This window comes from Clostridium acetobutylicum ATCC 824 (genome assembly GCF_000008765.1).
Classification (GTDB): Bacteria; Bacillota; Clostridia; order Clostridiales; family Clostridiaceae; genus Clostridium_S; species Clostridium_S acetobutylicum.
The window spans coordinates 3,399,090-3,860,462 of the sequence record NC_003030.1 but is presented as its reverse complement, the minus strand read 5'-3'; the positions used below and the strand labels follow the sequence as shown (position 1 = coordinate 3,860,462).

The 461,373-nt window shown below is 31.6% G+C and carries 407 protein-coding genes, 9 tRNA genes, 4 pseudogenes, 4 riboswitches and 2 other annotated features (1 of these 426 cut by a window edge); of the genes and pseudogenes, 272 read left to right on the top strand and 148 right to left on the bottom strand.

The window, feature by feature from the left end; translation table 11 throughout:
* Positions 1-34: 34 nt before the first annotated feature.
* A complete protein-coding gene (locus CA_RS18810; protein WP_010966919.1) occupies positions 35-1,483 on the bottom strand; it encodes an NADP-dependent glyceraldehyde-3-phosphate dehydrogenase in 1,449 nt (482 codons plus the stop codon).
* Between the two features lie 280 nt (positions 1,484-1,763).
* Here CA_RS18810 and CA_RS18805 point away from each other — a divergent pair, with 280 nt between their 5' ends.
* The 5 genes from CA_RS18805 to CA_RS18785 all read left to right on the top strand — a co-directional run bounded on the left by CA_RS18805 (position 1,764) and on the right by CA_RS18785 (position 7,355).
* Positions 1,764-2,030, top strand: a complete 267-nt coding sequence (locus tag CA_RS18805; RefSeq protein ID WP_010966918.1) for a metal-sensing transcriptional repressor — start codon at positions 1,764-1,766, stop codon at positions 2,028-2,030.
* An 18-nt stretch (positions 2,031-2,048) separates the two neighbouring features.
* A complete protein-coding gene (locus CA_RS18800; RefSeq protein WP_010966917.1) occupies positions 2,049-4,505 on the top strand; it encodes a heavy metal translocating P-type ATPase in 2,457 nt (818 codons plus the stop codon).
* 55 nt (positions 4,506-4,560) lie between these two features.
* On the top strand, positions 4,561-4,818 hold the full coding sequence (locus CA_RS18795) for a heavy-metal-associated domain-containing protein (protein WP_010966916.1): 258 nt from the start codon (positions 4,561-4,563) through the stop codon (positions 4,816-4,818).
* A gap of 177 nt (positions 4,819-4,995) precedes the next feature.
* The gene (locus tag CA_RS18790; RefSeq protein WP_010966915.1) at positions 4,996-5,415 is read left to right on the top strand and encodes a hypothetical protein; all 420 of its coding nucleotides are present in this window, start codon (positions 4,996-4,998) and stop codon (positions 5,413-5,415) included.
* A 248-nt stretch (positions 5,416-5,663) separates the two neighbouring features.
* Positions 5,664-7,355, top strand: coding sequence for an acetolactate synthase large subunit (locus CA_RS18785; RefSeq protein ID WP_010966914.1), 1,692 nt, complete (start codon positions 5,664-5,666; stop codon positions 7,353-7,355).
* A 44-nt stretch (positions 7,356-7,399) separates the two neighbouring features.
* Here the strand turns inward: CA_RS18785 and CA_RS18780 are convergent, their stop codons facing one another.
* Entirely contained in the window at positions 7,400-8,845 is a 1,446-nt protein-coding gene (locus CA_RS18780; RefSeq protein ID WP_010966913.1) for a PLP-dependent aminotransferase family protein, read from the bottom strand.
* A gap of 523 nt (positions 8,846-9,368) precedes the next feature.
* On the opposite strand from CA_RS18780, the gene CA_RS18775 reads away from it, so the two are divergent.
* Positions 9,369-10,436: an HD-GYP domain-containing protein gene (locus tag CA_RS18775; RefSeq protein WP_010966912.1), complete on the top strand. Its 1,068-nt coding sequence runs from the start codon at positions 9,369-9,371 to the stop codon at positions 10,434-10,436.
* A gap of 79 nt (positions 10,437-10,515) precedes the next feature.
* Here the strand turns inward: CA_RS18775 and CA_RS18770 are convergent, their stop codons facing one another.
* Positions 10,516-10,770 (bottom strand): AbrB/MazE/SpoVT family DNA-binding domain-containing protein, encoded by a 255-nt coding sequence (locus CA_RS18770; RefSeq protein ID WP_010966911.1) that lies wholly within the window; start codon positions 10,768-10,770, stop codon positions 10,516-10,518.
* A gap of 576 nt (positions 10,771-11,346) precedes the next feature.
* Between CA_RS18770 and CA_RS18765 the strand changes: the two genes are divergently transcribed.
* Together CA_RS18765 and CA_RS18760 are read left to right on the top strand one after the other, a co-directional pair.
* Positions 11,347-12,231 carry a GNAT family N-acetyltransferase gene (locus CA_RS18765; protein WP_014519086.1) on the top strand — a complete coding sequence of 295 codons (885 nt, stop codon included), beginning with the start codon at positions 11,347-11,349 and terminating at the stop codon, positions 12,229-12,231.
* A 201-nt stretch (positions 12,232-12,432) separates the two neighbouring features.
* Positions 12,433-12,678, top strand: a complete 246-nt coding sequence (locus CA_RS18760; protein ID WP_010966909.1) for an AbrB/MazE/SpoVT family DNA-binding domain-containing protein — start codon at positions 12,433-12,435, stop codon at positions 12,676-12,678.
* Between the two features lie 46 nt (positions 12,679-12,724).
* Here the strand turns inward: CA_RS18760 and CA_RS18755 are convergent, their stop codons facing one another.
* Positions 12,725-13,423 (bottom strand): helix-turn-helix domain-containing protein, encoded by a 699-nt coding sequence (locus CA_RS18755; RefSeq protein ID WP_010966908.1) that lies wholly within the window; start codon positions 13,421-13,423, stop codon positions 12,725-12,727.
* 347 nt (positions 13,424-13,770) lie between these two features.
* Between CA_RS18755 and CA_RS18750 the strand changes: the two genes are divergently transcribed.
* The 17 genes from CA_RS18750 to CA_RS18665 all read left to right on the top strand — a co-directional run bounded on the left by CA_RS18750 (position 13,771) and on the right by CA_RS18665 (position 32,035).
* Complete coding sequence (locus tag CA_RS18750) at positions 13,771-13,992, top strand: helix-turn-helix domain-containing protein (RefSeq protein ID WP_010966907.1); 222 nt, start codon at positions 13,771-13,773, stop codon at positions 13,990-13,992.
* A gap of 113 nt (positions 13,993-14,105) precedes the next feature.
* Entirely contained in the window at positions 14,106-15,026 is a 921-nt protein-coding gene (locus CA_RS18745; RefSeq protein ID WP_010966906.1) for an ABC transporter permease, read from the top strand.
* Positions 15,027-15,044: 18 nt separating this feature from the next.
* Positions 15,045-15,971 (top strand): ABC transporter permease, encoded by a 927-nt coding sequence (locus CA_RS18740; protein ID WP_010966905.1) that lies wholly within the window; start codon positions 15,045-15,047, stop codon positions 15,969-15,971.
* Positions 15,972-15,981: 10 nt separating this feature from the next.
* The gene (locus tag CA_RS18735) at positions 15,982-17,004 is read left to right on the top strand and encodes an ABC transporter ATP-binding protein (RefSeq protein ID WP_010966904.1); all 1,023 of its coding nucleotides are present in this window, start codon (positions 15,982-15,984) and stop codon (positions 17,002-17,004) included.
* On the top strand, positions 16,991-17,971 hold the full coding sequence (locus tag CA_RS18730; protein WP_010966903.1) for an ABC transporter ATP-binding protein: 981 nt from the start codon (positions 16,991-16,993) through the stop codon (positions 17,969-17,971). The genes CA_RS18735 and CA_RS18730 overlap by 14 nt, the downstream gene beginning before the upstream one ends.
* A 74-nt stretch (positions 17,972-18,045) precedes the next feature.
* Positions 18,046-19,695 carry a peptide ABC transporter substrate-binding protein gene (locus tag CA_RS18725; protein WP_013913630.1) on the top strand — a complete coding sequence of 550 codons (1,650 nt, stop codon included), beginning with the start codon at positions 18,046-18,048 and terminating at the stop codon, positions 19,693-19,695.
* A 338-nt stretch (positions 19,696-20,033) separates the two neighbouring features.
* Complete coding sequence (locus CA_RS18720) at positions 20,034-20,252, top strand: helix-turn-helix domain-containing protein (RefSeq protein WP_010966902.1); 219 nt, start codon at positions 20,034-20,036, stop codon at positions 20,250-20,252.
* A gap of 35 nt (positions 20,253-20,287) precedes the next feature.
* On the top strand, positions 20,288-21,208 hold the full coding sequence (locus tag CA_RS18715; protein WP_010966901.1) for an ABC transporter permease: 921 nt from the start codon (positions 20,288-20,290) through the stop codon (positions 21,206-21,208).
* A gap of 17 nt (positions 21,209-21,225) precedes the next feature.
* Complete coding sequence (locus CA_RS18710) at positions 21,226-22,143, top strand: ABC transporter permease (RefSeq protein ID WP_010966900.1); 918 nt, start codon at positions 21,226-21,228, stop codon at positions 22,141-22,143.
* A gap of 12 nt (positions 22,144-22,155) precedes the next feature.
* Entirely contained in the window at positions 22,156-23,178 is a 1,023-nt protein-coding gene (locus CA_RS18705) for an ABC transporter ATP-binding protein (protein ID WP_010966899.1), read from the top strand.
* Positions 23,165-24,145, top strand: a complete 981-nt coding sequence (locus CA_RS18700; protein ID WP_014519085.1) for an ABC transporter ATP-binding protein — start codon at positions 23,165-23,167, stop codon at positions 24,143-24,145. Before CA_RS18705 ends, CA_RS18700 begins: the two co-directional genes overlap by 14 nt.
* Before the next feature lie 73 nt (positions 24,146-24,218).
* The gene (locus CA_RS18695; protein ID WP_010966897.1) at positions 24,219-25,871 is read left to right on the top strand and encodes a peptide ABC transporter substrate-binding protein; all 1,653 of its coding nucleotides are present in this window, start codon (positions 24,219-24,221) and stop codon (positions 25,869-25,871) included.
* A 485-nt stretch (positions 25,872-26,356) separates the two neighbouring features.
* Positions 26,357-28,054 (top strand): peptide ABC transporter substrate-binding protein, encoded by a 1,698-nt coding sequence (locus CA_RS18685; RefSeq protein ID WP_010966895.1) that lies wholly within the window; start codon positions 26,357-26,359, stop codon positions 28,052-28,054.
* A gap of 116 nt (positions 28,055-28,170) precedes the next feature.
* The gene (locus CA_RS18680; RefSeq protein ID WP_010966894.1) at positions 28,171-29,103 is read left to right on the top strand and encodes an ABC transporter permease; all 933 of its coding nucleotides are present in this window, start codon (positions 28,171-28,173) and stop codon (positions 29,101-29,103) included.
* 11 nt (positions 29,104-29,114) lie between these two features.
* The gene (locus CA_RS18675; RefSeq protein WP_010966893.1) at positions 29,115-30,035 is read left to right on the top strand and encodes an ABC transporter permease; all 921 of its coding nucleotides are present in this window, start codon (positions 29,115-29,117) and stop codon (positions 30,033-30,035) included.
* A gap of 12 nt (positions 30,036-30,047) precedes the next feature.
* Positions 30,048-31,067: an ABC transporter ATP-binding protein gene (locus CA_RS18670; RefSeq protein ID WP_010966892.1), complete on the top strand. Its 1,020-nt coding sequence runs from the start codon at positions 30,048-30,050 to the stop codon at positions 31,065-31,067.
* A complete protein-coding gene (locus CA_RS18665; protein ID WP_010966891.1) occupies positions 31,067-32,035 on the top strand; it encodes an ABC transporter ATP-binding protein in 969 nt (322 codons plus the stop codon). Before CA_RS18670 ends, CA_RS18665 begins: the two co-directional genes overlap by 1 nt.
* Positions 32,036-32,065: 30 nt before the next feature.
* Here CA_RS18665 and queC read toward each other — a convergent pair whose 3' ends face one another.
* From queC to CA_RS18630, 7 genes are all read right to left on the bottom strand, one after another.
* Complete coding sequence (queC, locus tag CA_RS18660; RefSeq protein WP_010966890.1) at positions 32,066-32,734, bottom strand: 7-cyano-7-deazaguanine synthase QueC; 669 nt, start codon at positions 32,732-32,734, stop codon at positions 32,066-32,068.
* 24 nt (positions 32,735-32,758) lie between these two features.
* Positions 32,759-33,346 carry a GTP cyclohydrolase I FolE gene (gene folE, locus CA_RS18655; protein ID WP_010966889.1) on the bottom strand — a complete coding sequence of 196 codons (588 nt, stop codon included), beginning with the start codon at positions 33,344-33,346 and terminating at the stop codon, positions 32,759-32,761.
* Positions 33,347-33,349: 3 nt separating this feature from the next.
* A complete protein-coding gene (gene queE / locus CA_RS18650) occupies positions 33,350-34,015 on the bottom strand; it encodes a putative 7-carboxy-7-deazaguanine synthase QueE (protein WP_010966888.1) in 666 nt (221 codons plus the stop codon).
* Positions 34,016-34,017: 2 nt separating this feature from the next.
* Positions 34,018-34,428, bottom strand: a complete 411-nt coding sequence (gene queD, locus CA_RS18645; protein ID WP_010966887.1) for a 6-carboxytetrahydropterin synthase QueD — start codon at positions 34,426-34,428, stop codon at positions 34,018-34,020.
* 6 nt (positions 34,429-34,434) lie between these two features.
* The gene (locus CA_RS18640; RefSeq protein ID WP_010966886.1) at positions 34,435-35,205 is read right to left on the bottom strand and encodes an acyl-CoA dehydratase activase; all 771 of its coding nucleotides are present in this window, start codon (positions 35,203-35,205) and stop codon (positions 34,435-34,437) included.
* The gene (locus CA_RS18635) at positions 35,202-36,203 is read right to left on the bottom strand and encodes a 2-hydroxyacyl-CoA dehydratase family protein (protein ID WP_010966885.1); all 1,002 of its coding nucleotides are present in this window, start codon (positions 36,201-36,203) and stop codon (positions 35,202-35,204) included. Before CA_RS18635 ends, CA_RS18640 begins: the two co-directional genes overlap by 4 nt.
* 285 nt (positions 36,204-36,488) lie before the next feature.
* A complete protein-coding gene (locus CA_RS18630; RefSeq protein WP_010966884.1) occupies positions 36,489-36,677 on the bottom strand; it encodes a ferredoxin in 189 nt (62 codons plus the stop codon).
* A gap of 262 nt (positions 36,678-36,939) precedes the next feature.
* On the opposite strand from CA_RS18630, the gene CA_RS18625 reads away from it, so the two are divergent.
* The 3 genes from CA_RS18625 to CA_RS18615 all read left to right on the top strand — a co-directional run bounded on the left by CA_RS18625 (position 36,940) and on the right by CA_RS18615 (position 39,197).
* Positions 36,940-37,734, top strand: a complete 795-nt coding sequence (locus CA_RS18625) for an ABC transporter substrate-binding protein (protein WP_010966883.1) — start codon at positions 36,940-36,942, stop codon at positions 37,732-37,734.
* A gap of 64 nt (positions 37,735-37,798) precedes the next feature.
* Positions 37,799-38,452: an amino acid ABC transporter permease gene (locus tag CA_RS18620; RefSeq protein WP_010966882.1), complete on the top strand. Its 654-nt coding sequence runs from the start codon at positions 37,799-37,801 to the stop codon at positions 38,450-38,452.
* A 13-nt stretch (positions 38,453-38,465) separates the two neighbouring features.
* Positions 38,466-39,197: an amino acid ABC transporter ATP-binding protein gene (locus CA_RS18615; RefSeq protein WP_010966881.1), complete on the top strand. Its 732-nt coding sequence runs from the start codon at positions 38,466-38,468 to the stop codon at positions 39,195-39,197.
* A gap of 64 nt (positions 39,198-39,261) precedes the next feature.
* Here the strand turns inward: CA_RS18615 and CA_RS18610 are convergent, their stop codons facing one another.
* The 10 genes from CA_RS18610 to CA_RS18565 form a co-directional block, all read right to left on the bottom strand.
* Positions 39,262-39,777: a tryptophan transporter gene (locus tag CA_RS18610; protein WP_010966880.1), complete on the bottom strand. Its 516-nt coding sequence runs from the start codon at positions 39,775-39,777 to the stop codon at positions 39,262-39,264.
* 141 nt (positions 39,778-39,918) lie between these two features.
* Positions 39,919-40,160 (bottom strand) — a binding site (T-box leader).
* A gap of 91 nt (positions 40,161-40,251) precedes the next feature.
* Positions 40,252-40,944, bottom strand: a complete 693-nt coding sequence (locus CA_RS18605; protein WP_010966879.1) for an ABC transporter ATP-binding protein — start codon at positions 40,942-40,944, stop codon at positions 40,252-40,254.
* Between the two features lies 1 nt (position 40,945).
* Positions 40,946-42,100, bottom strand: a complete 1,155-nt coding sequence (locus CA_RS18600; RefSeq protein WP_010966878.1) for an ABC transporter permease — start codon at positions 42,098-42,100, stop codon at positions 40,946-40,948.
* A 12-nt stretch (positions 42,101-42,112) separates the two neighbouring features.
* Positions 42,113-43,213, bottom strand: a complete 1,101-nt coding sequence (locus CA_RS18595) for an ABC transporter permease (protein WP_010966877.1) — start codon at positions 43,211-43,213, stop codon at positions 42,113-42,115.
* A 5-nt stretch (positions 43,214-43,218) separates the two neighbouring features.
* The gene (locus tag CA_RS18590) at positions 43,219-44,133 is read right to left on the bottom strand and encodes a hypothetical protein (RefSeq protein ID WP_010966876.1); all 915 of its coding nucleotides are present in this window, start codon (positions 44,131-44,133) and stop codon (positions 43,219-43,221) included.
* Positions 44,134-44,308: 175 nt separating this feature from the next.
* Positions 44,309-44,701 (bottom strand): hypothetical protein, encoded by a 393-nt coding sequence (locus CA_RS18585; RefSeq protein ID WP_010966875.1) that lies wholly within the window; start codon positions 44,699-44,701, stop codon positions 44,309-44,311.
* A gap of 320 nt (positions 44,702-45,021) precedes the next feature.
* Positions 45,022-47,610 carry a LuxR C-terminal-related transcriptional regulator gene (locus CA_RS18580; protein ID WP_010966874.1) on the bottom strand — a complete coding sequence of 863 codons (2,589 nt, stop codon included), beginning with the start codon at positions 47,608-47,610 and terminating at the stop codon, positions 45,022-45,024.
* A 63-nt stretch (positions 47,611-47,673) separates the two neighbouring features.
* Positions 47,674-48,666, bottom strand: a complete 993-nt coding sequence (locus CA_RS18575; RefSeq protein WP_010966873.1) for an ABC transporter permease — start codon at positions 48,664-48,666, stop codon at positions 47,674-47,676.
* Entirely contained in the window at positions 48,666-49,406 is a 741-nt protein-coding gene (locus tag CA_RS18570) for an ABC transporter permease (protein WP_010966872.1), read from the bottom strand. Before CA_RS18570 ends, CA_RS18575 begins: the two co-directional genes overlap by 1 nt.
* 11 nt (positions 49,407-49,417) lie before the next feature.
* Positions 49,418-50,356 carry an ABC transporter ATP-binding protein gene (locus CA_RS18565; RefSeq protein ID WP_010966871.1) on the bottom strand — a complete coding sequence of 313 codons (939 nt, stop codon included), beginning with the start codon at positions 50,354-50,356 and terminating at the stop codon, positions 49,418-49,420.
* Positions 50,357-50,703: 347 nt separating this feature from the next.
* Between CA_RS18565 and CA_RS18560 the strand changes: the two genes are divergently transcribed.
* Complete coding sequence (locus tag CA_RS18560) at positions 50,704-51,630, top strand: ketopantoate reductase family protein (RefSeq protein ID WP_010966870.1); 927 nt, start codon at positions 50,704-50,706, stop codon at positions 51,628-51,630.
* Between the two features lie 69 nt (positions 51,631-51,699).
* A complete protein-coding gene (locus CA_RS18555) occupies positions 51,700-52,308 on the top strand; it encodes a TetR/AcrR family transcriptional regulator (protein ID WP_010966869.1) in 609 nt (202 codons plus the stop codon).
* Positions 52,309-52,392: 84 nt separating this feature from the next.
* Here CA_RS18555 and CA_RS18550 read toward each other — a convergent pair whose 3' ends face one another.
* The 6 genes from CA_RS18550 to dapA form a co-directional block, all read right to left on the bottom strand.
* The gene (locus tag CA_RS18550; RefSeq protein ID WP_010966868.1) at positions 52,393-53,709 is read right to left on the bottom strand and encodes a gluconate:H+ symporter; all 1,317 of its coding nucleotides are present in this window, start codon (positions 53,707-53,709) and stop codon (positions 52,393-52,395) included.
* A gap of 107 nt (positions 53,710-53,816) precedes the next feature.
* A complete protein-coding gene (gene ilvD / locus CA_RS18545; RefSeq protein WP_010966867.1) occupies positions 53,817-55,535 on the bottom strand; it encodes a dihydroxy-acid dehydratase in 1,719 nt (572 codons plus the stop codon).
* A 239-nt stretch (positions 55,536-55,774) separates the two neighbouring features.
* The gene (locus CA_RS18540; protein WP_010966866.1) at positions 55,775-56,452 is read right to left on the bottom strand and encodes a FadR/GntR family transcriptional regulator; all 678 of its coding nucleotides are present in this window, start codon (positions 56,450-56,452) and stop codon (positions 55,775-55,777) included.
* Positions 56,453-56,484: 32 nt separating this feature from the next.
* Positions 56,485-56,976, bottom strand: coding sequence for an HD domain-containing protein (locus CA_RS18535; RefSeq protein WP_010966865.1), 492 nt, complete (start codon positions 56,974-56,976; stop codon positions 56,485-56,487).
* Positions 56,977-56,990: 14 nt separating this feature from the next.
* A complete protein-coding gene (locus CA_RS18530) occupies positions 56,991-57,599 on the bottom strand; it encodes an NUDIX hydrolase (RefSeq protein WP_010966864.1) in 609 nt (202 codons plus the stop codon).
* Between the two features lie 102 nt (positions 57,600-57,701).
* Complete coding sequence (gene dapA, locus CA_RS18525; protein WP_010966863.1) at positions 57,702-58,562, bottom strand: 4-hydroxy-tetrahydrodipicolinate synthase; 861 nt, start codon at positions 58,560-58,562, stop codon at positions 57,702-57,704.
* Between the two features lie 91 nt (positions 58,563-58,653).
* Positions 58,654-58,826: riboswitch (Lysine riboswitch) on the bottom strand.
* A 356-nt stretch (positions 58,827-59,182) separates the two neighbouring features.
* Here dapA and rbr3B (CA_RS18515) point away from each other — a divergent pair.
* Complete coding sequence (rbr3B, locus tag CA_RS18515; RefSeq protein ID WP_010966861.1) at positions 59,183-59,728, top strand: NADH peroxidase; 546 nt, start codon at positions 59,183-59,185, stop codon at positions 59,726-59,728.
* A 74-nt stretch (positions 59,729-59,802) separates the two neighbouring features.
* Positions 59,803-60,348: an NADH peroxidase gene (gene rbr3B / locus CA_RS18510; protein ID WP_010966860.1), complete on the top strand. Its 546-nt coding sequence runs from the start codon at positions 59,803-59,805 to the stop codon at positions 60,346-60,348.
* 77 nt (positions 60,349-60,425) lie between these two features.
* Here rbr3B (CA_RS18510) and pgsA read toward each other — a convergent pair whose 3' ends face one another.
* Positions 60,426-60,950 carry a CDP-diacylglycerol--glycerol-3-phosphate 3-phosphatidyltransferase gene (gene pgsA / locus CA_RS18505; RefSeq protein WP_010966859.1) on the bottom strand — a complete coding sequence of 175 codons (525 nt, stop codon included), beginning with the start codon at positions 60,948-60,950 and terminating at the stop codon, positions 60,426-60,428.
* 212 nt (positions 60,951-61,162) lie between these two features.
* Here pgsA and CA_RS18500 point away from each other — a divergent pair, with 212 nt between their 5' ends.
* The 5 genes from CA_RS18500 (at position 61,163) to CA_RS18480 (ending at position 66,401) form a co-directional block, all read left to right on the top strand.
* Positions 61,163-62,536, top strand: a complete 1,374-nt coding sequence (locus tag CA_RS18500; RefSeq protein WP_010966858.1) for an NAD(P)/FAD-dependent oxidoreductase — start codon at positions 61,163-61,165, stop codon at positions 62,534-62,536.
* A 92-nt stretch (positions 62,537-62,628) separates the two neighbouring features.
* Entirely contained in the window at positions 62,629-63,825 is a 1,197-nt protein-coding gene (locus tag CA_RS18495; RefSeq protein ID WP_010966857.1) for a glycosyltransferase family 4 protein, read from the top strand.
* 120 nt (positions 63,826-63,945) lie between these two features.
* Complete coding sequence (locus CA_RS18490) at positions 63,946-65,232, top strand: adenylosuccinate synthase (RefSeq protein ID WP_010966856.1); 1,287 nt, start codon at positions 63,946-63,948, stop codon at positions 65,230-65,232.
* Between the two features lie 148 nt (positions 65,233-65,380).
* Positions 65,381-65,581, top strand: a complete 201-nt coding sequence (locus CA_RS18485) for a DUF1858 domain-containing protein (RefSeq protein WP_010966855.1) — start codon at positions 65,381-65,383, stop codon at positions 65,579-65,581.
* A 73-nt stretch (positions 65,582-65,654) separates the two neighbouring features.
* A complete protein-coding gene (locus tag CA_RS18480) occupies positions 65,655-66,401 on the top strand; it encodes an acyl-[acyl-carrier-protein] thioesterase (protein ID WP_010966854.1) in 747 nt (248 codons plus the stop codon).
* Here CA_RS18480 and CA_RS18475 read toward each other — a convergent pair.
* Entirely contained in the window at positions 66,396-67,613 is a 1,218-nt protein-coding gene (locus tag CA_RS18475; protein ID WP_010966853.1) for an NAD(P)/FAD-dependent oxidoreductase, read from the bottom strand. The two genes, CA_RS18480 and CA_RS18475, sit on opposite strands and share 6 nt — an antisense overlap.
* A 165-nt stretch (positions 67,614-67,778) precedes the next feature.
* Positions 67,779-70,130 carry a YhgE/Pip domain-containing protein gene (locus CA_RS18470; RefSeq protein WP_010966852.1) on the bottom strand — a complete coding sequence of 784 codons (2,352 nt, stop codon included), beginning with the start codon at positions 70,128-70,130 and terminating at the stop codon, positions 67,779-67,781.
* 506 nt (positions 70,131-70,636) lie between these two features.
* Between CA_RS18470 and CA_RS18465 the strand changes: the two genes are divergently transcribed.
* The 8 genes from CA_RS18465 (at position 70,637) to CA_RS18430 (ending at position 71,324) form a co-directional block, all read left to right on the top strand.
* Positions 70,637-70,708 (top strand) — tRNA-Glu (locus tag CA_RS18465).
* 19 nt (positions 70,709-70,727) lie between these two features.
* Positions 70,728-70,803 (top strand) — tRNA-Val (locus CA_RS18460).
* Between the two features lie 8 nt (positions 70,804-70,811).
* Positions 70,812-70,888, top strand: a tRNA-Asp gene (locus tag CA_RS18455).
* Between the two features lie 11 nt (positions 70,889-70,899).
* A tRNA-Thr gene (locus CA_RS18450) sits at positions 70,900-70,975 on the top strand.
* 12 nt (positions 70,976-70,987) lie between these two features.
* Positions 70,988-71,059, top strand: a tRNA-Glu gene (locus tag CA_RS18445).
* A gap of 19 nt (positions 71,060-71,078) precedes the next feature.
* A tRNA-Val gene (locus CA_RS18440) sits at positions 71,079-71,154 on the top strand.
* Between the two features lie 8 nt (positions 71,155-71,162).
* A tRNA-Asp gene (locus CA_RS18435) sits at positions 71,163-71,239 on the top strand.
* A gap of 9 nt (positions 71,240-71,248) precedes the next feature.
* Positions 71,249-71,324 (top strand) — tRNA-Thr (locus tag CA_RS18430).
* Positions 71,325-71,362: 38 nt separating this feature from the next.
* Here the strand turns inward: CA_RS18430 and CA_RS18425 are convergent.
* Together CA_RS18425 and CA_RS18420 are read right to left on the bottom strand one after the other, a co-directional pair.
* Complete coding sequence (locus CA_RS18425; protein WP_014519082.1) at positions 71,363-72,346, bottom strand: ATP-binding protein; 984 nt, start codon at positions 72,344-72,346, stop codon at positions 71,363-71,365.
* Positions 72,339-73,325 carry a DnaD domain-containing protein gene (locus tag CA_RS18420; RefSeq protein ID WP_010966850.1) on the bottom strand — a complete coding sequence of 329 codons (987 nt, stop codon included), beginning with the start codon at positions 73,323-73,325 and terminating at the stop codon, positions 72,339-72,341. Before CA_RS18420 ends, CA_RS18425 begins: the two co-directional genes overlap by 8 nt.
* A gap of 269 nt (positions 73,326-73,594) precedes the next feature.
* Between CA_RS18420 and CA_RS18415 the strand changes: the two genes are divergently transcribed.
* From CA_RS18415 to CA_RS18320, 20 genes are all read left to right on the top strand, one after another.
* The gene (locus tag CA_RS18415) at positions 73,595-74,830 is read left to right on the top strand and encodes a competence/damage-inducible protein A (protein ID WP_010966849.1); all 1,236 of its coding nucleotides are present in this window, start codon (positions 73,595-73,597) and stop codon (positions 74,828-74,830) included.
* A 689-nt stretch (positions 74,831-75,519) separates the two neighbouring features.
* Positions 75,520-76,200 carry an ABC transporter ATP-binding protein gene (locus CA_RS18410; protein WP_010966848.1) on the top strand — a complete coding sequence of 227 codons (681 nt, stop codon included), beginning with the start codon at positions 75,520-75,522 and terminating at the stop codon, positions 76,198-76,200.
* Positions 76,190-77,512: an ABC transporter permease gene (locus tag CA_RS18405; RefSeq protein ID WP_010966847.1), complete on the top strand. Its 1,323-nt coding sequence runs from the start codon at positions 76,190-76,192 to the stop codon at positions 77,510-77,512. Before CA_RS18410 ends, CA_RS18405 begins: the two co-directional genes overlap by 11 nt.
* 15 nt (positions 77,513-77,527) lie before the next feature.
* Positions 77,528-78,859: an ABC transporter permease gene (locus CA_RS18400; RefSeq protein ID WP_010966846.1), complete on the top strand. Its 1,332-nt coding sequence runs from the start codon at positions 77,528-77,530 to the stop codon at positions 78,857-78,859.
* A gap of 11 nt (positions 78,860-78,870) precedes the next feature.
* On the top strand, positions 78,871-79,425 hold the full coding sequence (locus CA_RS18395; RefSeq protein WP_010966845.1) for a peptidoglycan amidohydrolase family protein: 555 nt from the start codon (positions 78,871-78,873) through the stop codon (positions 79,423-79,425).
* 230 nt (positions 79,426-79,655) lie between these two features.
* Positions 79,656-80,261, top strand: a complete 606-nt coding sequence (locus CA_RS18390; protein ID WP_010966844.1) for an HAD family hydrolase — start codon at positions 79,656-79,658, stop codon at positions 80,259-80,261.
* A gap of 233 nt (positions 80,262-80,494) precedes the next feature.
* Positions 80,495-81,562 carry an NAD(P)H-dependent flavin oxidoreductase gene (locus CA_RS18385; RefSeq protein WP_010966843.1) on the top strand — a complete coding sequence of 356 codons (1,068 nt, stop codon included), beginning with the start codon at positions 80,495-80,497 and terminating at the stop codon, positions 81,560-81,562.
* 39 nt (positions 81,563-81,601) lie between these two features.
* The gene (locus CA_RS18380; RefSeq protein ID WP_010966842.1) at positions 81,602-82,066 is read left to right on the top strand and encodes a MarR family winged helix-turn-helix transcriptional regulator; all 465 of its coding nucleotides are present in this window, start codon (positions 81,602-81,604) and stop codon (positions 82,064-82,066) included.
* A 4-nt stretch (positions 82,067-82,070) separates the two neighbouring features.
* Positions 82,071-83,048, top strand: a complete 978-nt coding sequence (locus CA_RS18375; RefSeq protein ID WP_010966841.1) for a beta-ketoacyl-ACP synthase III — start codon at positions 82,071-82,073, stop codon at positions 83,046-83,048.
* Positions 83,049-83,090: 42 nt separating this feature from the next.
* The gene (acpP, locus tag CA_RS18370) at positions 83,091-83,321 is read left to right on the top strand and encodes an acyl carrier protein (RefSeq protein WP_010966840.1); all 231 of its coding nucleotides are present in this window, start codon (positions 83,091-83,093) and stop codon (positions 83,319-83,321) included.
* A gap of 58 nt (positions 83,322-83,379) precedes the next feature.
* Entirely contained in the window at positions 83,380-84,312 is a 933-nt protein-coding gene (fabK, locus tag CA_RS18365; RefSeq protein ID WP_010966839.1) for an enoyl-[acyl-carrier-protein] reductase FabK, read from the top strand.
* A 12-nt stretch (positions 84,313-84,324) separates the two neighbouring features.
* Complete coding sequence (gene fabD, locus CA_RS18360) at positions 84,325-85,251, top strand: ACP S-malonyltransferase (protein ID WP_010966838.1); 927 nt, start codon at positions 84,325-84,327, stop codon at positions 85,249-85,251.
* A 9-nt stretch (positions 85,252-85,260) separates the two neighbouring features.
* Positions 85,261-86,010, top strand: coding sequence for a 3-oxoacyl-[acyl-carrier-protein] reductase (gene fabG, locus CA_RS18355; RefSeq protein ID WP_010966837.1), 750 nt, complete (start codon positions 85,261-85,263; stop codon positions 86,008-86,010).
* Between the two features lie 27 nt (positions 86,011-86,037).
* Positions 86,038-87,273 carry a beta-ketoacyl-ACP synthase II gene (gene fabF, locus CA_RS18350; RefSeq protein ID WP_010966836.1) on the top strand — a complete coding sequence of 412 codons (1,236 nt, stop codon included), beginning with the start codon at positions 86,038-86,040 and terminating at the stop codon, positions 87,271-87,273.
* A gap of 38 nt (positions 87,274-87,311) precedes the next feature.
* The gene (gene accB / locus CA_RS18345) at positions 87,312-87,791 is read left to right on the top strand and encodes an acetyl-CoA carboxylase biotin carboxyl carrier protein (RefSeq protein WP_010966835.1); all 480 of its coding nucleotides are present in this window, start codon (positions 87,312-87,314) and stop codon (positions 87,789-87,791) included.
* 20 nt (positions 87,792-87,811) lie between these two features.
* Positions 87,812-88,237, top strand: a complete 426-nt coding sequence (gene fabZ / locus CA_RS18340; protein WP_010966834.1) for a 3-hydroxyacyl-ACP dehydratase FabZ — start codon at positions 87,812-87,814, stop codon at positions 88,235-88,237.
* Positions 88,238-88,323: 86 nt separating this feature from the next.
* Entirely contained in the window at positions 88,324-89,667 is a 1,344-nt protein-coding gene (locus CA_RS18335; protein ID WP_010966833.1) for an acetyl-CoA carboxylase biotin carboxylase subunit, read from the top strand.
* 26 nt (positions 89,668-89,693) lie between these two features.
* Entirely contained in the window at positions 89,694-90,551 is an 858-nt protein-coding gene (gene accD / locus CA_RS18330) for an acetyl-CoA carboxylase, carboxyltransferase subunit beta (RefSeq protein ID WP_010966832.1), read from the top strand.
* Between the two features lie 16 nt (positions 90,552-90,567).
* Positions 90,568-91,392, top strand: a complete 825-nt coding sequence (locus CA_RS18325; protein ID WP_010966831.1) for an acetyl-CoA carboxylase carboxyltransferase subunit alpha — start codon at positions 90,568-90,570, stop codon at positions 91,390-91,392.
* A gap of 267 nt (positions 91,393-91,659) precedes the next feature.
* Positions 91,660-93,789 (top strand): DNA topoisomerase 3, encoded by a 2,130-nt coding sequence (locus tag CA_RS18320; RefSeq protein WP_010966830.1) that lies wholly within the window; start codon positions 91,660-91,662, stop codon positions 93,787-93,789.
* A gap of 38 nt (positions 93,790-93,827) precedes the next feature.
* Here CA_RS18320 and CA_RS18315 read toward each other — a convergent pair whose 3' ends face one another.
* Positions 93,828-93,992 carry a hypothetical protein gene (locus tag CA_RS18315; RefSeq protein ID WP_013913628.1) on the bottom strand — a complete coding sequence of 55 codons (165 nt, stop codon included), beginning with the start codon at positions 93,990-93,992 and terminating at the stop codon, positions 93,828-93,830.
* Between the two features lie 334 nt (positions 93,993-94,326).
* On the bottom strand, positions 94,327-95,682 hold the full coding sequence (locus CA_RS18310) for an Ig-like domain-containing protein (protein WP_010966829.1): 1,356 nt from the start codon (positions 95,680-95,682) through the stop codon (positions 94,327-94,329).
* Positions 95,683-95,801: 119 nt separating this feature from the next.
* Positions 95,802-96,089 (top strand) — a binding site (T-box leader).
* 42 nt (positions 96,090-96,131) lie between these two features.
* Between CA_RS18310 and aspS the strand changes: the two genes are divergently transcribed.
* From aspS to CA_RS18265, 9 genes are all read left to right on the top strand, one after another.
* Complete coding sequence (aspS, locus tag CA_RS18305; protein WP_010966828.1) at positions 96,132-97,409, top strand: aspartate--tRNA(Asn) ligase; 1,278 nt, start codon at positions 96,132-96,134, stop codon at positions 97,407-97,409.
* Positions 97,410-97,473: 64 nt separating this feature from the next.
* Complete coding sequence (locus CA_RS18300; RefSeq protein ID WP_010966827.1) at positions 97,474-99,207, top strand: MutS-related protein; 1,734 nt, start codon at positions 97,474-97,476, stop codon at positions 99,205-99,207.
* 15 nt (positions 99,208-99,222) lie between these two features.
* Positions 99,223-99,852, top strand: a complete 630-nt coding sequence (locus CA_RS18295) for an HD domain-containing protein (protein WP_010966826.1) — start codon at positions 99,223-99,225, stop codon at positions 99,850-99,852.
* Between the two features lie 495 nt (positions 99,853-100,347).
* A complete protein-coding gene (locus CA_RS18290) occupies positions 100,348-102,876 on the top strand; it encodes an ABC transporter permease (RefSeq protein ID WP_010966825.1) in 2,529 nt (842 codons plus the stop codon).
* Between the two features lie 16 nt (positions 102,877-102,892).
* Positions 102,893-103,594: an ABC transporter ATP-binding protein gene (locus tag CA_RS18285; RefSeq protein ID WP_010966824.1), complete on the top strand. Its 702-nt coding sequence runs from the start codon at positions 102,893-102,895 to the stop codon at positions 103,592-103,594.
* Complete coding sequence (locus CA_RS18280; RefSeq protein WP_010966823.1) at positions 103,595-104,281, top strand: HlyD family efflux transporter periplasmic adaptor subunit; 687 nt, start codon at positions 103,595-103,597, stop codon at positions 104,279-104,281. It begins immediately after the preceding gene.
* A 352-nt stretch (positions 104,282-104,633) separates the two neighbouring features.
* Entirely contained in the window at positions 104,634-105,953 is a 1,320-nt protein-coding gene (locus CA_RS18275; RefSeq protein ID WP_010966822.1) for a right-handed parallel beta-helix repeat-containing protein, read from the top strand.
* Positions 105,954-106,010: 57 nt separating this feature from the next.
* On the top strand, positions 106,011-107,306 hold the full coding sequence (locus CA_RS18270) for a right-handed parallel beta-helix repeat-containing protein (RefSeq protein ID WP_013913627.1): 1,296 nt from the start codon (positions 106,011-106,013) through the stop codon (positions 107,304-107,306).
* Positions 107,307-107,500: 194 nt separating this feature from the next.
* A riboswitch (cyclic di-GMP riboswitch) is annotated at positions 107,501-107,584 on the top strand.
* 30 nt (positions 107,585-107,614) lie between these two features.
* Complete coding sequence (locus CA_RS18265; protein ID WP_010966821.1) at positions 107,615-108,019, top strand: S-layer protein; 405 nt, start codon at positions 107,615-107,617, stop codon at positions 108,017-108,019.
* A 169-nt stretch (positions 108,020-108,188) separates the two neighbouring features.
* On the opposite strand, the gene CA_RS18260 is transcribed toward CA_RS18265, so the two are convergent.
* The 3 genes from CA_RS18260 to CA_RS18250 form a co-directional block, all read right to left on the bottom strand.
* On the bottom strand, positions 108,189-108,713 hold the full coding sequence (locus CA_RS18260; RefSeq protein ID WP_010966820.1) for a nitroreductase family protein: 525 nt from the start codon (positions 108,711-108,713) through the stop codon (positions 108,189-108,191).
* A gap of 86 nt (positions 108,714-108,799) precedes the next feature.
* Positions 108,800-110,053 carry a condensation domain-containing protein gene (locus tag CA_RS18255; RefSeq protein ID WP_010966819.1) on the bottom strand — a complete coding sequence of 418 codons (1,254 nt, stop codon included), beginning with the start codon at positions 110,051-110,053 and terminating at the stop codon, positions 108,800-108,802.
* Positions 110,054-110,335: 282 nt separating this feature from the next.
* A complete protein-coding gene (locus CA_RS18250) occupies positions 110,336-111,343 on the bottom strand; it encodes a substrate-binding domain-containing protein (RefSeq protein ID WP_010966818.1) in 1,008 nt (335 codons plus the stop codon).
* Positions 111,344-111,471: 128 nt separating this feature from the next.
* Between CA_RS18250 and CA_RS18245 the strand changes: the two genes are divergently transcribed.
* The 3 genes from CA_RS18245 (at position 111,472) to CA_RS18235 (ending at position 114,547) form a co-directional block, all read left to right on the top strand.
* Positions 111,472-112,434 (top strand): L-lactate dehydrogenase, encoded by a 963-nt coding sequence (locus CA_RS18245; protein ID WP_010966817.1) that lies wholly within the window; start codon positions 111,472-111,474, stop codon positions 112,432-112,434.
* Positions 112,435-112,637: 203 nt separating this feature from the next.
* The gene (locus CA_RS18240; protein ID WP_010966816.1) at positions 112,638-113,354 is read left to right on the top strand and encodes an ABC transporter ATP-binding protein; all 717 of its coding nucleotides are present in this window, start codon (positions 112,638-112,640) and stop codon (positions 113,352-113,354) included.
* A 14-nt stretch (positions 113,355-113,368) separates the two neighbouring features.
* Positions 113,369-114,547, top strand: coding sequence for an ABC transporter permease (locus tag CA_RS18235; RefSeq protein ID WP_010966815.1), 1,179 nt, complete (start codon positions 113,369-113,371; stop codon positions 114,545-114,547).
* A 297-nt stretch (positions 114,548-114,844) separates the two neighbouring features.
* Here CA_RS18235 and CA_RS18230 read toward each other — a convergent pair whose 3' ends face one another.
* Entirely contained in the window at positions 114,845-116,038 is a 1,194-nt protein-coding gene (locus CA_RS18230) for a S8 family serine peptidase (RefSeq protein ID WP_010966814.1), read from the bottom strand.
* Positions 116,039-116,198: 160 nt separating this feature from the next.
* Here CA_RS18230 and CA_RS18225 point away from each other — a divergent pair, with 160 nt between their 5' ends.
* Positions 116,199-116,390, top strand: coding sequence for an FmdB family zinc ribbon protein (locus CA_RS18225; protein WP_010966813.1), 192 nt, complete (start codon positions 116,199-116,201; stop codon positions 116,388-116,390).
* Positions 116,391-116,441: 51 nt separating this feature from the next.
* Here CA_RS18225 and CA_RS18220 read toward each other — a convergent pair whose 3' ends face one another.
* Positions 116,442-116,873 carry a DMT family transporter gene (locus CA_RS18220; protein WP_010966812.1) on the bottom strand — a complete coding sequence of 144 codons (432 nt, stop codon included), beginning with the start codon at positions 116,871-116,873 and terminating at the stop codon, positions 116,442-116,444.
* Between the two features lie 52 nt (positions 116,874-116,925).
* Positions 116,926-118,959 (bottom strand): thioredoxin domain-containing protein, encoded by a 2,034-nt coding sequence (locus tag CA_RS18215; RefSeq protein WP_010966811.1) that lies wholly within the window; start codon positions 118,957-118,959, stop codon positions 116,926-116,928.
* A 166-nt stretch (positions 118,960-119,125) separates the two neighbouring features.
* Here CA_RS18215 and CA_RS18210 point away from each other — a divergent pair, with 166 nt between their 5' ends.
* Complete coding sequence (locus CA_RS18210) at positions 119,126-119,959, top strand: methyl-accepting chemotaxis protein (protein ID WP_010966810.1); 834 nt, start codon at positions 119,126-119,128, stop codon at positions 119,957-119,959.
* 248 nt (positions 119,960-120,207) lie between these two features.
* On the top strand, positions 120,208-121,311 hold the full coding sequence (locus CA_RS18205; RefSeq protein WP_010966809.1) for a diguanylate cyclase: 1,104 nt from the start codon (positions 120,208-120,210) through the stop codon (positions 121,309-121,311).
* Positions 121,312-121,362: 51 nt separating this feature from the next.
* Here the strand turns inward: CA_RS18205 and CA_RS18200 are convergent, their stop codons facing one another.
* The 3 genes from CA_RS18200 to CA_RS18190 all read right to left on the bottom strand — a co-directional run bounded on the left by CA_RS18200 (position 121,363) and on the right by CA_RS18190 (position 124,035).
* Positions 121,363-122,457, bottom strand: coding sequence for a hypothetical protein (locus CA_RS18200; RefSeq protein ID WP_010966808.1), 1,095 nt, complete (start codon positions 122,455-122,457; stop codon positions 121,363-121,365).
* A gap of 342 nt (positions 122,458-122,799) precedes the next feature.
* The gene (locus CA_RS18195; protein WP_010966807.1) at positions 122,800-123,270 is read right to left on the bottom strand and encodes a dUTP diphosphatase; all 471 of its coding nucleotides are present in this window, start codon (positions 123,268-123,270) and stop codon (positions 122,800-122,802) included.
* Between the two features lie 216 nt (positions 123,271-123,486).
* Positions 123,487-124,035, bottom strand: coding sequence for a 2'-5' RNA ligase (locus tag CA_RS18190; protein WP_010966806.1), 549 nt, complete (start codon positions 124,033-124,035; stop codon positions 123,487-123,489).
* 142 nt (positions 124,036-124,177) lie between these two features.
* On the opposite strand from CA_RS18190, the gene CA_RS18185 reads away from it, so the two are divergent.
* The 13 genes from CA_RS18185 to CA_RS20385 all read left to right on the top strand — a co-directional run bounded on the left by CA_RS18185 (position 124,178) and on the right by CA_RS20385 (position 135,883).
* The gene (locus CA_RS18185) at positions 124,178-124,339 is read left to right on the top strand and encodes a DUF1540 domain-containing protein (protein WP_010966805.1); all 162 of its coding nucleotides are present in this window, start codon (positions 124,178-124,180) and stop codon (positions 124,337-124,339) included.
* Between the two features lie 231 nt (positions 124,340-124,570).
* Positions 124,571-125,827 (top strand): UDP-N-acetylglucosamine 1-carboxyvinyltransferase, encoded by a 1,257-nt coding sequence (locus tag CA_RS18180; protein ID WP_010966804.1) that lies wholly within the window; start codon positions 124,571-124,573, stop codon positions 125,825-125,827.
* 32 nt (positions 125,828-125,859) lie between these two features.
* Positions 125,860-126,645, top strand: coding sequence for an MBL fold metallo-hydrolase (locus tag CA_RS18175; protein ID WP_010966803.1), 786 nt, complete (start codon positions 125,860-125,862; stop codon positions 126,643-126,645).
* Positions 126,646-127,002: 357 nt separating this feature from the next.
* Positions 127,003-127,503, top strand: a complete 501-nt coding sequence (locus CA_RS18170; RefSeq protein WP_010966802.1) for an SEC-C metal-binding domain-containing protein — start codon at positions 127,003-127,005, stop codon at positions 127,501-127,503.
* A gap of 90 nt (positions 127,504-127,593) precedes the next feature.
* On the top strand, positions 127,594-128,073 hold the full coding sequence (gene rlmH / locus CA_RS18165) for a 23S rRNA (pseudouridine(1915)-N(3))-methyltransferase RlmH (RefSeq protein ID WP_010966801.1): 480 nt from the start codon (positions 127,594-127,596) through the stop codon (positions 128,071-128,073).
* Between the two features lie 107 nt (positions 128,074-128,180).
* On the top strand, positions 128,181-131,162 hold the full coding sequence (locus CA_RS18160) for an Eco57I restriction-modification methylase domain-containing protein (RefSeq protein WP_010966800.1): 2,982 nt from the start codon (positions 128,181-128,183) through the stop codon (positions 131,160-131,162).
* 132 nt (positions 131,163-131,294) lie between these two features.
* Complete coding sequence (locus tag CA_RS18155) at positions 131,295-133,010, top strand: N-6 DNA methylase (protein WP_010966799.1); 1,716 nt, start codon at positions 131,295-131,297, stop codon at positions 133,008-133,010.
* A gap of 143 nt (positions 133,011-133,153) precedes the next feature.
* Positions 133,154-133,291, top strand: coding sequence for a hypothetical protein (locus CA_RS18150; RefSeq protein ID WP_158306570.1), 138 nt, complete (start codon positions 133,154-133,156; stop codon positions 133,289-133,291).
* A gap of 63 nt (positions 133,292-133,354) precedes the next feature.
* Complete coding sequence (locus tag CA_RS18145) at positions 133,355-133,675, top strand: hypothetical protein (protein ID WP_010966798.1); 321 nt, start codon at positions 133,355-133,357, stop codon at positions 133,673-133,675.
* Positions 133,676-133,801: 126 nt separating this feature from the next.
* Positions 133,802-134,275, top strand: coding sequence for an IS200/IS605 family transposase (gene tnpA / locus CA_RS18140; protein ID WP_010966797.1), 474 nt, complete (start codon positions 133,802-133,804; stop codon positions 134,273-134,275).
* Positions 134,276-134,514: 239 nt separating this feature from the next.
* Positions 134,515-134,769: a hypothetical protein gene (locus CA_RS18135; RefSeq protein ID WP_010966796.1), complete on the top strand. Its 255-nt coding sequence runs from the start codon at positions 134,515-134,517 to the stop codon at positions 134,767-134,769.
* Positions 134,770-134,870: 101 nt separating this feature from the next.
* Complete coding sequence (locus CA_RS20390; RefSeq protein ID WP_010966795.1) at positions 134,871-135,320, top strand: DUF4238 domain-containing protein; 450 nt, start codon at positions 134,871-134,873, stop codon at positions 135,318-135,320.
* Positions 135,317-135,883, top strand: a complete 567-nt coding sequence (locus CA_RS20385) for a DUF4238 domain-containing protein (protein ID WP_014519078.1) — start codon at positions 135,317-135,319, stop codon at positions 135,881-135,883. Before CA_RS20390 ends, CA_RS20385 begins: the two co-directional genes overlap by 4 nt.
* Positions 135,884-136,391: 508 nt before the next feature.
* Here the strand turns inward: CA_RS20385 and CA_RS18120 are convergent.
* Complete coding sequence (locus CA_RS18120) at positions 136,392-136,568, bottom strand: 4Fe-4S binding protein (protein ID WP_010966793.1); 177 nt, start codon at positions 136,566-136,568, stop codon at positions 136,392-136,394.
* A gap of 15 nt (positions 136,569-136,583) precedes the next feature.
* On the bottom strand, positions 136,584-136,955 hold the full coding sequence (locus CA_RS18115) for a pyridoxamine 5'-phosphate oxidase family protein (RefSeq protein ID WP_010966792.1): 372 nt from the start codon (positions 136,953-136,955) through the stop codon (positions 136,584-136,586).
* Between the two features lie 202 nt (positions 136,956-137,157).
* Here CA_RS18115 and CA_RS18110 point away from each other — a divergent pair, with 202 nt between their 5' ends.
* Positions 137,158-137,664, top strand: coding sequence for an Rrf2 family transcriptional regulator (locus CA_RS18110; RefSeq protein ID WP_010966791.1), 507 nt, complete (start codon positions 137,158-137,160; stop codon positions 137,662-137,664).
* Positions 137,665-137,778: 114 nt separating this feature from the next.
* On the opposite strand, the gene CA_RS18105 is transcribed toward CA_RS18110, so the two are convergent.
* Positions 137,779-137,892, bottom strand: coding sequence for a putative holin-like toxin (locus tag CA_RS18105; protein WP_013913626.1), 114 nt, complete (start codon positions 137,890-137,892; stop codon positions 137,779-137,781).
* A 1,048-nt stretch (positions 137,893-138,940) separates the two neighbouring features.
* Between CA_RS18105 and CA_RS20285 the strand changes: the two genes are divergently transcribed.
* The 12 genes from CA_RS20285 to ltrA all read left to right on the top strand — a co-directional run bounded on the left by CA_RS20285 (position 138,941) and on the right by ltrA (position 149,461).
* Positions 138,941-139,126, top strand: coding sequence for a hypothetical protein (locus CA_RS20285; protein ID WP_014519077.1), 186 nt, complete (start codon positions 138,941-138,943; stop codon positions 139,124-139,126).
* Entirely contained in the window at positions 139,123-139,614 is a 492-nt protein-coding gene (locus tag CA_RS20280; protein ID WP_010966789.1) for a T7SS effector LXG polymorphic toxin, read from the top strand. The genes CA_RS20285 and CA_RS20280 overlap by 4 nt, the downstream gene beginning before the upstream one ends.
* A complete protein-coding gene (locus CA_RS18090; protein ID WP_242663038.1) occupies positions 139,568-140,773 on the top strand; it encodes a hypothetical protein in 1,206 nt (401 codons plus the stop codon). Before CA_RS20280 ends, CA_RS18090 begins: the two co-directional genes overlap by 47 nt.
* The gene (locus CA_RS18085; RefSeq protein WP_014519075.1) at positions 140,748-141,221 is read left to right on the top strand and encodes an Imm30 family immunity protein; all 474 of its coding nucleotides are present in this window, start codon (positions 140,748-140,750) and stop codon (positions 141,219-141,221) included. Before CA_RS18090 ends, CA_RS18085 begins: the two co-directional genes overlap by 26 nt.
* Before the next feature lie 437 nt (positions 141,222-141,658).
* On the top strand, positions 141,659-142,603 hold the full coding sequence (locus CA_RS18080; protein WP_010966786.1) for an ABC transporter ATP-binding protein: 945 nt from the start codon (positions 141,659-141,661) through the stop codon (positions 142,601-142,603).
* Positions 142,578-143,276, top strand: a complete 699-nt coding sequence (locus CA_RS18075; protein ID WP_014519074.1) for an ABC transporter permease — start codon at positions 142,578-142,580, stop codon at positions 143,274-143,276. Before CA_RS18080 ends, CA_RS18075 begins: the two co-directional genes overlap by 26 nt.
* 12 nt (positions 143,277-143,288) lie before the next feature.
* Positions 143,289-143,876 (top strand): TetR/AcrR family transcriptional regulator, encoded by a 588-nt coding sequence (locus CA_RS18070; RefSeq protein WP_010966784.1) that lies wholly within the window; start codon positions 143,289-143,291, stop codon positions 143,874-143,876.
* Between the two features lie 286 nt (positions 143,877-144,162).
* Positions 144,163-144,855 (top strand): response regulator transcription factor, encoded by a 693-nt coding sequence (locus CA_RS18065; protein ID WP_010966783.1) that lies wholly within the window; start codon positions 144,163-144,165, stop codon positions 144,853-144,855.
* 4 nt (positions 144,856-144,859) lie between these two features.
* Positions 144,860-145,912 carry a HAMP domain-containing sensor histidine kinase gene (locus CA_RS18060; protein ID WP_010966782.1) on the top strand — a complete coding sequence of 351 codons (1,053 nt, stop codon included), beginning with the start codon at positions 144,860-144,862 and terminating at the stop codon, positions 145,910-145,912.
* 204 nt (positions 145,913-146,116) lie between these two features.
* Positions 146,117-146,251: a hypothetical protein gene (locus tag CA_RS18055; protein WP_013913624.1), complete on the top strand. Its 135-nt coding sequence runs from the start codon at positions 146,117-146,119 to the stop codon at positions 146,249-146,251.
* Positions 146,241-147,407, top strand: a complete 1,167-nt coding sequence (locus CA_RS18050; RefSeq protein WP_010966781.1) for an alpha/beta hydrolase family protein — start codon at positions 146,241-146,243, stop codon at positions 147,405-147,407. Before CA_RS18055 ends, CA_RS18050 begins: the two co-directional genes overlap by 11 nt.
* 641 nt (positions 147,408-148,048) lie before the next feature.
* Positions 148,049-149,461: a group II intron reverse transcriptase/maturase gene (ltrA, locus tag CA_RS18045; RefSeq protein ID WP_010966780.1), complete on the top strand. Its 1,413-nt coding sequence runs from the start codon at positions 148,049-148,051 to the stop codon at positions 149,459-149,461.
* 139 nt (positions 149,462-149,600) lie between these two features.
* Here ltrA and CA_RS18040 read toward each other — a convergent pair whose 3' ends face one another.
* Entirely contained in the window at positions 149,601-149,909 is a 309-nt protein-coding gene (locus CA_RS18040) for a DUF6506 family protein (protein ID WP_010966779.1), read from the bottom strand.
* Positions 149,910-150,003: 94 nt separating this feature from the next.
* Positions 150,004-150,765, bottom strand: coding sequence for an AraC family transcriptional regulator (locus CA_RS18035; protein ID WP_010966778.1), 762 nt, complete (start codon positions 150,763-150,765; stop codon positions 150,004-150,006).
* 400 nt (positions 150,766-151,165) lie between these two features.
* Between CA_RS18035 and CA_RS18030 the strand changes: the two genes are divergently transcribed.
* The 4 genes from CA_RS18030 to CA_RS18015 all read left to right on the top strand — a co-directional run bounded on the left by CA_RS18030 (position 151,166) and on the right by CA_RS18015 (position 157,691).
* Positions 151,166-152,887, top strand: a complete 1,722-nt coding sequence (locus tag CA_RS18030; protein ID WP_010966777.1) for a methyl-accepting chemotaxis protein — start codon at positions 151,166-151,168, stop codon at positions 152,885-152,887.
* Between the two features lie 496 nt (positions 152,888-153,383).
* The gene (locus CA_RS18025) at positions 153,384-155,426 is read left to right on the top strand and encodes a methyl-accepting chemotaxis protein (RefSeq protein WP_010966776.1); all 2,043 of its coding nucleotides are present in this window, start codon (positions 153,384-153,386) and stop codon (positions 155,424-155,426) included.
* A 240-nt stretch (positions 155,427-155,666) separates the two neighbouring features.
* Positions 155,667-156,419, top strand: coding sequence for a MerR family transcriptional regulator (locus CA_RS18020; protein WP_010966775.1), 753 nt, complete (start codon positions 155,667-155,669; stop codon positions 156,417-156,419).
* 93 nt (positions 156,420-156,512) lie between these two features.
* Positions 156,513-157,691, top strand: a complete 1,179-nt coding sequence (locus CA_RS18015; protein ID WP_010966774.1) for a M28 family metallopeptidase — start codon at positions 156,513-156,515, stop codon at positions 157,689-157,691.
* A 26-nt stretch (positions 157,692-157,717) separates the two neighbouring features.
* Here CA_RS18015 and CA_RS18010 read toward each other — a convergent pair whose 3' ends face one another.
* The gene (locus CA_RS18010) at positions 157,718-158,098 is read right to left on the bottom strand and encodes a MerR family transcriptional regulator (protein ID WP_010966773.1); all 381 of its coding nucleotides are present in this window, start codon (positions 158,096-158,098) and stop codon (positions 157,718-157,720) included.
* Positions 158,099-158,237: 139 nt separating this feature from the next.
* On the opposite strand from CA_RS18010, the gene CA_RS18005 reads away from it, so the two are divergent.
* Positions 158,238-159,416 (top strand): MFS transporter, encoded by a 1,179-nt coding sequence (locus CA_RS18005; RefSeq protein ID WP_010966772.1) that lies wholly within the window; start codon positions 158,238-158,240, stop codon positions 159,414-159,416.
* 25 nt (positions 159,417-159,441) lie between these two features.
* On the top strand, positions 159,442-160,014 hold the full coding sequence (locus CA_RS18000) for a flavodoxin family protein (RefSeq protein WP_010966771.1): 573 nt from the start codon (positions 159,442-159,444) through the stop codon (positions 160,012-160,014).
* A 236-nt stretch (positions 160,015-160,250) separates the two neighbouring features.
* Here CA_RS18000 and CA_RS17995 read toward each other — a convergent pair whose 3' ends face one another.
* Complete coding sequence (locus CA_RS17995; RefSeq protein ID WP_010966770.1) at positions 160,251-160,772, bottom strand: TetR/AcrR family transcriptional regulator; 522 nt, start codon at positions 160,770-160,772, stop codon at positions 160,251-160,253.
* A gap of 115 nt (positions 160,773-160,887) precedes the next feature.
* Between CA_RS17995 and CA_RS17990 the strand changes: the two genes are divergently transcribed.
* The gene (locus CA_RS17990; protein ID WP_010966769.1) at positions 160,888-161,916 is read left to right on the top strand and encodes an SDR family oxidoreductase; all 1,029 of its coding nucleotides are present in this window, start codon (positions 160,888-160,890) and stop codon (positions 161,914-161,916) included.
* Between the two features lie 270 nt (positions 161,917-162,186).
* Here the strand turns inward: CA_RS17990 and CA_RS17985 are convergent, their stop codons facing one another.
* Positions 162,187-162,900, bottom strand: a complete 714-nt coding sequence (locus tag CA_RS17985; RefSeq protein WP_010966768.1) for a GntR family transcriptional regulator — start codon at positions 162,898-162,900, stop codon at positions 162,187-162,189.
* Between the two features lie 180 nt (positions 162,901-163,080).
* On the opposite strand from CA_RS17985, the gene CA_RS17980 reads away from it, so the two are divergent.
* From CA_RS17980 to CA_RS17960, 5 genes are all read left to right on the top strand, one after another.
* Positions 163,081-164,091 (top strand): SIS domain-containing protein, encoded by a 1,011-nt coding sequence (locus tag CA_RS17980; protein ID WP_010966767.1) that lies wholly within the window; start codon positions 163,081-163,083, stop codon positions 164,089-164,091.
* Between the two features lie 398 nt (positions 164,092-164,489).
* Entirely contained in the window at positions 164,490-165,809 is a 1,320-nt protein-coding gene (locus CA_RS17975; RefSeq protein WP_010966766.1) for an anaerobic C4-dicarboxylate transporter family protein, read from the top strand.
* A 58-nt stretch (positions 165,810-165,867) separates the two neighbouring features.
* Positions 165,868-166,683 carry a sugar phosphate isomerase/epimerase family protein gene (locus CA_RS17970; protein ID WP_010966765.1) on the top strand — a complete coding sequence of 272 codons (816 nt, stop codon included), beginning with the start codon at positions 165,868-165,870 and terminating at the stop codon, positions 166,681-166,683.
* 55 nt (positions 166,684-166,738) lie between these two features.
* A complete protein-coding gene (locus CA_RS17965) occupies positions 166,739-167,626 on the top strand; it encodes a fructoselysine 6-kinase (RefSeq protein WP_010966764.1) in 888 nt (295 codons plus the stop codon).
* A gap of 23 nt (positions 167,627-167,649) precedes the next feature.
* Positions 167,650-168,063 carry a hypothetical protein gene (locus CA_RS17960; RefSeq protein WP_010966763.1) on the top strand — a complete coding sequence of 138 codons (414 nt, stop codon included), beginning with the start codon at positions 167,650-167,652 and terminating at the stop codon, positions 168,061-168,063.
* Positions 168,064-168,230: 167 nt separating this feature from the next.
* Here CA_RS17960 and CA_RS17955 read toward each other — a convergent pair whose 3' ends face one another.
* A complete protein-coding gene (locus CA_RS17955) occupies positions 168,231-168,551 on the bottom strand; it encodes a winged helix-turn-helix transcriptional regulator (protein WP_010966762.1) in 321 nt (106 codons plus the stop codon).
* 149 nt (positions 168,552-168,700) lie between these two features.
* Between CA_RS17955 and CA_RS17950 the strand changes: the two genes are divergently transcribed.
* From CA_RS17950 to CA_RS17935, 4 genes are all read left to right on the top strand, one after another.
* Entirely contained in the window at positions 168,701-169,255 is a 555-nt protein-coding gene (locus CA_RS17950; RefSeq protein WP_010966761.1) for a flavodoxin family protein, read from the top strand.
* Between the two features lie 143 nt (positions 169,256-169,398).
* Positions 169,399-170,301: a helix-turn-helix transcriptional regulator gene (locus CA_RS17945; protein ID WP_010966760.1), complete on the top strand. Its 903-nt coding sequence runs from the start codon at positions 169,399-169,401 to the stop codon at positions 170,299-170,301.
* A 66-nt stretch (positions 170,302-170,367) separates the two neighbouring features.
* Complete coding sequence (locus tag CA_RS17940) at positions 170,368-170,808, top strand: GyrI-like domain-containing protein (protein WP_010966759.1); 441 nt, start codon at positions 170,368-170,370, stop codon at positions 170,806-170,808.
* A 41-nt stretch (positions 170,809-170,849) separates the two neighbouring features.
* Positions 170,850-171,722: an SPL family radical SAM protein gene (locus tag CA_RS17935; protein ID WP_010966758.1), complete on the top strand. Its 873-nt coding sequence runs from the start codon at positions 170,850-170,852 to the stop codon at positions 171,720-171,722.
* Positions 171,723-171,971: 249 nt separating this feature from the next.
* Here the strand turns inward: CA_RS17935 and CA_RS17930 are convergent, their stop codons facing one another.
* Positions 171,972-172,409, bottom strand: a complete 438-nt coding sequence (locus tag CA_RS17930) for a pyridoxamine 5'-phosphate oxidase family protein (RefSeq protein WP_010966757.1) — start codon at positions 172,407-172,409, stop codon at positions 171,972-171,974.
* A 254-nt stretch (positions 172,410-172,663) separates the two neighbouring features.
* On the opposite strand from CA_RS17930, the gene CA_RS17925 reads away from it, so the two are divergent.
* Complete coding sequence (locus CA_RS17925) at positions 172,664-173,119, top strand: AraC family transcriptional regulator (protein WP_010966756.1); 456 nt, start codon at positions 172,664-172,666, stop codon at positions 173,117-173,119.
* Positions 173,120-173,228: 109 nt separating this feature from the next.
* Here CA_RS17925 and CA_RS17920 read toward each other — a convergent pair whose 3' ends face one another.
* A complete protein-coding gene (locus CA_RS17920) occupies positions 173,229-173,663 on the bottom strand; it encodes an NAD(P)H-dependent oxidoreductase (protein WP_077836357.1) in 435 nt (144 codons plus the stop codon).
* Positions 173,664-173,680: 17 nt separating this feature from the next.
* Between CA_RS17920 and CA_RS17915 the strand changes: the two genes are divergently transcribed.
* Positions 173,681-174,007 carry a winged helix-turn-helix transcriptional regulator gene (locus tag CA_RS17915; RefSeq protein ID WP_010966754.1) on the top strand — a complete coding sequence of 109 codons (327 nt, stop codon included), beginning with the start codon at positions 173,681-173,683 and terminating at the stop codon, positions 174,005-174,007.
* A gap of 87 nt (positions 174,008-174,094) precedes the next feature.
* Here the strand turns inward: CA_RS17915 and CA_RS17910 are convergent, their stop codons facing one another.
* Positions 174,095-174,436: a winged helix-turn-helix transcriptional regulator gene (locus CA_RS17910; protein ID WP_010966753.1), complete on the bottom strand. Its 342-nt coding sequence runs from the start codon at positions 174,434-174,436 to the stop codon at positions 174,095-174,097.
* Between the two features lie 264 nt (positions 174,437-174,700).
* On the opposite strand from CA_RS17910, the gene CA_RS17905 reads away from it, so the two are divergent.
* Positions 174,701-175,336 carry a flavodoxin family protein gene (locus tag CA_RS17905; protein WP_010966752.1) on the top strand — a complete coding sequence of 212 codons (636 nt, stop codon included), beginning with the start codon at positions 174,701-174,703 and terminating at the stop codon, positions 175,334-175,336.
* A 155-nt stretch (positions 175,337-175,491) separates the two neighbouring features.
* On the opposite strand, the gene CA_RS17900 is transcribed toward CA_RS17905, so the two are convergent.
* The gene (locus tag CA_RS17900; protein WP_010966751.1) at positions 175,492-175,956 is read right to left on the bottom strand and encodes a MarR family winged helix-turn-helix transcriptional regulator; all 465 of its coding nucleotides are present in this window, start codon (positions 175,954-175,956) and stop codon (positions 175,492-175,494) included.
* A 177-nt stretch (positions 175,957-176,133) separates the two neighbouring features.
* On the opposite strand from CA_RS17900, the gene CA_RS17895 reads away from it, so the two are divergent.
* Entirely contained in the window at positions 176,134-177,009 is an 876-nt protein-coding gene (locus tag CA_RS17895) for an SDR family NAD(P)-dependent oxidoreductase (protein ID WP_010966750.1), read from the top strand.
* Positions 177,010-177,205: 196 nt separating this feature from the next.
* On the opposite strand, the gene CA_RS17890 is transcribed toward CA_RS17895, so the two are convergent.
* Positions 177,206-178,015, bottom strand: coding sequence for a nitroreductase family protein (locus CA_RS17890; RefSeq protein WP_010966749.1), 810 nt, complete (start codon positions 178,013-178,015; stop codon positions 177,206-177,208).
* Positions 178,016-178,049: 34 nt separating this feature from the next.
* The gene (locus CA_RS17885) at positions 178,050-179,234 is read right to left on the bottom strand and encodes an MFS transporter (protein WP_010966748.1); all 1,185 of its coding nucleotides are present in this window, start codon (positions 179,232-179,234) and stop codon (positions 178,050-178,052) included.
* Positions 179,235-179,426: 192 nt separating this feature from the next.
* On the opposite strand from CA_RS17885, the gene CA_RS17880 reads away from it, so the two are divergent.
* Entirely contained in the window at positions 179,427-180,005 is a 579-nt protein-coding gene (locus CA_RS17880) for a TetR/AcrR family transcriptional regulator (protein WP_010966747.1), read from the top strand.
* 502 nt (positions 180,006-180,507) lie between these two features.
* On the opposite strand, the gene CA_RS17875 is transcribed toward CA_RS17880, so the two are convergent.
* Both CA_RS17875 and CA_RS17870 read right to left on the bottom strand, forming a co-directional pair.
* Complete coding sequence (locus CA_RS17875) at positions 180,508-180,903, bottom strand: hypothetical protein (protein ID WP_241428625.1); 396 nt, start codon at positions 180,901-180,903, stop codon at positions 180,508-180,510.
* Positions 180,904-181,353: 450 nt separating this feature from the next.
* A pseudogene (locus tag CA_RS17870) lies at positions 181,354-181,800 on the bottom strand (response regulator transcription factor); the annotation flags it as partial.
* A 169-nt stretch (positions 181,801-181,969) separates the two neighbouring features.
* Here CA_RS17870 and CA_RS17865 point away from each other — a divergent pair.
* Positions 181,970-183,718: a methyl-accepting chemotaxis protein gene (locus tag CA_RS17865; RefSeq protein ID WP_010966743.1), complete on the top strand. Its 1,749-nt coding sequence runs from the start codon at positions 181,970-181,972 to the stop codon at positions 183,716-183,718.
* 123 nt (positions 183,719-183,841) lie between these two features.
* Positions 183,842-184,573, top strand: a complete 732-nt coding sequence (locus CA_RS17860) for a MerR family transcriptional regulator (protein WP_010966742.1) — start codon at positions 183,842-183,844, stop codon at positions 184,571-184,573.
* A gap of 114 nt (positions 184,574-184,687) precedes the next feature.
* Here the strand turns inward: CA_RS17860 and CA_RS17855 are convergent, their stop codons facing one another.
* Positions 184,688-186,097, bottom strand: coding sequence for an MDR family MFS transporter (locus CA_RS17855; RefSeq protein ID WP_010966741.1), 1,410 nt, complete (start codon positions 186,095-186,097; stop codon positions 184,688-184,690).
* 81 nt (positions 186,098-186,178) lie between these two features.
* Positions 186,179-186,796: a TetR/AcrR family transcriptional regulator gene (locus tag CA_RS17850; RefSeq protein WP_013913621.1), complete on the bottom strand. Its 618-nt coding sequence runs from the start codon at positions 186,794-186,796 to the stop codon at positions 186,179-186,181.
* Positions 186,797-187,092: 296 nt separating this feature from the next.
* Between CA_RS17850 and CA_RS17845 the strand changes: the two genes are divergently transcribed.
* Positions 187,093-188,130: a helix-turn-helix domain-containing protein gene (locus CA_RS17845; RefSeq protein ID WP_010966740.1), complete on the top strand. Its 1,038-nt coding sequence runs from the start codon at positions 187,093-187,095 to the stop codon at positions 188,128-188,130.
* A 76-nt stretch (positions 188,131-188,206) separates the two neighbouring features.
* Here the strand turns inward: CA_RS17845 and guaC are convergent, their stop codons facing one another.
* Positions 188,207-189,190 carry a GMP reductase gene (gene guaC, locus CA_RS17840; RefSeq protein ID WP_010966739.1) on the bottom strand — a complete coding sequence of 328 codons (984 nt, stop codon included), beginning with the start codon at positions 189,188-189,190 and terminating at the stop codon, positions 188,207-188,209.
* 432 nt (positions 189,191-189,622) lie between these two features.
* On the opposite strand from guaC, the gene CA_RS17835 reads away from it, so the two are divergent.
* Positions 189,623-192,661: a cellulase family glycosylhydrolase gene (locus tag CA_RS17835; RefSeq protein ID WP_010966737.1), complete on the top strand. Its 3,039-nt coding sequence runs from the start codon at positions 189,623-189,625 to the stop codon at positions 192,659-192,661.
* Between the two features lie 173 nt (positions 192,662-192,834).
* Positions 192,835-193,956 carry a GIY-YIG nuclease family protein gene (locus CA_RS17830; RefSeq protein WP_010966736.1) on the top strand — a complete coding sequence of 374 codons (1,122 nt, stop codon included), beginning with the start codon at positions 192,835-192,837 and terminating at the stop codon, positions 193,954-193,956.
* Positions 193,957-194,257: 301 nt separating this feature from the next.
* Here CA_RS17830 and CA_RS17825 read toward each other — a convergent pair whose 3' ends face one another.
* Positions 194,258-195,142 (bottom strand): VOC family protein, encoded by an 885-nt coding sequence (locus CA_RS17825; RefSeq protein ID WP_010966735.1) that lies wholly within the window; start codon positions 195,140-195,142, stop codon positions 194,258-194,260.
* Between the two features lie 69 nt (positions 195,143-195,211).
* Positions 195,212-196,090, bottom strand: coding sequence for a LysR family transcriptional regulator (locus tag CA_RS17820; RefSeq protein ID WP_010966734.1), 879 nt, complete (start codon positions 196,088-196,090; stop codon positions 195,212-195,214).
* 126 nt (positions 196,091-196,216) lie between these two features.
* Here CA_RS17820 and CA_RS17815 point away from each other — a divergent pair, with 126 nt between their 5' ends.
* The 3 genes from CA_RS17815 (at position 196,217) to CA_RS17805 (ending at position 197,908) form a co-directional block, all read left to right on the top strand.
* Positions 196,217-196,753, top strand: a complete 537-nt coding sequence (locus CA_RS17815) for a cysteine hydrolase family protein (RefSeq protein ID WP_010966733.1) — start codon at positions 196,217-196,219, stop codon at positions 196,751-196,753.
* A gap of 121 nt (positions 196,754-196,874) precedes the next feature.
* Positions 196,875-197,204 carry a DUF362 domain-containing protein gene (locus CA_RS20275; protein WP_010966732.1) on the top strand — a complete coding sequence of 110 codons (330 nt, stop codon included), beginning with the start codon at positions 196,875-196,877 and terminating at the stop codon, positions 197,202-197,204.
* Positions 197,201-197,908: a DUF362 domain-containing protein gene (locus tag CA_RS17805; protein ID WP_077836359.1), complete on the top strand. Its 708-nt coding sequence runs from the start codon at positions 197,201-197,203 to the stop codon at positions 197,906-197,908. Before CA_RS20275 ends, CA_RS17805 begins: the two co-directional genes overlap by 4 nt.
* 69 nt (positions 197,909-197,977) lie before the next feature.
* Here CA_RS17805 and CA_RS17800 read toward each other — a convergent pair whose 3' ends face one another.
* A complete protein-coding gene (locus CA_RS17800) occupies positions 197,978-198,766 on the bottom strand; it encodes an SDR family NAD(P)-dependent oxidoreductase (RefSeq protein ID WP_010966731.1) in 789 nt (262 codons plus the stop codon).
* 472 nt (positions 198,767-199,238) lie between these two features.
* On the opposite strand from CA_RS17800, the gene CA_RS17795 reads away from it, so the two are divergent.
* Positions 199,239-201,968, top strand: a complete 2,730-nt coding sequence (locus CA_RS17795) for a hypothetical protein (RefSeq protein WP_010966730.1) — start codon at positions 199,239-199,241, stop codon at positions 201,966-201,968.
* Between the two features lie 259 nt (positions 201,969-202,227).
* The gene (locus CA_RS17790; protein ID WP_010966729.1) at positions 202,228-202,725 is read left to right on the top strand and encodes a hypothetical protein; all 498 of its coding nucleotides are present in this window, start codon (positions 202,228-202,230) and stop codon (positions 202,723-202,725) included.
* 207 nt (positions 202,726-202,932) lie between these two features.
* On the opposite strand, the gene CA_RS17785 is transcribed toward CA_RS17790, so the two are convergent.
* Positions 202,933-203,961 carry a cell division protein FtsZ gene (locus CA_RS17785; RefSeq protein ID WP_010966728.1) on the bottom strand — a complete coding sequence of 343 codons (1,029 nt, stop codon included), beginning with the start codon at positions 203,959-203,961 and terminating at the stop codon, positions 202,933-202,935.
* A gap of 444 nt (positions 203,962-204,405) precedes the next feature.
* Here CA_RS17785 and CA_RS17780 point away from each other — a divergent pair, with 444 nt between their 5' ends.
* The 6 genes from CA_RS17780 (at position 204,406) to CA_RS17755 (ending at position 211,155) form a co-directional block, all read left to right on the top strand.
* Entirely contained in the window at positions 204,406-205,203 is a 798-nt protein-coding gene (locus tag CA_RS17780) for a helix-turn-helix domain-containing protein (RefSeq protein WP_010966727.1), read from the top strand.
* Positions 205,204-205,520: 317 nt separating this feature from the next.
* A complete protein-coding gene (locus tag CA_RS17775) occupies positions 205,521-206,978 on the top strand; it encodes a WD40/YVTN/BNR-like repeat-containing protein (protein ID WP_010966726.1) in 1,458 nt (485 codons plus the stop codon).
* A 158-nt stretch (positions 206,979-207,136) separates the two neighbouring features.
* Positions 207,137-207,676, top strand: a complete 540-nt coding sequence (locus CA_RS17770; protein WP_010966725.1) for a biotin transporter BioY — start codon at positions 207,137-207,139, stop codon at positions 207,674-207,676.
* Positions 207,673-208,062: a DUF1284 domain-containing protein gene (locus CA_RS17765; protein ID WP_010966724.1), complete on the top strand. Its 390-nt coding sequence runs from the start codon at positions 207,673-207,675 to the stop codon at positions 208,060-208,062. Before CA_RS17770 ends, CA_RS17765 begins: the two co-directional genes overlap by 4 nt.
* A gap of 274 nt (positions 208,063-208,336) precedes the next feature.
* On the top strand, positions 208,337-209,272 hold the full coding sequence (locus tag CA_RS17760) for a tRNA dihydrouridine synthase (RefSeq protein ID WP_010966723.1): 936 nt from the start codon (positions 208,337-208,339) through the stop codon (positions 209,270-209,272).
* A 31-nt stretch (positions 209,273-209,303) separates the two neighbouring features.
* Positions 209,304-209,479, top strand: a riboswitch (Lysine riboswitch).
* Positions 209,480-209,787: 308 nt separating this feature from the next.
* A complete protein-coding gene (locus tag CA_RS17755) occupies positions 209,788-211,155 on the top strand; it encodes an amino acid permease (protein ID WP_013913619.1) in 1,368 nt (455 codons plus the stop codon).
* Positions 211,156-211,231: 76 nt separating this feature from the next.
* On the opposite strand, the gene CA_RS17750 is transcribed toward CA_RS17755, so the two are convergent.
* The 5 genes from CA_RS17750 to CA_RS17730 form a co-directional block, all read right to left on the bottom strand.
* Positions 211,232-212,833: a glycoside hydrolase family 43 protein gene (locus CA_RS17750; protein WP_010966722.1), complete on the bottom strand. Its 1,602-nt coding sequence runs from the start codon at positions 212,831-212,833 to the stop codon at positions 211,232-211,234.
* On the bottom strand, positions 212,830-214,206 hold the full coding sequence (locus tag CA_RS17745) for an MFS transporter (protein ID WP_010966721.1): 1,377 nt from the start codon (positions 214,204-214,206) through the stop codon (positions 212,830-212,832). Before CA_RS17745 ends, CA_RS17750 begins: the two co-directional genes overlap by 4 nt.
* Before the next feature lie 215 nt (positions 214,207-214,421).
* Entirely contained in the window at positions 214,422-215,345 is a 924-nt protein-coding gene (locus CA_RS17740; RefSeq protein ID WP_010966720.1) for a DUF2935 domain-containing protein, read from the bottom strand.
* A gap of 128 nt (positions 215,346-215,473) precedes the next feature.
* The gene (locus CA_RS17735) at positions 215,474-216,391 is read right to left on the bottom strand and encodes a tetratricopeptide repeat protein (protein WP_010966719.1); all 918 of its coding nucleotides are present in this window, start codon (positions 216,389-216,391) and stop codon (positions 215,474-215,476) included.
* A 16-nt stretch (positions 216,392-216,407) separates the two neighbouring features.
* A complete protein-coding gene (locus tag CA_RS17730) occupies positions 216,408-216,980 on the bottom strand; it encodes an SGNH/GDSL hydrolase family protein (RefSeq protein ID WP_010966718.1) in 573 nt (190 codons plus the stop codon).
* A gap of 132 nt (positions 216,981-217,112) precedes the next feature.
* On the opposite strand from CA_RS17730, the gene CA_RS17725 reads away from it, so the two are divergent.
* From CA_RS17725 to CA_RS17715, 3 genes are all read left to right on the top strand, one after another.
* Positions 217,113-217,799 (top strand): DsbA family oxidoreductase, encoded by a 687-nt coding sequence (locus CA_RS17725; RefSeq protein ID WP_010966717.1) that lies wholly within the window; start codon positions 217,113-217,115, stop codon positions 217,797-217,799.
* A gap of 104 nt (positions 217,800-217,903) precedes the next feature.
* Positions 217,904-218,812, top strand: a complete 909-nt coding sequence (locus CA_RS17720) for a PhzF family isomerase (RefSeq protein ID WP_010966716.1) — start codon at positions 217,904-217,906, stop codon at positions 218,810-218,812.
* A gap of 9 nt (positions 218,813-218,821) precedes the next feature.
* Positions 218,822-219,265, top strand: a complete 444-nt coding sequence (locus CA_RS17715; protein WP_010966715.1) for a GNAT family N-acetyltransferase — start codon at positions 218,822-218,824, stop codon at positions 219,263-219,265.
* A 138-nt stretch (positions 219,266-219,403) separates the two neighbouring features.
* Here the strand turns inward: CA_RS17715 and CA_RS17710 are convergent, their stop codons facing one another.
* A complete protein-coding gene (locus CA_RS17710; RefSeq protein WP_010966714.1) occupies positions 219,404-220,792 on the bottom strand; it encodes an MATE family efflux transporter in 1,389 nt (462 codons plus the stop codon).
* A gap of 91 nt (positions 220,793-220,883) precedes the next feature.
* On the opposite strand from CA_RS17710, the gene CA_RS17705 reads away from it, so the two are divergent.
* The 4 genes from CA_RS17705 to CA_RS17690 all read left to right on the top strand — a co-directional run bounded on the left by CA_RS17705 (position 220,884) and on the right by CA_RS17690 (position 229,671).
* Positions 220,884-221,711: a MerR family transcriptional regulator gene (locus CA_RS17705; protein WP_010966713.1), complete on the top strand. Its 828-nt coding sequence runs from the start codon at positions 220,884-220,886 to the stop codon at positions 221,709-221,711.
* A gap of 185 nt (positions 221,712-221,896) precedes the next feature.
* Positions 221,897-226,255 carry a DNA polymerase III subunit alpha gene (gene polC, locus CA_RS17700; protein WP_010966712.1) on the top strand — a complete coding sequence of 1,453 codons (4,359 nt, stop codon included), beginning with the start codon at positions 221,897-221,899 and terminating at the stop codon, positions 226,253-226,255.
* 136 nt (positions 226,256-226,391) lie between these two features.
* Complete coding sequence (locus CA_RS17695) at positions 226,392-229,292, top strand: DEAD/DEAH box helicase (RefSeq protein ID WP_014519070.1); 2,901 nt, start codon at positions 226,392-226,394, stop codon at positions 229,290-229,292.
* Between the two features lie 88 nt (positions 229,293-229,380).
* A complete protein-coding gene (locus CA_RS17690; protein WP_010966710.1) occupies positions 229,381-229,671 on the top strand; it encodes a hypothetical protein in 291 nt (96 codons plus the stop codon).
* A gap of 99 nt (positions 229,672-229,770) precedes the next feature.
* On the opposite strand, the gene CA_RS17685 is transcribed toward CA_RS17690, so the two are convergent.
* A complete protein-coding gene (locus tag CA_RS17685) occupies positions 229,771-230,640 on the bottom strand; it encodes an FUSC family protein (protein WP_010966709.1) in 870 nt (289 codons plus the stop codon).
* 274 nt (positions 230,641-230,914) lie between these two features.
* Here CA_RS17685 and CA_RS17680 point away from each other — a divergent pair, with 274 nt between their 5' ends.
* Together CA_RS17680 and CA_RS17675 are read left to right on the top strand one after the other, a co-directional pair.
* On the top strand, positions 230,915-231,289 hold the full coding sequence (locus CA_RS17680; protein ID WP_010966708.1) for a BlaI/MecI/CopY family transcriptional regulator: 375 nt from the start codon (positions 230,915-230,917) through the stop codon (positions 231,287-231,289).
* A gap of 14 nt (positions 231,290-231,303) precedes the next feature.
* On the top strand, positions 231,304-232,929 hold the full coding sequence (locus tag CA_RS17675; protein ID WP_010966707.1) for a M56 family metallopeptidase: 1,626 nt from the start codon (positions 231,304-231,306) through the stop codon (positions 232,927-232,929).
* Positions 232,930-232,997: 68 nt separating this feature from the next.
* Here the strand turns inward: CA_RS17675 and CA_RS17670 are convergent, their stop codons facing one another.
* Entirely contained in the window at positions 232,998-235,505 is a 2,508-nt protein-coding gene (locus CA_RS17670) for an alpha-L-arabinofuranosidase C-terminal domain-containing protein (RefSeq protein WP_010966706.1), read from the bottom strand.
* A gap of 523 nt (positions 235,506-236,028) precedes the next feature.
* Between CA_RS17670 and CA_RS17665 the strand changes: the two genes are divergently transcribed.
* Positions 236,029-236,496 carry a DUF6323 family protein gene (locus tag CA_RS17665; RefSeq protein ID WP_010966705.1) on the top strand — a complete coding sequence of 156 codons (468 nt, stop codon included), beginning with the start codon at positions 236,029-236,031 and terminating at the stop codon, positions 236,494-236,496.
* A complete protein-coding gene (locus CA_RS17660; protein ID WP_010966704.1) occupies positions 236,493-237,851 on the top strand; it encodes a DUF6179 domain-containing protein in 1,359 nt (452 codons plus the stop codon). Before CA_RS17665 ends, CA_RS17660 begins: the two co-directional genes overlap by 4 nt.
* Here CA_RS17660 and CA_RS17655 read toward each other — a convergent pair.
* Positions 237,844-238,401 (bottom strand): TetR/AcrR family transcriptional regulator, encoded by a 558-nt coding sequence (locus CA_RS17655; RefSeq protein WP_010966703.1) that lies wholly within the window; start codon positions 238,399-238,401, stop codon positions 237,844-237,846. The genes CA_RS17660 and CA_RS17655 overlap by 8 nt on opposite strands.
* A 217-nt stretch (positions 238,402-238,618) precedes the next feature.
* Here CA_RS17655 and CA_RS17650 point away from each other — a divergent pair, with 217 nt between their 5' ends.
* From CA_RS17650 to hcp, 5 genes are all read left to right on the top strand, one after another.
* Positions 238,619-239,734, top strand: coding sequence for an alpha/beta hydrolase family protein (locus CA_RS17650; protein ID WP_010966702.1), 1,116 nt, complete (start codon positions 238,619-238,621; stop codon positions 239,732-239,734).
* Positions 239,735-239,863: 129 nt separating this feature from the next.
* Complete coding sequence (locus CA_RS17645; protein WP_010966701.1) at positions 239,864-242,053, top strand: MMPL family transporter; 2,190 nt, start codon at positions 239,864-239,866, stop codon at positions 242,051-242,053.
* 102 nt (positions 242,054-242,155) lie between these two features.
* Positions 242,156-243,349, top strand: a complete 1,194-nt coding sequence (locus tag CA_RS17640) for a sensor histidine kinase (RefSeq protein WP_010966700.1) — start codon at positions 242,156-242,158, stop codon at positions 243,347-243,349.
* Entirely contained in the window at positions 243,342-243,995 is a 654-nt protein-coding gene (locus tag CA_RS17635; protein WP_010966699.1) for a response regulator, read from the top strand. Before CA_RS17640 ends, CA_RS17635 begins: the two co-directional genes overlap by 8 nt.
* Positions 243,996-244,158: 163 nt before the next feature.
* Complete coding sequence (gene hcp, locus CA_RS17630) at positions 244,159-245,862, top strand: hydroxylamine reductase (protein WP_010966698.1); 1,704 nt, start codon at positions 244,159-244,161, stop codon at positions 245,860-245,862.
* A 71-nt stretch (positions 245,863-245,933) separates the two neighbouring features.
* On the opposite strand, the gene CA_RS17625 is transcribed toward hcp, so the two are convergent.
* From CA_RS17625 to CA_RS17600, 6 genes are all read right to left on the bottom strand, one after another.
* Positions 245,934-246,431 (bottom strand): PTS sugar transporter subunit IIA, encoded by a 498-nt coding sequence (locus CA_RS17625; protein ID WP_010966697.1) that lies wholly within the window; start codon positions 246,429-246,431, stop codon positions 245,934-245,936.
* 97 nt (positions 246,432-246,528) lie between these two features.
* Positions 246,529-247,866 carry a 6-phospho-alpha-glucosidase gene (locus tag CA_RS17620; protein ID WP_010966696.1) on the bottom strand — a complete coding sequence of 446 codons (1,338 nt, stop codon included), beginning with the start codon at positions 247,864-247,866 and terminating at the stop codon, positions 246,529-246,531.
* Between the two features lies 1 nt (position 247,867).
* Positions 247,868-249,424 (bottom strand): PTS transporter subunit EIIC, encoded by a 1,557-nt coding sequence (locus tag CA_RS17615; protein WP_010966695.1) that lies wholly within the window; start codon positions 249,422-249,424, stop codon positions 247,868-247,870.
* Positions 249,425-249,593: 169 nt separating this feature from the next.
* The gene (locus CA_RS17610) at positions 249,594-250,301 is read right to left on the bottom strand and encodes a MurR/RpiR family transcriptional regulator (protein WP_010966694.1); all 708 of its coding nucleotides are present in this window, start codon (positions 250,299-250,301) and stop codon (positions 249,594-249,596) included.
* A gap of 162 nt (positions 250,302-250,463) precedes the next feature.
* Positions 250,464-250,982 (bottom strand): GNAT family N-acetyltransferase, encoded by a 519-nt coding sequence (locus CA_RS17605; protein WP_010966693.1) that lies wholly within the window; start codon positions 250,980-250,982, stop codon positions 250,464-250,466.
* 213 nt (positions 250,983-251,195) lie between these two features.
* On the bottom strand, positions 251,196-252,533 hold the full coding sequence (locus tag CA_RS17600; protein ID WP_010966692.1) for an MFS transporter: 1,338 nt from the start codon (positions 252,531-252,533) through the stop codon (positions 251,196-251,198).
* Between the two features lie 207 nt (positions 252,534-252,740).
* Between CA_RS17600 and CA_RS17595 the strand changes: the two genes are divergently transcribed.
* Entirely contained in the window at positions 252,741-253,343 is a 603-nt protein-coding gene (locus tag CA_RS17595) for an FMN-dependent NADH-azoreductase (protein WP_010966691.1), read from the top strand.
* A 62-nt stretch (positions 253,344-253,405) separates the two neighbouring features.
* Here CA_RS17595 and CA_RS17590 read toward each other — a convergent pair whose 3' ends face one another.
* Positions 253,406-254,440 (bottom strand): threonine aldolase family protein, encoded by a 1,035-nt coding sequence (locus tag CA_RS17590; protein WP_010966690.1) that lies wholly within the window; start codon positions 254,438-254,440, stop codon positions 253,406-253,408.
* Positions 254,441-254,765: 325 nt separating this feature from the next.
* Here CA_RS17590 and CA_RS17585 point away from each other — a divergent pair, with 325 nt between their 5' ends.
* The 4 genes from CA_RS17585 (at position 254,766) to CA_RS17570 (ending at position 256,692) form a co-directional block, all read left to right on the top strand.
* Positions 254,766-255,389: a class I SAM-dependent methyltransferase gene (locus CA_RS17585; protein WP_010966689.1), complete on the top strand. Its 624-nt coding sequence runs from the start codon at positions 254,766-254,768 to the stop codon at positions 255,387-255,389.
* A 23-nt stretch (positions 255,390-255,412) separates the two neighbouring features.
* Entirely contained in the window at positions 255,413-255,880 is a 468-nt protein-coding gene (locus tag CA_RS17580; RefSeq protein ID WP_010966688.1) for a MarR family winged helix-turn-helix transcriptional regulator, read from the top strand.
* Positions 255,881-255,915: 35 nt separating this feature from the next.
* Positions 255,916-256,401 (top strand): flavodoxin family protein, encoded by a 486-nt coding sequence (locus CA_RS17575; protein ID WP_010966687.1) that lies wholly within the window; start codon positions 255,916-255,918, stop codon positions 256,399-256,401.
* Positions 256,402-256,542: 141 nt separating this feature from the next.
* On the top strand, positions 256,543-256,692 hold the full coding sequence (locus CA_RS17570) for a hypothetical protein (RefSeq protein WP_013913617.1): 150 nt from the start codon (positions 256,543-256,545) through the stop codon (positions 256,690-256,692).
* A gap of 791 nt (positions 256,693-257,483) precedes the next feature.
* On the opposite strand, the pseudogene CA_RS20270 reads toward CA_RS17570, so the two are convergent.
* The 4 genes and pseudogenes from CA_RS20270 to CA_RS17550 all read right to left on the bottom strand — a co-directional run.
* A pseudogene (locus CA_RS20270) lies at positions 257,484-257,930 on the bottom strand (staygreen family protein); the annotation flags it as partial.
* A 115-nt stretch (positions 257,931-258,045) separates the two neighbouring features.
* Positions 258,046-259,935: an ABC transporter ATP-binding protein gene (locus tag CA_RS17560; RefSeq protein ID WP_420896869.1), complete on the bottom strand. Its 1,890-nt coding sequence runs from the start codon at positions 259,933-259,935 to the stop codon at positions 258,046-258,048.
* Positions 259,913-261,646, bottom strand: coding sequence for an ABC transporter ATP-binding protein (locus CA_RS17555; protein ID WP_010966684.1), 1,734 nt, complete (start codon positions 261,644-261,646; stop codon positions 259,913-259,915). Before CA_RS17555 ends, CA_RS17560 begins: the two co-directional genes overlap by 23 nt.
* 53 nt (positions 261,647-261,699) lie before the next feature.
* Positions 261,700-262,131 (bottom strand): MarR family winged helix-turn-helix transcriptional regulator, encoded by a 432-nt coding sequence (locus CA_RS17550; RefSeq protein ID WP_010966683.1) that lies wholly within the window; start codon positions 262,129-262,131, stop codon positions 261,700-261,702.
* A gap of 309 nt (positions 262,132-262,440) precedes the next feature.
* On the opposite strand from CA_RS17550, the gene CA_RS17545 reads away from it, so the two are divergent.
* The 5 genes from CA_RS17545 (at position 262,441) to CA_RS17525 (ending at position 268,917) form a co-directional block, all read left to right on the top strand.
* A complete protein-coding gene (locus CA_RS17545; protein WP_241395372.1) occupies positions 262,441-262,932 on the top strand; it encodes a methyltransferase family protein in 492 nt (163 codons plus the stop codon).
* Between the two features lie 75 nt (positions 262,933-263,007).
* On the top strand, positions 263,008-264,699 hold the full coding sequence (locus CA_RS17540) for a GH3 auxin-responsive promoter family protein (protein ID WP_010966681.1): 1,692 nt from the start codon (positions 263,008-263,010) through the stop codon (positions 264,697-264,699).
* A 299-nt stretch (positions 264,700-264,998) separates the two neighbouring features.
* Positions 264,999-265,796, top strand: coding sequence for an HD-GYP domain-containing protein (locus tag CA_RS17535; RefSeq protein WP_010966680.1), 798 nt, complete (start codon positions 264,999-265,001; stop codon positions 265,794-265,796).
* A 157-nt stretch (positions 265,797-265,953) separates the two neighbouring features.
* A complete protein-coding gene (locus CA_RS17530) occupies positions 265,954-266,913 on the top strand; it encodes a LysR family transcriptional regulator (protein ID WP_010966679.1) in 960 nt (319 codons plus the stop codon).
* 111 nt (positions 266,914-267,024) lie between these two features.
* Entirely contained in the window at positions 267,025-268,917 is a 1,893-nt protein-coding gene (locus CA_RS17525; protein ID WP_010966678.1) for an FAD-dependent oxidoreductase, read from the top strand.
* A gap of 78 nt (positions 268,918-268,995) precedes the next feature.
* Here the strand turns inward: CA_RS17525 and CA_RS17520 are convergent, their stop codons facing one another.
* The gene (locus tag CA_RS17520) at positions 268,996-270,291 is read right to left on the bottom strand and encodes an acyl-CoA thioesterase/bile acid-CoA:amino acid N-acyltransferase family protein (protein ID WP_010966677.1); all 1,296 of its coding nucleotides are present in this window, start codon (positions 270,289-270,291) and stop codon (positions 268,996-268,998) included.
* 355 nt (positions 270,292-270,646) lie between these two features.
* On the opposite strand from CA_RS17520, the gene CA_RS17515 reads away from it, so the two are divergent.
* The 5 genes from CA_RS17515 to CA_RS17495 are packed head-to-tail and all read left to right on the top strand — an operon-like array spanning position 270,647 to position 275,094.
* On the top strand, positions 270,647-271,213 hold the full coding sequence (locus CA_RS17515; protein ID WP_010966676.1) for a MarR family winged helix-turn-helix transcriptional regulator: 567 nt from the start codon (positions 270,647-270,649) through the stop codon (positions 271,211-271,213).
* Complete coding sequence (locus tag CA_RS17510) at positions 271,200-272,144, top strand: ABC transporter ATP-binding protein (protein WP_010966675.1); 945 nt, start codon at positions 271,200-271,202, stop codon at positions 272,142-272,144. Before CA_RS17515 ends, CA_RS17510 begins: the two co-directional genes overlap by 14 nt.
* A 9-nt stretch (positions 272,145-272,153) precedes the next feature.
* On the top strand, positions 272,154-272,897 hold the full coding sequence (locus CA_RS17505; RefSeq protein ID WP_010966674.1) for an ABC transporter permease: 744 nt from the start codon (positions 272,154-272,156) through the stop codon (positions 272,895-272,897).
* Entirely contained in the window at positions 272,897-273,880 is a 984-nt protein-coding gene (locus CA_RS17500; protein WP_010966673.1) for an ABC transporter permease, read from the top strand. Before CA_RS17505 ends, CA_RS17500 begins: the two co-directional genes overlap by 1 nt.
* 11 nt (positions 273,881-273,891) lie before the next feature.
* Positions 273,892-275,094 carry an alpha/beta hydrolase family protein gene (locus CA_RS17495; protein WP_010966672.1) on the top strand — a complete coding sequence of 401 codons (1,203 nt, stop codon included), beginning with the start codon at positions 273,892-273,894 and terminating at the stop codon, positions 275,092-275,094.
* A 61-nt stretch (positions 275,095-275,155) separates the two neighbouring features.
* Here the strand turns inward: CA_RS17495 and CA_RS17490 are convergent, their stop codons facing one another.
* Positions 275,156-275,551, bottom strand: a complete 396-nt coding sequence (locus CA_RS17490; RefSeq protein ID WP_010966671.1) for a hypothetical protein — start codon at positions 275,549-275,551, stop codon at positions 275,156-275,158.
* A gap of 162 nt (positions 275,552-275,713) precedes the next feature.
* Between CA_RS17490 and CA_RS17485 the strand changes: the two genes are divergently transcribed.
* The 3 genes from CA_RS17485 (at position 275,714) to CA_RS17475 (ending at position 277,698) form a co-directional block, all read left to right on the top strand.
* Positions 275,714-276,682 carry a Gfo/Idh/MocA family protein gene (locus tag CA_RS17485; RefSeq protein WP_010966670.1) on the top strand — a complete coding sequence of 323 codons (969 nt, stop codon included), beginning with the start codon at positions 275,714-275,716 and terminating at the stop codon, positions 276,680-276,682.
* A gap of 70 nt (positions 276,683-276,752) precedes the next feature.
* On the top strand, positions 276,753-277,103 hold the full coding sequence (locus CA_RS17480) for a winged helix-turn-helix transcriptional regulator (protein WP_010966669.1): 351 nt from the start codon (positions 276,753-276,755) through the stop codon (positions 277,101-277,103).
* Between the two features lie 97 nt (positions 277,104-277,200).
* Positions 277,201-277,698, top strand: coding sequence for a YbhB/YbcL family Raf kinase inhibitor-like protein (locus CA_RS17475; RefSeq protein WP_010966668.1), 498 nt, complete (start codon positions 277,201-277,203; stop codon positions 277,696-277,698).
* A gap of 57 nt (positions 277,699-277,755) precedes the next feature.
* Here CA_RS17475 and CA_RS17470 read toward each other — a convergent pair whose 3' ends face one another.
* Entirely contained in the window at positions 277,756-279,468 is a 1,713-nt protein-coding gene (locus CA_RS17470) for a methyl-accepting chemotaxis protein (protein WP_010966667.1), read from the bottom strand.
* A gap of 344 nt (positions 279,469-279,812) precedes the next feature.
* Here CA_RS17470 and nudC point away from each other — a divergent pair, with 344 nt between their 5' ends.
* From nudC to CA_RS17455, 3 genes are all read left to right on the top strand, one after another.
* Positions 279,813-280,628 (top strand): NAD(+) diphosphatase, encoded by an 816-nt coding sequence (gene nudC / locus CA_RS17465; RefSeq protein ID WP_010966666.1) that lies wholly within the window; start codon positions 279,813-279,815, stop codon positions 280,626-280,628.
* 77 nt (positions 280,629-280,705) lie between these two features.
* Positions 280,706-281,809, top strand: a complete 1,104-nt coding sequence (locus CA_RS17460; RefSeq protein WP_010966665.1) for a hypothetical protein — start codon at positions 280,706-280,708, stop codon at positions 281,807-281,809.
* A 102-nt stretch (positions 281,810-281,911) separates the two neighbouring features.
* Positions 281,912-282,202: a putative quinol monooxygenase gene (locus CA_RS17455; protein ID WP_010966664.1), complete on the top strand. Its 291-nt coding sequence runs from the start codon at positions 281,912-281,914 to the stop codon at positions 282,200-282,202.
* 21 nt (positions 282,203-282,223) lie between these two features.
* Here CA_RS17455 and CA_RS17450 read toward each other — a convergent pair whose 3' ends face one another.
* Positions 282,224-282,559 carry a hypothetical protein gene (locus CA_RS17450; protein ID WP_010966663.1) on the bottom strand — a complete coding sequence of 112 codons (336 nt, stop codon included), beginning with the start codon at positions 282,557-282,559 and terminating at the stop codon, positions 282,224-282,226.
* 200 nt (positions 282,560-282,759) lie between these two features.
* Between CA_RS17450 and CA_RS17445 the strand changes: the two genes are divergently transcribed.
* From CA_RS17445 to CA_RS17425, 5 genes are all read left to right on the top strand, one after another.
* Positions 282,760-283,920 (top strand): iron-containing alcohol dehydrogenase, encoded by a 1,161-nt coding sequence (locus CA_RS17445; protein ID WP_010966662.1) that lies wholly within the window; start codon positions 282,760-282,762, stop codon positions 283,918-283,920.
* 136 nt (positions 283,921-284,056) lie between these two features.
* Positions 284,057-285,796 (top strand): sensor histidine kinase, encoded by a 1,740-nt coding sequence (locus tag CA_RS17440; RefSeq protein WP_010966661.1) that lies wholly within the window; start codon positions 284,057-284,059, stop codon positions 285,794-285,796.
* Between the two features lie 18 nt (positions 285,797-285,814).
* The gene (locus CA_RS17435; RefSeq protein ID WP_010966660.1) at positions 285,815-286,927 is read left to right on the top strand and encodes a response regulator; all 1,113 of its coding nucleotides are present in this window, start codon (positions 285,815-285,817) and stop codon (positions 286,925-286,927) included.
* Between the two features lie 206 nt (positions 286,928-287,133).
* Positions 287,134-292,953: an S-layer protein gene (locus CA_RS17430; RefSeq protein WP_010966659.1), complete on the top strand. Its 5,820-nt coding sequence runs from the start codon at positions 287,134-287,136 to the stop codon at positions 292,951-292,953.
* Between the two features lie 180 nt (positions 292,954-293,133).
* Positions 293,134-294,282: a methyl-accepting chemotaxis protein gene (locus CA_RS17425; RefSeq protein WP_010966658.1), complete on the top strand. Its 1,149-nt coding sequence runs from the start codon at positions 293,134-293,136 to the stop codon at positions 294,280-294,282.
* Positions 294,283-294,357: 75 nt separating this feature from the next.
* Here CA_RS17425 and CA_RS17420 read toward each other — a convergent pair whose 3' ends face one another.
* The 5 genes from CA_RS17420 to CA_RS17400 form a co-directional block, all read right to left on the bottom strand.
* Positions 294,358-295,596: a right-handed parallel beta-helix repeat-containing protein gene (locus CA_RS17420; protein ID WP_010966657.1), complete on the bottom strand. Its 1,239-nt coding sequence runs from the start codon at positions 295,594-295,596 to the stop codon at positions 294,358-294,360.
* 154 nt (positions 295,597-295,750) lie between these two features.
* On the bottom strand, positions 295,751-296,731 hold the full coding sequence (locus CA_RS17415) for a WYL domain-containing protein (RefSeq protein WP_010966656.1): 981 nt from the start codon (positions 296,729-296,731) through the stop codon (positions 295,751-295,753).
* Positions 296,731-297,972 (bottom strand): WYL domain-containing protein, encoded by a 1,242-nt coding sequence (locus CA_RS17410; RefSeq protein ID WP_010966655.1) that lies wholly within the window; start codon positions 297,970-297,972, stop codon positions 296,731-296,733. The genes CA_RS17415 and CA_RS17410 overlap by 1 nt, the downstream gene beginning before the upstream one ends.
* Positions 297,973-298,031: 59 nt before the next feature.
* Positions 298,032-298,646, bottom strand: a complete 615-nt coding sequence (gene prfH, locus CA_RS17405) for a peptide chain release factor H (RefSeq protein ID WP_010966654.1) — start codon at positions 298,644-298,646, stop codon at positions 298,032-298,034.
* A gap of 2 nt (positions 298,647-298,648) precedes the next feature.
* Positions 298,649-299,686: an RNA ligase RtcB family protein gene (locus CA_RS17400; RefSeq protein WP_010966653.1), complete on the bottom strand. Its 1,038-nt coding sequence runs from the start codon at positions 299,684-299,686 to the stop codon at positions 298,649-298,651.
* Between the two features lie 282 nt (positions 299,687-299,968).
* On the opposite strand from CA_RS17400, the gene CA_RS17395 reads away from it, so the two are divergent.
* From CA_RS17395 to CA_RS17385, 3 genes are all read left to right on the top strand, one after another.
* A complete protein-coding gene (locus CA_RS17395; RefSeq protein ID WP_013913616.1) occupies positions 299,969-301,201 on the top strand; it encodes an RtcB family protein in 1,233 nt (410 codons plus the stop codon).
* A gap of 456 nt (positions 301,202-301,657) precedes the next feature.
* Positions 301,658-302,755, top strand: coding sequence for a slipin family protein (locus tag CA_RS17390; RefSeq protein ID WP_010966652.1), 1,098 nt, complete (start codon positions 301,658-301,660; stop codon positions 302,753-302,755).
* Positions 302,756-303,043: 288 nt separating this feature from the next.
* The gene (locus CA_RS17385) at positions 303,044-303,694 is read left to right on the top strand and encodes an MBL fold metallo-hydrolase (protein ID WP_010966651.1); all 651 of its coding nucleotides are present in this window, start codon (positions 303,044-303,046) and stop codon (positions 303,692-303,694) included.
* A 1-nt stretch (position 303,695) separates the two neighbouring features.
* Here CA_RS17385 and CA_RS17380 read toward each other — a convergent pair whose 3' ends face one another.
* A complete protein-coding gene (locus CA_RS17380; protein WP_010966650.1) occupies positions 303,696-304,274 on the bottom strand; it encodes a hypothetical protein in 579 nt (192 codons plus the stop codon).
* 157 nt (positions 304,275-304,431) lie between these two features.
* Here CA_RS17380 and CA_RS17375 point away from each other — a divergent pair, with 157 nt between their 5' ends.
* Positions 304,432-305,352: an aldo/keto reductase gene (locus CA_RS17375; RefSeq protein ID WP_010966649.1), complete on the top strand. Its 921-nt coding sequence runs from the start codon at positions 304,432-304,434 to the stop codon at positions 305,350-305,352.
* Positions 305,353-305,409: 57 nt separating this feature from the next.
* Here the strand turns inward: CA_RS17375 and CA_RS17370 are convergent, their stop codons facing one another.
* Entirely contained in the window at positions 305,410-306,267 is an 858-nt protein-coding gene (locus tag CA_RS17370; RefSeq protein WP_242663037.1) for a polysaccharide deacetylase family protein, read from the bottom strand.
* A gap of 229 nt (positions 306,268-306,496) precedes the next feature.
* On the opposite strand from CA_RS17370, the gene CA_RS17365 reads away from it, so the two are divergent.
* On the top strand, positions 306,497-306,841 hold the full coding sequence (locus CA_RS17365) for a cupin domain-containing protein (RefSeq protein WP_010966647.1): 345 nt from the start codon (positions 306,497-306,499) through the stop codon (positions 306,839-306,841).
* Between the two features lie 58 nt (positions 306,842-306,899).
* On the opposite strand, the gene CA_RS17360 is transcribed toward CA_RS17365, so the two are convergent.
* The gene (locus CA_RS17360; protein ID WP_010966646.1) at positions 306,900-308,033 is read right to left on the bottom strand and encodes a zinc-dependent alcohol dehydrogenase; all 1,134 of its coding nucleotides are present in this window, start codon (positions 308,031-308,033) and stop codon (positions 306,900-306,902) included.
* 165 nt (positions 308,034-308,198) lie between these two features.
* On the opposite strand from CA_RS17360, the gene CA_RS17355 reads away from it, so the two are divergent.
* On the top strand, positions 308,199-308,657 hold the full coding sequence (locus tag CA_RS17355; RefSeq protein WP_014519061.1) for a GNAT family N-acetyltransferase: 459 nt from the start codon (positions 308,199-308,201) through the stop codon (positions 308,655-308,657).
* A 14-nt stretch (positions 308,658-308,671) separates the two neighbouring features.
* Positions 308,672-309,637 carry a pectinesterase family protein gene (locus CA_RS17350; protein WP_010966644.1) on the top strand — a complete coding sequence of 322 codons (966 nt, stop codon included), beginning with the start codon at positions 308,672-308,674 and terminating at the stop codon, positions 309,635-309,637.
* A 39-nt stretch (positions 309,638-309,676) separates the two neighbouring features.
* On the opposite strand, the gene CA_RS17345 is transcribed toward CA_RS17350, so the two are convergent.
* Both CA_RS17345 and CA_RS17340 read right to left on the bottom strand, forming a co-directional pair.
* The gene (locus CA_RS17345; protein ID WP_010966643.1) at positions 309,677-310,282 is read right to left on the bottom strand and encodes a DUF421 domain-containing protein; all 606 of its coding nucleotides are present in this window, start codon (positions 310,280-310,282) and stop codon (positions 309,677-309,679) included.
* Between the two features lie 110 nt (positions 310,283-310,392).
* A complete protein-coding gene (locus CA_RS17340) occupies positions 310,393-312,387 on the bottom strand; it encodes an FAD-dependent oxidoreductase (RefSeq protein ID WP_010966642.1) in 1,995 nt (664 codons plus the stop codon).
* 248 nt (positions 312,388-312,635) lie between these two features.
* On the opposite strand from CA_RS17340, the pseudogene CA_RS17335 reads away from it, so the two are divergent.
* The 7 genes and pseudogenes from CA_RS17335 to CA_RS17305 all read left to right on the top strand — a co-directional run bounded on the left by CA_RS17335 (position 312,636) and on the right by CA_RS17305 (position 319,070).
* Positions 312,636-313,177 (top strand): annotated as a pseudogene (locus CA_RS17335) (PadR family transcriptional regulator).
* Between the two features lie 120 nt (positions 313,178-313,297).
* The gene (locus CA_RS17330) at positions 313,298-313,828 is read left to right on the top strand and encodes a TetR/AcrR family transcriptional regulator (protein ID WP_013913614.1); all 531 of its coding nucleotides are present in this window, start codon (positions 313,298-313,300) and stop codon (positions 313,826-313,828) included.
* A 44-nt stretch (positions 313,829-313,872) separates the two neighbouring features.
* Positions 313,873-315,639 carry an MFS transporter gene (locus CA_RS17325; RefSeq protein ID WP_010966640.1) on the top strand — a complete coding sequence of 589 codons (1,767 nt, stop codon included), beginning with the start codon at positions 313,873-313,875 and terminating at the stop codon, positions 315,637-315,639.
* Between the two features lie 285 nt (positions 315,640-315,924).
* A complete protein-coding gene (locus CA_RS17320) occupies positions 315,925-316,992 on the top strand; it encodes an HSP60 chaperonin family (RefSeq protein WP_014519059.1) in 1,068 nt (355 codons plus the stop codon).
* 12 nt (positions 316,993-317,004) lie between these two features.
* Positions 317,005-317,331: a hypothetical protein gene (locus CA_RS17315; RefSeq protein ID WP_010966638.1), complete on the top strand. Its 327-nt coding sequence runs from the start codon at positions 317,005-317,007 to the stop codon at positions 317,329-317,331.
* 275 nt (positions 317,332-317,606) lie between these two features.
* The gene (locus tag CA_RS17310) at positions 317,607-318,545 is read left to right on the top strand and encodes a barstar family protein (RefSeq protein WP_010966636.1); all 939 of its coding nucleotides are present in this window, start codon (positions 317,607-317,609) and stop codon (positions 318,543-318,545) included.
* 90 nt (positions 318,546-318,635) lie between these two features.
* The gene (locus CA_RS17305) at positions 318,636-319,070 is read left to right on the top strand and encodes a hypothetical protein (RefSeq protein ID WP_241393810.1); all 435 of its coding nucleotides are present in this window, start codon (positions 318,636-318,638) and stop codon (positions 319,068-319,070) included.
* Between the two features lie 112 nt (positions 319,071-319,182).
* On the opposite strand, the gene CA_RS17300 is transcribed toward CA_RS17305, so the two are convergent.
* A complete protein-coding gene (locus CA_RS17300) occupies positions 319,183-319,878 on the bottom strand; it encodes a YoaK family protein (RefSeq protein ID WP_010966634.1) in 696 nt (231 codons plus the stop codon).
* A 158-nt stretch (positions 319,879-320,036) separates the two neighbouring features.
* Between CA_RS17300 and CA_RS17295 the strand changes: the two genes are divergently transcribed.
* The gene (locus tag CA_RS17295) at positions 320,037-320,975 is read left to right on the top strand and encodes a LysR family transcriptional regulator (RefSeq protein WP_010966633.1); all 939 of its coding nucleotides are present in this window, start codon (positions 320,037-320,039) and stop codon (positions 320,973-320,975) included.
* Here the strand turns inward: CA_RS17295 and CA_RS17290 are convergent.
* A complete protein-coding gene (locus CA_RS17290) occupies positions 320,963-321,844 on the bottom strand; it encodes a LysR family transcriptional regulator (protein WP_010966632.1) in 882 nt (293 codons plus the stop codon). The genes CA_RS17295 and CA_RS17290 overlap by 13 nt on opposite strands.
* Positions 321,845-322,100: 256 nt before the next feature.
* Here CA_RS17290 and CA_RS17285 point away from each other — a divergent pair, with 256 nt between their 5' ends.
* Positions 322,101-322,922 carry a nitroreductase family protein gene (locus CA_RS17285; RefSeq protein ID WP_010966631.1) on the top strand — a complete coding sequence of 274 codons (822 nt, stop codon included), beginning with the start codon at positions 322,101-322,103 and terminating at the stop codon, positions 322,920-322,922.
* A 386-nt stretch (positions 322,923-323,308) separates the two neighbouring features.
* Positions 323,309-324,154 (top strand): DNA adenine methylase, encoded by an 846-nt coding sequence (locus CA_RS17280; protein ID WP_010966630.1) that lies wholly within the window; start codon positions 323,309-323,311, stop codon positions 324,152-324,154.
* A 114-nt stretch (positions 324,155-324,268) separates the two neighbouring features.
* Here CA_RS17280 and CA_RS17275 read toward each other — a convergent pair whose 3' ends face one another.
* Both CA_RS17275 and CA_RS17270 read right to left on the bottom strand, forming a co-directional pair.
* Positions 324,269-324,718, bottom strand: coding sequence for a hypothetical protein (locus tag CA_RS17275; RefSeq protein WP_010966629.1), 450 nt, complete (start codon positions 324,716-324,718; stop codon positions 324,269-324,271).
* 202 nt (positions 324,719-324,920) lie between these two features.
* Positions 324,921-325,283, bottom strand: a complete 363-nt coding sequence (locus CA_RS17270; protein ID WP_010966628.1) for a VOC family protein — start codon at positions 325,281-325,283, stop codon at positions 324,921-324,923.
* Positions 325,284-325,643: 360 nt separating this feature from the next.
* Here CA_RS17270 and CA_RS17265 point away from each other — a divergent pair, with 360 nt between their 5' ends.
* The 5 genes from CA_RS17265 to CA_RS17245 all read left to right on the top strand — a co-directional run bounded on the left by CA_RS17265 (position 325,644) and on the right by CA_RS17245 (position 336,190).
* A complete protein-coding gene (locus tag CA_RS17265; RefSeq protein ID WP_010966627.1) occupies positions 325,644-331,031 on the top strand; it encodes a type I polyketide synthase in 5,388 nt (1,795 codons plus the stop codon).
* 180 nt (positions 331,032-331,211) lie between these two features.
* A complete protein-coding gene (locus CA_RS17260) occupies positions 331,212-332,561 on the top strand; it encodes an MATE family efflux transporter (protein WP_014519056.1) in 1,350 nt (449 codons plus the stop codon).
* A 164-nt stretch (positions 332,562-332,725) separates the two neighbouring features.
* Entirely contained in the window at positions 332,726-333,376 is a 651-nt protein-coding gene (locus CA_RS17255) for a hypothetical protein (RefSeq protein WP_010966625.1), read from the top strand.
* 176 nt (positions 333,377-333,552) lie between these two features.
* The gene (locus CA_RS17250) at positions 333,553-335,664 is read left to right on the top strand and encodes a methyl-accepting chemotaxis protein (protein ID WP_010966624.1); all 2,112 of its coding nucleotides are present in this window, start codon (positions 333,553-333,555) and stop codon (positions 335,662-335,664) included.
* Positions 335,665-335,827: 163 nt separating this feature from the next.
* Complete coding sequence (locus tag CA_RS17245) at positions 335,828-336,190, top strand: DUF2512 family protein (RefSeq protein ID WP_010966623.1); 363 nt, start codon at positions 335,828-335,830, stop codon at positions 336,188-336,190.
* 24 nt (positions 336,191-336,214) lie between these two features.
* On the opposite strand, the gene CA_RS17240 is transcribed toward CA_RS17245, so the two are convergent.
* Positions 336,215-336,802 carry a DJ-1/PfpI family protein gene (locus tag CA_RS17240; protein ID WP_010966622.1) on the bottom strand — a complete coding sequence of 196 codons (588 nt, stop codon included), beginning with the start codon at positions 336,800-336,802 and terminating at the stop codon, positions 336,215-336,217.
* A 115-nt stretch (positions 336,803-336,917) separates the two neighbouring features.
* On the opposite strand from CA_RS17240, the gene CA_RS17235 reads away from it, so the two are divergent.
* The gene (locus CA_RS17235; RefSeq protein ID WP_010966621.1) at positions 336,918-337,775 is read left to right on the top strand and encodes a LysR family transcriptional regulator; all 858 of its coding nucleotides are present in this window, start codon (positions 336,918-336,920) and stop codon (positions 337,773-337,775) included.
* Positions 337,776-337,813: 38 nt separating this feature from the next.
* Here CA_RS17235 and mmuM read toward each other — a convergent pair whose 3' ends face one another.
* Positions 337,814-338,758, bottom strand: a complete 945-nt coding sequence (gene mmuM / locus CA_RS17230) for a homocysteine S-methyltransferase (RefSeq protein ID WP_010966620.1) — start codon at positions 338,756-338,758, stop codon at positions 337,814-337,816.
* Positions 338,759-338,873: 115 nt separating this feature from the next.
* On the opposite strand from mmuM, the gene CA_RS17225 reads away from it, so the two are divergent.
* The gene (locus tag CA_RS17225) at positions 338,874-340,355 is read left to right on the top strand and encodes an amino acid permease (protein ID WP_197736828.1); all 1,482 of its coding nucleotides are present in this window, start codon (positions 338,874-338,876) and stop codon (positions 340,353-340,355) included.
* Positions 340,356-340,388: 33 nt separating this feature from the next.
* Here CA_RS17225 and CA_RS17220 read toward each other — a convergent pair whose 3' ends face one another.
* From CA_RS17220 to CA_RS17195, 6 genes are all read right to left on the bottom strand, one after another.
* On the bottom strand, positions 340,389-341,807 hold the full coding sequence (locus tag CA_RS17220) for an MDR family MFS transporter (protein ID WP_010966618.1): 1,419 nt from the start codon (positions 341,805-341,807) through the stop codon (positions 340,389-340,391).
* Positions 341,808-341,871: 64 nt separating this feature from the next.
* Positions 341,872-342,453 (bottom strand): TetR/AcrR family transcriptional regulator, encoded by a 582-nt coding sequence (locus tag CA_RS17215; protein WP_010966617.1) that lies wholly within the window; start codon positions 342,451-342,453, stop codon positions 341,872-341,874.
* 87 nt (positions 342,454-342,540) lie between these two features.
* On the bottom strand, positions 342,541-343,305 hold the full coding sequence (locus CA_RS17210) for a TIGR03915 family putative DNA repair protein (RefSeq protein ID WP_010966616.1): 765 nt from the start codon (positions 343,303-343,305) through the stop codon (positions 342,541-342,543).
* Positions 343,284-344,606, bottom strand: a complete 1,323-nt coding sequence (locus tag CA_RS17205; protein WP_010966615.1) for a putative DNA modification/repair radical SAM protein — start codon at positions 344,604-344,606, stop codon at positions 343,284-343,286. The genes CA_RS17210 and CA_RS17205 overlap by 22 nt, the downstream gene beginning before the upstream one ends.
* Positions 344,607-344,769: 163 nt before the next feature.
* Positions 344,770-345,648 (bottom strand): NAD(P)-dependent oxidoreductase, encoded by an 879-nt coding sequence (locus tag CA_RS17200; RefSeq protein ID WP_010966614.1) that lies wholly within the window; start codon positions 345,646-345,648, stop codon positions 344,770-344,772.
* A gap of 122 nt (positions 345,649-345,770) precedes the next feature.
* Positions 345,771-346,397: a flavodoxin family protein gene (locus tag CA_RS17195; protein WP_010966613.1), complete on the bottom strand. Its 627-nt coding sequence runs from the start codon at positions 346,395-346,397 to the stop codon at positions 345,771-345,773.
* 283 nt (positions 346,398-346,680) lie between these two features.
* On the opposite strand from CA_RS17195, the gene CA_RS17190 reads away from it, so the two are divergent.
* Positions 346,681-347,334: a GTP pyrophosphokinase gene (locus CA_RS17190; protein WP_010966612.1), complete on the top strand. Its 654-nt coding sequence runs from the start codon at positions 346,681-346,683 to the stop codon at positions 347,332-347,334.
* 71 nt (positions 347,335-347,405) lie between these two features.
* On the top strand, positions 347,406-348,962 hold the full coding sequence (locus CA_RS17185; RefSeq protein ID WP_010966611.1) for an ABC-F family ATP-binding cassette domain-containing protein: 1,557 nt from the start codon (positions 347,406-347,408) through the stop codon (positions 348,960-348,962).
* Between the two features lie 73 nt (positions 348,963-349,035).
* Here the strand turns inward: CA_RS17185 and CA_RS17180 are convergent, their stop codons facing one another.
* Complete coding sequence (locus tag CA_RS17180; protein WP_010966610.1) at positions 349,036-349,356, bottom strand: winged helix-turn-helix transcriptional regulator; 321 nt, start codon at positions 349,354-349,356, stop codon at positions 349,036-349,038.
* A gap of 105 nt (positions 349,357-349,461) precedes the next feature.
* Here CA_RS17180 and CA_RS17175 point away from each other — a divergent pair, with 105 nt between their 5' ends.
* The 5 genes from CA_RS17175 (at position 349,462) to CA_RS17155 (ending at position 353,893) form a co-directional block, all read left to right on the top strand.
* Positions 349,462-350,250 (top strand): amidohydrolase family protein, encoded by a 789-nt coding sequence (locus tag CA_RS17175; protein WP_010966609.1) that lies wholly within the window; start codon positions 349,462-349,464, stop codon positions 350,248-350,250.
* Positions 350,251-350,374: 124 nt separating this feature from the next.
* Positions 350,375-350,974 (top strand): Crp/Fnr family transcriptional regulator, encoded by a 600-nt coding sequence (locus CA_RS17170; RefSeq protein ID WP_010966608.1) that lies wholly within the window; start codon positions 350,375-350,377, stop codon positions 350,972-350,974.
* 60 nt (positions 350,975-351,034) lie between these two features.
* Positions 351,035-351,835, top strand: a complete 801-nt coding sequence (locus CA_RS17165; RefSeq protein ID WP_010966607.1) for an SDR family oxidoreductase — start codon at positions 351,035-351,037, stop codon at positions 351,833-351,835.
* A 127-nt stretch (positions 351,836-351,962) separates the two neighbouring features.
* Positions 351,963-352,499, top strand: coding sequence for a flavodoxin family protein (locus CA_RS17160; protein WP_010966606.1), 537 nt, complete (start codon positions 351,963-351,965; stop codon positions 352,497-352,499).
* Between the two features lie 269 nt (positions 352,500-352,768).
* Positions 352,769-353,893 carry a radical SAM protein gene (locus tag CA_RS17155; RefSeq protein ID WP_010966605.1) on the top strand — a complete coding sequence of 375 codons (1,125 nt, stop codon included), beginning with the start codon at positions 352,769-352,771 and terminating at the stop codon, positions 353,891-353,893.
* A gap of 275 nt (positions 353,894-354,168) precedes the next feature.
* Here the strand turns inward: CA_RS17155 and CA_RS17150 are convergent.
* Positions 354,169-354,243 (bottom strand) — tRNA-Asn (locus CA_RS17150).
* A 233-nt stretch (positions 354,244-354,476) separates the two neighbouring features.
* Here CA_RS17150 and CA_RS17145 point away from each other — a divergent pair.
* Both CA_RS17145 and alr read left to right on the top strand, forming a co-directional pair.
* On the top strand, positions 354,477-355,646 hold the full coding sequence (locus CA_RS17145; RefSeq protein WP_043943599.1) for an amidohydrolase: 1,170 nt from the start codon (positions 354,477-354,479) through the stop codon (positions 355,644-355,646).
* A gap of 20 nt (positions 355,647-355,666) precedes the next feature.
* A complete protein-coding gene (alr, locus tag CA_RS17140; RefSeq protein WP_010966603.1) occupies positions 355,667-356,854 on the top strand; it encodes an alanine racemase in 1,188 nt (395 codons plus the stop codon).
* Between the two features lie 97 nt (positions 356,855-356,951).
* Here the strand turns inward: alr and CA_RS20380 are convergent, their stop codons facing one another.
* Together CA_RS20380 and CA_RS17135 are read right to left on the bottom strand one after the other, a co-directional pair.
* Positions 356,952-357,086, bottom strand: coding sequence for a hypothetical protein (locus CA_RS20380; RefSeq protein ID WP_278046195.1), 135 nt, complete (start codon positions 357,084-357,086; stop codon positions 356,952-356,954).
* A 147-nt stretch (positions 357,087-357,233) separates the two neighbouring features.
* Positions 357,234-358,490 (bottom strand): cytochrome P450, encoded by a 1,257-nt coding sequence (locus CA_RS17135; protein WP_010966602.1) that lies wholly within the window; start codon positions 358,488-358,490, stop codon positions 357,234-357,236.
* Positions 358,491-358,616: 126 nt separating this feature from the next.
* Positions 358,617-358,780, top strand: a riboswitch (M-box (ykoK) riboswitch).
* Between the two features lie 191 nt (positions 358,781-358,971).
* On the opposite strand from CA_RS17135, the gene CA_RS17130 reads away from it, so the two are divergent.
* Positions 358,972-360,207 (top strand): Nramp family divalent metal transporter, encoded by a 1,236-nt coding sequence (locus tag CA_RS17130; RefSeq protein ID WP_010966601.1) that lies wholly within the window; start codon positions 358,972-358,974, stop codon positions 360,205-360,207.
* 415 nt (positions 360,208-360,622) lie between these two features.
* The gene (locus tag CA_RS17125) at positions 360,623-361,234 is read left to right on the top strand and encodes a DUF6518 family protein (protein WP_010966600.1); all 612 of its coding nucleotides are present in this window, start codon (positions 360,623-360,625) and stop codon (positions 361,232-361,234) included.
* A 270-nt stretch (positions 361,235-361,504) separates the two neighbouring features.
* On the opposite strand, the gene CA_RS17120 is transcribed toward CA_RS17125, so the two are convergent.
* The 3 genes from CA_RS17120 to CA_RS17110 are packed head-to-tail and all read right to left on the bottom strand — an operon-like array spanning position 361,505 to position 363,767.
* On the bottom strand, positions 361,505-362,248 hold the full coding sequence (locus CA_RS17120; RefSeq protein ID WP_010966599.1) for an amino acid ABC transporter ATP-binding protein: 744 nt from the start codon (positions 362,246-362,248) through the stop codon (positions 361,505-361,507).
* Between the two features lie 13 nt (positions 362,249-362,261).
* The gene (locus CA_RS17115; RefSeq protein WP_010966598.1) at positions 362,262-362,945 is read right to left on the bottom strand and encodes an amino acid ABC transporter permease; all 684 of its coding nucleotides are present in this window, start codon (positions 362,943-362,945) and stop codon (positions 362,262-362,264) included.
* Between the two features lie 12 nt (positions 362,946-362,957).
* Positions 362,958-363,767 carry an amino acid ABC transporter substrate-binding protein gene (locus tag CA_RS17110; RefSeq protein ID WP_010966597.1) on the bottom strand — a complete coding sequence of 270 codons (810 nt, stop codon included), beginning with the start codon at positions 363,765-363,767 and terminating at the stop codon, positions 362,958-362,960.
* 527 nt (positions 363,768-364,294) lie between these two features.
* Between CA_RS17110 and CA_RS17105 the strand changes: the two genes are divergently transcribed.
* Positions 364,295-364,504 (top strand): helix-turn-helix transcriptional regulator, encoded by a 210-nt coding sequence (locus CA_RS17105; protein ID WP_010966596.1) that lies wholly within the window; start codon positions 364,295-364,297, stop codon positions 364,502-364,504.
* A gap of 1 nt (position 364,505) precedes the next feature.
* Entirely contained in the window at positions 364,506-364,952 is a 447-nt protein-coding gene (locus CA_RS17100) for a hypothetical protein (RefSeq protein WP_010966595.1), read from the top strand.
* A 133-nt stretch (positions 364,953-365,085) separates the two neighbouring features.
* Here CA_RS17100 and CA_RS17095 read toward each other — a convergent pair whose 3' ends face one another.
* The 4 genes from CA_RS17095 to CA_RS17080 form a co-directional block, all read right to left on the bottom strand.
* Positions 365,086-365,577: a GNAT family N-acetyltransferase gene (locus tag CA_RS17095; protein WP_010966594.1), complete on the bottom strand. Its 492-nt coding sequence runs from the start codon at positions 365,575-365,577 to the stop codon at positions 365,086-365,088.
* Between the two features lie 78 nt (positions 365,578-365,655).
* Positions 365,656-366,132 carry a DUF3237 domain-containing protein gene (locus CA_RS17090; RefSeq protein WP_010966593.1) on the bottom strand — a complete coding sequence of 159 codons (477 nt, stop codon included), beginning with the start codon at positions 366,130-366,132 and terminating at the stop codon, positions 365,656-365,658.
* Between the two features lie 150 nt (positions 366,133-366,282).
* Positions 366,283-367,461, bottom strand: a complete 1,179-nt coding sequence (locus CA_RS17085; protein WP_010966592.1) for an amidase domain-containing protein — start codon at positions 367,459-367,461, stop codon at positions 366,283-366,285.
* A gap of 140 nt (positions 367,462-367,601) precedes the next feature.
* The gene (locus CA_RS17080) at positions 367,602-368,939 is read right to left on the bottom strand and encodes an ATP-binding protein (RefSeq protein WP_010966591.1); all 1,338 of its coding nucleotides are present in this window, start codon (positions 368,937-368,939) and stop codon (positions 367,602-367,604) included.
* 255 nt (positions 368,940-369,194) lie between these two features.
* On the opposite strand from CA_RS17080, the gene CA_RS17075 reads away from it, so the two are divergent.
* The 16 genes from CA_RS17075 to CA_RS16995 all read left to right on the top strand — a co-directional run bounded on the left by CA_RS17075 (position 369,195) and on the right by CA_RS16995 (position 391,260).
* Positions 369,195-369,398, top strand: coding sequence for a hypothetical protein (locus CA_RS17075; RefSeq protein ID WP_010966590.1), 204 nt, complete (start codon positions 369,195-369,197; stop codon positions 369,396-369,398).
* 14 nt (positions 369,399-369,412) lie between these two features.
* On the top strand, positions 369,413-369,706 hold the full coding sequence (locus tag CA_RS17070; RefSeq protein WP_010966589.1) for a spore coat protein: 294 nt from the start codon (positions 369,413-369,415) through the stop codon (positions 369,704-369,706).
* Between the two features lie 151 nt (positions 369,707-369,857).
* Positions 369,858-371,390, top strand: a complete 1,533-nt coding sequence (gene cls / locus CA_RS17065) for a cardiolipin synthase (RefSeq protein WP_010966588.1) — start codon at positions 369,858-369,860, stop codon at positions 371,388-371,390.
* Positions 371,391-371,570: 180 nt separating this feature from the next.
* Positions 371,571-373,445, top strand: coding sequence for a molecular chaperone HtpG (gene htpG, locus CA_RS17060; protein ID WP_010966587.1), 1,875 nt, complete (start codon positions 371,571-371,573; stop codon positions 373,443-373,445).
* 224 nt (positions 373,446-373,669) lie between these two features.
* Entirely contained in the window at positions 373,670-374,266 is a 597-nt protein-coding gene (locus CA_RS17055; RefSeq protein ID WP_010966586.1) for a nitroreductase family protein, read from the top strand.
* Between the two features lie 1,011 nt (positions 374,267-375,277).
* On the top strand, positions 375,278-375,505 hold the full coding sequence (locus tag CA_RS17045) for an acyl carrier protein (RefSeq protein WP_010966585.1): 228 nt from the start codon (positions 375,278-375,280) through the stop codon (positions 375,503-375,505).
* Positions 375,502-377,169: an HAD-IIIC family phosphatase gene (locus CA_RS17040; RefSeq protein ID WP_010966584.1), complete on the top strand. Its 1,668-nt coding sequence runs from the start codon at positions 375,502-375,504 to the stop codon at positions 377,167-377,169. The genes CA_RS17045 and CA_RS17040 overlap by 4 nt, the downstream gene beginning before the upstream one ends.
* Before the next feature lie 92 nt (positions 377,170-377,261).
* Positions 377,262-379,010 (top strand): glycosyltransferase, encoded by a 1,749-nt coding sequence (locus CA_RS17035; protein WP_010966583.1) that lies wholly within the window; start codon positions 377,262-377,264, stop codon positions 379,008-379,010.
* 192 nt (positions 379,011-379,202) lie between these two features.
* A complete protein-coding gene (locus CA_RS17030) occupies positions 379,203-380,519 on the top strand; it encodes a nucleotide sugar dehydrogenase (RefSeq protein ID WP_171779423.1) in 1,317 nt (438 codons plus the stop codon).
* A 157-nt stretch (positions 380,520-380,676) separates the two neighbouring features.
* Positions 380,677-382,443 carry a beta strand repeat-containing protein gene (locus CA_RS17025; RefSeq protein WP_010966581.1) on the top strand — a complete coding sequence of 589 codons (1,767 nt, stop codon included), beginning with the start codon at positions 380,677-380,679 and terminating at the stop codon, positions 382,441-382,443.
* Positions 382,444-382,588: 145 nt separating this feature from the next.
* A complete protein-coding gene (locus CA_RS17020) occupies positions 382,589-384,370 on the top strand; it encodes a tetratricopeptide repeat-containing glycosyltransferase family 2 protein (RefSeq protein WP_010966580.1) in 1,782 nt (593 codons plus the stop codon).
* 35 nt (positions 384,371-384,405) lie between these two features.
* A complete protein-coding gene (locus CA_RS17015; protein ID WP_241393101.1) occupies positions 384,406-385,290 on the top strand; it encodes a tetratricopeptide repeat protein in 885 nt (294 codons plus the stop codon).
* 228 nt (positions 385,291-385,518) lie between these two features.
* Positions 385,519-386,013 carry a thiol peroxidase gene (tpx, locus tag CA_RS17010; protein ID WP_010966578.1) on the top strand — a complete coding sequence of 165 codons (495 nt, stop codon included), beginning with the start codon at positions 385,519-385,521 and terminating at the stop codon, positions 386,011-386,013.
* A 201-nt stretch (positions 386,014-386,214) separates the two neighbouring features.
* Positions 386,215-387,114: a CsxC family protein gene (locus CA_RS17005; protein WP_013913613.1), complete on the top strand. Its 900-nt coding sequence runs from the start codon at positions 386,215-386,217 to the stop codon at positions 387,112-387,114.
* A 73-nt stretch (positions 387,115-387,187) separates the two neighbouring features.
* Complete coding sequence (locus tag CA_RS17000) at positions 387,188-387,916, top strand: hypothetical protein (protein WP_010966577.1); 729 nt, start codon at positions 387,188-387,190, stop codon at positions 387,914-387,916.
* A 110-nt stretch (positions 387,917-388,026) separates the two neighbouring features.
* Positions 388,027-391,260, top strand: coding sequence for a DEAD/DEAH box helicase (locus tag CA_RS16995; protein WP_010966576.1), 3,234 nt, complete (start codon positions 388,027-388,029; stop codon positions 391,258-391,260).
* A gap of 6 nt (positions 391,261-391,266) precedes the next feature.
* Here CA_RS16995 and CA_RS16990 read toward each other — a convergent pair whose 3' ends face one another.
* From CA_RS16990 to CA_RS16980, 3 genes are read right to left on the bottom strand one after another with little or no spacing between them, the layout of a single operon-like run.
* Positions 391,267-392,418 (bottom strand): Ger(x)C family spore germination protein, encoded by a 1,152-nt coding sequence (locus CA_RS16990; RefSeq protein WP_010966575.1) that lies wholly within the window; start codon positions 392,416-392,418, stop codon positions 391,267-391,269.
* Positions 392,415-393,515: a spore germination protein gene (locus CA_RS16985; protein WP_010966574.1), complete on the bottom strand. Its 1,101-nt coding sequence runs from the start codon at positions 393,513-393,515 to the stop codon at positions 392,415-392,417. The genes CA_RS16990 and CA_RS16985 overlap by 4 nt, the downstream gene beginning before the upstream one ends.
* Positions 393,516-393,533: 18 nt before the next feature.
* Entirely contained in the window at positions 393,534-395,111 is a 1,578-nt protein-coding gene (locus CA_RS16980) for a spore germination protein (RefSeq protein WP_010966573.1), read from the bottom strand.
* A gap of 147 nt (positions 395,112-395,258) precedes the next feature.
* On the opposite strand from CA_RS16980, the gene CA_RS16975 reads away from it, so the two are divergent.
* Entirely contained in the window at positions 395,259-396,428 is a 1,170-nt protein-coding gene (locus CA_RS16975) for an iron-containing alcohol dehydrogenase (RefSeq protein WP_010966572.1), read from the top strand.
* 276 nt (positions 396,429-396,704) lie between these two features.
* The gene (gene bdhB, locus CA_RS16970; protein WP_010966571.1) at positions 396,705-397,877 is read left to right on the top strand and encodes an NADH-dependent butanol dehydrogenase BdhB; all 1,173 of its coding nucleotides are present in this window, start codon (positions 396,705-396,707) and stop codon (positions 397,875-397,877) included.
* Between the two features lie 154 nt (positions 397,878-398,031).
* Here bdhB and CA_RS16965 read toward each other — a convergent pair whose 3' ends face one another.
* Entirely contained in the window at positions 398,032-398,757 is a 726-nt protein-coding gene (locus CA_RS16965) for a D-Ala-D-Ala carboxypeptidase VanY (protein WP_010966570.1), read from the bottom strand.
* Positions 398,758-399,158: 401 nt separating this feature from the next.
* Here CA_RS16965 and CA_RS16960 point away from each other — a divergent pair, with 401 nt between their 5' ends.
* The 4 genes from CA_RS16960 to CA_RS16945 all read left to right on the top strand — a co-directional run bounded on the left by CA_RS16960 (position 399,159) and on the right by CA_RS16945 (position 405,602).
* Positions 399,159-401,225, top strand: a complete 2,067-nt coding sequence (locus tag CA_RS16960) for a helix-turn-helix domain-containing protein (RefSeq protein ID WP_013913612.1) — start codon at positions 399,159-399,161, stop codon at positions 401,223-401,225.
* Between the two features lie 150 nt (positions 401,226-401,375).
* Complete coding sequence (locus CA_RS16955; protein WP_010966569.1) at positions 401,376-402,761, top strand: MATE family efflux transporter; 1,386 nt, start codon at positions 401,376-401,378, stop codon at positions 402,759-402,761.
* Between the two features lie 209 nt (positions 402,762-402,970).
* Positions 402,971-403,981: a hypothetical protein gene (locus CA_RS20135; protein ID WP_010966568.1), complete on the top strand. Its 1,011-nt coding sequence runs from the start codon at positions 402,971-402,973 to the stop codon at positions 403,979-403,981.
* 157 nt (positions 403,982-404,138) lie between these two features.
* On the top strand, positions 404,139-405,602 hold the full coding sequence (locus tag CA_RS16945) for an O-antigen ligase family protein (protein WP_010966567.1): 1,464 nt from the start codon (positions 404,139-404,141) through the stop codon (positions 405,600-405,602).
* Positions 405,603-405,634: 32 nt separating this feature from the next.
* Here CA_RS16945 and sufU read toward each other — a convergent pair whose 3' ends face one another.
* The 5 genes from sufU to sufC are packed head-to-tail and all read right to left on the bottom strand — an operon-like array spanning position 405,635 to position 410,553.
* Entirely contained in the window at positions 405,635-406,066 is a 432-nt protein-coding gene (gene sufU, locus CA_RS16940; RefSeq protein ID WP_010966566.1) for a Fe-S cluster assembly sulfur transfer protein SufU, read from the bottom strand.
* The gene (locus CA_RS16935) at positions 406,056-407,282 is read right to left on the bottom strand and encodes a cysteine desulfurase (RefSeq protein ID WP_010966565.1); all 1,227 of its coding nucleotides are present in this window, start codon (positions 407,280-407,282) and stop codon (positions 406,056-406,058) included. The genes sufU and CA_RS16935 overlap by 11 nt, the downstream gene beginning before the upstream one ends.
* Complete coding sequence (gene sufD / locus CA_RS16930) at positions 407,275-408,375, bottom strand: Fe-S cluster assembly protein SufD (protein WP_010966564.1); 1,101 nt, start codon at positions 408,373-408,375, stop codon at positions 407,275-407,277. Before sufD ends, CA_RS16935 begins: the two co-directional genes overlap by 8 nt.
* A gap of 18 nt (positions 408,376-408,393) precedes the next feature.
* The gene (sufB, locus tag CA_RS16925) at positions 408,394-409,794 is read right to left on the bottom strand and encodes a Fe-S cluster assembly protein SufB (RefSeq protein WP_010966563.1); all 1,401 of its coding nucleotides are present in this window, start codon (positions 409,792-409,794) and stop codon (positions 408,394-408,396) included.
* Between the two features lie 12 nt (positions 409,795-409,806).
* Complete coding sequence (gene sufC, locus CA_RS16920; RefSeq protein ID WP_010966562.1) at positions 409,807-410,553, bottom strand: Fe-S cluster assembly ATPase SufC; 747 nt, start codon at positions 410,551-410,553, stop codon at positions 409,807-409,809.
* Between the two features lie 352 nt (positions 410,554-410,905).
* Here sufC and CA_RS16915 point away from each other — a divergent pair, with 352 nt between their 5' ends.
* Positions 410,906-412,168 (top strand): membrane protein, encoded by a 1,263-nt coding sequence (locus CA_RS16915; RefSeq protein WP_010966561.1) that lies wholly within the window; start codon positions 410,906-410,908, stop codon positions 412,166-412,168.
* Positions 412,169-412,225: 57 nt separating this feature from the next.
* Here the strand turns inward: CA_RS16915 and CA_RS16910 are convergent, their stop codons facing one another.
* Positions 412,226-413,143 (bottom strand): response regulator, encoded by a 918-nt coding sequence (locus tag CA_RS16910; RefSeq protein WP_010966560.1) that lies wholly within the window; start codon positions 413,141-413,143, stop codon positions 412,226-412,228.
* Between the two features lie 453 nt (positions 413,144-413,596).
* On the opposite strand from CA_RS16910, the gene CA_RS16905 reads away from it, so the two are divergent.
* The 5 genes from CA_RS16905 to CA_RS16885 all read left to right on the top strand — a co-directional run bounded on the left by CA_RS16905 (position 413,597) and on the right by CA_RS16885 (position 420,639).
* Positions 413,597-414,997 carry an APC family permease gene (locus CA_RS16905; RefSeq protein WP_010966559.1) on the top strand — a complete coding sequence of 467 codons (1,401 nt, stop codon included), beginning with the start codon at positions 413,597-413,599 and terminating at the stop codon, positions 414,995-414,997.
* Between the two features lie 162 nt (positions 414,998-415,159).
* Positions 415,160-416,017 carry a DegV family protein gene (locus CA_RS16900; RefSeq protein WP_010966558.1) on the top strand — a complete coding sequence of 286 codons (858 nt, stop codon included), beginning with the start codon at positions 415,160-415,162 and terminating at the stop codon, positions 416,015-416,017.
* Positions 416,018-416,227: 210 nt separating this feature from the next.
* Positions 416,228-416,680, top strand: coding sequence for a MarR family winged helix-turn-helix transcriptional regulator (locus CA_RS16895; RefSeq protein WP_010966557.1), 453 nt, complete (start codon positions 416,228-416,230; stop codon positions 416,678-416,680).
* 87 nt (positions 416,681-416,767) lie between these two features.
* Positions 416,768-418,522 carry an ABC transporter ATP-binding protein gene (locus CA_RS16890; RefSeq protein WP_010966556.1) on the top strand — a complete coding sequence of 585 codons (1,755 nt, stop codon included), beginning with the start codon at positions 416,768-416,770 and terminating at the stop codon, positions 418,520-418,522.
* The gene (locus CA_RS16885; protein ID WP_010966555.1) at positions 418,519-420,639 is read left to right on the top strand and encodes an ABC transporter ATP-binding protein; all 2,121 of its coding nucleotides are present in this window, start codon (positions 418,519-418,521) and stop codon (positions 420,637-420,639) included. Before CA_RS16890 ends, CA_RS16885 begins: the two co-directional genes overlap by 4 nt.
* Positions 420,640-420,677: 38 nt before the next feature.
* Here the strand turns inward: CA_RS16885 and CA_RS16880 are convergent, their stop codons facing one another.
* The 3 genes and pseudogenes from CA_RS16880 to CA_RS16870 form a co-directional block, all read right to left on the bottom strand.
* Positions 420,678-423,227: a leucine-rich repeat domain-containing protein gene (locus CA_RS16880; protein WP_010966554.1), complete on the bottom strand. Its 2,550-nt coding sequence runs from the start codon at positions 423,225-423,227 to the stop codon at positions 420,678-420,680.
* Between the two features lie 28 nt (positions 423,228-423,255).
* Positions 423,256-425,682, bottom strand: a complete 2,427-nt coding sequence (locus CA_RS16875) for a leucine-rich repeat domain-containing protein (RefSeq protein WP_010966553.1) — start codon at positions 425,680-425,682, stop codon at positions 423,256-423,258.
* Positions 425,683-426,016: 334 nt separating this feature from the next.
* Positions 426,017-426,739: pseudogene (locus CA_RS16870) on the bottom strand (Ig-like domain-containing protein); the annotation flags it as partial.
* Between the two features lie 354 nt (positions 426,740-427,093).
* Between CA_RS16870 and CA_RS16865 the strand changes: the two are divergent.
* Both CA_RS16865 and CA_RS16860 read left to right on the top strand, forming a co-directional pair.
* Positions 427,094-429,325, top strand: coding sequence for a ribonucleoside-diphosphate reductase subunit alpha (locus CA_RS16865; protein ID WP_010966551.1), 2,232 nt, complete (start codon positions 427,094-427,096; stop codon positions 429,323-429,325).
* Positions 429,326-429,351: 26 nt separating this feature from the next.
* Entirely contained in the window at positions 429,352-430,386 is a 1,035-nt protein-coding gene (locus tag CA_RS16860; RefSeq protein WP_010966550.1) for a ribonucleotide-diphosphate reductase subunit beta, read from the top strand.
* Positions 430,387-430,428: 42 nt separating this feature from the next.
* On the opposite strand, the gene CA_RS16855 is transcribed toward CA_RS16860, so the two are convergent.
* From CA_RS16855 to CA_RS16840, 4 genes are all read right to left on the bottom strand, one after another.
* On the bottom strand, positions 430,429-433,560 hold the full coding sequence (locus CA_RS16855) for an Ig-like domain-containing protein (protein ID WP_010966549.1): 3,132 nt from the start codon (positions 433,558-433,560) through the stop codon (positions 430,429-430,431).
* Between the two features lie 204 nt (positions 433,561-433,764).
* Positions 433,765-436,389, bottom strand: coding sequence for a leucine-rich repeat domain-containing protein (locus CA_RS16850; protein WP_010966548.1), 2,625 nt, complete (start codon positions 436,387-436,389; stop codon positions 433,765-433,767).
* Between the two features lie 262 nt (positions 436,390-436,651).
* Complete coding sequence (locus tag CA_RS16845) at positions 436,652-438,154, bottom strand: leucine-rich repeat domain-containing protein (RefSeq protein ID WP_010966547.1); 1,503 nt, start codon at positions 438,152-438,154, stop codon at positions 436,652-436,654.
* A gap of 167 nt (positions 438,155-438,321) precedes the next feature.
* The gene (locus CA_RS16840; RefSeq protein ID WP_010966546.1) at positions 438,322-440,427 is read right to left on the bottom strand and encodes an Ig-like domain-containing protein; all 2,106 of its coding nucleotides are present in this window, start codon (positions 440,425-440,427) and stop codon (positions 438,322-438,324) included.
* Positions 440,428-440,617: 190 nt separating this feature from the next.
* Between CA_RS16840 and CA_RS16835 the strand changes: the two genes are divergently transcribed.
* From CA_RS16835 to CA_RS16800, 8 genes are all read left to right on the top strand, one after another.
* Positions 440,618-441,235: a TetR/AcrR family transcriptional regulator gene (locus CA_RS16835; RefSeq protein WP_010966545.1), complete on the top strand. Its 618-nt coding sequence runs from the start codon at positions 440,618-440,620 to the stop codon at positions 441,233-441,235.
* Between the two features lie 190 nt (positions 441,236-441,425).
* Positions 441,426-442,166, top strand: a complete 741-nt coding sequence (locus CA_RS16830; RefSeq protein WP_010966544.1) for an HlyD family secretion protein — start codon at positions 441,426-441,428, stop codon at positions 442,164-442,166.
* A gap of 16 nt (positions 442,167-442,182) precedes the next feature.
* Positions 442,183-442,962: an ABC transporter ATP-binding protein gene (locus CA_RS16825; RefSeq protein WP_010966543.1), complete on the top strand. Its 780-nt coding sequence runs from the start codon at positions 442,183-442,185 to the stop codon at positions 442,960-442,962.
* Between the two features lies 1 nt (position 442,963).
* Complete coding sequence (locus CA_RS16820; protein ID WP_010966542.1) at positions 442,964-444,100, top strand: ABC transporter permease; 1,137 nt, start codon at positions 442,964-442,966, stop codon at positions 444,098-444,100.
* Positions 444,101-444,180: 80 nt separating this feature from the next.
* Positions 444,181-444,753, top strand: coding sequence for an RNA polymerase sigma factor (locus CA_RS16815; RefSeq protein WP_010966541.1), 573 nt, complete (start codon positions 444,181-444,183; stop codon positions 444,751-444,753).
* On the top strand, positions 444,750-445,211 hold the full coding sequence (locus CA_RS16810; protein WP_010966540.1) for an anti-sigma factor family protein: 462 nt from the start codon (positions 444,750-444,752) through the stop codon (positions 445,209-445,211). The genes CA_RS16815 and CA_RS16810 overlap by 4 nt, the downstream gene beginning before the upstream one ends.
* A 2-nt stretch (positions 445,212-445,213) precedes the next feature.
* A complete protein-coding gene (locus CA_RS16805; protein WP_010966539.1) occupies positions 445,214-445,810 on the top strand; it encodes a DUF2953 domain-containing protein in 597 nt (198 codons plus the stop codon).
* A gap of 81 nt (positions 445,811-445,891) precedes the next feature.
* Complete coding sequence (locus CA_RS16800; RefSeq protein WP_010966538.1) at positions 445,892-446,293, top strand: GerW family sporulation protein; 402 nt, start codon at positions 445,892-445,894, stop codon at positions 446,291-446,293.
* A 47-nt stretch (positions 446,294-446,340) separates the two neighbouring features.
* On the opposite strand, the gene CA_RS16795 is transcribed toward CA_RS16800, so the two are convergent.
* Both CA_RS16795 and CA_RS16790 read right to left on the bottom strand, forming a co-directional pair.
* Positions 446,341-446,748 carry a hypothetical protein gene (locus CA_RS16795; RefSeq protein WP_010966537.1) on the bottom strand — a complete coding sequence of 136 codons (408 nt, stop codon included), beginning with the start codon at positions 446,746-446,748 and terminating at the stop codon, positions 446,341-446,343.
* Between the two features lie 104 nt (positions 446,749-446,852).
* Positions 446,853-448,133 (bottom strand): ATP-binding protein, encoded by a 1,281-nt coding sequence (locus CA_RS16790; RefSeq protein WP_010966536.1) that lies wholly within the window; start codon positions 448,131-448,133, stop codon positions 446,853-446,855.
* A gap of 126 nt (positions 448,134-448,259) precedes the next feature.
* Between CA_RS16790 and CA_RS16785 the strand changes: the two genes are divergently transcribed.
* The 5 genes from CA_RS16785 to CA_RS16770 all read left to right on the top strand — a co-directional run bounded on the left by CA_RS16785 (position 448,260) and on the right by CA_RS16770 (position 452,256).
* Complete coding sequence (locus tag CA_RS16785) at positions 448,260-448,727, top strand: methylated-DNA--[protein]-cysteine S-methyltransferase (protein ID WP_010966535.1); 468 nt, start codon at positions 448,260-448,262, stop codon at positions 448,725-448,727.
* A gap of 298 nt (positions 448,728-449,025) precedes the next feature.
* On the top strand, positions 449,026-450,417 hold the full coding sequence (asnS, locus tag CA_RS16780; RefSeq protein WP_010966534.1) for an asparagine--tRNA ligase: 1,392 nt from the start codon (positions 449,026-449,028) through the stop codon (positions 450,415-450,417).
* Positions 450,418-450,669: 252 nt separating this feature from the next.
* A complete protein-coding gene (locus CA_RS16775) occupies positions 450,670-451,545 on the top strand; it encodes a membrane protein (protein ID WP_010966533.1) in 876 nt (291 codons plus the stop codon).
* A gap of 66 nt (positions 451,546-451,611) precedes the next feature.
* Positions 451,612-451,866 (top strand): hypothetical protein, encoded by a 255-nt coding sequence (locus CA_RS20265; RefSeq protein ID WP_242663036.1) that lies wholly within the window; start codon positions 451,612-451,614, stop codon positions 451,864-451,866.
* Between the two features lie 21 nt (positions 451,867-451,887).
* The gene (locus CA_RS16770; protein WP_010966531.1) at positions 451,888-452,256 is read left to right on the top strand and encodes a hypothetical protein; all 369 of its coding nucleotides are present in this window, start codon (positions 451,888-451,890) and stop codon (positions 452,254-452,256) included.
* 73 nt (positions 452,257-452,329) lie between these two features.
* Here CA_RS16770 and CA_RS16765 read toward each other — a convergent pair whose 3' ends face one another.
* From CA_RS16765 to proB, 4 genes are all read right to left on the bottom strand, one after another.
* On the bottom strand, positions 452,330-452,752 hold the full coding sequence (locus CA_RS16765) for a GNAT family N-acetyltransferase (RefSeq protein ID WP_010966530.1): 423 nt from the start codon (positions 452,750-452,752) through the stop codon (positions 452,330-452,332).
* A 77-nt stretch (positions 452,753-452,829) separates the two neighbouring features.
* A complete protein-coding gene (locus CA_RS16760) occupies positions 452,830-453,084 on the bottom strand; it encodes a hypothetical protein (protein ID WP_010966529.1) in 255 nt (84 codons plus the stop codon).
* A gap of 18 nt (positions 453,085-453,102) precedes the next feature.
* Complete coding sequence (locus CA_RS16755) at positions 453,103-454,359, bottom strand: glutamate-5-semialdehyde dehydrogenase (RefSeq protein ID WP_010966528.1); 1,257 nt, start codon at positions 454,357-454,359, stop codon at positions 453,103-453,105.
* 24 nt (positions 454,360-454,383) lie between these two features.
* Entirely contained in the window at positions 454,384-455,187 is an 804-nt protein-coding gene (proB, locus tag CA_RS16750) for a glutamate 5-kinase (protein WP_010966527.1), read from the bottom strand.
* Positions 455,188-455,390: 203 nt separating this feature from the next.
* Here proB and proC point away from each other — a divergent pair, with 203 nt between their 5' ends.
* Positions 455,391-456,203: a pyrroline-5-carboxylate reductase gene (gene proC, locus CA_RS16745; RefSeq protein ID WP_010966526.1), complete on the top strand. Its 813-nt coding sequence runs from the start codon at positions 455,391-455,393 to the stop codon at positions 456,201-456,203.
* 37 nt (positions 456,204-456,240) lie between these two features.
* On the opposite strand, the gene CA_RS16740 is transcribed toward proC, so the two are convergent.
* Positions 456,241-457,743, bottom strand: a complete 1,503-nt coding sequence (locus CA_RS16740; RefSeq protein WP_010966525.1) for a response regulator — start codon at positions 457,741-457,743, stop codon at positions 456,241-456,243.
* 238 nt (positions 457,744-457,981) lie between these two features.
* Between CA_RS16740 and murI the strand changes: the two genes are divergently transcribed.
* The 6 genes from murI to CA_RS16710 all read left to right on the top strand — a co-directional run.
* A complete protein-coding gene (gene murI / locus CA_RS16735) occupies positions 457,982-458,752 on the top strand; it encodes a glutamate racemase (RefSeq protein ID WP_010966524.1) in 771 nt (256 codons plus the stop codon).
* A gap of 114 nt (positions 458,753-458,866) precedes the next feature.
* Positions 458,867-459,319: a hypothetical protein gene (locus CA_RS16730; RefSeq protein WP_010966523.1), complete on the top strand. Its 453-nt coding sequence runs from the start codon at positions 458,867-458,869 to the stop codon at positions 459,317-459,319.
* A gap of 40 nt (positions 459,320-459,359) precedes the next feature.
* Positions 459,360-459,743, top strand: a complete 384-nt coding sequence (locus tag CA_RS16725; protein WP_010966522.1) for a DUF3783 domain-containing protein — start codon at positions 459,360-459,362, stop codon at positions 459,741-459,743.
* A gap of 85 nt (positions 459,744-459,828) precedes the next feature.
* Positions 459,829-460,497: a LexA family transcriptional regulator gene (locus CA_RS16720; protein ID WP_014519046.1), complete on the top strand. Its 669-nt coding sequence runs from the start codon at positions 459,829-459,831 to the stop codon at positions 460,495-460,497.
* A gap of 139 nt (positions 460,498-460,636) precedes the next feature.
* Positions 460,637-461,188 carry a hypothetical protein gene (locus CA_RS16715; protein WP_010966520.1) on the top strand — a complete coding sequence of 184 codons (552 nt, stop codon included), beginning with the start codon at positions 460,637-460,639 and terminating at the stop codon, positions 461,186-461,188.
* A 67-nt stretch (positions 461,189-461,255) separates the two neighbouring features.
* Positions 461,256-461,373, top strand: the start of a protein-coding gene (locus tag CA_RS16710; RefSeq protein WP_338121644.1) for a S8 family peptidase. It continues 3,383 nt past the right edge of the window; only the first 118 of its 3,501 coding nucleotides appear in the window; the start codon lies at positions 461,256-461,258; its stop codon lies beyond the right edge, outside the window.

The following is a 461,373-nucleotide window of genomic DNA, read 5'->3' as shown; positions in this document are numbered from 1 at the left end:
TTTCTTTATAAGTGTGAGATTGGATAGAATAAAATTATAGGTTTAAAACTATTGATTTATGCCTTGTCATTGCCTCTATACTGTATCGAATTCCTTGAGTGCCCATACCTGATGACTTTGTTCCAAGGAATGGGAAGTGATCTGGGCCTCTTTCAGGCTTATTATTTACTTGAACAGTTCCAACATCTAATTTATTGGCAATATAAAAGGCATCATGCATATTTTCAGTAAATACTGCAGATTGAAGACCATATTCAGATCTATTTGCTAATTCTATTGCTTCATCCATGCTTTTTACACGAATAATAGGTAAAACTGGTCCAAATGGTTCTTCCCAAGCAATACGCATATCAGCAGTTACATTATCAAATAAAGTAGGATACATTAAATTTTCTTTACGCTTATTTCCAACGATAAGAGTTGCACCCTTTTCGATAGCGTCGTCAATGAGAGTTTGAACATAATCTGCTGCCTTGTTGTCTATAAGTGGGGTTATTGTAACATCATCAAAAGGATTACCTACCTTTAATTCTTTAACTTTTTTTGTAACAAGTTCAACTAATTCATCAGCTACTTTATCCATTACAAGAACTCTTTTTACAGCAGTACACCTTTGGCCGGAGTATCCATATGCTCCAGATACTATGCTTTTAGCTGTTGTTTCAAGATTGGCATCTTCGAGAACTATAGCAGCATCTTTACCACCAAGCTCAAGAACCATAGGTATCATTCCAGCTATTTTTGAAATATGCTTACCTACAGCAGAGCTTCCCGTAAAGTTAATAAAGTTTACTTCTTCATGGGTAATTAAATAATCGCCTATTTCAGACCCTTTTCCTGTTACAGTGTTTAAAACACCTGCTGGAAGACCAGCTGCATTAAAAATTTCTGCAAGATGAAGTGCGCTTATAGCACCAGTTGTAGAAGGTTTTAAAACAACACTATTTCCAGCTATAAGTGCTGGAGCAACCTTAGACCCAGAAAGATTTACAGGATAATTAAAAGGAGATATAGCTAAAACTATTCCTAAAGGAACTCTTTCAACTAGAGAAAGTTTATCTTTTTTAGAACCAGGAAAATTATCTGAGTTAATAGCTTCTCCTTCCATATGAGTACCTTCATTAGCTGTAAATCTTATAAAATCAGCTGTTCTTTTTACTTCTGAAAGAGAAGATTTTAAATCTTTTGCTATCTCATTTGAAAGAATTTTTGCTATATATTCTGCGTTATCATCTAGTATATCAGCTGCTTTACGCATGATTCTAGCACGCTCATTTATTGGAGTTTCACCCCATTTTTTCTGAGCTGTTCTTGAACTTTTAAAAATCTCATCAACTTCCTCTTTTGATAAGGCCTGAACTTTTCCAATTAAACTTCCATCATAAGGAGAATGCGTTTCTATGGTTTTATTTGTCTTACTTTCAACCCATTTTCCATCAAATAGATTTTTATAAACTCCATTTGATGATATATTTTCAAACATAAAGTACACCACCTTTAATATATAATTCCTTTTTAGTATCACAAATTATAAAGAAATTACTCAAATTCTTTATAATTGTTAATTTATACAATTTAAGTATATTTATAATATACTACACAATGAAAAAATAGTCAATAACGATTATTAAAAAATAATAACTCTTGATGAGATCGAAGATAAATAGTATTAATGTAATCTATAAAGTATATTAATATTAATTGACAAAAAAGAAGTGCAGTGGTATTTTATAAGAAAAGGACTATAGGGGGGAGGGGTATAATTGAATAAAGAAAAGGAAAAAGCAATTACAGCACTAAAAACATCAAAAGGTCAAATTGAGGGAATAATAAAGATGATAGAAGATGGCAGATATTGTATTGATGTATCTAATCAAATTGTTGCAGCTTCTGCACTTTTAAAAAAAGCTAATATGCTTATATTAAAGCAACATCTTAATCATTGTGTTAAAGAAGCATTTCTTAATAATAATGGAGAAGAAAAAGTTGATGAAATTATAGAGCTTCTCTCCAGAATAAGTAGCAAATAAGCTAAGGAGGGATTTTAATTGGATACTAAGACTTTAAGAATAGAGGGAATGACTTGTGCTGCATGTGCAAGAGCTGTTGAAAGAGCCACTAAAAAGCTAGAAGGTGTTGAAGAGGCAAATGTAAATTTGGCGACAGAAAAATTAACTGTAAGCTTTCAGGATGATAAGGTAAGTGTTCCTAATATTCAAGAGGCAATAGAAAAAGCAGGCTATAAAGCACTTACTGAGGCTACAAATAAAACCCTAGCTATTGGGGGTATGACCTGCGCTGCGTGTGCGAAAACTGTTGAGAGAGTTACAAGTAAACTAGAAGGAGTAACTAGTTCTAGTGTAAACCTGGCTACAGAGAAATTAAGTATAAGTTTTGAAGCATCTAAGGTAAGTATTAATGATATAAAACAGGCAATAGAAAAAGCGGGCTATAAGGCTTCTGAAGAAGTGGAGTCTGTAGATACTGATAAGGAAAGAAAAGAAAAGGTAATAAAGAATTTATGGAAGAGATTTATAATATCAGCTGTATTTGCAGTTCCACTTTTAATAATTGCTATGGTTCCTATGATATTTAATTCAATAGGAGTTATGTTGCCTAGTGCTATTGATCCAATGAATAACGAAAAGATATATGGTGTTTTGGAGCTTATATTAGTCTTGCCAGTTATGTTTCAGGGAAGAAAATTCTTTCAGGTTGGATTTAAGACTCTTATAAAGAGAAGTCCTAACATGGATTCTTTAGTAGCAATAGGTTCATCTGCGGCATTTGTATACAGTTTATTTGGATTGTATCAAATATTTACTGGGATTAATGGAGCTCAGCTTTACTTTGAATCGGCAGGAATAATATTAACACTAATAACCCTTGGAAAATATATGGAAGCTGTTTCTAAAGGTAAAACTTCAGAGGCAATAAAGAAGCTCGTTGGACTGACACCAAAGACTGCTTTGGTTGTAAAAGGGGAAAAAGAAGAAGAGGTTGCAATAGAGGAAGTTAAACCAGGAGATGTAGTAATTGTGAAACCAGGTAGTAAAATACCGGTTGATGGAATAGTTATAGAAGGTAATACGTCAATAGACGAATCAATGCTTACAGGAGAAAGTATTCCAGTTTCAAAAGGGCCAGGAGATGAAGTTATAGGAGCAAGTATAAATAAAAATGGCTCAATAAAGTATAAGGTAACCAAGGTTGGTAAGGATACTGTTCTTTCACAAATTGTAAAGCTTGTTGAAGATGCTCAAGGTTCAAAGGCACCTATAGCTAAGCTTGCAGACATAGTATCCGGGTATTTTGTTCCAGTAGTTATTACCTTGGCAATAATATCTTCTTTAGCATGGTATTTATCAGGTGAAAATCTAACTTTCACGTTGACAATATTTATATCAGTTCTCGTAATTGCTTGTCCGTGTGCTCTCGGCTTAGCTACCCCTACAGCAATTATGGTTGGAACAGGTAAAGGTGCTGAATATGGAGTACTTATAAAAAATGGTACAGCACTTGAAAATACCCATAAGATTAAGACTATTGTTTTTGATAAAACGGGAACTATAACAGAAGGAAAACCGAAAGTTACAGATATAAAAGCTATTGATGAAGTTTCAGAGGAAGAACTACTTAAAATTGCGGCCTCTGTTGAAAAGGCATCTGAGCATCCTCTAGGAGAGGCAATTGTGAAAGAAGCAGAATTTAAAGGGATGGAATTTTTAAAGGTTAGCGATTTTAAATCAGTTACAGGGCATGGAATTGAAGCCTTAATAGATAGTAAGAGAGTGCTTCTTGGAAATAAAAAGCTTATGGATAATAACAACATAGAAGTTAAAAGTGTGTTGGATTATGTAGATGACTTGGCAAAACAAGGTAAGACACCTATGTATATTGCAATAGATAAACAGGTAAAGGGAATAATAGCTGTTGCAGACAGCGTAAAGGAAAGTAGTGCAAAAGCAATTAAAAAGCTGCATGATATGGGTATAGAAGTTGCTATGATAACAGGGGATAATAAAAGATCAGCTGATGCTATAGCTAAAAAGGTTGGAATTGATAGAGTTTTAGCTGAGGTGCTTCCAGAAGATAAAGCAAGTGAAGTTAAAAAGCTTCAAGCAGGAGGAAAAAAAGTTGCTATGGTTGGAGATGGAATTAATGACGCTCCAGCATTGGCTCAAGCGGACATAGGTATGGCAATAGGTAAAGGTACTGATATAGCAATGGAATCAGCAGATATTGTACTCATGAAAAGTGATCTTATGGATGTTATAACGGCAATAGAACTAAGTAAAAAGACAATAAAAAACATAAAAGAAAATTTATTTTGGGCATTTGGATATAACGTTATAGGAATACCTGTAGCTATGGGAATTTTATATATATTTGGAGGACCGCTATTAAATCCGATGATAGCAGCAGCAGCTATGAGTTTAAGCTCGGTTTCAGTTCTAACAAATGCACTGAGACTAAAAAGATTTAAACCTGAATATATGCTTTAGGAATACTTCTAAATTATATATATTAAATTTAAATGTATAAGGGAGGAATATAAAAATGGGAAAGAAAATATCAATAGAAGGAATGAGTTGCGAACACTGTGTAGCACATGTTAAGGAAGCTTTGGAGGGAATAGGCGCAGAAAAAATCGATGTGAACTTAAAAAGAAAGTCTGCTTTTATATCTAATAATATAACTGATGAAAAGATAAAGACAGCAATTGAGGATGCAGGATATGAGGTTACTAATATAGAAGAAGCTTCAGAACAAGGTGGATCAAAATTAAAAGGACTTTTTAAAAAGATTACTGGATAGTAATAAGCTTAATGGGATACTAAGGATACTATAATATGAGGTGGCAAGTTAAGTAAGAATTTTTTATCTTATTCATAACTTGTCACTTTATATATTGCAAAGTTTATTGTATAATAATCTACTAACTATAATTGAGTTAGTTTTACTAAAATAGTAGTAAAATTTTAGGAGGCCATAATGGAAAATGAGGTAGTGTTAGTAGAAATTTTTGGAGTTAAAGAAAAAGCTTCGTGTAGTGGTTGTTCAAGCAAAACAGAAAATAGTTCATGTTCAAGTTGTAGTGGATGCAGTAGTCAAGGAAGCTGCGAGGGCGGATGTTCTTCTGGTGGCTGTGGTAATAGTGAATCAATGTACAATCAATATGAAGCTTTTAAGGAATATATAGCAAAAACAGATGTAGCAGCTAATGTAGAGGTACAGTTTATAGATGTGTCAGAAATTGATATAAATAAATATAAATACGTTGAAGGCGCAATAGGAAAAAAATATATGCTACCAGTAGTTGCTATAAATGAGTTTATAAGATTCTATGGGGGAATGAAGGATAGGCTGATATATAATGCAATTAAAAAAGAATTGAATAATATATATATGTAAAATTCAAAATCACATAAATTTACAATAAATGTAATGTCATTTTAAAATAAAGTTTTCGCTTATATAGGTATTAATATTTGAGCATAAAAATTCAATAAATGTAATTTAATGGGCTGAAATTCTCTTGAATTTGATTGATTTTAAAAAAATATTGACAAAAGATAAACTGGAATATATATTTAAATATTGTCAATTAAAGGTCTTTTTTTAAAAAAATAATTTAGAGTGAGAATAAGGGGTTAATATCTATGAATGAAAATTTAAAGCAAGACAAGGATTCTGAAATTTCAAAAACCGAAGATGAAGAGAGTAGTATGAATACAGCTGAGTTGGTTGTAAAGTGCTTAGAAAATGAAAATGTAGAGTATATATTCGGTATACCAGGTGAGGAAAATTTGGCACTCATAAAAGCGCTTACTAAATCACCTATAAAATTCATAACTACACGTCATGAACAAGGGGCGGCTTTCATGGCAGATGTATATGGAAGATTGACTGGAAGACCAGGAGTATGTCTTTCTACATTGGGACCTGGTGCTACAAATTTAATGACTGGTGTTGCTGATGCTAATCTTGATGGAGCTCCGCTTATTGCGATAACAGGACAGGTTGGAACTGATAGAATGCATATAGAGTCGCATCAGCACCTTGATTTAGTAGCTATGTTCGCACCTGTTACTAAGTGGAATAAACAAATAGTAAGACCAGATACTGCACCTGAAATAGTTAGAAAAGCTTTTAAAACAGCTGTAGATGAGAAACCAGGAGCATGCCATATAGATCTTCCTCAAAATATCGCAGATATGCCTGTACAAGGAAAACCGTTAAGACATACAGTTACGGATAAGAGCTTTGCTGCTTACAGTAGTATAGAAAAGGCTGCTATAGCTATATCAAGAGCTAAAAGCCCACTAATACTTTCAGGAAATGGAGCAATACGTTCAAAGGCAAGTAAGGCAGTTTTAGATATGGCTGAAAGATTAAACATTCCAGTTGCAAATACCTTTATGGGAAAAGGAATAATTCCTTTTAATCATCCTCTTTCATTATGGAGTATGGGTCTTGCACAAAAAGATTATATTAATAGAATTTTCGAAAAGACAGACCTTGTCATTGCTATAGGATATGATATAGTAGAATATTCACCCAAAAAATGGAACTCAAAGGGAGAAATTAGGATAATACATATAGGCGAGAAAAAAGCCGAAGTTAATAATAGTTATCTTCCTGAGGTTGAGGTAATAGGTGATATTTCAGATTCGATTCAAGAAATAATAAGACGTTCAGATAGAATAGAGACACCAAAACAAGCACTTAAAATAAAAGAAGATATGCATAAAAATTATGAGGAATATAGTGATGATCAGAGCTTTCCAATGAAACCACAGAAGGTACTATACGACTTACGAAGAGTTATGGGCGAGGATGATATAGTAATATCTGATGTAGGAGCTCATAAAATGTGGATAGCTAGGAATTATCATTGTTATAAGCCTAATACATGCATAATTTCAAATGGTTTTGCATCAATGGGAATTGCTATTCCAGGAGCTTTAGCGGCAAAGCTTGTAAATCCAGATAAAAAGGTAGTTGCAGTTACAGGAGATGGTGGCTTCATGATGAATTCACAAGAGCTTGAAACTGCACTTAGAATAGGAACCCCATTCGTAACATTAATATTTAATGATAGTAATTATGGACTTATAAAGTGGAAGCAGGAAGAAAGATACGGAGAATCAGCGTATATAAACTTTACAAATCCAGATTTTAAAATGTACGCAGAGAGTATGGGACTAAAAGGATATAGAATTACTAAAGCTGAAGAGCTCATACCTACATTAGAAGAGGCGTTTAGTCAGAAGGTTCCATCAGTAATTGATTGTGCAGTTGATTATAGCGAAAATCTTAAATTGTCCCATAAATTAGAGGAACTAAAATAGAAATATTGATGAGTGCTGTAAGTGTGTTTTTACAGCACTCTATTTTATTTAGCTTTTAATTCTGATATAGCTTTACTTATTATTTCAAAACCTTTTTTTATTTGTGCTTCACTTGCCCGAGAAAAGCCAATCCTGAAGGTGTTATACCCTTTATCGTCAGTGTAGAAAATATCACCAGGAGTAAAGGCTACACCTTTTTTATAACAGTTGGCAAGCAGTTCTCTTGAGTGAATTCCTTCTACCTGTACAAAAATGTGGAGGCCTCCTTCACCCCATATTTTTGCATAAGGTATATATTTCTTTGCATATTTCATTGTTAACTCGTATTTGTTTTTGTAATATTTTTTAGCTTTACGTACATATTTGCTAAAATTTTCACCTCGTAGGTACTCATAGAGTATAGCCTGGTCTAAAAAGGAAGTGTGTATGTTTATGCTGCGTTTAACGCTTTCTAAATAATCTATCAATTCCTTGTCAGCCATAATCCAACCTATTCTCATGCCTGGAAATAGAATTTTAGATAAGCTGCCTATGTATATTACATTATTATTGCTTGAGTTTAAGGCTGCTAAAGATGTTATATTTGAGTTTGAGTACCGAAGCTCCTCATTGAAGCCATCTTCAATTATAGGTACATTAAAGGAATTCAGTATGTCTATTGCTTTTAGTCTTTTTTCTGGAGACATAACAATACTTGTAGGATTATGATATGTTGGAATCAAAAAAACCGCTTTTGGAAGTTCTTTTTCTAGTTCGTCTTTTAAAGAATCTATATTTATTCCATCATCATCCATATCAATTCCTTTTATATTTAAGTTATGAAGTTTCATTATTTTTAGAGAAGTATTATGAGTTGGATTTTCACAAAATATAGTATCTCCTTTTTCAGTAATGGTTGATAGTACAATATTAAAGCCTTCTGTAAAACCATTCGTTATAAGTATATCTTTATTATCTATATTAACACCTTTATGTTTCATATAAATTTTCAAATAATCAATTAATGGTTTGTAACCTTTAGCATATCCGTAATTCAATATGTTGTTCCCTTCAATAGATATTATATTTAAAAAGTCTCTTTTGATCTCATCAATATCAAATAAGTTTTTGTTTGGAGATATGCTATCAAATGGAATTATATCATCAGTACCTCTTAGTTCATGTTTAGTAGTATCTAATGAAGCAGCGTCTAGGGCATGTGTGTTTATAAATTCAATCCAAGGTAAGTGATGACTTTCCTTAGAAATAATTTTTTTATCTGAAATAAAGGTACCTTTTCCTTTTATTGTGTCGGTATAACCCTCATTTGTTAATGTTTCATATACATCTATTATGGTGTTTCTACTAACGTCAAGCAGTAAACTCATTTCGCGAGTTGAAGGAAGTTTTTCGTTTTTCTGAAGTATTCCTGTCTCAATTAAATTTTTGATATAATTTTCTATCTGAATTTTTTTATGAGTTTTAGACGTAAATTTTAAATTAAAAATCATGTTAGCACCCCGTGTTTACAGTTTTATACTTAATATTGTTGCACAAATATAAAATTTAATAAAGGTCCATTTTTTTTACATTTTAAAAGCATGTTGATATATATCGCAGGAGCAATTAGCAATAATGTATAGTAAAGCCATATTAAAAATATTACTAAAAAATATGAGATATTTATGTATAATACTTAATATTTCCGATAAAGAGTCGAAATTAGAGTCATAGTCTTTATGTGGTAATTAAATTAAATGTTGTATGCATAGAGTATTAGGAAATTACTTGTTTTAAGTGAAAAATATTATTTGTTTAACATGTTATATAAAAATTTAATACAGTTTTTATAAATCTATTATAAAAACATTTAGTTTTTAATACAAAATATCATTAAATGTTATTTTATTGTACATAATGTAACAATATAGTATAATAGTTTAGAAAATGCTTTTAAAGGATTTTTAGCTTAAAATACGGTGAGAATGCAGACAGCAAAATCATTTTCCAATATTTTAGGATAGGGTGAGAGAATTGAATAAGTGCAGAGTAAATACTATTGATTGTACTAGTGATTATGTGCTTGCAGAGGACATATTTTCATATAACAATGTGAAATTTATTAGTAAATACACACCGATTAACAGTTATATAAAAACGAAGCTTTTAAGCAATAGCATAAACCAAATTAATGTATATAAAAGAGATGAATATGAAAAGGATGCAAAAAGAGAAACAGTTTCTAAGGAACAATATTATGAAGAATTTAAGGAAAGCTATGAAGAAACTGTATTAAAGTTAAAAGGCTTTATTATTGGTGCTTGTAATGGTAAAAAGATCAATGATGAAGAGCTGTTAAATATATCTCAAAAAATATATGATGATATTGATAGAGCAGATTTTCTAATAAAGTACGCTGGTAATATTAGAGACAAAGATGAATATACATTCTATCATAGTGTGAATGTATCCTTTTATGGTATGCTTATAGCTAAATGGATGAATCTTTCTGAGAAGCAGATTCGTGAAGTTATATCGGCTGGATTGCTTCATGATCTTGGTAAAACAAAAATAAAAAATAGCATATTAAATAAACCTGGAAGATTAACAGATGAAGAGTTCGAGGAAATGAAAAAACATCCTCTCTATGGGTATGAAATTATCAAGGATGATCCTACTATTAATGATGATATAAAGAATGTTATATTACAACACCATGAAAGGATAAACGGGACAGGCTACCCGTATGGAATTAAAGCAGATGAAATGGGCCTTTATTCTAGAATTATAGCTATAGCAGATGTATATGATGCGATGACTTCTGATAGAGTATATAAGAAGAAAAAGTCACCTTTCAGAGCATTTGAAATGTTTAAAACAGAGGGTATATCTATATTTGATACTGATATACTTAGAGTATTTTTGAATAATATAAATGTGTATTTCATAGGTGCGGAGGTTTTACTTAATGACGGCAGAAAAGGCAAAATAGTGTACATACCGCCTAATAATTTATTAAAGCCTATATTGAAGATGAACTCTACTTATATTGATTTTTCAAAGGATAATGGATACTCTATAAGCGAAGTAATCGATATGTAATGGCAGATAAATTAAAAATACGATGAACATAAATATTTTACTATTTTTGTTCATCGTATTTTTAACTATATAAACAAATTTATTTAACTGTGTCTTGAAGCTCTTCCTTACAATGTTTGCATACGCGCACACCCTTAAAGTATGTTATATCACTTAAAGAGTTACAGAAAGTGCAACCAGGTGCGTATTTTCTTAGAACTATATGGCTTTCAACTTCATCTATAAAGATTTCAAGGGAGTCTCCTTCGTTTACATTGAGCTGAGATCTAGTTTCTTTTGGTATAACTATTCTTCCAAGTTCATCTACTTTTCTAACAATTCCAATTGAATTCATTTTATTCACTCCTAATTAATTTATACTATATTACAATTTTATAAAAAAAATTCAAAATATCAAGGTACAAATTTTCATTATATGGGAACTATTATGAAAAAACGTAGAAAAATTAATAAAATTTATAAATTTTTTTAAATTAAGTTCAATTGAATGTTAAAATAAGTAAGGAATTTAATAAAAACAGTATATGCATATATAAGAATAATATGGCAAAAATAAAAATGTGTATATTTCCCGTTGGAAAACATTTTCATAAGTGTAAAAGCTTATATTTTTACAATAAGTTAACAAAATTTCCTTGTAAAATAGAGATCTCATATGTATAATTAAAGTATATTTGTAAAGGGGAGGTCGTTAATATGAAAAGTTTTCATTTTAAAAATAGAATTAAATTAGAAAGTAAATTTGCGACCTTAGCGGTAAAATAAGATTTTAGGCAGACTATTGTAGTTAAAGCCATGGGGGGCAACCTATGGTTTTATTTTTTTGGTAAATGGTTTTGACATAAAGTAGCCGTGGAGTTGTTAATTCTATGGCTATTTATTTTTTGTAATGTAGAAAATAAGAGGTGATATGAGATTGGTAATTAAAGAGTTTAATAGTTTAAATACGGAATTAGTAAGAGAGATAGAAAAGTTAACAGAAACTTGCGGTAAATTTGATGGGATTCAGGAAGAGGTTAACTTAGATGATGGTTTTAACTTTAACAAGAGTATGAAATGGCTATTTGTGCTTTATGAAAAGGATAAAGTTGTAAGTGTTGTAAGTATATTTGCCCCTAAAGAAGAAGAAGGGGAAATTTCAGCGTGCACGCTTCCTGAATATAGAAGAAAAGGTTATTTTAAAGAATTGCTTAGTAAGGCTAAGAATGAGCTCTTAAAGTATAATGTGCCAAAGATATTGTTTGTATGTCCCAAAGGGTCTAAGCAAGGAGAGGCTGTAATTAAAAATAGTGATGCAATATATAAATTTGCTGAATACACTATGAATTTTAATAAAAATAAATTTAAGGCTAAGGGTAAATATATTACAAAATTAGCTGAAGCGAATTACAATGATTTAAATAAGATAACAAAAGTAGCATCTGATGTATATAGTGAGAGCTATGAGCAGGCAAATTCTATGATGAAGAATGCGCTTGAATCCAGCGATAGACTACAGTTTAAGTTGAAATTAAAAGAGGATTATATAGGAGTTGTAGCCGCATACTTTTATCATGATAAGGTATCTATTTTTGGAGTTGGAATATTACCAGAGTATAGAGGCAGAGGATTTGGACGAGAAATGATGAGTATGCTTTTAGAATACTTAATTGAAAGGGATTATGATGACATAGCCCTTGAGGTAGATAGCAATAATAAAAGGGCATTTGAATTGTATAAAAGCATTGGATTTCAAATTGAAAGAGAAATAGACTATTATGAGGAAAAAATAAATAATACATTTTATAGTTATTAATCATAATAAAGGAAAATACGCGATACATTATTCGATAAAAAGCTACAATAAATTTCAAAATATAGTCCTCAAAAATGGTTTTTAAGAAAAATAATGAAAAAAATTAAATTATATTAATATTTAAGTTGACTTATAATGTAAATAATGCTATAATTTAAACAAGACAAAGTCGAATGTTGTTACTTTAGGAGGTATTTATTAATGAAATCAACAGGTGTAGTTAGAAGAGTAGATGAATTAGGAAGAATAGTTATTCCTATAGAGTTAAGAAGAACATTAGAAATAGCAGAGAAGGATGCCTTAGAGATATATGTTGATGGCGAGCAGATTATACTTAAGAAGTATCAACCAGCATGTATTTTCTGTGGAGATGCAAGAGATGTAATTAACTATAAAGGAAAAAATATTTGCCAAAGTTGTTTGAATCAATTGAAAGAAGGCAAATAGTTAATATTTACAATAAGAAAAACACCAGGGTTACTGGTGTTTTTACTTATTTAATAAGTTTTTGTATGTCCATTGATGCTTGATTATTTACGGAGTTTAGAATATCAATTACCAAGCTTTTATCTTTTGTGTTTAAATTTTCAAAGAATATAAGTAACTTCTTTTCTTCACAAGTACATTGTACCATTCCATGATTATCGTAGCTTAAAGGTTTATTTCCCTTAGAGTTCATTAAATAGGCCTGCTGTAGTTTGGCATCCGATTTAAGATATGTAATATTACCATTAAACATCCAATCCATACTTACATTAAAATAGTTACAAATTTTAAATAAATCAAAAGCTGAAACATTTTTTTTTATTAATATTTCATGAAAGATATCTTTTGAGATATTTAACTTTAAGCACAGCCCATCTATAGTTTCATGAAAGTACTTCATAGTAAATATTAGTCGTTTTGAGAAATCAACAGCAGCACCATTATTGCACTCAGCAATACTGTTAGACTTTGCGTACATTACTTCATCTATAGATTTAGGAATAGCTCCCTTACCATAAACTATCCAATCATAGTTTGTTTTAAAAAAGTTAGCAAAAGAAATTAATGCTACTCTTGATGGCAAAAAATCATTTTTTTCATAATGACTTATATTACCTCTTTGAACACCTGTCTTTTCGGCAACCTGTTTTTGAGTAAGATTATTAAGTTTTCTCAAATACTTTAGCCTTTCCCCAATAGTATTCATAATAAAAACCTCCAATGAAAAAAGCGTTTATTACGCAGGATTTTAAAGAGAATAAGCATTTTTTTAATAAAAACACAAAAAAAACGCAAAAAACATGCTATATCTATATTTGTAAAAAGTATTTATAGAGCATAAAATAAATAGTAGTTTGATAGAAATATACATCAAATTAATACTTTAATAAAAAAACACCCTTTTATATATCAATAGTGAAATTTTATTTCTCATATCATTTTAATAATCAACTCATATACACTTTATTTTAACAAAGTTTTTTGGCAATTTCGATAGAATTAAAAAATATTTATGCATTTTTTCTTTTAAATATTAAAAATGGGGGGGCTCATATGAGAGAAAAACGATGTCTTACTCCACTTGGCATAACCTGTAAAAAGATGATGGTTGAGAAAAGTATTTCTCAGGCAGAGTTAGCGAAGAGGGTGGGAACAAGCAGTAAATATTTAGATTTGATATTCCATGGAGATAGAACTGGAAAGAAGTACATATTAAGAATCATTAGAGAATTGGGGATAGATTCTGAAAATATAAAAGAAAATTATAGCTTATAAATTTAATTGTTGAAGAGCTGTATTTTAACCTTAGATATTAATATACATGTTCCAATAAAATTTAATAAGATACAAAAGCATACAAAAGCGTATCAAGTGAGAGGAGAAACAAGATGTTTAAGTATATTATAAAAAGATTTATTGCAAGTATTGTAACTTTATGGCTAGTTGTAACATTTACTTTTTTGTTAGCACATGCAATACCAGGAGGACCTTTTACAAGCGAAAAGAAATTACCACCAGCTATTGAGGCCAATTTAAAAGCTAAGTTTGGTTTAGACAAGCCACTTAGTCAGCAATATGTAACATATCTTAAGAATATGGCTAAAGGCGATTTAGGAATGTCAATGCAATACGAAGGAAGAATGGTTAGAGATATAATAACTTATTCATTCCCTAATTCAGCAAAGCTTGGAGGAGTAGCAATTTTATTTGCAGTTATAGTGGGATTATATTTAGGAACTATGGGTGCACTTCATCAAAATAAATGGCAGGATGGGTTAAGTACTTTAATTTCAACTTTTGGAGTAACTATTCCTAGCTTTGTTCTTGCAACGTTACTTATTTATTTATTCTCATTAAAGCTTCAAATACTACCAGCAGTAGGTTTCTCTACTCCATCAAATTACATTATGCCTGCACTTGCGCTCGGTATATTCCCTATGGCATTTGTAACAAGATATACGCGTTCAATGCTCATTGATGTTTTAGGTCAAGATTACATGAGGACCGCAAAGGCAAAAGGACTATCAAAGAGAGTAATAACTTATAAACATGCACTTAAAAATTCTTTAATACCAGTAATAACATATTTAGGACCACTTATAGCAGGTGTCTTAACTGGAAGTTTTGTTGTTGAATCCATATTTGGTATACCAGGACTTGGAAGAGAATTCGTACTGAGTATTGATAATAGAGACTATACAACCATAATAGGTGTTACTGTATTCTTTAGTGCAATCCTAATATTATGTAACTTGGTGGTTGATATACTATATGTAATAGTTGATCCTAGAATAAAATTAGAAAATTAGGCTTTTAGGGGTGTGAATATGGAAAATACAAATAATATAAATAAAGATTTGTTTAAACCAGTAAGTGAAGATAGAAAAAAGACACATGAGAAGGCAAGACCAAGTTTTACTTATTGGCAGGACGTTTGGAGAAGATTTAGATCAAATAAATTAGCTATGATTGGTTTGGCAATTATAGTAGCTGTCACTTTATTTTCTGTTGTGGGACCACTTTTATCAAAATTCAATTACTATACTAATGACTATGCATCAGCAAATTTATCACCTAATTTAACACATCCTTTTGGAACTGACAATTTAGGAAGAGATATTCTTACAAGAATTATGTATGGTGGAAGAATATCACTTACTATAGCACTTGTTGCTAGTGTAATAAGCTTTGTAATAGGAATTATATATGGTGGAATATCAGGATATTTTGGTGGAGCTGTTGATAACATAATGATGAGAATAGTTGAAGGTGTTTCCTCACTTCCTTTAATGATCTATGTAATATTAATAATGGTAATTGTAGGTCAAGGAATGACAAGTCTTATAATCGCAATAGCGTTAACCTACTGGGTTGATATGGCACGTATAGTTAGAGGACAAATCTTGCAGTTAAAACAAGAGGAATTTGTACTTGCAGCTAAAACATTAGGTGCTTCATCTACAAGAATATTAGTAAAGCACTTAATACCAAATACTATGGGACCAATTATAGTTAATTTAACATTGAACATACCTAGTGCAATATTCACAGAAGCATTTTTAAGCTTCGTTGGACTTGGAGTTCCAGCACCAAAAGCTTCATGGGGAACATTATGTTCGAATGCACTTGGGTCATATCAATTATTCCCATACCAACTTTTATTTCCTGCTTTAGCACTATGTATAACTATGTTCGGTTTTAACTTCTTAGGTGATGGCTTAAGTACAGCTCTTGATCCTAAAATGAGAAAGTAGGAGGATAACGATGGAAAAATTACTTGAAATAAAGAATTTAAATACCTCATTTTTTACTCATCTTGGTGAAGTAAAGTCTGTAAGAGGAATTTCCTTTGAATTAAATAAAGGGGAAGCTCTCGGCATTGTTGGAGAATCGGGTAGTGGAAAAAGTGTAACGATGATGTCAGTTATGGGGCTTCTTCAGGAAAATGGAAAAATAATAGATGGTGAAATTATATTCAACGGAGTAGACCTTGTAAAAGCTTCAGAGAAAGAAATGGAGAAGATAAGAGGAAATAAAATGGGAATGATATTCCAAGATCCTATGACTTCTTTGAATCCAGTTCTAACTGTAGGTGAGCAGTTAACAGAAGGAATAAAAAAGCATCTTAAAATGAGTTCAGCAGAGGCAAATAAGCATGCTGTAGAAATGCTTAAATTAGTTGGTATACCAAGTCCAGAAAAAAGGATGAAGCAATATCCCCATGAATTTTCAGGTGGTATGAGACAAAGGGTTATGATTGCTATGGCAATTGCGTGTAGACCAGAATTATTAATTGCTGACGAACCTACAACAGCACTTGACGTAACAATACAGGCGCAGATACTTGAGCTTATGAAAAACTTAAAAGATAAAATGAATACATCAATAATACTTATAACTCATGATTTGGGCGTTGTTGCTAATCTGTGTACTAAGATAAATGTTATGTATGGTGGAACAATCATAGAAAAAGGTAATGCAAGAGAGATTTTTTATAATCCTAAACATCCATATACCTGGGGACTTTTGAAGAGTATTCCAGATCCTACAAAGGATAGTAAAGAAAAGCTTGTTCCAATAGACGGATATCCACCAGATCTTTTAAATCCACCAAAGGGATGCCCTTTTGCCGCAAGATGTCCTTATACAATGGAAATATGCATGGAAAAATCTGCTCCTGCCTTTAAAATAGGTGAAGATCACGAAGCAGCATGCTGGCTCAATCATCCAGATGCACCAAAGGTTAAGGAAGAAGAAGGAAGGAGTAAAGACGATGCCACAAGATAAAGTATTACTTGAAGTAAAAAATTTAAAGAAATGGTTTCCTGTAAAGAAAGGCTTCTTTGGAGGAAAGGTGAGTAATGTAAAAGCAGTGGATGATGTATCTTTTACTATAAATAAAGGTGAAACTTTAGGCTTAGTTGGAGAATCTGGTTGTGGTAAAACTACAACAGGAAGAACAGTGTTAAAGCTTTATGAGCCAACTTCTGGACAAATAATATATGATGGAAAAGATATTGCAAAGTTGAGCTATAAAGAAATGCTTCCATATAGAAGAAAAATGCAAATGATTTTTCAAGACCCGTATGCATCGCTAAATTCAAGAATGACAGTAGGGGATATAATTGGAGAATCAATTGATATTCATAATTTATCAAAGGGAAATGAAAGAAAAGAGAGGATAGAGTATCTTCTTAAAAAGGTTGGCTTAAATGGAGATCACATAAATAGATATCCTCATGAATTTTCTGGTGGTCAAAGGCAAAGAATAGGTATAGCTAGAGCTTTAGCTGTAGAACCTGAGTTTATAGTATGTGATGAGCCTATATCTGCGCTTGATGTTTCAATACAGGCACAAGTTGTAAATATGCTTGAGGAACTTCAAGAAGAGCTTGGTTTAACTTATCTATTCATAGCGCATGATTTATCAATGGTTAAGCATATTTCAACCAAGATAGGAGTTATGTATTTAGGGAATCTTATTGAAGTTGGAGAGAGTTCAGAGCTTTACAATAATCCACTTCATCCGTACACAAAAGCACTTTTGTCTGCGGTACCAGTACCAGATCCAGATGAAGCAGCAGCAAGGCAAAGAATAATACTTGAAGGAGAGATTCCGTCACCTATAGATCCTCCAAAGGGATGTAAGTTTAGAGGTAGATGTAAGTATGCTAAGCCTGAATGCGGAGAAGCTACACCAGCGTTTAAAGATATGGGCAATAATCATTCTGTAGCTTGTTATTTGTATCAATAAGGCTCTATAAATTTTGTTATTTGGTAGGTTAAACTGCTAAATTATATAAAAAACATTCGGGGAGGAATAACAATATGTTAAAAAGAAGATTAACAAAACTAAGCGCAGCTTTAATATCAGCTCTCTTAGTTGGAAGTCTCCTAGCTGGCTGTGGTAGTAGTTCAAGCAGCACGTCAGGAACAGAGCAAAAGGTTAGCTACAATTTAGGTGCAGATCCACAAACAATAGATCCAGGCCTAAATAATTCTATTGAAGGCGGTACAGTTATTGAGAACGCTTTTGAAGGTCTAGTAGATATAGACAAAAATGAAAAAGTTGTACCTGGAGTAGCGTCATCATGGGATATTTCAGCAGATAAACTTACGTACACATTCCACTTAAGAAAAAATGCTAAGTGGTCAGACGGAAAAACTGTAAAGGCACAAGATTTTGAATTTGCATGGAAAAGAGCATTAGCACCAGAAACAGCTTCAGACTATGCATATCAACTTTACTATCTTAAAAATGGTGAAGCTTACAACAATGGAAAAGCTAGTAAGGATGATGTAGGAGTTAAAGCTGTAGATGACTACACTCTTAAAGTTAATTTAGAAGCTCCTGCTCCATATTTCTTAAGTTTAACAGCTTTCCCAACATACATGCCATTAAGACAGGATATAGTTAGCAAGGATAACAAGGGTTGGGCTACAAAGAAAGAAAATTATGTAAGTAACGGACCTTTCTACATGACAGATTGGAAGTTAAAAGCAACAATGACATTCAAGAAAAATCCAAATTATTGGAATAAGAACACTGTAAAATTAAATTCAATAACTTATTACATGTTATCACAAGAATCAAGTGCTACAGCAGCATTTACAAGTGGTCAGGTTGATATCAATGACTTAATACCATCTGTTCAAAAATCAGCATTAATCAAAAAAGGTGATGCAAAGGCATATCCTTACTATGGAACTTACTTCTTCGACGTAAATGTAGGAGATAAGGATCCTTCAAATGGTGCTGATATAACAAAGGTTCTTAAGGATCAAAAAGTAAGAGAAGCTTTAAGTCTTGCTATAGATAGAGAATCAATTGTAAAGAATGTTACAAAGGGTGGAGAAAAACCAGCAACTTCCTTCGTACCTAGTTCAATAAAACTTGCGGACGGAAAGGCATACAAGAATAAAGACTACTATCCTGCAAAAGGTGACGCTAAAAAAGCTAAACAATTATTAGCTGAAGCTGGATATCCAGATGGTAAGGGCTTCCCTACTCTTCAGATAATGTACAATGAAGGATCAAACCACCAAGATATAGTTCAAGCGCTTCAAGATATGTTTAAGAAAAACTTGAATATAAATGTTACACTTCAAAGTGTTGAAAGAAAAGTTCAACTTGATAACTTAACTAAACAGCAATACCAGATATGCAGAGCTTCATGGATAGCAGATTACAACGATCCTATGACATTCATGGATATGTACGTAACAGGTGGAGGAAACAACAATCCTGGCTACAGCAATCCAGAATATGATGCATTAATTAAAGACGCTAAATCAACTACTGATGCAAGCAAGAGAATCAGCGATATGCATAAAGCAGAAGATATTCTTATGAAGGATTTACCTATAATTCCTATCTATGAATACACAAATGTAGTTGAAGTAAAATCTTATGTTAAGGATCTTCACAAGTCACCACTTGGATTTGTATACTTCAATAATACTTATATCCAAAAATAATATATAGTTAAGAATACCGTAGGCTATTTAATTTAGCCTGCGGTATTTTTTATGCAAACAATATTACATTAAAAGTATAAAAAACATAGCAATTACATAAATGTTTTAATGATGCATGATTTTAAAGAAAAGCGGTGATTATTTGACAAAAACTCAATAAAAAGGCAAAAATTATGCTATATTGTTATTTGCAAAATGAATTTATAGCTAATACAATAAAAGTATAATTGATAGAACCATACATCAATAATATATTATTGTAAAAGAGTATTATTAAGGAATAATGTTTACAATGTATACGTAATAATAATTTTTATATTAACCTGGGGAGGTAGCTTATGGATAAAAAACGACGTCTTACATCATTTGGTATAGCATGCAAGAAGGCGATGCTTGAAAAGGAAATGTCTCAAACAGAGTTAGCTAGGAGAGTAGGATCTAGCACTAAATACTTAGATTTGGTTTTTCATGGTGAAAGAACAGGTAAAAAATACATATCAGCAATTATAAAAGAATTAGGTATAGATCCTGACAGTATAGATAAGAGCATAGCTTAGAGTTAATAATTATTAATCATGAGGGGAGAAACAAAATGTTTAGGTATATTATAAAGAGGTTTATTGCAAGTATTGTAACTCTTTGGATAGTTGTAACATTTACTTTTTTGTTAGCTCATGCAATACCAGGAGGGCCATTTACAAGCGAAAAGAAATTACCACCAGCCATTGAGGCTAACTTGAAAGCTAAGTTTGGATTGGATAAACCACTTGGTAGTCAGTACACAACATATCTTACTAACATGCTTAAGGGCGATTTAGGTATGTCAATGCAATATGAAGGAAGAATGGTTAAGGATATAATAACTTATTCATTTCCTAATTCAGCAAAGCTTGGCGCAGTGGCTATTTTATTTGCAGTTGTAGTCGGTGTATATTTAGGCGCTATGAGTGCTATTCACCAAAATAAATGGCAAGATGGACTAAGCACTTTAATTTCAACCTTTGGAGTAACTATTCCTAGTTTTGTTCTTGCAACACTTCTTATCTACTTGTTTTCATTAAAGTTTAAAATATTACCAGCGGTAGGCTTTTCTACTCCATCTAATTATATTATGCCCGCACTTGCACTTGGTATATTCCCTATGGCATTTGTAACAAGGTATACGCGTTCAATGCTTATTGATGTTTTAGGTCAAGATTATATAAGAACAGCAAAAGCAAAAGGATTGTCCAAGAACATAATAACCTATAAGCATGCACTTAAAAATTCCTTAATTCCAGTAGTAACGTATTTAGGGCCACTTATAGCAGGGGTTTTAACTGGAAGTTTCGTTGTTGAATCCATATTTGGAATACCAGGGCTTGGAAGAGAGTTCGTACTCAGCATTGACAATAGAGACTATACAACCATAATAGGCGTTACTGTTTTCTTTAGTGCTATTCTCATACTGTGTAATTTAATAGTGGATATATTGTACGTAATAATTGATCCTAGAATAAAGTTACAAAATTAGTTTGGAGGGTATGAGATATGGAAAGTATAAGTAAGGATTTATTTAAGACCGTAAGTGAAGATAGAAAGAAAACACATGAGAAGGCAAGACCTAGTTTTACTTATTGGCAGGATGTTTGGAGAAGATTTAAGTCCAATAAATTAGCTATTGTTGGCCTTGTTATTATAATTGCTGTCACTTTATTTTCTGTTGTTGGACCACTCTTTTCAAAGTTTAACTACTACACTAATGATTACGCATCAGCAAATTTATCACCTAATTCAATACATCTATTTGGAACTGATAACTTAGGAAGAGATATTCTTACAAGGGTTATGTATGGTGGAAGAATATCTCTTACTATAGCACTTGTTGCTAGTGTAATAAGCTTTGTAATAGGAATTATATACGGTGGAATATCGGGATATTTTGGAGGAACTGTTGATAATATAATGATGAGAATAGTTGAAGGCGTTTCCTCACTTCCTTTAATGATTTATGTAATATTAATAATGGTCATTGTAGGTCAAGGAATGACCAGTCTTATAATTGCTATAGCATTAACCTATTGGGTTGATATGGCACGTATAGTTAGAGGGCAAATTCTTCAGTTAAAACAAGAGGAGTTTGTACTTGCAGCTAAAACACTAGGTGCTTCGTCTAAAAGAATACTTATAAAACATCTGTTACCAAACACTATGGGACCTATAATAGTTAATTTGACCTTAAATATACCTAATGCAATATTCACAGAAGCATTTTTAAGCTTCGTTGGACTTGGAGTTCCAGCACCACAGGCTTCATGGGGAACTTTATGCTCGAATGCACTTGGCTCATATCAGTTATTTCCATATCAACTTTTATTTCCTGCTTTAGCACTATGTATAACTATGTTCGGTTTTAATTTCTTAGGTGACGGTTTAAGTACTGCTCTTGATCCTAAAATGAGAAAATAGGAGGATATAACTATGGAAAAATTACTTGAAATAAAGAATCTAAACACCTCATTTTTTACTCATCTTGGTGAAGTAAAATCAGTAAGAGGAATTTCCTTTGAATTAAATAAAGGAGAAGCTCTCGGCATTGTTGGAGAATCGGGCAGTGGAAAAAGTGTAACGATGATGTCAGTTATGGGGCTTCTTCAAGAAAATGGAAAGATAGTTGAAGGTGAAATTATATTCAATGGTATGAATATTACTCATGCACCTGAAAAAGAAATGGAAAAAATAAGAGGAAATAAAATAGGAATGATATTTCAAGACCCTATGACTTCTCTGAATCCTGTTCTTACAATAGGAAATCAAATAGCAGAAGGTATAAAAAAGCATCTTAATATGAACACAAGTGAAGCGATTAAACGTGCTATAGAAATGCTTAAATTAGTTGGTATACCAAGCCCGGAAAAGAGGATGAAGCAATATCCCCATGAATTTTCAGGAGGTATGAGACAAAGGGTTATGATTGCTATGGCAATTGCATGTAAACCTGAGCTTCTAATTGCTGACGAACCTACTACAGCACTTGATGTAACAATACAGGCTCAAATACTTGAACTTATGAAAAAATTAAAAGAAAAGATGAATACATCAATAATATTAATAACTCATGATCTAGGTGTTGTTGCCAATTTATGCAGTAAAATAAACGTTATGTATGGCGGTCTAATTGTGGAAAAAGGTGATGCAAGAGAAATTTTTTATAATCCTAAGCATCCATATACCTTAGGGCTTTTAAAGAGTATACCAGATCCTACAAAGGATAGTAAAGAAAAGCTTGTTCCAATAGATGGATATCCACCAGACCTCTTAAATCCACCAAAGGGATGTCCTTTTGCAGCAAGATGTCCTTATACAATGGAAATATGTATGGAAATGCCTGTTCCATCTTTTAAAATAGGCGAAAACCATGAAGCTGCATGCTGGCTTAATCATCCGGATGCACCAAAGGTTAATCCAATTAATGAAAGGAGAGAAGACAATGCCACAAGATAAAGTATTACTTGAAGTAAAGAATTTAAAGAAATGGTTTCCTGTGAAGAAAGGTTTCTTTGGTAAAAACGTCAGTAATGTAAAGGCAGTAGATGGTGTGTCTTTTCAGATAAAAAAGGGAGAAACCTTGGGGCTTGTTGGAGAATCAGGTTGTGGGAAAACTACAACAGGAAGAACAATATTAAAGCTTTATGAGCCAACTTCTGGACAAATAATATATAACGGAAAAGATATTGCAAAGTTGAGTTATAAAGAAATGCTTCCATATAGAAGAAAAATGCAAATGATTTTTCAAGATCCTTATGCATCATTAAATTCAAGAATGACAGTAGGGGATATAATTGGAGAATCAATTGATATTCATAAGTTGTGGACCGGTAAGGAGAGAAAAGAAAGAATAGAATACCTTCTTAAAAAAGTTGGTCTAAATGGAGATCATATAAACAGATATCCGCACGAGTTTTCTGGTGGTCAAAGACAAAGAATAGGTATAGCTAGAGCTTTGGCTGTAGAGCCTGAGTTTATAGTATGTGATGAGCCTATATCTGCCCTTGATGTTTCAATACAGGCACAAGTTGTAAATATGCTTGAAGAGCTTCAGGAGGAACTTGGACTTACATACCTCTTTATAGCACATGATTTATCAATGGTTAAGCATATTTCCACTAAGATAGGAGTAATGTATTTAGGAAACCTCATAGAAGTAGGGGAAAGTTCAGAGCTTTACAATAATCCGCTTCACCCATATACAAAAGCACTGTTGTCTGCGGTACCAGTACCAGATCCGGACGAAGCGGCAGCAAGACAAAGAATAATACTTGAAGGAGAGATTCCATCACCTATAGATCCTCCAAGGGGATGTAAGTTTAGAGGTAGATGCAGATATGCTAAGCCTGAGTGTAAGGATGCTGCACCAGAATTTAAGGATATAGGGGAGAATCATTCAGTAGCTTGTTATCTATATAAATAAAGCATCATTAATTTGGTATTTGGTAGGTTAAACTGCTAAATTATATAAAAAATATTCGGGGAGGAATAACAATATGTTGAAGAGAAAGTTAACAAAACTAAGCGCTGTTTTGGTATCAGCAGCACTAGCGAGCAGTCTTTTGGCTGGCTGTGGTAGTAGTTCTTCAAGTAGTACATCGGGCACAGAGCAGAAGGTAAGCTATAATTTAGGTGCAGATCCACAAACAATAGATCCAGGATTAAATAATTCAGTTGAAGGTGGTACAGTTATTGAGAATGCTTTTGAAGGATTAGTGGACATAAATAAAAATGAAAAAGTTGTTCCTGGAGTAGCATCATCATGGGATATTTCAGCAGATAATCTTACTTATACATTTCATTTAAGAAAAAATGCTAAGTGGTCAGACGGAAAACCAGTAAAGGCAAAAGATTTTGAATTTGCATGGAAAAGAGCATTAGCACCAGAAACAGCTTCAGACTATGCATATCAACTTTACTATCTTAAAAATGGTGAAGCTTACAATAACGGAAAAGCTAGTAAAGATGATGTGGGAGTTAAAGCTATAGATGATTACACTCTTAAGGTTAATTTAGAAGCACCTACTCCATACTTTTTAAGTCTAACTGCATTTCCAACATATATGCCATTAAGAGAAGATATAGTTAGTAAGGATAACAAGGGTTGGGCAGCTAAGAAACAAAACTATGTAAGTAACGGACCTTTCTATATGACAGATTGGAAAATGAAAGCAACAATGACCTTTAGTAAAAATCCAAACTATTGGAATAAGAATACTATAAAGTTAAATTCAATAACTTACTATATGTTGGCGCAAGAATCTAGCGCTACAGCAGCATTTACAAGCGGACAGGTTGATATCAATGATTTAATACCAGCTGTTCAAAAATCATCGCTAATTCAAAAAGGTGATGCAAAGGCATATCCTTACTATGGAACTTACTTCTTTGATATAAATGTAGGTGATAAAGACAGTGCTAATGGAGCTGAAATAACAAAAACTCTTAAAAACCCAAAAGTAAGAGAAGCATTAAACCTTGCTGTAGATAGAGAATCAATTGTAAAGAATGTTACAAAGGGTGGAGAAAAACCTGCAACTTCATTTGTACCTAGCTCAATAAAGCTTCCTAACGGAAAGACATTTAAGAATAAAGATTATTATCCTGCAAAAGGTGATGTTAAAAAGGCTAAACAATTGTTAGCTGAAGCCGGATATCCAGACGGTAAGGGCTTTCCTTCAATGCAGATAATGTATAATGAAGGTTCAAATAATCAAGATGTAGTTCAAGCACTACAAGATATGTATAAGAAGAACTTAAATATAAACTTTACACTTCAAAGCGTTGAAAGAAAAGTTCAACTAGATAATTTAACTAAGCAGCAATATCAAATTTGCAGAGCTTCATGGATAGCAGACTATAATGATCCTATGACTTTTATGGATTTATTTGTAACTGATTCGGGAAACAATAATTCAGGTTACAGTAATCCAGAATATGATGCATTAATTAAAGATGCTAAAACAACTAATGATGCAGATAAGAGAATCGATGATATGCATAAGGCCGAGGATGCTGCAATGAGAGATTTACCTGTAATTCCTATATATGAATACACAAATGTAGTTGAAGTAAAACCGTACGTTAAAGATCTTCACAAATCACCACTTGGATTTGTATACTTCAATAATACTTATATTAAAAAATAAATAAAAGATAAGTACTACACAACTATTTACAGTAGTTTTGTAGTACTTTTAATTTACCGTGTTATATTATTACATATATTATAATCGGTGCATATTTGAATTTAATATACCATTTTTTTTAAATAAGTGTTTATTACGCATTATTTTAAAGGAAATAGGCAGTTTTTTAATAAAAACACAAAAAAAACATCAAAAACGTGTTGGATTAATACTTGAAAAGAGCTTTTATAATGCATACAATAAAATATAATTAATGGAATCAAAAACATATACTGTAGTTTATACAAAATATATAAGTAATTTTATTAATATTAAGAAAATGTTAAACATAACATGTTAATAGTTGTTACTGCTATAGATTTCAATATAAGTAATTTAATACAATGTAAAATAAGGGTGTTTTTTTCTGCAATATAAAAAATGGGTAATACAGCTAGACTAAAAAATAGCGTTTACAGTATAAATTTATTAAGGGGGAAATTTCAATGAAAAGTAAAAAATTATTGTCAGTAATACTATCGGCAGCGGTTATTTCAACAGTTGCTTTATCTGGTTGTGGTAGTTCTTCAACCTCAGCAGGGGCTTCTGGTGCACTTGATAAGGATCAGCATTTAAATGTTGAGGTCCCTACATCTGATGTTAAAACTCTTGATCCATCAAAGGGATCTGATGGTTACTCTGCATACGTTCTACAGGAGACCATGGAGGCACTCTCTAGAGATGAAGTGAAAAATGGTAAAGAGGTAGTGGTACCAGCTGGTGCTAAGAGCTGGAGCCAATCCTCAGATGGTCTTACTTGGACATTCCATTTGAGAGATAATAAGTGGTCAGATGGAAAACCTGTTACAGCAGATCAATATGTGTATGCTCTTAGAAGAAGTTTAGATGCAAACACAGCTTCAGAGTATGCATATCTATTAATAGGGGCAGGAATTAAAAATTCAGATGAGATAAATAAGGGGAAGATGTCATCTGATCAATTGGGAGTAAGTGCTCCAGATTCAAAAACTCTTGTAATAAATTTATCACACCCATGCGCATATTTTGAGAAATTACTTAACTTCAAATTCTTTATACCACAAAGAGAGGATATGGTTAAAAAGGCAGGATCAAAATATGGCTCGGCTGCAAATACTTTAGTCTATAACGGACCTTTTAAAATGACTTCAATGGTAAGCGGAAATAAAATAGAACTTGTGAAGAATGATCAATATTGGGATAAGAAAAGTGTAAAACTTGATAAAGTAACAATGTATTTTATGGATGATGCAAATACAATGTTAAATGCACTTCAAAGTGGTCAAATTGATATTGCAGATACACTTAGACCTGAATGGGTTAGTAGATTTAACAAGACTGGAAAGTTCAATCAAGTAACTGGAAATGTTCCAACTAACTCATATTTGGAATTTAATAATCAAGACAAAAACAAGTTACTAACAAATGCTAAAATAAGAAAAGCTATTTCACTTTCATTAAATAGAAAAGATTATCTTAAAACTACAAGCTATAATATTGGAACTGTATCAAATGCATGGGTTCCAAAAGCTATTGATATAGGAGACGAATCATACAGATCTAAAGCAAATGTATCCGTAAAGGACAGTAAAGAAGATCCTAAAGAATTATTTAAACAGGGATTAAAAGAGCTCGGAATGGATACAGATTTAAGCAAGGTTGTTTTAAATGATGAAGAGGCTGGAACAGATGAAAGACATAAATTAGAGGGCGATTACTTAATAAATGCATTTAAGAAAAACCTTGGAGTAACTTTAAAAGTTGATTATAAAGAATGGAAACAGTTCTTGCAAGATGAAGAGGACTTAAACTATGAAATGCAAAGTGGTGAAATGTGGTCAGCAGATTATAATGATCCTATGACATTTATGGATATGTGGGAAACTGATGCAGCAAAGACTAAGAATGGATATGCAAACAAAGAATATGATGCATTAATAGAAGATGCAAAAATTCAAAAGGATCAAGCTAAGAGATTAGATGACTTTAAAAAAGCAGAGGATTTACTTGTTAATAAGGACGCAGCAATTGCTCCAACCTTCAGCCAAGGAGAAAATCTATTTGCATATAAATATGTTAAAGGCATTCAAACACCACAATTTGGAGCAAGCGGATCAAGAGATGTAGAATTTAAATACGCTTATATTTCAGGAAAAAATAAATAATCTCACTGTATTCTAAGGCTTAACTAGCAAACAAATATAATGAGATTACGGCAGAGATATTTTATTGTCTCTGCCGTATAAACATATATTTATATTTTAATTTAGGAGGATTAAAGATGCTGAAATATACGCTTAAAAGATTTGTGTACATGATAATAACCATTTGGATAGTTATCACCATAACCTTTGTTATGATGCACTCTATACCAGGTAATCCGTTTTCTACCGGAAGATCATTATCTCCACAGACAAAAATTAATTTAAATAAGAGATATGGTTTAGATAAGCCATTGCCTGCTCAATATGCAATATTTCTTAAGAACCTTGTTTTTCATGGAAGTTTGGGAGAATCATATACTTATCCAGGCCTAACTGTTAATAGCATAATAGTAGAGAGGGCACCGGTTTCTGCAGCGCTTGGAGCAGAAGCATTGATTTTTGCTCTAGTTATTGGTATGACATTTGGAATTATAGCAGCATTTAAAAGAAATCATTGGCAGGATTATCTTGTGATGATAATAGCAATTTTAGGTATAGCTATACCGTCATTTGTTTTAGCAGCTTTATTACAATATTTTTTAACAGTAAAAATAGAAATATTACCTACCTCAGGATGGGGTGGCTTTAAATATACAATATTACCAGCACTTTCATTAAGCTTAGGAATAATAGCGGTTTATGCAAGGTACATGAGAAGTAGTTGTATAGATGTTTTAGGACAGGATTATATAATGACAGCAAAAGCTAAGGGTGTTTCCAAGGTACCACTTATATGGAAGCATGTTACAAGAAATGCCATTTTACCTGCTATTACTATATTAGGACAACAAATTGCAGCTGTTTTAACTGGAACTTTTGTTATTGAATCAGTATTCTCCATACCAGGAATAGGTAGGTATTTTGTAACTTCAATAACAAATAGAGATTATCCTATTATACTTGGGACAACTATTTTTGTTGCCGTCGTATACATAATATCCGTTTATTTAGTGGACATATTATATAGTCTTGTAGATCCGAGAATAAGACTAAGTAGTAACAAAAAATAGGAGGGGAAAAAATGGCTGAAACTTCAAGTAAAAAGTTTGAAATTATTGGATGCGAAAATAATAATTCCGAAGAGATAGTCAGGAAAAACGTAACCTATTGGCAAGATGCATGGAGAAGATTAAAGAAAAATAAAGTTGCTATTGCTTCTTTAGGTATATTGATATTAATAATAATTTTAGCTATAGTTGGGCCAATGCTAAGGCCATTCGGAACTAATGATGTAAATAACTCTATTAAGAATATGGGAGCAGATTCTACTCACTGGCTTGGAACTGATGATCTTGGAAGAGATTTGTGGGTTAGGCTTTGGATTGGAACTAGGTCATCTATAATAATAGGTGTGGTTGGAGCTGCAATAGAGCTTGTTATAGGTGCAATTTATGGTGGAATTTCAGGATATTTCGGTGGAATTGTTGATGATATAATGATGAGAATTATCGAGGTATTAAACAGTATACCGTACTTAATTTTAGTATTGATAGTTATAATAGTTTTAAATAGCACAGGTATAGTACCGTTAATTATTGCAATGACACTTACTGGTTGGGTAGGCATGGCTAGAATTGTAAGAGGACAGGTCTTAGCTATAAAGGAACAGGAATATGTACTTGCTGCTCACACATTAGGTGCAGGCTCTTTAAGAATAATAATGAAACATTTACTGCCTAATGTTATTGGGGTAATGATAGTTGACGTTACGTTTGCCGTTCCAAACTATATTTTTGCAGAGGCATTTTTAAGTTATATTGGTTTAGGTGTTAAGCCGCCAAGTACAAGCCTTGGAGCATTGTGCTCTAGTGGTCAAACAAATTTGATGTTCTATCCAGCACAACTTTTTTGGCCTTCACTTATTATATGTCTTATAATGCTTACGTTTAATCTTTTAGGTGATGGTTTATCCGAAGCGCTTGATCCTAAGCAGAGACAGTAGGAGGTAACTATTATGGAAAAAGTATTAGAGGTTAAAAATTTAAAGGTTTCTTACCATACTTATGCTGGAGAGGTTCAATCTGTGAGAGGTGTAAGCTTTCATTTAAATAAAAGTGAAACCTTAGCAATAGTTGGGGAATCAGGCTGTGGAAAGTCTGTTACATCTAAATCAATAATGAGGCTTATAGATTGTCCTCCAGGAGAAATAAAAGAGGGTTCAGAGATTCTTTTTGGTGATAAAGATATTTTAAAGATGGATGATAAGGAATTAAGCAAGCTTAGAGGCGGAGATATAAGTATGATTTTCCAAGATCCTATGACTTCGCTTAATCCAACAATGAAGGTTGGAAAGCAAATTGCTGAAAGTATTATGATTCATAAAGGACTTAAGGAAAAAGAAGCTTTTAAGGAAGCTATAAAGATGCTTGAGGCTGTTAATATACCAAATGCGGATAAGAGAGCAAACCAGTATCCTCATCAATTTTCTGGTGGAATGAGACAAAGAGCGATGATTGCAATAGCACTAGCTTGTACGCCTAAAATATTAATTGCAGATGAGCCAACAACAGCTTTGGATGTTACTATTCAAGCCCAAATAATGGATCTTATGCACGAACTTCAAGAAAAACTAGGAACAGCTATAATTCTTATAACTCATGATTTAGGAGTGGTTGCAAGTGTAGCACATAGAATTCAAGTAATGTATTCTGGTATTATTGTTGAGAGAGGAACTACTGATGATATTTTTGAAAATCCACAGCATCCTTATACTTGGGCACTTCTTCAATCCGTGCCAAGACTAGATACTGCAAACAAAGGTGAGCTGTATTCATTAAACGGTACTCCTCCAGATTTGCTTAAACCACCAGCAGGGTGTCCGTTTGCTGCAAGATGTAAGTATTGCATGGGAATTTGTAAGGAACAAATGCCAGAAGAGACTAAATTATCAGAAACACATTCAGTTAGCTGCTGGCTTAAGGATTCTAGAGCACCAAAAGTAGAATCACCTATTACAAGAGGAGGTGCGCTATAATGGCTGAAGGTAATAAAAGCGATGTTTTAATTGAAGTTAAAAACTTAAAAAAGTACTTTAATGTAGGTCATAATGCAATATTAAAAGCAGTGGATGATGTAAGCTTCACAATTAAAAAGGGTGAGACTCTAGGACTTGTTGGAGAATCAGGCTGTGGTAAAACTACATGTGGAAGAACTGTTTTAGGATTATATCAGGCAACAGAGGGAGAAGTAAACTATGACGGAGTAAACATACATAGTTTAAGAGGTAAGGCAAAAAAGGAATTTAGCAAAAAGGCTCAAATGATATTTCAAGATCCGTATGCATGCCTAAATCCAAGAATGACTGTAGGAGATATAATTGCAGAAGGAATCGATGTTCACGGTTTATATAAGGGTGAAGAAAGAACTAAAAAAATATATGAAATGTTAGATCATGTTGGACTTAATAGAGAACATGCATCTAGATTTCCACATGAGTTTTCAGGTGGTCAAAGACAAAGAATTGGTATAGCCAGGGCGCTTGCTATAAATCCAGAGTTTATCGTCTGTGATGAGCCAATATCAGCGCTGGATGTTTCAATACAAGCTCAAATAGTAAATCTTCTTATTAAGCTTCAGAGAGAGATGGGTTTAACTTATTTATTTATTGCCCATGACCTTTCTATGGTAAAGCATATTTCTGATAGAGTAGGAGTAATGTATTTAGGAACAATGGTGGAGTTTGCTGCTAGTCATGACCTATATGAGAATCCACTACATCCATATACTAAAGCCTTAATGTCAGCAATACCAATACCAGATCCTAAGGTTGAAAAAACTAGACAGAGAATAAAGCTTGAGGGAGAAGTGCCAAGTCCAATTAATCCTAAACCAGGATGTAGATTTGCAGGAAGATGCAAACAGGCAAAACCCGATTGTTTTGAAAAGAAACCAGAGTTTAAGGAAATTGAAAAAGGACACTTTGTGAGCTGTCATTTATATTAAAAAAGTCCTGCAAATTTTGCAGGGCTTTTTTTACTTATATAGTCTTTTGAATTCTACATATCCGTTTTTTCTGAGCTTACAAGCTGGACACTCTCCACAGCCGTTGCCCTTAATTCCATTATAACAAGTTAAAGTTTCATTTTTTACTATATCTAAAACGCCTAAATCATCGGCAAGTTTCCAGGTTTCAGCTTTGTCTATCCACATAAGGGGTGTTATTAGTACAAATTGATAATCCATAGCTAAGTTTAAAGTTACGTTTAGAGATTTTATAAACACATCTCTACAATCAGGATAACCGCTGAAGTCACTTTGAGATACCCCAGTTATTATGTTATTTATTCCTCTCTGTTTTGCAAATACAGCTGCAAAGCTTAAAAAGAGCAGATTTCTTCCGTCTACAAAAGTGTTAGGAGGACCGTCTTTAGGTGCATCTTCATCTACTTTCATATCAGCTCTAGTTAAGGAATTAGGAGCTAGTTGATTTAGAAGCTTCATGTCCAAAATATGATGTTCAACTCCGTGTTTTTTACATATATCTTTTGCACATTCAAGTTCAAGCTTATGTTTTTGATTGTAATCGAAGGATACAGCTACAACCTCTTTATATCTTTTCTTTGCCCAAAATAAACAGGTTGTGCTGTCTTGTCCTCCACTGAATACTACGAGAGCTTTCTCTTTATTTATACTTATTTCCATATAAATCTCCTTTCATATTACAGCTTATGCCTTGTATAAAGCCATAAGTTTTGTTACTAAAGAATCATCATTTTTAAATCTTCCTTTAAGTGTCATTGTTGTAGTTAATGCTCCAGGCTTTTTTATACCTCTTGAGGTCATACAGCCGTGCTCGCCTTTTATAATTACAGCAATGTCTTTTGAAGCAGTTACCTTTTCCATTATTTCAGCAATGTCTTTACCTATTCTCTCTTGAAGCTGAAGTCTTCTTGAAACCATATCAGCGATTCTAGCTATTTTACTGAGGCCAATTAGACGCTTGTTTGGTATATAGGCTACTGCAACAGTCATGTTATACATAAGCGTCAGGTGATGCTCACAGTGGCTAAATATTTCGATATCTTTAACAAGGACTATGTTATCCTCTTCACTTTCTTTTAAATCTTCTTCAAAGGTCTTATTAAACATTTCTGCTATATCGTCGTTTGAGTATTCCATTCCCTTAAATACTTCTTCATACATTTTGGCTACTCTTTTTGGTGTTTCCTTAAGACCTTCACGATCAGGATCATCTCCTAACGCTATAAGAATTCCTCTTATGTGTTTTTCAATTGCTTTTGTATCAATAGACATAGATTATACACCTCTTTTATTTGGATTCCATATGATTTTATGGATTTGTATTTGCAGTGTTACATCATTAAGTTTGTTATCCTTCATGAAATCAACAATGGTCTCAGGAGAAATCCTTCCGAACACTGGACTGATATAAATATTTGTTTTTTTTGAAAGATTAAATTCTGTTATTATATCCATTGCTTTTTTGAGATCTTTTAAAGAACTTACTACAAATTTTATCACATCTTTTTTATTTAGGAACTTAAAATTTGAGGTTTTCATGAAATTTTCCATACTGCTATCAGGAAGCTTATAGTCCATAGTAAAAGAAGGGGCATTTTTGAAGTTTAAAAAGTTTTCTAAGGATACACTTCCGTTTGTTTCTATCTCTACTCTTAAAGTGCTATCCAAAGATAGAAGGTTTAAAAGTTCGACTATACCATCTTGAAGAAGAGGTTCGCCACCTGTTAAGGTTACGTTTTTTACTCCTGTTTCTTTTATATATGAAAGTATCTCCTTTTCTGTCATCAAGGTATACTTTACATCCTTTTCATTAGCCCATTTTGTATCACAATAATTGCAATTTAGATTACAACCTGCGAACCTTATGAATACAGAAAGTTGTCCTGATTTTAATCCTTCTCCATTTATGCTCACAAATTTTTCAACCACTTTATAGTTCATTTCTATACCTCTTTTACATATGAAGCACTGTTATTTGGTGTTTCATATACTGTTATTTTTCTTACATCATAATTTAATTTTCTTATTTCATCAAAAAAGAATTTTGAAAAGTTTTCGGCAGTTGGTCTAAAGTCCAATTCTATTATTTTAAAGCCATCTTCTATAAGGCAGTCAAAGGTTAATTTTCTAAGACTATTTTTTTCTATTATTAAAGCATGGTCATAAAAATCAAGGACTTCTTTAATCCTCTTCTTAAGAATTGTAAAATCTTCAATCATATCATCAATGAGAGTTTCAGATTGTATTTCAATTTCTACTCTCCATCTATGTCCATGAATGTTTGCACATTTACCATTATAGTTATTAAGGAAGTGTGCGCTATCAAAGCTATGTTCTATTTTTAAAATATACATGTTAAATTACTCCTTACTATATAATTTGCTTCCATAGAAGCAGCACCCAATGGCACCATTAAACTGAGGGTTTCCTGGAACTATTATATTTTCATAGTCGTGGGAAAGATATTTTTTAATAGCATAGTTGTTTGCAACTCCCCCTGTAAGTACCAAGGTTTTTGCCATGAATTTTGTAAGCAAAGGTTTCATTTTATTGTACATAGAGTAGTTTACTCCAGCACAGAGTCTTTCTATAGAGGTTCCTTCAGCTATTTTTCCTATGAGTTCAGATTCAGAGAAAACAGCACAGGTTGAGTTTAGTTTAACTGGATTTTCATAGAAGGAATTCATTTCATCTAGAGGTATCTCAAGAACATTTGCCATATTTTCTAGATAACGTCCACAAGAAGCAGCACATTTCTCGTTAAGCTCTAAATCTTTTATGAAGCCACCTTCTACCTTTGCTGCCTTAACATCTTGTCCCCCGATATCTAAGAGTACAAAATCCTTAAGATTTGTTTGATACATAACGCCGTAAACATGAGCTTTAATTTCGTTTATTGGCTTGAATAGTGATAAATTTGTATTATTTCTGCCATAACCAGTTGAAACTCCGCTTAGTATATCACTTAAATTTAGTTTTTCTAAATCAACTTCAATTTTATTATTTTTGTAGGAACAATAATTTTTATAAAAGCTTATAGTACTTATTTTAAAGGTACTGCATATTTTATTATTTTCCATAAGTGCGAGTTTTACTTCTCTGCTTCCAAGATCAATACCTAAAGTTTTCAAAAGATTCCCTCCTTAGAATCAAGAAGCATGTCTAAAAAAGCTTCAAGTCTGAGTTTTGTTCTTGCATCAAGGTGATTTAATCTATCTCCTTCTATATTTATAACAGGTACCCTGAGCTTTTCTTTTATTACTATGTCTTGGACTGCCCTATAACAAAAGGCTTGTGTGTAGTGGATGATTCCATCTATATGGCGCTCTTCAATTTGCCTACTTATTTCGTCTATTCTAAAGTAAACATCATAAGGATAAGTGTAGTCGAAGTATTGTTCATAAATGTCTTTTGCTTTTGAGCTCCTTGGAAAAGCAAATTCTCTTTGAACTTCATTGTACACAATTTTTGCATCAAAATTTGTAACAAACTCATATATGTCAGGCGTCATAGGAGGTACGCCTATATAGCCTAGGCGGAGCTTTGATGAGCTTGCCTCTCTTTTCTTTATGTCAGCTATAGTTTTTATTAAATCGCTGTTAAAGGCATCAATATCACCATTTAAATCGCTGAAGGATATTTGCCATATATGGTTTTCAAGTGCAGTTGCCTTGTTATCTTCAAAAGTTAGTTTATCTATTTCTATACCTAGTTCTCTTAGTTTATTTAATCTTGTCCTTATTTTTTCAACTTGATTTAAAGTTACATGAAATAAATTCATGAAGGCATCAAGCTCATCTTTTACATCATTTATGTTATGACTTGAGGGATATGAAAATGGATATACCTTTATTCCTTTCATAGAAAGAACCTCTGTCAATGCTTTTGTATTTGAACAATCACCATCGTGAACTCCTACAATTTCTTTTATATCATTACTAATACAGGCTCCGTATATTCCCTTTATCCATGCGCAAAGGCTCTTTGGAAAGCCGTCTTTTTCAGCAATATCAATGTATTTAGAATAATCTTTAGACCCTACAAAAATGTTATTTAAATCAATGGGAGTATAACCAGCTGATAGTAACACTTCGATTGGTACCGTAGTAGTCAGACCTATTTTTTTCATGATTTCCTCCATAATTTATAATAAAAAAAGGGCGTAATCCGCCCTATAAACAAAAAAACCTACCTCACCCGGTAGATATTGCCCTGGTTTTGTTTATAGACAGGATGGATTGCGAACTGTCTTATTACAAGAAAACATTAAACAGTTAGTTAATTAAAATGTTTTCTTTTTATTTATCATGAATATTTTAAACTTAAATTTATTATGCGTCAAGAGGGTTTTATAGGGAAACCAATATGAAACTTGAGAGTATAACAGGTTTCCCTACATATAAATCCAAATATTTTATCTCACCATGATGGCGTCCACAGGACAGGATTCTGCTGCATCTTGAGCTGATTCTTTTAGATCGTTTGCAATTTCTGCATCTGAGGCAACAGCTTTGCCATCATCCTCCATTTCAAATATTTCAGGACAGATTGCGGGACATGTACCACAGCCAATACAAGTTTCTTTATCTACAAATGCTTTCATAAATAATCGCCTCCGAGTTTATAATAACCAAACATATTTTTTTCATGCACTTTGCAGAAAAAATATCATGCATAAATATTAATTTTATTGTAATTAGTACACACATGTGTTAACATATTGTTAATTAAAACACGATTGTATTGTTCGAATAGTCAAAATGCACTCTTGATAATATTAAAATGATACAACGCTGTTAATAATTATTCATTGACAAATAAAACGATTTACAATAAAATTCAATTATTAAGGCAGAGGTGGTTTTATGTTAAAGAAGATTTTTTCATTATCAGTTGTGTTGGTATTAACACTTGCCATTTTTACAGGATGTACATCAGCTACAGTATCAAAAGATGATTCTCTTGAGAGAGTGAAGAAAGCAAAGGAAATAGTAATTGGGATAGATGACACCTATCCGCCAATGGAATTTAAGGACAAGGCTACAGGCAAGGTTTCTGGCTTTGATATAGATATGGCAAATGCTATAGCCAAAAAGCTTGGAGTAAAAACTAAATTTGTTCCTAATTCATTTGATGGTATATTTCTTGCATTAAAGTCTAAGAAATTTGATGTTGTGCACTCAAGCATAAGTATAACGGACGAGAGAAAGAAAGCAATGATATTTTCGGATCCATATATATATGGTGGAAATGCAATTTTTGTAAAATCAGACAACACTACTATTAAAAATGAAAAAGACTTTAATAATCAAGTTGTAGGCTGTGAGGTTGGAACTACTGCTCAAGATGTTTTAGCTAAAATATCAGGAATAAAAGAAGTTAAGAAATATAACGCTATGACAGATGCATTTTTGGATTTACAAAACGGAAGAATAGCAGCAGTTGTCAGTGACCCTATGGTTGGAGATTATTATAATGTTACAGATCCTGGGAAGTTTAAAAAACTGGAATCTTCTCTTACACAGGAACCTATAGGAGTTGCCTTTAGAAAAGAAGATAAATCTTTAAGAGATGCTTACAATAAAGCTATAAAAGAACTAAAAAAGGACGGAACTATGTCAAAGCTATCAAAGAAATGGTTTGGAATAGATGTCTATTAATAGCTTCCACTTTATTTTTAGTAATGGGCACTCATAAAGAAACACTAATTGGGGGAATTTTTTAATGGATATAAGCTCTTTAAATAAAGTAATTCCAGTTTTACTAGATGGAACACGTATTACTTTACTACTAACTTGTTCTTCAATAATTATTGGATGTATTATAGGAACTATTATAGCTATGTTTAAAACTTCATCAGTTAAGGTATTAAATCTTATAGGTAAGTTTTACACATGGATTTTAAGGGGAACGCCTCTTTTACTGCAATTATATGTTTATTATTATGGACTACCATTTTTGAGTGATAAACTCACTATGACTCCAATGAAGGCAGCAATATTAGGCTTAAGCTTGAACTCTGGAGCGTATATTGCAGAGATAATAAGGGGTGGAATACTTGCTATTGATAATGGACAATTTGAAGCTTCAAAAGCTTTGGGTTTAACATATGGACAGACAATGAAAAGAATTATATTACCACAAGCAATAAGAGTAGTAATTCCACCTTGTGGTAATGAGTTCATAGCAATGATAAAAGATACTTCTTTGGTTTCAGTAATAACTATGGAGGAACTTTTAAGAAAAGCACAACTTTTGGTTTCCTCATCTGGTGATGCAGTTACTCCTTACTTGTTTGCAGGAATATTCTATTTAATTTTGACAACTATATTCACAGGGATATTCTCAAAGATAGAGAAAAAATTATCCGTATATTAAGAGGTGTTTTCGTATGTTAATGATTGAAGCTAAAAATTTAACAAAAACCTTTGGAAAGTTAACTGTTTTTGAAGATCTAAATGTTAATATTTCAAAGGGGGAAGTTCTTGTTATAATAGGACCATCTGGTTCAGGAAAAAGTACGTTTTTAAGATGTTTAAATCATCTTGAAGAGCCAAATGGAGGCCAGGTTATTATTGAAGGAGAGGTTTTAAACCATAAGGATAAGAAGAAGTATAGAGAGATAATAGAGAAAACAGGAATGGTTTTTCAAAGTTATAATCTATTTCCACATATGACTGTACTTCAAAATGTTATGGAAGCTCCAATTACTGTTAAAAAAGAAAATAAGAGTGAGGTACGCAAAAGGGCAGAGGCATTACTTTATAAGGTTGGGTTAAGTGATAAAATGAATGTATATCCTTCAAAACTGTCAGGCGGACAAAAGCAGAGGGTTGCCATTGCAAGAGCGCTTTGTATGCAGCCTGACATAATGCTGTTTGATGAACCAACTTCTGCATTAGATCCGGAGCTTGTAGGAGAAGTTTTAAGTGTAATGAAAGAGCTTGCAGAAGAGGGAATGACAATGGTAGTTGTAACTCACGAAATGGGCTTCGCACGTGAAGTTGCTGATAGAGTAATATTTATGGACGGTGGAAAAATAGTTGAAGAGAATACTCCAGAAGGGATATTCACAAATCCCAAAGAAGAAAGAACTAAGGAATTTTTAAATAAAATATTATAATAGTAGAGAGCTGCTTAACTAAATTAGTGAAGCAGCTCTCTATTTTTAAAACTATAAATATATTCTATTGTCTGAATACTACTCTCATAGATTTTTTTACGGCCACAAATATAATTGTACCAACTATTGCGTTTATAATTGTTGCAGGAAGAACAACTGTAATAAATAGTGCTTTAAAGCTTGCAGGCAAACCTACAATTATTAAGGCTGAACCTAAAAATACTGAACCACTTATAATTGTACCAACTATAGTTGTTATTATCATGTGGATTTTATCATTTATTTTATCTTTAAAAGGCCTTAAAGCTATAAATACTAAACTTGTAGTAACAATTCTGTCTATTATATTAGGTAGTTGTCCACCTGGAAAGGTAGTAACAGCTGCTGCAAGTAAACCTGCTACGACACCGGTAGATATACATGTTTTATAGTCATCATTTAGTAGTATTATTATGAATAACATTGCCAATGAAAAATCAGGTTTCATTCCAAATAATATTGGCGGTGTAATTTGGTTTAAAACTACGCCTACGGCAAGAAATAAAGAATTAATGATTAGTTTTTTTAGGTTCATTCTCATAATAAATCTCTCCTTATATTTTTAATATTCAAAAGTTTCAGACTAAATCGGCTTTGATATGTATAACATGATAGTATGTTTGTATTCTAGAATAGTTATTTTGTTAAAATTGCAAATAAAAAACTCCGCCCTAATCTTATTAATTAGGACGGAGATACTTCCGCGGTACCACCTAAATTATGCTTAAAAAAGCATCGCTTATTTCAAGTACTAACATACTCTATCCGTTATAACGTACGGCAAACGTTAACCACTACTCTCCGTTTGGATTTCGATTTACTCCTAAAAGGTCCATTCACCAACAATTATTGTACTGAGATCACACCACCCTCAGCTCTCTTTAACTAAATTCTATGGCTACTCTTCCTTATCAAAGGATTTACTCTTAAATTACATTAATTGTAACAAGATTTTTTAATGTTGTCAATAAATTTATAATCGTGAATTTTTAATATATTATTTATGCATAAAATATTAAATACTATTAACAACTTTTCCATCTTCAATATAGATAGTCCTTGTACATTTATTTGCTACAGTTTTATCGTGAGTTACAATAACAAGCGTAACACCTAGTTCATTTACTTTTTTTAAAATATTAATTAGTTGCTGTCCATTCTTTTTATCTAAAGCTCCAGTCGGTTCATCTGCTAGTATTACTCTTTTATCACCAACCAATGCCCTAGCTATTGCTACTCTTTGTTGTTCACCACCAGATAAATTTGATGGCAACTTATAAAGTTTCTCTTTAAGGCCTAAATCTATAAGAGTTTTTATCGCCTTATTTTTTATTTCTTTTTTGCTTATGCGATTATGAGTAGAAAGATTTTTATATTGAAGAGATAGCATAACATTCTCAACAACATTATATTTTTGTATTAGTGAATAATTTTGAAATATAAATCCTATATCGTTTCTTCTTAACTTTGATAATTCAACGCTTTTTTTACTATTAACTAAATTGTTCTTAAAATAATATTCGCCTTCTGTTAATGAATCAATACATCCTAATATATTTAACAATGTTGATTTACCTGAGCCAGATGCACCCATCACTGCTAGCATTTCTCCTTCTTGGATTGATAAAGTAATATCACTTAATGCATATAACTTATTATCACCATCAGTATATATTTTAGATACATTTTTTAGTTTAATAATGTCCATATTAAGCACCTCTAATTAACTCTATTGGTTGATACTTTTTTAGTATCCTTAGTATATTTTTGAAAATTAAAAAGGTAAAAAACAGAATTATTACAAAGACTATAAATAGACTCCATAAATTAATCAATATGCCGCCACTTTTAGGAAGATAAACATTAGCTAATACTGTAGGTATAATGGATATAATATAAGCTATTATAAAATCAATTAATAATTCAGCTGATATTAATTTTGAAATATCTTTTATAGTTGCTCCTAAGGAGATTCTTATACCAAACTCAGTTAATCTTTTCGTTAAAAGAAGACTTAAATTAATTATCAATCCTGTAACTGATAAAAATACTATAGTTATGGAAAAAAATATAGAGTATACTATAGTTTGAATTTTTTCATGTACGACTGAAAGCATATATTTTCTTAAATTAATTATTGAATTTCTTTGACTATTCGTATCATCTATTTGACTAGCATCTTTATTGGTGTTATTAAGTATATTTTTAAAACTATCTTCCAAGTTTTTAACCTTGTGTGTATCTTTTAAAGCTATAATAATGTTAGCGCTATTTATATTATAATCATCCAGGTTACTTGGACATATTATAGTGTTCTTAGGTGTCTCCACAAGTTTGTCAGATTTATACCAAAACTTAAATGAATTATCAACAATTCCTACAACCTTATATGTAATCACCTGATTTAAATATTGTCTTTTAAGAGTAGTACCAACTGGATATTTTTCTTTGAGATCTGGTGTAATAATTACCGAAATTTCGCCATTTCCTTTGAAATCTTTTTTGCTTAAATTTTTTCCACTTTTAACGTTAAAATTAAACATATTTAACATCCCAGCACTAATATTTAAGTAGTTTATAGATTCTCTCTGATAAAAATAAAAGCCATAGGAATCGACATTTTTTTTTGTTTTCAACTCATCATAAAACTCTCGCTTAGCTAATATATTATCTCCATTATCTTGAAGTATGTATGAATTGAAATTGGCCATTTTTCTTGCCATATATATTTTATTTACAATATCCATAACTAGTCCAATTGAAATAATTAAAGCAAAAAAGGCTATAGTAAACTGAATGATGATAACGCAATTTGCTAATTTTCTTTTTCTTATTGAATTAATAATCATATTTAAATCAATCATTATAAAAACCACCTAATTAGTCTTTAGATTATAAGCAATATTAAATCTTAAAATTTTAATGACTGCTGTAATGGAAGATAAAATTCCTACTACAAAAGATACCACTATAGATTTAATAACTACCTCATAATTTAAAATTAAATTTAGTTCTTGTATACTACTAATAACGTTGTTTATTAAAAAGTAATCTAAAACAATCCCTATAATAATAGATAAAAGTGAAATTATAAAAAGCATTTTAACAATCTCAATAATCAATATAATATTAGGCGCACCCAATGATTTTTTTATTGTAATTTCTTTTGACTTATTATGTATCCAGATTAGAGATAAACTGCTACTGTTTATTATTGATACTAATAATATGGCTATAGAAAACAGTGACAAAGATTTATAGGTAATAGCGATATCACCAGCTACTTCTTCTTCAGGAACTAATATTGATATATTTCCATTGTACTCGTTTTGTAATTTTTTCCCAATTAATTTAGACAAGTTATCTATATTTCCATTCAAATTAGCTACATCCATATTACAGTAGAAATAACTACCATTAGCATCATTTAGATTTACCACGTTTAAGTTTTTAACAGGTAGGTATATATATGTTCCCACATTATTTAATACACCTATTACTTTAAACTTGTCGTTATTAATAGTAATATAGCAATTATCTAAACTACTCATCTTTAGAAACTTATATACTTCTTGGTTTATTAAAACAACTTTTGTATTATTTTTCATTTCATCTACTGTAAAATACCTTCCAGAGTTTAATTTGAATTTGAAGAAGTTATCCTTAGAATAATTAAGAAAGTCTACTTTATAGCGATTTTTTTGTTTATGTGAATTTTCTACATTTACAAAATAATTTATACTATCTATATGAATTTTAGAGTCTTGACCTAACATATTACAAATTTCATTTACAGTCGATGTTTTCAAACTCTGTAAGCTGCCAAAATGAATCTCTCTAGTTATTGTTGGATTGTCTTTATACCTAGAATATACAATGTATTTTGCACCTTCATATGCATTAAGTGCAAGCAACAATACTATGAAACCTATAATATAGCCACCCCATAGTAAAATAAACGATTTTTTCTCTTTCATATACGTTACTCCACAATAATATTTATTTTATCTGCCAAAAATGCCTGGGGATAAAATTTGTTAGTATTTAATGGATTAGCATAGCAAACGAAAAATCCGTGATAGCTGCCCGGTTGTGTTGGTGCTTTGATTTTCACCATTTTATATAATGATTTGCCCTTTGGTATATCTACTGTTTTGTATTCTGAATCATCTATAGAATATATTTGACCATTTAATAGAAATTGAAAAGCATATGAACTCTGATTACTACAACCACCACACACAAGAGGTATATATGTTTCTTCTCCCCTTTTTACAATTATCTGTTTAATTCTATTATTGTATTTCTTATCTTCTAAATTTTCCTTTGATATATTCATAAATCCATATTCTTTATTTAGGATTTCAAATTGTGTTAATTTATTTTCGTTAATCTTAATTGAACCTTCAGAGGATGCTTTAATAACCTTGTAAGAAATAAATAAGGAATTAAAATTTGTGATTTCTTTGGTAGCATAATAAGCAAAGGATAAAAGATGGGTGCCATTGCTTAATCCCTGGGTATTAACGCTTAAAGGTATATCTTGTTCTTTGTTATTAATTATAAATTTATATAAGGAAGTTTCTGTACCGTTTACTTTAAAGGTAACTGGATGATAATCAATCATTACTAATAAGTTCATTTCTGTGTTTATATTAATATTAATTTTGAAAATTCCATCTATAATATCAGTATTAAGATTATATATATCATTCTTAAAATCGCTAGAGTTATTAAATACGAATCCAGCTTGCGCAGTTCTTATTTTTCTTTTAGATTGAGTATTAGTTAGGGTTGAAATATTGGCATTACGCGAACTTGGTATTGTTTTCTTACATCCTACACTAGTTAGTATTAGAATTAATATAACTAATAAAATAAGAATTTTTTTCTTCATTGATAAACCTCCAAAGTTTAAATATAAATAAAAAAATATTTATGCTATCACAGAAAGGTACAATGTTATATAGTACTTTTCTGTGATAGCATTACTAATATCAATAGCTTTCTATAAATATAAGTTCAAATATATTTATTTACTATTTGTATATATATTTAACGCATATACAAAGTTATTGCCAGAATTCCCCATCGGCTGGAGATGCAACATGAACAGTTCCATTCAAATCATAAACACCGTGGTATCCATTCCAAGCAGTTCCGTTAACGTATCCTGTAGTTGCAACAAGTGCGTTAGCTCCATTCATTTCACCAAATGCATTTAGTGTATTTCCATTACTAGCTGTACATCTTGTATATACATGGACTGATGTTCCTGGATTTGCATATGTTGTTGTACGAGCTTGTCCTGGTTCTACTGTTAATGAAGCTTGCCAGTTTGAACCATTGCCATATACAAAATAATCAGAAGTAACATAGTTATTTGCAAGTACTGGTAAAGAAGCACCTAATGTAACAGATAAAATTACTCCTGCGCTCAATAATTTTTTTTTCAAATTTTTCATTTAAAATACCTCCATTTAATTTTTATTATATAGGCAATATTATACAAAAAAAGTAATAATGCCTATATAAATCATAGAGTTTATGAATAAAATTGTCAATAAATGAATATAGTTGAAAAGATTAAAATATATAGAAAAAAAGGGAGGAGGGCGAAAAAACGTTTTCTATTGTGAGGATCAACCGATTATAATGCTTATTCATGGATATTTAAAAATAATTGTATAATAAAACAAAACACCAGCAAAAGCTGGTGATGACAATGAGAGTTATTTATCATATTTAGTATGAGAAGTTGCAGTAGCCTTAGCAACCTTTTTTATTATCTTTGCAATAGATTAAGTTCTTTTGCCTTTTCTACAGCTTGAAGTCTGTTTGATACATGTAGTTTTGAATATATATTTATCATATGTGTTTTTACAGTAGAAAGGGAAATGTTTAATATACTGCCAATTTCTTTGTTGGAATTTCCATCACAAAGAACTTCAAGAACCTCAAGCTCACGTTCACTTAAAATGCATTCTTTAATAGGAGTTACTAATTTGTATATCTTATCAATGAAGTTCTTTTCCTTTTTTGTTAGAGTTATGTCTACATCGTTTTGAAGAAGCTTAATTATTTTTAAAATTTTCTCTCCTTCAACAATAAATGCTCTTAAGTATTCACTTTCAATACCGTAATGTAGAGCCTCTCTTAAAACATTAAACAATTCTCTTTTTTGGACTTTTGAATCTTCTTTTAAGATTAGAGCTTTAACTATAAGGCCTTCTACAAGGTGAATTAATATTGATAAGTGTCTGCAATCCTTTAAGGTTTTATCTAAAAGAGCTAGTGCCTTTTCTTTTTCACCAAGAATAAATAGTACTCTTGAATAAACAACATTGTCTTCAGGTGTTAAATAGATATGTGACATATTTATTGTATCTTCCACTAAAGATTTATATTCTTTTAATTCTTCTAATTCATAATTACCTTGTGGTAAAGTGTATTTAAGCTTGGCAGAGTGAATTTGGCAAGGTAAAAGGGAGTGAGAGTTTAAATAATTATCTACCAAATCTCTTTTCGTTAGGCTACCTTTTTCAAGGTCTCCTTTTAAAAAATACAATTCCATTAAGTTGTAAAGTATAGCTCTGCTTATAAAAGGATAGTTTAGTTTAAGACCACTTAAAGATAGGTTTAAAAATTTTTCGGTATTTTCAAGATCATATTTTTTCATATGAACTCCAGCAACCCCTAAGTGTACCAGAAATTTAAAACCGCTAATAAATTTATTCTTCTCTATCAAGGTATCTAAATCATTATAGACTTTTAAGGTATCAGAAAGCTTACCTTGTTCTTCTAGTACGGAGGCTATTAGACATTTAGAAAATACACTTAAAAATACAATATTATATTTGGTAGCTATTTTATCACTTTCTTTGGAATAATATAAAATCTTTTCATATTCACCTTGAATCATAAAGGCTGGTGAGATGTTTAAATATAGTATTGCTTTTGTAATATCAGTTAGCTTGAAGGTCTTAACAATATTTAAATCTTCCAGGGTCATGGAATTACAAAAATCATATACATATAATTTAAATATATTTGCAAGGGCTGTAAGTTCAGGCTTTTTAAAGCTCTCTAAATAGCTAATAATACTTTTGCATTCATCAATTTGCATATTTGAATAGTGGTAAAAGATCTTTTGAATAATAAGCTCATTACTATTAATTAAAGCATCTAATGGGATCAATCTAATTAAAGAAATGCAGCTAGTATCTTCAATATTCTTTTCTAACTCAGAGGAAGCTTTTTGGTATTCTTTTATTTTAATTAGGTGAATAATGGCTTCACTAATATCTCCACTGTTTTTTAGAGAAGTATAAGCATTTAAGTGGAATTGCTTTCTAGTACTGTCAGGTAGCTTATTAAAGTTAGTATTCAAGAATTCTTTAAAAAGATGATGATATCTAAATAAACCATCTTCCTCGTCCAATGTTATTATAAATAGATTTTTATTTAAGAGAGAATTTATTATTTCATCTGAATTTTCTATTTGTAAAATCTCATTACATAGCTCAGAGTTGAAATAGCTCATAATAGAAGTTTTTATTAAAAAGTCTTTTTCAGAGTTGCTAAGGCCTTTTAATATTTCTTCTGTAAGGTAATCAACTACGTATTTGTTTAATACCTTTATGGAAAGATCTTTACTATTTTTAAAGGCTAATGAGGTTAGCTGTATTCCACCTATCCAGCCTTCGGAAATTGTATAAATTTTATTAATATCATAAGACTCAAGAGGAGTGTTTAGTGTACTTTTTATAAAATCAGAGCATTCCTTTTTTGAGAACTTTAGTTCATTTTCATTTACTTCTAAGATTTCATTTCTAATTCTCATTTCTCCAAGATAAATAGGGAGGCTTTCTCTTGTGATAAAAATGTAGTGAATGTTGCTTGGAGAGTATTTTATAAGCCTCTCTAAAGTAGAATTTAAAAATGGCTCTTTGATATAGTGATAGTCATCAAATACGAGTATAATAGGCTTTTCATAAGAAGAAATTTCATTTACTAAAAAAGATATTATCTCAAGGATATCTTCTTTTTTCGTCATGCAGCTAATGGATTGTATTAAAGCATCTGTTTTATCCTCAAGATAAGGCGATAATGCAGAAATAAGGTAACTAAAGAATGAATAAATTTCATTATTACTTTCATCTAGGTTTATCCATTTAACGTTAGAAAGTTTTTTCTCCTTTATAAAGGATGACACTAGTGTAGATTTACCACTACCGGCAGGGGCTTTTATAACTATAAGCTTGTAGTCAAATAAATTATTTAATTCATTTATAAGTTTCGCTCTTTTTATATAGTTTTTCCTTGGAGAAGGAATAACAAATTTTGTCTTTATAAATCTTAAATTATTATTCATTTAATCACCCTTGAATCCAATTTTGATACTTATATTCTATAATCTAAGAATTAATAATACAAGCTAGTACTTTCCGTTTTGCAAATTTTTTCTTGTAACCAAAGTTCCTAGAATGAAGAAAACCAAAGTAATTGATATAATATACAGAACTTGACTAGAGTAATTAGAAATACTTCTACCACTTTCGATACCTTGTGATAAGGTTAAATACTGCTTATACGGAATTGCACTAACTATGGCAGATAGAATTTTGTTATCGTCAGTAAAGGAGTAGAAGCTTCCAGATAAAATAGAGCATAGAAGTACGATGAAGGTTCCGAGCATGGCCGCATTGTCAACATCATCTATAATAGAGGTTATTAATAAGGCAAAGGAAGTACCAAAGATTAATAATAATGAAAGTAGACCAGCTAACGCAAGATAATTAAAACCTATAGTAACCTTAAAAATTTCCTTAGTAATTAATATAGCTATATAGGATGGAATGAATGCAACTACAAAATCAAAGATACCCTCACTAAGCAAATACTTAATAAAAGAAGTAGGGGAAATTAATATCCTTCTAAAGGTCCCTAGATCTCTGTCTTCAGGATAAAGTAGCATAAACTGAATTTCCTGCGTTGCAAGTAGTAGAATCAAAAAACCTAGTATATTAGTTCCTGTGCCGCGAGTTCCTGCACTAGCTTCCTTAAAATTAGATTTTGCCTTAGGATTTTTTAAAAATGTATTAAGTTCATGCTTTAGTTTATTGCTTTTTATTGTGGTGATTTTAAAATGGATATTATCTGAATAAGTGACTACAGCATCGTATTTATTCAAAACAAGCTCTGATAAAGCTGGTTTTTCACTTAAGGTTGTTATTTTAACATACTTGTTATTAAAGGTTATATTTTTATTTTTAGTAACTATAGCTATATTTGCCTTGGTGTCCATTTTTGAAGTAAAGTATACACCACCTATTATCATGAGAGGAATAAAAATAATGGATGTCAGTAGTATAGCTTTTTTACAAAGTAGTCTAGATAAATTATTTTTAAATATATTAATTATAATCATTATATATATTCCTCCGGTTTAAAAATTATTTTGCATAAGAAAATAAAAATTAAAGAAATGACTATGCAAGCCAATATAAATGGTAAAAACAGAGAGAAGTTATTATCATAAATTATTTTGAATATGCACTCAGTAACCCATTTTGCAGGGGAGAGATAGGAGAGAAGCTTCACAGCACTACCAAGGCTGTCTACTGGAAAAAACATACCTCCAAATATAGAGAATAAAGTTATAATGGGTGACATAATTTTATTTGCAGCTTCCTCACTTTTAAAAATGCAGCACATAAAAGCACCAAAACAGCATAAGGCGAATGTAAAAAATATAACAATTACTATGAGGTATATAAAGTTATGCCCTCCAACGTTTATGCCTAAAAGATAAATTTCCATCAATAGCAAACAGGTGTAACACAAAATTGCAAATATGAAAGACGCCAGTATCTTTGATAAAAAAATGATAGAGGTATGGGTAGGAGAATAAACAAGTCTTACGTTACCAGGCTTTATCTTTTTCTCCATAAAGGTGTTTGAAGTGGTTAGGGGAATCATAAAAATAAAATATACTATCATAGTTATTCCATAATAATCATATGAAGTTACAGTGTTTCCATAGCTATTTTTTGTTATAAAGCCAAAGATGCCTATTAAAAGAAGTGCAAAAGCTGTATTGCAAAGAAGTAATGTAGGATTTTTGGCTGTATTAATAAAATCTCTTTTGGTTATTTTTAATAAATTCATAAAAAATCCTCCTAGTCTCTCAAGCTTTTTCCTGTAAGATTTAAAAATACTCTTTCAAGTGATGAGGTATTGGTAGTTATATTACTCACCTTACAGTTTTTGTTTATCATAGTTATGATTATCTTATCTAAGTTTTCTACAGTGTTTAGACAGATTATTTCCACAGAGTTTTTAGATATTGTTACTTTTTTAACTCCCTCAATTTGAAAGAAGTCAGTACTTTTAAGGGCATCAGTATTATCAGCAGATATTACATATACTTTTTCATCTTCAATAGATTCCTTTAGCTTTTCTTTTGTACCTTCTGCAATTATGCTACCATGATCCATTATTATTATGCGGTCAGATATTTCTTCAACTTCTTCCATGTAGTGAGTTGTATATATTATAGTCGCTCCCATTTTTTGAAGCTTTTTTATAGAAGTTAAAATATGATTTCTTGATTGAGGATCTATTCCAACGGTGGGCTCATCCATTATTATAAGTTTAGGATTGTGGGCTATAGCACAAGCAATATTGAGCCTTCTTTTCATACCACCAGAAAAGGTTTTAGGTTTATCATCTTTTCTATCATATAAACCAACGAACTCAAGCGCTTGTTTAGTTTTTTCTTTTAAAGCATTACCTTTTAGGGAATATAGACTTGCAAAGAATCTTACATTTTTCTCTGCGCTTACATCTTCATATATGGCTAAATCCTGGGGTACAATGCCTATATTTTTTTTTATATTTATCATGTCATCTTTAATTGGTTTACCCATAAAATTAATTTGACCACTATCATATTTTAATGCTGTTGAAAGAATATTTATTGTGGTGCTTTTACCAGCGCCATTAGGTCCTAAGAAACCTAGAATTTCACCTTCTTTTACATAAAAGCTTATTTCATTCACAGCAGTTAAGTTCTTATAACTCTTTTTTAAGTTTTTAACTTCAATTATATTTTCCATGTTTTATCTCCCTTCGGTTTAAGTGTAATTTTATAGTATCATTTGTGACAAAAAAACAAATCAACCGAAAGATTGATTATAACGGTTGATTTTAAAGAAATATTTTAGGTAGAGTTATTCTATATTATTGGAATCTATTTTATTAAACAAAGAAGTAACTCCTGTAATTTTATTTATAATTGGTATTAGATAAATTAAATAAGTTTTCGCTAGCTATATTTTTTAAGTTATTAAAAGAAGCTATAATGATATGCTAACATATGTTTTAATTTGTTAATAACTTGAATGTAATATTTTTTTAATATATAATTAAACCAACAGTCGGTTTAATATTGGGAGGAAAGAATATGAAAATATTAATATTAGGTACAGGTGTTATTGGCACACTATATGCATATGCACTCTCAAAACATCATGATGTTACTCATTTTGTTAGAGAGGATAAGATGAAGGTTATGAATGGTAAGACGATACCTTATGACATTATAGATGAACGCAATGATAAAAAGAATATGAATACTGAAGGAGAATACACGTATAAATGCGTCACAGAAGTAACTGAAAACTATGATTTTATAATACTTCCAGTAAATACTTATCAATTAGAGGAGGCAATTAAGACATTAGTTAAGAAAGCATCTAACGCAAAGTTTTTAATCTTTACTTTGAATTGGGGAGGAACTTACGAAATAGATAAATTATTAAGAAAAGAACAATATATTATGGGCTATGCTGGAGGGGGTGGAACTTTTAAGGGAGATTTACTTTGGGCCAATATTGGTAATGATATATCCCTTGGAAGCGTATATGAAGTTCAAAAACCATTATTAGAAGTTGTAGTAAGAGCTTTTAAAGACTGCAGAATTGAACCTGAGATACCATCAAATATACTTCATTGGTTATGGGTGCATAATGTTGGCTCGGCCCCTCTTGGGGTTGGACTCTCAAAATATAATAACTTAGATGAGCTTTTAAAGGATAAAAAGTTAACAAAAATATGCTTTAGAGCTATGATTGAAGGGTACAAAATATGTGAAAGAAAAGGTGTCAATCTAAAAGATTATCCAGAAGTAAAAATGATGTCTATGCCATTTTTTCTGCTCTATCCAATGTTTAGACGTAACTTTAAGAAAAATCCAATAATGCAGCGATATACTGCGCATGCATTAAAAGCGATAGATGAAATGAAGGATAACTTTAAAGGAATGCTTAAAACAGGAAAAGATTTAAATATGAGTATTCCTAATATGGAAATGATAAGTAAATTACTTTAATAATTGACGTTAATTTTAATTTTTAATACAATCTAAGACAGATGGTTTATACAATGGAGGTAAAACGTCATGTCTAGAACAAATATAAATTTTAATAATAAAAGGACCGAATTGGCAAATAAAATATGGGATATATTTATTGCAAATGGTTATGAAAATACCACACTTGCATTTATAATTAATAAGTTAGGAATATCTAAAGGAGCTTTATATCATTACTTTTCTTCTAAAGAAGAGTGTGCAGATGCTGCAATAGAAAATAGAGTAGCTTTTTTTAGTAACGAGGTTTTAAAGGAAAGTGAAGAAGGGTTAAATTCTATAGAAAGATTAAAGAAAATACTCTTAGCGGGAATAAAAATTACTAGTGTTAACGAACAAGTTAAAGAAATCAACAGTCCATCAAATAAAATATTTCATCAAAAATTAATGGTGGCTATTATAAAATACTTTGCTCCCATTTATGCAGATATAATATCACAGGGTAATGAAGAGGGAGTTTTTAAGGTAAAGTATCCACTTGAAACAGCAGAAATTATATTAACGCTTTCACATTTTTATTTGGATGAGGATTTATTTAAGTGGAAAAAGGAGGATATGTCCTTGAAGTTAACTGCATTTAAAGAAACACTTATAAAGATTTTAGATGCAGATGAGGATACGTTTGATTTTATAAAGTAACTATAATGTAGGCTAAAAGCAAATGATTAAATATAAATTAAAAGCTTGTCCCTAGAGCTACCATACTCAGGAACAAGCTTTTATCTATCCAACCATATTTAAAGCTAAAACACCAATTAACCCCATAATTGAAATTATAGTTTCTAAAGTAGACCATGAAGCCATTGTTTCTCCTATGCTAAGTCCAAAATATTCTTTGAACATCCAGAAACCTGGATCGTTTACATGAGAGAAAATAAGACTACCTGCGCCAGTTGCTAAAACCATTAATGCTGGGTTTGCATGGGTTGAAGGAATAAGAGGAAGTACTATACCGGCAGTAGTCATAGCAGAAACAGTGGCAGAACCAAGAGATAATCTTAAAATTGCTGCAATCGCCCAAGCCAAGATTAGAGGAGATATATTACTTCCAACCATAATAGAAGCGATATATTTTCCAACACCACTGTCTATTAGTACTTGCTTGAAGGCACCACCTCCAGCTACTATTAAAAGGATCATTGCAATGGAACTTGCGGCTTCAGCTAAAGTTCTCATTATTTCTTCCATTTTCTTTCCGCGCATTATACCAAGAGTAAAGATAGCTACAATGATTGATATAAACATTGCCATCATAGGACTTCCAACGAATTCTGCAAAATGTCTTATAGGAGATGTTTTTGGTAGTGTGATTTCACAAACAGCTGAAAAGGCCATAAGAATAGGAGGAACAATAGCAGTTAATACGCTTAATGAGAAACTTGGCATTTCATCTTCATCAAAGACCTTAGTTTTAAAAAGGTTTTTTGAAGATTTATGATCAAAACGTTTTAAAAACTTAGTCAAAACAGGTCCTGCAACTATTACTGTAGGTATAGCTATTACAATTCCATATACAAGAGTCATGCTAATGCTTGCACCATATATTGTAGCTATTGCAACAGGTCCAGGGTGAGGAGGTAAAAATCCGTGAGTGACAGATAAAGCTGCAGCCATAGGAACGCCTATGTATAAAAGAGGAAGTTCTGTGAATTCAGCAATAGTAAAAACAAGAGGTATAAGTAGAACAAAACCTACCTCATAGAACATAGCAATGCCAACTATGAAACCCGTTAATACAACAGCCCATTGAATTTTTTTTACACCAAATTTATTAATTAAACTTCTAGAAATCCTTTGAGCAGCACCAGAATCAGCTATTAATTTTCCAAACATAGCACCAAAACCTAAAATTAGTGCCAAACTGCTTAAGGTGCTTCCAACACCGTTTTGAATTGAAGAAACAGCTTTTGCAGGATTCATACCTTCGGCGATACCAACAACCAAAGCTACAAGAATTAGGGATATGAATCCGTTTACTTTGAATTTAATCATAAGTAGTAATAGTAATGCGACGCCAATAACAACAATTAATAATGGCATATGTATTCCTCCTTAAATTTTGAAAATTCGCATAATTGTTTTATGTAAAGCTCACAATGATAGTTATTTGTAGCTATCATTGCAAGTTTAAAACATAAAGTTTTTTACTATTCCATGTATCCACCCTTCATAGGTGATGAAGCACATCTTGTATAAAGACCTAAAATGCCTTTAGTGTATCTAGGTGCTGGTTTTACCCAATTTTGGCTTCTTTCTTTTAATATATTTTCAATTTCTTTTTCACTTTTTTCTATTCCGTTTGTTCCTATTATGTCAAGCTTTCTTGCAGGAATATCTATTTTTATAAGGTCTCCTTCTTGAACAAAAGCTATTGGTCCACCTTCACTTGCTTCAGGAGAAACGTGACCTATAGCGGGACCACGAGTTGCACCTGAAAATCTTCCGTCAGTTATTAAAGCAGTTGAGTCTACTAATTCATGATCTGAGGCTATAGCTTCTGTAGTATAGAACATTTCAGGCATTCCAGAACCCTTTGGTCCTTCATATCTTACAAATACGGCATCGCCAGGCTTTATATTTTTAGTTAGAACAGACTTAATCGCATCTTCTTCACAATTAAACACCCTAGCTTTTAAGACAACCTGCATTAGTTTCTTTGATATTGCAGAATGCTTAACTACAGCGCCTCCTGGTGCAAGGTTACCTTTTAATATAGCTATGGCGCCTTGACTTTGAATAGGATTTTCTTTAGTTCTTATAACATCTTCCTTTTTTATTCCAAGTGAAGTTATTAGTTTATCATGTTCTTCGTAATATCCACTGTTTTTTAAATCCTCTAAATTTTCTCCTAAGGTTTTCCCTGTAACGGTCATAACATCTAAATGTAAAAACTCTTTAATTTCCTCCATTATTGCAGGAACTCCACCTGCATTCCAAAAGTATGAACCTGGATAAAAACCACTTGGCCTTATATTTAAAATGTATGGGATTTTTTTATGGATTTCGTCAAATAGTTCAGGTTCTATATCCATGCCAAGTTCATGGGCTATGGCAGGAATATGAAGAAGGCAATTGCTTGAACCTGCGATAGCGGCATGAACCATTATTGCGTTTTCAAAGGCTTTCTTAGTCATTATTTCTGATGGTTTTATATTTAGTTCAATAAGTTTGAGTATTTGTTTACCAGCATTTTTGGCTGCTAGCTTTAATTCCTTTGAGGTTACTGGTATTAGAGCTGTTCCAGGAAGAGCTATACCAAGGGCTTCAGACATAACCTGCATAGTGGAGGCTGTTCCCATAAATGAGCAGGCGCCACAACTAGGACATGCATTTTGTTTATAGTGTTCGTACTGCTCTTTCGTTATTTCTCCTCTTTCATATTGTGCATTATAGGTTCCGATTTGTTCTAAAGTAAGCATATTGGGACCAGCATTCATAATACCACCTGGGACTAGTATGGATGGCATATCAAGTCTAGCAATTGCCATTAAGTGAGCTGGAACAGCTTTATCACAGCTAGCTATGAATATACCTGCATCGAAAGGCGTTGCTTGTACGTGTATCTCCATAAGATTTGTCATTATATCTCTTGAAGCGAGAGAATAGTTCATGCCATCATGACCTTGAGTTTCACCGTCGCATATATCCGTAACAAAATACTTAGCCCCCCGTCCTCCATTGTCATCAATTGACTTGAAAGCTTCATCAACTAAAGTATCAAGATGGGCGCTTCCAGGATGACTATGACCAAAACTGCTTTCAATTATAATCTGTGCTTTATTCAATTCTTCAGATTTCCATCCTGAACCTAATCTAAGGGAATCAAGCTCAGGAGCCTTTTGTCTTATTTCCTGACTTTTTAACAATTAAATCACCTCATAATCTTAATCTGTATTACAACTTTAAGATAAAATATAATAATAAGCTACTTAACGCTGTAAAAATACATTATACTATTAAAGTTGTATTACAACTTTAATAGTATAATACAATGAAAACGTTTCTAAGTCAATAGAGTTTTAAAATTTAATTTTAAGTTATACTAAGATTAATAAGGTTATACTATTTAAATAATAAAAAAACCTAAAAAGCACATTTGCGCTTTTTAGGTTTGTAGTTTCTTTAGATCATTTATTGTTCTTTCTGCATGTCTTCTTGAATATATAAAGGCAAGTTCAGAATCTCTATTTTTTATAGCATCTAGAATAAATTTATGTTCACAGATACCACCTTTAGGACCCAATGTTTCGTATAATCCTCTTTGATGGTATTCAAGTATATTCATAAGAAGCTCATTTATTTTTATTATTAATGAATTTTTAGTACCTTCTGCTATTTTTGTGTGAAAATTTAAATCTTCCTTAGTGAACTTTTGTATATCATCTTTATAATTTTTCATATTATCATAGATTTTTTCAAGAGAAATTATAAGCTCATCATCACAGCGTTCAGCGCAGAGCTTAGCAGATTCTGGTTCTGTAATAAGTCTAAATTCCAATATTTCTAAATAGTTATCTCTATTTAAAATCAGCATTGGAAGTAAGCTATTTAAGTATACGGATGGACCTAAATCATTTATAAATGTGCCTCCACCTTTCTTCTTACTTACTATATTAAAAGCTGCTAATTTTTCAATAGCTTCTCTTACAGATACCCTACTTACATTTAAATCTTCAGCTAGTTTTGTTTCTGACATAATTTTTTGGCCAGGCTTCCATTCTCCACTAAAGATTTTTTCCTGGATTTTTTCTAGTACCTTGTCGCTTGTTCTACCATCTTCCATATTAATTTATCACCTCTGGATTTAATTTAGAATTATTTATACATGCTGTCTATGAGGGATACTCCAGTAGTGGTTTTGAAGTATTTTTTCTTAACTATATCGACATTATCCTTAGGAATGGAATCTTCGAATATATTTACAATGAAATCAGCCTCTATTAAAATTTGGTAATCCAAATTATCAATTTCAGTATAAGTATGATGATGACCTATAAGATAGCAAACCCTATTAACAAAGGTATCTTCTAAGTTAAACTTTTCTAAAAGGCTTTTGGCAACAGCGGGACCTTCTAATTCTTGATAGTTTCCGGCAGATGAATTGTATTTTCTTTCACTTTCCTTAATACCAATATCATGCAAAACAGCAGCAACCTCAAGAATTTTAAACATTTCTTCAGGTATATTTTCTAATTGACCTATTGTTTTTGAAAAGCTATAAACTTTTAAAGCATGGTTTATGCGTCGTACATCTCCATCAAAATATAATATCATTTCTTTAATAACATTACTTACAATATCAATCACAGTATAACCTCCTTCTATTTAAATAGTTTTTCGCCGAGTTCGGTGAAAGCTTGAAGAGTTATAAAAGCTCTCATATCCATTTTTACATCGTCATTTAATAATTTTTTTACTTCATTTTTAGAAAGAAGCATAACTTCTATATCTTCGTCATCTTCAAGATAATCTTTTGATAAGGTTCCACTGCAGGTGCAAAATATCATTGCTGCAGATTCATCAGTCATGCCAGCAGAGGCATAAACACGCTTTTTACTTTTTTCATAGTTTATATCCAAAAGTGTAAGGCCTGTTTCCTCTTTAAGCTCACGTCGAGCAGCTGCTTCAAAATCTTCACCTGCGTCTATAAGTCCTGCGGGAAGCTCATAAACATAGTCGTTTAAGGGTACTCTGAATTGTTTTATGCAGACTATTTTGTGTGTATCTTCATGAAAAGCTGCAATTATTGCCGCATCGGTTTTTTCAGCAGCACCATTAAGATATTGATCACTAAGAGCTTTGTAATCTTTCCTTGAAGCTACAGTCCAGTGTCTTGTATCTTGTTTTTTATTTTTGTATTCAATATCATAAAGACTTAGAAATTTTGTTTCTGCTAGAGGGGTTAATTTTTGTATTTTATTTTCTGTCATTATAATCACCTTCAATTTCAATTAAAATATTAAAAGTTATCCACTTTTATAAAAAAAAATCCACATTTATACCTCTTATTTTAGCATAAATGTGGATAACTATTATAAAAATTTATTTAACTTTTCTTTTAGATTTTCTGAGATAGGTACTAGAGGCAACCTTAAAGCTTCAGAAGCTATAACTCCTGTTTTTGAGAGACAGTACTTTATTGGTGCAGGATTTGGCTCTTCAAATAGCAGAGGAATCATGTTAGCTACTTGTTTCCAGATTTCTAGAGCAGATTTATAGTCATTTTGCTTAGATTTATTAAATACTTCAACGTATTTTTCAGTATTTAAGTGAGCGGATGCCATTATACCGCCATCTCCTCCAAGCATTAGTGTGCTGTAGAAGAAGGCATCTTCGCCAGTAAGTATTGAAAAGTTATCTGGACGATTTAATAAAAGCTCTGTGGTTTGAGTAAAATCACCACAAGCATCCTTTACTCCAACTATATTATCTAATTCAGAAAGCCTTCTTATAGTGTCATTTTCTATGTTTCTTCCGGTTCTGTAAGGTATATTGTATAATACTATATCTAAGGAAGTTGATTCAGATATTCTTTTAAAATGTTCGTATATTCCCCTTTGGTCAGGTCTATTATAATAAGGACATACTGATAAAATACCTTTAATATTATATTTATCAAGCATTTTGATATCCTTGGTCATTTTTTCGGTATTATTTCCGCCAAAACCAACATATATAGGAAGATTAAGTTCATTGCATTCAACAGTTTTTTCTAATATGCTTTGGTATTCATAATCTGATAATGTAGGAGTTTCGCCTGTGGTTGCAAGAGGCATAAAGCCAGCGACTCCTTTTTTTGAATAGTGCCTAATAAGTTTTTCATAAGAAGCTAAATCTACTTTGCCATCCTTAAAAGGAGTAATTAATGGTATTAAAACACCTTCGATTTTCATTTAATCCCTCTTTCCCTTACCAGGGGCTTTATTTGGTACAAAAAAATTAACAGCAAAGGAACACTTTGCTGTTGTTATAAACATCTCACGTGCACCTTGTAGCTCTCCACTATAAAAGAATAGTGACAGTTCTGCATATATTTTATACAAAACCAGAAAAAGTTCCTGCCGGAAATCCTTCTTCGGCTGCAATTCCTTTCTTTATCCCTCAAAGCTTGCCAGCTAAGAATAAATAATAATAACTACAGCACCTTTACCCTAGGTAAGAATTTAATTTTATCAATAGTTTATCATACATTAAATTAAGTTTCAACTTTAAAACAGTTTACAAGTTGATATAGTGAAATTTAGTAATATTTTTTATTAGTAAATAGTTTGTAAAGTGTGGCAATAAGCAGGGAAAAGGCTAAATATGTATTACCATATAAGCGATATATTACACATATTTAAAGAAAAAATTAGAAAAAATTTAAAAAAACTATTGCAAACAAATAATAATTATTATATAATAACAATTGTCAAGAGAAGTTAGCAAAATATGGAGAGCAAGTAATAAATATAATATATAAAACTAAAATACTATATAAATATATGAGAGAGATTAAAGGAGGAAATTAAAAATGAAAAAATTTAAATGTGTTGTTTGTGGATATATCTATACAGGAGAGGATGCTCCAGAAAAATGCCCTGTATGTGGTGCTGGAAAAGATAAATTTGTAGAAGTTAAAGACGAAGGCGAAGGCTGGGCAGATGAGCACAAAATAGGAGTTGCTAAGGGTGTAGATAAAGAAGTTCTTGAAGGCTTAAGAGCTAACTTTACAGGAGAATGCACAGAAGTTGGCATGTATCTTGCAATGGCAAGACAAGCAGATAGAGAAGGATACCCTGAAGTTGCAGAAGCATATAAGAGAATTGCATTTGAAGAAGCTGAACATGCTTCAAAGTTTGCTGAGCTTTTAGGAGAAGTTGTAGTAGCTGATACTAAGACAAATCTTCAAATGAGAGTTGATGCTGAAAAAGGAGCTTGCGAAGGAAAGAAAGAGCTTGCAACTTTAGCTAAAAAGCTTAACTATGATGCTATTCATGATACAGTACATGAAATGTGCAAAGATGAAGCTAGACACGGTTCTGCTTTCAGAGGTTTATTAAATAGATATTTTAAATAGAAAATAAGATTAGCAAAAATATAAGAGTGAAATGAAAATAGTTATGTGAAAGAGATTAAAGGAGGAAATTGAAAATGAAAAAATTTAAATGTGTTGTTTGTGGATATATCTATACAGGAGAGGATGCTCCAGAAAAATGCCCCGTATGTGGTGCTGGAAAAGATAAATTTGTAGAAGTTAAAGATGAAGGCGAAGGTTGGGCAGATGAGCATAAAATAGGAATTGCTAAGGGTGTAGATAAAGAAGTTCTTGAAGGCTTAAGAGCTAACTTTACAGGAGAATGCACAGAAGTTGGCATGTATCTTGCAATGGCAAGACAAGCAGATAGAGAAGGATACCCTGAAGTTGCAGAAGCATATAAGAGAATTGCATTTGAAGAAGCTGAACATGCTTCAAAGTTTGCTGAACTTTTAGGAGAAGTTGTAGTAGCTGATACTAAGACAAATCTTCAAATGAGAGTTGATGCTGAAAAAGGAGCTTGCGAAGGAAAGAAAGAGCTTGCAACTTTAGCTAAAAAGCTTAACTATGATGCTATTCATGATACAGTACATGAAATGTGCAAAGATGAAGCTAGACACGGTTCTGCTTTCAGAGGTTTATTAAACAGATATTTCAAATAGGAAATAATAATATATAAGTTAAAAGGTTTCTCTTGGAAAAGCAGTGAAAACTCGCTTCCTTTCCGTGAGAAACCTTTTTATTTGGTAGCATTTTGTCTGTATTTTGATAAAAAAATCAAAAAGTAATTTATATAGGCAACAACAGCACCAAGAATAGCTATGTATAATAGATAAGTTCCTAGGAACTTGCTAAATGTAAAAAACAAAATAGCAACATAAAAAATAAGGGTTGATAACTTACCCCATATATTAGCAGGAATAATTATGTTTTTACCGTAGAGAAATACACCTATTATAATCATAGAAAATTCTTTTGCTAGCATTATTAGCAATATTAATAATGGTATGTAGCCTTTTATAGTTAAACAACATAGAACTGTTAAGAGCATGAGTTTATCTGCTAGAGGATCCATTACAGTCCCATATTTAGTTATTTCATTAAATTTTCTTGCGATATATCCATCTAATATATCAGTAAAACCAGCTATAAAAAATATTATTGCCGAATTAATTAAAGAATCATTTGAACGAGAAAAAAAAGCAAATATAAAACACGGTATTAAAAAAAACCTGAAAAGGGTGAGTAAGTTTGGTATATTCATGTTTACCACCTCTTGCTAATATTTCTTAGAATATTATTTACATATACAAACTAAAATATGAGGATAAATACTTTTTATCACGAAATGAATAAAATTTCAATAGTTTATTACAAATAATAATGTTTAAATTCAACAAAAAGTTTATTTGACTACATTAAAGTGCTTTGTTAAGATGAAAGATAGAGGCATAAAATGGAGGGGGAAGATTATACATGAGTTATGATGTAATTATTGTAGGAGCTGGGGCAAGCGGTATTTTTACTGCATATGAATTAGTAAAGAAAAATCCGAAAGTTAATATATTAATGATAGAAAAGGGACATAGCTTAGAAAAAAGAAAGTGCCCTATTGATGGAAAGAAAATAAAAGCTTGTATAAATTGCAGCGTATGTAATATTATGAATGGTTACGGAGGAGCAGGAAGCTTATCCGATGGTAAATATAACATAACAAATAATTTTGGGGGAGATCTTCACAAGTATGTAGGAGCAGAAGAAGCAATAGACTTAATGAACTATGTTGACAGCGTTCTATGTAGTATGGGGGGAGAAGATGCTAAGCTATATTCAACTGAAAATTCTAAACTAAAGGCAAAGGCTCTCCAATATGACTTGCATTTACTTGATGCAAAGGTAAGACATTTAGGAACAGATAGAAATCTTATTATAATGGCAAACATTTTTGATTTTTTAAAGGATAAAATGGATATAATCTTTGATACAGAGGTTTTAAATATATATAAAGGTGATGAATTATTTAATATTGAGACTTCTAATAAGACCTTTAGTTCTAAGGAGCTTATTTTAGCTACAGGGCGTTCTGGATCTAAATGGATATCTGATATGTGTGCTAAGGTTGGAATAAAAACCAAAAGTAATAGGGTGGATATAGGAGTTCGTGTAGAACTTCCTGCAGAAGTGTTTTCACATATAACAGATGCTGTTTACGAGAGCAAAATAGTTTATAAAACAAAGAAGTATAATGATATGGTAAGAACATTTTGTATGAACCCTTATGGTGAGGTTGTTAATGAAAACACAAATGGAATAATAACAGTTAACGGCCATAGTTATGCTAATCCAGAACTTCGCACAGAAAATACTAACTTTGCGTTATTAGTAACGAATAATTTTACTGAACCTTTTGAGGATAGCAATGAATACGGTGCATCTATTGCGAGGCTGAGTAATATGCTTGGAGGAGGTGTGCTTGTTCAGAGATTTGGTGATTTAGTTAATGGAAGAAGAACCAATGAACATAGGATGGAGAAGAGTTTTACAACCCCAACTCTTAAGGCTACTCCTGGCGATTTAGGGCTAGTCATTCCTAAAAGACAGTTAGACGACATAATAGAAATGATATATGCATTAAATAATATTGCACCAGGAACAGCAAATGAGGATACTCTTCTTTACGGAGTAGAAGTTAAGTTTTATAATTCTAAAGTGGAAGTAGATAAGAATCTAGAAACAAAGATTAAGGGATTATATATTTTAGGAGATGGTTCGGGGGTTACGCACTCACTATCCCAAGCTGCAGCAAGTGGCGTTTATATAGCAAGAATACTTGCTGAGAAGTATAGGTAAAATAAAAATAAGGTATAGTTATAGTACGTAATTCTTAAAACATATTTCTAAAACATACCACTTCATATATTAAAGCTAAAATGGAGGGTAAAATGAAGATTTTAATAACAACAGATGCTTATTACCCCATGATAAATGGAGTTGTGGTATCAACTAATAATTTATATAAGCAATTAAAAATGGCAGGGCACGATGTTAGAATTCTTACCTTGTCCTATAACGGAAGAGAATATATAGAGGGTGATATATACTATTTAAATTCCCACTTTGTAAAAGTATATCCAGATGCAAGAATAATGAAGCCATTTGGAAATAAAGTAATAAGTAAAATAGTAGAATGGTCACCTGAGATTATACACTCGCAGACAGAATTTTCTACAATGTTAGTTGCTAAATATATAAAGAGAAAGCTTGATATACCTCAGGTTCATACTTATCACACAATGTACGAAGATTATCTTAAATACTTTTTAGGTGGTAAGGTTATACGTAAAGGTACAATGGCTAAATTGTTGAAAATTTTATTAAATACCTTCGACGAAATCATAGCTCCAACTGAAAAGGTAAAGAATGTTCTTAGAGAGTACGAGGTCTATAAAGATATAAAGATTGTACCAACAGGAATAGATATAAAATCTTTTCAAAAGGAGTTATCAAGTAAAGAGAGAGAAAAAATTTTAAATCATTACGGATGGAAAACTAAAGATAAGATTTTAGTTTATGTTGGAAGGGTAGCGGAAGAAAAAAATATAGATGAAATAATAAATTTATTTAAGAAGGGCTTAAATGAATTGAAGGATATTAAGCTCCTCATAGTTGGTGGAGGGCCATATCTTTCACAGCTGAAAGAGCTTGTTTCAAGGTACGGAATAGAAGATATTGTGAAGTTTACAGGGATGGTTGATAGTGATCAAGTGTATAAATATTATAAAATGGGAATTGCATTTGTAACTGCATCTCAAAGTGAAACACAAGGATTAACTTATATAGAAGCGCTTGCGAGCGGATGTCCAGTTATATGCAAATGGGATCCATGCATTAAGAATTTAATTGTAAATGGGGTTACTGGATTTGCATATACGGATACAAGTGAGTTTGTAAAGGCAGTAGAGAGTTTAAAATCAAATGAAATACTAAGAAGAAAAATTATATCTAATGCAAAACAAAAGTCGTGTGAATATTCTACGGAGAACTTTGGAAAAAGCGTTATGGATATTTATAACAAGGTACTATTAGGAAGGAATGTAAAAAAGAGAAATTTAGTGCAAATCATACGAACAATATTCTAGTAATAAGCAATAATATTCGAATTTTTGCTTCGAAAATAAAGACAAATTACTTTTTTTATGGTATATTAGTTTTGGTAATTTTCTATAGCAATTTTTAAATTATGAAAGTGAGGAGTTTTTATGTCAGCATTTATTGTTTTAGGCGCCCAGTGGGGAGATGAAGGAAAAGGTAAGATGACAGATTATCTTGCACAAGGAGCTGACGTGGTTGTTAGATTTCAAGGTGGTAATAACGCAGGACATACCGTTGAAGTAGAAGATAAGAAGTATAAACTTCACTTAATACCATCTGGAATATTATATAAAAATAAAGTTAATGTAATTGGAAATGGTGTTGTTCTAGATCCAAAAGCTATGTTTGAAGAAGTAGAGTATCTTAAGGGAATGGGAGTAGAAGTAACTCCTGAAAATCTAATTGTGAGTGATAGAGCACATTTAATAATGCCTTATCATAGAGCACTAGATGGAGCAAGCGAAAAACATAGAGGAAAAAATGATATAGGAACAACTGGTAAAGGTATAGGACCTTGTTATACAGACAAAGCTGAAAGATCAGGAATAAGAGTATGTGATTTACTTCATCCTGAAGTATTTAAGGAAAAGTTAAAATCAAATTTAGAAATAAAGAATGCTATAATTACTAAAGTATATGGTATGGATGCATTTGACTATAATGAAATATGTGAAGAATACCTTGCATTTGGTGAGAAATTAAAACCATTTGTTAAGGATACCTCTGTTATAGTTTATAATGAAATAAAGAATGGTAAGAAGGTTTTATTTGAAGGTGCTCAAGGAAATCTTCTTGATATAGATTACGGAACTTATCCATATGTTACATCATCAAATACCATAGGAGGAGGAGTTTGCCCAGGAGCAGCAATAGGACCTACTATGATAACTAGTGCAGTGGGAATAGCTAAAGCGTACACAACTAGAGTTGGTAAAGGACCTTTCCCTACAGAACTTCTTGATGAAATGGGAGATAGGATAAGAGAAGCAGGATTTGAGTATGGAGTAACCACTGGAAGAGCAAGAAGATGTGGATGGCTTGATACTGTTATATTAAAGCAAGCAGCTAGGGTTTCCGGACTTACAAGTTTTGCAATGACAAAAATTGATACACTTGCAGGAATAGATAAGGTAAAAGTGTGTATAGGATATGATTTTAATGGTAAGACTATAGATTATATTCCAGCTAGCCTTGAAGACTTAGCTTTATGCAAACCTATATACGAGGAGTTTGATGGTTGGGATGAAAGTGTAGCTGATGCTAGAAGTTATGATGAGCTTCCTCTTAATGCAAAGAAATATCTAAAGAGGATAGAAGAGCTTACAGAAACTAAAATATCAATAGTTTCTGTTGGACCAGAAAGAAATCATACTATTGAAGTTTCAGACATATAAATAACAATACATCATTTAGAATTTATGGATAAAAAATCTTTTGACAACAGGGGAAACTAATGTATAATTAAAACATAGATAATTAATAATCATAATCAATTAGGATTACTTATCTATATTACTATAGAACGAAAAGAGGTAGATGCAAGTGGTAACTAAGGATATGACTATTGGCGAAGTTATACAGAAAAATCCCGGTGCAGCTGAAATACTTATGAGTTTCGGAATGGGATGCGTTTGCTGTCCTTCAGCTCTTGGTGAAACAATTGAAGAAGCTGCAATGGTTCATGGTATAGATGCTGATGAAATAATAAAAAGCTTAAATTACAGTAAAGAAGAAAATAACTAATAATGTTATTAAAAAAGTACCGTCATGTGTTTTCTGATGGTACTTTTTAATTTATATAGTAGAGGTGATATTATTGTCAAAGGTTGTTACTAAAAGAAATTATGATACCCATATTTACGAAGTAGACTTTAAAGGGAAGGCAACTATTACGTCGATAATGAGTTACTTAGAAGATATAGCTACCTATCAAACAGATAATCTTGGTATGAGTGTACAATATCTAATAGATAATAAGCTTGCATGGGTAGTATATAAGTGGGAGATTCATATGGACAAGTATCCAGAACTTGGTGATACAATTGAGGTGGCTACTATACCTTATTCCATAAGGAAATTCTATGCTTATAGAAAATATGAGCTATTTAACAAAGGAGAAAAAATAGGATATGCTAATTCTTTATGGTTTTTAATTGACACAGAGAGAAGAAGACCTTGTAGAGTAACAGAAGAGATATATAAAATATATAACCTCACAGAGGAAGATGATGAGCAAATTCCTTTTGAGAAGCTAAGTAAACCTAAAGAAGTAAGTTTTGAAAATAGATTTAAGGTAAGATACAGTGATATAGATACTAATAGGCATGTGAATAATGTAAAGTATGTATCTTGGGTTCTTGAAAATATACCTTTGGAGGTTATGAAGGATTATGAAATTTCAGATTTGAAGGTTATGTATCAAAAGGAAACTGCCTACGGAGAAACGATTGATATAGTAACAGAAATGAAAAAAAGTGAAGGAAAATGCTCTTTCAATCACTTAATAACTAATTCTCAAGGTGAAAATTTAACTTTAATAAAGACTGATTTTATTAAATCATAAGCATTTTCCAGCGATGTATCCGGAGCTCCATGCCCATTGAAGATTAAAGCCGCCGCAATCTCCGTCTACATCGAGTACTTCTCCACAAAAATATAAGCCTGGTACAAGTTTTGACTCAAGAGTTATATTATTTACTTCAACAGTATCAACTCCACCAGCAGTTACTTGTGAGTTTGAGTAGGAATTTGTACCACACACTTTGAAACTCCAACATTTTAAATAATTAAATATATTTTCTTTTTCTTCCCAAGTTAAATCAAAGCAGTATTTGTGAATATCTATTATTCCGCATTGTTTTAAAAGAATTGGGATCATTTTTTTATTTATAATACCTATAAAAGAATCGTAAACACTTCTATAAGAAAATGTACCCCAATGATTTTCTAGAAAGGCCTTAAGGCTATCCCTGGAGTAATGGGGAAGCATATCTACTTCTATTTTAACCTCTTTCTTTTCTTCAACTGCATATGAGGCTATTCTACTCAGTTGAAGTATTGGAGGGCCAGATATTCCGTAATCAGTAAATAGAATTTCACCAAATTCGCATCTTTTTTCTTCACCATCAACTAGTATTTTTATGTTACCGTCAAATTTTATACCAGACAAAGCTCTAAGGCTTTTAAAGTCTAATTTAAGCTGTACAAGAGCTGGAACTGTCTTTATTAATCTATGACCTAAAGAAGCAGCTAAAGTCATTCCTAAGCCATCAGAACCTGTTTTAGGAGCAGACATTCCACCAGCTGCTAATATGACTTTGTCGGCAAAGTATTCAGCACCGTCTGAAGAAATTATTTTAAAGGAGCTTTTATTTCGTATTATTTTAGTTATTTTAGAATTTGTAATAACTTCAATATCTCTTTCATCCAATGCAATTCTAAGAATGTCTAAAACAGAAGAAGCTTGAAGAGATAAAGGATACATCTTTCCACCTTCAAGAGATATTAGTGGAAGACCTAGCATTTCAAAAAAACTTATGGTGTTTTCCGCTGTAAACTCATTAATAACATGTTCAAAGAAATTTGGATTATTGCTGTGGTATCGTTTCGTTATAATATTTTCATTGGTTATATTGCATCTTCCGTTTCCAGTAGTTAATATCTTTTTTCCAATTCTATCGTTTCGCTCTAATATAGAAACCTCATAGCCTAAATCTTTAGCAGAAATTGCTGCCATTATTCCAGATGCACCGCCGCCAATTACAATAACCTTCATAAAAACACTCCTTAACTAATCTATTACATTTAAAAACATATATATTTTACATCAAAACAAACATTAAAGCTATATATCAGTAGTTTGCCTATTATTAATCAAATTATATCATTAGGCTTTTAACGAATATAAAAAAAAGAGAAGAACTAAATCCTCTCTTTTTTATTAAGCTATATTTTCGGCAGCTTCAGAACTAACCTGCTTTTTTATACTTAATCTTAATGTTTTTATTCCAAATCCACCTACTAAGAAAATAACAATAAATGAAAGTAGTATTAGTAGGTTATGAGATAAGTCTGAATAATTTATACCACTAAGAATCATTCTTATAACTTTAACGGTGTATGTCATTGGAATAAACTTATTAACCATTCTATAGAACACAGGAGCTGTTTCTATAGGGAAGGTACCTGCACAGGCAGATAGCTGCAAAATAAGTAATACAAAAGATATAGGTGTTGCCATTATTCCAAATGCTGTGGATAATCCATACATAATGCTGAAGAAAACTATTGAGGTAAACACATTGTTAAGATATAAGTAAGCTGTGTTTACGCTGTCTACGCCCAAAACAAGTTGCAATGAGAAGGTCAGCATTATAGATTGTATTGTAACTAAACCAACTCCAACAAGAAGTTTTCCTAGGAAGCTGTTTAAGAATTTATTTTTTGTTAATTTAAGCATTCCTACTACGGATATAATAAGATTTATAAACATAGCACCTAACCATAATGAAAGGGATATAAAGTAAGGAGCAAGTCCTTCTCCATATTTGCTAACTGTATTTATTGATTTATCACTTAAACTAATAGGACTTGATACAAAGTTACCCATAGTAGTTGAAGTGAACTTTAATTTGTTGTTAAGTGTATTATAACCATCATTTAATCCGTCTTTTAATTTAGTAGTGCCGTCATTTAATGTTCCTATGCCGTTATTCAATGTTTGAGCACCAGTATTTAGTGTGCCTATACCGCTATTTAAAGCTTGAGAACCGCTATTTAATGTTCCTAATCCAGTTGATAATTCTCCAGTTTTTGCTGAAGCAGTGTTAAGACCAGTTGTTAAGTTTAGGCTGCCAGCATAAGCTGAATTTAGACCATTTTGTAGTTTATTTGAACCGTCATAAAGTTGCGTTAAGCCGGATGAAAGATCTTTTGACCCTGAGGCAGCTGAACTTAAACCATCATAAACCTGTTTACTTCCTTGTTTAAGTTTAGATGTACCAGCGATAAATTGATCAACTGCAGCTCCAGCTTTTTGTTGAGTTTCAGTTACTGAAGCTTTTACTTGTTCAGGAATAGCATCAGAAATCTTACCTATAGTAGCGGCTGCTGTAATATTGTCTGGAGCTTTATTTGGTGCTGGTGCTTGAGGCGAATTTAAACTTTGTATAGTACTTGCATCACTTTTAGCATCTTGGAGTTTACTTAATGCAGTTGCTGTATCTCCTTTATTCAACGCATCCATTGCATCCTGTATTTTTTGGTTAGCATCACCAGCTTTACTAGCAGTTTGGCTAGAATTTTGTAAGATAGCCGACGAACTTTTAGAAATAGCACCTGTAGCAGTAGATAAACTACTCATATCGCTTCCATTTGAAAGACTTGATTTAAATTGGCTTAAACCATCTAGCAAATCTTTGGAGCCTTTAACTATTTGAGATTGTCCGTCTAATAGTTGATTTAATCCCCCATTAAGGTTAGAGGAGCCAGATAAAGCAGAGAATAAACCATTTTTTATTGTTGTATTACCGTTTGATAATTGGTAAATTCCGTTTCCAAGTGTAGATGAACCACTTGCAGCAGTATCTAATCCTGATTTTAATGCCTGTGAGCCAGTTGCAGCAGTGTTTAATCCTGATGATAATGTTTGAGAACCATTATATGCAGTATTTAATCCAGTCGAAAGATCACCACTGCCATTAAATAGTTTCTGTGTTCCATCTTGGATTTTGTTTTGAGCATCACTAGCATCTTTTAGTGAACTTTTTACATCGTATAATTTATCAACAAGAACCTGTGAGGTTTCTTTTGTAATCTTATTTGAAATTTCTGTTTCTAATTTTTCAGCTGCCTTATAAGATAGCTGGGAAAATATATAGTTTTTACCCTTATTTGCAATGTATGTTAACTTCGGTTTTTTAAAATCACCACTAGATGAATTGGCAATTTTTTTAGAGAAATCTTTAGGAACAACTATCATGGCATAATAATCGGTGCCATCGACACCTCTCTTTGCTTCATTATAGCTTACAAATTCCCATTTCATATTTTCATCATCTTTTAGTTTTTTTACTAAATCATTGCCCAAAGTATATGTTTTACCATCTTTTGAATAAGATTTATCTTGATTCACGATGGCAACAGGTACTTGACTTAAGTTACCGTATGGGTCCCAAAATGCGCCCAAATAAAAGAGTGAATACATCATAGGAATAAACATGATTGCGCCAGTAACTATGGCAATAATTTTCCACATAAAGTTTTTATTCGATTTAAGTTCCTGTAACTTCATAAATTTGTCCCCTTTCTTCGTTATTTTTGTACTTACCAGTCAGTATAAAAATAACACAAAAACTCATTTTTTGCACTATTGAATAATGACCGAGTAAACGTTTTTTTTATATGTAATCAACAATTTAAATTGATTTTCGGTGATTTTTAATTTTTTCTACTTAATATATACGAATATAATGTATAAAACTGAAGAAGTATCACAATATATAAATAAGAAACAAATTTGTTTTAAAGAATATAGGAAATTAAGATAAGGAATTTATGTTAAGTTGTGGGTTTTATTAAACAATATAGATTATTGCTAAATATACTTATTATAATTTAGTAAGATTTTTTATCTTTTATAAGATCCACAAAAGCCACTGTTTTCAACAGTTTAAAAGTTTTTAAAATTATAAAAAATATAAAAATAAAAGTTTTTATAAAAAATATGTTGACACATGATGATTTTTTTTGTATTATATTACTTGTCGGGTCGCGAGGCAATGCGATTCCCCATAATAAGGCCCGTTGGTCAAGCGGTTAAGACACCACCCTTTCACGGTGGTAACATGGGTTCGATTCCCGTACGGGTCACTTTTAAACATTAATTTGTGGGCGTTTAGCTCAGCTGGGAGAGCATCTGCCTTACAAGCAGAGGGTCACAGGTTCGAGCCCTGTAATGCCCACCACAAATTGCGGCTTGGTAGCTCAGCTGGTTAGAGTGCTGGCCTGTCACGCCAGAGGTCGAGGGTTCGATCCCCTTCCAAGTCGCCATACTATTATAAGCTGGCATAGCTCAATTGGTAGAGCAACTGACTTGTAATCAGTAGGTTATGGGTTCAATTCCTATTGCCAGCACCAGTAAAACAATAAGGCCCGTTGGTCAAGCGGTTAAGACACCACCCTTTCACGGTGGTAACATGGGTTCGATTCCCGTACGGGTCACTTTTAAACATTAATTTGTGGGCGTTTAGCTCAGCTGGGAGAGCATCTGCCTTACAAGCAGAGGGTCACAGGTTCGAGCCCTGTAATGCCCACCACAAATTGCGGCTTGGTAGCTCAGCTGGTTAGAGTGCTGGCCTGTCACGCCAGAGGTCGAGGGTTCGATCCCCTTCCAAGTCGCCAATATTATAAGCTGGCATAGCTCAATTGGTAGAGCAACTGACTTGTAATCAGTAGGTTATGGGTTCAATTCCTATTGCCAGCACCAGTATAAAACTGTTTCGAATTATCGAAACAGTTTTATTTTTATATCTTTTTATTTTTTAAGTTTCTATTTATTCTTATATCGTCACCATAAAATTTACATAGGGTGAAATCGCCAAATAATCTAGAGGTAATTCTTTCTGAATATAATCTTGTCAGTTCTTCTAAATTATAATTTGAAGATATAAGCATTTTCTTTTGCGAAAGCAACTTTTTATTTATTAGATTAAAGAAGCAAGTTTTTGAGAATGCACTTATCTGTTCTGTACCCAAATCATCAATTATAAGTAAATCACAGTTTATTATTAAATCTTCTAGAGTAGGATTAGGTTCAAACTGAAGCTGTTTAAGCTCTTGTGCTAAATCTGCTGAGGTTTTATAAATTACTAGAAAACCTCTTTCTAATAAATCTTTTGCTATACAATGTGATAAAAAGGTTTTTCCTGTTCCTGAATTGCCATAGAACAATAGGTTTTCGTTTGAATCGCTAAAATTTTTGATGTAATTTAAAGATAAAGAAAGAATCTTTTCCATATTCTTTCTAGGAGTTCTTGGCTCATCTTCTGATTTTCTATTTGAATAATAGTTTATATTAAAATTCTCAAAGTTATTTTCGTTTAAAAGACTTTTAAGATCAGAATTATCATAGTAAAGTTGAACTAAGTATTTTTTATAGCAGGAACATTTATGTGCACCTATATATCCTGTATCTTTACATTTACTGCAGTTATAATGCATTTGAAGATAATCCATAGGGTATCCATTAGAAACTAGAAGTTCAGATCTTTCCATTCTTAAGTTTGTTATTTCATTTTTTAAGGACTTTATATATTCATCACGATTATTTATCTTTTTAAATATATTTGTAGATAATTTTAGGCAAAGTCTACTTATCTCGGAATCTATCTTTATTATCTTTGGTAATTTGTCTTTAATTTCTTCTCTTCTGCTTTTTAAGTTATCTTCTTCAGTTTTTCTTAGTTTAGAATAAATTTTTTCTACTTTTTCAGAATATCCTTTAATCATCGTCACTATCCCATCCTAACAATTTTTTTTCTAAATCGTCATAATCGTATTTTCTTTGTTCATAATTATTAAAATTATCTTTGCTTTTAAAGTTAGTATTTTGCTGTTTTTTATTAAATGTAGATTTTTTTAAATCCTTTGTATCTACATCTACCAATGTTTTAATTCCTGCTTTGAACCAGTTGGTTAATATGGCATCTATATATTTAAAATCAGCCTTGTTTATTCTTTCAAAACATATGTCACAAGCTCTAAATATAACATCGAGAGGAAAACTAAAAGATTCTAACCATTTTGTAAGCATCTGTTCTTGAGGTTTCATGATTTCGGCATCTTTTATTCCTAAGTAGTCTAGAACCTTGCGTATTTTTATCCATTTGTCCTCATGTTTTGTTATATAGGTTTGAGCGTCTTCTATAGATTTTATTTTTGAGTCATGCCATGAAAGAGCTATTTTTTCAATGTATCTATAATTTGTTTTGCCTTTTGATACAGCATATTGTATTAATAGAAGTATGAGTTCTGGAGAAAAGCTAAATTCCTTCTGCCAGCCTATATATGTAGACATCTCTTTTGGAGATAAGGTTCTTCCAAGCAATTTTTCTATATCTTGAAGCATTCCCTTTATGGAGGTATTGTTTAATTCACTTAGCAAATCCACTTTTTCATCCTCAGGAGATTCTTCTGATAAGTCAAGAAATTGAATATTGAAATTTCCTTTGTTATCTATAGGGATAAGTTTTATTACGTTTTCGTCATTCCAGTAGTTCCAGGCATTTATTATATCTGTTTCCAAGAGGTGAAGTTTTGAAGCCATCATAGAAGAATTTACTCCAGGTTCACCTGAGGTACAATATTTTAAACCTAGCAGATATACCTTTACGTATTCACCTCGTGCTTTTGTCATATAGTTTTCTATGAATATATTGCTAATAGGTGTTACTTCGTTTGTTTTAGTTTTAAACATGAAAGTGCTCATAGTGGTGCCGCCTTTCGTAATGAAATTATATAATTAAATTATAACATTTAATCTTAAAATGCGATAATATTATTATATAGGACATATATATACATTACAATTAGTGTATTTAAGTAAAGCTTAAAATGTTTAGGAAAGTATAGATGTATATGGCAAAAATTATAAATGAAATAGAAAGTTTGTATAAATGTAGTATAATAAGAATGAATTTTAAAAGTAGAATGGTGGTGAAGTACCAGATATAGAATTTCTATAAATCTGGATTTAACATGAAAGTTGAAATATTATGTGTTGGCACAGAACTTTTGCTTGGAGATATTTTAAATACTAACGCTCAATTTTTGGCAAAAGAGTTTGGGGCTATGGGATTCTCAATGTATCACCAAGCAGTAGTGGGAGATAATGTAGAAAGACTAAAAAGAGAATTTGAGCTTGCTATAAATAGAGCAGATATTGTTGTAACAACAGGTGGACTTGGACCAACTGACGATGATTTAACAAAGGAAACGGCAGCTGAATATTTTAATAAAAAGCTTATTTTTCATAAGGAGTCCTATGATGAAATAGTTAAGTTTTTTAATAAAATAGGAAAGGAAATAAGTGAGAATAATAAAAAACAGGCTTATTTTCCAGAAGGATGCACAATACTGAAGAACGATCATGGAACAGCACCTGGATGCATAATTGATGAAAATGACAAGGTAGTTATTTTACTTCCAGGACCGCCAAGAGAAATTATACCTATGTTTAGGAATTATGTAATCCCTTATCTTAGAAAATATCAGGAAGGAACAATTGTTTCTAAGGTTTTAAGAGTTTGTGGTATTGGAGAGAGCGGTGCTGCAGAGATGCTTAAGGATTTAATAGATAATCAGACTAATCCGACTATTGCACCATATGCTAAGGATAATGAGGTTACCTTTAGAATAACTGCAAAGGCAGAAAGTGAAGAAGTAGCAATGAAACTCATAGAGCCTATGGAAAGAAAGGTAAGAGAGAGACTTAAGGAGAATGTATACGGAGTAGGTGATACTTCATTAGAAGATGTACTTGGAGCAATGCTTATAGAAAAAAAGCTTACCATAGCTACAGCTGAATCCTGTACAGGAGGCCTTTTATCGGGACGTCTTATAAATTATCCTGGAATATCAGAGGTTTTTATGGAAGGAGCAGTTACTTATAGTAATGAAGCTAAAATGAATCGCCTTGGTGTAAAAAAGGAAACCCTCGAAAGTTATGGAGCTGTGAGCAGTGAGACCGCAGCGGAAATGGCTAAAGGAATAGCCAAAACGGCAGGAACAAATATAGGTGTTTCTACAACAGGTGTGGCTGGACCTGGCGGAGGCACAAAAGAAAAACCTGTAGGTCTTGTGTATGTAGGATTATGTATAAATGGAAAGGTTAAAACAAGAAAACTTAATATGCCTGGAGATAGGCAAACGGTTAGAAATAGAGTTGTAAATGCAGTAATTGATTGGATTAGAAGAGAGATAATTAATCTTTAGATGTAAGATAGATGCATATGTTTTTGTATGCATCTATTTTTGTAATTACCAGCATTATATGTTAAAAATATATAAATCAATACATGATGTGTAAACATTAAATATCAAGGCATTTATTTATACAATTGTTAAAAAAATATTGACTTTGTTGATAAATTAATATAATATAGTAAATGTAAGTGCTAGCAAATTACATCAGAGATATAACAAAACTTTTCACTAAAGGGTTAATGCTTACAATACATAGTAGGCAGGGATTAGTTAATTTATTAAAATTATTGGGAATGTTTATTTAATTGATATAAAGGTTATTTTGCTAATATTAAAATAATCTAAGCAAGTAAAAATATTAGTTGTAGACATGGTGGAATCACCAATGTGGTTTGCCACAGAAAAAATGCGAACAAGCTTTTTATAACTTTTCGGGGAAAATATTAGTTATAATAATAGAAGTTTAAACTTTAAAAATTACAAATAAACAATATGGAGCTTAAAAAACTACTCGTATTGTTTTAAAGATAAGGTCTTTTAGCTATTAATGAAAGTTAAAAGACCTTATTTTTTTATGAAATGGTATTCATTAAGAAAATGTAAGATTACTTTTCATTTAAATGTAAGATTGGTTTATTAAAATTGATACATAGATAAGTACAAAAAGTTGTTAAATAGAAAGCTTGGAGGTTTAAATTATGATAGAAGTAAAGAATGTTTCTAAAGTTTATAAAATGGGAAAGGAAACAGTTACAGCGCTTAATAATGTTAATCTTAAAATACACGATGGAGAATTTGTTGCAATAGTTGGGCCTTCTGGTTCGGGAAAATCAACACTAATGCATCTTGTTGGTGGATTAGATACTCCTACATCAGGAAGTGTGCGTGTAGATAATAAGGATATAAGTAGATTAAAAGATAAAGAAATGTCAAAGTATAGAAATAGAACTATAGGATTTGTATTTCAAGCGTTTAACCTTGAAAACACTCAAACCGCTTTAGAGAATGTTATGATGCCGCTTATTTTTGCTGGAATAGGAGGAAACGCAAGGAGAGAAAAGGCTAAAAGAGCTCTTGAGATGGTTGGGCTAGGAGATAAAATAAAGCATAGGCCAAGTGAAATGTCAGGTGGTCAAAGGCAGAGAGTTAGTATCGCTAGGGCGCTTGTAAATGAACCACAAATAATTTTTGCTGATGAGCCTACGGGAAATTTGGATTCTAAAAATGGAGCTCTTATAATGAAGCTTTTAGAAGATTTAAATGAAAAAGGCTATACAATAATTATGGTAACACACAATATGGAAGAAGCTAAAAAGGCTAAGAGACTTATCATGATAAAAGATGGACAGGTTGAGGAGGTTGATGAGAGTGAAATTTAAAGATGGCTTAAGAATGGCAGGAAGGGACCTTACTAGAAGAAAAGGAAGAACGTTTTGGACATCTCTTGCTATAGCGGTAGGAACAATGCTTGTAGTAACTTTAGTCAGTCTTGGAACTTCAGGTGAGAAAATGGCAATGGGAAAGGTTGAAGACAGTACATCGTTAAAACTAATAAATGTCATGAACGAAAAATACTTTGATCCTGAGAACACTGATATGAGTAGTTTCAATCAAGATGATATGTATAAAAAGATAGATGATACAACTGTAAAAAAGGTAAAGAAAATACCTGGAATAGAGAATGTTACAACAAGTATAATTATTAATGTTGATAATATTAAAATAGATGGAAAAGAAAATAAGAATGTAAACCAGGTAATGGGTTCATATAATAATGATAATAGTTTTTCAGAAAGTACTATAAAATCAGTTAGAAAAAATAATAAGAATGATAAGCTTGTTCCAATTATTGCAGGAAGAAACTTAAAAAGTTCAGATAAAGATGGTGTAGTTGTTGGACAGAAGTTTCTAAAGGCTATGGGAATAACAGATTACAAGGCTGTTGTTGGTAAGGAAATAGATATAACTGAGAGCAAAACTGAAAATCAAAATATAACAGTAGCACCTCTTACAGTTAAAGGCAAGGTAATTGGAGTTATAAGCGATAAATTTGAAGCGGATAATCAAATAATGGCGTCAATAGAACTTACAAATAAAATAAAAAGCTACTATACATTTCAGGATGATTATTTAAAAAGCAATGGTTATGAGTCAATTGTTATAATAGCTAAAAATACCGAGAATACACTAAGCATAGGAAAATCAATAAAGAATATGGGATACTACTATGTAAGCTATCAGGATATTGTAAAGAGAAGCCAAAACTCATATAAGATAATGGAAGCTATACTTGCGGTTTTAGGACTTATAGTACTTTTTGTTGCGGCAATTGGAATAGTTAATACAATGACTATGGTTATATATGAAAGAACTAAATCTATAGGAATAATGAAATCTATGGGAGCAAATAGAGGAGAAATAAGGAGCATATTTATACTTCAAGCAGGAATAATGGGAGTACTAGGTGGAGTAATTGGACTTATATTTAGCTTTATAAATGTTAAAATAGTTCAATTAGGATTGAATGCGTATCTGAGAAGTAGAAATATAAAAGAATCTTTAGATATCGTTATGCCTTACTGGCTTGTAATTGGAACTCTGGCTTTTTCTATTTTTATAGCAGTACTTGCTGGAATGTATCCATCAGGTAAAGCGTCAAGAATGGATCCAGTAGATGCATTAAATTCGTAAGGGAGGATAAAATTCATGAAATTATCAGATTGCATTAAAATGGCATTTAGTGATTTAAATAAGAGAAAATTCCGTACGGTATTAACTTCATTTGGTATAGCTATAGGAACTCTTTTAGTTATATTAATGGGAGGCTTTGGAGAAGGCGTTCAAAAAATAAGTATGGATCAAATTAAACAAATGGATTCTATGAGACTTATTACAGTTCGCCCTTATGAATATGTAAATCAGAAGGCTAGTGGAAAATCAGCTCCAAGCGCAAAAGATAAGAAGATAGATAATAATATTCTTAACAAGTTTAAAAATATAAAGGGTGTTTCAAGTGTAAATGCAGGTATAGGAACACAGGTTTCAACAGTTAAATTAGAGAATAAAACATTACAGAAGGTAGACTTTGAAGGATATAATTTAGATTATGATGTGTTTAATAAAGCTAGTGAGAACCAAGTTAGAATGGATAAGGAAAAGTCCAAAAAATTTGGATATAAGCCTATTATAGCAGGTGAAAATTTAAAGAAAACTGATGAAAATTCGGTTCTTGTAGGAAAAGGACTTTTAAAAAGGTTAGGTTTAACCAATGAAAAAAGTGTGGTTGGAAAGGAAATCGAGATTAAAGTTGAATTTCCTAAAATAGAAGGCATGCCAGAAAAGGCACCGCTTGTTATAAAGGCTAAGGTAGCTGGTGTGGTAAACAAACTCTATGAAAATGGGGGAATTGTAATTACAGGAAACGACAGCATGGCAGCAAAAATTCAGGAATATTATATGAATAGTAAAGATTATATCAATGAAAAAGGATATGATAAAGTAACTGTAGAAGCAAAAGATATGGATTCTGTTTCTAGCGTGAGCCATAGAATTCAAAAGTTAAATTATTCATACATTGCCCAAGGTGATTATGCTAACCAGATTAATAATGTATATTTGATATTTAAAATACTTCTTATAGCTGCAGGTGCTATAGTACTTTTAGTTGCATCTATAGGTGTTATAAATACAATGACTATGGCAGTACATGAAAAAACTAAAATGATTGGAATAATGAAAGCTCAAGGTGCATCAAGAAGGAATATAAAGAGAATGTTTATAGTGCAGTCTGGTAGCCTTGGATTTTTAGGAGCAATGGGCGGAACAATAGTAGCTTTAATTTCATCGGTTATTATTAATAAGGTACTTGTAGCCTATAAAGTAGGAGGAATTGAAGCTGGTATGAAGATGGTAGATATAAGGGCATCAATAATAATATTTACTATTTTGTTTACTATAATTGTTTCAATGTTAGCGGGACTTTTACCTGCCGGAAAAGCAGCTAAATTAAATCCTGTAGATTCTCTTAGGTTTGAGTAGGTGAGTTTGTTTTGAAGATAGGTAATAAGAAAGTAATTTTACCCGTAGTTTTCCTTTTTATAATAGCTATTTATGTTGGATTTAATGTTTTTAGATATGAGAGAAATTCTAAGGCAATTAGTAGAACGGTTATGTATTTAAAAGATAGTAATCATAGAGAAGAAAATTTAAGTTCTGCCATAAGCCTTAATGGAGGCAAAAGTGAAAATACATGTGTTTACTTTGCATCAGGAGCACTTAGGAATGGCGGCTTGATGGTTCCAGATGCGACTGCAAATACAACTGAGCTTATGGATTTTTTAAAAAGTAAAGGGTTCAAAAAGCATTATGATTTGGAAAAGCTAAAAGAGGGAGATATATGCTTTACATCAGAAAGTGGAGATAAAAACGAGGTGCCAGATCACACATATATATTTATGAGATGGGTTGATTCAATTCACAAGGATGCATATGTGTGTGACAATCAAAAGAAGGATTATGGCGATACCTATCATAAAAGAAATATAACCTATGAAGCTAAAATAAATAATGAAAAGAAAAGTAGAGCAATATATTATATGAGATAAAAAATACGAGGTTGGATTTTTTAGTTTTAAAGTCCAACCTCGTATTTTTTATATTTTATTAAGTCAAAGGAGTTTGCGTCCAAACCTCTTAAGATATAGAAGAGCGTTTATAGAGGTAGGAAATTGCTAAGAGGTGGTTATTTTGAAGTTCAAGAATATAATGGACTGGCGTCCAAACCTCTTAAGGTGTACAATTATTATATAGTTTTTATATGAAATGGGGAATTTGGGTGATTAAGAATATAGTGTTTGATATTGGAAATGTGCTTTTGAAGTTTACTCCTGTGGAGTTTTTAAAAAGCAAATATAAGGATGATAAGTTAGTTGAGGCTTTGTATGAGAATGTATTTAAAAGTAATGAATGGGTGGAGCTAGATAGAGGCACTATTACGGAGGAAGAAGCAACTTGTAGATTTTGTAAGAGAGATCCACATAATGCAAAATATATAAGAGAAGTTATGGAAACCTGGAATGAAATGCATGTACCAGTAGAAGGAACTTCGGAATTAATGAAAGAATTAAGAGAGAAAGGGTATAAAATATACCTTTTATCTAACTATCACTTAAAGGCTTTTAAGCTGATAAGTGATAAGTATGATTTTATAAGGGATGTAGATGGAGGAATAATATCTTCTAAAGTGAAGCTTTTAAAACCAGAGCTGGAAATATATAAGGCTTTAACTAATAGTTGTGGTATAAAGCCTGAAGAAAGCATATTTATAGATGATAGAGAAGAGAACGTTGAAGCAGCAATAAAATTAGGCTTTAACGGGATAGTCTTTAAAGATGCATATGAGCTTAAAGGTAAATTTGATGAATTAGGGATAGCAATATAATTTTGCATTAGTATGGGTAGAGAAAATTGATGAGTACATGAAGTTAAAGTAAGGTTTATTGTAGGTTAAACTACTAAACCATACATGCATTAAAATACACTTAAAATAGGCATTTTAGTGCATGTATAAGTTCTATTCATCATTGTTTTGGCTGTGTTGACATTATTTAAGTTTTTATATATACTTTGATTATCAAAATATTTGATAATCAATATAAAAAGGGAGAGGTTACAATGAAATTACCTCCTTTACAAATAGGAGATTTAAAAGCTGATATCCCAATAATCCAGGGTGGAATGGGAGTTGGAATCTCAAGATCAAGTCTTGCCTCAGCAGTTGCTAATTGCGGAGGAGTTGGAACAATTTCAGGTGTGCAAATTGGATTTGATGAGCCTGATTTCGAAACTAATACGTTTAATGCAAATATAAGAGCTTTAAATAAGCATATAAAGAAAGCTAAACAAGAGAGTAAACGAGGAATTATTGCCGTTAATTTTATGGTAGCAATGAACGATTATGATAAATATGTTAAAAGTGCTGTTGACGCAGGTGCTGATTTAATAGTATCAGGAGCAGGGCTTCCAACTGCATTGCCTAAAATAGTAGAAGGAAGTAAAGTTAAGATTGCACCAATAGTATCTTCACCTAAGGCAGCTTCTGTAATATGTAAGATGTGGGATAAGCATCACGGAAGAATCCCAGATTTGATTGTGGTTGAAGGTCCGGAAGCAGGGGGACATTTAGGATTTAAAGCAGAACAAGTTAAAGGGTCACATGAAGAACTTTCGGATATACTTACTGGAGTACTTACTGCAATAAAACCTTTTGAAGAAAAACATGGAGTTAAAATACCAGTAGTTTGCGGTGGAGGAGTATTTTACGGAAAAGACATTGCAAAATATATAAAACTTGGTGCATCAGGAGTTCAAATGGCAACTAGATTTATAGCTACAGAAGAATGTGATGCTAACTTAAACTATAAGAATGTTTATGTAAATTGCAAAGAAGATGATATAAAAATAGTGAAGAGCCCTGTTGGAATGCCTGGAAGAGCAATAAGCAATAAATTTGTACAAAGTAATGACAAAAATATTACTATAACTAAATGCTATAATTGTTTAAAACCATGTAATCCAAAGGATACACCTTATTGCATTTCTAAGGCGCTTATAAATGCAGTAAATGGAAATGTTGATGAGGCGCTTTTATTTACTGGTGCTAAATCCTATAAGATAGATAAAATCGTTAAGGTGAAAGAGCTTATTAATGAATTAATTAGTGATGCTGAATGTGAATTTTAAAATATTGAAAGTTTAACAATGAAATGAATGGTGAGAGATTTGGATAGAACAATTACTATAATTAATGAAACTTTAGTTGAACTTTTTAATGATATTTTAACTATAGAACAAACTGCTTTAAAGCAGGGAGGGTTTAATGACCTTTCTGTTACTGAAGTACACACGATAGAAGCTATAGGTATGTATGTTCCCAGGACCATGTCTGAGGTTGCAGCTACACTTGGAATTACTGTTGGCACACTAACAACGGCTGTAGGAAATTTAGTTAAAAAGGGTTATGTTAAAAGAGAACGCTCAGAAGAAGATAGAAGAGTTGTTAAAATAGCCCTTACAAAGAGAGGAAAGCTTGCATATAGAATTCATGCAAAATTTCATTCTGATATGGTAAAGGAAACAGTAAAGGGATTGAGTAAAGAGGAAGAGAGAGTCCTAACTTCTGCACTTGAAAAATTAAATAGATTCTTTAGAGACAAATATCATATTAAAAACTGTAAAAAGGACTGATAAAGTGAATAGTGTTGAGATTATAGGGACTGGAAGCTATGTCCCAGAAAAAATAGTTACTAATGAAGATATGTCTAAGATAGTTGATACTAGTGATGAGTGGATATCATCAAGAACAGGTATAAAGGAAAGAAGAATATCTATAAACGAAAATACATCAGATTTAGGTGCTAAAGCTGCCTTAAGGGCAATAGAGGACTCAAACATAAAACCAGAAGAAATAGATTTAATAATAGTTGCAACTACAAGTCCAGACTCATATACTCCATCCGTAGCTTGTATTGTTCAGGAGAAGATAGGTGCCAAAAATGCTGCCTGTTTTGATTTGAATGCGGCATGTACTGGATTTATATTTGCTCTTAATACGGCATCTCAGTTTATAAAAACAGGAGAGTATAAAACAGCTCTTGTAGTAGGAACAGAGGTACTATCAAAGATACTTGATTGGCAAGATAGAGGTACATGTGTACTTTTTGGAGATGGTGCAGGTGCGGTAATTATAAGAGGCGGAGATGAAAACGGAATTATTAAAGCATGTCTTGGTTCAGATGGTACGGGAAAAGACTTCTTGCATTGTCCAGCGACTAATGTGATAAATCCATTTTCGGATGAAAAAGGTTTAGCAAGCAGTAAGATTTCTATGAATGGAAGAGAAGTCTTTAAATTTGCAGTTAAGGTAATGGTAAGCTCAGTTAAAAAGGTTATAGAAGATAGTGGACTAAATATAGAAGACATTGATTATATAGTACCTCATCAGGCTAACATTAGAATAATAGAGTTTGCAGCTAAAAAACTTGGATTAAGTATGGACAAATTTTTTATAAACCTACAAAACTATGGAAATACATCTGGAGCGACTATACCACTGGCAATAGATGAAATGAATAAAAAAGGCTTGCTTAAAAGAGGTGCTAAAATAGTTGTAGTTGGTTTTGGTGGAGGACTTACTTGGGGTTCCATGGTTCTTAAATGGACTAAATAATACAGTATACTTTGCATCATGTGATTTTAGGAGGAATATTTTATGGTACTTGATAAAGTAAGAGAAGTTATAGCAAATCAAATAAGTGTTGATAAAGAGACCATAGATATGGCAACATCTTTTGGAAAAGATTTAAATGTTGACTCATTAGATTTATTTCAAATAATAATTGAATTAGAAGAAAAATTTGATATTCAAATAGAAGATACTGAAAATATAAAAACTGTAGGAGATGCAGTTAAGTTTATTGAAGCACAACTAAAAAAGAAGTAGCAATAAGAGTTATATAATAAAAAGGGTTTGCTTTGCAGATCTTATCAGGAGGTAAATTATGTTAAAAACTCAGTTTTGTGATATAATTGGAATAAAATATCCAATAATTCAAGGTGGAATGGCATGGGTTGCAGATAGTTCACTTGCAGCGGGAGTTTCAAATGCAGGAGGACTCGGAATAATAGCAGCAGCAAATGCACCAGTTGAGTATGTAAGAGATGAAATAAGGAAGGCAAAAAAACTTACGGATAAGCCATTCGGAGTTAATATAATGCTCTTAAGTGATAATGCAGAAGAAGTTGCAAAAATGGTCTGTGAGGAAGGCGTAAAGGTAGTTACCACAGGAGCAGGAAATCCAGGTAAGTATATAGATATGTGGAAGGAACACGACATCAAGGTTATTCCTGTTGTAGCATCTGTAGCGCTTGCAAGGAGAATGGAAAGATGTGGAGTAGATGCTGTAGTAGCTGAAGGTTGTGAATCAGGAGGTCATGTAGGAGAATTAACTACAATGGCATTAGTGCCACAAGTAGTAGATGCTATAAACATTCCTGTAATTGCAGCTGGAGGAATAGGTGACGGAAGAGGTGTTGCAGCTGCATTTGCACTTGGAGCATCAGGAGTTCAGGTTGGAACAAGATTTTTAATAGCAAAAGAGTGTACTGTACACCAAAATTACAAGAATAAAGTTTTGAAAGCTAAGGACATCGATACAGAAGTAACAGGAAGAAGTACAGGACACCCAGTAAGAGTTCTTAGAAACAAGCTTGCTAGAAAATATAAGCTAATGGAAAAAGAAGGAGCATCGCCAGAGGAAATGGAAGAGTTAGGAAGAGGAGCGCTTCCAAGAGCAGTAAGAGAAGGGGATGTGGATAATGGTTCTGTAATGGCAGGGCAAATTGCAGGACTAATTAATAAAGAAGAAACTTGTGATGAAATAGTTGAAAGCATGTTTAAAGAAGCAGTAGAAGTTATAGATAGAATTAAATAGGAGATGTATTAAGTGGGAAAGATTGCATTTGTTTTTTCAGGACAGGGTTCGCAGTATGTTGGAATGGGAAAGGATCTATACGATAATTACCAAAGCGCAAAGGAAACTTTTGATAAAGCTGATGAAGTGCTTGGCTTTAAAATCAGTGAATTATGCTTCGAAGGAAAAGATGAAGAATTAAATTTAACTGAGAACACTCAGCCAGCAGTTTTAATTACTAGTATAGCTGCTTTAAGAGCACTTGAAGAAGAAAAAGGAATAAAACCTGATGTTGTTGCAGGTCTAAGCTTAGGAGAGTATTCTGCACATGTTTGCAGTGGGAGTTTTTCATTTGAGGATGCAGTAAGATTAGTGAAAAAAAGAGGAAGATATATGCAAGAAGCAGTACCAAAAGGAATAGGTACTATGGCTGCTATAATCGGACTTGAAGGTGATGTAGTTAGAGGTATATGCGCTGAGCAATCAAAAGAAGGAATAGTAGAGGTAGCAAATTATAATTGTCCAGGACAAATTGTTATAGCAGGAGAAGTTAAAGCTGTTGAAAGCGCCTGTACTAAGTTAAAGGAAAGCGGAGCAAGAAGAACAGTAATGCTTTCAGTAAGTGGACCATTTCACACATCTATGCTAAAGAGTGCTGCTGAAAAATTAGAAGAAGAATTAAAGAATATAAATATAGAAGATATGAAGGTACCAGTTATTACAAATGTAACAGGAGACTATGTAGAAGATAAGGATCAGATAAAAGGTTTATTGAAAAAGCAAGTCATGAGCTCTGTTAGATGGGAAGATACAATAAGAAGAATGATGGATGATGGAGTAGATACATTTATAGAGCTTGGACCAGGTAAGACCTTAAGTTCATTTATAAAGAAAATAAATAGAAAAATGACTATATTTAATATTGAAAAAGCTGAAGATTTAAATAAAATTCAGTTATAGGAGGATATTATGGAAAAGTTATTATCCGGTAAGGTTGCTGTAGTTACAGGTGCAGGAAGAGGACTTGGAAGAGCAATAGCATTGAAATTAGCAGCTGAAGGAGCTAACCTTGTTGTAAATTATAGAAGTAGTGAAGCTGAAACTCAAAAGCTTATAAAGGAAATTGAAGAGTTAGGTTCAAAGGCTGTAGCAGTAAAAGCAGATATAAGTAAATACGATGAAGCAGAAACTATTATAAAAAAGGCTTTGGATGAATATGGAACTGTTGATATATTAGTTAACAATGCAGGAATAACAAAGGATAACCTTTTGTTAAGAATGAAGGAAGAAGATTTTGATAGTGTAATTAATGTAAACCTAAAAGGAGCATTTAACTGTATAAAGCATACAAGTCGTGTGATGCTTAAGAAAAAAAGTGGTAAAATAATAAATATATCATCTGTTATAGGATTAATAGGAAATGCAGGTCAAGTAAATTATGCTGCTGCAAAGGCAGGAATTATAGGTATGACAAAATCAGTAGCTAAAGAACTTGCAAGTAGAGGAATTACAGTTAATGCTGTAGCCCCTGGAATCATAAAAAGCGATATGACAGATGCACTTACAGATAAGCAAAGAGAAAGTATAGTGGCAGCAGTACCACTTAATAAAGTAGGAGAGGCAGAAGATGTTGCTAATCTTGTTCTATTTTTAGCTTCAGATCTTTCTTCTTATATAACAGGTCAAGTTATAAATGTAGATGGCGGAATGGTAATGTAAACTATATTGTAAAGGAAGGTGCAGTAAATGAATAGGAGAGTTGTTATAACAGGAATTGGAGCAGTAACACCTGTTGGAAATAACGCTGACAGCTTTTGGTGCTCAATCAAAGAAGGAAAATGTGGTATAGATAAAATAAAAGCTTTTGATGCAACAGATTTTAAGGTGAAGTTAGCAGCAGAAGTTAAGGATTTTACCCCAGAAGATTTTATTGACAAAAGAGAAGCTAATAGAATGGATAGATTCTCACAATTTGCAATAGTAGCAGCAGATGAAGCAATAAAGGATTCAAAGCTTGATCTTGAAAGTATAGATAAAAATAGATTTGGAGTTATAGTAGGTTCAGGTATAGGCGGTATTGGTACTATAGAGAAACAGGATGAAAAGCTTATTACAAAAGGACCAGGCAGAGTATCACCAATGACTATACCAATGATTATTGCAAATATGGCATCTGGAAATTTAGCTATAAGATATGGAGCAAAGGGGATATGCACAACTATAGTAACAGCATGTGCTTCGGCTAATAATTCCATAGGAGAGTCTTTTAGAAACATAAAATTTGGATATTCAGATGTAATGATAAGTGGTGGTAGCGAAGCAGGAATAACTCCGCTTTCACTTGCAGGTTTTGCATCTATGAAGGCTGTTACAAAAAGTGAAGACCCTAAAAGAGCATCTATTCCATTTGATAAGGATAGAAGTGGTTTTGTAATGGGCGAAGGTTCAGGAATTGTTATCCTTGAAGAATTAGAACATGCACTTAAAAGAGGAGCTAAAATATATGCTGAAATAGTAGGTTATGGAGCAACTTGTGATGCATATCATATAACTTCACCAGCACCAAATGGCGAGGGCGGAGCTAGAGCAATGAAACTTGCAATGGAAGAGGACAATGTAAGACCAGAAGATATTTCGTATATAAATGCTCATGGAACAAGTACAGCTTATAATGATAGTTTTGAAACTCAAGCTATAAAAACTGTTTTAGGAGAATATGCATATAAGGTTCCTGTAAGTTCAACAAAATCAATGACAGGTCATTTACTTGGTGCAGGGGGAGCAGTAGAAGCAATCATATGTGCTAAGGCTATAGAAGAAGGATTTATTCCACCAACTATTGGATACAAAGAAGCAGATCCTGAATGTGACCTTGATTATGTACCGAACGAAGGAAGAAACGCAGAAGTTAATTATGTGTTATCCAATTCACTTGGTTTTGGCGGACATAATGCTACACTTTTGTTTAAAAAATATAAATAAAGTAATAATTAGTAATTGAGAAGGAAGTGTTGTATAACATGGACTATAAAGAAATAGAAGAACTTATAAAAACCATTGATAATTCCGGACTTACATATCTTGAAATAGAGTCAAATGGAACTAAAATAACAATGAGAAAAGGCACAAGTAATGAAGAAAGCACAAGTGTAGTTCAAAATGCTCAGATTCAAGAAAATAAAATAGAGAGAGTAGTTACTACACAAACCCATGATGATGATAAAAAAGTAATAGATAAGCCTAGCGTAGACGATGAAAACATAAGAGTTGTAACTTCACCTATAGTAGGTACTTTCTATGAATCTTCAGGACCTGACTCAGAAGCTTTTGCAAAGGTTGGAACACAAGTAAAAAAAGGTCAAACTCTTTGTATAATTGAAGCCATGAAGCTTATGAATGAAATAGAATCTGAATTTGATGGTGAAGTTGTAGAAGTACTTGTTAAAAATGAAGAAATGGTAGAGTACGGTCAAGAATTATTTAAAATAGCTTTGAAGTAAATTGAAAGCGGGTGTTTTTATTGAGTTTAAGTATAGAACAAATTATGGAAATTATTCCTCATAGATATCCAATGTTATTGGTAGACAGAGTTGAAGAAATAGAACCAGGGAAAAGAGCAGTGGGATATAAAAATGTTACTTTTAATGAACAGATATTTCAAGGTCATTACCCAGGTAAACCAATAATGCCAGGAGTTCTTATGATTGAAGCATTAGCTCAACTTGGTGGTGTTGCAATTTTAAGTTTAGATAAGTATAAGGGAAAGAAGCCTATACTTGGAGCAGTAAAGAATGCTAAGTTTAGAAGAATGGTAGTTCCAGGTGATGTACTAAAGTTAGAAATTGAAATAGTTAAAGTTAAAGGACCAGCTGGAATAGGAAAAGGAATAGCAACGGTTAATGGAGAAAAGGCAGTAGAAGCTGAAATTACATTTATGATAGTATAGCTTCTAAAGTAAATTTTGAAATTCTAGGATTACTGAAGCGAGTGTTAGCTAAGTAATCCTTCAGTAACAAGAATGGAGAGAATAATATGATAAGTAAAATTTTAATTGCTAATAGGGGAGAGATAGCAGTTAGAATAATAAGAGCCTGTAGAGAAATGGGAATAGAGACAGTGGCTATTTATTCTGAGGCAGATAAAGAATCAATGCATGTATATCTTGCAGATGAAGCAGTATGTGTTGGACCAGCGAAAACTCAAGATAGCTATCTTAACATAGGAAATATAATAAGTGCTACAGTTCTTACAAAAGCACAAGCGATACATCCAGGCTTTGGTTTTCTATCTGAGAATGGTAAGTTCGCAAAAATGTGCAGTGAATGTAATATAGCATTTATAGGACCAGATGCTGAAACCATTGAAAACATGGGAAATAAAGCAAAAGCAAGAGAAATAATGATAAAGGCAGGAGTACCGGTAGTTCCAGGATGTGAAGGAACTATTGATAGTGAAGATCAGGCTTTAAAAGAGGCAACTAGAATAGGATATCCTGTTATGCTTAAAGCTTCAGCAGGTGGAGGCGGAAGAGGTATAAGAATTGTAAGAGAAGAAAAAGACCTCATAAGTTCCTTTAGAAATGCTAAAAGCGAAGCTAAAGCAGCCTTTGGTGATGATTCAATGTATATGGAAAAGTTTATAGAAGAACCTAGACATGTTGAGTTTCAAATATTAGGAGATTCTTTTGGAAATGTAGTTTATCTTGGAGAAAGAGACTGCTCAATTCAAAGAAGAAACCAAAAAGTTTTAGAGGAAGCACCATCACCAGTTATGACAGAAGAACTTAGGCGTGAGATGGGAGAAGCGGCTGTAAGAGCAGCTAAAGCCGTAAATTATAAAAATGCTGGAACCATAGAATTTCTATTAGATAAGCATGGAAATTATTACTTCATGGAAATGAATACAAGAATTCAGGTTGAACATGGTATAACTGAAATGGTTACAGGCGTTGACCTAGTTAAAGAGCAGATAAAAATAGCATCAGGAAATAAATTATCTTTCAATCAAAGTGATATAAAAATTAAGGGTCATGCAATAGAGTGTAGAATAAATGCTGAAAATCCTGAAAAGAACTTTATGCCATCACCTGGAGAAATTAAGTACTTCCATGTTCCTGGTGGACCTGGAGTAAGATTAGATAGCGCAGCATATACTGGATACAATATACCTCCAAATTATGATTCCATGATTGGAAAGCTTATAGCATATGGCAAGGATAGAGCTGAAGCTATAAATATAATGGAGAGAGCTCTTGGAGAGTTCATAATTGATGGTATTGATACAAATGTAGACTTCCAGTATGAAGTAATAAACAATGAGAAGTTTATTAAGGGAAAATATAATACAAGTTTTATAGAAAAAGAATTAAAACATTGAAAATCATGTAGAGAGGGGGCATAAGCGTGGGATTATTTAAGAAGAGAAAGTATATTACTGTAAGTAGTAAAAACTTGGATGAAAATAATGATGTTGAAAATCAACCTACCATACCTGATGGAATGTGGATAAAGTGTTCAAAGTGCGGTAAAATTCTTTATAAAAGTGATGTTGATGATAACTTTAAAGTATGTCCTAAGTGTAATGCACATCTTAGAATGAATGCAAGAGAGAGAATAGAATTTATAATTGACGAAGGAACTTTTATAGAATTTGATAAAAATATGATGGCAGCTAATCCATTAGAGTTTCCAAACTATGAAGCTAAGATAAAAAGCATGCAAGAAAAGACTGGATTAAAAGATGGAGTGGTTACAGGACTCGGAAACATAAATGGATACAAGACTGTTATAGCAGTAATGGATAGTAATTTTATGATGGGAAGTATGGGTTCAGTGGTTGGTGAAAAAATCACAAGAGCAATAGAAGAGGCGACTGAAAGAAAACTTCCAGTAATAATCTTTACAACTTCTGGTGGAGCGAGAATGCAGGAGGGAATGTTTTCTTTGATGCAGATGGCAAAGACTAGCGCAGCGCTTGCAAAACATAATGAAGCGGGACTTTTATATGTTTCGGTTTTAACTGACCCAACAACAGGTGGAGTCACAGCAAGCTTTGCTATGTTAGGAGATATAATACTAGCTGAGCCTAAAACTCTTATTGGGTTTGCGGGAAGAAGAGTTATAGAGCAGACCATAAATCAAAAACTTCCTTCTGATTTTCAAACTTCAGAGTTCTTATTTAAGCATGGATTTATCGATATGATAGTGGAAAGAAAAGAATTAAAAGTTACTTTAGGAAATATCCTAAGAATGCACAGTTAGGAGGTGCGCTGATATAATGGAAAATTCACAGGAATTAACTCCGTGGCAAAGACTTACAATAGCGAGAATGTTAGAACGTCCAACCTCTCTTGAGTATATAGATTTAATATTTGATTCATTTATGGAGTTTCATGGCGACAGAGCTTTTGGAGATGATGCTGCAATTGTTGGTGGAGTTGCAGAATTTAATGGAATGCCAGTTACTGTAATAGGTCAGCAAAAGGGAAGAAACACAAACGAAAATATAAAGAGGAATTTCGGAATGCCTAGTCCTGAAGGATATAGAAAAGCTTTAAGGCTTATGAAACAAGCAGAAAAGTTTAATAGGCCTTTAATATGTTTTGTGGATACATCAGGAGCTTATTGCGGTGTGGAAGCGGAACAGAGAGGGCAGGGAGAAGCTATTGCTAAGAATTTAATAAGCATGGCGAACTTGAAGATTCCAGTAATTTCTGTTGTTATAGGCGAAGGTGGAAGTGGAGGCGCACTTGCTATGGCAGTTGCTGATGAAGTTTGGATGCTTGAAAACTCAGTGTATTCGCTTTTATCGCCAGAAGGTTTTGCGAGTATATTATGGAAGGATTCAAGCAGAGCTAAAGAGGCTGCAGAGGTTATGAAGATAACGGCAGATGACCTTAAAGGTTATGGTATAATAGATAAGGTTATAAAGGAACCAGATGGCGGAGCACAAAATGATATAACTATGGTTGCAAATGCCCTAAGAGAGAATCTTAAAAAAGCAATCGAAGGACTTTCAAGCACTGGTATTAATGAATTACTAGACAATAGATATAATAAGTTTAGGCAAATAGGAAAGTTCATAGAGAATGAAGATAACTAATATAAAAGAATTATGCTGGCAAAGGAGTAATTAAAAGTTCTCTGCCAGTTTTTTGATTTTTTAGATGGCTTATATACTATGTTAAAATCGCCGTTGAAAAATTTTTTCTGCAAGTTGTATAATATATAAAGTAACGGTTATAATCACGGATTGGAAATGTTTTAAAACTTATTATTAAGTTGGTTTTTAATAAGATAGTTTAACATAGAAGTATGATGCAAATAGATGAAACTAGTAAATACAATTTAGAAATGAGTGATTAAGCTTATGAGAAAAATATTGGTTATTTCTGAGAAACCATCAGTTGGTAGAGATATAGCTAATGTGCTTGGATGTAAAACTAGGGGTGAAGGATGTCTTATTGGTGCTAAATATATTGTTACGTGGGCAGTAGGACACTTGGTAACTTTATGGGAGCCAGAAGAATACAATGCAATTTATAAAAAATGGAGATTTGATACATTACCTATAATACCGGAAGTTATGAAAATAAAGCCTATTGATGGCACAAAGAAGCAGTTTAATATAATAAAAAAGCTCATGAATGATAACAGTGTGGAGTCCCTCATATGTGCAACAGATGCTGGAAGAGAGGGAGAACTTATTTTTAGATATACATACGAAGCAGCAGAATGTAAAAAGCCATTTTCTAGACTTTGGATATCAAGTATGACTGATGAAGCGATAAAGGAAGGATTTTCGACAATAAAACCAGGGACAGAATACGATAACCTTTATCACTCTGCAAAGTGCAGATCAGAAGCAGATTGGCTTGTTGGAATGAATGCTAGTAGGGCGTATACCCTAAAGTATAATGTGCTTTTAAGTGTTGGTAGAGTTCAAACTCCAACGCTTGCAATAATTGTTAAGAGGCAAAAAGAAATAGATAATTTTGAGCCAAAGGATTATTGGGAAGTGGTTTCTAAGTACGAGGGTTTTAATGGAACTTGGTTTGATAAAGAGACCAAGGAATCTAAGATAATGGATAAAAAGAAAGCAGATGATTTGGGGGCAAAAATCTTAGGACAAACAGGTAAGGTTATTAGTATTGAAAATAAGAAAAAGAAGCAAGTTCCACCTCTCTTATATGATTTAACAGAACTTCAAAGAGACTGTAATAAGAAGTTTGGGTTTTCAGCACAAAAAACTTTAGACATAGTTCAAAGCTTGTACGAGAAAAGAAAGATGGTAACATATCCCAGAACCGACAGCAGATATTTAAGTCACGATATGGTGAACAAAATAAAAAAAACTATTGGACGATTAAATATTAATCCATACGACAAATATGTCGGAGAAATACTTAAGTTATCTAAATTGCCAATGGGCAAAAGAATTATAGATGATTCCAAAGTAACAGACCATCATGCCATAATACCTACAGATGTAAAACCAAATTTGAGTACGTTAACTAAGGATGAGCTTAAAGTCTATGATGCTATAGTTAGAAGATTTTTATGTGTTTTTTATCCTAACTATGAGTACACTATAACCAAAATAGTTACAGAAGTTGTAGAAGAGAATTTTTTGACTCAGGGAAAAACTATTTTAAAGCTTGGATGGATGGAATTTTATAAGCATGATAAAAAAGAAAAAGATGATGAAAATAGTGAGCCAGATGAGCTTCCTAAGTTAAAAAAGAATGAAAGTGTCCAGGTTAAAGATAGCGAAATTAAAGCTAAAAAGACCAAGGCACCAAGCTCTTATACTGAAGCCTCGTTACTTTCTGCTATGGAAAATGCAGGTCGATTTGTGGAGGATGAACAGCTTAAAGAACAGCTTAAAGATGGAGGACTTGGTACACCAGCTACTAGAGCCTCAATAATAGAAAGATTAATACAGGTTGGATACATACAGCGTAAAGGAAAAAGCCTACACCCTACTGATAAAGGAATGAAGCTAATAGAGATAGTACCATATGAATTGAGATCACCTGAAACTACTGGTAAGTGGGAAAAAGGTTTGTCTTCAATTTCCAAAGGTAAAATGGCTTCAGAAAGGTTTATGCAAAGTATAAAAAGATATGTTCAATATATAATACAAGAATCTGTGAAGGTAAATCGAAGTGTAGTTTTTCAGAACAATGATAGTAAGTTTCCTCAAAAGAACAAACAACTTCCTGAGGCTATAGGAGAGTGTCCATTTTGTAAAAGAGGAAAGGTATACGAGAATTCAAAAGCTTTCTACTGTAGTGAATGGAAAGGTGGATGTAAGTTTACAACCTGGAAGGATTCGCTTAAAAATTATGGAATACAGGTTGACAAAGATTTAGAAAAGAAATTACTTAAGGAAAGAGTATTGTATAATGTTTTTGGAATAGAACCTAAAAGTGGAGAGAAAACGGTGTATACATTAAAAATGAACAATTATGGTGCTGTTATAGCAAAGACACAATAAACCAGAGGAATTAACCTCTGGTTATATATAAAAACGTACTAATCCCATATAGTTGCGTTTTTTATTGTTACATTACCTGAAGAAGATATTTCAATCATTTCAGAACCACTTGATTTATCACCATGTAATCTTAAAATATATTTTTCTTTTTTAGATGGTGTTAATTTCTTACTAACGGTATTGTTACAATCAAATGTATCCAATATATTGTAATTTGAATCTAAAATATAAAGTTTAGCATTTCCTGAACTAATACTTGGTTTGCATTTTATTGTTATTGTAGATGCCTTCTTAGCATATATATTTTTTATGGTTCTTGTACCTTGAAACTGTACAAAAACTATTTTATCATTAGCATTGGTACTATTCTGTGTAAATTTTAGGCATTTAAATTTGTCACTTTATTTTGAACGGAATTATTATGTTTAGAGAAACCATAGTAAACTCCACCTACCAATACGACAATGCAAAATACTATAATTAAAGGAATAAATACTTTTTTTCTAATCATTAAAACACCCAATTTCTATAATTTTATTATTTATAAACTATAATACTAATTGTTTTTGTAATGTTATTTGTTGTTGTAGCTGTAATAGTAGCATTTCCAGGACTTATACCTTCAACAATTCCATCAACACAAACTTTAGCTATATTATCATTTGAGGATTTCCACATTATAATTTTGTCTGTAGCGTTCTCGGGAGCTATAGTTGTTTTTATTGAAGTATATTCACCAGTTGCAATTGAAGTTTTATCACAGTTAAGCGTCAAATCATTTACCGGGAAATAATTTGTACTGTCAACATGCTTTTCATAAATATCATCATTTGTATCAGTAGTTGCATTTCCACCAATTTGAATCCAATGATAGTCTGGTCCCATCATTTCAGCTATTCTGGAAGTTGGTGTTGAAGCTGAAGCAGATATGTTTCCAGTCAATTGATTATTGGCATATTCAAGAGGAGGATTTGAAGCAATAGAAGAAAAGTAGTTGTATTTTGCAGCGTAGTGTCTTTCTATTTGTTGAAGATCATTATAAAAAGTAGGCTTCATGTAAGAAGTTGCACACATTTTTTGAAGGCCAATATTATCATCCCCAGCAATTCCACGAGTTAAATCGGAAGAAGTATATAATTCAAATGGAATATTTTTAGTGCTTATTAAATTTTGCACATAGCCTCTGCAAACTTCTCCGGTCCATTTAAAACCTAGATATGGTTTACCTAAATTCGAGAAATAGGGATCTAAAAGTGCGACTCTTTTAGGCAAAAGTTCATGGGGAATGTTTCCGGAGTCTACATTATCGCTTATTTGTTGTGTAAGTAAAATAGCCATTTGGCTTCCAAGGGAATGTCCTGCAATTCTAATTTCATTTCCTCTATAATCTTTCATAGCTTGTACATATTTTTGATACAAAAGTTGAGAGGCAGGAATGTTTACCGTATTTACAGTCTCGTATGAACCATCTCCCTTTCTCCAACGCATTCCCTGAGGACCTTTTGTTGTCCATATTTTGGCTTCTGCATCTAAAACACCTATTTCGTCAGAAAATTGATTCCAGTAGAATACACCAACGTTCCAACCTTTTTTTATCCAGTCGTCTGCAGTATCTTTCCCGTAAATGTAAAAAGACTCTCTATGCCTTAATAGATAATATTCAGGCTGCCAACCGTGTATGTATATTATAGTTGGTTTGGAAGGGTCAAAGGCTGGGTTGGTTTGACCTGAAACGAACTTGTAAGGTTTGTTGTCCATACCATACCAGTATATGCCACAATCCAGGCTATCCCAGTAGGATCTGTCCCAGTTAACCTCACTAGCCTTTACATTAAAAGAAAGTCCTAAAATGATAGTAAGTAAAAGAGCAATAGAGACCATAATTTTTTTCATAAAAATACCCCCTAAGTATATAATTACTTTTAATACAAATAATACAATATAAATAAGAAAATTACAAATATGTTGACATAGCTATGTATTGGGTATATAATCGTATAAAAATAAAGTTTATAGATGCGAAGAAGAGAAAAGTAAATTTGATAAGTTTTATAAGCGAATTGGGAAATGGTGTGAGCCCAAGTAAAATATCAAGCTGAAAGACATCTCGGAGCATATTATCTGAAATTATTAGGATAATACGGTTTCTACCGTTAAAATGATAAAGAGAGTCAATTTATTTGATTTTAAATAAAGGATGGCACCGTGAAAAGCCTTCACTCCTTACTGGAGTGGAGGCTTTTTTTATTTTAAATAAATTGATTAATCAGGGTGGTACCGCGTTTAAAATCGTCCCTTTTGGGGGCGATTTTTTATTTTTTGAAAATTTAGGAGGTAAATTTATGGAAAGATGCTTAGTAAATGAAACTGAAAAAAAATTAGAAGAAGTAGTTAAGCTTCAAGGGTGGGTGCACAAGCTAAGAAAGCTAGGGAAAATAGCGTTCGTATTATTAAGGGATAGAACAGGAATAATTCAATGTGTTGTGGATGCAAAGAAAATAGATGTTAAAGAACTTAAATTAGAAAGTGTAGTAGAGATAGAGGGTATCGTTAAAGAGAATGAGGGTAGGTTTGAGATTCAAGTAAATAGCATTAAAACATTATCAAAAGCTTTAGAGAAGATTCCAATTGAAATAAATAAGGAGGATATGGAATTAAATATAGATACTCTTATAGAAAATAGAATTCTCAGTATGAGAAACAGCAGAGTAAACTCTGTATTTAAAATAGAAACAGAAATAGCACATGGTTTTTCTGAGTTTTTAGTTAAAAATGGTTTTACTGAAATATACACTCCTAAGATAGTTTCTGAAGGAGCAGAAGGTGGAACTGAATTATTTAAACTTAAGTATTTTGATAAGGAGGCATATCTCGCTCAAAGTCCACAATTTTATAAACAGATGATGGTGGCAGCCGGTTATGAAAGGGTTTTTGAAATAGGTCATGTATATAGAGCTGAAAGTCATGATACTAAAAGACATTTGAATGAATATATAAGCATGGACTTAGAGATGGGATTTATAAATGATGAAATGGATTTAATAAGGTTCGAGATTGAGCTTTTAAAATATATTTTTCAAAATGTAAGGCAAAAGTGTAGTAAGAGCATTGAGCTTTTAAAGGTGGAAATACCTACAATACAAGAAGTACCAATAATGCCTCTTAATGAAGCTATCACTATATTGAGAGAAGTGTACAATAAGAAGGAGCTTACTACAGATATAGATCATGAAGGGGAAGAGCTTATCGGAAGATTTGTAAAAGAAAAATATAATTCTGACTTTGTATTTTTAACACACTATTCAAAAGATAAGAGACCTATGTATACAATGCCATGTGGAAAAAATTTAACTCACAGCTTTGACTTGATTTTTAGAGGTATGGAGATTACAACCGGTGGACAGAGAATAAATGATTATGATATGTTAAGACAAAGCATGCTTGATAAGGGACTTAAAGTAGAAAGTTTTAAAAGTTATCTTGATGTATTTAAGTTTGGAATGCCACCTCATGGTGGGCTTGCCATTGGACTTGAAAGGATAACGATCAAACTGTTAAACTTAGATAATATAAGAGAAGCTGCTTTCTTTGTAAGAGATAAAAAGAGAATTTTGCCGTAGCGGTTGACTTATACGTTACTAAGCAATATAATTTCATTAATTTGGGAAAGGAAGTGAAGATATTATGGATGAGGATAAATTATATATGTACAGTGCAATTGCAACGCTGGCTTTAGGTATATCTGCATTTGTATTTTTTCAATTAGCTATAGGCTATAAAAATTATATTTATTTTTTAGGAACTGCATTAAGCATAGCAGCAATCTTCTTAGCATTTTACATGAAGGCAAAAATAATTCATAAGCTAAACTATGAAAGATTTAAAAGGTATTGGGGAGAATTTCAAAAGAGGAAAAGAAACACAAGAAATGTAAAAAAGTTTTTTGAATTTCACAAGGAAGATAATGCAGATGAGTTTAATGTTGATGAACAAACTTGGGAAGACCTTAATATGAATAAAGTTTTTGAACTTGCAGATAGAACATTAACATCACCAGGAGAAGAGATGCTTTATAAGATATTTAAAACACCTGAATTTTCGAAGGAAAAGCTCCTTGAAAGAAATTCAATTATAAAGATATTTCAAAATAACAAGGAAGTTAGAGAAAAAGTTGGATTAGAGCTTATTAAGCTTGGAAGAAAAAAAGAAAATGGAGTTACGGATCTTATATGGAAGGACATTGAGGTCGATTATAAATATAAATATGTATTCAATTTTTTATTTTGGGGTACACTAGCATCAATTTTAACAATACCAATACTTAAATATGGATACATAATTCTCTTAGCAGCCTTTATATTAATGAACACTATTGAACACAATAAGTTTAAGAATAAGGTTGAATTATATGTTCAATCACTTGGATATTTAAATGGGATAATAAACACAGCGAACAGGATTTCTAAGATTAATTGTCCTGAAATTAAGTATTACACAGACAGTTTAAAAGCAACATCTTCTAAGCTTATGAAGGTAGCTAAGAAGACAGCTGGAATAGAGAGGGTAGAAGGTGTAGATATAATAGGTGATGCTCTTTACAATATATTACCTATTGAAGAAAGAAAATTCTTTAATTCAATAAATGATATAAGAAAATTACGTAAAGAGTTAAAGGAGCTATATAAAGCCCTTGGAGAAATAGATGCACTTATGTCCATAGCATCCTTTAGGCAATGGATTCAGTATTATTGTGAACCTGAATTTGTAGATAATGGAAGGATAATAAAATGCAGCGAGATATATCATCCATTATTGGAAAACCCAGTATCAAACTCCATAGATTTAGATGGAAAAGGAATAATGCTTACAGGAACTAATATGGCTGGAAAGTCTACTTTTTTGAGAACTATAGGATTAAATTCTCTTTTAGCACAAACAATATATACGTGTGCAGCTAAAGTATATAAAACAAGCTTTTTTAAGATAATGACATCTATAAGTCCCGAGGATAATATATCTTCAGGAAAAAGCTATTACTTTAGAGAAGCGGAGGCACTTAAGAGAATAATAAATCAGTGCAGCGATGATAGACCTGTTTTATGTATAATTGACGAAATATTTAGAGGAACAAACCCAATTGAAAGAGTTAACGCCTCAGCCGAAATTTTAAATTATATAGAGAAACATAACACATTAACTCTAGTTGCAACACATGATTTGGAGCTTACGGAAATACTGAAAGAGGATTATTTGTGCTGTTACTTTAGTGAGGATATAGATGATGAAGGTCTTCAATTCGATTACAAGTTGAAGTATGGAATATGTAAGACGAGAAATGCTGTAAAACTTTTAAAATATCTTGAATATCCAAATGAAATAATACAAAAAACTAATGATAGGCTTGCAAAAATATTATAAAAGTAGGGGATAACTATGGAAGAGAGCAAAGAACTTTTTAAGGATATAGAAAAACATTTGCTTAATGATGTAAGGCCATCGGAATATTTAAACGAGCAGCTTAATAAAGGAAATTTAAATAAATATCCTTTTACAATGCTAAGTGATTTGGTTCATACAGAGCAAAATAAAGAACACCATCCTGAGGGCAATGTATGGAATCACACTTTGCTTGTAGTTGATAAGGCTGCTGAGAACAGAGAAAAGAGTAGTGACAAAAGAGCATTTATGTGGGGAAGTCTTCTTCATGATATAGGAAAGGCTAAAACAACGAAAGTTCGAAAAGGTAAGATAACCTCATATAATCATGATAAGGTTGGAGAAACAATGTCAAGGGAATTCCTACAGTGTTTTAGTGAGGATGAAGATTTTATATATAAGGTGATTAAACTTGTAAGATGGCACATGCAAACATTGTTTGTTGTAAAGAACATGTCTTTTGCAGATTCTAAAAATATGCTTAAGGAAACTTCTCTTGATGAGATAGCACTCTTATCTTTATGTGACAGGTTAGGACGACAGCCTATGTCAAACGGTAAAATTCAAGAAGAGAAAGAAAATGTAAGGACTTTTGTTCGTAAGGTCAAAGAACTGAATAAGGTGTAATTTTTAAATGGGGGGAATTTAGTTCTCCTCATTTTTTATAGTAAAATAGAATGCAAATATTAAATAGTACCTTGTAATGATTAGTACTAAGTGATATATTATAGTTAATGTTATTAAAAATGTGACTTTTGTCAGTATTTATAAGCAGGCAAATGAGCTATAATTAATCTAATCAGTAAATGAATATAATTATTTACAAAATAAAGAGAGAGGGTATAAACAGTGTTATAACATTTTTAAACATGGAAAGTATAAATAAAAAGGAGTAACTACAAAAGATTAAAATAGTAAGGATATGGTATTGACTAAAATAACTTAATAGTGTACTATTTATGTAATACACGTGAAATGCAAACTTAACAATAGATTTAAATTAAGGATACTTTGGAGGCTTTTTTAAAGCAGAAAATATAAGAAGTTTCCACATTAATATATGTCTAAGAGGTTTGCTAACATAATAGTAATTTTAAAATAAGGATTGAGGTGAAATCTTTAATGGCAATAATTCTTAAATTTATGCTTAAGAATATAAAGGAAAAGAAGTTAAGAACTTTTCTGGTTGTGTTTTCAATAATGGCGTCAGCTGCACTGTACTTTGCTTCTAGCGGTATAAGTACAAGTATAAAAGCAACTTATATTGATATTGTAAAACAGTTTGCTGGGAGTTCAGACATAATAATAAGTGCAAATAGCAAATCACCTACACCATATGTCAACCTAGACAAAGCTGAGATAGCAAGGGATAAAACTGATTACATAATTGGAGAAATTGATGCAAGTGCTGTATATAAGAATTCTGATAAGGATGTAAGAGTATCTCTTAGTGGATTTGATTATTCAGACATGCAGACTATGGGATTTGTGGATTTAAACCAGAGCGAGGGAGTTAAACCTTTTAGCGGAAATAAAATTATAGTAAGTAAGAAGACAGCAGATAAATACGGTTTCACTGTTGGACAGAAGTTACCTCTTATGGTTGGAAAAAATGGAGATAAGCAAAATTTTATAATAGTAGGTATAGCTAATAATAAAGGTTTGTTCAGTAGTGATAGTGATAGGGCAATGACAGCTGTAGTACCACAAGTTATAGCTGGAAATATTAATGGAGTTACTAATCAGTATTCAGAGATTTATGTTAAAGTTCATAATTCAAATAATATAGACACTGTAATTAATAAATTGACAACAGCATATAAGCATTATTCGGTTACCAAGATAGTGGACGAAAAGGTTATAGATCAAGCACTTGGACAGATCACCATGGTGTTTAGAGTTATGATGATAGTAGTTTTAATGATGAGCACATTTATTATATATACTGTTTTTAAGGTAATAGTTGCAGAAAGACTACCAGTTATAGGAACCTTTAGAAGTATAGGAGCTACAAGAATGTCTACAAGCCTAGTACTTATTGGAGAAAGTATTATATACGGAATAATAGGTGGAGTTGTAGGTAATTTTGCAGGAATTGGAATTTTAAAATTGCTTATGGCAGTTCTTGCAGCTCAGGCTTCGGGAGGAATGAGCATTACAGCCTCTGTTAATTACACTCCGAAGCAGTTAATAAGTGCATTCGTATTTGCAATAATTGTTTCAGTTTTAAGCTCTATAATTCCAATAGTTAAGACATCTAAGCTATCTGTTAAGGATGTTGTTCTTAATACAGTAGATACTATGGAAAAAGAAAAACTATGGGTTCTTATTTTAGGGATTATATTTATACTGAGTGATTTTGCTATGCCTATTGTTACTAAAAATTGTGCGTTAGGAAAGACTCCATCGCTTATTTTACTTGGAATTTGTATGATTCTTTCAGTGGTTGGAGTTGTAATGGTAGTTCCGTTTATGACTGAAATCTTTGTTACAATATTTGATAAAATTTATAATGTTATATTTGGAAATGAGGGAAGTCTTGCTGCAAAAAACCTTAGGAAAAATAAGAGCTTAATAAACAATATTGCATTGTTAACCATCGGAATATCAACCTTATTTATGCTTAATATAATCAGTGGAAGTATAGGAAAAGCGGTTGTTAATGCATACAATATATTTAATCATGATTTGTATATAAGTAATAATGATGGTAATTCTCTAGACAGGCAAACCATTAATATTGTAAGGAATACTGCTGGAGTTCAAGAAATACAAGAAGGTTATGAAGCAAGAAATATAGAGGTATCAGGAAGTACAGATAAGATTTCGGATATTATGTTTATGGATGAGTATTATATAAAGAACTTCTGGAAAATAAAGCTTCTTCAAGATGAAAAAAGTGTATTTAATGCTTATAAGGATGGAAGAACAATATTAATGACGACTAGTAATCTCAAAAGATTTAAAAAAAATGTTGGAGATTACATTACAATTAAAACAAATAGGGGAAGCAAGGATTACAAGATAGTTGGTTCCTATGATAGCATGATGTATAATGGAAATTCTGTTATTATTCCTAACAAATATGCAAGAGGAGATTTTAACTTATATCAATGCTCTACTTTAAATATTAAGACCTCTAAATCGCCTGATAGTATGGCAAAGTTATTTGCTGAGAAGTTTAAAACAAGGCAAATAGGAGTAGAGACAATAGCTAAAATGGAAAAGCAAAATGAGCAGCAAAATAATGCAATGTTATCATTAATAAAAGCATTTCCTATAATAGCCCTCATAATCGGAGCTTTTGGAGTAATTAACAATTTCTTTATAAGCTTTATAGAAAGAAAAAGACATCTTGCTGTTTATGCTTCTGTTGGAATGAATAGACACCAAACAAGAAAAATGCTATTCATTGAGGCATTATCTATAGGTCTTATAGGTAGTATAGGAGGAATAGTTGGAGGAAGTTTAATGATTCATGTTATACCAGCTATGCTTGATATATCTAATTTCCCTATGGAGATATACTATTCGTCAGGTGCGTTTATAACAAGTGTAATACTTGGAGTTTTAATAACTGTTATATCATCAATTGTTCCATCGCTTAAATCATCTAAGCTCAATATTATAGAAGCTATTAAATATGAGTAAATAAGGAGGTAAGAAAATGGAAGAGTTAGCAAGAGAAGAGGCTAAAAGCGTAATAGAAGCAAGAGGTTTAAATAAAATATTTAAACTTGGCAAAATGGATGTAGAGGTGCTCAAAGATATAAATATAGATATAAAAGAGGGAGAGTTTGTATCTATAATGGGACCATCAGGATCAGGGAAAAGTACTCTTTTGTACCTGCTTGGCGGACTTGATAAACCCACATCAGGTAGCGTTAAAATAGCAGGAAAAGAACTCTCAACTATGAATGATAAAGAACAGAGTATAATGAGAAGACGAGATGTTGGTTTTGTATTTCAATTTTATAATTTGATACCTAATCTTAATGTGGAAGAAAACATTATGCTTCCAATACTTCTGGATGGAAAGAAAATAAAAAATTATAGAGATAAACTAGAAAATATATTAAAGATAGTTGGACTTGAAGAGAGAAGGAAACATACTCCAAGAGAGCTGTCGGGAGGACAACAGCAGAGGGTTGCTATAGCTAGGGCACTTATAAATGAACCAGATGTAATACTTGCAGATGAACCAATAGGAAATCTTGATAGTAAAACAGGAACGGAAGTAATGGAACTAATGAGAAAAATAAATATAGAAGAAGGAAAGACCATAGTACAGGTTACTCACTCTTCAGAGGCAGCAAAGTATGGACAGAGAATAATATATGTTAAGGATGGAAAGGTGGTAGAACAATAAATGAAAAAAATTAAAATGGTTAGTATAATGGCACTTACAGGTCTTATGATATTTGCAGCAGGATGTAGTCAGGCTAAAACTGACAAAACGGTAAAGAAAGTTTCACCAAAGGTTAAAAATACAGTTGATGCATCAGGAACTATAGCATCGTCAAATGTAGAGAATATAGTAATAGATAGCTCTTCCATGCAGTCAATAACTAAAGTAAGTAAGATGGACGTAAAAGAAGGACAGATAGTTAAAAAGAATGATACTCTTGTAGAGATGGATGGGTATAACTCAAATAAATCAGAAGATTACATAAGTGGTCAAAACATAATATCAGATATGGATAATGCAGTTGTAACAGATATAGGATATGAAAAGGGAGATATACTATCAGCACAAAAAAGTGTACTTAAATTACAGGATTTAAACAGCCTTTATGTAAAGGCAAAAGTAGGAGAAGAATTTATAAAAGATGTCCAGGTAGGAAAAGATGTAACAATAGTACCAACATCGGATTCATCAGTAAAGTTAAAAGGTAAAGTTACAAGAATAGGAAATGAAGTGCTTTCAAGCACAAGCAGTACAGGTATGCAAACTTCATCCAGCGGAGAAGCTAATATACCTGTGGACATATCAATAGATAATAATAATGGAAAGTTATTTCCCAACTATAATGTAGATGTTGAAATACAAAAATAAGTTTATCTGTAGGCATGCATTTAATATCTGTGCCTATTAAAAATAAATATATGAGATCATAAATAGGAAACCAGATAGCATATTAAATTTTGCAGTGTTTGATTTATTAGATCTCAGCTCCCCTAAAAATCCCGAATTGCCCATCGGGATTTTTTTGATAGATAAAAAGAAAATTACAAATATTATAATAATTTCATTTTTTTTATTTAATTTAAGCATAATATAAATAATATGAAAAAACTTTTCAAAAAGTATTAAAAATAGAAAATAATATACGAAGTATATATTGTGAGGTTAAAGTTAACAGTGTAAACTTTAACAAACAATAAAAATATTTTTGGAGGTATGAAAAATGAGAAAAACTAAAATGTCCATTTTTGGAGTTATGGTATTTACCTGTATGATATTTGTAGTGGGACTAAATGCAAGTAAATTAAAGGCTCAGCAAGTTGATGCTACTTGGACAACAATAGACACGTCTAAATGTTCAGAATCTTCTTTAAATAACGTAATAAATAAATTAATAGGTGAGGGTCAGAGAAAGTTTTATATTTTAAATGGTGTCTATAATTTAAATGGCAGTATAGAATTAAATCAACCTAATGTAATTATACAAGGACAATCAAAGGAGTGTACCAAAATTGTACAAAGCAACCCATTAAAAAATAGTATAGAAATTAATTCGGATGGTATACAAGTCTCAAATCTTAATGTTAATAATCAGTCAGGTGGTGTAGCTGTATCCTGTCGTAATTCTAATAATGTTAATGTACAAGGTTGTGTAATTTATGGAGCTCAAAATGATCAAGCGGTAGTATTTTCTAAAGATGGAGGAAATGACATACAAGATGTTGAGAATAGTAATTTGAATATGTGTAACATTCTTGAGGGAAATGAGATACATTCCTATTTTTCAGATGGAGGAGTTCTATTTTCGAAACAAAACCATGGAACTATAGACAGTAATTTTATTGTAGGAAGTAGAATATCATTTCGCCTTTGCAGAAATTCAACAGTAAGTTATAACAAAATTAAAAATTCAGCTACTAACGGAATTAGATATACAGTTCCTGCTTATAGTAACAATATATTAGGCAATATAATAAGAAACACTAGGTCATCAGGTATATTAGTGACAAGGGAAAAGCCATGGGTTACACCAACAGATTATAGAGCTAGTGGTTCTAAAATTGATGGAAATACAATAACTGGTTCAAGGTACTTTGGAATTGAAATCAATAATTTAAAGGGCGCTGAAGTAGAGGGAAATGTTATAAATAATATTGATTTCAATGGTATATATATCTTATATTCGGATTCCATACAAGTAGTTCAAAATCAAATAGGAAATTCAAATTATCTTTTAGTAGATGGAAAGACTCAAAACTGGGATGAGAGATATAATTCTGGCATAATACTAGACTATATGGTAAGTAACTCTACTTTAGATAAAAACACAATAACTAATTCAATGGATAATTGTCCTTATGGCATAAGAATACAACCGGATGCATCAAATTGTAAGAACACTATTACGAATAATATTATAAATGGATTTTTTAAGAATGGTATATCAATGAGATCTGATGCTCCGTTTAGTAATATTATGGGTGATGGCAATGTGGTAAATATAATAACGATGCCGTCTTCTAGCAACGCAAATACAAAGTAAAACTTGCTTTTGTACAAGCTTTTTCTATATAAAATTTAATTAATGGAGGAAATAAAAATGAAAAAAATTAAAATGAATTCACTTAAGATTCAATTACTATTTTGTATTACATTTATTATGATAATTGCAGGAGGCGGAAAGCTAAAAGCTCAGCAAATTGATAATAGCTGGACAGTAATTGATTCAGCAACGTATTCAGGAACATCCTTAAACAATGCAATAAATACATTAATAGCACAAGGTAAGACAAAGTTCTATATTTCAGATGGTGTGTATAATTTGGATGGAAGTATAGACCTTAATGTACCTAATATAAGTATACAAGGACAATCTAAGGATAATACAAAAATAGTACAAACCAACGCATCAAGAAATACTTTAGAAATTAGCGCAGATGGTGCAAAGATCTCTAATTTAAATATCAATAATCAGGCAGGAGGTATATCAGTATCTTGTCATAACTCAAATAATGTTAGTGTAGAGAATTGTGAAATTTATGGTGCTAAAAATAATCATGCATTAGTTTTTGTTAAGGATGGAACAGATGACATAGCAGACATTGAAAATAGCAATTTAAACATAAATAACGTAATAGAAAAAAATCAAATTTATTCAAGTTATTCAGGCGACGGAGTATTTTTTTCAAAGCAGAGTTATGGAACTTTAGACAGTAACGTTATTATTGGAACTAGGGTAGCATTTTATTTATCTAGAAACTCAGAAGTTGGATATAATGTCATAGAAAATTCTCCAACTAATGGAATAAGGTATGCTGTTCCAGCTTACGATAACAAAATAATAGGAAATACAATAGAAAATTCTACAAACTCAGGTATTTCGGTTGTAAGAGAAAATCCTTCAGTAACTCCTGTAAATTATAGAGCGGATGACTTAAAAATTGATAACAACACAATAATAGGTTCTAGATATTTTGGAATTGAAGCAAGTAACTTAAAAGAATCTGAAATAGCAGGCAACACAATAGATTCAACAGATTTTAATGGTGTATATGTCCTTTATTCGGATAAGTTATCAATATCTCAAAATCATATAAATAATTCAAACTATAATCTAAAGGAAGGCGAAGTTGATTCGTGGAATACAACATATGACTCAGGAATAATGATGGACTATATGGTTACTAATTCAAATGTATATGGAAATACTATTATTAATTTAAGTAATAATTGCCCATATGGAATAAGGGTGCAGCCAGATCCATCGAATACTTATAATAATATTACAGGTAATACTATAAGCGGATATTTTAATAATGCTATATCTTCAAAATTAGAATCACCTTTTTATAATGTGATAGCTTCGGATAACACAATAAGTTTAATACCACAATAATAAGGACTTTTAATTAGTGTTTTTAAGTGTATTGTATTAAAAAAAATGGGATATAAAATATATAATTTGACTTTTTCGGCTTTAGTCTACAAAAAATGATAAAAAATATTAATTTTTTTTGATTTACCTATTAAAGAAAATAAAAACTATACGAAAATAATATTGTTAAGAGTTTTAAATAAGGTAACAAAAAATTAAGCGTTGGAGACTGTGAAGAATTTCTTGTATTTGGGCACCTTAGAAATTTGGAGTTAGTGGTGCAACCTGCCAACAATAATTAGAGAATTAATTATTGGAGGAGTGGCTAAATGAAACTTTTTAAAACCCTTATTCTTAAATCAAATTTGAAAAGACTAGGAGGTGGGCACTTAGGAACCCAAAATTTTGATGTTTTTTCTAAGTTTATAGGTTTATGTCTATCTTTAAAATATTTCATATTAAAATATAAGAGCAAATTTTATAATGAAGATAAGATAAATAAATTAGATGGAAACATTGATACACATGATTCGGATATAAAAAGTATAAGAGAATTTAATGAGAGTTCAGATATAGTAAGAGAAGATTCAGTATACACGGCTGAAAAATATAGAATTAATGTCAGCAGTAGTTTGGGTGATATAATCGTCATCCCCAACGAAATAAATATGTATAGACACCGTATGATTTTTAGAGAAAAAAATTGTACACAATTAACTTACTACTACGGTTAAGAATTATCCCAAGCTATATTATCCAAACATACTGATGATAATTAATCACAATTAATACCATGGTGAATTGATATCGGAAAGTTAAAACATCTATTTTTGGGTATAAAGTTTTTTATTATAATAAAAAAGAGGAAATCAGCTTTATTGTGCTGATTTTCTCTTTTTTTGTCTATTTAGAATATTTGTCGTAATGAAGTTTATTTAAAGCTAAGTCTTCGTCTGTATAAGCTTTTCTTTCTTCGTCCGGGTATCCTATGCCCAGCATGCATTCAACCTTTAGGTTTTCGGGAATGTTTAGCAAAGTTTTTATAAAAGCTTCAGTGGTGTCATAATCGATTCTATCCCTATTTCTTACATGACACCAACAAGAGCCTAGACCCATGGAGTGAGCAGTAACTTGGATTAAAGTTGATGCTATGGCACCATCCTCTATATATGCATCAGTAGCCTCAGGGTTCTCAACTACTACAATAACTAGTGGTGCACCTTTTAGAAATTGACTCCCCATTTTTCTTGCTGTAGAAAGCTCTGAAATCAAGTTCTTATTTGTTACCGCTATAAATTCCCAAGACCTTTTACCCATAGAAGTTGGAGCTAAAAGAGCTGCTTTTAAAAGAGTATCCACCTTTTCCTTCTCTATTTCTTTATTCTTGTATTTTCTTATGCTTCTTCTAGTTTTTAATAAATCTATCATTGATATAACCTCCAGTATCACAGTTTTATATAAGTATAACATTATTGCAGTTTCTTATAAAAAGTGATTTTTAGAACTGCCATAAGTTACACAGGGAGTTCGTTATCAAATAGAGTAAAAAAGTTTTCTATAATTTTTTTATCTTCTTTTGTTCCGTATAGATTTATACTTAAGGTCATAGTTTTGTTATAAGTTGTTACTGCTAATTGGAAGTAAGGCTTATATTTTATTGAGCCACACATAAATGCGTTTTCTATTTCTGTACCATCAAAGCAGAGCTTTTCATGATTTAAAATTCCTATATTAGTCATTCCTATAAGTGGATTATTAAAATGTGATGATAATAATTTTTTTAACCTAGTGTAGCTAAATAGTTTAAAAAGAAGAGATATTTTAACAAAACCATTCAGTCCAATGGAATTTATCTTTTTCAAAGTCATGTTTTCATTTACTTTTTTAGCAGTATCATAAAAAGTATCATTGCTTTCATAATTAATTACGCTTATAACAGTAGAAGTTAGATTACATAGCGAATTTACATCTTTTGATTTTAAATGTTTTCGCATATCAACTGCAACTGAAATGCTAAGCTTGTTTTCATTAAAGGTTTTATAGAGAACTCTATAGTAAGCAGCAAGAAGAACATCATTTAAGGTGAAGTTGTGTACTTTACAATAGGCTTTAATACGTTTAAATCTATTAGCATCTATTGTGTGTGTAAGTATAAAGGCATTAAAAGATTTTTCGGAACTCATTGGAAATTTTAAATTAATAATACCATTGCTCTCTTTTCTTTGAGAGATAAAGGTTCTAATTTTATGGATAAAGTTAAATTCATCATTTATTATTTGAATGCTCCTACTGCCATTTAGAGTAAAGTTTGGACAATATTCATCATTCGTCAGTAAATTTGAATAGATATCACATAATATGTAGAGGTATTTTTTAAAACCAGCAGCATCACATATCATATGATTTATAAGTATGGCTAGAGTGTGTTTATTATACAAATCAAGTAAACAAGTTTTGATTTGAGGACCTTTGGTTGCATCAATTTCAGATACTATGAATTCATGAAACTTACCCTTAGTATTTACAACCGTTATAATATTATCTAAATTTATATCCATTATTTCTTCCCAATAGGGTTCCTTAATATTTTGAGCATATCTGCTTTTTAAAATGGGAACTACCTTCACAGTAATAATTAGGGCTCTCTTTAGAAGTGGAATATTAATTTTTCCATTGAAGGTTATAATGCAGTGAAGAACGTGATCATTGAATTTATAGCTTTCAAATAGAAACTGCAATTTGTCAAAAATTTCAGCTTTAAATCTCATAGAAAATCTCCTTTATAAAATATAGTTTTTATAGAGTAATTACATTAAAGACATAAAGATAGCTGTGGTAGTAAAGTTTATGAAAAGCTGGAGCGAAAAATTAGCAATTAAATTGAAATTCATAGACTAGTTATACGAGTAAATGTTAAGAGTATATGTAAAACGGGACAAAAACGGCATGGACAAATCAATGTAGGGGTAACTTTTGGGGAAAGATATGGATAGTAAAACAGCTTTATAAAATAGCTTTAAGGTAAAATAAATAAAGCTATTTTTTAGAAATTAAGAGTTCCTAAGTATTAATGGACCATCAAATAAAATAGAAGTAGGATTTTCTATATCTCTATTAATTAATTTCTCAACAAGAGATATGCAGGTTCCAGCCATTTCTTCAATAGGTATATCTACTATAGTTACAGGAGGAGTACTAAATTCAGTATATTCACGGTCGTTCATACCTATAGCTACAATTTCAATGTCATCAGGTATACTTATTTGTCTTTTATTTAATACGCTAATTACACCTAAAGCTATGCTGTCAGAATTACAGAATAAAGCTTTTGGTGTATTTTTTAATTTCATAAGCTTTTTTGCTGCATCAACACCGCCATGGATAGAGTTTTCAGCAGCAATTATATGATTTTCAGATATTTTAATTCCATTTTTATGACAGGTTTCTATAAAACCCTTATTTCTATTATCCATTGCATCATTTAGAGATTCTGTAAGTATAGCGGCTGCAGATTTATATCTCTTCTTAGCGAATAATAAAGAAGCTTTTTCACCCATTTTATAATTATCAACATTTACTGAAGAATACTTATTAGATAATCTATTAAACAATATTATTGGCAAAGTTAAAGAAGCTTTATTCAGATATTCTAAATCATAATTTGATATATTGGCAATGATTGCAGCATCAAAGCTGTTTTCTTTGCTTATCCCTTTTTCAAGATGAAGGCAATCTGTTTTATATGGGCAAATAACTACATTATAATTGTAATTTTGTTTTGCAAGTTTACTTTGAAGTCCCCTTAAAAATCTGGATATTATATTAACACTAATATCTGATGACCAATATAATGCTATTGTAGGTTTACTTTGAGAATTCTTGCTTCTAAGCTTTCTTGCTGCGATATTAGGGTGATAATTTAATTTTTTAACGGAATCCATAACTTTCCTTTGAGTTCTTTCAGATATATTTCTTTTAGATGCATTACCGTTTAAAATTATGGATACAGTACTTGGTGAGACACCAGATAATTTTGCAACATCTTTTATTGTAGACATTTTATCACCTACTTTTTAAAAATCTTATTATATATTTTTACACATTTCTATCTAAAAGTAAATAATATTGACTTAGGTACAACGTTATACTAAAATTATATGTATCAGTTACAAAGGGGGGCAAAACAATGAATTTTGTTAAAAATAAGCTAGTAGTAGTTGGTGCGGGTATGGTTGGATCAGCAGTTTTGAATTCTGTACTTTCACTTAATCTTTTATCAGAAGTTGTAATTATAGATATAAATGATAACAAAGCCAAAGGAGAAGCGCTTGATGCCAGTCATACCACTTCTTTTGCATATAGTCCTAACGTAAAGGTAAGAGCAGGAAATTATGAAGATTGTGCGGATGCTCAGATAATTGTTATAACAGCAGGTCCAAGTTTAAAACCAGATGATAAGCTAGATAGGCTAGTTCTTGCTGACACAAATGTTAAAGTTACTGATTCAATAATGAAAAATATATGTAAGTATACTAAGGATGCAATTATAATTGTAGTAACAAATCCTGTAGACATTGCTACTTACTATTGTCAAAACAACTTTGATTATCCTAAGAATAAAATTATTGGTACAGGTACACTTCTTGATACTGCACGTATGAGAAAAATTATAGGCAAGAAATATAATGTGGACAGTAAAAATGTTCATGGATATGTTCTTGGAGAGCACGGGGGTTCTTCATTTACGTCTTGGAGCGATGTTAATATTGCTGGAATTCCTTTTAATCAATTGAATGATATTTTTAAAGACCATTATAAGGTTGATAAAGATGAAGTAGATAAGGAAGTTAGAGATTCAGGAATTGAAGTTCTCAAGCTTAAAGGATATACAAGTGCAGGTATTGCGATGAGTGTAAGCAGACTTGTAAAGGCAATGCTTTTAAATGAACAGAGTATCCTTCCTGTTTCATCAACACTTGAGGGAGAGTATGGTATAAATGATGTTGCATTAAGTATACCATGCATAATAACATCTAATGGAATAGAAAAGAAACTTGAAATTCCTCTAAGTAAAGATGAAGTAGAGAAATTAAATAAAAGTGCAGATAATTTAAAGTCTATAATTAAAGGACTTAATACTAATAAATAAGGTTATTAAAGAGCATGTATTTATAAAAATATGTGCTCTTTTTTTGTAATACATTGAATTTTAAAAGCTGAATAAAATATAAGTTTCAGATATAAGATAAAAAGTGACTTAAGTAATTATTTAAGTTACCTAAAGTACTACAAGGAATCAATAGAGATACTGTAGAATATAGCTATAGAAATAAAGTCAAGGAGGACAAGTGTATGGTAGAAGTTAAAGGGCTTACAAAGAGGTTTAAAGATATAACGGCCGTTGATAATATAAGCTTTGAAGTTAAAGAAGGAGAAATAGTTGGATTGCTTGGTGAAAATGGAGCAGGAAAGACAACTACCTTAAGAATGTTAGCTACAATGCTTAAAATAACAGATGGAAAAGCAATTATAAATGGATACGATGCTCAGAAAGAATCTGATAAGGTAAGAGGCGAAATAGGAATTCTTTTTGGAGGAGAGGTTGGAATTTATGACAGGCTTACAGCAAGAGAAAATATAATGTACTTTGCAGAATTAAATGGAATGTCAAATGAAGAGGCTAAAAAAAGTATAGATAATTTAACTAAAAGTCTTCAAATGGAAGAGTACATTGATAAGAGGGTTGGTAAGTTTTCTAGAGGTATGAAACAAAAGGTTTCAATTGCAAGATCAATTGTTCATAATCCTTCAGTAGTACTTTTTGATGAGCCAACTACAGGATTAGATGTTAGTGCTTCAAGGATAGTTCAAGATTTTATATTGCATTGTAAAAATGAAAATAAAGCAGTGGTTTTTTCAAGTCACAGTATGCCTGAGGTAGAAAAACTTTGTGATAGAGTAATCATAATTCACAAAGGAAAAATAGTAGAAGAGGGCAGTATTGAGGCGCTTAAAAAGAAACACAATAATAATAATTTGGAAGAAGTATTTTTAGAGTTAATAAAGTGATTGGAGGGAAAAAAATGAAAAATACTACAATGATAGTTTTTAAAAAGGAACTTAAGGATATATTTAGGGATAGAAAGACAATTATTTTTAGCATACTTATACCTATGCTACTGCTTCCACTTATATCGTTTTTTATGTCTAGCGTAGTAAATAAGAGCGAAAAAAGCGTAAAGGAAAATTTGAAAATTGCTATAGTGGATAAGGGAAACAGTTCTCTTGGAAATTACTTAAGGAAGCAAAAGAATATAAAAATAGTTAAGTCAAATAATATAAAAAGTGATGTGAAGGACGGAAAAATATTAGTTGCAGTAACTATTCCAGAGGATTTTGATGAATATTTAAAGATGGATGCTAATACTAAAATCACTTTGACTTATGATAATTCTAGCACGGATGCTATGACAGCATATGACATTGTTAATTCGTATGTAGATAAATATTCAAAGTCAATTGTTGCGGGAAGACTTGCTAAAAGAAATATAAATCCTGAAGTATTAACTCCAGTAAAGGTTAACTTAAATACAACTCAAAAGGATAACGGAACAGGAGCAATTATGGTTACCATGTTAGTACCACTTTTACTTATGCTCTATAGTGCTACAGGAGTAATTGGTTCGTCTGTTGATTTAGGAGCAGGAGAAAAAGAAAGAGGAACTCTTGAGCCACTTCTTACAACTAAAGCAAGTAGACTTTCTATACTATGGGGGAAAATTTTAGCAATAAGTATAGTAGGAATAATAATATCAATTGCATCACTTATTGGACTGTATATTACTATGAAACAGAAGAATGGAATGTTCGGTAATGGAACTGGCTTTAATTTAGGAGCAGAGACTATGATACTTGTAATGATTCTACCAATTATGAGTACAATTGCATTTGGTGCTATAGAACTTGCAATAAGCATCTATGCAAGATCATTTAAGGAAGCTCAAACTTATTTAAGTCCTGTAACTATCATAGCTATGGTTCTTGTATACCTAGTAATGATGAAAGACCCTAAAAATATAGAAATGTTTTATTTTAATATACCAATAACAAATGCAACCTGCCTTATAAAAGAATTTTTAGTAGGCATACACAATTACACTCATATAGCAATTACCTTCGGATGGATGATAGTTTATATGGTAGCAGCACTTGTTTTTGCAAGATATATGTTTAGCAGAGAAGAAGTTATATTTAGATCATAATATAAATAAGGTCCCCGAAATCTTTAAGGTTTCGGGGACAATATTTAGACAAATGAATTAACTAGAGTGTACAATACTATTACATTGTCTTACATAAAAATCTTTCTAGTTAAATCATTTGATTGCAAAGTTGTTTACAAATAATATGTGCAGATTAGCTTCAATTAATTCACTGATTAAAGAAAATGAATCATGTATATGATGTAAGGTATAGTACATTATGCCTTATAAAAAATTCTAAGGTTAAACATACTTTATTAGGAATTTTTATAATGTATAATTTTAAATATTACATGTTTAATTTAAAAGAGAATTTACATCTATAATGCCTGAACCTTGCTGCCATTTTGGGATTTTGAGAAGATTACAGGAAGTTTTTACAATGGAAATTGTATCCTTATAGGATAAGTCCGGATTTTTTTCAAGAAGCAGAGCTAGTATAGAGCTTATATATGCTGCAGCACAGGAGGTTCCGGTGTAAGTTGTGTAGGGGGTTTTAAGTTCTCTAGGATATAATTTCATATTGTTCCTTTGGGATATATATTTTATGTCGCAATTAAGAGAACTTAAATCCACGCACGGGCCGCATAAGTCGGGTTTTTCAATTTTACCAAGTGGACCGGAGGAAGAGTAAGTATAAGCTTTAAAGCCTTCATGCGTATTTATGCCTGATGTAGTTATAGAGTAAGGTAAAGCAGCTATTCCTCGTATGGAGTTTTTAGTATTTCTATTGCTTCCACTTGGTAAAACAATAACTATATTTTTATCTGCTGCCAACTTAAACATTTTTGAAAATAAAGACAACAAAAATTCATTTTCAAAGAAGGTTTCAAAGGGTAAGCAGATTATTTTTATATTATGTTCACTACTATCGTTTATCAAAATTTCTAATGCTTTGAGAATCGAAGACGCATAGGATCTACCGTTTTTTTCAAAAGCTTTTATCATATATAGTTTTGAATTATAAGCAATTCCTTTTATTTCGCCTTTAGAACTTACACCACTTCCAGCAATCAAGCCACTGATAAAGGTTCCATGACCATTATCATCGTAAGGATACTCTAGATTATTTATCAGGTCTACGAAATTATCTATCCTAGGCATAGGATATTTTAAGTCATAATGTGGATAAACCCCAGTGTCAACAATTCCAATGCACACACCTTTTCCAGAAAAACTAGTATTGTTTCTTAAACTAGATGGATAGCTTGAGTTAGAAGGTGATGCACATATAAAGCAAAAATCATCAAGAGTTATATAGTCAACCTCAGGATATTCTACGAGTCTTCTGATTGCATTTGAGGATATGTCTGCTGATATACAATTTGCATGAGTTATAGAATAAAATACGGTACTTTTATAGGATTTTAATCTTGATACCATTCTATCTTGAAATTTTTTGCAGTGTATTATAACTCTTATGGATTTGTAGGTATTTTCGTCAAGTAGAGCTTTAAGATTTGGGTCTAGCTTATTTTTTAAAGACAACATATTATTTCCTCAATAAAGTGCTATAGTATATTATATTAAGAAATCTTATAAATGACATTGTTTATTTGAATTTATGAGCTGATTGAAATATAATTATAGGGAAACTATTGTATAGCTTGTGTTATTTATGATAGAAGTAAGTGGAAGGAGAGAAGTATAAGTGCCTTTAATAGATTATAAATGTAAAAGTTGTGGAAATCAGTTTTTTGAAATAGTAAGTAATTCTGATGATAAAGCTAAGTGTCCAAAGTGTGGAAGCGAAGATTCAGAAAGGGTATATAAAGGAAAGTTTTACGGAAAAAATGGTGGCAATTGTACAGGGCATTGCGCTTCATGCGGGGGATGCCATTAAAACACTAAAGGAGCTAAACTTATTTAAAGTTTTAATAAGTTTAGCTTTAAATTATCCTTTTATCTTAAAACAAATTATACCAGCAAGCATAAGAACAACACCTATGATTTTTGTTGAATCAAAGGTAAGCCTATCAGTATGAAATAATCCAAAAAAATCAATTATAGCTGCTGACAGTAGTTGGGCAATTAATATTATACTAATAGAACAAGTAGGACCTAAAGAGGACACCCCTTTCATAACTGTAAAGATAATAATAGCACCAAGTATTCCACCAGTAAGATAAAGTTTATTTGCAGTTCCAATCATTTTTAAATTACCATTCCCATATATGAAGCAAATTACGAGGGTAACCAAAAGAGCAGTGCCTTGAACCCATGCATTTGTTTCCCATAATCCAATTTTTTCACTAAGTCTTGTATTGAAAACTCCTTGAAGACTCATGCAAATACCAGAGATTATAGAAGATATAATACCAATCATAAAAAAATCACCTCAAGTATATTTTTACCTAAGGTGAGTAAATTTATTATATCTAAAGTAGTTTTTTTAAATCACTTATATTTGTCACAGGAGCATTGCAGGAAAAATTTTCACATATATAAACTGTTGGTTTGTCATTTAAGGGTTGATAATCGGAAACAAAGTTAGATACGTTTTCTAAGGTTTTGTCACCCTCTATATAGTAAATAAAAGTTGAAAGAGGATTATACTTATCGTTTATTACTTCAAGGAATTCTTTTGAGGTATTATCGTAGGAATTTGAAACAAGTGTTATTTCCTTTGACTTTTTCCCTAAGAATAGCACTGAAAGTAGTGAAAAAGAATAGCCCATTGGATAACTTTCTATTTCCTCACTAAATGCCTGTAGTATTTCTGTACACTTATCTTCTAAGTCATAACTGCCTGTTAATCTAGATAATCTTATAAAATTCAAAGCGGATACGGAGTTTCCAGAAGGAATTGCACCGTCATAGATTTCTTTTGGCCTTGATATAAGCTCCTCACTGTCGCTTCCATAAAGGAACAATCCCTTGTTTTTATCGTCCCAAAAGTATTTTATAAGGTCATTATTTAGCTTGATAGCTTTTTCTATATATTCTGATTTATAAGTTGCTTCATATAGTTCTATTAATCCCCATATTAAAAAAGAGTAGTCAGTTAAATATCCTTTTATAGAGGCCTCTCCATGTCGATATCTTGAAAGAAGTCTTCCATTAGCATCTATTAATTTAGTAAAAATAAAGGTTACGGCTTTTTCGGCTGCATTAATATATATTTCGTTTTTAAGGCTTCTTCCACCAAAGGCAAGTGCAGCAATCATAAGACCATTCCAGGAAGTCAAAATTTTATCATCCTTATATGGATGGATCCTTTTTTCTCTGTAATCAAATAATTTTTTTCTACAGCTGTTTAAAAATTCATCTTCAAATTCTATCTTTTCGGTTTCAATTAGATTTAGTATATTTTCTCCTTCAAAGTTTCCGGTGTCTGTTACGTTGAAGTATTTTGAGAATTTTTTTCCATCATCTTCTCCTAAAACATTATTAATTTCTTTTTTAGACCATACATAAAATTTACCTTCTACACCTTCGGAGTCAGCATCTTCAGCACAGTAGAAGCCTCCCTCGTTTGAAGTCATATCTCTCAATATATAGGTAAATATTTGATCCACAATATTTTTATAGTTATCGTTTTTAGTTATTTTAAATGCTTCCGTGTATGCATAAGCTAGAAGGGCATTATCGTATAGCATTTTTTCAAAGTGAGGTACAAGCCACTTTTTATCTACTGAATATCTGCTGAAACCATAACCTATATGATCATATATTCCACCTCTATACATAGTGTCCAAGGTTTTAAGCGCCATATTCAATGATGTTTTGTCTTTTGAAGCATAAAAATATCTCATTAAAAAAATTAAGTTGTGAGGAGTTGGAAACTTAGGTTCAGAACCAAAGCCGCCATAAGTTCTATCAAAATTATATTTGAACTGAGAAAATGCTTCTTCTAAAACTTCTTCTGATAGTTCTTTAGCAGTAGTTTTACGATCTTTATTTAAGCTGGATACTATTTTATCACCTATTTCTACAAGTTCATTTTGGTTTTCTTTCCATTGGTATTCAATATTTTCTAAGAGGCTTATCAGGCCTTGCATTCCCATTCTGTTGTTTTTGGGAATATAAGTTCCTGCAAAAAAAGGCTTTTGTTCTGGAGTCATTACTATTGTTAAAGGCCATCCACCGCTTCCTGTAATGGCAGTGCATACATTCATATAAATTTCGTCTATATCAGGTCGTTCTTCTCTGTCAACCTTAATTGAAACAAAGCTTCTATTTAAAACTTCTGCAACATCATCGTCCTCAAAACTTTCCCTTTCCATAACATGGCACCAATGGCAGGTGCTATAGCCTATGCTTAGAAATATAGGCTTATCTTCTGATTTTGCTTTTGAAAAAGCTTCAGGAGACCAACTGTACCAATTTACCGGATTGTGGGCATGCTGTAGTAAATAAGGACTTTTTTCATTTATTAATCTGTTTGATGATTTGTGTATGGTTTCCGACATATAAACACCTCTCTTTCTTAACTAACTATTATTATGTGCAATTTAAGGATAAAAAAACATAGAGTATTTTCAATTATTATATTAAAATCAAATAGAGTAGAAAGCTATTTTTAATTATAGTATAATATTTATGGGTATTGATTTAAGTACATAGGGAGGGTTTAATATGGAAAAAATTTTTGAATCATTGATTGATGCTGCACCAACTATAGCAGAGGCATTTGGTGGAAGGGCAGCTGTTACAATTTGGGATAGGGATAAATGTGTATATGCATTGGATAGCAATAAGAAAGCTTTAGCAGCTAAGGCCGGAGATAAATTTGATGTTGATTTTATTAAAAATGTTGGTGCGTACGATATTGTTTTCAATAAGAAAAAAACGTATACAACTATATTTAATAGGGAAGAACATGGTGAAGATTTAAGAGTAACAATGATTCCAGCAATTAATGAAAATAAAGAGGTCGTTGGTCTTGTAAGTGTATCTATGGATTTGGAAAATGCAGTAAGTGTTAAAAACTCTACGCTGGAATTGAAATCATCACTTGAACAAACAAATTTAACCATATCAGAGATTACTAATAGTGCAGTTTTGTTATCAGAGAAGCTAAACCGCATAATAGAAAATACCGATGTTACAAAAAAACTAATAGGAGAAAGCAATGAGGCTGTAGCACTTATTGGAAGCATAGCAAAACAATCAAATCTTCTTGGACTAAACGCAGCAATAGAGTCTTCAAAGGCTGGAGAGTTTGGAAAAGGCTTTTCTGTAGTAGCAGGTGAAATGAGAAAGTTAGCATCCAACAGTGGAGAGTCTTCAAGGAGAATCCTATCTGCACTTGATCAGATGAGTAATAATATTAAGGTTATAATAGATACTATAAATGAGTTAGGGGAGATAGCAACTAACCAAGCAGCATCCTTAGAAGAGGTTTCTGCTACGGTAGAGCAAATTTCCGCAAATTCGCAGATTTTAGTAGATAACATGGATATGAACTGATAAATAAAAATGAGAAGCCCTATTAAAGTTAGGCTTCTCATTTTTTATTTTTATTAGAATACAAGCTATACAAGAAAATGTTACCAATAGCGAGTATATAGTTGAAAACAGCAATAATATAGGATATAATTGCATCAGATTAATAATATTGCAATAATCGGGCTGAAAATTAAAAATATTTGAAGCTGTTGAGAATTACTATATGCAAAAAAAATATAAAGTGGTAATGAATTTTGTGGGGTGACAAAATGATAAATGAGTTTTTTATAAATGTATTACTGCTTATAGCTTTTACGTTTATTGGTGGCAGCATTTTAAAAGAGACACCTAAGGATAAGGTTAGAACTATTTGGGGAAAGGTTATTGTAGGTGTTTTCTGTGGATTTGCAGGAATCTTGTTATTAATGTATTCAAAGCATATTAAGAACACAGATACATTAATAGATCTTAGAGCTTATGCTGTAATGATAGCTTCTTATACTGCTGGAACATTGCCGACAATAATCTCTGGAATTATGATTATGCTATATCGTGTATTTCATTTTGGAGTAAGTGTATCATCTATTGTAGCCGCTTTTCGAATTTTATCATATATAATATTTTTCTATATAGTTGATAGAAAAATAAAATCAGAGAGAAAAAGATGGTTTTATAAAATGGTGTTTACCTTACTTATGATTAATGTTACTGATTACTACATGTTAAGAAAGGTGGATGGAATTATTGATGTTCTTGTTCAATATTCTATAATAATATTAGTATCAGGCATACTTCAGTATATGCTTCTAGATTACGTCAAAACTTCAAATAAGCTTTATAGAAGGTATAAAAGAGATTCCACTAAGGATTTTCTTACAGGTCTTTCAAATGTAAGGCAATTTGATAAGGTATTCTCCACGGCCCGTGAAAGGGTTAAGCAAAATAATGAAAGTTTATCATGTATTATGATAGATATCGATTATTTTAAGAAAATAAATGACACATATGGACATGCAATAGGAGATGTTATTTTAAGAGAGCTGTCAAAGGTTCTAATGAAAAATGTTAGAGGTAGGGATTTGGTAGCTAGAGTTGGTGGTGAAGAATTCTGTATATTGTTATTTAATTGTTCTAGAGAAAAAACCTTTCAAATAGCATGTAGGATAAATAAAGAAGTAGCAGAGCATAAATTTTTTATTGGTGAGGATGAATTTATAAATATAACGGTATCAGTTGGATTATCAATTTACCCGGAAATAACACCAGAGATTGAAGATTTGCGAGAAAGGGCTGATGCAGCTCTTTATGCAGCAAAGAGAAGCGGTCGAAATAAAGTTTCTGATAGTATAATACCTTTTAAGATTGGTGTTTGATTATTAATAAAAGTGTAAAAGGAGCAGATGATTTCTGCTCCTTTTACTTAATTAGTTAAGTCTTAGATTATCTGATAAAAATCTTAATTTATCAATTTTCCAGGAAGTGCCTTCTTTAATTAGATGTAATGTTACATAGGAGGTTATAGTTGAATTTCTATCATTATTATCTTTACTAGATAAATGCCATTTTGGAACTGCCGTAATCCAATAAGAATTAGTGTAACTACTATAATTAATTAGATTATACTGAACATCTAAGAAATTTGTTTGAAGGAGTCTGGATTTAGTGATTTCAATATCATTATTAGCAATAGCGATCATTTTAGTTTTAAATGCTGATGATGCAAAATTAGTAAAGTTATCTTGGACATTGTTTTCGTTCATATAGTTTTGTGAGTAATATACATTAAAAAATTCTTTAACAGTATTTTTCGCACTTTCAAGATCTTTGAACCTATTCAACTGATTCTTTGATATGTATTCACTATTGGATTGTTTTAAATCTAGCATATACATTGTTTCGGTTTGTTCTGCTCTAACTGGTGAATATCCATCCGAATTATTTACGACCCATTTTCCGTTTTCTTTAATTATAGTTAGATATGTTTTGTTTTGGTAGTATCTATTTTTTTGTGGTAAGTCGCCTAAGTAGCTTTTAATAAATTCATAATATGTACAGTCTATAAAATAGGAATTATCATAACTATCGTATATAACATTATTTATATTAGTTTTTACATATTTAGTTGATATTTTCGAAGCCTTTGCTTGCTCTAATTGTTCTTTTACAATCTCTGAAGAAGCATTATTTTTTATACGATTACTTGAATAATCTAAAACTTTAAGTAGTGTGTTTTCATTTGCAGTTTTATAATCAAACGTGGCTCCTACGGACAAATAATTATTAATGAGTTTTGTTAAATCAGAATAATTATTATCTTTTTTAAAATCTTTTACTGTTGATGTGTTGTTTGAAAGGTAATGGGCTGTAATAGGTTTTTGTTTTGGAAGATCAGTTGAGCTGTTGTATTCTATTTTTGTTGACTTAGTAGAAGTGTTTTTGGATGTAGAATTGTTAGTACATGAGCTAAAAGTAAGACTTAATGAAGCTAAAATTAATATAATAATACCCTTTTTTTTCATTAGTTTGCCTCCACATTTCAATTTGTTAATAATATTATAAGGGCGACAAAATAAGCTGTCTACGGTAATTAGCAAATACGCTGGGAGTATTATATGCCATTAAATGAATGATAATCATTAAAATGAAGATTATGTAAGAAAGCATGAAGTTTTTGAAAAGAAATTGAAATATAGTAACATTTATGTTAAAATATTACTTATGCTACGAAAGATATAGGAGAGGTTGAAAGTAAATTTAAGTATATATAAATAAAAAAGCGGCGATTTTCCTGCAACTCATGGTAAAGTCTTTTGACTTGCAGAAAAACCCCTCTGTATTAACAAAAAAAGTAAATAATAATATTAAATTTGCGCTATAATGGCATTCTTTTGTACATAGCTATTTTCAATGTCAGAATCATTAAAGCCTAAGTTCTTACCTAAGTTTATAAAGTCTTGAAAAAGGGTTACATAGTTATCCTTTGAAGAGCATATAACAAAATCATTTATATCTATAAAGAGCCCTAAGAACTGTTCAACTATATTAGTAGAAAAACTTGAACTAGGTAAAGCAAAATCAATGTAATCTTTATCAAGGCCAATACTTAAAATAAAATGAAGACAATTTATGTATTCCTCTAAAATTGCATTTTTTTCGCAAGGAGCTTCTGTAGTCCAATAGTTAAAGCATCGAGTTTTGCTTGCGAGTTCACCAAACTTCACTTGAAGTGCTAGGGCCTTTTGCGAATATAAATTTTGACTAGATAAGTTTTTTTGGTCAATTATTTTTGTATCTAAATTTTTTTGTAAATGAAAAAGCTTATTTAAATTCATGAAAATGAGCCGCCTTTCTTTTACTTCTAATATATTTATTATTTTATATTAAAGTTGAAAATAAGAAAAGCACCCTTAAACGATTACAATAAAAAACTTTTTGAAATAATAAAAAGTTTTACATGGATTGTTAGGAAGTATAAGGCATACAAACATAAAAATACTAAATCATATTCTTGTGTTTATATGCCTTATATTATTACTCAAAGATTAACTTTAAAAATCTCTAAGTTGATATTTTTTTACAACATACATTTTTCTATGACCAACTAATTTGCATAAATCAAAGCTTTCAATTTTTAAGAATGAATAATCCTTTTCCGGAATAGTTTCGCAGGTAGCTGCAGATTCTTGTTCTAGGATATTTTTAAGTTGATAATTTCCGTTTGCAAGAGGAATGAATAAATTGGAATCTTTATGAGGCATTGAGAATTTGAAGCCGCCATAATGAAGCTTCTCGTTGGTGCTTCTAACTATTCTATTTATGTAACCTCTGTTTTCAACTTTTAAAGATACCATTTTACTTGATGAATTATATGCTAAATGTGATTTATTTATCTGTACCTTGAATTTTTTGTAAATAGAGAGCTGTTCACGTATAATTGAATCTAACTTATCAATATTAGGTTCATCCAGAGTTTGAAGAGAAACGTGAAGGTTTGGAATTCTTTTATACAATTTGTACTTTTTACATGCATTTCTTTGAATATCCTCAACATTTAAGTAAGAGTCTTTTGTAAATGAAGCAATTAAACAATATTTCATCAGTATCCTCCACAATAAAACTAATAGTTTAAGAAAATTTCTAAATATTATTATAACATATATAGTAATAATTTGCTCGGAATAAAAACTATATTTTTTGCAATAATAATTCTGTAATAAAATTCGAGGGAGGGATTTTTTTATGGATCATAATTCAAGTATAGGATGTACTGTTTCAGAATGTAGATTTCACTGTAAAGATGATAATTATTGTACATTAGAACAAATAAAAGTTGTTAAGCACAGTAACAGAGCTGAGCAAGTAGAGCATACAGATTGTGGAAGTTTTAAAGTGGAAGGCTAAAAAATAGTAAAACAATTATAGGTTTGTTAAATGTTGTATAAAAGGTTGCCTTAGAGCATAAAAACTAAGGTAACCTTTTTTATTAATGTTAAATGATAGAAATTTAATAAAAAATATATATAATGTTTTAAAATATTATTCAAGTATGATATAATATATTTTGTGATTATGCGTAAAGAATTTAACGAAAAGTTTACATAGATAAAAAAATTAATAAGGATGGATATTGTAATGGACAAGTTAGTTGTTAATGGAGGCAATCCTCTTTTTGGAAGTGTTGAAATCGGAGGAGCTAAAAATGCTGCAGTAGCCATACTTCCAGCAGCAATAATGGCAAGTGAAGGAATCAGTGTTATTGATAACATACCAGATATTCAGGACATTCAACGTCTTGAAAGAATAATAACTAGTTTAGGATGCAAAGTAAAAAGAGTACAAAATACCGTTGAAATAGATAGTACAAATCTTACAAGTGTAAATGCAGATACTGAAGATGGTAGTAAAATGAGAGCGTCATATTATCTTATAGGAGCATTACTTGGTAGATTTGGAAAAGCAAAGGTGGAACTTCCAGGAGGCTGTCCTATAGGGGTAAGACCTATAGATCAGCATATAAAGGGTTTTGAAGCTCTTGGAGCAACTGTAAAAATAAGTCATGGAACCGTTGAGGCTCAAGCAGATAAGCTTATAGGCACAAATATATATTTTGATGTAGTGAGCGTTGGTGCGACTATTAATTTGATGCTTGCATCTGTTTTTGCTGAGGGAACTACTGTTCTTGAAAATGCAGCAAAAGAACCCCATATAGTTGATGTTGCAAATTTTCTTAACAGCATGGGAGCAAATATAAAGGGAGCAGGAACTGATGTTATAAGAATAGCAGGAGTTGAAAAGCTTAAAGGCTGTAATTATAGTGTTATACCTGATCAAATTGAAGCTGCTACATATATGATAGCAACAGCAGCCTGTGGTGGATGTGTAACTATTAAAAATGTTATACCAAAGCATCTAGAATCAATTTCAGCAAAATTAATAGAAATGGGAGCTGACATAAAAGAGGGAGATGATTATGTAACTATAGAGTCGCATAAGAATCTTAAAGGAGTTAACATAAAAACTCTTCCTTATCCAGGATTTCCAACGGATGCACAGCAGCCTATGAGTACACTACTTTCTATTTCACAGGGTAGAAGTATAGTTAACGAAAGCATATGGGAAAGCAGGCTTAAACATGTTGACGAGCTTAAGAAAATGGGAGCTAACATAAAGGTTGAAGGAACAGTTGCTATAATAGATGGAGTTGAAAAACTTACAGGTGCTAATGTTAAAGCTACTGATTTAAGAGCAGGAGCTGCTATGGTAATTGCTGCATTAGCGGCTGAAGGTGTAAGTGAAATATCATGCATAGAGCATATAGATAGAGGATACCCTCATATAGAGGATAAGTTTAAAGAACTCGGAGCAAATATAAGAAGAGAAAAAATATAAGGGACAATCATTGTCTAAGGTTGAGGATAATTATGAAATTTTGTTCGCTTTACAGTGGAAGTAGCGGAAATAGTATATTTGTTGCTTCAGATAATTCAAAGGTACTTATAGATGCAGGACTTTCAGGAAAGACCATCGAGAAAGCCTTAAAGGAAATAAAAGAAGATCCTAATGAAATAGACGGCATTTTTGTAACTCATGAGCATTCGGATCATATAAAAGGTGTTGGTGTATTATCTAGAAAGTATAATATACCTATATATGCAAATGAGCTTACTTGGAAAGCCATGATGAACAGCATAGGAAAAATAAAAGATGACAATATAAAGATAATTACTCAAGACTACATAGAAATAAAAGATATGAATATTTTGAATTACAAAATACCCCATGATGCTGCATCACCATGTGGATATAAGATTTTAAGTGGAAATAAATCAGCATGTGTTGCAACGGATTTAGGACACTTTGCGGACGAAGTGAAAAGTAAAATAAGCGATGCGGATGTGATTCTTCTCGAGAGTAATCACGATGTAGAAATGTTGAAATTTGGACCGTATCCATACCCCTTAAAAAGAAGAATTTTAAGTGAGGTTGGTCATTTATCAAATGAGGATTGCGGTAAAGCTATAGTTGATATAGCAAAAAAGGGCAAGAAAAAAATTATCTTAGGACATTTAAGTAGAACCAATAATTATCCTGAATTAGCATACAAGACAGTTGTTAATGAATTAGTTCAAAACGGGATAGAAATAGATGGAGATATTTCTATTAGCATGGCTAAGCGTGATATGCCTAGTAATTATATCGAGTTTTAATTATAGTTCTTTAATATTTATTGCTATTTACCATAAAAAATAGTAATAAATATACGTGATATGTAATTTAGGAATATTTACACATTGTCATTTATAAAAGTCCCTAGGGTTATTTTATAGTCCAAAGATTTTATAAATAAGGATGTTATTATTTCATTAGTTATATATATTAGCGTTTTCAATGGAAAATAGGACGTATTCAAACCTATCAATACGAAGTGTGTAAGATATTTAAAAAAGCTGACCAAATAACCAGAAATAAGTAAAAAGTGATAAATTTTGGTTTGTATGTAAATTGAAAAGGTTTGGGATTGTTATTATAATAAGATTAATATTAAGTCAAAAGGAGAATTAATTATGAGTTTATACAAAGATTGGACAGATAGAGTTGTAGATTATGTAAAACATAAAGGAGAAGCAGCTTTCTGGAAGGACTACGGCGAAGTTGAAGGAAATATTTATAAAAAGCTTCTTGCAAGTCATAAGAAAGTAGTTGAAGGAACTATTGAGAACCTAGCTTCTGAATATGGATCTGATTCAATATTTTTTATGGGATTTCTTGATGGAATAAATGAAAGTATAAAAGAACCTTTAGATCTTGAAAAATTAGAGGTAACTTCAGATATAAAATTCGAAATTGACTATGAGAAATTATATTTTAATATGTTAGAAGCAAAGGCTGAATATTTATATGATCTTCCTCAGTGGGAAGGAATCTTCTCAAAGGAAAAGAGAAAAGAAATTAGGGACAACTGGAAGAACTCAAAAACATATGTAAATAAAAATAAAGTGGGAAGAAATGACCCATGTCCATGTGGAAGCGGAAAGAAATATAAGAATTGTTGTGGAAAAAACTAGTACATAAAACTATATTAATAAGAACATATTCAAAAAGTGATAGATTAAGCGGTCTATCACTTTTTGGGCATACAAATTAAGGAGCTAAAAATGAATATAACACTTATAACTGTTGGAAAACTTAAAGAAAAGTATTTAAAGGATGCAGTAAATGAATATGCAAAGAGGCTTCAAAAGTATTGCAAACTAAACATAATTGAGCTTCAAGACGAAAAAACTCCAGAGAAAGCATCCCTAAAGGAAGAAAAGCTTATTAAAGAAAAAGAGGGGGAGAAAATACTTTCTTCTATAAAAGATAACTCATATGTAGTTTCAATGGATTTAAAAGGAAAGATGTTTTCTTCAGAAGAGTTCTCTGCTTTTATTGATGACTTAGGAGTAAGAGGAAATAGCAGTATTGATTTTGTTATAGGAGGTTCTCTTGGGCTTTCAGATGCAGTTTTAGCTAGAGCTAATTATAAGCTGTGTTTTTCAAAGATGACTTTTCCACATCAGCTTTTTAGGGTTATGCTTTTGGAGCAGGTTTATAGAGCTTTTAGGATTAGTAGGGGTGAACCGTACCATAAGTAAATGAGGTTTTAACTATATTTGGAATGAGTAATCTTATATAATAATAAAATATTTACAGTGTTAATTTTAATAGAATTCATTTATAATCTATTTATGGAGGGGTTATAATGAATGATATTAAAATAGCTTTGAAAAAATTGGTTGACAAATTTGAAAAGGATTATGTGTACTATAAGGATGCTAATAAGTATAATGAGAATAATTGTAGGCTTGAATTTATAGATGAATTTTTCAAAATATTAGGTTGGGATATTAGTAATGAACAATGTAAATCTCCGCAGTATAGAGAAGTAATAACTGAAAATTATCAAGCTGAAACTGGAAGACCAGACTATACGATGACTTTAAATGGAATTCAAAAGTTTCATGTTGAAGCTAAAAAACCTTCTGTTGAAGTAGAAAAGCATAGTAAATCTTCTATTCAGGCAAGAAGCTATGGTTGGAATTCAAATTTAAGAATATCAGTTTTAACTAATTTTGAATATTTAATTATATATGATACAAGCATACCGCCTAAAGAGGGTGATGATTCTAATGTTGCGGCAATAAAGATTTATAATTATAAGGAATATGTTAATAATATAAAAGAAATTTATGAATTAATTTCAAAGGAATCTGTTTATAATGGTACTTTTGAATTTATATTAGATACATATGGACTTCAAGTATATGATAAAGGATTACAATTGCCAGTAGATGAATATTTTTTAAATAGTATAAATAGATGGAGATTAAGTATAGGAAATTTATTATATAAAACAAGAGGATATGAAATAGAAATAATAAATGATTATGTACAAGAATTTATAAATCAGATTATATTTTTGAGAATATGTGAAGATAGAAGGCTTCCAACTTACCATAAGCTTAAAGAAATATTGGAAGAAAAAGAATTTATTAAAGAAATGGATAAGCTTTTTAGAGAGGCAGATAAAAAGTATAATTCAAGATTGTTTAGAGATGAAAATATATTATTTGATTTGAATAATGATGTAATAAGAAATACTATTGAAGAGTTATATTATCCTAAAAGTCCTTATGCATTTAATTTTATTCAACCTAATATATTAGGTGAGATATATGAATTGTTTTTAGCTGAACAATTAGTGATTCAGGATGGACAAGTAGTATTACAAAAAAAAGACAAAAGCTTACATAGAGATGTGGTTACAACACCACTAGAAATAGTAAAGTATATTGTAAATAGAGTATTAGAAGAATGTTGTAGAAATAAAAAACCTAGTGAGATACTTAAACTTAGAATAGCTGATATTGCTTGCGGTTCTGGAATATTTTTAATAGAAGTATATGATTGGATAATAAAATATATAACAGAGTGGTATATAAAAAATGATATAAAACATTTAATGAGCATTGGAAATGGTAATTATAAATTATCATTCGATGAAAAAAAAGAGATACTAGAAAAATGTATTTGGGGAATAGATATAGATGTTCATGCTGTTGAAGTTGCAAAATTTAATTTAATATTAAAATTGCTTGAATCAGAAACAGAGCCTTCATTAAGGGATAAACAAAAAATTCTGCCTGATTTAGGAAATAATATAAGGTATGGAAATTCATTGATTGATTTCGGGAAAATAAGTTATTCTAAATTAACTCAGTTAGATAAAAATGAGATAGTACCATTCGATTGGGAAAACATAAATAATGGTGAATTATTTGATGTAATATTGGGAAATCCACCATATGTTTCTACAGAAGATATGATAAATCTATTAAATAAAAAAGAAGTAAAAGCATATAAGAGTAAATACAATACATCTAAAGGACAATTTGATAAATACTTTATATTTGTAGAAAGAGCGATAGAAAAAGTAAAAGCAAATGGAATTATAGGTTGTATAATACCTAATAAATTTTCTAAAATTAAATCCGGAGAATCATTAAGAGAGATGCTTTCAAAGAATGAATACGTAGAAGAATACATTGATTTTGGTTCATTACAATTATTTAAGTATAGAAATAAAACTATATATAGTTCAATATTAATTCTTAAAAAAGCAAGACAAAGGGAGTTTAAATTTATTGAAGTAGATAATATCTCTAAATGGTTTTCTAATTTAGAATCAAAAAAAGTAAAAGTTGAAAGTAGTGTACTAGGAAATCTTCCATGGGCATTAGTAGCTAATAAAGATGATATGAGCTTAGTAAAAAAAATGTATAGAAATTCAGTAAAAATGGGAAAAGAAGTTGAATTATTTAATGGTATACAGACAAGTGCTGAAAGACCTCCAATTTATTGGTTTAGTGACAAAGAAATATTAGAAGAATCTGAGTTATATTTTAAGATTAAGAAAAAAGATAAACAATATATAATAGAAAAAAATATATTAAAGAAATATTTTAAGCCAGTATTAAAGAAAGAAAAGAATCTAGGTAGTTATGATATATTTGATACTAATAAATTTATAATTTTTCCATATAATCATGAAGGAAAATTATATGACTTGAATACAATGGAAACTGAATATCCTAATACTTTACGCTATTTAATGGATAATTATTTAGAGTTGGAGCCAAAACAAATTGGCGGTAAGCGAAGAGATGTTCCGCTTGCAACGGAAGAAACATGGTATCAATACGGAAGAGACCAAGCATTAACAGCATTTAATAATAAAGTAAAACTTATTGTTGGTGTTTTAAGTAAAAAAGCAATGTATTTATATGATGACAATGATTTTGTAATTGCATCAGGGGGGACTGCTGGATATTGTGCAATATCTGAGAAAGAGAAAAGTAACTATCAATTAGAATTTATTCAAGCATATTTAACTCATCCGTTTGCTGAAAAGTTGTTATCCATAATTGGCAGTGATTTTGAAAATGATTTTTATTCAAGAGGAACAAATATTTTAGAAAGATTTCCATTAAAGAATATTAATTTTAATGATGAATATCAGATTAAATTATATAATGATATTGTAACAAATGTTAAAAGAATTCATGAAATTAATAAGTCTTTAAAAAGTAATTTATCAAAGGCATCAAGGCAAGTATTGTTAGATGAAAAGAAGTATTTAGTTAATAATGCTGAGGCATTGGTAACAGATATATATAATTTGTAGAAATTATTAAATGATAAAGGATATCACATGATTTGATATCCTTTATTATTTTAAAAAATATAAAAATTTTATTAAATATGATAAAATAATATAGATTTAAGAAACTTATCTTAAAAGAAAAGGTGATAAAAAATGTTATTAAGGAAAGATGCAACAGAGGAGAGATTGACAGGAAGATATTTTACACCAAAAGATTTAGCAAGTTATATTATAGATTGGGTAATACAGGATAATAATATTAATAAAATTCTAGAACCTAGTTGTGGAAATGGTGTATTTCTAGAATGTTTAGGTGAGAGAAGACTAGAAGATGGTCGTAATATTACAGCAATAGAAATAGATGAAGATGTATCATTCGAAGCAAGTATGCAAATTGATAATAGCCTAAGATTTAATAATTGTTATGATTATCAAAGAGCGTTAAGAAATGATGGAGATATAGTTAATAACGGTATAGTAATAATAAATGATGATTTTTATAAAGTGTACGAACAAGAATTACAAGGGCAAAGATTTCAGGCTATAGTTGGAAACCCACCATATATTAGATATCAGTATTTATCGGAGCAACAAAGAGAAGAACAAAGCAAGATTTTAATAAGGAATAATATGAGACCTAATAAGTTAATTAATGCATGGGTTTCCTTTGTGGTAGCTTGTGCAGAAATATTAGATGGCAATGGGAAAATGGGGCTGGTTATTCCAGCAGAATTACTTCAAGTAGCTTATGCAGAAGATTTAAGAAGATTTATTATGAGAACATTTCAGCGCATTACTATTGTAACGTTTAGAGAGTTAGTATTTCCTAATGTTCAACAAGAAGTAGTTTTATTGTTAGTAGAAAAAGAGATATTGCATACACGAGAGCATCAACTTAGAATTGTAGAATATCAAGATATAAATGAATTAACAGAAAGTAATGATTTAGATGAATATCCATTTAATGATGTAGAAATAAATGAATCTAAATGGACTAAATATTTTCTATCAGCAAATGATATAAGATTAATTAATAATATTAGAGAAAACGATAAATTTGTAAGATTTAGTGATGTGGCAAGAGTTGAAGTTGGAATTACTACTGGAAATAATGATTACTTCTGTGTGAATAGGAGAGTTGTAGAAGAATATGATTTAGAAAGAGTATGTAGACCATTAATTGCTAGGAGCGTTAATATTAACGGAGTAAAATTTACTTATGAAGATTGGAAAAGTAATATTGAAAATGGAGCAAAAACATATCTAATAGATTTCCCTGACGTACCATATGATGAGTATCAGTTGTCATATAAACAGTATATTGAGTATGGGATACATAATGATAAAAATTCAGGATATAAATGCAGGATAAGGGATAGGTGGTATAAAGTTCCATCGATTTGGGTTCCAGATGCATTTTTCTTAAGGAGAAATCACTTGTATCCTAAATTTGTATTGAATAGTCAAGAAGTTAATGCTGTTAGTACAGATACAATGCATAGGGTTAGATTTAATAATCATGATGATAGGGAAAGAATTCTTCTTTCTTATTATAATAGTATTGCATTAGCATTCACTGAAATTGAGGGGAGGAGTTATGGTGGAGGGGTATTAGAAATATTACCAAGAGAAGTTGGAAGAATTATTATGCCAGATTTAAGAAATAGAGAATTAATTGATGATGCAACAGTAAGTAATTTACTTAACAGAATAGATGGATATATTAGGAGTAATGATAACATACTGGGAATAGTGGATGAAATTGATGAAATAATATTAGTTGAAATAATGGGTGTAGATGAAAATGTGGTTAGAGAATTTAGAAATATATGGTTAACCCTACAAAGGAGAAGACTGAATAGAAGATAAAAATAAATATATATTATAAAGTAGGTTTCATATAAAATATTGATAAAGTATATATAGAAACCTATTTTGTATTTAAGGAGGATATATAAGGTACAGCAGTTTGTCATAGCAATTCAATCAATGTCAATAAAGCTAATGACTATGTGTTTAAGAAGTTATCAAAGTTTTTAAATAATGATAAGCTCATTAAAGATATAGTAGCAAATATAAATTCAACTAGAAAAGCTATGGTAGAACCATCAAAGGAGAAACTAGAAAGAGTTAGAAAAGATAGAAGTTAAGAAGAAAAAATATTTGAAGCCTATGAGGATTCAATAATCAATAAAAAAGATTTTTCGGAGAGAATGGAAGATATAAAAACTAGAGAAGAAATGTTACAGCAAGAGACAAATGACCTAAAAGGTAATATCTTGGATGATAGTGTACAAGAGGTTTCATATGAGTTTGTAAAGAGCATACTTTCAAGTTTTGATAAGATGTTATCCGAGCTAACGACAAGGGAACAACAAAAAAGACTATTGCATATGTTAATATCAAAAATAACTATAAATAAAGTTAGGGATATAGAATCAATAGAGCTTAACATAAATGATAATTTAATAATGTACTTAAATAATGGGGGAGAACCAAGTCCAGATGGAGGCGGTTCTCCTTCTTGTATCTAGAATACCACAGGTTTTACCTGTGGTTCCGGAAAGCTTATAGCTATGAGTAGAAAAAAGAAAAACTCCAATATAAAATAGAAGTGGGTTTGCCAACCACAACTAAAATATATTGGAGGTGTGTCCAAAGTGGACAATAGTAGTTTAGCACATAGCAAGTGGAATTGTAAATATCATATAGTATTTGCACCAAAGTATAGAAGACAAATAATATATGGAAAGATAAAAGCTGATATAGGAATAATATTGAGAAAATTATGTGAGCAAAAAGGTGTAGAAATTATTGAGGCTAATGCATGTAAAGATCATATACATATGATTGTAAGCATACCACCTAAATTAAGTGTGTCACAGTTTATGGGATATTTAAAAGGGAAAAGTTCACTGATGATTTTTGATAGACATGCAAATTTAAAATATAAATATGGTAATAGGCAATTTTGGTGTAAAGGATACTATGTTGATACTGTAGGAAGGAACAAAAAGGTCATAGAAGAATATATAAAAAATCAGATACAAGAAGATTTGGCATATGAACAGATAAGTTTGAAAGAGTATATTGACCCGTTTACGGGTGAGACAGTAAAAAAAGGCAAAAAATAAGCACCTTTTAGGTGCAGCCTGTAAAGGCATGCGGTTGGCAGACCGTTCAGTGTGCGAGTAGCACTGCCAGTAACATGCCATTATAGGGCTAGAGCAAACTACCCGTTTTACGGGTAGTTATGATTTTATTTTAAGAAGAAGGTTGATGATAAATGCTGTGAATATAAAAATAAACATCTAAACTAAATAATAGAATTATGATATAATTTGGTAATAATATAAAACGTAGGGGAGAGATAATGATGGTACTTACAAATATTATTCCGTGTATAAAAGTTACAAAAGAAGGTAATATGAGTGGAGTTGATATGTATATTGAGTTAGGAGACCGTATTAAGGTTACTGACAGCAATGGCAATATATTTATTGGGAAACTATCATTCATAGAGTTAGGTAAAGATTTAGAAGAAGATGATAGTATATGTATTTTACTTGATAGTGAAGAAGTAATTAATGTAGGAGTAAGCTACATAAAAGATATAGAAACGCTATAGTGTGTTAGAAAGTATTGTTTGTTGAGGACTATATATGGAAAACATCATTTTGTTAGGAACATATGTAGGTTTATATAATATAAGGCATAAGGGAGGACAATATGACTAATCAAAAATACCACCATTTGATTCCACGAACATATTTGAAGGCATGGTGTTATAACAAAGATAGTATTTATGTATTTGATACTAAGAATAGAATTTTTGAAGGCAAAAATATCAAAAAAAATTTTGGTATTACTCAATTTCATTCTATTGTAGCTGGAATGCCTATATGTGAAGAGGAAGATTTGAAGAAAATTTATAAATGTTTAGATGGATATGAGATTTACTATGAAGGGCGACTTTTAACTAATCTTATGGAATATAATAAGTATTATTGTAAATTTGCTGAATGGGTTATTAAGAGCAATAACATAGATATTTCACGAAAAAATAAAAATATATTAAGAGCTAAAATAGATAAAGTGAAAATATTAGATATAGAACAACTATGGTCTGAAAAATATGAGGATAAATGGAATATTGTTCGTGAAAACATTGAATATTGAATAGCCAAGGAGATAAAATTGACGAATTTTATAAAGGATTAATAATAAAGTCATTGATAGCTTTTAATTGGCGTGGATTTCATACGAATAATGCATTTAAATCGGTATATAAGTGGATTTCAGATATTATTGGATTGGACAAGATTAACATTCCTGTTGAAGAGAGACAAAAAAATTATTTAACTACCGCATCACAAGAAATGGAACATTCCATTTTACTTAGGAAATATCGTGAGTTTTTAAATGATACTGGTATTATATATTATATGGCTAAAATGTATATCAAAATAATGTCTATAAAGTTTTACATTGCTACTGGTAATAATAAATTTATCACAAGTGACAATCCCAGTTTTATTTGTAATAATGTAGATGGAAAGCTAGTACACATTATGTCAATATCCCCTGATATAGTAATGACTGTTGGAATAAATAAAAACCATGAAGAAAAGTATTATATAGAAAGAATTTCAAGTAAGGATGTTACTAAGATTAATAAAATTATATATGATAATAGCATCGAAAAAGTGATAACTAATAATAACAAAATGAAATTTTATTGATATTAAATTATAAAAGGTTATCACTTGCTACTGTTACGGAGAACCGTATCACAAGTAACGTAGGCTTTTTTTGTAACCCTTAGTATGACTAGCTTTATAAGGAAAAATAATCTTTAAAGTCGTATAAGACCCTTAGAGTGTAATGGGTATTCATACGAAAATAGCATAACAAATAAGCAAAACTTGGAATGAAGAATGAAAAGCATAATGGTTGAAATAGATTATTTTACGATATCAAAGAGGAGATGCACAAACTATTTATATAAAAGTGTTGCGTCATCTCCTTCAACTTAATTTAATTATTTATTTTTTGCAATTGTTAGGAGTAGAGTTATAAACTTTTCTAACAAACTTTAGTACTTAAAAACTATTTCAGAAAATTTAATTTCTAGTTGAAACAATAAGTACTTTAGATAGTAAGGATAGCACTATTTTTTTATTGAATAAAAACATCTCTTAGGAGATATTATTTTTTCTGTTAACTCTATATCTAATCTACCTTTTTAAGTTAATGTTCGGATATGCATTTCTTAGGGCAAGCGTATTGGCAAGCTCCACAGTCAACGCATGCAGATTCATTGATTAATCTTTTTCTATCTTTTTCTTGTGTTATACACCCAACAATACATACTCTTTGGCAAGTTCCACACCCAACACAATCTAATTTATTAATTCTTCTAGGCATAGTTTTCTCCTTTGATTAAAGTGTTTGCTTACAAGAAGTAACTGTAACTTCTAATACTCTTGTTAGGAATGAGTATTTTTCTCTCATCATCTTAAAGTGATCTCCATCTTTCAAAAACTTAGCAGTTCCTTCAAGTAAAAATCCAGTTCCCATATAGTTATTGCCCATTACTTCTTTACTACCGATCGTTAACTTAACTTTAGGATTAGCATTTACATTATCCTCTGTCTTAAGCATAGCAGCGGCAGGAATTAGAATTTTATTTCCTTCTACAATAACTAAATAGCTGTTCCATGTATTAGAGACATGAGCTTCATTATTTGAACAAGTTACAATAGAAACTACTCCTTCATGATTTAATACCTCAAAAAATTTTTCTGTAAACATTTTATATTCCTCCTCGAATTATGGATAAATTTAATCGTCGATACAGATTGTCTATAATTATAATATGATGTTTTTTTATTTTTGTCAATAAAATATTTTGTAAAAAAGTATTTATTTGATGCTATATAAGTATCTTGAATGAGAATTAATAATAGGCTATCATTAATAAAAGACTATAATATATTAAAGGAGCATGAATAAAATGAAATTTTCAGTTGGAGTTGAATATGCATTACATTGCTTATTATATATGGTAAACGCAGAAGAAGGTAAATCTGTGGGAATAAGGGATTTAGCAACATTTCAAGGCATATCAGAAACTTATTTATCAAAAGTATATGCAAAATTAAGTAAGTCGGGGATAATAAAATCTATACCAGGTGTAAAAGGTGGTTATGCATTAGCTCGTAGTGCCGAAGAGATAACATTTTGGGATGTTGTTGAAGCATTAGAGGGAAGTGAATCATTTTTTCAATGTGCAGAAATTAGACAAAATAATATATTATTAGATAAGAATAATTTACCAGATACACATACCAAATGTCCTTGTTTAATAAAAGTTGTAATGGTAGAGGCAGAAGATGAAATGAGAAAATACCTAAGAAATAAGACCCTTGCATGGTTATATAATGAGGTATATAATAAGATACTTCCGAAAGATATGGAGAAAGCAACAATCGAATGGTTTAATAATGCTAAGTCAAGGTAAGTATAAGCTTTTAAAGTAATGGTAAATTAGTAAAAGTCTACGGTATATATTGTACGGAGAACCGTATCATAAGTAAGTGCTATTTACACCTTTAGATATTGTAAAACTTTAAATCTAAAAATTATCTTTGAAATTTAAAATTTTTTCTATAAGTAACACTATAAATGTTAATAGTGCTATTAAAAATAATCCTGCCTGAAATAGTAACATTAAAGTATCGTTACTCATATGTATCACCTCCATTCTTACGAAGAGGTAAGTGATACCAGTAGCCCACAAAGAACTATTAAATTATACATCGAAATTACAACACAATAAATTAAAGGTTACTATAGAAAGTAAAGGTAAAAGCATAAGCAGTAGGATTATTAAGTAAAGATGCAAATTAGCTAAAAGTCAATATTTTGGAGGGTGGTGTACAAGAAGCTTCATATGAGTTTGTAAAGAGCATACCTTGAAGTTTTCATAAGAGGGTATCTAAGCTAACGACAAGAGAACAACAAAAAAGACTACTGCATATGTTAATATCAAAAATAACTATAAATAAAGTTAGGGATATAGAATCAATAGAGCTTAACATCAATGATAATTTAATAATGTATCTAATGGAGGAGAAGCAAGTCCAGACGAAGGAGGTTCTCCTTCTTTTATTTTAAGAAGAAGGTTAATGATAAATCCTGTAAATATAAAAATATGCTTATAATAATTATTATATAGATTTAAGCTAGTAGTTAATAAAAATGATATTGTTAAAACCAGAAGAAATGATTAAAAGAACTGAAAGTAAAGTAGGTTCAGATTTTGGAGGGTATAATCTTATATATAATATTTTTGACACAAAGATATATTTATTTTATATAATTAAAATAAAGTTAAATAACAAATTAAATTATACTTAAAAGTTATTGAAAAACAGCCTTGAAAATAATATAATTATAGTAAAAAGTATATAATTATAGTAAAGAGTATATAAATTGGAAATTAAGTTAATAAGTAAATGATTTAAATATCACATACCTTAATTTATATATAAAAATATTATAATTAGTGAGGACATAACTTTGTTTAAGAGTGAAGTTGGAACTTTAGGGACAAGTCCATCTTATATTGAATATTCTAAAATGTTTTATGATGGTGAAAAGTTGGAGAAGGCAGAAACTCTGGTCATTACAAGTTTCTAGGAGGAGAGATATGGGAGAAAAGTGGAAATTGATACTGACGAACATAAAACTGAGATAATGAGTGTTGATAAAATTATGGATAAGGAGGCAAAATGATGAGTGACTCTGAACTCTATTATGAGCAACTGACTGACCTTTCCATCCGGATTGCAGCAGGAATTAAAAATCGGATGCAACCCCTTGATGAATTGACTCAGGCACTGACTCAATTAACCCAAACTAATGCCATAAAAGGTAATGCAGCTGATTCAATGAAAGCCTATATTAGCGAATACATATGACATTGATTAAAACCCTCCAATTGCTGCTTAACAATTATGAAATGGCACTTGGCAAGTATGTTAAAGGTTATTTGGAAGTGGATAGTAGCGAGAATTTCAAGCTTGTTAAAGAAGATTTTGACGCTCATGAGCGTAAACTTAGCTCGCACCGCTCTGATTTTACTTCTATTGGCAGTAAGTTAAAAGCTATTTCAGATGAAGCAGAGGACATTATCTGGCTAGGCGGTGCAGGCAGTAACCGTCTTTTCAATGTTGCAAAAGAGATGGACGCTATGAAAAAAACGGTGAGCAATCTCAAGGAAAACTGGAATTCCTATGAACAGAAAGACCCAGGCTTTAATCAAGTTCAAGATTTGATTGTACAGACAAAATCGCTCTTAAAGAGTACTCTTTCGGTTCCACGTGGATATTCTTATAGTCCAGGTTATGAGCAAGAATTTTGTGGATGCTTTCATAGCCAATGCCAATTATGCAGAAAATCCGAATAATCAGAAAGCATTTCAGGATGATTGGAAGAGTATTAGTAAGAACTATACTGCTAGCCAGAAACGAATGGCTGAGGAGGCAAAGGAGAAAGCTAAAAAAGAGGGGCTTATCGGACTAGTTTGGGATGGACTGCAAATTTGTGCAGGAACAGCCCTTGTTGTGACAGGAGTGGGAACAGGTTTTGGAGTTGTGCTCATTGCGGGTGGAGTTAATAGTGCTATCAATCATGCCTCGATGGCGACAACTGGTAGGAGTTTTAATATAGTTGGAAACTTGACAAATCCTCAAGTAAGAGCACAATTTGGTGTAAGCCTTGGAAATTGGTGGAAACAGGTTCGCAGTGGAAATGCTTATGCGATAGGACAAACAACTGCAACGGTGGCAAGTCTATTTGTAGGTGGAGAAGATATTGGTGTTGCGGTTAGTAAGGCAAGCAAGGCAGAAAGTTTACTGGGTAAAGTAGGTACGTTCTCAAAATCTATAGCTGTTTCAAGCGTAGAAAATGTGAAGAGCCTATTGCCTAAAGTAAAAGGCGCATTAAGTGACGTTGGGACTGCTTCAGTTACCTTCGCAAAAACTTTTGGAAAAACTTTTGCTGAAGAAAGTGGCAAATATGCAAATACTTGTTTTGATGTACTTGGTGCAGTGGCAACTGGTGTAAAAATTGGTGGTAAAGCAATTGTTGCAGGAGGTAAAGAAGTTAAAAGTGTTTTTAAAGTGGTTAAAGCTCAAGAAAATGGGATTGCTGAGGTGGTAAGTAACCCTGAAGCACATAATTATGTTAATTATATAAAATATAAAGGTGAGTTAGCAAAATCTGAATTAAAAGAAATGTATCCTGATTTCGTTGCAAAGAAAAATAGTAAGATTGCTCAAACTAGCGATGCTTTATTAAAAAAAGAGTTAGAATTTGCACAATATGGAGAATTAGAAAAGATACCATTTGATAATTTAACAGGTCATCATATGCCGTCAAATTATTACATGAAAGAAAAATTTAATATTGATATGGATGATAGTTTAGCATTCAATTTAGAACAATTAAGTCCAGGAGTAGGAGGCAGACATAGAAGAACTTTCACTTATGGATTTAAAGGAAGAGGAAAAGAACTTTACTTAAATTTAATGCCTAGAGATGCGCTTGCATTCGATAGCAAATGATATTAAAATATTAAAGCAGATGAAATTATTAGGGGAAGATGATGATATAGACGTATTTGATGAGGCTGTATATAGGATATCATTAAATGGGGATAACAGTGTAATTAAGGAACTATGTCAAGTATTGGACGATTCAACATCAACTCCATCAGCAATGGATAATGTAATACAATGCATTTTTACAATAGCAAATAGATGTGGATTAGAGGATGGAATATATGAAATATTATGCAATGTAGATAAGATACTTATTAATGCTAAAAGGTGCTTTATGCAAATTAACAGAATGATATTAAACTATGAGCCATTTAATAATGCATATATTTCTGCGATAAAAAGACTAGGAGATGAAGAACTAAGTTCACTAATAGATGTATTGTATCAACTTAAAGATAAATATTCAGATAAATATGAGAAAAAAATAGATTTAATAATGAATCAGCTATAATGTTGATTCATTATTTTTTAGCATGGAATTAAATCGAAAAGAATATAAGAAAATACCTATTCTTTGAAACTGACGCCGATAAGATAGTTGCGGAGAACCTTATCATAAATGACATAGATTTTTTTGAAAAAGATAGATACTATAAATATATATTACAATATAGAAGAGGGTGTCGCAAAACTACTTTTAAAGTAGCTTGCGATACTCCTTTTTGCGTAAGTTAAAAAAAGCATGAAAAAAGGGCGAAAGCAAGCCACAAGTTTTACGAGTGGCACTGACTTTGTGCCAGTATAAAGTGATGCATAAATATAAAGAAGATGTTTCCTTTGGCCGTAAAGTAATAAATTCGTGTTGCATATTTGAAATTCTGGTGCTATACTGTTCATATAAGGTACCAGAGTACCCTATATGAACAGCATGAGAGTGAGGTGTTACATTTGTCAATGATTCAAACTAAAGATTTAACAAAGAGTTATGGTTCGAAAAACAGTGCTTTTAATATTAACCTGACAGCTAACGAAGGTGAAATATACGGCTTTTTAGGGTTAAACGGTGCTGGAAAGACAACAACAATGCGCATGCTGCTAAAAATGATTCGACCTACATCAGGCGAAATTTATTATTCAGGACAATCAATTTCAAAGCTTCCTTCTGAGTTTTGGAATCAGGTGGGGTACTTGATTGAAACACCACATGCATATCCAAACTTTACGGTTGAAGAAAATCTCATATTATATGCAAAGCAAAGACTCATCCCCAATTCGGAAATTAAGAAACGAATTGATAACATATCACAGCAGCTTTTGTTAGATGCATACCGACAGGTTAAGGTAAAAGATCTTTCTTTAGGAAACAATCAAAAAGTTGGATTAGCAAAGGCACTTATTCATAAACCAAAGATTCTTTTGCTAGACGAGCCGACAAACGGGCTAGATCCAGAGGGTCTTGTGGCTGTACGCCAATCTTTATTAAGAATGGCTAAAAACGGCACTACTATTTTTATTTCAAGTCATTTACTCGATGAGATGGAAAAACTGGTGAATCGTATCGGAATACTGGCTAGTGGACGCCTGTTGCGGGAATTAAGTTTTCTTGAATTTGAAGGATGCAGGCAATCCAAACTATATATAAAAGTGGAGGAGTCTGTTAAAAACCTTACTGATTACCTTGATACAAAACACTTGCAGTGTACTCCAGTAAGTGAGTCGGAAATACTTGTTTCAGGTGTACCAATTAACCAATATTCTGCTTTATTGCATCAATTAGAGCAACAGAAATTAAATCCTATGATTTTTCAGCCTGTAAAGGAAAGCTTAGAAGAATTCTTTCTTAGAACAATTAAGGAGATGCATACTTATGAAACAGCTATGGTCAATGATTAAAATAGAGCTTTATAAAATAATGCGAGGTCGTATACCAATCTATATTTTGGCCTTTTATACTTTTTTAATATTCATTCATATGCAGGATAAAACCTGGGAAGCATTTTTAAAGGGTACTTTTTTTATGTATTTAACTGTAATTGGTCTTATAGGATTCAGTATTTTAAGCACCTGGGTATTTGGAAGGGAATATCAGGATCAAACTTATAAAGATCTATTATCCTTGCCAATTCCTCGTACAACTTTAGTTACTGCAAAGTTTTTGGCTTTAGAATTGAGCTTTGTAGGTATAACTGTGATAGCAATCATGGCGACTTTCTCACTAGGGTATTGTTTTAATTTAGCAGATTTCAATGTATCTTTGGCTGGAAACATTGTAAAACGATTGGTCATGGCAACACTATATAATATAGGTCTAAGCTTCTTGTTCCCGCTCATCGCCAGCATGGTACGTGGTGTACTTGCGCCCGTTAGTATATCTTTTGTAGCTCTAATTATGGCTGTTGTTTTTGGATCACAGTCTGTAGGCCCATATATCCCATGGTCTATTCCTGGAATATATTTAAATAATCCTCAGCTAATTAGCTTAGTCAGCAGAATGACAATTTCTATTATAGTATTTATTGGTGTTTATGGTACTATATTATGGTGGAATTATGTTGACCAAAAATAGGAGGAAAACAAAGTGAACGATAATGTTAGTCGACGCCGAGGCGTTACGCTGGAAAATGCAATTTTAGATGAGGCTTGGTTATTGCTTCAACAAAAGGGATATGGTAAATTGACTATGGATGATGTAGCTCATGCTGCAAAAACCAATAAAAATGCTATTTATCGGCGCTGGCCACAAAAATGTTATCTTATTTTTGCGGCTATAAGCAGGCAGGCACCAGCCATAAGCTTTGATATAGGAGATCATGGTTCATTGAAAGAAGACTTAATGGCGCTATTTGAGTGCTTAAATCCAATTTTTCAGGTTATAAAACCTGAGGATCTGCGAGATTTGATTTCAGATATGTTTTCCAATGCAGTATCTTATGACTTATTTAATAGTATCAATAATGAAAATGATATTAGTAAATCCATTGAGACTATTATAACCAGGGCTAATCAGCGCAATGAGGTTTCACTTTCTGTAAATACTATTTCTCAAAAAGCTTTAAATCTACCGTCGCTGCTGATTATCAACGAGATTATACAGCATGGTAAGATCACAGAAGAGAGTGCTAAGGACATGATAGATAATATTTTGCTTCCTATATATAAAGCATAGGATGTGGATTTTTGTGTAAGTTCTAATTATAGAAAAATTGCCTGTTACTTAGGTTAATAATTTAAATTATAGATTCCTAATTGTAGAGATAAATGAAAGCATAGCTTTTAGAGAATATGTTTACGGTGAAAAAATTACAGAAAACTTCAAAAATCTCTTTGGAAAAGCCTAATTACAGGGCATAAAATAGGTTGATATATGTGAGAAAGCTAAAGGCTCCAGTTAAGCTAAGCTATAACTTTGACTGTGGAAGAGAAAGCTTATTGAAGCAGCTCGGAGGTGAGAAGTGCAAAAAAAGATATTAGTTGTAGATGATGATAGAGATATAGTAAAACTTATAACAAAGAGTTTAAGCTATGAGGGATTTGAAATGATTTCAGCATATTCTGGGAAAGAAGCCTTATGTGCATTGAAAGAAAATCACATTGATTTCATCATTCTTGATATAATGATGCCTGGTATGGATGGTCTTGATGTCTGCCGAAGCATCAGAAAATCTTATAATGTTCCAATTCTGTTTTTAAGCGCCCGGGATAAGGATATCGATAAAATCGTTGGGCTCGAAATAGGGGCAGATGATTACATGGCAAAGCCCTTTAGCATTCAGGAGCTTACTTCCAGGATAAGAGCCAACTTCAGAAAAATTGACAGGCTCTTTAAAGAGTGGAATGAACTTAGTCCTAATAGAGAAAGAAATGATTCTCCTCTCATCTTGAATGATAAGACCTTTGAAGCATTTCTAAATAACAGAAAGCTTAATTTATCAACAAAAGAATTTCAAATATTGTCCATGCTCGTGCATAACCCCAATAATGTATTGACTCGTGAGCAGATATATGAACATGTATGGGGAGACGAATACGGAGAATTAAATACCGTAACGGTTCATATAAAAAATATCCGTAAGAAACTTGGCCCTGAATATGACTTTATTAAAACAATTTGGGGCATTGGATATAAGTACAAGGAAAGAGAGTAATAGTATGAAACTGAGAATAAAACTTCCTTTATTGTTCCTGGTGATGTTTATAGTTTTTATGGTTTCAATTGGAATCTATTTAAAGTTTATCTTTGCATTATATTCACCTATATCAGGTTCATTACTAAATTCATCAAGTATAGGATTACTCTTTCCTATATTTGCTATTGCCTGTTTCATCTTTGTTATTTTGATTATGTATATTTATTTTTTTATAGAAAAACCAATCGGACTGCTTAATACCAGATTGGAAAGAATAAATATCGTGCATCCATTGCCTTCACTTGCTCTAAGGAGTAATGATGAAATTGGAGACCTTTATAATCACTTTAACAATATGGAAAAGAGGCTCCAACTAGCACACAAAGAGCAAACAGATATGATTGCTGCTATTGCTCACGATCTAAAAGCACCATTAACATCTATTAATGGTTTTGCTGAACTGTTAGCTATGCAAAAGGGTCTATCAGAAAATGAAAAGCAGGAATATTATGAGTTGATTCAAAAAAAGTCAAAATATATGGCTGAGCTTATCAATGACTTTTTAAGCTTCACCAAAGAGAAACTGGATTTAGAATCTATGACAGTGAAACCCGTTGATGCATCAAAATTATTTGAAAACATTGCCCTAGAATATGAGCATGAGCTATCGGGACTTGACTGTGAGCTTGTTTACAAACATTTATTCACGGGAAATATGATGCTTATGGTCAATGAAATTATGATAGGTCGGGTCTTTGGTAATCTCTTTAGTAATGTTGTAAGATATGGAGGAAAAAATGAGTTGAAAGTGTATATGACTGGATACTCACAAGGGTCTTATGCCTATTTTGAAATTGAGGATAATGGGATTGGAGTGCCAGATAAAGATATATCTTCACTATTTCTTAAATTTTTCACTGTGGATAAATCTAGGCAAATTGAAAATGGTGGGATAGGACTTGGACTTGCAAGCTGTAAATCGATTATTGAATATCATGGTGGAGAAATTTATGCATATTCTTCTGAGTATGGCGGTCTGGGCATAAAGTTCAGCCTCCCACTTGCAAAACACTAATTTTATTTTTCTACAATAAATTAAAGATCACTGCTGATTGAAAGTATGGAACACAGGCAGTGGCCTTTTTATTTTTTAGTGCTTTACAATCTTTTATATTCTTTTTATAAAGATTTATTTTACTTTTAGGACGGCTTTATTTTTATATCATAGAATTTACTTGTAACTTAAAAAAATGCAAGTAAATTGATAGGAGGAAATGATATGTTAGAGAATCAAGCTGGCAAAACCGGCATAGATAGGTGCTATTATTTCAAAACATGTACCCTTGTACTTAATCAGAGATGGACGGGAGTAATCAATATAACTAGAGAAGGAGGATACTGCAATGTCAATTGAATTCAGCCGTTGGCCAAACAACTATATGATGTCATATCAAGTAACTAAAGCTCTAGGCTTGGCAAGTCTTGGTGCTACTGACGTTACCGAAATTTATGAAGCATGCAAAAAAATAGATCCAAATGATAAGGAAACATGGCATAGGGAATGGCTCATAACAGCAGAGACTTTGGAAAGGCATGGAAAGGAGGCAGAAGCAGTTGGAAACTGGTATACAGCACGTAACTGCTATATTCGTGCTTGCAATTACAACAGAATTGCTGAATATACTGTGATGGATGATGACAACGAGAAAATCCGTATATTTAGGAAGGTAAATGAACTCTTCGAAGCTGCCGGAAAATACTTTGATGTCAAACCAGAGAAAATCCAAGTAGATTATGAGGATGTCAAGTTGGATGGGTACTTTTTCTCACCTTCTTGGATAAAAGGTCCGAAGCCCACAATTTTGGCTCTCAATGGTGGTGATGAATGGTCAATTGAGAACTATTTCTGGTTAGGACCTGCCTTTATTTCCTGTGGATATAACTTTATGGTCTATGATCAGCCTGGAACTGGTCTTTCAATGTACGAAAAGGGAAAGGGCAGGAGAGCTGACAGCGAGGCTTTTCATTCAAGAGCAATCGATTTTCTTCTAACTAGACCGGAAGTGGATCCTAACAAGATTATTGTCCACGGTGAGAGCTTTGCGGCATACGACTCACTTAGATTTGCTTCCTTCGACCACAGGATTGCTGCCGTCATCTCTGACGGAGGTACCCACGCATTCGACTGGGAAGCAATGCTAAAATGGATGCCACCGAGTTTGGCTGGTCACGGCATGAGAATCCTAGGTGCAAAAAGCTTGGATGACTTTGCAGAAAATCCTCGTTTTGCCTACAATCTCGAGGGTGTGCTTCACCAGATAGAATGCCCTCTTCTTGTGATGCATGGTGCAGAAGAGATATTAGTTCAGCCCAATCCGCTAACGCAAGCTCTTAAAAATTACGAACAGGCCGGTTCGAAAAACAAGACGTTTTTCCCTATAGAGGATAGAAGAATTGGCGGATTAGAACACTGTCAGGTAGACAACATCAATGTGCTGCATGAGGTAGTACTGAATTGGCTTTGTTCCATTGGTCTTGGCCCTTTTGCACCTAGACCAAGTGATTGCTAGGATATTTTTTAAGTTGATTACAGGTGAAGATTATGAAACTTACATTAGTACAGGTGGAACTGTGCTTGTTAGAAACATGTAACGATACATTTTAATTAAAAAAGTTTAAATAATTATTTTAAAGAATTAACTGATGCAGTAATATGAGAGCCATATCATGAAGAATATATATTATTAAGAATGAGGGATCACCAGATTGTGAAGGTGATCCCTCATTTTTGTGCGCCCAGCATGGGCGACAACTTGGCGGTGAAAGTCCGCTGTGGGCTTGATAGTGGGAACCACTAGCCGAAGGCAAGGGTGTCCTTCGTGAGGAGGAATCTGAAGGAAGTACTAGGCAAATTCTCGGTCTGAGGTATACGAATCACATACAAGGCTTATCTAGGTAGGACGAGTTTGCATAACAAAACAAAGTCCAACACTATCCGAATTCCTAGAAAGTAAATGTGGCAGATATATGAGAGGAAGGTTGTCGTTCTTACCTGGGGAGGTCTGATAGATAAATCATCAAAGAATGAAATTTCTGTATGATAACCTACATAGTGATATGTAGCTGAACTATCAGAAGTCAGCAGAAGTCATAGTACCAGTTCAGTCATGAATGAACTGGGAAGGACTGAACAATAGGAGGTCTTGGAAACTTGAAAAATTCGAAAGAAATGCAAAAATTGCAGACAACTTCATATAAAGAGGGCTGGTCGTGTGAAATAAGAGTGGAACTTCAAAATAGCACGAGAGCGCATAGTATTTCTACGGCATTTGATAGAAGAAAAGACGATGGAAAGTTATATGAAACTAACTTGCTAGAAAGGATACTTGATAGGCAAAACATGAATCTTGCCTATAAAAGAGTTAAATCCAACAAAGGAAGCCACGGAGTGGATGGAATGAAAGTAGATGAACTTCTACAATACCTAAAACAAAATGGTAAGACTCTAATAGCAAGTATATTTAATGGGAAGTATTGTCCCAAAGCTGTTAGGCGAGTGGAAATACCAAAACCTGATGGTGGAATAAGATTACTTGGAATACCAACTGTAGTTGATAGAACTATTCAACAAGCAATATCTCAAGTGTTAACACCTATATTTGAAAAAACATTTTCTGAAAATAGCTATGGTTTTAGACCCAAAAGGAGTGCAAAACAAGCTATAAAGAAAGCAAAAGAATATATGGAAGAAGGTTATAAGTGGGTTGTAGATATAGACCTTGCGAAATATTTTGATACTGTAAATCACGATAAATTAATGGCATTAGTTGCTAGAAAAATTAAGGATAAAAGAGTATTAAAGTTAATAAGGTTATATTTGCAAAGTGGTGTAATGATAAATGGAGTAGTTTCTGAAACCGAAAGAGGATGTCCACAAGGAGGACCCTTGAGTCCATTACTTAGTAATATTATGCTTACAGAACTTGACCGAGAGCTTGAAAAAAGAGGACATAAATTTTGTCGCTATGCTGATGATAATAATGTTTATGTTAGAAGTAAAAAGGCAGGAGACAGAGTTATGCGAAGCATAACTAGATTTATTGAAAATAAATTAAAGCTCAAAGTTAACAAAGAGAAAAGTGCAGTTGATAGACCTTGGAGAAGAAAATTTTTAGGGTTCACATTTTATCAATGGTATGGAAAGATAGGAATAAGAGTACATGAAAAATCTGTGAAAAAGTTTAAAGCTAAAATTAAAGCAATTACTGCCAGAAGCAATGCTTTAAATATAGAAAACAGAATAATAAAACTTCGTCAATGTATAATAGGATGGCTCAACTATTTTGGAATAGCTGAGATGACTAAATTAGCAAAGAAGCTAGATGAGTGGACTAGACGAAGGCTTAGAATGTGCTATTGGAAACAGTGGAAGAAGGTTAAGACCAAATATGATAATCTAAGAAAGTTTGGAATTAATAATAGTAAAGCATGGGAATTTGCAAATACAAGGAAAAGCTATTGGCGAATAGCCAATAGCCCCATACTTTCAACAACACTTACAAATTCCTATCTTGAAAAGATAGGTTATACAAGTATTTTTAAAAGATATAAGCAAGTACATTAATTTCTATTGAACCGCTGTGTACCGAACGTTACGCACAGTGGTGTGAGAGGACGCTAAATAAAATAATTATTTAGCTCCTACTCGATTAGGTGAAATACTTTATCATAAGTGAATATGAATTTAGATTATATAAGTAACTTTAATTGTTAAATAGATCATCACCACTTTTAAAATCAAATCCAGGGTGATGATCAAATTTAACTGCACCAACTGATGCTTTACCTTTTACCGCTTTACTAACAAGTGCTATTCCTTCATTTCCAAATCCAGCACAAAGCTCTATAGCTTTAACACCTTGATTTACCAATTCCTTTGCAATAGGTACAGCTTCATTGTAATTTTTTACGCCAATTACAGTTAAATGTACAACAGGAGTATCAATAACAGTTTTATGAATTTTATAATCGACCTCTGGTGCTACAAAAATAAATGCTGCTTTAACTTTCATGTTTATAACCACCTTTTCTAATATGTACTTTAAATAAATATATTTTTAATTATATGGTAGCATACTGCAAAAAAAAATAATTGTAAAATATTGCTCACTTTCTTATTAGGTTCTTTTTATAAGCTTGAATGGATATGCCCATCTGCCTTTTGAATATTTTACATAAGTGGCTTGAATCTGATAAATTCAAATTAATAGCTAAATCAGTTTCAGATTTACCATTAAAGATTTGTCTTCGTATAATCCCCATTTTTGCTTGAATATAATATTGATAAGGGGTTACACCCATTTCCTTTTTGAACATTCGGATTAAGTGATATTTTGATAAGTAAAAAGATTCCGCTAGGGTGTCTAAACTAAAATTTTTAGCTGCAGTTTGTTTTATATACTCACAAATTAATAATACAGTGTTATTTGTGGAAGTCTCCATGACTAGAGAATTAGTAGCTATAGTACTATTAATTAATATAAGAATGGAATTTAAAAGTTGTTTTTCATTATTGTTCTCTTTAAAAATATCACATAAATTGAATATTTCATCATTAGACTTTATCTTAAGAAAAAATTTATTGAAGAGAATATGTTCTACTTGTTTTTTTAATTCATTTTTAAAACATATTGTTATGTAATCATATTGGGAGTTTGCAGTTATGGAAATTCCAGTATTCGGTGGAATAATAAAAACCATAGATTCTTCTAATAAGCACTTGGTGTTATTTATTGTAAATAGCGCAGAACCTTTAGTAATAGCACCAACACAAAAACACTCATGACTATGAAGGGGAAAAGAGTGGCTGCTTTTGCCATATAATATTTCTATTGAACCTTTTTCATAAAATTTAATAACATTTTTCATAAAGTACAGTTCTCCTATTTAAACATAAATTAAGAATATTGTATATTTCAATGATAAGTATATAGACAACAAAAAACAATATATAATTAAGCATATGTTAATAAAGAACCTTTATTAATATTAGAATCTTTAGTTGTAATTATAGTAAAAAGCTTAACTTTCAGTAGTTACGGTAAAACTCTTATTTAATTGGTTATAAATAATAACTACTATTGAAAGTTTAATAATAATAATAATAAAAGATTTGAACTAATTAGTAATTAAAGTACCATAAGGAAATATCGATATATCAATATAAGTAAAAAACCTATTGTATATTGTAGAATAAGCATAAACGACTTTATCTTTAGTATACAATAGGATTTTTTTATAACAAAATACATATGAGGGGGCAATAAATTTGATAAGATTGTTTAAAAATTTGAAGGTGGTTCATAAGTTGATTTTGTGTTTTGGAATAATAATTACAGTTATAATTATGAATGGAATTATGAGTTATGAAAAGATGACGCAAGTTAATGATAACATAAATACAATATACTCCGAAAGTTTGATGAAATTGTCAATAACAAAAGATATCAGAGCTCATATGGCTGATTTAACTTCAGGATCACTTATTTTAGTTAATCCAGATAGAAAATCCATTGTGGATAAAACTATTTCAGATATGAACGGTTTAATAGAAAAGGATAATGAACTTACACAAAAATATGAATCACTAATTAATGATGAAAAGGATAAAAAGATATTTACTCAATATTTAGAGAATCTTAATGGTTACAATAATGCTAAGGATAAATTTTTTGAAACAGCAAGAACTGGAGATTATAATGCTATTAAAAATCAATTCTCTATTTTTGATGGTTATAGAGCTAAGATAAATGATTTACTTGATGAAGAAATAACATATAATCAAAAGGTTGCAAAATCAAAATATGAAGATAGCCAAAAACAATATAAGAAGGCTCTCTTTATTACAATTATGCTTACCATAGTTGCTATTGGGGTAAGTGTTATATTTTCATATCTGCTAATAAAAAATATTAATGATGCATTAAAGAAAATTAAGCAGTTTGCTGGAAGAAATGCAAAATATGATTTTTCAAGTAGCATAAATATAGCAAGTAAAGATGAGTTTGGAGAAACATCAGTATCACTAAATGAAGCGCAAAGCAATGTAGTTAATTTATTAAAAAATATAAGTGATAGTTCAGATGAATTGAAGTCAGATAGTGAAGAATTATCATTAACATCAAATGAACTTGTGTCAAAAATGGAAGATATGAATACTGCATGTAAAACTATCAAGGTAGCTATAGAGGAAAACAGTGCGGCTTCAGAACAAATAACTGCATCTATTGAAGAGATAAATTCGGCAGTAAATGAATTGACTCAGAGGGCATTAATGGCAAGAAATGTAGCCAGTGAAGCAAGAGGCAATGCTGAAAATGTTCAGGAGAAGGGAAAAATTGCTGCAGATACTACAGAAAGTTTATATAAAGAAAAAAGAGAAACAATAATTAAAGCCATTGAGGAAGGCAAGATTGTTAACAAAATAAAAGATATGGCAGCGGCTATTGAAAGTATAGCGGATCAAACAAATTTACTGGCATTAAATGCAGCTATTGAAGCGGCAAGAGCAGGAGAAAATGGTAAAGGGTTTGCAGTTGTAGCAGATGAGGTAAGAAAGTTAGCAGAACAATCAAAAACTGAAGTAAATAATATTAATGAAAATATAGGTAAAATTGATGAGGCTTTTGGTAATATTTCTGCAGGTAGCAATGATATTTTAGTGTTTATAAATGAAAAAGTGATACCAGAATTTAATGGCTTTGTTAAAGGAGGAGATTACTACTATAGGGATGCAAATTATATTAATAAATTATCCGAAGAACTAGCTTCAACCTTAGAAGAATTTTCGGCAACTATAGGCCAAATAAGTGAAGCAGCTCAAAATGTAGCACTCAATGAACAAAAATCTTCAGAAAAAGTTGCGGCTGTAGGGAATATTGTTAATGACACTACAAAAGTAGCACTTAATGTATCAAAAACATCACAAAATCAAGCAGAGTTATCTGAAGAGTTGTATGTGATAGTAGGTAAATTTAAAATGGAAATATGATTTTAAAGGGTATTGGACTAGTGCATAATTTATGAAAGAGGTGTAATAAAAAGAGACATCTCTTATAACGGATATGGAGAACCGTACCGCAAAAGAGATAGACTTTTTTAGGGGAGTTTAAGATGCTTCGTCTCCACCATACATAAACTGAAATATTGATACAATAGAAAGCCCTTGGTTTCAGGGGCTTTCAGTGTTTACTTGGCTAAAAAGCTATGTAAGAAAGATGCGGAGAAATGAAGTTATGGATTAAGATAGAATAAACATATCCATCCAGTGCAGGTCAGTACGATAAGAAATATGAAGTGAGAGGAAAATGAGCTGTGAGAGCAAACATATTGATGATAGAGTTTTGTATCAAGCATTTAGATAAAAACCCTTATATAGTAACTTTCAGTAAATTAAAAGCATAATTGACTTTAGCTGATAATTATCTTTAGATTTGGTAATTTGCCCCGATAATATAATTGCAATAATATTTAGGGGGCAAAAACAAATGAAAACTATCAAGAAAAAACTTATTGTAGCATTTATACTAATAATCTTAGTTCCTATGTGTACTACGGGTATCATTGCAAATGCAATACTTTATAATACCCTTAAAGGCTCTTCTAATAGCCTAATGGAAAAGTCTGTAACAGGTGTAAATAATGTTATAGATGAGAATTATAATAGTTATGAAGCAGTGTTATCCCAGCTATCAGAAAACTCCATAGCAAAGAATGCATTGTCAAATCCCAATGGAACTGTAGTAAAAAAAGAGCTTGACGGAGTAATTAAAAGTAATCCTAAAATATTAAATGCTTATATTGCAACTGAAGACAAAAGCATGTATCTATTTCCTGAAACAACTCTTCCAGAAGGCTATAATCCAACAGTGAAGTCCTGGTATAAAAATACAATTTCCGATGATAAGGTACTTTGGCAGGATGCCTATAAAGATATAGCAACGGGTAAGATGGTAGTAACTGCTACAAAAAAGATACTAGACGACTCAGGAAAACCAATAGGAGTTGCTGGAATAGACGTAGATATAACTAATATAGCTGAACTATTTAGCAATACTAAGATTGAAAAAACAGGTGAAATACTACTTATGGACAGAACAGGTGTAGTTATAGCATCTAAAAATAAAGATTTAATACAGAAGAACCTAAATCCTGATAGAGTAAATACCAATGCTGATACAAAAAATCAAAAGATAGATAATGCTTTTAAGGATAAAACTGAAGTGTCATGGATGAAACCAGTAATGGATGGAAAAACAAATTCTATCCAAACTAAGCTTCTTGGCAAAAGTAAATTTATATATTACTTAAGCAATAAAAAATCTGGTTGGAAGCTAATTGGAATGATGGACACAAGTGAGGTATATTCTAAAATTCTTTCTAATGTTCTAATACTTACTGGATTATTCCTTATATTTATTATAGCTGCTTTGTTTGTTGGCTTTAAGATTGCTAAAAATTTAACAAATCCAATTAATGATTTGCAAGAAGCAATGAAAAAAGGTGAAGCTGGTGATTTGACAGTTGTAACAAATATAGATAGGTCTGATGAACTTGGAGAATTAGGAAGAAGATTTTCTAATATGCTTGATGGCGTTAAAAATCTAGTTGTATCAGTTAAAAATTCTGCTGATAATGTGTTGAGTTTTTCTGAAAATCTTACTAAACGAGCAGATGAAGTTACCTCTTCTTCTGGAGAAATAGCAAGAGTTATAGATGAAATTTCAAGAGGTGTTCAAGAACAAGCTTCTGAAACAGACAAGGCCTCTGAAATCTCAATTGAGTTTAATAATAGCTTATTAAAAATCAAAGAATATAATAGCAAGATAAACATAGAAAGTCAGGAGATGGAACATAGCAGCGAGAAGACAATGATTGCATTTAAAGAGCTTAAGACAAAAAATGAAAGCACTATAAATGGAGTTTCACAGATTGCTGAAAGTATTGGAGTTTTAGTAAAGGAAACTGAAGATATTGGTGAAATATTGAGTACAATATTAAATATTTCCTCTCAAACTAACCTATTAGCATTAAATGCGGCTATAGAAGCTGCAAGAGCAGGAGAATCTGGAAAAGGCTTTGCAGTAGTTGCTGAAGAGGTTAGAAAGCTTGCTGAACAGTCTGGTTCCTCAGCTGAAAATATAAGAAATATAATTACTAGGGTTGTAGATACTACTAAAACTGCTGCAGTAAATATGGATAATATTAAATCTAATGTAGAAAATCAAAGTTCAGCGGTTTCTCTTACAGAGCAAAGCTTTGTGAATTTAAATAAATTTATTAAAAGTATAATAGAAAAAATTTCAGCAATGAATGAAAATATAGAACTAATGGTAGCCAATAGTAATCGACTTACTTCTAATATACACAATATTTCATCTGTGTCTGAGGAGTCGGCAGCAGCCACTGAAGAAGTTAATGCTAGTGTAGCTAATCAATTAAGTGACATACAGAATGTAAAAATACAAGCAAATGAGCTTTATAATTTAGCTCAGACTTTGGAGACACTTATAGAAAAATTTAAGATTTAAAACTTTATGTTGTATATGCTATAACGTTACGGTGAACTGTATCATAAGCTAATGAGGTTTTTAGACTTAACCATTGATTATAATTGGTTAAGTCTATTTTTATATGTAAAAATATTATAATTACGAATGTGTAGTAAAATAAATATAAGTAATAGTCATAGAAAAATAAGTTCACATAATATTTGAATGAATAATTAGTATTTTAAGGGTGTTAAATAGTTATTATAAAGGAGATATAATATGAAAAGTTATAGGCCAATAGAGTTAGCAAAAATGTTTAATCTTCATTCTAATACTATTAGATTTTATGAAAGTATTGGGTATATTTCAAAAGCCAGTCGTAAACCTAATGGTTATCGTGAATTTACAGATAAACATATTTTACAGTTAACAATATGTAGACATATCTTAGGATATAGATATACCAATCGTCATATAAGAGATACGGGAAAACTTATAATTATCTGTTCGGCAGAAAGTAAATTAATAGAAGGAAAACAATATGCACAGGATTATATTAAAATTATTCAAAATGAAATAGAGATAGCAGAAAAAACAGCTCAATTATTACATAAGTGGGCAGAATTAAAACGAGATACGGATAATAGTGATAGTATAGAAAAATTCTATACGCGTAACGAAGTAGCTTGTTTGCTGGGTGTTACTAGTGAAGCAGTTCGTAATTGGGAACGTAATGATTTAATAAAATCAGACAAAAGAGGTTACAGAAACGCAGTGCTTTTTAATAATATTGATTTAGATAGGATTAGGATAATTTATATGTTGCGACAGACAGGGTATAGTATGTCTGCAATTCATCGTTGTCTTATGGTTTATGATAAAGGACAAACAGAATTAGTAGTAGCTGCGCTTAATAAAACAGATGAGAGAGAACTATTATCTGTAGGTGATTGTTGGCTAAGTGAGCTAAAAAAATTAGAATCAGCTGCAGAAGAAATCCCGTTAATCTTTGATAAGTTAAAAGAATCATAATATTAACATTACAATTGTACACCACCATATTTTTAAGTTGTATAGTTTAAATAAAGGTATATTTTGTACAATAATTGTTAGAAGGAGAATATTATGAACAATATCAAGTTATTAAAATTAATTACAAGAGAGAGACCAGTAGGGACTGAAACTAATAAAGAGATATTGAATTATCTTGAACAAGAATTTATGAAATCAGGTTATGAGGTTACATCTTTACCATTTGATTGTGTTGTTTGGAAACATAAAAAATCTATAATAAAATCTGAAGATATAGAATTAGAGATTAATCCTAGTCCATTTTCAAAGCCTTTTAATGGGATAGGAGAGATAGTTATTATAGAATATTTAAAAGAATTACAAAATCAAAATTTGAGTGGGAAAATTATCGTATTATGTGGTGAAGTATCTGAAAGACCCATACAACCTAAAAATTTTCCGTTTTATTATCCAGATGAAGATAAGTTTATTATTTCATCAATAGAAGCTAAGAAACCCAAAGCTATTATATGTATTACAGGAAAAAGTAAGCTTAGTGGAATGAATCCTTTTACTATGTTTGAGGATGGGAATTTTTCTATTCCCTCTGCATATATGAGTATTGATATGTTGCCACAATTAAAAAAATTAATAGGAGAAAGTCCATTTGTTTTACTATTAATTAATTCTGAAAACAAAATGGCAACAAGTAGACAATTAGTAGCAAATAAAAAAATTGCCAATTCAAAAGGAAAAATTGTAGTATGTGCACATATAGATACTAAATATGATACCTTGGGTGCACTTGATAATGCTGCTGGCATTTGTGTTTTAATGAATGTAATGAATTGTTTTAAGAAGGTTACATACCCAATTGATATAGATTTTGTTCCATTTAACAGTGAGGAGTATTTTGGTGCAAGTGGAGAAGTTAATTATCTTAATAATAATCAGAACAAAATTCTATTAGTAATAAATATTGATTCACCATGTCATATCAATTCACAAAGTGCGATTTCCTATTATAATATAAATGAAAGTCAAAGGGAAATCATAAATGATAGTATGAAGAAATATGAAAAAATAGTTAATGGTCATGAATGGTATGCTGGAGACCACTGTGCATTTGCTTTAAAAGGTATACCTTGTTTAGCTGTTACATCATCCGATTTATTTGAGGGTGCTTTAGAATATACACATACATTTAAAGATACATTGGATACAATTGACCCCGCATTGATAACTACGACTGCTGAATTTATATCTGATGTAATCAAGAATTGGATTAAGTAATTTGCATATGAATAATTAGGTAAGAGCTATAGTAAGTTTAATTCTTGCATTAAATGATGATATCTATCTAATTTTTCATCAATTTTAGTTAAGGTGATTTCCAAATCGGAAATTTCATTTTCTACTCTTTTTCTATGTTGTAAAAGCATTTTTTCTCTTTCTGGGAGGGTTGGATTTCCTTGTGCCATAAGTTCTGAATACTTTTGTAATTCGTTTAAAGGCATTCCTGTATTTTTAACTTTAATCAAAAAATGTATCCATTCTATATCAAAATCCGAATAGATTCTATATCCATTTTCATCACGTGAAATATTTTTAATTAATTGCTGCTTTTCATAAAAACGTAATGTATGCTCACTTAGGCCAGTTAATTTGGCAACTTCTTTAATACTGAATCCGCCTTTCATTTTTGATATACCTCCTTAAAATTAGTTGTTTTATCTAGCTTAATTAATATTATATTAACATTAAAACTAAGAAATAAAAAGCTTGCTTTAGAGTTAACTCTAAGGTTTATACTAAGGAAGTCTTAAGGAGGTAGAGAATATGTTAAATAAAGAATCATTAGAATGTGAAGGAATACATTACAGATTACAGGTGATATTTCTCTTTATAGCAAGTATCTGTGTAGGTACGGGTATTTATGAATGGATTCCGCTCACCAATGTGTTACAGCAGAGTTTTCATGTAGGACAAGAACAAATTATTTTTATAGGAAGTGTGTTTTCGTTATTTTATGCAATAGGCTTCCTAATTTTTGGTTGGTTAGCTAATTATGTTGAAATAAAAAAACTATTAATTGTGGGAACTTTATTATTGATGATCTCAACATTTCTGATAGGATTTGCAACAAATTATAAACTTATGATAGTTTTCCGTGCTATTCAAGGTATATTTGCAGCTTCTTTTGCACCACTAGGCTTTTCTATTATAGTTAAGATGTTTCCGGAATCTAAACGTATAGCTGGTATTAGTGCCATTACTACAGGATTTGTTATGGCAGGTATTTTAGGACAATTGTATGGAAGTATAATAGCTAATTCATATTCATGGTCAGTTGTATTTTGGCTGCAAGCATTAATTTATTTGATGATTATTATTTCCATGATATTTCTTGTGCCCAAAACAGATAAAGTTTCAGAGAGACCTACAAGCTTCATTGGTGAATTAGTAAAATTGTTAATAAGTAAGTCACTTTTTCCATGTTACGTGATTACATTGACTTTGCTTTTCTGCTTTGTTGGTATGTATACTGTAATGGGAATGTTTTTTCAAAAAGACTTTGGTCTTAATAATGAAAAAATCTTATGGATTAGAGGAATTGGTATTATTGGAATGATAGGTTCAATGGTATTTGCCAAATTATCAAAAAAAATAGGAGTAGGTAATATTCTATCTTTAGGGCTTGTGTGTGCTTCAATAGGCGTTTTAATTATTGGTATATCAAATAATGTAGGTCTATCAGTTGCGATGAGTGTAGTTTTTGTATTTGGAATTACCATATCATTGCCAATGGTTGTTTCATCAATAGGGACTTTGGCTGGGAAGAAAAGTGGAAATGCAATGACGCTATATACATTTGTATTGTTTATAGGAGCAACAGTAGGACCAATTGTATGTAATCGCATTATAGAAAGTGGAAGCTACCCTTTGGCATTTATATTTTTAGCTGTTGTTTTAGGTATTAGTTTTATTGCTTCACTAATAGTAAGAAAAACTATATAAATAAAGAGTATATGGAGGGCTTTATATGAAAGTTATAGGCATAAACGGCAGTGCACGTAAAGATGGAAATACATCCATCCTTATTAAAACTGTATTCAAGGAATTAGAAAAGGAAGGAATTGAAACAGAATTAATAGAGCTATCAGGTAAAACAATAAAAGGTTGCATGGGGTGTTTTTGTTGTAAGGAGAAAAAACAATGCATAATAAGAGATGATTTTTTCAATGAATGTTTTAACAAGATGGTTAATGCAGATGGAATAATCCTTGGGTCACCAGTATATTCTGCTGATATATCATCTAAGATGAAAGCTTTTCTTGAACGCGCAGGTGTGATTGTTGCAACTAATTCAGGCATGTTAAAACATAAAGTTGGAGCTTGCGTTGTAGCTGTGCGTCGAGGTGGAGGAATGACAGCAGTTGATGCATTAAATCACTTCTTGCTAAATAAAGAAGTTCTTGTAGTTGGTTCAACGTATTGGAATATGGTTTATGGGAAAGATGTAGGGGATGTTATACTAGATGAAGAAGGAATAAAAAACATGAGAAATTTGGGAGAAAACATGGCTTGGTTAATGAAAAAAATAAGAAATGTTTAAGGGATGTAGGAATACTATAGTACATATATATTTTTAAAGAGTGTTAGGACACTTGCTACTGATATGAAGAACTGTATCATATAAAGTTGTGTGATACGGTTCGCCTCTATAATTGAAACCCTCGACAGATGTCGGGGGTTTTTCTATCAGGTATTATGGTTCGAGCGATATTGATGTCACGAGATAAGGTTTATAAATAAAGAGTTTTTCAATATTCAAAATGCTTAAGAGATACTCTAAACATTACCTTTTATCATGTCAAATTGTTTGAAAAAGTCCATTATCTCTTTCAGTGGTTTTTGTCGTCCATCAAGCAACCATTTTCGCCAAATGGCGTAAACACCGGCTGACATGAAAGTTGTCCAATGTTCATCATTATCTTTGAAATAAAATTTCTCTATTTCTTCTTTGAAAATCTGCTGAATAATTGGCTCAAATCCACGATCAATGGATAAGATTATATCATCACCAAAGGTATTAAAAAATTTTAATTGGCTATCAAATTTGGCTGAGAATTGAGGATTTTCACGAATTGTATCAAACATAGCACCAATTTTTGGCTGGTAATATTCATACAAAATTTGTTCAAGTCCGTTAAAGTTGCGGTAAAAAGCCATACGACTTACACCTGCTCGTTTACAAATTTGAGAAACTGTCAGTGCCTGCAACTTTTCTTTTGCTAACATTTGAAGTAACGCTGTTGTGATAAAATCTTTCGTATCTTTTTTTATGGCTTGTGCGTGATTAGTAGCTGCCATTACAGTACCTCCTTTACTGTCACAGATGATGATTTCTGGGTTGATTCCCACTTGATGATAGTATATACTAATGGCACAGAAGTTACAAGTGAAACTTTAGTTCAAGGGGGAAACTATGATGGGAAAAGGATTGGTATTAGTAACAGGGGGAAGTGGTTTCATAGCCGTACACATAATCTTGAAACTTTTAAATCAGGGATATGGCGTTCGAGCAACGCTTCGCACATTATCACGTAAGGATGAGGTCAAATCAATGCTAGCTCAAGGAGGTATAACTGATTTTGCAAATCTAGAGTTCATTCAGACAGATTTAACAAGTGATATGAATTGGATGGAAGCTGCAACTGGTGCTACTTACGTCATTCATGTAGCATCGCCAACACCAGCCATACGTCCTGACGATGGAGATGCAATGGTGAAAATGGCGGTTGATGGTACTTTGCGTGTGATGAAGGTGGCTAAAGCAGCTGGCGTTAAACGTGTAGTCCTAACTTCTGCTTCGGGGGCAGTGCTTTCAGGACATAAATCTCACCCTGACATTTTTACAGAGGAAGATTGGACGAACTTGTCGGGGGATATTGATGCGTATCAACGTTCAAAAACCATGGCAGAACTCGCGGCTTGGGAATTTGCAAAGAAAGAGAATATGGAGTTTTCAGTTGTCAATCCAGTGGCAGTGATGGGACCTGTACTAGGCAAGGACTTTTCTCACTCCAATCAAATTATTCGTTCCATGCTTACTGGAAAAATGCCATTCCTCTTAAAAATTGGTTTTGATTACGTTGATGTGCGAGACGTAGCAGACTTACATTTGTTAGCAATGATACGTTCAGAAGCCGTAGGACAGCGATTTATTGCTACCACAGGGGAAAATCTCACATATAAAGAAGAAGCGAAGATTTTACAGAGATCTTTAGGCGGCGCAGCTAAAAAAGTCTCCATAAAAGAAATGCCAAATTTTATCGTGAAGTTTTTGGCATTTTTTATGAAGGATTTGCGTATGCCAGCTACATTTCTAGGCCAAAACACAGCCTGTAGCAATGCAAAAGCAAAAAAATTGCTTGGCTGGCAGCCAAGATCAGCAGAAGAAGCAATTATAGCAACTGGGAAAAGCATGGTTGAACTTGGATTAGTTGATAAATAGATATTCAATAATGTTATTAGCTGAATAAAAAAATCGCACATGCTTATGCTGCGGTTAACTGTATCACAGATTGAGGCATCATCTGGTATGCATGGGCGATATCTTCTTGTAAAAAGTACAATATTGAAACTTCAAGATTGTAAATATACACGTTCGCCGTGTTTGAGCATGAGCCCCATTATTCTTCTGGAATAATGGGCTCATGCTCAAACCTTGTATAGGTATACTTGCTTAAATTCTAAGATACATTGAAATACCTAACAATCTAATTTAAATTATAAATGTAAACTTATCTCCTATACAAAGTTGCTGACAGAGGTTAGTAATAGTGTTGTCTGCATTGTGTATGATACTATTGATTCTTAAAAGTGGGTATCCCCTAGAAATTCCTAATGTTTTAGCTTCTTTAGTATCTGCAAATACAATATCTAGTGTTTTTCGGGAATGATCTAAAATTATATTGTGTTGTTCTAAAATATCATACAGAGATGCATCAGTTAAATTTTCTTCAAATAAAAAGGAAAAGGATTCAGGAAATTTATTTAATTCTAACAATACTGGTTTGCCATTTGCATAACGTACACGTTCTAATACTAAAACTTTTTCATCTTTATTAAGTGACATTTTCTGTATATCCTTTTCTGATGGCTCTTCAAGGGCGATCTTTATAATTTTGGCACCCGGAATTGCATTCATCATTTTACACATTTCAGAAAAACCTAAAACACCGTTTGTTATGCCACGCTCAAGTTTTTTTTCAGCAACAAAAGTACCTTTTCCTGATTTGCGCTCTAAATATCCTGACTCGGATAGTTCAGCAAGAGCTTTGCGGACAGTCACACGGCTTACATTATAAGCCTTGCTCAATTCATTTTCTGTTGGAAGACGGCTTCCAGCAGGTCTTTTACCACTATCTATTTCTTGCTGCAGTTTTTTTTCTAATTGTTTGTACAAAGGTGTAGCAATTGTATTATTTAGTTCCATATATAACCTCCATATGAATACCTAATTGTAATTATGTATTTATTATAATACAAAGATAAATCAATGTATATAGCGTATATCAATAAAAAAATAAAAATTTCCATTGACACAATGTATTATATTGTATTATAGTATATATAGAAACAAATGAATACAATAACGCAAAGGAGAATGATTAAAATGGATTATTCTAGCAAAGATATTAAAAGTATTATTTCTGAAATTCTTGATAAAAAGAAAGCAAAAGGCGGAGTGAAAAGTATTTATGTTGTAGGATGTGGAGGATCTTTAGGAGCCCTTTATCCAGCAAAAACTTTTATGGAAAAAGAATGTACTTCAATTAAATCTGCATGGATTAATAGTAGTGAGTTCATTCACAGTACACCAAAAGATTTTGGAGTAAATTCAATAATATGTTTAGCATGTCATAAGGGAAATACACCAGAAACAATTGCGGCTGCAAAACTTGGTAAGGAAATGGGAGCAACTGTTATTATTCTAACATGGCTTAAAGAATCAGAAATCATCGAATTTGGCGATTATATTATTCGTTATACCTTTGATGCTAGTCCAGATCATCTTAAAGGAGATATTGACTATTCAGGTGAAAAGACAATATGTGCCCTTTTGGTTGCAGTAGAGCTTTTAGCTCAGACAGAAGGATATGAAAACTACAATAAATTCTATGAAGGTACTAAAATGATTAGCAATATTATAAAAAATGCTCGTAATCATGTTGCAGAGAGAGCAGTGAAATTTGCTGAAAAGTATAAAGATGATTCAGTTATTTATACTATGGGAAGTGGCGCAAGTTATGGAGCTGCTTACATGGAGAGTATCTGCATTTTTATGGAGATGCAATGGCTTAATTCTAGTAGTATTCACACTGGCGAATATTTCCACGGGCCTTTTGAAATTACCGATGCAAACCGTCCGTTCATGATTCAGATTTCTGAGGGTTCAACACGTGATTTGGATGAAAGAGCTCTTAAATTTTTAAATACCTATGCAAAGCGTATAGAGGTATTGGATGCTAAAGAACTTGGTCTTTCTACAATTGATGCTTCTGTTGTTGACTATTTTAATCATTCATTGTTCAATAATGTGTATCCTATATACAACCATGAACTTGCAACAAAACGTGAGCATCCGTTACCTACTCGTCGCTATATGTGGAAAGTGGAATATTAATATTAAAACATTAAATATTTACTTGAGGGAATTATGGAAGCACTATGCGTATAAATAAAAGTATTATTTAAAATACTTTTATTTATACTTTGAAAATACGAAGTTGTAGTTATGGAGAAGTTTTTTATTTCAAGACATTGAAAACGATTGTATAGGAATAGGGAACAATAAGCAATGACTTTAATTGTGTATATTAAATAAACATTAAAATGTAATTGACAAAAATATATTCAAGGTATACCATTATATCAAATACAAAGTAATACAATATAATACAAAGCAACACGAAAAAGCCGGATTGATTTTGTATTACTAAGAATGTGTGCACCATTCTTAAATAATAAAACTTATTACAACAAGCGATAAAAAAATGAATCTAACATTGAGGAGGATAATCTATGTTTTGGGTAGAGTTAGTAATCGTTCTTGCTATTATTTTTCTAGGTGTACGAAAAGGTGGTACATTCTTGGCAATGGCTGGTGGACTTGGAATGTTAATTATGACATTTGGGTTACATGTAGCACCAGCTGATCCGCCTATTACAGTAATTTTGATTATGATTGCAGTAATTTGCGCTGCAGCTACAATGCAAGCATGTGGAGGATTGGATTTTTTAGTTAAGATAGCGGAAAAGATACTTCGAAAAAATCCTAAGATGCTTACAATTTTGGCACCGGTTATTGCTTATATTTTCACATTTATGAGTGGAACAGGTCATATTGTATACAGCTTACTTCCAGTTATTAATGAAATTGCGATTGATACAGGAATTCGTCCAGAACGTCCAATTTCAGCATCTATTGTTTCATCACAGCAGGCTATAACAGCTTGTCCAATTTCAGCAGCTACTGTAGCAGTATTGGCGTTTATGGCTAAAGCACAATATACTTCTGTTAATATTTTTACATTACTTATTGTCTGTATTCCAGCAACATTAGTTGGAACCGTTTTATGTGCATTAGCAGTGATAAAGAAAGGAAAAGAATTAGCAGATGATCCTGAATTTCAAGCTCGTGTATCTGAAGGAAAGATTCAAGACTTCTCTAAAGTAGAAAGAAATGAAAAACCCTCTACTAAAGAAGCAAAAATTTCTGTAATAATCTTTTTAATTGCAATGGTTAGTATTGTATTCTTAGGAGCAGCAAACAAGCTTCTTCCAGTATTCGCACATAACACAAAATTACCACTTACAACTGTAATTCAAATTTTTATGCTTACAGCTGCAGCTATTACAGTTCTTGCAACTAAACTTGATAGTGCAAAAATTTTAGAACAACCAGTATTCACAACAGGAATGTTTGCAGTAGTATTAGCATTTGGTCTTTGTTGGTTAGTAAATACATTTATTAGCGATCAAGCTTCTTTTATCACTAAAAATATGTCTGTATTAACAAATCAATATCCGTGGATTTATATTATAGCAGTTTTTGTAGTCGGTGCAATTACTACTAGTCAATCTTCCACAACAATGATTATGGTACCGATTGGTATTGCCTTGGGGCTTCCAGTTAATATCATTATTGCAGGCTGGCTTGCTTGCAGTTCAAACTACTTTATTCCAGCATCCGGACAGTGTGTTGCTGCGATAGCATTTGATTCTGCAGGAACTACAAAAATAGGTAAATATGTGTTGAATCATAGTTATATGCTTCCAGGACTTGTATGTACAATAGCATCTGTAGGAGTGGCATTGGTACTTGGTGCAATCGTTTTCTAGTATAGTATAAATTAATATGATTAAGCTGTAGTATAAGCTAGTGAAGGAGGATGCGTATATGAAATTTGCTCCTATGAATTATCATTATTTGCGTTACCCAATAGAAAAATTTCTTGATAAGGTAGAAGAATCTCCATTTGATAGTATTGATCTTTATTGTTCAGCACCGCAATTAAATATTTTTGATTATTCACTTGGAAAACTAATTGAATTGGATAGAAATATTCGAAGAAGAAAGCTAAATGTAATGGCAATTACACCTGAAAACTGCACGTATCCTGTTAACTTTTGTACACCGGATATTATTACAAGAGAATCAAGTATTCGCTATTATCAAAGAGCAATAGATACAGCTGAATTTTTAGGATGCAGCAATGTTCAAATTAGTACAGGGTTTGGATATTTTAATCAGCCAAGAGATGAAGCGTGGAAGTATTGTCAGGAGTCTTTAGCTCAGGTTATAGCTTACTGTGAAAGAAAAAACGTTAGATTAATGCTTGAGGAATTAAAAGCAACCACAACTAATGTATTGATTTCGAGTAAGGATATTTCAAATATGATTCGTGAAATCGATTCCGCGAATATTGTAGGGATGATAGATTTAGATCAGATGACATATGCAGGAGAGACAATTGACGATTATTTTGATAATCTTGGCGAAAAAATTCAGCATATTCATTTTAACGATAGAGGGCATACAGTACCAGGAGATGGAGATTTTCCAATGAAAGAATATTATAGCGCACTCAAAAAAAGAGGTTATACAGGGAATGTTTCTTTTGAAATTTGTGATAGAAGATATTATTGCAATCCTGATAAAGCTATTGATGATATTGTTTCTTGGATGAAAGAGAATACAAATGAATTAGAATAGATTTACTAGTTTCTCTGCTTAATAATTTAAATACTGTTATAGAAGGAGAAGAAAAATGAAGAATTATAAAATTGTTGCTATTGGCGATAATGTATGTGATAAATACCTTTCAAGAGGGAAGATGTATCCGGGAGGACAGTGCATTAACACTTGTGTATATGGAAAGATGAATGGAGCTGAGACTGCATACATTGGAAAGTATGGAAATGATGAAGTGGCAGAATGTGTACAAAATACATTGAAAGAGATAGGAATTGATGACAGCCATTGTCGACATTATGAAGGAGAAAATGGATTTGCTCTAGTTACTTTGAAAAATGCTGATCGTGTTTTCCTTGGTTCCAATAAAGGTGGTATTGCTAAAGAGCATTCTTATAATTTTGATGAAAACGATTTTGAATACATTAAAAAGTTTGATTTGATTTACACAAATTTAAATAGCTATATTGAAGATAATTTGAAGGAGCTTCATGCAACGGGAGTACCAATTGCGTATGATTTTTCTATGAGATGGACAGATGAATATCTTTTGAAGGTTTGTCCGTATATTGATGTGGCAATCTTATCATGTGCTCATTTGACAGCTGAAGAACGAGAAAAAGAAATGAAAAAAGTTCAAAATTATGGAGTGAAAATAGTCCTTGGAACAATAGGAGAAGATGGATCATATGTACTCTACAATGGTGATTTCTTGTATACTTCTGCTATTATGGCTGCCAATATTATTGATACAATGGGTGCAGGAGATTCATATTTTTCAACTTTCCTTTGCTCGCTTTTACAGACATCCGAAACAGGAAAATTAGTTGAAGGAACAAAAGAAAGCATGAAGATAAGATTAGAAAGTGCTATGAAAAGCGGAGCAATATTTGCGGCTAATGTGTGCGGCATGGAAGGTGCATTTGGTTACGGAGTTCCGATTCAAGGAAAAACTGAAATATAAATTTAAAAAAGGAGAAATGAAAAATGAAACCAGATATATATGAAAATAATAGAGAAGGAATACTTTGTGTATATAAAAATGAAAAATGGCTTGTTTGTATTAAAAATTGGAAGCCAGATAATGATATTGAGGGAATAGCTCATTTAGAGATCCACCACTCAACGGACGAACAGTTTATTTTGTCAGCTGGAAAAGCAATATTAATTACTGCGGAAAAAGAAAATGATAAATTTAATATTGAGTTGACTTTAATGGAAAAAGGAAAAGTGTATAATGTTCCTGCAGAGTGCTGGTTCTACTCTATAACACAGAAGGATACAAAGATGATGTATGTACAAGATTCAAATTGTTCTATGGATAATAGTGATTTTTGTGATTTATCTAAAGAAGAAATTGAATATATTCAGACTAATGCTCGTAAACTTTTTGAAAAATAGGCGAGAAAGTTATAAGAAGACAAGCATAAACTAATTGGGGCAATGATGAAAAAATAATAAATATATTACGAGAGGAGGATCACCAGATGATAAAGGTGTTTCTCCTTCTCCTATTTTGCGAAGAAAGTTGATGATAAATCCTAATATATAATTATAGAAAATTTGGATTAGGTAGCTTGATGTTTGTAGTTATAAACTTCATTTCCCCATTCACCAAGAACCTGTAAAGCAACTATGAGTTTTTCACTAAGTTCTGATAATTCATATTCTACTCTTGGTGGAATTTCATTGTATTGATGACGAATAACAAGAGAGTCTTTTTCAAGCTCTTTTAAGTTTTTTGATAGCATAAGGCTTGATATACCATTAATTTTTCTCTGTAATTCACTAAATCTGATAACTCCATTTTGGGACATAGTCCAAATGATTAATAATTTCCACTTTCCATTAATAACATTTAAAGCATAGTCTATAGAACAGTTCTCCATAAAAGTAACCTCCAATACTTATATAAATATTAGTAGCTAAATATTTTTTGCGTACTTGTTGATCTATATGTTACTTAATATAATGAAGTTAGTCAATAGATGGTTGGCTTTATTTAAGAGAATTTTATATTTAAAAGGAGAGATATGAAATGTCAAAGATAGTTATTTTCAAAGGTAGTCCAAGGAAAAATGGATATACTGCAAAATTATTAGAGCAAGTAGCAAAAGGAGCAAAATCTAAAGGTGCTGAAGTTATAGAGTTTGATTTAAATAATCCTGGAATTCGTGGATGTCAAGGATGCTTTTATTGTCGTACGCATGATGGTTGTGCTGTTAATGATTATCTTCAACCAATGTATGAGGACATCAAGGAAGCAGATGCTATTGTATTTGGTTCTCCAATCTATTATTATAAAATTACGGGTCAATCAAAGATTTGGTTTGATCGCACATTTCCAATGACTGGGAATGATTATAAACCAAAATATCCAGGTAAAAAATTAATAACAGTATTTGCTCAAGGAAATCCAGATCCTAAAATAGGTGCAGAAGGCGTTAAATTCGCTAATGATATGTTAGAAGAGTTAGGGTGGAAATTAGAGGACAGTATTAATTACTGTGGAACTAGCCATGATCCTGATTTAGCAATGTTTGATGAATTATCTTTAAGAGCATTTAAAGATGGAGAAAACTTAGTTGGATAAACTTTTAATATACTAGATAACCGATTAAAAAATCGCATTATTCAATATGAAATTGATTTTGCGATTTTTTAATACTTCATACCAATAACATCTGCAATAAAAATTAATTAAACAAAGGCATGTATAACAAAGGGGAAAACATTATGCAAGTAAATAGATTATTTCAAATTATATATATTCTTTTAGAGAAGAATAGTGTAACTGCAAGAGAATTAGCAGAGAAAATTGAAGTATCTAAAAGAACTATTTATAGAGATATTGAAACGCTTTCTACAGCAGGAATTCCAGTATATATGACTAAAGGAAAAGGTGGAGGTATATCTATATTACCAAACTTTATATTAAATAAAGCCATATTAACAGAAGAAGAAAAGTCAGAAATAATATCATCTATAAGAGCTGTTAATGCTGTAAATTTTAGTGATTCTGAAGCTGAAAAGGTTCTTATAAAATTAAATAGTATATTAGGTGAAAATGATACTGATTGGATAGAAGTTGATTTTTCAAATTGGGGAAATGCAGAAAAAGAAAAAGAAACCTTTAATAATCTTAAAACTGCAATATTAAGTAAAAAAGTAGTAAAATTTGATTATAGCAGTGCTAAAGGTGAAAATATCAGTAGGAAAGTATGTCCATTAAAATTGTGTTTTAAAGGGCAAAGCTGGTATATGTATGGATATTGTGGAATACGAAATGACTATAGATTTTTTAAACTAAGAAGGATAAAGGATTTATATGTTTCTGAAGAGAGTTTTAATATTAAAGCACCAAAAAAGATAATGAAGGAAGATAATGTTTTTTATGACGAATTTATTACTCTAAAGATGAAAATTTCTTCTAAAATGGCCTATAGAATATATGATGAATTTGAAGACTTTAAGAAGTTAGATGATGGTAGTTTTATTGTTACTGCTGAATATCCAAAAGGAGAATGGCTTTTTAGCTATATATCTTCGTTTGGAGAGGAATGTGAAGTTTTAGCACCACAAGAAATAAGAGAAGAAATAAAAAATAAAATTGAAAAAATGCTTTTAAATTATTCTTAATATGACATGCAGTTGTCATATTAATCTGAGTATAATAACCTTATCAAATATGTGGAGGTTATAAATATGGAGTATGAAATTGTTAAATTAGAAGAAAAAATAGTGTTAGGAGTTAGTGCTGTTACAAGTAATGACGATCCCAATATGGGGAAAGTTATTGGAGGTCTTTGGGAAAAGTTATATCAAGGTGGTATTAATGAAACAATAAAAAATAAGGTGAATGAATATGCAATAGGACTTTATTCAGATTATGAGGATAATAAGTATGTAGTTACAGTAGGAAATGAGGTATGTAAGGCTGAAAATGAAGCACTTACAATAAAGAAAATTCCTGCAGGAAAATATGCTAAGTTTTCTATTGAAGGACATATGGAAAAGGCAGTAGCAGAAGCTTGGAGTAAAATTTGGCAAATGAATTTAGATAGAAGCTATGAAGCAGATTTTGAAGAATATTTAAATTCGGATTTTAATAATGCTAAGGTTGATATTTATATTTCGCTCAAGTAATTATTAAGAGGTACAATATATTAGAGGGGAGTTACGATTATATGCATGATGTGCTAGCAAAGGGTATACTATCGAGCAATAATGGAATGAATATTTATAGAGGGTGCACTCATGGATGCATATATTGTGACGCCAGAAGTCTTTGTTATGGAATGGATCATATTTTTGAAGACATAGAGGTTAAGACTAATGTAGTAGAGCTATTAGAGGATACGCTTAAGAGAAAAAGAAAAAAGTGCATGATTGGAACAGGTGCAATGAGTGATCCGTATATTCACCTAGAAGAAAAGCTTCAAAATACAAGAAGATGTTTAGAGATAATTGATAAGTATGGATTTGGATTATCGATACTAACTAAATCAAATAGAATATTAAGGGATTTGGACTTGCTAAAAAGTATAAACAACAAAGCAAAGTGTGTTGTAGAGATGACATTAACAACTTATGATGAAGAATTATGCAAGATTATTGAGCCAAATGTTTCTACAACAAAAGAACGATTTGAAGTGTTAAAGATAATGAGAGATAACAAAATTCCTACAGTAGTTTGGCTAAGCCCTATTTTACCTTATATAAATGATACGGAGGAAAATATAAGAGGAATCTTAGATTACTGTATAGAAGCTGAAGTTAAAGGAATTATAGTATTTGGAATTGGGGTAACATTAAGAAATGGAAACAGAGAATATTATTATAAGAATTTAGATAAGCAGTTTAAAGGTTTAAAAGAAAAATACATAAGACAATATGGGAACAGTTATGAAGTAGTAAGTAAGAATCATGAAAAGCTTATGAAGATTATTAAAGAAACCTGTAATAAGAATAATATTATTTGTGATATAAGAGAAGTTTTTAATTATATGAGAACTTTTGAAGAGAAAAATAATGAAGTTCAAATAGGTTTTGATATATAGAAAATTTAGAGAGTCTGATGTTTTTGGATTAATTACATATCTAAAGTATGCTGATAGGTTGGAAGTAAGACATCATCAATTATATGTATCATTGTTTTTTATTAACACGTAAGTATTTAAATTACATATGGGGTTTATTTCAGAAGGATGAGTTTTATAAAGCAAACGAAGTCTAACGCTATAAGAAAATTTTGAATTAATAATAAAGTATAGAGCCATTGGTAAATAGCCAATAGCTCTATACTTGTATCAATAGTTATAAATTTCGTCTATTTTAAAGGTTATATTTTTTAGATGGCGGTAATAATTACCCCATTCAGCTGTAAAGCATAATGCAGTATAGTCAGGGTCATCTATACCCAATGGATAGTAAATCTCGCAACCATCGGTCCATAACATTTCTTTTGAGGCTCTATCATGTAATATTTCAATTGTTCCTACAAGCATCAGTCCTGCAAATTTATTATCATCAACAAAATATAAACATATTTTATTATTCTTCTTCAAGCGTTCTACCATTCTGGTTGATGTGTTTGTACTAAGCCAAAATTTCTTTAGACCATCATGTTTTAATCGCATCATCGCTTTTATATTAGGATAACCATTTTCTCCATTAGTACCAACCATAACAATTTTTGAACTTTCAACCAACTCATTACTTTCAATCAAAAACTTTTCATCAATCATTATAAGAACACTCCTTAATTTTACAATTTCAATTGTTTTGTGGTAATAGTATCATATATCTTAAGTCGTTTCAATATAAATAACAACATTGGTATCATATGGGTATATGCATATAAATTTAGCATCTTAAGCTTTAAGATTACAAAATGATAAGTAGAAACATAATAATTTTAAAAAACAAGTTGAAATATATTTTAAAGCATTATATTATGAATCCAGACATCGATGTACTTTATTTAAAAAAGAGGTAGGTTATGGATACTAATATTGAAATGATACCAGCATATAAAATTGCTTATATAAGAAGAACAGGAGCTTATGGTTTAGATAATGTACAAATAATGGAACAATTAAAAAGTTGGGCTAGAGAAGAAAACTTATTTAATGAAAGTTCAATTATATTAGGAATCGCACAAGATAACCCTAAAGTTACAGAGCCTAAAGATTGTCGTTATGATGCATGTTTAGTTGTTTCAGATGAATTTAAGGTTAATAATAATTATATTAATTTTGGGGAAACTTTTGGTGGAAAGTATTGTGTATTTAAAATAAGCCATACAGCGGATAAGGTGCAAAAAGCGTGGATGGAGATATTTTCGGAGTTGTCAAAAAGAAATTATAAACTTGATGATAGAAGGCCTATCCTGGAACGCTATGCAGTGCAGATGATAAATAATCATTATTGTGAAATTTGTGTACCGATATTATAAAAGAATATAAGGATTTTATAATGATAACTTAAATAATAAAGTAAAGTATTAAAGGAGAAATGAGTCTAAGCAATAGGCCAGTTCTCCTTATTATTTTATTTGAAAATATTTATATATTGGCTTGTTTAACAAATCGCCTTCCCATATCAAATGCATTTTCACAATCCTTTGGAAATTGCGTTTCTTTAACTTTTCTTTTTTTTGTTTCATCAAATAATGTTGTAACGTATCTTGAGTAATCATCAAATTGGTAAGTATCATTGACAATTAAGGTTTCAAAAGAAGTAAAAGCCTTTTCTAGGTATGTCTCAATAGGCTTAAGTTGATCTTCATAGTCAGCTTTAAATTTGTCATTGGTTACATTCATCGTATAGATAAAGCCAATAGGTATTTTTCTTTTAAAAAGACTTGAATGTTCTTGATCATAAACTAGATATTGAAAGATAAGCCTTTCTAAGAAAGCTTTCATAGCACTAGTAACTGAGTGTAGGAATATTGGAGAACCTAAAATAATTGCATCAGCGTTTGAAACTCTTTCGAGGATATAAAGGAGCGAAATTTATGGATAGTTTTGAAGATAAATATGGAACTTGTGGAATGCGTTATACAATATCTGTTGTTGAGGGAAAGTGGAAGTGGATTATTTTATGGAAAATATATAAAGCGAAAGTAATAAGATATAATAAATTAAGGAAAAGTTTAGAACCTATTGCACATAAGACATTAAGTTCACAACTAAAGGAATTAGAAATTAGCAATTTAATTCATAGAGAACAATACAATGAAGTTCCCCCTAAGGTTGAGTATTCATTAACAGAAGAGGGAGTGACATTAATACCAATCCTTGAGCTTATGAGCAAATGGGGAAATGAGTATATTAAAAAATAAAGTCACTTAAAAACTAAATATTATATTAATGGAAATTGCGTAGGTTGCAGCTAATATAATGATAAAAAAGCTTCTATATACATCAGGTTATCTGCAATCACTATCTAAGTGAGGATAATATTTAATAGACCAAGACTCAATTTCCTTAATGATTTTAGTAAGGTCTTTTCCCTTTTCAGTGAGGTAATATTCGACCTTTGGTGGGATTTCAGGATAAATATGTTTATTTATTAAATCTTCATTTTCTAATTCTTTAAGCTTTTCATTTAGTACTTTTTGACTTATACCTTCAGTTATTCTTTGAAGTTCTAAAAATCTTCTAGGTTTATCATATAAATGGCATAATAAAACGGCCTTCCATTTACCTCTAATAAAATCCATTGCAAAATCTAATAAACATACATAGTGCCTACCATTATAATTTATCATTTATTTATCTACCTTCAATCTTTTATATTTGATAAAATTTAGTTTACTGTACATTCATACTAAGTAACTTTATAATAGCAAATTTTCAAATTAAAATAAACATAGATTATTGTCTAGTAAAATTTTATTTCATGCTAATGTAGGTATCGCGGTAAATCTTACTTAAAGGTAAGTAGTCTAACGAAAAAGTGCGTACTTGGCACTTGTATTATTGAACTATATAATGGACACATATTTGAAAACAAATTATATGGAGGTATATATATGAAAGTAGTTGCTTTTAATGGAAGTCCGAAAAAGAATGGAAATACTAATGAGGCGATAAAAGCTGTAGCGGCAGAGTTAGAGAAAGAAAATATAGAGGTAGAAATTATTCATGTGGGAAATAAGGTAATACGTGGATGCCTGGACTGCGGAGGATGCAGCAGAAACATGAACGAACGATGTGTTATGAAGAATGATGAGGTTAATGATTGGATTCAAAAGATGAAGGAAGCTGATGGAATTATTCTAGGTTCTCCTGTACATTATTCAGCCATTGCAGGAACAATGAAATCATTTTTAGATCGTGCGTTTTTGGTTACATCTGTAAATAACGGAATGCTTAGACATAAGGTAGGAGCAAGTGTTGTTGCTGTAAGAAGATCAGGCGGTATTCCGGTATTCAATCAACTAAATAACTATATCAATTATTCTGAGATGATGATGCCAACATCAAATTATTGGAATGTAATTCATGGTACAAAACCTGGAGAAGCAACACAAGATGAAGAGGGAATGCAGATCATGAGAGTTCTAGGAAAAAATATGGCATGGCTATTGAAGACGATTGATTCTAGCAAAAATAATGTAAAGGAAAATGAAATAGAAGAAAAAATATTTACCAACTTTATAAGATAAGCTTTAAAGTTAAAGGTATTATTGAAGTTAATAAAGAAAAAAATCTCCGTTATCCACGTTACAGAAAACTGTACCATAAATAACGGAGATTTTCATTAAAAGCAATAGTAGCATTAAATTTAAGATAAGAAGTATACTTGATGAAAGATACAATGTTACTTATTTTCCAAGCCGTTAAAATCCATGAGGAGCTCGATAAAGCTCTCAAGTTTGGAATCATCCCATTTTGCAATTCGTTCATAGAAAGCAGATTCTTTTTCTTTTAAAGCATTCATTGTTCTTTGATGACCTAGTTCAGTTAAGGATAGAAGTACGCCTCTCCGATCACTTGGAGATTGTTCGCTTTTTACATAGCCCATATTCTTTAGTTGATTTACAAGGCGACTAACAGAACTACGATCCATAGCTATTGATTTTGATAGAACCGTTGCATTCGTTGGACCAAATGAAAATAGCCAACGAACTATTAGAAAAGCAGCAGGTTGTAATGTAGAATCGAAATGTGCTGCAGTTTTCACATTAAGTGCATGTGAGGCATTTATAATTACATTTAGCTGTTCTCCTAGCTTGAGTTCTAATTGAATTCTATTATCAGTTTTATTTTGAGTATTGTTATTCATAGTTTACCTCGATTGAATTAATTTAATAAAAAGTATTTGACATATATCAAATAAAAATATATACTTGACATATATCAAGTATATTTAATTATCTAAATCATGTCAAGGAATTAAAATATATTGTAAAAAACATATAATGAGTTCTATATTATACTGCATTACTACAGGAGGATGTCTATGGAAAAATTCAGGACTATTGCAATTACTGGAGCTACAAGTGGACTTGGAAAATTAGTGGCAATTGAATTAGTAAAGAGAGATGCGCATTTGATATTAACAGCAAGAAACAAGGAACGAGCTGAAGCAACTAAAAAAATGCTTGAGAGTATTAACCCTAAAGCTAAAATTGACTTTTTCTTTGGGGATTTGTCAGTAATGAGAGACGTAAAAAGGGTTGGCGAGGAGATTAAAGCTGTTCACCCTAGGATTGATGTCCTAGTAAATAATGCTGGACTCCATGCGTTCGAGCAGAGAGTAACTTCCGATGGGCTTGCAGAGATGATGGCGGTTAACTATTTAGCACCATGGTTATTAACTAATACCTTACTCCAATCTTTAATTGCATCAAGGAATGCGCGGATTGTAAATGTTGCGTCTGAAGCGTCTCGTAACCATGGTGAGCTTAAGTTACCAGGAGATTTGACAGATATATCAGAATTTACATCTAGAGAGTCGTCTGCGATTTATGGAAAAACTAAATTATTGAATATTATGTTTACTGCAGAACTAGCACGTCGACTTTCAGGAACGGGAATTATAGTTAATGCGCTTAATCCAGGCTTTAATGTTACGGGACTTGGACGAGAACTATGGTTTGCTACTGCACTTGAACGCATATTAAAATTTTTTCATATAGGAGATCCACGTAAAGGAGCAGATATTATACTTCGTTTATCCATAGATGCCCAATATAATAGTGTAACGGGTGGATATTTTAATGTAATAACAGGGAACCCTATAAGTCCAATATATCCAGGCGGTGATAAAGTAATGCAAAATAAGCTGTGGAGTGATACTGAGACATTACTCAAACAAAGAGGTTTTATAGAATAGATATATTAAGAAGAAAATTAAATATTGAAAAATAAATATAGAAGGACAGTATTAAAAAAGTCTATGTTACGAAAAATCAAGGTTATTATTCTTGAAATTAGTAAGAAAAAGTAAAAAAGATAAAATTAAAAAGGAAAGTTATAATTATCACAAGGATTTACTGTAATAGAGTAGTCCTTGTGATAAGTTTAAGTTTTCACTTAGATTGGTAAAAGTTGACCTCTAACGGGTTTCTATCTACTAATCTTGGATAATTATATTTTGGATATCCTACCATAACAGCACCAGTTATTTTTTTACCTTTAGGAACGTTAAATAATTTAAGCATCGGAGAATTATCCTTAAGTGCAATTTTTTCAAAAACTCCAGCCCAACATGAACCCAATCCAAGCGTAGGTGCGTATAGTTCCATATATGCTAATGAAAAAATAGAATTCTCTCTTCCACGTGGGAAATCTACATCAGCAGTTGCTAGGACAAGGCAAGGGGCCCCTCTTAATATAGAATCAATTCCTTTACTAAGATAAGATTCGATATAGGCAGCATACCTCTTACTTAACAATTCATCACGTTCCAATTCTTTAGCAGTAAGTTCAATAGCCATATTAAGTATATTTCTATCGTCTATTATAATATAAGATACGCTCTGTAGATTACTTCCAGTAGGAGCAAAGTGGGCAATATTAACAAGTTCCATTAATTTTTCTCTTGGAACAGAAGTTTTCTTATAAGATCGAATTGAACGTCTTGAACGAAGAAAGTTTTCTGCCTCTGCAGGGGTCAATTTTGAAAACTTTTTTGAACTTTTTTGATTGATTAATGGTGTTTTTACATTATCAATAGCTTCTTTTGGACAAACAGCTACACAATGTCCGCAGGCGATACATTTTTGAGGACAAACATCTTCTGGACTATTTTCTTTCATTTTTATTATTTGCTCAGGGCATTCATTTACACAAATTCCACATTTGACACACTTATCATGATTTACAGTTATTAAATTCATTTTTCTATTCCTCCTAAGAATCTCTCTAGTAAAGTTATTTTGTGATTTTATGGATAATAAATGTTATAATTTGAGTTGATATTCCGAAAATACATACTCCGTACCATCCAAAGTGTACATAAGTAAAAGAACCCATAAAAGAACCGAATGCTCCTCCAAGAAAAAAGCTTACCATATAGACAGTATTAATTCTGTTGCGCATTTTTTCATTTAAAGAATGTACTCTAGTCTGATTGGAAACATTTCCAGATTGAACTCCTAGATCAAGTAGCATAACTCCTAAAATTAATCCAAATATTTTAAATCCAAGCAAGAGAAATAGTAAATAGGAAATTGTTATAATAGGTATACAAATGCCTATAATAAATCTAGGACCCTTCTTATCAGCTATTCTTCCAACTAAAGGAGCTGCTAAGGCACCACTAACGCCAACTAATCCAAATAAACCAGCTGCCTGAGAGCCCATATTATAATGAGGACTTTGGAGTAAAAATGTAAGTGATGTCCAAAATGCACTAAAAGCTGCAAACATCATAGCTCCATTGATAGATGCTTCTCTTAAAACAGGTTCACTTTTTATTAATTGGAACATTGATTTTAATAGCTCAATATATTTAACGTTAGAGGATGGTTTACTTACAGGTAGTAACTTTCTTAAGGCAATCATAAGAAATATCATCATAATAGCTGCAATAATATACACTACTCTCCAGCCCCAATAAGCACCTAAAATACCGCTGAATGTACGCGATACTAATATACCGATTAATAAACCGCTCATAACTGTCCCTATTATTCGGCCTCTATCCTTTTGATTTGATAACTGAGCAGCTAATGGGATGATAAGCTGAGGGATGATAGAAGTAAATCCAACTGCAAAAGAAGAAATTGTTAAAATATAGATATTACTCGAAAAAAACATACTTGCAAGAGAGATTACTGAAAACAGAAGTATCGTAGTTATCAAATTTCGCCTTTCTTTTATATCTCCTAGGGGCAATATCAATACCATTCCAACTGCATATCCTATTTGTGTAAGCATTGCTGCAGAGCCTACACTAATTTCACTTACATTAAATGTCTTAGATATATCCGCCAGCAATGGTTGTATATAATATAAATTTGCAACAGTAAGTCCACAGGCTATAGACATAACCATAATTAATAACTTATTCAATATAGATTTATTCTCCATAAGATCATTATTTAAGTTTTCCATGATAATCCACTCCTTTTAATAAATAGAATTAACGATAAAGAAACTAAACGTTCAGTTTATAAATATATAATATACTAAACGTTTAGTTTTGTAAAGAGGGATTTATGTTGAAAATAGAAAAATATATATTATAATATACGTATAGTTTATTAAATGCATACTTATAGATAGATTGTCATGGAGGTAATTATGATGGATAAAAAGTTAGGACGTCCTCGAAGTGAAAAAACAAAATCAGATATTCTTAATGCTGCATATGAATTATTAATTGAAAATGGGTTCGCAGAAATAACTGTTGAAAAGATTGCTGAAAGAGCTAATGTAAGTAAAGCTACTATTTATAAATGGTGGCCTAATAAAGCGGCTGTGATTATTGATGGATTCTTAAATACTACTAATGTAGAACTTCCAATACCTGATACTGGATCAACTATTCAAGATATGTTTATTCAAGTGGATAACTTTACAAAGTTTCTAACGAGCAGAAAAGGGAGTGTAATTACTGAAATAATAGCTGAAGGACAATATGATCCTAAATTAGCTGATATTTATCGTAAGGCGTATTTTACACCTCGCCGAAGTATTTCAAAAAAAATTCTAGAACGAGGAATTTTAAGGGGAGAGCTAAAAAAGGATTTGAACATTGAGGTGATTATTGATTTAATTTGGGGTCCTATATTCTATAGATTATTAATAACTGGAGAAAAGATTGATGTGGCTTTTGTAAAAGAAATTATAAATTATGCATTTGAAGGAATAAAGCATTTATAGAAGCTGTGTAATAATCAAAATAAAATTCCATGAGAGTAGACATACTTAATTACTGTTTTTTATTACATTCTTATGAGTAACACCTATTTTCTTTAAGGAATTGTATCTATTAAGGCTGTCACTTGCTTCTGATAGTTGTTGCAGAGCTAATACTGCTGCACTTGATATCAAAAATACTATGCCTAAGTATATTCCAATAAATACAACGATTGTTGACCAACCATATACTAGTCCATGTACTTGTTTTATTGTATTTCCAAAGATAGGAATGTAGGACTGTTCTCGTAATTGTTCTTACCGAAGCTTTTAAATAAGTTTTTAAATCTCGCCTCTGATTTTTCGGTATTATTTTTGGGGAACATTACATTGAATCCTGTAGAGTATAACTTGAGATTTCCACTGAAGTTATCAGGGATTATGAAGTAAAAGGAATTTAACTCAGACCCTGTAGTAATATTATCTTTAATTGGAGTCTCATTTTTAATTCTGTAAGCTTTACCGTCTATATTAATAGATTTTTGTTTTGTATGAATTTATCTACAGCGCTATTAAGCTCTTTATAATTGGATGCAACTAACAGCTCGTTATCCTTTATAGTAATACCTTGCTGTCCGTTTAACCTTCGTATTGAATTATATTCAGATATTTTTACAGCTGATATGGGAACTTCCAAAAAGTATTTTTCAGAAGCAGTTTTATTTTTTATGTCTAAATAACTTTTGAACAAATTATTTGGCTGTATATCAAGTTGGTACTCATTATAAAAAGTATACCTTTCATAATTATTAAATTTAAAATTCATTTTATTTAGATACGTTTTAATACTCTGCATGCTTTGACTATTACTATCGATATTAAGATGAGCTGAAGCATCGAAGGTAGTGTTTCCTTTTAACATCTTATCTAGGCTGCTTTTATAGCTGAACATAGTGAATAGAAGTGTAATAGTTAGAAAGAGCATAAGGCATATTACAGACATTGATATAAAGTTAGTAGTTATCTTGTTGTGTATCTGCCTTAATACAAAAATATTTAAATTTTTAAGGTAAATATTTTTGTTCCTTCGTACAATATATAGAAAGAAGCTGGATAAACTGAAAAACAACAATAAGGTTCCTATAACTCCAAGTATAATGGAGGTTGTAAATTTAATATTTTTAGGATCTAACCCTGTTTTTAGTACTAAATTGTAGGCCACTCCTAACAGTACAGCAGATAGAATAAATATGGAAGCTGAGATAATAGGATTTTCTATTATTAATGAGGTTCATAATGCCGCATACGATAACGAATAATACAAAATTAATTAATAAGAATAAAAATTTGTTTTTTAAATATTCCAATAAACTCATGGCATTATATATCCTAGTCCACGTCTTGTTTCTATGTTTTCCTTCATTCCTACTTCTTCGAGTTTTTTTCTTAATATTGTAACGTTAACTGATAAATTGTTATCATCTACGAATATATCTGAATTCCACATAAAATTCATTAGGTCATCTCTGGACACTATTTTCCCTTTGTTCTTGATCAAACAAGAAAGAATTTTAAGTTCATTTTTTGTTAGTTCTGTTGTATTACCATGGTAGGTAATAGAGCCATTTGATAAATTGAGTTTTAAATCATTATAAAAAATGGTATCTAGAGAGTTAGAACCATGAGCTCTTCTTAATACGGATGCAATCCTTGCCACAAGAATTTGAGTATTGTAGGGTTTTGTTATAAAGTCATCTGCACCTAAATTCATGCTCATTAGTTCATCCATTTCACTGTCTCTGCTTGTAACTATTATTATTGCAAAAATACTTATGGATAAACCATATGAGTTTTTATAAGTTCATTAAAGTATATATGTAGGCATTAATTACCGCTTAACTATTATTTTATTTATACGAAATTACTAGCAAGAATAATTATTAAAGTGCCAAATATCAACTATGAAATATTTGGAGAGGAGAAAACAAATGAAGAAGATGAAATTGAACAATATCAAGTTAAGCGTAAAAATGATATTCACTTTAATAATACCTGTTGCGTCACTAATACTAATCACAGGTATTTTCGTAAGATATATAGACAAAGTTAATAACCATCTAATTACTAGCTTGTACGAAGAGAATCATTTAAGTCAATATTGGCTTTATAATGCAGATCGTGATTTTTATCAGGCACTATTTGCACAAATGGAAATGGAGAAAAGCACTGATGTTGAAAGTTTGAACAAATCAAAGGATTCATTTTTAGAAAACTATAATCAGACAATTGAGAGAGTGCACAAAGCAAGAAATATACTATATAAGGATAAAGAAAAGTTTGCGAATATGAAGCATAAAGACTCAAAGCTAACGATAGTTCAGCTTTTTGATAACTTTGATAAAGATTTTGCTAATTGGTCAAAACTCTTCGATGTGAATAAAAATGTATTAACTAACAAAGTCAAATATCAAGAAAACTTCGATATGGCTAGGGAATCTATCAATCAAATTGAAGAAGTAATGGACGATTATAATAAATCTATAATGGCTCAAAGCAACGCCAATGTAAGATATATTATAAATATTATTATTAGTATTTCAGCCTTAACAATTCTTATATCCATTTTGCTTGGAATATATCTAATTAATAATGTTAAAAAAAGAACTAAAACAGCAGTGGGACTAATGAATAAGACTGCTGAGTACGATTTGAAATATGATAAAAGCTATGAAAAATATATAATAGAAAAAGATGAATTTGCTGAAATTATTAATGCAGAAATTGGTGTTAGAAGGGAAATGAGAAGTATTGTAGAAAATGTAGTCGGTGAAACTGAAGGTTTAAAAACAACAATAAAGGAAACAAATAAAAGCGTGTCATATCTCAAAGGAGAGTTAGAAGATATATCGTCAACTACAGAAGAACTGTCTGCTGGTATGGAGGAAACAGCAGCATCGACTCAAGAGATGAATTCTACCACAACGGAAATGGAAAAAGCGCTTAACAACATTGCAAGTAAAGCACTTGAAGGGTCGAAGTCAGTAGGGGATATTAGTAAACGTGCACATGAGTTAAAAGAAAATTTTTCTGTTTCGTATAATAACGCTGAAGAGGTTATGGATAGTGTAAGAGTAAAATTAGAGAAGTCTTTGTTGCAATCAAAAGCTGTGGAGCAAATCAATGAATTGACTGATTCTATATTACAAATAACTTCTCAAACGAATCTTCTTGCGCTTAATGCATCTATTGAAGCAGCAAGGGCAGGTGAAGCTGGTAAAGGATTTGCAGTTGTTGCAGAGGAGATAAGAAAGCTTGCTGAAAATTCAAAGGTAACAGTCAATAAAATTCAAGAAATTACTAAGGTGGTTATAAATTCTGTTGAAGGTTTATCTGATAATTCCAATGAATTGCTCCAATTTGTTGAAGAAGAGGTTAATAATGATTACCGTACAATGCTTGAGGCTACAGATCAATATAAGCTTGATGCTGACTTGGTTAACGAAATTGTAAGTGATTTCAGTGCGACTTCTGAAGAGCTATTATCTTCTATACAGAATATGGTTATGACAATGAATAGTATAGCCGAAGCAACTAATGAGGGAGCAATTGGTACAGGTAATATTGCTGAAAAGGTAGCTTCAATAGTAAATCGAGCAAATGAATTGGTGAAAATCATTGATTCGACTAACGAAGGATCTGATAATCTTTACAAAATGGTATCCAAATTTAATGTATAATAAAAGAAGGAGAATCTTTAGAAAAAAAGATTCTCCTTTCTATTTAATTTATACTATTGACTTTAACGTAACGTAATAGTGTATTGTATAGCTATACTGAAAGAAAGGAGAGGATTTCTAAAATTGAAGATTAATGAAGTTGCAAAGTTGACTGGCATTACCATAAGAACGCTGCATTATTACGATGAAATAGGATTGCTTAAACCTAGTGAAATTACAGGAGCAGGATATCGTTTATACGATGAAAATAGCCTTTCTAAATTACAGCAAATATTATTTTTTAGAGAACTGGAATTTCCTCTTAATGAAATTAAAGAAATAATGAGAAGTTCTCAATATGACACAGCAGAAGCATTAAAAAGGCAAAAAGAATTACTTATTAAAAAGCGCGAGCGAATTGATAAGCTTATAACTCTTGTAGAAAATACAATAAAAGGAGAAGGTAAAATGAGTTTTGAAGAATTTGATATGACCGAAATTGAAGAGTCTAAAAAGAAGTATGCAAAAGAAGTTAAGGAGCGTTTTGGAGGTTCTGACGCTTATATCGAAAGTGAGAAGAAAACCAGTAATTACGGTAGAGAGGAGTGGCAAAAAATAAACGATGAATGTAAGAATATATTAAAGGCTTTTGCTGATAATAGGGATAAAGCGCCTGAAAGTAAAGAGGTTCAGGAACTTGTTAAAGAGTGGCAGTTATTTATTACAGAGAGCTTTTATAATTGTACAAATGATATTCTAAGGGGTCTAGGTTATATGTATGTTGAAGATGAGCGTTTTAAGAAAAACATTGACAGTAATGGTGAAGGGACAGCAGAATTCATTTCAAAAGCAATTAAAATTTACTGTGAGAAATAACTATAAAATCTGTAGATGCAATTATTTGAAAAGTTATAAAGACGGGGCTGTTGCAAAACTAAAAAAATAGTTTTGCAACAGCCCTTTAAATATGAATGAAATTAATAACATAGGCTAACTAGCTTCTTTGGATTTTTTGTTTTTTAAGAAGAAAGTTAAACCTAAACCGATAGCTATAAATATTGTTAACAGTATAAAGGTGTTATGAAAAGCAATATTCCCTGATACGGCTAAAGAATGTTTTCTAAAAGCTGTTTTAATTTGGTTAGATAAAAATGCTGTGATGAAGGCAATTGAAAGTGAATTAATAACTTGTAGTAATTCATTTGTCATTGGGGTAACTCGGTTGATTAAATTTAAGGGTACAGATTGCAGAGCGTGATTATTAACTTGCATATTTACTAGCCCTTGTCCTAAGCCTAAAAGAATAATGCAGATTATCAAATAGGCTAGTGCAGTAGTGTTTGTAATTTGAGCTAATAATATTAAACTAAAGCCCGTTAGTAGAAAGCCTGGAATAGCTGCGGACTTTGTACCGTACTTGTCAAATAATCTCCCGCCAACTGTCATACCAATAAAACTTGCGATTGCTTGAGGAACCATCATTAAGCCAGCTTCAAGCGAAGAATAGTTACGTATATTCTGTAAATATAAAGGAATTAGTAACATTGATCCAAAAACTGCAATTTGGTTAAGCCACATAAGGATAATGCCTTTACGAAATTCGGATATTTTAAAAACTTTAACTTCAAGCAATGGAGTTTGGGTTTTGGTTTCTAGAAATATAAAAGTAAGCAACATGAGAAAACCTAAGGCTATAGATATAATAGATATAGGAGATTGCCAGCCCTTATCAGAACCAACGTGAACCCCGTAGATTAGCAGTGGAAAAGCTAACGGGGACAAAAATGCACCTCTTAAATCAATTTTGGTATTGTGTTTGCTTTTAAAGTTAGGTAAAAACAAGAAAACAAGTATTAAAGATAAAAGTCCAATTGGAATATTAATTAAAAAGATTGTATGCCAATTATAATATTTGATTAAGAATCCAGATAATGCAGGTCCAATGGTTGGAGCTAGGAGCATGGGTAATCCTAAAAGCCCCATCATACTTCCGCGTTTTTCAATAGGAATAATTTTAAAGGATATTGCTATACCAATAGGACCTACTATTCCGCCTGATAAACCTTGTAAAATTCTATAAAAAATTACTTGTTCAATGTTTGTTGAAATTGATACTAAAAGTGATGCTATAGTAAAAAATAAGATAGCAATACCAAATATTTTTTTAGCAGAAAAACGATCAGCTAGCCAACCTGAATAAGGAATTACAGCGGCCATTGCTAAAGTATAGGCTGTTATTGCCCACTGAGAGGTAGCGAGATTAGTATTGAAAGTTGATTGAATATGAGGTAAAGCTACATTCATAATTGTTGTATCCATCATGACAAGCAACATACCAACTGCAATGGTTAAAACCGCAGGTAAAACTTTTTTTAAATCAAAATAATTTTTTGTTTTCATTATTGTAACCTCCTTATCGAACATCGTTCTGCAATTATAATAACACTGTTCGATAAGTGTGTAAAGAAAAAAATCTCTTTTTTAAAGATTTTTTTCTAATGCCTTAATTCCACCAATGAAAATATTTATTCCAAATTGGAACATCTCATGGCTCCCAAGTTTGCTAAAAAGACCATCTCTTTTGAATTTATATAAATAGGGTGTGTTACTTTCAGAAAAACCATCTGAGTTTACTTGTGCGTTATGAGAAAAGTTATCACTATCTAGTTTAAAAGTAAGGATATAATTTAGGTAGCTGTTAATGGCATACAATTTACTTTCTTCACTTAAGCTTAGCCCCTCTACGATTTTTAATAAGTTATCTAATAGCTTGCAGTAATTAGAGCTCATAGGTGGATACATCATCAATAGTTGGGCTAACTGGTCATACTCATTTAAAATACTTAAAATATTTTCTGCGTATTTCTTTAGACGCATATCCCACTCTTTTTCATCTATAGGATAAGCAATTCTTCCACTAGCTTGATTTATCATTTCACTAAATAAAGCTTCTTTGCTTTCAAAATGATAATACAAAGAAGATACAGTCAATTGAACACCTTTAGCTAATTTTCTCATTGAGAAACCTGAGATACCTTCTTGTCTAAGCAGTTCCCAAGATGTGTTAATAATTTTGTTTTTAGTTATTGGTTCGTTCATAATAACCTCCTAAATAGTAATATATGAGTTATAGATAATCTAAGTTATAGACTAGTAAGTTTTTTTAATAATATTATTATAAACTAAACAATTATAATTTGGGACACTATATTAAATGTTTGTATAGTATCTTAAAGTTAATAAGTAAATTTTAAGATATTTTTGGAGGATAATAAAAATTAACTAACGGTTAAGTTTGATGAATAAAAAATGAAAATGGTTCAATTGTTTAAATTGTGAAGCTTTGATATGATTTTAATTAACGGAGACTGTAAATAGATGGAGGAGTTAATTTTATGGGAATAAGTGAGATTATTAGAAGTCATAGAAAAAAGGAAAATCTTACTCAAGAGCAGGTTGCCAATTATTTAAATATAAGTACACCAGCAGTGAACAAATGGGAGAATGGAATAACATATCCAGATATAACACTGCTAGCACCTCTTGCACGTATTTTAAAAATAGATGTTAATACTTTGCTGGCATTCAATGAGGAATTAACAGAAAAGGAAGTAAATAAACTAGGAAGAAGCGTTGGTGAGATAGTAGAAAAAGAAGGATATCAAAAGGCTTTTGAAAAAGGCAGTGATTTAATAAAGCAATATTCGAGCTGCGATGAGCTGATATTGAGAATATCATCAATATTAAGGCTGTTTTTAGTTACAGCTAAGGTTGAGAAAAAAGATATATACGAGGACAAAATTATTGCTTGGGCTGAAATTGTGGCAGCAAGTAGAAATGAAAAGACAGCAGATATGGCTAAAATATTTTTATCGGCAGTATACCGAGATAAAAAAGAATATAAAAAAGCAAAGGAAATACTAGATAAAGTTCCTGATATGGAACTAGGGAGTGATAAAAAAATTCAGCAGTTACTTCTACTTGAAAGCAGTGGTGAATTCGATAAAGCCTATGGTGCTTGTGAAGAAGTACTGCTGTACAATGCTCAGGAATCATTGGGAGCGATGGTTTTAATAATAAGAATGTTATTAAAAGAAAATAAATTTAGTGAAGCGGAAGAATATACACAAAGAGCTAAGAAGCTGGTTGAGGTGTTTGATTTGGGGGAATACAGCAAATATACATTAGAATTATCTTTAATAAAGGAAAAAAGGGATGAAGAAAAAGCTGTAGAGCTTATCAGAAATATGATAGATAATGCAGACAGCATGAATAATTTTATGAGATCAAAACTATATAAACATAGAAAAATAGAAGTGACTAATAGTTTGGATAAAGATAGGTATAAAAAAATTGTAAGAATGTCAATCATAAAAGATAAAGCTCTAGATTTTGTGAAAGATGATCCTAGGGTAAAGTCGCTTTTAAAATAGACTTATATACAATACTAAAGAGGTTTTATAATAATAAGAGAGGCTTCCGTGTTATAGGAAGCCTCCTTAGAGATAGTTAGTAAATTCTGTCACCATTAAAGATTGAATTTTTTACAATTACGTAATCTACAGTACGAATTGCGTCTAAACTTTTTCCACCGGCATAGGAAATAGAAGATTGAAGATCCTGCTCCATTTCTATCAAAGTATCTTTTAGTGGACCTTTGTATTCAACAAACATTTTTTTGCCTTCTACATTTCTTTTCTCTCCTTTTTGAAATTCTGAGGCTGAACCAAAATATTCCTTGTACAGCTTTCCGTCCTTTTCAATTGTTTCTCCTGGAGACTCTTCGTGTCCTGCAAATAACGAACCAATCATAACCATGGTGGCTCCGAATCTAATTGATTTAGCTATATCTCCAGGAGTTCGAATACCTCCATCGGCAATAATAGGTTTACTTGCAGCCTTTGAACACCAACGTAATGCAGCTAATTGCCAACCGCCAGTTCCAAAACCGGTTTTTATTTTAGTTATACACACCTTTCCCGGTCCAATACCAACTTTTGTAGCATCAGCACCAGCATGCTCAAGTTCCCTTACGGCTTCTGGAGTTCCAACATTTCCTGCGATGACAAAGCTTTTAGGTAAATATTTTTTTATGTGCTGTATCATTTCTATTACTGTGTTGGAATGGCCGTGCGCGATATCAATAGTGATATATTCTGGGGAAAGATTTTCCTGTGCCAATTGTTTTATAAAATCATACTCTTCCCTTTTAACGCCTACGCTAATAGATGCAAAGAGCCCTTTTGATTTCATGTTCTTTATGAAGGATAAACGTTTCTCTGGTTCAAAACGATGCATAATGTAGAAGTAGCCGTTTTGTGCAAGAAAGAGTGCTATATTTTCATCTATAATAGTTTGCATATTTGCAGGTACAACAGGCAGTCTAAAGCTATGCTCTCCCAATATTACACTTGTATCGCATTCTGATCGACTACGTACAATGCATTTTGCGGGAATCAGTTGAATATCTTCGTAATCAAATACACTTTCCATAGGTACACCTCTATATATAAATTTTAAGGATAGCTTATAATAGTGTTTGAAAATTTATTTATATTATGCAAAATTTTAGTGAGATTAATAGTGAATGATGTAGAAAAGAAGTATGTAATAATAATAACTTACTAAAATGTTAAAGTATACAGCCTTACTTAAAAAAGTATAAAGTAATTACTAGAAATATTTATAAACGTTAGCTTTTTAGCGTTTATCTTAATAAATAGAAGGTTGTAAGATACAACAAGAATTAATAGAAATTATGTATATAATCAAGAAGTTTACACTGAAAGGGTATAGTGGTAAAATAATACATAACTATGGCGTAAATAAATATCTTTACATTAAATATTTTGGTAAGTACATAGGCATAATTATGCATATGTTTTTACATAATTTCTATAAGATATATGAAGGGAATGATTTGAGATGAGGAACAAAAAACGAATAACATCGTTAGTAACTGGTTTAGCTATGTTATTCACTTGTGCTGTTGGAAATACTTCTCTTAAAGTACATGCCGACGCACAATCTATTTACACAACGAAAGGCGAAACGACAAAGATTTATGCCAGTGCTTTTACACAAAATACTGATGACTGGACTTGGATGAGTATGGGGGATACTGCTAGTCTAGTGTATCAGGATGTGACAAATTTCAATGCGGTAGATGCTAATAGTGCATTTGCAAAGTCAAATTCTACTGCCAACTTTGGTATAAACATTTCGGACGGAAACCTTGCAGAGGGGGATTCAAGTACATTAAAATTTCATGTTGGTACGGTCACAGTTAAAGCAAATGGCTATGATGATCTTGTAATTAATTTAGATAAAGATTATTCAGAAGCGTATACTGCAACAAAATCTTCCTGGGGGCTTACAGGAAATACTACTCAAATTTTACTAAATGATTATTTGCCAAAAGACACTTCAGCAAAAGCAACTTATCTTCAAAAGATTACAAGTGTTAAAGCTGATATCACTTTATCGGATTACCAATATACTAAAGCAACACCAGCACCAGCAACAGGAGGACAATCAATATATACAACAAAAGGGCAATTAACAAAAATTTATGCTAGTGCCTTTACACAAAACACTGATGATTGGACATGGATGGATATAGGGGATACGGCTACTTTAGTATATCAAGATGTAACAAATCTAAAAGGTGTTGATTCTACTAAGAATGCATTTGCAAAGTCAAATTCTACTGCCAACTTTGGTATAAACATTTCGGACGGAAACCTTGCAGAGGGGGATTCAAGTACATTAAAATTCCATGTTGGTACGGTTACAGTTAAAGCAGATGGTTATGATGATCTTGTAATTAACTTAGATAAGGATTATTCAGAAGCGTATACTGCAACAAAATCTTCTTGGGGACTTACAGGAAATACTACTCAAGTTTTGTTAAACGACTATTTACCAAAGGATGCAACAGAGAAAGCCAATTATTTGCACAAGATTACAGGTGTTACAGCTGATATTACTTTATCAGATTATCAGTATACTAAAGCTGCACCACCAACACCAGAATTTCCATCAGATTATCATTACCCAACAACAATGAGAGGTCTTTCTTCTATGGATTTAGTAAAAGATATGAAGGTTGGTTGGGATTTAGGAAATAGTTTAGAATCTGCCGGTGGAGAAACTGGCTGGGGAAATCCAGCAACAACAAGGAAAATGATTGATCAGATGAAGAAAGCTGGATTTAATACAGTTCGTATTCCTGTAAGATGGGATGAGCACTATACTGATTCTAACTATACTATTGATCCAGCTTATATGTCACGTGTTGAAACAGTTGTAAATTATGCGCTTGCTAATGGTATGTATGCAATTATAAATATTCACCACAATAAAATACAAGGTGAAATGAATGCAGAAAACAAGGACAGCGTTATTAATGAAGGAAGCGCTATATGGAAACAGGTTGGAGATCACTTTAAAGATTATGGCGACCAATTAATTTTTGAAACAATAAATGAGCCAAGAACGGGCGACGATTGGACAGGTAATTCATCATATTATAATGTTGTAAATGAATATAATGCAAAGACATTATCAGTAATACGTGCAACTGGTGGAAATAACGGAAAGAGACTTGTAATGATGCCTACTTACTGTGCATCAGCTGATTATGCTAAGGTTGCAGCTATGGTAGTGCCAAATGATCCTAATGTTGCAGTATCTATTCATGCATATATACCATATAACTTTGCTATGAATACAGATACAACTAAAGGATCCTATTCTACCTTTGGTGATGCTGATAAAGCATGTATTGATAAAACTTTTAGATTGTTAGATAAGACCTTCATAAAAAAGGGAATTCCAGTTGTTGTAGGTGAGTTTGCAGCTACAGATAAAAATAATTTACAAGATAGAGTTAATTTTGCAAAATATTATTTACAGGTAGCAAGTAGTTACGGAATACCATGCTGTTGGTGGGATAATAATGCTTTTTCTCCTAACTCAACTGATTCAATGGGTATTTTTAATAGAAAAACTCTTCAGTTCGTATATCCAGAAATAGTACAAGCAATGCTAGATGGTTGGAATAATCCGAAAGATAATTCTAATTATGATGAAAATTCATTGTTTAGTGGTACAGCAACATCTAAAAATTGGGGACAAGCAGTTTCATTTAACTATGGCTTAGATTTTGTTGACGATGATTTCTCAAACAACTTAGCAATAGCTGTAGAGTACACAAGTGATAAAACACCTCAATTAATTTTACAAGGGAACTTAACTGGTACAAACTGGGTAACAGTAAATCCAGCAATAACTAAATCAAGCGGAACTCAAAGTATAGCGTATTATACTCTTAAAGATATAGTAAGTGCATATAAAAATGCTCTTGCAAATTACGATACTTATGGTCAAGTTTTACCAGGAATCCAGACTATTTATATCGGAGACCAAGGGACTAACCTAACAGTAACAAAAGTTTACAAAGTATATGCACAGAAGTTAGAACAAAAGGTAAGTGCTGCAACTATTAATGAAGCAAACGTATATTTTGATAGTGTGACAAAAAATGCGTCTTCTCTTTCGGTAACATTACCTACAGACTTACAGAAGATAGTAGATAATGGACTTTCAACGTGTACAGTTAGCTATAAGAGTAGTGATGATAAAATTGCACAGGTGTCTCAAGATGGAAAAATAACTGCAACTGGAGTTGGCACAGCAACAATTACGACAACAGTAACAGTAGGGAATTCTACAAAAACACTTACAACAACCGTAGAGGTTAATAAAGATTCAAGTGCAGCTCTTTTAGGTGATGTAGATGGTAATGGAGTCGTTGATTCTCTTGATATTACATTAATTAGAAGCTATCTTGCTGGAAAAGCTGTAACAATAAACAAGACTAGTGCAGATATGAATAATGACGGAAGAGTTAGCGGAGCTGATCTTATGGCGTTAATGAAGAAAATAGCAAAGGGAGCTTAAACTATAGCACGTTAAATAATGAAGCAAGAAATCCATTTATTATAAGTGGATTTCTTGTTTTTATATTATGGCAATAAGGTGGATTATGGAGCCAATGCCTATATTATATTGTGTAGAGAGAAGTAATTGTATGATAAAATGTAGACAATAAATGTCTTTAGGAGGACATAACCTTGGAGATAAAAGAAAAAATAAGAAAACTGCCTTCTGCACCAGGGGTGTATTTAATGAAAGATTCATTGAATACCATCATATATGTAGGAAAATCTAAGAACTTAAGGAGTAGAGTTCAATCGTACTTTGTAAATTCTAAATCACATTCTTCAAAGGTATTGAAACTAGTTAAAAATCTTAAGGATTTTGATTATATAGTAACAGACACGGAATTTGAGGCCTTACTTCTTGAATGTAAATTGATTAAAAGGATAAAACCAATATATAATAGGCAAATGAAAAGTCCTAAAGGTTATTGCTATATCAAAATAAAGCTGGATGAGAAATATCCAAGCGTTGAAATTAAAAGTAATGATGAAAGAGTTGGTGAAAGTTTATACTTTGGTCCATATACTAGTAAAAGTACTGTGGAAAAGGCTTTATATGGTATAAAGGAACACATGAAAATTTTGTGCACTAATAGTTCAAAAAAGGCTTCAGGTTGTTTGAAGTATTCTACGGGGTTATGCCTTGGTATGTGTACAGCGAATCCTTCTTTTGAGTACTATTCTAGCTTAATAGAAAAAATAATTGAGCTGCTTAGTGGAAAGGATATTACTATTGTAGGGGAAATGGAAAAGAAAATGAATATTGCCTCTAACAATTTTGATTTTGAAAATGCAGCTAAATACAGAGACTTTATAAAGTCAATAAATTATTTAACTAGCACTGCAAAGATTATTAATTTCATAGAGGAAAATAAGAATATAGTTCTTGTAGAGCTTTTAAACAATGAGGAAATTAAGTGCTTTTTATTAAGATATAACAAACTGCTCTTTTGTGAAAAGTACAAACTTAGCGATTTTAGCGTTAAGGAAATAAAGCATAAAATTAAGCTTAAAATTATGCTGCATTTATGTGGCGATTTGAATAATATAGTTAATGTAGGTAAGAATGAAATAGATGAGGTTCATATAATATATAATTATTTAAAAAGCAAAGAAAGCACTTGTAGGTACATAGCTATTAAGGAACAATGGATTAATGATAGTGATAGCTTAAGGATTGGTGGAGCCGTTGATGAAGTTATTTATAGTATAACGAATAATGAAGATAACTTTAATTTTAAAAGAGATCTTTGAATTTAAAAGAAAAGTAACAAATTAACACAGTATGTACACATTGTTGTAACTTAATTGTCACAATAATGTATTAATATATAAATATAGTAGTTGATAGATTAACTTAATATACAGGCAGTCAGTTTGTTCCCCCTTACTGGCTGTTTTTATTTTGCGTTGATTTTATATGACGGCTAACGTATATAAAAATAAGTTGAACCTCCTGGATGCCTTATTGACAGGAGGTTCACAGTAGTTGAGTCTACTTTTATTAGCTATTTATACAGTAACTACATAGTTAAAAAGAACTGCATTTAGCTTATTAATAGCCACGTTTTGCTTTCTCTAAAGCATCTATATCAAACTTTTTCATTTTTAAAAAAGCATCTGTGACTCTTTTAATTTCCTCCTTAGTACCGCTGGATAGTATTTCATTCATACTGCGTGGGATGATTTGCCAGGAGATGCCGTATTTATCCTTAACCCAACCGCATTGCTCGGCTTCTGGAACATGGGAAAGTTTTTCTGAGTAGTAGTCTATTTCGCTTTGGTTTTTGCAATTGATTATTAAAGAAAAGGCTTCATTAAAACAGTAGTTTGTATCAAATCCATTATCACTAGCAGAAAAATTTGTATTGTTAAGTTTAAAGGAGGCAAAGTTAATTTTTGCATTTTTAGCTTTTGCTTCACCTTCAGCATATCTATTAATAAAGGTTATTTCTGAGTTCTCGAATATACTCGTATAAAATTCCATAGCTTCTTCAGCTTTTCCTGTAACACTACCGGAGAATAATAAGCTTGGTGTTATTTTTTGAGTTATTGGAGCAAAGTCATGTAAAATTAGCTGCCAGGATAGTCCATAGCGGTCTTGAACCCAGCCATATAAAGCGCTGAAAGGATAGTTGTCTAAGGGCATTAATACGGTGCCACCTTCTGAAAAAGCGTTCCAAAGTCTTTTGACTTCAGGTCTAGAACTACAAGCTACTGATAAAGAGATAGAGGGATTAAACTTAAAAAATGGACCTGCACTTATGGCTGCAAAAGGTAAGCCAGCCAGAATAAAATTAACCGTTTCAGCATCACCTGAAGGAGTATTATCTAAAACTGCAGTGTTTAAAAGCTTTGAATTTTCAAATAAACTTATGTAAAATTCAGCAGCTTCTTTAGCTTCTTTGTCATACCATAAATGAGGTATAATCTTTTCCACAATAGTCACCTTCCTTGTAAATATTAATAATACATATTAGTATTCCTAATTAACCTCATTTAAATCATATTATGTGCTTGTTAGAGTAGGAAATTCATTTAACCAGGAATGTACTGCTTCTGAATTAATTCGTTGCTTGTTTAGTAAAACATAGCTTTTCATACTTGGTGGTGTACTCTCAAGAAGCTTTACCTCTATTAGAGACCCTTCTTCAATAAAATTTTTAGCAGCAGATTCTGGCATAAAACTAAAGCCAATTCCATCTTTTAAGAATGTAACGATATTACTGTTTATATTGATATCTAATGGGTAAATATAGTTCCTTGGAAAAATTGAGTAAAACCATTCCTGAAATTCTTCTGTCAAAATTGCAGAGGATAATAAAGGCAGACTTCTAAGTTCATCATTTGTAATGCCACGTTCATTATAATTATTTTGGGATCCTGTAACTAATATAATTTTATCGGTATAGAAAGGATTGCATATAAATTGAGAAGATTTAATATCCAAATATGTAAAGGTAACATCTAGTTGATTATCGTGAAGCATTTGTATAAGTTCCTCGCTGTGTTCAATAGTTATTTTTATTGCAATTTTTTTGTTTCTCTGCATGTATTTAAGAATCATGTTTTGTACGTGGCAATCGTAAATGGAATGAACAGCACCTATATTTAGTGTGTCCTTGAATAATTCTAAAGTGTGAAGACGAGAAATAGCGGTTTCCTGTATGCTCAATAATTGTTTAGCGTAAGGAAGAAAAATTTCACCAGCACCTGTAAGCAGTACTTTCTTATTTGTACGAATAAAAAGTGTTTCCCCAATAGTATGTTCTAGATGTTTTATTCTGCTGGTTATAGTGGATTGAACCACATGAAGCTGCTCTGCTGTTTTAGTAAAGTTTTTTAGTTTAGCTAGACAAATAAAGGTTTTTAAAAGCTCATAGTCCATGATATAGATCGCTCCTCGTATAATTCCTATTTTCGATAAATACTATTGAATATATTCGTTATACAAATAGAAAAACCTGCTTTATAATCTAATTATTATAGATTTATAAAGAGGGGAAGAAAGCATATGAATAATGTTGTTTTGATGGTTGTTGATGCGCAGAATGGATTAATCAAGAAGAAGCCTTATAATCATAAGAATGTAATTGAAAACATTAAAAAACTTATTATAATGGCAAGGGCTAACAATAAAGAGGTTGTATATGTACGACACGATGATGGAGAAGGAACAGAGCTTGAGAAAGGTACAGAGGGATGGCAAATTTATAGTGAGCTTGAGCCTAAAAGTGGGGAGTTCATTATAGAAAAAAAGTATAATAGTGCCTTTCATAGAACAGACCTAAAAGAGTATTTGGAAAGTAAGAATACTGATACCATTATATTAGTGGGGCTTCAAACAGAATATTGTATTGATGCTACACTGAAAAGTGCTTTTGACAATGAATACAAGGTAATTATTCCGAAGGATACAAATACTACCTTTGATAACGAGTATTTATCTGGAGAAAAGCTCTATAAATTTTACAATTATAAGATTTGGAATAAACGTTTTGCTAGAGTGATTTCCATGGAGGACACACTAAATAGATTTATCATTGACTAAAGGTGTACTAACTAGTTTCATATATAAAGTTTACCATAAATAACAAATAACTTATTGATAAGTGAGATTGTGAATGCTATCATTTTTATAAGTTGAAGAATGTTATGGAGGTGGAATTATTTTGCCTAAAGTTTACTTTAAAGCTATTGATTCTTATTCTAAAACTAAAGAGATAAACGAAGCGGCTGTTAAATTACTTTTTACTATTGAGAAAAGAGAAACGGTAAAACTAGAAAAGTTTATACCATTAAAGGTTCACTTAGGGGAAAAAGGTAATAATACTTTCATTGCACCTAAGAATTTTGATGGAATAATAGATTACTTAAAAGAAAAAGGAATTAATACGGCATTTATTGAGACTAATGTACTATACAAAGGTCAGAGGAATTCAATAGATAATCATCTCTTAAGGTTGCTGAAGAACATGGCTTTACTAAAGTTCCTGTTATAATAGCTGATGGTGAGGTTGGTGAAAATTACGAACTTATTGAGATAAATAAAAAGAATTTCGATTATTGTAAGATTGCCAAGGAGATAGCTAAAGAGAAACAAATAATTGTGTTAAGTCATTTTAAAGGACATGTACTTGCAGGCTTTGGAGGAGCTATAAAACAGCTTAGCATGGGCTGTGCATCAAAGGGAGGAAAGCTAGCACAGCATGCAAATAGTATACCTAAGATAAATAGACTAAAATGCAGAGCATGCAAAGCTTGTGCTAATAAGTGTCCACAATCAGCTATAACTGTTGATAAGAAGGCTAAAATTGATAAAAACAAATGTGTTGGTTGTGCTTCATGTATGGCAACATGTCAATTTAGCGCAATAACGAACAGTTGGTTTGCTTCACTTACAAAATCATTCAACGAAAGACTAGCTGAGTATGCATATGCAGCGGCCAAAGGTAAAAATAACATATACATAAGCTTTGCATTTAACATAACTAAAAATTGCGATTGTGAAGGACATCCAATGAAACATATTGCTAAGGACATAGGTATTTTTGCATCTACGGATCCTGTAGCTATTGATCAGGCTTGTCTTGATATTCTTGATAAAAATGAGGGCAGAACTGTTTTTAAAAGGGGAAGAAATACACTAGAGTATGCTGCAAGTATAGGACTTGGAAGTAGAGAGTATGAATTGATTGAGCTATAAAAGAGAAACTGCCAGAACAGGAAGTAGTAAGTTTTGGTAGTTTCTTTTTGCTGTTTTGTAAGATAATCTTTATAGAGAATTGTTTTTAAGCAGCTGTTTTACTGCTCTATCAACACTTGTTTCTAAAACTAAGCCTCCATCAATTACTAGTGGAGTTCCATTCATAAAGCCTGCTCTTGGACTACAGAAAAATGCCGTGGCGTAGGCTATATCTTCTGGCTTTCCTATTCTTTCAGGTGAAAGCTCTTCTTTGGCAACCTCGATAACACCTTCACACATTGGCGTAGGAATAATTCCAGGTTGTATTACATTGACAGTAACGCCTGAGCCATCAAATTCTTTTGCTAAAGAATAGCCCATGCCAACTAAACCATGCTTTGCAACGGCATAATTCATTTGACCTGCAAATCCATGATAACCTGCTACTGATGATATTATTACGATTCTACCATATTTTCTTTTTCTCATATTTTCTCCACATGCCTTTACACAATTAAAGGCTCCCAATAAATGTGTTTTGAGGACTGACTGAAAATTTTCTACAGACATTTTGGTAGCGTATTCCAAAGGGGTAGCATTTCCCGCATTAGAAACTAATATATCAATTTGTTTGTATTTAGAGTAAATTTGATTAACAGCATCATTAACTGCCTTAGTATCAGATACATCAACGCTGTAGCATTCAGCTTGTCCACCTTTGGCTATGATTTCCTTCTGAGTTTCTTCATTTCTGTTTTTATTCCTAGCAAGGATTGCAACTGTAGCCCCTCTTAGAGCTAACTCACAGCTAATAGCTTTTCCTATACCAGAGTTACCTCCTGTTACAATGGCAACTTGATTTAATAATTCTTTTTCCATAATATCGCTCTCCCTAATGTTAATGTACTTTCAGGTTTTTAAATATTTCTATATGAAGATTATATTATCTATGTACTTAATATATGAAATATTATGACTGGTAAATATTTTATATTAGGTATAAAGATATTGGAGGTATTTAGATGAGAGCTTTTATTATATATGGGATTTAAATTTATAAATGTATATATAATGAAATTAAATAAATTATGATATTAATACCAAATTACATTATTGAATAAATGTAATTTAATGATAATGTAGGTGTTTATATGAATTTTATAGAATAAAAACATGAAATATAGAATTAATTGTAATAAAATAATTGTCAAATAAAATAACAAATAGTAAAATAATCTTAGGGCACTTATATTTGTAAGATGATTTTCAAATATAAGTAGTTGTAATGATGACTTTTATAAAAGTTAACATTACAACCCATTAGTTATGGGATAAAAAAGGAGATGATAAAGTGGAGACAAAAACGAATATAGATACAGTGGAATTGGCATTAAATAAAAAATATTTAATTAAACCATTGATGACAATAGAGGAGATAAAAAACTCAAATTTAGTAGAGATAATGGATGAAAAAAGTAAGGTTAATCTAGAAGAAAATTTGCAGTATCCTCTGCTGTTAAAACATAGTATAAATGGTGAGGCTGTAAACGTTAGATTAAAAATTGTTAATGAAAGATTACTTGGTATCTATATTGAAGTAGATTACGAAGGAAGTTTGGATGGCTACTACTCTAGTGATGGAGCAGCGAGTGAACAGGCTAACGACAAACAGATTCCAAAAATAAAAGGCGTAAATGCAGTGGAATATAAAAAGGTACAAGAATTATGTAAGATTTATGGAAGGTTTCCAAGCGAGGAGGATTTTACTGGAACAATTAAGAAATTGCAAAGTAAAATTGCAAAAATAACTGATGAATTAATTAGACTTAATCAAGAAAGATCAAGTTTAGAGGAAGCTAATAAAGCGTTTCAGGCTCTTGATAGCATATATAAAGAATATGAATTGTCCGGATTTGATGAAGATGTACTAAATAAAAATTTGGACAACATAGGTAAGTATGAAAAAATCAAAGAGAAAGTTTTAAACACAACAGATATTAAAGAAGAAGCTGAGCTAGAAGAAAGAATTAAAACTATTGAAAACGAAATAAAAAAACTTGATCAAATTAAAAATGATATTAGTTTAGATAGCAATCAAATTTCAGATTCTTATAGTGCATATCAAAAGTATAAGGATATTGGTACAAGAAAATTAGAAAAGATAAAAAAGGAATTCATTTGTAACCTTAAGGCTAAGGACGAATTGAAGAGTATTATCGCATGTGATAAAGATAAAATTACGCGTTATTTTTACAAGGAAAAAACAAAAGTAATAAATGAGAATATAAAAAGATTAAATAAGGAAATTAATGCAATTAGCATTATTGAAGAAGGCGTAGACGATAATATAGAATATTTAATACAAAAGCTTAAGGATGAAGAAAGATATCTTAAACCAAATCATCCATTAAATGATATGAATAAAGAAAATGAAATAAAGAAAATCGCTAAAAGTGCTATGGAAGATGTCAATTCAAATATGGATAGTGATTTAAATGCTATAAGTGAATTGTATAACATAGAAAGCAGAATGGATCAGATTCAAAGAAATTTAAAACTAAAAAAGGATTTAGTTGAATTGAAAAAGGAAGCTCAGCTTTTAGAAAATGCTAAGGAGAAGCTTGATATACTTGAAAAATATAAACCTATAATGGTTACTAGAAATAAACATAAAGATAATGAACTTTTCAAAAATTCTTATGAGAAAAAATATGAAAAAGAAATAAAAGAGTACAACCAAGCTGAGGATGAATTAAAATCAATGAATATAAGTAATTTGGATGACTACGATAAAGCTAAAATTATATTCGATGATAAAGAACAAGAGCTTATAGAAGCTGAAAATATATCAGATATAGCAAGCTTAGATGCTGAAAAAGAGAATAGCAAGATAATTAAGTACAAAGCTAAAAGAGACGATATCATTAAGCAGAACAGTGATATATTGAATGTTAATATGGAAACTTATTTTGCCGATGAAGTTAAAGAGGACTCATCAAAGAAAATACAAAATACTATAAATGAAAAAGAATTATTAAAGAAGGACGAAAACGGCATAAATAAGGAAAATGAATTAAAAGAAAATAAGGATATCGTAAAAGAAGAAAGTTTACCAAAAGAAAATGTAAATAACAAGCAAGAGGATAACAAAACAGTAAAACCAGCAGATAATAAAAATAAGGGAAAGCAAGTTAAGGAAAACAAAAACAATAAAAACAAGTCAGTAAAAAATGGACAATCTAAAAATAATACACAAAAGAATAAGCCTCAAAAGAAGACTTTAGAACAATTGAAAAAGGAACTTCTGTGCAGCCTTAAAGCTAAAGATGAACTTAAATCTATTAGTAAGAACACTATAAGCGAAGATATGAAAGCTTTTTGTGAAGAAAAAGTGAAAAAAATAGATGAAGATATAAAGATATTAGATAAAGAGATTGGTTCACTTGGAGTTCTAGGTAAGAGTGAAATTGATGATAAGATAAACTATATGAAAGAGAAGTTTGTTTTTGTATCAAAGATGTATAACCCAATAGATCAAGAAAGATATTCAAGGAAATACAATTCATTAAAGGAAAATCAAATAAGAGAAATTACTGAAAAAGCTATGGCAAATATGGACAAAGCTATAGTTGAGGAATTTAAAGACATAAGTAAGTTACATACTATTGAAAATAGAATAGTAGAAGTTCAAAAAGTACTAGATTTAAAGCAGCAAATGATTGACTTGGAGGAAGAAGGAAGAAAGCTAGAGGAAGCTAAGGAAAAATTAAATATAGTAAACAGATACGGATATATGATGGGCTTTGTTAGTGATACCTTCTATGTAAATTCTTATGCCAATACGTTAAAATCACAAAGGGAAGCATATAATCAAGCAAAAGAGGAGTTAAGCGAATTAAATATAAGCAATAAAAAGGACTTTAAAGAAGTTAAGAAGGCTTACGATGCTAAAAGAAAGAGAATATTAGCAGATAAAAACATATCACAAATAACAAATTTAGATAGAGAGGAAGAACTTGAAAGAATAGAGAACTACAGAAAAAAACAAAATGAAATTATTGAAAAATATAAAGCAGTATAAAATATGATTTAAAATTCCTGAACTTTTAGTTCGGGAATTTTGTTTTTTGAGATGTATTCAATAGACTATGTAAATATGGATGCACGAATGCTATAAACTGAGACATAATACTTATTTTGAATAAAGTAGCTTTTAACTTTTCACCATTTAATGTTATAATTAGTAAATAAAGTCTTATATTGATAGTAAAATTTAGATATATGGTACTTAAGAGATATTACCAAATACCTAAAAGCATTAATTGGGGGATAGTAAATCGATGAGAAGAAGAACAGCAATAATTAAAGGCTCTTTAATAAGCGCAATAATAGTTATAGTATTTTTTGGTGTATTTCAAATATATAAAAGTTATTTTAATAGTTCAGATTCAAGTGAGTATTTGACAGAAAGGAAGGATATGCCTAGCTTTAAATATTTACAGAACGAAAAGAATACAGATGATGGTAAAAGCTTTGACTTTGCTGGATTTAATGGTAGATGGTCACTAATTCATTTTAATGCAAGTAAGGGGACAAAAATAACTATACATGATAGTTCTAAAATCACTAAAGGAAAATTGTATATAGTAGTTTTAGATTCTAGATATAAAAGTATGGCTATTCATAAATCAGTGAAAAAGTCAACTTTTCATTTAACTACACATAGAAGAGGAGAATATATTGTTAGAATTGTTGGAGATAATTCTAAAGGTAAATTTGACATAAAAATAGATTCTAATCCACATATAAACATTTCGCATAAAGATCTTATGGACTAGGGTGCGTTAGATTAAACAAAAGTTATATTACAACACATTTATTTGAGTAATTACAAAATTAGAGTTATAAAAAATTTAGCATGCCAAAAAGCACCTGTACATAAAGGTTTCTTGACATGCATATTTTCAAAATATATACTCAAAAATGGAATGTAAAATCATTTTTGTAAGTAACTGCGCACTTGCATTTCAGATAATAGTATCTAACTACTCAAAAGAAAATTCTAATGTGTCATCGGAATTATTTTCGTTATTAGAACCTTCGTCGTCAAAATCTATGATTACACTTCTTGCTTTATCTCTTGACTGTTTTCTTTTAGATTTATCATCTAGTGCTAATTTTATTAATTTAATTGATTCAGTAGGAGTCTCACATCCTCCAAGAACAATTACGTTGAATGAATTATTATAAGTTACATAAGTACTTCTGTAAACCTCAAAGGATTTACCGATTTCATTTGCATCATAACCATCTATTTTTAAATTTATTCCTAAATAGTCACAATCGTATGTATCTGGTTGAGAAAATACACTGTTCTTTATAGCAAAATCTATAGCGGTTTTAGCGTCTTTTAATCCATCATAAAGTTTTAAAACTACACCAGCTCCATCAGCAGTATTTATTCTGAATGAGTCTTTTTTGTCAATGTTTCCGTCAGCATGGACACCCATTAGGTTATATGCTAAGTCTAAGCTCTCAACTACTTCGTTATTTATTTCTGTGTATGTATTTCTCTTATTGTTATCTACAAATTTAATATCGTTAATTAAATGCATTACACTATTGATATCATTCCAGCACTCTAAAGCATTTTTAAATGCTAACTGATCTTCTGATAAGCTTGGTAAGATACCAACAACATTTATTTTTGTAGTTGGTATAGCAGAAGCAGCTATTTGAATAAATGTTTTTATTGCTCCAGAACCTGTTCCGCCTCCAAAGCTTGCAAAAATAACCATAACTTCTGTTTGAGGATATTTCTTTAGTAAAGTTCCTATTGCGTTTGCATTATCTTTTATCATTTCTTTTGATTTGGTTCTGTCTCTTCCTGAGCCGTCAGTACCTGGATATAGATAAACGTTTTTACCTATGTTTGCATTCTTTAATGGTCTAATGTCTAATGAACTACTATTAAAAAATAAACCATTGTAAGAGCTATTTTTGCTCAATAAACCATCTACAACATTTCCTGCGCCTTGTCCTAATCCAACTAATAGCATTTTGCTTTTTTCCATAATTGATCTAATCCTCCATTTTTCTTATACTTAATTATTTATACTTAAGAATTTAATTTCTTAAACTCTTGTTGATTAAATTTAAAATATCATTGTAAAATCATTAATCATCAAGACGTTATGTAGAAATTAATGTATCTTTTGACAAATTATATTATAATAACATAATTTCATACTAGGTTCGCTATCAATTAAAGTCAAATTATATTAATGAACTCATATTCATGATAAATTATAATACAATAACATAATTTTACACTATATTTAAAAGTTTTTAAAGTAAAATTATAAATTTTTGAATTAAAATTGTAAAAAATAATGTATTTTTATCATAAGTTATATTATAATGTAATGAGTGAGGTATTAATTCAACCGTGTTTTTGATGAAGAATTTATCTTATATCGTATTTAATTTAAAAGATGAGAAAGGGGATTTAAAACATTATGAACTCTGAAGAGAATACTATGGAAGTTGAAGAGGTGGATGTAGTAAGCGGTAGAAAACGTGGTGAAATATTATATTACACAATTAGTCAGGTAGCCACTTTATTAGAACAAGAAGAAGGTACTATATTATATTTTACTAATGTTTTTGATGGTATTTTAAATATAAAAATATCAGATAAAGAACTAACATACACAGATAAAGATATAGACAAGCTTGAATTCTTAATTAACTTAAAAAATAAAGGATTGACTATTAAAGAAATTGAAAAGTATTGTGAAGGTGTATCTTTTGATAGTGAGAAAGTAGCAACATCTACGGGGGCTTCTTCAATATCTTTTGATGAGATCTCTGAAACAGTTTCAAAAGCTCAAAATGAACAATTTGATAGTCTAAAAGAGTACTTAGATAATAAAATTAAAGAAAATAATGAAGTGCTTTGTAAGGAAATTGTAGGAGCTATTAAAGAAGAACAGCAGAAACAAATTAAAGAACTTAAAGAAGATATATTGGGAGAAATCAACACTAAGCTTGGTGAAGATAACAATAATTCATTAGGTGATGAATTATATTCAAAGATAGATCAGATATTAACTGAAAAGCTTTCAGCAGAAGGTAGTATGAAAGCAGAGTTTGAAAAATTAAGTGAAATGTATGTAGAAAGAGAAGAAAACATAATTAATGAAGTTAAAAAATACCAAACTATAATGGCACAAGCTTATTCTTTAGAACAAGAAATGGAGAAGGGAAAATCAGGATTCTTATCGAAGATATTCTCTGGCAATGATAATAAGTAATTGTGGCCTAAAATAAATTATAAATAGATTAAGCATTGAAGGACTTTGGAATTTTACTGAGTCCGTTATAAACGTGCGAATAATTTTAGAAATAATGATATTTTATTTATTGAATATATGTATGAAGGAGAAGTCTCATAATAATAGGCGTTCTTCCTCTTTTTTTTATGCAATTTTTTTTTATCTAACTATATTATCGAACTTGAATAAATAAGTTTTATACTTTTCTTAAAATTTTACTTGAATTTTGTTATATAATTTAATTAGGTGTAGGGTATTACTACTATACTTTCTATAATGAATAAGGTGGAATGAAAGTGAAAAAATATAAGCAAACTACAAAAATAGAATTAATTTTATCGATTTTAAGTTGTACGATGTTCGTCTTAGTGTATTGGATCTCGTTTTATGAATTATATACTTTGTGCAAGAGTGGAAGAGACAATAAAAATATTAAGGTATTATTTGTCTCGATGATATTCTTTTTAGTCTGGTTTATAATTTGGATAATTAGAATCATAAGGAAAAGGAAACTTTCCTTGGAGAAGATAGAGGATATATATGAGTTTTACTGGCGTTTAAAAAATAAGTTTATCTGTTTAGTAGCTATAGCTTTGGCTGTAATAACCTGCTTTTATGGAGCAAAAATATATCATAGTGCTATAAATTATAATGGAAAGTTGGCTTGGTTTTTGCAAGATTTAAAAAACAAGAGGACTGTATCGTTTGAACATAATAATATATACCAATATGGCATAGATGGTATTTTTCAGGATATTGATAAAAAGGTGTGTATGCCCAAAAAATTATATGTTCAAAGCAGTTTTAGTCTTAAGTTTGACGCTAATGGGAGAATAACAGCGTTTGATACATATCTTTATGGAAAAAATGATAAAGACAAGCTCGAAAGTTATTTGATTAGTTATGACATGAAAAAGTCAAGTGATATAGTTATATACTTAAATGGACATGTAGATGCCAATTATAGTAAAGACAAGCTTTTCGAACCACTAATTAAGACTATGAAGGTAATTCATCTTAAGAAGACAGTTAGCAAATGGAACGAAAAGAAGTATGGTATTCTTTATTATGGTAAAAGAAGCTTTGGATATAATGCAGAGGGTATTGTTAATATTAGTTCAAAAGGAAAGCTTACTCCAAAGGGAAATGACTTTTCTGAAGAAATAGGGTATATTGTTTCTGTATTTGTGCCTGGAAAAGAAAATATATATACTCCTGTGAGATATAATTTAGTAGATGGTATAGGAAATATCAAAACTTCAGATTCTAATAATAAAGAGAAATTTGAACAGTCTAGGAATTCTTGGGGCGAGTTTTATTTATCAAAGAAAGTTGGATATCGCCTGGAGGTAACTGCGGCAGCCCTAGGTAATAGATCGTATTCTTTAAATAAAACTACTGATGGAGCTAATTGGAAAACCATAAATGATGATCCATTTAATGGAGCTGTTGGAACAGCCGATGGTATAACCTTTTTAAATGATAAGCTTGGATTTTTATGCTTAGCATATAATGGAGGAGGCAATGGAGACTTATATCGCACAGCCGATGGCGGAGTATCATACACAAAAGTAAGTTTCCCTGATATAAAGACAAATAGTAGATTTGATTTGCCAGCAATGCCATATAAAAAAGACGGAAAGCTTGAGGTTTTAGTGGGTCAAGGTTCAGATGGAGATAGAAGTAAGGCGTTGTACCAATCAAGCGATAATGGAGTAACCTGGCAGTATATAAAAGAGGTCTCTAAAAACTAAATAACAAAAATAAGTTTCTGTTAACATATAAAAAGCATAATAGCTATGTAAAGCAGAGACTTTTTTGTTTGTCAGAAATATTGACAGTGAAAGCAATAAGTATATAATTATATTGTAAACCTAAACTATAAATATGGTTTACAATAAGGGGGATAACTATGAAAATATCAACTAAGGATTTAGTATTATGCGCTCTATTTGCTGCAATAAGCTGCGTTTTAGCACAAATATCTATTCAGCTTCCATTTAGTCCAGTGCCTTTTACAATGCAGGTTATGGCTGTTTATTTAGCGGGAATTATACTGGGTGCTAAAAAAGGTTTTATATCTCAGCTGGTATATGTTGTGTTAGGGGCAATAGGCGCACCTGTTTTTGCTAACTTTACGGGAGGCGTTGGTGCTATTTTAGGTCCTGCAGGAGGATTTATCATTGCATTTCCGTTTATGGCTCTTATTGTTGGATGCGTTGCAGATAAATGTAGAACAAAAGCCTATATCATAATATCAATGGTTTTGGCAAGCGTAGTTTGCTATGTTTTTGGAGCTCTATGGCTTGTTTTGGTAACAAAAATATCCTTTGCTTTGGCAATTAAGACTGCAGTTTTACCATTTATTTTGTTTGATATGCTTAAGATTATAATTGTTTCTATAATAGGTATTAATATACGAAGCAGAATAATATCGGGGGGACTAGCATGATAAAATTGAGACCACATCATATAATGTGCTTTCAAGGTTATGAAGGAAAAGGATATAGTCAAGACTTTATTGATAATATGGACAATATATATAGGGATCTTAAGGAAAAAGATAATCTTAAAATTAAAATCGTTTTTTCTACGGATGATGTATGCGGAAGTTGTCCTAATAAAATATCGGACAATAACTGTGGCTGCAACGAAAAAGTAATGGCAATAGATAATAAAGTAATTCGTGTGTTGAAATTAAAACAAAAGATATATACATATAATGAACTCGTAAATAAGTTAAGGTTAAATATAAACGAAGGAGTAATGAAGGATATTTGTGGTCAGTGTGTGTGGTACGAAAATAGTAAATGTAAAACTAGTATCCTAAGTTTATAAATTTATGTTTAAAAGGCCAGGTGTAATTACTGTAAGAAGGTAGCACCTGATTTTTTTACGTATAATATTTATTTTGCTTATAAGTATATAGGAGGTGCGTATTTCTAGATTTTTATGAACAAATTTAGAGAAGAATATAGGTTTATTTAGCGTTTCATATACTTATGTTATACTTATTCTATACGGCTACCAGAGGAGATAATTATGGATACCGAACTTAAAAAACAACTATATTTGAATTTGCTTAAAAATCAGTATGAGGAGAGTTTATTATATGAAATACTATTTTGCACCACTAGAAGGCATTACTGGGTACATATATAGGAATGCATATGAGAAGTTTTTTGGTGGAATTGATAAATACTTTACACCATTTATTGTACCTACAAGTAGTAAAAGCTTAACTTCAAGAGAACTAAAGGATGTACTTCCGGAAAATAACAAGGTAACCTTTTTAGTACCTCAAATACTCACTAATGACGCGAATAAATTTATTTTCACTACAGAGAAATTAATGAATTTAGGTTATAGTGAAGTTAATCTGAATTTGGGCTGCCCATCTGGTACAGTTGTATCAAAAGGTAGAGGTGCCGGATTTCTTAAAAAAAGGCAGGAGCTAGATGAATTTTTAGAGAAGATATTTTCAAAGTCACCTGCTAAGATTTCTATAAAAACAAGAATTGGAAAAGATTCTCCGGATGAATTTTATGAACTAATTAAAATATTTAATAAATATCCATTGGAAGAACTTATCATACATCCAAGAATACAAACAGATTTTTATAATAATAAACCTAATATGAAGGTGTTTAAGGATGCCTTAGAGTTAAGTAAAAGTACAGTGTGTTACAATGGAGATATTTTTCAAAGTAATGACTATATTAAGCTCATAGAAGAATTTTCGAATTTAGGTGTAGTTATGTTAGGGCGAGGAATTATTTCAAATCCTAATATAATTAAGAAAATTAATAGCAATAATGTCCTAGAGAAAGAGGTATTAAAGAAATTTCATGATGCAATTTATGAAGAGTATCAAGATATTCTCTCTGGTGAAAAAAATGTGCTATTTAAAATGAAGGAAATCTGGTTTTATATGATACATTTATTTAAGGATAGCGATAAATTTGCCAAGAAAATACGAAAGGCAAACAGACTACGTGACTATGAGGCTATTATATCAGCGTTATTTGGAGAATTTGACTTAATTTAAAGTATAGTGTATACTAAAAAAATAAGTGAATAACTGAGGTAGAGGCGCAAAATTTAAGAGTAGAACTGTGGAGACAAGCACTATGAAGCAGTTTAAAAGGAAATTTTGCCGAAGCGTATAGCTAATGCTTTAATGCTGTACTGCTGGGTTTGTATAAAATATGTGCAAAACTGTCACAAAGTATAATTGTGGAGAACTATCATTGGTGTGGAATTAACAACGTATATTTGTTTTATTAAATATGTGTTTTAATGCCCTGAGTGTAGTCTCAGGGCGTTTTTTAATTTATAGTAAAGTATAAAATGCGAATAATTACATTTAGATTTTATGCTTTAGCTTGCCTTTAATTTGCTAGTACGTGAAAAGGCAAACGGTGCTGCCAATCTGATTTTTTATCTCACTTAGTTAGTTCGCTTATCGGAAATATAACCGATAAGGAGGAAGAAAAAATAGATACTATAAAAGAAACAAATTCAAATGAGGTTAAAAGAAGCCTTAAAGCAAGGCATCTTAATATGATTGCTATGGGTGGAGCCATAGGAACAGGAATATTTATAGCACTTGGTGATACAATTCATCAGGCAGGTCCTGGTGGTGCACTTGTTGCATACGCATGTATAGGAGTTATGGTATATTTTTTAATGACAGGGTTAGGAGAAATGGCTACTTTTATGCCAGTTTCAGGTTCATTTGAAACCTATGCCTCGAAGTTCGTTGATGAATCCGTAGGTTTTGCACTTGGTTGGAATTATTGGTACAACTGGGCTATTACTGTTGCAGCTGAAATGGTGGCTGGTGGAATGGCTATGAAGTTTTGGTTTAAAGGTGTTCCTGCTGTTATCTGGAGCATTTTATTCCTTGTATTAATAGTTGCGCTTAACTTGTTATCTGTAAAAGCGTACGGAGAATCTGAATACTGGTTTGCAGGAATTAAGGTAATTACTGTAATTGTATTCTTAATAGTAGGTACTGCTACAATTTTAGGTATAATAGGTGGACATAAGATAGGACTTAGAAACTTTACCATTAAAGATGCTCCGTTTGTTGGAGGCGTAAAATCTATTTTTATGGTATTTCTAATTGCAGGCTTCTCGTTTCAGGGAACGGAGCTTGTTGGTATTGCGGCTGGAGAAAGTGAAAATCCTAAAAAGTCCATACCTAAAGCAATTAATACGATATTCTGGAGAATTTTAATTTTCTATTTAGGAACTATATTTGTTGTAAGTGCGATAATTCCTTATACACAAGCAGGAGTTAAGATAAGTCCATTTACAATGGTATTTGAAAGAGCGGGTATACCAATTGCAGCAGCAATAATGAATGCAGTAATTTTAACTTCAGTGCTATCCTGTGGAAATTCAGGTATGTATGCCTCAAGTAGAATGCTTTATGCAATGGCTAAAGAAGGAAAGGCACCTAAAATCTTAGGGAAACTTAATTCAAGAGGTGTTCCAGTATATGCATTAGCATTAACTACTATCGTAGCATCAGCATGTTTCTTAACTGGACTTTACGCTGAGAGTACTGTTTATGTTTGGCTTGTTGCGGCTTCAGGACTTGCAGGCTTCCTTGCTTGGGCAGGTATAGCTGTATGCCATTATAGATTTCGTAAGGCATATGTTGCTCAGAAACGTGATTTAAATAAGCTTATTTATAGGGCAAAGTTATTTCCTATAGGACCAGTAATAGCATTAGCTTTATGTGTAGTTGTTATTTTAGGTCAAGGAATTACTTATTTCCAAGCTGATAAAATCGATTGGACAGGAGTAATAACGTCTTATATAGGACTGCCAATATTTATTGCGTTATGGATTGGATATAAGATTAAACACAAGACAAAGGTAGTTGACTTAAAAGAAGTAGATCTTGATGTAGAGAGGTAAAAAAACAATAATTTTAATAAAATACCATGCTGAATTAATTTTCAGTATGGTATTTTTACGGTTTAAGGAGTTTTATCTATAATTCTTTATAGCAAAAATAATCAAAGTCAGCAGGTTTATTATTTCCAGTTATATCAATGCAGTTAATTCCTACAAAAGCTCCTGTGAAAAAGCCGCCACCTTGTACATAGTCATCGGATAACTTTCTCGATTCAAAAATAGCAGGAACTTTTGACCAGTTTATCCCATCGAAAGAATAAGAGTACTGATATGTTTCAACTCTTACTTCAACTTTCAAGTGAATATACTCCACATCTTTAGGAATTGGAATAACATTGCTTTTTAAAGGCATATCAAAGTGAAAATTATCACAACAAACAATATCAATTACACGCCCTTTATCTTCATTCCAGGTAACCTGTATAGTAGACCAATTTTCCGTATTATAATAGCAGGTTAATCCAGCTGCTTGCTGAAAAGTATCAGGACTAAATGACACACTTGTTGATGCATCAAATTTAAATGATTGCCATCTTCTTGCTATAAATGCTTGAGTAAAGGTTGACGTTAAAGATTCTTTACCATATAACCTCAAATTTCCTTTTTTGGCTTTTAAAGATGCTATATTTTCTGTAAGAGGAATACGTAAGGATTGAAAGTTAATATTTAATTTGTCGCTGTCGAAATTATCTTTTTCATCGTAGGTTTTCTCCCACTTTACTTCTGGAATTTTAGGTGCTTCAACATTAACAGACCCCTGTTTACCACCAACGACTCTTGGCCAATTATCTACCCATTCAATTCTTTGTATAGAAGTCTCGCGACCAAGTGGACAGTAGCCTCTTTGTTCAAGTACTGGTTGATTTCCAACAGGTAGAGGTCTTCCTACTAAATGGGCTAAGTACCATTCATCAGTATGAGTATGGACAAGAGATGCATGACCGCATTTTTGCAATGAGTTTCGTGGATCATGCCATGAAGTTAAAAGAGGATACTCAGGGTCTATCTCGTAAGGACCATCTATATTTTTAGAACGTGCAACTGTTTCTGAATGTTCATAGGTTGTGCCACCTTCAGCAGTAAATAGATAATAGTAATCTCCAATATGATAAATATGAGGGCCTTCTGTGTACTTAATATCAGTGCCCTTATATATAATTTTAGCTTTACCGATTAGTTTCTTTTCTTTATCAGAATACTCTTGAAGAACAATTCCATAAAAATTATGATTGTAAGTTCTCTGATCCCAATACATATTTACAAGGTACTTCTTTCCATCATTATCATGGAATAAAGAGGCGTCAAAACCAGAACCATTCAATGTTATTGGATCGCTCCATACACCATCAACACTTTCACAGGTAGTTAAATAGTTGTGACAGTCCTTCCACATTCCATCAGTTACTTTTACATCTGTGTATATGAGCCAAAATTTTCCGTCATGATAACTTAAATCAGGAGCCCATATCCCACCTGAATTAGGATTACCCTTCATATCTAAAAGTGAAGTTCTGTTTAAAGGATGTGCTACAAGATGCCAGTTAACAAGATCCTTAGAATGATGTATTTGAACTCCAGGAAACCATTCAAAGGTTGAAGTAGCAATGTAATAATCGGTGTCAGCACGACAGATGCTTGGATCAGGATTGAAGCCTCTTAAAATTGGATTTTTAATCATAAATTTAAATTCTCCCCTCTATTTAATTTAGCTCTTTCTTTTAAAGTAGCTATAATATGATTATATTTTTTATCATCTAAGTTGTAGAAGGTAATATCTATTAAAGCTAATATCATGAGTACGGCAGGAACGACTGTGGCAGTTAGAAGTATACCCGTTAGGGCATGAGGAGTTTGGGTTTTATTGGCTACATACCCAAAGTTACCGAGTATTATTCCTGGTACAGCTCCGCCTAATGCCATTCCGCACTTGAAAAAGAATCCGATAATAGCATAAATTAAGCCGCTTAAACGTTTTCCTGTTGTGTATTCACCATATTCAATTGTTTCTGGAATTAATGACCACATAAATGCTCCGGCAGTCAATGAACCTATTGATGTAATCACACGAGAAACTAATATTAATGCTACTGCATGAGTTGGAATTACTAACAGAGATAAGGTACCAAGCACTGTTATTAAAAGAGAACTAATTAATAAAGGCTTTTTTCCAATTTTTCTGTTGATTTTTGGTATTAGTGGTATACAAACAAATGCAGGGAGAGACCCTAATACCGTATACCATTGTACTAAGTCAGCACGACCAACGTTATAGGTAATGTAATATATGCCTATTGAACTATTAATTGAATTTATTCCAAATATCAGTACAAAGAAAATACTTAATACAATAAGAGGTCTATTAGTTTTGAATTGTTCAAAGAGATCAGAGAATTTAATCTTATGATCTTGGTTAACGCTTTTTACTCTTTCCTTAGTACTTGAAAAACAAAATAGCAATAGGAAGGCACCTGCTATACCTAGAATACTCATAGTTATTTGCCAACCACCTGAAAGACCAAATGATTTTGTGAAATATGCCGAAAGTACAGGAACAAAGTAGGAAACGATTACACCGCCTAGATTAGCAAAAAACATTCTTACTGAGGTCAAGCTAACAATTTCCTGATTATCATCTGTAATAGCTGATGTCAATGCACCATAAGGAACATTTATACAAGTATAAGTAATTGAAAGGCCTACGTAAGTAACATAAGCGTAAATTAATTTACCTGTTGCTGAAAAATTAGGAGTGGTAAAACACAGAAAAGCTAAAACTGCAAAAGGAGCAGCTCCATATAATAAGTATGGTCTAAATCTTCCAAAACGCGTATTGGTTTTGTCGACTAAAGTTCCAATAATTGGGTCATTAATTGCGTCGATAAATCTTACCACAAGAAACATTACACCGGCCTGACCAGCAGATAAGCCGAAAACGTTAGTATAGAAAAATAGCAAATAAATTGAAATGGTTTGATATATCAAGTTACTTGCTAAATCTCCAGATGCATAGCCTATTTTTTCCCTCATTTTAATTTTAAAACTTCCTATCATAATCAACCCCTCTAGTGTTTTGTAATTATTTACATGTTAAATTATATCATTGCATACAAACTTTTTCAATAACTTTTAAAAAGCACTTTAAAAAGTTTGAACTATAAAATTTCCTAAGTCTATAAAAAAGAATAAATCAGGTATCCTTAGAATTGTGATGATAGTATTTAAAGCTCATTTATGTATATAAAATTCATAAATGAGCTTTGTGTAGGCTAAGAAGTAAAGCTGCGAAGAAGTCTTAAATAGTAATTTGCTTCTCTAGTTACATGGTCAGCAAGAAGAGGAGCCATTATTGCTTTGATTTTACAAGCTAATAATCCCTTGGTAGCTGTGCTTTTGAAATTTCTAAATTCGGTAACAAGAGAATAGATGTTCCTAGTTATATTGTTAAGGTTAGAAGGGTTATTGGTAAGAGATTCGGTAGCATTTTCAATATCATCAAACCTTCTAACAAAGTTATTTGCAGTATTAAATAGAGAAGTTTGAGATGGATCTAGATATCCGCGTATAAACTCCGCATGATCTTCCATTATATCGTTCCAGAAAATTTCCTGTCTTATAATCCCTTGTGGAGTTGTGTCCATCTCTTGCTTTCTTTCAAGCATGTTAAGCATATTAACATATGCGCGTGCTTCTCTTATTACGTGATCTATATTTGAAGGATAGGTATAGCTAAAGGCTTTGCAGGACATAATCTTGCTTAGAAGGCCTGCCTGAAAGTTTATAACAAAGTTTACTAGTGGAAGTATAGCTTTATTAAGAATAGAAACAGCTGTTACCATATTAATTCCCGTTCTATAATAGTCTCGGTAACCTAGGCTTATTTCCTTCGAAGTTATAGCAGTATTAATAGGTACTCCGGTTAGGGCACTAGTTACTTTTTCAGAAGGAAGGGTAAGCGGAGTTATTAGAGTAGATGAATTCATAGCTTCTCTGCTGATATTTCCTTTAGATAGAGCTACTGTTTTTGAAAGTAACATATCTAGCTTTTTATTAACTGCAAGTATTTCCATTAAAGTAGGAGCATACTTAGGAGGAAGTGAAGCACCAGCAATAACGTTATGTTCCTTCACGATTCTCAAAAAGAATAAGTTTAATTCAAGTGAAAGTCTTACATATTGTTCATTGGATATCATTATTTACCTCTCTTATAATATTGTTAATGGCAAACTAAGGATTATAAAAGTTTACCGTTATATCCATAATATGCAGTAGTTTAAATTGCTGTTACAAACTTTTTAAGAGTAGGTAGATGGAAAGGAGATTAGTTGAGCTTAGCTGCAAAGCTTTTAAAAGAATTCAATTCACGTACAGATTCTAATTCTTCATCTTCTAAAACATACTTCAAGAATTCTGGATATAATTTTAGGGCTGTTATTATGTCTTCACAGGACTTATTGTTTTCGTTAATTAAAGCATAAAAGCAGCTTCTGTTATAATATAAAAAATGTGTTTTTTCACAATTTTCAATTCCAGAAGATAGTATTTGTATACCTTTTTCTGTATCCCTATGTTTATATATAACTGCCAAATTTAAATAGCTGTATTCATAACTTTTGTTCTTTTCGATTGATTTTTCATAGAAGTTTATAGCTTTTTCTATCATATTAAACTTACAACAAATTACACCCATATTAAAAAGTGCTAGATGATTATTCGGATTGATTTTTAAAGCTTTTGAAAACAATCTATATGCAAGATCATTTTTGTTTTGTTCTTCATATATACAGCCTAAATTTAAATTAGACCAAAAATCCATATCATCTAGACTAAGTAATTTTTCATAGGTTTCTATTGCTAGATTTTTTTGACCTGATAAATCATAAGCATTTGCTAGGAAAAAATACGCCTTATGATAATTGGGATTTATATAAATGGCTTTATTGTATAGTTTTATAGCTTCCTCATAATCTTCTTTTTCATCATATATTGTGGCTAGACCATAGTAAGCCCTCTCTTCATAATCATCTATGCTTAAGGCTTCTTTATAATACTCTTCAGCTTTTTCTACTTTACCTAAAGAATCGTATATTAAAGCGAGATTTATTATAGTATCCACATCTTCACCATTTGTAAGCTCGTAAACCTTATTGTAGTAATCTAAGGACTTAACTAGTTTGTTGTCTAGAAAAGCTTCCTCTGCCTTTTTTAGATATTTATCAATTTGTATATTATCCTTCATAAACTCACTCATCCTATTAAATTATTTTATTTAAAATTTTAGATAATTCATTAAACATTAATTTGTGGCCTTCAGAATTTGGGTGTATTCCATCATTGTATAAAGCTTCAATATTGTCTTTATTAATAAAGACAATATTGAAGCTTACAAATGCAATATTGTTATTAATGCAATAAGCTTTAGCCCAACGAATATAATCTAGTAAACTGATAGCTACTTTTTCATAGTCAATTTCAGAATCCCAATAAGTTTTAGCAAGAGGGGATATTACTGGTGGCTGAAGTGCTAATATGGGAGTTATATTATTTTCCTTGGCTTCTTTTAATAATAATTCAATATTATCTTTAATTAACTTAGTGGAATAATCCATAAGCATATCATTTGTTCCTGCCATTATAATTACGTAATTTGGTTTTTCCTTTACAATATCGCTGTAGGATCTTGAAAGAATACCTGAAGTGGTGTCACCGTTTATGCCTTTATTTATTACATTTATACTAAAATGTGCTTTTAAAAGCTCTACCCATGAGGAGGTGCTAGAAACTCCGTAGCCATAGGTCAAGCTATCTCCAATACAAACTAATTTCATATGTTTTCCTCCATTTTTATATAAGTATACCATATCTTTTTTATATAAAATAAAATTAGTAATGAGTATAGCAGTGATAAATTAAGTTAAAAATATAATTTATTAAGTATTCAATTATAAGGAGGAAGAAAAATGAAAATAGAAGTTTGGTCCGATTTTGTATGTCCATTTTGTTATATGGGCAAAAGGAGACTAGAAATTGCGTTAAATGAATTCGAATATAAAACTGATGTTGAAATAAGTTTTAAAAGCTTTGAGCTAGATCCATCAGCTAAGAAGGAATATAGTGAGAACATTCATGAACTTATTGCGAAGAAATATAAGATATCAGTAGAACAAGCTAAGGCATCAAATGATCAAATAGTATTACAGGCCGAAGCTATTGGACTTAACTATAATTTCAATAAATTAATCCCAACAAATACTTTTGATGCTCACAGATTATCGCAGTATGCAAAAACTAAAGGCAAGATGAATGAGTTATCAGAAAAAATATTTAAGGCCTACTTTGTGGATTCTTTAAATATATCTGATTATAAAGTGTTGGCTGATCTTGCGGAAGAAGTTGGAATTAGTAGAGATGAAAGTTTAAGGATTTTAGAATCAAATCAATATAATGAAGAAGTAAGAGAAGACGAGAAAAATGCTTCTAAGCTTGGAATTGACGCTGTTCCGTATTTTGTTTTTGATGATAAATATGCAGTATCAGGTGCACAACCAGCTGAAGTGTTTCTAGAGGCACTCTATAAGATTGACAAAGAAGGGAAGGTTAACGATTCGAGCTCTGGAAGCTGTAGTGGTGGAAAGTGTGATATTTAGATTTTATAGGAAGTTACTAAAAAGTGCCTACTTGTATGATTATTTCAGCAAAACTATAATTGACATATAAAATATATAAAGGCAGGACTTTGGGGGGGAAAATTATGATAAGGAAATATAATTTATATCAAATCGATTCATTTACAAAAGAAAAGTTTACAGGAAATCCGGCGGGTGTGATAACAAATGCAGATGGCTTAACAGACTATGAAATGCAAAAAATTGCAAGAGAGCTTAATAACTCTGAAACGGCATTTATTTTTTCTTCAAAGGATGAAAGGTATGATGCTTGGGTGCGCTTTTTTACGCCAACAAGTGAAGTCCCAATTTGTGGACATGCAACTATAGCTGCTCATTATGCCCGTGCTATAGAGAACAACTTAGAAACTTCAAGAGTTTATCATAAAACAGGAGCAGGCATTTTACCCGTTGATGTAATAAAGGAAAATGATGATTATAAAATTATTATGACACAGGGTAAGATTGAGTTCGGCAGTGTTATTGATGGAGAAAAAAAGGAAAAACTTTTAAGAGCACTTAATATAGAGAAAAGTGATTTACTAGAAAACTATAAAATTCAAATTGTTTCAACAGGACATTCTAAGGTAATGATAGGTATAAAAAGCTTGAAGACATTAAACAAATTACAACCTAACTATGATGTACTTTCTAAGCTAAGTAAAATTATTAAATGCAACGGATATTATGTTTTTGCAGTTACATCAGAGGATAGTGACATTTTAATACATGGAAGGATGTTTGCTCCTGCAATAGGGATAAATGAAGATCCTGTAACAGGGAATGCAAATGGTCCTTTGGGTGCATATCTTGTTCATCATAAGCTTGCTTGCTATGATAATTCTATATTTAAATTTAAAGCTAAGCAGGGAGAAGCTATAGGTAGGCAAGGCATAATTGAAGTGGAGGTAAGGGTAGATAAGGAGGAACCAGTAGAGGTTAAAATTTCTGGAAATGCAGTTGTAGTATTTAAAAGTGAACTCGTGTTAAATTGAGGTGAAATTATGAAAGTTAAAAAAATTCTCAGCAACAAAAAACAATTTCTTGACTTGTTGCTATTAGCAGATGAACAAGAAGATATGATTGATAAATATTTAGACTATGGAGAAATGTTTGCATTATATGATAATGATCTAAAAAGTATCTGTGTGGTAATGCAAAAAGATAGTACAACATATGAGTTAAAGAATATAGCTACATATAAAAAGTATCAGGGAAAAGGATATGGTAAAGCACTTGTAAAATATATATTTGCTTATTATAAAGACAAATGCAAAACTATTATTGTTGGCACGGGTGATAGTCATTTAACAATTCCATTCTATGAAAACTGTGGATTTCATATTTCACATAGAGTTAAAAACTTTTTTATAGATAACTATGATCATCCAATTTTTGAAGATGGTATACAACTTATAGATATGGTTTATTTGAAAATAGATTTATAAATCATTGAATAATGGAGTTGTTGGAAGAAAGTTCCGTTAGTATACACTATATTTATTAACATAGCTTTTAAATATAAAAATTATGGATTAATTAAAAGTCTACGTACCTTATAATATTTAAAGAACGTAGACTTTTGTTTATAAGTTAAGTTTTTTCTTCCAAGCTCCATTTAAAAAACGGATAAATAGTATTGTAAATCGAAAGACATTATCTGCTATCATGCAAATCCATACTGACTTTAATCCGAGATGAAATACATATATGCATATAGAGGTTGATAAAATTCTTACACCCCACATAGATAATATTGAGACTAGAACTGGGGTTTTTGTTTCACCTACACCATTAAATATTCCTTCTAAAATTATTAATGCTCCAAACACTGGCTCCGATATAGCTACAAGGCGCAGTACCGAAGAGCCTGATTTAATGACAACTGGATCTTTTATAAATAGAGACATCATAAAATCGGGGAATAAGAATAAAATAGTTCCAGTTACGGTCATTATAGTAATTGCCATTCCGATTATTGTTACAGATATTTGATTTAATTTCTTTTCGTTTTTTTCTCCTAAGGCGTTTCCGGCAAGAGTTGAAGCAGTGGCCTCCATGCCATATCCAGGGATATAAAAGGCTTGTTCAGCAGTTATAGCAATGGAATGAGCAGCAAAAGCTAAAGTACCTAACCTTGTCACTAGTGAAGAAAAAACCACTTGTCCTAAAGATGTAGCTACACGCTCAATAGTTACAGGGAATCCCACATTAACACACCTTCGCATAATAGGAATATTTAATTTTAGCTTTTCACCCTTAGGCGATACTATTTTATTTTTATAAAGTGCTAAAAACATTAAAATACCACTTACAGTATAGGCTGTAGCAGCAGCAATGGCAGAGCCAACTACACCTAAATTGCCACCATAGGTAGTTATCTTGAATGACCCTATAGATATAGTTTGTTTTCCATAAATAAGTATAAAATTTAAAACAATATTGATTAAATTCATAATAAGGTTAACCTTCATAGGTGTTTTCATATCACCTGTAGACCGAATAACAGCGCCAAAAACTATAATGGCAACACGGAATATCATAGGAATACATATGATGCCAAAATAAAGTGAGGCATTTCTTTGAATCTCTGGAGCTGCACCCAGCCATTTAGGCAAAAAAGGACTAATAGCTAAAGTTCCTATTCCCATGAATATTCCAAGTATAAGGGTTATTATTATGGATTGAACTGCCGCTATTTTTGCTCTTCTAAATTTCTTTGCTCCTATAGATAAGGAGATATATGACAAAACACCTATACCCATTGCAAAGGAAGGGCTGTTTATAAGCCAGGTTGCTGTAGTTGTAAGGCCAACTGCGGCAGAAGCTTCTGCACCTAATTGTCCAACCATAGCAGAGCTTACATATTGTACAGCAGTTTCAAGGAGCTGCTCAAGGATAGAAGGCCAGGATAGCGCGAAGATACTTATAACCATATCTTTTCTTTGATTTATATTCTTTATAACATTTAGCATTATATTCTCCATACTTGTATTATTGTTCATAGATTTCACATTTGATATAATAAGGGATATTGTAACTATATAGTCAAGAGGATGAAGAAAAATGGAAAATAAAATATATTTATCTACAGGTGAGCTAGCTAAGATGCTTGGAGTAACAAAGCAAACAGTGATTTATTATGATAAGGTAGGATTAATCTCGCCGGCAAAACGTGGTGAAAAACATTATAGATACTATACTTTGGAACAAGCTGATGAATTAGATTCAATTTTAACCTTTAGAAATTTAGGAGTTCCCATAGATACTTTAAAGGAATATTTAAGTGTCAGAAATGCAGAAGGCTGTATAGAAATGCTTGGAAAGCAGCAGGAAAGAGTTATCTTAGAAATTCAAAAGTTGGATAGAATAAGAAAGAAAATAGAGGGACGATCGAAACTACTTAAGCAGGTATTGGGAGTTAAAGATTTTGAAAAGGTTAGATTCACATATGAGGATAAAAAAGCCTATATGATAGAACCTTGTTATGGTAAAGATGAAAAATCATATATGCAAAGCTTTATTTCAATTTGTAACAAATCCAAAGAACTTCAAATTGATTTTCAAAATCCTATTTGCAGTATAATTACAAAGGAAGCCTTAAAATCTGAGGATTATAAAGATGTATCTTATTTCGGAATAAGGATACCTAAAGATTTTATAGGACATATAGTTAGTAGATTTGAAAAACCCGACGGAATCTATGCATCAACGTATCACAAGGGTTCATATGATACAATGTATCTTTCATATAAGAGATTAATAGAAAACATCAAAGAGCAAGGGTACGAGGTATGTGGAAATGCATATGAGGTGGATTTGCTCAGTACACTAACTAGCGTTAGCAGTGATGAATATCTTAAGTTAATTTCTATACAAGTTTGTAAGGTATAGTTTTTTATAATTGATCTGTAGTCTAAAAGCCTGTATGTATATTTTTTCTACATGACAAAGCTTAAGCATTTCTATTATAATAATATGGTGAAACTGATATGTATTTGTAAAGCTTAGTAAAGCATTTAATATTTTGACAGTATTAAAGTACTAAAAATTTTGGAGGGAAGGTTAAAGAAAGTAGCATGAAGAAAATAAATGAAATTTTTAGTGACTATGGGGTAAATGGTAATATAAATAGTGCTGTTGTAGAATCGGTAGTTTTAAAGAAAAAGAGCAAGAGATTGGAAATGAAAATAAGCTCGGATAAATATATTGAAATAAAGGAATTTGAACGGCTTAATGAATTTATAAGAAAGAGATTTGCGTTAAATGATTCTGTAATTGAGGTAAATTACGTTGATGGAACAGACAAGAAGCCTATAGAGGATGAAATTAAAGACATTATATTTTCAATGTCAGATAAACACCCTGTTCTAAAATCAGTTATAAATAATAGCGAATGTAAGGTAGAGAATAATACTATAAATTTCAACTTTAAAATTGCAGCTGCGGAGTTCTTTAAATCTATGAAGTACGACAAACATCTTCAGGACGCTATAAAAACTCTTTATGGTACTTCATATAATATAAATTTTGTTGATGATATAACAAGTGAGGAATTGATGCTTCAACAAGAGGCACGTGATCAGGAAATGCTTGCTATTTCGAAGCAGATTAAAGAGGCCATTGGTAGTGGAGGTATAAGTAATAGTTCTGCTCCAAAAGCGCCTAAAGAAACTACATATAAAAGAGAAGATACAAAGGAAGAAACGAAGGGTAAAAAAGATCCACGCTTAATATTGGGTAGAAACGCTAAATTTAAAGAAAATGTAATAAAAATTACTGATATAACACCAGATGAAGGAAGAGTTGCCATAGAAGGTGAAATATCTAATATAGAAGCCAAGGAATTAAAAAGTGGAAAGACCTTAGTTTCTTTTGATTTATACGATGGATCAAGTTCAATGACCTGTAAATCTTTCCTAAAGCCTGGTGAAGACGGAGAGGTTATTTCTAGACTTAAAAAGGCTAAGGGGGTTAGGCTTTCAGGAATTGCTGGCTATAGTAAGTTCTCAGGAGAAGTTGAGATGATTGCCAATGTTATATTAGAAACAGAGGGAATTAGAAGAGCTAAAAGGCAGGATAATGCGAAAGAGAAGAGAGTAGAGCTTCATATGCATACAAAAATGAGTCAGATGGATGCTATGACTAGTGCTACTGATTTAATTAAGAGGGCTATGAGCTGGGGAATGAAGTCCATTGCTATAACAGACCATGGTGTTGTTCAGGCATTTCCAGAGGCACATAAACTATTAGGAAGAGATAATCCTGATATGAAGATTATATATGGAGTTGAAGCGTACCTAGCTCCTGACAAGAAGCCGTCTGTAACAAATGCTAAAGATCAAAGTATTGATACCACTTATTGTGTACTAGATTTGGAGACTACAGGCTTTTCTCCTAAAACTGAAAAAATTACTGAAATAGGAATTATGAAATATGAGAATGGTAAGGTAATAGATAAGTTTAGCTTATTCGTGAATCCTGAAAAACCTATTCCGGCAAGGGTTGTAGAGGTTACAAATATAACTGATGACATGGTTAAGAATGCGGAAACAATAGATAAGGTTTTTCCAAAGATGCTTGAATTTATTAAGGGAAGCGTTTTGGTTGCTCACAATGCATCTTTTGATATAGGATTTTTAAAACATAATGCAAAAGTGCTAGGTTATGAGTTTGACTTTACATACTTAGATACACTATCTTTAGCTCAAGCTGTTTTTCCTCAGTATAAGAGTTATAAATTAGGGAGAATTGCTAAAAACCTTGGCATAAAGGTAGAGGTTGCTCATAGGGCGTTAGACGATGTGGATACCACTGTTAAAGTGTTTAAGGTAATGCTTGAAATATTAAAAGAAAGAGGAGCCAAGACTCTTGAGGATGTAGATATATATTCAGTAGATGAAGAGTCTAAAAAAGAGGAGTATAAGAAGCTTAGAACCTATCATGCAATAATATTAGCAAAGAATTATGTTGGTTTAAAGAATTTATATAAGCTAGTATCATATTCTCATTTAAACTACTTTTATAAAAGACCACGTATACTAAAAAGTCTTTATAAAAAATACTCAGAAGGACTTATTTTAGGAAGTGCTTGTAGTGAAGGTGAGCTTTTCCAAGCAATACTTCTAGGAAAGCCAGATGAAGAAGTTGAGGACATTGCTAGAGATTATGATTACTTAGAAATACAGCCTTTGGGAAATGACGATTATTTAATAAGAAATGGTCAGGTGCCAAACAAAGAAGCTATAAAGGACATTAATAGAAAAATTATAGAGCTGGGTGAGAAGCTTAATAAACCAGTAGTGGCGACAGGCGATGTACACTTCATAGATCCAGAGGATGAAATTTATAGACGTATACTTGAAGCTGGTCAAGGCTTTAAAGATGCAGATAACCAGGCTCCGCTATATTTAAGAACTACGGAGGAGATGCTTCAGGAGTTTTCATACTTAGGAAGGGAAAAGGCTTATGAGGTAGTTGTTACAAATACAAATAAGATATCAGATATGTGTGAACAGATTAGCCCTATCTCACCAGAGAAATGTCCTCCACATATAGATGGATGTGAGCAGACAATTAAGGATATTGCCTATGAAAAAGCTCATGAGCTATATGGTGATCCACTGCCTGAAATTGTTCAGCAAAGACTAGACAAAGAACTTGAATCAATTATAAAAAACGGATTCTCTGTAATGTATATCATAGCTCAAAAATTGGTGTGGAAATCCAATGAAGATGGATATTTAGTTGGTTCTAGAGGATCTGTTGGTTCCTCTTTTGTGGCGAATATGACAGGTATAACAGAGGTAAACTCGCTGCCACCACATTATAGATGTCCTAAATGTAAGTACTCGGATTTTTCGGATTACGGCGTTAAAAATGGATTTGACTTGCCAGATAAGACATGTCCGGTTTGTGGAGAGCCATTGACTAAGGATGGTATAGATATACCGTTTGAAACCTTTCTAGGCTTTAATGGAGATAAGGAACCGGATATAGACTTAAACTTCTCTGGAGAATATCAAGCAAAGGCACATAGATATACTGAGGTTATCTTTGGAAAAGGAACGACCTTTAAAGCAGGAACCATAGGTACAATAGCAGAGAAAACAGCCTTTGGATATGTTAAGAAATATTACGAGGAAAAGAGTATTCCAGTAAACAAAGCTGAGATAATAAGAATTTCAAGGGGATGTACAGGTATAAAAAGAACTACTGGACAGCATCCAGGAGGTATTATAGTTGTGCCAAAAGGGAGAGAGATTTTTGAATTCTGCCCTGTACAGCATCCTGCCGATGATCCAAATTCTGATATTATAACAACACATTTTGACTATCACTCAATTGACCAGAACTTACTTAAGCTTGATATACTAGGACACGATGATCCGACGGTTATAAGAATGCTTCAGGATATAACAGGAATAAACCCACACGAAATACCTATGGATGATAAGGAGACCATGTCGCTTTTCTCATCAACAAAAGCACTGGGAGTAACACCAGAGCAGATAAACTCTAAAGTGGGGACATTTGGTATTCCTGAGTTTGGTACTAAGTTTGTAAGAGGAATGCTTTTGGATACAATGCCAAAAACTTTTTCTGACCTTATATGCATATCAGGACTTTCACATGGTACTGACGTGTGGCTAGGAAATGCCAAGGATTTAATTGACCAAGGAATAGTTACTTTAAGTGAAGCAGTATGTACCAGAGATGATATAATGATTTATCTTATTAAAAAGGGACTTCCACCAAATACTGCATTTAAAATAATGGAGCTTGTACGTAAGGGAAAAGCTTTAAAGGATCCTAAAAAATGGGCAGAATATGAAGCTTTAATGAGAGAGCATGAGGTGCCAGAATGGTATATAGATTCTTGTAGAAAGATAAAATACATGTTTCCTAAAGCCCATGCTGCAGCTTACGTAATGATGGCATTTAGAATAGCTTGGTTTAAGGTTCATATACCTAAGGCTTACTATGCAGCATACTTTAGTATCAGAGCAAAAGCTTTTGATGCAGAGTTTATGATTTTTGGAAAAGAAAAAGTAAAGCAGAAGATGAAGGAAATCCAAATGATGGGCAATGAGGCTGGACCTAAAGATAAGGATATGTATGACGATTTAGAAATAGTTTTAGAAATGTACGAGAGAGGTTTTAATTTTCTTCCTATTGATATATATAAATCTCATGCTACAAAGTTTCTTGTAGAGGAAGATGGCTTGAGACCACCTATAAACAGTATATCTGGTATGGGAAATGTTGCAGCAGAGGGTATATATAATGCAATGCAGGAGGAAAAACCTATAAGTTCTATACAGGACTTAAAGAAGCGCGCTAAGATAGGAAATTCAGCCATAGATTCTCTTAGAAAGTTTGGCTGTTTAAAAGGACTTCCTGAAAGTGATCAATTAAGCTTTTTTGATGCGATTTAAGTATTAGAGGAGAATCCTGAAAATTGGATTCTCCTTTGCTTTTATAAAACACTAAATTATGGCACAAGAATTACATTATGGTATAATATGGTTCGAGACTAAGAAAACCTTATAGATTCAAGAGGAGAGTGATTGGTTGAAATTAAATGAACTTGAAGCAATATTACTTGAAACTGCATCTAAGGCTATGAAGGAAGAAGGAAAGAGTGCATTAAAAATGGGTTTAGTTACTTATTTTAAAGGCAAAAAAATAGATGATACATATCACATATATAGTAGAGTTAAAGACAAAATTAAACCCTTAGAATTTAATACTCATATAAAAATAAACTTGGTAACAAAGCGTTTAGAGGTGGAATGCTCCTGTGATGAATTCAAGGAATTTAAATCAAAGGGATATACCTTAAAATGCAGTCACATAGTAGCTACTAGCTATAAATTTCTTAGCCTTGTTTCTAAGGGAAAAAAGGCTCCAGAAAAGAAAATTATAAAGAGGCATGAGGAGCCTGGTGGTGAAAGTGCATTTAAGCTTATTAGGAAAAAGGAAAAGAATTTTGTGTACTATGAATTGCAAAGTGGTTTTAGAGGAGAAAATCGTATAATCGAGCCTAATGATTTAAGAGAGTTTTTGAAACAAGTAGAAAGTAAAAAGATTAAGTTTAAGTTTGATTATATAGAATTTGTAGTGCCAATTTTTAATAAAGATTTGCCACTAACCTTTAATCTAAAAGAAAAGAATAACTCTATAGTTGTAACAACTCATAAAAAACTTCCAATTTCTTTAAGTCCGAATAATGATGTTTTCTACTTCAAAGATGAGCTTTATTTGCCTTCAGAGCGTCAAATTGAAAAATACATTGATATACATCATAAATTAGAGAATAATAAACAGATTGCATATAGAAAAGATATAGATAATTATATAAAATTAGTCTCGCACTTAAGCAGTATTTCTCAAGATATTAATATTGATGAAGAACTAAAAAAATTTGCAGCCACCATGTTAAAGTATGAGTTTTTTGTATATGAGGAAAAGGATAAAATTTATTGTGATGTACTTTTAAAGTATGGAAATATAAAAATTAATATATTAAATAAGAAGAATAGTGTCTTAAGAGATTACAAAGAAGAAGAAAAGCTTATTATGAAAATTGAAAGAAATAGTTTTGTTAAGCATGGAAATAGATTTATGTTTACAGGTAAGGATAAAGAGCTGCTTAACATATTAAAAAGAAGTCAAGACAGCATTTGTTCATTGGGTAAGGTTACCATGGGAAAAGAGCTTGAGGATTTAAAGGTATATAAATTTGAGTCTATTAAAGGCGATTTTTATAAGAGAGATGGATATTATGATTTTTCTTATAGTATAGGAAATATGACGGAAAAAGAGCTAGAGCATGCCTTTAAAGCTTATAAAAATAAAAAAAAGTTCTACAAAACTAAAGAAAACAATTTTTTGGATTTTGAGGATAGTAGTATAAGAGGCTTTTTTAATACGCTAGAAGCGTTGAGAATGAGTGACAATGAAGAATATGGACATATAAAATTAGAAGAAGGAAAGGCTTTATTTTTATATAAAACTATAAAAGATGGAGAATTTAAAGCTGTAAATGGTTACGCTGATATTAAAGCAATAGAAGATAAACTGTCCAGTATAAACAACAGAGAAATAGCTATACCTAAAGGATTTAAGGGAAAACTTAGAGAATACCAAATTAAAGGGTTTAAGTGGTTTAAAACCTTAAGTGAATTAGGCTTTGGTGGAATATTAGCTGATGAAATGGGGCTTGGAAAAACAATACAAACTATAGCATTTCTATTATCAGAAAAAAGTAAAAAAGCTTTAATTGTATGTCCAACTTCTTTGATTTATAACTGGAAGGAAGAAATACTGAGGTTTGCACCTGAGTTAAGGGTTTTAATAGTCCATGGACCAAAAAGAACCTACGATATGGATGAGTACGACATAATACTTACTAGTTATGGGACTTTAAGAATGGATATACATAAATACAAAAATGTTATCTTTGATTATTGTATTATTGATGAAGCACAAAATATAAAGAATCCTTCTGCTAAAAACACAATAGTTATAAAGAGAATAAAGGCATATACAAGGTTTGCCTTAACGGGAACTCCTATTGAAAATAACTTAACAGAACTTTGGTCTATATTTGATTTTTTAATGCCAGGATATTTGTATTCTCGTGAAAAATTCGAGGAAAAGTTTGTTTTTGGAGAAGAAGATAATTTAGAAAGTCTTAAGCTTCTAATAGCACCATTTATTTTAAGAAGAACTAAAAAAGAAGTAGTAGCGGAGTTGCCAGACAAAATAGAAAAGAAGTTCATAGTTGAAATGACATCAGCGCAGAGAATAGTATATGCTGAATATATAAAAAGTGTGAAAGCAATGATGAAAAATCATAAAGATGGAAGAGTTCAGATATTTTCATATTTAACAAGGTTGAGACAAATATGTTTAGACCCTTCGCTTATTTTAGAGGACTACAATGGAGGGAGTGGGAAACTTAAGACAGCGCTTGAAATTATTAGAGGACATGAAGGAAAGGTACTTTTATTTTCACAATTTACATCTGCACTTTATAAAATTGAGGAGTGTTTAAGAAAAGAGAAAATTAAATTCTTTCATTTAGATGGGAGCACAAAACCTCAAGATAGAATTAATATGGTAAATGACTTTAACTCTAATAACGCTATAAAAGTGTTTTTAATTTCTCTTAAGGCTGGAGGTACAGGTCTTAATTTAACTTCAGCAAACTTAGTTATTCATTTTGATCCATGGTGGAATCCTGCGGTTGAAAATCAGGCTACTGATAGAGCACATAGAATTGGACAAAAAAATGTAGTAGAGGTAATTAAGCTTGTGGCTAAAGGAACTATTGAAGAAAAAATTATTTTACTTCAAGAGGATAAAAAAGAATTAATAGATAATGTTATAACTGGGGAACTTCAAAATAGTAAATTACTTGGAAGTCTATCAAAGGAAGAACTAATTGAACTATTTGATAGGGAGTAGTTTTTTACTAGTCCAGTTACCTATAGAATTAATAGAAAAATAAAAGGACATAATATTGAGTAGAACTAATCTATAGGAGGATAATACAATGAATAAAATTGAAGAGGCGATTAATAGAATTAGTGAACTTGAATGTCCAACAGGTGATTTAGAAAATAGAGTTATAGATATATTTGAGAGTTTTGCCAATATAGATAGAAGCAAATTGAAGGTTACTAGAGCTAATGAATTAGATAGAGATGAAGCAGAAGCATATAAAATTGAAATACAAGGAGAAAGACAGCCTATTATAGTTTTGGCAAAGTCAGGATATGATGACTATGTAGCTAAGGTTGTAGATGTTTGCCTTAAAGCTAAACCAATGGCACCATTATACTAGCATATATAGCTTTAAAATTGATTATCAAGAATCTTAGAAAATAAAATTACAAAAGGGTGTATTCACAAATTTATTAAATAATCCACAATCAAGAGATAGTTAGACGCACTCCTTGTGGATTATTTCTATACTTTTTATTAATTTTTCAAGGTGATAATTATATACGGTATTAATCTTTGAAGCAGCACATTCCTTATATGGTTTTTGTGTTCCTAAAACTTTATTTAATCTATTCATATTTTCATTGTTAGGTAAGCTAGTTTGCTCCATGGAATTGATTATATTGAGCTCCATCAAGCCTCGTCTTATATTTTCATAAATCAGATTCATTTGTTTTAATTTAAAATCTTTGCTTTTTTTAAAATGAATCTCATCTCTGTAGATTTTTAATAGTCCGTGAAGATTATTTATTTCGCTATATAAGTCTTCTATTTCAAAATCAATATTAGAAAAAATTTTAGACTGAACTCCTCGTAAAAGGTTATCGTATATAATTTTTGTGTTTTTTCTAAAACTAGAGTAAGCAGTTAATGAAAACACAAGATTATTCACTGTGGCTGCAATAGCAATTCCAATAAAGGTATCAAGGAGTCTGTGAAGGCTGTAGGTTAAAACAGTATCTCCCTTAATTCCAGACATTACAGATATAAAAAGCAGACAAGCTATAGAAGCAGAGTTTTCCCAGTTAATAAATCTACAGATATATATGATTATTACTATACCAATTCCGGTTAACACAGCATTTGAAGTATAAAAGGATGAAGCGAGTAGAATACCAGCTATGGCGCCTATAGCACTCCCCATCAATCTATTTCCGCTGGATTTTATAGTATCTTCAAGATTAGTTGACAGAGGAATGACAGCAGGAAGGACAGCAAAAAAAGGATATTTTAGTTTAAGTAACTTTGAGGCAAGCATACACAGAGAGGCTGAAATACCAGCTCTTAAAGCTTTGTTGCCTAACCACATGTAATCACCATCCTATAAATGTTATGTTTATGTATCATATTTTAGCTTTTTTAGAAAAAAGTATGCATATTTAATGCAAAATCATATCTATCATGAAATTTTCATAGTAACATTCCAGTTTTATAAATATTTATAAAATATTAAAAGTAATAAGTTTAGTTTAGGATAATAATCCTTTAGAGGAAAAATATTTATTTTTTGTATTGACAAAATAGGACTACAAGTGTAGTCTATAAATGTGGATTACATTTGTAGGTGAAAGGAGTGGAGTTATTTGAAAAGTCCAGTTAAAATATCAGATGCTGAATGGAGTGTTATGCAAGCCTTATGGAAACATTATCCTGCTACTTTTTCTGAAATTGTAGAAGGGCTTAATGAGGAGTGTGAGTGGAGTCCAAAGACAGTTCATACACTTATATCTAGGCTTGTAAAAAAGGGTGTCGTTAGTACAATAAAAGATACGAAACATTACAAGTACTCACCATTAGTCACAGAAGATGAGATGATGAATTTAGAAACAGAATCATTTATAAATAAAATATACCACGGTTCTGTTAACTTGTTTGTTTCAAATTTTTTGAAAAAACAAAAGCTAAATAAAAACGAGATATTAGAATTAAAAAAAATACTAGATGAAAATATGAAGTAGAGGAATTGATAGGCATGCATATAATTTTTTCTTTATTTCTTGAGACACTTAAGTTGTCTATTATGGCAACAGTAGGAGTCCTTATTATATGGGTTATAAAATTAGTTTTAAAAAATAGAATGAGTCCGATTTGGCATTATTATATTTGGTTTATTGTTGTAATTAGATTGATATTGCCATACTCCTTAAGTAGTCCAGTAAGTATATATAATACTGTTAATATTAATAGAGGTGTTTCTAAAAGTATTATAAATTCAAATAATGCACAAATCATAAGTGATAAGGCTACTAGTTACACAAAAGTTAATAGTAATACTGATTTTATTAAAGATAAAAAGCAAGATATATTAAAAATATTAAGTTTAGTATGGATTGTTGGGATAGTAATCGGTGTTCTGTATTTGATTTATGTATATTTGATTTTCTATTCTAAGGTTAGAAAAGAACCTGAGTATAGAGAAGTTGAAATTTGTGACCTTTTAGAAGAATGTAAGAAGGAAATGAAAATAAAACGTAATATACAGATAAAAAAATCTAAAAGTGTGAATACTCCATGCATAACTGGTCTTATTAAGCCATGTATACTCATACCAGATTACATTGCTTATAAATTAACAAAAGAAGAAATAAAATATGTAATTATTCATGAACTTTCACATTTTAAGCATAAGGACATTATTATAAATTGGATAAGCATAGTATTGAATGTTATCCATTGGTTTAATCCAATATTGTACTTTTTCTTTAGAAAGTTCAAACAAGATTCTGAAATAGCTTGCGATGCTAAAGCATTAAGCTATATAAAAAGTAGAGAACGTAAAGAATATGGTAAAACAATTATTAATTTGATAGCAATTATTTCAAACTTTGATGTAAAGCCTTGGGAAGTTGCAATGGTAAATAAATCGGAGATAAAAAGGAGAATAATTATGATTTCTAAATTTAAAAAGAGAAGAATAGCAGGAACAATAGTAGGAATATTAGTAGTGGCTGTTGTAGGTGCAGGAATCTTAACAAATGAAAAAAGCTTAGGCATAGCGAGCAATAAAACAGATCAAACAAAAGCAAACACAAAAATCATAAATAAAGCAGCTGTTTCAAAAAAAGATACAGATAAAAAAGTTAGAAACGTAAGTGAGGAAACTAATAAGCCAGTTGAAAAGCAAGCAAATGCAGCAACTAGTACAAATGTAAATGTAGCACAAAATAATACGAAGAAGCAAAATCAAACTGCATCAATACAAAGTAATGCGAATAGAAAAGCATTACCCAATAATGGAAGCAGTAAATCTAAAGCTATAAGTGCTGCTAAAACTACCGATAATACTAAGACTAATGCTAATACTAAAGTTAGTGATAATACTAAAACTAATCAAAGTGAATGTACTCCTAGGCAAGCAGCAATTGCAGTTATAAATTATGGACAAGATTCAAATAATAAAATATCTTCTGTTACAGAGGGTCAAGGTGGTGATGGTTACGCTAACTTTTCTAATGGAGATATAGGTGCTACTGTATTTACTAACACTGACGGGTATACGGTTCGTTTGGGTGTTATATCAGCGCGAAAAAATGGTGGTACAGGAACTGCAGGTATTTATTATGTTACAAAGGATGGAACTGTACATACTAATAATTAAAATATAAGCCGTTTAGATATAATAAAAGGGCAACTAGCTTTGAGGCTAGTGCCCTTTTCATAATCAAACTATTTTAGTTTAATTCTTATAACAGATACTGAATATTTATCAGCATCATAATCAAAGTTCTTTGATATGTTGTTTAATTTCTTAGTTTTAATTGAGACATTTTCTGGTTTATCGAAGGAATTGGTATCATCTTCACTACTTCCAGTTATATATTGAACATTAGCAGTTGAGGAGATATTTTTGCTTCCGTTTACATTAATTCTTACTTTTCTATCCTCATCAGCAACATTTACAACCTTGGCAATAAGTTCATTTGTTTTCGAATCATAACTAGTAGAAGTGTATACATCAGTGTCTCTCTCTGGTGCTGTAAATTGGTTAGTAAGTTGTCCGTTTAGATAACAACTTACCTTATTGCCATCAACAACAATTTTTATTTTATAATCTTGTCCAGTAGTTACAGTTGAGTATTTTGCATCAGCTTCACTAACGGTAGATTTACTACCATCAGTTTCTTTTTCCACAGCAGTTTTTGTATTTCCCCAACCACCTATGTTATACCAGTAAAAGTTTGAAGAATCTTTTGCGCCAAAGCCTACAAGGAAACCCTCTTTGCCACTTAATTTTTTAGCATCAACGCTTAAAGTGTAATTACTCCAGGTATTATCTTTGGTTAAAATTCTGCAATTATCAGCTATTTGGTCTAGTTCTAGTTTTCCGTCTTTCACAACCCAATTTCCACTGGCACTAGTCCACTGATTAATATTATTATCGAAGCTGTCGCTAAAGATTTCTTTTCCAGTAGTATTATCAGTTACTTTTACGTTATCATATTGAACTTGAGTTGACCATGCCCCTAAGAGTACACCGCCTTTAATGTCATTTTTTACGTGTGCCGTAGGCTTTATAAGATCACCCTTCACAATTTGAGTTCCTAAATTTGTACTGAATAATTTTTGAACATTATAATTTGGAGTTACGTAGTTAGTATTGCCATTAAACCAAATCATATCAGGAGACCACTGATAATCGTCTGCTTTGGCAAATAACGGTGCGTAGGATGCCATTTTTACAATATCTGAATTTCTTTCAAGTCCAGTAAGATAAGCGCCTTCAGCTAATGCGGATTTTAAGGTATTGCTCTGAGATGCATACTCACCAACAAATACCTTATTACTATTTCTATCGTACTTATCGTATCTGTTGGTATTGGATAAGAACCAATCAGGAGACATGTAATAATGCTCATCAACTACGGTATTAGGTGCTTTCTCTTTTATCCAGTTCCAATTATCATCAAAGGTTGAGCCTGATGGACTTGTACCAGCATTTGATATCAAGGTTATTCCAGGACATTTTTGATTTAAAACTTTTTGGAAGGCTTCAAAGCGTTTGTGATATTCAGGACCCCATTGTTCATTACCTATGGCCATATATTTTAAATTGAATGGTTTTTTGTGACCAGATTCTATTCTTTTTCTGCCCCAATAAGTGGAAGCATCACCATTAGCGTATTCAACTAAATCAACCGCATTTTGTATATAAGGATCAAGGTCAGGACCAACTGGAGCCATATAATTTGGCACTCCGTTAACACCTCTTGCTTGGCAGGTCATACCGCAATTTAAAACAGGTACTGGAGTGGCGCCTATATCCTCACATAACTGAAAATACTCGTAAAAACCTAGTCCATATGATTGATTGTAGCCCCAAAGATTTGTGTTTTCTTTTCTTTCTTCAACGTTACCTATGGTATCCTTCCAGTTGTAGATTTCCTCTTTGCTATTACCTTCAACTATGCATCCGCCAGGGAATCTTAAAAATCTAGGTTTTAAATCCTTAAGTCTCTCTACTAAATCTTTTCTTAAGCCATATTTTCTATTTTTCCAGGTGTCCTGTGGGAAAAGAGAAACCATATCTAAATTCATTTTTGCCTCACCCGTTATGGATACAGCAAGTTTAGCGTTGGAGGTGGATTTTGTGGCTCTTAAGTGACCTTCGTATTTTCTCCATTGACCATTTATTTTACCTATGGTTTTATCTTCAGAAATAGCATTTCCATTTTCGTCTTCAAGTTGAATGGTTACTTTATTTCCTTTTCCAACATTGCGAGCCCAAAAATAAAAATCATATTTAGCATTGTTATTTACGGTTATACCTTTGTAACCGCTGTTGACTAGTTTTAAACTGCTGTTATTATCCGGACAATTTAATTCAAGATAGTGAGTATTGTTGCTATTTAGAGGCTTAGAAGTACATACTTCAGCAGTTGAGGAAGTTGAGCCCGTTTTATCTACAGTCCAAGAAGATAGGGAATCTTTGAATTCAAAGGATTGATTTTGTAGTAGCTCAGAATATAATCCTCCGTCTGCTCCGTGGTTTATATCTTCAAAAAACAAACCTGTAAGCATGTCACTTTCATTAAATAATTTATTATCAGTATTTATATTTAAAGTATAATCATCATTAGTAGTAGGGGCTGCCTTTGCACTAAGACTTGTGTAACTTAGTACAGCACCAGTTGTAAGAAAAGTTGACATAAGAATTGTAAGATATCTCTTTTTCATAATAATCCTCCTTTAATGTAATAGGACTCATTAAATTATAAGTACCTATACAATATAAAAATAAAATTTAACAGTATTAATTTTCAAGCAATACTTTAAGTGTATAGTAACGACAATGTTAGGAGACTCGTTTTATATATGCACAGTAAAGGTTTTCGCAAGATAGAATTTAATTAGTTAAATCTAACTTTTACAATGAGGTCACTTTTATTATATACCCATAAAATGTAAAATCAAGTATTTAATACAAAAATATACGAATAAAACAATTAAGACTTTAAAATTAACACGTATAAATATGAAACGTATAATATAATTTTTTTGTAAGAGGAAAGTTTTAATTATTTAGGAGTAATTATTAAAGATTATGTTTTAAATATGAAATATAAAATTTGAAATGAAAAATAGAACATTGACATATTATTAAGAAAAGAATATACTTGAATTGTTAAAATAAATAACCAACTATACTATATCACACCTAAAAAGAAAAGTCAATACTTTTTTGAAGGGAGCTTTAAATATGAAAAATTTTATAGAGGTATTTCAAAAAAATTTGCTAGAAAATCAAACTTTTAATGAAATAGTTAATTGTAATGAATTCACCATAAAGTACGGTTTAAAACTTTATGAAGAAGATGTAAGAGAGATTATAAAAACAAGAAGTGATGCTCTTGTCAAAAATGGCAGGATAGAATTTGGAAATCAAATTATAAATAAAATTATTACTACATTTTGTGATTCTCCTTACATATCACAACAAAATTATAGTGAGACAATGAATGAACTTATAGAAATTTTTTATAATTTTAAGAATGAGACCTTAGATTATATAAGTGATGATGAGGCAATAGAAATTATGAAAGAAAAGTTTGATAATCATTGCAGAGGGTCATTAGAATTGTTAGAAGGGACAGTTTTATATAAGATTGCCAACAATATAAGAAGTGGATTTAAGGATTATGCAAATTTGGAGGATGAAAAGGAATGATGTTTATGGAGAGTAGTAATACAATTGAAGAATATAATTTTGACATAAGAAAGCATTTTAATAAAGAAAATTTCTTCGAGTATATTTTAACTTATTCCTATAAAAAAAAGCTGTTAAATAAAGAGGATTTTGAGAAGATTTATTATGAAAGAATAGAAATTTTAAAAAATAAGTTAACCTATTACACTAGGAATGAAAGTAGTTCAGTTAGGATAGAAGCTTTAAAAAGTATTTTAAAATCCATTGACTACACTATAGGCATTTATTTAAAGACCTTTAATAGTATTAAGCTTATTTTAAATGAATTAAAAGAATTAAGTTTAAAGGAAATGCTATTAAGGGGAGAAGCGGTAATAGAGAAAAAAATATCGGATAGCAAAATCCTTTTTCATAATATAGGTAAACTTAATATTGAAAATTACACATATGACGATACTATTGACCATGGAATTTCAGAGTTTTTTAATGAATACGAGTATAAATTTACAGCGCATGAAGCCCCAGGTTGTATAGATTATCAACTTTATTTTGATGATATGAACTATACTGGCATTGAATATATGTACAACTATCTAATAAATTTAAGTTTAGAAAATGAGTTTTGCAATAAATTCAAAATTGATGAAGTAAATGAGGTTTTAAAAGGATATCATGAAGAAAATAAAGCATTGCTCATAAATGTATTTGAACTAGTTTTAAGAAATTCACTTGGAGTGATTATTTGTGGAAGGGATTTAGGTAGCCTTAATATTAGTGAATTAGATAGGGAATATATAAAAAGCAAATTGAAAAAATTAGCTCTAGAAGAATTACAGAATGAACTAGTAAAGACAGCAGAAGCATGTTGTATTAACTTAAATATTAAAAATAAAAATCTACTTTGTTATGTTAGAAAAGCTGCTTTTAAATTCAGTTCACTTTTAAGTATAAATATTAAATTAAATAGATTAGAAACTGTATTTGTGTCATTTAAGAGCAATGATTATCATCAAATAATTTATTATACTGATGGTATAAAAATGAGTAATTCAGAATTTAGGAAGCTAAATAAAAAAATATTAGGATGCACGCTTGTGAATGAAAAGATAGATTTAATAAAAAGTGGTATTAAAAGTTTGGAAGACTTAACTGATATGCTTGGAGGGGATTGTTTATTTAAAGCTGAATATATAGAATACTTTAAGAGCTTATCACAGCTTGAAATTATTATTTTACTTGCGTATATAAAAGAAGTAGCGGCTAAAAAAGACTATGAAAAGGAATGGTATGTTGAGTTTAATATATATATATCAAGGTTAAGTAAAAAAGAGCAAAAAAGGCTAGAAGAACTAGAGAAAAAAATAAGATTTAAGTAGAACTTTCAAATAGAATGGCTTGGAATTTATTGGCCAATCTAAAGTCAGCATCATTCTCACCTAATTTTAGCCATAATTCAAAAGAGGTTAACACATATGAGGCATAGTGAGCACATATATAATCGTTTGATACATTAAATTTACTTATGAAATTTTCACGTTTTAGATAAGAGGAACATTCCTGTATAAGTATGGCTTTAAAATCATTGTATATATCAATGGATTCATTATGAATACTAAATAAAGCTTGTATAATATTTTTATTTTCTGAAAAATATTTAATAATATATGCACCTATACTAATGAAGCTATCAGGCGGATTTAAATTGAATCTATGCTTAAGATAAGGTTTGAATTCAGATATGATTTCTTCTGCTATTTTACTAAGCAAATCGTATTTATCGTAATAGTGGTCATAAAAGGTTGAGCGGCTAACTAAGGCTTTATCACAAATATTTTGAACTGTAATATCCTTGAAAGCTTTATGTACCAGTAGGTTACATAAGGCAGTTTTTATGTTTTTTTGCGTCTTTAATACTCTAAGATCCATTTTTGCCACGAAAAATCCCCCCCCCAAGATAATATTCTTAATAATTATACTATAAAAGGATAGTTATTAGCAGTCAATATGTATTAAAAAGCAGGTTATCGTACATTTTTAATGTGGTATGTATGATAACCTACAAAACCATATAAATCATCTATTTAAGTGATAATGATAATCATTTGTACTTGACGTATAAGATTTAAGAAGTAAGGAGTGGTTTATGATGTTTAAAAAATATTTAGATAATGAACAATTTAATTTTCAACTTAATCGTTTTTTAGGAAAGTTTATGGAGGATTCTGAGGTTAAAAATGATATTGAAAAGGCTTTGCTAAATATAAAAGATATGAATTCTTGGTATATAGCTTGGAGAAAGCTTGCAGAGAAAAGTGAAATAAAAGGAAAATTTGAATTAGCGTCAGCTTATTATGCAGCAGGAAGTTTTTACTTAAGAGAAAGTGATCCAAATAAAGCTTATATGTATACAAAGTATAGAGAAAATTATTATAAGAGTTATAAAGGAGTACCATTAGAACATTTCAATGTACCCTATGAAGATTCATTTTTTCCAGCAGTTCGAGTTAAATTTCAAGGTTCAACTAAAACTTTAATTTTTCATGGAGGTTATGATTCTTGTTTAGAAGAAATGCTGCCATTTTTCAGTGCATTTGAGAATTTAGGATATGATATTATTGCATTTGAAGGCCCAGGACAAGGAATGGCATTGAAGAATGGATTAAAGTTCATTCATAATTGGGAGAGGCCAGTATCAGCTCTTTTAGATTATTTTAATTTAAATGAAGTTACTATATTAGGATGTTCATGGGGTGGATATTTTTGTCTTAGAGCAGCAGCATTTGAAAAGAGAATTAAGGCAGCTATTGTATATGATATATTTTACTGCGGTATGGATGTTATAGGTATGAAGAACAAGGAAATGAGATATGAGTTAGAAAAGCTACTTAATAATAATGAAAAAGATAAGATTAATGAGCTTATGTATTCCAAAATGAAAGCAGATATTGACTTTAATTGGAAAATATCAAAAGGAATGGATAACACTATGACTTATACACCATACGATTTTCTTAAAGCTATTCAGCTTCACACTATGGATGGTATAGAGGAATTAATAGATCAAGATGTGCTTCTTCTTGCAGGAGAGGAAGATCAGTATGTGCCAATTGAGGCTATGAAGCTTTTTGAAGATAGACTTGTAAATGCAAATATAACAAAGAAAATTTTTACTAAGGAAACAGGTGGAGAGCAGCACTGTCAAGTAGGAAGGATAGATTTAGCCTTTGATGAAATTAAGAAGTTTCTTGTAAGAAAGTAGAAAAGTAGCCTAAAGGTACACCCATTTTTGCCCTAAGGTACAATTGTTTAAGCATTTAATTCTTTATAAAATAAATACATAGGCCTTATAAATTTGTAAAGGCTTTGTGTTTTAAAGGGAGGATTAATAATGGCAAAATTATTGTACAATTTAGGAAGTTGGGTTTATAAAAGGCCTAAAAGAGTTATTGTGGCGTGGGTAGTTTTTCTAGCTATTTTAGGTGTTGCTGTATTAAATACAGGTATAAAATTTAGTGATAATTTTTCTATACCTGGAAGCAAGTCTGAAAAAGCTGGTAATATGTTAAAAAAGGCTACAGAAAGTCAAAGTAAATCAAGTAATAAAACGACTACTATAAGGCTTATTTTTAAAGTGGAAAAAGGTAAGGATTTAATGACACCATCTGTAAAAATAGCTATAAATAAACTAAAGACTAAGATACAAGGAAAAGATAAAAAAGTTATGTACATATCAGACCCATATGCAATGGGGACTATAAGTAAAAATAAAAAAATTGCTTATGCTGATATAACTTATAACATTAAGAATGAAGAGGTTACAGAAAAAGATAAGAACATAGTTTTTAATAATATTAAAATAACAAGAGATGCGGGAATTCAAACAGAATTAGGAGGAGATGTTGCGTTTTCAGGAATAGAAGCAGTTGGACCTTCAGATGCAGTTGGTCTTGCAATAGCGTTTATTGTACTATTGATTACATTTAGATTATTTATGGCAGCATTAATGCCAATAGCAACAGCAGCTGTAGGATTGGCATCAGGAGTATTATGTATATTTATATCATCTAATTCAGTAGATACGCTTATATTTTCATTATCTTTAGCAGCAATGATAGGACTTGCAGTAGGAATAGATTATGCTCTATTTATAATTTCTAGATATAGAGAAAATCTTGCTGAAGGATATGATAGGCAAGAATCATTAGCTAGGGCTATGGCAACAGCAGGTAGTTCGGTTTTATTTGCAGGAGTAACAGTTATTATTGCGCTTAGTGGTTTATCATTAGTTGGAGTTCCTTTTTTAAGAACTATGGGCTTAGATGCAGCAGCAGTTGTATTGCTTGCGATAATTTCATCATTAACAGCAGTTCCAGCGTTTATAAGTATTGCAAAAGATCGCATAAGTATTTATAAAAAAAATAAAATATTTAATATTATAAAATCATCTAAATACAAAAACAAGGAAGATAGCAAATGGGGAAGTATTGTAAGCAAGCATCCAGCAGTTATAGCAATAGCTGTGGTGATAGTAACTGCTTTATTTAGTTATCAGGCTCTTAACTTGGAATTAGGAATTCCAGATAAAGGATCAAAACCGATAGAATCAACAGAACGTAAGGGTTATGATATTATGGCAGAGGGATTTGGAAAAGGTGTTAATGGGCCTCTTATTTTGGTAGCTGATGCTTCCAAAGTAAAAGGAAATTATATGATTACACTTCAAGAAATAGAAAAGGAAATTGGAAAATTACCAAACATAAAATCTATTACACCCCCTATTCCAGTTGGTAACAACAAGTTGGCAATGATAAATTTAGTACCTAAAAGTGGTCCAAATGATAAAGAAACAAAGGAATTAGTTAAGGCTATAAACGAAAAGTCTGAAAACATAAGGAAATATAAAAAAGTTGATCTTATGGAAACGGGAGCTACTGCAGTAAATATAGATACAGATGTTACATTAAGTAAAGTTATGCCTAAATTTATTTTAGTTATTGTTGGGCTTGCAATAATTTTAATGGTTTTAGTTTTTAGATCCATATTGGTACCAATTAAGGCTGTTTTAGGTTTTTTAATGACTATACTTTCAACTTTAGGATTTGGAGTTATTGTTTTACAAAATGGTCATTTAGCTGGATTGTTTAATGTAGCAGCTCGTGAGCCGATATTATGTTTTTTACCTATATTAGTAACAGGAATTTTATTTGGTTTAGCAATGGATTATGAGGTATTCTTAGTAAGTCGTATGAGAGAAAGTTATACTCAAACAGGAGATGCAAGAAAATCTGTTATTCTAGGAATAAAAAATAGTGGTAAAGTAGTAACATCAGCAGCATTGATAATGACAGCTGTTTTCTTAGGATTTGCTTTCAATGTAGATGCAAACGTAAAGGAAATGGGTATTACCCTTGCTTTTGGAGTACTATTTGATGCATTTGTTATAAGAATGACTTTTGTACCAGCTGTTATGATACTATTAGGTAAAAAAGCATGGTATATGCCAAAATGGTTAGATAGAATTCTTCCTAATATAGATATTGAAGGTGAATCAATAATTAAAGAAGAAAAAGCTAGTTAAGAACATATAAATGAAGGAACTATAGTGTTGTATTATAATCTATAGTTCTTTTATTTTAATGGTTGATTTATGTTATTATGTATAAATGAAGGAAGTGAAAGGATGGCTAGTAAATCATATGATGAAGAAAAATTAAATTTTAGACTTTTATCAATAATTTGTATTATTCTAGTTTGTGTATTTTCTTTGTTTTTACAAAATATTAAAGAAATTTATTTATTTCAAAGTATAATATTTACCTTAATAATGATTTTATTTTTTATAATGTATTGGTTTTCTTATATTTTTAAAAATAGATATTGGATATATTTTTTAATTCAAGGAATAATTATTTGTGCATGTGCGTTTTTAATTCAAAAAGGATATCATGCATTATTTATAGGTATTATACCTATTTTAATGTCTCAAAGTGTAGAATTATATTATAATATTTTTAAAATTATATTGACTTTTATTTTCTTGTACTCAATATTTTGTGGTACTGTTGTAATAATTAATGGTGCATACTATTTGCCGGAATTAATACCAGTATTTCTTATAATAATTATTTTTGTAATTGGATACTCAGCTATATTTTTTAAGCAAGTAAAATTAAGAATTCAAACACAAAAGGTTTTAAAGGAACTAGAACTGGCTTATGATAAAGTGGAAGAATTAACCTTAACTAATGAAAGACAAAGAATGGCTAGAGATTTGCACGATACACTTTCTCAAGGTATTGCAGGAATAATAATGCAGCTTGAGGCGGTAAACGCCAATTTAAATAAGAATAATAATAAAAGGGCTCAAGAAATTGTATTAAAAGCTATGGAACATGCTAGAAAAACACTGGCAGATTCAAGACTTGTTATAGAAGATTTAAGGTCAGAAACAGATTTAAATGGTGATTTTATTGATTTAGTGAAAAGTGAAGTGAGTAAATTTAGAAACCTTTCAAGTAGTGAAGTTGAAGTTGATATACAAATGAAATCTCAAATTACAACAAAAATATTGGAGCACCTTTTATATATAATTAGAGAATGTTTAAATAATATTGCAAAGCATGCAAAAGCTGAAAATGTACAGCTCAAGATAATAGAGGAGAGTAGCGAAATAAAGGTAGAAGTAATAGATGATGGTATAGGCTTTGAAGTAGAAAGCTTGAATAAAGTATATGGACATTATGGCATACTTGGGATAACTGAACGAGTTCGTAGTATTAAGGGTGAAATTGAAATAAAAAGTAAGAAGAGATTGGGTACTAATGTAAGTATTATAATACCAATTGAGAAAGGAATATTAAAAGAAAATGAGTAAAAGAAGAATACTAGTGGTAGATGATCACTTTGTAGTTAGAGAGGGGTTAAAGCTCATTTTTGAGTTAGAAGATGAGTACGAGGTTGTTGGTGAAGCTGAAAATGGTGAACAGGCGTTATTACTTATAGATGAACTTAAGCCAGATGTGATTTTAATGGATTTAAGTATGCCTAAAATGAGTGGACTAGATGTACTAAAAGCTTTAAAGGAAAAAGAAAATTCTATTCCAATAATTATTTTAACTACATATAATGAGGATAATTTAATAAAAGAGGGGCTTTCACTAGGAGCAAAGGGGTATCTTCTTAAGGATACTACTAGGGAGGAACTTATAAGAACAGTTGAATCAGCATTTAGGGGAGAATTATTACTTCAACCAGAAGTAAGTAAAGTATTATTTAATGTTAAAAAGAAAGAAAGTACAATAAATACCTCCTTTAATGCATCAATTACAGAGAGGGAACTGTTTATTCTACAGTCAATAGCAAGGGGCTGTAAGAGTAAAGAAATAGCTTTTGATATGGGGATATCAGAAAGAACAGTAAAGGCACACCTGACTAATATTTACAGTAAGCTTCAGGTTTCTTCTAGATCAGAAGCGGTTGCTAAAGCTATAGAAAAGGGAATAATTCATGTTCAAAAATAATATTTAAATGCATCATTGAAAATATACTTCGATGGTGCATTTTTTTTATTTTAAATTAGTAACCAATGTTACAGAAAACTTGAAAGGAATATAGTAAACTTTAAATCACTGAAGCAAGAAATTATTAATTTTTATATAGAAAGAGAAAATAGGAGGACAAACTATGTCAATGTTTTGTTATCAATGTCAAGAAACTGCAGGATGCAAAGGATGTACGGTTAAGGGCGTTTGTGGTAAGGATGAAAGTGTAGCAAAAGCTCAAGATTTATTAATATATGTAACTAAAGGACTAGCAGTAGTTAGCAATGAAGGAATGAAGGTAGGGGTTAAAGACAGCAAGGTTAATAAATATATAGTAGAGAACCTATTTACAACAATAACTAATGCTAATTTTGATAGAGATTCTATTTTAGATAGAGTGAGAGAAACTTTAAGAATAAGAGAAGATTTAAAGGCTAAGGTTGTTAAGGCTGGTGGAAAAGTAGGGGAAGTTAAGGTAAGTGGAGGTTTCTTTAAGAAGTTATTTGGAATTGCAAAAGAAGAAATGGTAGGACCAGATGCTGCAACTTGGACTGCGGACAATGTAATAGAATTTGATGCGAAAGCTGAAAAGGTTGGAGTGCTTTCAACAGAAAATGAAGATATAAGAAGTCTTAGAGAATTAATTACTTATGGATTAAAAGGTTTATCAGCCTACATGAAGCATGCTATGAACTTAAAGTATGATGATGAAACTGTTCATGAATTTATGGCAAAAGCATTGGCAGCAACTTTAGATGACAGTTTAAGCGTAGATCAATTAGTTGCCTTGGCACTTGAAGCTGGTAAGTTCGGTGTAAATGGAATGGCGCTTCTTGACAAAGCAAATACTGAAACCTACGGAAATCCTGAAATAACTACTGTTGATATTGGAGTTAGAAAAAATCCAGGAATATTGATTTCAGGACACGATTTGAGAGATTTAGAAATGTTACTTGAGCAAACAGAGGGAACAGGAGTAGACGTATATACTCATGGAGAAATGCTTGCTGGACAATATTATCCAAAGTTTAAAAAGTATAAAAACTTTGCAGGGAATTATGGTAATGCGTGGTGGAAACAAAAAGAAGAATTTGAGAAGTTTAATGGCCCTATAGTGATGACTACTAACTGTATAGTTATACCAAAGGCTTCCTACAAAAATAGACTGTTTACAACAGGAGCTACAGGTATGCCTGGGTGTCCTCATATAGAAGCTAAAGCTGATGGAACAAAGGATTTCTCAGAAGTTATAAAAATGGCTAAGAAATGCAGTGCACCTACAGAAATAGAAAAGGGACAGATAGTTGGTGGATTTGCACATAATCAAGTTATAGCGCTTGCGGATAAGGTTGTAGCTGCAGTTAAATCGGGGGCTATAAAGAGATTTTTCGTAATGGCTGGATGTGACGGAAGAGCTAATTCAAGAAATTACTATACAGAATTTGCTGAAAAATTGCCTAAGGATACAGTTATATTAACAGCAGGTTGTGCGAAATATAAATACAACAAGCTTAACCTAGGAGATATCGGTGGAATTCCAAGAGTTTTAGATGCTGGACAATGTAATGATTCATATTCCTTAGTTGTTATAGCACTTAAACTGCAAGAGGTATTTAGATTGAAGAGTGTAAATGAGCTTCCTATATCATATAACATAGCTTGGTATGAGCAAAAAGCTGTAATAGTATTATTATCGTTATTACACTTGGGAGTTAAAAATATTCATTTAGGACCAACACTACCAGCATTCCTTTCACCAAATGTGGCAAAGGTATTAGTAGATAACTTTGGAATTGGTGGAATCACTAATGTAGAAGATGATATGAAAATGTTTATGCAAGGTTAAATATTAAAATATGTATAAAAAGAACGCCTTTGTAATTGGGCGTTCTTTTTAATATTCGTCGGATATCAAAACTATTTACAACTAGCCTTGAATATTTTTGTTTCTCCAGCACTTACTTCGTTAACATCCTCCCACTCAAAATCAAAGAGATCTTCTTCACTATTTGTAATTACCATTGGAATCACTGTACTACTTGCATTTTTCTTGATAAAATCCAAATCAATATTAGCGATATTCTGCCCTGCTACGACTTTATCTCCTAAGCCTATAAGAAGTTCAATGCCTTGTCCGTTAAGCATTACAGTTTCTAGTCCAATATGAATAAGTATTTCTTGTCCAAGAGTTGTTTTTAAGGCTAAAGCATGTTTTGTTGGTGCAATTAATATAATCTCGCCATCTACAGGAGCAACAATTCTTCCATCTGATGGTAGTATTGCAACACCTTCTCCCATAGACTTTTCACTAAAAATAGGATCAGGAACATCTTCAATATTTAAAAGTTTTCCTGATGCATAAGCAAATACTGATTCAACCCTATTACTATTTTTTGAAAATAATTTTTTAAACATATATACATCTCCCCATGATTTTATAAGAACATTCTTGATTGTATTAATTAACTACAATCAAGAATATTCAATTATTATACTACAGGTTGTCTAAAATTTAATGAAGTTCATTCCAATAACCTTTATTAGCTTCAATTAAATCTTTTAGTAATTCTTTAGCAACATCAGTATTTACAACTGTACGGTTTAAAACAAGTGCTTGTAATGCTTTTTGATAACTTCCTTCTAAGCAAGCATCAACTGATAACTTTTCATAGGCATACTGATTTTCCATAAGGCCTTTATAAAAGGCAGGGATACTTCCAACAACTAATGGTTCAACTCCATTGCTTCCAACTCGGCATGGAACTTCTACCATCATATCTTTTGAAACATTATTAATAGTGCCCTTATTTTCTGTAATTATTAAGAAAATTTCATTTGTATTATTAGCAATGGCCGTTGCTAAATCAACTATATACTCAGCATGACATCCTACATCACTAGTAAGTTCATACTTAGTGCCATGAATTTTTCCTAAGGATATAATTTTATGCATTCTTTCATAGGTTTCTTTTTCATTTCCATCCATTACTTCATTAGCCCTTGTGTATTCTGGATTTTCCTTATTTCTCATTTTTGCAGGGTATAAATAATACTGAAGATATGTGTTTGGTAAATATTCATCATAATCATTTATCATTTGACTCATAAACTCAAAAGTTGATTTCCAAGATTTCTCTTGAAAAAGAGGTTCTGTTTGAACATCTACTGGAGTTTTTAAAATTTCTCTTAACTTAGGTAAATAATTTTCTCCTGTTTTTTTATCTAAGATATGTGTGAACCATCCAAAATGATTTAATCCGAAATATTTTGGTTCTAAGTCTCTTCTTTTTAATCCAAGTACTGCAGCATAGATATCCATAATTGCAATTGGCATATCACAAATATTAATTATACGATAATCGTTTGGGAATACTCTTTTAGTTGCTTCGGCAACAATTGCAGCAGGATTAGAATAATTTAAAATCCAACACTTGGGAGAATAAGTTCTGATACTTTTTATTAAATCAATAACAGCTGGAACACTTCTAAGCCCGTATGCAAATCCACCTGCCCCACAAGTTTCCTGACCAAGACAGCCATGCTTTAATGAAATTTTTTCATCTTTTTCACGCATCTTTAGTCTTCCTGCACGAATTTGCATAAGAGCAAAATCTATGTCTTCGAACGCTTCTTTTTCGTCAGTGGTCCATATTACTTCTTCTAATTCCGGATAGTATTCTTTAAACAATATTTTTGCATAGTTTCCTACTGTTTCTTGACGTTCGCTTTCATTATCATATAGAACAATCTTCCTTAATGGGAATCTTTCTTTTTGGTTACATAGCATAGCAAGCATATCTGGAGTATAACGACTTCCTCCACCAACAATACAAATTGAATACTTTTTCATTTTACATTACCCCTTTCATTTTATCTAATAAGTTAACTAGATTTTCCTTTGAATTTTCTACAGTCATTCCAATAATAATCTGTACATTATTACCTTTAACAACAATACCCTTTTGTTGAGCTTTTCCTATTATCTCTTTGTTTACCTTGCTGACATCCTTTACATCGATCCTTAAACGTGTAAAACAGTTATTAACCTCTAGGATATTTTCAGCTCCACCTAATCCTTTAATAAATAGTTCAGAATCTTGATCGCTACTACCACTTTTAGAAGAACCATCAGTTACCTCTTTGTTTGAAGAGCTGTTAACTGAATCTTCTCTGCCAGGTGTTTTAATATTGAATTTTCTAATTAAGAAAACAAAGACAAAATACCATACAGCAGTCATTATGATACCAACTGCGAAGAAAATATATATTTTAGAGAGTTTTGGGCTTATTACAGAATTGCAAACTATTGTATCTAGTAGACCATAAATTGAATATGTTCTTGAACCTAAAATCCATAGCAGCATTTCTGAAAAACCGGTGATTATACCATGTACTAACCAAAGCAGTGGAGATATGAAAAGAAATGAAAAGTCAAGGGGTTCTGTGATTCCAGCTACAACTGCAACGAAAAGAGATGGTATAAGTAATCCTTTTACGGCTTTTTTATTTTTAGGTTTTGCGGTTCTTATCATAGCAAGGACAATACCTATGCTTCCAAAAATTTTTGCAAATCCAAAGGTTGCAAATCTTATTGATGGATCAATAGCTGTAAGCTTGCTACTATTACTCATTTCAGAATAAAAAATATTAACAGCGCCCTGTATAGTTTTTCCATCAATATTCAAGCTTCCACCAATTCCTGTGAAACAAAATGGCATCCATAATAAATGATGTAATCCCGTTGGAATTAAAAATCTATTACCAAATGAATATACAAATACACCTAAAGCACCTGCTGTTTTCATGAAACCTGATAAACCATTAATACCATAATTTATAACTGGCCATACATAGCTGAGAAGAATTGCTAATACTAAGGTAATAGGAATCATAACTATAAATACAAATCTTGATCCGCCATAAATTCTAAACATATCACCAAATTCTATTTCGGAAAATTTGTTAAACACATATCCAGTAATACATCCTAATAATATACCTAAGAATACATTCATATCGATTACTTGAAATCCTAATACAGTATTTTGACCAGTTCCAAATAGCCCCATGGCTCCTGATTTGGCTAACATATTTTGTGATGTAAGCCAAGCATTATTACCCGCCAGAAATATAATGTAAACGATTAATGCGATGATAGCCGCATCCACCTTTTTCTTTTTGGCAAAGGCTGTTGTTAATCCAACGCAAAAGATAATAGAAAGATTATTAAGCATAGCATCCATCATTTTCTTTAGCAGTACACCTATAAAAACTATAAATGATGGCATAAAACTAAGTTGCATAATAACAGCTACTGCAAGACCAATTCCCATAACTGTTAAAAACATGACTGGTTGTACTGCAGCTTGTGAAAACTTTTGACTTAATGATAACAATTTTTCTTTCATGAGATAATACCTCCTTTTTTTATTTATCTACAATATAACCTAGTTTATCTTCTGCATCAATACAGTTTTCATGCTTGTGAAAATGTTTACTTAAAGTAAAAAAGTTTACTACCTTATAAATACAAAAATGGGCTAGCAATTCCTATTGCTAGCCCATTTTTATATATATCTAGTCTTTTTCTTTGTGCAAGTATCTTTTGGAGTATTCACCTAATACTAATTCTAATAAGATTATTAAATTAGCGGTAAAGAAGTTTGGTAAGTAGTGTTCCATATCAGATTTCACTCCAGAGACTTCTACTGTTGAATGTGCAATTTTTGCTAGTGGTGATTCTTTATTAGAAGTAAAGGCTACAACCGTAAAATCATTACTAATAGCTTCATTAACTTTTTCAATAATCTCAGCTCGATATCCAGAGTAGGAAAAGAAAAAGTAAAGTCCAGATTTATTATTTCTAAATGCCTCATAATGATAACTGCTGGCTGCATCAAATCCAAATATTAATAATTTTTGCAAGTAATATTCTTTGGCACTATCACAAAGACCTAATGAATCTAAATAGATTTTCTTATCTTTAAATTGCCTCAATATTTCTACAAGCATATCAACATTTTCTTTTAAGTGATCATTTACACTTATGCTATTATTAGAGAAATCTAGTTTTTGTGCATTATTAGCGGTTGAAAGAATAGTATAATACATTTCACTGTAGCCACTATAACCAAGTTTTTTAGATAACTTTATAATTGCTGATTTTGAAACAAAGCATTCCTTTGCTATTATATCTATACCAACCTTTTCATTCTTATTAATATAATTTTGTATTTTATTTAAGATTACCTTTTCAAGTTCTGTTAAAATTGTAGCATTACCCATTTATAAACACCTTCTGTTCATAAAACACATTTTCTTTTAGTATACCATTACATGACTACTTAAAGCTATATAATTGATTGTTTTGACCATAGGGTTATATGAATTTAATATTATAGCCTTTGCATTGAGTAAATTAATGCAAAGGCTATATTTAAAATTTTATTATGATACTGGTTTGATAAACTCCCAGTAAATTGAATCCATATCTCTATCGATTTCCTTCATACCTACTTTTTGGAGTATTCGAGCAGAAGGCTTGTTTTCAATTAAACATTGTGCTTTTACAATTGAAACGTTCTTTTGAAAGTGTATCCAATCCATAATAGCGCTTAACGCTTCAAAACCAAAACCCTTACCTCTTTCATCTTCTACTAAGCAATACCCAACTTCAACTTCTCCTTTTTCATTAGGCTCACTGTGAAAACCAATATCTCCAATCACTTGCATGTTGTCTTTTTTTATAATCATCCAAGTTTCAAAACCACTTGGTACTTTGTTCTTTTCAAGAGTTCTATTTATTATTGGTAAAATATCTTTTGTATCCTTGGTAGGCCATTTTGTGTTTGGATTAATTTGAAGTTTCAAAAGCTCATCATTGCTTCCAACCATTAAGGATTTAACTATTTCTAAGGTTACAGGCATCAAAAGTAGCCTATCTGTATCTATATTTCTTAAAGTCATTTAAATTTCCACCTCTCAGTATAAATAAAGATGGATTATCACCAAAGTTTAGGTAGTAAACCACCCTTTAAATTGTCTGTCTTTGAAATTTTTCATAAGACATCCCCCCTAATCTAAAAGCATAAGAGGATAACAATGGAAAAAAATTAATCCTCTTACATGAATTGTATTATATAACCAATTAAATGTAAATAGTATATATAAAAATTTAGATTAATGATCAAGCTCTCCTTTTTTAGATAAATAGGCTTGAATCATTGGATATAGCTTGTCTATTTTATAAAAAGGCAGTACAAATAATATTATTCCAGATGTAATTGCGGAAGCCCATATGAAATTAAAGGATATAGCAAATTTTGCTGAATAGGCTTGGGAAGCATGTGGAACATAATGCCCAAGTGAGAGAATCAAAGCTGCAAGTCCGGAGCCTACACCCATACCAAATTTTGAACCAAAACTTGACGAAGATGAAAGAAGTCCTTGAGCACGCACACCTGTTTTCCATTCTCCATAATCAACTATGTCAGGAAGCATTGAAAAGGTAACAGCATTGGAAAATCCGCTTCCTAAGGCGCTAATACCATCTGCTATTAAAAGTAGAATAACATTACTTGATATTGCAAATAAAAAACAGCTTATAAGGACAAAAAGAGTCCCTACTATTAATGTATTTCTTTTACCAATTTTGGTTACAAGAATTGGTGTAAGTGCAATAGCTGGAAGAACGCCTATAGTACTTACAAACATAAATATTTGAATCAAATCTTGTCGAGAAATATTATAACTTAAATAATAAACCATACTGGAATTTTTAATATTGAGCCCTATATATGTAAATACATTTACTAAGGTAATAAGTAACCAAGGAAGATTTTTGAGAGTCATAATACTTTTTTTTAGAGGTATTGGATTTCCTTTGTTTGCTAAAATTCTTTCATGGGTTTGGATAAAGGTATTTACAAATAGAAGGCTTGCTATAAATCCAAACAATACCATAGTGAGAAAGAATCCCTTTTGTTTGTTGCCTTCACCCAAAATACTTACAAGAGGTAGTGTGAAGGTACTCACTATTATTGAACCACAGCTGGCTAAAAATATACGTATAGCTGTAGTTTGAGTTCTTTCTTTGTAATCATCAGTTAGACTTGGAAGTATAGCGGTTATAGGAAGATTTATAATAGAATAAACTATATTTAAAGATATATAAGTAATATAAGCATAAATAAGTTTACCATTTGTACTTAAATGTGGAGTGAAAAAGGTTGCTATTGCAATTAAACCATAGGGTACTGAAAACCATAGAAAATAAGGTCGGCACTTACCCCATTTTGTGGAGGTTTTATCTATTATTATTCCTATAATTGGATCTATAAGAGCATCGATAATTCTTGCAGATAAAAGTAATACAGCAATAGAAGCGGTTGAAAGTCCAAAAACATCAGTATAAAAGAACATGATATAAACTGAAACCATTTGAAAAGTCAAAATTGAAGCAGTGTCACCTAAGCCATAACTTATTTTCTCCACCAGTGGGATTTTTATCTTATGCATTTTAAGCGTCCTCCTTAATATACATCACTAAACGTTTTCAAAAGTATGATTTTTCTATCTGCAGTTAAATATTTAAGTATCTATGTCTTTTTTATATTACCATATAAGTAATTATTAATGTGCCAATTTTGCATGAAAGCACCTATGGATGTATTTTTCGCAGTAAATCTACTTATAATAATATTAAAAAGCCAAGGGAGTGAAAGCATGAGTAAGGTATTATATATTAAGGCAAATGCGAAACCAGAGGGAGTTTCTAGGACATTTAAAATATCTGACAGTTTTATTGAGGAATACAGAAATCAAAAACCTAATGATGAAATTATAACACTAGACTTATATAAAGAAGGAATAAGCTTTTTAACAGAAGAGGCTATAAAGCTTCATGTTCCAAAGCAGGGAGAAGGTAAGGACCATCATGTTTTAAAATATGCATATCAATTTGCAGAAGCTGATAAATATGTAATTGCAGCGCCATTTTGGAATTTAAGTTTTCCAGCCATATTAAAGGCGTACATTGATTATATATGTGTTACAGGTATTACTTTTAAGTATACAGAAGAAGGAGCAGTTGGACTATGTCAGGGGAAAAAAGCAGTTCATATAGTTTCTAGAGGTGGTGGATATTCAGAAGGGCCATTTGAAATGTATGAAATGGGAGATAGATACTTACGAACAATATTTGGATTTTTGGGTATAACTGATTTTACAACTATAGTAGCAGAAAAGTTGGATGTTGTAGGTGAAGATGTAGAAGGAATTTTGAGAAATACAATTGAAAAGGCAAAAGAGCAGGCAAAAGAATTTTAGAATATTGTAAAGTTAAAAATGTGGTGAACTATAAGGTACACCACATTTTTTATTTATAAATTTTAAGCCTTCTCGATAGCGTCTACTAATTTTAATACGGATTCTTTTTTAGTTGCCCAACTTGTACAGAAGCGAACAGCACTGTGAGTTTTATTAACTCGTTCCCAATAAGAAAAGGCATAATCTTGTTTTAACTTTTCAATGACAGAATCAGGTAATACAGGGAACTGCTGATTAGTAGTTGAAGGAGATAGAAATGAATATCCCTTTTTATTGCAGGCATCATTTATTAATGTTGCCATTTCGTCTGCATGTCTTGATATCTCAAAATATAAGTCATCTTCAAATAAAGTTGCGAATTGTATACCAAGAAGTCTTCCTTTTGCTAATAGACCACCTTTTTGTTTAATGAAATAACGAAAATCAGATTTTAAAGCTTCATTTGATATAACTAAAGCTTCTCCGAATAAAGCACCTACCTTGGTACCTCCAATATAGAAAGCATCACAAAGCTTAGCTATAGTTGGTAAATCTAAGTCATTATTTTCAGCACAAAGCCCATAACCTAATCTAGCACCATCTATGTATAGTATAAGATTATTTTTTCTGCAGGTTTCACTTATAGAAGTAAGCTCTGCTTTTGAATATATTGTTCCTATTTCAGTTGGATTTGAAATATAAACCATCTTAGGTTGTACAGTATGTTCAGGAGATGCATCATTAAAATGACTATCATAAACATCCTGTATTTGTTTAGCAGTTATCTTACCTTCATTATCTTCCACAGTAAGCACCTTGTGACCAGTGGCTTCTATAGCACCAGTTTCATGAGTATTAACATGGCCAGTTACTACAGTAATTGCTCCTTGGTGAGGTCTCAAGGCAGCTGAAATTACTGTAAGGTTCGTTTGAGTTCCTCCAACTAAAAAGTGAACATCGACGTCTTCACGTTGGCACTTCTTTTTTATTATATTTGCAGCTTCCCTACAATATTGATCTTCCCCATAGCCTATTGTTTGCTCATAATTTGTTATAGTAAGCTTTTCTAATATTTTAGGATGAGCCCCCTCAGTATAATCACAATCAAAACGTAACATAAAATTCCTCCTAATCTTAAGCAATACACGGACGCCACAACCTAGCCCCAATTGCCATTATTAAATGTAATAAATTAAGTATAATATATAAGAAACCAAAAGTGAAACTTAAATTACACATGTACCAAAATGCTATCATTAAAGCATTATGGTACATGCGTAATTTAGTAGTTGAACTTGGTTTCTTAAGGCACTGAGAAAAATTTGTAATACTTTTGTAAAATATTACATTTAGGTCTTGATTTAGAAAAGGATAAGTAGTACGATATAAATATAGTACGAATATCGTATAATATTTATATCGGATTATTTGGAGGGATTTATTATGGAAAACAATAACGAAATTTTTAAAGAAAAATCAAGGGAAAATTTTAATAAAACAGCTGATATATATGATGAAAGTCATGATGGGAAATTTGTAGCACCAATGTACGATGAAATTATAAAGAGAATTCTAAGAGCTAACCCTAAAACAGTATTGGATGTTGGTTGTGGTACTGGGAATGTATTAAAAATACTAGCTAAAGATGAAAATTTAAGCCTATATGGGTTAGATTTATCAGAAAAAATGATCGAAATAGCGAAGAAAAATCTTAAGGGTCGTGCAGAGCTGAAGCTTGGAGATTCAGAAAACATGCCGTGGAAGAGTAATTCATTTGATGTTATTGTATGTAATGCATCCTTTCATCATTATCCAAACCCTAAAAAAGTTTTAATTGAGATGAAAAGAATACTAAAGAAAGATGGAACATTGATTATAGGAGATCCGACAGCACCAGTAATTTATAGACAAATATTAAATTTATATTGTAAAATATCTAATAAAGGGGATTATAAACTATACTCTAAGAAAGAAATTGAAAATATTATGAAAGAGTGCGGGTTTGAACCTTTTAATTTTATTCACATAAATCATGGTAGTTTTGCAGTAAACGCTAAGATAAGATGATAATAAACTGAGGTGACAACAGTATGGACGAGGAATACAAAAGGCAAGTAAAAGAGTTTCATGAACTATGGCACAATATGATTGCTGGATCTAAGCATAAAGATGCAGAGCAGAGATATACAACTATTAAGAAGCTTAGTACCACTGAAATTTCTGTAATAAGGATAATTTCTGAAAAAGAAGAAGTTATAATAAAAGATATTTTAGAAGTACTAAGACTTCCTAAAAGTACACTTACAAGTATGATTGATAGATTGGAGAAAAAAGGGTTCATAGTTAGATCCATAAGTAGTAGGGATAGACGATCATATAGATTAGTTCTTACTGAAAAGGGTAAAAAAGCTCAAAAGGAACACATTAAATTTGAAGAAGAAACTTTTGGAAATGTAATAGAAGCACTAGACACTTATGAAGAAAGAGAAGAGTTTTTAAGGCTTATGAAAAAGATAGCAAAGAATATATTAAAAAACAGTGAAGAAAACTATAAATAGTATATATTTTAGTAAGTTAAATAAGGAGTAAGAAAATGAAAAGTTTAATAGTATTTTATTCACTAGAAGGTCATACAAAGTTCATTGCTGATATTATAGGAAATAATCTAGGTTCTGATTTATTAGAGTTAAAACCTGAAAAAGAAATTCCTAAGACTGGTTTTAAAAAATATTTTTGGGGAGGTAAAAGTGCCATATTTAAGGAAAAGCCAAACTTGCAAAATAAGATTCCAAGTATGGATGAGTATGATACCATAATAATTGGAACTCCAGTTTGGGCAGGGACTTATGCACCACCAATAAACACCTTTATATCAAGTGTACAAATGAAAAATAAGAGGATTGCATTTTTTGCTTGTCATGGTGGTGGTGGTGCAAAAAAATGTTTTGAAAAATTAGAGGAAGCTTTAAAAGGAAATACTTTTATTGGAGAGATTGAATTTAAGGATCCAACGGAAAACGAAAGAGAAAAGGTAACAAAGGAAATTAAGGATTGGATAACAAAGTATTTAGAAAAATAAATTGTTAATTAAAACACTGTTCACATACATTGTGCGCAGTGTTTTTTATTATCTAAAATATAGAATATCTATTTTAGATAAAGAAATAATAATTATATGTGATGTTTTCAGATAAAAAATATAAGAAGAGGTGGTGATTAAATGAAGAATGAATATTTGAATAAGTTAAGTGAGCTTGAATATGCAGAGTTAGCAGATGAACAGGAACAAACATTAAGAGAACTTGAAAGAAGATTTAATAGAGAGTATGGAACAGATTATTATTTTATGGTAATGAAGAAAGATAAGTAAAATAACAAGTTAAATGCCCTCACAGTATTGTGTATATAGAGGGCATTAAATTTATATTTTTAATATGGGGAAATTAAGCTTGAACCAGATATATTTACGAAAGTACTAGAAGGAGTGAAGTTTTTTCCATCCCAGGATAAAAGATTTTGTACATATCCCAAGGTATCAGCATTGTAGGTACCTATTATGCGCTGGAATGCAAGTAAGTTATAAAAATCTAGAAGCTCATTGCTTACAATAGGAACTAATGCTCCTAGGGCAAGAACATCACCATCCACAGGTTTTATTAATTTACCGTTTTCATAATAGTATTGAGATAGAACATCATATCCCTTGTAGCTTATATCTAATATGAAAAGCTTATTTAGTGTAATAGCACCTACATTAACTTTGTAAAGATCATCATAGTCTACTTTGTATTTATATTCTTTATTGTATGCGTCAAAGTTAAAGATTTCTCGAAAAGTATTTTCCATAAAGGAATAAATATAAAAGAAACCGTAGCCTCCACTTCCACCAGAATCAATGCTTATTTTTATATCGTAAACTCTGTTTTTAGTAAAATCACCGAGAAATATTGTAGGATTATATCCTGAGTTAAATTCTGGTGTAATAGTTGTAGTATTGCCTGTGCTACCATCTGTAATAATAACAGTTATGTCGTCGGCAAAAATTTCAGAGGGAGCTTCTTTTTCTCCATATAAGGATACTGTATCAGGAATATCATCTCCAGTTACATCTCCTACCTTTCTATCAAGTAGATAAACGTTTTTATAATTCCTGTAATAAGATTCTATATTATAATCTGAAAAAGTACCCCAGTTCTCTATTTTATTGAAGTTTGGATTAGTTGATATGAAAAAAACTGTTATTGGTGCATTGTCTAAGTATGGATGGGCGTTAAAGAATCTTTTATCTCCGTATCTTATAGCTTCTAAAGCAAGAGGTAGCTCACGTCTAAAGATTTTATTTCTTATGGCTGTTGTCTTAGGACCAAGTCTTCCGTCTACATGTAAGAATACTTGATAAGAGTAATCTTGAGATTTTTTTACCCATTCTCCAAGTACCTCATCTCTCATAGTGGTCATTTTATTATAGGCATAAGTTAATCCAATATTAAGAAAGAGTTTTGCAGTTATATCTGAGTGAGTAAGAGTGTAGCGTCTAGGAATAATAGGTTCAGTAGCTGTTATGCCATTTCCAAAATCTACAGAAAGTTTTTGTGGATTTAATATCATTGATTTGCTCCTGCACAAGTGTTTCAATATAAACAATATATGCTCATATAGGTTCTTAGGTTCATAGTATTTTATAATAAAAAGCAAAAATAGGAGTGAATCACTCCTATTTTTGCTATGATAGTTCAAAAGCTCCGGTATAAAGTTGATAGTACTTTCCTTTTTGCATTATTAAGTCATCATGACTTCCTCTTTCAATTATTCGTCCTTGTTCAAGAACCATTATTACATCTGAGTTTTTTACAGTTGAAAGCCTATGTGCAATTACGAAAACAGTCCTTCCATGCATAAGCTTATCCATTCCATCTTGAACAATGGCTTCTGTTCTAGTATCGATACTTGAAGTAGCTTCATCCAAAATTAAAACAGGAGGATCAGCAATGGCAGCTCTTGCTATTGTAAGAAGTTGTTTTTGGCCTTGTGAGATATTAGCACCATCACCTGTAAGAATTGTATCGTATCCATTTGGCAGATGATTTATAAACTGATCAGCGTTTGCAAGCTTAGCGGCAGCAATTACCTCTTCATCTGTTGCGTCTAACTTACCATATCTAATATTATCAGCAACTGTTCCTGTAAATAAATGAGGATCTTGAAGCACTACTCCAAGTGATCTTCTTAAATCGTCTTTTTTAATTTTTTCTATATTAATACCATCATATCGTATCTTACCGGCATTAATGTCATAGAAACGGTTAATCAAATTAGTTATGGTAGTTTTTCCGGCTCCAGTAGCACCTACAAAAGCTACTTTTTCTCCTGGTTTTGCATAAAGATTTATGCTGTGTAGTATTACTTTTTCAGAATTATATCCGAAATCAACATTTTCAAAGACTACATCGCCAAGAAGCTTTGTAAATGTCGTTGACCCATCACTGTGAGGGTGTTTCCATGCCCAGGTACCCGTATGCTCATTAGTTTCAGATAATTGTCCATTTTCATTTTCTTTTGCATTAACCAAGGTAACATAGCCTTCATCTGTTTCTGCTGGCTCATCTATAAGCTTAAAGATACGCTCAGCTCCAGCTAATGCCATCACTATAAAGTTAAATTGCTGAGATAACTGATTGGTTGTTTGACTAAATATTCTAGTAAGTTGTAAGAAAGATGCGATAGCACCAAGGGTAAAGCCCCAAAAGTTTCCTATGGCTAGTACAGAACCAAAGATGGCAACTAGTACATAATTTATATAACCTATGTTAGCCATAATAGGCATAAGTATATTTGCAAATTTATTTGCATTATTAGCGCTATCATAAAGTTTGTCATTTAGTTCATCAAATTTAAGTTTTGCTTCCTCCTCATGACAAAATACCTTTACTACCTTTTGCCCCTCCATCATCTCTTGAATATATCCGTTTACAACACCTAAATCCTTTTGCTGAAGCTTGAAGTATTTTCCGCTTTTAGAGCCGATGACCTTAGTTACATAAAGTATTACAAGTATAATTATCACCTGAAGAATTGTAAGGGGAATGCTTAAATATATCATAGAAATTAATGTACCAATAATAGTTACGGCGCCTGAAAGAAGTTGTGGTATACCTTGTTCAATCATTTGTCTAAGTGAATCGGTATCATTTGTGTATATGCTCATTATATCTCCGTGAGCATGTGTATCAAAAAAACTTATTGGCAAGGACTCCATGTGCTTAAAAATCTCATCTCGTAATCTTTTAAGGGAGCCTTGAGTTATTGAAACCATTAAGCGGCTATATATATATGTTGACAAAACACCTACGTAGTAGATTAATCCCATTGTAAGCACAATCTTTAGAAGAGGACCAAAATCTTTTACTGGTGCCTTTAAAAGCGGAGTTATATAGTCATCAATTAAATTCCTTATAAACAATGTACCAACTACGTTAGAAATGGCACTTATAAAGATAGTGAAAATTACTACAAAAAATAATAACTTATATTGTGTAAATACGTATAGTAATAATCTTTTTAGTGTTTTTAGTGGTGATCCTTTTGGAGCATTATTTTTCTTCATCACTATCATATCCCTTCATCTGAGATTCGTAGACTTCTCTATAGATGTTATTTGTTTTTATCAAATTTTCATGAGTATCAAAAGCGTCTATTTTACCATCATTTAAAACAATAATTCTATCAGCATCTTCAACGGAAGATATACGTTGTGCAATTATAAGTTTTGTGGTATCAGGTATAGTCTGCTTAAAAGCCTTTCTAATTAAGGCATCAGTTTTTGTATCTACAGCACTTGTAGAATCATCCAAAATAAGTATCTTGGGTTTTTTTAGTAAGGCTCTCGCAATACAAAGTCTTTGTTTTTGACCACCGGAGACATTGTTTCCGCCTTCTTCAATGAAGGTGTCGTATTTATTAGGGAGAGTTTCTATGAATTCCTCTGCTTGAGCTTGCCTACATGCCTCAACAAGTTCTTCATCAGAAGCGTTTTTATTTCCCCATCTTAGGTTTTCTTTTATGCTACCTGAAAATAACACATTTTTTTGAAGCACCATGGAAACTTCATTTCTGAGGGTTTCTATATCGTACTTTCTAACATCTAGTCCACCAACTTTAATAGAACCGTTTGTTACATCATATAATCTTGGAATAAGTTGAACGAAAGTGGATTTTGCGCTTCCGGTTCCTCCTATGATACCTATAGTTTCACCAGAATTAATTTTTATATCTACATTCCTTAAAAGCATATTATCTTTAGAGTATCCGAAATCAACGTTATTAAAGCATATTGATCCATCCTTTACCTCGTATATAGGATCTTCACCATTAGATAAAGTACTCTTTTCATCTAAAACCTCTACAATTCTTTCAGCAGAGGATTTTGCCATAATTACCATTACAAATACCATAGAAATAACCATTAAACTTATCATTATGTTAGTTGTATATGTGAATAAACTCATTAATTGGCCAGTTGTCATGGATTTTGTGACAATCATTTTTGCTCCAAGCCAGGATAAAAGCAAAATACAAGTATATACTGTAAACTGCATTAGTGGAGCATTTAGTATAATAATCTTCTCTGCTTTTACAAAGTATTTATACAAGATATCAGAAGCTGAATGAAACTTATCAACTTCATGTTCTTCCCTAACATAAGCTTTTACGGCACGAATTGCAGTTAGGTTTTCTTGTACACTGGCATTTAATTCATCATACTTTTTAAAAACTCTTTTGAAATATGGGTGAACTGTGGTCATTATGAAGTACAAGAATATGCCAAGAAAAATAATTGCACCTAAAAATACTAGGGACAGCTTAGAATTTATATAAAAACACATAGCCATGGCCGAAATTAGCATAATAGGGGCTCTTGCAAACATTCTTATTATCATTTGAAATGCGTTTTGAACATTTGTAACATCGGTGGTTAATCTGGTTATCAAACCAGCTGTAGAATACTTGTCTATATTCGAGAAAGAAAAGTCCTGTATGTTGTAATACATACCCTTTCTCAAGTTTCTAGCAAATCCGGCAGAGGCCTTAGCTGCATATTTACCAGCTAGGGCGCCGAAGGATAAAGATGCAAAAGCTGCTATTATCATAATAGCTCCAACGATACATACATATTGTATATTTCCTTTTCCTACGCCATTGTCAATTATTTTAGACATCAATAGTGGAATAATAACTTCCATAGCTACTTCACCTATAACAAATATTGGTGTAACAATAGTGGCTTTTTTAAACTCTTTTATGTAGCTTACTAATTTCTTTATCATAAATATCCTCCTTTTGTTAGGTTTCTAACTAATAGTGCAAAAAAAAATTGCGACTAATCAACAATTTTTTTTGAAATTCTATCGAGTGAATCAATTAATACGTGAAGCTCATCATTATCAAATTCATTTATTAAGGAGTTTTCTAATTTGATAATAGCGTCATACACCTTCTTATCTAGTTCCAAGCCTTTTTCAGTAAGAACTATTTTTTTTAGACGTGCATCATCCGAGACACTAACTCTTTTGATATATCCTTTTTTCTCCATAAGTTGAAGTGCACTTGTAACTGAAGAACGCCTAATATCAAACTCTTCTTCAATATCCTTTTGAAATATGTCTTGTGTAGATGATCTATGATGAATAAAACCAATAAGCTTAGCCTGAACACCTGTAAGCCCAAAAGCCGAAGCCTCTTTATTTAACTGTCTGCTAATTTTATTGGAAAGGTTAAGTATGATTTTACCAATACGTATATTGTCCTCCATTGTTATACTCCTATAGTTTTGTTAGATTTCTAACTAATTATATATTTAATTTATACTATTTGTCAATAAAACATAGAGATAAATAACAAAAATTAAACAAAAATAGCTTCACTTGATAATTATTGCGACTAATAAATATATATACCCTTGAGCTGTGTTTATGATAAAAGTGTTGGATATGTTATAATATAGAAAAGATTACATATTTAATTAAAAAAGGAATTGATATTTATAGAGGTGAGAACAAAAGCTATGATTTTTGTTATGCTGATTATCTATTTTATATTGCTAATATCAATTAGGATGCAAATGCATAAGGCTCAGAAAATGTCTAGGACAAGCAGTAAAGACATAAAGCTTATTTTAATTTCACTTTTAGTAATAGGCGTATTTTGTGGAGTAAGTTATGAATTCAATATAAGGTATAATTACAAATACTCATACGTAATTGGTGTTGGCATTCTCTACTTGATTTCACTTTTCATACATCGTAAAGCACTTAAAGACTTAGGAGGGCAAAATTGGGCGGATTCATCTATACCTAGGGATGGTGCAGAGTTAGTTACTACAGGCTTATACTCAGTTATAAGACATCCAATATATTTAGCATTTATATTAGAAGGGATTTCGGTTAGCTTGGCATCACCATATTTTATTGGAGTGGGAATATGTGAGTGTTCCTTGTGTTTTTATAGAATAAAGTTTTCTAAAGAAGAAGAGTATTTAGAAAAAAGGTATGGAAATAAATATATTAAGTATAAAGAAAAGGTTAAGTATAGAATTATACCTTATATATACTAATAATGAAATAACACGAAAATAGTTTCATATAATTATTAAGAATAAATAATTAGGAAGTGCATCATTACGGGTATGATGAGTAAAGTAATCTATAAAATTTCTATAGATCTTGGGGGTATAGTTAAAAGAAACTTTGAAAAAGAAACTAAAAATTGCGGTAAAGTAAACGAAGAGGTTTTGTTTAAGATATTAAAATCAAACGATAAAAGTGAAATAGGGATTAAGTTTAAATTTAAAGATATCAAGTCTATAAGACAGTTTAAAGACAGTGTTCCTATTACGGAATATAAAGATTATGAGAAGTATATAAATAGAATGGCAGATGGTGAAGGAAATGTGTTAATGAGTGAGAAGGTTGAATATTTTGGCCATACCTCCGGGACTACAGGGAAACAAAAGTTAGTTCCATGTACTAAGAATAGTAGAAGAAGAGCCTCGAAATATATGGCTTTACTTGTTAATAGATTTTGTTATGATAATTTTAAGGAAAATTGGAATTACGCCCGGGGTATGATGATAGCAGATATAGTAATGACCACATATACAAAAGGGAAAATACCAATATGTTCTGCTACCTCGGGTGGAATGAAAGGTATAAAACATTTACTTCCGTATTTGTACACTTCGCCAATAGAGGTTATGGAGATAAAGGACAAGGAAACTGCACTTTATCTCCATTTGCTATTTGGGTTAGAGGAGGAAGAACTTCTTTATATAAGTGGAGTTTTTATTTCCAATATATTAGATTTATTTAGAACTCTTGAGAAAAATAATAAGGCTTTAGTTAGGGATATACAGAAGGGAAGTATAAGTGAAGAGTTAAATATAGATGAAGGTTTGAGAAAAGTTCTAAATAAAAAGTTAAAACCTAACAATAAAAGAGCTATGGAGTTAGAAAAAGAATTCAAAAAAGGATTTAAAGGAATAGCTAAAAGGATATGGCCTAACTTATTATATATTGCCTCTGTAACAGGAGCTAATTTTTCCATATACAATGATAAGGTTTATTATTACATTGATTCAATTCCCATATATTCTGCAGCATATGGATCAACTGAGGCTATGATTGGGATTAATCCATATGCAAGCAAGGTGCTGTACGTAATTACACCAAGTGCTGTTTTTTATGAATTTATTCCTATTGGAGAAAAGGGAGAGGAGAGTTTTGATACTCTTCTTTTGTCTGAACTAAAACTAGGTGGAAGGTATGAAGTTGTTATTACGAATTACGCTGGACTTTATAGGTATAAAATTGGAGATGTTGTTAAAGTAGTGGGATTCTATAATAAATGTCCAGAAATTGAGTTTTTATATAGAAAAAATCAAGTACTTAATATGGCGGCTGAGAAAACCAATGAAGAGCATCTAACTTATGCTATAAAAAATACAATTAAAAAATTAAATTTAGACTTGGTGGATTATACAACAGAGCCGGATAATTCTATTACACCGGGTAGGTATATTTTCTACTTTGAATTTAGAAATAATATGTATGGATTTAGTACTGAAAAGCTTCAAAATATATTAGACGATGAGCTTAGGGTATCAAATTTAGCTTACAATAGAGCTAGAAACAATAAAAAGTTAGGTATGCTCAAGGTAGAGGTTTTAGCGCCAAATACCTTTGATTTAATAAAAGAGGCATTGTTTAATAAGGGAATATCAAAAAATCAAATTAAGATTCCAAGAGTTATAATAAATAATAAAATTGTTATGGATATTATTAATCGTAATAAAATTAAATTTGTGAAGAAAAGTGTAATATAGTTTTTAGAACGCCATGAAGAAATGTTTCATGGCGTTTCGTAGTTGTTTTACTCAACAAAATGTTGCAAGACAGTTTGAAAAACAACAAATTCTATTAAGAAAATATAATTTTAGTCGAAAATAGATATAGATAATAATTAAAAAGGACGATATCTAATTTTAAAATATAGATGTTATTTCACATTTAAATCACATGAATAGAGCGTAATTATTCTACAATTTAAATGTATAATTAAGGAGTTGTATAAATTTTATTTAAGGGTGGCCTCCAGCCTAGAATGATGAAAGGAGTGATTTTAATGAGTATGCAAAAAAAAACCAAGGATATTCAATTGAAAACTTCTGAGGAGAATATTAAAATATTTGGATTTTTAGATTTGGGTGCATTTGTAGCTGCATTGTACATAAATAAAAATATTTATTTTAATCTTGTAATTTTAGCAGTCACAATTTTAGCTACCATTTATCTTATGGGAATAAATGATAAGAAACAATATGAAACAGCTAAACTTGTTACTACCTTGGCTAAAACGTTAGAGTTAAGAGACAATTATACAGCTGTTCATTCTAAAAGCGTAGCTGAATATGCTAGATTTATAGCAGAAAAGTTAAAATATTCAGAGGAAGATTGTGAAAAAGTATTTATTGGTGCACTTCTGCATGATATTGGGAAAATAGGTATAAGTGATACTATATTAAATAAACCCCTAAAGCTGACAGAAGACGAATACAAAACAATACAAGAACATCCACAAATTGGATTTAGCATACTGGAGTTGAATGAAGACTTTAAGGAAAACAAGATATTGGATATGATTTTATACCATCATGAAAGATATGATGGCATGGGATATCCCAGCGGTTTGAAAGGTAATGAGATTCCACAATGTGCCTCGATAGTAGCAGTAGCAGATGCCTTTGATGCAATGACTTCAAACAGAGTTTATAGAAAAGGTAAGGATAGGAGCTTTGCAGTAAAGGAAATAATTAAAAATTCGGGTACCCAATTTGATCCTCAGGTTGTGGCTGCATTCATAGAGTACTTATCTGAAAATATGGATAGTGTTAAGTGTGAAGACGAATTGCTAGTAATATAATAGTTAATCTTTATGATTTAAGAATACAAATTGTTTATTGGACTACTACACAATTAATGTGTAGTGGTCTTTTGTTTTAGATTAATAAAAGATAATGAGACGCAAATTACAAAAAACCTTGCTTTTTTTACTTTTTTTATAATTTATGGAGAAGCAGATGTATAATAATATAAACTATAAAGTATTATGGGGGCATTCTGAGTATGATGGGAGTTTTGAAATTATGGAATTTAGGCAGCTAAGTTATTTTATTTCTGTAGCTAAGTACCTAAGTTTTACTAAAGCCGCAGAAGAACATCATATTGCTCAAACTGCAATAAGCCAACAAATTTCTACACTAGAAAAACAGTTGAATGTAAAGTTGTTTGTTAGAAATAATCGTGCAGTGGAATTAACAGATGCGGGAAGAGTGTTGCTTAAGGAAGCTGATTTAATAACTTCAAGGGTAGTTGAGGCAGAAAGAAAAACAAAGCAGGCAGCTTTAGGCTTTGAAGGTTCTTTAAATGTAGGAATTTTAGGTTCAAGCGAAAAAAACTTTTTACCAGTAATACTTAAAAGGTTTCACAAGCTATATCCTAAAATTGGTATAAACCTTAGCAGAAATAGCTATAAAAAGCTGGCAGATGATATGAAAGGTGGACACTTAGACATTACTTTTATCTTTCCGTATGAATTAAATGATATAAGTCATGTGAAATATAGAAAGTTATTTGATTATGAAATTTGTCTTGTTGTAAATAAAGAGCATAGGTTAGCTAGGTATAAGAAAATAGATGTTAAAGAAATAAAAAATGAAAAGTTTATTGTGGTTGGAAAGGAAGAGGCTCCAAGCACGGTAAAACAAATGAGAAAAAATTGCATGGGAGATGGATTTAAGCTTAATGTAGTAGCTGAATGTAAAAATTTAGATACAATGCTTATAATGGTTGAGGCTGGTATGGGAGTAGCTTTAGTTCCAACTTGTGTGGCAAATGATTCGAATAATAATATTTCATATATAGAGCTTGAAAATAGTAAGCAGATAGTCGAAATAGGAGTAGCATGGATGGAAGGAAATATGAATCCAACGCTAAAGTTATTTCTAGGAGTTTTAAGTGATTTATATTGGGACAATTAGGTTACTACTATAAGTTTTACTTATATTTCTATAATTATTACATGTTTTACTGATAAAAACACCAATGCTATAATCAAAACGGGTATTGAAGAAGTTAGAAAATGGGAGGTTATGTCATTGAATAATTATAGAAATGTATTTAAGCCTATTAAAATAGGAAATATATTAGTAAAAAATAGAATAGAAGTATCGCCAGCAGAACCATTTTTGGCATCAAAAGATGGTTATGTGACACAAGAGTTTATTGAATGGACAAGAGCTATGGCCAAAGGTGGAGCAGGAATTGTAACTATTGGAGATAGTCCTGTTAATGCAGAATATGCAAAATCATCGCCTTATGTTATTGATATGTCTAAGGATACCATAGTAAATGGGTTATATACTCTTACAGAGGTTATACATAGATATGGTGCAAAAGCATCTTTGGAGCTAAATCTAAGAGCGGATTATACACCAACAGATATGACAAAAGAAAAAATAAAACAGGTCATAAATGATTTTGCTGATGCTGCATTTCGCTGTAAGCAGGCAGGAATGGATATGGTTATGATACACGGAGGGCATGGTCACTTAGTAGCTCAATTTTTCTCTCCATTTTATAATAAACGCACAGATGAATATAGTACTTCAAATATGGAGAATAGAACAAGGTTTGCTAGAGAGCTTTTAGATGCAGTAAGAGAAAAGATAGGAAATGATATGGCAATAGAATATCGTATAAGTGCAGATGAATTAAATGAGCACGGTGTAAGAATAGGTGAAGCTTTAGAGTTTGCTAAAATTATTCAAGAGAAAATAGATCTTATACATGTTTCTGTTGGTGATTTGTACAAACCTGAAGCTATACCATTTATGATACAACCTACTTATATACCTCAAGGAATTAATGTTAATTACGCGGAGAGGTTTAAGAAAGAACTAAACATACCAGTAACTACAGTTGGATCACTTGATATAGACATAGCTGAACAAGTTATAATTGAGGAAAAAGCAGACATGGTTGCAATGATTAGAGCATTCATTGCAGATTCTGATTTTGTTAATAAGGCTAAGTATGGAGAGGAAAGAACAATAAGACCTTGTATAAGATGTACAACTTGTGTAGGACAATCACCTCATGCATATTGTATTCCTATAAGGTGTGCTGTTAATCCAATGAACGGACGAGAACGAGAATTTATGAATATGCCTTTTCAAGAGACTAAGAAGAAGGTAGTTGTTATAGGTGGAGGACCTGCAGGAATGGAGGCTGCAAGAGATGCTGCCAAAAGAGGTCACAAAGTAATTATCATGGAAAAAAGTGATGAGTTAGGTGGATTTCTTAAGGTAGCCTCAGCTAGTTCTCTAAAAAATGACATGAGAAGGTATTTACAATGGGCTGTAAATATGACTATGGAGTCCCAAAACATAGAGGTAAGATTAAATACTGAAGCCACTGTAGAAAATGTGAAAGCGGAGAATCCAGATGCCATAGTTATTGCTGTTGGGTCAAAAGTATTTATCCCTGATATACCAGGGGTAGAAAAGAAAAATGTCATATGGGCTGGTGATATAGCTCAAAGAAAAATGGATACAGGAAATAAAGTTATAGTTGTAGGGGCAGGACTTACAGGAAGTGAAGCTGCTCTGTTGCTTGCAAGGAAAGGTAAAAAAGTAACATTAGTTGATATGAGACCTCTTAAAGATTTAGATGCAAACTCTCCAGCCATAGCAACATCAACTTTAAGAAGTATGCTACAGAGTGAAGATGTAAAAACAATTACAGGAATAAAGCTTAAAGAAATATCCGATGAAGATGCAGTTTTTGTTGATGAAAGACAGCAGGAGCATGTGATATGCTGTGATACATTAGTTTTAGCACTTGGAGTAACACCACGTACAGAAGTGGTAAATAAATTTAAGGAATTAGTAAAGGAAGTATACGTAATAGGAGATTGTAATAATAAGAGTGGAAATTTAATAAAGGCTACTACCGAAGGCTTTTTTGCGGCAATGAGCATTTAGTGAATTTATAATTTAAAAAAGGGCACTAGTTTTTTATAATAGACTAGTGCCTTTCTATTTTAGCTAAGTGTTATTCAACTAAAGCTTTTGTAAAAACTCTAATATTTTATTCCAACTTTCTCTGTTTGAAATGGCCATATTCTCATTTGAACCATTATACTTGTATATCGGTTGATATGGAAAGTATATATGGTGTCCAGCCTTATATTCTAAAAAATCATAATAGAAGCTAAAATTATGTTGCTTAAGTCTTTCTATACCAAGTTTACATAGTTTGCTTGAAGGCCATATGTGATCATTATCACCCGAAAGCATTAGTATGGATCCATTTGTGTTTTCAATTGGTATCATATATGTCTCTATTGCATCTGGATTTTTGATGGCATTGGTATATAACTTAGAAAAGTTAATAGTTCTGCCATGAAGTTTATCTGTAAGTGCATTTTTCAAAAAAGATATTATATTAATTTTTAAGTTTAAATAGGGAATATCCTCACCTTTATATTTCCAACTTGAAAGTTTCGTGGTATTTGTACCAAATAAAATAGGACTTGCGGCCACGGCAATTACCGATGTGATTTTTTTGAAGGTGCTGCCAAGGAGTAAGGCTAATTCACCTCCTCTAGATCGTCCAAATACGGTTAAATTATTTGGAGATATATCGCCTTTAGTAATTATCCAATCTATGGCCTTTTCAAAATATTCGAGAGGGATTTCGTTTAAAGTAGCTGGAAGGGTATCCATTCCAAAATAAGCTAGAGCTAAAGAAGGATATCCATGTGAAGCTAATAGTGCAGCTATCTGTGATGCGTTATGTATTCCTCCTTCTGATCCACTTAATACAATTATGCCTTTTTTTATTTTGGAATTTTTATTGGTAAAGTATTTTCCTACTAAATTATTTTCAGTAACGTATTGACACTTTACATCTGAAGAAACAAAGAGTTTTTTGCATTTTGAAGATACTAATTCTTTACCACAGACTTCAACCTTCAGAATAACCTCCATTGAGGTCAAAAAAGGACATGAAGATAGAGATTTTTTTAGAGTATAGTCTTGCTGCTGTGTAGACACCATTGACCAGAATAAACCCATGGAATCTACTCTGGTGTAGGAACCTTTAATTGGAGCATCCTTAGATAAGTCAACAGTGCCCTTATCATCAGCCTTAAATACTGCAAAGGATTCAAAGTTAGTTTTTTTTACCCATTTCCAGTTATCAGGATTATTATTTTTAGCACCTATTCTGTAATAATCTAAAGAGAGGGCTTTTATTGTTATTATTTCATAAGGAACAAGTCCTTGGACTAATATATTTGTCTTTTCATCTATCATAGAACATTGAGGTTCGATAATTATTTTTACATTTTTCATTTTTAGTAATCCCCTTATATATGATTTTGTGTAAATTATAAGTCATATTATAGTTTTTTAAATCAACCATTAGATTGATTTAAAGGGATGATTTTTGTTTTTAAAGGTTAAATTATAAGTTAGTTAAGCACAACTATATACATAATAGGACAATACATTTACTAAAAATAGGGCTTTGGTAAAATAAAACAAGCAATATATTAACTGAAATTAGTGATGTATAAGTAGCTTTAGGAGAGAAAGTTTTAAAAAAGCCTAAATATCAGAGAAAATATTGACAATGTATTGACTAAATTTCTACTGTATGGTAATGTAAATATAGACAATATATTTACTAAAAGAAAAGAGGATAATAATGGATAATTTTATGGATTACATTTATAGAGATTTTCACATAATGCAGCAGACTTATGCAACGCTTGTATCAGTTAATAATAAAATTCAAATACAAACAGATAAATATTCGGATAATATAACATCAAGGCAGTATATGACGATACTAGCTATTTTTCATTTACCAGAGGATGAAACTACACTTAATAATATTGCTAAAAAATTAGGGACTACAAAGCAAAATATAAAGCAAATTATAAACATACTTGAAGGTAAAGGTTATGTTCAAACTATGCCAAGTAAGCAGGATAAAAGAGCAATAAACGTTAGTGTTACAAAAGAAGGTTGGCAAGTTGCAGAAAGCTATGCTGAAAAAAGTTTTGAGCTTTTCGGTGATATTTTTAATGATTTTAGCGTAGAGGAAATGAAGATTTTATGGATGTTACTAAAGAAATTATATCGTTTTGATGGAGAAGAGCAGGATGGTTTTGAGGAAGATGCTAATCCATCTGGTGAACTTACAGAGGAACAAATAGAAATGGCAGAAGCTTTTGCAAGAAGAAGGAGAGAGAAATATGGAAGTAAGTAAGATTGTTACCGTTAAGAATTTAGAGAAGAGTTATGATAACAAAAAAGCTGTTAAGGGAATTAGCTTTGAAGTTTATGGAGGAGAGATTCTTGGATTTTTAGGTCCAAATGGAGCAGGTAAGAGTACTACCATAAATATTTTAGCAACAGTTTTAAAAAATGATGGAGGAGAAGTAAATATTCTAGGACATGATTTAAAAAAAGAGGCTAAGTTAATCAAAAGAGGGATTGGAATAGTTCCTCAAGATTTAGCTATTTATGAGGAAATTGAAGCAGAAGAGAATGTGAGTTTTTTTGCAAGCTTATATGGCTTTAGAGGAAAAGATTTAAAGGACAGGGTTAAGGAGGCTCTTGAGCTTGTAGGTCTTTACGACAGAAGGGGAGATAAGCCAAAAACTTTTTCTGGAGGCATGAAAAGAAGGCTTAATATAGCATGTGCAATTGCTCATAACCCTAAGTTGATAATAATGGATGAGCCTACTGTTGGAATTGACCCTCAGTCGAGGAATCACATACTTGAATCAATTAAGACCTTAAGAGAAAGAGGAGCAACTATAATATATTCAACACACTATATGGAAGAAGTTGAAGCTATTTCGGATAGAATTATAATAATGAATGAAGGAAAAATAATTGCGGAGGGTACAAAGGAAGAGTTAAAGAAAAAGGTAGATGACGAAATAACATATTCCTTTGCGCTGGACAAGCCAAATAAATTTGAGGATAAAAGCCTTTATGAGGTTGATGGTGTAACAAAGGTTGTGTTGCAAGATGGGGAAGCCAATATAACAACTAAAAAATCTAAAGATAATTTTAATGAAATCATATCTAAAATTACTCAAAGCGGATGTAGAATTGAAAGTATGAAGAGTATAGAAGCATCTTTAGAAACTGTGTTTTTAGAACTAACAGGAAAGAGTTTGAGAGATTAGGGGGATACTATGAATTTTATAAGGATAGTTAAGTTTGATTTTAAAAATATTATTAGAAATCCAATGCTTTTATTTTTTAATACTATATTTCCTTTAATACTTATTGGTAGTATAGGATTTGTCATGAAGAATGGATATGGATCTTTTAATGTAACCTCCTACGATTATTATGGTGTAACTATGATGATTTTTACAGCATTTATAATTTGCATTACAGCATCAAATACCTTTATGGAAAAGAGTGTTAAGAAAGGAAATACTAGAATTGTGTATGCTCCAGTTTCTAAGGCTGAAATATACTTATCTAAGATAATTTCAACTTATATTCTAGGATCAATATTCTACAGTATTATAATAGTTCTAGGAAAATATGTTTTGAATATAAATTATGGTACAAGGAGTACGATTTATATAATAATTTTAATAAATATGTTAACCTTATTCGGATGCTGTTTAGGAGTTTTATTTTGCTGCATTTTTAAGAGTGAAGAGGGAGCGAATTCTGTGCTTCAAATTGTAATCATGCTATTTATATTCTTTGGAGGAGTGTTTTTTCCTGTATATAGTCTTGGAAAGATAGTAGAAAGTATATCTAATTTATCACCTCTTAAGTGGATTACTGAGTGCATTTTTAGAATAATTTATGATAATGATTTTAGTATATATCTTCCAACTATTGGTGTAATGCTAGTTAGCTCTATAATATGCATAGTAATATGCCAAATTATTTTTAAACCGGAGGAATACGTATAATGAATATAATAAATTTGTTTAAGAACAATATAAAGAGAATTTTGAAGCAAAAAGCAATCATAATTATTGCAGTAATAGTTGTTCCTATTATGATATGTGTTGCCATATTATTTTCAACTAAGGCAGAGATGAAAACCAATATTGCATTAGTTACAAATAAAGTTCAAAATATTCCGAAGAATAGCAAAATTGAGATAGATGTAATGAGGAAAAGTCCAGCTGAATATAATCTACTTTTAGGTAAATATGCTGCCATTGTAAAGCAAAAAGATAATGGCAATTATAAGGTGATTACTTTAAAGAATAAAGAGGATAAAAGAAAGATAGAAGCTTTTTTTAAAACAGGAAAGGTCACTTATAACAAGGAAGAGGAAAAAAGTAAAAGAGGTGTTGGAACCAGTATTTTAGGTTTTATTATGATGATAGTTTTAACTCAAGGAGTTGCTTTAACTCTCACTTTTCCAGAGGATAGAGATTTAAAAACCTTTAGGAGAGTACTAACAGCACCTGTAAGTGAAAGAGAATATCTTATTGCTCAAGGATTGGCTACATTTATATGTGTCTATGTTCCGACTTATGCAGCTGTTATAATTACAAAACTATGTTTTGGAGTAAAAATTGGTTTCACCATTGGGGGTCTTGGATTACTTATAGGGATTCTTAGTGCTATTTCAACTGCGGCAGCTCTTCTTATTTCTTCAATTCTGCAAAAAGAAATTTCAGTATTTGCAAGTGGAGTTTATGCATTAACGTCTATAATGGCAGGCTGCTTCTATTCCTTTAAAGTAAATAATAAGATGTTCAATTATATTTGTAATGTTATTCCTCAAAAGGAATTCATGACACTTAGCCAGGGAATAGAAAATGGAAGCAGTATATTAAAGTTTAAAGCTGAGCTTGGTTATCTTTTACTTTGCACTATTTTATTTTGGCTTTTAGGAAGTATTATAACAAAAAGAAAATTAAAAAGTGGAGTTTATTAGGGGGAGAAATAATGAAAAATTTGATATTTAAAGACAGCCAATTTGAGTTTCAAACATTAAGAGTTTTAGGTTCGTCGGCTTCAGGAGCAGCGGATATTGGAGAAGTTGTAGAAACTGCACAGAGAATAAAAGAAGGTGATTTTAAAAGCTGGTGTGATGAGTGGAGTAAAACTGCTAAAAGTCTTGAAGAAAGTGCAGAGGAGTCATATTCAAAAGGGCATTTTATAAGTGCAAAAAAGGCATATCTTAGAGCAGCTAATTATTATAGAACTGCTGAATTTTATCTTCACGAGAATCCAAATAATCCAATAATAGGAGAATTGTATGAAAAAAGTCTTCGGTGTTTTTCATATGTTATGAAGCTTAACAAACCTGCAATTGAAGCAGTGAAAATTCCATATGAGAATACTTTTTTGCCAGCACATTATTACAAATTACAAAATTCAAACGGAAAAGCGCCAGTTTTGATAGCAATGACCGGTTATGACGGAACAAAAGAAGAATTTTATGGACTTGCAATGACAGCGTTGGAACATGGAATGAATTTTCTTACTTTTGAAGGACCCGGGCAGGGGGAAGCCGTAAGAAAACAGAAGTTGTTTTTCAGATACGATTATGAGAAAGTGGTAACACCAGTTATAGATTATGTAATCTCAAGAAAAGAGGTTGATCAGGCAAAAATTATCCTGTGGGGAGAAAGCCTTGGAGGATATCTTGCACCCAGGGCAGCTGCTTTTGAGCATAGGCTTGCCGCTTGTGTTGCAAACAGTGGAGTTTATGATTTTTTTGGTGGGATACTAAGAGAATTAGGTAATAATTCAAGAGAAGAATTTTTTTCAGCTGCACGTATTAATCCTGAAGAGTTTGATAAAAATATATATTCTATTGCTAAATTAAACTCTAAGGTTAGGTGGGGGATTTATCATGGAATGTATGTATTTGGTGTGAATAGTCCCCATGAGTATATTTTAAAGGCAGAGGATTTTTATCTTAAGGATATAGCTGAAAAGATAAAGTGTCCGACACTGGTTATAGACAGTGATAACGATGGGATTCTTGGAGGACAATCGAAACCATTATATGATGTTTTAAGGTGTAAAAAGGAATACATGTTTTTTACATCAGAAAATGGAGCAGGATATCATTGCCAGGTTGGTGCAAAGTTAATTGGCTGGGAGCGAATACTTAGCTGGATTGAAGATATTATTAAATAAAATGTGATTAAAATAAAAGCAATAAGGGCATACAAGCTATTTATTGCTTTTATTATTTAGATTAGCTGCCTATTATGTAGAGAGCAAGGATTAGAGCCGTAAACAATAACGAGATAGTTATGGGTAAGAAATACGAAGCTCTTTTTTCACCGCTTTTAATATGATTTTTATATAGTTGTTCTTGAGTGTTCATAAAATATATTCCACCTACGGCATTAATTCCGGTAAGTACTGTTTTACTAAGAAAATCTGGTAAAAGAGACGTTAAAAAAAGGGCAATAGGCAGAAATATAATTACACCAATTAGGTATGTCCATTTCTTCTTATTGTATCCAGATCGTCCATAGTTTAAGGCATACATTATTCCGGCAGGTAGAAATGAAAATAGTACAGAAAATACAATGAAAGAATTAGGATTCCATAGCTTTTTTACTGGTTTTGCGTTAAATTCGGACATAAAAAACCTCCAATAGTATTTTGTTAGAGATATATTATATCATAATATAGGGTGTATTTTACAATATATGCTTTTACTCATTTAAGTATAGTTGCAGAAAAAATGAGTAGTATGTTACAGTAGATATTATAAATGTAAAATATAAGTAGGAAGGTGAAAATTATGAGGAATATAAAATGGGCTATATTGGGGCCAGGAACTATTGCTAGAGATTTTGCAAAAGCTATATCAGAAGTTGATAACAATATATATGCCGTTGCATCAAGAAATATTGAGAGAGCTAAAAAATTTGCCAATGAGTATAAAGCTGAAAAATTTTACGGAGATTATGATGAAATGTTAAGGGACGAAAACATTGATGTAGTATATATATCCACACCTCATTGTAATCATTACGAATATATAATTAAAAGTCTTGAAAATAATAAACATGTATTTTGCGAGAAGGCTATAACTGTAAACGGTAATCAATTAAAAGAAATTGTTGATTTGGCTAATAAAAAGAATTTAATAGTGAGAGAGGCTATGACCATTTATCATATGCCATTATATAAAAAGCTTCGAGAGCTTGTAGATGAAGGTAAGATCGGAAAGGTTAAAATGATACAGGTTTCCTTTGGAAGTCTTAAAGAGTATGATGTGAATAACAGATTTTTTAGTAAAGATTTAGCAGGGGGAGCCTTGCTAGATATAGGTACTTATGCACTTTCCTTTACAAGATACTTTCTTTCTAGCCAGCCAGAGGAGATTCTAACAACAGTGAAGAAGTTTGAAACTGGAGTGGATGAACAGTCAGGTATAATACTTAAAAATGCAGAGGATGAAATGGCAGTTATTTCTTTAACCATGAGAGCAAAACAACCTAAAAGAGGAGTTGTGGCAGGAGAGAAAGCATATATAACTGTAGAAAATTTCCCAAGAGCTGATAAGGCTACAATAACCTATCCAGATGGGTCAGTAGAGGTTGTAGAAGCAGGAGAAACTGATAGGGCATTAGTGTATGAAGTTCAGGATATGAAGGCGTGTATATTGAATAAAGATACGGATTATACGCTACAGCTGTCCCTTGGTGTAATGAATATAATGGATGAAGTTAGAAGTCAGTGGGGAATAAGATATCCTTTTGAGTAAATAGCATAGTCTAAAGGCCTAGGAAATTTTAGTTTTTTCTAGGCTTTTATTTTAAAGCAGGAGGTAATAGATGAAGATAAGAAAAGAATATACATGCCCTTTAGAAATAGTACATGATATGATTAAAGGAAAGTGGAAGACTATAATTTTATGGAGGCTTAGGCTCGGGAAAACCTCGCTTTCAAAGCTTGAAAGAGATATTAAAGGTATTACACAAAAAATGCTCTTAGAGCAGTTAAAAGAGTTAATGGAATTTGAATTGGTTGATAAAATTACATACAAAGGGTATCCCTTAAGGGTTGAGTATTTTCTAACTGAGAAGAGAGGTAAACGCTTGCTTGAAGCATTAACTATAATGCAGGATGTTGGCAGTGAATTTATGATTACTGAAGGTGAGAAAACTTTACTAAAACATAAATAAGTATAAATTAGTGTGCCCACAAAAAAGTGGGTAATTTACGTAATCAATACTCCCATATATACTAAAATAAAAATTAAAGGTTGAAGGAGGAGTAAGTTTGAACATTACAAGTTATGGTATAGTAAATGGAGTAATCCAAAATAAGTACGGTAAAAGGGGAGAACAGTTTAATGAAGTAGGTATACCAACCTATTCACTGCCAGTTAAAATTAAAAATGCTCCCGATAAAACTGTCTCATATGCACTTGTTTTAGAGGACAAAGATGCTGTTCCTGTGGTAGGGTTTTCCTGGATTCATTGGTTAGCTTCAAATATAACAAAAGAAGAACTAAATGAAAATGAAAGTATTTCAGCAAAGGATTTTGTTCAAGGAATAAATAGCTGGTGCAGTCCTATTGGAAACACGGATAGAAAATTTTGCATAGGATATGGAGGAATGACACCGCCAAATGCTCCTCATATTTATGAGCTTCATGTTTTTGCATTAGATGTAAAGCTTAATCTTAAAGATGGATTTTACATGAATGAGCTCTATAAAGCTATGGAAGGACATATTTTAGAAAAGTCAACATTAAAGGGGATTTATAATAACTAGCAATAAAGGTGAACACTAAATTAAGTGCTCACCTTTATTGGTTAAAAATATATTAGTTTAAGCTTCTATAACCTTAAATTTAGTTAAATCTTCATGCATTTTTTTAGTCATTACACTTAAAGTTTCAGAAGTTTCTCCAACACTTTTGGCTGATAAACTCATTTCTTCAGCGGAGGCTGCTATTTCTTCAGAGGCCGAAGCTATTTCTTGTGATACAGCAGAGCTGCTTTCTATACTTGATACTATGCTCATTTTCTTTTCATTAATGTTCATAGCAGACATATTTGCTACCTCTATTTTTGGTATTACTTCCCCTATTTTTTGGATTATATTTTTAAAGGAAGTGATGGTAATATTAATTACATTCGTCTGGCCGTCAAGTTCTTTGTTCATAAGGTTTGAGCTATCTAGCATGTTTCCCATATTATTTACAATATCTTTTATTAGAATACCAATATTTTCAGAAGAAGTTTTTGACTGCTCTGCAAGAGTTCTTATTTCTTCTGCTACGACAGCAAAGCCTCTTCCAGATTCTCCTGCCCTTTGAGCTTCTATAGCAGCATTTAAAGCTAAAAGGTTTGTTTGATCAGCAATGTTGTTAATTAAGTCTGTTATTTCATTTATCCTATTTACATCTTGTTCCAAAGTTGATATCTTTGTTATAAATTCATTGAAGGAAGAACTTAAGTTATCAACTGAAGATAAAAGTGTTTCCATGTTAGTTCCGCTATTGTTAGCTAAATTAGTAATTCCTTTTGAGTTATCATCAATACTATTTATGGACTCTACAACTTTGTCTAATTCATGGCTAAATTTATCTATTGCATTATTTATATCAAGTAGGTTTTGAGATTGCTCTGAGGTTCCCTTAGCAGTTTCTTGTATTGATATTGAAACGTTTGCAGAAGAAGAAGTCATTTCCTCAGCAACAGAAGCTAAATCGTGTGATTTTGAATCTATATGGTCAAATTTAGATCTTATATCGTTTATCATATTTGAGATATTTATTATGGTTTTCTCTAAAGAACTGCTCATTATACCAAATTCGTTTTTAGGGGTACTATCCACTTTAACAGTGAAATCACAATTAGCAACTGATTCTAAATTCTCTATAATTTCTCTTGATGAACTTTTAATGATTTTTACAACCGCAGCACAAATAAATGTTGATATAAAAATTGCAAATATCAATACTATAATAAAAGCTTTATTACTAGAAGAATAGATTGAGTCACTTGAACCCATAACCACTTGAGCTTTTTTAGTTTCGTAGTCTCTTAAAGCTGTAAGGGATTTATCTATTATATCACCAAGTTCAGCAAATCTATTTATCTTAGTTTCTGCTATTTTTCCACCAGTTTTTAATGCAGAATTTAATTCTGTCCATAAATTCAAGTATTCTTCATAGTTAGAATTAAAAGAACTTATAGACGCATTTTCATTTGAATCTAATCCACTGCCTATAAAATTTTTAAGATAACCCTTTATACTATTATCATAATTTTTTATATTAGAGGCATATTCAGAACTATAGCTTGTACTCCTAGCAGCATTAGTAGCATCAAGACGTATTTTTAAGAACTCTGATTTTATTCCTCCAATATCGGAAATTGGCATTAAGTTTTGATTATACATACTTTTAACATTGTTGTTTATCTTCTGCATGTTATTGAAACCGAGAAAACCAACAATAGAAGTTAAAAGTATAGAAAACACACCCATAAAGATAATTATATTGGAAATTTTTACATTTTTTATTCCTCTAAACATTCTTTCATCTCCTGTATTTAGTTATTGAATTTATATATAAAGAAATAGCTATGTGTCTTTAAGATTCACATAAATGTCCACTCTCCTTGAAAAAATAAAATAGTAGGCTAAAAATAAATCACCTAAAGTATAGTCCCCATACACTACTAAATTCAATGCAGAATTATTTCATGTATTACATATAGTTAGTTAATAATATCTAAGCTTACAACTATGAGTTTATTATATAAATTCATTTGAATATTCAATGTTAGTTATAGAATGTTTTAATTGGCTTGTTATGTTATAATATAAAATAAATATTGGTATGCGTTTTTGCATGAGATGAAAGGATACATTGAAATATGAGTGAATTTAGGATAATATCCGATGTAAATAGAAGAGTTAAGAACTGTGATTTATGTTTTGCATTTTTTGAAGGAAATGTAATAGTAAAAACGAAAAATAGTCCATGTATTCCTTCGCTTGAGGATGTACAAAAGCTGAAAATAAATTACGAGAAAGAAATCTTTTTAGGGGAAATAGGAGATAACGCATGTTTTGCCCTTGAGCTTTTTGAAGAAATTAAATTAGATGAGAACTTTGAATTTATGTCTCTGCGTAAGATTTTATCATTAATGGAAGAGGAAATATTCTTAGCAGCGGGTAGAGCTAGTGAAATTTTAAACTGGGATAGAAAACATAGATTTTGTGGTAGATGTGGAGCTAAAACAAACGATAAAGAGGATGAGATAGCCAAGGTATGTAATAAATGTGGTAACATAATTTATCCTGTGATTTCTCCAGCTATAATAGTTGGAATTATAAATAAGGATAAAATATTATTAGCACATAACAGTAATTTCCAAGATGGTATGTATGCTCTAATTTCTGGTTTTGTAGATGCTGGAGAGAATTTAGAGAGCACAGTCAGAAGAGAAGTATTCGAAGAGGTTGGCATAAGGGTAAAGAATATTAGGTATTATAATAGTTCAGCTTGGCCATTTCCTGATTCACTCATGCTTGGATTTTTTGCAGAGTATGAAGCAGGAGATATAAAGGTGGATGGTATTGAGATAACTGATGCTGGATGGTTCAGTAAAGACGAGCTACCCAATATACCTGGTAAAGGTACTATTGCGAGAAGGATAATTGATGAATTCATTGATAGTGTGAAATAGATGCTAGTTAGGAATAGCATTTTTAGTCTTGGAGAATATAATATATTTTGTGTGAATATTTTTAGGAGGAAATTTACTTGGAACCTTATAACACAAATAGAGTATTTTATTGTCCATATCACGGAAGAAATTTTGCTATTTCAGAAAACTATGGAGACTACAATGAGTTTGATTACATGTACCGTGATGAGGACAGGGTTACAAATGATTTTCGTGAAGTAATAGCAGCAGCTAATGACTCCAATGGACGGTTACATGTATTTGTAATCAATAGTAATAATCAAGTTGCGTATAAAATGCAATTACCTAATGGAAGCTGGAGCAATTGGTCCAATTTAGATGGGTGGGTAAGTTCCATAGCGGTTCAAAGAAGTGCAAATGGAAGGCTGGCTGTATTTGGAATAGGAAGAGATAACGCTCTTTGGTATAGGATGCAAACGCAGCAGAATAGTTGGAGTAATTGGCAGACACTTGGAGGCTGGATTAATCAGCTAGCAGTGGCAAGTAATAGTGATGGTAGATTAGAAGCCTTTGGAAGAGGTAGAGATGGTGCCCTTTGGCATACGTGGCAAACAAGACCTAATGGTGGTTGGAGCGGCTGGAATTCCCTAGGGGGAGGAATTAATGGAGTAGTAGTAGGAAGAAATGCGAATAGAACATTAGAAGTGTTTACAATAGGAACGGATAATGCATTGTGGCACATAAAGCAAACTGCTCCTAATTCTGGTTGGGGAAGCTGGCAGACCTTAGGTGGTTGGATAGATATATTAACACTGGGAAATAATAGAGGTGCTAGGCTGGCTATTTTTGGAAGAGGCAGAGACGGTGCTGTATGGCACATAATGCAAACTTCACCAAATGGAGGTTGGAGTAATTGGCAATCTCTCGGAGGCTCAGTTAGTTCGATAGCAGTTACAGAAAATCAAAATAGAAGATTAGAAGTTTTCGGAATAGGAAGAGATAATGCTCTTTGGAATATAAGACAGAATGCCCAAGGCAATGGTTGGAGTAGTTGGCAGTCGCTTAGGGGCTGGATAGATAGACTAGCCGTAGGAAATAATAGAGAAGGACGAATATCAGTATTTGGAAGGGGCAGGGATAGTGCTCTTTGGAATATATGGCAAACTGCAAGGACAGATAGGTGGGGCAATTGGATGAACTTAGGTGGCACTGTAATCTAGTTTAATTAAGTTGAAATGTATAGCTTATAAGAAGTACAATCATATATGAGGTTTTATTAAGACCTTGTATATGATTTTCTAAATAAGGAAGGATGATTTAATATGGTAAAGGTAGTAGCGAAAAACTTTATTAAAGAAGAAAAAATAGAAGATGTTTTAAAGGTAGCAAAGGAATTAGTAGAAATTACAGTAGCTAAGGATAAAGGATGCATAAAATATGAAATGTATCAGGATTTAAAGGATAAAACAATTCTCACTATGATTGAGGAGTGGGAAAGCATGGAGTGTTTACAAAAACACATGCAATCTGAGCATTTTAAAAAATTAGTGCCTATGATGGGAGAGTATTCTAAAAAGCAGGGAGAAACGAACATATATACAAAAGTAGTATAAAATAAAAGGGTATATACCCTTTTATTTAGAATTTTTTAAGTACTCATTTATTCCGCTAGCAAAGTGTACATAATAATCAGGATGACCTGAAACGGGAATCCAAAAGCTTGTCCATTCGGATCCTGATATATCATCCTTGGATATCTGAGTTGAGTTTGTTCTAAGAGCTTCTGCAGCTTTACAGCCTTTATGAGATTCAGGATTTTTGGCGCTACATTTTACACCTGTAAGCATCCCTAATGATTTAGCAGCATCGTTTAAAGCAACAACATTAAAGTTATGGCGAATCAAAGCTACAGGTTCTATATATTTACCCCACATCATATCAAAGGCTTTAATAATCTCATCTTCATCCATAAAAATACCCCACTATTCTAATTTTATTCATATTAGCATACTACTTTATATTGGGAAATATTCATTAATAGCAAATTAAAACTGTTTAGGATAATTAAAGTTGACTTAGAGTGTACTCTAAGGTTTATAATTATTGTAGCATAAGTTTGTATAAAACTAGAAAGAATATATAAAATATAACTTATTGGAGGGATAATCTTATGTATAATTTTGATTTTTTTAACCCAACACATATAGTATTTGGAAAAGATCGTTTAAATGAGCTTGATAACCTTGTTCCTAGAGATGCAAAAGTATTAGTACTTTATGGTGGTGGAAGTGTTAAAAAATTTGGTACTCTTGAGAAGGTTATAAACGGATTGGGAAATAGACAAGTTATTGAATTTGGAGGAATTGAACCTAATCCACAATTTACAACTTTAATGAAAGCAGTGGATATAGTAAAAAAAGAAAATATAGATTTTTTGTTGGCAGTTGGAGGAGGTTCTGTAATGGATGGAACCAAGTTTGTTGCCTTAGCAGCGTACTATGAAGGAGATAATGCAGCTGAAATTCTTTATTCAAGAGAAAAGGCAGCGGCAATTAATAAAGCTGTGCCACTTGGAACAGTAGTTACACTTCCAGCTACAGGATCTGAAATGAATAATGGAGGAGTAATTAGTTATGAACATGGAAAATACGGATTTGGAAGTAAGCTTGTATTTCCTAAGTTTTCTGTATTAGATCCTACATTAACTTATACACTACCTGAATCTCAAGTAGCTAATGGTGTTGCAGATACATTTGTTCATGTGCTTGAGCAATATGCAACTTTTAAAGCAGAAGGAAGATTTCAAGACCGTACAGCAGAAGGAATTTTACAGACATTAATTGAGATAGGGAGAAAGACTATAGATAATCCAACGGACTATGATACAAGAGCAAACCTAGTTTGGTGTGCTACAATGGCACTTAATGGGCTTATTGGAGCAGGAGTTCCGCAGGATTGGAGCACTCATATGATAGGGCATGAACTTACAGCAATGTTTGGAATAGATCATGGAAAAACCCTTGCAATAATACTTCCATCAATTTGGAATGTTATGAGAGAACAAAAGAAAGGAAAGATACTTCAATACGCAGAGCGTGTACTAGGTATAACTGAAGGCGATGATGATAGCAGAATAGACTTAGCAATTTTAAGAACACGTGAGTTCTTTGAAAGTCTTGGAATTAAGACACACTTATCTGAATATGGTGTTACAGCTGATAAAATTGATGATATAGTAAATGCTTTGGATAAGCACGGTATGAAAGCATTATCAGAAACTGGAGCTATAACATTAGAAGTAAGCCGCAAAATTTTAGAGGGTGCAATGTAAGTTTGTATTAAAAAAGCTGGAATAATTGGTAGAACTGGTATTCCGGCTTTTTTTATAAGAACGTATTTTATTCTTTAAAATAAGTAATACTATGTTAAGTAATTTGAAAAATATTTTAGTATTAAAGGTGGAGAAAATGAATTTACTTAACATATATATAATTGAAATATCGGTTGTAATAATATCAATTATTGGTTTTTTTGCGTACTACTATAAGGCTGCAAATGGAGTTAAATCATACTTTTTTTTAATGACTACAGGGTTTGCTTTTAGTATAGCGGCCATATTAGAGCATTCTAATTTTAGTACAAGCGGAAAGATAGTTTTTAGAAATGTAGAACAGACGATTCTAATCATATATCCCATTATTTCAATAGCTATAGTTCTTGATTTTATAGGCAAAAGTAAATACATAAAGTCATTACCTGTAAGTATGGCTTTACTAGTATGCAGTGCTATTTTAATTTTAATTTGGACAGATGATTTTCACCATATTATGAGTGAAGAGACATTAGTTATAAATGGAGTTTTAACAATAAGAAAAACCTTGTTTGCAAGGACTATATTTTTGCTTGGAGATATATCAGTTGTGTTTGCGCTAGTATTCCTAGCTAGACATATTGCAAGTATGAGTAAGAGCTATAGAAGGCAAGCGGTGATAATTTTAATTGCTTTAGTAGTTCCTATTTTGCCAGACTTACTTTGGGATTATATAAATCAATTCTTTGAATACACCACTCTTTATATTTTTTCTTTTGCAGTTATGGGGGTAATATTATTTATAGGAATATTAAGGTATGAGCTTTTTTCAATTACACCTATAGTTAATGAAACTATACTTAGAAGCGTTAAAATAGGGTACTTAGTTTTAGATAAGGTTGGTGGAATTATAGACTACAATATTGAAGCTAACCGAATATTAGGTGATTTAGGATTTAAGCTAGAAAATGGTGGCAGTGGTTATAATATTATTTCAAAATGGAACAATTGGTATAATGCTTGTAGTGAATTATCAGAGGGGAAGCTTTTAATTAATTTGAAGCAATTTAATAAGCAATATAGTGTTCATATATATCCGCTATATTATGCAAATAATAAAGTGATTGGAACGGTATCAATTTTTTATGATATAACTGAAAGGATAAGAACAGAGAAAGAGATTCAAAAAAAATCAAAAGTTCTTGCAGAGACTAATGAGTTTAAAGATAAACTAATATCTGTTATCGCACATGATATTAGAAATCCTATAGCGATGCTTTTGAATTTAGTAGAATTCATAGAAGAAGATATGAGTGTAATGACAGAAGAAAATAAGGAAGTTGTAGCTGAAATTATAGAATTGGTTAGGAAAATATTTGCTATGGTTGAGAATCTACTTAATTGGGTTGAAAGCCAAAAAAAAGGTATAGGTTGCTCACCTGAAAATTATAAGTTGATTTTAAGTGTTAAGCGTGTAGTTGGAATTGTTAAACATAAAGCTAATATAAAAAATATAAAAATAAACATAAGAATTGATGAAAGTATAATTGTATATGCAGATAAGGAGATGATTGAAATAGTTTTAAGGAATTTGATTACCAATTCTGTAAAGTTTACAGATAGTGAGGGAGAGATAAATATAGAAGCAAAAGTGAAAGGTGAGGATGTACTAGTTTCAGTAAAAGATAATGGTATTGGAATAGATAAGAGCATAATTGAAAGGTTAAAGAGTGGAAAGGATATTATGTCACTAGATGGAACTTCAGGTGAGAAGGGAAGTGGACTTGGGCTAATTCTCTGTAAAGAATTCATTGAAAAAAATAATGGAAAGCTAAGCATAGAAAGTAGATTAAATGAAGGAACTACAGTGTGTTTCAGCATTCCTAATGGGAGTTAAATTAGTAGGAGGTATTTTATGAAGGTTATTATTGTTGATGATGATAAGGCAATGTTTTTAATTTTAAAGAAAATGCTTAGTAAGATACATAACGTGGAGGTTATTGGGACATTTGATAGACTTTCTACAACTATGGAGTTTCTAGAAAATAATGAAGTGGATTTAGCTTTCCTAGATATAAAGATATCAGGAGATAATGGAATAGATTTAGCGAAACAGATTGTTAATTTAAAAAAACAAATAAACATTGTATTTATATCATCTCACAAAGAATTTGCACTGGATTCTTTTGATGTTTTTCCCTTAGATTATATAGTAAAACCTGTAAGCCAAGAAAAATTAGAAAGAGCTATAGATAGAGCAAGTAAGGTGATTATAAAAAGTGGTGAAGAAGAATATAAGGCATTTATTTATTGCTTTGGCGGATTAGAGGTGAGGGGAAGGAACAATGAATCTGTAAAATGGATATCAACTAAAAGTATGGAGCTATTTTCGTATCTTGTAATTAATAGTGGTAGAAGTATCTCGAGGGGAAGAGTGATAAAGGACATATTTGAAGAGATGGAATTGAAAGATGTTGAGAGTTATTTGAATACTATAGTATATCAGCTAAGAAAAGCTTTAAGCCCTCTAGGACTAAAAAAAATAATTACATTTGATTCTCAAGGGTATTCATTTGACTTTAAAGATGTTTACGTAGATTACATTGATTTTATAAGCGGAGTAGAATCTATAAAAGAGATCAACAAAGATAATATAGATAGAGCTAAACAATTAGTTTATCTCTATAAAGGAGATCTTTTTGATGATAAAGAATACATATGGGCGGTTGGAGAGAAAGAGTATGCATCTAATTTATACAGTAAGTTTCTTGGAAAAGTGTGTAGTTGGTATTTAGAAAACGATCTTATAAATGATGCTTATAGCATGGGGAAAAAATTGATTCAATACAATGAATTGGACAGTGAAGTAAATAAAATTTTTATGAACATATTGGCAGCAAGAAGAGATAAGATATCACTAAATAAACATTATGAAAGATATGCCAAAGTACTTTTTAGGGAATTAGGTGTAAAGGTGGAGGATTCTGTAGAGGAGCTTTACAGAAAATTAATAAAAGTTTTACGATAATTTATATTGAAATAATTGTAAGATGTAAAATAAGAAGCTTTAATCCAAGAAGATTGTAGGATTAAGGCTTTATTTTTTATTAAGTTCTTTCATTATTCTTTCATTGTGGTTTTATTATTCTTTCATTGAAGATATGTATAATTAAATAAAAACAATTATCAATTAAATAACTATAAATATACAAACATAAAGGAAGAGGTGGAGTAATGTCGAGGAAGGATAAGAGGGTAGTATCTTTTTTAGTTATGTTTTTCATGATTGCTGGTTTTGTAGTGAACATGAAAGATATTGCTAACGCATCACCGCAAAGTACAAAGCCTATAGAGGTTGTACTTGCAGCCGATGCAGTAAGTAATAATTTAGATTTAACAGGTTTTTCAGATGCCTTAAAGGCGGATTTAAGTTCTAGATATGGTATTTCCTCAAGCAGAGTATTTGTAAGTTCAGTGGATTCCACAATTAATTCAAATATAAACAGCTTTCCGTGGAAGAGGTTTGATCATACAAATACTAATGCAACTGTAAACGATGCGGACAACTATGTCGTTCAGTATACTGACCCAAATGTAACAAACATAACAAACACACATATTCAAATAGCTGGGGATGGTAAATCAGTAACATTCCTAGGATATGGAATACCAGCATTTAAAGATTTTTTAATTACACCTAATTACAATGCAAATAACAAGGTTTTTAACTTTACTCTTGATGAAGGATCTGTTGACTACCACACACTTGATGGAGCAGGATTCCTATTTGGAAGTAAATATACCTATGATTCTTCAGGAAATAGAAGATTATCGGGTTATGCAGCATTAATGGGTTCAAGTGTGGCAGGAATATATGAATTTAAGAATATAGATGTATCACTATTTACTCAAGAAACGAGCCAAACTGTTGTAGGAAGTGTAACAACATTAAATGCACCAGTAAACTTATGGGGTGGAACTGTAACCTTGCTTTCTAAAACTAGTAAACCAGCATCAGTTGGAGGACTTAGATATTTAAAGCTTGTTGCATCACCAACATCAGCATCTCTATATCAATTTACTGATGGAACCTATAATACTACATCATCAGCTATATTTACAAACGTAGCTCTTCCAGATACATTTGGAGAATTTGGTTTCGGACCTATTGCTTCATATCAAGCTCATAACTGCGGAATACAAACAAGGGTTACTTACAGTAATATAACTATGCAAGAAGATACCTCTGTTGGTTTTGCAGACTTAGTTAGAAGTACAAATTGGAAGTACAATGATTCTATGAAATTAGTTGTAAATGTTGATAATGATGGAGTAAGTGATTTTAATAATTATGCTAAGTACAGTTCAATTCTTTATTACATGATGCTAAACAATTCGCATTATGTTGGATGGGGAATTAATAACAGTATAAGTGGAGGAACAGTAGAATCAGAGGCAAATGGCTTTATTTCAAGAAATAATAGTAGAGGAACCTTTATAAACAGAAGTAATGCTTCTACAGACAGTTTAAGTGAAGGTGTTGCAGCTATTTCTGATTATATAGCAGGAAAAATAGACAGTGAAAGTACAATTGATAAACCTAATCTATCAACAGTGTTCAATGGAAATGGTCAAGTTACAGTAAGCACTCCGGATACAACAACTTCTAATGGAAATCCAATAGCAGATTACAGCTGGAGAGTATTAAATGTAGTGACTGGTGTTTGGGAGGATAAGGGAAATGCAAGAACCACAGCCTTAACATTTCCACAAGGAACTTATAGTATAGTTAATCTTAGAATAAAGGATAGCGTCACCGGACAGTGGAGTAATTATGCCAGCTCATATGTTGCAACTGTTGCGAATATAGCTCCAGTGTCACAGTTTAACCTTAGTACAAGTGCTTTAATGCCAGACACAGCAGTAGCAGCACTTAGAACTGGAACTCAGGTTACAGCAACTGATATGTCATATATACCTAATGGAGATAATATAGCAAATTGGGAATGGACCGTATACGATTCTGTATTGCAGCCGATATCAGCACTTACTAAAACTTATTCTAGTTCAAACAAGCCTTCTAATGTAACATTTGATTTTAATGGACTTGGAAGTGGAAGTTATACTATAAAATTAAGAACTCAAAATGCAAATGGTGATTGGTCTTCTTATTATAGTCAAAAATTAACTATATACAAGGAAACAAATACTATATCAATAACAACTACAGAAAATACAACAGGCACTAACTTGTATTCTGGTACAAAAAATGTTCCATATAGCATAGTGTCTTCAGGAAGTAATATTACTTCTTATAGAACTATTAGAATTTTTAAGGGACAGCTTATTAAAAGTGATTGGAAAAAAGTAAATGCTCTTAATGTATCAGATAATGCAAGTTTAACAGGTGAAGTAGCAGATTTATATGTTCAAGCATTGGATGCTTCGGGTAATAGTAAGAGCGCATTTGTTGGAAGTTATACTATAAGTGCAAATGTTTCAATGTACTATGTAGGTACTACCGACCCTTATGTAAATAATACGCCAACTAATAAGGACATTACTTTTACATTCCCAAGTGATAGTTTGCAGTATTCTACAGATAACGGCCAAACTTGGGAGGATATGCACTCACCAATGACTGTATCTACTGGTGGAAAGTATATCTTCAGAGGATATGGAGATTCAGATGCTAGTCATTATGTAACGAAGGATATAAATATTAATAAAGTATTTAATGGAAGTGCAAAAAATATTGATGACGGAGGAAAGTATAGAGGCGATGTAACTATAGATACCACTAACTTCCCTAATGCAATTATATCAGTAGATAATGGAACTGAAGTACCATATGGAAACAATACAACACTTAGTGATGATGGAAACTACAAGTTAACAGGAACTGATATTTATGGCAACACAAAAACATACAACTTTATTATAGATAAGGTATTACCAACTATTAATGTTACAGGAAATTCAACACAGTGGACAAAAAATGATGTTGTTTTAAATGTATCAAAGACTGCAGGAGCTTCTGGTGTTTCAAAAGTAACAGTTATAAAGGATAATGGAACTCCAGTTGATATTACAGAAAACTCTTCATATACAGTTGGCGAAAATGGTAACTATATTTTCACAGTTATAAACGGTGCGGGTGCAAGTGCTTCTACTGTAGTAAATGTGGATAAAATAGATAAAGTTAAACCATCTGTAGCAGTAAGCAGTATGAAGATAGGAGAACAGGATTACAATTACTCAGCTACAGTTCCAGCTGAAAAGGATGTAACTGTAAATCTTCAAAATCCTAATAATGTAGCTTCAGGAGTTAAATACTATTATTCAACAAACGGAACAGATTGGAATCCGATTGAAGGTACAAGTTATACAGTAACAAGTACAGGAAATGCTACTGTTAATTATAAGTTTAAAGCAGTAAGTAATTCAGGAGTTGAAAGTGATGTTTTACAGAAGGATGTATACATCATAAAACCAAACTATACTAACAATATTGTAAATACTGCAACTACATCAAATGGTGCTGACTACAATGGACAATGGACAAATAAGGATATTAACTTTGTTTTAAGTGGTGGAATTAGTGAAGCTGCATTTGTTAAATATCAATACTCAACAGATCCATCTGATGAAGCAAGTTGGAAGGATATGCAGGGTGCTAATTTTAACGAATTAACAGTGTCAAAGGATCAAGATGCAAAATACTATTTTAGAGCAGTATCTAAAGGTGGAAGTTATGGTTCAGTAACTAGTGGAGCTGAATTAAAACTTGATAAGACTATACCAACAGCTATGACAGTTGCTCTTAAAGAAAATAAATTTACAGAGTTTTTAAATACTATTAGCTTTAACCTATTCTTCAAAGATACCTTAGATGTTAATATATATGCAAATAATGATATAAGTGGAATTGACCATTATGATTATCAAGTAGTTGAAGATGGTACAGGTGATGCTTACAGCGAAAATGGACCATGGAAAACTTACTCAGAGCTTAAATTAAGCCGTCAGTTTAAAGGCGTAGTTTATGCAAGAGCTATTGATAAAGCAGGAAATATATCAAAGGTTGTATCATCAGATGGCTTTATAGTTGATAACAACAAAGCAACAGCTCCTAAAATAACTGCAACAGCAGGAGACAAGACTTATAATAGTAGCTGGACAGCTTCTGATATAAATATAGTTTTATCAAATTCTACAGCATTTTCAGATATAGCAGGATATCAATACAAAGCTGGTAGCAATGGTACTTGGACTGATATGCCATTATCATCAGATGGTACATTAAAGGATAAAATAACAATCAATCAAAATACAAACAAGCTTTACTATTTTAGAGCAGTTAGTAAGTCTGGTGTTTACGGAGAAGAGAATTCTCTTATGATAAGACGTGACGCATTGGCTCCTTCTACTAAGGTTGATGTTACAGGAGCAGTAAACAGTTGGACTAGCAAATCAGTTAAGTTCGATGTTTCAAATGCCAATGATAACAATATAGCTCCAATAAGCTATTACATTAAAATTGGATCAGGTGATTGGAATAAGATGGATTCAACAACTTATACCTTCAACAATGAGATTAATTCAGCAGTTCAGTTTAAAGCTGTATCAGATGCAGGAGTGGAGAATGTTTCAAACACAATTTACAATGTTATGATTGATAAAACAACTCCTACTATTACTGGAGCGGCACAAAATGGAAGCTACAGTATAGGAAGGGTTATAGGTTACAATGATAATTTTGGACAAATTGAAACTGCAACTTACAAGAAGAACAACGGAGCTGCTCAAAACTTAACCTCAGGAAGTCAGTTAACAACACCTGGAGCTTACAGTCTTGAAGTAGTGGATAAGTCAGGAAATAGAAGTGTACTTAACTTTACTTTAAAAGCATTGCCAAGTGTAAATGATGTTCTATATACTAGTGACAGTAAAAATGCTATTGATGCTATTAGAAATGAATTAAACACTCATAATGATCTTAAAGAGCCATATGCATCTCAGATAAAAGCGAGTGTAAAAGCCCTTGAAGACAGATATGCAGCTCTTGAGAAAGAAGTTATGTCATTAAAAGATCAAACTTCTAACATTGTTAAGACAGTAGACAGCTTGCCTAATGGTAAAGATGGCATAATAGCTTTAGAGAACAAAATGAAGAGCGTATATGATAAAATAGCAGGAGGAAGCTCAACATTAACAAATGAGCAGTATGCTAAGCTTATAAATGAAAGCTTATATCTAAAGGACAAACTAAATGCTATAAAAGCTTTAAAGGATCAAGTTGCAAGGGTTGAAGCTGCAATAAAGGCTTTACCAGCAAAGGGAAGTGTTAAGAAGGCGGATGTTTCAAAAATCAAAGCAGTAAATGATTCTTACAATGCACTAAATAAAGAGCAAAAAGCGCTAGTTAATCCTGATTTGGTAAAGAAATTAAATGATGTGGTTGATGAAGCTAGTAAGCTTTTATTACACAACTCACCTAATGGAATCACAGTAACAGGAGTTGATGGAACTAAGTTCTCACCAGACACCGTTTTGGTTGTAGACCCAATTAAAGAAGAAGGTAACCAAACTGAATTTAATTCTTCAGCTGATTATGTTAAAAAAGCAACTTTAACTAATGATAAACTAAAAGGTAAGGAATTAGTTGCCTTATATGATGTTTCAATATTAAAAAATAATGTAAAAATTCAGCCTGATGGAAAGGTTCAAGTTAAAATAAAAATACCTGCAGAATTAGGCAAGAGAATAAATTTAGACATTGTTCACATAGCGGACAATGGAAAGGTAACAAGTATGGATGCAAAAAGTGATGGTGAATATTTAACATTTATAACTACTCACTTTAGTAAATATGGAATTGTAGCAACAGATACTTGCTGGTTTGGAATTTGTAGAGCATTTGGAATTTATAAAGCTACAGGTGGAGTATGCTATGATTGGGCATTCATATTAGGAGCATTGGTAATAGTTTCAGGTATGGGATTTGGTTACTACAGATATAAAAAAAGAGATGACGGTGTAGAGGAAAATTAATATAAGTAATATAAAAAGAAGAGTGCAGATGATTTTATCTGCACTCTTTTCTTTTTATAGGAAAGGAACTATAAGACAAAACAGAAAAAAGACGATAATAGTAGAAAAAGATACTATAATGTTGAAAAATACTAAGTGGGTATAAAAGTGTAGAGACAAGAGAATGGAGAGGATTATAACATGATTAAAGTATCAGAGTTAGATGGTTTTAAGGCAGCATGTGAGCTGCAGATTAACCAGATGGAGGAAGGAGCTGTTTATGTCATAGTTGATGGCGATACAGTAACCTGGAAGCTCTCGTCAGAGAAATTTGATATAGAAGATTTGTATATTGGAGCTAAAGTGCTTGATGATGGAGCAGAGCGCACATGTATAAAAGAAAAAAGAACTGTTACAGTGGAAGTGCATGATAAAAAGAATGGAATAAATGCAAAAGGAACAGCAACACCTGTTATAAATGAAGAGGGTGAAATAGTTGGAGCTGTTAGCGTGATACTACCTGCTATACCGCCTTTAATGAGTAGTTTTCAGCATTTTGCACCTATTATGGCGGAGATGTTTCCAGAAGGAGTGGTTTTGTACACATCAGATTTTGAAAAGATTGTAGAGAGGCAAGGATCTAAAAAATTTGATGTGAGAAGTATACAAGTTGGTGATAAGCTTACACCGGACAGTACTGGTTTGGAAGCTATGAGAACTAATAAACTTGTAATGAGAGAAGATGATGGAAGCGTATTTGGCATTCCAGTAGTAATAGTAAGCTATCCTGTTTTTAGGAAAGATAGTTCAAAGGTTGTTGGATCTTTCGGAATTATTATCCCAAAAGCTTCTGCTAAAAAGGTAAAGGATGCATCAAGAGATTTAAATGAAGGTTTAGTATCAATTGAAGCAGCGGCGCAAGAACTTGCGGCTACTTCGTCACAAATTAATACAAGTGAAATGGAGTTAAGTGAAGACATAAAAAGAATTTATGAACTTTCAGAGGGCATTGAAAAGATTTCTGAGGTTATTAGTGACATATCTGCTCAAACAAATATACTAGGAATAAATGCTTCTATTGAGGCGGCAAGATCAGGAGAAGCTGGAAGGGGCTTCGGTATTGTAGCTAAAGAGATAAGAACTCTTTCAACACAAACAAAGGATACAGTTATTAAGATAAAAGAATTTACACAAAATATTAAAGAAGCAGTTGAAGAGACAAATAATAGAAGTGATAAAACATTGGCATCAAGTCAAGAACAAACCGCAGCCACAGAAGAAATTACATCAAGTATAGAAGCGCTTACTAATTTATCTCAAAGTTTAACTGATATATCAGATAATCTATAAAAAATAGTCTGTATAAATTTCATTAAAGTGATTTAAATGAAATTTATACGGACTATCTTTTTTCTAATGAGGGAATTAAAAGCAGCCTAAACCGGCAAGGTGACTACCACTAGTTAGATGCATAAACGTAATTAAAGGTAAAGCACCATTAGTACCTCTAGGACTTGAAAGTTGATTCACGTCTAAGCTCTGAAAATCTGAGGAAGAAACTACAATACCATTCTTATTCCATGAATTGTTGCTTACATTTTGACTAGGCAAATTGGAATTCTTAATAGCATTTCCACCATAGGTCAGATTATAATGAACTATTTCTCTTGTTCCCGGAATGTCTATTGAATTATTTCTACTAATCCTTTCTAACATATCGAAATTACCGGCTTTATTGTTGTAAGCCGAGTTATAAGTCCAAGTTGCAGATTGCCCGGGTTGATGATTAGCATAAAAGCCATGAGCATTATTATTAGCTGATAAACAATATTTAACAGTATGTATAGGAACCTTATTAGGAGGTGCCCCGGCACCATAACCACCTATCTTAAAGCCATTTGAATCGCCACCAGCATTCATATTAAAAGCCCAGCAGTGATCGAAAGTGTTAGCTCCATTTGAAGTAAGACAATCAAAACCATCGTCACTGTTATGCCATGCACGGCAATATGAAAATGTAACGCCATCGCCATGAGCGCCAAAGCCGTCAGTATTTCCGATTGAATTTTTAGTAGGACCAATGTTATTATAGGAGTCGCATTTTATGCAGCTTCCGGTACCATGATTAACAAAATAAAATCCGTTTGCTTCATTATCGTGGCAAACTACCTGATTTAAAGTTGCATTTCCTTCTACCCTAAAGCATTCAGATTGCTTTTGAGTGCCTACTTTTACCCCTGTTACTTGAAAAGATAGAAAAGTTACATTAGATACACCAGGTTCTATTAGGAAAGCTGCTATTCTTTTTGAGGGTAATACCTTTGAAAAATCAAAAATAGGAATATTTTTTGAAGAATATGCTCTATAAGTGATTCCGCTTTTAGTAATGTTATTAACGTAATTGTAATTAGCATCTGACTTTGTAATATTGAATTTTGTATAGGTTCCACCTAAAATATATACGGTGTCGCCATAATTAGCTTTTTCTTGAGCTTTTGATATAGTTAAAAAAGGTGAACTTATAGTGCCAGGGTTATTGTCATTTCCATTTGGTGAGATGTAAAAGCTAGAGGCATAAGCTGTAGTTGCTAGAGAAAACACAGAAGCTAAGCTTATTCCCATAAAGGTAGATATAAGAAATAGCTTTTTAGTTAAGTATTTCATATTAGTTCCTCCTTTGATTGGTAAACGCATAATATTAAATTATAAAAATATTATACAACCTATACAAGTAAGAGTAAAATGTTACTATAAGAAGAAATTGCTATATAAGGTTGATTAAATAGCGAAATCGATGTTAAATAAAAGCCTTACTTAATCAGTCTGCGATATTTATAAGTTCTAATTGCTTTTTTAATCTTTTTGTTAAGGAATTCAAGAATTTTTCAGGACCTAATACCTTTATAACAGGGCCGAAGGACAAAATACGTATTAAAAGCTCTGTTTCATCATTCTTATTATAATAAATATGGGTTATGTATTTATTAGATGTTTTGTTGTACTCTGTGTATTTTTCAAAATCTGAAAAGTTTAACATACACCGTTCAAGGGCATTACGCTCATTAGATATTTCTATTACAACAGGTTCTGTACATCTAGTAATTTTTTCGTAAATTGAGGTGTCCAAATAAAAGTTTAAGGTTGATTTGTAAAGTTTAACTGAAGATATCCTTCCTATATTTATAACTTGAGGAGTTAAACTTTTTCTAGCATTAATGCTAAAGCAATGTAATCTAAATTTGTCATCCTTGCTTGAATACTCTATCTTAATAGGAAAGAAGTTACCATTTGTATGAATACCTCTACCACTTTTAAAAGAAACTGTTATAGCTTTTTTATTTTTTAATGCGTTTAATATGAAACGAAAATTGTCTATGTAAATAGGGTCGTTATAATTATCACCGTCTGAAAAAATGTCAAAGTAATAAAAATCATTTATATCAAATAGTGGCTCAACGTCGGATAAGCTTTTATATAAAGTTTCAAGTTCAGCCTTATCTAAAAATAGCTTTATTCTTTTATCATGGAGGATAGATTTAAGCCATGACTTTTGAAGTTTAGTTACTGGGTTTTTAATGGAACTATTTAGCTTTGATATGTACTTATCGTTATCTTTTCTTAATAAGTTCCAATCACCAGTTAATAATTTTGGAAGGATATGAAAGGAACTTTCACTGAAAGCATTATCATCAATAAATTTTTTTATAGCCTCTTTTGAAATAGGTGTTTCGATGCAGCTATTTACGATTTGTGTAACAGCATTATAATAGCAACTATAAATTTCGGAAAATAATTCCATTAGTTACCCTCCTTATTTAAGTACATTTCCTTTAGTTTTTGCATATCATTAAAAAATCTCGCATCTACAAAGTTTTCTCCGCTTTCTATTGATATGATTCTTCCTATAAAGCTTTTAATCCATGACATTAATTCATTTGGGTCAAAAACCTCCTTTGAGTATAAATAAGTATTCTTTTTAAGTCTTTTTAAAGTGCCATCACGGCCTTCTTTATTTATACGATTAATGATGTAGGTCTCTGTTTTTTCGTTAATATATAGTGTTGCTTTAAATACTTTTTTTCTAGAGTTGTTTCCAAAGGATACTCCCCAACATTTGTCTAAGTTATTTTTAAGGTTTTCTTTTAAAAAATCATAGTTATTACATTTATCAAGCAGCTTGACTGATTTTATATAGTCTAGTCTGTGATTTACAAAGCGGTTTCTTTTGGCGTTGTATATATTCAAATAACGGCGGCCGGTTTGAGTACTAACAAATATCTTTAAAGGTATTCCTAAAATTACAGCTTTATTTGGATTTTTTGGGCTCTCAACAATGAAAGAAATTTCTCTTTTTTCTTTTATTGCACTTAGAATTTCAAAAAGAATTTTATCTTCTAAGGTGTGAGCAATAAAATGGTGCTTAAAGCGGAAAATATCATTCTTTTTATTCTCATTTTGGAGTATATAGCTGCCTATGACACCAAAGGGGGCTGTTTCTTGATAATATTTTAAACAGTCTAACAAGCTGTTATTGCTTGACGTTAAATCATTAAAATAGGAATTGTTCAGTGAGTAATATAAGGTTTTTCCAAGCTTAGTGGAAATTAAAATACCTTCCTTTACGTATTCGTTGGCTTTATTTCGGACGGTTTGAAGTTCAAAGATTGTCCCATAATTAATTGAAATTTCATCAGTTAGTTGCTTTATGCTAAGCTTGTCTCTATTATTTAATAAATCCAATAAGTAAAAATGAAGCATTATGTCATTATCAGTAAAGCTTTTGGCCTTCCACACGCTGTATAGTGGATTATGACTTATAGTTGAACTGTTAACTGAAATGAAGGCGTTTTTTTCACCAAAGGAGGAGTTATAACTAACGTATTTTTCAAAATAGCTTTCAATTCTCCTTTTTTCGTTGTCATAGGTTCTAAGGCTTTTTCTAGTAAAGTCATTTCTGGATTTAAAGCCGTATATATAAAAGTCTCTTACATAGTCTCTTATTTTATCAAAGTTCTTAATTGTTTCAGAAAAATTTTTCATATGTTTACCTCACACTATAAAATGGGGCATTGCAAAAGCTGCAAGCCCCATGATTAAATCTAAGAATTTAGTTCCTTGTAAGTATATACGTTAACTGGATTGCCACGAACTATATTTATTCCAGCAGTCCATCTTTCACTGCGATTTCTTTTGCGCCTCTCATCTGATAATTTCTTAAGTTCAATGATTAATCTAGCCTTTGCAAGTTTTATATTTGCAAACTGACTTCTTTCTTCGCTTGAGTTCACAACTATACCGGTCTTTTTATGAGTTATTCTTACAGCGGTTTCAGTTTTGTTAACGTGTTGTCCACCTTTACCACTGCTTCGCATTTTTTCAATAATAATATCCTTATCGTTTAGGTCCTCGTTAGTTTCATAACTAAAAGAATTAACAGCTATAAACCAATTTTTTCTCCTGTGATTTTTTCTGTATTCGCTTTCCCAAATAAGAAGATGAGTTCCCGTAATTGAGCTAGCATACGTCTTAGCACCTTCTCCACTAAGCTTTAAAAATACAGATTTAAGAGTGCCGATTTTTTCACCAGGTACAAAGTCTAAAACTTCAATTTTTATATTTCTATATTTGCATTCTTTTTTTACTAAGTTTAAAAATAAGTATACGAATCTACAGCTTTCAACAGGCCCTGTGCCTGCACTAATTTGTAGCCACATACCTAATCCTTATAGGTAATTAAAGGCTTTAGCCTTGCAACTACCTTTATTAAATTAAAGGATAAAAGATCATCTATTACTCTATCTATGTTTTTGTAAGCCTCTGGAGCTTCCTCGTATACTAAATTTGTGTTACTGCAAATAAGATTATAGGAAAAGCTTCTGTTTCGTATAGCTTTCTTTGAAAATTTGCCTTGGAGCTTTTCTTTACAACCACTTCTTTTCCACTTTCTGCCTGCACCGTGAGCTATTGAAAAGCCTGTTTCAAGGGAAGAGTTTATAGGCTTAACTATATATGAATAATCACCTCTAGAGCCAGCTATAACTACATATTTATTAAGAGCTGTAGCAGCACCTTTTCTGTGAATTATATAATCTTCTCTTAATTCTAAACCATTGTGTATAGCCTCTATTTTTAGGTCAAAAGCTTTTAAGTTTAATAATTGGCATAGATTTTTTGCTATAAGCTGTCTATTTTCTTTTGCGAAAACTACAGCCTTTTTATAGTCTGAAATATAGTTATTAAAACCCTCGCTGTTTACTGCAAGTCCATTTTGACAGGAATAATAATCTATATATTTCCTTAAAATTTCTTCACCAAGCCCTCTGCTGCCACTGTGTACAAGAAGATAGACTTTGTTTTTATCAAAATTTGTTGTTTCACTTTCATCAAGAATTTTATCTACAAGGGTAAACTCTGCAAAGTGATTTCCTCCACCTATAGTTCCAAGATTAAAATCTTTTTTAATTTCGTTTTTAAGATCACTATTTTGAAGGGTTTTCATTACCTTTTCTACTTTGAATTTTCTTTTAAGTTCAGAGGTTTCAAACAAGCTTATGGAACATCCAATATCATTTCCTATAAGATGAGGATATATAACATCCTTTGTAATAATTGAAATACCTATGGGTGTTTTTCCAGGGTGAAGGTCAGGATAGCCTATAACATTTTCTACACCTTTTAAACTAGCTAGTTTCTTTACCTGCTCAACAGCAGAACCTTCAATCCAGGATTTTTCGGTTCTTAAGATTTTATACATAATAATATTCTCTCCTTGTTTATATAAAGTAACCTATTGAGAGAACATTTAATATTCATACTAAACTTCTCTCACCATTAAATTTTCCATCATAATAATCACAACCTTTGCTAATTAATAAGATTATTTTAACAATTTATAAAAGTAAAAGCAACAAACAAGTAATTATGTTATAAGCTAATCTAAAGAATTAAGTTCGCAACTTTTTTTAAATGAAAGCTTTTTATAATCATGCTAAGATATAAAGCGTAGCAAGACAAGCAACAAAAAAGGAGTGATTATATGTTTGTTATTTGCAGTGAAAAAACAAAAAAACCAATAAGGATATGGCTTAAGGATGAAGAGGATATAGAGGAAAGCTGTCTTATGCAGGCATATAACTTATCACAGCTTCCTTTTATACATAAATGGGTATCCCTTATGCCAGACACACATACGGGAAAGGGAATGCCAATAGGTGGAGTTATTGCAACTGAAGGCGTTATAATTCCAAATGCAGTAGGTGTAGATATAGGTTGTGGAATGGATTTTGTAGCAACCAACATAAACATATCAGAAATAAAAGATATTAAGACTTCAAATGGATCTCTAATTCAAGGAATGGTTGGAGATATACTAAGAAATATACCTGTTTCCTTTAAACATCATAGGGAAGCACAAGCGTGTATCACCTTAGATAAGGCTAAAGAGGAAATCAATAAGTATGAAAAAGACACTCAGCTATTAGAGCAAATTGAAGGAGGGTACTTTCAAGCAGGAACTCTTGGCGGGGGAAATCACTTTATTGAGCTTCAAGAAGATGAATTAGGTAAGCTTTGCATAATGATTCATTCTGGAAGCCGTAATTTTGGAAAACAAGTTTGTGATTACTTTAATAACATTGCAAGAGAGCTAAATGAAAAGTGGAAATCTTCCGTACCTCAAGAATTCAGACTAGCTTTTTTGCCTACTGATACGGATAAGGGAAAAAGGTATATAAACTGGATGAACTTGGCTCTTGATTTTGCTTATGAAAATAGAGCTAAAATGATGGACAATGTTAAAAGCATAATAGAAAAGTGGCTTAATAAGTACACTGATTTAAATATAGAGTATACAGAAGAAATTAATTGTCATCATAACTATGCTAGGCTTGAAAATCACTATGGAAAAAATGTATGGGTCCATAGAAAAGGTGCAACAAGTGCAAGAGAGGGAGAGCTTGCTGTAATACCAGGAGCTATGGGTTCTTTTAGTTATGTTGTAGAAGGTAAAGGTAATAAGGAAAGCTTCTGTTCTTCTTCTCATGGTGCAGGTAGAAGATATTCAAGAAAAGCTGCAATGAATAACTTTACAGTAGAAGAGGTAATGAAGGATCTTAAGACTAGAAATGTTATTTTAGGAAAAGGAAAAAAGAAAGACATTCCAGAAGAAAGTAGATTTGCCTATAAAAACATAGATGAAGTTATGCTTAATCAAACTGATTTAGTTAAGCCGATAAAAAAGCTTAAAACAATTGGAGTGGTTAAGGGGTAAGTATATATAAGCTAAGGCTTTTTATATAAAGGCGTTATTTTTTGCAGAAGCTTTAAGGGCTTTGCGGTGCTAAGGGCAGTGCCATATTAGTATGCCAAAATAATGTCAGGGTAATGTGTCAGGAGTTCAAATCTCTTACTGAGGTGACTCAGTTAGCTCAGCTGGTAGAGCAATTACAGATTTAAATGAGGAATTAAAACCTCTCTATAGAAGACCTTCCAAGTCTTTTTTTAAAGATACTAAGAGCAGTATTCGTGTTGCAATTAAGAGAAGGACTAGACTTTATATAACAACATAGTTACAGCCTTGTGAATTTAGGGATACCGTTTTGTATTTTTTATCTCCACGCCTCTAGAGGAACCGAGATAAATTAATATTAACTTAACTATATTCCCGCGGTAGCTATGTGAATACTGCTATTATTATCAAAATTTTATTAATAAGGAATGAAGAACTATGAAGATTATTATAAAAGAAAATGAAAGAGGATACCTGTTTAAGGATGGAATATTCATAAAGCTACTAAATCCAGGTAAGCATTCGTATATATGGGGGAATTATGAGATTAAAAAGGTGAATGTAGATAGCATGAAAGAAATATCTACATCGGATATGGATATTTTTTTAAAGGATGAGAATTTTAAAAAAAGCGTGGTTAAGATAGATATACCAGATGGCAAGCTTGCCGTACACTACGTAAATGGCAGAAAATTAAATGTTTTAGTGAGTGGTGAGTATGCTTATTGGAACATTATAAAAAAGCATACCTTTGAGCTTATTGATATTTCAAAACCAGAGGTTCAAGAGAGTATTGATAGAAGCTTATTTAAATATATGCCAGTAAGCTTGTACACAAAGATTGAAGTTTCAGAGGGCCAAAGAGCAGTAGTGTATTTTAATGGTAAATTTCACAAAGAACTTTCAAGTGGAGTATATTATTTCTGGAACAGCTGTATTAAGGTCACGTATCAGCTTGTGGATATAAGGGTTCAGAAGCTTGAGGTATTGGGACAAGAAATTTTAACAACGGATAGAGTTTCTCTGCGCATTAATTTTGTGTGTGATTTTAGAGTGGTGGATGCTGTAAGTATTACTTCTAAAATAAAGGATTATGCAACTCAACTTTATACCTTTTCACAGATGGTAATAAGAGAGTATATTGGGAAATTTAAATTCGATGATATACTAAATCAAAAAGAGGAAATTGGAGGATTTATACTTTCAAGGCTTAAGGAAAAAGAAAGAGAGTATTACGTGGAGTTCATAGGTGCTGGTATAAAGGATATAATACTTCCAGGAGAAGTGAGGGATATAATGAACACCGTTTTAATAGCTGAAAAGAAAGCACAGGCTAATGTTATATCAAGACGTGAAGAAGTAGCATCTACTAGGAGTTTATTAAATACGGCTAAACTTTTAGATGAAAATGAAACGCTGTATAAGCTTAAGGAAATGGAATACTTAGAAAGAATATGTGATAAGGTAGGAAGCATATCTCTTTCAGGAGGAAATAACCTCCTAGGACAATTAAATGAACTGCTTTGTCAAAAATAGAGGCTTGAGATAAAGTCTCTTTTTTAAAAATATTTAAGTAAAAAAATGTATTTAATGTAAAATAATTATTAAGTTTCATTTTTATGTAACGATAAAAGGGTAGTAAATGCATTTACTTAAAATTAGTTATGTATATCCAATTTTGCCTCGATAGAAAAATAACATACGCTTATACCATATTTAATTTATATAAGGAGCTTCCAGGGTAAAACATAATTTCCATGGAAGCTCCAATTATTATACATAGGTTATAATGTATTTAAAGTATTAAATTTTGGAGGAAGTAAAATGAAGGAAATAATAAATAATGTTTATATGCTTGATGGTACAAATAGCAGTCACGTTTATTTGATAAAGCAAAATGGAAATAATATACTTATTGATACTGGAATGGTAGGATTATTTAAGAAAATAGAATCAGAGCTTAATTCTGTAGATTTAAACATAAAAGACATTAATAACATTTTACTTACACACCATGATATAGATCACATTGGAAATGCTAAAATGCTTCAGAAGGCTTCAGGAGCAAAACTGTGGATATCAAAAGAGGATATGCCGTATGCTTGTGGAAAATTAAAAAGAAAAGGTGTTAAGAGAATAATTCAGACATTAATAAGACAAGAGGCATTAAGTGATATAAATACATATGAAGAGGGACAGAAGTTTTCTAAAGCATATATAATAAAAACACCAGGGCATACTCCTGGTCATGTGTCAGTATTATATGAAAATGTATTATTTAGTGGAGATTTGTTTAAAGTAAAGGATAAGTCCATAAAATTACTTCCAAGATTTATGAACTATAGTGAAGAAGAGATAGTAAAATCAATTAAGGCTTTAAAAAAGTTAAAGTTTGAATGGATTTGTCCTTCACATGGAAAACCCATTTCAGCTAAAGAAAAAAGCTGGACTGACTTTGTAGAGAGGTATCAGTAGTTTATATAGCCTCTGATTTTTCGAAGAGTCTATCTACAATACCGTATACTTCGTCCCAATTATAAAATCTTATAATATTTTGATTTAATGGTTTTCTATTATAGTAGGTATCTATTAAAAGTACTTTGAAACCAGCTTTTGAAAGCTCAAGAGCATTGTCGTAGTTATCTTCTATAAATAAATCACAGTTTAGCTGTCTAGCTGTTGGAACTTTATGATGAGTGCCCAGAATAAACAGGCTATCGTAAGGAATTTCTTTTTTTCTTAAGTAACTATAGGTCAGAATAGTAAGATCCCGTTCTCTTGCAGTTACAAAAAAGATATTATTATTTTGGCTGAGTTTTGTTATTACGGACTTTACATCTTTTCGAAGCTTTTGTTCGCTGTGAAGTTTATATTTATACTTCTCATAGAACTCATTATATTCTTCTAATGGTACATTTAGTATTTTGTGTATATAATACTGAGTTGCGTCCTTTTCTGTGATGCTAGTTTTAAAATAACTATTACATAAATCAATCCAATAATAAGCGTCTGTAATAGTTCCATCAATGTCAATACAAATGTTTAGTTGTTCCATGTGCTTCACCTTCCTTTTTATGATGCTTGTTTTAAGTTTATATTACTAAATTAAAGTTAAGGCTTTATTAAGGGAATATTAAATGTTAGGGTATATTAAAAGGAGAGGGTAGCTGGATGGTTTTATTAGATTATATAGTCAAAAGGGGTGTTTATTAATGAAAACTTTAAACATAGGTAAAGGAGAGCTTTCTAATGTATCTGAGATTTCTCTTGGGTGTATGAGGCTTAGCGAACTTACTGTAAGTGATGCTAGTAAACTTATTAGTACTGCACTTGAAGAAGGAATTAATTTCTTTGATCATGCTGATATATATGGTGGCGGTAGATGTGAGGAAATTTTTTCGGAAGCAATTGATATGAAACCTAGTGTTAGAGAGAAGCTTATAATACAATCAAAATGCGGCATAAGAAAAGGATTTTTTGATTTTTCAAAGGAGCATATTTTAAATTCAGTAGATCAAAGTTTAAAAAGACTTAAAACTGAATACTTAGATGTTTTACTTCTTCACCGTCCTGATGCATTAATGGAGCCTGAGGAGGTTGCAGAAGCATTTGAGACGTTAAGCTCGAGTGGAAAGGTTAGGCACTTTGGAGTTAGTAATCAAAATCCTATGCAAATTGAGCTTCTAAGTAAATATTTAAATAATAAGATAATAATAAATCAACTTCAGCTTAGTATAATGCATACGGGAATGATTGATGCAGGACTAAACGTAAATATGAAAAATGAGGCTTCAATTAATTGTGATGGAAGTGTTCTGGATTATTGCAGATTGAACGATATAACAATTCAGCCTTGGTCACCCTTCCAGTATGGCTTTTTTGAAGGGGTATTTTTGGATAACGATAAATTTCCAGAATTAAATAAAGTAATAAATAACATAGCAAGAGATAAAGGTGTTAAGAATACGGCTATAGCAATTGCTTGGCTTTTAAGGCATCCGGCTAAAATGCAGCCAATAGTTGGTACAACGAACGTTAATCGTTTGAAGGATATTTGCAAAGCTTCAGATATAGAGCTTACAAGGAAGGAATGGTACGAAATATATAGAGCAGCAGGAAATAAATTGCCATAGGATATGAAGCTATATAAAGAAAAAGCAAGAGAGTTCTCTTGCTTTTTCTTTATATAATTACGAGATTTTATCAAAAGTATAACCTAAGTTTTTCAAGTATTGAATTACCTGTGGTAGTGCGTCTACTGAGGTGGTTTTTGCAGCGGCATCATGCATTAAAACAACTACGGTATGCTGATTACCTGTATTATGTTCCAGGTTTGACATTAACGTAGGAACAGGAGCAAGCCTATATTCAGCATCGCCAGTTTCATCATTCCAATCTAGATATCTATATCCTGCATTTGTTACAGCTTGCCTAAAAGGAGCCAATCTAGTCTCTCTTGGTGCGCCAGAACCTCCAGGAAATCTAAGTAGCTTTGGAGTATATTTATCACCTAAAATTGATTTTAAAACAGAATCGCATCTGTTAACATCAGCTAAAAATTCATCAGTTGATTCATTATAACGTATATTGTGAGAATAAGTATGGTTACCTATAGAATTTCCATATTTATATTCTAACTTTACCAAGTCAGGATGCATTTCTGCGTTTTTACCAAGAATAAAAAATGTGGCTTTGATTTTATTAGCATTTAATATATCCAATATTTTTGTAGTATTAGGAGATGGGCCATCATCAAAGGTTAAATATGCTGTTTTTTTAGGATTGTTTTTTTGAAGCTTCCACGGTTCAAGGTATCCAGGAATTATTGGAGCTTTTTTAGCTAACTTGTCTGCTTTTGAATTATGATGTACTTTTTTAGAAAGAGCAGCTTTATTTTTGAATTCATTTGCAGCTGCAGTAGTTTTTTTTCTATAATATGTTCCAAATATAAAAAAGCAAGTCCAACATATAATAGCAGTGCAGCCTACTAAAATGGAACGTTTAATTAATATTTTTTTTCTTTCATTTGGTTTATTCAAAAGATTCACCTTCTAATTGTATTTTATAAGATCATTAAATCACTATACTAATTATAGTATTAAAAGAAAAATCTTCAAGAGAAATATGTAAAATGTTCTATACTAAATTAAAATTCATTATGGAGAAATTATTATAATAAAACTCCCTTATTTTATTTACATAGAAATTAGGAAAGTTTGTGCTAAAATGTTATGTAGAGAGACAAGTATGAAATATTTAAGGGGAGGATTGAACATTATGAATGAGGCTTTTGTATACGGCAAAGAAAGAGAATTTGAACCAGCAGGAGAAGGGATAAAAAGAAAGATATTAGCATTTGGTGAAGAACTTATGGCTGTTGAGGTGCATTTTGAAGAGGGAGCTGTAGGAGAACTACATAATCATCCTCATACACAGCTTTCATACGTATTAGAAGGAGAATTTGAATTTCAAATTGATGGAATTAAGAAAGTAGTGAAAAAAGGAGACACACTTTTTAAATTACCGAATATAGTACATGGCTGTAAATGTCTTAAAAAGGGAGTGCTCTTGGATGTGTTTACACCTCATAGAGAAGATTTCATAAAAGGCAAGAATTTATAAGTTAAGGGGGTTTTGGCATGTATGTTTGTTACCAAAACTCCGTATTTATATAAAGATTTTATGGTTTTAATATGACTTTTATACAATTATCAAGTTTATTATTGAATAAATTATATGCTTTTTCACCATCAGAAAGAGACATAGTATGAGTTATTATATCAGTAGCATCAAATTTATTTTGCTTTATGAGATCTAAAATAACATCTACATAAGAATGTGCTGGGCATTGACCAGTTTTTATGGTTATATTTCTAGAGAAGAAGTCTCCAAAAGGAAAGTTATTGTATCTTGCACCGTAAACGCCGACAACAGATACTGTTCCACCTCTTCTTACTGCTTGAGTTGATATTTCTATTGCGGACTTTGAACCACCCTGTATTTTTAATAGAGTTTCTACATTTTCAATAGGAGACCTTTCTCCGTCCATTCCAACACAGTCAATTACAACGTCTGCTCCTCCATGAGTTATTTCTTTGATGTATTCTCCTGTATTGTCGTAGTCATTGAAGTTTAATATTTCTGCTGAGTTGTATTTTTTTGCATGCTCTAATCTATAGTCTATGTTATCTACTGCGATTATTCTAGAAGCACCTGCATAAGCTGCCCATTTTTGAGCTAAAAGTCCAACTGGACCACAGCCAAGAACGACTACGGTGTCACCTTGCTTAACTCCTCCATTTACTATTGTGCCCCAATAAGAAGTTGGAAGTATATCAGTTAGAAAAAGAACCTGTTCATCTGTAAGATTTTCAGGTACTAATTTAGGCCCAAAGTTTGCATATGGAACTCTTAAGTATTCAGCCTGACCGCCATCGTAGCCTCCCATTAAATCACCGTATCCATATATAGCACCAACTTCACCATGCTCGTTTGAGTTATCGCATTGGCTAGAAAGACCGTGAGTACAGTACCAGCAGTGACCGCAGGAAACAGGAAAAGGCACAATTACTCTATCACCTTTTTTTAAGTTTGTGACTTCCTTTCCTGTTTCTTCAACAATTCCCATTGCTTCATGGCCTATAATAAATCCATGAGGAACTTTTGGCATGGTTCCACGAAGAAGATGAAGGTCGGAACCACATATTGTAGTAGAAGTTATTTTAATAATTGCATCATCATTTTTTATGATATTCGGGTCATTTACATTTTTAACCTTAACATTGTTCATGCCTTCAAAAGTTATGGCTTTCATTTAAAACATCTCCTCATAAATTAAGTGTAAAGCAAAGATTTAGCTAATGAGTTTAGTATTTGAGTATTGTTATTATTTATGCTGTATAAATAATAACAATAATGGACAATTAAAATGGTATTAATGTATAATTAAGGTATTATTATTTTAGGATGTGAATTGATTATGGAGGAGTTTCAATTTGTAAATGGAGATGCGGAATTATTAGAGTTAGTAAAGCCTTTATGGGAAAAGTTAAATGAGCACCATAAATGTGGTTCCAAGTATTTTTATGCTAGATATGAAAAATTTAAATTTGAAGATAGACGTAAGAGCTTTACAAATAAAGATACTAAATCATTGAATATTGATTTAATTAAAAGAAATGATGAATATGTAGGTTACTGCATAAGTACTATAAAAAATAAAAACTTGGGAGAGATTGAGTCTATTTTCATTGAAAAAGAGTGCAGAGGCTTTGGATTAGGTGATAAATTAATGACTAGAGCACTTAAATGGTTAGATAAAAATGGAGCAGATAATAAAATAATAGGAGTAGCAGAGGGAAATGAGAAAGTTCTGGAGTTTTATAAGAGATATGGTTTTTATAAGAGAACAGTGATTTTGCAGCAGGTGAAAAATTAAAAGGGGTGTTTATTTTGATAGTATCGAAAAATGATGATGGGGATTTTGATACAATACAAAAAGCAGTGGACAGTGTGTCTAAGAACAATAAGAAAAGGGTTATTATAAAGGTTAAAGCTGGAGTTTACAAGGAAAAACTAAGTATAAGAAAACCTTTTATAAGTCTAATTGGTGAAGATGTAAGTAGCACGGTCATAACCTTTAATGATTCAGCTAATACCTTGATGGCTAATAAAGAGAGAATGAGAACTTTTAACTCCTATACAATGTTTGTGGATGGCGATGATTTTATTTGTGAAAATATAACTGTAGAAAATAATGCAGGAGACGGAGATCTAGTAGGACAAGCAGTTGCGGTTTATGCTGATGGCGATAGAATGATTTTTAGAAACTGTAGATTATTAGCAAACCAAGATACCCTATTTACAGGACCACTTCCTCCAAAGCCTATAGAGGGAAACAATTTTGGTGGGCCAAAGGACGGTATGAAAAGAAGAGATGTAAGGCAGTATTATGAAAATTGTTATATAAGAGGAGATATAGACTTTATATTTGGTTCCGCCACTGCTGTATTCAATAAATGTGAGATTTTTTCTAATGATAAAAATAAAGAGGTTAATGGGTTTATAGCAGCAGCCTCAACGCCAGAAGGAAAAGAATTTGGATATGTATTCTTGGATTGCAAATTCATAAGTGATGCAAGGAAGCATACTGTTTATTTAGGAAGACCTTGGAGAGACTATGCAAAAACAGTTTTCATAAGGTGTTTTATGGGAGAACACATCATTCCAGAAGGTTTTCATAATTGGAATAAGGCAAATGCTGAAAAAGAAAGCTACTATGCAGAGTATAAAAGCTATGGTCCAGGTGCAGCAAATGATAAAAGAGTTAAATGGGCGAAACTTTTAAATGACAAGGAAGTAGAAAAGTATTCCATAACCAATATTCTTAAGGGAAATGATGATTGGAAGGTTATTTAAGTATATAAAAAAACAGAGTACATTGTTTGTGCTCTGTTTTTAACTTGGTTCTTTGTCATCACCTTCAAATTTATTAGTTTTGACTTCCTCAAATATATCATTTTTGGGGAGATTGCTAGGATTTATGCCATATTTCAGTGATTTTTTCATGTTAGATATTTCTGACATCATAAGATTAAAATCTTCCTTTGTTAAGGGCTTTTTTTCATCCTTCAATTCATATCCTAGTTGACCATCTAGCTCAATTGTTGCATATTTTAAATCCTCTATGGAAGATATGCCAGCTTCCCGTAGACGCATTTCTAGTTTATCTAGAGACATTCTTAATTTTCTTAATTTTACTAGATTGACTTTTCCGTTCTCAATTACCATGACTGATTTCCCACTAAATAGGTTTTCTAGAAAGTCTGATTTCATTTGAATGTATTCTGTGGCTATCATTAATAGGCCAAGAAGACAAGCTATAAGAATTGTTACAATAAGACTTTTGCTGACTATAGGTCCTACTAAAAGAGCACCTAAAGAAATCATTACAATGGTTTGAGCCATAGTCATTTGAGATATAGATTTTCTTCCAGCTATTCTTAAAATGAAAGTTCCTGCTAAAAAGAGAATAATTGTTTTGAATATTAAGTTGAGTTCCATTTTTATCTCCTTTAAAGTTATGTATACAATTATTATTTAGCAGTGTTAGACTTTTTATTCTTAGTTTAATTAATATCAATAAAAAAACCCCTTTCGGGGTTTTTTACTATTTATATATGGTTTGCAACTTCAAAAGCATCCCAAATACCATACATGATATTAGATACCTTACGAGCATCTCCTAGAAGGTAGATTTCTGGAATTTCAAATTCTAATTCCTTGTATAAGGAGTTTTCTTCTTTATATCCAACAGATAATATTACTGAATCACATGGTAATTCTTCTATTCCGTTTTCTGTTTCCATTTTAAGCAATCCATTTTTGTATCCTTTTACTTTTGAATTTGCCTTTACATCGATGCCATTAAAAGGTATTAATTTTTGAAGCATTTCGCTGTTTGCAGAACATAAAGGACCATTTAAAGCTAGTATTTTATTTAAGGCTTCAACAATAGTTACCTTTTTGCCTTTTTTAGCAAGATCTAATGCTAATTCGCAGCCTACTAGACCTCCTCCAACTACAACAGTTGTTTCTCCAGGATCTTTTTGTCCTAGTAATACTTCAGCAGCGGTGAATACTTTTTCGTCATCTCCAAGTGGGAAAACCTTTGGAGTTGATCCTGTTGCTACGATTACTGTATCAAACTTGGAATTTAAAATTTGTTCTTTTGTAACCTCGCTATTTAAGTTGACTTCAACGTTTAGCTCTTTTAAGGTATTTGTATACCAATCAGCTAATGCTATGTCATCTTCTTTAAAGCTTGGTGCTCCACCAGGTATAAGATTTCCGCCTAATCTATTGCTCTTTTCATAAAGTACAGGTTCATGACCTCTAAGAGCTAGAACTCTAGCAGCTTCACAGCCAGCAACTCCTCCTCCAACTATTAATACTTTTTTGCTTTTAATTATTGGAGTAAGTGAGTTAGCTCTTTCCTTACAAGCTTGAGGGTTTACAGCGCAGTTTAACATTGAGTAATGTTGAACACGTCCCATACAACCTTCTTGACAGGAAATACAAGGTCTTATTGATTTGCATTTATTACTTCTTAACTTATTTACGTAGTCAGGGTCTGCAAGAAGAGGTCTTCCTAGACTTATAACATCGCAGGTTCCATTTTCTACAGCTTCTAAGGCCATATCAGGATCATCCATTCTTCCAGCGCAAATAACTGGAACATCAACAGTATCCTTCATTAATTTAGCGTATTTTCTATATAAGCCTTTTTCCTGGTACATAGGCGGATGACTCCACCACCATGAATCATAAGAACCAACATCTGTATCTAAAGCATCATATCCATAAGATACAAGAAGTTTTGCAGCCTCAACACCTTCGTCAAGGTCTCTTCCCTTTTCAACGAATTCTTCACCAGGAAGTGCTCCATCTCTAAGATCTTTAATAAAGCTTTTTGGTGAATATCTAAGTGTTACAGGGAAATCTTCTCCACAGCGATTTTTAATTTCTTCAACGATTTCTCTTGCAAAGCGAAGTCTATTTTCTAAGCTTCCGCCGTATTCATCGGTTCTATGATTAAATAATGAAATAGCAAATTGATCTATAAGGTATCCTTCATGAACAGCATGAATTTGAACTCCATCAAAGCCGGCCCTTTTAGCATTAAAAGCTCCTTCACCAAATTTTTTAACTATTGATTTAATTTCATCTACTGTAAGTTCACGACAAGTTTTGTCAAGCCATCTATGTTGAATTGGAGATGGGGCAACTGGAGGAAATTCTCCTAAGTTAGTAGGTATAGTAACTCTACCAAATCCACCTGACATTTGTAAAAATACTTTAGAATTGTATGCGTGTATTCTTTCAGTCATTTCTCTACCAGTTCTTACGAATTGAACTGGATTATGTGTTGGACAAGGACAATTAGGCATTCCGTGTTCTTCAACTTCATTATCTACAAAGGTAACTCCTGTTATTATTAATCCTGTGCCACCTTTTGCTCTTTCAGTATAGTAGTCTATTCCTCTTTGGTTGAAACCACCTTCACTATCAGCTAGTCCTAAAGGGCCCATTGGAGCTAATGCAAAACGGTTTTTGATTTCACATTTTCCAATTTTGATTGGTTCAAATAATTTCTTGTATTTGTTCATAAGTACCCTCCTCAATAACATTGTTAAATATTAGACAAATTTTTTTATAATACTTTATATTTCGTATATATTATAATATTGTTTAGAGAAATATGTCAATGTATACATGTTTATATTTATAAGATATTTTATTCTGCATCCAATGATGATAGAATGTTAAGTAACGTTAATATAATTTTTAAATTTGGGAAGTAATTAAAGTAAACATAGTGTAGTAAAGCTTATAAAAAAGAATGAGGTGCAATTAAGTGAGAAATTTAAAATATGCAATTTTAGGATTAATAAATAGAAAACCACTAACAGGATATGATATAGCAAAGGAATTTAATTCTGGTTTAGTAGAGTTTTGGTATGCTAAACACAGTCAAATTTATCCTGAGCTAAAAAAGTTAACAGATGAGGGGCTAATTTCATATAAAACCGTTATACAAGGGGAAAAATTAGAAAAAAAATTATATACCATAACGGAAAATGGGAAAGAGGCTTTACAAAAGTGGCTAAAAAAGGATGAACCTCTGGAACCTACACCTAAGGATATTTTTAGACTAAAGGCGTATTTTTGTGATGAGATGGATGATGAAACACTACTTAGGCAGTTTAAAATTGCATTGGAAAAACACACAGAAAAATTAGAACATCTTGAGGAGTGTATGGAGATGCTTTTAAGTGAAAAAGACGTATCTAAGGTTCATTCTCCAGAGTTTGGCGACTACATTGTTTTAAATGGAGCGGTTATGAGAGAAAGACCTATGTGGAGTGGCTTAAGGACTGTATAGATAAGATATCTTAAGGAAATTAAATACATAAAAGTGTAATAGGTGAATTACTGTTTTGGTAAATTTTTAATTGACAATTAATTGTAAAATAAAGTACAATATGAACATGGTTCATAAAGTTGGGGGATGACAAAATGCCTAAGATAATTGAAAATATAAGAGAAAAACTTATATTAGAGGGTAGAAAAACACTTATGGAAAAAAGCTATAGAGAACTAAGTATAAGAACAATAGCAAAAAATTCAGATATAGCAATAGGTACTTTTTATAATTATTTTAAAAGCAAAGAGGATTTTGTAGGTGAAATTTTTAAGGATGATTGGAAAGCAACTATAAGATCCCTAGAAGCACTTACAGATTCAAAGGAAGAATTAAAAGAAAAGATAAGAAAGGTATACCTAGCTATAGAAGGATTTGTGCATAGGTATATATCTATCTTTTATGAAATTGCAATGCTGGAGGGATATAAAAGTGAGGCCAGTTCAGATATAAAAGATATTTATATTAAAGTGGAAGAGATACTTAAGGTAGAAAGAAGTAGGGGTAATATAAAATCTGAACTTTCATCTGAAAAACTTACACACTTTGTAGTTTCTAATCTTATATACTTAAGCAAGAATAAATATATAACATTTGATGAATTATATGAACATATGAAGATATAATTTTTTTTAAATCTAAATGAACAATGTTCAGAAAGGGGAATATTATGAGTAAAGACAAAAAAAGAATTATTGCATTAGCAATCTTTTTATTGGGGATTTTTATGGGTGCGATAGATAGCGGAATTGTATCGCCTGCCAGAGATGTTATAAGAAGCAGCTTTGGAATAGGTGAAAGTCTTAGTGTCTGGATGGTGACAATATACACTTTAGCTTATGCTGTATCTATGCCAATAGTTAGTAAGCTTTCTGATAGATATGGAAGGAAGAAAGTCTATGTTATTAGTATAGCAACCTTTGCTTTAGGGTCTTTCCTTTGTGGGGTTTCAAACTTTTATGGCAACTACACATTTTTTCTAGTAGCTAGAGTAATTCAAGCTATCGGTGGTGGAGGGATTATGCCTATAGCTAATGCATTTATAGGAGTCAGCTTTCCGCCTGAAAAAAGAGGTACTGCACTAGGTTTTGTAGGAGGCATTTACGGAATTGCAACTATTTTAGGACCTACAATGGGATCTTCTGTTTTGAATTTAGCAGGGAATAACCATTGGGGTTGGATATTCTTTATAAACCTTCCTATAAGCTTAATTATCTTAGCGCTGAGTGTTAATTTAAAAGAGAATCTTGGAGAGGCAAAAAAGAAGATGGATTTAAAAGGAAGCATTGTGCTGAGTGCCATGATTTTAAGTCTTATGTATGCTTTGACTAACTTGAACTTTTCAGATATTGTTAAGAGCTTACGAAGTTCAGTAGTGTATCCCTTCTTAATAGTATTTTTTATTACTTTACCCATATTTATAGTTATAGAGAAAAAAGCAGAAGATCCAATCCTGAATTTAAGATATTTTAAAGAAAAACAAATACTTTTAACTTTAATACTTGGTTTTATAACGGGAGTAGGACTTATGGCAGTTATATTCATTCCCCAGTTTGCTGAAAATATATTGAAATTGAAGACGGGAAATGGAGGATATTTAGTAACCTTCATGTCTGTTTTCGCTGGAGTAAGCGCTCCACTTGGGGGCAAATTTATAGATAAGTATTCAGCTAAACTTGTTACAGCTCTTGGAATGATTTGTACAGTTTTTGGAACCTTTTTCTTAGCTTTTTATACAACCTCAAATCCAAATTTTATTTCTATTATGATAGGACTTGTGTTTGTAGGTTTCGGAATGGGCTTTACAATGGGAACTCCACTCAACTATTTGATGTTATCATTTGTGGATGAGAAGGAATCTGCATCGGCTCTTTCAACTTTATCACTTATAAGATCAATCGGTGTAGCAGTTTCTCCGAATATAATGATAAATTTTATATCAGAAGCAGGTAAAAGAGTTCAAGGAAATATTATGTCGGTGATGCCGCAAATTTCGGTTCCAGTTTTTTTACAAGGTAAGAGTGCTGTAAGGACAATTGATATATCTAAATTATCAGGCAGTGGGAAGATTTCAAATGCAGCTATATCAAAGTTTCAGTCAGCGGATGTAACTAATATAGTAAAGGTGCTAAAGGAGTTTGCAGCAAGCATAATTGATAAAATGCTTCCTGGAATAAAGGCGCAAATTTTAAGGCAGATGGGGCCTACTTCTAAAATGGCGCCACATATAGATTTAAATAAAGTGTTTTCTAGTTGGAAGGCGGATTATTTGAATAAGATTGACCAAAAAAGAGCAGTAATTGAAAGTACCTTTCAGAGTACCATAAGCTCAGGTTATAAAAACATGTTTATTGCTGCAGGAATAATAGCATTGGTGGGTTTTATAGCAGCTCTAATGCTGGAGAATAAAAAGATGAGAGTTAAAAATAATATATAAAACAAAAGGACGATGCCGTAGCATATTTTTAATGCTACGGCATTGTCAATTGTATAAATTATACTATGCCGTAATTCAATATGTTGTTTTGTTGCCTATAGCTACTTTTTATTATCGTAATTTTTGCATTATAATAGTTAAAATTTAAGGGATGTTTGTTAATTAGATTAAAATAATAATTAAAATAGTTGATATAATTTACTAAAAATAGTATTATAAAAAAATGAGTTATACTAAGGAAGAAGTGGTAAATTGGCGGACAAAATAAAGATGGAAGTGCGTATTATGGACTCCATGATATCTAAATTTAAGCAAATGGGGGATATGTCAACTACTGCGATAAATAGATTAAGACAAGCACAAAATGGAGTTAAAAATGTATATGTAGGAGCTTCATCAATAGAAATACAAAGGAATATAGATGATGTCTTAAAATCGGGTAAAGAAGTAACAGAAACGCTATATAAATTATCAATACAATTAAGTAAGGCAAAAGATGCTATAATAAAAGCAGATAAGGATAGTGGCAATGGTATAAAATTAAATACTATAATTAGAGGAGAAGAGAAATTCTCAAAAGTTACTGATTCAAAAGAAACTATAAGTAATATGAAAAAGGCTGTAGGATATGCAAGTAAGGTAGGAAGTGGTATAGGATATTTTGAATTAGGTGCGGCAGTTTCTGTTGCCAATAATTTAGCACTTGGTTTGCCTGGTTTATTAGGCGTATATAATGATAAAAGATTAATATATAAGTTAGAGAATGAAAACAGGTATGGAGTTTTAGCAGCATATCAGTACGGTAAAATGGCTGGAGATTTAGAAGGTGAAGTACAAGGAACATTAGAGCTTTTTGGTGGACTGTCCATTATGGGGGTAGGAGGATTTGGTGCAGGAGCACTAACATTAGCTACCGATGGAGCTGCTGCGCCGGCAGTACCAGCAGTAGAAAGTGTTGGTGTTGCGGTAGCTGCACACGGTGTTGGAATGATAGGCTCTTCTCTTTCACATTTTGGTAGTGATTTTGCTAAGGGGAGCTTTTATCTTAGTAAGATGGAAAAGGGCTATAATAATCCTAGCGAAATTACTCCAAAGGCTATAAAAGATATAAAGAAAAAATGGGGACAAAAAGGCATTGAAGCTTTTGAAAAAGCTAAAAATAAGGGTATAGTAGGTGCAGAAGGTCAAAATGGAATTAAGAAACTAAAAGGTCCAGGAATGAAAAAAGGAGATAAAATATATACATATGAAATAAAAGTAAAAAATAAAGAGTATGGAGATTATCGAATTTTAGGTTATAAGAATAGTAATGGTGAAATTATATTTGATTACTTTAGAAAAGGAATGCATTAGGGAGGCTAATATATGAATTTAGAAGAATGGTTATCTGAACATGATGTGAAAGAAATGGTTTTAAAAAACTATAAAAATTATATATTTTATTACAAAGAGGAAGAACCTGAAGATTATAATGAGGTATTTGGTGATAAAAAAGAAAAGGATATTAAAATAATTTTTCACAGTGTAGCTTATGTAATAAATACATGGCAAAATTATGATACCAATGATGGTACATATAAATACATATCTGTTAAAATACGATTAGAATACAATGATGATGAGTTTGCTGAATATGAAGTTATTTATGGTTTAGATGGAGAATATCATGATGATTATTTTAGAGAAATATAAATAAGTGTATATAATAAAATAAAAAGCATTTTAAATAAGATATAAGTGGTAAATTGACGAAAAAAATAAAGATGGTACTGTTGTTTATGATTCTAAAGGGAAACCCATAGAAACCAATAATATGATTTTAGTATTGCATGATAGTTCAAAAAATATTATTAAAATGGGTTATGTAGAAAATCATAATTATAATAGAATAAAGATTTTTCCTGGCCCATGGTTTCCGGATGGCGGTAAATAATTAATGTAATTATATTTACAATAGGAGTGATAACATGAAATATAAATTTTCATTAAGTTGTGATGATGAATTAGTAGGCTACTGCCAAAATATAATTGGGTTAAATGGCGATTCTATTTTAAATAATGATAATGTAAGATATCATAAATTAGAACTTATTGATTTTCAAGTATGTGATGAATACCTAAAATACTTAAAAAAAAGTAAGGCTACTATTATAGGACCATGTACTTTAGATGTACTAGATTTTCAAGGAATATCAATAGGTGAATATCAATTCAGCATAATTGAAGAAATAAAACATAATGAACTAGAAAAAATTAAAAATGATGCAAAACTATCTCTGATTGTAGTTCTAAATAGTATTACTGCTGGAGATGAAATAGAAATTTGGGATAAGTGGAGAACAGGTAAACCAAACCAAAAAAATGAATGGATAAAACTAAGTGATGAAAACAAAGAGGCATGGTTGAATATAGTTAAAATATATCATTTTAGTTATAAACGATCTTATTATGAACCATATGAAAATGTTAGTTATGAAACATATTATTTAGATGGGAATAATATCACCACTTATGAATCTTTTTTCTGTGCATTAGGTGAAGCAATCAATGGTCCTGGTGGATACTATGGAACTGATGAGCTAAATATTTTAGATTGTTTAACTGGAGGATTTAAAGCCTGTGCTCCGTTTAAATTAGTATGGAGGAATCATAAAATTGCATTGAAAAACTTGAGTATAACGGAATGGGAAAATAAAATTGAGAGAAACAAAAAAGAAAACTCAAAAATTTTTGAAGACGATTATTTTCATAGTAAACCAGAAAAATCTTTCTTTGATACTATTATAGAAATTTTTGTTGAACACAAAATTACAGTTATGCCTTTATTTTATAGAGTTATAAGTAGTCGAGGAAATAATACAGCGTTTGTAAGTAAAGCTTGGTCGGATTATGTAGTTTATATATAATATAAAAAATAGTTTATGTTTAGAGGTAGATTAAAAAAAATCTTATTTGTAGTCTTAATTTTTATATTGATAGGAGTTATTTTATTTGGTATGAGGGTTTTTAAAAATAGGAAAGTTAAGATTAGTAAACCTGATTCTAATAGAAATATGTCCTTATTAAATTATTCATGTAAGTATATAAAAATTATTAGAACTGGTAATCCAGTAATGGAGAAGAGAGTTACTTCCAGTGATGATATAAAAAGAATAAAGAAATTTTTTACATCTATAAAAATTAAGAAAATTCCTAATCCGCATGTTAAGGGATGGGCATTTTCTATAACTATGGTCAATAATAATAAAGATGATCTTTCTATAAGTATATTTGGTGATAAAATTTCTTATAATGATTCTTTTTATAGTATAGATAAAAACGTTCCTCAAGAATTTCATAAGATATATAATGAACTGCATTATGTAGAACAAAGGCCAAAGATTCAAACTTTTGATGGCATAGAATTTGAGAAAGACTATTATAAGAAATAGTTTGTTTTATAACGGTTACTATGAAACTCTTAATTACATAGCTTATATAGTGTTCAGAGAATAAAATTTAGGGGCTGTCGCACTAAAAAATTATTGCGATAACCCCTTGTTTTCATTTTAAATCCATCAATATAAGTATTATAAGTAGTAATATATCTACCAACCATACTGCATGGACACCTGTAAATAAAGTTAAAAAACCACCAACAGATACCCCGCATATAAAAGCAAAAATAATAGCAAAATATCGAATTGATTTTACGGCAGCTTCTTTGTCCCTTTTTGAAAATGCAGTGTAGGCCAAAAGTGAAGCTGAACGTAAGTTTCCTGTACACATTGTAGTTGCATAGGTTGAGTTTCCAAGCTTTTTAAAGGAACAGTATTGGAGAGATGCAACAAAGGAAACTGTGATATTTATAATAGAATTAGAAACGGAGTTAGGTATAAAGCCAATTATAAAAAGTATGATTATTTCAAGTATTAAAATTGATCTCTGCCAGTTTGGTATAAACGGTAGCGATGAACTTTTTTTTATTATTTCAGCAGCAAAAACTCCTAAAATAAAGGCTATAATAGGTAAAAGATAAATTAGTGACTTTTTAAATTCGCCTTTAAAGGTATTTATACCAAGAAGAACAATGTTTGCAGTTTGGGCATTGGCAAAAACACCACCACGGCCTATAAAGGTATAGGCATCTAAGAAACCACCAACTACAGTTAATAGCGCACCAAGTGTTAGAGATTCACAAGCAAAGCTAGGAATACTTATTTTGTTTTTTTGCAATATATCAATATCTTTTGTAGACAAGTTCTGATAACTTCCCTTCGTATTTAAGTGTAAATCTTTTGTTAATGAACATTTATATTATATTTTCATTTTAATTAAGTGTATAATACTATTAATATTATATAGTTCATAGGATAAAACTATATTAAGTGAAAAATAGATTAAAAGGGGGAAAAACATTGGATTTTCGTCAATTTGAATATGTAAAGACCATAGCGGAGGAAAAAAGCATCTCTAGAGCGGCAGAAAGACTTTATATATCACAACCATCCCTGAGTCAATATATAATAAGATTAGAAAATAGCCTAGGAGTAAAATTATTTGATAGAACTTCAGCAACTATTACTTTAACCTTTGCAGGAGAGAAATATATTGAAACTGCAAGAAATATAATTAATTTAAATAATCAGCTCACAAAGGAGTTAAATGATATAGCGAATTTGAGTAAAGGTCGTGTTATAATTGGGGTTCCAAGTCAAGCGGGTAGATACATATTGCCTCTTGTAATACCTAAATTTTATAAAGAGTACCCTAACATAGAGATAATTGTTGAAGAAAATATAGTGTCTGAGTTAGAGAAAATGCTATTAGAAGGAAAAATAGATATTGCAATATTAACGCTTCCAGTGCAGCATGAAAAAATTACATATGAGTCTATTATGAATGAGAGAATTTTTCTTATAGCGCCTAAGAAACATCCTATATGTAGTGTTGATGGAAGGATTAGCTTTAATTTTATTAGAAATGAGAAGTTTATACTACTAAAAAAAGGACAGAGAATAAGGCTTATAGTGGATGATATATTTTCGAGAATAGGAGCTAAACCAAATATAATTCTCGAAATTACAAATTTAGATGCAGCGTATCGTATGGCGTCATCAGGAATGGGTTTTACTATTGTTCCAGAGAATGTGTTATATCTTTTGAACACAAATGGAAAAGAGAATGATTTTATAATAGATAGCCTCGAGCATACATTGGTAGTTGCATATAGGAAAGGGGAGTACCTTACAAGAGCATCCCGTGAATTTATTGCAAATTTAAAAGGGGTTATGAAGATGGATTATAATAATAAAAATCACAATTCAGTAAGTTATAAAAAAATCTATATAGACTGATTTTCTAATACGTAATTAATGAATTTATCTATATGAGGTGATATGTAGGAGTCCTCTAACCAACCCATATAAATAGTCTTATAGCCTAAATCTTCTTTTATTTTAATAATAGAAACTGCATTTGTATTAATAAGGGGTGTATTTGGAACTATTGTTATACCTGCACCTGCCGCAACTAAACCACCAAGCATAGATACTTCATTAGGTTGTACGGAAATTTCTGTAGTATGATTTATAAATTCAGAGTAAGAAAGTAAATTATCCTTTGTGCTATCATTGAGTACAATAAAGGATTCGTCCTTTAAAGTTTTAAGAGAAACCTCTGTTTTATCTGAAAGAGGATGTTTTTTTGGCACAATAAGAACGTACTCTTCCTTTGATACTGGTACAGATTTAATTTCTCTAAACTTATTGATATAATTTGGATCATCATAAAAGCCTAAGGATATCTTTCCGTATTGTAAATCCCTAAGTATTTCAGGCGTAGCTTTATGGCAAAATTCAAATTTTATATCTTTATGCTCATTTAAAAAGTTGCCTATTAAAAAAGGTATGAAATATGATCCTATGCAGTGAGTTGATGCTATAGATATTGTCGATTTATTTGGGTTAAGCATTTCCTGAAGTTCGTTAATACCCTTTTTTATTTCTGTTAAGGCTATGTTTGAATGTTTTAAAAATACTTTTCCAAAAGTTGTTAGTTCAATATTTCTACCGTTTCGTTTAAAGAGAGGTGTATTTAATTCATCCTCTAGCTTTGAAATGGCTTTGCTTAGAGCTGGCTGAGTCACTGAACACTCTTCAGCTGCTTTTGTAAAGTTTTGTGTTTCTGCTATTTTTCTTAGATATTCTAATTGCTGTAAATTCATATTCTATCTCCTTAAATAACTTTTGGTTATTAAATTGTGAATAATATTAATTGGACACAATAAATTGTTCAATGTTATAATTATAACGAAGAATAGTTCTGATATATTGATAAACGGGCTTTAATACTAGGAAAGTAAACAATTTTAAGAGTATGCTATTAAATATATTATAGATTATATTTACAGAGCTATTTATAACTATTATAAATTTTATTTATGGTTATGTCAAAATATATTGAATAAGGAGATTGATATTATGATGACAGTAGATATTGAAAAGTGCATAGGATGCGGGAAATGCGTAAAGGATTGTTTTCCAAAGGATATAGAAATAGTAGACGGTAAGGCAAAGATAAACAATGAAACTTGTATAAAATGTGGGCACTGTATTGCAGTCTGTCCTATGAATGCAGTATCAACAGATGATTATGATATGAGTGAAGTAAAAGAATACAATAAAGAAGAGTTTTCTGTAGATGCTGATAAATTAATGAACTTTATAAAGTTTAGAAGAACTATAAGACAATATAAAGATAAGGATATAGAAAAAGAGAAAATAGAAAAGATTATTGAAGCAGGAAGATTTACTCAAACAGGAAGTAATATGCAGGATGTTTCCTATATAGTTGTTAAGGATAAGATAAATGAGCTAAAGGATTTAGTATTTGAAAGTCTTAAAAATATTGGACAAAATATGCTTAAGGATTCAAAGAACGGAAATGCTTTAACAAAAAGATATGCAGAGATGTGGCTTAAGATGTATGAAGCATACAAAGAAGATCCCGTAAAGAATGACAGATTATTCTTTAATGCTCCAGCTGTTATAGTTGTTACTGCAGCTTCACAAGTTAATGGAGCACTTGCTTCTTCAAATATGGAGCTTATGACAGATGCTCTAGGGCTTGGAACATTCTTTAGTGGATTTTTCATAGTAGCAGCACAAAATAGTAAGGAAATTCAAGAGTTTTTAGGAATACATGAAGGTAAACAAGCAGTAACTTGTATGGTAATGGGATACCCTAATGTAACATATGCTAGAACTACACCTAGAAAAGAAGCGGATATAAGCTGGAAATAGGTAAAAAATAACATAAAAAATAGGCATAGAATGTCATGTTGATATTCTATGCCTATTTTTTACGGTTAAATACATAATAATCAATAATATAAATATACTGGAACATATATTTTGGGCTATTTTTCAAATAGAAGTGTAAAGTACGTAAAGTGGTAATGTGAGGGGTATTTAAAAGTTATGTTCCATTCGATAAAAGTAAATATAATTATATATTTTATGAGGAGGTGGATAATTCCATTACTTACATGGAATTCATAATCATATGGTCATAATTATGAAAGAAAATTAAAAAACATATGGATAGGGTTATTTTTATTTATTGAGATTATATAAATTTATTAGACAGGATTTATGAAAGGTATGGGTAAATAGGGAATATGAGAACAATGATTAAATATAGGGGTGGAAAGGCGAGAGAAATAAAAAAATTTATACATCACTTGAAAAGTCAAAAATATGATAGCTATTATGAACCATTTATTGGTGGTGGAGCGGTATATTTTGATTTAGAGCCCCAAAATGCAATTATAAATGATATAAATACTAAATTAATAGATTTTTATGTGGATGTAAAAAACAATTTCAGTAGGATAAAAAATGAACTTGAATTTTTGGAGAATGTGTACAATAAAAATCAGCAACAATATGATGCATTGAAAATGATTAATTCTGAAGAAAGAGTTTTAAGTATGAATGAGAAGTTGTATTATGAGCTGAGAGAGGAATTTAACTACCCAACCGGGAAGTATTTAAGAGGAACAGTGTACTATTTTATTAATAAAACCTCCTATTCAGGAATGATTAGATACAACAAAAAGGGCGAATACAATGTCCCTTTTGGAAGATACAAGGGGTTTAATGCAAAGGGAATAGACATTAAACATTATGAGCTGCTTAAAAATGCACAAATACTTAATTTGGATTATGAGGAGGTATTTAAAAAAGCTAGCTCTAAGGATATAATGTTCCTAGATCCACCATATGATTGTGTTTTTAATGATTACGGTAACATTCAATTAGGTGGAGGTTTTGATGAAGACCAGCATAGGCGGCTAGCAGAAAATTTTAAAAATTTAAATACTAGATCACTTATGATTATTGGTAAAACAAAGCTTACAGAAGAATTATATAGAAATTATATTGTTGATGAATATTCAAAAAAGTACTGTGTTAATATAAAAAACAGATTTAGGAACTCAGCTATTCACATAGTTGTAAGCAATTATTTATAATTAAAATAAAATAATTTTAGGATTTTTAAGAAATTATATAAAGTAAAAGGGTATAAATAGTTATTGATTGTAATAAACTATTTATACCCTTAAAAGTTTTATATATACTTATTACTACTGTTTATTTCTACGAGATTGTTCGTTTAATTTTTTAGTTTCAGCTAAGTCGTTGCTAGCAGGATCACTATTTGAACTTGAATATCCGGCAATATTAGAAAAAGTACCACTCATACCAGAGCCTATTGGCTGATCTTTTGCAGCAGATTCAGCGTTAAGTCTTTTTGTTTCTTCAAGATCAGAATTGGCACTATTAGAGAAACTATTATTTGATCCGCTTGTGCTAGAGCTCATAGAAGATCTTCCGGCAGCAGCTTCAGAATTTAATCTTCTAGCTTCTTGTAGGTTAGGGTCTGATGCTGATGCACTGTTTGAAAAACTGTTAGAACCAGAAAAAGCACTACTGTTTGTGCTTGCAGCATTTTTGAAGGAACTAGAGCTTGCAAATGATTTTTGTGAAGCAGATTTAGCATTTAATCTTTTTGTTTCTTCTAAATTATTATTCATAGTGTATTCTCCTTTTCTAATATGATTAAATTGAACTAACAACTTAGTTCTATAATAGCTTAACCAATTAGGAAGCTTATATGTTAAGAAACTTATGTTTATAAAGGTAATAATTAAATTTCAAGCTACTTTCTAAGCTCTAAAAATGCACCATACTTAAGATAGGTTATTAATTTGTACAATCTTTCTATAGATAAAATAATCACTTTATGGGACTAGTTATTTCAATAGCATTTCCTTCACAGTCGGTAAATTCCAAAACTTTATTTTTCCCTATATTAGTAAGAGGAAAAACAATTGGGCAATTCAACTCCTTCAGCTTTTCTAAAATTAAGTCAATATCATTAACCTGAAAACTTGGGAGACAATTATTTCCCCAAATTTTCTTTTCTCCTGTTTTTTTATTTGCAAATAAACCATATCTAAATCCGTTAATATCAAATACGCTATAAATTTCATCTTTCCCAGTAACTTTACAATTGAACAAATTTTCGTAGAAATTAATTGCTCTATCCATATTGTGTACGCATATATACATTGAATTTATTTTAAAGGACAAGTTCATGCTATTACCTCCTTGCTTAAATCTTATCAAACATATGTTCTAAAATCAATTTACGAATATAAACTAAGCTGAATATGAAAATGTTAAATTAACATATCAAAAGTTTAGTTATTGTTAACTAATTTACAAAAAATGCAAAAAAGGTGTGATTGTAAAAAGAAATATTGCATGGTATTATATTGTAAAAGATACTATTTTTAAAATAAAAGAATTTTATTTACTTAAGTGTATAATTGAGTTACTTTTTGATTAACACTTAGACTTAAATTAAAGGAGGAAAGTTATAAATATTAAAAAGAGTTGCAGCATTTTAAAGAGACTGCGTGTAGCAAAATTAAAAGACAATAGGGGATGAGTAGAATGGCTAAAATAGCTATAATAGGCTTGGGATTAAGGCTTCCAGGCGGAGCTGATAATAAAGAAAAGTTGTGGGATATACTTGCAAAAGGGGTTGATTGTACTATAGATGTTCCAAAGGATAGGTGGAATATTGATTTGTTCTATAATCCAGATAGGTCGGCTATAGGGAAAACACATGCTTTTCGTGGGGGATATTTGAATAATATTGACAAATTTGATGCTGGCTTTTTTGGCATAACGCCTAGAGAAGCTTCATCTATGGATCCACAGCAGAGGATTTTACTTGAAACTTCTTGGGAAGCCTTTGAGGATGCTGGTATTGATACAACAAAACTTGCAGGTAAGGATGTAGGAGTTTATATAGGAGCGTTTACAGTTGATTACAAAGTGCTGCAGTTTAATTCGGCAAATCAACCATTGCTTGAATCACAGTCAGCCACAGGAGATATGATGACTATGGTTTCAAACAGATTGTCATATGTTTATAATTTTACAGGACCGAGTATGTCAATTGATACAGCATGCTCAAGTTCTTTGGTTTCTCTTCATCTTGCTTGTAAGGCTATAGAAAATAATGAATGTTCTATGGCTATAGCAGGTGGGGTTAATATAATGATAAATCCTCAGTATACCATAGCAGAGTCAAAAGGAGGATTTCTTTCACCAGATGGAAGGTGCAAAAGTTTTGATGCTAAGGCAAATGGTTATGCAAGAGGGGAAGGAGCAGGAATAGTAGTATTAAAGCCTCTGGATAAAGCTATTGAGGATAACGATAATATCTATTGCGTTATTGAGGCTACAGCTGTAAATCAGGATGGACATACAAAGGGAATAACAGTTCCAAACGGTGAGGCTCAAGAAAAGCTTATGGAAGAGGTGTATGAAAATGCGGGGATATCAGCTAAAGATATTTCATACATTGAAGCACATGGAACAGGAACTCGTGTAGGGGATCCTATAGAAGCTAAGGCAATTGGGGCAGCTTTGGGAAAGGATAGAAGTAATACAGATAAGTGCTTTATAGGTTCTATGAAATCAAATATTGGACATTTAGAGTCGGCAGCAGGAGTAGCGGCAACAATTAAAGCATCTCTTATGCTTAAAAAGAAGCAAATACCACCAAGTATAAATTTCAATACTCCAAATCCTAATATACCATTCGATAGCATGTGTATAAAGGTTCCAACAAAGTTAGAAAAGCTGCCTTCAAAAAGAGGTAAATCTTACATAGGAATAAACTGTTTTGGGTTTGGTGGTACAAATGCTCACGTAGTCATGAGTAGTTACTCTAAAAACAATAAAGCTAGCAATAGAAATGAAGTAACTAAAAGAGAGCTGCCATATGTTCTTACAATATCAGCAAGAAGTGAGACGGCTTTAATGGAATTGGTTAAAAAATATAAGAAGCATATACGTAAGGCAGATGATGAATATAGTTTAGAAGATTTATGCTATTCCGCAGCTAGAAGACGTGCGCATCATAATTATAGGATGGCAATTGTATTTAATACAAAGGAAGAATTGTGTGAAAAGATTGATAGCTTTATTAGAAAAGAAGATATAGAGGGAGTTTTCACAGGTGGTAAACTGTCTCATAAAAAAGAAAAAGCTGTTTTCGTGTATACAGGTATGGGGCCTATCTGGTGGGCAATGGGAAGACAACTTTTAGAAACTAATAAAATCTTTAGAGGAGTAATTGAAAAGTGCGACAAGTTTGTTAAGGAGTATTCTGGTTGGTCACTTATTAAGGAGTTAATGGCAAGTGAGGATAAGTCTAAACTTGGAGAAACACTGTATGCTCAGCCAGCAAATTTTGCTTTGCAGATAGCACTTACAGAAGTATGGAAGTCTCTTGGGGTCATTCCAAGTGCAATTGTGGGACATAGTGTAGGTGAAGTGGCAGCAGCTTTTGAAGCTGGTATTTTTAGCTTTGAGGATGCAATGAAGGTAATAATCGAAAGAAGTAGATGGATTAATGAAACTGAAGGAAAGGGAACTATGCTTGCTGCAGGAATTTCAGAAGAAGAGGCTAAAAGCTTACTTGAAAAATATAAACAGGGAATGTCTATAGCAGTTATTAATAGTTCTAAATCAGTTACTTTATCAGGAAAAAGAGAAGTCCTAGAAAGTATAAAAGAAGAGCTTGATAAAAAGCAGGTTTTTGCTAAATTTTTAAATGTAAATGCTGCATATCACAGTTACGAGATGGACAAAATTGTAGGAGGACTAAAGGAGTCATTATTAGATATAAAACCAAATAAAGCGAAAACGCCAATATATTCAACTGTAACAGGTAAGTTAATGGTAGGTACAGAGTATGGTGCGGATTATTGGTGCTCTAATGTTAGAAACACTGTAAGGTTTAAGGAGGCTATTACAAATATAGCTGATGATGAATATGATACATTTATAGAAGTTGGACCTCATCCAGTATTAAAGACTTCTATACAAGATTGTTTTACAGACTTAAATAAACAAAGTGAGGTATTTTGTTCTATAAGACGTAAAAAGAATGAACTAATGGAGATTGTATCAAACTTAGCTTCACTTTATGTGGAAGGGTATTCTATTAATTGGGAACAGACTTATCCAGTTGGTAGCTATATTGAACTTCCTAAGTATGCATGGCAGCGCGAAAAGTATTGGATAGAGAGCGAATTGTCTCAGGAAATCAGATTAGGTAAAAACATGGATTCCATACTTGGACGTCCCCTTAGATCAGAAAAGCCTTCCTGGGAAACAGAAATGAGCGAGTTTAGAAATCCATTCCTTAGTGGGCATAAAATACAAGGAGCTATATTGTTTCCAGCCACTGGTTATATTGAATTAGCTTTTGCTTGCGCTAAAAAAGTAGTAAAAGATTCAGAATTTTATATGAAGGACATACAGTTTAGTAGGGCATTGTTCTTAAATAATGATGATGCGCCTATAGTTCGTACAAGTTATAATCCTTCAGATAGAACTATAGAAGTGTTTAGTAGACCAACAAGTAATACTAATAAGTGGACAAGCCATTGCATATCAAAACTAGGTAGAAGCATAAATTTTTATGAATCTAGATTATTATCTATAGATGAGATAAAAGATAGATGCACTGAAACTATAAGTAAGGACGAATTTTATAAATATATTAGTGACTATGGTTTTCAGTATGGAACAAGTTTTCAAGGAGTAAAAAAGCTTTGGAGAGGCGAAGATGAAGTTTTAGCTTTAATAGAAGCTCCTATTGAAACTTTGGATTTTAAAATAAACCATGTACTGCATCCTGCATTATTAGATTCTACACTTCAAAGCATGATTTCAATAATGCCTTCAGTAAGGAATGCAGCAGGAGAAGGCTTGATACCTATGGGGATTAAAGGACTTAAAGTATATAAAAAGCTTGAACCAATCATGTGGACTTATGCTAAATCAAGAATAGCAACAAATGATTATATGGTTGCAGACTTAAAAATATATGATAGATTTGGGCAAATAATTGCTGAGATTGACTCAATAGAGGCTAGAAATATTAATAATGATGAGAAGAGAGATAGTACAAATATAGATAAATGTTTATATTCCTTTGACTGGGAAGAAAAGGAAAAGGCTGAAGAAGCGAGTATGCTTTTAGGTTCAGAGGAAAAATGGGTTGTATTATGCGATAAGTCAGGCTTTGGAAGTGAGTTCATTAAATTAGCTCAATCAAATAGAGTGGAGTGCATTCCTGTAGAGTATGCTTCCAATTTATCAGGAGAACATATTAAGGTAAATCCAGAAGAAGAGGAGAGCTTTGAAAAAGTATTTATACAGCTCTCTGAAAATAAAAAAATAACAAAAATTATAAATCTATGGCCTTTGGATGCACATGGTGAGGAATCAATTGAAGATAAGAGTCTTAAAGCTCAAACCAATATAGGCAGTATTGCACTCTTAAATATGTTAAAGGCTATTAGTAAATTGAATATAGCACCTAAGATATGGACAGTTACTAAAGGCTCACAATTTGTTAATGGAATAGGAAGTGAAAAAGGACTTTATCAGTCTTCTATTTGGGGAATTTCAAGAGTATTTGGTTATAATGAAAAACCAGAATTATGGGGTGGAATAGTTGATATTGATGTGGAGGCTACTTCTAACATAAGCAATATTATAGCTCTATTCAAAGAGATAGTTTTACCTGATAGAGAATCTGAAATTGCATTTAGAGACAATAAGAGATTTGTTTCACGCATTAATAGAGTAGATACAAAGAAAAATGAGCTTCCAATTGAATTTGACAAAAACTCAAGTTATCTTATAACAGGAGCTTTTGGAGCTTTAGGTATGCTATTTAGTAAATGGATGATAGCACATGGAGCAAGAAACTTGATACTTATGGGAAGAACGGCTTTGCCTAACAGATGTGAGTGGAGAAGTGTTGATAAGGATTCTAAGATATTTAGTAGAATACAATTTGTAAAAGAACTAGAGAGACTTGGAGCAAATATTCATATTGCAAATGTTGATGTTTCAGATAAAGATAAACTTAAGGAATATGTTGAATTATATAAAAAAGAAGATTGGCCTAAAATAGCTGGTGTAATTCACACCGCTGGTATAGTTAGAGACAAGCCTATTGATAGTATGGATTTAGATACTTTTAGGCAGGTTTTTGCTCCAAAAGTACAAGGATCATGGAACCTTCATGAGGTATTTTCAAAGGAGAAGCTTGACTTCTTTATCTTGTTTGCATCTGTGGCATCTAAATTAATTGTGTCAGCAGGACAAAGTAATTATGCCTCTGCAAATGCTTTTATTGATGCTCTTGCAAATTACAGAAGATCAAAAGGCTTGCCAGCACTTGCTATAGATTGGGGACCATGGTCAGAGGTAGGAATGGCTGAAGAGCTTGATTTAACAAAATATTTTGAGGAGAGAGGTGTAGGAAGCATTTCTCCAGCAGCTGGTGAGAAGATTTTAGAATCACTTATAGGAACTAAGCTTTCTGAGGTTTGTGTAGTTCCTAATGTAAAATGGTCGCTTGCTACAAAATCTTATCTCACAGAAAATATACCATTAACCTTTGAACATTTGTTGGAAGAGGAAAAACCAAAAAATACTTCGCATAGTAAAAACACTATTTTAGAAAATGATTTAGAAGAGGCTGCTATTGAAGAAAGCATGGATGAAAAGTCTTCTGTCGAGAATCGTCTTAAGAATATAATCTCGGATGTTACTAAGATTGATGCATCAAAGATAAAAGTTGAGGATGCCATTAGTGATCTTGGCATAGATTCAATGATGGCTAATGAAATAAAACATAAGATTAAAGTTAACTTTGATATTGTTATTTCTGTAGTTGAACTTTTAAAAGGAAATTCAATTAAACAACTAGCTGATGTAATGATGAGCAAAGTAACTGCATAAAGAAAAATATTTTAGTATGCCAAATGAAATTTATATTTTGTTTGGCATACTTTTTTTATGTAAAAATATTTGAAGTAATCGGTTCTTTAATTTAAATGTGAACAGGTATATACTTAAATTATAGAAAAAAAATTTTTTGTTGTTAGCGTGTGCATTAAATGGTATTGGATGGTGAAAAGTTTGGCTACAGATATGACAGAAGGGAATGTGTCAAAGCACTTGATTAAATTTGCTATTCCCCTAATCCTTGGCAATCTATTTCAATTAACTTATAACGCTTCTGATTCAATTATTGTAGGAAGATTTGTTGGAAAGAATGCTTTAGCAGCAGTTGGTATAGCAAATCCTATTATGAATATAGTCATGTTTTTTATAGTTGGAATATGTCTTGGAGCATCTGTTCTTATGAGTGAATACTACGGAGCAGGTAACGTAAAAAAATTAAGAAGAGAGATTTCTACAACAGTTATAGCTGGATTTATATTTACTGTTTTAATTATTATTATTTGTGTGATTTTCACAGAACCTATATTAGGGCTAGTAAAAACACCTAAGGAAATAATTCCGGAAGCTGCGATATATCTTAGGATTATATTTATAAGTCTTATATTTACTTTTTTTTATAATATATATGCAGCTGCACTTAGGAGTATAGGAGATTCTAAAAATCCGCTGCTTTTTTTGATGATATCAGCAGTTTTAAATGTAGTTATGGATATTGTATTTGTTGTTTGGCTTAAAATGGGTGTGGCCGGTTCAGCCATTGCAACATCTGTAGCAGAGATGATGTCCTGTGTCTTTTGTATTGTGTATGTTCATTTTAAAATACCAATACTAAAGTTTTCTTTTAAAGATATGGTAATTGATAAAGGCCTTTTAAGATCAACTGTGAATTATAGTTGGGCTACAGCAATGCAGCAGACCTGTTTATATGTAGGTAAGTTTATGGTACAAGGAGCGGTTAATCCTTTGGGGGTAAATTCCATTGCAGCTTTCAATGCAGTAAACCGTGTAGACGATTTTGCATTTGCACCAGAACAAAGCATAAGCAATGCTATGACTACTTTTTTAGCTCAAAATAGAGGAGCAAATAAGTACAAGCGTATAAAAAAAGGTTTCTTAACAGGGATGAAGCTCGAGACGTTGTATTGGTGTATTTTAGTTGGAATAGTCTATTTAGGATCTACGGCTATAATGAAACTTTTTGTAAGTGGAAGCGAAGTAAAGGTTATAAGCATTGGTTCTTATTACCTAAAGCTAATGGCATTTTTCTACTTACTTCCAAGTTGGACAAATGGTGTGCAAGGGTATTTTAGAGGTATGGGAGATATGAAAATCACCTTAAGATCTACGTTCTCTCAGATAGTAGGAAGAGTAGCTTTTTCATATATACTTGCACCTAGAATAGGTATGGTTGGAATTGCTTTTAGTTGTTTGGGAGGATGGATAGTAATGTTAGCTTATGAGGTTCCATGCTTGATAAAATATAGAAGAAATTTCAATAATAAGCTTTCAGAGAGTTCAATTTAAAATTAAATATATAAAACTTAATTTCACGAAGGCTATGACTAGAGGTTATGATCAATTTTGCAATCATAATTTTAGTCATAGTTTTTTATATATGCAGTTTGGAGTTTGAGTTTTATGGCAAGGATATTATTATATAGAACTTGTATTTAATGGGAGGGGTAAATTTGGTTAAGGTTTTTTTAAAATTGGATCATGGAACACCGCAATATGCATGCAGCTCCTGTAGCAATTGTAATAGCGTTTATGGAAAAAGTATGTGTAAAATAAAAAGCAGGGGATGCTGCTGGTACTTTCCTAAGTTTACGCTTTATGAAATTCATAAAATGTCTAAAAATAATCTTGGACGTGAAACTTTAAGAAAGATACTTAACATTCAAAGTACTAAAATTTATAATTATTATATTCATGCTAAAGGATATTTTGATAAGACGTCGTTTAATAAGTATATTAGTTCTAATAATCAATATGAGGATGTTAAAGATAAATCTATATTCTTTAGAGCATGTCCTTTTGTAGAACCTGAAAAAGGATGCGCTTTACCACAGCAATACAGAAGCTTCGTTTGTAACTTTTTTATATGTGAAGAGGTAAAAAAAGTTTTAAAAGGGAATAGTGAATTTAGAGATTATATCAAGGAATGTAATAGTTATGTAAGATGGATTGATTGGGAGAACGTCGCGCTAAGAGCTATGCTTGATGAAAAGAATATTAATCTAGTGGATAATTTTAATGAAGTGATTGAATTTTTAAGTGAAGTTCCTCTTGAAAACTTTGAATTTAGAAAATTAAAGGAACTTAAGGTTGCTGGAGAATAGTATTTATTAAAGGAAAAAAATATGGATATTTAATTTATATAAAGAGAACACGTGTGCATCTGTTGATGGTTTTATTATGATTAAGAGTATATTATTTAAAATAATTCTAATATTTTTCTTTTGTGTTTCGATAATAGATGTATTATAGAAAAGTATAAAAGCAAGAGGTGAAGTAAATGGAATTATTAAAAAAAACAAAAGAACATATAAGTTTCAAGATAATACTGCCTATTGTTATTTGTTGTATTCTGTCTATTGTTATTACAGCAGTGGTCTGTATTCAAAAAACTACGGGTTTAGTTACTAATGAGGCAGAAGATAAACTAATGGAGGTATCTCAAAATAAAGCTAATGATGTAAATAAGCTTTTGCTTAACACAGAAACATCCACAAGTGATGTAGAAAACTTAATAAATTCTAATTTTGATGCAAATAGAGCTAAGATTGATGGAAATTATACGAATGAATATGTGCAATCGATTGATGAATATATGAAGGAGATTGCTACTAAAAATAATAAGGTTTTAGGAATTACTGTTTTATTCAATCCGGAAGTAACAAAAAATTTGTATCAGATTTGCTATGAAAAAGAAGGAAGCCAGGTTAAAGAGATAAGTAAATTTTCAATAAGTGATTTTGATCCAAGTAAAAAAAGTATGGCTTGGTACTATAATCCTGTGAATTCCAAGAAAGCAATTTGGAGTGATCCTCATTATGATGCATCAGAAAGCTCAAATGCAAATAGTAAGGATATGAGAATTGCATATACTAAACCGATTTTTAAAAATGGTGAATTAGTTGCCGTAATTGCAATCGACTTATATTTCAATGATTATGTTAAGATGATAAATAATGTTAAGCTATATAATAGCGGATATGCCTATCTACTTAATGACAAATTTAATTTTGTCGTTGATAAGAAATATACGACTAAAGATAGTTTTCAAAAAGTAAATAATGGTTTATTCAGCAAATATACTGATAAAATGGCATCTGACAGTAATGGGGTTGAAGACTATAAGTTAAATGGTGAAGGTAGAGCGTTTGCATACAGTAAATTAATTAATGGGAATATAATGGTAGTAGATGCACCAAAAAAAGAAATGCTAAGCGGATTCTCAAGTTTAAAGATATATATAACTGTATTAGCATTGATTTTAATTACACTAGGAACATTTGCAGCTGTTATTATAGGAAGAGTTATAGCTAAACCTATTATAGCCACAACTTCTTTTGTAAATAGGACAGCTGAATTGGATTTAACAAATGATGAGAGTTATGATTTTCTTTTGAATTACAACGATGAAGTTGGAGTTTTGATTAAGTCCTTTGTTAGAATGAAAAAGGAACTTATAAAAATGGTTAAAAGTATTATGACCTCTTCTGACAAGCTAGGTATTTCTAGTGAAAAGCTTTCGTCTACAGTAGGTGATATGTCGGTAAAATTTAATGAAATAAATGGAGGCTCAAAAAAGATATCTTCAGACATAATGAGTACAAGTGCTGCATCAGAGGAGATTACAGCATCAGTAGAAGAGATAAACTCTTATGTAACTGAATTATCAAATAAGGCTAACGAAGGTAGAAATAATTCTGAAGGAGCTAAAACAAGAGCGTCAGAAGTTAAAAATAGAGTTGAGAGCACATCTGAAAAAATAGATGAAGTTTATAAAGAGAAAAAAGATAGAATTCTAAGTTGTATTGAAGAAGGAAAAGTTGTACAAGATATAAGACTTATGACAGAGGCAATAACGGACATAGCAGAGCAAACTAATCTTCTTGCTTTAAATGCGTCAATAGAAGCAGCTAGAGCGGGAGAACAAGGCAAAGGTTTTGCAGTAGTAGCTGATGAAGTTAGAAGATTAGCTGAAAGTTCATCAAAAACAGCTAACAGTATTAAAGATGTAACTATAAAAGTAGAAAATGCATTTAAGAATATAGCTACAAGTAGTGAAGAGATATTAAGGTTTATACAAGAGGATATATCCAATCAGCTGGGAGAGCTCAATAAAATAGGTGATAATTATTATGAGGATGCAGATTTTATAAGTAGCATGTCTACTGAAATTGCATCAATGGTTAACGAATTAAACACAGCAATCGAACAAGTAAGTGAAGCTGTACAAAATACAGCAGTGCTTCAACAGAGTTCTTCAGAAAATATAAGCGTTATAGATGATAGTATTAATGAAGCGTCAAACGGAATCAATGAAATTTTAGACACAGCTAAAAATCAAACGGCAATGTCACAAGAACTTAATAGTATAATAAATAAGTTTAAAATTTAAAGTTTAAGAAGAAGTATGTTTTGTCATAATGTTATCAAAACATACTTCTTTTTTATGCGTATAATAAAACAATTACTTTGAATTTAGTAGCTATTAAAAACGGATATTTGAAATAATAAAAGGAATACTAGTTATATAAAAAAGCTACAAAGGAGGCATTACAATGAAACATGCATTGGCATTAATAATAAAGTTTGTAATGGTTACAATTGTTTTAGAAGTTGTACTTAAACTTATGACTAATTTGACCTTTGGAGATATAGTATATATTTCAATAGCAGTAACAGCAATTGCCTACATTGTTGGAGATCTTATGATTTTACGTGTTTCTAACAATTTTGTTGCAACCCTTTCAGATATTGGTCTTGCTTTTTTAATTATACTTATGTTTAATTATTCCTGGTATAATGTTCGTATATCGGTTATCGATGCACTTGTTGCAGCTGTAGCTACAGGTGTTGGAGAAATATTCTTTCATAAGTATGTTGAAAATTATGTATTTGTTAAAACTAATAAATCTGAATAATGATAAAAAATTAATGGGATTTATTTAAATGAATCCCATTAATTTTTTTACTTTAGTACAATTTTCGGTAGATGTAAGCATTTCTAAAAGAGTAAATGCTACGTTAAATGCAGTAGAAGGATTATAGGAAGTTATAACATTCTTATCTATTACAATTGGCTGATTCTCTAGAATCTTCACTCCAAACTTCGATAATTCGTATTGTCTTTTCCTGTCATTTAAATTATAAGTGGTAGCAGTTCTGCCTTTTAATATTCCGCTCTTCCCAATAGAGAGAGCGCCAACACATACAGAAGCTATTATTTTTCCTTTAGCATTAAAAGTTCTTATTAAGTCTAAGAAACTATTACTGTAGGCATCAATAAAAAATCCAGCTTCTTCAAAGCCCCCAGGAATTACAAGAGCTTCGAAATCATCCACATTAACATTTTTAATTTTAATTTCAGGTAATACTGTAAAGTTCCAAGTGCATTTTATTTTGTCATGCATCCCAGCAGTCACCACAAGTGTGCTTCCATCTCCTTCCAGCATATTCCACCCTAATACATCAGTAAAAACACTTGCTTCGACAGCTTCAAAACCATTTGCTAATAATAAAAGTATTTTTTTCATAATAAAATCACCTCGTATATAAAGTATATGTCTAAGTTTATAATCAGTAAAATTGAAATATATGAAGTTTATAATCGATAAATATGATAATATAAAAATAAGGAGATGAATTAGTATGGAAATAAGACACTTACAGACATTTGTTTCAGTGGTTGAAAAGAATGGATTTACAAGGGCATCAGAACATTTAGGGTATGCTCAATCAACAGTTACAACACATATCCAGGCGCTTGAGGAAGAATTAGGACAAACACTATTTGAAAGACTTGGCAAGAAAATAGTTATAACCAGCTTTGGAAAGCAGTTACTTCCATATGCTAGAGAAATGCTAAGAATTCATAGTGAAATAAATAATATGAGCAAAGAGGCGGATGAGGTTAAAGGAGAAATAGTAATAGGAGCTGGTGAATCACTATCGATATATAGGATTGATAAAATACTTAGAAATTATAAAGAGAAGTATCCTAAAGTATCTATAGTTTTAAAAAATTCAATTTGCAGCGATTTAAGGAAAAGACTTTATGATGGTGAGTTTGATTTAATTTTCACTATTGAGCCAAGTATTTTAGACGATAACTTGTTTATTACAAAGTTAAAGGAAGAAAAGTTGGTTATGATATCGAGTAGTGGATTTTCAAATAGCGAAAATGTAATATTTAGCGAGAAAGGATGTAGCTTTCGCAATTCATTTGAGAGTTATCTGAAATTGAAGAAAATAAAATATAAAAATCCTTTAGAACTCTCTAGTATAGAAGCAATTAAAAAATGTGTAATAAATGGGCTTGGAGCATCAGTACTTCCTCTCTATTCAATTAAGGAAGAATTGAATAATAATAGTATAAAAGCAGAGGACTTAGATGAAACTTTTGAAAAGTACTATTCTAAAATAATTTATCATAAAAACAAAAAGGTGTTTCCTGCCATGGAAAAATTTATAGAGATAGTTTTAGATGAATCAAATAACTGGAATTAAAAAAAACTTATACCGCTAAGTGTATAAGTTTTTTTGTATTAATCTATATTTTTTAAAATTTTGTATGTTGCATTGATATCGCTAGGGGTAGTTCTGCAACAGCCACCTATAACACTAGCTCCATTTTCAAACCACTCTTTAGCGCTTATACTAAAAGCATTGCTTGAAGAAGCACCATGCCAAGTTTTTGTGTTAGCATCGTATTCCTCGCCCGAATTTGGATAAACAATTATAGGTTTATCAGATGCCTTTTTAATTTCCTTTATAAGTGAATTTATGTACTTAGGAGAAGTACAATTTACTCCAATAGCAGCAATATTTTTACAGGAGTTTAAAACTTTAGCACATTCAAAAATAGGAGTGCCATCACTTATCTCATAATCGTTTTTACAGCTAAAGCTTATCCAGGCATATACACCAGGAAATTCTTCAAGAAGTTTAACTATGGCTCTGGCTTCAGTTAGGTTTGGAATTGTCTCACAAGCTAAAATATCAGCACCAGCTTCTATCAAAAGCTTAACATTAGATTTGTGAAATTTAATTAGTGCGTTTTCATCTATTTTATAATCTCCCCTGTACTCGGAACCATCTGCAAGGTAAGCACCATAAGGGCCCACAGAACCTGCTATAAAAGGTTTTGCTCTATTGCGTCTGTTTGTAGGGTTGCCCCAAAATCTATCTCTAGCCTTTTTAGCGATAGCAACTGAGTTTCTTATAAGATCTTTTGCTTTATCCCGAGGAAAGCCGTTTTTCATAAAACCATCTATTGTAGCTTGATAGCTTGAAGTTATAGCACAATCAGAGCCAGAAACAAAATAGTCGTAATGGACATTTTCTATTATTTCAGGGTTGTTTGCAAGAATTTTTGCTGACCAAAGCGAGTCGTTTAAGTTGCAGCCTCTTTTTTCTAATTCGGTGGCAAGAGCCCCATCTAGAATAACTACCGGAAAATCATCTAATATACTTTTAATTGGATTTGACATGAAAAAACCTCCTCTGTATGAATAAATATACTAAATATTATTATATAATGTATTGTTTATTCATGATAGTGTGGTAATATATTAAAGTAAATAATATTATAACAGATTATGAGGGATGGAAATGACGTCTAAAAAAGAACAAAAGAATGAGCTTAAGAGAACACTGACGGCAAGGCATATGAATATGATCGCAATAGGAGGCTCTGTTGGAACTGGACTTTTTTTTGCAAGTGGAAGTGCAATAAGCACAGCAGGACCAGGAGGAGCGCTTCTTGCATATATAATCACGGGAATTCTAGTTTATGTACTAATGATGTCACTAGGAGAAATGTCAACACTATTACCTATTTCGGGTTCTTTTGAAACCTATGCTACTAGATTTGTAGATCCAGCACTTGGATTTACTCTTGGCTGGAACTACTGGTTTTCTTGGTCCATATGTGTGGCATCGGAATTAGTTGCAGGATCACTTATAGTGAAGTTTTGGTTTCCTCATACTAATACAACCATTTGGAGCATAGGATTTTTACTTGTAATTTTTATACTAAATATTCTTTCTGCTAAAGCTTATGGAGAAAGCGAATATTGGTTTTCAAGTATTAAGGTAGTTACTATAATCATATTTATCATAGTTGGAGTACTTATGATATTTGGAATTATGGGAAATGATTCACCTGGTTTTAAAAATTGGGTTATATCGGGAAATGGTTCGAGAGCACCGTTTGTAGGTGGAATAGCAGCAATTATAAATGTTTTTTTAGTTGCAGGCTTTTCGTTTTCAGGTACAGAAATAGTTGGACTTGCAGCTGGAGAAACAGAAAATCCTGAGGAAAACGTCCCAAAGGCAATTAAATCTGTTTTTTGGCGTATACTACTATTTTATATTTGTGCAATTATAATAATAGGCTTTCTAGTTCCTTTTAATGACAAGAATCTATTAAAAAGTGGAGTTAATAATATAGCATATAGTCCATTTACAATGGTATTTGCAAAGTGTGGAATAGCTTTTGCGGCAAGTGCTATGAATGCTGTAATTTTAACCTCAGTACTTTCTTGCGGAAACTCAGGACTTTATGTATCATCACGTATGCTATATTCTCTTGCAAAAGAAGGAAAAGCACCTAAGTTTTTAGCAAAGGTAAACAAGCAAGGTGTACCTATGAATGCGTTATATGCAACAACTTTAGTTGCATCCTCTGCATTTTTGTCATCACTTATTGGTGAAGGAAAGATATACTATGTTTTATACAATGCATCTGGAATAACAGCATTGTTTGCATGGCTTGGTATAGGAATCTGTCATTACAGGTTTAGAAAAGCTTATGTAGCGCAAGGAAGAGATTTAAAGGACTTGAAGTTTAAGGCTAAGTTTTATCCTTATGGTCCTATTATGGCAATAGTGTTATGCGTAGTAATAATATTTGGAGCTAACATATGGATATTTCAGGCTCCAAAGTTCAGTTGGTTTGATTTTATAAGTAATTACATTTGTATTCCTATATTTATAGCACTATATATAGCATATAAATACATTAAGAAAACTAAGCTAGTTCCGCTTGAGGAATGCGATTTTGAATATAACGGAAAAGATAAATAATAAAAACGAGGATATGTAAATCCTCGTTTTTTATTATTTTACTTTTTTAGATTTAATAGATAAGTAAAGAGACAGTAAAAAACCTACACCTATTACAATTGCAGCAATGAGGATAGAACCATTAAATCCACTGTATAGGGCAGCTCTAGAACTTCCAGGATGTGATGTTAAATATTTTGTTTGGAAAGAAGTCATGAGGCCAACGTACACAGAAGAACCTAAAGCTCCTGCAAGCTGCATTGCAGTGTTTACTATAGCCACACCATCAGCTCGAGTTTTATTTGGTAGTACACTTAAAGAGGTAGTTTGGCTAGTTGACATTGTCATTGATTGTCCAAACATTATGCAACAGTAAAGTAGAGTTATTGTCAAAACTGAAGTTGTAAGAGAAGCCCTAGACAATATAAAGGTAAATACGCATATTATTGCAAAGCCACATGGTATTAATAATCTTCCACCTATTTTGTCAAAAGTTTTGCCCACAAATGGAGTGCATATAGCAGAAACAAGGATTGCTGGAAATAAAACAAGTGCAGAGGTAAAGGTTGAAGTTTTTAATCCATCTTGAAGCAGTGTTGGAAGTATTATATTTGCTGAAAATTGAAAAGATTGCACAATAGCTATTAATAGCACACCAACAGTGAATACAGGATTCTTAAAAGGTCGCAATTCAAGTATTGGGGCACTTAAGGTTAATTGACGTTTAACATATATTATTAATGAAATTAAGCCAACAGCCAATATAACTAAAGAAGTTGATAGCTTTGAAGTACCTAGTGAACTTATAGAATATATTACTCCAGCAAAAGCTATAGTGGATAAAACAATAGATAAATAATCAATCTTTGGCTTTGTTATTTCTGAAGTATTCTCAAGAAAAATTGAACCTAAGATTATACAAAGAATTAAAAATGGAACTAATACAATAAACAAAGAATGCCAACTAAAATATTGCAAAAGTATTCCTGAGGCAGTAGGGCCTAAAGCAGGGCCTAATGTAAGTATAGAAGCACAAAGTCCCATAATTGAACCATGCTTCTCTCGAGGGGTTATAGCTAATGAAGAATTCATCATTAGAGGGATTATTAAGCCTGTTCCAAATGCTTGAATTATTCTTGAAATAAGTAATGCTGTGAAAGATTTAGAAAATATAGCACATACTGTTCCTAATAAAAGGAATAATATCGAAGATAAATATAATTGCTTTGTGGTGAAGGTGTGAAGTAGAAAAGCCGTAACTGGTACGAGAATTCCAACTACTAAAACATTACCTGTTATTAACCATTGAACCGTTAGTGCAGTAACATTCATTTCCTTCATAAGAGTTGGAAATGCTACATTTAATACTGTTTCATTAAATAGGGATAAAAAGCCAGCAAGTAAAAGGGTAAACATAATTCCTTTTACATTGTATTTAGGGGGAGTTTCTGTACAAATTTGTTTTGCTTCCATGTAGTGTAATCTCCTTAATTATTAATTAGACCAGTCTATATAAATTACTGCGAAAAAATGCATCTTATTTAAATAAATAAGGACGCAATAATAAATCTATTTGTTTATGAAAATTAAAAAGGGCTTCTTGATTTTCTTGTGTTAGAGATATAGTAATGGAACCTTCTAGTAGTGTAAGTATGGTCATGCTTAGAAATTCAGCAGTCTCCTCCTTAATTCCACTTTGAATCAATTTATTAAAGTAAATATGCTGTAATTCCATGAATGAATCCCTGCATGCTTTTTTTAAAGCTTCGCTGGAGGAATATGTCTCTAGTGATAAAAGGCTTAGTGAAATGTCCTTTGGTTTTCCATATGTTTTCAAGTCGTTTATTATATGAGTAACAACTGACTGAATGGCTTTAATGGGATCTTCATATTCCGCCATATCCCTCATTAAATTGCTTTTAATATTTTGGGTAGAAACCTTTATAGCTTCTAAAGCCAATTCTTCTTTACCATTTGGAAAGTAATAATAAAGGGAACCTTTTGGGGAACCACTTTCTTTTAATATTTCATTTAATCCAGTAGCATTAAAGCCTTTGGTTTGGAAAAGATGAGCTGCTGCAATTAAAATTTTTTCTCTCGAATCGTTTTTGTGTTTCATAATAATTCACTTCCTAATTATAATGACTGGTCTACATAACAATACATTATATATGAAAAAAAGTCAAGGTGAAGGTTTCTATTTAAATTAGTCAAGATTTTGTACGCAGTTAAATTCCGTTAGGTATTTCCAATATCTCTTAGGCATATTAGTTCTACGGCATTTAGGATTATGTCTTCCTTCAATTTCAACAGTTCTGTAGTAAAGACTCCAAAGCTTTCTAAAATGCTTTTCTTCTTCTGTAACATCAGGAAGCCTCATGTCTTCTACAGGGATAATACTGGCTTTATGGGGTTTATATATAAGAGCCATATCGTGAGTTTTATCATGAATTAAAAAATGTTCTTCAGGATACCTTGAACAAAAGTGACTGCTTAAAAGGGGAAGAATAAAGTTTTTCGGTTCTATTTGTGCAACTAATCCATCTTTAAAAGCTGAGAAACGTATGAAGCCTTTAAAAAGATGGCTTTCTTTATTTAGGTGAGTTACTGCTTTAAATAGAATATGTACTATATCGTTGGATAGCATGTTCATAACCTTAGGGCCGTATGTATAACCAAGGCGCATAAAAAGTAGAAGGTTTAGTTCCTTGTCTTCAAGGCAGGTTAAAAAAACTCTCTTTATAAAATCAAAAGCATTGACTCCCATCTTTAGAGGGATGGATTTTATTACTCTCGAAGCTTTAGCTAAATCAGTTGCTACTTCTTTTGCCATAAATAGTGTCATTTGAGCGTTATTTGTTACTAATATGTTCACCGGTATTTCATTTTTTTCGTAGCTTTCAAAAACGCAGCACATTAAGCCTTCAAAGCTGCCATCATAATAATATATTAAATTTGACCTGTTAGGCATTTTTGAATTTCCTCCCTTAAGAGAGCTTTGTTATTGAAAAAAGATAGCTGTTCATATTGTGTTTCAATAGGAACATTATTTTTATACATATCAAGAGATTTTTCAGATAGCAGAGATCTTAAAACGGAGTCCTGAGATATTTTAATTCCGTCCATGCTTTTCCCGCAGCAGGTTATAAAATATTGGGCTCTTTTCAACACAACTCCAAGCTTCTTTAATCCAGCAAAGTTTAAATTTACAGTTCGTCTTGTCATTACAATTCTTCTAGCACTATTTACTCCTATACCAGGAACTCTAAGTAATACTTTGAAGGGAGCTTTGTTAACATCGACGGGAAAAAACTCCATGTGATTAAGGGCCCAATTACATTTTGGATCTATATACGGGTGAAAACTCTGATGCCTGTTATCTAAAAGCTCAGTTGCCTTAAAGCCATAGAATCTTAACAGCCAATCTGCTTGGTAAAGTCTATGTTCTCGCAAAAGAGGAGGCTTAGTATCCACTGATGGTAAAAGTGGGTTTGAGGCAACTGGCATGTAAGCAGAAAAGAAAACTCTTTTTAGCTTATATTTACTGTAGAGGCTTTCAGTAAGATTTAAAATTTGAAAATCCGTATCAGGGGTAGCGCCTATAATCATTTGTGTGCTTTGACCTGCAGGAACAAATTTAGGAGCATGCCTGTATCTTACTATATCAGTAGTATTTTCGCTTATTTTATTTTTAATATATCCCATGGGCTTTAGTATGGAATGCTTAGATTTATTGGGAGCAAGGAGTTTTAGGCTTTTTTGCGATGGAAGTTCTATATTAACGCTCATTCTATCGCAGAGCATACCAAGCTTATCAATTAAAGTATCATCGGCTCCAGGAATTGCTTTAGCATGTATGTATCCGTAAAAATTATATTCGTATCTTAAAATCCTTAAAACTTCAATCATTTGCTCACAGGTATAATCAGGATTTTTCATCACACCAGAGCTTAAAAAAAGCCCTTCTATATAATTTCTTCTATAAAAGTTCATTGTAAGATCCGCTAGTTCTCGTGGTGTAAATGAAGCGCGAGGAGTATCGTTTGAAATTCTATTTACACAGTACTGACAGTCGTAAATACAGGCATTAGACATAAGGACTTTTAAAAGGGAAATACACCGTCCATCTCCTGCAAAACTGTGACATATACCGCAGGCTTCAGCACTGCCCATGCCGCCTAACTTGGATTTTCTATCAACACCGCTGGAAGTACAGGAAGCATCATATTTAGCAGCATCAGTTAAAATTTCAAGTTTTTCAAATACATCCACAAAATCACCTCCAATTTTTATTAATTATACCATCAAACATATGTTCGTGTAAAGATAGACAAAAAATTTTTTGAACTTAAACGTGGATATGTTAATACTTTGTGGATAATTAATGGTAAAGAAAAAGGTTTTCCACAAGTATTATGTGAAAAACCCTATGAATTTAATCTTCGTTGTACAGATGGTAAAGAGCTTGAGTGCCTAAGTCTTCTTTTCCTTCCTTTATAAGCTTATCGTAAAGCTTTTTTGAAAGTTCTAAAGCTGGTGTTTTAAGGCCCATTTCATCAGCTTCTTCTAAAGCAATTTTCATATCTTTAACGAAATGTTTAATGTAGAAGCCAGGATTAAAATCACCCTTCAGTATTCTTGGAGCATAAGCACTTAATTGCCAGCTTGCAGCTCCACCTGCACCTATGGATTTTAAAACAGTTTCAGCGTTAAGGCCAGATTTTTTTGCGTAGGATAAAGCTTCACATACTCCCATAATGTTAGAAGCTATAGCTATTTGGTTACACATTTTTGTATGTTGACCCGAACCAGCTGAACCCTGAAGTACTATATTTTTTCCCATAAGCTCAAATATAGGCATTAAAGCATCAAATGCTTCTTTGTCTCCACCAACCATTATAGACAGAGTCCCTTCAGCAGCACCAATATCACCACCAGAAACAGGAGCATCAAGTGCGAAAATGTTCCTTTCCTTTGCGGCAGCGTATATTTTTTTTGCTAAAGATGGTTTTGAAGTTGTCATATCTACAACATAGCTTTGAGGTTTAAGGTTATTTAGTATTCCATTGTCATTAAAGTATACTTCTTCTACATCGCTAGGATAGCCTACCATTGTTATTATAACGTCGCATCTTTGAGAAAGCTCTTTTATAGATGTTTCTAGTACAGCTCCAATTTCAACTAAAGGCAGTGCTTTTTCTTTAGTTCTATTATAAACGTGCACAGTGTATCCACCCTTTAATAGGTTTTTTATCATACCTTTTCCCATTACGCCTGTTCCGATAAAGCCTATTTTTGTGTTTTTATTTATCATATAGTCCTTTAGCATATAACTAAAGTTTTCACCTCTTTTACAAGTTTTTTGAAATATAACCTATTTAACTGTAGTTTAAAAAAGCATTAAAGCCAAATAAGGTTTAATGCTTTTGCTAAAAATTAGCGTATGAAGTTTGTTCTAATAGTTTGTTCTTTTTCCGGTAATTTTACTCCAGCTTCTTTTCCTGCTTGTATACTTTTTAAAAGCCAAGCCATATTTTTTCCAAGAGTTCTCATAGTTTGCATTCCCTCAAGATCCTGCTTTACTTCTTCAGGAGTATTTCCATGCACCATATTCCAGTACTGAGAGGATACTATAGGCATGTTTGCAATTGTGAAATACTTATTTAGTTGGTCAAAAGCAGCAGCAGCACCACCACGTCTACAGCTCACAATTGCAGCACCAGGCTTGTATGCAAAATCTTTTCCAGCGTAGAAAAATCTATCTAAGAAGGAAGTCAAAGCACCTGAAGCAGCAGCATAATGTACAGGAGAGCCGAATATAAATCCGTCAGCAGTTTTGGCTTTTTCAAGACCAGCATTTAAAGTGTCATCATCAAAAACGCATTTTCCTGAACCTGTTTTTGAGCAAGTACCACAGCCAATACATCCTCTAACAGGCTTAGTCCCTATTTGAAAAATTTCCGTTTCTATATTTTCTTCTTCTAAGGCTTTTGCCACTTCACTTAAAGCAGTATAAGTACAACCTTTAGCATGTGGACTTCCATTGATAAGTAATACTTTCATATAAAGACCTCCAATATTAAAAATATAATATAAGAATATTAACATTGTGATTTATAACCTACAAGGTTAATATTCCATTCCATTATATATAATAATAACATATTTTTTTAGTTAAGTTTCATATAAGAAGTTCGACAATTATTAACGATGTATAAAAAAACGATAATGTATTTGTTAAAAATATTCTAATGACTTTTATGAAATTAAAAAATGTAGTATCATGTGATTAAATGCAAGTATATATTAATTATGTTGGGATAGGTTAAACCGAGGGAGGATAACTATGGCACAATTGGAAGACGCCGACGATATTGTTGAATATGATATTGAGGAAAGAATAGAAGAAATGCAAGAGATGATAATGAAATATAGCGCAGCCATAAAAGAAGTTAAAACAAAGCTTGAAATTTTGGATAATGAATTTAAAGTAAAAAGAAAAAGAAATCCTATAGAATATATGAAGGACAGAGTTAAAGATCCTAAAAGCATAATGGATAAGCTTGAGCGTAAGGGACTTGAAGTAAGCTTTCGTTCAGCAAAGGAAAACTTGAATGATATAGCTGGGATAAGAGTTGTATGTTCTTTTGTAAGTGATATTTATGAAATTGCAGATATGCTTAAAAATCAAGATGATATAAAGCTCATAAATGAGAAGGATTATATAAAAAACCCTAAGCCAAATGGGTATAGGAGTTTTCATATGATTCTTGAGGTACCTATATTCTTTTCTGATCATGTTGAACCTGTTAGGGTTGAGGTTCAAATAAGGACTATTGCCATGGATTTTTGGGCAAGCTTGGAGCACAAATTATATTACAAAACACTAGGTACGGATGCTGAAATCATAAGATGTGAATTAAAAGAATGTGCAGATGTGATATCTGAAACTGATATTAAGATGCAGAATATACAGAAAGAGGTAGAAAAATTAGTTTGAAAAATGTCCTAGCTTCATTTAAACTATTAGTCATGTAGAGTATTTTATTAATGTAAATTGTGGAGGTCAAAGTGAGTATTTTAAATGTCAAAAATGTAAACCATGGCTTTGGTGATAGAGCTATTTTTGAGGATGTATCCTTTAGGCTTTTAAAGGGAGAACATGTTGGACTAGTTGGTGCCAATGGAGAAGGTAAATCTACTTTTATGAGCATAATAACAGGAAAACTTATGCCTGATGAAGGAACCATAGAGTGGTCAAATAATGTTAGAGTTGGTTACATGGACCAGCATGCAAGCCTTCAAAAGGGAAAAACCATAAAAGATGTATTAAAGGATGCCTTTAAGTACCTCTTTGATATGGAAGCAAATATGATGGAGATTACTGACAAGATGGCAGAAGCTTCGGAAGACGAACTTCAAAAATTGTTAGATGAAATGGGTACAATACAAGATACCTTAGATAATAATGATTTCTATGTTATAGACGTGAAAATAGAAGAAGTGGCTAAGGGACTTGGAATTACAGATATAGGACTTGATAAGGATGTAGCTGATTTAAGTGGTGGTCAGAGGACAAAGGTTCTTCTTGCTAAGCTTTTACTTCAAAAGCCGGATATACTTTTACTGGACGAGCCTACTAATTATCTTGATGAAGTTCATATTGAATGGCTTAAGAGATACTTAAATGATTTTGAAAATGCATTTATTTTAATATCTCATGATATACCATTCTTAAATTCTGTTATTAACGTAATATACCATATAGATAACAGAAAATTAACTAGATATGCTGGAGATTATGATAACTTCATGAGAGTTTATGAAGCAAATAAAAAGCAGGTTGAAGCAGCTTATGAAAGACAGCAGCAGGAGATTGCAAAATTAAAGGATTTTGTAGCTAGAAATAAGGCAAGGGTTGCAACTACGGGAATGGCTAGAGCTAGACAAAAGCAGCTTGATAAAATGGATATAATAGAAAAAACTCAAGAAAAACCAAAGCCGGAGTTCAACTTTAAAACTGCTAGAACTTCAGGAAAGCTAATTTTTGAAACTAAAGACCTAGTTGTTGGATATGATAGTCCTCTTTCAAAGCCTTTAAATTTAACTATGGAAAGAGGTCAGAAAATAGCCTTAGTTGGAGCTAATGGACTTGGAAAAACTACTCTTTTAAAAAGTCTTCTTGGAAAGATAAAACCTATTTCAGGAGATGTAGAGCTTGGAGATTATCAATATATAGGATACTTTGAGCAGGAAATAAAAGAGGCAAATGATAAAACTTGTATCGAAGAGGTTTGGGAGGAGTTCCCTGCATACACTCAATACGAGGTTAGAGCAGCCCTTGCGAAATGTGGACTTACTACTAAGCATATAGAAAGTAAGGTTATGGTACTTAGCGGAGGAGAGCAGGCTAAGGTAAGGCTTTGCAAGCTTATAAATAATGAGACAAATATATTAATTCTAGATGAGCCTACAAACCACTTAGATGTAGATGCAAAGGATGAGCTTAAAAGGGCGCTTAAGGAGTACAGAGGAAGTATTCTTTTGGTATGCCATGAGCCTGAATTCTATAAGGATGTAGTTACTGATGTTTGGAACTGCGAGGAGTGGACGACTAAAATTTATTAGACATTTTAGAATAAAAGAGTTAGTTTAAATAACTAGCTCTTTTTGATTATTATTGATTATAATACAATAACAGTTATATGTTTTTTATACCCCATTCACACATGTCTTTTATAAGTGGAATGAGACTTTCACCTTTTTCAGTAAGAGAATATTCTACCTTTGGAGGAATCTGAGGGTATTCCTTTCTAGATATGATATTTTTACTTTCTAAATCTCTCAACTGTGAACTTAACATTTTATGTGTAATTCCATCGATACTTCTTTTAATAACACCATATCTTGTGGTTCCAAGACAAGCAAGAAGATAAATGATTTTTAATTTCCATTTACCGCTGATAATAGACAAAGTGTATTCGAAAGGCTCTTTATTGTTCACATAACAAAGTTTATTCAATAATGCCACTCTCCTTTATGATAGTATATCACAAAAAAGTGCATACTTTCATTTTTTCAACAGTTGGTTATAATGAGAGTGAATTTATATAAAGGAGAGATAAATATGATTATAGATGGACATACACATGTTATTTTGCCAGTAGAAAAACACATTAAAATAATGGATGAGGCAGGTGTTGATAAGACTATATTATTTTCAACTTCCATACACCCAGAAACGGCAGTGAATCTTAGAGATGTAAAAAAAGAAATGAAAAAATTAAATGATGTAGTTAATGGAAAAACAAATTCTATGATAGATGTAAGACGTAATTCTATAAAAGAACTTACAAATGTTATACAAGCATATCCATCCAGATATGTTGGATTTGGTAACGTACCTGTTGGATTAAGTGAAAATGATACTAACTCATATATTGAAGAAAATATAGTAAATAACAAACTTGTAGGTATAGGTGAACTTACGCCTGCAAGTGGGCAGATAAAATCATTAAAGCCTATTTTTAAGTATTCTATGGATTCGGGAAGTCTGCCAATTTGGATACATGCATTTAATCCTTTGGTTTTACAGGATATAAAAGAAATTGCTGAACTGTGTAAGGCTTTCCCTAAGGTGCCTGTAATATTAGGGCATATGGGAGGAAGCAATTGGATGACAGCTGTAGAACTTGCAAAGGAAATCCAAAATCTGTATCTCGATACTTCGGCGTATTTTTCTACATTTGTTTTAAAGATAGTAATTAATGAACTTCCATTAAAATGTATTTTTGGCACGGATATGCCATTTGGAGATTTGCAGCTATCAATAGAAGCAATAAAAAAAATGAGTAATGACTCTTATGTTGCTAATGCAGTTTTAGGTGATAATATATCGAGATTATTAAATATTTAAGGCTATACATTCTATGTGATATTTATTGTTGAAGGGATAGGAGCAGTTCTGTCTCTTTTTTATAGTGTTCTGTTTATTATATAATATTGAATGAGAGTATATAAAATAGAGGAGGGAATGCATCATGAGTAATAATACATACGACAATTTATGGTGGAATATTTTGAAGAGTAATTCGATTTCTCTTGATGAAAAAAACCTTTCTTTGCTTAAAGATGTTTTTAGTACAAGGCTATTAAAAAAGAATAGTCTGTTTCTGAAGCAAGGAGATAATTCTATAAAGGTGGCATTTATTGTTAAAGGAGTTTTTCGTTCTTACTATATTGACAGACTAGGAAACGATATAACAAAGCATTTTCATACAGAAGGGGAGACATTGTTTTCTTATGCAGCATACTTATCTCAAAAGGAATCTATGTATAGCATACAAGCATTAGAGGACAGTGAAATTCTTGTGGCTAAGATTTCTGATTTTGAGAAAATAGTTGAAGGAAATTATAATCTACTTTTATGTTACAAAAAAATGATTGATAGAGTTCTTGTTAAAAAGGAAGAACATGCAAGTAGTTTTAAATTATTGAGTAGTATAGAACGTTATAAGCAATTTGTTTCTGAGAAGCTAGGGTTAGAAAATCGTATTAAACAATGTTATCTTGCCTCATATTTAGGGATAACGCCCGTGTCACTTAGTAGAATAAGAAGGAAATTAAATATTAACAAATGATAATGAAAGTAATCTCCAAGTGATTTATAATGTAGCCAAATTATATTGATGGAGGTTATTATGGAAAATAAAATAGTTGTTTTAATTACTGGATGTTCAACGGGGATTGGTAGGGAGCTTTGCAAAATATTATATAATAAAGGATATACAGTGGTTGCAACAGCAAGAAAAGTAGAGGATCTAAAGGATTTGCCCGCAGCTTTGAAGCTGCCTTTAGATGTAACTAAAGAAGAATCAGTACATAAAGCAATAAAGGAAGTTATGTTAAACTTTCATAAAATTGATATTCTTGTGAATAATGCGGGCTATTCAGTCAGAGGTGCATTGGAAGAGGTTAATGTAAGTGATGTGAAAAGTATGTTTAATGTGAATGTATTTGGTATAATTAACATGCTTCAGGCGGTTATTCCAGAGATGCGAAAGAGAAAAACTGGTAAGATTATAAATATTGGATCAATTTCAGGTAAATTTGTTCAACCGATTAATGGTGCTTATTGTGCAGCAAAGTTTGCAGTTGAAGCATTAAGTGATGCACTTCGCTTAGAGCTGAGCAGCTATAATATTCAGACAACGGTTATCGAACCAGGCCCTATAAAGACCAACTTTTTTAAGACTTTAGCTGAAAATTCAAATAGTGTTATATCCAACCTAAATTCTTGCTATTCTTATTTTTATCAAAAGGATAGCAAATATAGAAAAAAGCAGAAGCAGGCTGATCCAACAGAAACAGCAACAACAATTAGTAATATAATTTTGAAGGAGCATCTTAGTTCTCGTTATAAGGTTGCTGTTCCATTTACATACAGTATGATTACGCATTTTCCTGATTTTTTAAAAGAGCTTTTTATGAAAAATATATAGATAGAAGGCTATATTATACGGAAATCACAAATATAATAAATAGAGAGTTACAAAAAAGTGCGTTCTTTGATTTTTCTATATTTATACTATAATAAAAGAGTAAAAATAGAGAAAGGATGAGTAGTCTATGAAAATTGTAGTATTAACTGGAAGTCCTCATAAAGATGGAACTTCTTCATTACTTACCGAGCGCTTTATTGAGGGCGCTAAAGAAGCTGGACATGAAGTTTATCGCTTTGATTCAGCCTTTAAGAAAGTACATCCTTGTGTTGCGTGCAATAAGTGTAAATGTGGAGAGAAACCATGCGTTTTTCAAGATGATATGGTGGAATTGTTTCCTAAGCTTATAGAGGCTGATTTGATTACATTTGTAACACCTCTATACTATTATGGGATGTCAGCTCAAATAAAAATAGCTATAGATCGCTTCTACAGCATTAATAATATGCTTAGGGGGGCAGATAAAAAGGCTATACTTATTGTAACAGGTACTAATAGTAGAGAATGGGCAATGAAAGGTATTGCGGGAAGTTATACTGAGGCACTCAAATATCTTCAATGGCAAGATTATGGACAACTATTAGCGAAAGGCTGCCCCGCAAGAGAAGACCTTGAAAAGACGGACTATCCACTGCAGGCATATTTGTTAGGAAAAAGGTTATAAGAAGAGAAAGATAAGATATTATTTTGTTAGTTAATGGCTTTTAAAACTAAATAAAAACAATGTTTAAATTTAGAGTAGCTTTAGTGGCTATTCTTTTTTATTTGTAAATTAGGCTGCTTATTAATAAATACATGTTTTATTTACATACAAAACAACATAATTAGTATATAATTAAATAGGTTCATGTATCTCTTTTGAAGAATATATGAAAAAGCGTAAAGAAGATTTGTATGAAGTATTCATAAGGATTAACTAAGGGAGGACATGTTATGAAAATTTCAAAAAAAGATGCGTTAACATGGTTTGAATTTTTTTCAATGCTGCCAGAGGATGAGGAACCGATGATAAAGCAACAAGAAATCATTTATTCTACCTTTGCACAAATCGAGGCAGCAATTGATAATAGAAATAATAAATTGATGTCAGAAATTAAAAGTTTGAAAACTTTAGACAATAGAACTTTTTTTGTGGGAAATGAAAGCAAGTTTCCTAAAGGATGTCGTTCTTGTCTTCTTGGAACTGGTTTAAGTGCCATTAGAAAAACAAATAAATGCAATTTAGAGTGTAAGTTCTGCTATAATTATGGAGAACTTGATGATATTGCTCCTATTGGAGAGGATATGTGGGAAATTGGGGGCACAAGGTTTTATGAAAAGGATATTGATTTACTTCTTTCTATCCATAAAAAGCCTACTGGTATATCCTATGTTTATTTAGAACCATTTATGGAAATTGAAAAATACTATTCTATAGTAAAGAAATTTAGTGATGCCAAAGTTTATCAGCATCTATATACAAATGGTACTTTAGCTACAGAAGAAACTTTAAAAGCATTAGGTGAAGCAGGTCTTGACGAGATACGTTTCAACCTTGGAGCTTCTAAGTGTTCTGATAAAGTTATTAAGAATATTGGTATAGCTAAAAAATATATTAAAAATGTAGGTATCGAGACTCCAATGACTCCTGAGCTTTTTGAAGCTTTTTTCGAGAAAAAACAGGCAATATTAGATACAAAACTTGATTTTATTAACTGTGCGGAACTACATTTAAATGAGAATAACATAGGTAATTATTATGGAGAAAGCATGTATATCTCTAGACAAGGCTACATATCTCCAATTTGGAGTAGAGAATTAACTCTTAAGCTAATGAAAATAGCCGATGAAGAAAATTGGGATTTAGCAGTGCATGACTGTTCCAATCATACAAAATTTGCTAGAGACTTAAATTTGAGCAGCAAGGAAGGTAAGTGGTTTGGAGCCAGCAGTTACAGCTGTGAGTTTGATAGGCTTCCATACCAAGTATTTTTACCAATACTGCGTGATGAAAATTTCAAATTTTTAAGTGAAGAAGAATTACCTGATGGATATAAACCAGGGGAAATGCTTTTCTAGAAAATATTGTTGTTCATAATAAAAAATTTGCCGTAAAGAGCCTACTAGGTTCGAGCGGCATTATTTTTGTATATTCGAGAAATAGCTGGTGTAATAGTGAAAAGCTTATATAGAATGGAAAATATGAGATTGCTAAGTCTTTATTTCTAGAATTAATATGTAAGGTATTGGACTGATATTTTAGAATATAGGAAATGTATAAGCTACTTATTAGAATTAAACATTGATTTGGCTCAATGGGGATAGAGAAAGCTCTATCTCTTTTTTTATAAAAATGGCTCCGTGAAAAGGATTCGAACCTTCAACCTATCGGTTAACAGCCGAGTGCTCCACCGTTGAGCTATCACGGAACATTGTGATTTCTTACTACACTAGTATTATGTTCTATATAATTAAAAAGTATTCATCTATGTAAAAAAATATTTGTTTTAATCAAATATATAGCTCTAGTCATTAATGTCCAATGTATAAAGCATAAATAATTAAATAATGAAGAAACATATAACATATAGCTATTTTATTTACATATATAACTTGTAAACATATAGCTAGTATTTAATTAATGGAAGGGATGAAAAAAGCTATGTTACTTATTAAAAATGGAAAGATACTTACCATGACAGGAGTGAATTATGATAGTGGAAGCGTTTTGATAGATAACGGTAAAATTATAAAGGTGGGAGAAAATATCGATGTAGATGAAAGCTGTGAAATAATTGATGCAGATGGATTTTGGGTTATGCCAGGAATTATAGAAGCACACTGCCATGTTGGGATTCAAGAAGAGAAGAGAGGCTTTGAGGGTAATGATTGTAATGAAATGACAAATCCTGTAACACCTTATCTTAGAGCATTAGATGGAATTAATCCTATGGACTCTGCTTTTTATACTGCATTAACTGCGGGAATTACAGGTATAATGGTTGGCCCTGGAAGTGCAAATGTAGTAGGAGGTCAATGGATGTTTTTAAAGACCTATGGAAGAGCAATAGACAAGATGGTTGTTTTGCAGCCTTCAGCTATGAAAATTGCTTTTGGAGAAAACCCCAAAGCAAATTATGATAAAAAGAATATGATGCCATCAACGCGTATAGCTATAGCAGCCATGTTAAGAGAAGAACTTTTCGAGGCACAGCAGTATTATGAGAAAAGGAAGAATGCTGAAAAGTCAGGTGACAGCTTTAACAAAGAGTTCAGAAAGGAATGCTGGGTACCTGTATTTGATAAGAAAATTCCATTAAAGGCACATGTTCATAGAGCGGATGATATTTTGACAGCAATACGTATAGCAAAGGAGTTTAATTTGAATTTAACACTTGATCATTGCACAGAAGGGCATTTAGTTGCAAAGGAGATAAAAGAATCTGGTTTTCCAGCAATAGTTGGTCCTACATTAACCTCAAGAAATAAAATTGAAACTCAATATGCAGATTTTAAAACAGCAGGTATACTGCATAATGAAGGCGTAAAAGTAGCAATTACAACAGATCATCCTGTTACAAGAATACAAGATCTTTTAATCTGCGCAGGGCTTGCAGCAAAAGAGGGATTGGGAATAGAGGAAGGACTTAAAGCAATTACAATAAATCCAGCTGAGATATGTAATGTGGCTAATAGAGTTGGAAGTATTGAAGTGAATAAGGATGCAGATATTGCAATTTTTGATGGTAATCCAATGGAGACCTTTACAAAAACTATGTACACTATAATCAATGGAGAGATTGTCTACAGTCTAAAAGATAAGAATTATTAGAGAGAAGGTAGGCACCTAATATGGAGAAAAAAACAGTATATAATATCACAAATTCTATTGCTATAAGTGAAGAGGAAGCTGTAAATTGTAATATACCTGAGGTTAACAAGGCTGAAATTAATTTAAGTCAGCTTAAGCGTAATTTTGATATTATTCAAGGATTTTTAAAACCTAATACAAAATTCATGGCGGTCTTAAAGGGAGATGCCTATGGACATGGAATACGTCCAATTGCAAAAGAATTGATAAATTTAAAATGTGATGTCTTTGGGGTTGTTAGATTGATTGAGGCTTTTACCCTGAGAAAGGCTGGTATTAAAACTCCCATTATGCTGCTTGCACCAATTTCTCCATCGCAAGCAGCTTGGGTTATTAGATATAATATAATTCCAATGGTAGATAGTGAAGAGATTGTAGAAGCATTAGATCAAAGTGCTTCACAAAATGATACTATAGTTAAATTGCATGTAAAGATAAATACAGGTTTAAATAGGTATGGAGTAAATCCAGAAAATGCAGTAAAGTTTATTAGAGAAATTCATGAAAAGTATCTGCATGTTCAAGTGGATGGAGTATATACTCACTTTCAGGACCCCGATTACAACCCTGATTTTACTCATAAGCAGATTGAGTGCTTTAATAATATTATATTTCAACTTCAAAAACAAAAATTAAGACCTAGAATAATTCATGCAGCTAATTCCACTGGCATAATAAGATATCCAGAAGCTCATTATGATATGGTTCGGTGTGGAACCCTTTTATTTGGCTTGGAGCACGAACAGGGGCAGAGAAATATGCCAAAAGGTATAAAAACACTAATGGAGTTAAAAGGGCGGATTATGAAGGTTAGAACAATAAGAGCAGGTGAGGCTGGAGGTTATGGAAGTACTTTTGTAGCAAAAAAGGATTCAAAAGTTGCTATCATTGCTTTTGGATATGGTGATGGTATCAGTAGAGGTTGGAAGGAGGTATTAGTAGCAGGTAAGAGGGTTCCGGTAGTGAATTATTTTATGGATGGTTTAATGGTAGATATTTCAAACATAGATGAAACAGTAAAGGAGCTAGATGAAGCTGTTATTGTAGGAAATCAAGGCGATGAAAGCATAACTTGGTTAGAGGCTTGTAAAAGTCTTGGAAGCTATGTAGATGAGCAAATACAATGCATTACTGAAAGAGTTCCTAAAAAATATTTTTATGAGAAATAGTAAAAGTGATAGCAAAACATTAGGTTGTTTTGCTATCACTTTATTTGTTTTATAGGAGCAAGCAAAAACTGCTCCCGTAAAAAACTTGTAGATGAAACTATTTGTTATTGTTGTTGTTGTTGTTTCTGTTGTTATTGTTGTTATTGTTATTATTGTTGTTGTTGTTTCTGTTGTTGTCATTGTTATTGTTATTGTTTCTGTTGTTGTTGTTATTATTGTTATTGTTTGACATTAGTATCACCTCCTACTTTGAATATAATTGACTAAATGACGTTATATTATTCATTTTTTTGTTTTAAATTATTGTTTATTAATCATTTAATATATAATGTGAGAAAAAGCTTATGATTAATGTAATGAATGTAAATTAATTCCAAAATTAAAGCTTTAGATTAATATTATCTATAATAAAACCGCTTTTTGGCAATGTTGGTATTTTAGAAAGGCTATAGCTTAAGTCTTGGTCTGGAACGGTGAAGTCAATTTTTGTAGAAAGAAAATCTAAACTTGTTTTCATAATTTCTAAAGTAATACCTTCTCCAGGGCAGCGATGCGTACTACTAGGATCACCTCCACCTTGTGGTATAAAATCAAACAAATTGCCTTTATAGCTTCTGAATCTGTCCGGAATGAATTCGTAAGGTTTCTGCCATATGCGTGAATCGTGGTTAGTACCATAAATATCAAGTAGAACTAGCATTTCCTTTTTAAATTCACAGTTATTCCATAAAAAATCTTTTCGTACCCTCGCACCAACAAAAGGAGCAAAAGGGTAATAGCGTCGAACTTCTTGTGTAAACATTTCAAGATATCTTATGTCTTTTGATTGTAGCTTTTCTCTATATTCCGAATGTTCATATAGAGCAAGGGCAGAAAAGGTGATAAAGGTTGAAATAGCTACAATAGGACGTAGTATATTAATAAGTTCTATGGCAGCCATTTCAGCAGGCATTTGCTGTCCATTAACATCTATATAAAAAGCTATTTCATGTAGAGGAGAACCTTCTTCAGCCCTTATTCTTCCAGAGCGGACATTTTCTATAATTTCTTTTATCCAAGCTTCAATTGTATTTCGTGCCTTTTTTCCCTTCCAATGACGAGGACCAACTGCACCAAAGGAATCTATCATAGAACTGAAGTCTTCTGCTCTATTTTTTATATCAGATTCCATCAAAGGAACACCCGCCCAGTGGCATGCTACTTGACATAGTATTTCATTGGCTTCATTAAAAAGCACAATACTTTTAGTATGCCATTTAGAGGCAGAAGCTTCCCATTTTTCCGTTGTAAGTTCAGCTAATCTTTTTTGTTGAACTTGGTTAGTAAGTAACATAAAAAGCTTTTTACGATGAAGATGAGATTCTCCATCTAGGGTTTGAATTGCATTTTCCCCCAAAAGTGTTTCTTGTACTCTTTTGGGAGCAGCACCTTGTCTTTTAAATTTATCAGAATCATAAAATATTCTTGCAGCTTCCTCTCCTGTCATGCAAATTATCCTTTGCCCCATTAAGCGAGTTTCAAATAAATCAGATTGATAGTGATCAGCTCTATTTTTGATAAATAAATAGCCCTCTTTAAGTAAATCTAGAGTGCTGTCAATACCTTTATCTTTTGCTGTATTTTCTTTTAGTAACATGATGTCACCTCCTTTCTTATATATTAAATATTTTATTTTTCCAACATATAAGAAAATTATTCTGATTATGAAAGTGAAACATTGACAGTAATACTTATTTGTATTATTATTTAGAAGATGAATTTAATAATGTATTGTTAGGTGAGGCTCCTATATAGATATATGCTACTGCCCAAAAATATCGAAAGATGCCAATGGGTTAACAGGTACTACCGAATTAAGGTTTTACTTAATGTAGCTGGGATTACCCAAAGCTATATAGTGCTAAAGCTCAACGAAAGATAGTGTATTTTTGTTGTTGTTTTATAGAGCCTTTATGGGGCTTTTTTTATTTTTTGTTTGGAGGTGGAATCAATGGAAGCAGACCCTAGTAATTTATGCATTAAAAAGACTCGTATATCAAAAATTATAAATGTGGGAAAGCTGCTTCAATTGTTTTAACATAAAGGTTTGCTCTCCTGCATTGAGGAGGGAAAACTGAATGAAGAAGAAGAACAAGCTGTTGTTTATACTAGGTATTATTGGACCAGGACTAATAACTGTTAATGCGGGTAATGATGCAGGGGGTATAGCAACCTATGCAACGGTAGGAGCATCGTATGGCTATAAAATGCTCTGGGGACTTTTATTAATAACTTTTAGTTTAGCTATAATACAAGAAATGAATGCAAGAATGGCTGTGGTTACAGGAAAAGGACTATCAGATTTAATAAGGGAAAACTATGGCGTTAAGTGGTCACTATTTGCTATGTGCATATTATTTATAGCTAACTTTGGAGTATGTGTTGGAGATTTTGCGGGAATTGCAGCCAGCTTAGAGCTGTTTGGAATCAGTAAATATATAACTGTGCCTATTATGGCATTTTTGGTATGGTTCGTTATTACAAAAGGATCTTACGAGAAAACAGAAAAAGTTTTTTTAGCGTTTACTTTTGTTTTCTTCACTTATATTATAACCTGCATAAAGGTTCATCCTAATTGGAATGTAGTTATGAAAGCTACAATTACACCAAGTTTGAGTTTTACAAAAGGATATGTCTTAACACTTATAGGGATGATAGGTACAACCATAACACCTTATATGCAGTTTTATCTACAATCTTCTGTTGTTGATAAAGGGCTTAGTGTAAAGGAATATAAATATGAAAAGATAGATGTGTATTTAGGGGCTATTTGGGGAGACCTGGTATCTTTTTTTATAATTGTTTGTACAGCAGTAACACTTTATAAAGCAGGTATTAAAATAGATAGTGCAGAACAGGCTGCCATGGCATTAAAGCCTTTAGCTGGTAACTATGCTACAATACTCTTTGCAGCAGGCTTATTTGGTGCGTCAGTGCTAGCTACAATGGTAATACCGTTATCTACAACTTATGCTATTTGTGAAGCCTTTGGATTTGAAAGTGGGCTTGATAATTCATTTAGTGAAGCTAAAACTTTTTACGGGATTTTTACTTTCATGATTTTATTTAGTGCTGCTTTGGTACTTGTGCCTAAATTATCTTTGGTAGGAATTATGCTTATAACCCAGCAAATTGCAGGGATACTATCTCCAGTAATCCTTATATTCATGGTATTATTAATAAATAATAAGGACATTATGGGAAAGTATATTAATAATAAGCTTCAAAATGTAATTGTGTACTTAACTGTAGCATTTATAATAATTTTATCATTGATACTTTTTGTATCACCGATTATAGATAAGTTAATGTAATTAAAAAAGAGGTAGTTTATTTTCAACGGTTTCCGATAAGGGGTGCAAAACTATAAAATAACATATAATCACGTAAGTCAAACCTGTGATTTTAACTTGCTTTAAAAGTAAATCACATTTAAAATAGCAATCAAAAATATAACCCAAAATCATGTAATTCTAACTGCTAAATTTATTGCTATTTTCTATGATGTTTTATATGTTATTTACAATATAAATTTGAATTGATTTATACTTTTGTTATAAGATAAAAACATATAAATACATGGAATTAATTAATAAAAAGGTTGTTACGACCTATGTAGATTTGACGTAGTAATTATAGAAGTGTTCTTTAAAAACGGAATAGTGTGATATTTACGAAATATGATATAATTAACTAAAAGATAAATTATAATTTGCGAGGTATATTTCAATGAAAAGTAATATTATGAATGGTATATTATCAATAATGATTGGCTGCATAGTTGGAGTCTTTACAGTATTTGGACAAAAATATCTTCCTGGTAGTTTCAATAGTTTGGCCAATTCTGGGGCAGTATGGATTATTTTTGCATTTTATACGTCACTACTATTGAGAAAGACGATGATAAAAACAATTGCAATCTGTATAAATACATTGATTTTTTGTGTACTTTCCTATTATTGGTTTGAATCTATTATAAATATGCATACATTTCAGTTTGGCGACTATTATATACTTCTGTGGTTAGCGTGTGCAGTTGTTGGTGGAACAATTTTTGGATATGGAGCATATCGTCATAATAAATCTGAGTATTGGTTGGATACACTGACTTCTAATTTGTTGCCCGCTGTTTTTTTATCAGAAGGGATTAATAAAATTATACATATAGAGGGGTATATGCATATGTTAGGAGCAGTTTGGGGAACTGTAATAATAGGTATTTGTTTATATTTTTTATTAAACAGAAAAAAGAGCTTTCAGAAAAGGCAAATGAGTTCTATTCTATTACTTACTGGATTGGGATTGCTAGGATTTGAAATATTATTTCAGTTGACAGTGTGACAAATTCCAATTTATAGAGTGGCTTATAGATGTTAGTATATATGAAAATTTAATAGTAAATTGGAATATCGCACTATTCAGAAAGAGGAATAGATTTGCGATATTTTTTTATTTAAAATACTGCACAATACTAAAGTAGGTACTATTAACATTAAAAAATCACACTAATGGTTAGTGTGATTTTTTTGTTATTTTATATGCTATTTTATAGGTGATTCTTTCGCTTTGCACCTAAAAACGGAAGAAGTTGGTTTATTTTCTATCTCTTTTTTAGTCACTTACTATATTTAAAAATTGCTTTACGCGTGGATTGGTTGAAGCTGTAAAGACATGTTCTGGAGTTCCAGCTTCAATAATAGTTCCGTTATCCATAAAAATAACTCTATGAGCTGCGTCTTTAGCAAAGCTCATTTTATGAGTTACTACAATCATAGTCATTCCTTCGTTTGAAAGTTCTTTCATTACTTTTAGTACTTCTGCTTCCAATTCGGGATCAAGGGCAGAGGTTGGTTCATCAAATAAAAGCACTTCAGGATCCATTGCCATTGCACGGGCTATTGCTACCCTTTGCTGCTGACCACCTGAAAGTTCATGAGGATATTGATCTTGTTTTTCCGAAAGACCTACTTTCTCAAGAAGGAGAAGTGCTTTTTTTCTAGCTTCGGATTTTGAACGTTTTAGCACAGTAACCTGACCTTCCATTATGTTTTGAAGTACTGTCATGTGAGGAAACAAGTTGAAGCTTTGAAAGACCATTCCTGTCTTTTTTCTTAGATTAATTACATCGCTAGTATAAAAAGAATTATTGTTATCAAAATCTATGCTTGAATTTCCAACAGTTATAGAGCCCTTATTTGGAGTCTCTAAGAGGTTGATACATCTTAAAAGAGTAGTTTTGCCTGAACCAGATGGACCTATAATAACTGTAGTTTCTCCTTTGTTTACGTTAAGGTCTATACCTTTTAAAATTTCAGTATTTCCAAAGCTTTTGTGTAAATTACTTATGGTTATCATAGTATTTCCTCCTCTATCTTGTTGTATATCTAGCCAGTTTCTTTTCTAAATAGTGTTGAATTAATGTAAGAAGACTACAGAAAATATAGTAAATGAAAGCAGCTTCAATATACATCCAAAGAGGCTCATAGGTTGTTGCAGTTATTCTTTGAGCAACTTGAAACATTTCTGCTACAGTGATAGTAGCTGCAAGTGAAGTATCCTTAACAAGGCTTATAAAGGAATTAGCTAGAGGTGGAACAGAAACTCTTGCAGCTTGAGGTAGTACTACTCTTACAAGCGATTGAGTATAGGTCATTCCTATAGAAGAAGCAGCTTCCCATTGTCCCTTAGGAATAGATAAAATTGCAGCACGTATAACCTCTGAATTGTAGGCTCCTACGCTTAAAGTAAAACCTATTATTGCCGCTGTCAAAGGTTTTATAGTTACTCCAACAGTTGGAAGTCCAAAAAAGATTATGAATAATTGAACAAGTAGTGGAGTACCTCTTATAATTGATACGTAAAATCTAGCTAAAAGCTCTAAAGGCTTAATATTTGATATTCTAGCTAAAGCTGTAACCAATGCAAGGAGTAGGCCTAAAATAAATGAAATAAGTGTAAGAGGGACTGTAAATTTCAGTCCCGCTGTTAATAATGGTAAGAAAGAATCTTCTAAAATTTTTATTATTCTTAATGTGTTAGTATCGAAATTCATAAAATCACCTTACTATTTTGATACATCAGTACCAAACCATTTTTTTGATATTTTTAGATATGTGCCATCTGACTTCATATCTTTTAAAGCTTTGTTTACAGCAGCTATAAGCTCTTTATTGTTACTACCCTTTTTAAACATAGCTGCACTTTCAGAAGCATTGTTGTAATTAGCTACTGATTTTATAGGAGCATCCGGTTTTTGCTTTTTTAAATCCAAGTAAGATAAACTATCGTTAATTGTAGCATCTACTCTGTTTGAAGTTAAAAGATCTACAGCTTCATTAAAGCCATCAACCTGAATAAGCTCTGCTCCGTTGTTCTTTGCGATGTTTCCAAGGTTACTTGTTAGGGATTGAGCTGATTTTTTGCCTTTTAAATCGCTAAAGGATTTTATAGTATTATTATCTTTTTTTACTATAAGTACGGCTCTAGATGTTATATAAGGTGTTGAAAAATCGTATTTTACTTTACGATCTGGTTTTATTGCAACTTCATTTAGAACCACATCAAATCTTCCGGCATCTAAACCTGCAAACATTCCATCCCATTTTGTTTCAACAAATTCTGGTTTAACTCCTATACGTTTGGATACTTCTTTAGCGATATCAACATCAAAACCTGTTAAATTGCCTTTACTATCATGGAAAGTGAAAGGAGCGTATGTGCCTTCAGTACCAATACGAAGTTTACCTTCACTTTTTATTTTTTCAAGAGAGTTTTGAGAAGCAGTCTTTTGACTAGAGCTGCTTGAGCAGCCTGTAATACCTATTACTAAAGTTAATGCTAATACAGCACTTGCAAATATGCCTTTTCTTTTCATTGTTACGACCTCCAAAATTTATTAATTATTGTTTTAAAATACTTTAATTATATTATTATAAAAACAAAAAACTTCTATCCTCATAGTTAGAGGCAGAAGTTGAATTCCACGGTACCACTCTAATTACCAAAACGTAAAGTTAAGGTATCTCGTTTTAAGGTATAAAAAATACCATAACGCTTTAACGTGCGTATCCGCTGCTGCCTACAAAGTTCGGAGCAGTGCTCAAAGATGCATTCACATAGTTCATACTTAAAATCCCTTTCAGCCTTGGAGATTTTTCTCTGTAAGTTTCCGCTATGTTACTGGTTCTTATCCTAGCAAATCATATTCCTAGTATACAAGTAGGTATACTAAAATCTGTATCTATATAATACAGATTTATATGAAGCTTGTCAATGATTTTATGAGGAAAAATTTTGGCTATTAAAAAACAATATAGATATATTTGCAAAGCAAGCTTGACATTATATGCAAAGTAAACTATACTAAAAATGCAAAGCGAACATTGCAAGGAGGATGGTTATTTGAAAACACGAATTCAAGAGTTGAGAAAACAACATAAGTTATCCCAAGAGGAATTGGCATTAGCTGTTGGGGTAACGAGACAAACAATAACTTCACTTGAGCGCGAAAAATATACTGCATCATTAGTTTTGGCCTATAAAATAGCACATTATTTTGGATTAACAATTGAAGAGATTTTTGATTTTTCGGAAATAGAGGAGGAACTATAGGATGAAAGAGTTTAAGGTGAGTTTAAAGAAAAGAATGTATATTATGGGGGGAGTTAATGCTGTAGCTGTTATTTTTATAGCACTTACAAGTGTATATACTAATAGAATGCCGAGTAATGATATATCCGATATGATTCATGGATTTCAAATAGGAATTTTTCTAGGCATAGAGATAGTTATGCTTTTATTAATGGGAAAATATACAAAAGCACTAAGAGATGAAAATGAATTGAAAAAGTTGTATATAGAAGAAAATGACGAGAGAACAAAAATGATTAACGACAAAATTGGGGTTACTGGATTTAATTTTGCTTTGGGCATAATTGGTGCAGTAGCAGTTGCTGCCGGTTTTATTAATCAGTTGGTGTTTTTTACTCTAGCAGGAGTTATAATTTTTATGGCACTTGTAAAAGCTGTATTGAAAATATATTATGGAAATAAATTCTAATTGCAAGTAATTAATATTTTTACATAAGTTTAAAAAGGATGCTTTTAAATATAGAAAAACTGACAAATATATATAGTATAAAATAATGATTTATAAAAAAGAGAACTGGCTAAGCTCTCTTTTTTTACTGTTTTTAAATACATAGCGTCATTACCCAAAATTCAATTTCTCCAGTGGTTGACATTGCTTTAAAAGAAGTGATTTTCTTAAAACCTAGTTTTGTATATATTTTTATTGCTGGTTTGTTAAAGGTTGCTACTGTTAGGCGAAAATCCTTTGCACATAGTGTGTTTCTTGCAAAGTCTAATCCGCAGCAAAAGAAATCAAAACCTAAACCTTGACCACAAAGGTTTGGATTTAAGCCTATGCCTATATCAGTAATATTCTTATATGAGTAAATGCCTAATTGTTCACCTACAGGAATCTGGGCGGCCTCACCAAAACCATAATAACCTACAATATAATTTTTATCATCATAGGCTGAAAAATAATAGCCACTAAGTAATTCCTTTATACACTCATCACTTTCATTCATATTATAGATAGAAAAAGGTTTTTCATAATTCCATTTTGTAATTTGTTTTGCAGTCTCATAATCCATTTGTTTTACGCTTATTTTCAACACTGTCACCCCATTATACATAGAATTCTAAAATATCCACCTCAATAAAATGTGGCTCCTTATATAAAGAATTAAAATCATTTAAGAAATTTTATAAAATTTTAGAAGCACATTTTCTGGTAACCTAGAAGCACAGCAGACAAATATATGGTTCATCATCCACTTATATTTTGGAGAATATGTTTCAAAGGTTGGAATTGTACGAAAATAATAAGCATTAGGATCTACGAATTCACCGCTTTTTACAGCCTCTATGTATTCATCTGGTACTGTACGAATTCCATTGTTTTCAATATAGATAGCAGCACCATCATCTAATCTTATTGCATATCTTGCTGAAAGTTCACACTTACCATCTGGACGAACAATCTGACTGTCAATTCCGCCTGGAAGAACTTTTCCATTGAAGTTATTACCACTTACCTTTCCAGATATAATTGGTATGAGCTGACGTCTTCCAACAATATCATCTTGACCAATTAAAATAGGTTTATCTACTGTAATAGTTATACTAAATACTTCTTCATAATTCATTTCTTTTATATTAGTTATATCCATTAACTGTCACTTCCTTTAAGTTTTATTATATTTAATAGCATGTACACTTAAAATATAGAAATATAAGATAATTATAACACTTTGCTACATGTAAAGAAGAATATAAGGCAAAGTCATTTATTTAATACTTTGCCTTATTACATTTTTTAATTAGTGTATGCGAATGAGAAAAAACCTTATTTTTTTATCGCCCCAACCAAGATCCCAGGGCACATGATATCTATCGGTAGTATGTGAATTGACTAGTGGATAACCGTGGGAATCAAAGGAGGTTATTAGAGCAAAGTGATCTATATTACCTCTTCCTTTTTCATAACAAACAATATCGCCAAAATCTAATTTTGATATGGCTGGATCTGGATTACTAGGAGTTGGAATGGCAAGTTCTTTAAAGGTTCCTACTTTAACAATACTTCCTTTACCACTGTATATAAGGTACTCTTTTAGTCCATCTGCATTGCTCCATGCTCTACTTCCAGAAGCTCTTCCGTATTTAGTAAGAGGACAGCGCCAAGATCCATCTTGTGAAAGACCGCCTCCTTCTTTATCACCTAAAGCTTGAGAAACGAAATTTGTACAATCCCCGCCTGCTCCATTAAAATCCATATATTTAGGGTTGTATTTAAAGTCATTTCCACTGCCCCAAGCTGCTCCGCAGTATTTATCAGCATAGGCTATTGCTTTTAATCTATCATATGCTCCATAGCGTACTGAGGTATTTAAGGTTTTCTTTTCTGCAAAAAAATTGTAATTTGGTGGAGTTGAAGGAGGTTCTGCATCTGCAGTAAAGGATTGAAGTGCATCCTCAAAGCAGTCAGTGTACCAATCACTAGAAATTACCCATTTATCATTTTTTCTAGCTAAACTTGTTGTATGTCTAATTCCTACTCCAAAAGAATTCAGTTTAGGTTCTGGATCATCCTTATATATATAATCGAATTTGTAAGATTCCTCTAAAGCAAGCCTTACAAAAGAGCCCCTTGGCATAACTCTTTTAACTCTTACAAAGGATTGTATGTTTTTAAACTGAATACCGCGATCTTCTGACCATTTCTTTAAGTATTTCACACGTTTTATTTCATGCTCTAGTGTGTATTTACCAAGCTTTTTTGAACTATCAAATACCTCTTTTAATGGGCTAGTATCTCCAGATACAAGACAAGAAGAACGTATATTATAAATTTTTTCAACTTCTGCTCTTAAAATTTCTTTGTCAGCCTCTGAAGGAGTTTTAAGAGCTGCCACAGCATTAAATGAAGGAGATATAATCAATATAATTAATATTAAGATTGTAAACCTTATTTTATATTGCTTAGAAATTGATAGCAAAACTAATTCCTCCCTTATACATAGCTTGATTATTATTGTTCCATAAAAAATATTTTATATAACAAATTAGAGCTGTAATATAAGGGGGGTGTTTCTATTTTATTAATTATATGGGAGGCATTTTTTTAATTTCATTTAAATTACATCATTAAATTATATTTATCCATATCAAGATCACTGGTTGGATTTGCTATGGGTAGTTTTATAAAAAATGTAGTACCATTACCAGGAGTAGTATGAAACCACATTTCCCCATTATGAGTATTTGTAATTGTATGGTATACCATGAACAAACCTAGTCCTGTACCTCCGCTTCTTTTAAAGGTAAAGGGCTCAAATAAATTATCCCTTAATTCTTCAGGTATTCCACCAGCAGTATCTGTAATAGAAAGTATTATATGTTTATTCTCTTGTTTAATTTTAATTTCGATAGAACCATCAATATCAATTGCTTGGATTGCATTAGATATGAGGTTTCTAATAGCCCTTTTAAAAAGAGGTTCTGAAATGTTAGCATAGCTGCTGTTACTATTTATAATGTTTAAGGATATTTTTTTGGAGTTACATTGTGGCTCAAATTCTTCTATAACATCTTTAATAATTTTAGATATTTCCATCGGTTTGATTTTTGGAGGACTAAATATGCTTAGAAGTTCCACAACCATAGTATTTAGTTCATCAGCTTGTTTTATTACTTTATCAAAATAATAATCTGCCTTAGCTTTATCAGAGGTTAGTTTACCTAGTTGTCCTAATCCTCTTATTACTGATAATGGATTCTTTAGGTCATGAACTGCAGTTGCTAGAAGCTTTGAAGTTCTCGATAGATTCATATTAGGTGAGTTTTTAATAGAACTACGGTCAATAATTGAAAGAGTGCTTTGAATAGACTCCACACATGATATAGTAAGGTCAAATATAGATGGATGTGCATACTTATTTGGTATGCATACGTCTATAGCTCCAACAATTTTCTTATTTACTTTAATAGGCACACCTATGCAGGTAAAAGAAGCATAAGCATTAACAAAGTGTTCTCTTCCGTATATTATTATTGGTTTACCGCAAGTAAGACAAGTACCTATTCCATTATTACCAATATATTTTTCAGAACAATTAGAACCAAGGCAAAATCTAAATTTTTTTTCTCCGAAATCATTTACATTACCGCTGATGTTAATAATCCAAGCTTTGCTATCTGCTAAGGCAATTAAAAATGGTATGTTAGTAACACGTAAGAATAAATAATCAAAATAAGGTTTTACAATTTTTATTAAATGAAGATTGTTTGAAATTTTATCATTTAGCTCATTATGAGAAAGAGTTTTTAATTTAATATGTTTAGGATTGACGCCCATATTTTTGCACCTTTTCCATGATTCCATAGTTAATGGTCTGAGTGTAGGATTTTTTTCTACAGTACCAATAAAGCTATCCCATTTGTGTATTAATTCATCTTTATCTGAAAAGTTTTCCACAGTCTATATCACCCCACACAAGTTATTATTATATAATATATCTTATTACATAATTTTACTCCTTTTTTAAGTAAAAGTATAGATAAATATACAAAAAATATAATTACATTAAAATATAACCATTTGTGTTTAACGATATCATAAAAGTCTGATGTTTCAACTTCATATTTATTATGAAATAGGAAGTTTAATATATAGATAACTACATATACTAACTCGGATTAGTAAAGATATTATTAGAAGGGAGGATTGAAAATGAGAAGACTTTCTGAGGCAGAAATGCTTTCTTTATCAGGATTGTTAAAAGCAGAAAATGATGGTTTAGCAGTTTCTAGGGCTATGGAATCAATTATAAAAGATGAGGATTTAAAGAAACAAGCAGAGGCAGGAATACTAGAAGCAGAGGGCAGAATAAAAGGCTTACAACAATTTATAAACGAAAATAGTGTTATAAGGTAAAGGGGGAAAGTAGCATGTCGACTATTTTAGGAAGTATAGTAAAAGGAAACACAGATATAGATGATCAAGTTATAGCTGGAGTTATGATGGATGGTGCTAAAAGTTCTGCAGGTGCTTATTTAAATGCAACACTTATAAGCACGACACCAGAGTTAAGAGCAGTTTACTCATCAAGCCTTAATCAGCTTATAGGAAGTAATGCAGCAATTAACGAATTGTCAGTAAATAAGGGTTGGACGAAACCTTATGATCCATCTGCTCAGCAATTATCAGAGGTAGTAGCTAAATCAAATGAAATATTGGATTAAAAATAAGGAGTCGCAAGACTCTTTATTTTTGATTTAGGCTTAAAATCTTATAAAAGAAATTATTTAAGTGTTAATAAGAGTTTACATATAATCATATAATAAGACTGATATAAATACTGCAAAAGGACTATAGTAATGGGGAGATGAATAATTGAGATTTTTTATAAAATTTATATTTCATAGAGCTACCTTTGTAGTTATTTCAGCATTAATACAGCTATTTGTTTTGATTTTTGTAATTATAAAATTTAACGAGTATTTTGTGTTCTTTTATGGAATTAGCATTGTAGTAAGCATAATTGCAGTATTGTATATACTTTACAATAATAGTAATCCAGCATATAAAATTGTGTGGATTATTCCAATATTAGTATTTCCTCTTTTTGGGGGATTATTTTATTTATTTTTTGGCGGAAGTAAGTTAAGCAGAAGAACTAGAAAAAAGATGGAGTGTATAGTAGCTAAGTCAAGAGCGGTATTGATAAAGGGTGAAGTGATAATAAATGAGATAAGGAATAATAATGAAACAGCAGCGAATCAATCAAGTTATATTCAAAATTATTCTCTTTTTCCTCCATATAAATACACAAAGGCAGAATATTTTTCAACAGGAGAAGAAACATTTAACGAACTTATAGAACAACTTAAAAAAGCAAAACAATATATTTTCCTTGAATACTTTATTATTAAAGAAGGAGTTATGTGGAATAGTGTTTTACAAATATTAAGAGATAAGGTACAAGAAGGAGTGGAGGTCAGAGTTATATATGATGACATAGGGTGTATGTTTACTCTGCCTAACGGATATCATAAAGAACTTGAGAAAATTGGCATTAAATGCTGCGTATTCAATCCTCTCATTCCTATGGTATCTTTTAAATTTAATAATAGAGATCATAGGAAAATTGCAGTAATTGATGGTTTGGTAGGATTTACTGGTGGAATAAATCTATCGGATGAGTACATAAATAAATATCAAAAGTATGGCTATTGGAAGGATACTGCAATTAAAGTGGAAGGAAAAGCAGCTTGGAATTTATCAGTTATGTTTTTATCTATGTGGAGCTTTCTTAGAGGAATAGATGAGGACTTTAATACATTCAAAAAGAATATTGAAAAAGAATTTTCTTCTAGAGAGGGATATGTTCAGCCATTTGCGGATAGCCCATTAGACGGAGAACCTGTTGGGGAAATTATATATATGAACTTGATAAGTAAGGCTACAAAATATGTTTATATTACTACACCTTATTTAGTTATAGGAAACGAGATGGTAACAGCACTGACCTCTGCCGCAAAGGGAGGAGTAGATGTTAGAATTATTACCCCACACATACCAGACAAAAAAATTGTTCATTCTGTAACTAAATCCTACTATAAAGTTTTAATTGAGAGCGGAGTTAAAATTTATGAGTATATGCCAGGCTTCATACATTCAAAAACTTATGTTTGTGATAATGAATACGGAGTTGTAGGCAGTATAAATATGGATTTTAGAAGTCTTTATCTTCATTTTGAGTGCGGTGTTTGGATGTATAAAACCAATACTGTATACGATATTAAGAAGGATTTTATGGATACATTAGATAAAAGTAAAGAGATAACTTTAGAAGAGATTAACAAAGTTAAGTGGTATAGTACTTTATGGCGCGTGGTTCTAAGAGTTTTTGCACCTTTGATGTAAGAAAGTTAATTGATTAAATATGGAAAAACGTATTGACAAAACTGTAATTATTGCTAAAATAAAATTAGCACTCGTTGATATAGAGTGCTAACAAAATACATAGTGATATTGAGCCAATGACCATAAGGTATTTGGTCTTTTGGGCATTTAAATATTAATCAAGTGAAGGGGTATGATAAAATGGCTGTAAAACAGTTTAAAGCTGAATCTAAAAGACTTCTCGATTTAATGATTAACTCAATTTATACAAATAAAGAAATATTTTTAAGGGAACTTATATCGAACGCAAGTGATGCTATCGATAAGTGCTATTATCGTTCACTCGTTGATACAAATATTACTTTCAATAAAGATGATTTTTATATAAGAATTTCAGCAGATAAAGAAAATAAAACTCTAACAATCACTGACACAGGAATAGGTATGACAAAGGATGATTTAGAAAACAATCTAGGTACTATTGCTAAAAGTGGTTCTTTTGCTTTCAAAAGTGAGAATGAAGCAAAGGAAGGAGTGGATATAATAGGGCAATTTGGAGTTGGTTTCTATTCAGCATTTATGGTGGCTGATGATGTTACTGTAATAAGCCGTTCGGTTGATTCTGAGGAAGCATATAAATGGGAATCAAAGGGAGTAGAAGGATATACTATTGAAAAATGCGAAAAAGAGACACCTGGAACTGAAATAGTATTAAAGATAAAAGAAAATACCGATGATGAAAAATATGATGAATTTTTAGATGAGTATAAACTAAGATCACTCATTAAAAAATACTCTGATTTTATAAAATATCCAATTAAGATGATGACTAAAAAAACAAGACCTAAAAAAGATAATGACAAGGAAACAGAAGAATATTTAGAAGATGAAACTTTAAATAGTATGGTTCCTATATGGAGAAAGAACAAAAATGAATTGAAGCAGGAAGACTACGATAACTTCTATATGGATAAGCACTTTGGATTTGAAAAACCTCTTAAGACAATCCACTCTAATGTAGAGGGAGTAGTAAGCTACAATACTCTTTTATTTATTCCTGCAAGTGCACCTTATGATTTCTATACAAAGGAATTTGAAAAGGGCTTAGAGCTTTACTCAAATGGAGTAATGATAATGCAAAAATGTGGAGATTTACTTCCTGATTACTTTAGCTTTGTTCAAGGTTTAGTTGATTCTCCAGATTTATCTTTAAACATATCAAGAGAGCTTCTTCAACACGATAGACAGCTTAAGTTTATTGCAAAGAAGATAAAAGAAAAAATTAAAAGTGAATTGTTATCAATGGCTAAGAATGATCGTGAAAACTATGTTAAATTCTTTAATAGCTTTGGTAGACAGTTAAAATATGGAGTTTATTCTGATTTTGGAAGTAATAAAGAAGTACTTCAAGATTTACTTATGTTCTATTCATCAACAGAGAAAAAGCTAGTAACCCTTGATGAATATGTTTCAAGAATGAAGGAAGATCAGAAATACATCTACTATGCAGCAGGTGAAAGTAATGAAAAAATTGAAAAACTTCCTCAAACTGAAGTGGTTAAAGACAAAGGATATGAAATATTATATTTCACAGATGATGTAGATGAATTTGCAATAAAAATGTTAATGAAATATAAGGAAAAAGAATTTAAATCTGTTTCAAACAAGGATTTAGGTTTTGAAGCGGATGAAAAAGAGAGTAAAAAGGAAACAGAGGAGAATAAAGATTTATTTGATTTCATGAAAGAAGTTTTAGATGGAAAAGTTAAGGAAGTAAGAGCTTCAAGTAGATTAAAATCACACCCAGTTTGTCTTTCAAATGATGGAGAGTTATCTATTGAAATGGAAAAAGTACTTAAAATGATGCCAGATAACAATAATGTTAAGGCTGAAAAAATACTTGAGATCAACACAAACCATGAAATGTTTAATTCCATTAAGGCAGCATTTAAGGATGATAAAGATAAATTAAAGAAATATGCAAGTCTTTTATATAATGAGGCTCTTTTAATAGAAGGTCTTCCTATAGAGGATCCAGTACAGTTTGCAAATGACGTTGCAAGTTTGATGAAATAAGTAAAAAAATGCAGAAAGTAATTTTCTGCATTTTTTTATATTTTTTTAGCATAATATATATATAAATGAAAACAAATATTACTTGATTTTTATTATTAATAAGTGTACTATGTAATTAAAGGTAAATATTATTATATAAAATTACTTACTAAAAGTTATTAGGTAAAGAAAAATAATTGCATATTTTATATATCTTAAAGAAAAATTAAAATGAGGTGATAGTAATGTCAAAGGATTTTTATGAAGCAGTTAAGAAAAGAAGAACTATTTATGGAATTGGTAAGGAAAGCCCAATTTCAGATGAAAGAATAAAGGAAATAGTAGAGCTTTTAGTTAAGGAGACTCCATCATCTTTTAATTCACAAAGCTCTAGAGTAGTTGTTTTATTTGGAAAAAATCATGATAAGCTTTGGGAAATAACTAAGGAAACTCTTAGAAAAATAGTTCCAGAAGGAAATTTTTCAAGTACAGAAGAAAAAATTAATTCCTTTAAGAGCGGATATGGAACAATACTTTATTTTGAAGATCAAAATGTTATAAAAAGTCTTCAAGATCAATTCCAATTGTATAAGGATAATTTTCCTGTTTGGTCAGAGCAATCATCAGGAATGCTTCAAATAAATATTTGGAATGCTCTTTCGCTAGAAGGTCTTGGAGCCTCACTTCAGCATTATAATCCACTTATTGATGATGCTGTAAGAGATGAATGGCATATTCCTCAGAATTGGAAACTTATAGGACAAATGCCTTTTGGAAAACCAACAGCAGATCCAGGAGACAAAGACTTTATACCAATAGATAGCAGAGTTAAGTTTTTTTAATAAGGTAAGGAAGGTTTCAAATAAGTGAAAAATATCACTTGTTTGAAACAAAATCCTTTAAATCTAAGGTCGAAAAGTTTTTGAAAGAAAATTCTACATAAAGACTAGTAAAGTGCAACTTATACATTTCAATAAATATATTTGAGGCTCTTTTAATGTCATTAAGTATCCGTACATCAGTATAATTTATACCTAACCCTCCTATACAAACAGTTCCATTTTCTCAGAATATGTCTAGTGTTTCTTTTAGATTTTTAGAAAAAAACACAGGCACTACCCTCTACGATTCCAACAGAATTATTTTTAAATCTTATTATTATAGCCAAAAATCTTCTACGCAAACATATCTTAGAAAGGTTTCAAAATGTAAATATCAAGATTAAACATTTCCTTCAAGCGTCCATTATAAAATCTATATTATGAATATATTAATTCCTTTATATAAGCCTACATGTACTTTTGTAACATTAGAATTTTCGTTGAATATTATATTAATTGGATGCATGTAGTAGGAGAAAATATGCTTATAGCAGAATTAAGTCGAAGAGGTTCTTAAGTAGAATATCTAAAGAAGCTATAGAGTAAAACAGTTATTATAAGTGATTACAATGTAATAGTAGATAACGTAAGTGTAGGAACAGCATAAATTTTAGGATGCAGTAGGATAATGACTTACGATAATTATGGAAAAAAGTAATAGCTGAACATAACGGCTTTGTTTGTAAAAATTCTAACAGTAAGCTTCTTTTAATGTACTTATTACTTATAGAAAGTCAGTATTTAAAGGTGAAAACACTTATATGGTAAAGGGTGGAATGCTTGATTCTGTAGTAAGTGTATCTCACGTTTGTAGAAAATATATGATGAAACTTTTATTTTGGATATGAGTAAAATATCGGGACATACATCCATAGGAAAAAACACTTATATAAGGATGAGCTGTGTTTTGTAAAACAGTATAAGGCCTAACATCTTAAAAGTATAGAAATATAGAATAAACGGAGGTAAGCTATGGAACAAAGATTGATAAAGGTTGTATCAAGGACTTTAAAGGAGAAGAAAGAGAGGTTATCGCTTACATCTTCGAGGAAAAGTCTTCCCAAATGGGATTCTCTTTGTCATCTTCAGATTATACTGGCAGTTGAAAAAGAATTTAATATAAACATTCCTATGAAAGAAGTCTTTAGCATAGATAAGATTAAAGACTTTATCAAGTTTATAAGAAGTGATGAGAGATGAAAATAGGTATTCTTTCCAATGTTAATATATCATCTATAGCTGGAAAAATAGATGATAGCTTTGAGGTATATAAACCCGATGGTTATGGAGTATGGGTTCAAGAAATTACAGACATAAAATCAGCTCTATACAAATTTAAACCTGAGGGTATTTTTTTGATTTTGGATGGAAAGGAACTCATACGAAATAAAGAATTATGGGACATTGAAGACAAAAAAAATGAACTTCTTAGGAATCTAGAATATATAGAACAGGCAGTTGTAAAAAATAAAGATATAAGATTTTTTATTTCGGATATAGATATTGAAACGAAAAAAATTAAAGTTGAAAAAGACTGTGAGGAAGAAACTATAATTCAATTAGAGTGGTTAAATAGGCTAAGTGAACTTAAAAATAAATATAGCAATATGTCTATATTTCCACTAAAAAGACTTATAGAGGTTGAGGGAAGAAAAAGTTGCTATTGTAATAAGCTTTGGTATTTGAGTGGAATAAAGTTTTCAGTAAAGGGAGAAGAAATAATTAAAGCTGAAATAGAGAGCTTAGCTGTAGCTATGAGTGGAAGAAGAAAGAAATGCCTTGTTTTAGACTTGGATAATACTCTGTGGGGAGGAATTATTGCAGAAGTCGGAGTTGATGGTATTGAGCTTTCAGAATATAAAGAGGGAGCTAGATATAAGGAATTTCAAAAAAGAATAAAAGAAATTAAAGATACAGGAGTGTTATTGTGTATTTGCTCTAAAAATAATGAAAAGGATGTAGATGAGGTTTTTTTTAAGCATCCACATATGGTACTAAAAAAGAGTGATTTTACATGTACCAAAATAAACTGGCTATCAAAAGTGGAAAATATAAAAAAAATTTGTTCAGAACTTAATTTGGGTGCAGATTCTTTGGTGTTTATAGACGATAGTCCTATAGAAAGAGAGCTTGTTAAGAACAATGTTGAGGGAATCATAGTGCCTGATTTTCCAGAGGACACATATATGCTGGAGGACTTTATTATAGATATATATAATAGGTATTTCAGAATTGTTGAAACCAGCACAGAGGATTTAAATAGAACAGAAATGTACAAGGAAAATCTGGAAAGGGAAATTGAAAAAAAAGAAACAGAATCCTTAGAAGCCTTCCTGAAGAATCTTAGAATGGAGATAACAGTTAGAAAGGCTTCAGGGCATGATATTTTAAGAATTTCACAATTAACACAAAGAACCAATCAATTTAATTTGACAAATAAAAGATATACAAGAACGGATGTTTCAAGTTTAATTAAGAATAAAAGTTTTGATGTGTTTGCAGTGGAAGTAAAAGATAAATTTGGAGATAATGGAGTAGTTTCAGTAATAATAGTTGAAAGGAAAAATCTTAAGGAGATTTTTGTAGATACATTTTTAATGAGCTGTAGAGTAATGGGAAGAAAAATTGAGGAACAGCTTATAAGCTTTGTAGAAGATTTTTATAGAAGCTCAGGTTTTGAAAAAATATTCACATATTACAATGCATCTAAAAAAAATAAACCTGTAGAAAAATTCTATGAGAATATGGGATATAAGGTTATAAGCCTTGATGAAAATGGAAGTAAGTTTTATGGAGAAAAAATAGTAAAACTTAAAAATGTTAAAAGAAGCATATATGGTAAGCTGAAGTTGAGTGGATTTTAAAGGGAAAGTTTAAGCTATACATATTTCTGAATTTCAAGCTTTAAGTAATTAGTGTGTATGTGTAGCTTAGTAAGTTTAATAGGAGAAGGTATATGAAAAAGAAAAAAATAGCTTTTTTTGTAAAGCAGGGGCTTGATAACTTTCTTAAAGATATAATAGAGGGACTTAGGGATCAGTATGAGGTAAAAAAGATAATAGTACTGGATTACAAACAAATTAATGAGGAAATGAGCTCAGCAGATATATGTTGGTTCGAATGGTGTGATGAACTTATAGGATATGCATCAAAGCTTAAAATGGCAAGTTTTAAAAAGATTATAGTAAGGCTTCACAGTTATGAGGCCTTTACAGGTTATATATATGATGTTAAATGGGAGAACGTAAATAAAATAATATTTGTATCAGAACACTTAAGAGATATAGTACTTAATAAGGTTAAGAATTTAGATAAGCTAAAGACTGAAATTATAAGTAATGGAATAGATTTAGAAAAGTTTAAATATGCGGACAGAGGCAGTGGTTTTAACGTAGCCTATGTTGGATATATAAATTTCAAGAAAGGACCAATGCTATTGATGCATGCCTTTAAAGCAATAGCGGATATAGATTCTAGATATAAATTGTATATAGCTGGAGAATTTCAAGAGGAAAGATATGTATTATATTTTAATCAGATGATAAGTGAAATGGGACTTCAAAATAGAGTAATTTATTCAGGGTGGCAAAAGAACTTGGATTCTTGGCTAAATGATAAAAATTATATACTCTGTACTAGTTTGCTTGAATCTCAAAATGTAAGTGTTATGCAAGCTATGAGTAAAGGTATAAAGCCTTTAATTCATAATTTTGTAGGGGCTAAAACTATTTATCCTAAAAAATATGTGTGGAGCAGTATAGATGAATGTACTAAAATGGTTAAGGATAAAGAATATAATTCAAGAGAATATAGAAGTTATATAGAAAACGGATTTTCAAGAAACACTGAAAAAGACAAAATATTAAAGCTTTTTAATCAGTTATTAATAGAAGAGGATAGTTCTAAAAATATTTCTGATTATTTAAAAAAAGTAAATTTAAAAGGTGGAAACAAGTTTAAAGATATAAAGACGTTAACCCTAATTACTAAAAGAAATTTACATGAAGCTAAAATAAATACGGAGAACACAATTATTGCTAATGAAGGTGATATTATTCTTCCTTATATGGATGAATTTAATGAAAATACGCTAAATTATCTTAACAAGGATTATGTTATGGTTGCTCCAAGGTATGTTTTTAATTTAAATGATAAGAATCAAATATTTAATTACTATGATAGAAATTTTTATAAGGATGCTCCTGCAGCATATGTATTGAAAACATTTTTTACAACAGGGGAAATGTCCTGTATGAATTTAGGGAGTATTTATAGAACTAAAGAAATTTTAAATAATTCTACAAACGAAGCATTTGAGGGTGCTTTGGATTATATTATGCTCTCTAGAGTTTTTTCCAAGGCTTTAAATAAAAAAGTTAAGATAACCGAAGAATATGCTTATTTTAGAAAGGTAAAACAGATAGAGAAAGACAAGCGCAGCATTTTACTTCAACTTATATCTCTTACAGTTTCGGGATATTATTGTGTTAAGAACAATATAGTTAGCTTTAAGGATGCAAAACAAACCATTTTAGATAGGGGGAAATTAGTAGAAAAAATTAATGGCTGTGGATACGAATATTCAAAATTAATTGTAAAATGCCTTTCAAAAGAAATTTCAGAAGAGGATTTCATTAAAGAGGTGCTAAAGGAAAATATAGCGGAGCTTCCAAGTGAATTTAGTAAACTTAGAAAATTTTTATAATAACTCTTTAAGAGTAGTATTTATATTTAAAATGCCATCTTTATGTAAACAGCTTCAATATTTTAGCTGTTTATTATAAGGAGGGCATTTTGATTTTTATATAAGATCCAGTTTTTATGAAATAACAAAATTCTCTTTAAAACATATTATGTATAGAGCGCAGTCCGTTATATTAAAATTTTGGAAGTGGTTATATTGAAACAGGAAAGTTTAGCGCAAAAAATAAAGAATAAAACAGCTGTTGTGGGAGTAATTGGTCTAGGATATGTAGGGCTTCCACTTGCAGTTCAAAGTGCAGTTAAAGGGTATAAGGTTGTAGGGTTTGATGTTCAAAGTAAGAAAGTTGATATGATAAATAATGGACAAAACTATATAAATGATATCCCAAATGATACGTTAAAAGAAGTTGTTAAAAAGGACAAACTTAAAGCAACCTTTAACTTTGAATTTATAAAGAGTACGGATATCGTTTTGATATGCGTACCAACCCCATTAGATAAGTATCAACAGCCTGATATAAGCTATGTTAGAAATTCTACAGAGGTAGTTGGAAAATATCTTAATAAGGGAATGTTAGTAGTACTTGAAAGTACAACCTATCCAGGTACAACAGAGGAGCTTATACTTCCTACACTTCAAAAGGAGTCTGGACTTAAGTGTGGGAGAGATTTCTATTTGGCATTTTCTCCTGAAAGAGTTGATCCAGGGAATGTTAAGTATAAAACTGAGAATATACCCAAGGTTGTAGGAGGAGTGCAAAAAGAGAGTACAAAAATAGCAGCAGCTTTTTATGAAAATATATTAGAGGTAAAAGTGCATGAAGTTTCAAGTCCAAAGATTGCAGAGATGGAAAAAATCCTTGAAAACACGTATAGAAATATAAATATAGGTCTTATAAATGAGATGGCTATCATATGCAATAAGATGAATATAGATATATGGGAAGTTATAGAAGCTGCTAAAACTAAGCCATATGGTTTTCAGGCATTTTATCCAGGTCCCGGACTTGGTGGGCATTGTATTCCTCTTGATCCCTATTATTTAACTTGGAAAGCAAGAGAATATAATTACCATACACGTCTTATAGAAACCTCTGGAGAAATAAACAATTGTATGAGTATGTATGTTGTAGAAAGAGCTACAAAGATACTGAATAGATTTAATAAACCCTTGAAAGATTCTAAAATATTGATACTTGGTATAGCCTACAAAAAGGATATAGATGATTATAGGGAAAGTCCTGCAATTAGGATAATAGAAAATTTTGAATTAGAAGGAGCAAAGGTGTCTTTTTATGATCCTCATATTTCAGTTTATAAGTATAAAAATAAAGAACATTACGGAATTGATATAAGTAAGAGCAAGCTTATGGATTTTGATTTGGTTATCATAACTACAGATCACAGCAAGTATGATTACAAGTTTATACAACAAAATTCAAACTTTATTTTTGATGTTAGAAATGCAACGAAGAATTTGAAGGATAGGAGCAATATCGAGCTTTTGTAAAAACCATCACTAAATTGGTTGTCCACCATATAATATAACTGTAGCTTAATATTTAAATCTAAGAAGATAAAATCCATTTTGGTTAGAACTTATACATCTACTGTATAAGTCTAACTTTTATATGGAATTTTTGATAAACAATGGGGAGTGAAAAACTTTGGCAAATAGTATAGTATTTCAAAATGCAGCAAGTCAACTAAGATCAGCTATATATGGATATGATGGAACTAATTATCAACCTGTTAAAGTTAATAGTACAGGAGAACTTCAAATAAATGTAGGAACAATCAATGCAGTGGGAACAATAACAAGACTCGGAGTATTAGGAACAGTTAACGCAGTAGGAACAGTAACAAGATTGGGAGTACTGGGCACAGTTAATAGAGTAGCAGGAGTAGCAACAATAACAAGACTCGGAGTATTAGGAACAGTTAACGCAGTAGGAACAGTAGGAAGGTTAGGAGTACTGGGAACAGTTAATAGAGTAGCAGGAGTAGCAACAATAACAAGACTTGGAGTATTAGGAACAGTTAACGCAGTAAGCGCAGTAGGAACAGTAGGAAGGTTAGGAGTACTGGGCACAGTTAATAGAGTAGCAGGAGTAGCAACAATAACAAGACTTGGAGTATTAGGAACAGTTAACGCAGTAGGAACAGTAGGAAGGTTAGGAGTACTGGGCACAGTTAATAGAGTGGCAGGAGTAGCAACAATAACAAGACTCGGAGTATTGGGAACGGTTAACGCAGTAGGAACAGTAGCAAGGTTAGGAGTACTGGGCACAGTTAATAGAGTGGCAGGAGTAGCAACAATAACAAGACTTGGAGTATTAGGAACAGTTAACGCAGTAGGAACAGTAGCAAGGTTAGGAGTACTGGGCACAGTTAATAGAGTAGCAGGAGTAGCAACAATAACAAGACTTGGAGTATTAGGAACAGTTAACGCAGTAGGAACAGTAGGAAGGTTAGGAGTACTGGGAACAGTTAATAGAGTAGCAGGAGTAGCAACAATAACAAGACTCGGAGTATTAGGAACAGTTAACGCAGTAGGAACAGTAGCAAGGTTAGGAGTACTGGGCACAGTTAATAGAGTAGCAGGAGTAGCAACAATAACAAGACTTGGAGTATTAGGAACAGTTAACGCAGTAGGAACAGTAGCAAGGTTAGGAGTACTGGGCACAGTTAATAGAGTAGCAGGAGTAGCAACAATAACAAGGCTCGGAGTATTAGGAACAGTTAACGCAGTAAGCACAGTAGGAACAATAGCAAGATTGGGAGTACTGGGCACAGTTAATAGAGTAGCAGGAGTAGCAACAATAACAAGACTTGGAGTATTAGGAACAGTTAACGCAGTAAGCACAGTAGGAACAATAGCAAGATTGGGAATACTGGGCACAGTTAATAGAGTAGCAGGAGTAGCAACAATAACAAGACTCGGAGTATTAGGAACAGTTAACGCAGTAAACACAGTAGGAACAATAGCAAGATTGGGAATACTGGGTACAGTTAATAGATTAGCAGCAGTGGGAACATTAACAAGACTCGGAGTATTAGGAACTATATCAGGAGATGTCAATAGTAGAATAGTTGGAAGTGGAGTATATGCTACTGTTCAAGATATAGCAGTTTCATCTACAGGCACTTACACCAATTTTATAGATATATCTCAATATTCAGCTACCGGATGGTATATTAAGAAAATTTCAAATGTACCTGCAACTTTAACAGCTAGAATAGCTCTTGTACCAAGCACAAATAGGGCAGTGTATACTCCGTATATTGATTTACCAGTAGGAACTATAACTTCAGATATAACAAAAGCATTAGTTTTAGATAGAACTCAATATCTAAAATATGCTGCAGTTAATTTGATTTCTAGTAGTACAACAATTCCAACGGTACAAGTTGTTTTTGATGCTAAAAACTAATTTAGTGTAGCTAAGATTATCAACTTATGTATAAGATATGCATAAGTTGATTTTAGGCTGAATTTTTAAATTAAAAATTTCAGGTGGCAAACCATGGTATGTGCAATTTAGGTTTGTCACCTGTCATATATTTTGGAGTGATTTTATGAGTAATGAAATAAGTTTGTGTATGATAGTGAAAAATGAAGAAAAATACTTATTTCAATGCCTGGATAGTGTTAAGGACATCGTTGATGAAATAATTATAGTTGATACGGGCTCTACTGATAAAACGGTTGAGATAGCTAAAAAGTTTGGAGCTGAGATTCATTATTTTATGTGGAACAATAGCTTTAGCGATGCAAGAAACGAGTCCCTTAAATATGCAACTAAGGATTGGATATTCATAATGGATGGGGATGATGAATTCTCTAAGGATGACAAAGAAAAATTCAAAGAGCTTGTGAAGAATAATTTAAAAGAAGATTGTCTTTATTACTTTGAAACCTTGAGCTATTGTGGAGAATTTGTAGATAGTAGTAATATAAGTGTTAATTTGAATCCGAGACTCTTTAAAAATAATTATGGATATAAGTACGAAGGTATTGTTCACAATCAGTTGATTAATACTGAAAAAGAAATAAAGAATGTAATTTATAATATAAGAATATATCATTACGGATATTTGGAGGATGTATCTAAAAAGAAGAATAAAAGAGGAAGAAACATACCTCTTTTAAAGAAACAGCTTAAGGAAAATCCAGACGATAGATTTGCTCATTTTAATATTGGAAACGAGTATTATGCTATAGGTGATTTACAAAAAGCATTAACTCATTACTGTGAAGCTTATAAAGATTTTAATCCAAGTTCTGGTTTTGGATTTGTACTAATCACAAGGTTAATAGTTACAAACTTTGGTATTGGTAAACATGAAAAAGCAATAGAGTTTGCAGATATAGGGCTTGAATATTATCCTAATGCAACAGATATATATTTTTTAAAAGCACTTATATATGAAGCTACTAGACGTCCAACGCTTGCAATAAAGGCTCTTAAAAGATGTATTGAGATGGGAGAACCTCCCTCAAATTTAAAGCTATATTATGGGACATGGAGTTTTAAAGCTTTATATGAACTTGTTAATATATATATGGGTTTGAAGGATTATGAAGAAGCATATAAATATTGTATTGAAACCATAAAGGCTAAGAATGACTTTGTAAATCCTGTATATGTTATAGGACATATATTAAAGGAAAGAAAGACGCCAATAGAAGAATTTAAAGTTGAATTAGAAAAGCTATTTTCTGATTACCCCAAAGCATATTTTTTTATAGCAAATATTCTTTATGATGAGGGATATTTTAATGAGGCACTTGAATATACGGACAAATGTGAAAAAGAAGGACTTAATTCAGATGCAATATTAGACTTAAAGCTTAAGGCTATGATTAGAGCTCAAAAATTTAATGAATGTGCAGAAGCTAATTATTTTGCAAAAGAAAGTGTATTTTATTTTAATGCTTCTATGTATAAGGTTTTGAGCTTAGTTTTGATAGGAAAATTTAAAGAGGCGCTTAAAGATCTAGAGATATTTAAAGATGGTAAGCTTAAAAGGCAGGATAAAAAGGAGCTTGAAGTATATTCTCAATTTGTAAAACTATTTATGAATGAAGAAACAAAAGTTTTATCCGAGGACAAGGAAGATAAAGAATATACAGGTTTTATATTGGATATTTGCGATATTCTACTTTCGAATAAATTATATGATGAGTTTGAAAAAGCTCTTAATTTGTTTAATTTAATAAGTGATGAAAATGTACTACTGAATCTTTCAAAGCTATATTATAAACATGGCATTGAAAGTATGGCAAAAAAAGAGGCAATAAGATCTATAAAGGAATTTGAGGTATTTGATAATGAGATTTTAGATATATTGAGGTGATATATATGCCTCTATCGTATTACGAGAAGGGAATTATGTACAAAAGAAAAAATTTTATGGGGCCTGCAGTGAAGTGCTTTGAAGAAGCAAGAAAGCTTGAAGAGAAGGTAGGGAGTAAAGCTTCTTTAGAGTTAGCCAAGATATATGCTTACTTTAAAGATTATGAAGAAGCCTATAAGTATTGTAAGGAGGCAATTAGTAAATCCAACTATATTGAGGCCTATTATTTAATGGTTAGAATATTGTTATTATCAAATACTCCAATAAACGAAATTTTAAAGAAAGCTGGAAAAGTTAAGATTCATAATTCGTTGTTAGCAGATATATTTTGTTTTGAGGGCAATTATGAAGTTGCTCTCAAAATTATAGATACGTGTCTTAAGGAGGATGAAGTGACACGTGACCTTGAACTAATTAAAATAAAATGCTTATTAAAATTAAAACAGTATGATAAGTGCAAAGATTATATAGATAATTTTTCTCAAAGTTATTTATACTTTTTTAAGATCAGAATGTATAAGGTTATTTGCTGTGTACTGCTTGAAGAATATAGGTTAGCGTGGAAAATAATAGATGAATTTGATTACAAAAAGCTTAGCTTATATAACAAAAATAAGCTAAAGGCATATATAAACTTTTACAATGCAGCTTTGGATATTAGAGGTATAACTCCACATGAAAATGACGAGGAATATTATTCATGTATTTTTGAAATAATAGATATACTGTTAGCAACTAAAGAAATTAAATGCCTAAAAAAACTCATTCAAACTATTTCTAAATATGATGGTGGATATTTAGAATTGGCAGAATTATATTCAAACTATGGATATGTATCTGAAGCAAAAAAATTAATAGTACTGTATATAAAAAAATTTGAAGTTGTAAATAATAAAATGATATATATTTTGCAAAAGTAATGCAATAATATATTTACAATTTAGGTTTTAGGTAGTATTATAGTAATATATAATAGATATTACTTAATAATAAATATTATATAAGAGAGGTGAGTAGTTTATTTATTTAAATGCAACTTATATGAGGAAATTAACACTATATTGTGATTGATATCCCCCCTGATATATAGCAAAATTCTAGTCGTTAATTTCCTTATATATTATTTTAAATAAAATAAACAGTATGCTATGAAAGTAAAATTTAAGGGAAAAGAAGTTACATTAGAAGGAACAGAAATAAAGGTTGGAGATACATTTCCAGATTTTGTTGCGGTAAATAGTTCTCTTGAGCCAGTGATGTTAAAGAATACAAATAGAGTAAGAGTATTTTTGGCAGTTCCATCTGTTGATACGCCTGTATGTGATCTTGAAGTAAAGACCTTTAATGCAAGAGCATCAGAAATAGATGGAGTTTCAATTTATACTATTTCAATGGATTTACCTTTTGCACAATCAAGATGGTGCGGAGCTGAAGGAATTAAGAATGTAACAACATTATCTGATTATAGAGATAGAGCCTTTGGTAAAAATACTGGTACCTATATTAAAGAGTTAGGACTTTTAGCAAGAGCTGTTTTTGTAGTAGATAGCAGCAATAAAGTCACATATGCCAATTATCTAGAAGAGGTATCAGGATATCCTAACTATGATGAAGTGTTACAAGCAGCTCAGGCTGCCAAATAATTAGTTTAAGAGTATGCAATATAATATAATAGAGCCCTGAAAGGTTTAGCTTTCAGGGCTCTTATTTTACACAAAAGTAGTTTAATATATAGGCTTAAAGTAAAAAAAATTGGGTTAGCATAGTACATTTTTTATCTTAGCAGAATACTATATATCAGGGTGTAAAATATCCCATGTTATGGTAAAGGAGAAGAGATACAAATGGAAAATAATCAAGGAACTTCATGCCCAACTTCATTTTGTAATGCATCGGTTTTAAAGGCTCATACACTTGAGCAGGCAGAAAACTGGCCTGTAAGACCTGGAAAGTATAAAGTACCTGTTGTTCTTTCAGAGTTTGTTATTCAAATAGATGTAGAAGCTAAGGTTAAATTAAATGAACCTGCTTATGAAATAAAGAGAATTGAGAAACAAGTATTCCTTACTGAATGCAGATATGTTGGAGGAACTGACAAGGTATTCATTGAGGGCTATATAAGAAAGAATATAGAATATGCTTCAAGACACTGTACTACAAAATCAGGTATAGGCGGTGTTATCAATGATACTACAGTTCATATTCCATTTAGATGCGTTACAAGAGTGGAATTTAATGGAGCTCGCCCTAGAGTGTTCCCTAATTTTCAGCCAGATGTAGCTAGATATTTTGATCAAAAGAGAATGGGTAAAAATATAAGAGAAGCTGATAGAGCAAGCTATGAAATATTTAATGAACCTGTATATTGTGAACTTGAATGGTCTGAGATATATGATGCAGATATTGATGATAGAGGATGCCCAATAGATCACTTCTTAAATGAAGAAGAGTTCCAAGAATTCACTGATAAGTCAGTTGTTTATATTGCAATAAAATTACTTCAAAAACAACAAGTAGGACACACTCATCATGGACATTATGATGAAAAAGAAGGCTTTGAAAAAGAAGGCTTTGAAAAAGAAGGTTACAAAAAAGAAGGCTTTGAGAACCAAGGCTTTGAAAATCAAGGTTGTGGCAAGGAAGGATTTAGTAAAGAGGGCTTCAAAAAAGAAGAGTTTGGCAAGGAATATGGCTACAAAGGAAAAGGCGAATGGAATGGAATGATTGACAAATATAAAAAGTAGTTAAATTAGGGGGTCAGACTGAGAGCTGATCCTCTTACAACATATATTAGCAAGATTCGGAGAGTGAATTAGGTTGCGTAGGCATAGAAAACATCGCCATCATGGACATAAAGTAGAAAAGATAGAAGAAGATAAAGAAGAGATTGTGGAAATAAATAAAGAAGAGCCTCAGCAAAAGGAAGAAGAAAATATTTCTGTGAGGATACTTACAGAGTGTAATAGTGATCTAGTGAAATTTAGTATTAAGGCTGGATTCATTCCTGTACGTATGCCAGTTATAATAACCGAAGTTGTGGTGAATATCGATTTGGAGAATATTGTAAGTCTAGAACGACCTATTGTGCATATAGATGGCATAAAAAGAAGAGTAAGGCTTGAGAGTTGTAGATTAATTCCTGAAACAAATAAACTTTTTTTAAATGGGACAGTAATAAAAAGTATTCAATATACTAAGGAAAAGGATAGGTGCGACGATTCTATAAGTGGTGAAGTAAAGAATATGACGATTAATGTACCCTTTAGATGTGTGACAAGAGTAAAATATATAGTTCAGCCAATTCTTAGTGGTAAAAATAGAAATTTAAAAATAGTTGATAAAAATAATGAAATAACGCTGATAGAAAGCTATAAAGAAGAGGAAGAGGTTTGTTGTGAATTAGTTCATGCTAAATTTGAAGAATTGAATATGGTAGATAAGATAGATGCAGCAAAAAACATGCAAAGAATAAAGCAGAAGATGGTAATGCATATAACCGTAAGACTTATTCAGAATCAAACCCTGTTTGTTTTAAAGGAAACATAACGTCGATGGTTTCTTGTAAAGGCACTTTTAGGTGCTCTTTTTTTATTGATTTTATATACTAAATATTCTATGATATATATATTCTTTTATAGTAATTAGGAGATAATAGCATGGATAAAAATGAATTGCTTCAGATATTTAATGAAAGCGTTGCGGGAAAAAACCAATCAAAAGGACAGAGAGTATTTGAAAATGACTTAGTTTCTTCAGTAGATATTAAAGATGATGAAGATAGTATATGTATAAAGGGTAATGTTATATCTGAAAGTCTTTTTAGTCAGTACAGTACGGAAATACAAATGGACCCAACTGATAAGAGTATAGTAGGGACTTATTGTAGTTGTGCTGATTATGAGAAGAATGCAGCAAAGAAAAATTACTGCTGTAAGCATTTAATAGCAACCTTTTATAGTTCGCTGGAGGAGCTTTCTAAAAATACAAGATTAAAAAAAGCTGAAAAGCGTAAGCTTAATAAACTTTTAGGCATTAAGGATACCTTGGATATTCTCCTTGGAGGGGATAGTTCAAAAGAGGAGCTAAAAATAGAGGTTTATATAAATAAAGATAGATGGGATAATAGAATTTATTTTGAACTTAAAATAGGACTTAAAACTATGACTTCAAATAATCTTTATGTGTTAAAAGATATAAATAGTTTTCTTTTAGGCATATATCAAAACATCCCAATACCCTATGGTAAAAAGCTTATATTGAATATGAAGGAACAAAAACTAAGTGTTAAGGATAAAAAGCTTGTAGATTTTATCCAGATGATTATTAATATAGATAAGCCATTCTCTTACAATAGAAAGATTAAGAAATCTTTTATAGATGGAAAGTACGTCTATGTGCCTGACTATCTTGTTAGAGAATTTTTTCAGGTTATAAAGAATCATAGGGTTTATTTAAATGAAGGTTTTGATTTAAGCACAGATGTAGAAATTATAGAGGAAAAACCTCCAATTGAAATTAGCCTTAGGGATGTAGAGGACGATTATGTTTTAAGTGTGCCTTCTGGAATGCCAATATCCTTAAGTTCTAAAAATAATGTTTTTTTATATGGACTGGGAATATATATTCCAGATTATGAGTACTGTGAAAAAATAGGGCCGTATTTCGAGGTGTTTAATAAAGCGGAAGAAGTTAGATTATCTGGAGAAAAAGAAGAGACTATTCTAAGGAAATTAGTTCCGGATTTAAAAAGACTATCTAATAGTATATCACTGTCTTCCAATATAACAGATAAAATAGTAGTAGCTAAGTGTGAGTTTAAATTTTACTTTGATAATGAAGATGGAAATACTATACTTACTGTTAAAGTTAAGTATGGAGCTTTTGAATTTAATATCTTCGAGGATTTTAATGAGAAAGTGATTTACAGAGATTCAAAAAGAGAAATTGAAGTTTTAGAAACTGTAAGAGCCCTTAGATTTGAGAGAATTAAAAATAAATTCCTGCTTGGTTTTGGAGATGACTATGCCTTTACCTTTTTCAAGACAGAAATAGTAAGACTTCAGAAAATTGGAGAAGTATTTTATTCGGAAAACTTTAAAGGTATAAAGCATATTAGCAGCAAGGGAATAAGCGGGCATATAAAAACGGGAAAATACAATTATTTTGAAATGAAATTTAAGATTGATGATATACCACCAGGGGAAACAGTTATGATACTCAGGGCATTTAGAGATAATCTTAAATACTATAAGCTTAAGAATGGAGAATTTATTGATTTAGAAGAACTTCAGCTTAAGAATTTCTTAAAGTTATTAGATTCCATTTCTCCTAAAAAGTTAGATGAAAATAACATTAAGATACCTAAAAGTAAAAGTATTTATGTAGATGAATACCTAGAGGAAAAGGGCATTAGATACATAAAAGGTCAAGAGGAGCTTAAGAAGATAAGGGAGAAATTTAAGGAGGAAAAGAGCTTAGAATTTGAGCTGCCTAGGACTTTAAAGGGGCATCCAAGAGAATATCAAAAAAAGGGATACAATTGGCTTAAAACTTTGGATTACTTTGGTTTCGGAGGAATACTTGGAGATGAAATGGGACTTGGTAAAACCTTTCAAGTCATTTCGTTTTTGCTATCTAGCCCAGGCAAAAAGTCATTAATAGTGGTACCTACTTCCTTGGTATATAATTGGATACAGGAGTTTGAAAGATTTGCTCCAAGTATTAAAGTAGCAGCATCAGTTGGAACAAAAAAAGAAAGGGAAGTTATAATTGAAAATTTAAATGAATTTCAAGTTATAATAACTACCTATAACCTTTTAAAGAGGGACTTATCTTCATATATGGCCTTAGAATTTGATTATTGTATACTAGATGAGGCTCAAAATATAAAAAATCCTCATTCTCAAAATGCTATAAGTGTAAAGAAGATAAATGCAGTTAATAGATTTGCACTTTCAGGAACTCCTATGGAGAATTCTGTTATGGAACTGTGGTCTATATTTGATTTTATAATGCCTGAATACCTTTATGATGAGGATAGATTTAGTGTAAGATATTATAAAAAGCTTAAAGAGGAACCTGCGGTGATTGAGGATCTTAATAGACTTATAAAGCCATTTATTTTAAGAAGAAAGAAAAAGGAAGTTGTTAAGGAGCTTCCTAATAAAATAGAAAAGATAGTTGCAGTTGATATGGAAAGTAAGCAGAAGAAAGTTTACAGCACCTATGCAAAGTATGCTGTTAGTTTAATTGAAAAAAGGGTAGAGTATGACGAGTTCAATAAAAGTAAAATTGAGATACTTTCATATATAACAAGACTTAGGCAAATTTGCCTTGATCCATCTGTTGTAATGGAGGACTATACAGGAGGAAGTGCTAAAATAAACGCACTTATAGAGCTATTAAATCACAGCATTGATGAGGGGCATAAAATATTAGTATTTTCTCAGTTCACTTCTGTGTTAAAGAATATAGCTGAAAGATTTAGAGAAGAGAAAATAAAATACAGCTATTTAGATGGAAGTATAAATTCTAAGAATAGGATGAATATGGTTCAGGACTTTAATGAGGGAAATAACTCTGTTTTTCTAATAAGTTTAAAGGCAGGAGGAACAGGTCTTAATCTAACCTCTGCGGATGTTGTCATTCATTTTGATCCATGGTGGAATCCGGCAGTAGAAGAACAAGCAACAGATAGAGCGCACAGAATAGGGCAGAAAAATATAGTAGAGGTTATAAAGCTTGTGGCAAAGGGAACTATTGAAGAAAAGATCATACGTTTGCAGGAGGAAAAGAAGAGGCTTGTAGACAGTCTTCTTTCAGAGGATTTATCTACAAGCGAAGTATTTTCTGGTTTAGATGAAAATGAAATAATTGAATTATTTAAGTAAGGTTATCTAAATTATAGGCTGAGATGTTAGACCGGGTCTTCTTACAATACACTTTACATTAATTTTAACATTTACATTAGGAAAAATATTATCCCAATTGTTTTCAACGGTTTTCCAATATTTTGGGTTATCTCTGTAAATCTCGCTGCCAAAACCAAATATATCGGTTTTCAGTCTATCTTGTGAGGCAGCTAAGGCAGAGCTGACCTCTTTTTTAATAGCTTCGCTTTCAAGCTTAGCTAGTTTATTCATCTCTTTATAGTGTTTCATTACGTTAGTTTTATCATTGGTTTCTGATATTAAGCTCTCTTCAGCTACATTTATTTCCATAGTCAATTTGTTACCATTAACTTTGGTTTTAATTTTTGATTTTGAATCTATTATATCAAACACAATTCTTTTGCCGTCTGGAAGAGGAACTAGTATTGAACCGCTTGAGATATGTCCAGTTACCCATTGTAGCCCCCTTGTTTCATAAGTGTCTAAGTATCCAACTAATTTATCTTTTTTAAAAACGCCTGCTCCATACATATTAAATCTATTAGAAAATTTTTGATCAGGCCTAAGAGATATAAGTCCAATTGCGCCGGCATGTGATTTACTGGTTAATGCTTTTACAAGGTCTAATCTTGAATAGGAGATTGAATATCCAGTCATTTCTTGCAGCATAGACATAGTTCTCAGCTTTTCAGCGGGAAGGGGCTGGTCTGGTGTATAGGTAGACACTATGTCTCTTGCGTTACCTTTTGTTACAAATATTAAGCCGTCAGGTCTTATTGTATAGTGTCTAAAAAGTTTATCCATCATGTCACTTAAACCGTATTTAGCTAACCTTTCACCTACAACAACCATCCTGCTGTGTGCGAAAAATAGCGGCTCTCCAGAGAGTACAGAGGCATTATTAAAGGCTTCTGTTATGGTATGCCCTTCGCTGCTAAATACATTTATGCTGGGTGATGCACCTTGCTTACCAGAAGATTGAGGAGAAGAAGCTCCAACATTTAATATCTCAACGGTGTATATATATCTGCCATCTTCACTTAAATCTATACCACTGCAAAGTACTAGAGACAATCTATTTAATTCATGCTTAACATCACTGCAACCACATAATAAAAAAGTACATAATATCAAAAATATTGAAATGAGCTTTCTCATGACTTATTCTCCTTTTTTAGTTTTTTTAGATTAAATAATATAATTGTTAAAAGGGGGAGAATGATTGTAAGTGGAACATTTAAGTACTTTATAAAAATATCTATATGTATATGTATGTGCTGTGGAAAGTTTGATGCCATTAACCTTGATATGATTAAGATTAATATTGAAATTGGAATTGAAAGCCATTTGGAGTTTTTTATTTTAAATAGTTGAGCAGTTCCTTTAACAGCACCATAACAGAAAACACTTACTTTTGTAAAACTTACAATAACCACAATTATAATGGCAAATATATCCAACCTGTCAAAGTATTCAGTGACTTTTAAGACACGCAAGGTTTGCAAAAAAGGAAATAAGGCTGAAATTGAAAACTTAAGTCCAAGTACTAATATACAAAGAAGGGTACTTAGGGAAATAAGAATACCTTGCACTATGACTGCAGATAATGCATATTTTTTTAATTTTTTCTGGTCAGACACAAGGGGAAAAAGCATCGTGGATATTATGTTTTCACCAAAAGGAAAAGCTATAACAGAAAGACTTTTTTTTATAACAGGAACAATTCCATTTTCAAGTATTGGAAACATATGCTTAGGTTCAATTTGGTTTGGAGGAATAATAAAAAATATCCACTCAAAGGCAAAAAAGCTTATCCAAGCAAATAAAAATACATACATCAAACGAGATATGTTTTCAATTCCTAAATACACACCATACCAACATACAAACATCAAAATCATGCAAATTAAAAAAATTGGCATTCTAGGCATTGAAGATGTGATTATTAATACAGATAAGTTTCTTAAAACCCTTGAGGCAGTATATATAAAGAAAGTTAAATAAAAAAAGCTAAAAATACTTCCTAGAAATTTTCCCCATATTTTTGGCATATACTGAATTATACTGTCATCCTTATGGTTTTGCCACAAATATATATATGTAGATTGAAATATAAGAGCTGGTATTATGCACATGAGTACGCCTATCCATGCATTTTGCTCAGCCTCTGGATTTAGGAAAAATATTATGGAACTGCCAAGCACACACAGGACAATTAGTGAAAACATTTGTTTTGAGCATATCTTTTTTTCCAATTTAATTCAACCCTTTCCTTAGTGAGATTTTTTAATTTTATCAATAGCCTTTCTAATATCTTTTATGGCAAGGTTAAGATGGCCTCTAGTCTGTCTTTTGGTTGAGTTCTTATCAGAAACCTTTGGAGAACGCTTTAGCTTTGCCCACAAAGGTTTCCTAATAACAATGTCAAGAAGGTTTTCTTTAGAAGTAGGAGCTATAGGTGTTGCGTAGGGAACTCCAAAAGAGCGGATTGAAATTAATTTTAATGATAGAACAAGATAACCGCAGGTTAAACCAAATAGACCTAGAGTAGTTCCTAAAACCATGAATATAAATCTTGGCAAAGTTAAGGCGTTGTGCATTTCATTGACTGGAACAGCAAAAGAGGCAATATAAGTAATTGCAACGACAATAATTACGGGTGTACTTATTAAACCAGCTTCTACGGCTGATTGCCCTATAATTAGTGCTCCAATGATGCTTATGGATTGCCCTACAGCCCGTGGCATTCTAATACCAGCCTCTATCATTATCTGATATGCAACTAAAAGGAAAAAGGTCTCTGTAGAAGTAGGGTAAGGCACAGATGCGTGAGTTTGAATAAAAGTTATGAGTAATGGCGTTTGTATTAATTCTTGATGAAAAGTGGTTATAGCAACATATAAGCCTGGTAAAAGTATGGATATAAGTAACGATGTATATCTAATCCAGCGATTAATGGTTGCAGGAATAAAATTTATAAAAAAATCTTCATTTGTCTCAAGAAATTCAAAAAATATTGCAGGAGCAGTGCATACAATAGGTGTACCATCAGCTAGTATAGCTATTTTTCCTTCAAAAATCTTTCCGGCAACAACATCAGGCCTTTCTGTTGAGAACACAGTTGGAAAGGCAGAAAAAGCTTCATCCTGTATGTATTCCTTTATGTAATTCATACCAATTATGGAGTCTATCGTTATTTTTCCTATTCGTCTTCTAATCTCCTCTACTATTTTAGGGTTAGCTACATTAGCTAAATAGGTAATAGCTACAGTTGTCTTTGAATTCTCACCTAAAGTAAGTTCTTCCACTTTAAAATCAGTGCTTCTAATTTTTTTTCTTAAAAGGGCTACATTTGTGGTTAAAGATTCAGTGAAGCCCTCTCTAGGACCTCTTATTACAGTTTCAACAGTTGGTTCTGTTATAGCTCTTTCAGGGGGTTTTCCAATACTTATAATAATTGCTTTACTTTCACCATCTAGGAATAATGCTATACTTCCTTTTAAAATGGACAATATAACATCATCCATGCTTTTATATACATTTTTATCATTAACAGCAAAAATTGATTTTGTATATTCAAATATGTTTAAATGGGGATGGTTATTGTAATCTTCTTCTATAAGTTTTTTTATAACAGAGGATTCTATTACATCAGATTGGATAAGATTATTTATGTAGACAATCATTGCAGAAAAATTTCTATTATTAGCTATTTTAAATTCTCTAATCGTTAAATCTGAGCAATTTGTAAATAAGGTTTCTATAGTATGTTTATTTGTTTTAAGGCTAGTTGAAACCGTCTTCGCGTTATTTTTAGATGCTTCTTCTTTATTAAAAATTTTATTAAACAACGAAAAATTCACCCCCTCAATTTATTTATATAATAGTAGTTTGCATGAAATTTCGTTGTTTATTCATATTAGATGCTTGTATTAAAATAATAAAATAGTAAAATATAAGTAGACAAACTATAAATCTATTACTAGGAGGTAAGAAGTATGCTAAGTTTTGATTATTCAATACCAACTAAAGTTTTTTTTGGAAAAGGAAAAATAGACGTAATTGGAGAAGAAATTAAGAAATATGGCTCAAGAGTGCTTATAGTTTATGGCGGAGGAAGTATAAAAAGGAACGGTATATATGATAGAGCAACAGCTATATTAAAAGAAAACAATATAGCTTTCTATGAACTTTCAGGAGTAGAGCCAAATCCTAGGATAACAACAGTAAAAAAAGGCATAGAAATATGTAGAGAAAATAATGTGGATTTAGTATTAGCAATAGGGGGAGGAAGTGCAATAGACTGTTCTAAGGTAATTGCAGCTGGAGTTTATTATGATGGCGATACATGGGACATGGTTAAAGATCCATCTAAAATAACTAAAGTTCTTCCAATTGCAAGTATACTTACTCTTTCAGCAACAGGGTCTGAAATGGATCAAATTGCAGTAATTTCAAATATGGAGACTAATGAAAAGCTTGGAGTAGGACATGATGATATGAGACCTAAATTTTCAGTGTTAGATCCTACATATACTTTTACAGTACCTAAAAATCAAACAGCAGCGGGAACAGCTGACATTATGAGTCACACCTTTGAATCTTACTTTAGTGGTGTTGAAGGTGCTTATGTGCAGGACGGTATAGCAGAAGCAATCTTAAGAACATGTATAAAGTATGGAAAAATAGCAATGGAGAAGACTGATGATTACGAGGCTAGAGCTAATTTGATGTGGGCTTCAAGTTTAGCTATAAATGGTCTATTATCACTTGGTAAGGATAGAAAATGGAGTTGTCATCCTATGGAACACGAGTTAAGTGCATATTATGATATAACACATGGTGTAGGACTTGCAATTTTAACACCTAATTGGATGGAATATATTCTAAATGACGATACACTTCATAAATTTGTTTCTTATGGAATAAATGTTTGGGGAATAGACAAGAACAAAGATAACTATGAAATAGCACGAGAGGCTATTAAAAATACGAGAGAATACTTTAATTCATTGGGTATTCCTTCAAAGCTTAGAGAAGTTGGAATAGGAAAAGATAAACTAGAACTAATGGCAAAGCAAGCTGTTAGAAATTCTGGAGGAACAATAGGAAGTTTAAGACCAATAAATGCAGAGGATGTTCTTGAGATATTTAAAAAATCTTATTAATAGAAACTGTAGAGGTATTTTTATAATTTAAAAGATGTTAAAGAGTGAGGAGTAATTTTGTTCTAACGCCTCACTCTTTTCATTTTATGATTAAATGTATGCTGATTTACGCTAACTTAAATCCTAAATAATAACCTAATGTTAATATTTTGTAACAAATGGATAAAAGCGTAAAAATATTATTGTAATAATTTTAAGTAGGTTTAAAATATATATAATGTAGAAGCATTCCTACATTATATTATTTAAATAATAATCTAAACAGGAGGGGTTAAAGTGGTTGATTTCGAATATTCAATACCAACTAGAATTTTTTTCGGTAAAGATAAGATAAATGTACTTGGAAGAGAGCTTAAAAAATATGGTTCTAAAGTGCTTATAGTTTATGGTGGAGGAAGTATAAAGAGAAATGGAATATATGATAAAGCTGTAAGTATACTTGAAAAAAACAGTATTAAATTTTATGAACTTGCAGGAGTAGAGCCAAATCCAAGAGTAACTACAGTTGAAAAAGGAGTTAAAATATGTAGAGAAAATGGAGTTGAAGTAGTACTAGCTATAGGTGGAGGAAGTGCAATAGATTGCGCAAAGGTTATAGCAGCAGCATGTGAATATGATGGAAATCCATGGGATATTGTGTTAGATGGCTCAAAAATAAAAAGGGTGCTTCCTATAGCTAGTATATTAACCATTGCTGCAACAGGATCAGAAATGGATACGTGGGCAGTAATAAATAATATGGATACAAACGAAAAACTAATTGCGGCACATCCAGATATGGCTCCTAAGTTTTCTATATTAGATCCAACGTATACGTATACCGTACCTACCAATCAAACAGCAGCAGGAACAGCTGATATTATGAGTCATATATTTGAGGTGTATTTTAGTAATACAAAAACAGCATATTTGCAGGATAGAATGGCAGAAGCGTTATTAAGAACTTGTATTAAATATGGAGGAATAGCTCTTGAGAAGCCGGATGATTATGAGGCAAGAGCCAATCTAATGTGGGCTTCAAGTCTTGCGATAAATGGACTTTTAACATATGGTAAAGACACTAATTGGAGTGTACACTTAATGGAACATGAATTAAGTGCTTATTACGACATAACACACGGCGTAGGGCTTGCAATTTTAACACCTAATTGGATGGAGTATATTTTAAATAATGATACAGTGTACAAGTTTGTTGAATATGGTGTAAATGTTTGGGGAATAGACAAAGAAAAAAATCACTATGACATAGCACATCAAGCAATACAAAAAACAAGAGATTACTTTGTAAATGTACTAGGTTTACCATCTAGACTGAGAGATGTTGGAATTGAAGAAGAAAAATTGGACATAATGGCAAAGGAATCAGTAAAGCTTACAGGAGGAACCATAGGAAACCTAAGACCAGTAAACGCCTCCGAAGTCCTACAAATATTCAAAAAATCTGTGTAAACCTACCGGGGTTTGGGCGTAGCCATTATATTCATGAACTCCAAGAAAGCAGTATGCTAGCAAAGAAATAAAACTCAAAGCAGAGAGAAAATTTAGACATTCAACTATAAATAAAAAATACCCCCCAAAGCATTAATATCTTGGGGAGTATTTTTTATTTTGAAGTATTCTGTTCAGCTAAATATTCTTCTAAGGTAATACCTCTGTTCATAATTTCTTGTGAGGCAGGAAGACCGATATATCTTACATGCCATGGCTCAAAATTATACTTTGTTATGTTTTCTTTATCCTTAGGATATCTTATTATGAAACCATATTTACCACAATTTTGTTGAAGCCATTTATAAGAATTTGTATTCATAAATCCATCATCTAAAGAAGAGTATTCGGTTGATAGTAAGTCCATTGCCAATCCAGTTTGATGCTCACTTGTACCAGGTTCAGCTACATATTTATCAGCTTCGGCTTTTCCGTCTCGTGCTACTTTTTCATTATATAATTTTTGCTGATACGAATAAGGTCTATAACCTGAAACAGCTAGAAGTGTAAGACCATCCTTTGATGCTGCATTAAACATATTTTCAAGTCCTGTTGCAGCTTCGCTCTCCATTTGATTTACATTAGGATCAGAACTACTAATAAATTTAACGTTAGGAGTTCTCAAATTTTGAGGTATATAGTTTCCTGATAATTTACTTTGCTTGTTTACAAGTAGGATGTTCTGTTTCTTTACCTCGGGTTTCTTGGCTTGTTTTTTAGGTGTAGAAACTTTCTTTTTGGGTTCGTTTACTACAGTTTTTTTAGGTTGATTATTTTTATATATAAATAATGATGCAGATATAACACTGATGATAATAAGTGCAAGTATAATTTTTTTCATACTTTAAAAGCTCCCTTCAATGTGTTTAAAGAAAGTTAATTTGTTAAAAACATGTTAGTTCTACCAAACACATAAAATCACTATAAATAAATACTTAACTTTATTATGCTTAATTTTACAATAAATAAAACACCTAATATAATTAAATGGTGTTATTTATTAGATAATTAATTTGGTAAAAGACTCTTCTAACTAGTATAAACAAAATAGCTTCATTAGTCAAGAAAAATTACAAATAATGTAATATAATGTATTTTGTTGAATCTAATTTAAAATTATTGTCACATTGACATAAATTATAGGTGTATGATATATTGAGAAACAATTGATAGGTTTTTTATAATTGATAGTTTTATAGATTTAACTGTAATTTCATAAAAAGGCTTAGGAGGTACTTAATTTTGAGAAGACAATACATAGATTATCCTTCAGATTTACCTGTTCTAATATCCTATGCAAGTGTAATAAATTACCCGATACATTGGCATAATTCAATTGAAATATTGTATGTTCTTAAAGGGAACTTTAATGTAACAATTGATTCTGATAAATATGAGCTTGTTGAAAACGATATTGAAATTGTAAATATAGATGAAGCACACAGCGTTTATAGTGATGATGAAGATAATAGAATGTTAATATTTCACATAGATCCAGCTTTTTTTAAGAAATACTTTAACGATATAGAGAATATGTTCTTTTATACAAATATAACTGATGATAACGCGCAGAAGGGCGAAGAATATGATATTCTTAGAAAATATTTATCTAGAATAATATGTGAATTTGTTCAAAGACAAGAAGATTATGATAAGAAAATAGAAGATATACTTGTTGAATTGCTCTATAACTTAATAAACAACTTCCATTATTTAACATCAGAAAGAGAAGAGCTTAGAGAAAAGGGAGAACAGCTTGAAAGGTATCATAGAATTACAAAATATATATACAATAACTACAATGATAATATAACTCTTCAGGATATAGCTAAAAAAGAATTTTTAAGTACACATTATTTATCACATGAAATTAAAGACACTACAGGATATAGTTTTACTGATTTACTTAATTTAACTAGAGTAGATGAAGCTTTAAAGCTTCTTTTGGATACAGATAAAACTATAACTGAAATTTCTCAGGATGTTGGCTTTTCTCATGTTAGATATCTTAATAAGCATTTTAAGATACAATTTAATTGTTCTCCAAACCAGTACAGAAAGAAATACAAAGTTAGTGAAGAAGTATTTGAGGCATTAAAAAAAATTAAGACATTTAACATCGATGAAAGTATGGATAGCTTAAATAACTATCTTGAAGATTATGACAGATTTAATTATGAAGATTTAATTGATAAAATATATATCAATATGTCAGAAGATTTGGGTACTTTTAATAAGGAATTTAAAGAGGTAATAGATATCGGAGATGCGTTTGAGCTTTTAATAGAAGACAATAGAGATATACTTGAGGCGATTCAAAGTGAAATTGAATTTAAGTATGTAAGGCTTCTAAATGTAATCAGTGTGGATATGGGGATATTTCCAGGATCTGAATTCTGTAATTGGAACAGAGCTAGTGATGTTTTTGAATTTTTATATGATATGGGAATTGGTGCTGTTATAGTATTAGATGATAGGGAATTTACGAAGGATGAATACATAAAAGCATTAAAGTCCCTTATAGAATACTTTAAAGAGATTGATACTGTAGATATAGATTCTTTTAAATTTCAATTTCCAATATCGATGAAAGAGAGCATGAGAGAAGAGCTAAGACAATTAATAGACAGCTATGAGCTTACAGTGATGGACGAAATGTTTCATTACAATGACAATATAAACTATATTTATGATACAGCATATATGCTTCCATTTATAATTCATAGAAGTATGAGACAAAGTGAAAAAAGTGGAAATTTCTTGAGAGCTTTTGATGTGCTCGATAAGCAGGTTAAGCTTACAAATGAAGTGTTCTTTGGATATCCGGGGCTTGTAAATGATAAGGGAATAAAAAAACCTTCATACTATGCATTTTATCTAATGAATAAGTTAGGAGATACTTTAGTAAGTAAAGGTAATGGCTATATAGTAACTAAAAATGAAAATGAGTATCAAATTTTGCTTTATAGCTATTATGATGGAATAGATACACTGGATGTATTTAGTAATTTTTCTAAGTTTAAAGGTAGGAAAAATATAACGGAAAAGAAAATGTCTTTAAACATAGTAAATATAAAATCATCAATAAAGATAACAATGTATGAGATAAATGAAAGTGCAGGATCTTCATATAATTATTGGGTTGATATGGGTAAGCCTAGGAGATTAAATAAAGAGGAAAAAGAGATACTTCATAAAGCTGCCTTTCCAAGAATCTATTTTAAAAGCATGAAGAAAAGCACAATATTTAATATAAGAACTGCACTTAGAGGATACGGAGCTGTTCTTATTTTAATAAAAGAGGTATGAAAACATTAAAATTGGTTTAATCTGTGATTATCATAAATTGTAAATTTTCGAGATATAACATATTGGTACATTCATATAAGCATTTTAGTTGATGAAAATCACCCCTTAGAAATACTATAATTTAATTGTAGGAAAGATAGGGGTGATAAAATGACTTTAGACAATAGGGCTTTCCTTAAACAAAGCTCAAAAAAATTGCTCTTTAGGTTTGCTGTTCCTGCGATTTTTTCACTACTTGTAAATGAACTTTATAATATGGTAGATACAGTTTTTGCAGGTAGATATATAGGTGAAAATGCTATAGGAGCTATGACAATAGCGTTTCCAATTCAAAAAATCTTAATAGCAATGGGGCTTTTAATAGCTACCGGAGCTTCTACTTACGCAGCTAGAGTTATCGGAGAAAAAAATTATAAAGAACTAAAAAAGATAGTTATCAATTCATGTGCTTTAACTATAGTTTCCATAATTTCGATTTCTTTTATAATATTTCAATTTAAATCGAGTATACTCTATTCATTAGGAGCAAGTGATAACACGTATCCAATGGCAGTACAATATATATCTATTATATTGTTTGGCAGTATATTTATGTGTCTTGCGAGTGTAATGTCCTATATTATGGTTTCACTTGGAAAAACAAAAACCTTGCTTTACACAAATATTGTAGGTGTACTATTAAATATTATTCTTAATTATGTTTTAGTTATACAGCTTCATATGGGTATAAGAGGAAGCGGTATAGCAACAGTTTTATCTCAACTGGCAGCATTTGTAGTTGCCTTAGTTCAATTTGCATACATGAATAAAAAACAGAATTTTAAGTTTTTTGAGAATATTAGTACAAATATAATTAGCGGAGATATTATAAGGGAGATAGTTCTCGTAGGGTTTTCCACCTTTATAATAGAAATTGCAGATGCAGTTGTATCAGCAGTACTTAATAATGTATTATATGCTGGTGGTGGTGATTCTGCCATAATTATGCTTGGAGTAATAACGAAAGTATACATGTTTATGTTTATAACTGTTATAGGAATAAGTTCAGGTATGCAGCCTATAGTTGGTTATAATTTTGGAGCTGGTAACTATAAGAAGGCCAAGGATATCTTGAAATTTTCTTTAAAAACGGTAATAATTATTTCAGCATTTGTTTGGGTAGGATTTATAATATGGGCACAGCCTTTGATTGGATTTTTTCTTAAGGATGCTCAGCTTGTAAGTAAGACTGTATCAGCATTTAGAATAGTTATATCTATGTTGCCACTTCTAGGAATATATTATGTAGCGATATATTACTATCAAGCAATTGGTGAAGCAAGAATAAGTTTTATACTATCTATATATAGAGAACTTATAATGTTTATTCCAATGGCTGTTATATTGTTTAAGATTGTGGGGATTAATGGTGTTTTTATAGCATATCCTTTGACTGATATAATTGTTATTTTAACATCAGTGTATTTCATAAGAAGGGCATTTAAAGAACAATTTGCAGAGGAGAGTATTCCAAAAAGAGTTGGAGCACGAGCTTAGTTGAGATTTTCACTATGCTAGGGAAAATCTTAAGATTTAAGGTTCTCCCTAACATAATGAAAAAGAATTTTGGCAAGACTTTTATGTAATTAAAATAAGGTAAGATGAATTTTTAAATTTATCTTACCTTATTTTTGTTATCTTTCTAGAATTTTAAATGAAGGGGCTTTTTATTAAACCCAATTTTGTCAATTGGGGATAAGCGTAATATGTTGTTCGATGGCGATAAAGTAGGAATATATTTAGGTATATGCTTGAGGATTTTATCCCAAGGAAAGTTAATAGGAGACCCAGTAGAATTCCAAGGAAAGTTAATAGGAGACCCAGTAGAATTCCAAGGGAAGTTAATAGGAGACCCAGTAGTATCCCAAGGGAAATTTATAGGACAACCGGTAGAATTCCAAGGAAAATCTATAGGAGACCCAGTAGAATTCCAAGGGAAGTTAATAGGAGACCCAGTAGTATCCCAAGGGAAATTTATAGGAGACCCAGTAGAGTTCCAAGGAAAATCTATAGGAGACCCAGTAGAATTCCAAGGGAAGTTAATAGGAGACCCAGTAGAGTTCCAAGGAAAATCTATAGGAGACCCGGTAGAATTCCAAGGAAAATCTATAGGAGCCCCAGTGGTATCCCAAGGGAAATTTATAGGAGAACCGGTAGTATCCCAAGGAAAATTAAAAGGAGACCCAGTAGAGTTCCAAGGAAAATCTATAGGAGACCCAGTAGAATTCCAAGGGAAGTTAATAGGAGCCCCAGTGGTATCCCAAGGGAAATTTATAGGAGAACCGGTAGTATCCCAAGGAAAATTAAAAGGAGACCCGGTAGAGTTCCAAGGGAAATTTATAGGGCAACCAGTAGAATTCCAAGGAAAGTTAATAGGAGACGCAGTAGAGTTCCAAGGGAAATTTATAGGAGACCCAGTAGGGTTCCAAGGGAAGTTTATAGGACAACCAGTAGTATTTTTAGGTAAGTTTATAGATGAACTGGTAGTAGTTTTAGGTAAGTTTCTTTTAGTAGAATTAGTAGCATTGGAAATCCTTATAGAAGATCCAGTAGTATTTTTAATAAAGCCTATAGCAGAACTTGTAGTACTGCTTGTACATGTTGATAATTCCTCAATAGGGCAAGCATATGCAGTGAATAACACTGGGGAACTTGCAGCAGCTATGGAAAAAATAATTAGAAAAATAGAGAATTTTTTAAACAAATTTCTCATATAATAAAAACCTCCTGTAATATTATTTATTTACAGTACAATTATAGTCTATAAGGGATAAAAATACAAAACGTAATTTGTAAGTAAATTGATTGTATTAAGATAATTGTATATAATTAGAAGAGAATAAAGGTGTTATGAGTTGATGGAGGTAACTTGTTTTGACAAATGGAAAAGTAGTTAATCTTGATTCAAGTAGGAAATTTAGGGATTATGATAAATTTATTATATTAATGTTGAGTCTAGTAATTTTTTTGGTACCTTTGGTAGTGTTTTTGAAACCTATAAAAATAGATAGTGAATTACTAAGAAGTTTAACAGGATTACAATATAATTTTGATTTTTTTTCCTACTATAAAATGATTGTATTTATAATAATTAGTTTAGTTATGCTGCTATATTTTTTGTACAAACTTATAAGGAAAGAGATTATATTAGAGAGTACAAAATTTTATATTCCTATTATTATATATGGAGCATTTATAATAATATCAACTATTTTATCACAGCATAAAGATATAGCACTATTTGGGTATTTAGAGAGATATGAAGGAATGATTGTTCTAATATTTTATTTGCTCAATTTGTTAATAGTTATAAATTCGGTTTCTAATGATAGAAGTCTTAAAATAATAATAATAAGTCTTATGAGTTCTGCTTTTATTATATGTATTATAGGCATTTCTCAGATATTAGGGCATGACTTTTATCAAAGCTATTTTGGAAGACGTGTTATTTTACCAGGAGAGTATAAAGCTTATGCAGATGGTTTAAGCTTTAGTTTCCCAAAGGGTACAGTTTATGGAACGTTGTATAACCCTGATTATGTTGGAAGCTATATGGGGATGATTGTTGGTCTAGCTTTTATATTGTGTTTATGTTTGAAAAATAAAAAGTATAAAGCTGTAACTGGAATAATAGGAACATTAGCTTTTATTAATATAATTGGAAGTAATTCTAGAGCGGGATTAGTTGGAGTTGTAGTTGCGTTGATTACAGCGGTTGTGTTTATAAGAAAGAAAATAAAGAAAAATATTTTAGTAGGTATTATTCCTCTAATATTGATAGTGATTATATTTGGAGCTTTAAGTACAAAAGGGAGTACAGCTATAATAAATAAGTTTAAGACAACTGCTTCTGAAGTTACAAAGATATGCAAGGGTAGTGAGTATGAAAAGCAAAGTATAGGCTCTGGAAGAGGATACATATGGGGAAAATCAATTAAGCTGTTAGAAGATACTGTAATTATGGGATATGGACCTGATAATTTTGCAGCATTCTTTCCTAAAAATGATCCAGCAAGGAAGGTACTTAAAGGTGTAATTATAGACAAACCACATAATATGTATTTACAAATAGCTATTAATACAGGAAGTATATCACTGATGGCTGTACTTGCATTATTTATAATGTACATAATAACAAGTTTTAAATTATACTTTAGAGCTGAAATGGACAATCTATATAATATATTTGGTTTAGGGATATTTATAGCATTTTTAAGTTATACAGTAACAGCATTTTTTAATGATAGTGTTATATCTGTAGCACCAGTATTTTGGATACTTTTGGGGATGGGAATTAGTATAAATATAACGCTTAAAGCTGATAGAGATAAATTATAAAAAAAGTGTTACGCGTAAATTCGCGTAACACTTTATTTTTTTTCGTTAATGCATTCTTCAAAAGTATGCCATGCTAGTACGGCACATTTTACACGTGCAGGCATATTTGAAATGTTTTTAAATGCTAATGCATCCTCAAGCTGCTCAAGCTCAGCTTCATCTGTTATCTCTCTTTTTATCATTCCAATAAAGGTTTCAACAAGCTTTTTTGCTTCTTCAACAGTTTTACCTTTTATAAGATCTATCATTATAGAGGTAGAAGCTTGAGAAATAGCACATCCAACGCCAATAAAAGCAGCATCTTCAATGACATTATTTTCAATTTTAAGTTGAAGGGTTATATCATCTCCGCAACTTGGATTATGACCGTTTTCAACTAAAGTGGCATCTTCAATTTTGTGCTTATTGTGTTTTGATGCATTGTGTTCAGTTATTATTTCTGTATAAATAGAATTAAGATCCATAACCTAACCACTTCCTTGTATTTTTTAATCCCTCTACTAAGGCATCTACGTCTTCTCTTGTGTTATAAAAATAGAAGCTAGCTCTGCAGGTTGCATTTACATCCATATACCTCATAAGAGGATTTGCACAGTGATGACCAGTTCTTATTGCAACACCATATGAATCAAGTATTGTAGCTACATCATGAGGATGAACATCATCCACGTTAAAAGATATAACACCGGCTTTTTTAGAAGCATCCTTTGTTCCATAAACTTTTACATATGGTAGTTCAGAAAGTCTTTCTAGTGCATATGCAGTAAGTTCCTTTTCTATAGCATATACTTTATCTAAACCTACTTTGTTTAAGTATTCTATGGCAGCAGTTAAACCTACGGCACCACCTACATTTTGTGTACCACCTTCGAATTTATGAGGAACCTCAGCAAAGGTTGTTTTCTGTTCCCAAACGTATTCTATCATATCTCCACCAAACATAAAAGGAGGCATTTTTTCTAAAAGAGCTTCTTTTCCGTATAAAACACCTATGCCCATTGGTGCTAGCATTTTATGGCCTGAGAATACTACAAAATCAGCATCTAAAGCTTTAACATCAACCTCCATGTGAGGTATGCTCTGAGCTGCATCAAGGATTGCAATAGCTCCTACGCTATGCGCTTTCTTTATTATGTCGTTAACAGGATTTATGGTTCCAAGAACATTTGAAACGTGAGTTACTGAAACTATTTTAGTTTTTGAAGTTATTTTACTTTCAAATTCTTCATGTGGAATTATTCCGTCTTCATTAAGATACAAATACTTAAGTACAGCACCCTTTGCTTTTGCAACCTGCTGCCAAGGAACAAGGTTTGAGTGATGTTCTGCAATAGATATTACAATTTCATCACCAGCATTTATAAAGTTAAGTCCGTAAGAATATGCTACTAAGTTAAGTGCTTCAGTAGCATTTCTTACGAATACAATTTCTTTACTCTTATTTGCATTTATAAAATCCTTAACAACATCTCTTGCTCCTTCATATAAGTCGGTAGCCTTAACGCTTAAAGCATAGGCTCCTCTATGAGGGTTTGCATTTGATTTTCTGTAGTAGTCATTTACTGCATTTATTACAGAAAGAGGCTTTTGAGTAGTAGCAGCATTGTCAAGATAAACAAACTTATGACCATTAAACTCTTGGTCTAAGGTAGGGAAGTCTTTTATATACTTATTATTCATTTTCCAGCCTCCTTCTAATACTTGTTGAGATTTTATTTTTTATCTCTTCTGATGGTATTTGATTTATAATAGGATTAAATGCAGCTTCGATTACAAGCTTCTTTGCCTCAGTTTCACTAAAACCTCTGCTCATTATATAAAATAATTTATTTTCATCTATTCTTCCAGCACTAGCTGCATGCTGACCATCTACATCTTCTTCTGTACACAAAAGTATTGGAACAGATTTATTTATAACATGTGGACTTAAGAGAACAGTATATTCTTCTTCTTCACCTTTTGATTTCTTACAGCCCTTTTTGAAATCAAGAGTTCCTCTAAAAGTTTTTTTACTTCTATCCATTAGGGCTCCTCTTGTTTCTATATTACTTCTTGCGTCTTTTCCATAGTGATTTATTAGATAATTTATATCTATAACTCTATCTTTATCACCTAAATAAATTGACTTAACGTTTGCAGAACTTCTGAAACCTGAAAGATCATCGGTATAGTTTGTTACTGCATATTTTGAACCTAGGTCAACAGCAGTATAGTTTACTACAGCGTTTTCTTCAGTTTTAACAGTGTGAGCATCTAAATGGAGACTACTTCCAGAAAGTGTTTGTATCTTTACTAAATTTACTACAGAATTTGCTTTTGCATAAATTTGAGTTAATCCATTGTGAAAGGAAGTTGTGTTTTCATCAGAATCATAGTTTACAACAACAGTGATTTCACTGCCTTCTTCTGCAATTATTAAGTTGTTATCAACTACAGTATTATTAGCTTCATTCATATAATAGTTTATAACAATGGGTTCACTGCATTTACTGTACTTAGAAGAATGAACGTAAACACCAGTGTTATAATCATTTTTTACTTGATTAAGTGAAAGTTCATCTATTCCAGTGTAAGTACAGGTTCCATTGAAGTCAGAAGAAATATTCTGAGACATTTTATTTACTTCAATTCCGTCATTCTTAACGGAAGTTATATATTCATTATTGTAAGGAACTACTTGAGGTAAGGCTTCATTTATATTTACGTTATTTACCCCGAGCCATCTCCATGTTCTTACGGGAATATTATTTATTTTTTTTAGTGTATTTTCCATAGTCTAAAATCACCTACCCTAATTTCCTTTTAATTCTAACTTGATTAAGTTATTCATTTCAACAGCGTATTCAAGAGGAAGTGCCTTTGATATAGGGTTTACAAAACCTCTAACTATCATTGCTCTTGCTTCATCTTCGCTTACACCTCTTGACATAAGATAGAATATAGCATCATCGCTTATTCTTCCTATTTTTGCTTCATGTCCGATATCTACTTCATCATTAGCTAAATCCAATGCAGGAATTGTATCTGATTGTGAAATATCATCAAGCATTAAAGAATCACAGGAAACAGAAGATTTACAGTGATGAGCGTTTTCAGTAACTTTAACAGAACCTCTATATATACAAGTTCCACCGCCTTTTGAAATTGATTTTGCGCTTATAGTAGAAGATGTATAAGGTGCTGCGTGGACAACTTTGGTACCTGTATCAAGATGCTGACCTTCTCCAGCAAAGGTTACTCCAGTATATTCTGATTTAGCACCTTCGCCCTTTAGGATACTCATAGGGTAGAGCATTGAAATTTTTGAGCCAAAGGAACCAGATACCCATTCAATAGTTCCATTTTTTTCAACTACAGCACGCTTTGTATTTAAGTTAAGCATATTCTTAGACCAGTTTTCTATAGTTGAATATCTCAAGGTTGCATCTTCCTTAACATAAAGTTCAACACATCCAGCATGAAGATTTGTAACATTATATTTTGGAGCAGAACAGCCTTCTATGAAGTGAAGGGTTGCGCCTTTTTCAACTATTATAAGAGTATGTTCAAACTGACCTGCGCCAGGAGAATTTAATCTGAAATATGATTGAAGTGGTATATCAACATTTACACCTTCTGGAACGTAAACAAAGGAACCACCAGACCAAACTGCTCCGTGAAGGGCAACAAATTTGTGATCGCTTGGAGGAACTAATTTCATGAAGTATTCTTTTACTATATCTTCATATTTATTTATAGCTGTCTCCATATCTGTATATATAACACCTTGTTTAACGAGGTCTTCTTTTATACTGTGGTAAACAACCTCTGAATCGTATTGAGCTCCAACACCAGCTAAGGATTCTCTCTCCGCTTTTGGTATACCGAGCTTTTCAAAAGTATCTTTTATATCATCAGGAACCTCATTCCAGCTTCCTTTCATTTCTGTATCAGGTCTTACGTAAGTAACAATGTTATCCATATCGAGTTCATCTAAAGAAGGACCCCAGCTAGGAAGTTCAGTTTTGTTATATACGTCAAGACATTTTAATCTAAAATCTAACATCCACTTTGGATCATGTTTTTCCTTTGAAATTTTTTCTATAATCTCTGGAGTTAAGCCTTTATTTACTTTATAGCTGTATCTATCTTCATTTTTTATATCATAAACACCGCGCTCGAGATTTTTAAATAAGTCTTTTTTTGCTTCCATGAGAGCACCTCCTTAAACCATTTTTTTAAAGTCAACAAAACCCTTAGTATTTATTTCATTCATTAAAGAGATATCTCCATCTTTAACAATTTTTCCATCCAATAATACATGAACAAAATCAGGTTTTAAAGATTCAAGAATTTTGCTGTTGTGAGTTATTATAAGAAGAGAATTATTTTCATTTTTAAACTTACTTATTCCCTCTGAAACAATTTTAACAGCATCAACGTCTAGACCAGAATCTGTCTCATCTAAAATTGCAAGCTTAGGGTTTAACATTAACATTTGTAATATTTCATTTTTCTTTTTTTCTCCACCTGAGAAACCTACGTTTAAATCTCTTTCTGAATAACTTTCATTCATTTCTAGTAATGCCATTTTCTCTTTTAGCTCTTTTCTAAAAGCCATTAGCTTTATTGGCTTTCCTTCAGCCTGAGTCCTAGCACTTCTTATAAGATCACTAGCTGTTATTCCAGCAACTTCTTCAGGGTTTTGGAAGGATAAGAAAATTCCTTTTCTTGCTCTTTCATCTGTTTTAAGATCAGTTATATCTTCACCCTCAAAGTTTATATTTCCGTTCGTAATTTTATATTTTGGATGCCCCATTATTACATTCATAAGAGTTGATTTTCCAGCACCGTTAGGTCCCATTACTATATGAATCTCACCTTTTCCAACTGTTAAATCTAAACCTTTTAATATTTCTTTGCCATCAGCTTCTGCATGTATATTATTAATTTGTAAAAGTTTTTCTCCCATTTAAAATTCACTCCTGAACTATATTAAATTTAATCTTGACCATTTAAGTCGGAATTCATATTTATATTCTATAACGAAGGTATAGTATTGTCAATGTTTTTACCAAAACTCTAGTATTTAAGAGATAGAATTACAGAAAAGAAAATTCATACTCAGGCTGAATACCATTAAAAAGGTTAAATGGTAACGCCTTTTAAGTATGTATAAATTATTAATTGACTATATTAAAGTGGAAAAACATATAAAAACACATCCTAGTATGATATAATTTTTGATGGAATCTTTATGGATTTCGTGTAGTATAATTATAGTTAGTTACATTTTAAAACTTGATTTAATAGGAGGTAAAATATTGGGTGAAATAATGAATAGAGAAAGCAAAAAATTTTATTTGTTTTCGGGTATTATAGCCTTTGCTATTTGTGTTATTTGGGTAATATTCGTAAAAACAGCTCCGTATTCTGATTTTAATTATTATAATACATTAGCGAGGAGCATTGCGTCTGGAGGAGCGTGGGGAGATACATATACTTCAGTTGGATATGCTGTGGCACTTGGATATGTATATAAATTTTTTGGTGCAAGCATAATTGTAGGAAAAACGTTTAACTTAGTTCTTACACTCATAAGTTACGTTACACTTTTTAGTTTGCTTAGAAAATTAAATATAAGTGAAGCCAAGAGAAAAATAATATTCTTAATGTTTATATTTTTTCCATGCAATATTTTTTATAATAGTATTCTTGCTGTGGAGATATTCTTTACTACAATATTTCTCATAATTGCGAATGTGTATTTTTCTAATAACAAGTTCAAATATATAATCATAGGAATTTTATCTGGAATTGAAATTATGACCAAGCCATTTTTCTTAGTGTTTTTCTTTGCAATATTTTTAGTAGAGGTTATTACTGAAAAAAAATTCATCAAACCTTTATTGAATTCCATTATAGTTTTGGTTTTGTCGTTGATTGTAATATCACCTTTTGTATATAGAAACACAAAGATGATGGGGCAGTTTACTTTTGTATCAAATAATGGAGGAATAGTTTTATATATAAATAACAATTCTCAAAACAAGTGGGGAAGGTGGATGGATGTAACAAAGGTAGAGAATTCCATTGCACTTACAAAGACCTATAAGGAAGCAAATATGACGCAGAAAAATCATATGCTTAATAGCGCAGCAAAGAAATGGATAATATCCCATCCTATTGGATTTGTAGAACTAGGACTTAAAAGGCTTTTAAATACTTATTACGTTGGTGATGATATAATATTTGCTTTTAACGGAGCAAATTTAGGAAGTTCGGTGGAACATCTTTTACTTGTGATTACAAATTTAATAAGAAACATTATATTCATACCTGGTACAGTTGGTATAGTAGCTTATAGCATTTTTGTTATATCAAAGCTAATAAAGCGTAAAAGTGAAGAAGTGGATAAGTTTTCACTGTATTCCCTCGTATGTTTTTATATGTTTACTTGCGTATATTTTGTAACAGAAGGACAAGGCAGATATGGTTTTCCATCAATACTTATATTCATATTTTTCTTCTTGAATATAATAAAGATTGATAAGCTATTTGAAAAGAAAAAGAGTGTTTTTTATTAAATAAATGGGAAAATGAGGTGCTCAAATAAACAGCATCTCATTTTTATTTTAGAGCGTTTAGTTATATTTTTTTAGAGATTCCATATAAAGTACCTTAATAAATTTGCGCATATTGACTCTAACATGTGATTTGGTAGGAATAACTGCATCTTCAAGCTCTAGCATCTTTTTTCTGATTTCCGAAAAATCGAAGAACTTTGAAGAGTATTCTTCGAATTTTTGATTTGAGTAATCTATTAATCCAAGTGATGCAAGATGAGTCATAGATTGGGCTATAGCTCTTCTTACTCTTTGTTCTGACGCCTTTATTTCTTTTTTTATTTCAACTTGAGGGGCCGATTTAGAAAGCTTTTTTTCTGCAAGTTTAAGAAATATATTTTTTAGTGGAGGAAAATCATTTAAGGTGGGATTAAGCTCATTGTGTATACAAATAAGAATGTCTAATAAATCTTTACTTCCATTTTCCCCTAGTATACCTAGTTCTGTGAGAATAAATTCGCCCGAAAGCATAATATTATCTTCCTCAGAAAAGCTTTCCGTTTTTTTGACTTTTTTATCAGCATCCATAAGAGATAATATATTTTTTATATCATTTATAGATTTTTGTAAACGAATATTATTAGATACTTTTTCAATTATATTTATAAATTCAAGTTTGTTTATAGGTTTAATTATATAGTATTCAATTCCAAGAGAGTATGCTTTTCCTATAACTTCTTTATCGCTAATCTGAGATATCACGATTATCTTACCTTTAAAAGGATTTTTTAAACTTTTTATAGTTTCAAGGCCACTTTGGGCAGGCGTTAATAAATCCATTATAAGTATATCTATCTTTTTTATTAAGAGAGCTTCGTAGGTTATATATTCTAAACTGCGTGAAGTATTAATAACTTTTCCTATATCATAGTCTTCAATGATATCAGTTAGCATTGATACTACAGATTCATTATTATCTGCAATGAAAAAGTTCATAATTAGCTATCCTTTCTAAATTAATGTAGTGTTAAGGAACATGTAGTTGAATTCTAAATATAAGATATAAGTATTTCCTAAGAAATATTAAAGAGTTTTTTTGAATAATGAATAAAAAAATAATTTATTATTCAATTGTGTGATTTTGTTAAATAAAGTTAATACTTTATATTTTAATAATTTTAATAAAAAAATTCAATGCATAACTTGTAGTTTTACGTTATTATTAGTAGTATTGGCTTTATAATATGTATATTAACGCATATATTTTTGATAATTATACAATTTGGTTTTGTGAAATTGTGAATAAAAATACGGTTATATAAATGTAAAATTGAAATTTGTATAATTATATAAATTTTCATATGGTGCAGGACGTGAATTGTTGCGGAGGCTAGAGTTAAGTGGTCTCTATGAGCGGAATTTATTTATATTTTAGGGGGGATGAAGTGTATGGAGATTTTTAGAAAGAAGACTGCTGAGGATTTTCAAGATGAAGCCAGCAGTAGTAATCTTAAAAGGGGACTTACAAGTTTTGATCTTGCGGCGATAGGGATAGGCGCTGTAGTTGGAACAGGAATTTTCGTATCCACTGGACAAGGAGCAAAATTAGCAGGTCCATCTGTAGTGATTTCATTTTTAGTAGCAGCTGTAACCTGTGGATTATGTTCTCTTACGTATTGTGAACTTTCATCTATGTTTTCTGTATCAGGAAGCACATATTCGTATTCATATATTGCTTTTGGAGAAATTATAGCATGGATAATAGGTTGGGATTTAATGCTTGAGTATTTGGTAGCGGCTTCAGCAATTTCTTCAGGATGGTCCAGCACGCTTATTGGTATAGTAAAAAACTATGGAGTAAATGTGCCAGATGCTCTTACAAAATCACCTTTATCAGGTGGAATTGTAGATTTACCAGCAATTTTTATAACTTTGGTAATAACGTTTCTATTATACAGAGGAGTTACAGAAAGTGCTAAGATAAATAATGTAATAGTTGGAGTGAAGATATGTATAATAGCTCTCTTTGTATTTTTAGGAATTACTCATGTTAAGGTTACAAATTATCATCCTTTTGTACCATATGGTGTTAATGGAATAATGTCAGCGGCTGCAATAATATTTTTCTCATTTATAGGGTTTGATGCCATAGCAACAACTGCTGAGGAAACAAAAGATCCTAAAAAGGATGTGCCCAAAGGACTTCTTATATGTTTTGGAGTAGTTGTTGTGTTATATATGTCAGTAGCTATAATACTCACAGGAATAGTTCCTTATACTAAAATTGATATAAATAACGCATTACCAGGAGCCTTATCTAGCATAGGTATAACATGGGGATCAGCGCTTGTTGGAGTTGGTGCAGTATTAGGTATGATTTCAACTTTATTAGTTATAATGTATGGTCAGATAAGAATATTTATGGTTATGTCAAGAGATGGGCTCCTTCCAAAGGTATTCTCAAGCGTAAACAAGAAGCACAGTACTCCGGGATTATGCACGGTAATAACAGGAGTGTTGGTATCCATAATAGCAGGTTTCTTGCCTCTAAAAATGATAATGGAGCTTTGTAATATAGGAACTTTATTTGCGTTCATACTTGTATCTTTTGGGGTAATAGTTTTAAGATATACTATGCCTAATGTTGAAAGAAAGTTTAAATGTCCAGGAGTTCCATTTACTCCTTTAGTAACAGCATTCTTCTGCTTTTACATGATGATTCATCTTCCGCTGTTTACATGGTTAAGATTCGGTGCATGGCTTCTTATAGGGTTTGTAATTTATTTTGTTTATGGTTCTAAGCATAGTAAAATGACAGCTAGGGATAGAGGTAAAGAAGAAGTAAGCTGATTTTATCGATATAATGATACTATATAAAACAAAGAACATCAATTTCTGTTCTTTGTTTTTGTTTTCTAAGGAATACTTTACCTTTTTATTAATATATGCTATATTGTGAATTAATAAAAGGTTATGAAGAAGGCATGATTCTATGAATAGGAGATGCGTATTATGGCAGTGAAGATTTTAACAGATAGTACAAGTTGTATGAATAATGATTTGATAAATAAATTCCATATAAATTTAGTGTCACTTAGTGTGTCTTTTGATGATGAGAGTTTTAAAGAAAAGGATATAAGTAATGAAGTGTTTTACGAAAAAATGAATGAGAAGGGAATTCCTAAATCTTCTCAGCCGTCTATAGAAGATTTGTGCAGTGTTATGGAGGAAGTGGTAAGTGTTGGAGATGAGCTCTTATGCATATTCATATCATCGGATATGAGTGGAACGTACTCTACAGCACATATTGCAAGAGACATGGTTATTGAAAAGTATAAAGATGCCAAAATAGAAATACTAGATTCGAGATCTAATTGTATGCAGCTTGGTTTTGCAGCTATAAGTGCAGCTAGGGCAGCAATGGATGGAAAAAGCTTAGAAGAAGTAAAACTTGCAGCAGAAGAGAATATGAAGAAAAGTAGATTTTTATTTATACCGGATAATCTTGTCTACCTAAAAAAAGGTGGAAGAATAGGTGGTGCAGGTGCGCTTATAGGAAATCTATTAAAAATAATTCCAATACTTACAGTTGAAGACGGAAAAACATCTGTATTTGCCAAAATCAGGACAAAGAAAAGAGCTGTAGAAACCATGGTTCAGAGAGTTCTAGAGGATACAGATAAGTTTGGAATGGGAGGAATAGCGGTTCATCATATAAATTGTTATGATGAAGCTAAAAGACTTGCAGAAACCATAAAGAATAAGTTTAAAGTAGATCCTATAATATGTGACATAGGACCCGTAATAGGACTTCATGTTGGACCTGGAGCTATAGGAATTGCCTATTATACTGAAAAGAATATGAGATAAATAAAAGCTTTGAATCTATCTAGATTCAAAGCTTTTATTTATCTCATATTATGCAAATATAAAAATTATATAAACTGTATTGACATAAGATAAAAATAGAAATATAATTAGGTTACCTAATAATTTATTAGGCTAATAATTTAAAAACCTAATTATATTTTTATATAAATTAATTTGTGATAATGAAAACTGTGTTTAAAGGAGGATAAAATGGATAATAAAGAAAAAGAGATAGCAGATAAGTTACTTTTAGCACTTAATCAAATTAGGAAAATTAAGTTCCATCCAAAGCATGTAGATGGAATAACTCATGCAGAAATGATGCTTTTAGTATGCATACAAAAATCTCTTGAAGTTGAAGAAGGCGGGGTTAAGGTATCCCAGCTTAGTAAAAGATTAAAGATAGCATCACCAACTGTAACTCAACAAATAAACAGTATGGAGAAAAATGGTTTTGTAGAGAGAAGTATGGACTTAAATGACAGAAGAGTTGTAAGAGTTCATATTACAGAAAAGGGTGATGAGCTCCTAAAAAAAGCTGAGAAGAATTTTTGGAAGTTTATTGAAGGCTTAATTGAATATATGGGTAATGAAAAAAGTGAAAAATTTGCAGAACTTTTATTAGATTTAGCTGATTACATGAACAAGCAACACAATCAATAAAGAACCAAGTTAAGCTGAGTCTAAATATTTAGAACGTATCTAGATTGAGTTTTACGAAGGTTTTAATATATATAAGGAGATGAAATAATGATTAAACTACTAAAAAAGTTAAAGCCATTTTGGATATCAGTAATAGCATTATTATTCCTAGCATTTTTTCAATCAATGGCTGACTTGTATTTACCCACACTAATGTCAGACATCGTAAACAATGGTATTTCAAAAGTTAATTCAAAAGGAGTTAGCACACCAGATGTTCCATATATATGGCAAACAGGAGGAAAGATGATCCTAGTAACGGCAGGAAGTATGATTTGTGCTATACTAGTTAGTCTTTTAGCTTCAAAAATTACTATGGGACTTACAAGAAATATAAGAAAAGAGTTATTTACAAGAGTAGAAAGTTATTCTATGAACGAGTTTGATAAGATTGGTACATCATCATTAATAACACGTACTACAAATGATATTACACAAGTACAGAATGTTGTTATAATGATGCTAAGAATGCTTATCACAGCGCCTATGATGAGTATAGGTGGACTTATATTAGCATTGCAGAAGGATAGAAAATTGACAATAGTTTTAGCAGTTGCTATACCATTTTTAGCAATTGTCATAGGAATAATGGGAAGAATAGTTGTTCCATACTTTAAAGTAATGCAGAAAAAAATAGATAAGATAAACTTAGTGCTACGTGAAGGACTTACAGGTATAAGAGTTATAAGAGCTTTTGATAGACAAGAAATTGAAAAAGAACGTTTTGCAAAAGCAAATGCTGACTATACTAATCTTGCAATTAGAGCTAATAAAATAATGGCAGGATTAATGCCTATAATGATGTTTGTAATGAATTTAACAAGTATATCAATTATATGGTTTGGAGCAAAGAGAATAGATGCAGGAAGTATGCAAGTTGGAGATATGATGGCATTTACTCAATATGCTATGCAAATAATGATATCAGTTCTTATGGTTGCTGTAATGTTTGTACTTATTCCACGTGCCCAAGCATCCGCAGTAAGAATAAATGAAGTTCTTGATATGAAACCAGAAATAGAAGACCCTAAAAATCCTGAGAAATCAGCTGAGGATAAAAAAGGATATGTGGAATTCAAGAATGTATCATTTAGCTATCCGGGAGCAGAAGAACTTGCATTATCAAATATTTCTTTCAGCGCAAAACCAGGAGAAACTACAGCTATAATAGGTGGAACTGGTTCTGGAAAATCAACTCTCATAAATCTTATCCCTAGATTTTATGAGGCAAGTGATGGAGAAATACTTGTAGACGGAAAAGAAATTAAAAAGATGACACAAAACGAATTAAGATCAAAAATAGGATTTGTTCCACAAAAGGCAATACTTTTCAGTGGAGACATTACTTCAAATATAGAATTTGGAAATGATAATGCTAATTTTGAAGATATAAAACATGCAGCTGAGATTGCCCAGGCAACAGAATTCATATCTAACATGAAGGATGGTTTTGAATCAGAAATAGCAGAGGGTGGAAGTAACGTATCTGGAGGACAGAAACAACGTCTTTCAATAGCAAGGGCTTTAGTTAAAAGACCTGAAATATATATATTCGATGATAGTTTCTCAGCACTTGACTTTAAAACAGATGCGAAGCTTAGGGCTGCATTAAGTAAAGAAACTCAGAACTCAACGGTTATAATAGTGGCACAGAGAGTAAGTACAATAATGAATGCTGACAGAATAATAGTTTTAGATGAAGGAAAAGTAGTTGGAATTGGAACACACAAAGAGCTACTTAATAACTGTGATGTATACCATGAAATAGTGGCTTCACAGCTTAGTGAGGAGGAAATGGCATGAGTGAGAGAAAAAAATCCACTGGAATGAGTAAAGGCCCAGGTGGCGGTCCACCAATGGGAAGACCAGCAGAAAAGGCAAAGGATTTTAAAGGGACTTTCAGAAAGCTTCTTAAATATTTAGCACCTTTTAAAATGAGATTTTTAATAGTTGTAATAGCAGCAATATTTAGTGTATGTTTTAATGTTCGTTCACCTAAGATTATGGGTAATGCAACAACAAAGCTTGCAGACGGAATTAAAGGAAAGATTATATTAAGTAAAATAAATCCTCAAGAGAAAAAAGTAAATGATGCCGCTAAAAAGTTAAGTACACAAAAATCAAATTTAGATGCTCAAAAGGCAAAATTAGATGCTCAAATAAAAGCTAATCCTATGATGGCTCAAGTTCCTAAGGTAGCTGAAGCAGAAGCTCAAATGACAAAGGGAGAAGAGCAGTTAACTAAGGCGCAAGCTCAAATAAAGGCGGCTCAGAAAAAGATTAGTAATGCTAAAAAAGATACAATTAATAAGTATGGTAGTAAAATTGATTTTGATGCTATAGGCGTAATAATTTTAGAGCTTATAGGACTATATGCAGTAGCTTCGTTGTTTAGTTTCTTGCAGTCATTTGTAATGGCAGGAGTTGCACAGAAAACAGTTTATAACATGAGAAAAGATGTAGATGAGAAGCTTAATAGACTTCCACTTAAGTTCTTTGATTCAAAAACTCATGGAGAAATACTAAGCCGTGTTACAAATGATCTTGATACTGTTGCAACAACGCTTCAACAGAGTTTAACACAACTTATAACAGCAATACTTCAAGTTATAGGTGTAGTTATTATGATGCTTACAATAAGTGGATGGCTTACACTTATATGTGTTCTAACACTTCCTGTTGCTGGATTTGTAACTATGTTTATAGCAAAGAAATCTCAAAAGTTCTTTGCAGGACAGCAAAAAGAGCTTGGAATGATAAATGGACACGTAGAAGAGATGTTCACTGGACATATTGTAGTTAAAGCTTTCAATAAAGAACAAGAATCGATAGAGAAATTCAACGAAATAAATGACAGATTATATAAATCAGGATGGAAAGCACAATTTATTTCAGGAATTATATTCCCACTTATGAACTTTATCAATAACATTGGATATGTTGCAGTGTGCGTTGCAGGTGGAATATTTGCAACAAAGGGAATGATATCTATAGGAGATGTTCAGGCATTCTTCCAATACAATAGGTTATTTACAATGCCTATAATTCAAACTGCAAATATAGCAAATATAATACAATCAACAATGGCCGCAGCAGAACGTGTATTTGAACTTCTTGAGGAAGAGGAAGAAATTCAAGATGCTGAGGATTCTAAAATTGTTGAGTTCCCTAAGGGTGCAGTTAGATTTGAAAATGTTAAATTTGGTTATAAAGAAGGATCTACTTTAATTAACGATATGAACTTAGATGTAAAACCAGGTCAGACAGTAGCTATAGTAGGACCAACTGGTGCAGGAAAGACAACTATAGTAAATCTACTTATGAGATTCTATGAAATAAATGCAGGTAAAATTACTGTAGATGGTGTAAATACAAAAGAAATGAAGAGAAATGACCTTCGTGGAATGTTTGGAATGGTTCTTCAGGATACTTGGTTGTTTAATGGAACAATAAGAGATAATATAGCTTATTCAAAGGATGGAGCAACTGAGGAAGAGATAATAAGGGCAGCAAAAGCAGCACATGCAGATCACTTTATAAGAACGCTTCCTGATGGATATGACACTGTAATAAATGAAGAGGCTTCAAATATATCACAGGGACAAAAACAACTTTTAACTATTGCACGTGTTATACTTGCAAACCCTCAAATATTAATACTTGATGAGGCAACAAGTAGTGTTGATACTAGAACAGAGCTTGCAATACAAAAGGCTATGAATAATCTTATGCAAGGAAGAACAAGTTTTGTAATCGCCCACAGACTCTCAACTATACGTGATGCTGATTTAATACTTGTTATGAATCAAGGTTCAGTTATAGAGCAAGGAAATCATGAAGAATTATTAGAGAAGAAAGGCTTCTATGCTGATCTTTATAACAGTCAATTTACAAGTGGAAACAATGAAGAAATAGGCTAAATAAAAGGCTGTATCACTAGGTGATACAGCCTTTTATATTAATAAACAATAGAGCAGTTTGGTAAAGATTCCTTTAAAGAAGTTTGGTCAGTTGAAGTAATATTGTTTTCAGCTAAAATAAGTATTTTAAGATTTGTTAGATTTTTAAGTGAATCTACCTTAGTAATCTTATTATATGAAAGATAAAGTGTATTTAGTTTGTCTAGAAATCCTAAAGCAGTAATATCAGTTATTTGATTATTATTTAAATAAAGGTATGCCAAATTTTTAAGCTTATTCAATGCTGAAATATCATTTATCTGATTATTTTCCAGATGTAAGTATTGAGCATTAGTGAGGTTACATAAGCAAGAAATATTAGTTATTTGATTATTGCTTAGGCTAATATTTTTTAAGGAATTTAAATTAGCTAATGTAGAAATATCAGTTATTTTATTATTTGATAAACCAAGTACGTTTAAGACAGTAAAATTTTTTAATACATCAATATCCTGTATAGTATTTGAATTTAGAGATAGTGTTTGAAGTTGTTTTAAATTAGTAAGCGACGAAATATCGTTTATTTTATTAGAATTTAAATTTAAAATATTTAATCCAATTAGATTATTTAAAGAAGAAATATTGCTTATTTGATTAGTGGATAAATCAAGCTGATTTAAATTAGTTAAATTACTTAATGCAGAAATATCAGCTATTTTATTTGAAGACAAATTTAAATTTTGAAGCTTTGTTACTACGCTTAAAAAAGCAAGACTACTTAAATTTGTGTTTGATAAGTCAAGTTCTGTTAAGTTAGATAGATTTTTTATTCCATCAAAAGTATTTAGAGCGTTACCGTATAAATCAAGTCTTTGTAAACTGCTTAGGCTCGATAATGCAGTGGTATCTGTAATTTTATTGTTTCCAAGATATAAGTTTTGCAAATTTATTAAAGATCTTAAAGGAGTAAGGTTCGATATACTATTACTATTTAAATATAGGGTGTCTAAACTCTTAAGATTTTCTATTCCAGTTAAATCAGTTATATTAGCATTATTTGCATTTAATGAAGAAATATTTTGTACATCGCTTTCGTATAACGTTCCAGTTTGCTTATTTATGGAGTTTCTAACAGCTGCCTCCAAATTTTTATCTGAAAAGACTACGGGATTATTTACTATTCCATTTACAGAAACGATGCAGGATACATGTTTACTATCATCACTGCTTGAAGCGGTTATAGTTGCAGTACCTTCACTTAATGCAGTTATTTTACCATTACCATCAACAGAAACTTTTGATCCATCGGAAGAGGACCAATGTATATCCTTGTTTGTTGCATTGCCTGGATTAACCGTTGCAGTCAGTGTATATGTATCACCAACCTTTAGGGTATAATTGCTGTTACTAAGAGTAATTGAGTCTACAGGAACTGCTTTTATAAGGCGTATTCTAATAGCCTCGATTCTAAGTCCCTTACCATCAGTACCAGCTTCTTGTCCTTCACGTGTCCAGTCTTGCCAGCCAATATTTTGAACATGAGCTTGATACTCTACTAGATATCCAGGCATGTTCTCTAAATGCATTTTTATAGCTTCAATTCTAAGTCCTTTACCATCAGTACCGGCTTCTTCTCCATTACTAACAGGAGTTTGCCAACCTACATTTTGAACATGAGCCTGATATACTATTTTAGCGCCAATAGGTGCGTTTAGAAGATTTATTTTAAGAGCTTCAACCCGTAGACCTTGTCCATTAGTGCCGGCTTCATTTCCATCATAAACGGGGTATTGCCAACCTACATTTTCAACATGAGCTTGATATTGGATTTTAGAATCAGCTTTGGTTACTGTTACAAAACAAGAATCAGTTTTTTGACCATCTAAAGAAGCAGCAGTTATATTAGCAGTACCTTCATTTAAGGCAGTTATTTTACCAGTGTCATCAACTACAACTGTACTTTTATCAGAAGAAGTCCAGCTTAAGCTTTTATTTGTTGTAGTGTCAGGAGAAAATAAAGCAGATAATGTGTCTGTGTCACCAACCTTTAAGTTTTCGCTATTCTTATTAAGCTTAATAGAATCGGGGTGAACCTTCTTAGAGATTTTAATTCTAATGGCTTCAACTCTAAGACCTTGTCCATCAGTACCAGCTTCTTCGCCATCTTGAACCCAATTTTGCCAGCCGATATTTTGAACATGGGCTTGATACTCTATTGAATAATCAGGCATATTTTCAAGCTTAATTCTAATGGCTTCAACTCTAAGACCTTTGCCATCAGTACCAGCCTCTTCACCATCTTTATACCAGTTTTGCCAGCCAATATTTTGAACATGAGCTTGATAAAGTATTTTGGCATCAGCTGGTGCGTTAACAAGGTTCAACTTTAAAGCCTCAATACGAAGTCCCTTGCCATCAGTACCAGCAGTTTCACCATCCTTAGCCCAAGGAGTTTGCCAACCAATATTTTGAACGTGTGCATCATAGGTTACACCTATATTTGTAGTATTAATAGTATCTGCCTTGTATGTATTTAGTGGAATAAAAATAGAAAATGATATAAAACATACTAAGGTAGATAGTAAATGTTTAAATTTTAATTCTCTCATTTTACATATTCTCCCCTCTTACCATTTGTTAATATGTTGTAACACTACAGTGTGGTAATGCTGCTTTAAATTCAGATACAGAGGACTGATTAAGCGAGGAATCATTAACTATATAAAGATCAGTTAAGCTGGATAAACTCTCTAGTGGAGTTAAAGTTGTTATGTTAGTATAGTTTAAGCTAATTGTAGTCAAAGTACTTATGCTCTTAAGAGGACTTAGGTCAGTCACTTTAGTATAATCTAAGTTAACTAATGTTAGTTTAGATAGGGTTTTAATAGAAGCAATATTATTTAAGGATGAATTACCTGATAAATTAAGAAATCTTAAGTTGTTTAAATTACTTAGAGGACTAATATCGTTTATGGAATTATCATTTAAAGAAAGATATTGTAAATTGCTTAAACTATTTAAAGCGGATACATCAGTTAGCTTATTATTTATTAAATATAGCGATGTTAAATTATTTAGTTTGCTTAAAGGACTTAAACTGCTCAAGGTGTTATTTGACAATGAGAGGTTGTCTAAGTTTGCTAAATTACTTAAGTAAGATATATCGGTTATTTTGTTATTGTTTAAATAAAGATATTGAAGTTTTAGTAGGTTTGAAACAAAGCTGATATCATTTATATTATTATCAAGTAAAGAAAGATGCTGCAAAGTTGTTAGGCCTTTTAAAGCACTGAAGTTACTTGTTTTTATATCATTTAAATCAAGCTCGGATAAGTTAGATAAATTAGACAGGGAACTGATGTCTGTAATTGGATTCTTATCTAATTGTAATGTTCTTAAGTTATCCAAAGCTTTAAGATAGCTAATATCGCTTATATTATTATTTGGCAGGTACAAACTTTTTAGGTTTACTAAATTTTCAATACCATCTAAGTAGTTTATATTTTTAGTTTCAGCATTAAGAGTTGTTATCCCTGTAACATCATTTTTATATAAAGTACCAGTTGGCTTATTTATGCATTTTCTTACCTCAGCTTCTAGGTTGCTATCTTTAAAGGTTACTATATTATTTGGATTGTCATTTACAGTAATAGTGCAAGAAGCTTTTTTTGAACCATCATTGGATGCAGCTGTAATGGTTGCGATACCTTTATTGATACCAGTTATTTTACCACTATTATCAACAGAAATTATTTTATTATCAGAAGAAGTCCAAGTTAAGCCTTTATTTGTGGCATTATCAGGTTTAATTACTGCATTTAGCGAAGCTGTATCACCTACATTTAAAGTAGCTGGAGGGTTATCTAATGCTATTGAATCTATAGGTACAGCTTTAACAAGCTTAATTTTTAAAGCTTCAATTCTAAGGCCTCTTCCATCAGTTCCGGCTTCATCTCCGTCAGAGACCCAGTTTTGCCACCCAACATTTTGTACATGTGACTGATACTCAATTGAATACCCAGGCATATTCACTAGTTTTATCCTAATAGCCTCAACTCTAAGGCCTTTGCCGTCAGTACCAGCCTCACTACCGTCATAGACCCAGTCTTGCCATCCAATATTTTGTACGTGAGCTTGGTAGGCTATTTTAGCTCCATTAGGTGCGTTTAAAAGCCTTATTTTAAGAGCTTCAACCCTGAGTCCTTGTCCATCAGTACCAGCCTCTTCACCATCATTAACGGGAAGCTGCCAACCAATGTTTTCTACATGTGCTTCATACTGTAGTTTTGGATCAGCTTTAGTTACTGTTACAACGCAAGATGCGGATTTTCCGTTATCAGTTGATGTGGCTGTAATAGTTGAAGTACCTTCGCTTAAAGCAGTTATATCTCCTTTAGTATCAACGCTAACCTTTGAAGCGTCGGAAGAATTCCAGATTAAATTTTTATCAGTTGTACTGCTAGGAGAAAATGAAGGAGATAGTGTGCTTGTTTCTCCAACTTTTAAGCCCATTTGAGAGCTATTAAAGGTAATCGAATCAGGATGTACTTTCTTAACAAGCTTAATTCTAAGTGCTTCAATTCTAAGCCCTTTGCTATCAGTTCCAGCCTCTTCACCATTTTGAACCCAATCTTGCCAACCTATATTTTGAACATGAGCTTGATATTCAACTGAATAATCAGGCATATTTAGAAGCTTTATTTTAATAGCCTCAACTCTAAGGCCTTTGCCGTCAGTTCCAGCTTCAGCGCCATTTTGAACCCAATCTTGCCAACCTATATTTTGTACATGAGCTTGATAGGTTATTTTAGCGTCAGCTGGTGCATTAGTAAGATTAAGCTTTAAGGCTTCAACACGAAGACCTTTACCATCAGTGCCAGCTTCTTCACCATCCTTAGCCCAAGGAGCTTGCCAGCCAATGTTTTCAACATGTGCGTCATAAGTTACACCAACCGTATTAGTGTCGGTTGTATCTGCTTTGTATGTGTTTGTAGAACTAAAAATAGAAAATGATACAAAACACGCCAAAGTAGTGAATAAAAATTTAGTTTTTAATCTTCTCAATTTACATAATCCCCCTATTAACCATATATTATATTACAATATATAATTATACTACAAAAAATGTATTTTAAATACAAAAAATACTTTTTTTAAATGAAAAATAAGTATGGTGTAAATTTAAAAGATTACTTTAACTGGAGTTTGTAATTAGTTTTTTTATATAATTAAAAACAGTTCAGTGCCTTATTTAATAAAGCTTTGAACTGTTTTCTTAAGATTACGTGTTAAATTAAATTGTTTTGAGTTAAAATACTAAGCTAACGATAGTAGTTTGATTTGGAGGTCAAACCTAATACTGATAATAAATATTCTTAAATGTTACTAAAGCTTAGTTTTCTGCTTTGACTACAGTTACAAAGCAGCTAGTATTTTTTTTACCATCAACAGATGTGGCGGTTATGTTAGCGGTACCTTCTCTTAAAGCAGTTATATTACCATCCTTGTCAACAGAGACTGTATTGCTGTCAGAAGAGTTCCAAGTAACATTTTTATCAGTTGTATTATCTGGAGAGAAGGTTACGGACAATTTATCGGTATTGCCAAGAGCTAAATTTTCATTGGATTTGTTTAGCGTAATTGAATCGGGATGCACTTTATTAATAATCTTAATTCTAATTGCTTCAATTCTAAGACCTTTACCATCAGTGCCAGCTTCCTCACCATCCTTTACCCAATTTTGCCAACCAAGGTTTTGAACATGAGCTTGGTATTCAACCGAATAGTCAGGCATCCCTAAAAGTTTTACTCGAAGAGCCTCCATTCTAAGGCCTTTACCATCAGTGCCAGCTTCATTACCATCATTAACCCATTGCTGCCAACCAAGATTTTGTACGTGGGCTTGATAGAGTATTCTAGCATCAGCTGGTGCATTAGTGAGATTAATTTTTAGAGCTTCCATTCTGAGACTTTTACCATCAGTGCCAGCTTCTTCTCCGTTAATGCACCATGAATTTTGCCACCCGATATTTTGTATATGGGCATTATAGGTCACTCCTACATAAGAATCGTTGATATCTGCTTTACATTTGATATTTAAGCCTTCAAAGTTAAAAAACATCAAAAACGTTATAAAAATAATTGGTGAGCACATAGATTTTAATTTTTTCAATTTACATATCACCTCTAATTAATATATATAAATTGATATTTAAATTATGTTTATTAAATTTAAGATTGATAGATAAAATGAGTTTTTGTGTGCTGATTTATTCAATAATATTTTTAATTACATGCATACAAAAAATAAAGGAAAACGAAACTATACTATAAAGGTATAAATTAATGCTTGAATTTAGGCTAAAAGTTATTTTACAAATGTAGCATATAGTTATTATAATATACAAAGCGATATATTGTGGTTCGAATAGAAAAAACAGAATATATATACTACATATTGTGGAGGCGTAATAGTATGGTTGATGTAGAAAATTTGTGCAAGGAAGCCTTAAAGGGCATTAATGATGATGAAAATATATACACTAAAACTAAACTTATAAATGTACTTAAACATATAACGCGTGAGGGCATGAAAGAAGAGGAGATAATTAAATCTGTAATTCAAGTATGTCTAGAATTGACTAAGGCAGATGAACCAAAGTGGCTTCAAGGTGCTTCTAGACTATATGTTATAAATTTATATAATGAAGTTAGAAAAAACAGAAATATTTCTGAAAATGAAGATCCATATAAGGGCTTTTATGATTTTATTGTGAAGCTTACGGATGAAGGACTTTATGGTAAGTACATATTAGAAAATTATTCAAAAGAGGATATATACGAACTTGAAAGTTTTATTAAGAAGGATAGAGATTTTTTATTTACATACAGCGGCATAAAGCTGCTTTCTGAAAGATACTTGATTCAAAATTTTGAAAGAAAGGTGCTTGAGCTTCCGCAGCAAATGTTTATGGGAATAGCTATGCATCTTGCTGTTCCAGAAAAACAGGAGAATAGGGTTTACTGGGCTAAGAGATTCTATGATGTTTTAAGTTCTCTTAAGGCAACAATGGCAACCCCTACTATGTCAAATGCAAGAAAGCCGTTTTATCAGCTTAGTTCCTGCTTTATAGATACTGTTGATGACAGCTTAAAGGGCATATACAAATCACTAGATAATTTTGCCAACGTATCTAAATATGGTGGAGGAATGGGAGTGTATTTTGGAAAAGTGAGATCTATGGGCGCTTCAATAAGAGGTTTTAAAGGTGCGTCAGGCGGAGTTGTACCGTGGGTTAAGCTTTTTAACGATACGGCAATAGCAGTGGACCAGCTTGGAGTTAGAAATGGAAGCGTGGCTGTGTGGCTAGATGCATGGCATAAAGATTTACCGGAATTTATGCAGCTTAGAACCAATAACGGTGATGATAGAAAGAAGGCACATGATGTATTTCCAGGAGTGTGTTATCCAGATCTTTTTTGGAGGCTTGCAGAGGAAGATATAGATGCAAACTGGTATATGATGTGTCCTCATGAGATAAAATTAGTTAAGGGATATTCACTTGAGGATTATTATGGCGAAGAGTGGGAAAAGAGATACTTTGACTGTGTTAATGACCCTAGAATAGATAAAAGAATGATGTCGGTTAAGGATATAGTAAGGCTTATAATAAAAAGTGCAGCGGAAACTGGAACGCCTTTTGCTTTCTATAGAGATGCTGCTAATAGAATGAATCCTAATAAACATAAGGGAATGATATACTCTTCAAATCTTTGCACCGAAATAATGCAAAATATGAGTGCTATGGATATTTTAGAAGATGAAATTATAGATGAAAATGGTGATAAGATAATAGTACAAAAAGCTAAATCTGGAGATTTTGTAGTGTGCAATCTTTCTTCAATTGTACTAGGTAATGTTGATGTAAATGATGATGAAGAGCTTCAATATGTAATTGAAACCCAAATAAGAGCTATGGATAATGTAATTGATCTTAATTATTATTCTGTTCCTTTTGCAGAGGTTACAAATAAAAGATACAGAGGAATAGGCTTAGGAACTAGTGGATATCACCATATGCTTACAAACAATAGGGTAGTGTGGACAAGTGATGACCATTTTGAATTCACAGATAGAGTTTATGAAAAAATAAATTACTATGCTATACAAGCGTCTATGAATATAGCTAAAGATAAAGGACGCTATGAATATTTCGAAGGTTCTGATTGGGAAAATGGTAGTTACTTTAAGCTTAGAGGGTACAATTCTCCTAAGTGGAAAGCTCTTATAGCTAAGATTAAAAAGTATGGCATGAGAAATGGATACATTATGGCAGTTGCACCTAATGGTTCTACAGCAACTATTGCTGGTACTTCAGAAGGAGTAGATCCAGTTATGGCTAGGTTTTGGATGGAGGAGAAAAAGGGCAGTATAACTCCTAAAATAGCGCCAAACCTTTCTAGAGAAAATTTCTGGTTTTACAATTCAGCCTATAATATAGATCAAAAATTGTGCGTTAAAATAAATGGAATAAGACAAAGACACATAGATCAATCACAATCCTTTAATTTATATATAACTACTGATTACACTATGAGGCAAATTATGAACTTATATATAGAAGCCTATAAATCTGGTGTTAAAAGTATTTACTATGTTAGATCGAAATCTTTAACCGTTGGAGATTGTGACAGCTGTTCAGCATAAGGAATAAGCTTAAGGAGGAATTTTAATTGGCAATAACAAGAAGACCGCTTTTTAATGAGAATGGTGATACGGAAACTAGTAAAAAGAAGATAGTAAATGGAAATACAACAAATCTAAATGATTTTAATAATATGAAATATACTTGGGTATCAGATTGGTATAGACAGGGAATGAATAACTTTTGGATACCAGAGGAAATAAATCTTTCACAGGATTTAAAGGACTACGGAAAGCTTACTGACAATGAAAGGACAGCCTATGATAAAATACTTTCCTTTTTAATATTTTTGGATTCTGTACAAACTGCAAATTTAGGAAATATAAATGATTATATAACTGCAAGTGAGGTTAATTTATGCCTTACAATTCAAGCTTTTCAAGAGGCTGTGCATTCTCAAAGTTATAGTTACATGCTTGATACAATATGCTCTCCTGAAAAAAGAAATGAGATATTATTTCAGTGGAAGGACGATGAAGTACTTCTTTCAAGAAATAAATTCATAGGAGATATATACAATAATTTTGTTGAAGAGCCTAGTGATGAAAATTTTCTAAAGGCTATAATGGGAAACTACGTTCTTGAAGGAATATACTTTTATTCTGGTTTTATGTTTTTCTACAACTTAGAGAGAAATGGAAAAATGCCGGGTTCTGCTCAAGAAATAAGATACATTAATAGGGATGAAAATACGCATTTATGGCTTTTTAGAAATATAATAAAGGAGCTTCAAAAGGAAGAACCTGATATGTTTACAGAAGAGATAAAAAAAGAACTTAAAGATATGGTTAAAACAGGTGTTGAAAATGAAATTACCTGGGGACATTATGTAATAGGAGATAATATCCAAGGAATAAATAAGAAACTAATTGAAGACTACATAAAGTATTTAGGAAATAGAAGGCTTGAAGCCATTGGATTTGAACCAATATATGAAGGATATGATGAAAATCCAGCCCTTTGGGTTGATATATATGCTGATGCTAATTCTGTAAAAACAGACTTTTTTGAGGCTAAATCAACAGCCTATGCAAAGGCAAGTACTTTAGTGGATGATTTATAGAAAAAACCAGTGCTTTTGGCACTGGTTTTTAGTTATTAAATTTTACTTGTATTCAACCTTTATTGAACAGTTAGGTAAAATGGATTTTAAATGCTGTAGATCTTCATCTGTTACGTATCCGTCAAGAATTATGAGTTCTTTTAAATTAGGTAGGGTGCTTAAAATCTCCATATTAGTTATAGGATCATTGTGCTTGTAAGTTAAAGTTAGAGATTTTAGATTTTTTAGATCCTTAAGAGCACTAATATCCGTAACTGGATTACGATCTATTTCTAAGGTTTCTAACTTTGTTAAGCTTTTAAGTGGAGTAATATCTGATATATTGTTATAGCTGAGGTTTAAATTCTTAATCCCTGTAAATTGTTCTATTCCAGACAAATCATTTATATCATATGAGTGAGTTGGAGGAACATCCGTATATTCTCCATGGGCATCAACTTTTTCTAAAAGAGGCAACGAACTAGACTGAGTTTCTGTTAAACCTGCTGCAGATAATGCTTGAGATATTGATGCCCATAAATATATATTTTTAAAAGATAAGTAAGGAGCTTTATAAGTGCCTACATGAACCGTATAGTAAACAGTTTTTCCTGCAATAGTGCCAGTTATAACGGCAGTTCCTGTTTTTTCTCCAGTAACATAACCGTCATCATTAACAGATGCTATGCTTTTGTCAGATGAACTCCATTTAATGCTTTTAGGTGCTATATTTGGATTAGTTGTATATTCTAATTTATTAACAAAGCCTATATCTAAAGAAATATCAGATTTATCTGAGGTTATTGAATCAAGTATGGTTTTATCTAATACAGTTACAATGCAAGAAGCTTTTTTGCCATCAAGTGAAGTTGCAGTTATAGTAGCAGTACCTGCTTTTTTTCCAGTAATCCTGCCATCATAAGTAGCAGATGCTTCACTGTCATCATAAGTAACAGATGCTATACTGTCATCAGAAGAGGACCAATAAACCCAGTTATCGTGAGCATTTTTAGGATTAATTGTGGCACTTAAATCTTCATAATTATTAATTCCTAATGTAAGATTAGTTTTATTTAAAGTAACTGAATTCACAAGTATAGGTGCATCTACAGTTACAGTGCAAGAAGCTTTTTTGCTGCTATCATCAAGTGAAGTTGCAGTTATAGTAGCACTTCCTGGTTTTATGCCTTTTATAAAACCATAATCATCTGCAGAAACTATACTTGGATCAGAAGAAGTCCAGGATATTTTATTTTTATAGTCTGATGGAGAAACTGAGTAATCTATACGAGTTGAATCTCCAGCGGTTATGTTATAGTTTGTTTTAGGTATTTGAATGGAAGCTATAGGTGCAGGTTGTGGAACTTGGCTTTCTTTAACAAGCTTAATTTTAATGGCCTCAATTGGAAGGGGTGTACGTCCAGCATAAATATAGGCTCCGTCAGACATCCAATAACCCCATCCAGTTTGAGAGAAGTATGGTTCATATTCAACTGAATATCCAGGCATGTTTTTTAACTCTACTGAGAAAGCATATATGCTGGCCTGACCATTATAAATAAGTTCCTTACCGTCATTAGCTTCAATTATACCGTGGTTTGAATATAATTTATATGCAACGCTAGCTCCTGCTGGTGCATTCTTTAAATTGATTTTCAAACCTTTAAGATCAAGAGGTCTTCCTCCAATACCAGATTCAGCCCCGTCTTTAACTGTATTTTCCCATCCAGCACTTTCAAAACAAGAACTGTATTCTATAGAAGGCTCAGGTGCAGTTACAGTTACAGAACAAGAAGCTGCTTTTTTACCGTCAAGAGATGAAGCATTAATGGTAGCTGTTCCAGCTTTAATACCAGTAACTTTACCTGAGGCATCAACTGATGCAATACTGCTGTCAGAAGAAGTCCAAACAAAAGTGCCGTTAGTTGGAGCTACAGCAGCAGACAATGTATCAGAGTTTCCTACAGCTATAGTATCTGTCTGCTTGTTTAAGGAAATAGAATCTACAGGTACGGATTTAACAATTCTAATTCTAAGAGCTTCAACTCTAAGACCTTGTCCATCAGTACCAGCTTCTTCACCATCATTAACCCAATTTTGCCAACCAATATTTTGAACATGAGCTTGGTATTGAATTGAATAACCAGGCATGTTTTCAAGCTTTATTCTAAGAGCTTCAACACGAAGACCTTTGCCGTCAGTACCAGCTTCAGCACCGTTACTAACCCAGTCCTGCCAGCCAATATTTTGAACATGAGCCTGATAAGTTATTTTAGCACCGGCTGGTGCATTTAATAGGTTTAGTTTAAAGGCTTCAACACGAAGACCCTTACCATCAGTTCCAACCTCCATACCGTCAGTTACTGGAGTTTGCCAGCCTATATTTTGAACATGAGCAGAGTAAGATAAAGAAGGTGCAGTGTCAGTGGCTGCAGCTTTTGCAACGGTTACTGCACAGGAAGCTGTTTTTCCGTCAGAGGAAGCAGTTACATTGGCAGTACCTTCCTTTAAGGCAGTTATTTTACCGTTATTGTCAACAGAAACAATGCTGGAATCAGAAGAAGTCCAAGTTATGTTTCTGCTGTTTGCATTATTAGAAAGAGATGCAGATAATGTGTCAGTATCTCCAACCTTTAAGCTGTCTGTAGACTTACTAAGACTAATTGAAGACGCTGGAGTATCATTCTTAACGATTTTAATTCTAAGAGCTTCAACACGAAGACCTTTGCCGTCAGTACCAGCTTCAGCACCGTCAGATACCCAATCTTGCCAACCTATGTTTTGAACATGAGCTTGGTATTGAATTGAATAACCAGGCATGTTTTCGAGTTTTATTTTAAGAGCTTCAACACGAAGACCTTTACCGTCAGTACCAGCTTCAGTGCCATCAGATACCCAATCTTGCCAGCCAACATTTTGCACATGAGCCTGATAGCTTATTTTAGCACCAGCTGGTGCATTTAAGAGCTTTATTTTGAGAGCTTCAACACGAAGACCTTTGCCGTCAGTACCGATTTCAGCACCATCTTTAGACCAAGGGTCCTGCCACCCAATGTTTTCGACATGAGCATCGTAGGTTACGTGTGGAGTAGTATCAGTAGTGTCTGCTTTAACAGAAGCTGTACAAGTAAAAGCAGAGAAAGATACAAAACACGCTAGTGTAGCTAATAAATACTTAATTTTAAATCTGTTCAATTAAAATGTCCCCCTTAAATGAGTATAATTCGTATATTCTATATAATTATACTATAAAATTCTTGATTTTTAAGAAAAAGATTTAATTTTGTTAAAATAGTTTAAATATAAGTAAAAAATATTTAAAAAAATTGGGAGATACATAACAAAACCAGTACCTATGGGTACTGGTTTTTAATTAATGTGTATAATGTTGGAAAAATATTAATTATCTTGATTTTTGTTATTGTATGCATGACCAAGACGCAAAACAGAATTTAAATAATCTATATTTGCTTGACTTGTTGTTAAATCTACTTCGTATAAATGTGATAAATCCTTTAGAGGAGTAACATCGTTAATAGGATTATTACCTAAATTAAGAGATTCCAAATTAGTTAATTTAGATAAAGCACTGATATCACTTACTTTATTGTGATGCATAGATAACGAAATAAGTTTAGTTGAATTTTTAATAGCATTAATATTACTAATTTGATTGTTATTCATATCAAGAAGAGTAAGATTGGTTAGATTACCTATAGCATCAACATTACTTATTTTGTTTTGGGATATTTTTAAATTAGCTAAATTAGTTAAATTCTTAAGACTAGTAATATCTTCTATATTGTTGTCTTGAACTCCAAGGTAATTTAAATTAGTTAAACCTGATAAGGAGCTAATATCACTAATGCCAGTATGATCAAGCATAAGAGATTTTAGTTTAGTTAATTTAGCTAAAGAGGAAATATTGTTAACTTGATTATAGCTTAATGAAATAGACTCTAAATTAGTTAAATTAGCTACTGGAGTAATATCACTAATTTTATTTCCGCTCAAAACTAAATCCACTAAGTTTGTTGAAGACTTTAAAGGTTCAATACTTGTAATGTTATTGTAATTTAAACTTACTCTACTTAAATTCTTCATTTTAGCTAGAGGAGTAAGATCGGAAAAATTACAATAACTTGCCTGCAACAGTGTTAGATTAGTTAAACTACCCAAAGGGCTAAAATCTTTAATTGAAGTATTCTTATCTAGAATTAAATAATTTAAGTTGTTTAGTTTATTTAGAACGTTAATATTACTAATTTTACTTTCGCCTATATCTAATTGGTTTAGGTTAGTTAGATTACCAATAGGACTAATATCAATATCAGTATCACCATTTAAAGATAATATTTTTAGATTGCTTAGCTTACTAATAGGGGTAAGGTCAGTTACATTTCCATAGTTTAACCACAGTTGTTTAAGGTTTGAAAGCTGCTCAATTCCATCTAAAGAATTTATAACTGTATCTTTTATAATCCCTAAGGAAGTTATCTTATTAACATCAGTATTATATAGTTGTCCTGTAGTTTTGTTTATTTCTTTTCTTACAGCTTGCTCCAAAACTGGATCTTTAAAAGTGACTACAGTTTTATCAGCTACAGTTACAGAACAAGAAGCTGTTTTTTTACCATCAAGAGATGAAGCAGTAATAGTGGCTGTTCCAGCTTTAATACCAGTAACTTTACCTGAGGCATCGACTGATGCAATACTGCTGTCAGAAGAAGTCCAAACAAAAGTGCTGTTAGTTGGAGCTACAGCAGCAGATAATGTATCAGAGTTTCCTACAGCTATAGTATCTGTCTGCTTGTTTAAGGAAATAGAATCTACAGGTACGGATTTAACAATTCTAATTCTAAGAGCTTCAACTCTAAGACCTTGTCCATCAGTACCAGCTTCTTCACCATCATTAACCCAATTTTGCCAACCAATATTTTGAACATGAGCTTGATACTCTATTGAATAACCAGGCATGTTTTCAAGCTTTATTCTAAGAGCTTCAACACGAAGACCTTTGCCGTCAGTACCAGCTTCAGCGCCGTTACTAACCCAGTCCTGCCAGCCAATATTTTGAACATGAGCCTGATAAGTTATTTTAGCACCGGCTGGTGCATTTAATAGGTTTAGTTTAAAGGCTTCAACACGAAGACCCTTACCATCAGTTCCAACCTCCATACCGTCAGTTACTGGAGTTTGCCAGCCTATATTTTGAACATGAGCAGAGTAAGATAAAGAAGGTGCAGTGTCAGTAGTTGCAGCTTTTGCAACAGTTACTGCACAGGAAGCTGTTTTTCCGTCAGAGGAAGCAGTTACATTGGCAGTACCTTCCTTTAAGGCGGTTATTTTACCGTTATTGTCAACAGAAACAATGCTGGAATCAGAAGAAGTCCAAGTTATGTTTTTACTGTTTGCATTATTAGAAAGAGTAGCAGATAATGTATCAGTATCTCCAACCTTTAAGCTGTCTGTAGACTTACTAAGGCTAATTGAAGACGCTGGGGTATCATTATTCTTAACGATTTTAATTCTAAGAGCCTCAACACGAAGACCTTTGCCGTCAGTACCAGCTTCAGCACCGTCAGATACCCAATCTTGCCAACCTATGTTTTGAACATGAGCTTGGTATTGAATTGAGTAGCCAGGCATGTTTTCGAGTTTTATTTTAAGAGCTTCAACACGAAGACCTTTACCGTCGGTACCAGCTTCAGTGCCATCAGATACCCAATCTTGCCAGCCAACATTTTGAACATGAGCCTGATAGCTTATTTTAGCACCAGCTGGTGCATTTAAAAGCTTTATTTTGAGAGCTTCAACACGAAGACCTTTGCCGTCAGTACCGATTTCAGCACCATCTTTAGACCAAGGGTCCTGCCACCCAATGTTTTCGACATGAGCATCGTAGGTTACGTGTGGAGTAGTATCAGTAGTGTCTGCTTTAACAGAAGATGTACAAGTAAAAGCAGAGAAAGATACAAAACACGCTAGTGTAGCTAATAAATACTTAATTTTAAATCTGTTCAATTAAAATGTCCCCCTTAAATGAGTATGATTCGTATATTCTATATAATTATACTATAAAATTCTTGATTTTAAACTATAAATTTTAATTATATTAAAATTTAAATAAAAATATACGGATTGTTTGATGAGTTTTGGTATGTAAGTTATAAGATGATAGAATCGTTGAACCAAAAAAGATGACTCCACACATTACAGGAATCATCTTTGAAATTTATGAAATATTTTTGAGTAGCCTTTAAAAGTGTATATTTTAATTTGAGTTTTAGTAATTATATTTTATTAAACAGTTAGGTAAAGCGGCTTGGAGTGAATCTACATCAGATTTATTTACAAGAGTATTTGAAATATCAAGAGTTTGTAAATTTGACAGCTTATTTAATGAGCTAATATTTTCTAAATTGTTATTTGATAGATAGAGCTTGTTTAAATTAGATAAGTTAGCTAAGCTAGATAAATCAGTAATAATGTTATAAGATAAATCAATGAGGTTTAAATTATATAAGTTAGCAAGTGAATTAATATTTTTAATATGGTTTCCTAAAAGAGATACAGTAGTTAAATTGTGTAGATTAGCTAAGGCGTCAATATTACTAATATTGTTATTACCTAAAAATAAATCTTTTAAATTCGTTAGGTTATTAAGTACACTTAAATCGCTAAGCCCAGTATTTTGAAGAGATAAATTAGTTAAGTTAGTTAGGCTAGCTATTGGAGTAAAATCGTTTATAGTAACATTATCAAGTTGCAAATGTTTTAGTTTGGTTAGGGATTTAAGTGGAGTTAAATCTTTTATAGGGGTATTACTAAAAGTAAGAAACTCAAGATTTGAAAGATTTTCAATTCCATCTAGGTAGTGTATGTTTGGATTAGTATTGTAAAAAGAAGTTATGCCTTGCACATCCTCTTTATATAAAGAGCCAGTTGGTTTATTTATCATATTTCTTATGCTAGTTTCTAAATTGTTATCTTTAAAGGTTATAGGAGTTCTTTTATTTACAGTAACAACACAGGTTGCGGTTTTTTGACTGTCGCTAGATGCAGCGGTAATAGTTGCTGTAGCAGTACCGCTACCTTCTGCAATGGCAGTTATTTTACCTGAATTATCAACAGAAACTATGCTGTTATCAGAAGAAGTCCAATTTATGTTTTTATTGGAAGCATTACTTGGTGTTATGGTAGCAGTCAATGTATCTGAATCTCCACTAGATAAAGTATCAGTTTCTTTATTTAAGGCAATTGAAGTAACAGGTACATTTTTTACAAGTCTAATTCTAATAGCTTCAACCCTAAGACCTTGTCCTACAGTTCCGGCTATTGCACCATCGCTAACAGGAGCTTGCCAACCAATGTTCTGGACATGAGTCTGGTATTCAACTGAATATCCAGGAAGATTCTCAAGCTTTATCCTTATTGCCTCAAGTCGAAGGCATTTTCCGTCGGTTCCAGTTTCAGCACCGTCATAAACCCAATCCTGCCAACCAAAGTTCTGTACGTGAGATTGGTATAATATTTTAGCATCACTGGGTGCATTGGTAAGATTAATTTTTAATGCTTCAAGACTAAGATTTTTGCCATCAGTACCAGCCTCTTCGCCATCAGATACCCAGTTTTGCCAACCAATGTTTTGAACATGAGCATCGTAAGTTACACCCACAGTAGGAGCTTCGTCAGCGGCTGCTTTACAGGTATTTGTATAAGCAAAAGTAGAAAGAGAAACTAGACATGCCAATGCAGTTATTAAGTGTTTTGTTTTTAGCTTTTTCAATTTACATATACCCCCTTAATTTAGTTTTATGTTGTTTTACAGTTATAATTATATCACTATATATGTAAAAAATGTAATTAATTAACATCAGGGCTTAATTTTAAAGATTTACATACTTTGTCTAGTGATTCATGTGACTTAAATTAAATAAAGACAATGAACCATCACTATTGTGATGGTTCATTGTCTCCAATAACAGTGCAATTAGGTAATGCTGTCTTTAAGGTATTTATACCTTCGTGAGTTACGAGGTTATTACTAATATAAAGTGTGTTTAAGTTTGTTAATGTATTCAGGGGTGTAAGGTTATTAATTTTGTTAGAGTTTAATCCAAGTATTTGTAGATTGCCTACATTAGTTATGGCGGATATATCATTTATGTTGTTATAGGAAGCTAGTAATGTAACTAAATTAGTTAGATTTTTAAGCGGAGTTATATCAATAACATTATTGTAACTGAAATCAAGGTGATTTAAGTTAATCAAATTCTTGAGAGGTGTAATATCGCTAAAATTGTTTTGAGGTAAGCTTAAGCTCTTTAAATTATTTAAGCTAGATAATGGACTAAGATCACTAACGCTATTATCATCAAGTACTAAAGTATTTAAATTAGTCAAGTTTTTAAGTGGTGCTATGTCAATAATGTAGTTATTTGCCAAATAAAGTGTTTGAAGATTAGTAAGATTTTCAATACCGTTTAAACTGCGAAGACCTTTTCCGGTTAAATCTATAGACTGAATTTGAAGCACATCACTTTTATATAGAGTACCGGTTGGCTTATTTAATACAGCTCTAACGGCACTATCTAGGTTTTTATCAGCAAAGGTAACCTCATTGGGGTTAGTATTTACCCTTTGATTTACAGTAACTGTACAAGTGGCTTGTTTATTGCCATCATTTGAAGTCGCTGTAATTATAGCATTTCCTGGACCAAAAGCTGTGATTTTACCATTAGAATCTACATAAACCTTTGAAGGATCAGAAGAAGTCCAAGATAAATTTTTGTTTGTAGCGTTGCTTGGATTAAAAGATGCAGATAGTGAATCCGTATCTCCAACAGTTAAAGTATCTGTACTTTTGTTTAAACTAATGGAAGCAACATTAATTGATTTTATTATTTTTATTTTAAGAGCCTCAATTCTAAGGCCTTGGCCGTCAGTGCCAGCCTCGGCACCATCAGATACCCAGTTTTGCCAGCCAATATTTTGAACATAAGTTTGATATTGAATTGAATATCCGGGCATATTTTCAAGGCTTATTTTGAGAGCTTCGATTCTTAAACCTTTACCATCAGTGCCAGCCTCTAGACCATTACTAACGGGAGTTTGCCAGCCAATATTTTCAACATGAGTTTGATAATTTATTTTAGCGCCAACAGGTGCGTTTAAAATATTTAGCTTAAGAGCTTCGATTCTAAGGCTCTGGCCTTCAGTGCCAGCCTCAGCACCATCAGTAACCGGGTCCTGCCAACCAATATTTTGCACATGAGTTTGGTATTGAACCCTAGGATAATCACCTTTGGACACATTTACATTACAGGAAGCTGCCTTTTGACCATCAACGGTTAAAGCAGTAATTACAGCATTTCCCTCGGCTAGTGCGCTTATCTTACCACTATTATTAACAGAAACTATATTAGAATTAGAAGATGACCAAGTTATGCTTTTGTTTTCTGCATTATTTGGTGTAACCGTTGCAGACAATGTATCTGTATCACCTACAGTTAAATTTTCAGTAGCTTTGTTAAGAGTGACAGCATCGGGATGAGATTTCTTTACTATTCTAATTTTAAGAGCTTCAACACGAAGACCTTTGCCATCAGTACCAGCCTCAGCACCATCAGATACCCAATCTTGCCATCCAATATTTTCAACATGAGCACAGTATTCTACTCTATAGTCAGGCATGTTATCTAGTTTTATTCTAAGAGCCTCAACACGAAGACCTTTGCCGTCAGTGCCAGCCTCTAAACCATTACTAACCCAGTCTTGCCAGCCGATATTTTGAACATGAGCTTGGTACTCTATTTTAGCATCAGAAGGTGCATTTGTAAGTTTGAGTTTAAAAGCTTCAACACGAAGACCCTTACCATCAGTGCCAATTTCCTCGCCATTACTGGACCAAGGATTTTGCCAACCAATATTTTGAACGTGGGCATCATAGGTTATTCCCACGGTAGTATCAGCTTTGTATGCGTTTACAGGAATTATAGTGAAAAGTAAAGTAAGGCACGCTAAAGCAGATAATAGACTTTTACATTTTAATTTCTTCAATTTATATCATCCCCCTAGTTGTAATATGTTATATAGAGTATACTACAAAAATGAGAAATTTTAAAATATTTTTATTGATTTTGTTGAACTAGGCTTTAAGTAAAAGGATAAGCTATTTCAGAATTATATTAAAGATGGTATAGTAATAAATGAGTAATTACTCATTGGTAAAGAGAGGAGAAGAATTTAAATGGCGAGAAAATCACCTGAAGATAGAGAAAAAGAAATAATTGAGGCGGCAATTAAAGTTTTTTCTGAAAAAGGCTATAATGCTTCCACAACAAGTGAAATTTCAAAAAAGGCAGGTATAGCAGAAGGAACTATATTTAGATATTTTAAAAATAAGAAAGCTCTTTTAGCTAGAATAATAATGTTTTCATCAAAATTAATAGGTAAAAGTATTATAACAACCAGATTAGAAAAAATAATAAGGGACAATAAAGATAAAAGTCTAAAAGAAGTGCTTAAGCTAATAATGATTGATAGAATAGAGCTTTTGGAAAAAAATAAAGAGATTTTTAAAATTGTTTTTACAGAAATACAGTATCAAGAAGATTTAAAGGAACAATTCATGGAGAACATAATCTTAACTGTAAAGGAAATGATAGAGGGCCATATTTTACATAATGATTTTAAAGAGAAATTTAAAGACTTAGATTTAATGGTTATGGTCAGAACTTTTATAGGATGTGTAGTTATGTATGTTGTGCAAAAATCAATTTTCCCTGAACTAATAAAGCTTGATAGAGAAAGGCAGGTTGATCAAATGGTGGAAATGATGTTGTATGGAGTTATTAACACTAAATAGTACATCAAGTTTATAGATGAAGACTTTGGTTATATATAGTAATACTAAAGTCTTCTTTTAATTTTTTGCAATTAATTAGAATGAATATAGATTTTAAGGTTGACAATATGGTATAAGATGCTATATTAGTAAGTGAGTACTCACTCATTAACTTTTAACCAATATTAAAATATAAAAGGAGATATATGTAATGAGGAATAAAACAATTATGGCTTTTTTTATAGGAATAGCATGTTTTAGTTTAACAGCATGTACTAATAATACCGAAAGCAATAGATATACAGGAACTGTTGAATGCAAGAGTTTTTATGTAACTTCTGAAGTGGCAGGAAAGATTGACAAGGTAGATATAAATGAGGGAGACAGAATAAAGGAAAATGATTTAGCTGCAAATATAAATGCTGATGTTTATACAATACAAAAAAATCAAGCAGAAGGAGGACTCGAAGCAGCTGAGGCAGCTTTTGATAGCATTCCAGTAAATACACCAGATAATAGTAAAAAACAGGTGGAAGGTAAACTAAAAGAGGCTCAAGCTGCTTTTGATTTAGCAAACCTAAACCTCTCTAGATGTGATGTTAAAAGTCAAGGAAGCGGTGTAGTTTCAGAAGTATTGGTGAATAAAGGAGAGATTATAGGACAGGGAGGAAACATTGCTAAGGTTTTAGATGTAGATAATAAGTATATAAAAATATATGTAGAAGAATCCAAACGTGACAAGATTAAATTAAATGATAATTTGAAAGTATATTACAATGGAAAAAAGGCTGGGGAAGGTGAAGTTTCATATATATCAACTGAGTCAGAATTTACTCCTAAAAATACGGAAACTAAAAGTGATAAGGAAGCTACAGTATTTGAAGTAAGAGTTAAGCTTAATAAGAATTTTAATTATTCTCCAGGAACACTTATGGATGTAGAAATAAAATAAGGAAGGAGGAAGAGAAATGGATGCTATTGAAATAAAAAACTTAACTAAAAAGTTTGGAAATTATACTGCGGTAGATAATATAAGCTTTAATGTTCCTAAAGGAAAGATATATGGTTTTATCGGTCCAAATGGATCAGGAAAATCTACAACTATAAAAATGCTCTGCGGTGTTTTAAAACCTACTTCGGGAACGGCTTACGTTTTAGGGCATGATGTTAGGCGTCAAAGAGATAAAATAAAGTCAAAGATAGGATATATGTCTCAAAAGTTCAGTTTGTATGAGGATTTAACAGTGAATGAAAATTTGAACTTTTATTCAGGAATTTATGGTATTAAAAAGGATAAAAGAGAAGAAATGAAAAAATATATAGTTAGTATGGCAGGACTTAAAGGAAGAGAAGGGGTTATAACAGGAAATCTTTCAGGAGGATGGAAACAGAGACTTGCACTTGGGTGTGCTTTAATACACAAGCCTGAAATCTTAGTTTTAGATGAGCCTACATCTGCTGTTGATCCCGTGTCTAGAAGGATCTTTTGGCAAATGATATATACTCTTTCTCGTGAAGGAATAACAATACTTGTTACAACTCATTATATGGATGAGGCTGAAAGCTGTGATCTTTTGGCATTTATATTTGATAGTAAGCTCATGACAATAGGGGCACCTAAGGAACTTATAGAAAGAGAAGGAGTAAATAAGCTAGAAGATGTTTTTATAAAGTATGTTGAAAAGACCACTCATCAAAAGGTGGAAAATTCCTTTGAAGAACTAAAGAAAATGGTGGGAGGTGAGTAAAGTGAATTTTCAAAGATTTAAAGCTATAGTTAAAAAAGAAGTTATACAGCTTAAACGTGATAGAGCAAGTTTTGGAATTGCTATTATGATGCCCATAGTTATGATATTTTTGTTTGGATATGCTGTAAATACTGAGCTTAGCAACATATCAATGACAGTATTAGATCAAAGCAATTCTATAGAAAGTAGAGAGTTAATTCAAAGCTTTCAGAATACTGGATATTTTAAAGTTGTATCAAGAGTTAAAAGTATCGAAGAAGTAAGAGAAAAGATGGATAAGGGTAAGGTTCATGCAGCTATTGTTATACCTCCTGATTTTTCAAATAAACTACAAATGAGAGAAGAATCAAATGTACAGCTTTTGGTAGATGGATCTGATCCGACAACTGCAAGAACAGCATTTAGCAGTGGAGTTGTATCAGGGCAGCAGTATGGTATGAAAAAGCTTCAAGGATTTGGAGAGAAAACAAGCTCAAAGTTCCAAGAAGGAGGGGTTAATGTAAATACTAGGGTATTATATAATCCCAATTTGAGAAATCAAAACTTTACTATTCCAGGTCTCATAGGACTTATTATGCAAAATATAACCATACTTTTAACTGCATTTGCATTAGTTCGTGAAAGGGAAAGGGGAACTATAGAACAACTCACAGTTTCACCCTTAAAAGCAGGAGAGATAATATTAGGAAAGCTTGTACCGTATATTTTTATAGGATATATAGACTTTTTGTTTTCATTAGTTTTAGGAATAAAGTGGTTTAACGTTCCTATAAATGGCAGTATACCTCTTTTGCTTTTATTAGGTTTTGCTTTTGTAATATGTGCTCTTGCTATAGGAATATTGATATCAACTATTTCAAAAACCCAACTTCAAGCAATGCAGTTAACAATATTGGTGCTATTACCAAGTATACTTCTTTCAGGCTTTGTTTTTCCAAGAGAGGCAATGCCGAAGGTAATACAGCTTATAGGAAATGTGCTGCCGTTAACTTATTTTTTAAATATACTAAGGGGGATTATAACAAAGGGAGTTGGTGTGCAATATTTATCAAGAGATATAGCAGCTATGTGTTGTCTTGCAGTTATTCTTTTGACTTTAAGTATAGTAAGATTTCGGGCGAAACCATATAATAGTTAGAAAAATTTATAAAAATGTGAAACTTTTTTTATGTAAATGTGTATTATTAAGTGTAATTTATATTTGATGGGGGGATGTTTTTGGAGATAGATAAAGAAATTCTTAAAAGATGCAAGAAGTACGATAGAGCATCCTTCTCACAATTATTTCATTTGTATGAAAAGTATCTATATAATTTATGCTACGGATATACTCAAAATACTAGTGATGCTATGGATTTAGTTCAAGAAATATATATCAAAGTTTTTAAGAATATAAAAAACTTTGATGAAAACTTACCATTTCACCCTTGGGTAAGAAAGATATCTGTTAATACCTGTCTTAACTTTAAAAGAGACAATAGAGGTAATGTTATGTCCTTAAATTCAAAATATTATGATAGCGAATTTGAAGAAGAAGATAGATTAGCAGAGGATTATAATATGGAACAAGAAGTGGTAAATAGAATAAATAATGAAGTAGTAAAGGAAAGTATAAAAAAGCTTACATATGACTATAGAATGGTAATCATGCTTAGATATTATGAAGATTTAAGCTATGATGAAATTGCTAGTGTATTAGATATGCCTATAGGAACTGTGAAGACTAAAATTTATAGGGCAAAAAATGTTTTGAAGAAAAGCCTTGAGAAAAAACTGGAGGTGAAAAAATGAGCTGTAAGTTTGATAAGAAGCTATTATACGACTATGTTGATGAAACTATTGATGAGTTATCAAAGATATTTGTTGAAGAACATCTTAAATACTGTGAAGATTGCAGAGAAGAACTCCAACTAATAAGGCTTATGGATGTAAGAGTGAAAGAAACTCTTAACAATGAAAAAGCTCCAGAGGGACTGCACAATCTTGTGGATTTAATTCTTGACAATTGTATGAAGGAAGAGGGAGAAGAGGATATAAATTTAAGCTTTAAGAACTATATCGAAGACTTGAACGCAACCAGAAAAGCAGTTTTACAGGCGTATAGTATTAGCTATAAAAATCCTTATAATAAAGCTGTAAGTAATGCATTAATACTTCCAGTAAAAGAAACTCAAAAAATATTAGGGAGATATTTAAATAAAAAAGTTCTAGTAGTAAATAAAATAAAAAAATTGTTAAGGGTGGGATAGCAATGATATTTTTAAAAGTGTTTCTTATGATATTGGCGACCATTCTTATAATTTTGTTAGTATGTCTTCTAGCCAAGGTAAAATACGGTCTAAGCTCACATATAGGAGATGACAGTATAGATATAAATTCGAGTATAGTATTTTTGTTTGGAATCATTACAATTAAATTTATAAAAAAAGGTGACAAGCTCGATTTTAGTGTATGTTTATTTGGCAAAAGAATGAAGAAAAAGAACAAGAAACAAAAGTATAAAAAAAAGAAGAATAATAAGAAAAAGAAAAAGTGGAAAAGCATTTTTACAAACTTGCTTGAATATTTTAGACAAGTACTTAATATTTTAAAGCCTAAGGTTTTTAAAATAGAAGGAGTGTATGGATTTTATGATCCGTCTATTACAGGTATTATAAGTGCGATTTTGCCAATAGTAACAGAAATAGTTCCTTTAGCTAGTATAAGTTTAGACCCGACTTTTGAAGAAGAAAAATTAGATATAAGCATAAAAATCTATGGAGATATAACTCCAATTGTTTTAGCAATTAGGACACTTAGTTTTTTATTAAGTAGAGATGTAAGAAAAGTTATTTTTGAAAAAAGCTGAAACTTTTTCTAAGGGCTAGGTGTATTTAATAATATATAAAGCGCTTTGTAGAATTAAAAATATATTAGGAGGAATTTTATTATGCAGGATGAAAAGAATTTTATGTCAGGTGTTAAAGAAAATTTAGATGTGTTATTTACTAAGTTGGAGAAGTTTTTAAGAACTGAAACTGTTATTGGTCAACCTATAAAAGTTGGAGAAACAACATTAATTCCAATAGTAACTGTTATGTTTGGATGTGGAACAGGAGGCGGTGTAGGTGATAACAAAGGTATTAAAGGACAAGGCGGCGGACTTGGAACCGGTGCTAGAATAAGTCCAGACGCAGTTCTAGTTATAAAAAATGATGATGTTCAAATGCTTCCAGTAAAAAAAGGTGCAAACTTAAGTAAGTTAATTGAAATGGTTCCTGAAATAGTTTCAAAAATAAAAATTGATAAGGAAAATAAGGAAAAAGAAGAAGTTAAGAAAGAAGAAAATTAATAATTAAAAAGGTACATTGCAGTAATAGCAATGTACCTTTTAATTATTTAGGAATTATATGATTCCTTAAAAGCATTTTGTATAGCAGTCATTTGATCCTTTGTAACAACTCCTGAAGAAACAAGAGTTTCAATAGGGTTAGCTGTCTTTGATGTATAAGAGCCATAAGCTGCACATTGTACTGCTGTTTGAAAAGCAGATTTTACACTGTTTGCTTGTTCCTGAGTTAAAGTTCCATCAGTAACTAAAGAATTAACAGATTTACTGAAATCACTGTTATCAAAGCTGTTGGCATCCTTCTCTATAAGGGACTGAACATCGTCTGTACCACCAGAGAAATAGTCACTTACTTTCCATGTTTTTTTCTTATCATCATCTGATAGGTAGTTTGCTAAAGATGCATCCTTCATATAAGAATTGAGGGAATTTAGGTTTATACCATTTACTGAACTCACTATATCACCTCCAAGTAAAATAATGCCCAATAATTATAAAGTCGTTTAATATATTTATATCTTTAGTATTCCGCTAAATATAACTTGTGGATATAATTGTAAGACTATCCTTGAGAGGATATGTAGTTTATAAATTGTTTAGCTGTTCTTCCAGAACGTCCATTCTGATTTAATGCCCATGCAGCAGCTTCTTTTTTTAAGTTTTCATCAGAAATATCTAAGTTCAATTTTTTAGCTAAACCTTCTACTATTTTAAAGTATTCCTTTTGGTCAGGTGATACATAGGTTAATTTTAATCCAAATCTATCAGAAAGAGATAGTTTTTCATTTACAGTATCGGAATTGTGAAGTTCCTCCCCGTTTTGGAGTTTATCTCCCCAGGTTTCTTTAATTAAGTGGCGTCTATTTGAGGTAGCGTATACAAGCACATTAGAAGGTATTTTTTCTATTCCACCATCTAAGAAGGATTTCATTTGTTTGTATTCAATTTCTCCTTCCTCAAAGGACAAATCATCTATAAATACAATAAAGTATTTGCCTCTATTTTTGAGTTCCTTAAGGATGTCAGGAAAGCATAAAAGCTGACTTTTAGTTATTTCTACAAGCCTGAGTCCTTTTGAATAGTACTCTGTAATCATTGCTTTAACAGAAGAGGATTTTCCGGTACCTCTAGCTCCAATTAAAAGTACATTGTTAGCAGCATGTCCATTTAAAAAAGCTTCTGTGTTCTTTATTAAGGCATTTTTCTGACGATCATATCCTATTATATCTGAAAGGTCTATATAGTCATAATCAGGAATACCAACAAGACCATTGTCCCACCTAAAAGCTATATTTTTAGACATTTCTCCAGAGCCTATTTTAAAATAGTATTGAATAATCTTTTTAAGCATATCTTCTGGAGAAGCGGCTTTAAGTATTTCTAATTCGTTTTCTTCAAACATATTTACATTCTTGGTATTTAAAGTAGGAAAATAATTTTTTATAAGTGAATCATCCTCATCAGCTAGTGTACCAAGATTTAAATTTGAAAGCTTTTGCAAAATACAGATATCATTTAATGCAGCCTTGTATAGACTTTTTTCTATATTGCTGCCACATTTCTCTACTGCCCCAGTAAAGAAGTTTTTAGAGTTAAGTATTGAATGAACAAAGTAGGATTTTAGTAAATCACCCTTAAGTCCACAGGTTTCTGAGTGCTTTATTAAATTATGAACAATATTATAGTAAATATTCTGAATTTTACTTTGGTTTCTTTCTTCGGATTTTACCTCTAAAAGAAGTGTTTTTAAATCATCAACTATTGGATCATTTAAAAGATCTCTAAATACAATTAATTTATTCATATCCATATGTAAGGATTCAAGTGAAGATAAATTTTTCATTTTTTCTGCCCCCTGTTTATTATTTTGGAAAGTTTGAAGCGACTTCCCCCTTTAATTATTATAGATTATTATTGCTGTGTGGTATATAATATTAAGCAACAAATTTAACAAGTGAGGAGTTATAATATGAATGCGAAAAATGAATGTGCATATTACAAGTCTCCAATCGGAAATTTAGAGATAAAGGCATTGGATGAAAAGGTGTCAGAGATAAATTTTGTTGAAGCTATGGGAGAGGAAAATTTTCAAAGTGATGTACTAAAAGCTGCTTTGATTCAGATAGATGAATATTTTAGAGGAAAAAGGAAACAATTTCATTTAAGGCTATTTATAGATGGTACTGAATTTCAAAAAAAGGTTTGGAATGAGCTTACAAGGATTTCTTATGGGGAGGTTGTAAGCTATGGTGAAGTCGCAAAAGCCATAGGAAATAAGAATGCATCAAGAGCAGTTGGGGGTGCAAATAACAAGAATAAGATCCCCATAATAATACCATGTCATAGAGTAATAGGAAGTGATGGAAGACTTATTGGGTATGACGGCGGAATTTGGAGAAAAAAGTGGCTATTAGAGCACGAAAGAAAATTTAAATAGTATAGGCGATATAGTTGCTTCGTTGACATACAATGGTATTATGATATTATAGTAAATTGGATATTATTATAGAGAAATACTTCAAAAACTTAATTTATATATGCTAAAATATCGAATAGAGTGGTCGATATTTTGGCATGTATAAATTAATAGTTGAGGCTATTTCTCTATAAAAGAAACTAAAGTTAAACTTATAGGGTTTCTATATAGGTCTATTTATTGAGACTTATAGGCAAATTGGGTTTACTACAGAAACGCCACATGGAATCCTAAAGTTGTCAAATCAGGAGGGTAAAATATGGAAAACGTACTTGTAAAACAACTTTATAGATTATCCAGTGAATTTGGTGGAAAAAAAGTAAGACTATCAGGCTGGGTAAGAACTATAAGAGCATCTAAATCTTTTGGATTTATTGAAATCAATGATGGAAGTTTCTTTAAGAACATCCAGGTTGTTTTTGATGATAAACTTGATAATTTTAAAGAAATTTCTAAGTTTATAATAAGCTCAACAATTACTGTTGAAGGAGAATTTGTGCTTACTCCTAATGCTAAGCAGCCATTTGAAATACACGCTGAAAATATTACGCTTGAAGGTAATTCAGACAATGACTATCCACTTCAAAAGAAAAGACATACTCTTGAATATCTAAGAAGTATTGCTCACTTAAGACCTAGAAGTAATACTTTTTCTGCAGTATTCAGAGTTCGTTCTTTAGCAGCATATGCAGTACACAAGTTTTTTCAGGAAAGAGACTTTGTATATGTAAATACACCGCTAATAACTGCAAGTGATGCTGAAGGAGCAGGAGAAATGTTTCAAGTAACAACTCTTGATCTAAAAAATCCACCTAAAAATGAAGAGGGAAATATAGATTTTTCAAAAGATTTCTTTGGAAAAAAAGCAAACCTTACAGTTAGTGGTCAGCTTTCAGCAGAGACTTTTGCGTTAGCTTTCAGAAATGTATATACTTTCGGACCAACATTTAGAGCAGAAGAATCAAACACTACAAGACATGCAGCTGAATTTTGGATGATAGAGCCTGAAATGGCATTTGCAGAACTTAGCGACTATCTAGATACAGCTGAGGAAATGGTTAAGTATATAATAAACTTCGTTATGGAAAATGCTCCAGAGGAAATGGAATTCTTTAATACTAGAATAGATAAAGGGTTATTTGATAGACTACACAATGTTGTAAACAGCGAATTTGGAAGAATAACTTATACTGAAGCTGTTGATATCCTTGAAAAATCAGGAGAAAAATTTGAGTATCCAGTTAAGTGGGGAATAGACCTTCAAACTGAGCATGAAAGATATTTAACTGATAAGGTATTTAAAAAGCCATTGTTTGTAACGGATTATCCTAAGGATATAAAAGCTTTCTATATGAGAATTAATGATGACAACAAGACAGTAGCAGCAGCAGATTTACTTGTTCCAGGAGTAGGAGAGATTATAGGAGGAAGTCAAAGAGAAGAAAGACTTGCTGTTCTCGAAAAAAGAATGGAAGAATTAAATTTAAATAAAGAAGACTACTGGTGGTATCTTGAACTTAGAAAATATGGAGAAACTAAGCATTCAGGATATGGACTTGGATTTGAAAGAATGATTATGTATTTAACTGGCATTTCAAATATAAGAGATGTAATACCATTCCCAAGAACAACAGGAAGTGCAGAATTCTAATAATATATATGACTATAAAATAAGTTTGGATTTTTTAGCCGTCAGTATTTGCTCATTTTCTATAGCATGAGCAAATACTGACGGCTATTTTTATATATTAGGTGCAATAAGTTTAATATTAAAATTAATAATATTAAAAATACTTGATAAATTTATTGGAAAATTATATGATATAACAATACAATATGTATTTAAAGTATTAAAATTTCGCAAGAAATATATTTAAGCAATATATAGATTAGAGGTATACAAATGTCGGAATTAACAACAGGAATAAGTACAATTGGAATGGGAAGCACAAGAAAAAATATTAACCTTGCATTGGATTCAATAAGCAGTGCAAAGAAAAATCTTAATTCAGCTTTACAAAAGCTTGAAAGTGACAGTAATTCATCAAGGGTAAGAACAAAGATTGATGAAATAGGAAGAGAATTTAAGTCAATAAATCAACTTGGAACTAAGATTGAAAGAATAGGTAAAAACATAGATTATGCAATAAATAAATTTGAGGAAGTAGATAGAAAATGTTCTGAAAGGTTAAAAGCTAGTAGCTACGATTATAGAAAATCCATAGGGCTTTTAACAAATACAGAGAAATATGGAGGGGTTGTTGGTTCATGTGTTGACTGGGGGCAAACTGCCTGGAAAAATACAAAAGAAGAAGTTAAAAATGATATTACATATATAGGTAACTTACCACCATTTAAAAAGGCTATAAAGATATGGAATAAGTATCATATTGGTGCTTATTTGTATACAGGAGTAGAAATAGTAGTTGGAGTATTAACAATTGCTGCATCAGTAGCAACCATAGTTGGAGAGATAGCAGGTTCAATACCATCAGGAGGAGTAAGTCTTTTAGCAATAGGTGGATCATTAGTAGCATTGGTACATGGTGTTAACTCCGTATATAATGGAGTCCAAGACTTAAAATCTATTGGAAAAGGTGATTTTGATAAAGTAGGTAATAATAAAAATTACTTGCAAGAAGGGTATGAATATTTAGGAGGAGGAACCGGTTGGTTGGTTGGTAAAGGTATAGATGGGTTTACAAACAATAAAAATAATCAGTATGCAAGTGAATTATGTGGTTATGGGAAAACAGTAGGGTATGTAGGCTATTATTGAGCTGATATGTATTTTGGAAGGGGTTCAGTCAAAGATAGCTTAAAGATATTAAAAGCTGGGGATACTGTGAAGAATTTATGGACAACATATGAAGTTGGTAACTGGGTAGAAGGATCTAAGATTATGAGAGACTTAAAAATAGTTGAAAAAGGTCCATCACTTATTCAAAAGGGTTATGCAGCAATAAATGGCTCATCAAATGGGGCTAGTATAGTATATGATGCTAAAAGTGCTAAGGGTGATAGTCAGTTTAATAATGTAACTAAGGATATTAAAGATGTATGGGATACTGCAAGAAATGTTCTTTCAGGTACTAATTAGAAATAAGGGTAGGCGATATTATTGGGAAAAAAGGATAGGAACTTATTTGATAGTAGTGAGAAGAAACTGATTAAGGATTATTTGATATTAAAGAACAGAAATAAATTATTTTTAGGACTTGTGTTTGGTCCTCCACTAATTTTTTTAATTATTATTGAAATAGGATGTATTATAAAAAACAGATATGAGCTATTGACATTATCGTATATAGCTGGTGTTTTTTTTGGAGGTTCCCTTTGTATGTTCATTTTTGTAGAGTTAATAGACATGATACAAGCAACAACAAGGGAATTTATACATGATGATAAAAAAGGTAAATTAATATCGCTTATATTATTTCTAACCTTTTTATTTAAAGAACTTTTTGAGATAGCTCACCATCATAGGTAAAGATTGTTGTTTTAATTTACTGACTTATAAAGGAAAAATTATAAGGCTCTCATAAAAATAAGAGCCTTTGTTGTTATTTAAATCGTATAATTAAAGTCATACCACAGCCGTTTTTTTCTTTAATTCTTTTTTGAAAGCCAAACTTTTCATAAAAGCCTTCCTTGCCATGAGCACTTAATAGTTCAATGCAAGTTTTCCAACCAGTAGGTGTTTTAGATTCAATAAATGAAAGCATATCCATCATAAGAAGCTTACCAATACCTCTGTTTTGGTATTCAGGCATAACGGCTACATCTTTTATAAAGTAAGACATACTTAAATCTCCAACAATCCTTCCCATGGCAATAAAGTTACTCCCATCAACTACACAAGCTGTGTAAAGTGAATTTTTTAGTGCTTCCTCAACTTGATCAATTGAAGGATGTCCCCAGCCAACAGATTCAGCTAAAGAATTGAATACTTCAGGTGTTAAGCTTCCCCTTTTTATTTCAAACATATAGTCGCCCCCTAAGTTTATTATTGATAAAAAATGACAAGTGGTAACTTAGCGTATCACCTGTCATTTTTTAATTACTATTCCCCACGAAGTTCATTTAAGATTTTTTTTGCTATTGCATCAGCATCTAAATCATCGTTTACTTCCAGCATAAGATGTTGACATTTACCTGCAGCTTCTCCGGTAAGATAAACAATTTCACCCGTAATATCATCAATTTTTTTTACTACCCTAGCTTTATCTCCCTTTTTTACTAAAACTTTTCCGCCCAAATCTAAACTGATATAATGATCTGTTTTAAATTCGATTACTTGACCAATAGAAACCTTCATGATTAATCCCCCTAAAAATTATTTTCTTATTTGCCCATCTCCATAAATTACATATTTTGTTGTAGTAAGCTGTTCTAACCCCATAGGACCTCTTGCATGCAATTTTTGAGTGCTTATACCTATTTCGCCGCCAAATCCAAATTGTTCGCCATCCGTGAATCGTGTTGAAGCATTTACATATACAGCAGCAGCATCAACTTCCTTCAAAAATCTTTGAGCGTTAGTATAGTTTTCGGTTATTATTGCTTCAGAGTGCTTTGTACTATATTTAAATATATGATCAATAGCCTCTTCAAGTGAATCAACAACCTTTACGGATAATATTAAGTCCAAAAATTCTTTTCCGAAATCCTCATCAGTAGCAGGAACTATATCTTTTACAATTTTCTGAGTAGCAGCGCAGCCTCTTATTTGAACCTTTAGCTCCTTAAGCTTACTCGAAATTCTAGGAAGAAATTCATGAGCTACATCCTTGTGAACTAAAAGACTTTCCATGGCATTGCATACTGCTGGACGCTGAAGCTTAGCGTTTATTATTATTCTTTCAGCCTTATCAAAATCAGCATATTTATCTACATATACATGACAATTACCGGTTCCTGTTTCTATTACAGGTACGGAAGAGTTCTCAACAACACTTTTTATGAGCCCTGCTCCACCTCTTGGAATTAATACATCTATAAGACCATTTAATCTCATCATTACATTAACGGTTTCTCTATCGGTGATATCTATAAACTCAATTGAACCATCTGGAAGACCAGCAGTTACTACAGCATTTTTTATTATTTTTGCAATAGCAGTGTTAGAATTTATAGCTTCTTTTCCACCTCTGAGTATTACTGAGTTACCGGATTTTATGCATAGAGCAGCAGCATCTACAGTAACATTAGGTCTTGCCTCATAGATTATTCCAATGACTCCAAGTGGCACTCTCATTTGACCAATTTGAAGCTCATCAGGTGTTTTCCACATTTTTATTACTTCTCCAATTGGATCTTGAAGAGAGGAGGTTTTTATAAGTGCTTCTGCCATGTCAGTAATTCTTTTATCGTTCAAAGTAAGTCTATCTATAAGTGCTTTAGAAGTACCAATTTTTTCTGCATTTTCAATGTCTATTTTATTTTGAGATAATATATAGTCCTTATTTTCTAAAAGAGCCTTACTCATTTCTATAAGGGCCTTATTTTTGGTGTTAGTGTCTGCGTAAGAAAGTTTTTTTGCAGCAAGCTTAGAATTTTTAGCTATGTTAATAACGTAATCTTTTATATCCATTTTAACCCTCCGATATAATAAAATTTATTTGTTTTTAGGTATAAAGAGAGTTCCCTCATTCTCAAAATTCAAAATATTTCTTATGGCCTCTTGCTTTTCACCATTTGCTATAACCATCGATATTCCATTTTCAGTAGCTATTTCTGCTGCTCTGATTTTTGTTGCCATTCCACCAGTGCCGAGCTTTGAACCAGCGCCACCAGCTGATGCTTTAACTTCTTCATTAACTTCGTTAACTGTATCTATTAAAACAGCATTTTTGTTTACAGCAGGGTTTGAATCGTACAAACCATCTATATCAGAGAGTAAAATAAGTAAATCTGCTTTTATTAAGCTTGCAACTCTTGCAGATAAGGTATCATTATCTCCGAATTTTATTTCCTCAACGACTGTAGCATCATTTTCATTTACAATAGGGATTATTCCATGATCAAGAAGTGCTGAAAAGGTGTTTTGAACATTTACAACTCTTTTCTTACTAGATAAGTCTTCTCGTGTTATTAGTATTTGCCCTACAATTTGACCATATTCAGCAAAAAGCTTTTCGTAAGTATGCATTAAAACACCTTGACCTACAGCAGCTGCTGCCTGCTTTTCTGGAATGGTTTTTGGTCTCTCTTTTAGTCTGAGCTTCCCAATTCCAGCACCTATAGCACCAGAAGAAACTAGTATAACCTTGATGCCTTGATTATGTAAGTCTGCAATTTGTCTTACAATATGTTCTATTTTATAAAAGTTAAGAAGTCCACTTGGATGTGTTAAAGTTGAACTTCCTACTTTTATGACAAGTCTATTTACATTACTCAAGTATTTTTCTCTTGTATTCATAATGTTTTGCTACTAAAATATTGTATAAATATTTTGTGAATTTATAATAATAATATTTAAGATTGATTATTCAATATTTTAAGTAACGCAGCCTCCTTTATAAATTATTAGCTGATAAAAAGATTTTATTGTATAATAAAAAATATACATTTATTCATAAGATTATATCATAAAAAATCGTTTGTTTTCAAGGAGTGAAGAAGATGGATAGCAAAGTTGGATTTATTGGCTGCGGGAATATGGCACAGGCAATAATAAAGGGAATGGTTAAGGCAAAGGTAGTACCAAATGAAAATATAATTGTAAGTAATCCTTCTAATGAAAAGCTAGAGAAGATTAGTAAAGAATGCGGAGTTTTAACTACAAATGACAACAAGCAGGTTGCATTAAAGGCAGATATTATTGTATTATCTGTTAAACCTAATAAATACGAAAAGGTTATAAGTGAAATCAAGGATTTAGTACAACAAAGTGTTATAATAGTTGCAATAGCAGCGGGGGTTTCAATAGAGAAAACAAGAATTATGTTTAAAAATAGCAATATAAGAGTAGTAAGGGCTATGCCAAATACTCCAGCGCTTGTAGGAGAGGCTATGACAGCTATATCACCATGTGAGGAAATAGACAAAGGTGAACTAAAAAATGTAACGGAGATATTTGAGTCATTTGGAAAATGTGAAGTTGTAGATGAAGCTTTAATGAATGCAGTAACAGGGGTAAGTGGTTCATCACCTGCTTATGTGTATATGTTTGTAGAAGCTATGGCAGATGCTGCTGTTTTGAACGGAATGACTAGGGAAAAAGCATATAAGTTTGCAGCTCAATCAGTACTTGGAGCAGCTAAAATGATTCTTGAAACAGGAGAACATCCTGGTAAACTTAAGGATGATGTATGTTCACCTTCTGGAACTACCATTGAAGCAGTATACGCACTTGAAAAAAGTGGATTTAGAGCTTCGGTAATTGCAGCAGTTGATGCATGCATAAAAAAATCAAAGCTAATGTCATCAAAATAGGAAAGGTGCTCTAGTGTTTAGCTAGGGCACCTTTAACTTAGTCCGAAAAAGTTCTTCTTATTGTTAATATCTTATCTAAGTTCTCAAAAAATATTTCAATTAATTTTGGATCAAATTGACGTCCTTTTTCCCTCCTAAAATGTAACAGTATCTTATTTAAGCTCCAAGCGTCTTTGTATACACGTTTTGTTCCAAGAGCATCGAAAACGTCTGCTATGCTAGTTATGCGACCATATATATGTATGTCGTTACCGCTAAGACCATAGGGGTAACCCGTTCCATCGAACCTTTCGTGATGCTCAAGAGCTATTATTGCTGCACTTTTCATTAATTTTCTATTTGATGATTTTAGCATATCATAACCTATTTTAGAATGTGTTTTCATTACCTCAAATTCTTCATTTGTAAGTGAAGCTGGTTTATTAAGTATTGAGTCTGGAATTGCTAATTTTCCAACATCGTGCATAGGTGAAGCAAGCTTTATAATTTCCGCTTCTCTTTGGGTTAAACCGTATCTTAAAGCTAATAAGTTTGAATATTCAGCAACTCTTTTTACATGATGACCTGTTTCATGAGAACGAACTTCAGATATTTCACCAAGTGTAAATATTATTTCTTTCTGCGTGGATTCTAGTTCGTGATTAAGGCATACATTATCAAAAGCAATATTCATATTTTTACAAAATAAGTCTATTATGGTTACAGAAGACTTAGGAAGCTTTTTTAGTTTTTCAAAATAAATTAGCATTTGATAATCAGAATTATTGTTAAAGTATAGTATGAAATGATCACGGGAATATTTATTTTTCTTTGCGGAAACCACAGTTTTAAATTCTTTCATAGTTTTTGTAGAAATTACATCAAATACATTTTCATTAATATGGGAACTGAAACGGCCCCTACCAAGAAGTATGTAAAAATGATTTCCTTTTTTAGAAGCAACGAAACAGGAAGTACTCAAAAAAGGAAGATTACTTCCAGATTTAATTATTAAAGATAGTTGATTTAACATTCCAACAGCAAATTTATGAAGGGAGTGAATTTCAAAAATATTAGAAGAAGACTTTATTACTTGTTCCAATCCTTTCTTGCCTTTTTCGGAGGCTTCAATATTTTCGAAAGCTTTTAGAGAGGCAAATATTGAAGATAGAGTCATACTGCTATCCAAATTATTATAAATAAATTGATTTATTTCATATTTCATAATTATTTTATCTGGAGTGTATTTACCAGAAAAATTATTTCTTAGGATTACTTGGAGACTTTTGTTTTTTAGTACATCACGTATGTAGGTTACTATAAACAACTCATTGTTTACGGATCTTAGATTTATTGTGTTCTCTGAATCTATAAATAGAAGTGCTGTATCTGAATTATTAACCACAATTGTCTTACATTCTTCTACTGAATAAGCATGCAGTATGTTTATTGATGCATTTTCAAACTTAGCTGAATGTATAATTTCAGACAAAAAATCGTGAATTTGTTTATTTTTGCTTAAAAGTATTATTTTAAACACGGATTGTTCTAAATACAACATAGCATCCTCCATATATTTAAATATATGTATATTATAGAATAAAAAGCAATAAAATAAAATACTATACATTAAATATTATTATCTGTGAAGTTGAAAGTGCTTTGCTATAGAAATTATATGTATTTATGATATTATAATATATAGATGTAATATAGATAAATTAGGTAGGCTATTAAACATTGGTTACCTATAACTAGATTATGCTAAATTTTAATAGATATGCTTCAGAGGTGATATTGTGAGTGTGAAAAATAACCCTATAGGTGTTATTGATTCTGGTGTTGGAGGTATAAGTGTTTTAAAAGAGGCAGTAAAACAATTGCCATACGAAAATTTTATATATTATGGAGATTCAAAGAATGCACCATATGGAATAAAAAGTGTGGACGAGGTAAGAAACCTAACCTTCAATGTTGTTGAGAAACTTCTTAAATTAAATATAAAAGCGCTTGTCGTAGCATGTAATACAGCCACTAGCGCAGCAATAGATGAACTTAGAGAGAAATATAAGAACATACCCGTAATTGGTATAGAACCTGCACTAAAACCCGCAGTAGAATTAAAAAGAAGGGGTAAAATAATAATAATGGCTACGCCTATGACCCTTTCAGAAGTTAAGTTCAAAAATCTTATGGAGAAATATGAGAAGGATTCAGAAATAGTTAAGCTTCCTTGTCCTGGATTGGTAGAACTTATAGAAGATGGAATAGTTGAAGGGGAAAAGATGCAGGAGTACTTAAGAAATAAGTTTAAGGATTATGAAAAAGATGATATTGCAGCTTTTGTACTTGGATGTACACATTATCCTTTTGTAAAGAAGGAAATTGCAAGTATTGCAAGGGATGTTCCAATAATTGATGGTAGTCAAGGAACAGTTATGCAGCTAAAAAGAAAACTTGATAAATATGATATTTTAAATATTGGCAGTGAAAAAGGAAAAATTAAAATAATGAATTCTTTAAAAGATGATAAAATACTAGATCTAAGCCATAGACTCTTAGATTTATAAAAGTACCATATTTAATGCTTCATTTTATTTCACATAATGTATTCTTATGAATAAATTAATAGTGGACTTACTAAAGGAGTACGTATCTAAAAACTAGTGAAATAAGGTGATGAAGTGAAAGTTTTTACTTTGAAAAAGATAGATGAAAATGATTCTAAGATAATTCAGGGAGAGCTTTTACGTAGACATGTAAAATATTCATGGAACAAGCCTGCCAATTGTATAACTATTGCTAATCATGGCAATAGTGGTAATATATATATTATTTATGGTATTAAGCTTAATTTATATGATAAAATAAAATCAGTAGATATCTTTGTAGGGGATGATACCTGCAGAGTTTGCAGCAATAGAGAAAGTATTTTTAATTTAGACTACGCATCTCAAAGTGATATGGATGCATTCCTTCAAATAAAGGAAACCGTCAGCGGTAAAGATGGAATTTTTAATGTTTTAGGAGAAGATGCCTTTATAATTTTACCTGGAGGGTGTATAATCATAAAATTTAATGAAGATGTGCTTTCTCTGGAAATAGATATGAAATTTAAAAAAGAACCTATAGATTGATATCTTAAAAAGTAAAGACTTATGTAAGGAAGGTAATAAAATGAAAAGCAATGGCAGAATGTTTATATATGGTTTTGATGAAGAAGAAATAGAAGGATTAAAAAAGATAGTAACAGAAAACAAGCTTCCAGGATTCTCTAAGATAGATAAGAATATGAGCAAAATGAAAATAAGAGATCTGATAAAAGGAGTCAATGTTTTAACATATGATGAAGAATTACCAGATTGCAGGCTTGTTTTATTTAACAAATTTGTGGATAAGGAAATAGAAACAGCTATAAAAGCTATAAGAACTATAAGCAAGAGTTCACCAATATTTGCTACAGTAACGCCTACATCTATGAATTGGACTTTAAAGAGCCTATTAGATGAGTTAAATAAAGAGCGTGAGTGGTATATTAAAAATGGATATAAAAATGCTTAATTATAACAAATGAAATTGAAAAGTGGCAGATAAAACAAAGGTTTATATCTGTCACTTATCTAAAATTAAAGGGATGGTATTATTTATGAATAGAGCAGGAGAAAAAGTAAAAAAAATAAGAGAGGATGCAAAGCTTTCACAGAAGCAATTTGCTAAGAAGCTTGGAGTAGCTGAGAAGTTTATAAATGAGATTGAATGTGGAAGGAAGGTTGTAACAGAAAGTCTCATACATAGAATTAAAAAGCTATACGGAAAAGATATAAATGATATAAATATGTCAGCAGATGAAGAGGAAGAGGTTAGAGAGACTAACTATCAATTTAAAAGTCAAGCGAAGAAAAAGGAAACAAATGAGGTTTGGACAGATGCTTTAAGTTCTATTTTAAAGAGTGTTCCTGTATACGACTACTCCTTTAAAAAGGTTATTGATAAAAGGTCACTTCCTGTAATTGCTAACAAGATTGAAGGCTTTAATCAAGATAAGGTTTTCTTTATAAAGATAGAGAATAATGACATGACGGGATTTAGAATAATGAAGGACGATGTAGCTTTTGGTCATATGACCTCGGAAATAGAAAATAATGCTATTTGTCTTATTGAATACAATGACCTTAGAGTTTTAAGACAAATAAAAAGATTAGATAATAATAAACTGCTTCTTATAAGTAACAATGGAAACTTGATGACACAGACGGTTCAAACAAATGAAATTAAAATAATAGGAAGAATAAATAAAGTAGAATTCTGTATATAACAAAAAATGGGCATTAGCTAATAAAAATAGCTAATGCCCATTTTTATTTTCATAATACCTATAAAAATTTTAAAATATGAAAATATTAAAGGTGTAAGAATAAATTCTATGATAAAAGTTGTATAAAAGGAGAATAATTATGAATGGTAATTTTAAGAACAGAAGATTTATGTATAGCATAGGTTCAGTAATATTAATAGTTTTAGTTGCAGCTGTAGGATTTATGAAAATGGATTTATACAAGGATAATAGTTTTAATGTATCACAAGCACAATCGTTACAAGTAGCACATGAAATTACTAAAATGAATATTACAACAGTAAAGAAGAATGATGCTTATGACAAATCAAATTTTTATGTTAGTAAAGCTTTAGGTATAGTTATTACATTTCCACAGGATTGGAGTGGAAAGTATTCTGTATCAGAGAGTTTCAATCGATTAGATATTAATTTTAAGGGACAAAAGGGCTCAGGATTACTTTTAATCATCTGTAGAAATTCTCCAGATTTCAAGAGTCAGTGTTGGGATACTATAGATGGAAAAAATGTGATTAATGTTGGAGGCAATGAATACTTTGTTGGAGGACCTACTGGTTTAACCATTGCAGAAACTGATCCTAATTTTAAAGATTTCATGAAAATGCATTCAGAATTGCCACAGGTTGTGAATTCTATAAGAGTGTTTAAATGATTTAAAAAGCCGAAAAGATTATAAGCTTTTCGGCACCTTTTTATGTTAATAGGCATATACTTTATAGATATACTTTTTTGGGGGTATTTTTACGAGTAAGAATGATGCATTTCTAGACTTATTTTATAATGTTCCGGAAAACGTAAAAAATAAGTTATTAACACTTAAGAACATTAATGGTGCCC

What these genes read in the sequence shown, in the direction of transcription:
- CA_RS18230 (WP_010966814.1), bottom strand. Translation starts at nt 116,038, where the DNA reads ATGTTGTCTTTAAAAAATAAGCTAGACCCAAATCTTAAAGCTCTACTT.
- CA_RS18490 (WP_010966856.1), top strand. Translation starts at nt 63,946, where the DNA reads ATGTCAGCATTTATTGTTTTAGGCGCCCAGTGGGGAGATGAAGGAAAA.
- CA_RS20135 (WP_010966568.1), top strand. Translation starts at nt 402,971, where the DNA reads ATGTTGTTCGATGGCGATAAAGTAGGAATATATTTAGGTATATGCTTG.
- CA_RS16905 (WP_010966559.1), top strand. Translation starts at nt 413,597, where the DNA reads ATGGAGATTTTTAGAAAGAAGACTGCTGAGGATTTTCAAGATGAAGCC.
- CA_RS16725 (WP_010966522.1), top strand. Translation starts at nt 459,360, where the DNA reads ATGAAAAGCAATGGCAGAATGTTTATATATGGTTTTGATGAAGAAGAA.
- CA_RS17540 (WP_010966681.1), top strand. Translation starts at nt 263,008, where the DNA reads ATGAGTAAAGTAATCTATAAAATTTCTATAGATCTTGGGGGTATAGTT.
- CA_RS16810 (WP_010966540.1), top strand. Translation starts at nt 444,750, where the DNA reads ATGAGCTGTAAGTTTGATAAGAAGCTATTATACGACTATGTTGATGAA.
- CA_RS17880 (WP_010966747.1), top strand. Translation starts at nt 179,427, where the DNA reads ATGGATAAAAAGTTAGGACGTCCTCGAAGTGAAAAAACAAAATCAGAT.
- CA_RS17245 (WP_010966623.1), top strand. Translation starts at nt 335,828, where the DNA reads ATGAAACATGCATTGGCATTAATAATAAAGTTTGTAATGGTTACAATT.
- CA_RS18160 (WP_010966800.1), top strand. Translation starts at nt 128,181, where the DNA reads ATGAATGATATTAAAATAGCTTTGAAAAAATTGGTTGACAAATTTGAA.
- polC (WP_010966712.1), top strand. Translation starts at nt 221,897, where the DNA reads ATGAAGAAAATAAATGAAATTTTTAGTGACTATGGGGTAAATGGTAAT.
- aspS (WP_010966828.1), top strand. Translation starts at nt 96,132, where the DNA reads ATGGAAAGATGCTTAGTAAATGAAACTGAAAAAAAATTAGAAGAAGTA.
- CA_RS17770 (WP_010966725.1), top strand. Translation starts at nt 207,137, where the DNA reads ATGAAAATATCAACTAAGGATTTAGTATTATGCGCTCTATTTGCTGCA.
- CA_RS17925 (WP_010966756.1), top strand. Translation starts at nt 172,664, where the DNA reads ATGGATACTAATATTGAAATGATACCAGCATATAAAATTGCTTATATA.
- CA_RS18770 (WP_010966911.1), bottom strand. Translation starts at nt 10,770, where the DNA reads ATGAATTCAATTGGAATTGTTAGAAAAGTAGATGAACTTGGAAGAATA.
- CA_RS18740 (WP_010966905.1), top strand. Translation starts at nt 15,045, where the DNA reads ATGGAAAATACAAATAATATAAATAAAGATTTGTTTAAACCAGTAAGT.
- CA_RS17055 (WP_010966586.1), top strand. Translation starts at nt 373,670, where the DNA reads ATGTCAAAGGATTTTTATGAAGCAGTTAAGAAAAGAAGAACTATTTAT.
- CA_RS17415 (WP_010966656.1), bottom strand. Translation starts at nt 296,731, where the DNA reads ATGGAATTATTTTCCGAAATTTATAGTTGCTATTATAATGCTGTTACA.
- CA_RS17035 (WP_010966583.1), top strand. Translation starts at nt 377,262, where the DNA reads ATGAAAAAGAAAAAAATAGCTTTTTTTGTAAAGCAGGGGCTTGATAAC.
- CA_RS18055 (WP_013913624.1), top strand. Translation starts at nt 146,117, where the DNA reads ATGTTAGAGAATCAAGCTGGCAAAACCGGCATAGATAGGTGCTATTAT.
- CA_RS17470 (WP_010966667.1), bottom strand. Translation starts at nt 279,468, where the DNA reads ATGTTTAGAGGAATAAAAAATGTAAAAATTTCCAATATAATTATCTTT.
- CA_RS17975 (WP_010966766.1), top strand. Translation starts at nt 164,490, where the DNA reads ATGTTTTGGGTAGAGTTAGTAATCGTTCTTGCTATTATTTTTCTAGGT.
- CA_RS17305 (WP_241393810.1), top strand. Translation starts at nt 318,636, where the DNA reads ATGAGGGTTTTTAAAAATAGGAAAGTTAAGATTAGTAAACCTGATTCT.
- CA_RS17970 (WP_010966765.1), top strand. Translation starts at nt 165,868, where the DNA reads ATGAAATTTGCTCCTATGAATTATCATTATTTGCGTTACCCAATAGAA.
- CA_RS18750 (WP_010966907.1), top strand. Translation starts at nt 13,771, where the DNA reads ATGAGAGAAAAACGATGTCTTACTCCACTTGGCATAACCTGTAAAAAG.
- CA_RS17275 (WP_010966629.1), bottom strand. Translation starts at nt 324,718, where the DNA reads ATGAATAATAATTTAGAAGAAACAAAAAGATTAAATGCTAAATCTGCT.
- CA_RS17690 (WP_010966710.1), top strand. Translation starts at nt 229,381, where the DNA reads ATGAATAAAATTGAAGAGGCGATTAATAGAATTAGTGAACTTGAATGT.
- CA_RS17845 (WP_010966740.1), top strand. Translation starts at nt 187,093, where the DNA reads ATGGGAATAAGTGAGATTATTAGAAGTCATAGAAAAAAGGAAAATCTT.
- CA_RS16835 (WP_010966545.1), top strand. Translation starts at nt 440,618, where the DNA reads ATGGCGAGAAAATCACCTGAAGATAGAGAAAAAGAAATAATTGAGGCG.
- CA_RS18735 (WP_010966904.1), top strand. Translation starts at nt 15,982, where the DNA reads ATGGAAAAATTACTTGAAATAAAGAATTTAAATACCTCATTTTTTACT.
- CA_RS17315 (WP_010966638.1), top strand. Translation starts at nt 317,005, where the DNA reads ATGAATTTAGAAGAATGGTTATCTGAACATGATGTGAAAGAAATGGTT.
- sufU (WP_010966566.1), bottom strand. Translation starts at nt 406,066, where the DNA reads ATGGATCTTAATTCTATTTATACAGAAATAATAACTGAACACAATGCA.
- CA_RS18400 (WP_010966846.1), top strand. Translation starts at nt 77,528, where the DNA reads ATGAAATTATCAGATTGCATTAAAATGGCATTTAGTGATTTAAATAAG.
- CA_RS18290 (WP_010966825.1), top strand. Translation starts at nt 100,348, where the DNA reads ATGGCAATAATTCTTAAATTTATGCTTAAGAATATAAAGGAAAAGAAG.
- fabG (WP_010966837.1), top strand. Translation starts at nt 85,261, where the DNA reads ATGGAAAAGTTATTATCCGGTAAGGTTGCTGTAGTTACAGGTGCAGGA.
- CA_RS17625 (WP_010966697.1), bottom strand. Translation starts at nt 246,431, where the DNA reads ATGTTTAAAAAATTATTTTCAAAAAATAGTAATAGGGTTGAATCAGTA.
- alr (WP_010966603.1), top strand. Translation starts at nt 355,667, where the DNA reads ATGGAGAAAAAAACAGTATATAATATCACAAATTCTATTGCTATAAGT.
- CA_RS17905 (WP_010966752.1), top strand. Translation starts at nt 174,701, where the DNA reads ATGAAAGTAGTTGCTTTTAATGGAAGTCCGAAAAAGAATGGAAATACT.
- CA_RS18810 (WP_010966919.1), bottom strand. Translation starts at nt 1,483, where the DNA reads ATGTTTGAAAATATATCATCAAATGGAGTTTATAAAAATCTATTTGAT.
- pgsA (WP_010966859.1), bottom strand. Translation starts at nt 60,950, where the DNA reads ATGAATATACCAAACTTACTCACCCTTTTCAGGTTTTTTTTAATACCG.
- CA_RS18495 (WP_010966857.1), top strand. Translation starts at nt 62,629, where the DNA reads ATGAAGATTTTAATAACAACAGATGCTTATTACCCCATGATAAATGGA.
- CA_RS17220 (WP_010966618.1), bottom strand. Translation starts at nt 341,807, where the DNA reads ATGGAAGCAAAACAAATTTGTACAGAAACTCCCCCTAAATACAATGTA.
- CA_RS17380 (WP_010966650.1), bottom strand. Translation starts at nt 304,274, where the DNA reads ATGGAACAACTAAACATTTGTATTGACATTGATGGAACTATTACAGAC.
- CA_RS17930 (WP_010966757.1), bottom strand. Translation starts at nt 172,409, where the DNA reads ATGATTGATGAAAAGTTTTTGATTGAAAGTAATGAGTTGGTTGAAAGT.
- CA_RS18470 (WP_010966852.1), bottom strand. Translation starts at nt 70,130, where the DNA reads ATGAAGTTACAGGAACTTAAATCGAATAAAAACTTTATGTGGAAAATT.
- CA_RS17160 (WP_010966606.1), top strand. Translation starts at nt 351,963, where the DNA reads ATGAAAATTGTAGTATTAACTGGAAGTCCTCATAAAGATGGAACTTCT.
- CA_RS17135 (WP_010966602.1), bottom strand. Translation starts at nt 358,490, where the DNA reads ATGTTACTAAAAGAAAATACAGCAAAAGATAAAGGTATTGACAGCACT.
- CA_RS18785 (WP_010966914.1), top strand. Translation starts at nt 5,664, where the DNA reads ATGAATGAAAATTTAAAGCAAGACAAGGATTCTGAAATTTCAAAAACC.
- CA_RS18275 (WP_010966822.1), top strand. Translation starts at nt 104,634, where the DNA reads ATGAGAAAAACTAAAATGTCCATTTTTGGAGTTATGGTATTTACCTGT.
- CA_RS18190 (WP_010966806.1), bottom strand. Translation starts at nt 124,035, where the DNA reads ATGAAATATTGTTTAATTGCTTCATTTACAAAAGACTCTTACTTAAAT.
- CA_RS18270 (WP_013913627.1), top strand. Translation starts at nt 106,011, where the DNA reads ATGAAAAAAATTAAAATGAATTCACTTAAGATTCAATTACTATTTTGT.
- CA_RS20380 (WP_278046195.1), bottom strand. Translation starts at nt 357,086, where the DNA reads ATGTCAAACAATAACAATAATAACAACAACAACAGAAACAATAACAAT.
- nudC (WP_010966666.1), top strand. Translation starts at nt 279,813, where the DNA reads ATGAGTGAATTTAGGATAATATCCGATGTAAATAGAAGAGTTAAGAAC.
- CA_RS18050 (WP_010966781.1), top strand. Translation starts at nt 146,241, where the DNA reads ATGTCAATTGAATTCAGCCGTTGGCCAAACAACTATATGATGTCATAT.
- CA_RS17235 (WP_010966621.1), top strand. Translation starts at nt 336,918, where the DNA reads ATGGAAATAAGACACTTACAGACATTTGTTTCAGTGGTTGAAAAGAAT.
- CA_RS18110 (WP_010966791.1), top strand. Translation starts at nt 137,158, where the DNA reads ATGAAATTTTCAGTTGGAGTTGAATATGCATTACATTGCTTATTATAT.
- CA_RS17710 (WP_010966714.1), bottom strand. Translation starts at nt 220,792, where the DNA reads ATGCTAAATGTTATAAAGAATATAAATCAAAGAAAAGATATGGTTATA.
- CA_RS17125 (WP_010966600.1), top strand. Translation starts at nt 360,623, where the DNA reads ATGAAAAGTAATATTATGAATGGTATATTATCAATAATGATTGGCTGC.
- CA_RS18115 (WP_010966792.1), bottom strand. Translation starts at nt 136,955, where the DNA reads ATGTTTACAGAAAAATTTTTTGAGGTATTAAATCATGAAGGAGTAGTT.
- CA_RS18385 (WP_010966843.1), top strand. Translation starts at nt 80,495, where the DNA reads ATGAAATTACCTCCTTTACAAATAGGAGATTTAAAAGCTGATATCCCA.
- CA_RS17020 (WP_010966580.1), top strand. Translation starts at nt 382,589, where the DNA reads ATGAGTAATGAAATAAGTTTGTGTATGATAGTGAAAAATGAAGAAAAA.
- CA_RS17945 (WP_010966760.1), top strand. Translation starts at nt 169,399, where the DNA reads ATGCAAGTAAATAGATTATTTCAAATTATATATATTCTTTTAGAGAAG.
- CA_RS18475 (WP_010966853.1), bottom strand. Translation starts at nt 67,613, where the DNA reads ATGAAGGTTATTGTAATTGGCGGCGGTGCATCTGGAATAATGGCAGCA.
- CA_RS18295 (WP_010966826.1), top strand. Translation starts at nt 99,223, where the DNA reads ATGGAAGAGAGCAAAGAACTTTTTAAGGATATAGAAAAACATTTGCTT.
- CA_RS17555 (WP_010966684.1), bottom strand. Translation starts at nt 261,646, where the DNA reads ATGATAAAGAAATTAGTAAGCTACATAAAAGAGTTTAAAAAAGCCACT.
- CA_RS18790 (WP_010966915.1), top strand. Translation starts at nt 4,996, where the DNA reads ATGGAAAATGAGGTAGTGTTAGTAGAAATTTTTGGAGTTAAAGAAAAA.
- CA_RS18105 (WP_013913626.1), bottom strand. Translation starts at nt 137,892, where the DNA reads ATGAGTAACGATACTTTAATGTTACTATTTCAGGCAGGATTATTTTTA.
- CA_RS17365 (WP_010966647.1), top strand. Translation starts at nt 306,497, where the DNA reads ATGAATGAGGCTTTTGTATACGGCAAAGAAAGAGAATTTGAACCAGCA.
- CA_RS17610 (WP_010966694.1), bottom strand. Translation starts at nt 250,301, where the DNA reads ATGGGTAATGCTACAATTTTAACAGAACTTGAAAAGGTAATCTTAAAT.
- CA_RS17420 (WP_010966657.1), bottom strand. Translation starts at nt 295,596, where the DNA reads ATGAAATACTTAACTAAAAAGCTATTTCTTATATCTACCTTTATGGGA.
- CA_RS17575 (WP_010966687.1), top strand. Translation starts at nt 255,916, where the DNA reads ATGAAAAGTTTAATAGTATTTTATTCACTAGAAGGTCATACAAAGTTC.
- CA_RS17040 (WP_010966584.1), top strand. Translation starts at nt 375,502, where the DNA reads ATGAAAATAGGTATTCTTTCCAATGTTAATATATCATCTATAGCTGGA.
- CA_RS18675 (WP_010966893.1), top strand. Translation starts at nt 29,115, where the DNA reads ATGGCTGAAACTTCAAGTAAAAAGTTTGAAATTATTGGATGCGAAAAT.
- CA_RS17615 (WP_010966695.1), bottom strand. Translation starts at nt 249,424, where the DNA reads ATGAAAGAAAAATTGTTATCATTAAGTCAAAAGTTTTCACAAGCTGCA.
- CA_RS16790 (WP_010966536.1), bottom strand. Translation starts at nt 448,133, where the DNA reads ATGAAAAATTTATCTTCACTTGAATCCTTACATATGGATATGAATAAA.
- CA_RS18210 (WP_010966810.1), top strand. Translation starts at nt 119,126, where the DNA reads ATGGAAAAAATTTTTGAATCATTGATTGATGCTGCACCAACTATAGCA.
- fabK (WP_010966839.1), top strand. Translation starts at nt 83,380, where the DNA reads ATGTTAAAAACTCAGTTTTGTGATATAATTGGAATAAAATATCCAATA.
- CA_RS17855 (WP_010966741.1), bottom strand. Translation starts at nt 186,097, where the DNA reads ATGAAAACAAAAAATTATTTTGATTTAAAAAAAGTTTTACCTGCGGTT.
- CA_RS17310 (WP_010966636.1), top strand. Translation starts at nt 317,607, where the DNA reads ATGAAATATAAATTTTCATTAAGTTGTGATGATGAATTAGTAGGCTAC.
- CA_RS18595 (WP_010966877.1), bottom strand. Translation starts at nt 43,213, where the DNA reads ATGAAAGAGAAAAAATCGTTTATTTTACTATGGGGTGGCTATATTATA.
- CA_RS17500 (WP_010966673.1), top strand. Translation starts at nt 272,897, where the DNA reads ATGAATATAATAAATTTGTTTAAGAACAATATAAAGAGAATTTTGAAG.
- CA_RS18240 (WP_010966816.1), top strand. Translation starts at nt 112,638, where the DNA reads ATGGTAGAAGTTAAAGGGCTTACAAAGAGGTTTAAAGATATAACGGCC.
- CA_RS17340 (WP_010966642.1), bottom strand. Translation starts at nt 312,387, where the DNA reads ATGAACAAATACAAGAAATTATTTGAACCAATCAAAATTGGAAAATGT.
- CA_RS17390 (WP_010966652.1), top strand. Translation starts at nt 301,658, where the DNA reads ATGAAGATTATTATAAAAGAAAATGAAAGAGGATACCTGTTTAAGGAT.
- CA_RS17225 (WP_197736828.1), top strand. Translation starts at nt 338,874, where the DNA reads ATGGAAATGACGTCTAAAAAAGAACAAAAGAATGAGCTTAAGAGAACA.
- CA_RS17990 (WP_010966769.1), top strand. Translation starts at nt 160,888, where the DNA reads ATGATGGGAAAAGGATTGGTATTAGTAACAGGGGGAAGTGGTTTCATA.
- CA_RS17570 (WP_013913617.1), top strand. Translation starts at nt 256,543, where the DNA reads ATGAAGAATGAATATTTGAATAAGTTAAGTGAGCTTGAATATGCAGAG.
- CA_RS18145 (WP_010966798.1), top strand. Translation starts at nt 133,355, where the DNA reads ATGGAAGATATAAAAACTAGAGAAGAAATGTTACAGCAAGAGACAAAT.
- CA_RS17965 (WP_010966764.1), top strand. Translation starts at nt 166,739, where the DNA reads ATGAAGAATTATAAAATTGTTGCTATTGGCGATAATGTATGTGATAAA.
- CA_RS20285 (WP_014519077.1), top strand. Translation starts at nt 138,941, where the DNA reads ATGAGTGACTCTGAACTCTATTATGAGCAACTGACTGACCTTTCCATC.
- CA_RS16865 (WP_010966551.1), top strand. Translation starts at nt 427,094, where the DNA reads ATGGTTGATGTAGAAAATTTGTGCAAGGAAGCCTTAAAGGGCATTAAT.
- CA_RS17490 (WP_010966671.1), bottom strand. Translation starts at nt 275,551, where the DNA reads ATGTCCGAATTTAACGCAAAACCAGTAAAAAAGCTATGGAATCCTAAT.
- CA_RS18265 (WP_010966821.1), top strand. Translation starts at nt 107,615, where the DNA reads ATGAAACTTTTTAAAACCCTTATTCTTAAATCAAATTTGAAAAGACTA.
- CA_RS16805 (WP_010966539.1), top strand. Translation starts at nt 445,214, where the DNA reads ATGATATTTTTAAAAGTGTTTCTTATGATATTGGCGACCATTCTTATA.
- CA_RS18745 (WP_010966906.1), top strand. Translation starts at nt 14,106, where the DNA reads ATGTTTAAGTATATTATAAAAAGATTTATTGCAAGTATTGTAACTTTA.
- CA_RS17735 (WP_010966719.1), bottom strand. Translation starts at nt 216,391, where the DNA reads ATGAAGGATAATATACAAATTGATAAATATCTAAAAAAGGCAGAGGAA.
- CA_RS18695 (WP_010966897.1), top strand. Translation starts at nt 24,219, where the DNA reads ATGTTGAAGAGAAAGTTAACAAAACTAAGCGCTGTTTTGGTATCAGCA.
- CA_RS17955 (WP_010966762.1), bottom strand. Translation starts at nt 168,551, where the DNA reads ATGGAGAACTGTTCTATAGACTATGCTTTAAATGTTATTAATGGAAAG.
- CA_RS17550 (WP_010966683.1), bottom strand. Translation starts at nt 262,131, where the DNA reads ATGGAGGACAATATACGTATTGGTAAAATCATACTTAACCTTTCCAAT.
- CA_RS17745 (WP_010966721.1), bottom strand. Translation starts at nt 214,206, where the DNA reads ATGATAGGAAGTTTTAAAATTAAAATGAGGGAAAAAATAGGCTATGCA.
- CA_RS18565 (WP_010966871.1), bottom strand. Translation starts at nt 50,356, where the DNA reads ATGGAAAATATAATTGAAGTTAAAAACTTAAAAAAGAGTTATAAGAAC.
- CA_RS16910 (WP_010966560.1), bottom strand. Translation starts at nt 413,143, where the DNA reads ATGAACTTTTTCATTGCAGATAATAATGAATCTGTAGTATCAATGCTA.
- CA_RS18555 (WP_010966869.1), top strand. Translation starts at nt 51,700, where the DNA reads ATGTCTAGAACAAATATAAATTTTAATAATAAAAGGACCGAATTGGCA.
- CA_RS17670 (WP_010966706.1), bottom strand. Translation starts at nt 235,505, where the DNA reads ATGAAAAAGAGATATCTTACAATTCTTATGTCAACTTTTCTTACAACT.
- CA_RS17200 (WP_010966614.1), bottom strand. Translation starts at nt 345,648, where the DNA reads ATGATAAATAAAAACACAAAAATAGGCTTTATCGGAACAGGCGTAATG.
- CA_RS18615 (WP_010966881.1), top strand. Translation starts at nt 38,466, where the DNA reads ATGTTAATGATTGAAGCTAAAAATTTAACAAAAACCTTTGGAAAGTTA.
- CA_RS20390 (WP_010966795.1), top strand. Translation starts at nt 134,871, where the DNA reads ATGACTAATCAAAAATACCACCATTTGATTCCACGAACATATTTGAAG.
- CA_RS17435 (WP_010966660.1), top strand. Translation starts at nt 285,815, where the DNA reads ATGAAGGTTATTATTGTTGATGATGATAAGGCAATGTTTTTAATTTTA.
- CA_RS18000 (WP_010966771.1), top strand. Translation starts at nt 159,442, where the DNA reads ATGAAAGTTATAGGCATAAACGGCAGTGCACGTAAAGATGGAAATACA.
- CA_RS17655 (WP_010966703.1), bottom strand. Translation starts at nt 238,401, where the DNA reads ATGGATCTTAGAGTATTAAAGACGCAAAAAAACATAAAAACTGCCTTA.
- CA_RS18730 (WP_010966903.1), top strand. Translation starts at nt 16,991, where the DNA reads ATGCCACAAGATAAAGTATTACTTGAAGTAAAAAATTTAAAGAAATGG.
- CA_RS17485 (WP_010966670.1), top strand. Translation starts at nt 275,714, where the DNA reads ATGAGGAATATAAAATGGGCTATATTGGGGCCAGGAACTATTGCTAGA.
- CA_RS18010 (WP_010966773.1), bottom strand. Translation starts at nt 158,098, where the DNA reads ATGAAAGGCGGATTCAGTATTAAAGAAGTTGCCAAATTAACTGGCCTA.
- CA_RS17910 (WP_010966753.1), bottom strand. Translation starts at nt 174,436, where the DNA reads ATGATAAATTATAATGGTAGGCACTATGTATGTTTATTAGATTTTGCA.
- CA_RS17210 (WP_010966616.1), bottom strand. Translation starts at nt 343,305, where the DNA reads ATGCCTAACAGGTCAAATTTAATATATTATTATGATGGCAGCTTTGAA.
- CA_RS17115 (WP_010966598.1), bottom strand. Translation starts at nt 362,945, where the DNA reads ATGAATTTCGATACTAACACATTAAGAATAATAAAAATTTTAGAAGAT.
- CA_RS17175 (WP_010966609.1), top strand. Translation starts at nt 349,462, where the DNA reads ATGATTATAGATGGACATACACATGTTATTTTGCCAGTAGAAAAACAC.
- CA_RS17835 (WP_010966737.1), top strand. Translation starts at nt 189,623, where the DNA reads ATGAGGAACAAAAAACGAATAACATCGTTAGTAACTGGTTTAGCTATG.
- CA_RS17375 (WP_010966649.1), top strand. Translation starts at nt 304,432, where the DNA reads ATGAAAACTTTAAACATAGGTAAAGGAGAGCTTTCTAATGTATCTGAG.
- CA_RS17530 (WP_010966679.1), top strand. Translation starts at nt 265,954, where the DNA reads ATGTATAATAATATAAACTATAAAGTATTATGGGGGCATTCTGAGTAT.
- CA_RS17730 (WP_010966718.1), bottom strand. Translation starts at nt 216,980, where the DNA reads ATGAAATTAGTTTGTATTGGAGATAGCTTGACCTATGGCTACGGAGTT.
- CA_RS17215 (WP_010966617.1), bottom strand. Translation starts at nt 342,453, where the DNA reads ATGAAACACAAAAACGATTCGAGAGAAAAAATTTTAATTGCAGCAGCT.
- CA_RS17525 (WP_010966678.1), top strand. Translation starts at nt 267,025, where the DNA reads ATGTCATTGAATAATTATAGAAATGTATTTAAGCCTATTAAAATAGGA.
- CA_RS17495 (WP_010966672.1), top strand. Translation starts at nt 273,892, where the DNA reads ATGAAAAATTTGATATTTAAAGACAGCCAATTTGAGTTTCAAACATTA.
- CA_RS17640 (WP_010966700.1), top strand. Translation starts at nt 242,156, where the DNA reads ATGGCTAGTAAATCATATGATGAAGAAAAATTAAATTTTAGACTTTTA.
- CA_RS17090 (WP_010966593.1), bottom strand. Translation starts at nt 366,132, where the DNA reads ATGGATATAACTAATATAAAAGAAATGAATTATGAAGAAGTATTTAGT.
- CA_RS17815 (WP_010966733.1), top strand. Translation starts at nt 196,217, where the DNA reads ATGAATAATGTTGTTTTGATGGTTGTTGATGCGCAGAATGGATTAATC.
- CA_RS17015 (WP_241393101.1), top strand. Translation starts at nt 384,406, where the DNA reads ATGTACAAAAGAAAAAATTTTATGGGGCCTGCAGTGAAGTGCTTTGAA.
- queE (WP_010966888.1), bottom strand. Translation starts at nt 34,015, where the DNA reads ATGAACTATAAAGTGGTTGAAAAATTTGTGAGCATAAATGGAGAAGGA.
- CA_RS18015 (WP_010966774.1), top strand. Translation starts at nt 156,513, where the DNA reads ATGAACAATATCAAGTTATTAAAATTAATTACAAGAGAGAGACCAGTA.
- accB (WP_010966835.1), top strand. Translation starts at nt 87,312, where the DNA reads ATGGACTATAAAGAAATAGAAGAACTTATAAAAACCATTGATAATTCC.
- CA_RS16825 (WP_010966543.1), top strand. Translation starts at nt 442,183, where the DNA reads ATGGATGCTATTGAAATAAAAAACTTAACTAAAAAGTTTGGAAATTAT.
- CA_RS17940 (WP_010966759.1), top strand. Translation starts at nt 170,368, where the DNA reads ATGGAGTATGAAATTGTTAAATTAGAAGAAAAAATAGTGTTAGGAGTT.
- CA_RS20280 (WP_010966789.1), top strand. Translation starts at nt 139,123, where the DNA reads ATGACATTGATTAAAACCCTCCAATTGCTGCTTAACAATTATGAAATG.
- CA_RS16765 (WP_010966530.1), bottom strand. Translation starts at nt 452,752, where the DNA reads ATGTTTGAAATAAAAAGGGGAAGCTTAACACCTGAAGTATTCAATTCT.
- CA_RS17960 (WP_010966763.1), top strand. Translation starts at nt 167,650, where the DNA reads ATGAAACCAGATATATATGAAAATAATAGAGAAGGAATACTTTGTGTA.
- CA_RS17705 (WP_010966713.1), top strand. Translation starts at nt 220,884, where the DNA reads ATGGAAAATAAAATATATTTATCTACAGGTGAGCTAGCTAAGATGCTT.
- CA_RS18085 (WP_014519075.1), top strand. Translation starts at nt 140,748, where the DNA reads ATGCGCTTGCATTCGATAGCAAATGATATTAAAATATTAAAGCAGATG.
- CA_RS17850 (WP_013913621.1), bottom strand. Translation starts at nt 186,796, where the DNA reads ATGAACGAACCAATAACTAAAAACAAAATTATTAACACATCTTGGGAA.
- CA_RS17480 (WP_010966669.1), top strand. Translation starts at nt 276,753, where the DNA reads ATGAAGATAAGAAAAGAATATACATGCCCTTTAGAAATAGTACATGAT.
- CA_RS18245 (WP_010966817.1), top strand. Translation starts at nt 111,472, where the DNA reads ATGAATTTTGTTAAAAATAAGCTAGTAGTAGTTGGTGCGGGTATGGTT.
- CA_RS17130 (WP_010966601.1), top strand. Translation starts at nt 358,972, where the DNA reads ATGAAGAAGAAGAACAAGCTGTTGTTTATACTAGGTATTATTGGACCA.
- CA_RS17505 (WP_010966674.1), top strand. Translation starts at nt 272,154, where the DNA reads ATGAATTTTATAAGGATAGTTAAGTTTGATTTTAAAAATATTATTAGA.
- CA_RS17995 (WP_010966770.1), bottom strand. Translation starts at nt 160,772, where the DNA reads ATGGCAGCTACTAATCACGCACAAGCCATAAAAAAAGATACGAAAGAT.
- CA_RS17520 (WP_010966677.1), bottom strand. Translation starts at nt 270,291, where the DNA reads ATGAAAAATGTAAAAATAATTATCGAACCTCAATGTTCTATGATAGAT.
- CA_RS18760 (WP_010966909.1), top strand. Translation starts at nt 12,433, where the DNA reads ATGAAATCAACAGGTGTAGTTAGAAGAGTAGATGAATTAGGAAGAATA.
- CA_RS18680 (WP_010966894.1), top strand. Translation starts at nt 28,171, where the DNA reads ATGCTGAAATATACGCTTAAAAGATTTGTGTACATGATAATAACCATT.
- CA_RS17005 (WP_013913613.1), top strand. Translation starts at nt 386,215, where the DNA reads ATGGAAAATAATCAAGGAACTTCATGCCCAACTTCATTTTGTAATGCA.
- CA_RS18235 (WP_010966815.1), top strand. Translation starts at nt 113,369, where the DNA reads ATGAAAAATACTACAATGATAGTTTTTAAAAAGGAACTTAAGGATATA.
- CA_RS17590 (WP_010966690.1), bottom strand. Translation starts at nt 254,440, where the DNA reads ATGTTACGTTTTGATTGTGATTATACTGAGGGGGCTCATCCTAAAATA.
- CA_RS17170 (WP_010966608.1), top strand. Translation starts at nt 350,375, where the DNA reads ATGAGTAATAATACATACGACAATTTATGGTGGAATATTTTGAAGAGT.
- proB (WP_010966527.1), bottom strand. Translation starts at nt 455,187, where the DNA reads ATGAATACAAGAGAAAAATACTTGAGTAATGTAAATAGACTTGTCATA.
- CA_RS18610 (WP_010966880.1), bottom strand. Translation starts at nt 39,777, where the DNA reads ATGAGAATGAACCTAAAAAAACTAATCATTAATTCTTTATTTCTTGCC.
- CA_RS17800 (WP_010966731.1), bottom strand. Translation starts at nt 198,766, where the DNA reads ATGGAAAAAGAATTATTAAATCAAGTTGCCATTGTAACAGGAGGTAAC.
- CA_RS17195 (WP_010966613.1), bottom strand. Translation starts at nt 346,397, where the DNA reads ATGAAAGTATTACTTATCAATGGAAGTCCACATGCTAAAGGTTGTACT.
- CA_RS17900 (WP_010966751.1), bottom strand. Translation starts at nt 175,956, where the DNA reads ATGAATAACAATACTCAAAATAAAACTGATAATAGAATTCAATTAGAA.
- CA_RS16785 (WP_010966535.1), top strand. Translation starts at nt 448,260, where the DNA reads ATGAATGCGAAAAATGAATGTGCATATTACAAGTCTCCAATCGGAAAT.
- CA_RS17285 (WP_010966631.1), top strand. Translation starts at nt 322,101, where the DNA reads ATGATGACAGTAGATATTGAAAAGTGCATAGGATGCGGGAAATGCGTA.
- CA_RS18195 (WP_010966807.1), bottom strand. Translation starts at nt 123,270, where the DNA reads ATGAATTTAAATAAGCTTTTTCATTTACAAAAAAATTTAGATACAAAA.
- CA_RS16740 (WP_010966525.1), bottom strand. Translation starts at nt 457,743, where the DNA reads ATGTTGTATTTAGAACAATCCGTGTTTAAAATAATACTTTTAAGCAAA.
- CA_RS17395 (WP_013913616.1), top strand. Translation starts at nt 299,969, where the DNA reads ATGTTTGTTATTTGCAGTGAAAAAACAAAAAAACCAATAAGGATATGG.
- CA_RS17120 (WP_010966599.1), bottom strand. Translation starts at nt 362,248, where the DNA reads ATGATAACCATAAGTAATTTACACAAAAGCTTTGGAAATACTGAAATT.
- CA_RS17605 (WP_010966693.1), bottom strand. Translation starts at nt 250,982, where the DNA reads ATGACTTTAAGAAATATAGATACAGATAGGCTACTTTTGATGCCTGTA.
- CA_RS17240 (WP_010966622.1), bottom strand. Translation starts at nt 336,802, where the DNA reads ATGAAAAAAATACTTTTATTATTAGCAAATGGTTTTGAAGCTGTCGAA.
- CA_RS17535 (WP_010966680.1), top strand. Translation starts at nt 264,999, where the DNA reads ATGAGTATGCAAAAAAAAACCAAGGATATTCAATTGAAAACTTCTGAG.
- hcp (WP_010966698.1), top strand. Translation starts at nt 244,159, where the DNA reads ATGTCAATGTTTTGTTATCAATGTCAAGAAACTGCAGGATGCAAAGGA.
- CA_RS18500 (WP_010966858.1), top strand. Translation starts at nt 61,163, where the DNA reads ATGAGTTATGATGTAATTATTGTAGGAGCTGGGGCAAGCGGTATTTTT.
- CA_RS17915 (WP_010966754.1), top strand. Translation starts at nt 173,681, where the DNA reads ATGGATAGTTTTGAAGATAAATATGGAACTTGTGGAATGCGTTATACA.
- CA_RS18060 (WP_010966782.1), top strand. Translation starts at nt 144,860, where the DNA reads ATGAAACTGAGAATAAAACTTCCTTTATTGTTCCTGGTGATGTTTATA.
- CA_RS17980 (WP_010966767.1), top strand. Translation starts at nt 163,081, where the DNA reads ATGGATTATTCTAGCAAAGATATTAAAAGTATTATTTCTGAAATTCTT.
- CA_RS18025 (WP_010966776.1), top strand. Translation starts at nt 153,384, where the DNA reads ATGAAAACTATCAAGAAAAAACTTATTGTAGCATTTATACTAATAATC.
- CA_RS17685 (WP_010966709.1), bottom strand. Translation starts at nt 230,640, where the DNA reads ATGTGGTTAGGCAACAAAGCTTTAAGAGCTGGTATTTCAGCCTCTCTG.
- CA_RS18250 (WP_010966818.1), bottom strand. Translation starts at nt 111,343, where the DNA reads ATGTCTACAATAAAAGATGTTGCAAAATTATCTGGTGTCTCACCAAGT.
- CA_RS18325 (WP_010966831.1), top strand. Translation starts at nt 90,568, where the DNA reads ATGGAAAATTCACAGGAATTAACTCCGTGGCAAAGACTTACAATAGCG.
- CA_RS17345 (WP_010966643.1), bottom strand. Translation starts at nt 310,282, where the DNA reads ATGGAACTCAACTTAATATTCAAAACAATTATTCTCTTTTTAGCAGGA.
- CA_RS17585 (WP_010966689.1), top strand. Translation starts at nt 254,766, where the DNA reads ATGGAAAACAATAACGAAATTTTTAAAGAAAAATCAAGGGAAAATTTT.
- CA_RS18310 (WP_010966829.1), bottom strand. Translation starts at nt 95,682, where the DNA reads ATGAAAAAAATTATGGTCTCTATTGCTCTTTTACTTACTATCATTTTA.
- CA_RS17740 (WP_010966720.1), bottom strand. Translation starts at nt 215,345, where the DNA reads ATGATATCCAATGAACAATATGTAAGACTTTCACTTGAATTAAACTTA.
- CA_RS16775 (WP_010966533.1), top strand. Translation starts at nt 450,670, where the DNA reads ATGTCGGAATTAACAACAGGAATAAGTACAATTGGAATGGGAAGCACA.
- CA_RS17360 (WP_010966646.1), bottom strand. Translation starts at nt 308,033, where the DNA reads ATGAAAGCCATAACTTTTGAAGGCATGAACAATGTTAAGGTTAAAAAT.
- CA_RS17755 (WP_013913619.1), top strand. Translation starts at nt 209,788, where the DNA reads ATGATTGCTATGGGTGGAGCCATAGGAACAGGAATATTTATAGCACTT.
- CA_RS17045 (WP_010966585.1), top strand. Translation starts at nt 375,278, where the DNA reads ATGGAACAAAGATTGATAAAGGTTGTATCAAGGACTTTAAAGGAGAAG.
- CA_RS16885 (WP_010966555.1), top strand. Translation starts at nt 418,519, where the DNA reads ATGAGTGAGAGAAAAAAATCCACTGGAATGAGTAAAGGCCCAGGTGGC.
- CA_RS17760 (WP_010966723.1), top strand. Translation starts at nt 208,337, where the DNA reads ATGAAATACTATTTTGCACCACTAGAAGGCATTACTGGGTACATATAT.
- CA_RS18215 (WP_010966811.1), bottom strand. Translation starts at nt 118,959, where the DNA reads ATGTCGGAAACCATACACAAATCATCAAACAGATTAATAAATGAAAAA.
- CA_RS17865 (WP_010966743.1), top strand. Translation starts at nt 181,970, where the DNA reads ATGAAGAAGATGAAATTGAACAATATCAAGTTAAGCGTAAAAATGATA.
- CA_RS17110 (WP_010966597.1), bottom strand. Translation starts at nt 363,767, where the DNA reads ATGAAAAGAAAAGGCATATTTGCAAGTGCTGTATTAGCATTAACTTTA.
- CA_RS17560 (WP_420896869.1), bottom strand. Translation starts at nt 259,935, where the DNA reads ATGATAGTGATGAAGAAAAATAATGCTCCAAAAGGATCACCACTAAAA.
- CA_RS16890 (WP_010966556.1), top strand. Translation starts at nt 416,768, where the DNA reads ATGATTAAACTACTAAAAAAGTTAAAGCCATTTTGGATATCAGTAATA.
- CA_RS18200 (WP_010966808.1), bottom strand. Translation starts at nt 122,457, where the DNA reads ATGAAAAAAAAGGGTATTATTATATTAATTTTAGCTTCATTAAGTCTT.
- CA_RS17885 (WP_010966748.1), bottom strand. Translation starts at nt 179,234, where the DNA reads ATGGAAAACTTAAATAATGATCTTATGGAGAATAAATCTATATTGAAT.
- CA_RS17650 (WP_010966702.1), top strand. Translation starts at nt 238,619, where the DNA reads ATGATGTTTAAAAAATATTTAGATAATGAACAATTTAATTTTCAACTT.
- CA_RS18590 (WP_010966876.1), bottom strand. Translation starts at nt 44,133, where the DNA reads ATGAAGAAAAAAATTCTTATTTTATTAGTTATATTAATTCTAATACTA.
- CA_RS17600 (WP_010966692.1), bottom strand. Translation starts at nt 252,533, where the DNA reads ATGCATAAGATAAAAATCCCACTGGTGGAGAAAATAAGTTATGGCTTA.
- CA_RS18420 (WP_010966850.1), bottom strand. Translation starts at nt 73,325, where the DNA reads ATGAGCACTTTCATGTTTAAAACTAAAACAAACGAAGTAACACCTATT.
- CA_RS18605 (WP_010966879.1), bottom strand. Translation starts at nt 40,944, where the DNA reads ATGGACATTATTAAACTAAAAAATGTATCTAAAATATATACTGATGGT.
- htpG (WP_010966587.1), top strand. Translation starts at nt 371,571, where the DNA reads ATGGCTGTAAAACAGTTTAAAGCTGAATCTAAAAGACTTCTCGATTTA.
- tpx (WP_010966578.1), top strand. Translation starts at nt 385,519, where the DNA reads ATGAAAGTAAAATTTAAGGGAAAAGAAGTTACATTAGAAGGAACAGAA.
- CA_RS17400 (WP_010966653.1), bottom strand. Translation starts at nt 299,686, where the DNA reads ATGTATAAAATCTTAAGAACCGAAAAATCCTGGATTGAAGGTTCTGCT.
- CA_RS16975 (WP_010966572.1), top strand. Translation starts at nt 395,259, where the DNA reads ATGCTAAGTTTTGATTATTCAATACCAACTAAAGTTTTTTTTGGAAAA.
- CA_RS18570 (WP_010966872.1), bottom strand. Translation starts at nt 49,406, where the DNA reads ATGAATTTATTAAAAATAACCAAAAGAGATTTTATTAATACAGCCAAA.
- CA_RS17665 (WP_010966705.1), top strand. Translation starts at nt 236,029, where the DNA reads ATGAAAAATTTTATAGAGGTATTTCAAAAAAATTTGCTAGAAAATCAA.
- CA_RS18320 (WP_010966830.1), top strand. Translation starts at nt 91,660, where the DNA reads ATGAGAAAAATATTGGTTATTTCTGAGAAACCATCAGTTGGTAGAGAT.
- fabF (WP_010966836.1), top strand. Translation starts at nt 86,038, where the DNA reads ATGAATAGGAGAGTTGTTATAACAGGAATTGGAGCAGTAACACCTGTT.
- CA_RS18300 (WP_010966827.1), top strand. Translation starts at nt 97,474, where the DNA reads ATGGATGAGGATAAATTATATATGTACAGTGCAATTGCAACGCTGGCT.
- CA_RS18725 (WP_013913630.1), top strand. Translation starts at nt 18,046, where the DNA reads ATGTTAAAAAGAAGATTAACAAAACTAAGCGCAGCTTTAATATCAGCT.
- queD (WP_010966887.1), bottom strand. Translation starts at nt 34,428, where the DNA reads ATGTATATTTTAAAAATAGAACATAGCTTTGATAGCGCACACTTCCTT.
- sufB (WP_010966563.1), bottom strand. Translation starts at nt 409,794, where the DNA reads ATGGAAGCAAAAAAAGACTTATTTAAAAATCTCGAGCGCGGTGTTTAT.
- CA_RS17100 (WP_010966595.1), top strand. Translation starts at nt 364,506, where the DNA reads ATGAAAGAGTTTAAGGTGAGTTTAAAGAAAAGAATGTATATTATGGGG.
- CA_RS18075 (WP_014519074.1), top strand. Translation starts at nt 142,578, where the DNA reads ATGAAACAGCTATGGTCAATGATTAAAATAGAGCTTTATAAAATAATG.
- CA_RS18020 (WP_010966775.1), top strand. Translation starts at nt 155,667, where the DNA reads ATGAAAAGTTATAGGCCAATAGAGTTAGCAAAAATGTTTAATCTTCAT.
- CA_RS18040 (WP_010966779.1), bottom strand. Translation starts at nt 149,909, where the DNA reads ATGAAAGTTAAAGCAGCATTTATTTTTGTAGCACCAGAGGTCGATTAT.
- CA_RS17515 (WP_010966676.1), top strand. Translation starts at nt 270,647, where the DNA reads ATGGATAATTTTATGGATTACATTTATAGAGATTTTCACATAATGCAG.
- CA_RS18255 (WP_010966819.1), bottom strand. Translation starts at nt 110,053, where the DNA reads ATGAGATTTAAAGCTGAAATTTTTGACAAATTGCAGTTTCTATTTGAA.
- CA_RS18670 (WP_010966892.1), top strand. Translation starts at nt 30,048, where the DNA reads ATGGAAAAAGTATTAGAGGTTAAAAATTTAAAGGTTTCTTACCATACT.
- CA_RS18135 (WP_010966796.1), top strand. Translation starts at nt 134,515, where the DNA reads ATGATGGTACTTACAAATATTATTCCGTGTATAAAAGTTACAAAAGAA.
- CA_RS17820 (WP_010966734.1), bottom strand. Translation starts at nt 196,090, where the DNA reads ATGGACTATGAGCTTTTAAAAACCTTTATTTGTCTAGCTAAACTAAAA.
- CA_RS18005 (WP_010966772.1), top strand. Translation starts at nt 158,238, where the DNA reads ATGTTAAATAAAGAATCATTAGAATGTGAAGGAATACATTACAGATTA.
- CA_RS17165 (WP_010966607.1), top strand. Translation starts at nt 351,035, where the DNA reads ATGGAAAATAAAATAGTTGTTTTAATTACTGGATGTTCAACGGGGATT.
- proC (WP_010966526.1), top strand. Translation starts at nt 455,391, where the DNA reads ATGGATAGCAAAGTTGGATTTATTGGCTGCGGGAATATGGCACAGGCA.
- CA_RS18175 (WP_010966803.1), top strand. Translation starts at nt 125,860, where the DNA reads ATGAAATTTTGTTCGCTTTACAGTGGAAGTAGCGGAAATAGTATATTT.
- CA_RS17890 (WP_010966749.1), bottom strand. Translation starts at nt 178,015, where the DNA reads ATGAATTTAATAACTGTAAATCATGATAAGTGTGTCAAATGTGGAATT.
- CA_RS18635 (WP_010966885.1), bottom strand. Translation starts at nt 36,203, where the DNA reads ATGAAAAAAATAGGTCTGACTACTACGGTACCAATCGAAGTGTTACTA.
- CA_RS18600 (WP_010966878.1), bottom strand. Translation starts at nt 42,100, where the DNA reads ATGATTGATTTAAATATGATTATTAATTCAATAAGAAAAAGAAAATTA.
- CA_RS17750 (WP_010966722.1), bottom strand. Translation starts at nt 212,833, where the DNA reads ATGATTAAAAATCCAATTTTAAGAGGCTTCAATCCTGATCCAAGCATC.
- CA_RS17580 (WP_010966688.1), top strand. Translation starts at nt 255,413, where the DNA reads ATGGACGAGGAATACAAAAGGCAAGTAAAAGAGTTTCATGAACTATGG.
- CA_RS18575 (WP_010966873.1), bottom strand. Translation starts at nt 48,666, where the DNA reads ATGATTATAATTAATATATTTAAAAATAATTTATCTAGACTACTTTGT.
- CA_RS17385 (WP_010966651.1), top strand. Translation starts at nt 303,044, where the DNA reads ATGAAGGAAATAATAAATAATGTTTATATGCTTGATGGTACAAATAGC.
- CA_RS17325 (WP_010966640.1), top strand. Translation starts at nt 313,873, where the DNA reads ATGAGTAAAGACAAAAAAAGAATTATTGCATTAGCAATCTTTTTATTG.
- mmuM (WP_010966620.1), bottom strand. Translation starts at nt 338,758, where the DNA reads ATGTCAAATCCAATTAAAAGTATATTAGATGATTTTCCGGTAGTTATT.
- CA_RS17410 (WP_010966655.1), bottom strand. Translation starts at nt 297,972, where the DNA reads ATGAAAAATTTTTCTGAAACAATTAAGAACTTTGATAAAATAAGAGAC.
- CA_RS17070 (WP_010966589.1), top strand. Translation starts at nt 369,413, where the DNA reads ATGTCGACTATTTTAGGAAGTATAGTAAAAGGAAACACAGATATAGAT.
- CA_RS18685 (WP_010966895.1), top strand. Translation starts at nt 26,357, where the DNA reads ATGAAAAGTAAAAAATTATTGTCAGTAATACTATCGGCAGCGGTTATT.
- CA_RS17675 (WP_010966707.1), top strand. Translation starts at nt 231,304, where the DNA reads ATGCATATAATTTTTTCTTTATTTCTTGAGACACTTAAGTTGTCTATT.
- CA_RS17430 (WP_010966659.1), top strand. Translation starts at nt 287,134, where the DNA reads ATGTCGAGGAAGGATAAGAGGGTAGTATCTTTTTTAGTTATGTTTTTC.
- CA_RS17895 (WP_010966750.1), top strand. Translation starts at nt 176,134, where the DNA reads ATGGAAAAATTCAGGACTATTGCAATTACTGGAGCTACAAGTGGACTT.
- CA_RS17635 (WP_010966699.1), top strand. Translation starts at nt 243,342, where the DNA reads ATGAGTAAAAGAAGAATACTAGTGGTAGATGATCACTTTGTAGTTAGA.
- queC (WP_010966890.1), bottom strand. Translation starts at nt 32,734, where the DNA reads ATGGAAATAAGTATAAATAAAGAGAAAGCTCTCGTAGTATTCAGTGGA.
- CA_RS16715 (WP_010966520.1), top strand. Translation starts at nt 460,637, where the DNA reads ATGAATGGTAATTTTAAGAACAGAAGATTTATGTATAGCATAGGTTCA.
- CA_RS18260 (WP_010966820.1), bottom strand. Translation starts at nt 108,713, where the DNA reads ATGATAGATTTATTAAAAACTAGAAGAAGCATAAGAAAATACAAGAAT.
- CA_RS17935 (WP_010966758.1), top strand. Translation starts at nt 170,850, where the DNA reads ATGCATGATGTGCTAGCAAAGGGTATACTATCGAGCAATAATGGAATG.
- CA_RS17715 (WP_010966715.1), top strand. Translation starts at nt 218,822, where the DNA reads ATGAAAGTTAAAAAAATTCTCAGCAACAAAAAACAATTTCTTGACTTG.
- CA_RS17075 (WP_010966590.1), top strand. Translation starts at nt 369,195, where the DNA reads ATGAGAAGACTTTCTGAGGCAGAAATGCTTTCTTTATCAGGATTGTTA.
- CA_RS16800 (WP_010966538.1), top strand. Translation starts at nt 445,892, where the DNA reads ATGCAGGATGAAAAGAATTTTATGTCAGGTGTTAAAGAAAATTTAGAT.
- CA_RS17450 (WP_010966663.1), bottom strand. Translation starts at nt 282,559, where the DNA reads ATGGATGAAGATGAGATTATTAAAGCCTTTGATATGATGTGGGGTAAA.
- CA_RS18170 (WP_010966802.1), top strand. Translation starts at nt 127,003, where the DNA reads ATGAGTTTATACAAAGATTGGACAGATAGAGTTGTAGATTATGTAAAA.
- CA_RS17290 (WP_010966632.1), bottom strand. Translation starts at nt 321,844, where the DNA reads ATGAATTTACAGCAATTAGAATATCTAAGAAAAATAGCAGAAACACAA.
- CA_RS18765 (WP_014519086.1), top strand. Translation starts at nt 11,347, where the DNA reads ATGAGATTGGTAATTAAAGAGTTTAATAGTTTAAATACGGAATTAGTA.
- CA_RS17455 (WP_010966664.1), top strand. Translation starts at nt 281,912, where the DNA reads ATGGTAAAGGTAGTAGCGAAAAACTTTATTAAAGAAGAAAAAATAGAA.
- CA_RS16965 (WP_010966570.1), bottom strand. Translation starts at nt 398,757, where the DNA reads ATGAAAAAAATTATACTTGCACTTATTATCATCAGTGTTATATCTGCA.
- CA_RS18425 (WP_014519082.1), bottom strand. Translation starts at nt 72,346, where the DNA reads ATGATTAAAGGATATTCTGAAAAAGTAGAAAAAATTTATTCTAAACTA.
- CA_RS17545 (WP_241395372.1), top strand. Translation starts at nt 262,441, where the DNA reads ATGCATAAGGCTCAGAAAATGTCTAGGACAAGCAGTAAAGACATAAAG.
- sufD (WP_010966564.1), bottom strand. Translation starts at nt 408,375, where the DNA reads ATGGAAAATACACTAAAAAAAATAAATAATATTCCCGTAAGAACATGG.
- CA_RS17425 (WP_010966658.1), top strand. Translation starts at nt 293,134, where the DNA reads ATGATTAAAGTATCAGAGTTAGATGGTTTTAAGGCAGCATGTGAGCTG.
- CA_RS17620 (WP_010966696.1), bottom strand. Translation starts at nt 247,866, where the DNA reads ATGAAAAAGTATTCAATTTGTATTGTTGGTGGAGGAAGTCGTTATACT.
- CA_RS17660 (WP_010966704.1), top strand. Translation starts at nt 236,493, where the DNA reads ATGATGTTTATGGAGAGTAGTAATACAATTGAAGAATATAATTTTGAC.
- CA_RS17330 (WP_013913614.1), top strand. Translation starts at nt 313,298, where the DNA reads ATGCCTAAGATAATTGAAAATATAAGAGAAAAACTTATATTAGAGGGT.
- sufC (WP_010966562.1), bottom strand. Translation starts at nt 410,553, where the DNA reads ATGGGAGAAAAACTTTTACAAATTAATAATATACATGCAGAAGCTGAT.
- CA_RS17355 (WP_014519061.1), top strand. Translation starts at nt 308,199, where the DNA reads ATGGAGGAGTTTCAATTTGTAAATGGAGATGCGGAATTATTAGAGTTA.
- folE (WP_010966889.1), bottom strand. Translation starts at nt 33,346, where the DNA reads ATGTCTATTGATACAAAAGCAATTGAAAAACACATAAGAGGAATTCTT.
- CA_RS17320 (WP_014519059.1), top strand. Translation starts at nt 315,925, where the DNA reads ATGGACTCCATGATATCTAAATTTAAGCAAATGGGGGATATGTCAACT.
- CA_RS16900 (WP_010966558.1), top strand. Translation starts at nt 415,160, where the DNA reads ATGGCAGTGAAGATTTTAACAGATAGTACAAGTTGTATGAATAATGAT.
- CA_RS18585 (WP_010966875.1), bottom strand. Translation starts at nt 44,701, where the DNA reads ATGAAAAATTTGAAAAAAAAATTATTGAGCGCAGGAGTAATTTTATCT.
- CA_RS16995 (WP_010966576.1), top strand. Translation starts at nt 388,027, where the DNA reads ATGGATAAAAATGAATTGCTTCAGATATTTAATGAAAGCGTTGCGGGA.
- CA_RS18155 (WP_010966799.1), top strand. Translation starts at nt 131,295, where the DNA reads ATGTTATTAAGGAAAGATGCAACAGAGGAGAGATTGACAGGAAGATAT.
- CA_RS18035 (WP_010966778.1), bottom strand. Translation starts at nt 150,765, where the DNA reads ATGAAAAATGTTATTAAATTTTATGAAAAAGGTTCAATAGAAATATTA.
- CA_RS17270 (WP_010966628.1), bottom strand. Translation starts at nt 325,283, where the DNA reads ATGAACTTGTCCTTTAAAATAAATTCAATGTATATATGCGTACACAAT.
- CA_RS17510 (WP_010966675.1), top strand. Translation starts at nt 271,200, where the DNA reads ATGGAAGTAAGTAAGATTGTTACCGTTAAGAATTTAGAGAAGAGTTAT.
- CA_RS18335 (WP_010966833.1), top strand. Translation starts at nt 88,324, where the DNA reads ATGATAAGTAAAATTTTAATTGCTAATAGGGGAGAGATAGCAGTTAGA.
- CA_RS17875 (WP_241428625.1), bottom strand. Translation starts at nt 180,903, where the DNA reads ATGTTAAAAGGAAACACTACCTTCGATGCTTCAGCTCATCTTAATATC.
- CA_RS18720 (WP_010966902.1), top strand. Translation starts at nt 20,034, where the DNA reads ATGGATAAAAAACGACGTCTTACATCATTTGGTATAGCATGCAAGAAG.
- rbr3B (WP_010966860.1), top strand. Translation starts at nt 59,803, where the DNA reads ATGAAAAAATTTAAATGTGTTGTTTGTGGATATATCTATACAGGAGAG.
- CA_RS18530 (WP_010966864.1), bottom strand. Translation starts at nt 57,599, where the DNA reads ATGACAGAAAATAAAATACAAAAATTAACCCCTCTAGCAGAAACAAAA.
- acpP (WP_010966840.1), top strand. Translation starts at nt 83,091, where the DNA reads ATGGTACTTGATAAAGTAAGAGAAGTTATAGCAAATCAAATAAGTGTT.
- CA_RS18550 (WP_010966868.1), bottom strand. Translation starts at nt 53,709, where the DNA reads ATGCCATTATTAATTGTTGTTATTGGCGTCGCATTACTATTACTACTT.
- CA_RS17280 (WP_010966630.1), top strand. Translation starts at nt 323,309, where the DNA reads ATGATTAAATATAGGGGTGGAAAGGCGAGAGAAATAAAAAAATTTATA.
- CA_RS18580 (WP_010966874.1), bottom strand. Translation starts at nt 47,610, where the DNA reads ATGAATAATAATTTAAGATTTATAAAGACAAAATTTGTTATTCCTTCT.
- CA_RS18780 (WP_010966913.1), bottom strand. Translation starts at nt 8,845, where the DNA reads ATGATTTTTAATTTAAAATTTACGTCTAAAACTCATAAAAAAATTCAG.
- rlmH (WP_010966801.1), top strand. Translation starts at nt 127,594, where the DNA reads ATGAATATAACACTTATAACTGTTGGAAAACTTAAAGAAAAGTATTTA.
- CA_RS16880 (WP_010966554.1), bottom strand. Translation starts at nt 423,227, where the DNA reads ATGAGAGAATTAAAATTTAAACATTTACTATCTACCTTAGTATGTTTT.
- CA_RS17265 (WP_010966627.1), top strand. Translation starts at nt 325,644, where the DNA reads ATGGCTAAAATAGCTATAATAGGCTTGGGATTAAGGCTTCCAGGCGGA.
- CA_RS18620 (WP_010966882.1), top strand. Translation starts at nt 37,799, where the DNA reads ATGGATATAAGCTCTTTAAATAAAGTAATTCCAGTTTTACTAGATGGA.
- CA_RS18630 (WP_010966884.1), bottom strand. Translation starts at nt 36,677, where the DNA reads ATGAAAGCATTTGTAGATAAAGAAACTTGTATTGGCTGTGGTACATGT.
- CA_RS17785 (WP_010966728.1), bottom strand. Translation starts at nt 203,961, where the DNA reads ATGGAAAAAAGCAAAATGCTATTAGTTGGATTAGGACAAGGCGCAGGA.
- rbr3B (WP_010966861.1), top strand. Translation starts at nt 59,183, where the DNA reads ATGAAAAAATTTAAATGTGTTGTTTGTGGATATATCTATACAGGAGAG.
- asnS (WP_010966534.1), top strand. Translation starts at nt 449,026, where the DNA reads ATGGAAAACGTACTTGTAAAACAACTTTATAGATTATCCAGTGAATTT.
- CA_RS17985 (WP_010966768.1), bottom strand. Translation starts at nt 162,900, where the DNA reads ATGGAACTAAATAATACAATTGCTACACCTTTGTACAAACAATTAGAA.
- prfH (WP_010966654.1), bottom strand. Translation starts at nt 298,646, where the DNA reads ATGTGGCTACAAATTAGTGCAGGCACAGGGCCTGTTGAAAGCTGTAGA.
- CA_RS18220 (WP_010966812.1), bottom strand. Translation starts at nt 116,873, where the DNA reads ATGATTGGTATTATATCTTCTATAATCTCTGGTATTTGCATGAGTCTT.
- CA_RS17190 (WP_010966612.1), top strand. Translation starts at nt 346,681, where the DNA reads ATGGCACAATTGGAAGACGCCGACGATATTGTTGAATATGATATTGAG.
- CA_RS18700 (WP_014519085.1), top strand. Translation starts at nt 23,165, where the DNA reads ATGCCACAAGATAAAGTATTACTTGAAGTAAAGAATTTAAAGAAATGG.
- CA_RS18205 (WP_010966809.1), top strand. Translation starts at nt 120,208, where the DNA reads ATGATAAATGAGTTTTTTATAAATGTATTACTGCTTATAGCTTTTACG.
- CA_RS18710 (WP_010966900.1), top strand. Translation starts at nt 21,226, where the DNA reads ATGGAAAGTATAAGTAAGGATTTATTTAAGACCGTAAGTGAAGATAGA.
- CA_RS17720 (WP_010966716.1), top strand. Translation starts at nt 217,904, where the DNA reads ATGATAAGGAAATATAATTTATATCAAATCGATTCATTTACAAAAGAA.
- CA_RS18285 (WP_010966824.1), top strand. Translation starts at nt 102,893, where the DNA reads ATGGAAGAGTTAGCAAGAGAAGAGGCTAAAAGCGTAATAGAAGCAAGA.
- CA_RS17595 (WP_010966691.1), top strand. Translation starts at nt 252,741, where the DNA reads ATGAGTAAGGTATTATATATTAAGGCAAATGCGAAACCAGAGGGAGTT.
- CA_RS17950 (WP_010966761.1), top strand. Translation starts at nt 168,701, where the DNA reads ATGTCAAAGATAGTTATTTTCAAAGGTAGTCCAAGGAAAAATGGATAT.
- CA_RS18755 (WP_010966908.1), bottom strand. Translation starts at nt 13,423, where the DNA reads ATGAATACTATTGGGGAAAGGCTAAAGTATTTGAGAAAACTTAATAAT.
- CA_RS17145 (WP_043943599.1), top strand. Translation starts at nt 354,477, where the DNA reads ATGTTACTTATTAAAAATGGAAAGATACTTACCATGACAGGAGTGAAT.
- CA_RS18715 (WP_010966901.1), top strand. Translation starts at nt 20,288, where the DNA reads ATGTTTAGGTATATTATAAAGAGGTTTATTGCAAGTATTGTAACTCTT.
- CA_RS18625 (WP_010966883.1), top strand. Translation starts at nt 36,940, where the DNA reads ATGTTAAAGAAGATTTTTTCATTATCAGTTGTGTTGGTATTAACACTT.
- CA_RS17725 (WP_010966717.1), top strand. Translation starts at nt 217,113, where the DNA reads ATGAAAATAGAAGTTTGGTCCGATTTTGTATGTCCATTTTGTTATATG.
- CA_RS18705 (WP_010966899.1), top strand. Translation starts at nt 22,156, where the DNA reads ATGGAAAAATTACTTGAAATAAAGAATCTAAACACCTCATTTTTTACT.
- CA_RS16990 (WP_010966575.1), bottom strand. Translation starts at nt 392,418, where the DNA reads ATGAGAAAGCTCATTTCAATATTTTTGATATTATGTACTTTTTTATTA.
- CA_RS18280 (WP_010966823.1), top strand. Translation starts at nt 103,595, where the DNA reads ATGAAAAAAATTAAAATGGTTAGTATAATGGCACTTACAGGTCTTATG.
- CA_RS17790 (WP_010966729.1), top strand. Translation starts at nt 202,228, where the DNA reads ATGAGAAGAAGAACAGCAATAATTAAAGGCTCTTTAATAAGCGCAATA.
- CA_RS16895 (WP_010966557.1), top strand. Translation starts at nt 416,228, where the DNA reads ATGGATAATAAAGAAAAAGAGATAGCAGATAAGTTACTTTTAGCACTT.
- CA_RS16755 (WP_010966528.1), bottom strand. Translation starts at nt 454,359, where the DNA reads ATGGATATAAAAGATTACGTTATTAACATAGCTAAAAATTCTAAGCTT.
- CA_RS16760 (WP_010966529.1), bottom strand. Translation starts at nt 453,084, where the DNA reads ATGAAGGTTTCTATTGGTCAAGTAATCGAATTTAAAACAGATCATTAT.
- CA_RS17765 (WP_010966724.1), top strand. Translation starts at nt 207,673, where the DNA reads ATGATAAAATTGAGACCACATCATATAATGTGCTTTCAAGGTTATGAA.
- CA_RS18560 (WP_010966870.1), top strand. Translation starts at nt 50,704, where the DNA reads ATGAAAATATTAATATTAGGTACAGGTGTTATTGGCACACTATATGCA.
- CA_RS17155 (WP_010966605.1), top strand. Translation starts at nt 352,769, where the DNA reads ATGAAAATTTCAAAAAAAGATGCGTTAACATGGTTTGAATTTTTTTCA.
- CA_RS18410 (WP_010966848.1), top strand. Translation starts at nt 75,520, where the DNA reads ATGATAGAAGTAAAGAATGTTTCTAAAGTTTATAAAATGGGAAAGGAA.
- CA_RS16955 (WP_010966569.1), top strand. Translation starts at nt 401,376, where the DNA reads ATGACTTTAGACAATAGGGCTTTCCTTAAACAAAGCTCAAAAAAATTG.
- CA_RS16830 (WP_010966544.1), top strand. Translation starts at nt 441,426, where the DNA reads ATGAGGAATAAAACAATTATGGCTTTTTTTATAGGAATAGCATGTTTT.
- CA_RS18120 (WP_010966793.1), bottom strand. Translation starts at nt 136,568, where the DNA reads ATGCCTAGAAGAATTAATAAATTAGATTGTGTTGGGTGTGGAACTTGC.
- CA_RS16935 (WP_010966565.1), bottom strand. Translation starts at nt 407,282, where the DNA reads ATGAATAATAAGTATATAAAAGACTTCCCTACCTTAGACCAAGAGTTT.
- CA_RS17440 (WP_010966661.1), top strand. Translation starts at nt 284,057, where the DNA reads ATGAATTTACTTAACATATATATAATTGAAATATCGGTTGTAATAATA.
- CA_RS17445 (WP_010966662.1), top strand. Translation starts at nt 282,760, where the DNA reads ATGTATAATTTTGATTTTTTTAACCCAACACATATAGTATTTGGAAAA.
- CA_RS16720 (WP_014519046.1), top strand. Translation starts at nt 459,829, where the DNA reads ATGAATAGAGCAGGAGAAAAAGTAAAAAAAATAAGAGAGGATGCAAAG.
- CA_RS18185 (WP_010966805.1), top strand. Translation starts at nt 124,178, where the DNA reads ATGGATCATAATTCAAGTATAGGATGTACTGTTTCAGAATGTAGATTT.
- CA_RS18415 (WP_010966849.1), top strand. Translation starts at nt 73,595, where the DNA reads ATGAAAGTTGAAATATTATGTGTTGGCACAGAACTTTTGCTTGGAGAT.
- CA_RS18180 (WP_010966804.1), top strand. Translation starts at nt 124,571, where the DNA reads ATGGACAAGTTAGTTGTTAATGGAGGCAATCCTCTTTTTGGAAGTGTT.
- CA_RS17250 (WP_010966624.1), top strand. Translation starts at nt 333,553, where the DNA reads ATGGAATTATTAAAAAAAACAAAAGAACATATAAGTTTCAAGATAATA.
- CA_RS18665 (WP_010966891.1), top strand. Translation starts at nt 31,067, where the DNA reads ATGGCTGAAGGTAATAAAAGCGATGTTTTAATTGAAGTTAAAAACTTA.
- CA_RS17780 (WP_010966727.1), top strand. Translation starts at nt 204,406, where the DNA reads ATGAACTCTGAAGAGAATACTATGGAAGTTGAAGAGGTGGATGTAGTA.
- CA_RS17645 (WP_010966701.1), top strand. Translation starts at nt 239,864, where the DNA reads ATGGCAAAATTATTGTACAATTTAGGAAGTTGGGTTTATAAAAGGCCT.
- guaC (WP_010966739.1), bottom strand. Translation starts at nt 189,190, where the DNA reads ATGGAAAGTGTATTTGATTACGAAGATATTCAACTGATTCCCGCAAAA.
- CA_RS18540 (WP_010966866.1), bottom strand. Translation starts at nt 56,452, where the DNA reads ATGGAAGATGGTAGAACAAGCGACAAGGTACTAGAAAAAATCCAGGAA.
- dapA (WP_010966863.1), bottom strand. Translation starts at nt 58,562, where the DNA reads ATGAAAATCGAAGGTGTTTTAATACCATTAATTACTCCTTTTAAGGAT.
- CA_RS18795 (WP_010966916.1), top strand. Translation starts at nt 4,561, where the DNA reads ATGGGAAAGAAAATATCAATAGAAGGAATGAGTTGCGAACACTGTGTA.